The organism is Fictibacillus sp. 26RED30 (genome assembly GCF_015903845.1).
Classification (GTDB): Bacteria; Bacillota; Bacilli; order Bacillales; family Fictibacillaceae; genus Fictibacillus; species Fictibacillus phosphorivorans.
The window spans coordinates 1-418,661 of the sequence record NZ_JACZDV010000003.1; the positions used below are offsets into that span (position 1 = coordinate 1).

A 418,661-nucleotide genomic window follows, 5' to 3' on the forward strand; every position below is an offset into this window, starting at 1 on the left:
GTAATCGGGGGTTCTTTTTGTTTTTATTTGTCTACTTTTTGGAGCTTGGTTTTCTTTCTATAATGAAGATGGATGAGGATTGCAAATATGAACCCTGAAGCATAAACAATATCATTTAGGATGCTGTTGAAATGATACATTTTTGAAAAGATAGAGTACAGAAACAGGATTCCAGTTAATAGTAAAAAAACGTTTAATCTTTTCTCCGATGTTTTCTTCATATGTACCTCCATTACCATCATGTAAGAAGATAAACCTTTGTCGAAAAGCCTATAAATTATTTTGAAGACCTATAAAATATTTTGAAGACCTATAAATTATTCTGAAGACCTATAAATTATTCTAAAGACCTATAAAATTATTTGAAGGACTATAAATCAAGAACTACGGCTATAAACCAAAATGGATTGCCTACCATACTTCAAAATACCGCTCTTAATTGAGTACTCTTATACCCAACCCTCAAGCTCTGACAATAAAACTCCTTTTTTCTTTACCAAAAAACTTAGATTACGCTCAAAGCCCCTCTCTGTTGTTATCAACAGATCTAAGAAAGAAAACCTATAGATTTTATTAAAATCCCCTTTAAGAGAAAAATAGATGTTCTCTTCTTCTGGACTAAATAACATAGATAGCTGTGTAGGAAAGTCCCCTTCTCTTTGAGCGGTTTGCTTCAGGATGGATAGTCCTTGTTCAACGGAAAAGTCACCTCTTCTGTTTACCAATCCACCATATGCTAGCTGATAACGACCACTTCCTGGTCCTTGCAATGTCATATCTTCCTGTTCCATGGCATCTCGAACTGAAAAATTTGTAAGAACCATAAAGTTATCCTCCAGCTGATCTGTATCTATATATTTTCTTCCAGGCTCCACAAGGAACGACTTCTTGTTAGGACCAACTATTAAACTTTGAACACTATAATCAGGAACATTCACGATTTCTTTTTCTTGAAGATAGGTAGGCAGCACTGATGTTTTTACTTTTTCAGACAACACTTCATCAAATAACCTCATCATATGTATACTGTTTTTGTTCCTTTTATATTTGCCCTCTTCATTCGGGTTCACCATATGAAGATTCATAAAGATTCCGTTTTTATTAAAGCCAATAGCTGGTAGGAAACGGCCGCCTTCTTTTTGCAAAATAAGGAGCTGATTATCACCTGATAGAGCCATTTTAATCGGCCGCTCAGACAGATCAAAGTTCATTCCAATATACGTCTCATCTTCATGCAAAACAAAACTCGTGCACATCTCTTCTTCACTTCCATTTTTAAATTTCCAGCTGAATAAATGATAGATACAGCTGTCAGTAAAAATAGATTCTACATAAAAATCCTGGACCCTTCTATCCTCGTTTACGGTACGTGTTTTTATTTTTCTTACACGTTCACCGCTAAATTGTATCTTTTCACCGATAAGCATTTCGGTTTTACTGATAAACTCATACAGAGCACCTATGAATCACTGCTGACCATCGCTAACCTCTACATTTCCACCTGAAAGCCCACAAAACAAGCTAACTCCAACAAAAAACACCCTCATCCATTTGGAATCGGGTGCTGCGTTTACAATTATTGAATAGAGAACTTTTCTTTTCTCAACAGATCCTCAGGTTTCTTACCAATGTGATCTTGGTGGAAGTAATCGCGAATCACACCATCTTTTAGATAGTTAGCGATCGATACCATAATCATTCCTTGGTCGAGCGCGAGATATGCTTTAGCAATTTCGCCTGTTTCCACGTTTACAGAATCATAGAATCCGTACTTGCTATACGTATTGAGCTCTTTTAATGCTTTAATGTTTTTTCGAACAGCTTTTGGATCATAATCTAATGCTAAGAAAGATGCATGAGCCGTTACGGTCGCGCCATCTTTGTATCCAGAAGTTCCTAGTGGTGTTGCTGCAAACTCACTGTAACCATCTGGTGTTGCAGATGGAGAGAAGCCCCATGCTTTATATCCTTTTTCTTCTGCAAAAGCTTGCTGTAATTCAACATGACGCTTGTTGTTCAGCCCAAGCGCATTCTTGCCAAGTTCAACCTCATTTAATACGATTCCAGGCATAAGACTTTCAAACATGCTTCCGCCCCAGCTCGGAACGAATTTTACACCTTTGTATTCATAATGGCCTTCAAATACAGAAACGCCATCATATTCATGAGTTTCACCTTCTGGAATTTGTGCTTGCCAATCCCATTCTTTTGGCATCGTACGATACATCTTCCACCAGTGATCGCTTGGCACATCACCTTTACCAATCGAGATATAACTTGCTACACGTGGTTCTGTGTTAAACAAACCGTAGTGATGATCGGTTAATTTCCCTTGTGCTACATCATATCCACCACGGAATTGTCCCACTTCTGGATCATATAGTGTCGTATAATTCATGTCTTCAACGAGCTTACTCGTTTGTGGATTCAGCTCATCATAAGCTTGTCCAACTACTATCAGCCCTGCAGACAGCCAGCCGTTATCCACTTGTGAGATGAACTGTCCCCAATCCTTTTTAACCGAACCATCTTTTGTGTTATACCAGTTGTAGTATAAGCCATTCCATTTTTCTAAATCTTCAAGTGTATTCAACGTGACTTGTATACGTTTTACCGCTTCCTTTTTAGAGATGATACCTAACTCTTGAGCGGAGATCGTACTCATCATATACATCCCAATGTTTGTAGGAGATGTGTGTGTTGCGTCTTTTTTACCCTCTGCTGTATATCGAGTCTCATCATAGGTCAAACCTGTTTTTGGATCAGTATGATCTTGATAAAATTTGTATGTCTTCTTAGCAATTGATTTTAACTCCATTTGAAATGCATGATCTTTTCCTCTGTCAGTTGCGGACGCAGATGATGTTACAAAAACATTCGCAAACAAACTGAACATTAATACAAAGCTAATCATTTTACTTGTTTTCATGGATGCATTGCTCCTCTCCATACTTAGAAATCATCAGTCGAAACGTTTCACCAATAGTTTATCACGTTTGAATGAAATAAATAAGAAGATTACAGTCTTTTGCGCCAAAGGTTGTATGCGCTTTCATAATAAACGGTATAAAGGTAGGAGAAAACTGATAATAACAGGAAATCAACCCGATTATTAGGGAAATAAAGGATAATGGTTTCTTTTACGAGAAGAAAGTAGTAAATAGTCTTAAAAAGGGGTTTTTGCTATGAACAACAAGGCAATTTATGAAACACCCGTTGTAAAAGAACGGAAAGAAATAAAGTTAGTTGGATTAAGGGTGCTATGTGAGGGAGATCAATACATTCACGAAATTCCTAAAGCTTCAACTACGCTGCAATCACAATTACCGTCCATTCAGCATGTCGTGGATCCATCAAAACAAATAGGTGCGTTCGTCGTTGATGCACAAACTAAACAAGAAGATGGATATTGGGTTTGTGTTGAAGTAGAAAAATATGAAGATGTTCCGGCTGGCATGGTGAAATTAACCATACCACCTCAAAAATATGCAGTGACCAAACATATGGGAAGAAACGATGAAATTAAAAACAGCTACGAAATGTTGCACAACTGGATACAAAAGAATGGATATAACAGACTCCTTAAAAACTGGCACATCGAGATATTTCATACCTTTGATGTAAGTAATCAATTAGAAATCGATTTGTACGATACCATTCAATAAAATCCGGGGTTAGGATATGAAAGAAAGTTCTCGATCTGTACTGGGTTATAAAAAGATGAAAATTCCTTATGTTATACAAAGTAAAACAGAGAATCCAAAAGGGTTAACAATCATGCTTCCTGGTATAGGATATACGGTTAAATCACCGTTATTCCATTTTTCTTCAAGCGCTTTTTTAAACAAAGAATATGATGTCTTGCATGTGAACTATCCTTATTATTCGACAGATTACGAAGATTTTAGCTTTGATGAACTTACATCAGCACTAATTAAAGATGTTTCCGCTGTCTTACATGAAGTGCTTGACCAAACGAATTATAATTCTTATTACGTGTTAGGAAAATCCTTTGGCACGATCGCCATTCCTACCGTTTTAAAACTTTTACCTATAAACGACACAAAAGCTGTATGGTTAACACCCCGTTTAATAGATGCACCTGTTTTTGAAACGATAAGAACGTGTATACAAGATGGACTCTGTATAATTGGTGATAAAGATCCCTTCTATGACGTAGAAAAGATGAATCAAATACTACTTAACTCCTCTATAGAGTGTATAATCCCCCCTGGCGCAAACCATGCACTTGAAGTGGACAACGATATTCTAACATCTATTGATATCGTTAAAAGTGTTGTAAAAAGGATTGATGATTTTATCACTTTGAAGAACGGAGTATTAAACAATGAACTTTAAACAAAGAGAAGCTCTCGAAATTCTAGAACGTACACCTGCCGTTTTATCACACTTGTTATCAGGGCTCTCTCATGAATGGTTAGTCAGCAATGAAGGCGGTGATTCGTGGAATTCTCTCGAAGTTGTCGCTCACTTAATCGAATGTGAAAAGAGCAATTGGATACCACGGATTAACAGCATTCTTTCAAGTCATGAAATTGAACCCCTTCCATCCTTTGATCGATTCTCTCATCTGGGAAAAGAAACAGGGATTGAAGAGCTGCTGCGTGAATTTTTGCAGTGCCGACAACAGAGCTTATACCAATTAGGGAATTTGAAAATTGGTACCTTTAATTTAAATAAAACTGGAATACACCCTGAGTTTGGCTCTATAACCCTACACCAATTACTCTCAACCTGGGCCGTTCATGATCTTACACACATTAATCAGATTACTAGAATTCTGGCTAAGCGTTATGCTTGTGACGTCGGTCCATGGAAAACATACTTAAGCATACTCAAATAACGTTCCCCCCGTGGGAGCTTTTTTTATTTTTACCATGGAGGAAAATAATGGATTATGTCGAATGATTATAGTTAACTTTATTAGATAAAAAGAGATATAGAGATTTAGGGGGAAAATTTTATGTATTTGCTTGTCCTTCGGCGCATTGTTTATTTTTTGATGCCGATCGTAGGTGTTTTTTTTATTGGTGCACTTCCTTATCTTTTCTTCAGCAATGTTCAAGGTATTGAAGCTGTTGCTCGTTTACTAGATTCTGGTGCACTCGAGAATGCACTCTTTTTAAATCAGGATTTGGGATTATTTTTCGAGCCTTATCTTGATAAGATATGGGATTTGTTCATAAACCTCATAACGTTTTCAAACGTGACTTTTTACGAATATCAACAAGAGAAGTTACTATTCCCAACCATTTTAAAACCTTATCTATATTCTATAAAACTAGTATTAGGTGCATTCTTTCTAGCCATAGCTTCATCGATCATACTAGCTTTGATCATCAAGATTTTACCTGACCGCATTCAAAAAGGAATTCGCTTCTTGTTTTTTTCACTCGAGTCCTTACCAGATATCTTTATCGTTGTTATCATTCAATATAGCATGATTCTGTATGTTAGAAATACGGGAAATCTCTTGTTCCCAATCGTACATAGCGATCAAAATCCTAGCTATTTCTTACCGATTTTTTGCTTGAGCATCTTGCCAACTCTTTTCTTAATAAGAACATTGCTGTTTCTACTCGATGATGAAGATTCAAAAACGTATGTAGAATTTGCTCGCGCAAAAGGAATACGATATGCGCTGATCCTTTATATTCACATGCTAAGAAATTCACTTTTAAGTCTGTTCTATTATTCAAAGAACGTGTATTGGTTACTAATCTCTACACTCTTTATGGTAGAAACCATTATGGCGATTCCCGGCATCACTGATTTTATGCTAGATAACGGTCCTACGACACCGGATGTCATTACAGTTAGCGTTTTGCTCATGTTCGTTCCGTTTTATCTATTATTTACACTTTCCTCTTACGTTCTGGAGTATAAGCTAGGGCGTACTAATGAGGAGGTGGCGTAAGATGTCTGTATGGAGAAGTCCGTTATTTTTAAGTGGCTTTCTAATTATTGTCACCTTGTTTTTCGGAAGCATTATCTATTCACATTTTGTACCGAATGAAAAACAACCCGTGATGCAAATTCGATTTGACGAACAAAAACAACCTGTTGATTCAGCACCAATCGCTCCTTTTAAAGAAATGCCATTTGGAACAGATCGATTTGGTGTCAGCATGTTGCACAAGGTGATCGACGGCGCAAAGTATACACTAGGATTTGCCTTCTTAGTCGCATTCGCTCGCCTATTTTTCGGAACGATACTAGGATTAATCTTGAGTCAGCTGCCTAAGCCTGTCCTTCGGATTTCAAGCAAGCTCTTTGAATCCTTTTATTATGCACCTGCAACCGTTGTTGCCTATTTACTTATCTATCCTGTTCTCCAAATTTTCACATGGTCTGTACCGAAAGAACAACAAACCATATTTTCTTTGCTGATTCTCATATTAATCGCAGTCCCTACCGTGATGGTAACAGTAGCCAACGAAACGTCAAAGTTTTTAGAGAATGAATTTATATCTTCCGTTAAAGTTCTTGGAGGAGGCAGAATTCACAAGCTCCGAAAACACGTATTACCGTATTTAAAACCGCGATTAAGCATTCTATACAGCCAACAGCTGATCGCAACGCTACTACTGGCAGCACATCTTGGCATTTTACAAGTTTTTATCGGTGGAACCGACTTTATCACTCTCGATCCACTAGAAAATAATACGGTGCCTGTTGCTATGATCAACGAATGGTCGAGCATGATCGGTGCTAACTACTATCAAATTCGTGGCGATCGCTGGATCGTATTTGCTCCTCTCGCAGGATTTGCAATTACGATTCTCGCGTTGAACTTTATGGTTGAAGCCATGAAACGTCAATACCTCGCAAAAGGTGCTTACACGAAAAGAACAAGAAGAGTAAGAAAGACAAAAACTCCTGTACAAGTTAAGAAATTGTATCAAGAGCAGTTTGATAGGATTATGAAAACAGGAACGGACAATTAATGTATAAGAAGGACTCGATGAGGCAAGGATTTACCTTATCGAGTCTTTTATCATTTGTCATGTTTTTCGTTCTTTTTGAATAAAGGAGTATTACACAATAAAAAGGAGTGAACCCTTTGAGTGAAGCAGACCTTAACGTCATTTTTTATACCTTGTTTCTTCTACTAGGTTTACCGATCAGCTATAAATACGCTAAATTTACAGTATCACATACAGGCATGGTGCTTCCCCACTTCTTTGTCAGCCTAATGCTTAACTTATGCATAGGTACAGTAGGCGTTGTAGGATGGATTTTCTTTTCTGTAAAAATCTCTAGAGCATTTACGATCGGTGGTATCTATTTAGGGGCATGGATTATTTCAATAAGTCTAATGGCCTTATTGGTTCTCCTCTTAGTGAAACGCAAATCGATGATACAACGTTTTCACTATCATTACGGTAGATAGCAAAACACCTTCCGCGTTCAGGAAGGTGTTTTGCTTCTTTATGCCTTGATACTTTCCTTCTGTAGATCAGAGGCAGGTCCAAAGAATTCAAAATGAATGTTTTCTTTTGGTATATTCAACTCTTGCAGAGCTGTATTTATCACTCTCATAAATGGAATCGGGCCACAGAAATAGTATTCTGCATCATCTTTTATAGGTAAGATCTCCTTCAACCAAGCTTGATCGATATAACCCTTCTTCGTGAAGCCTAAATCTTCATCTAACGGACTTTCATACACAAAGTGTGTAGTGATATGATCTGAAGCTTCTGCAATATCTAGTACTTCTCTCTTTAAAGCGTGTGTTTGGCCATTGATCGCAGCATGAATAAATGTAACTCCTCGTTCCGGTTGCTCACTTGCTATAGTTTTCAACATACTTACCATAGGAGTAAGTCCCACACCACCACTTATAAGGACAACGTGCTTTTCAGAATCTGTATTTAAATAAAAATCACCTGCTGGAGCGCTCAAATGAAGGATGTCTCCTTCTTTAACACTCTCGTGCAAATAAACGGAAACCATTCCATCGACAGTATCTCTACCGATTTCTTTTTTAACAGAGATCCGATAACTGCTTTGTCCTGGAGCGTCAGACAAGCTGTATTGTCTGATATGTGTGTGTTCCTGACCTGGTATATCCATCTTGATACTCACATATTGGCCGGGCTTAAATTTTGCAAGTGGCATGCCATCTTCCGGTTCTAAATAGAAGGACGTGATAACAGAGCTTTCTTCTACTTTACGAGTTACGGCAAAAGGTCTGAAACCTTCCCAACCCGCATCACTATACATGTTACGTTCAATACCGATAAAGACATCCGCGATCACACCATACGCTTCTGCCCAAGCGTTGATGATCTCATCTGTTGCAGCATCTCCAAGAACATCTTTAATGGCAAGTAGCAGGTTTTCACCGACCACAGGATAATGCTCCGGCTTAACGCCTAGACTCCGATGTTTATGGGCAATTCCTTTTACGACTGGAATGATGGTTTCAAGCTTATCAATATTGGCTGCTGCTGCATATACTGCGTTTGCTAATGCGGCTTGTTGACGTCCTTTTTTCTGGTTTGCGTGGTTAAAGATATTCAAAAGCTCGGGATGCTTCTGAAACAGCATTTCATAAAAACGGGAAGTAATCGCTTCTCCGTGTACTTGCAGAACAGGTACGGTTGACTTAATAATTTCAATGGTTCTTTGCTGTAGCATGTCAATTCCCCCTTATATTCTTCTTACAACTCTATCGTAAAAGAATGATAAAAGAGAATGTGTGATTTGAATCACTTTTCTTTAGGACGTTTTGTGAACATAAATAGTGCTATTTTCTTAGCCATATTTCTGCTTTTTGCTTCATTTCCTCTTGAAGATCTGCTGAATTTTTCGTGTCTTCTAATGCTTTTCCTGCGTATTTTCTCGGAAAGATTTTATATAATGATCGTTTAAAATCAGCTCCATCCCGCGGTTCCTCATAATGTGCGATCACATACTTGCCGCCTTCACTCCTGAGTTTGATTATGGCAGGAACGGAATGACCGGACTGCCCCTCAGTCTTCGTTTTTTCGTTAAAGCCCATAAACAAAGAATATAGATAGACCGATGTTACTCCTCCAGTTTCTTTCGCTCCATAGATCTTATGAACTTCAAACTGTTTATCTGTTTCGGGATATACGCCATCATAATGTTGGATGATATAATCCGAGATCAACTCATTCATTTCAGAAGTTACTTTTACTTCATTAGAGGAGCGGAATGAAGTACACCCCGCTAATAAGAATAGCAGACTCCACGTGATCACCGTTATTCTCTTAAGACACGGTAACATCTAATCCCCCGCTTTCTTTACGTAAGATCTTGCCCCCATAACGATTGTAGAAGAATCATGTATACAATAAGCAGCACGGAAATTATCATAAAGATAACAGAAATGAATCGATAGCTATCCACTTTAGAGAGCGTGATTCCAAACACAATCATCCCTAGTATAGCTGCTGGATAATACACAAAAAACATAGAATAATAATGCAACGGCCCTAAAAACAAACCTAAAACTGCAAACTGAACACAAAACGCTACGATTGAAAGTAAGACCCACTTTTCTTTTTCTTTTGTTTTAACGGCACCGGTTAAAGACATTAAACCCGCTCCAAGTACAACCACTATTAACGTCCACTCATATAGAAAGAACAGATTCTCATGATTTACTGCAAAATAATAACCCACCAATAATACAGGAATTATAGCTAGCAGCAGCAACGAACATCGCTTTACATATTGGCTGCTATTCATTTTAACCATCCTCCTTTATTTAACTTAACACTATCATATTACCATTTAATGGTTCTATATCCTTTAGTTCTTTTCAAACTATTCAAACGATTTTATAATAATATGATACTATTGAAAGATACAAAACTTCACTAAGTGAATGAAACGGAACACTTATCGATTAATCAGGAGTTGGAAAAGTGATGAGAAGGTCTTTAATCACATACAAAGAAAAAAACAGTCCACCTTACAGAATGGGGTGAAGCTCACAATCCTACTATTGTTTGCTTACACGGATTAGGAAGTACGAGCCTTAGCTTTCTAGAAATAGCTGAGGAGTTACAGAAGAATTTTAATATTATTGCGTTTGATGCTCCAGGACACGGGAGATCTGAGCCCTTTAACTCGGCTATAGATTACGAGCTGCCTAGACTTGTTGAATGGCTTCATGGCTTGTTAGCTCAGTTAAATGTAAGCGATTTCTATCTCTTATCCCATTCATGGGGAAGCTTTCTGGCTCTACACTATTTGGTTCGTTATCCTGAACACGTTTTGGATACGATTTTAATCGACGGAGGCTATCAAACAAAGCGTATATGGTCTTCGTCTTTAGAAGAAGAAATGGATCATTATGAAAAAGATTTTGATGAGTATGTGTTCGATTCTTGGGATGACTTTTTCCAAGCAGAAAAAAAGAACTACTTGATGTGGTCACCGTTAAAAGATATTGCTGTAAAGGATTTAGGTGTCGAAAGAGAAGGTAAGGTTTGCTGGCATGCTAAAGGTGAAACTGCCCGTCATATCATTCGTGGCATGCATCTGAACGAAACAGAAGATATCTATCACCTTCTTCCGCCAGGCATCACTCTACTTGTCGCCACCGTACCTGAGCGATTGTCTGAAATGAGATTGCAGACCGCTGAAACGTTTAGAAAGAACGCGAACGGCGAACTGCATATAGTGCCAAATACGACACACTTATTGCACTGGGACAGACCCAGCGTTGTAATCGATGGAGTTTTATCAAAATGGCTAAAAAAATCGGAGGTTAAATGATGGCATACCTACTCGTATATTTTTATAAATTGAAACCTGAAGTGAAAGAGAAGTTCCTTGAAATATCGTCAAGATCGAATAAAAAGTTTCAAGAATACGGAGGTGTAACAGAACAGATATTTAAATTATCCACTTCTCCAAAAAATTATGGGTTCTCCTCTATTTCTGAAAAACTACAAGTTGACGAAGGAGAAGAACTTTGGATCGGCCTTCTGCGCTTCCAATCTGAAGAACATGCACGCATGACGATGGAAGACTTTGACCGAGACCCTGAGATGAAGGAACGATTAGACGAATTTGTCACACATGTAGCACCACTTGAAAAGTTAGTTTTTGGTGAGTTTGTTTCTGAAAATGAGGTAATGATCGTATAATAGAACGACCAGCACTATAATGAAGATGAATAAAAAATGCATCTCCTTGCTAGAAGGAGATGCTTACCCAAATTCTTTTTGATGTGCTTTTTTCATTTTTAAATATTCTTCATCCGTCCGTGCTAATTTCCACTTTTCCTCAAAGATTGACGCTGATTTTGCTTTTACAGGATCTATTTTTCGTTTGTTCACCTCACCTTCTTCATTATACTTCCTTCCGCCTTTATAGTTCGTGTACCGTCTTGCGCGTGTGTATCCCATCTGTAAAAACTTCCTTGCCATATCCGCTCCAACAAAGTCATTATTTTTCTTATAGTCTAGAAACTGTTCATAGATTTTCTTAGAAGATTTTTCTGCTTCTTCTGGGGTCTTAAAGCGCCAATGCGGCAAGATCTCACTCTTATAAGGTTCCACTAATAATACCCCTTGCTCACCACGGCCGACACGATACTTTTCAGGATGTTTTCGAAAATCGATAGTATCAAAGTCAAGATCATAATCAAAAGCCATTTCCTTTTCCTCCTTTTTGTTATCGTTACCCTAAAAGAAAGAAATCAAAAATAAAGAGTGTTTTCGTATTCATCGTTGCTTTTGAAAGTAGTTGGTTTCCGCTGCAGATTGCTCGCTTTCCACGGGGCGAACGGTGAGCCTCCTGCCTTCGCGCCATTAGGAGTCTCACCTGACCGCTCGTCCCGTAGGAGTCGGCAACCTTCCGCTACAACCAACTTGCAAAGAAGAAAGGAATGGATCAATAGCAACATATTAAGATAACAACAAAAAGTAACAGGTTTTATGAGAGAAAAAAATCCGCTGCTTCTTTATAGAAACAACGGATTTCATTACTTTTTACTGAACAACCTCATACAAACTCTTCGATGCACCTTCTACAAATGGACATGGTTTCCCTGAGTAAAAAACGGTTAATTCATGCATCGCTCGAGTACAAACCGTGTAAAACAATTTACGTTCTCGTTCAATTTGATAACCGGATGCATCAAAGATCGTTACTGCGTCAAACTCGATTCCTTTGGCTAAATAGGATGGGATGACGATTACTCCTTTTTGAAAAGAAGCATCCTCATCAATCATCAGCCGCACATCTAGATTAACTTTCAGCTTCTCATAAACTGCCTTGCTCTCTTTAGCCGAACGACAGATCACCGCTATCGTTTCATGGCCTTTGTTCAACCAATTCCCAACAAGATCCTTCACCTGATCAAGATGATCTTCTTCACGTTCTACTGCTGCAATAACGGGTTTTTCACCTGAACGATTAAACGGAATAATCTCGCTTCCGTCTTTCAATAGACTTTTCGTAAACTCTACAATTTCTTTTGTAGAGCGATAACTTCTCTGCAAAGTAATCGTTTCAGGATTCTTCTTGTTTAATAAGTTTTTGAGCATACTGAACGTTTCATCTGACGCATGCGCGTAAATCGATTGGTTCAAGTCACCTAGTATCGTTAGATTTGCTCTTGGGAAAATACGCTGAATGAAAGCAAACTGAAACGGCGAGAAATCTTGTGCTTCATCAATAAAAACATGACGTACTGCTGCATTCGATTGAAAACCTACTAATAGCTCTTTTACATATAATAGTGGAGTGGCATCTTCATTCGCTAGATGGTTTTGTTTCAAGTTAAACAACGTTTGATTGCAGATTTCGTTCCAAGTGTTCACGTCCTCAATCAATCGTTTATTCTTCTGAAACAACTTAGCATATAAGCTCTTTATATCAATAAACGAAAACTGTTCGATGCTCTCTCTAAGTGATTTAAAGGCGATTCGCGTCACATATGCCGAGAGCACTTTTTGTTCACTTGCAAGATCGTTGAATGAGTCAGCTCCATATTTATTTCGTTCCTCTAACTTCTCATACAACCTTGTGTATACATTTTTATCAAGAAGCTGTATCTCTTTTTCAACCCATGGTTTCTTGCGTTCTCTTCGTTCTATTTTCTTCAGCTCTTCTAAAATCCAAGCCACCGTCTTTTTCATTCGATAAGGAACGGTTTCTTTTTGATCGAGAGAATAAAAGTATTCACTGATCTGTTTAGCACGAATCACGATACGGTCTCTAAATTTCACATTTGAAAATTGAATGCCCGATGTACTTAACTCCTCAGCATAGCGATGGATCGCTTTTAAAAATTCAACTGATGCTTTAAACTGTATCGCTTCTACACGCTTTGAATCTTCTCGTTCAGATAAGAGCTCCTCCATCTGCTCAAAAGGTGTTTCTATCGAGTAGTCTCCTCCTAAGTGATGGTCCACATAAGCATGAAACGTTGTTTGTTCCATGTTTTCTTCACCAAGTTCAGGCAGGACATTAGCTACATAACTGTTGAACATGTTGTTTGGAGAAAATAATACAACATGGTGCGACTGAATCGTTTCTCGATCTCGGTATAACAGAAATGCTACACGCTGAAGAGCCGCTGATGTCTTCCCACATCCTGCTGCACCTTGAACAACAAGTAAATCACTTGCTGTATTTCGTATGATAGCATTTTGTTCTTTTTGAATTGTCGCCACAATGCTTTTCATTTGTGTATTCGCTTGGTTTCCTAATACGTGCTGTAACAATTCGTCCCCGATCGCTTCTCCCGTATCAAACATTCCTGTTATATGAGCATTCTTAATCATAAATTGTCTTTTTAGTTCTAACTTTCCTTCAATGGTACCACTCGGTGCACGAAAATCGGCTTCGCCAAGAGAGTGATCATAATACAGACTCGATATCGGCGCACGCCAATCATGAACAAGAAACGTACTTGAAGGTTCATCGTAATAAGATGCTATTCCAATATAAACTTGTTCTGTTTCCTCTTCACCGTCTTCTTTAAAATCAATTCGACCAAAGTAAGGGGAGCTTTTTAATTTTTCATAAGTTTTAAGTCGAGCTTCTGCAGAAGTGTGACTTCTTTCAATCTCAGATAATAACTCTGACTGCTGTTTGATGCTAGCTGCCGTTTCAATCGCATCGTCGGCATCTTCTAGGTTAACTGTCACATCAGACCAAAAATTCTTTCGGATTTGAACAACATCTGCCTTCTTTCCTCCGAGATGATCTTGAAGTTTATCTGTTGCATCAGAAAGTTTATGAATGACTTGATCTACACGCTTTTGTTCATTTCGTTGTTCCTGATCCCATGTTGTCATCCGATTTCCCCCTACAAAAAAATTTATTAGTTAATCGTTGACACACGTTCCTGTTTTATCGTATAATAAAATTAGGAACAATTATAAATAAAATCAATGAGTTAGTGCGTCTTTTCTATAATAGCACATTTCTGTATATAAAGTACATATATAAAAACAGTGAATCCCTAAAAGGTTTTCACTGTTTTTTTGTTCAAAAAACTATGCTTGTTTTGCTGTTTGATTTTCGATGACTCTTTTTATCGCATGCATTTGTCCGAGGTGATACGTTTCGTGAAAAACAGTGAAATTCACAAGCTCACCAAAAGTAGTAAAATTGAATACTGGTTTCTCTAGCTTTTCAAACAAGCGTTCTTCTGGCATCTCTTTTACACGTACTAACTGTTCTTCTAACTGCTGTTTGAGTTCTTTAAGTGTAGGAACTTCACCTTTCCAATCTGCAGGACTTGTACCTCTATTAAATAGCTCAACATAGTGCGTAGGTAGATTAGCAGAATGTTCCGGGAACCCAAACATAAAGTATTCCGCAGTCGTGAGGACGTGTCCAATGTGCCAGCGGATATTATTATTGAACCCATGGGGTTGGATATCTGCTGCAGACTCATCCATACCATCCAATTGCTTCAGAAAGAAACTTCTCGCTAGTTCAAAGTTTTGAATTGTTAATTGATTCATAATAAACCTCCTTAGAATTTGCTCTTTCACCATTCATCATACGTATACACTCACTTCAAAACAAACGTTTTGCTATTTGTTTTATCGGTAATTATCGTGAATAGGATTGAACAGATCTTCCTCTGTCTTGCGTACAACTGAAAAATGATCGACATTATAGTGGCCATGCAGAACTTTATTGTGATGGCTTACGATCTGCTCTGCTTTTAACACTTCTGAATCTGAAGTAGAGTGACCATCTTCAACAAGGGTGACATCGAAGCCAGAGACAGTTGCGAATCTTACAGCAGTATCGATGCAATGTTCTGTTTTGCAACCCATTAGAACAAGATGGCTGATATTTTCATCTTTTAGATAACTTAATAAAGGTGTATTGTAAAAGGCATTCGTTGCTTTTTTATCAAAAACTTCAGCATCCTCTGGTATATTAATGACAGAATGAACCTCAAAGCCTGGTCCCCTTCCCTCAGAGACATCTAAGTCTCTAACAAAAACAATCGAAGCTTCGGCTTTCTTCGCTTTTTCAATTACACTATTTATGTTTTGAAGCAATCCCTCTTTGTTATAAACTCCCTGCTCACTCTCATTCCCCTCGATTAGTTCTTGCTGTGCATCAATAACCAATAAAGCATGTTTCAAATGATCCGCTCCTTTTTCCTTTTATCCCATTAATACTTCTTCTAAAACAACTAAAATCCTTGCAACTCAATTATTTATTTCGTTTAATGGTTAATACTAACAAATAAGGAATTTTTTATAGTTGCGAAAAACAGGATATTATCTAATAATAGTAAGGTTCAACAAGTGAGTTATTTAGGAGGAAAAGAAAAATGAAGTACATCATCTTTCTGGCTGGAGTGGCAGCAGTTTTCTTGTTAGCCTTTCTTGTCAGCAATGATCGCAAAAAGATCAAATACAAGCCGATCTTAGTTATGCTTGGATTACAGCTTGTCCTTACATACTTTCTATTAAATACAGGCGTTGGCCTTGTCATTATAAAAGGTATCTCAAAACTGTTCGAAAAGTTGTTAAGTTATGCAGGTGCAGGGGTTGAATTCGTGTTCGGCGGCCTCGCAAATGAAGCTGCGATGCCTTTTTTCTTAACTGTTTTATTGCCGATCGTCTTTATTTCTGTATTAATAGGAATCGCACAGCACTTTAGAATTCTTCCATTCATCATCAAATGGATCGGTTTTGCGCTAAGTAAGGTAAACGGCTTAGGAAGACTGGAGTCTTACAACGCAGTGGCTTCTGCTGTTTTTGGACAATCAGAAGTATTTATCTCTGTAAAAAAATTATTAGGTCATCTACCAAAGCATCGCCTATATACGCTTTGTACTTCTGCCATGTCAACTGTATCCGCTTCTATCCTAGGAGCATACATGGCTATGATCGATCCAAAATACGTTGTAACAGCACTCGTACTCAACTTATTTGGCGGATTCATCATCGCAAACATCATCAATCCTTATGAAGTAACTGAAGATGATGACATCATCGAAATTGAAGAAGAAAAGCAAACCTTTTTCGAGATGCTTGGTGAGTACATCATGGACGGCTTTAAAGTAGCTGTAATTGTCGGTGCCATGCTTCTTGGATTTGTAGCATTAATCGCGTTAATCAACGATGTGTTTGATATGATTTTCGGGATTACGTTCCAAACGATGCTCGGATATGTATTTGCTCCCGTTGCATTTTTAGTTGGTATCCCTTGGGCAGAAGCTGTTTCTGCAGGTACGATCATGGCAACCAAACTTGTTTCGAATGAATTTGTAGCTATGATCGATCTAGCAAAATACGCGAAAGACATGTCTGATCGAACAGTCGGGATCGTCTCTGTCTTTCTTGTTTCATTCGCCAATTTCTCTTCTATCGGTATCATTACTGGTGCTGTTAAAGGGCTACATGAAGAACAAGGAAATACCGTTGCTCGCTTTGGATTAAAACTTCTATACGGTGCAACATTAGTAAGTATCTTATCTGCTGCAATTGCGGGTCTGTTTCTATAAGGAAATTCAAAAAAAGAAGCCGTCGGCTTCTTTTTTTGTATCCAAATATAAAAAACAGCTGTCTCTTTAAGAGACAGCAATATCAACTATTATTGAACTTCTTTAGCAAATTGACCTGGGATCAACTTTAATTTTTCGTGAACTGAATTCAACTTTTCTTCAAAGCCTGTGAACAACTCGTCAGCTTCAGTTGCTTTAGCTTCATCTTCTAAACCAGCTACACGAGCTTCATAAGATTTTTTAAGCTCTTCAAGAGAACCTTTTACAGCTTCTTGGTTTTCTTTTGAAAGATCTGATGGTACTTCAATGGATGGAATCTCTGCAACTGCTTTTTCACCGCTTGCTTTTGCATCTGCTTTTAATTTATCAAGCTCTGCTTGCGGAAGTGCTTCTTCGCCTTCTTTTTCAAGACCTGCAGCGTATGCGTTGAATGGAGCGTGGTATCCACGAAGCTGGTTCATAAGATCACCTTCAAAGTTAAGAAGTGTGATTTTTTCAGCATTTCCATCTTCTTTCTTTTCTGCAGCCGCTGGCTTAGCCTCTTCTTTTGGTTTCTCTTCTTCCTTGCTGCAACCTACGCTAAGCGCAAGTACAGCAGCCGCTGTTACCGCTAAAAACTTTTTCATCGAGAAAGCCCCCTATATATTTCTATTTTTTGGAACTTTCTCATTTTAATACTTTTTCTTACTATTGTAAATTAAAATGTATCCGTTTTCTTATAAAGGGTTAAAAATAATTCCGAAGCCTTAATATGATTGAATTATCTAACTATTCTTGTAATTAACGTTCTTATTTCTTTTAATATAAAAGTTATCTTTCTATACTAATCGTGATTCTTTAACCTTTTTCTCATGATGTAATAGCCATTCCTTTCTCCATAAGCCTCCCGCATAACCTGTTAGGCTCCCGCTTGAACCTATTATTCGATGACAAGGAACCACAATACTTAACTTGTTCTTGCCATTGGCATTCCCTACCGCCCGAACCGCTTTTTCTTTTTGAAGCGTGATGGCAATATCTCGATAAGAGGCGGTTTCTGCGAACGGAATACCAATTAGTGAATTCCAGACTGTTTGTTGAAAAGGAGTACCGCTATATTGGAATGGAAACGTAAAAGTTTGCCTTACACCTTGAAAGTATTCTATAAGTTGATTTCTGCAGTCGAGTAGAACTGCAGAAATCTCCTCTTGGTTCTCAAGCGCCTTCTCTTTTTCTAAGAAAAGAATGGACTGAACGACGTCTTCGGTTCCTAAAATCTCGATAACGCCTAAAGGAGAATCTAACTCTACTTTATAGTGCTTACTCATATAACGACCTCCATAAATAAAAAGTGGCGTATGCTTCCCATCCACTCCAATTTTCCGCTTGTTTCTTTAATTCATTCATTGTTGGCTTTTTCTGCCATTCTAACTGTTTCATCACGGCATTCTGCAGCCCTACGTCAGCGACTGGAAAAGCATCGGGCTTTAGTAAGCATTTCATCAACACATAATCCGCTGTCCAAGGTCCGATCCCTCTGAGGGAGATAAGTTGTTTAGCAGGATCTTCAGAAGATCTCAGTTTTTCCTTTGACAGACGACCTTCCACTATTTCTTTTGCTATACCAATCACATATTCCGCTTTTCGCGTTGTAAATTGGAGATTTCTTAAATCATCAATCTGGAGATCTGCGATGATTTCAGGAGATGGATATGCCCAGTATTCATTCTCATGAAGGACTAGCTTCTTCCCATAGTTCTCAACCAACCTCTTCTTCAAAGTATAGGCAAAAGTTAAATTGATCTGCTGTCCCATGATCGCCCAAGTCAATGCTTCAAAAAGATCAGGAATACCAATCATACGTAAACCATAATACCGTTCTACGAGCGGCTGTAATAGGCTATCTTCTGAAACAGCTTCATAAAATGATGAAAGATCCTGATTCAGGTCAAACCAATTCCCTATATATTCAACGACCGTATCCATGTTAGGTGGCTCCCTATCTGGGAACTCGATGATGAGGACGTGCACTCTGTAACTGATTTTGATCAAGATCAGTTCAGCATTCACAATTATTAACTTATAAATATGTTTATCATGTATGTGGTGAAGAACTTCTAGTGGTGATCTTTCAAGAAAAACAAGACATTCTCTATAGGAGAATTCCGGTGGCAACTCTATCTCCAATGTTCCATCTAATTCTTCAGTCCATCTCATGATTCGTAACCTTAGCTTCTATGGACTTTCGGTAGTCACTTGGTGAGCAATTCTTATACGTGCGGAACGTTTTATAAAAGTTAGAAGGGCTCTGAAACCCTGATTCGTAGCATATCTCCAGGCTGGTTTTTGAAGTGTTGCTTAACAGATAAGCCGCTTTATCTATTCGAATGTTCTCCACATATTCTCGGGGCGTAACATTCAATTCTTCTTTAAATAATCGTTCGAGATAAAATGGACTCACTCCAGAATGTTCGGCTACATCTTGTAAAAGAATTCTTTTTTGATGATTGTTTACTAAGAAACTGGCAGCTTTTCTAATCAGATTGATTTGTGGACAATGTTCAATCTCTGGCTGACATCTTTTACACGCTCGATAGCCTGCTTCCTCACATTGAGAAATTGAGTCATAAAATACTACGTTTTGCTTTTTAGGTTTTCGCGAACGACAAGATGGACGGCAATAAATCTTTGTTGTTTTTACTGCTGTATAAAAAAGGCCATCATATGACCTGTTACATTCCATAATTTTATCCCACATCTCATCAAACGACATTTGTATCGTACCCACAGACCACACCTCCATCAATCATCTTTTCATTATTTTAACCATTTTAACTGAGCAAATCGTCCTCAATCTTGCTGTTATGGTCCTTTTATTGAAACGCTAAACCCAGAACCAAAGTATTAAAAAAGAGTGACGGTTAGCCACTCTCATTCGAACCCGTATTTATTTAATGGCTGCCATTCTATCATTCTTATTTGATCCACTCTTAGTCTTATATTGATAATAGATGACTGTTGCAATGAAGAAAGATGTAATACCAAACCCTATGACCATTTTATGAAATCCAATTGTGTCTAGGAACAAGCCAGTTAGCAGCATCAAAACCTGGAATATTATATTATCAACCATTCCTTTTATAGAGAAAAACCTGCCGTGATAGTCTGATGGGACATCTGTCTGGAAAATGGTAGTAACAACAGGAAACAGCGTTCCAGCAGCAAGACCAAATAATCCGAAAGAAAGAACCGACATGATTGGATGATCTGCTAAAAACAAAGATGTGTGTGCAGCAGCGATAACAAAGGTAATAGCGAACATATAGCTTAACTTCGGATTATCTCTAAAGAATTTCTTTGATAAAAATGTTCCAATGAATACACAAACGCCTTCAGTCGTATAAAGAATTCCTTTAATACCGGCATTATCCTGCAACTCACTGATCTCAATCACCATTAAGTTGAATCCAGATAAAAATAGGTAAGCAGGAATTAATAAAAAGATACCATACACAACTTTACGTTCGTTCTTTATAATGGGATACAATTCCCCAAGCGTTCTGAAGAAATTATCCTTTCTACCTGAGGAATCTGCTTTCTTAGGCTGTTCCTCCACATCTAAAAAGAAAGTAGATATAAGAAGGATTACATATGAAATAAGAGTAACCGTGTACAAAGAAAATAGCGACATGCCAACTAGCATCACTCCGCCGAGTGCAGTACCAACGATCCTTGATGCCGTGAAGATGTTCATGTTGACACCATTGGCATCTAAAAGTTCTTCTTTTTTTACGATTAAGGGCAACATGGTTTGCATAGCAGGCTGAGAAAACGTTCCAGATATACCGATAACAAGCGTATAAACGACCATCCACCAAACATTGTTATAAGCGATTGCCAAATACATAAAGAAGATAGCCGCACATCGAGCAAATCCAGCGTAGATCAGTATCTTTTTCTTATTGCTGCGATCAATGATTCGACCCGCCATCGGTGCAAGAAAGATTCCTACTAGGAACCCAGCCAAGATAATTAGTGCCTGTAGAAAAGATGATTCAACATTCATCTGCAAAAATTCAAGATTGCCAATAATACCTACCCATAGACCTGTGCTAGATACAGCAAGTCCAAACATCAAAATTAAAAAATTCCGGTTTCTCCACATGTTCCCTTTCCCCTCTCAGTTATACCGAAACTGTGTCACTATATTGATTAAAAATTACTTAACAAAGTAAAATAGACTCACTATTCAGTATACAGTATTTAGAAAACATGCAGGAGATATAAATCTTCATTTTTTTCTTATTTTTACACTCTGTTATAATGACTAAAGTAGAAGTTTGAAAGGGGTACACTATGAAACAATTAATCCTTGCTGAAAAGCCGAGTGTGGCACGTGATCTTGCCCGTGTCCTAGGATGTAAGCAACAGAATAAAAGTTATATTGAAGGACCGAAGCACATCGTTACTTGGGCACTCGGTCATTTAGTTGAGTTAAAGATGCCAGAAGACTATGACAAGCAATATAAACAATGGCGCTTGGAAGATCTTCCGATTATTCCAAACCATATGGGACTAAAAGTAATCCGACAAGTGAGTCACCAGTTTCGTGCAGTTGAACAACTTTCTAAACGGAAAGACATTAGTGAGCTTGTAATCGCAACAGATGCTGGGCGTGAAGGCGAACTTGTGGCTCGCTGGATCATGGAAAAAGTAAGATGGCAAAAACCAGTCAAACGTTTATGGATTTCATCTCAAACGGATAAAGCGATTCGTGATGGATTTAATCAGCTAAAACCCGCTAAGCAATACGAAAATCTTTACCAATCTGCCGTTTGCCGATCTGAGGCAGACTGGCTGATCGGGCTAAACGTAACAAGAGCGTTAACGACGAAGTACAACGATCCGCTTTCTGCAGGTCGAGTGCAGACGCCAACACTTGCGATGATCCTAGACCGCGAGCAAGAGATCAACGCGTTCCAACCGAAGGATTTTTGGACGATTGATGCGGCGATTGGTATGTTAAAAGCGGCTTGGGAACATAACGGTGAGAAGCGTCTTTTTGAAGAGAAAAAAGCGAACGACATAGTAAGCAAAGTAAAGGGACAGCAAGCAACGGTCTCTTCACTTCAAAAGAAAGAAAAAACAGAAGCACATCCGATGCCTTATGATCTTACTGAGTTACAGCGTGATGCCAATCGTCGTTTCGGTTTCTCTGCTAAGAAGACCTCTTCTGTACTACAAAAACTTTATGAGCAATACAAGCTCGTTACGTATCCAAGAACAGATTCCCGCTACTTAACAAAAGATATGGAAAATACGATGTATGATCGTCTTCAGGGGATGTCTTCAGGATATCGTGAAGAAGTGCAGCCCTTGCTCAAGCACAAAGGAAACGTAGTAGCTAAGAAAGTATTTAACGATTCAAAAGTAACGGATCACCATGCGATTATACCGACAGATGAACCATTGCACTTAGGTGATCTCGATAACGATGAGCGTAAATTATATGACTTGATCGCACGCCGCTTCTTGGCTCTTTTCTATCCGGCTTATCGATCTGAAACGTTGACCGCTACATTAAACGTTGCGGGTGAAACATTTATGGCCCGTGAAACGCTAGTGCTTGATCCAGGATTTAAAGTGCTGTCAGGTAAAGAAGAAGAAAGTCCGCGTGCACTCGCCAATTTAAAAGAAGGGCAAACCCTTTCTGTTAAAGATGTAAATGCGGAGAAAAAGCTCACTGAGCCGCCTTCTCGTTTTACTGAGGCCGACCTTTTATCTCGTATGGAAAAATACAGTCTAGGTACACCTGCAACACGGGCTGATATCATTGAAAGACTTCTAGGATCTGAAGTACTTGATCGTAAAAACAATAAGCTTCATCCTACTCCAAAAGGAAAACAGTTGATCGATCTTGTGAATGATGAGCTGAAGTCACCTGAACTCACGGCTAAATGGGAGCAAGAACTTGAAGCCATAGCACGTGGTAAAGGAAATCCGAAAGAGTTTCTAGAGAACATCCGTAAACAAACAAAACAGCTAGTAATGGAAATCAAGACGAGCTCGCAGGAATATCGCGCACATAACCTTACAGGTTCAAAATGTCCTGAATGCGGCAAGTTGTTGAAAGAAGTTAAAGGCCGGGACGGCAAGGTGCTTGTCTGCTCTGATCGTGAGTGTTCATATCGCCGACGTAAAGACCCTAAACTATCGAACCGACGCTGTCCTCAATGTCACAAAAAGATGGAACTGCATAACGGAAAGGCTGGGACTTATTTTCAGTGTAAACCATGTAATGTAGTAGAAAAAGCAGAGGATAAGAAAAAGAAAGTTACAAAGCGAGAAGAACGCCAGCTTCTTAAGAAATATAGTAACAACAAAGAAGATGAAAGCTTTGGAAACAGTCTAGCAGATGCTCTAAAAGCAGCGATGAAAGATAAAAAATAGACGAAAAGCTAACTTCCGAGAACCAAAACTAGCATGATATTGCAGTTTTGACTCGTGAAGTTAGCTTTCTTTAATTAGAGTAAATTGGATTTGTACGCTTTAAACGTTAATCTGTCCGATTGCATAACGAATCTGTCTGATTAGAGTGTTAATCTGTCCAATTGAACGAGTAATCTGTCCAATTCGAGCATTTATCTGTCCGATTGAACAGTTAATCTGTCCAATCTCAAAGTAGCTCTTCTTACTTACTCTTATATGTGGCAGAAGCTTCTATGTCACAACCGCATCTAACTAAATTTATTGCCCAGCTTCTACACCGATTTTCTTCATCTGCTTCTCATGTGCTTTACCATGAGCTCTGTTTCGATCTTCCTCTACCTCACGAGATACCTTAACTCCTTCTGCAACCTTCGTTGCTCCGACCTGTTGCAGACCGTTCTGATCTTTTTGATAGACAAAGGAAGCACGCGTTGAGATAGCAGCACCTGGTGAAGTGACAAACGGAACGACTTTATAATCGGTTCGCCATTCTTCTGGTGTAACCGTACATCGTACATACCCACGGTAATCATTGAAGAATTTAATATGAGGATTCAACCCTAGTATTTTATCAGTATCAGAACGTTTATCAGCACCATTTCCACCAGAGGTGATGGATGTACCTACAAATTCAGCTCCAATCACATTAGATGATGAATCATTGTAATCCGCTTTTAAATCGCACGCCCAGCTTGCATGTACATCGCCTGTCAGTACAATAATATTATTTAAATTCTCTGATTGTATAAAATTTGTGATACGTTCACGGGATGCCGTATACCCATCCCATGCATCCATACTCAGCCTAGGCGCCTCAGCTGTCCCATAGTTTCTTTGTGCAAAGAATACTTGCTGAGCTAGAACATTCCAATGCGCTTTAGAGTTCCCTAAGTTTTGAAGCAACCATCGTTCCTGTTCTATTCCTGTTAACGTCCTATTCGGATCTTGAGATTCAGGAGTAGGCGGTTTACTTCCGTCTCCATTTGCTTGATCATCACGATATTGTCGTGTATCCATAACGTTGAACATTGCCAAGTTTCCATAAGTGAAGTCTCGATAGAGTAGCATGTCAGCTCCGTGTGGTAAAGAAGATCGACGAAGTGGCATGTGCTCGTAATACGCTTGATAACCCGCAGCACGTCGTTTGACAAACGCTTCAACAGACTGTCCTTTTTCGGGAATCATGTTTGCATAGTTGTTCTCTACTTCATGATCATCCCATGTTACGACCCAAGGGAATGCTGCATGAGCTGCCTTCAAATTACCATCTGAACGATACTGTGCATGTCTGTTTCGATAGTCTTCGAGTGTCATGATCTCAGGACCGCTATGTGTTCGAACATTGCCAGACGGTGATACATATTCATTCGGTCCGTACTCGTATATGTAGTCACCTAAGTGAACAACAAAATCTAATTCTTCTTCTGACATATGCTGATAGGCTGTAAAGAAACCATGTTCATATTGCTGACAAGATGCAAATGCAAAAGTCATACTTTTAACATTCGCACCTTTTCTAGGAAGTGTCTTCGTTCTTCCTACAGGGCTATACTCATATCCACTTTTGAATCGGTAGTAGTATACGTGGTTTGGCTTAAGTCCATCTACTTCAACGTGGACAGAGTGTGCGAGATTAGGACGCGCTAGCTCCGTTCCCTTTTGCACAACCTTTTTAAATCGTTCATCTTCTGCGATCTCCCATTTTACAGGTACAGCTTGATTTGGCATTCCTCCTCCATTCAATGGATCTGGTGCTAATCTTGTCCATAAAACAACGCCGTCTGCTAACGGGTCACCTGAAGCTACACCTAGCGTAAACGGATAATTTCTAAATTTTGGTGCCGCATTCACTTCGTAGCTGCCTAGCGACTGAGCAATTGTGAGTCCCAGTGAAATTCCTGCAATTTTTCCGGCACCCGAGAGAAAAGTTCTGCGATTCAGTTTGTTTTTTTTTAAGCTGTCTTCCGTAAGCTTCTTAATCCATTCATCCATCGGTCTTTCATCCATGATTGATGCAACCCCTTTTAAATGAATTTAGTACAACGTTCATTATAGAGAGGAAATGTTAAGAAACTATTTTTTTATGTAAACGTATAAAGGACTACACATAGGAACAACTTACTAATCTTAATAATGCAACGAAAGAGACGAACTGTTGCATTAGTTATTAATCACAATTCGCTAAAATACCTTATGCTTCTTATGTCCTGTTCTTCTTTATTAAATCTTTACTTCATAAACATAATCTATGATATTTTATCTTAATTAAAAGGAATTGGTGATGGCAAAATGGCACTCAGACGGAGAAAGAAAAAAAAGTCCAACAATGAAACATACACATGGGTAGACTTAATTGTTGATCTTGTATTAGTAATTCCTGAACTTATTTTTTGGCTGATTCGACTACTTGGAAGAAGTGTTTTTAGGCTGTTTGACGGAATTTAAAAAGACTGAACTCTCATTTCGAGTTCAGTCTTTTTAATTCAGAACTTTAAGCTCTAAATTATTCCGTTTTTCGTAAAGTGATAGAAACCGTTGTTCCTTTACCAGGGTAACTTTCTACTTTTAAGTCTCCCTTATGTTCCGTAATAATTTTATTACTTACCGTTAGCCCTAGCCCAATTCCTTTTTCCTTATTGGTAAAGAAAGGGACGCCAATGCTCTTTAATCTTTCTTCTTCAATTCCAATCCCATTATCTACAAAGATAAGTTTGATTTTTTGATCAGTCGTTTCTTCAATGGCTATCGTGAGAATTCCACCATCATTCATAGCTTCGATCGCATTTTTAATCACATTGATAAAAACTTGTTTAATCTGGTTCTTTTCACAAGAGACAAAGAGATCTCTCTCTTTAAATAATAGACGAATTTCTACATTGTACAAATTAGCTTCAGACGTTAGTAACATTACAGTGTCTTGCAGAAGTTGAATTATGTTCACGTTCTTCATATATTGAGTAGCGTCTGGTTTTGCTAATGCCATAAACTCATTCACGATAGATTCAATCCGATGAAGTTCCTCACAAATTACTTCATTGTATAAATAGAGTTTGTTTTGATCGATCTCACTATTTTTCATTAAAGAAAACAGTCCTTTAATGGATGTGAGTGGATTTCTGATTTCATGAGCAACACCTGCTGCTAGTTCTCCCAATACGGCAAGTTTTTCACTATTTCGTATATATTCATCTGCTTTTTTCTTTTCCGTAATATCTCTAGAGATAAATACGAGACCTTCTATGTCCCCTTCATCAGACACCATCGGCATGCCCTTCCCCTCTAATAAAACAGGATGACCTGAAGCATGTACCTTGCGATAAACAAGAGGTAGCGGATTTTCCAATGCGGCAACTAATTTAATATATTTCTCTACACTCTCATGATCCTCCAAATGAACACAATTCAATGCGCTCGTACCGAGGAGTGAGCTTGGTTCGATCCCTAGTACATTTTTATAAGATCGTGAGGCATATAAATAGTTTCCATTCATGTCAACTGAGCAGATTAAATCATTGCTATGATCCAAGATAATCTTATGTTTAAATTCATTCTTTCTTAAGGCAGCTTCTGCTTCTTTTCTCTTTGTAATATCTCGAGACGCAACAATCGCAGAGAGGTTGTCTTTATGACTAATAGGGGTCCCTTTAGACTCTAGCCAAATATAACTCCCATCTTTTTTCAAGTATCTATACTCAATCGAAAGAGGTATTTCCTTCATGATCATTCGAGTAAACTCTTGAATCACACGGTCTCTATCTTCAGGATGAACAAGGTTAAATGGAGTGGTACCTATCGCTTCACTTTGAGTGTAACCAGTTACCCAAAAATAGGACGGTGTCAAATAGGTGAAGATCCCCTCATGACTAACAATTCCAATAATATCTATCATGTTTTCAGTTATAAGCTTTAAATGATCAAGCGTTTCTTTCTTTTCAAGATGCTGCTGTGTTAAATTTCGAATAATTATTTGTGTGGCGTGTGATGTAAACATTAGGGGAAATCCGATGACTTCTAATTGAATAGAATTACCTTTTTGGGTGATCCATGTTTGTTCACTTGGCTTAGGGGCAATACCTTTGTCGCATGTTTGAATTCTTTCCTCCACTAGATGATGCAACTCATTTGGGAGGTTGTTCCATATCGGCTGACCGATTATTTCTTCTTCCGCTTCTAATATCTTTCTTGCTGCGGGATTTACATATACCCAAGTTCGGTCTTTCTGGATAAGAAAAGGTGTTTCAGAATGTTCAAATTGATTGGCGTATGTTTTCATTTGATTAATGAAAAGGCTGTCTCCTAATACTTGACCATCTGAAGTTTCCATACCCACCCTCCATTAAAAACGTTAATCAAAACGTTTCGTTCATGATTACCTAAATTATAAACACATGTCCTTTTACAAATAAAGATATTTTTTAAAAAATATTCTTACTATAAAATGATTAATTTTTTCTTTTAGTTAATTATAGATAGTTGTTTTTGATCATAGATGAATTTAGTTTCGTAAAAAGTATGGAATGCCTGTTTCAAAGCAGTTTTTCGATCCGGAGCTGTATGAGAGGACATGATAATATGTTCTTGTTTGTAATAGAGCATACTTACCACTACAGTTGTTTTGTTGGTATAGAGAAATAAATCAACATCCATTATTTCATTACCTGTTATCAAACGAATAAAGCGATATTGCGGTGTTCTTACCATATCCCTCAACCCCCTTTTAATCTTTCATCCCCTTTTACTTTTGTCTTAAAAGTTTAGTTATTTAAATAGTAAATAATCACTATAAATTTGTCAATATATTCTGTCAATTTAAGTCGATTTCCTGGGAAATTAGAATGATAAAGAAAAAAGACGGGAAATCCCGTCTTAATTTCTGTTAGGTGGCTTTTCATTATCAGGCGAAGTTTGTCCACCAGCTCCTGTAGAGTCTTTATCTTTAATTCCGTTAGTCGTATTATGTTCTGAAGATGAGGATACGGAAACTAATTTAAATCCTGTTCTAGAAAGTGGTTCTTCTAATAATCTTTCTATATTTTGCGATGCTTGGATTGTTGTTTCATCGTATTCTAATTGAATAGTAATAGTTTTCAAAGTAATCTCCTCCTTTACCTTCATTTGTTCCCTGCATCAAAAATAATAAACAAGAAAAGAGACCATCTGTTAACGATGGTCTCTTAAAACTTAAGCTTCTTTTTCAACTAAGTTGTGCTCTAATTCTTTGGATGAAGAAGAGGTTTCTTCATCCTGATTAAGCCTTTTCGTAATTTCGATTTTTTTAACTTGATGTCCATCAATCTCAATCACCTTGAAATCATATTCATCATACGATATGACCTGATTTTCTTGTATTTCTGAGTTCTGTGAAAGGACCCAGCCACCAATCGTATCAAGTTCACTATCATCAATTTCAAGTCCATAAATGTCGTTCACTTCTGCGATCAATACTTTACCGTCAAAGTGCTTAACATTTGGACTGACTGCATGAATCATTGGTGATTCATCTTCATCAAATTCATCACGTATTTCACCAACAAGCTCTTCCAAAATATCTTCAATGGTAACAATACCTGCTGTTCCACCATATTCATCAACTAAAACTGCCATATGAAAGCCTTTTTTCTGCAGCTTTAATAGTGTTTCTTTGATCGGTGTGTTTTCAAATACGCTCAATGTTGGTCTAATGTAATGTTCAAGTGGGTATTCTTTTCCTTTAATCAAGTCAAAAAATACTTCTTTCGCATTCACCATACCAAGAACATTATCTTTATCTTCCCCTACAACAGGGTAACGTGTATATTTTTCTTCTGCAATTATATTAATATTTTCTGCAACGGTATTATCTTCGTAAAGACAAACCATTTCAGTACGAGGGACCATGATCTCTTTTGCAGTTCTGTCGTCAAATTCGAATACCTTTTCTACATAACTGAACTCAGATTTGTTGATTTCACCACTTTTGTAGCTCTCACTTAGAATTAAACGTAGTTCTTCCTCGGTGTGTGCCATATCATGCTCTGACGCTGGTTTTAATCCAAACATTCTTACTAAAAGCTGCGCACTTCCGTTCAAGAACCAAATGAATGGATACATAACTCTGTAGAATCCAATCAATGCAGGTGATAACAATAAGCTGATTGTTTCAGCTTTTTGAATAGCTACTGTTTTTGGTGCAAGCTCACCAAGAACAACGTGTAAAAAAGTAATGGATGCAAAAGCAATTGCAAATGATAATGTATGAACAATCGCCGGGCTTAAATCCATTTTTTCAAATACTGGACCGAGAATTGCTTCTACCGTAGGCTCACCTAACCAACCTAAACCTAGTGCTGTAATTGTAATACCTAACTGACAGGCAGAGAGTGATCCATCAAGGTTTGAAATAACCTTTTGTGCTGCAATCGCTCGTTTGTTGCCTTCTTCAGCTAATTGGTCAATTCTTGATTTACGAATCTTAACAATCGCAAATTCTGCTGCTACGAAAAAAGCGGTTAGTAGAATAAGTACGGCTACTGCAAGTAATTTCAATAAGGTCAAACTGTCCAAAAAGACTCCTTATACCCCAAGTTACTGGAATATAAGTTGTCACCTCCTAAGTGTTATAAATTTTTATAATCAAGAAAAAGTATATCATATAATTGAAGAACTTACTTAATAAAACAACTTACTTGTATTTTACATTTACTTTTGTGATCCATAAAACCCTTTCCCATCATTCTGAAATTTCTACTGTGTCTAAGTCTTCTTCTTTTTTTAACACAAGTTTATTTTCTTTTTCATCATAATAATAAATCTTCATTCCATGCTCCGAACCAGTTTCTTCAAAGTTGGAGTACAGTCCAAAATACCCGTTACCTAATGGAACAAGATTATTCTCTACATTTGTTGTAATAACAGGAGAATCTTCATTCTCTTCATTCTCTTCGCTACCACCATTATTGATAGATCCGATTACAAATAATAACAAGATTCCTAATACAATCAATGTCCTACGAATGCTGCGCAATTCAGAAGCTGTATCTGAATACATAAAAATCACTCCGTTTTTTATATTCTTTTCCTGTTTATTATCACATAATAGCAAAGAGAAATGATACTAAATATGGGAGACTTACCCATTTTTAAGTGGTATTCTATTAATGAGAAACACTGATTTAAAATGCAGCAAAGAAAGGATGAACATCAAATGGATTTTGTACTGGATCATAAATGGGTATTTCTTATTCTGGCAGAGACCGTATTTTGGGTTTCTACTTTATCTTTTTTAGTGGTACGTTATTGGTTCAATCTGAAGAAATTAAGCATTGCATTCTTCGTTCTTTTTCTCTTAAATGACCTCTGGATTGCTGCGATGGGATATTTCGATTATTTAAGAACAGGAGAATTCTCAACATATCAAATCATAATTCTGGTTGTCATAGCTTATGCCTTTTTGTATGGGAAAAGCGATTTTCAGAAGTTAGATCGCTTTATTCAGCGAAAGGTCGCAAAATGGCGTGGATTGCCCGAACCCGAACTGCTCGATTCAAAACCACTGTATGGGATGCAACACGCGAAGCAAGAAAGACGAAATCTTTTTAAGCACATTTTTTTATTCATCACGGTACAAGGTGTTTTTTGGCTAGTATTCGGACTATCAGATGCCGTATCATCCATACACCTAGATACTTTTTTAAAAGATTGGTATGACACAACAGATACAGATCTGTTCTACAAAAACGATACTGCTAATAATGTCACACGTATTTGGGCTCTAATACTTGCGATTGATGTAGTCGTATCGTTGTCCTATACGGTTGCTCCAAAAAAAGAAAAGAAAGCAACGCGTGCCGCTTAACCTAAAAGAGCTTGGGATATTATCATCCCAAGCTCTTTTATAATATTATTTTGCTTCTTTATGTTGTTTCGATGTCTCTACTCGTTCATTACCCATAAACAATATGACAACAGCCGAAATCGCGATTGGAATTAGTGCATATGTGAATACTGTTGTAATGGAGTCAGACATAGAAGCTGAAATTCCATCAAGTATTTCAGGTGGTATTTTATCACGCTCTCCGGACTGAAACACTTTTTGTGGATCAAGATCTTTAATAGTAGCAGACCCTTGACCTGCAAAACCTTTTAAATTCTCACTTATTCTTTCATAAAAAATTCGGTTTTGAAGTGCTCCAAAAATGGTTACACCCAGTGTCATACCTAATGATCGCAAAAAGGCATTCGTGGAGTTTGCTGAACCTCGGTAACGAAACTCCATTTTGTTGATAGTCGCTGCAGGTAATAAAGAGAACGAGAACCCCATACCAATACCTACAGTGACCATAAAGAATGTAAGCATGGTTCTAGAAGTATCTGGTGTCATACCACTAAGCATATACATGCCAGTAAAATAAGAAATTACGGATACAATCATAAGGTTACGGAAGCTGGTTTTCGTTTGAAAAATACCACCGATCATACTTCCAGCAACAGAACCTAACATCATTGGTGTAAGAATTAAGCCTGCACTTGTTGCAGAACCTCCATAAACCGCTTGAACGAAAATAGGAATAAAAACGGCTAGTATAATGAATGTTCCACCGTATAGAAAACCTAGAATCTGTGAAGTAGCAAATAGTCTCTTCTTAAACATCCAAAATGAAATAATCGGTTCGGATGCTTTTTGTTCTACAGCAAAGAACACAATGAAAAAGACAGTAAATATCGTAAACAAAGCTACGATCTGCGTTGAATCCCATGCATATGTCTTGCCACCAAGTTCAAGGGCAAACATCAAACTAACAACTGCGATCACAAGTGTGATGGCACCCCACCAGTCAATCTTTTGCTCACGATGCTCCAGTGTTTCTTTGTAATAACGGAAGATCAAGTAAAACGAAGCTGCACCTATTGGAACGTTAATATAGAACACCCAATGCCAGCTGATCGCATCTGTAATGAACGCTCCGAGTAAAGGTCCGAGAACACTCGAAGTTCCGAAAACCGCCCCAAGAAGCCCTGTCATCTTCCCTCTCTTTTCTGGAGGGAAAATATCAAAAACAATCGTAAATGCGATCGGCATCAATGCTCCACCGCCGATACCTTGAATCGCTCGAAACGCTATCAGCTGCTCCATACTTTGAGCAAGACCGCAAAGGGCAGAACCGATAAGGAAAACGACAAGTCCAAAAATGAAGAATCGTTTTCTGCCATACATGTCGGATAACTTACCGTAAATTGGCATCCCTGCCATTACTGCCACCATATAAGAGCCAGTAACCCAAACGAATTTATCAAAACCACCTAGGTCGGCTACAATCGTCCCCATCGCAGTTGCAACAATGGTATTATCCATTGCAGCCATTAGAATACCTAGCAACAAACCAGCTACGACTAACTTTAGATTTGTTTCTTTATGCACCATAGCGCCATCTCCTAACCTAACACCCTCATGTATACTTAATAAACTTAAGTATACATGAGGGACAGTCCCCCAACAATTTATTTCCTTCGCTATTTCTCTCCATTTAATTAGGGTGTTTTCTCCATATCAACCTATAAAAATAGTTGAATTTCGAATTTAGTAAATTATCCACACCCCTTATTCCTATTCTTTCACATAGAAAAAGAGACAGCACGTCTGCCGTCTCTTTTTAGCTTACCTATTAAAGTTCTAAGATAGAATCTTCATTATCTTGTCCTTCATACATTGCATCTAGCATTAAACCTGTCCAAAGATTTAGATTCAACCCACGGTCTTCATCATCGCCTTCAAGTCCAAGTTCAAGACCAGCGTCTAATGAAGAGTATAGAGAAGAACGATCTTCATCTTCATCAAGTGAGCTCATTAAGTCTGCCATGATTGAAGTATTTAACTTAAGAGAAGTATTTTCAAGCTCATCTTCAGAAGACAAAGAAAGTGCTGTATCCGTGTTAAGCATTGAGCTTAAAGAAGAACGATCTTCTTCGTCTTCAGACATAATAGCCGCCATCACGTCTGTGCCTAGATCTACTTTTGCACTTGACGCTTCGTCTTCTTCAGTTGCTTCTACTCCTGCCCATAGACCAGCATCAGCCATCAAAGAAGAGTTATTCTCTTCGTCTTCAGAAGTTACGTTTGCCATCACATCTGTGCCTAGATCTACTTTCGCACTTGACTTCTCGTCTTCCTCAGTTGCTTCTACTCCTGCCCATAGACCAGTGTCAGCCATTAGAGAAGAGCTATCCTCTTCATCTTCAGAAGATACGTTCGCCATCACATCTGTACCTAGATTTACATTCGCACTTGACTTCTCGTCTTCCTCAGTTGCTTCAACTCCAGCCCATAGACCAGCGTCAGCCATTACAGAAGAGTTCTCTTCTTCATCTTCAGAAGTTACGTTCGCCATCACATCTGTACCTAAATTTACATTCGCACTTGACTTCTCGTCTTCCTCAGTTGCTTCTACTCCAGCCCATAGACCAGCGTCAGCCATTACAGAAGAGTTCTCTTCTTCATCTTCAGAAGTTACGTTCGCCATCACGTTTGTTCCTAGATCTACTTTCGCGCTTGACTTCTCGTCTTCTTCAGTTGCTTCTACTCCAGCCGATAGACCAGCGTCAGCCATAAGAGAAGAGTTATCCCCTTCATCTTCAGAAGTTACGTTCGCCATCACATCTGTTCCTAGATCTACTTTCACGCTTGACTTCTCGTCTTCCTCAGTTGCTTCTAATCCTGCAGTTAAACCTGCGTTTGCATCAACTGCAGTATTTGATTCTTCCTCATCTTGAGCTTCGACAGCTGCTTGAACATCTGCTCCCGCATTTAGAGAACTAGAATCTTTGTTATCTTCTTCATTAGAACGAACTTCCGCTTCAACGTTTGTATCTGCGTTTACAGACGCTTTACTTTCATCATCAGAAGAACTTTTAACTGTGGCATCAGTTCCGACTGCCGCATTAGCTTTAGCACCGTCGTTATGATCTTCAGTTTTTGATTCCGCTTCAACTCCAGCATTTACAGTTGTACCTACTTGAGCTTTTTCATCTTCTTCACCGGAAGCTTCAGCATTCACATTTGCACCAACGTTTGTTTTTACGCTATTGTGGTTCGAATCATCATCTGAGCTCTCTAATTCGATGCCTGTTACGGCACCTAGATCAAGGTTAAGATTAGACTCTTCATCTTTCTCAGAAAGCTGAATGTTACTGATCAACCCTGTTCCGATTTTAAGACTTGATGACCCTTCATCTGCAAATGTTTCACTTCCTCCAAAAAATAACCCAGCCGCAGCAGCACCTGTAATCGCAAATGTTCTAATAAAGTTTGATCTTTTCATTGTCATTTCTCTCCTTCTTCTTCTTAATTTTTTTGTTTTACCAAATTTGAATTAGAAGAAGAAAGATTGTGGTGGTTGCCCAGGTGGAGCATTTAGCCATTGATCATAATAGTGTCGAACTCCCTCACCAAGTCGACTTCCTGTTTCAAGCTGAGTATCATTTTGTCCACCATCTAGAATAGCCAAGAACGTAACAGTGCTTGAAGAAGTCATCGGTCCATTGGATGAACCTGAAGGAGATTGTCCACCTTGTGATGATGGAGTTAGCATTTGTATTTGAGTTGCCTTTTGAGTTACCGGATAATCCGTACTTGTTTTTTTCCGTACAGGTTTCTCAATTTCTTTTTGATCCCTGCTCTTTTTAAGTACTTCTCCACTCGTAATCGTACTAACGGGATTCTCTATGTCTTTTACAAAAATTTCTTTTGTCTTCACAACAACCGGCTTTTTAGTTATTGCACCTTTCGTTTCATTCATCGTTTCACTCGTATTCGGTTTGTTCTCCACAACAGGTTCAGTGACTGGTGTTGGGGTAGGAGCTGGTTCTGGTTTTGCTTTGACCACTTCCTCAACTTCCGGCTTAGTAGTAACAATCTCTGAAACGACTGGAAGCTTCACCTCTACTTGAGGTTTTTCCGGTGTAACAGGGACCGTAACGTTCACCTCCTGATCTAAAACATCAACTTTTATCGAAGGTTTTTCAGTAAGGTTTACATCTACGATCGGTTTAGAACTTTTTAGCTTTTCTGTCGGAACTGCTTCTTTTACCGTATCGACTGTATTCGTTACCGTTTTGACCGCTTGATCTACTGGCTTTACGGTCTCGGTAACTTTGTTAACCGTTTGATCCACCTTGTCGACAGCACGAGTTGTGTCTTTCACAATATTTGTAACTGTGTTAAGAGTAGGTCTCACAACCTCATCGGTAACTGAATGATTTTTCGTCGAAATGTTCACTTTGTCTGGAACCCTTTCAACAATCTCACTTGTTTCTTTTGTAAGGTCTGTGACTGAAGAAAGAATACCTCCGCTATCAGCCGATACGATTGCGGGAATACTCATACCCGCTGCGAATACAACCAATTGTACAAATCGTTTCACCTGGTTATCACCTCCTTCTGTAAGTGTTTTCAAATAGCTAACGAAGATAAATTTGATTTGGATCACTAAAAAAACAAAAAAACTTACATTTTGTACACTTTAAACAGGAAATGTGACGTAAAAGCTCGCTTGCTTTACACTTAAAGAAGTAAAAATTTGAGGTGATTTAAAATGGCAAAACATGTTTTTTATCTGAATGCGCATTGGCCAGGCGGAAGAAATAATATAGGAACGATAGAAACACAGAATTTGAAGACTAAGGTATCGATACCTCCTGAGATGGATGGACCAGGAATTGGAACGAATCCCGATGAAATGTTGCTTGGAGCAGCGGCAACTTGTTATATCATCACACTTGCTGCCATGATAGAACGAAGTAAGATAGATAACATAAATTTAACGATGGAGTCTGAAGGATATGTCGATGTTACAAACGGAGTGATTACGTATCAAAAAATCATCCATCGACCGGTCGTCACGATCAAACATGGCACGTCAAAAAACATTTCGACACTTCTTCAAAAACTCGCCATTAAAGCTGAGCATTCGTGTATGATTTCACGAGCATTGAAAGGTAATGTCGAAATAGAGGCGATTTTGACGATAGAAAATGGATGAATTTAGAAGAACAGTCCTTTCGTTACCTGTACTTAAAAAATTACTTATGTTAGCATAAATGTTAAGGAAGGAAAGTAATTTATTATTTGGGTTCCTAACAAGTTCCCCCATAATAGAAAGGGGACGATGTATCATGAACCAACAAGATGTGAAAACCATACTCTTAAATTTACAAAACAAACAGTATATTGAATCCGATATTACACACACTTTTAGTGAAAACAATTCAGCTGTTTTTTCTGTAAAGTATTTAAAGAACGATCAATCGTTCGAAGTGATTCAGATTGAAACTAACTCCCTGAAGCGGTTCGATGATGTCGATTCTGCCGTTCATTGTATAAACAACTTAATCGCTAAATAGAGATTTACTCTTTTTCATAATAAAAGGGGTCAACCAAAGTAATGGTGACCTCTTTTTTTGTTTATCTCTGGAGATATATTATCCAATCATTTTCCTCAATTGAAATAAAGTCATTCGCTTTAGTATTCATTACATACATCAGAGCTTCTTTATCTCCAATTGATGTCTTTATTTTAGCAACGATGCGATCATATAAATTATTAGCTCTGTTTTCAACAAAATCTTCAAGTTCGTCTAATCGTTTTAGTTCCTCCTTAGTTACTTCATATAGCTCACCTGTTACCCATTTATCTTTTTCAAGAATTAATGCTGGGTAACCCCAACCTGTATCGTATAGTTGTCCCTCGGCGTAGCATCTATGTTCTATGTATGTTGCATTCTTTAAAAAGTTGGCATTACTTCCCTCTTTTCGAAGCGTCCCGTAAACAAATACTAGTTGTTTTTTCATAAACTCACCTTCTTTTTTACAAGCATTATCCTTTTGAAAAAAAGACAGCCCAGACCAGTAAACTTAAAAATAGAATTCCTGCTATTAAACAGAGGAACATTACTATTAACAACGTCCATCCTAACCCTTTTCGATTTGTTAGAATAAGAAAAATACTTAATGTGTAGGGACCAAACATTAAACCTAATATCGTCCAAAGCCACCGATCTTTATTATACAGCGGAGCTTGAACATATAAATAATAAGCGATAGCAATCTGTGTTATCGCATAGAATATGAATCCCAATCTTTTTTCATCCTCTCTAATCTGAAAGTACTCTTGTCTTACCAAATATAACCCTTTTTTCTCCAACAAAAAACTTTCAACCACTGTTTGGCTGAAAGCTTTCATGAAGAGTTAAGCCTTTAATAACCTTTTCTTACTTCAATGATATGCTCGTTCTTCCGTTTTCTGCTCCCTCTAGCAGCGTCAAAAAATAAAACCAGCGCTGTAACGATGTGCATGATCATTCCGATGACTGGCAAGTAGCCGACAATAGAAGTAATAAGACCTAATACACTTCCTGTAAATCTTTCTTTTTGAACGATACAAATGATAAGTGTGATCAAATGAAAAACAAACATGAATTGAAGTGGTCCCCATGCTGAAGCAAGAATGATGGCTCCTCCTAAGAAAGGAATGCCAAGGAAAGCCTCAATACCGCCTGTTACCATCTTCAATAGTCTCGATATATTCATGAGACAGCCTCCTCAATAATTTCTATTATATACTACGTAATTACCATGAAAAAAGTTTCCTTTCAAAACATTACCTCTCCTTATAAACAAAGAAACCTCCTGGTGTGGAGGTTTCAATCTCTATTCCTTCATTTTCTTCGCTTCGTTAATAAACGAAGTAATGATCGCCATCATATTCTCGTTTTCATGTCTCAATTCTTCTGGATGCCACTGTGTTCCAAGCAAGAATGTTTTATCCTGATCTTCAAGTTCTAATGCCTCGATTATACCGTCAGATGCTCTAGCTGCCACTCGTAGTCCTTTACCCACTTTTCCGATCGCCTGGTGATGAAAGCTGTTTACAGCAACCTCTTTTTCTCCAACAATTTTGTACAGTTTACTACCTTCTTCAATGTTAACGGTGTGAGAAGGTTCTGTTCGTGTTGCAGATGATTGAAAGTGATTAATACTATTTGAATACTCGCTCTCCACATCCTGTATGATTGTACCTCCATAACTAACGTTCAGTAAGTGATATCCTCGACACATAGCTAGAATGGCCTTTTCGTTCTCACGTGCCTTTTTCACGAGTTCAATCTCAAAATCATCACGGTGTTTGTTCACCTTTTTTACCTTTGGATGAGGTTCTTCGTTATAAGTGATCGAACTGATGTCTTCTCCACCAGTAAAAATTAATCCATCACATAATTTCGCATAATATTCAGCTTCTTCAGGCTTTCCCATCGGAATAACGATGGGGATACCCCCTGCATCTCTAACAGTTTCTGCAAATTTATTATAAACAACGATCGTATCAACGTTTTCATTTTGAGTTTCAATCGTATTGATTGACATGATCGTACTTGTTAATCCTATTAATGGTTTTTGCGTCATATAAAACTTCCTCTCTAGTAGCTGTTCAATCATGTTTTACCTTAATCACCTAATCATAAACACCCATAATTTATCATTCCTATTACTATTAACCATATATTCATACGTATTACATTTTTCTTCCCTATACATAAAAAAAACAGCTCACTAAACGTGTGAGCTGTTCCTGCTATTTATATCGTATGCTACTGCATCGGTGGTCTCGGCTTTTTTACAGAATAAACGAGTTCAATATCACCGTTCGCCTTCACACGCTTCACCGTGTAAGTTTTCTCAACACCCTGCTCGGTATTGTGAAAGGTGATCTTGTCGCCTTCTTCAAAATCTGATGTGCCTGTGTCCCATAATTTTTCGTCATCGGGTTTTCTCATACCTCTCACCCCTCATATTCCGACTATTTTCCCATAACAATATGCCATTTAACTTTATTTTCCCCTACTTAGGAAAATGAATCCTAAATCGTATGTTAAAACGTGCATATTTTGCTCTCGTTATTGAGAATCCAGCATACAATCTCCTTTGTTCACTGGGAATAGAGTCCGGCTCAATATCGGAATCGGTATGTCGGCAGTGCAATGAAATACTTTCTCACCAACCGGTTATGACAAGAATTTATGGACACCTCTTTATTATTAATTGATTTAACATTTCTATTTCTATATAAAGTGCGCCTTTTCTAATAGTTCTACTAAATAGATAGAAACCCTTTATATTGTTTAAATTCTTTAATTATTTATTTCTTTACCTAACTAATGGATAGCAGGTTAAGTTCTTTCGCAACAAACTCCATAAGCTCAGCAATCTTATTGGATGAAAAATCCAACTCAATCCCTGCAGTTTCATAAACTTCCGGAAGTGACTTAGAACTTCCAAGTTTCAATGCTTCTTTATATTTATTGATCGTTCCCTCTGGATCTTCTTTATAATTTTTGTACAATTGGATAGCGCCAAGTTGAGAAATCGCGTACTCAACAAAATAAAAAGGAACTTCGTATATATGAAGTGTATAGAACCATCCTTTTACTTTCCATTCTTCAAATCCATTCCAATCTACGATCGAAGCATCATAGCGATCTTTCAACTCACCAAACTTCTTCGTGCGTTCTTCCCAAGTATGATTTGGATGTTGGTACAGCCAGTGCTGAAACTGATCAATGACCATAATATACGGAAGACTCATTAAAGCCCCCTTTAGCTGATCTTTCTTCGCTCGGTTAAGTTCCTCCTCTGTCTTGTAAAACTCATTCCAACGATCCATTGTGAAAAGCTCCATACTCATACTCGCTAGTTCGGCCGACTCCATTGGAATTTGTTTATAAGCATATAATTCTTGATCACTCTTCAGTAGATCATGAATCGCATGTCCCATCTCATGCATAAAAACAACAAGATCACTATCCGTGTTGGACATGTTCATAAAGATAAACGGAAGTCCTGTTTCAGGTAGCGATTCACAGAATCCCCCCTGTGCTTTTCCTTTTCTGCTCGTTAGATCAAAAAGTTTCTTCTCGTTCATTTCATGAACGAGTGAACCAAATTCAACATCAAGTTCGCCTAAAACCTTCGCTGATTTATTGATTAACTCCACATCGGAACTTACAGGTTGTAATGGTTTTCGACCGATTGCTTCTGCTTGAACATCCCATGGCTTATAAACATCAACACCTATTTCAGCTTTGTGCTCTTTTTGAAGTTGTATCGTGATCGGAAGAACATGCTCACGTATGGATTCAGCGAGTTCTGTACAATCCTCTGGCGTATAGTCGAATCGATTATATTTTTTAAACATATAATCGTTAAAGCCGCTCAAACCAGCATTCTCTGCTTTCTTCACACGAAGTTGAATCAACTCGTCAAGAATACTTTGAAGTTTCTCTTCTTCTTTTAAGATAGGTTCATACAAGGCTTTCATCGCTTTCTCTCTTGTGTCACGCTTAGAATCTCTAACATGAACAAAAAGCTCACTAATCGTAACTTCTTTTCCTTCCCAATTTGAAGAGAGACTTCCTGTGATCTCAAAATATTGATTCGTAAGAGCATCTTCTTGTTTTTCTATATCTAGGTTAGCTTCTTGAAAAAGAGCAAATTGCGTTCTCAGCTTCTTTTTATATTCTCCAAATTCATCGTCAGGAAGTTCTGCCATAAATGGTGACTCTAATACTTTCTCGTCCAATATAGATTGGTATTTTTTAAACAATGGTTTTATGTGCTGCTGATCAAATTCATATTGCTGCTTAATTTCGTCATGGTTGCTTTGGCATTGAAAAGCAATATAATGTCGAAGCATCTTTTCTTCTACTTTTTCGTAGGTGTGCTTTTGTTGATTTAAAAAATTCTTGAGATCATCTATGGAAGTTATGGTTACGCTTACAAGATTCTCGAACTCTTCTTTAAGTGCATTTATTTTCTGCTCGTTCATACCTATTCCTCCCAATTCATTCTACTATCCACTTTACCACAAATAGGAAAATGCTTGATAGATAGAATGTTCAGTTTATATACTTTTGCAGAAAAAAACTGACTCCTACTAGTACCAAGGAAGGCTAGTAAGGGCCAGTTACTAAACATTTAATTTTGTTAGCAATTACAAATCATAACTACGTTTCCATCTGGATCTTCTACATTAAACCAAGCCACTTCACCATGCCACTGAATTTCTTTAATGACTTTCATGTTTTTTTCTTGCAGCTCTTTGTAAGCTGCATCAATATCCGGTGCAAATACATTAAACATAGGACCTGAACCAGGCGTCCGGTGGAAGGACGGGTCAAACGTATGATCATCTAGTGATAATCCAGTTTGTCCTGTCACGGGAATGTTATGTACAGGGGATTGTACTTCACTTGAATCAATCGTTACACCCAACAGATCTGCATACCACTCTACAGATCTTTTCAAATCAGTAACATGTACGAATACATTGTTAACGTGGCTCTGTATAACAGAGATACTCTTTACTTTCTCACTCATATAAAACGCCTCCTAAGATTTACATTCTTCATACGTTCTTCGATATCCGTAAAAAGATCTAAAGTTTTGCCCTTCATAAAAAGTGTGTGATGTTCGTGATGCCAGCATCTCCATACGTGCTGTTGGATACTTTTCTTGAATGCTGTTCAACAGCTTTCCACCTAATCCTAGTCCTCGATAAGGCTTTGATATCAGCATCTCACATATATAGAGTGTTACGTGTTCATCTGTCAACCCTCGAATATAACCTATTAACTCTTCATTCTTTAACATGACATAGGCTACATTAGACTTATTCCATGCTTGTTTTGTTTCTTCATATGTTTCAACTAATTGCGTCCAATTCTCTTTTTTGTTCAACTCTTGTATTCTTTCAAAATGCACCTTTTCTATATAAAGAGCAAACGTTATATCTTCCACGACTGGGTTCTCCTCTATAAAAGTGCTTTGACGCTCTGCACACCTTTTTCTACTTCCGAAAGAAGATCTCCTTCAAAATGTTCTTGCTCGATCACACAATAATCCACTTTCTGTTCATCTGCCAATCGTAAGAAGCTACCGATATCAAGCATTCCTGTTCCCGCGATCGTGCTCTGTTTTTGACCGTTTTTCTCTACCATATCTTTCAGGTGTAGTGACACACAACGGAAGCGATACTTATTAAGCAGCTCTTCTGGCTCATACCCAGCATATTTTGCCCAATACGTGTCGAGCTCCATCTTTACTAAATCAGGATCTGTTTCTTGATAGAGCAAATCGAACGGCATCTTTCCATCAAGCTCGTAAAACTCAAAATCGTGATTATGGTATGCCACACGTATCCCATACTCTTTGCTTCTAAATCCTGCTTCATTCAACACTTCTGCTACACGCTTGTAATCATCGATTGATTTTCTTTGATCTTCTGTTAAGTAAGGCATGATCATTAAATCGTTCTCTAAGATAAGCTGATCTTCCATTTGCTTTTTAAATGCGTCTCCCGAAAACTGCTGAAGAGGAATATGAGCTCCAGCAACGGTTAAAGCATTTTCGTTCAATATTTTTTTTACATCCTTAGCAGATATTCCAAACAATCCAGCAAACTGAACACTGTCATATCCGATTTCTTTCACTTTTTCTAATGTACCTAGTAGATTTTTTTCTGCTTCTTGTTGGATGGAGTACAGTTGCAATCCAATTTTCCTCATGTTTATCTCTCTCCCTTTTATAACGTTTACAAAACTTTGTTCATCGATATGGATGCTTGTTTGTAGCCTAGCTTTGTATATAGTGCAATTGCCTGTTCATTCGAACCAAAGACATGAAGGCCAACATAATCAGCTCCTTCATCTTTTGATTCATTCTCAAAAAAATGAAGAGCATCTTGTGCAATCCCTTGTTTACGGAATGCATCCTTCACAAAGATATGATAAAGAAAAGCTTTTTTCTCTTCTTTTGAAACATGAAACCAAAGGTAGCCTGCTAGTTCCTTATCGCTTTTGATTTGAAATATATGCTGTCCTTCTGTTTTTTCCTCATCTGGGAGCAGTTGTTCCATTTGTTTCTCTGCTTTTTCAGTAGCTAGCTCTGTATCTAGTTTATAATGTTCAGCTGTATCACGAATATAATCAGGCAGCATAAACTTCATATAATCTTTAAACTGCTTATTGTCCATTCTTTCAAATGTGATCAACGTCTATCTCCCCTTTACTTCATCAGGTAATCAATGATTTCAGGCATTCTTTCACGCCATGCGCTCTCATGATGCTTTCCATCTTGTATTAATTCAAATTTCAGGTCGACGTTCTTTTTCTTAAAGACTTCATAAACCTCTTCAGAAGACCGGATGTAATGCGCGGCGTCCACTTTTGATGTGTCCTCTTCAGTTCCAACATCCATATAAAATCTTTTTATACTCGTGAGATCACTTTCTTCGATCAAGCTCTCAATCTCGTTTTGATTGAACCAATAAGCGGAAGATAGACTTGCCACCCTGCTAAATACATGAGGGTAACGACAAGCTGCATACGTCGATATGAGACCACCCATCGAACTGCCTGCCATTAATGTTTCGTCAGTCTTTGTTCTATATTTTTCATCGATCAGCGGCTTTAGGGTATGAAGAATGAACTCAATGTATGCAGCTCCTTTTCCTCCATACACCCCTTCACATTTTAAAAGTTCAAGTCCTACTGTCGGGTTTTCCCATGGTGCATATTCATTAAAACGCTCGAAGCCTTCATGATTACAGTCGATTCCAACAATGATAAGGGGTGCTTTACTCCTCTTTAGATAATCAGCTAAACCCCACGAGACACCGTAGCTGGCGTCTTCATCATTAAACAGATTTTGACCGTCATGCATATACAGCACAGGATAATGGTCTTGTCTGTCACTATAATCGCAGGGCAAACACACTCTGATCTGTCTTTCTATTCCCCCGAATTGTTCAATAGTCACTTTAAATTCTTGTAACATCATACTCTCCTATTCTATTTATGCAAGTTAAGACTGAAACCGTTAACAAAAAACTGTAAGGTCTCACGTTCATCTTCAGTTAGCTCCCGTTTAACCTGGACTTTATATTCTTCTTCAATAGCTTGTTGATTACCTTCAAACTTTTTCGTAAGGTTAGCGAAACTTCGTAACATGGATGTTTCAGTTTGAAACTCTTCTTTTGTCGCAGCTTTCCAATGAGAAAAAATATAAAAATCTGCGTCAAAGGACTCTAATTGATTTAACAGATTCAGCGTTCGATTCACCGTATAGTTATTTTTAGGTGCATACATATTTGCGTAGAGGCAATCCGATAAAAATAAAACTTTTTCTTCCTTTATGTACACAATGATTGAATCTGTTGTATGGTCTCCTCCTACATGTTGAAGAACACACGTTACACCACCTAGATTGATTTCCAATTTTTGATGAAACGTAATCGTTGGCAGCTTTATGTTAATGTTGCGGTGATCTGGAAATTCTTTTTTTATGGCTTCTGCACAAAATTCGATCTCAATACCTTTCTTGACTCTTTCATCCAGATCTTCATCACTCCAAGAGAAAGGCAAGAGTTCTTGCATTTTTGTTTTTGTTTCTGCCGAAGAAATAGAAGGAATGTTTAGCGCGGGCAATCCAAAAATATGGTCCCAATGCCAGTGTGTAATGACGACTAAACTCGGCCCTTTGATACACTTTTTGCGCAACTCATCTAAAAAGTACTCTGCATGATTCTCTGAATTTCCACTATCAATCATCAAAGTCAATTCGTTTCCCACAACAGCTCCTAAAATAGGACGATCTGTCTCTGAAACAGGTGTTTGGTACCAAAAACGTTCTGTTAGTTTTTCTAATGTCTGCATACGATCCAACTCCCTATTCAAACACATATGTTACTTCATTATTGTACTTTATATTATCTGCTAGGGTTAGAAAGATGCACATTCTGTTCAGTCTTAATTTCTTCAGGAATATGAGTTGGTGCGTTCGGTACTGTCCGTTTTCTCTGATCAAGGATTTCAGACGAATAGAGTTTAATGACTAAACTTCCTCCATAGCGCTTAGCCCGGATAAGGATAGGCTGATTGTATTTGTTTTGAAATTGAAAATCGGGTCCATACCAACTGACGGTAGCATCTCTACCAGATGGTACGTATGGTACACGTTTGCTGTGCGAATAACGTTGAACAATTTTTAGTCCTGCACGATCTACAGCATTAAACAATGTGGAGGATACTTGGCAGATTCCTCCCCCAATACCTTCTGACAATTCACCTCTAACGATGATTGGTGCTCTCATGTATCCTTTTGCAGTCGTTCGTCTGCCTACCACTTGGTTGAATGAAAACGTCTCATTTGGAAAAACAACGTGACTATCAAGCGCTTTGGCAGCAAGCTCAATATTTGTGGTTCGGCTCTTATTATTTGAATTGAAGTATGTAACGTATTGCCCAATCTGCTGATTTTTAATATGCGCCAGTACTTCCGTATCGACTTTAGGATAAATATTCATTTCTGGCACATCTATCACTTTGGGTCCGTTTTCAAAAAAATAGGTGTAGAACTTTTCTCGAAATAATTTCCGATTTAATTTATAACCAACTTGTCCAGGTATGATAGCACCATAATCATTTAATTTAGCGTTAACAGGCGCTTTGTATGATCTCTTATCAAGCAGATCAACAAATTGAATATATTTTGTGTCATCAATCATTGGAAATCCAGGTATAGAGCCTTCGAACTGTTTGCGGCTTACTTCAGCAAGTTTTTGCCCTTCCTGATTCACTATTAATGTTTCAGCGCCTTGTTGACCAGTTGTTGATAATAAAAGCAGTCCAGCTAACCATACTTGCAACATTTATCGATCACTCCGATTAATTATTTCTCTTATTCATAAAAACAAAGAGATCACGGGAGCTGACCTCTTTGTTATTTTCATTTAAAATTTTGTTTTCATACTATACTTTTAGTCTTTTCCATTATCTTTCATTCCTGGTGATGGGCTGCTTTTCCCAGGTTGAACACTTGGACCTTGTTTTGAATCTTTTTGTTGCATATCTTGTTTAGGTGCTTGTGGTGCTTGTGGAGTCTCACCTTTTTGTTCTTCCATCTGCTTAGGAGCTTCCTGCTCTTGTCCTTCTTCTTGCTGTTGCTGTTGCTGACCTTCACCTTGTTCAATTTGGCCTGCTCCGCCACCTTGGCCTGCTCCGCCACCTTGACCTGCTCCGCCGCCTTGACCTGCTCCGCCGCCTTGGCCTGCTCCGCCGCCTTGACCTGCTCCGCCGCCTTGACCTGCTCCGCCGCCTTGGCCAGCTCCGCCACCTTGACCTGCTCCGCCGCCTTGACCTGCTCCGCCGCCTTGGCCTGCTCCGCCGCCTTGGCCTGCTCCGCCGCCTTGGCGAACTTTAGGTAATTTTAACGAAGAGTAAGCGTACAGAATGGATTGATACGTACGAGCGTCAACAGATCCTGTTACAGGTAGTCCGTGACTTTTTTGAAAATACTTTACACCCTTAACCGTTGATGCGTTATAGTAACCATTTATTTTTCCAGAGTAACTGCCTAGGGATTTAAGCATTGATTGAATTGCGTAAACATCTGGACCCTTCGCATTCTTCCCAACTGCAGAAGCTGCATTTGAAGTACCTAAAAGTAGTGCTAATGCCAATACAAAAGCACTCACATATTTTGAAATATTCTTTGCATTTTTTTGCCAATACATCTTGTGACATCTCCTTCATGTTTGTTTATTGTTGTAACGCTTTTTAATTTTTCCCAAATTGCATTTTTTATGACCAGTTCTTGCTCTAAAAATAATTTCAATAACTCAGCTTTTGTCGTGCTTCTACAGTTGTAGTAACCCCTAAAGTCGCTCATTTGTATTAATGGAAAAAATTACTTCAAACAAAAATGCCTGAATCCGTTAAGATTCAGGCAAAGAAAATTTTATTGTTTTGTTTGGAGAGGTTTTAATTTCGCTTCAATATCCTCACGATGAGGCTCTAAGAACGGAGGTAATGCAAGTGACTCTCCTAGATGTTCCAATTCTTCGTCCGTATCAAAGCCTGGACCGTCTGTTGCAAGTTCGAATAGAATTCGGTTCGGTTCACGGAAATAGAGAGACTTAAAATAAAAACGATCCACAAATCCAGAGTTTGGAAACCTAGATGTTTGTACTTTTTCAATCCAATCACGAAGTTCTTCTTCATTATCTACTCGAAAGGCTACATGGTGCACACCACCCCGACCAAGTCGTTCTTGGGGAAGGTCATTTCGTTCTTCTACATGAATTTCTGCACCACTTCCACCTTCACCCGTTTCTAATACAACAATATCAGGTTGACCTGCAACTTCAGGTGAATAGCTTCCCTTTTTCCGAAAACCTAATAGTTCTGTTAGCACCCCAACAGTTGGTTCAGCTGCAGGAACTGTTAACCTAACAGGTCCAAGACCAACAATTGCATGTTCTTTTGGTGTTGTACTCTTACTCCAAGGCTGACCACCTGCAACCCCTCTGTTGTTCTCATCAGAAACTAAGATCATCCTCTGACCTTCAGGATCTCTAAACGCCAGTGTGCTTCGACCTGCCCGATCTTTAATACCTTCTGTTTCGATTCCATGATCCTTTAAACGACCCTGCCAATAGTGAAGAGCATCATCATTATTTACTCGAAGCGAGATAGCGGAAATGCTGTTGTTTCCATCATGGTTTCTTCCAGCCATCGGAATTTCAAAAAACGTAAGCTCCGTTCCTGGATTTCCTTTCTCATCCCCATAAAACAAATGATAAACGCTAGTGTCATCCTGATTTACAGTTTTCTTAATCAGTCTTAATCCCATTACTTCTGTATAAAACTTAAAGTTTTCAGGTGCTTTTGCAGTAAGCGCAGAAACGTGGTGAATTCCTTTTAAATTCATGATTAACCTCTCTTCTATGCCATTTTCCCCTATTATCTCCCTTTGCTATAAAAATGCCCAATAAAATGCTTTGACACGTACTTATGAACGTAAACCTGCTGAGGAAGAAAAAGGTTTTGGACAAAAAAGGAACCCCTAATGAAGGAGTCCATTCGAGACTATTCTACAACCAAATAATGCATACTGAACCAGCTCTTATCATCACACCATACTTTTTTAGGTGTGAACCCACACTCTCTTGCCATATTTTGAAACTCTTCAATTGTAAACTTATAAGAATTCTCAGTGTGAATAGTCTCACCTTCAGTAAAGAAGACTTTTTCATTACCGATGGTGATCGTCTGATCTGACAAGCTAACAAGGTGCATTTCAATTCTGCCTTTGTCTGCATGATAAAAAGCATGATGCTGAAATTTTTCAAGGTCAAAGTTTGCCAAAAGTTCTCTGTTCAATCGGTTTAGTAGGTTTGTATTGAATTGACTTGTAATCCCTTTACTATCATTGTAAGCAGCATTCAAAACAGCATGATCCTTTTTCATATCTACACCGATCAATAGGCCGCCATCTGGCTGAAGAAAATCGGCTGTCATCTTTAGAAAATTCATTCTTTCTTGTGGCTCAAAGTTTCCAATAGTAGATCCAGGAAAAAACACAGCTTTCCGTTTAGATGTGAGCTCTGGTAGCTCAAACTTATCCGTGTAATCGGCAGAAACCGCATGAACGTCCAGATGAGGATATTCTATAGAAAGCGCTCGTGCTGATTGATACAGAAAATCTTTTGAGATATCAATCGGTACATATTCTTTAAGTTCAGGCATCGCCTCTAGAAGCGTCCTCACCTTTTCACTGCTGCCACTTCCAAACTCTACGAGTGCTGTATCCCTTCCAATTGCATTGGCCATTTCGTCTTTAAATTTATTTAATAGAAGCAGCTCCGTTCGGGTCGGGTAATATTCCGTAAGCATCGTAATCGCTTCAAACAGCTCAGAACCTTTTTTATCATAAAAGTACTTTGGTGAAATGAACTTCTTCTCGCTTCGGAGTCCATGTAGTACCTCACTATACATATCTGTTTCAGGTTCGTTTCCAATATGATAATGAACATTTGATCTTACCGTTTTCATGAGAGGTCCCCCGCTAAGCGAATTCCGCTAAACTGCCATCTTTTATCTGCTTGAAAAAAGTTGCGATAAGTAGGTCGAATATGCAGCTTAGATGTTACGCACGATCCACCACGCAAAACGATCTGATTGCACATGAACTTAGCGTTATATTCTCCAAGCGCACCCTCGAGTGGTTTACTTTGAGGATAAGAAGTGTAAGGACTACTGGTCCATTCCCATACATCTCCAAAAGCTTTTTTTATTGGTGATTTTGAATAAGACTCACCGACAACCGGATGAAACGATTCATCCTCAACAAAGTTCCCTTCTATTGGGATGGAACTCATTGCATGCTCCCATTCTGCTTCTGTTGGCAGCCTTCTTCCACTCCACCTAGCAAAAGCATCCGCTTCATAAAAACTTACGTGACAGATGGGTTCATCAAGATTCAATTTCTTTTCACCTGTTAACGTGAACGTGTACCAGCCATCCTCGGTTTTACGCCAATAAAGGGGATGTTTCCATTTTTCTTTTTTGACTGTTGCCCAGCCATCCGACAACCAATGCTCTGGCTGCTCATATCCACCCGCTTCAATAAAAGAAAGATATTCTCCGTTCGTAACTGGATGGGAAGATATCTGATAAGCATCCAACCAAACCTTGTGACGCGGCCGTTCATTATCAAATGAGAACCCCGTTTCTGCAAAACCGATTTCAACGAGTCCCCCTTCAAACTTAATTTCTGTCACTTGCGATTTTTGATCTGTATTTGTTGATTTGTTTGAGAGTGAAGGTTCTGTGTACGATGGCAGCATCGGATTGCAGCTGAAGTTATATTTTACATCTGTTAATAGAAGTTCTTGGTGCTGCTGTTCGTGTTGAAGACCGATCTCAATCAAATCTTCAACCTCTTTAGGGAGCTGATCGCCATAGTCCCTAAGCAGACTCAAAATTTCTTCGTTAACATAGTTCCGATAAGCATAGACTTCATCCATTGATGGCCTGGACAGTACGCCCCTAGAATGTCTAGGATGATAAGAACCGATCGTTTCATAGTAGGAATTAAAGAGGTAATCGAACTTTGGATTAAAAGGAACGTATGAAGGATTCTTTTCTTTTAAGATGAAACGTTCAAAAAACCACGTCGTGTGCGCAAGGTGCCACTTTGGTGGACTCACATCTGGCATCGCCTGAATAATCGTATCTTCATTTTGAAGCTTTGATGCCAGTTTTTCAGATAATGACCTAATTCCCCTGAATTGTTCACTTAATCGTTCCACTGCTACTTGATCGATGGCCATAAATATCCTCCCTTTATTAGCTGTTGCTTTCTACCACATTGCCTTCTGTCGGAATAGGATGTTCTTTTAATAGCTTTGCAAAGTGAATCAGATTGTACGTCATTATTTTATTGTGCTGCATCGTAAAATCATTTTTGTTTCCTTCCGCTTCAATGTAGGAAGGTCCTGGACCTGCTTCACCAACCCAATATGTATCCACATTTGGTGGTAGTGTAAATCCAATATGAGACAGGCCATATAGAATGGATGCACTCGCGTGTTTCGCTCCATCCTCATTACCTGTCACAACTACACCTGCCACCTTGTTATAAAATATATATTGGCCTTTTTCGTTTGTCATACCACTCGCACCGTACAGCCTCTCGATTGCTTGTGTTGCTAAGCTGCTCTTTTCACCAAGCCATAGAGGTGTACCGATAATGAGGATATCAGCCGCCTTCACTTTTTCAAAAATCTCAGGCCACTCGTCGCCATCACCTTCATCTGCCGTAACACCATGTGCGATTCTGTAATCAGCAAGCCTTACCATCTCTGTATCTATGTTGTTCTTATTAAAAATATGCACCGCTTCGTTCATCAAACTTTCCGTATTGGAGACTTCTTCACCACTTTTAAGAGACGCATTAAGTAGTAGTGCTTTAATCACAAGCTTGTCCCTCCTTGTTAAAAACCATATTAAAGTATAAATAGCCGAAAATTAGAAAATTAAAACAATTTAAACGAATTCTTAACATGAACGGTTTGGTTTTAAGATTTTATTGAGATTTTATTCTAATGGGGGGTTAGTTGAGTGTTTGGAATACAATATCAGGCGAAGTGTACATGTGGAAAGTACACCCATGAATGTAATATAGGTGCGGCGGGTTAATTAAGTCGGAATCAGGAGTAATTAAGTCTAATTTGCTAGTAATTAAGTCTAAATCAAAATAATTAAGTCTAAATTTAAAAATATAGACTTTTCGACAAATCCTGATACATCTCTTCTATCTTTTTTACCTAACAAAAAAAGAGAGCCAGTAAAAAGTAGGCTCCCATCTAACAGTATTAATCTTTTAAAAACTTACGATCGAAAATGAACGGGCCAAACGGCAAGACAGAAGAAACTAGCGCCAAGAACGCGCGCATAATCGGCCACTTCTTCACGTTGTACACATACAGAATAACGAGAATATAGAGAACGAACAATAGACCATGAAGGGCACCAACGATTGATACGGCCATCGGCTGATCTAAGAAATACTTCAACGGCATGGCGATGAAAAGAAGGATCAAGAACGAAGCACCTTCAAGATAACCTACTGTTTTTAACGTTTTTATCGGATTCATAAATGTATATACCTCCATTATCACATAATGACGATTCTATCTTTAGTTTTATCATAAGTAGGTAGAAGTTAGACTTCCAAACCATAACTATTGTGTGAACAAATGAAGAAAAGAAAAATAGTTTGGGGTCAGACCCCAAACTATTTTTCTTTTCCTTCGCTTTTCGTTATTCCACTAGGGTGTTTGTTATATTTTCACTATGTAATACAGCTACTTTACTTTTTCAGTCTATTTTTCATATCTGCAATGATCTCTTCGTACGGCGTATTCTCTACTCCATCATATCTAGAAACTACTTTTCCTTCTTTATTAACTAAGAAAAATGCAGTCGCATGGATGAATTGATCTGAGTTAGGGTCAGCTACTACAGGTGTTTTAAATGAATCTCTTGCTAACTGTTCAATCTGTTTCTGTTCATAGCCTCCAAGAAAGTGCCAGTTGGAGAAGTCTGCGTCATAGTTCTCACCAAACTTCGTTAATGCTGAAGCATCATCTCTTTTTGGATCGATAGAGAAAGAAACAAACTCTACGTCCACACTCTCTTCTTTCGCCATTCCTTGAAGTTTAGCCATATGTGCAGTCATCGGCGGGCAAACTGTTGTACAGTTCGTGAAGATAAAATTTGCCATCCACACTTTTCCCTTTAAGTCTTCCAATCCAAATTCAGCATCGTTTTGGTCTTTGAAAGAAAACGACTGAACGTCCCAGTCTAATGACTGAGACGTCTCCTTGCTTTCGCTATTATGTTGTTCGTGGTTCTTATGATTCTCGTGTTCGTCCTTTGATCCGCCTGAACCGCATGCTGATAAGATTGCCATCGTCAGCACTAGACCGAAAATTATCATCATTTTTTTCATAATAAGTTCACCTCTAATAAAATTTATATTATGATAGCCAAGCCTGTAGCGGCTTTACTCTTGGTATAACAAAACGATCAAGCAAGAATACGAAGACGAAAGATATACCTGCAAGTGGCATAACAATACCTGTTATGACCATAAGGATAATGATCCACGGCTTTAACTTTTTGTCTGATTTTTTTGGCACTCCCAATTTCCCGGAAGGTTTACGCTTCTTCCACATGATAAGTGAGAAGATAACGATTGCAACTAAGCCTAGAGCAGCTATTGCTCCTAAAAGCTGATTAGCCAGACCAAAGTAATGACCTTCATGCAGTGCGATTCCGATTGAAATAGCTTTAGCCATCCATCCGTAATCGCTAAACCTTACATCCTCTACGATATCTCCGTTATACTGGTTAAAATAAACGGTAGCTTCATTTTCAGGTTTATCTCTTGAAGAAGCAACAGTAAATACTCCATCTTCTCCTACTGGCATTGAAATCGTGTAAGGCTTTTGAATCTTGTTCTCTTGAGCTAAGTACATCACTTGATCAACAGAGAGTGATCCGTCATCTTTTTTTGATGTTGGAGCAGGATTGTTCTCCGTTGCCCAAGGAATATCTTCTGCGATCTCATCTGTCGTCTTTTCTGCTGTTGGCGCCATGAATGCATAAGTTGGATATCCCGCATTTGCATTCGTCGCCAGCTTGTTGATCTGTTCTCCCATCACACCTGACCACGGCAGACCCGTTACAATAAGAATCAAGATCATCAGTGATAGCCAAAATGCCGTAACTGCATGAAGATCTCGCCAGAACATGCGGCCATTTTTCTTTAAGCGAGGAAAAATCGTCCCCATGAATGTCTTTTTATTCCTTGGCCACCAAATATAAAGCCCCGTTACTAAAATGATGATCGTCCAACATGCAGCCAGTTCAACGAATCTATTGATGAATGTTCCACCAACGATCCACTCGCTGTGCAGTTTGGCTACAACGTTTTTGAAATGATCTTCATCGAGAATGGTTCCCGTTATTGACGCTGCGTATGGGTTTACATAAACCTGTGTAACAACGTCATTTTCTATCACTTTTACTAAAGTAGCTCGATTATCTTCTTTCGGAAGTCTGACCGAACCTATTTCAGCTTCAGGGTACTCCGTTTTAACGGTGTCGATCTGCTGTGAGAGAGGAAGAGATTGATCGCCTTTTTGAACAATAATCTTGTCTTTGTAGATCATCGTCTCAATTTCATCTTGGAATAAATATAGTGCGCCACTTATGGCAAGTAAAATTAAAAAAGGTGCAAAGATAATTCCGCCATAAAAATGCCATCTCCAAAAAGTTTGATAAAGACTATTGGATTTTTTCGATGGATTTTCATTGTTTTCTGGTAACTTATAAGCTGTTGCTTGCATATTTATTTTCTCCTTATTCGTACTCAATATGGAAAAGTATAAACAACAAGCATGAAATGGTAATCACTCTAAAGGGTGATTACGAAAATAAAAATGTGTCAATTGCATGACATTGGAAGTTAAACGATTCCATTGTCGTAAGCATAACTCGCTAATTGTACACGATTTTCTAGATGCAGTTTTCCTAGAATGTTCTTCATATGTGTTTTAACGGTATTCTCAGAAATAGTAAGTACTTTTGAAATGTCCTTGTTCGAATGTCCTTTAGCTACCAACTGCAACACTTCCTGCTCTCTTAAAGAAAGAGATTGTTCAGCTTGTCCATCCTTCTTAAATTCTTTCCATATACGAAAAGCCATCTCTTTCGACATCGGTATTTCATCCATCGCATATGCTTTTAATCCGTTCAGCATATCTTCTGTGTTCAGATTTTTGAGAAGGTATCCTTGTGCACCACGCTTTAAAGCTTCAAACCAGTCCGTTATGTCATAAGAAACTGTCATGATCACTACTTTTACGTTTGGAAACTGCTTCTTAATTTCTTTAGTCGCTTCAAATCCATTCATCTTAGGCATAGAGATATCCATGAGAACAAGATCTGGTATAAGAGCTTCAGTCTTCTCTACGGCTTGTATACCGTTAGAGGCTTCACCCACAATTTTAAACTCGGTCTGATCCTCAAGAATCTCTTTTACTCCTTCTCGTGCTAGATGATGATCATCAACAATTAATAAACGAATAGGCTGTGTCGTCATGCATTTTCCTCCTTTTCAACCGTAACCGTCGTTTTTCCTTCCGTACTGGCGATCCTTAGTTTCCAGTCCATAGAATACGCTCTGTCTTGTAAAATTTTCAGACCAAAGCCGTCCGTTGGCTCTTGTGAATCAAATCCTGATCCTTTATCTACAATGGTACAGATCCATCCTTTTGGAGTAGTCGTAGTATTCAACCATACTTCGTTCGTATTAGCGTGTTTTATAACATTGATAATTGACTCTCGTACACATGCAAACAGCTCAATTTTTTCCTTTGAGGTAAGATCATCGTCTTTTAAACGCCACTCTCGATGAATCTTTAAGTCATGCTGACTCTCCATTTCATTAAAAAATGCATTTAATGCTCGTGTCCACGAAATATCAGCTTCTGCCGGAACGCTACGTAGATTTTGAATAGCACTTCGAGTATCGTCATGAATGTGCTGCAACGTTTTTTTTAGCTTATTATACGATTTATCATCCCTACTAAATTCACTACCCAGCTTGTTCACTTGAACAGAGAGAAAAAATAAAGACTGTGCGATGCCATCATGCAGCTCTTTCGCAATTTTTTCCCGCTCTTCTAAGACTGCTTTCTCAGAACGTTCTCTCTGAAGCTCCTTCTGCATTCGCTCTAATCTTCCAAACAAGATATTCAAAAAGTAAAGCGTAACAAGAAATACAATTATGGCAGAGAGCCAGTTTCCCGTGTTCATGGATATATAAGGCAAGAGAACCGTATGTCTAACGTATTCCCATAAACCAACTGAAATCGTTGGAATGAGCAGGATCAACCATTTAATCTGTCTGTATGTCATCTGCCAGACTTCCCTTCATTTCTTACAAATTCTATAAACATAATAAATCATACCATAAAAAAACCGACGTATTGTACGCCGGTCGATCAACTTATTCCTGCATTCTTCTTCAGTCTTTCAGCAATCTGCATAAAATCTTCATGTGAGATGCCTGGAGCAAACTCTTCTGAGATGGAGCGCAATTCAGGCATTGGGGCACCTTCTGGAGCACCGATTACCGTCTCAAGTGGTCCTCCTAGCGGATGCTGACCAGCCCAGATTAAAGCAATATCTCGATAATCGGTATCACTGAACGTATATAACTTTCGGTGTACGCCTTCTGCTTCAAACTTTCGTGTCGTTTCAAAAGCTGAGTTCTCTAGATCAGGAACTGGCAGCATCTTCTTAATGTCGACGCCTGTAACCATCTCGATCGCTTTTGCATATGCCAAAACATGCACACCACCGCGTACAAGAAGATAGCCGATCATCTCTCGAGCAACAGGGTTACTCGTCATCTCATAAACTCTCATCTTATGTGTTCTGGCTCCACACTCTAAGAAAAAGTTGTGCAGGAGATCAAGGAGTAAGTTTCCGCTGCTGAACACATAATCACCGTTCCAAGCTTTCCCCATCGAATCAAAAGGGAAGGATGTTTGTGCGGTCCCAATAAAATGCTGTGTGTTCCTCTTGTCAGTAGCAGCTGCCATTGGCGCATCATTGACATCACCTGGATGTGTCGTGCCATAGATCATCATATTAATGGTATGTGAAACAAGCTCAACGTGCCCAAATTCTTCTGCAGTAATACTTGAGACGAGATCAAAGAACGGTTTTAATTTCCCTCTTTTTCTAAAGTTAAAAGATTGATACATATAATTATTAAGTGTCGACATCTCACCAAAACGACCGCCTAGCAATTCTTGAACCGCAGCGGCCGCATTCGCATCAGGATTCGTAGGTGTTGGTAGTTCGATCGCCAGCCGGTTATAGCGTTTAAACATAGTGCTCCCTCCTCACGATTGCATGTCGTTTAAGGGTATGTGATGTCAAGATTGTACTATGCTGGTTAATTTTGAATATTGATGAGATGAAGGAAAGGGACAAGATATGAGCACCAACTCCGGAATCGATCATAAATCTCAAGAATCGCTCACAAACCACTTGTATCCCAAAAAGAAAAACCCTTTGCTTAGCAAAGGGTCTCAACTCCCGTTCTTAAACCTTCGGTTTTCCGCCGACTCCCCAATGCTTATTTGGGACCTCTTGGATCAGCACACGGACTTGTTCTTTTTTTACATCCAATGATTCAGCAGCTGCCACGGTTAATCGTTCCATCAGGGTGCTCAACTGTTCATCTGTTCGTCCTTCTATTACATGCACTTGAATGATTGGCATGACACTACACCTATTTCACATATTTTGATGATAGTGTTACAGATCCTAGACCATCGAACTGTGCAACAATCGTGTCATCCATATCAAAAGCAATCGCTTCAGATAATGCCCCGCTCAAAACGATATCTCCTTTTACTAAACCTTCACCACGCTCGGCAAGCTTTTGAACAGCCCACGCTACCGCTTCAGCAGGATGACTAAGAACTGCAGATCCCGCACCGGTTGTCATAATCTCTCCATTCTTACTCATCACCATTCCGACATTCGCCATATCAAGTTCTTCTGGCCGAACCATCTTGCTTCCTAAAATCAATTTGGCGGATGAGCAATTGTCTGCCACAACATCAGGAAGGGTAAAACGAAAGTCCTTGTAACGGCTGTCGATTACTTCGATCGCAGCTACCACATACTTTGCCGCCCTCATGACATCTGATGCTGTCACATCTTTTCCCATCAAATCCTCACCCATAATAAAAGCGATCTCTGGTTCAGCTTTTGGATGGATGAGACGGTGTTGCTGTAAGGGTTCCCACTCGAATGCGAGCATATCACTCAACAGATAACCGTATATCGCTTCATGAACGCCCATCATCTCTTGTTTCGCTTTACTCGTTAGTCCTAGCTTAATTCCTATACGCTTTGTTTGTGTCTTCTCCATGCGTCTTTCGATCAATTTTTTTTGCAGATCGTATGCTTCTTCAATAGATAGTTCAGGATATTGGTCTGTAATCTTGACCACTTCCGTCACATCACTTTCCGCTCTTAAGAGATAATCAACCAAATCCACTTTCGTCTTATTCGTAACCGTCATCTTCTACACCTCCAGTTTGGCTTTTAGGTCAGCTGCAACTTCTAGGATTAGATCCTCTTGGCCACCTACGGCTTTTCGTTTGCCTAATTCTATTAAGATATCTCTTGAATCCACACCAAAGCGTTTACCCGCACGTTCTGCATGTAAAAGAAAGCTTGAATAAACCCCTGCATATCCCATAGCTAAACTTCCTCTTCGAATTTCCTGTGCACCCGGCAGCATCGGTCCGATTACATCTTCTGCTAGGTCCATCATTTTGTAGAGATCAATACCTGTGTGTATTCCCATGCGCTCAAGTACAGCAAGCAATACCTCTGTTTGCGTATTTCCTGCTCCTGCACCTAAACAGCGGACACTTCCATCGATGCGTGTCGCTCCTTCTTCAATCGCAACAAGTGTATTAGCAACTGCTACTGATAGATTGTTATGTGCGTGAAATCCCACTTCAATATCAAGTGATCCCCGCAAAGCCGCAATTCTTTCTTTTACTTCATGCGGCAATAATGCTCCCGCGGAATCCGTTACATACACACCTTGTGCTCCATAAGACTCCATCAACTTTGCTTGTTCGAGAAGCTTTTCAACAGGCGCAGAATGAGCCATCATCAAAAACCCCATCACTTCCATACCAAGTTCACGTGCCATATAGATATGTTGAGCGGATACATCAGCTTCTGTCACATGTGTTGCCACACGAACAAGACTCGCTCCTAATCTTCCCGCTTGCTTAAGCTCATGAACCGTTCCAATACCAGGCAGCAAAAGAACAGCAACTTTCGCCTGCTTACACACACCCGCAGCTGTTTCAATCAACTTCATCTCATCTACAAGCGATCTTCCATACTGAAGCGTTGAGCCCCCCAAACCATCACCGTGACTGACTTCAATGTAATGCATACCTGCTTCATCAAGTGCTTTTGCTGCATCATACACTTGCTTTTCTGTGAACTGATGAGCCATCACATGACTGCCATCACGAAGACAGACTTCTGTAAACTTTAGCGGCAAATTGCTATTTCGTTTCATATGCTGTCACCGCCTTATCCATTTCCCCTTGCCCTAAATGATGTTTAGCAACCATTTCTCCAGCTTGTTTAGCGGCTGCAGTCATAATATCAAGATTACCGGCATACTTCGGAAAATAGTTGCCAGCTCCTTCTACTTCAACAAAAACGGTGATGCGATTCCCATCAAATAGCAGCTCCTGTTTTAATCGGTATCCAGGAACATAGCTCTGTACCTTTTTCTCCATATTTAAAATAGCCGTTCTAATTTTCTCAACATCAACAAGCTTTACTTCGCAATAAATCGTCGCTCTCATTAAAATCGGAGGATCAGCTGGATTTAAGATAATAATGGCTTTTCCGATATCCGCTCCACCAACTTCCTCGATGCCACGCCGTGTTGTGATCGTAAATTCATCAATATTTGCACGCGTACCTGGACCTGCGCTTAAGGATGAAATCGTTGCTACAATCTCACCATATGAAACGTCAGCAGCTTCATTTATTGCGTGAATCATCGGGATGGTAGCTTGCCCGCCACAAGTAATCATATTGATGTTCCGAGATTGCATATGTTCACCTGAATTAACCGGCGGACACACGAAAGGTCCAACGGCAGCAGGCGTCAAATCAATCACTGTTTTTCCCATATCTTTTATAATCTCTGCATGCCGTAAGTGAGCTTTAGCTGAAGTTGCATCAAAAACAATATCAGCTAACTCTGGACGTTCAACAAAGTCATTAATTCCGTTCGTAAATACTCTGTACCCTGCAGAGTTGGCTCGTCTTAAGCCTTCAGACTCCGGATCGATTCCAATCATCGCCGTTAGTTCTAAATAGTCACTTTTTTGAAGCTTGTACATCAGATCCGTACCAATATTCCCCGAACCAATTATGGCTGCTTTCATCTTTTTCAATGTATTAGGTCCTTTCTGCACAGTTTTTAATCCCGAAATGAGATGGTTACTGAACCTAGTTTTCCAAAAGAGGCAGTCACTTCATCGCCTGAATCTATGTCTATCGCAGCAGACAGTGCACCTGGCAGAATTAACTCTCCCGCTTTTAATGAAATGTTGTAGTCTGCTAGTTTATTTGCAAGCCATGCTATGGCATGTGCTGGATGCCCAAGAGCCGCAGCTCCGGCTCCAGTCGCCGTCACTTCACCATTCTTTAAAAGTGTCATGCTCAGTGTGCGCAAATCAATTTGGTCCATCTCGTAAAATGGTTTCCCTACAACTGCTCTAGCCGATGAACCGTTGTCAGCGACAGTATCCACAAGCTGAATCTTCCAATCTTCTATTCTGCTATCGATAATTTCAAGTGCCGGCACAATCGCTTCTGTTGCCATCAGTACATCCACGTATGTCACATTCGGACCCCGTAAGTCTTCTTTTAAAATAAAGCCGATTTCCGCTTCTGCTTTCGGTTTAATAAAATCTTTTCTGCTGAGAACACCGCCAGAGTCAACCTTCATATGATCTAACAGATGACCGTAATCAGGCTCATCAACCCCAAGCATATTTTGCATCGCCTTACTCGTGAGCCCTACCTTTTTTCCTATCACCACACGACCTGCTTCAAGCTTCCTTTCAACCCACTCAAGCTGAATTTCATATGAATCCTTTACCGACAATTCTGGGAAACGTTTGGATAGTGGCTCTACCGGAGTCAGCTTCTCTTCTGCTTTTAAAAGTTCTTCCGTTAATTTTGAAATCACTTGCTTTTGCATCTTACTTCCTCCTTTCTTTTTTCAACGCTGCTTTAGCTATTCTTATTGATTTTGAAAGTGTTGATTTCGTTCCAGATGCTCGCTTTCCGCGGGGCAGGCGGTGAGCCCCTTGCCGCTTTGCGCCCCTAAGGGTCTCACCTGTCTAGTTGCAGTGGCTAGCCCCTCGAGGTTAAAAGTTTAACGGTCAAGAAGGCAAAGTACGCCTTCATAGCCCATTCAACTTTTGCTTGTCGGGGCTGATCGAGCCACTTCCACTTTTCAAACTGACCGCTTGTCCCGCAGGAGTCTCGCATCTTCCACTCCAATCAACTTTTCAAAGTAGAGAATTGAATAAAATGCCTTAGAAGCAACAAACTTAAACTTAAAAAACAGTCTTTTTACATAGAGCAAAACGCGACTGGAATCCAATCACGTTTTACACATTTCTATAACTTCATCGTGATCGTCTTCGCTTCTGAATAAAACTCGAAGCTGTGTCTTCCGCCTTCACGCCCGATTCCGCTTGCCTTAGAACCGCCAAATGGCGTACGCAAGTCTCGTATGTACCAGCAGTTGATCCACAAGAGACCAGAATCTACAGCTGCCGAAACACGTTGAGCGCGGCGTAAATCGTTCGTCCAAACAACACCCGCCAAACCGTACTGTGAATCGTTTGCAATACGAATTGCGTCTTCTTCTGTTTTAAACGGTATGACAACGAGCACAGGTCCAAATATCTCCTCTTGTGCAACACGCCATTTATTGTTCACATCATATAAAACGGTAGGTTCATAGAAGTTTCCGTTCCCGAGCCCCTCAACCCGTTTACCCCCGCAAGCGAGTTTGGCTCCTTCTTTAATTCCGATGTCCACAAACGTTTCTACCGTCTCCAAGTGACTTTTTGACACGAGTGCACCCATGTCGGTATCTTCCTGAGTAGGGTCACCTACTTTAATTTTTTTCACAGCTGAAACAAACTTGTCCATAAACTGATCATAAATGCTTTCTTGCAAAAGCAGACGGGAACCGGCAAGGCAGATCTCGCCTTGATTTCGGTAGATCGCATCTATAGACCCTTTTACCGCTTCATCAAGATCTGCATCTTCAAAAACGATGTTTGCCGACTTTCCACCTAACTCCAGCGAAACCGGAATCAAATTTTCAGCCGCGTTCTTCATAATCGTTTTCCCAGTGTTCGATTCACCTACAAAAGAGATGCGGCGGACGTTTGGATCAGTCGTCATCGCTGACCCCATCGTGCTTCCTGGCCCAGTGATAATGTTTAATACACCTGGCGGAAGTCCTGCTTCATTTGCGATTTCGCCAAACATGACAGCAGAAAGAGGTGTATATGATGCGGGCTTAACGACAACTGTGTTTCCAGCCGCTAGTGCTGCGGAAGCTTTCCATGTCATCTGCATGAACGGCAGATTCCAAGGGATAATCAGACTTGTAACTCCAGCTGGACTGTATTTGGCGTATGACATGATATTGTGTTTGTCATAATGCTCACTCACCATGTACTTGGACATCTCAGCAAAAAAACGGAAATTGGAGGCCGCTCGTGGAATATCAAACCCTCGGCTCTCTTTGATCGGTTTTCCTACGTCGAGTGTCTCTACCATCGCAAGTTCATCCACGTTTTCCATAATAAGGTCTGACATTTTACATAAAATTTCGGATCGTTCTTCTACAGGCATCTTGCTCCAGACGCCGCTATCATAGGCATTTCTGGCAGATTGAATCGCTCGTTTCGCATCTTGTTCACTGCCGTTTGCAACAAGCGCTAATCTCTCATTTGTTGCAGGGTTGATGGATTCAAAGGTTTCACCCGAAAGTGCATCGACATATTCTCCATCAATGAACAATTTTGCGTTATTCACTTTTACTTGATGCGTGAGGGTTTCTGCTTTCATTTGTTAGTCCCCCTTCTCTTCTTCCACTTCAACAATCATTTCAATTTCGATTGCCGTTCCGCCTGGCAGCTGGGCCATTCCAACTGCTGATCGGGCATGCTTTCCTTTCTCGCCAAAAACATCAACCAAAAGATCTGACGCACCGTTGATTACTTTTGGCTGATCGATAAAATCCTCCGTGCAATTCACGAATCCAAGAAGTTTTACAATGCGTTTTACTTTATTTAAACTTCCAAGCTCGTTCTGAACCACTGCCAGCAAATTCAGCATGGATTGGCGAGAAGCGGCATACCCGTCTTCTAAGGATAAGTCTCTTCCTAGCTTTCCGTGGTATTGATCGACACCTTGTCCGGCTGTAAATAGAAGATTACCCACTCTTACACAGCCAACATAGTTTCCGACAGCTCTGCGCACTTCAGGCAATATGATTCCTAACGCTTCAAGCTTATCCTCCGGTGTTTGAATGACTTGCAACGGCTGCACCCCGCTTTCTTTTACCAAGACTTAAAAATTCAGCAGCGTTTCCGCCAAACATCCCTTTACGCTGTTCATCCGTCAGCTCAAGCGTTTCGTCCAGGACTTTTCCGGGATTCACTTCACGTAGCAGAAACGGATAATCTGAACCCATAAAGATCTTATCTGAACCGAATCGCTCCATCATATAGCGGATGTTCATCGGATCGTAATTTAATGAATCAAAATAAAACTGCTTTGCATAATGACTTGGGGGATGTGTTGTCAGGCGAAGATGCGGCCACACCTGCCATCCTTGATCAAGACGCGGAATCAAGTAAGGAAACGAACCTCCTCCATGAGCAAAACAAATTTTCAGTTTAGGGAATTTTTCCATCATACCGCTCCAGATAAGTGAAGCTGCGGCTAATGCCGTTTCACTCGGCATCCCGATCGTATACATAAAGTTATGGTTTGGCATACGCTCTTTCCCAAGCGTTTCCCACGGATGAATAAAGAGCGGCACTTCCCACTTTTCCGCCATCTCAAAAAACGGAAGAAAGTCAGGATGATCGAGATTCTGTCCATTTATATTTGTTCCAATTTCGATTCCATGAAGTCCAAGGTCATTCATACAGCGTTCCATTTCACGGATCGCCGTTTCTGAATCCTGCATGGGAACCGTTCCTAGACCAGCAAAGCGGTCGGGATATTCATTCACGGTTTCGGCTATAAAGTCGTTCTGTATCCTTGCCATCATTTCCGCTTGTTCAGGTGGAGCCCAGTACGAGAATGTAACAGGGATCGGGGATAGCACTTGAATGTCTACCCCTTCACGGTCCATGTCCTGTATTCGTTTTTTCGGATCCCATACTTGGTCAGTTACATCTCTAAAATTTTTCCCGCCTACCATAATGGCTGCGCCGCAAGCACAAGTCCTGTTTAACACCGGCCACCTTTCTCCACCATATTTTTCGGCAAAGTCAGGAAACGACTCTGGAATGATATGCGTGTGAAAGTCGATTCTTAGCACTTCCATTCCTCCACGTTCTCTGGCATCTGATAGCCACAGTCTTTGCATAGACGAACGCGCTCATTCGAGTTAAAGCTATGAATCGCTTCTTTTACTTGTTTCTCAATATCACTCAATTGCACCGTCACGCGATGCATCTCAGAATCACAGCGGTCACAGAACCAAACAAAGTCTTCAAGCTCACCTTGTGCACGTTTACGCTCAATGACTAGACCATACGAGTTCGCCACGCGATGCGGCGAGTGCGGAACCATCGCCGGCAGCATGAACACGTCTCCTTCTTTTACTTCAACCACTTCACGCTTGCCGTGTTTATTAATGATCTCCACATAACAGCTGCCTTTGATCTGAAAAAAGAACTCATCTGAAGGATCTACGTGAAAATCACGTCTTTTGTTCGGACCACCTAATATCATGGCGATAAATTCGGAATCTTGCCAAATGACTTTGTTGTTGACTGGGGGCTTGAGCAAGTCTTTGTTTTCGTCGATCCATTTTAATAAATTAAACGATTTTAAAGTTGCTGTTGTACTCATCTGAGTTCCTCCTTTTATTTAGCGAGCTTAGGCTTGTCCTTCACGAATTCATTTGTTACTGATAGTGCTTCATCAACCATAGAGAACTTCGCTTTTCTTTTATAACCGTTATAAAAGATTGCTCTCTTTCGAATCGGATCTCCCGTATAATAGCGCTCATATTGTACGAGGCGCTGGCCGAATGCTTCTCCACAGAGATCCCAAGCCAGTTTAAAAAGCTTAACGCGCTCTAATGAATCAACACCTTCACGGCCTAAATAATATTTATCAATCTCACTTCGAATTTCTGGAGCATTAAAGTCGTTGCCTGTCGGTGACATAAGAAGCCCGCCTGCTCCAATAATCTGCATCACTTCAATCGCTCTAGGATACATTTTAGGAAGCATTCCTCTTATTGTTTCTAGCGCTGCTGCATTTGGCATCACTTCACCAGATGCTGTCGTTTCATACTCATATTCAGCTACTCTTAATAATGAGCGGATTACTTCCACGTTCTGTACGAGTTCACCTAAGTCGTTCTGTACATTCAGATATCCATCAACACCAATAGAATCTGCAAGTTTACAAGCAACTTCTGTCGCAAATGCAAGTTTCACATATCCTCTTACACCAGACTGATGAGCTGGCTGCTGAGCGATCCCAGTCTTAGGATAAAGTAGGTTAGCTGCCTCCACATTGTTATAAAGAAAGACACGATCCCACGGTACAAGAACATCATCAAAGACAAGCAATGCATCCATCTCTTCAAAACGGGATGCTAACGGATGATCGAACTGCGAACGTTTTCCATCTTGCATAGGTTCACGGCAAAGCAATTTAAGTCCAGGCGTGTCCACAGGAACTGCAAAAGCTAGAGCATAACGTTCATCACCAGGCGCAAATCCTGGGAATGAATAGATGATGACTTCGTCAGTAATCGGCGCTAATGTAGCGAGCATTTTGGCTCCCCTAACGATTAAACCATCAGGTGTTTCTTCAACAGCACCTAAATGTGTATACATATCTTTTTGTCCATGAGAATTCTTGCTGCGGTCATTTTGAGGGTTGATGATGGCGTGCGTTAAAAACAGATCGTTGGTCTTCAAGTAGTTGTAGTAGTTCTTAATATTCAGCGACCATTCGGGATTATATTGATCGAGGAACCATCCGTTATTGGCCATACCTGTCACTACCACGTTAAGAAAATCGGGTGTTCTCCCCATCAATCCGAAGGTGGACCTTGCATAGATCTCAAACAGCTGACTTCTTGCCATCATCTCTTCATAAGTTGTAGGGTGAAGAAATGAATTGTTGACTCGTTCTCCTGTCTCTTTACAAATATGAGTGATGTCATTTTGATATTTTGGATCATGTTGCAAATCGTACAATTTGGCGATCTCAGCTATCGGTTGTTTAAAAACAGGTTCGTTTACAATGTCTGCAACTCTCCTGCCTTCCATCCAAATCTCAGGTGAACGTGACTTGAGCCCATCTATATATTGAGCACCTGTTCGAATTCCCATCCAATCTGCCTCCTCTATTAAAGATATGTGAATTTGTTTCCACTATAAAAGAAAGCGCTTTCAATTTACTACCATGAAATTTCACATTATGAAATCGTCAGAAAATTTTATTAATTATTCTCACTAAAATAAAATATACATAATGCTCTGAGGTGCAATGTTCGAAGAAGCTATTAGCTGAATGAATAGACATTTGGAGTAAATGTGGAAGAATTTTATATAGCGTGTAGCGGATAGAAGGATAACGTTATTATAGAACGCTTATATAGCCTAATTCTTTTGAGATAGACTCTGCTGTTTTTACAACATGACGAATCATAGATTGAGTATCCTGCCCGACCATATAGGATACAGGTCCTACCATGTTAAGAGCAGCAATAATTTGTCCTGTATAAGACTTAATCGGGGCAGCAATCCCATATAAGCCCATCTCATTTTCATTGTTACTGATGGCATATCCATTTGAACGAATAACTTCAAACTCATTCTTTAATTTTTCAACACATGTAATCGTATTTGGAGCTCGGCGAAGCAAGCCTCTTGAGATGGTCGGCTTAATCATGGAAGGATTGAATGCAAGCAATACTTTACCTGTGCTTGTACAATAGGCAGGTTTTGTATCACCTATAAAAGTAGGAACTGAAACTGAGTTTGAAGAAGCTACTCTGAGAACAAAGCGGACTTCTCCACGATCAAGCATTCCGATATGTACAGTCGCATTAAACCTTCTTACAAGGCCTTCACATAGAGGAAGTGCTTCTGTGTTGATATCTTGCTGATACATCACGTGGTTGCTCCATTCTAGCAATTTCCATCCTAATCTATATTTTTTCTGGCTGTCTTGAATCAATATGCCCTCTGAGCACAGAGTACGAACTAAGTGATGTACTGTGCTTGCATTCATGTTTAACTTTTCTGCAATCTGCAAGTTTCCTAACGCGGGTTCATCTTTGGTGAAACAATTTAATATCCTTGAAATTTTTTGAACAGATGAAATCACAATTTCTCCTCCTCAAACGAGTTTGATACAGATGAAATCACTAAAATATATTTCGTATAGTACGTAAAATTTAAAGGATAGTTTTTCTTCTATAACGAAGATGTATAAACAATAGGAGTTTATGAGATTATGAATGATTTCGTTGCTCTCTGCCCAAATACCTACATAATTTTCATAATTTAATGAAAAAAATGTAAACTGCATATGGCATTTCGTCCATATTTCAATTACTATATGTAGTATAAATACTTTTATATATCAAATGATTACTGATTCAGTTCTTTATTCTTTCCATGATTTTAATGGTGAAAGAGGTGCGAGCGGTGGACATAACAGAAAGTCTAGTCACTTATATGGATGATAACTTGCCTACATACTTACATGATTGGCACCAGAGAATCGTGATATCGAATCATGATGTACATAAAGAAAAAGTGATAGAGAATGCCTTACATATGGTTGAGCTCGTTAAACAATCCTTACGAGGCGAGCTATCTCCTGAAAAAATTATGCACCTCGCACATGAAGTAGCGCTTCAGCGGTTAGAAGCCAAGATTAATATTGGTGAATTTGTTTATAATGTGAACCTTGGACGAAGTGAAATCGTCCGTTTCGTGACGGGCTCCGGCATATCCATTGAACAGCTTCAGCCTGTAATTGAAACGATCAATTCACTTTTTGATGAGTTTTTATATCACGCAGTTAAGAAGTATACACAGTTGAAGGATATCGAGATTGAGGAAAAAACAGAATTCATCGATCAAAGTCACAAAGAACGTTTAACCATTTTGGGGCAGATGTCATCTAGCTTTGTACATGAGTTCAGAAATCCGTTAACAGCTGTTATGGGATTTGTAAAACTCATGCAGCAAGAAAATCCAAACATGAAATACATTGATATCATCAGTCATGAATTAACTCAATTAAACTTTCGAATCTCTCAATTTCTTCATGCCTCTAGAAAAGGGGTACAAGAACGTGAAGCGGAGGATTTTGCTTTAGAAGATTTATTCACAGATATCTTAGATTTTATGTATCCAAGTTTAGTTGATGCAGATGTTACGGTTATTCCGCGTGTTGATCCTACGATTACTTTGCGGGCACACAAGGATGAGTTGAAACAAGTTTTGCTTAATCTCATCATGAACTCGATCGATGCGTTGCGCCAGATGAAACAGAATCGCCGAATCATGATCTTTAGCAAGATCGAAAATAACGATAACGTACATATCACCATTTCTAATAATGGCCCAGCTATTCCACCTGAAACAATCAGTACGATCTTCGAGCCTTTTTTTACTACAAAAGAATTGGGGACAGGTATAGGACTATTTGTGTGTAAAAAAATTATTGAAAAACACAATGGTTCCATCAGTTGTTCATCCGATGATAACATAACGACCTTCACCATCGTACTTCCTCTTCAAGGTACTATGCAGGAAGAAGAGACTTCTCAAATAGAAATATAGAAAGGAACTTGGAAAACGTCCAAGTTCCTCTTTAATATAGAAAAAGAATCTTCCACTAGCAAATACTACCGCATAAACCCTTAGTGCATCTCTTCACGATATAAAGGCATTGAACAGCAGCGGAAAGATCCACCTGATTTTATGATCTCAGAAATGTCCACTTCGAGTATTTCATAACCTCTTTCACGAAGCGCCCTATTTACGTTTTCATTAATAGGAAGACTCAAAACCTTTTTGTTTCCTATGGATAACACGTTCGTACCCAACGTAAATTGTTCTTCTTTCTCTACTTCAATCACATTAAACGTAGAAGCAAGCATCTGATAGTCTTTTTCTTCGAAAGCTGGTTTGTAAATCAGAGCATCTTTTTCAGACAAAATGTTAAATACACAATCTAAATGTAGATAGATAGGATCAAATGGAACTGCTACGACATTCATATGAGGAACCTGTGATTGAAGTTCTTGAATGGTTTCCTCAGACGTTCTTCCACTCACCCCGATATAAACAGTATCACCATGGACGATTACGTCTCCACCTTCAATCCTGTCTCCTTCGATCAATGAAAGATTGATCTGATGTTCTAACAACCAGTTTCGCAAGACCTTCTCTTCACCATCTCTAATGTTGCTTCCCATCCGAGAAACGAAGACGGTTTCACCGATCGTAAACCCTATATCGCGAGTGAAAACTTGTTCTGGGAACTTTTCCATCGCAGGAAGCTTATAAACGTCTACACCATTTTTTTTCATCGTATCTACGAAGAGTTGATGCTGTTTCATCGCTCGTTTCATGTTGATGTTATCTTTAGCAAAATGGCGCTGTGTTTCATTAATAATTTCATCGATCTTCATATATCTCGGTTCACACACAATTACTTTTTTTAATGTGCCGTATTCACTATCACAGTTCACGTATTTGTATTCTCCTTTTATTACGGTAGCCATCTATAATCCTCCATGCGCTCATAAGGTATTTATAAGGCTCTTCCCTAAATCAATAGTCCCGTAAACGTTTTTTGCATCTTTCATTAGTTTATTTATATTTTTTCCAAAAATAGCTAAAAAGTTAACTTCTTTTAAAAATATTTAGGAAAATACAACAAAACAGCTGACTCAAAGGTACCCTAAGTAAGTACCTTTTAGAATCAGCTGTTATTATTTATTTCCACCATTCATCATGAAGAGATGCGGGAAGCTGTCTTTTATGTTCAGTTTGAAGATAACGTTCTTCAATTCGCTTTGCTGTTTGATCAGCAACGACTTTTCCTTCTAGATAATCGTCTAATTCATCGTACGTTATACCTAGTTCTGCTTCATCGGCTTGCTGTGGTTTTTCATCTAATAGGTCAGCCGTTGGTTGTTTGACATACAATCTTTCTGGCGCTCCTAATTCTTTTAACAGCATTTTACCTTGACGCTTTGTTAAACCGGCAAGTGGAAGGATATCTGCCCCTCCATCTCCATACTTCGTAAAAAATCCCGTTATCGCTTCAGCCGCGTGATCTGTTCCTATCACTAATAAGTTTGCCTGACCAGCTACAGCATACTGTGTGATCATCCTTACTCTTGCTTTGACATTTCCTTTATTAAAATCAGAAAGCGGCTGTGAAACATACGTTTTATAGTTTTTTGAAAAAACATCTACTGTTTCTTTAACATTGAAAGAAATTCGTTCATCAGGGTTAATAAATGACAGTGCAATTTCAGCATCCTCGTCATCTCTTTGTGTTCCGTATGGCAGGCGAACGGCAACAAATTTCACGATGTAACCTGATCCTCTTAGCTCTTCTACTGCGACCTGTGCCAGTCGCCCTGCTAATGTAGAGTCTTGGCCACCACTTATTCCTAGGACGAAACCTTTTGCTTTTGATTGAACAAGGTATTGTTTTAAGAAGTTTACTCTGTTTCGTATTTCAGTCGAAGCTACTATATTTGATTTTGTATGGAGATCACTCATAATTCTTAACTGCAAAGACATTAATCATTCCTCCTATCACTTGTACAGATCATGTTTTTTTATATATTCGTAACAAGCGTCAGGCAACAGATATCTTGGCTCGCCACCTTTAGAAAATTCATCACGGATATAAGTGCTGCTGATTTCCATAGACAGTCCTTTATCGATCAGATGAAATTTTGTACCATCATCATGATTTCTTAGGATTGGAGAGCGAGAGATCGTTTTCACCATATTGATCTCGTCCCTTGCCATCACAATAAACTTATTGTTTGAGATTAACTCTTGGTCATACTTCCACTTACCATCTGCAATATCAACCAACAGATCAGCTCCCATAATGAAGTACACTTCATCATCAGGATATTTTTCTTTAAAATGTTCCATCGTGTAATACGTGTATACTTCCCAAGCTTCTTGAAGCATTTCGTGATCATCCGCTATAAATGTATGATTATTAGCTATTGCGAGTTGAAGCATCTCCCAGCGATGAGCATCTGAGGTTTTCATCGTTTTATCTTTTCGTTTACTTGAGCATGGTAGAAAGATCACTTTATCTAGTTTACAGCGATGTGCGACAGTACTTGCTGTCCATAGATGCACATTCGTTATCGGGTCAAAAGATGATCCATAGATTCCAATCTTACCCATTGTGAGATACTCCTTCTTCCATTATTAACATAACTTTTGTTTGTACTTCCTGTATGTTCTTCATCTTGTTATCCCAGCATTCTTGACTAAGGTCAACAGGATATTCTTCCGGATGCATCGTGCGTTTGTATTCGTCCCATAGCACTTCAAGGTTTTCTTTTGCAAAGAGCTGTATCTCTTTAAGAGTGGGAGTTTCATAGACTACATTACCTTCTACAAAAACATCTTGATGAAGCTCTTTCGCTTTAAAGTTTGTTACAAATTTACTGATAAATGTATGAACGGGATGAAACATTTTGAGTCTAGGTTCTTCTTGAGGCGTTTCATTGTCCAGTGCAATGTAGTCGCCTTCAGATTTATTATTCAATGTATTGATGATTCGATAGACTTTTTTCAAACCAGGAGTCGTTACCTTTTCAGGATTTCCACTGATTTTGATCGTGTCTGCCATATTTCCTTGTTCGTCTTCAATTGAGACGAGCTTGTAGACCGCTCCTAAAGCTGGCTGGTCATAAGCAGTGATCAGTTTTGTACCGATTCCCCAAGAATCTATTTTTGCACCTTGGGCTTTTAGATTAATAATCGTATTCTCATCCAGATCATTTGAAGCTATAATCTTAGTATCTGTGAATCCTGCCTCGTCAAGCATCTTTCTAGCCTCTTTTGAAAGGTAAGCAAGATCTCCACTATCTAAACGAATTCCCTTAAAGTTGATCTTGTTTCCTAATTCTTTGGCAACCTTAATCGCTGTAGGTACTCCAGATCGCAATGTATCATACGTATCGACTAAAAACACACAGTCTTTGTGACGTCGAGCATATTTATGGAAAGCTGTATATTCATCACGGTACGTTTGGACGAGAGCATGAGCGTGAGTACCTGCAACAGGTATACCGAACCGTTTTCCAGCTCTAACATTAGAAGTAGCTTCAAAACCACCGATAAACGCGGCTCTCGTTCCCCAAATCGCTGCATCCAACTCTTGTGCTCTGCGTGTTCCAAATTCCATCACTCGTTCTTCGCCAACTACTTGTTTAATGCGGGATGCTTTTGTAGCGATGAGTGTCTGATAGTTCACGATATTTAGAATAGCTGTTTCAATAAGCTGTGCCTCTGCTAATGGTGCTTCTATTCGTATGATAGGTTCGTTCGCAAAGACCAGTTCTCCCTCAACCATTGAGCGAACAGTACCCGTAAATTTCACTTGCTGCAGATACTCCAAATAATCTTCTCCGTACCCCAGTTCTTCTCGAAGGTAATCAATATCAGTTGTTGTAAACTTAAAGTTCTTCAAATAATCTATAATTCTTTCTAATCCAGCAAATACAGCATAACCGTTCCCGAAAGGAAGTTTACGAAAGAAGACTTCAAATACAGCCTTTTTATTATGAATGCTGTCCTCCCAGTATGTTTCCGCCATATTAATCTGGTAAAGATCTGTGTGGAGCGTTAAGCTATCATCAGCATATTGATTGTTCATTTTAATTACCTCCAAGTGAATGATTTTTAGATAACTTTTGCGTTCAAACAACTCTTAAAATGTCCTAATGCCCACTCATGTCCTGCTTGGTTGAAGCTCGCTACTCCTTTTTCATGAACAACGATCTTAAGTCCAGCATTGTAAGCATCGACAGCTGTATGAAGACAGCAGATGTCTGTGCAAACTCCTACGATGTGAACCTCTGTAATACCACGTTCGCGAAGCTTCATTAATAAATCTGTTCCCGCGAAGGCACTGTATCGAGTCTTATCCATCCAATAAACATTCGATTTTGATTTATGTGTTTCATAGACTTCTTGAAGAGATCCATAAAGCTCACGACCATGTGTTCCTTCAATGTTATGTGGTGGAAAAAGCTCGTTCTCCGGATGAAATTTATCATCGGCATAATGCTGATCAATGGCAAAAACAACAAAATCATCGTTTTTAATAAATTGTTCCGTGATAGAAGTAATCTCACTTTCAATATCCTGACCCGGTTTCCCACAAGTTAGTGCACCTTCATCTGCCACAAAATCAAATGTGTAGTCAATATTGATTAAAGCTTTTTTCATCATAAATTCCTCCTCATATTGTTTTGGTTAACTATTAACGATTCGTTAATTATTATCCGTAAAAAAATTTGGTTAATATCGCGCTGTATAGATCGGCTTTAAAATATCCATTTCAATAAATGTATAAAGTTTTGTCGCTCTCTTTGATGTTCTTGTGGTTGTTTTTCCTTGTACTTCTTGAATAAAAGGAAGAGATTTAATCTTTCTTGAAAATGACTGATCACTTAAAATTGCAGGATCATCGGTTACAGTTCTTAATACGGCCTGTAGTTCAGAGTAAGTAAAGTTTTCAGGCAGAAAGTTTTTAGCTACAGTCGTTTGCAATAAATCGTTTGTGATCACTTGAATCGCATCTCCAATAATTTGTTCATGATCGAATGCCAGGTCCAGTTTCAGCACATCTTTTATTGAGAACAACTCAATATCTGCCGCATCATCTTGTGCTTTTCTTAGCGATAGATACGTATCAGGAACAATCGCATAATGTGCGTTGGAGATGATCCATCCTCTAGGATCTCGACCAGGTTTGTCGTAAACGCCAAATTGTTTAATATGAATTCCAGAGATATTCGTCTCTTCTTCTAGCTCTCGTTTAGCTGCTTGAAAGCCTGTTTCATCGTCTTGCACGAAACCCCCAGGAATCGCCCACTTGTTTGCTTCGATGTTCATATTCCCTTCAGAATCAAGTCCCGCTCTTTTAATCAGCATGATTTTAAGGTCCATCGTTGGAGGTTTATACGCCTCATTTTTTTCTGAGATTATTGTAAAAACGCAAATATCGGAAGTGTAACCATCTGGTGTACGATATTTTTTGATGTCGTATTGTTTCAAAGCTTGCTTATTAGACAATGGTGTACCTCCTTTTTTAATTAACAAATTGTTTATTGTTAATTTATTTATATTCTATTTACCTCTTTTTGTCAACGGTTAAACTTTAATTTTTTTTTTGTTGTATCGATTTTTGTTCACGTTGGTCGCAGGCGATGAGCGTACAAAAAAATAAAAAACCACCCGAGAAGACGAATCCACCCGGATGGCTATTTCTATTGTGTGTGCATAACTGCTTTTTTATACTTGGAATCAGCCTTTATTCTCCGGTCGAACAAAGCTCATCTTTTCTTTGTAATCCGGTAAAAATGGAAGGTCAGGGTAATGTTTCTCCACGAGGTTAAAAACTTCTCGAATCAACAGTTCTAATTCTTTTATACTCTCATGAACATTATGAATGAGAATAGAAGATAGCCGCTCATCTAAATAAACTGGCTTTATTGTGAAGATCTCGCTATATTTATGCATCCACTTAAAGGACGGATGATGAATATACAATTTATTCATACCGAATAATGTTCCAAGGAGTTTCTTCTGAACACCCACCATCAGATCATACAACATAATCCACTCGTTCCTATCCAATAGAGCATAACGGTTGTTCCACCTACTCCATAAAGCTAGATTTTCTTCGATCATGTTTTGTGCTAATTGATCTGGATACACTTCCACTTCTTTTTTCATTTCACTAATCACGCGATCTCCGTACAAACTCACTCCATAAAATAGGGATGAAGCCATGCACTGTTTGCCGTAATCCACTTCAAACTCTTTCACTACTTCTTTTATCCACGTATTAGCTGTAGTTGTTAAGAAACTGCTGATCTCAAACTTTACATTTTGAGGTGTTAAATAGCTCTCTGCCCATTCTTCCTCTTCAAACGGATGAAACTCGATAATTGATCCATCTACCGCGCGAATAGGAAACATTCTATCGTCATCAGTCGGAGGTTCTGACCAGAAAATATTTAGTTCAATATCTGAATGCTTGTCTTCCCAACCTCTTGAAACAGACCCTGCCAATAATACAGCCTGCACTTTTTTATTTTCTTTATAAATAGCTGCCATTTTCCTAGCCGTATCTTTTAGATTCAATATCAACTCTCCCACTTTCATCTAACTTCACTTGTTTCTAAAGTCTACTAACATATGTAAATTATTGATAGTATTAGATTATCATAGTTTAAACATTTATCTGCTGCTTATCTATTAAGTGAAGAACATGCATTTAACAAACAAGGCCAAACGATGTTTAACCCGTGGCAAGTAATTAGAATTAGCGAACTCAAAAAGGCGTGGGCTGACTTTACATGTAAAATTTATAGAAAACTTTAACAGAGAACGGTGGGATCAATCGATGTTACATACAAAAAGAATTTCTTTTCGAGAGATGGTAGCTGAAGATTGGATAAATGTTCATAAGTATGCCTCACAAGAAATTGTGTCTCAATACCAGCCATGGGGACCGAATGACGAAAATGATTCTATTACTTATGTGAATGAAGTTATTAACGATGCAAAGAAAAATCCTCGAAGACGATATGCGTTTGCAACTGTTGAAAATCAATCACTGATGTTGATCGGAGCTGGAGAACTACAGATCACCTCTTTGACAAATTCTGTGGGTGAGATCGGTTATGTGATTCATCCTGATTATTGGGGAAAAGGATTCGCAACAGAAACCGGGCAACTATTGCTTAAGTTCGGTTTTGAAGTTCTGCAGCTTCATCGCATTTTTGCAACATGTGACCCCAGAAATAGAGCATCAGAGAAAGTTTTGATGAAATTAGATATGAAGTTAGAGGGAAAAATGCGGGAAACCATCATGCTAAAAGACGGATGGCGTGATTCCTTGTTATTCAGTATGCTAGAGCACGAATGGACAAAGAAAAAAGGACTCGGTTAAGAGCCCTTTTCTACGTTTTATTTATGATGAAACGGACATTTTCCCGCTATCGGTTCAACATCGTCTCCAATAAAGTATTGTTTCCATTCACGGTGTTCAGGGTCCCCATAATGACTGATGTTCGGGTGTTTCGGAAGATTATCCCACTTCTCTACCCGCTCTCGAACTTTTTCCCGAGACATCGCTCCGCCTGGTGAAGTACCTTCTAATCCTTCAAAAATGCGGCGAGGCTGGAATCCGAGAACTAAGCTATTCCCAAGATCTCTTGTTTTTCTTTGTTTGTATGCGGGCGCGTTTCCGAATACGAAATAAGGCTCATTATCAAATGAAAAAGCGAATAAGTGATGGTCCGGATCTTTCGGTATATGCTCTGGCCAAGGTTGATTATCTGTTTCGTGCAGTGACTGAAGCATTTTCCAAAAATAATCGCGGTAATACGGAATGTCTTTCTCTTCTTTCTCCGGCTCAACAAACACAAATAGTCCGTGACGAATCAATTTAGGTGCGTCAAAAAGTTTGTTAAACTCTCGAATCGCTTCGGGAAGGTTCGACCAATCATCATGTGTCACATAGGCATAACGAAGCTCCCCCTTATTTTCAGCAGCCATTCCAAAATAACAAGGAAAGGTCTTGTTGGTCACCGTCTCATGAAAAGTCTTATACTCTTCTATCACCCAAGCTGGTACTTTTTCTGGATTCGTCATATCTTCTTTTTTCAGCAAACATAATTGTTTCGTCTCCACTCAACCACTCCTCTAATCTGTTAATGAGGAATTTCCCTTAAGCTACTTTGTTAAAACATGAATGTTACTTCTTCTTTTTTCCAGTCCATCATTCGCTCTAATTGTTGTAGATGACGGGCTAACCAGACCATTTCTTGCTGAAATCGTTTCGGAGGCTTTCCTTCATGAGGAGTGACATCGATCCACCACGTACTTTCCATGTACCATACTAATTTTAAAGCTATCACTAATCTTTCAACTGATAATTCATTTGTATTATTGTATCCTTTAAGAAATGCCTGGACAGCTTTACGATTTAATGTATTATTTTGCAGACACGTTGAGATGATCAGTCTGCCTATATCCAATTCTAAGAAGTCATAGTTCATTCGATCAAAATCGAGAATTGCCGATATGTAATCACCCGAAAACAGCAAGTTATCTACCCAAAGGTCGCGATGGCACCAGCCAGGGGTGAGATTTCCAAACAGCTCTATATTAAACGCTAAGGTTGCAGCCATTTGCAGCTCCATCAAAGAACGGACATGATCTAATCCTTGTTCATCACACTTATTGATTTCAGATTGCCAATATTCCACACGTTCTGCTATAGAAGGAACCTTAAATACCGTTTCTGATTTTGCTGCTAATGTTCCATCATTTAATAACGCGTGCAGCTTTCCAATTTCTTCACCGACAGAATGCATCTGTTCACACGAAACATTACCAGGCGGATTTAACATTCCTTCCATAAAACGCATAACAGTAAAGCGTTCACCTTCTGTTGACTTCTGTAAAAGATCACCTTTATAAGACAAGAGCTCAGGACAGACTAAACCTAATGAAAACAACCGATTTTGTGTTTGAAGGGTTGATTGTATCATTTGAAGGTCGTACTTTTTCATCCGCTCTTTGTTGTATTGCTTGATTAGGAAAACGCCTTGGTTCGTTTCTATCTTCCATTTTTGATTGAGCCAACCTCGATTGATCGGTGTACATTTATCCACTTCAAAACCAAAACGTACTTCTGCTTCTTCTTTTAAATGAGTCCAAAGACTTTCATTCGAATTCCCAATCTCCACTTCATTCACTTCTTTCTAACTGTTACTAGAGTTCTTGCCATTTTGTCCAAAGTGTTTCATCTCTTTTTATGTAATTTCCCGCATCTCGGTCCATGTATCCGTTCACAATAAATTCTCTGCGAATGGTACAAAAATCTTCATGATACGTTTTAATAAATTCGTTGATCTCTCTTTCCGTATAGGACTGGTTGTCATTCAGCTGCTGAACTAAATATTCTAACACCACTAGCTTTTTCTTCTTTTGTGAAGGCATGTTTTTCAATCGTCCTTCTTTGTTTAGAAATGCGTTTAATACACTCTTTTGGTAGCTATCTAGACTAGTTGTCATTATGGTAATTCCTTTCTTTACAGTGATTGATCGTCCATTTTTCAATGTCTATAAAACCTAACCGCTTGTAGATGCGGCCAGCCTCTGGATTGTCATAGAATAAAGTAAGTGTCTTGTTTTCTTGAAAAAGGTTATGCATCAGGTGTTCTACACAGATGCTTGCCAATCCTTTTCCCTTTTTTTCGGGTAGTGTACAAACTCCTGAAACCATTGCTGCGACAGATGTCTCGCAAACTGTAGATGCTGATGAAATCAACTTGTCATCTTCTTCGATAACAAATATCCTAGACCATCCATTACTCATCTGATCCATAAAAGACTCAGGATTATATTCTCTCTTAAATTCAGGAACTTCTTGATAAAAAGAGATGAGCCGAGGAACTTCTTCTTCGCTTAAACATCTGACTGAATCAGAATGGTTATGATTCGGTGTGGGGTCACATTTTGCATAATAATAACTTTCGCGTTTTGAGTAACCTTCTGTAATCAAAGATTCTATCTCTTTCGTTAACCGTTCTATTCCATTAACTTGTTTCTCGTTTGTATCGGCATTAATCATGTCCGCAATTACCTGCACATTACAACCTGTTTCCCAATACGGTGTATATTTGTTCTTAAATTTACACAGCACAGCGTTCAACTCACCATCGGAATCGAACTGCCCCCATAGGGTTTGGATATCTGCTTCGTACCCATATGCTTCTATTCCCCACAATGTAAAAAGGTTCTCTGCTGGTCGTTTACTTAGAAGTCTCATTACATCTTCATGATCACTTTGATTTAATTTTCTCATATTCTTAAACCCTCAACTTATACAGATTGGGATGGGCTATTTCGTTCAAAACCTAGATAATGTGCGCCTTGAAAAGTAAGTGGCCCTTGATCACCTTCAACTAACATGCCATACATGGAACTCCATTCGGATCTCCGCTCTCCACTTGAAACGAGGCATAATACCATATTGAAGCAGACGTTTCGTTAGAACCACCGCTTATTTCGTTATCCCTCACAATACCCACCTACCATAATATTACATACAGAAGTAAAAAAACAGAAGTTTCAGATTAAATACTTGCATTTTACGGTACGTGTTCTTATTTCGGTTACACGTTCGCCGGTAAATGGTCTCTTTCTACCTGTAGACATATCGTAACCACCTGTAACTGTGAACTCACTACCCGAACGATCGCTCTTTCCAGCGGTAAATCGCAACTCATCACCTAAAAGCACAAAAAAAAGGCTTCCCGTTTTACCAGGGAAGTCCTCTTTTTCTAATTATTGAACAGCCATCACTTTGTTTTGGCGAATTTCATAAAGTGCATTTCGTACTTTTCCAAACTCAGAGGCATGTGGACGGTCATCTCCATCTCCATAACCGTAATCTACCATTCTATTTCGGTTCAAACATAGCTTTGTAAGCTCTGGCTTAAAGAAATCAAACAGCTTAAAACGATCTTCTAGATGTGAGAATCTTGCTTGGTACGATTCAATACTGTCCACCAAATGTGACCAGAATGCTTTTTCTTCTATTATATCGTTACGTACCATAACGTTTGATAGATAACGCAGATGACAGATAAATAGTCCCGTGAAAATAAATTGCGTTAAACCTTCAGGTGGTTCACTTCGTAATACAGCGCGCAGCTCCTCTGTTACACCCTCTAACTCTGTGAAAGGCTGATCTGAAATATTCACGTCATCTACATAATCTTTTACTGCTAACCTCTCAGGCTGGTAGTCTTTTAAGATCAATATCGTGTTCTGACCATGCGGTGAAAAGACTGTTCCATATTGATAAAGGAAATGAAGCAACGGTGGCATCACAACACCAAAGAACTTCTTCATCCATTCGTCAGCAGTTAACCCAGACTTTTCAATCAGACTTTGTACATAAGGCTTTCCGTTTCCATCAACATGATGAAGGGCAGCAAGCGTGATCGGTTGTTCACCGTCTTTTAGATACGTGTAGATACTTTCACGCCAGATTGTTCCTAACATCTCCAGATATTGATATGGTGCTCCTTTTAGCTGGCTATAGTGAGGGTGATCTACATTAATGCTCGCTACCTCCCCCGGAAGGACCACTTCACATTCGTCACGTAAGAAACTGTCACCTTCAAAAATTCCTTTGATGTGCTCTGTAACGCGTGGTGCTATCAAAGTTCGTTCTGACGGAAGTCCACGATACACAAGCGTGTTTAGAATACTCATCGGAAGCTTGACATGAGATTTCAACGGGTTTGTCACATTAACAAACGTTCGAACAGACTGTTGTGGCAAGTAATGATCCGTTCCTTCTTCTAAAGGAACAATCATGCCTGTCGCTAGATCCTCAGCAAAATTTTGAACCAAAACGTTATTCCATTGCCATTCATGTACCGGCATAAAATAATAATCTAGCGGTAATTTCCCGTTCTCTCGTAAAATCTCATTAAAGCGCTGAACAAGAACACCATCTAGTTCTCTCATTAAAAGTTTTTCATAATGAAGTTCTTGTACAGATTGAAACTGAGCACGATCGCGATGAACGGCAATCCAGAACAGCTTTGTTTCATTCTGATTTTCAGGAGCGTATTTGATATAGTCATCGAATCCAAAACCGATACGACCTTTGTTGTACGTGATCCATGGATGACCTGACATCTCTCCCTCAAGCTCTGCATAATCAAGATCTACTAATTGGTCAGACGTTCTTTTATGATTGTTTAAAAGATTCGCATCGGCAATAAGTGTATGGTTTAGTTCCTTGATAAGGTGACCCGCTGTTTCGGATGACATGCCGATCATCGACTGAATATCCATCAAAAAGCGAATCGCATGCATTGCAGATTTCCATTCACCATTCTCAAGCACTTCGATTGATTCCGGATCTACATCAAAGCTTTCAAATAAACGTTTTTGGGCAGTAAAACGATATTTGCGTTCTTCGTTCACTGTAAAAATGTATTCCCCATCTTCTTGCTCTGGGAAAATCATCTCTTCATACATATATTCTGCAAGCATCTTAGCTAACAAATTTTTGTTCACTTTTTCCCACGTATCTTTTTTTAGCATGGACTCTATTTCATTTATATAAAGCATGTTCTTCCTCCTTATGTAAGTGCAATTTTCCTTTGTTTCTTTCTCTCGAGTACGTTCCCCATAAGAAAATGAGTAAGTGGAGAACGACGAACAAACTAGCATAAGTAAATACGTCTGATATTGATCGGGTGTTAACAATGGATGATGCCGCGACTGGAGCTAGCAGCAACCCTACATTTTGAATCGCTGAAATTTTGCTATAGTCTCCATGCATATTAACACTCCACTTAAAGATAAATACGTCTATTTTTGCAAGACACCAAGCGGCACCTATACCGAACATACAGCGGAACAAGATGAATCCCGCGATACTCGTTTCGATTCCTTGAAGAAACAAACCGACAATAATCATGCTCGCCGCACCAACATAGCCGTACCATCCTAACCGTTCACTGTATTTTTTTGTGAGAGGCAGTATGACGATTGCCATCAGACTCGGAATCAAATACAACGAACTGCTTATCATCGTATTCATGCTGTACACATTTTCCGTGTATGTTGTGAAAAATGGCCGGATCATATTTACTGCAAGATGAAGCGTTAAAACGATGATTCCAAAAAACAAGAATTGAGTTATTAAGCTTCGATGATTTGTTTGTTCTAAATCTGATTCTACAACTACGTTTTTTCTTATTTTTTTTAAGAAAAATAGGCTAAAGACTGCCATTAAACATTCAATAATTCCAACGATCCAAAAGATCAGTAAAGGATTATTCATTTCTATAATCCATCCAGACAGAATAGTCGCTGTAACGATCGCACCTTGTAAAACGGCATGATAGCTGGCTGCTGCCCCTGTTGTAGAATTTCGATTCTCAGAGATTAAAATGGTATACAACAGAAAGTAGCTGCTCTTAAAGATCAATAAAAGTACACTCGCTGCTACAAACATTTCAAAGCTTTGTGAGATCGCCATCAGAAAGCAAGAAATTCCTGTTCCCCATTGTCCGATGATTAATAAGGTAGAGCTGTTATTTCTTTTGTGGGCGATCAATCCCCAGATCGGAGTAAAGACTACAACCACGAGTCTGCACGTCATAATGTAGAACCCTGTCAGGTCCGGATCATTTATGCCATATACTTTTTTAAAAAATTGAGGATAAAAAGGCGATAGCAATACTTCTGTGCATACGAATAGAAAGACACAGCTTAATAAAAAAAGGTTTAACGAACGGTTGCTGGTTTCCATGAAGGTTCCGTTCCAAAATTCTGAAACACATTTTTTGTAGTAACAGGATACATTTCCTTCTCAAAAAGCGTATTGATAATAACTGCGTTTCTATGTGCGCCAAGACCAAGATCTGGAGCACCTACACCATGAGTATGAAGCTCTCCGTTTTGAATAAAGATATGGTTATTTTGAAGACACTTTGTCTCCAAACGATAATCGTTAGTAATCTGATAGCGATTCTTAGAATCCCATTGAATCTGATCCTGCATCTTCATTAAGAAATGCGGAAATGATGGAGCATAGCCTGTCCCTAACACGATGACATCAGATTTCAGTTCAAACACTTCCCCTGTTACGTTCTGACGAAGGGTAAGTAAGTGACTGTCTTCAAATCTTTCAAGATGAACAAGTTCGGTCATCGCCTGTAGGTGAATATCAGGTTTATGTTGTCCAACTGATTTTTCATAAAGCAGATCATAAATATCCTCGATCGTATCCATGCTGATCCCTTTGTAGAGAAGGTCTTGCTTTTTCAAAAGCTCATCCTTCTTTGAAGAAGGGAGGTTGTAAAAGAAATTCGTATAATCGGGTGAAAAATATTCAAGACCAAGCTTCGAATATTCCATCGGGAAAAATCCTTTTGATCGCGTGAACCAGTTTAAAGAATAAGAGTCATTATCCTGATGCTGTGCTAAATCATAAAAAACTTCTGCTGCACTCTGACCAGAGCCTACGACTGTCACTGAGTTTGCGTTAAGAATCTCTTCTTTTCGATCTAAGTATTGTGAAGAGTGGATGACCTTTGCACCAAGCTTCTTCTCTATATGTGAAGGTACAGATGGAATCGTACCGATGCCGACAGCAAGATGCTTCGTATAGTACGTCTGTGTTTCCCCTGTTTCTAAAGACTCTACAATCACTTCGTATACCGAGCTCTCCGCATCTTCAACCGGTTGAATGTGTTCAACTCCCATACCAAATGAGCAAGAATCAAGCTGACTCGCTACCCAACGGCAATAGTGGTTGTATTCTTTTCTCGGGATATGAAAGTTCTCTAAGAAATAAAAGTGGTATAATCTATCATGTTTCTGCAGATAGTTTAGAAACGTGTATTTGCTTCTCACATTTGCCATGCTTACTAAATCCGCAAAGAATGGTACTTGTAGTGTCGTACCATCGATCAGCATTCCTTTATGCCAGTTAAACTCTGTTTTCTTTTCAAAAAAGAGCGCTTTTTTACCTTCTGTTTCATCTAGCATCGCCGCTAGTCCTAGGTTGAATGGACCGATGCCGACACCGATGATGTCATAAATCTCGTTATGTTGTGATGGTTTGAAAGACATCTCTCCATCTCCTCTCGAACGTTTCTCTATGGCAATACATGAGCATCCCGGTCTTATCCGGCAAATCAATCGGCTTCACTTTTTCAAAGCCGCACCTTTCAAACACATGTATCATCTTCTCATTCCGAATATCAGGTTCAGCGATTACCTTCTCAGTCCCTTTTGATAAAAACTGATAATGTACGATGGCACGTAATAAGGGAAGTGCGTAACCCTTCCCAATAAAAGATTCTTCTCCGATCAAAAGATGAATTCCCTGGTCTTTAGGATGTGGATCATAGCTCTTCTCTACCACATCTCCTTTTACCCAGTATGCTTCCCAATAGCTCATCGGAACTCCATCTATTAATCCCATATATAGCGTTTGATGCTGATCAGACAGGAAAGTTTCTAAATGCTTTCTGTATTCTTCAAACGAGACATCCAATTTCCAGTATGGAATCACATACGGTTGCTGCTGCCACTTATGGAGAAGTGATACATCCCGCTCCAAATCTACTTTTACATACGATAAAGTCTTTTGGATGGTGTGATCATAGAAACTAAATTCTGGCTGCATCTGTTTTCATCACCTTTTGTAATGGGTTTGGGATCTTTGTGTAGACAGACTGTGTTTCCAGAGAACCAACAAGCTCATCCATATCATGAAAACGAGTAAGTAAGTTCGCTTTACACGGAAGTTCTTCCGCATCTAGTAAGCTTCTGATCAGGCCTGACTTTCCGTCTGTTAACGTATCATGGTGTTTCAAACGATGACGTAGCATGTCCATAAGTTCTTCTTCTGCGACAAGATTTGCGGTTCCAAATCCGTTGATGAGACCAAAGAGATGGTTCATGAAGAAATAATAACGAAAACGTTCGATCGCGACCTCGTCACTGCAGATCGTTACACTCTTACGATTTAGGCTTGGAAGCTGTTCAACGAGCAGATCGGCTTTTGATTCGCTGTAATAGTAACCTTGATTATCACGGTAATAAAAACGCTTCGGATAGCCATTCTCCATTTGGACGATCGAGTTCTGCTGATGCGCTTCAAGTGCTACACCGTATCTTTCGTACAGCCACAGCATCGGATCTAGAGCGATTGATAAATATTGCTGGAACCAATCTTTACTGACTTCTTCTGTCGTTCTATTCTCTCTTTGAGCGATGTCATGAATGATTGAAGCAATTCTAGAGTTCCCTCCAAAACCGTGGTCCTGACAAAGACCTGCTACTAAACTTGCATTTCTATCATTCTCGTAAAAAGGATTCTCTCTGATCACCACTTCAAATCCAGATGTCTCTTTATTTGTAGGGATATTTAAGAATGCCGGATCTTTTATGATCTGAAACGATGGGTAGATCTCCTTCATCTCTTGTCCGATTATCGATTGCATGAGTCGAGAAACTTCTACCCCTCTATGCAGTTCTTTTTCAAGATTAACGCGCAGTGAATTTGTAATCTTCACAGGTACAGAGAACTTGAACATATATTTAAAATTGTGGCTGTAAACAGAACGCATTGATGATGTTGCCGAGAACAGCTCACCGAATGGACCGATGTAGCTCAACTTACCGTCTTTGATTAAAGTTTTAACAAACGTATCATTCAGTAGAACTTGAACTTGTAAAGGATGAACAGGTATGAAGACTGACTCATCATTAATCTCTATCTGTTTGACGAACTCCTCATCCCGTTGTAGTAGCGTCCGAGTTATTTCTTCTGCTGTCACTTCATCTGCAGTATCCTGATCGACGATCGACTTGTCCGCTTGAAAGAAATGGAGCTGGAACGTTCCCTTAAGTTCTGGGGAATAGAGAGATTCCTCTTCATCACTCATGCCTTGCTTGCTTTTTGGAGTCGGGTGAAGCAGATGACCAAACAAAAGCGACTGCTCTGCTTCAATGAATGTAAACTCACTGCTTTCTAAATTCACGGAGTCACCTTCACGTGCTTCTAGGTACCGCTGTATGTTCTTTTTACTTAAAATCGTCCGCAGCATCAATTCATCTTCTGCATCCTCACGATCTTGTTTTAGCAACAATTCTTTTGATAGAATGGCAACAAGCGAAATGTAATCGAGTGTTATCACGTTTTCATTGTTTTGATAAAGAATAGGAAAGTGAAACAAATGTCTGCCTGTTAAAGACCAATGCTTGATTGCCGCAAAGATCGCTGAACCTTGATTCCTAAGTTCAATCTTCACCCATCTGTCCGGCGTCTCCCCATTCCATCCTAAATGATCAACCGTATCTTCAAAGGTAACAAATGCTTGTGTTTCTCGAAGATAACAATTTAAAAAGCTCTGTATGCTCGCATTTTCTGCTTGTTGTTTATGATTTGTCATTGGGTGATCCCCCTGTTTTCGTACTCTGCTGCAAATTGAGTAATGCTATGAAGAATATCTTCAATATCCACGATTGTTGTACGTGGATTCAGTAAAGTAAACTTTAAAAAGACTTCATCCTTCACTTTTGTTTTCGCGACTAAAGCTGTTCCTGTATGAAGAATTTTTTTGTAGATATAGGTATTCAGTTCATCTAATGAATCAGTTGCTGCGTCAGTATAACGAAATACAATAGCATTAATTTCGGGATTTACGTTACACACTTCAATCTGTGGGTTCTGATCCATTACCCCTGCTGCCTGATTCGCAAGATGAAGCGTATAATCAATCATGCTGGCGAAGTTCTTTTCGCCAACGATTCGTAATGACATGAAGAGCTTCAACGCGTCAAAACGCCTTGTCGTTTGAACCGATTTGCTCACTAGGTGAACGAGTCCATCTTGTTCGTCGTTCTCAGGATTCAAATAGTCTGCATGATGTGCAATATATTTGAAATTTGCTCTATCTTTTACGAAGAAAGCTCCACAGCTTATTGGTTGATAAAACTGCTTATGAAAGTCTATCGTAATGGAATCTGCTCGCTCAATTCCTGTTAACTTATGAAAATGCTTTTTACTAAGAAGTAACGCACCCCCGTAAGCTGCATCAACATGAAGCCATAATCCATGGTTTTGAGCAATAGCTGCAACCTCTTGAATCGGGTCGATACTGCCGAAATCCGTTGTCCCGGCCGTTGCAACTATACACATCGGGACAAGTCCGCCACTTCTCAAGCGCTCAATTTCTTCTCTTAATTTAGCAGTATTCATCTTTTTATTTTCATCCGTTTCAACCGTTACGACTGCCTGTTCACCTAGTCCAAGTTGAAACGCTGACTTCTTCACGGTAAAGTGGGCATCTTCTGAACATAAGATACGAAGCTTATGCGACTCTGGTGGCAATCCGTGAACTTTAACATTCCATCCCCATCGTTTATCACAAAAGAAATCACGAGCGAGTAGAAGCCCCATATAGTTCGATTGAGTACCACCACTCGTAAATGTCCCATCTGCTGAAGATGAAAGGATAAGCTTGTTACTTACCCATTTGATCAATCGCTCTTCTAAATAAGTAGCCGTTGAGCTTTGATCCCAAGAATCCATTGATTGATTTAGTGCTCCGATGATCAATTCAGCTGCAATGGCTGGGATAAGAGGTGGACAATGTAGGTGTCCAATGCTTGTCGGATGAGAAACATGTATGCTGTTTCTCACAATTTTCTCCATAACATCTTTTAGTACGGTTAACGGTTCTTCTCCGTCACTCGAAGTGAGAGATAGTTCATTTATCTCTGTCTCGATCTCAGTAGGAAATAAACCGTTATAAGCATCTGAATTATCTTTATAAAATCCACTTAACAGATGCTGAGTTTCAAGAATGGTTTGCTGAAAACTTTGTATCCCCGCTCCGCTATCGTTAAGAAAAAAGCGATCAAAATCAGTTGTATTCATCTAGCACCTCTATTTTAGTGCGGCTCTTACCGCATCTGTGAAAATTGCGATTACTTCATCCAGTTGTTCCTCTGTAATGATAAGCGGTGGCAAGAATCGGACAACGCTGCCATGCCTTCCGCCTACTTCTAAGATCAATCCTCTGTTAAAGCATTCTCGTTGAATGCGGCTAGCGAGTTCAGAGTTTGCGGCATATGTTCCTTTTAATCCAGTTGGAATGCGCGGGTTCACAATTTCTGCCCCTACCATCAAACCTCGGCCTCGAACATCACCGATCTCAGGAATTTCATTTTGTAGGATTGAAAGTTCAAGCATAAGTTTCTCGCCAAGTTCAGCAGCGTGCTGTGATAAGTTGTTTTCTTTAATATGACGCAGTGTTGCTGTTCCAGCTGCCATAGCCATCTGGTTTCCTCTGAACGTTCCGATATGCGCACCAGGTCCCCATTTATCCAGTTCGCGATCATAGATCACAACAGATAAAGGCAAGCTTCCACCAATCGCTTTAGACAGAACGACTACATCCGGAGTAATTCCAGCATGTTGAAAGGCAAATAGTTCACCAGTGCGTCCGATACCTGTTTGCACTTCGTCAATGATTAATGGAATGTTACGCTCTTTCGTGATGCGGCGGATCTCACGCAGCCACTCAACTGGCGCAGGAATAGATCCACCTTCTCCTTGTACGACTTCTAAAATCATGGCCGCTGGAGGAAGGATTCCGCTTTCTGGATCATATAAAAGATTCTCAATATAGTTAGCGCTGATTCTCCACGTATCTTCTCCACCCATTCCGAACGGGCAGCGATATTCATATGGATATGGCATAAAGTGTACATCTGGCATCAAGCCTTGCACGCTCTGTTTCGGCCCTAAGTTACCAGATAGCGCCATCGTTCCGTGTGTAGCGCCATGATAGCCTCCTTGGAAAGATAGGATGCTTCTTCTACCAGTTGCTGTTTTTACAAGCTTGATCGCTGCTTCGATCGCATCTCCGCCAGTCGGTCCGCAGAATTGAATCTTTGCACGTTTTGCGAATTCTTCTGGTAAACTATCAAACACTTCACTTACAAATTCCTCTTTTACTGGCGTTGTTAAATCCAGTGTATGTAAAGGGCGCTTGTCATGAAGCACTTTCTCAATAGCGTCTATCACTACCGGATGATTATGCCCTAGCGCAAGTGTTCCTGCTCCTGCCAGACAGTCAATATATGTCTTCCCATCAGCATCTTTTACATAGATTCCGTCCGCTTCTTCAATGGCGATCGGAATACGACGCGGATAAGATCTTGCGTTTGACTCTCTTTTTTCTTGTTGTTTTAAATATTTTTCATTCATCTCTATTTGTAACATGCTCATATTTTATTCCTCCTAGTGGATTATCCGACACATCAGTGAAAATGATTCTCATTATTGATTACATGTATAACCTTAATTGATAATGATTATCATCGTCAATGATAAATTATCCCTAACTTCTTTCCAGTTATTTTTAGCGCTGGGTATGAGCAATAGGTCTTAAGACCCGGTGTTTCGTTATCACTCTGCAAATCCATTAAAAAAAAGCCGCATTATTTGCGACTTTTCTATACTATTTATTTAAAATCTTTTTATTGTGTTAAAACGTCACGCTTGAAGCCTATACTAAATGCAATAAATAGAATTGAGGTGACAGACGCATGATTGATTTTTACCAAAGCCAAGAATCATTAACAGCAATTGAATGGATATTAAGAGCAATCGTTGCTTTTTTCTTCATGCTACTCGCCGTAAAACTTATGGGACAACGTTCCTTTTCACAGCTACGCCTTTTGGATTTTATTATGGCACTCATATTCGGAAATATCATCGCCCATCCCTTGTCTGATCAACACTTGGGTTTAAAAGGTTCCCTTATTACGATGACTGTTCTCGTTTTTTTATATGTTAGCACTACGATCACAGGACTTCATTGGCATCCACTTCGTAAACTAATTGACCCTGCCCCTATTATTTTGGTAAAGAACGGTCAAATACTTTATAAAAATTTAAAGAAGGCGCGCATCTCAATTGATGTATTATTTTCAGAGCTTCGTAAGCATAGGGTCATCAATATCCAAGAAGTCGCTCTGGCCTTATTTGAATCAAACGGAACCATTACATCATTTTTGGATCCTCAATATCAAACAGTAATACAAAAAGACTTAAACTTGCCTCCTAAGCCCTTTGACTATCCTCAAATCATAATCAAGGAAGGAAAAATCAATCAAAAAGAGCTCGCTGAAACCGGGAAAACAAAAGCATGGCTTTTGGAACAACTAAGACAACAGAATACGAACCTGCCTGAAATATTAATTGGCACTCTAGATCACCATGATCGTTTGCACATCATGTACTACAAGTAATGTATAAATAATATCAGCTCGTCAACACATAAAAAGTACAATACGTTCTTAAGAAACATTAGACCCGTCTGAAAAAGGACAAAAAACGACCAGCCTCGGCTAGTCGCTTCCGTTCATCTTTTATTGTTTATCCAACACATCAATCATGCGGAGCGCTACACTTCTGCTAGATTGAGGATTCTGTCCTGTAACAAGTGTGCCGTCTGTTACCGCAAAATCTTCCCATTTTCCTGCTCGTTGAAACTCTGCTCCAAGTTCACGAAGCTTTGTTTCGAGTAAGAACGGTACTTCTTTCGTCAGCTGCATCTCCTCTTCTTCTTCATCCGTAAATGCTGTAACCGTTTTACCTTTTACGATAGGTGTACCATCTTTAAGTGTTGCTGTTGTAAGTCCTGCAGGTCCATGACAGACACTTCCGATTACTTTATTTGTTTGTGCCATTTGACTTACTACTTCTTTTAATGCGTCACTTTTCGGGAAATCGAAAACGGTACCATGCCCGCCGGGTAGATAGATCGCGTCATAGCTCGTTGCATCATCAGGAGTAAGTTCTGCAGTACCTTCCAACTGAGCCAGTGCTTCCTTATATGTTTCTTTATCTACACCTTCTAAGCTGTTCGGATCTAGCGGAACAGCTCCACCTTTAATGCTTTTTACCGTAATATCATATCCTTTGTCGCGAAACTCATTGAAAGGAACCGCAAACTCCTCTAACCAGAGCCCTGTCTTATTATTACCAATGTTTTGATGATTCGTTACGACGATCAATACTCGTTTTGTCATTGTTACACTCCCTTTCATTACATTACGTTTATCATTTTTCCCGAATCTAATGATTTAAAACACGTTAAAATATAGAAGGGAGCGAGATTAAACGGTAGATTTGTCGAAAAGCCTATAAATTGATTTTTACGGCCCTTAAATTTTTTTGAAGGACCATAAATTTATCATTAGGAACTATAAATTATTTTGAAGGACTATAAATGTATGTTTAGGGCCCATAAGTACGAATCCACAAAAAAAGCCTACCTAAAAACAGGAAGGCTTACACTCACTTTATTCAAACTGTTTATAAAACTCCGGATCATCAGGGTCTGCACCGTTACGTTTTTCTTGATTTAACGCCGAAATACGCGACATATCTTCATTTGTCAGTTCAAAGTCAAAGAGTTCGATATTTTCTTCGATTCGATGCTGTGTGACAGATTTAGGAATCGTGACTACCCCGTTCTGAAGATCCCAGCGCAAAATGATTTGAGCGACTGACTTATTGTGTTTATCTGCGAGTTCTACCAATGTTGGCTCTTCAAAGATTTCTCCTTTTAAAAGAGGTCTCCATGCTTCCAGCTGAATTCCTTGCTCCTTACAGAACGCTAACAATTTTTCCTGCGACAAACGAGGATGGTATTCCACTTGGTTCACCATCGGCTTGATCTCTGCTTCACTCATCAAATCTTCAAGATGGTGCTGTTTGAAGTTGCTGACACCAATCGCTTTAGCTCGTCCCTCATTATAAATTTTCTCAAGAGCTTTCCATGTTTCTTTATACTTTCCTGGCACCGGCCAGTGAATAAGGTATAGATCCACATAGTCTAGCCCTAGCCTCTCTAAACTTTCATCAAATGCTGATAAGGTTTTTTCATAGCCTTGTTCGGTGTTCCAAACTTTTGTTGTAATAAAGAGTTCTTCTCTTGGAACATTGGATTCGGCGATTGCCTGACCGACACCCGTTTCATTGTTATAAAGGCTTGCTGTGTCAATGCTTCGATAACCTGCATCGAGCGCCCACTTTATGGACTGGATGACTTCATCACCATCTTCAGCTTTATAAACTCCTAGACCAATCCATGGCATTTGAACACCATTATGTAGAACGGCACGATCATGAATACTGCTTGGCATAATGAATCCCTCCTTGTTCACATTGTGGCACAATCTTTATAAAGTTAAAAACATTACACTCTTTGAAGTTTACCTGCTGTTTCGGCTAAACGTTCAGAAGCATTATCTAAGATCGTCGATTCACTCCACGTGAATCCATCGTTTTCATACCTCGGAATCACATGCATATGAAAATGAGTAAGATCACTAAACTTACCCCCATTTTGGTTAATCGTAATCCCATCAGGGTTAAAACAGTTCTCTAGCTTTTTTGATATGTATTTTGCAGCTTCCATTACAGCATTCGTTTCTTCATTCGTCAGCTCTGTTAATTCCTTAACATGTCTTTTAGGAAGAATGAGCGTGTGCCCCTCATTAAAGGGATCAATATCGAGAAAACATTGCACCCACTCATTTTCATAAACCGTATGTATAGGTAATACTCTATTCGCTAATTCACATCCTAAACAACTCAACTAGATCCACCCTTTCAGCCTTGCCAATAATAAGCCATGTGCAAGTTCACTATCTTTCCAGATCCCTTGTTCAATATTTCGGAATGCCCGTTCTATAGGGATATGAAACGCTTGAATCGTTGCTTCCTTTTTCTCTAGCATTTGAGATTTGTATTCCACAATATCTTTAGTAAAATATACATGCGTAACCGTATTACTCAAACAAGCACTTGGCTGTATACTTCCCAAGAAAACCGTTTCTCCACACACGATACCCGTCTCTTCAAGCAACTCTCTTTTTGCAGCTTCCATCGGATCTTCATTTTCGTTCATTCCACCACCTGGAAGTTGGATAATAACTTGATCTACGGCCGGTCGATATTGGCTGATCAATATGAGAGAATCGTTCTCTAACGCGACCATTACGGCTGCTTCATAAGGTATCTCTTTTAACGTAATACTTCCAAATTCATCCTCGAACACTTCAACATCTTTATCTCTGCTCTGATATACAAGTTCCTTTTTCAAAATTACCCCACCCTTTTACATCAGTTTCCTCTTAACATTATCCAAACTTGGAAACATTTTCAACTATGAGCTTATTGGAAATGTCACCCAGTTAATAATTAAATAGTTAGTGGGAATATTTTCTAATAATTTGGTAGAATAATGAGATGGGAACTTTATCTCGTTTTTTTCGTATTACTTGTAATTAGGTACGGAGGAGATTACTTTGAAAAAGAAAATCGGAATTATTTTTATTATACTTTCGTTTGTTTTGTGGATTCTAATACCGGTCATACCGTTCTTATCATTCGGTGCCGGTCTTAAAACTGCCATTGTTAGTGGATTATTTATCGGTGGAGAAGTATTCTTTTGGCTAGGTGCGCTATTAGCAGGAAAAGATATTGTGAAAAACTTTATTAAAAAGTATTGGAGAAGAGACAAGAAAGACGACGATCTCTCTTAAATGATTTGAAGTCGAATGATGATCTGATTCAAACTGCAGACTCAATAAAATAGGTGGAAAAATGGAATGGAAGAACTTATTCTAGGCTTTATTTTTACATTCTTGGTTGTTATATCCTTTGAAACTATTTTTACTAGAATATTAGGTAACGGCGTAAAGCATCCTGCAAAAAAGATTCTAGTCCTTGCCATCCAATGTTTTGTTATTACCTGGCTTCTCTATCAGATGTATACGTAAAGCCCGTCAGCTAGAGCTGTACGGGCTTTTTTTCTTGAATTTCGGATGTAGTGGTGACTGACTTTAAGATCAGACCGCCAGCGATCATATAAAGAAATGATGCGATATAGAACAAGCTTCCTATCGTTAAGAAGTCTATCAGATAACCTGTCAGCATCACAGCAATCGCCCCCCATACACTTGTCCATAAATGATAGCTTCCAATCTTTGTCCCCGTCTGTACGCCCTCAGATTGCCTTGCTAGGACGGTTTTCTCCGATGTTTTTTGCACAGCACCTAATATCCCCATTACGATCTGCACCAAGTAGAGAGCAGTGACTGTTTCAATGATAGGAACAATCAGCATCATCCCAGCCATACCCCATGTATGTAAAAGAATAAAGGTACGGTCACCAAATTGATCAGAAAGCTTGCCAATTATCGGATGAACAAGTGCTCCAGTCAGAGCAAAAAGACCGTATGCCAATCCGAACTGCGAGTAGCTGTCACCGATGTTACGGATGAGAAGCAGATAGAAGGGAAAAACCATTGAGCTTGCTGTCATTAAAAGGCTTTGAATTGTTACAAATGTACGATAATTCATTGTGAGTACACCTCGTAGAAAAGATTTTTGAACCGTTCTTTAGGATCAAGCTCGCGTTTTTTCTCAAAGAACTCATCGATACGCGGGTATGCTCGTTTCAGTTGTTTTTCTGTCGGATATGAATAGTAAGGTAAGTAATAGCTTCCATCGTGATCTAACGTTACGTCGATCATCTTCTGAATGACCTTCTCTGTTTTCTTTATCTCTTTTTCAGATCTGCCTTGATTAATCAATAACACAAGAGCAAACATATCATCCTTTGCATAGGACAATACAGCATCCTCGTCATGCTCAACGTATCGAATCGTGATGTTCAACAGGTTCAGATCCTCTTTTTCTAACACCTTTCTTAGATCGTCTATATATGAAGCAAACTGATCAACAGGAACAAAGTACTCTTGCAATACTTCTGTTCGATTGGCATTTTCATATTCCATAAACGTACTGTCTGATCTCATTACGTTATTTCTTGATTGATATCTGCCATTACTATTTTGAAAGTGTTTCTTCTGTGTCTCCCAAAATACATCTTTTCCCCATTCACTATAACGAGACATCCCTAACATAAATTTTGGTAGCACCACGGTTTCTTTTTCATTTAACTTTGAATATCTACTTAACTTCTTTTGATTTTCTGCCAATACATAGTCTGTTACATACATTTCTTTTAAAAAGGTCTTAGGAGCAACAGATAAACGAGCAAGATGCATCTTTACATGCTCATCATTCTTAACCTTTTCCTTAAAATGCTCTTCGTATTCTTGGTAATCCATCGTGGATATGCGATGTTGATACAGTTCATCCTCAGCCAAATGAAGTGTGACATCGAGTATGACTCCAAAAAGACCATAACCGCCTATCACGTATGAGAAGTATTCACTATTCTCTTCACGGCTCACAGAAATGATTTCTCCATCTGGCTTAAGTAAGCGAAATGAATTTACCGTATCGATTAGAGAGCCATACCTTATATCACGTCCATGAACATTTACACTTAGAGCACCTCCAACCGTAAAAATATTTTGCGACTGCATGACTTGAATAGATAGACCGTACGGATTAATCTTCTTTTGAATATCTGCCCATGTCACGCCACTTTGAACCGTTATCGTTTTTTCTTTAGGGTTGAAATTCAATATCTCGTTGTATCTCTTCATGTCGAGAAGTGTTCCATATGGATAGACAGTATGACCTCCCTGACTATGCTGCATCCCAGCGATTGAAATCGTCTTTTCTTGTTTGACCCACTTTTGGAGTTCTTTTGTAGAATGCGAACTCTTTACCTCTTTCATTTTTGTCGGTAAAAGTTTTCCCGCATCTTCTACTACCACTGTTTGTTGTTGGTGTGAATGGATGGAGGAGCTTGTGTAAAGAGCAATTCCATATAAAGAAATCATAATTAAAAGATACTTTCCTTTCATAACATCACCCCACTGTAAAAAGTGTAATTTTACACATTTATTATAAAATGATACTTAAGTGGTTGGCAACAATTTTTTTCGAAAATCAAATGTAGATTTTTCAATATCGAAAGAATTTAGACGCTTCTTCATCTTAAAAATGGTGATTCGTACAAGCACTCTTTTACGCATTTCATATAGTAATAGTGGGGGTGATACGATTGGGTAAAAAAAGAAAAGAACTTTTGGAAGCTTTTAATTCTTTAGATGCAAACGGCACAGAGACTGAAGCTGAAGTAACCGCTGAAAACGGTGCTGAAGCTGGTACTGTTGAAGCGTTACGCTCTCTTTTAGGTGATGGTCTTAAACGCAAGAAGTCTAAAAAGGGTCCTGCTGTAAAGTCTAAGAAATCTTCTAAGAAGTGCAAGCAATCTAATGGAAATGATTCCGGTGAAAATGGAACAGGTGGATCTGGAAGCGCTCCTGACAGCTGTTGGGAATAATTCTTGAATATAAAAAAAGCTCCCTCTCGTAAGGGAGCTTTTTCATGCTTTTATTAATTAGCTCAAAACTTTTGTTAAAGCATTTTGTTTTAGATAAGTAAGTGTTGCAGCCCCAAGTAAATTTGCTGCTATTAATAAAGCATCTTCATTAATCTTAAATTTTGGGTGATGGTGCGGATATACTTCTTCCCACGCTTCGTCAAGAGCACCGGTAAAAAAGAACGTGCCCGGAACTCTTTCTAAGTAATATGAATAATCTTCCCCACCCATTTGCGGTTCGATTTCTTCGAGTTCCATAACACCTGGAACTTTTCTCGCTACATCCACTATGAACTCCGTGTCGCCTTTATGGTTAACAACTGCCGGATATCCTCGTTTAAATACATATTCATAGGAAGCATCAGATGCGATACACGTTCCTTTTGCGATGCGATCGATCTCCTGCTCGATGGCAACTCGAACGTCTTCCTTAAATGTACGGACCGTTCCTGTTAATTTTGCCGTATCCGCGATCACATTAAATGCATTTTTTGCTTCAAAAGCACCAACTGAAACGACTGCAGCGTCCAATGGATTGACTCGGCGGCTCACAATTTGTTGAAGATTTGAAACAAGTTGTGCACCAATAACGATGCTGTCTTTTGTTTTATGAGGCTGAGCGCCATGGCCACCTTTACCTTGTACTTTAATTGTGAACGAATCGGCGGCTGCCATAACTGGCCCTGTTCGATAACCAATTGTTCCTGTTGGCATCGTTGCCCAAAGATGTGTTCCGTAGATAACATCCACACCATCTAGGCAGCCATCTTCAATCATTGCAATAGCTCCACCTGGAGCGAGTTCCTCAGCATGCTGATGAATGAACACGATTGTTCCTTCAACTTCGTTCTTAAGCTCCACTAAAACTTTTGCGAGTACTAGTAGTGACGCTGTGTGGCCGTCATGTCCACAAGCATGCATAACACCAGGCACTTTGGATTTGTATGGAGATTCATTTTCCTCTTGAATCGGAAGTGCATCAAAATCTGCTCGAAGTGCAACTGTCTTTCCTGGTTTTCCGCCTTTTAATGTAGCGACTACTCCTCGCCCACCGACTCCCGTGCGCACATCTAATCCTAATTTCTCATGATACGAAGCGATAAAGGCTGGTGTTTCGACTTCTTCAAATGACAGTTCAGGATTTTGGTGAAGATGTCGCCGGATCTCCACCATTTCATCTTGATAGTTTGCCAAACGGCTAAATAATTGTTCCATTCCTGCTCACTCCTCTTATAATCTACATTTTTATATATTCGCCAGGACCTAATGGAAGTCCTAGCACATACCAGACAGCAAATAAAACACACCAAAAAATCGTATAAGCGATCGTATAAGGAAGTAATGAGGAAATCAAAGTTCCCATTCCCATATTCTTATCAAACTTTTTCGCAAAAGTTAGCAAGATGGCAAAGTATGCAAGCATCGGAGTTATCGTATTGGTGATCGAGTCACCAATTCGATATGCCATCTGGGTAAAAGCTGGACTATAACCTAAAGCCATAAACATCGGGACAAATACAGGTCCTAAAATTGCCCATTTTGCTGAAGAACTAGCTATGAGTAAGTTTACAAGAGCTGTAAAAAGGATAAATGTGAGCAATAACGGAAGTCCCGTAAACCCTGATTCTTTTAAAAAGTCTGCCCCTGTTATTGCAATGATCGAACCTAAATTGCTCCAGCTAAAATAAGCAATCATCTGAGCTGCAATAAAAGCAAGTACGATATAGTACCCCATGCCGCTCATAGCTTTTGTTAAATGTTCGGCTACGTCTTTATCATTTTTCAAGACCTTAGAACCGAATCCATAAGCCATTGCTGGAATCAAGAAAAATAGAAGCATGATCGGAACCAATGAATCCATAAACGGAGAATCGATCAGTTCTCCTGTTTTCGGATGGCGAAGCATAGCACCTCCGGGAACCGTTACCAGCAGAATGATCGTTGTATAGACTAATAGGGAGATCGTTGCCCACTTTAAGCCTCTTTTTTCTTCAGAAGTTAAGGCTTGTTTCTTCACTTCAAGATCATCAGGAATTTGGTAATCCCCTAGTCTTGGTTCTACAATCTTTGTCGTTACCCAAACAGCAACAGGTACTAGCACAAAAGTTGAGGCTAGCATGAAGTAGTAATTCATAGCAGGGTTTGCTGTATACGATTTATCTTGAAGATGAGCTGCTGACTCTGTGAAACCAGCAAGCATTACATCGAGCATACTAATGATGATATTTGCACTAAATCCACCAGCAACTGCTGCATACGCTGCTGCAAGTCCAGCGATCGGATGACGTCCAAGAGTGAGAAACACCATTGCTGCTACAGGTGGGAGTACGATTAAAGCGGCATCAGCCGCTGCATTTCCTACGATTCCTATAAAAATGATGATCGGTAAGATGAGTGCTTTTGGTGAGGCTAATACAACCCTTCGCATGAAAGCTGAGATCAAACCTGTTGATTCCGCCAGCCCTACTCCTAGCATAACGACGAGCACAAGGCCCAGCGGCGGGAAATTCACAAAGTTACTAACTAGCTCACTCAGCATCCTTATGATTCCATCTTCGTTCAGAAGGTTGACTGCTGTAATTTTTTCATTATTAGCCGGATTCACTGCACTCCATCCAGCTACTCCAGCTATGAATGAACCCAGCAAGATAACAGCCGTAATGATGACAAACAAAGTAAGAACATCCGGAAGCTTATTTCCGTTTTTCTCTACCCAGTCCAACAGTCGATTAAAGATATTTTTTTTGCTGTTCTCAGGATCTGGTGTATTTGGTGAAGGTACTGCTTTCAGCGCTGAACGTGACATGGATATCCTCCCTTTGTTATGAATTTTCAGAAAAAATAAATTTCTTCACATTCTACCGTCTCTATCATTTGGTTTCAAGGGGTCATATAGAACACTACTTTTTTACTAGACAATAGATTGTGTAAGGACTGGGAGGGATGTAAGGGCTTTCCTTTGCAGAATATTCTTTCATTTTGAAATTTACCTAACTCTTACCTTTCGCTATAATAAATACATTGTTGCTTAGAGAATTGATTTTCAGATAAGTATAAGGGAGAGAACACCATGGATCTTTTATTAAAAGAAAGTCTGAAAGCAAGCTATAACGAGCAAGCTGATTCACGTGATCGATCAGAGATTCAGAATTGGAAAATTGACGAATTAAATGCCTTTGTTGCCGCTCTTACATCTAGTCCAAAAAATGATCAACATACTGTTCTTGATCTTGGAGCTGGATCAGGTCAACATGGGAAATACTTATCTCAACATCACTTGGATGTAACATGTATCGATCTCTCTCCTAACATGGTAGAAACGTGCCGTGCAAAAGGTTTAAAAGCAGAAGTGATGGATTATTACAAACTACATTTTGATGATGAATCTTTTGATGCGGTATGGGCGATGAATACGCTTCTTCACGTTCCAAAGGTAAGCCTGCCTGCTGTTCTTAAAAACATTCATACCGTATTATCAGAGGATGGTTTATTCTACATGGGCGTTTACGGCGGTAAAGATTCTGAGGGAGTGTGGCAAGAAGATTCATATATTCCAAAGCGATTCTTCTCCTTTTATACCGATGAAGATTTACTTGATGTGGTCACTCCTCTATTCGACGTACAAGATTTTCACGTTGTCACAGAAGCTGGACGAGGTATAGGTATGAACTTTCAATCCTTGCTTTTACGTAAGAAAGCAATCGTAGACTAATTACAGCGTTGCTTTAAGAGATAATTTGCTTGATTAAATTGTATGAAGCTCAAGATAGGACAAGAGTGCTAGCTTAAAAATCTGTTCAATAAAAGCTCCTCTGCTTGAGGGGCTCTTAAATTTCTCGCATATATCGAATAGACAGGTGTTTTCCGCTTCCTTCACTCCTCTTTTCTGACTGTTTTACAAACCCTTTTGCTTCATAAAAAGGAATCGCTTTTTCGTTATCTTTTTGCGCAGATAGCCATTGTTCTTTAATACCTAAATTCTTCTGATAGTCTGTGTAATAGTTTAACAGTTTCGATCCAATTCCCCTGTTTCGCTTGTTCGGATCCATATAGAACACAAAGATCTCACCTGTTTCTTCACCAATCGTTCCACCGCCGATTGCACCTACTACTTCCCCATCCTCTTTTGCTACGAAATATCCGTGCCAACCTTCGGTGAACACGGTCACTTCTTTTTCAATTCTTTTCTCGTTATAATATTCTTCGATGACTCTATTCACATACGCTTCATCTTCTAGGTATCCATATGTTGCACGCCATCCTTCTGAGCAAACTCTGGCTATTCCTTTCACGTCTTCTGGACCAGCTTTCATAAGAATTAAACCTTCTATAATCGCTATTTTATCCATTGTTTCACCTCACTTCATTTATTTTAAACACCCCTATTATAGCCTATTTTTTGGTAAAATAGAGGTAGACAGCTCAGTCAGTCAGATGCTCATTTTGAATGAGAAAGGCGGAAGATCATTTGACAAATTTGATTACAAAAAATGAACATGTTTTTAACATGCTAGATTCTCTTTTACGTGATGAGGGCGCGTTCTGGAACTCTTTTTATGAAGATCGAAATAAAAAAATTCCTTTTTTTATTGACGCTCCAGATGAAAATCTTGTGAACTACGTGGAACGTGGCATGATTCAGCCTGGCCGCGTGTTAGAACTTGGATGTGGTCCTGGTCGAAATGCAATCTTCTTAGCTCAACACGGGTTTGAAGTAGATGCTGTAGACCTCTCAAGCGAAGGACTAGATTGGGCTCGTGAACGCGCTATTGAAAAAGGCGTTGAAGTGAAATTTATGCAAGGGAGTATCTTTGAGATTAACCTACCACACAAAGAGTATGATCTCATCTATGATTCTGGCTGCTTCCATCATGTGCCTCCACATCGTCGTGTCAGTTATTTGAACCTTTTAAACAACTGTTTAAAAGAAGGCGGGCATTTCGCAATTACTTGTTTTGATGCGGTGGGCATGGGATTAGATATACCTGACATGGATGTGTACAAAGATCGCTCGATGCAAGGAGGATTAGGGTACACGTTTGAGCGGATGCGGGAGGTCTTCTTTGAATTCGAAGAGGTTGAATTACGCAAAATGAAGGAAATAACGCCGCCAGCAGATACATTCGGTTTGCCATTTTTAAATGCAGGGTTGTTTAGGAAATAAAGAAAAACACTTGGAGTTCCGTCTCCAAGTGTTTTTTTAATGGCTTTGGAAGTGTGTGATAGTTTTTTGTGACTCGTTTCTAGGCCCAAGTTTTCATTTTATAGGCCTTCAGCCAATTTTATGGTTCTTCAAATCTTTTTCTAGGCCAGCAAATTACTTTATAGGCCTTCAAAATGTTTTATAGGCTTTTCGACAAACTCACAAAACACAACGTTACATAAACGACCGATCCAACACCACAAAATCACGCCACTCTTCTGGCAGCATCTCTACATACTTCCTTGTTAGAAAGCGATCATCTACTAAAACGAGCGTTCCCTGATCTTCTTCTGAACGGATAACACGCCCTCCTGCCTGCAGTACTTTATTCATTCCAGGATACACGTACGCGAAGTCGTAACCATTCTTGCCTGCACGCTGAAAATAATCCTTCATCGTATCACGCTCTAATCCTACTTGAGGCAATCCAACACCAATGATTACAGCACCAGTAAGTTTATCTCCTTTTAAATCAATTCCTTCAGAAAAGATGCCACCCATGACAGCGAGCCCGACAAGCGATTTCTCACCTACAGAGTCATAATGAGCTAAAAATGTCTCTCGCTCTTCTTCCTTCATAGCAGGATGTTGAACGATGAGCGAAAAGTCTGGATCAACTTCTAACATTCGTTCATATATATCTGTCATATACCGATAGGATGGAAAGAAAACAAGATAGTTGCCAGGTCTGTTCACGACCAAGTCTTTGATCATACCCACAATAGGATCTATCGTTTTTTCCCGATCTCTAAAGCGGGTAGACAGAGGCTGCACAAATACATCCAGCTGCTCTTTTTCATAAGGAGACGGCATCCGAATGATGTAATCGTCTTTCTCTCCTCCGAGCATTTCTTGAAAATACGATAGTGGTGAGAGTGTTGCTGAAAAATATATGCGTGAACCATATTTCTTACCAGTCTGAAAAAGCAGCTGTGAAGGATCCATACAAAATAGCCGAACTTTGACCTCACTTTTAAACGTCGAGATGAACGTAACGAAACGTTCATCGTAAAATTGTGAAATCTTGACCCATTGCAGCGCTTCAAAAAAAGTCTCTAATAGTTGTTCGCTGTTATCACCACTGGCTAATAGCTGCTCTGCCTGTATTAAGAAAGCTTCTAAACTCACAAGTAGTTTTTCCTGCAATTCTATGACAGCAACATCATTATCATCATGTTCTTTTTTTATTAAAAGAAGTTCCTGGTTAACGGCTTTTGCCGTATTCCAGACCCCGTCATGTTTTCCCTTAAAATTACGCGCAAGTTGTAAAAATGACGATTTCATAATCTCTGCAGAATACATTCCGCGAGCTCTGTCCACTAGGTTGTGCGCCTCATCCATAAGGAGAACCGTCCGCTTTTTTTGTTCTTCAAACAAACGTTTGAACGAGACTCTAGGATCAAATACATAATTATAATCACAGATTACGCTGTCCGAAGCATACGCAAGATCAACAGAGAATTCAAACGGACAAACTTTGTGTTTCTGTGCATATTCTGAGATTACTGCTCGATCCATCACGGTCTCATGTTTCAAGATATCAAGTACTGCTCCATTTATCCTGTCAAAATATCCATCGGCAAACTCACAATACGAGGGTTCACACCGAGTTTCTTCTTTAAAACAAACTTTGTCTTTAGCCGTGATGGTCGTGCTTTGCAGAAATAATCCCTTCTCTTTCATTAACAAAAGTGCTTCTTCTGCGTTTTTTCGATTGAGTGTTTTAGCTGTTAAATAAAAAATCTTTTCTGCTTTTTCTTCTCCGATCGCTTTGACGGCTGGAAAAAGAGTCGAAATGGTTTTTCCTGTACCAGTCGGAGCATTCGCAAATAGAGTTTTTTTATCCATAATCGTTTTATAGATAGCACCAGCAAAGTTACGTTGACCATTCCGGTATGATGGAAATGGAAAAGCTAGCTCTCGTATACTGTTGTTCCTTTTTTGCAGATTTTCGAGACGCAACTCAGCAAATGGTGCATACGTTTTTATTAGTTGAGACATGAAATTTTCTAGCTCGGTAAAAGTAACATCTTCCTGAAATTTCTTCTGCTCACTCGAATCAATATGTACATACGTAAGCTGGACCGTAACTTTGTCTATATTTTCTCTCTCCATGTATATGTAGGCATACACCTTTGCTTGAGCCCAGTGAACGGGATAGGAATCACTTGTAATCTCACTTAAATTCCGAGCAGTAGATTTGATCTCATCAATTGTGACTGTATCATTACGCAAAAGCAGACCGTCGCATCTGCCTTCTATCCAATATTCAAGGTTTTTATGAACATAGCTCGTTTGCAGAAATACTTCTGCCTTATCGGTCTCTTCATACGTTTTTTGTATGGTTTGATGTGCCTTCGTTCCCTCTATTAAGGATGAGGTTGATTTAAATCGGGATTCAATACTCCCGGAACGGTATACATATTCAACTAAGGACCGTACAGAGATTTTGACCGCTTCAGGCATGGTTTCACCTACCTCTACTTTTCACTGGTTTTTATGTAATAATTGTAGCACAACTGCTTCTATAGACTTTTCCTACAATAAAAGACAGCCCCCTTATTCAGAGGACTGTCTCACTACAGCATCATCGTTTAAATCTGCCGTACAGTTTTGGCATTTAACGGCTCTCAGCGGAATTGTAGATAAACAATATTTGCATTCTTTTGTATCTGGCGCTTTTACTTCTTCTTTTCTCTTAAGACGATTAATCTGCTTTACTACCAGAAATATGACCAATGCAATGATACAGAAGTTGATCAGCGTGTTAATGAACAATCCATAATTAAGTGTTGCGGCTCCCGCCTTTTGCGCATCTGCTAATGTGGCATAGTCACCTTTTCCTAAATTTATGTAGAGGTTGCTGAAATCTACTTTTCCAAGTAACAGACCAATCGGAGGCATGATGACATCATCAACGAGTGAAGTGACGATCTTGCTGAACGCTGCCCCGATAATTACTCCGATGGCGAGATCGATCACGTTGCCACGCATGATAAATGTTTTAAATTCGTTCCACATGTACGATAATTCCTTTCTGTATGACTAGTATATGTATAACCATACAGCATCTACTTTCAAACGTCATCCGATATCAATTCACGTCATCTTTTTTTAATTTCACAGTCAGAATATCCTTAACATCTATGCATATATCAGCTTCATACGTTAGTTGTATAAGTGCGACACTATCGATCGTAGCAGGAAATGGCTCTAGGTTCCTTGCACAATAATCAAACGCTTTAATTAAGTCTTCATGTGATAAGTCCATTACGAGCGTGCAATGCGGCACCCAATAAGTTGGGATATATAAGGATTGTTGGTTTATCTCTTTTTTAAAGTGGTCATGATAACGCTGATGAAAATCTGTCAGCACACTGTTTTTAGTCGGTGCTGCATATAAAGTTCCGCTGTTTAAGAATATGGCTACAGATGGAAAGAAAAGAGGTACAGCAGCAATGTCTTTAAAGTAATTCTGAAACGATACTATAAAAGACTCAATATCTACTTCTGGATGTGTACCAAGTGTTACATGAGGCCGCATACCATGACCCACGATCCCCTCTTTTATTAGTCCATCCCTAAGTTCATTTATCTTTTGTTCAGTTTCACTGTTTAAATAAGCAATTACACCGTACATGTTATCAGCTCCAAATATGGTTTTGTTCATAAAAGTCAATAATCTTGGTAGGTTTTAGTGTAATTATACACGAAACCACATTTTGGTAAATGTATTTATTTACAAAATAAGGATTCCGCTCTTGTCCCGAAAAAATGGGCTAATTCCGCCCAAACCTTTAACTTGTACCTCTAATATTCTGTCATTGTAAAGAAGGAGGTGGGTTAAATGGGATATAAGTCTTACGGAAACAGCTTCGCTTTAATCGTAGTTCTATTTATCTTGTTAATCATCGTTGGGTGTTGTTGGTGCGGTGGTTACGGTGGCGGACACGGCTGGTGCTAATCAGTTCATTTCCTTTAGTGGAAATGAGTACTGATTCACCCGATGTGATCAATTGCATTAAAACCTTTTGCTTTAACAACCCCTCGTATGATAACAGAGAGAGAGAACCTAGAGAGAGAAAGCTAGAGAGAGAAAAGACCTGCGCTCGTCTGAGTGCAGGTCTTTATATGTATGGCTACAAGAGAACTTTTGCCCTATTGTAACAACTACTTTAGTTTTCTAGTATAACTATAAACACATATTACAAAATACTAACATTAAATTAATATTTTTCCATTATCGTAAACCTGTATACCTAAACCCTTGTACCAAAAATAATGTTTACAGGAGGAAAAGATGAAAAACAATTGGAAAAATCTATTAACCTCTGCCCTAGCCCTGAGTCTCGTGAGCAGTACATTAACTCCCATCAGTACTTCTGCTTTAGGTGAGTTCGAACTCGTTTCGGAAGTTGTACAAACCCCCATTAATGAATACCGGGTAAACATCGCGCCTGGTGTAGAAGAAAAGCATTACAGCTTTGAAAGCAAAGAAGGAAAGAAGATTGAGAGTTACGTAGTAGAAGTCGATGTACATAATCCAAACGTTGCTATTGAAGCCGGGACGCCTAATGATGGAGATGCATTTGGCCTACAGCCTGTGAGATCACAAGCAAATGCGGCCAATGGAGAAAACCACCAAGTAGTTGCAGCCGTAAACGCTGATTTTTATAACATGGCAACGGGTGAACCTCATGGAGTTGTTTATAAAGAAGGGCGCTCAATAAAAGGGACAAACGGACGAACATGGAACTTTTTCGGCATAAAGAAGGATGGTAGTGCCGTTATCGGTAATCCCACAGAATACGAATCAATGAAAACAGATCTTCAAGAAGCTCTCGGCGGTAACGCAATCCTAGTCAGAAACAGCCAAATCTATCAAACTCCTCAAACCGGCCAGGATAAAGAGCCTCGTACTGCAGTTGGTATTAAAGACGACGGTGATGTTTTCTTTGTTGTCATTGACGGAAGACAAGAACCTTATTCAGCTGGCATTTCAATGAAAGACTTAGCTCAATTAATGCTTGATCACGGCGCTGTTCACGCTCTTAACCTCGACGGAGGCGGCTCCTCCACTTTTACGACTCGTAAACTAGGTGAAGATGTATTAGAAGTAGACAATCAACCCTCGGACAGGAATGAAAGAAGTGTTGCCAACTCTTGGCTTGTTGTTACAAAAGAGCCTTCTGATCATGTCTTTCATTCCGCGCACATCGAACCTTATGACAAATCGTTCACTCCTGGCTCAACGATTCATTTTGACGCAAAAGGAATGGACAAGTCTAAAGCTTCTGCCCCACTCCCAAACTCAGGGTTAACATGGGAGGTATCTGATCCTTCTTTTGGAACCATTAATGAAGACGGAACCTTTGTCTCAAGTGGAAAAACTGGTCAATTTCATATCCTGTTAAAATTTAATGGGACAGAAGTTGGGAAAAGCATCATTGAGATTGAAACACCGAACGAAATGCACTTTGCATCTTCTGAATTGACAGTTGCTAAAAACAGCCAAGCAGAGATTAATCTCTTGACCAGTTTCCAAAAAAGGAATGTAAAATGGAACACGCAAGATATTACATTTGATATCCCTGATGGTATGGGGACTATTGATGAAAGAGGTATTCTTCATACTAGAGATCAAAACGTAAAAGGAAAGATCACGGCTCGACTAAATGGAACCTCTCTTGAAGCACAGATAAATGTAGCGGTTGGACAGCTTCCTATCGTTCTTCATAATTTTGAGGATACACTTGGCAGCTGGAAAACATCCACTGCCGGCCGCGGAGAAAAAGGAACGTTATCACTTTCAGAATTCCCAGACCCTGTTCGTTTTGACAACCAGTCGCTCAAACTTGATTTTGATTTTTCAAGTGCTCAAATAGGAACAACGCTCGGTGTTTATGCTGGACCTGGTGCACATACTCCTATCAACGGTAATCCTTCAAGTATAGGCATGTGGGTGTACGGAACTCCTGAAGCACAAGGCTATTGGCTGAGAATGATGATCGTGGATGGCAACGGTAAGAATCAGACGATAAATCTAACAAGTGAAGATCCCGGAATAGACTGGACAGGCTGGAAATACATCGAAGCTGATATCCCCTCCTCTTTTACAGGTCCGTTCCAGTTATCAGGAACACAAACGATCCGTTTGATGTCTACGAAATCCGGGATTACCGGTCCAATGACAAAAGGATCCATCTATGTGGATAACATACGTGCCGTATACGGTGAAAAGGTAGATGACCTCTACCCTCCTGTCATTCAATCTGTTAGTACGGACGACAAGAATTTCACAACAGATGAAGTAACCATTACGGCAAGAGTAAACGAATATGAAGATGATTTGTTTAAAACAGGCATTGATTGGGACAAGATCCGTATGATCGTAGATGGTAAGAATTATGAAGATGCAGAAGGTCACTTTTCTTATGACATGGATGGTTCCATCTCATTAAGTGGGTATCGTTGGGCTGATGGAACACATAAAGTAACGTTGATCGTTCCTGATAAATTTGGAAACCAAGCTGTTCATACCAGTTATTTTTCAGTAAATACAGGATCCGCAAAGGTTGAACTACTCAAGTCACGAGAAGAAGCTTATTTAGGCGATCCCTTTAATCTCGGAGTGAAAATGACACAAATGGATGATATTACTTCTGCTGCTATCCGTATGCAGATGGATAAAGAATTTCCAGTTGAAGATGTATTCTTTTCAGAAGCTTTTCAGTCGAGTACATCGAACTACGACAAACAGACTGGCATCTTAACTCTCAATCTAATCTATAGTGGAGAGACTTCTGAAACTACAGATGCTGCAACGATTCAGGTAGATATTCCTGCTTCTACAAAAGAAGAAAGCGAACTAAAATATGAAATAATTGAAGGTAATCTAGTTTATCGTCAGCCAAAAGCAGGGAATTTCATTTCAACTTTTTCGATCAAACCAAATAGTATTCCCGTTAAATCAGCAATCAGCTTGACACATGATCCAATATTAATTGGAGAACCAACAAAGCTTTTTGTAAATGATAGTAACAAAGAGCCCGTTGTAAATGCTGAATTGTTTGCGCAAATTGGTGAGCAAGATCCTGTCTCCTTAGGGAAAACTGATCATAAAGGAAAGATAATAGTTGATTCTTTCTCAGATGAAGTGAAGAAAATTACGTTATATGCAGTAAAAGAAGGTAAATATTCCTTTAAGGTCAACACACAAATATACCCAGCGCTTGCGACTGAAACTGAATTCAAGAATATTATATCGACTCCGACTGGCGATCCTTATAAAACGAAAGGCTTAACCTGGATGTCTAGTCCTCTTGCTGGAAAACAATCAGCAATTGTTCAATACGCTAAAAAGAAAGACTTTGAACGTAAAGGCAGGTCTACATTAAGAACTCAAAAAGCAAGGGGAAGTGATCAAGTATTTTCTGGAGAACTAGATATTACTAAGAACGGTATAGTCCGTGTAAATGAGGTGAAGCTTCAAAAGCTAAAGCAAGAAACCACTTATATTTACCGTGTTGGTGATGGTGAGGACTGGTCAGAGTTCATGGAATTTACAACATTAAAGCGAAAGCAGAGCTTTGAGTTTGCAGTCCTTGGCGATACGCAATCACCCTCTGATCTGTCTCATTTCAACAAAATATTAGGAGATCTAGACAAAGAAAATCTATCATTCATGGTTCATGTTGGCGATCTTATTGATGAATCTTCCAAATTTCATCAATGGGATGAGTCGTTAGCTGTATTGAGTGGTTATGACAAGATTCGTTCTACTGATTTAGTCACTGCACTCGGAAATCACGAATACATGGGAGATGCTGATGCATCTTTAGCAAAATCCATCTTTAATCTACCTAATAACGGACCAAATGTTGATAAAGGCGGAACATATTCAGTGGATTACAATAACTTGCATATCGCTGTACTTGGATACACATCTGATGCTGAGGTATTGAACCAACAGCTTAAGTGGTTAAAACGGGATATGAAAGGTTCTGATAAGCCTTGGAAAATTCTTGTGACTCATAAACCACCATATTACACAAACCCGTTTGGCGGTAACGAGATCATGAAAGAAAAGATACCTCCTGTAGCAGACGAACTTGGTATCGACCTTGTTTTCTCTGGTCACGACCATAGTTATGGCCGGACAAAGAAATTGAAAGCTGGAAATGAAGATGCAAACGGAACCGTCTATGTCGTAGCTGGAACAACAGGCAACAAACATTATGACGCTGTAGCAGATGAAAAATTTGAGTTTGTAAATATGGACAACATCGCTGTATCCATCCGTGCAAAAGTAGACAAAGACAAAATTACATTTACGACTATTTCTTCTGATGGAGAGTTGATTGATGAATTCACGGTAATAAACGAGGATTATCATGAAGAGTAAGAGGAATAGATAAGAAGAAAAGCTGGTTGAAAGCAGTCGTTTGCAGACCTTTCATCCAGCTTTTTGATTTTTTGTGTATGACTCTGGCTTTTTGCTCGTTCACGGAGGTTTATGCTCGGTCACAAACTTTTATGCTCGCTCACAGACTTTTATGCTTGCGGCATTATAAAACCCACACACTAAAAAACATTGCAGGAGCCACTCTGCAATGTTCGTCTAATACACTTGATGAAGCAAACTTGTCTCATTCTATAAATTGATCACTTTCTTTAGCAGCGAATCTTTTTGCTCAGCCCTTCCCTCTGCCTTCCTCACCTTTCCTGCTACTTCATAAACAACAAGGTCCGGATTTTCCTCTAACAAAAGGGCTGTACTTACCTGACACTCGACCAACAAATAGACAAGATCACCTTCTACTTCTTGCTTTAAGATCTCTACTTCATCTGTTCCATGAAATCCTACAGAAGAGCCAATGACAACATATTCTCCAATAAGCGTCGTATTTGTATCTTCACTACTTACTTCTTCAGAATTAGTAGCTGAATTTTTCTTTCTTACTAAAGATCGAGGCTGAAGCACATAAGTCAAGTCTTCCACCATGGCGCTTGCTGTTGGAAGTTTTCCTGCACCAGCTCCTTGGATCGTAACTTTTCCTGCTAGGCTCGTGTCCACCATAATCGCATTTTGAACATCTTCCACTCCGTACAATGGATGATCAGCATCGACCAACACGGGTTTTACAGATGAAATGAATTGGTCGCTGTCACGGCGGATCCGCGCCAAATGCTTCACCTTATATCCCCAGTCTTTAAACACAGAGATTTGCTCAGCAGTTACTTCTGTTATCCCTTTTCGTTCTACGTCCTCCCATTTCGGCGTCTCACCAAACGACAACTCGCTAAGAATCATTAACTTATAAAAAGCATCATAACCTTCTATATCACTTGCCGGGTCAGCTTCTGCATACCCAAGTTCTTGGGCAGACTTTAACACTTCATGAAAGGGAAGACCTTTTTCCCTCATATTCGTTAAAATGTAGTTGGATGTACCGTTTAATATAGCTTCAACTGTATGGATCTCATTTACTTGAAGAAGCTGCGAGATGCTGCGAATAATCGGAGTTCCCCCGGCAGTTGTCGCTTCAAATCCCACAAAGCGTTTCAGTGTTTCCGCCTTATCAAGCAATGTTCTCCCATGTCTCGCAAACATGACTTTGTTAGCTGTAATTACATGACAACCTTTATCAAGAGCGCGGCTTAAGTAAGTAAAACCAGGCTCTTCTCCCACTATTGCTTCAAACACGACCTCTAATCCTTCAATATTGAGGATTTCATTAAAGTCAGTAGTAATTAAAACATGATCATCCACTTCACGTTTTTTCGATCCATCTTTTACTAAAATTCCTTCGATCACAACTTCTTGACCGAGCGCAGCTTGAAGCTGTTCTTTATGTGTTTTCAGCGCTTCATACACACCTTGGCCAACCGTTCCAAAACCTAGCAGCGCCGCTTTAATAGGTGCCATATTGCAGCCTCCCTTCTTGTCTCAATGCTTCCCTCACATGTGGTCCCCACTTTTCAAATTCAACTAAAAATCCATCATGACCGAAGTCTGTTTCTATAGAATAGTAGGTTCCGAATCTAGTATGTTTTACAAAATTCTCAATCACTTCAGGTGGATATAGAAGATCCCCTTCATAACTAAAAGCATGAACTTCAGCTTGAATTTGTGATGCTGCCCGCTCCCAGCCACCGAGCTTATCCCCAATATCAAAAGCGTTCATAGCGTATAGAAGTGAAACATAACTATCCACATCGAATCTTTTCGTCAACTTTTCCCCCTGATACGTAAGATAAGAATCTACTTGAAAGAACGGTTTACCTTCATCATCTTTTTCTTTGATCTCTCTATTAAATCTCTCGTTAAATAATTTAGGCTGGCGGTACGTTAATAAGCCCGCCATACGTGCGATCTCCAAACCTGTCAATTTCTCATCGCCTTTATAATTGCCGCTCTTATAAACAGGATCACTTTCTATCGCGTGAAGAGCGAGTCTATTATAGGCAACTCCATAATCACTTAAGAAGGGAGTTGCCGCAAAGATAAATACTTTTTCTAAAAAGTATGGAAACTGCACTGCCCATTCAAGTGCCTGCATACCGCCAAGAGATCCCCCCATGACGGCTAGAAGTCTTGGAATTCCTAAAATGCTAAGTGCCTGTCGCTGTGCGCGAACCATATCTCTTACCGTTACAAAAGGAAATGACTTTCCATAGATTTCTCCGGTTTCAGGATTTGTACTTGCTGGACCTGTAGAACCGCTGCATCCTCCGAGCACATTAAATGTGATGACTTGAAATTGGTTTGTGTCGATATAATGATCAGGACCAATTAATCCACGCCACCATCCTGGATCTTCCTCTTCACCATATGCATACTGATTTCCAGTTAACGCGTGGCAAAGTAAGACAACTGGACCTTTTGGGTTTCCCGTTTTTTCAAAAGCTAGTTCTGCATTTAGGATTACCTTACCTGACTCTAGAGCAAAGTCACCAATCCTTATCTTCCCTATCTTTCTCGTGGTCTCAAGCAAGTTTTTGTAACTCACGGGCTTTCAGCTCTCTTCGCAATATTTTTCCGCTGATCTTTGTTTTAGGGAGCTCTTCCACGATTTCAATTTCACGAGGTGCAGCATGTGCAGCTAACTCACCTCTAACAAAGATTCGGATTTCTTCCAAAAGCTCTTTACTCTCGCTAAATCCATCTTTTAACACGATGAAGGCTTTCACGATTTCTCCGCGAATAGGGTCAGGCTTGCCTATTACTCCAGCTTCGGCCACTGCTTTGTGTTCAATCAGCTTGCTTTCAACTTCAAATGGTCCGATTCGTTCTCCTGAAGAATTAATCATGTCATCTGAACGTCCTTGAAAAAAGATATAATCATCTTCGTCTTTTATGGCTAGATCTCCAGAAACATACCATTCACCCCAGCTAAAATAAGAATTATATTTTTCAGGGTTCTGCCAAACCTCTCTCATGATTGCCGGCCATGGGGCCTTGATCGCTAAATGGCCTACAGCATACGGAGGCAATTCTTTTCCCTCTTCATCCAATACAGTTGCTGTTATTCCAGGAAAAGCTTTTCCCATCGAACCTGGCTTGATCGGCTCTGTTGGAAGATTCACGATAAGCTGCGCACCAGTTTCAGTCATCCACCATGTATCATGAATTCGTTTACCAAGTACGTTCTTACCCCAAAAGATAACCTCTGGATTTAATGGCTCGCCTACACTCAAAATATGACGAAGCTTTGAAAAGTCATAGTGTTCTGGAAGCTGATTTCCTTTTGCCATCAACATGCGGAACGCAGTTGGTGCACTATACCATACTGTGACACCTGTTTTTTGTAAGGTTTCATACCAGGTTTCTGCTTTAAATCGCCCACCGTGAACAACAATGGTAGCTCCGTTTAATAATGGTGCAAAAACGCCATAAACTGTTCCTGTCACCCATCCAGGATGTGCCGTGCACCAATACACATCATCTTCTTGAATATCTAACACCCATCTGCCTGTAAGATATTGCTGAACCATCGCTCGATGAGCATGGATGATTCCTTTAGGTTTTCCAGTAGAACCGGATGTGTAGTGGATGTTTAAACCATGTTCAGGATCTACCCACTCAATCTGACTTTCTGTGTTCTCTACATTCTTCAATTCTTTTGGAAGCGAGATTTCTCCGTTTTCTCCTTCAGCATCTGTTAAAAAAACCGTATGAAGACTCGGAATATCTTCTCTTGGTACTCGCTTATACAACTCTTCATCTGTAATTAAGAACGTTCCTTCACAATCATTGATTCGGTCTCTTACAGCATCCGACATGAAAGCTTCAAATAACGGACCCACGATCGCACCTAACTTAATAGCAGCTAACATTGCGATATGACAATGATGGTGTTTTGGCAAGAATACGAATACAAAATCTCCTTTCTTTACACCATGCTTTTTCAAAACCGCCGCCCATTGATCAGTCGTTTTCTTTAACTCGTTATAACGAATTTTAATATCCTGTGAGTCGTCAATATAGTGAAGAGCTATTTTTTCACCTCTTCCTTCTTCAACATGACGGTCTACACATTCATACGCCATATTCGTCTTACCATCACTTCGCCTATTGAATTCTTCAATAAAAGTTTCCCAAGAAAATGCTGTATCCCTTTGGTCTTCTGAAATATTATGATTTCCTTCGACTGGATGAATGGTGGCTAGTTTTGTCATTTCTGTTCACCTGCTGCTTTCTTTTCAACGTTTAGTAAATTTAAGATGTGTGCTTTTTGTTTAGAGAGGTAAGCGTCTCCGCGGGTTCTCGGTTTTTGTTTTTCCACTGAAACTTCGCTATACACTTCACCTGGCTGCCCTTTTAAGATAAAGATTCGATCACATAAATAAAGGGCTTCATCAATATCGTGAGTTACTAAAATCATCGTCGTTTTCTTTTTTTGCCATATGGAAAATAGAAGATCTTGAAGCTGCATTTTTGTAAAAGCATCTAACGCACTGAATGGTTCGTCTAATAATAGAATCTCAGGCTCAGTGATAAGCGCTCTTGCTATTGCTGTCCGCTGTGCCATCCCCCCTGATAAGTCTTTCGGGTAATGGTTCTCAAAATCCGTTAATCCTACTAGATCCAGATACGTTTTATATTTATCCGTATTCCTTTTTTCTTTTTCCAAACCGAATGAAATGTTTTTCTTTACAGACAACCATGGAAGAAGGCGAGGTTCTTGAAACATCATACCGATCTGGTTGTTCGATCCATTCTCTATCGAAATCGTCCCTTCATATTGTTTATCAAGTCCTGATAGCACGCGAAGCAATGTACTTTTCCCACAGCCACTCGTTCCTAGAATTCCAATGATCTCCCCTTCCTTTACAGATAGATTAATATCTTGAAACCCAGCTGTGTCATGATTAAACGTACGTTTTAAACGATTCACATTCAGCATTTGTTTCCCCTCCTTCTATCCTTGATTGGTTATACTATCTTGCCATTTTAACGAACGGCGTTCGATCCATTTTAGTACGGCATCCGTTATCTTTCCTAAGATTGCAAATAGCAAGATGCTCGCAATTACCGTATCAGGTGAGTACGTGTTCTGACCTACCACAAGCAGATAGCCTAATCCTTCACTTGCACCCATAAGCTCTGCGGCTACTACAAACATCCACCCTAAACCTAAGCCGCTGCGCATACCTGTGATGAATGACGGCAATGCAGCAGGCAGAATAATGCGTTTCGTTAGCTGATAAGGTGTTAACTGATAAATTCTTCCTACCTCGATGAGCTTACGATCCACACCTTGGATCCCTGCTACAATATTTAAATAGACAGGGAAGAATACACCTACTGCGATTAACGAGATCTTAGAAGGCTCCCCAATCCCCATCCAAAGAATAAAGAGTGGTACCCAGGCAAGAGAAGGGATAGAACGAATCGCTTGAAACAACGGATCTAAAAGTCTTTCTGCTGTTTTTGCATAACCAACAATCGCACCGATCACGACCGCCGCTACCGTTCCAATCGCAAACCCTAAGAATACTCGGGTCAGTGTAATAGAGATGTGACCAAACAGAGAGCCATCTTGATACATGCTAATTATTTTCTCTAAAATAATGGTTGGTGCAGGCAGCAGGTGCGCAGCTAGTAGTCCCATTCTAGCTGCTATTTCCCACCCAACTAATAAAATGATAGGCAGGATGGACCCTATAAGAATTCCTCTACCTAATTGGAATATGCCTTTAGATGATGAGAGCTTTTGAGGGGAAGCTCTCTGTGCTACTTTCCACTTATGTGTTTCAGAAATCATCGACACTTCCTCCTCTCTCTCATTATTGTTTGATTACTTTCTCTGCGAACTTCGGATTGATTAATTTCTTTACAAGATCTTCGATGTTAGTATCTTTTTTGACAATCTCTTCTGTTTGGAGAACTTCGCCTGCAGCCGATATAGCTTTTTCGTGCTGTGATCCTGGAACAGGTTCCTCGAAGTTGTTTCGTTGCAGTTGTTTTTTTGCGACATCTTCTTTAATCCCCGCTTCTTCAGATAAAAGTTTTGTTGCTTCCTCTGGATTCTCAATCGTCCATTTCCTTGCTTTTTCGTAAAGTTCAATGACTTGTTCTACTTGTTTCGGGTGGTTCTTTGCAAACTCAGAACGTACGTTTAACGTGCCATACGTATTAAAATCTGGATTGCGGTAAATATACTGAGCACCGGATTCGATTTCTGCTCTCGCCATATGTGGATCTAATCCAGCCCAAGCATCCACTTGCCCTTTTAATAGAGCATTCGCACCATCTGCATGTTGTAAATTTACGATTTGTACATCCTTTGCAGAAAGACCGGCATCTGCAAGTGCTCGGAGTAGAAAGATGTGCGGGTCTGTACCAAACGTCGCCGCTATCTTTTTACCTTTCAGATCCTTTACATCTTTAATCTTTGATCCATCTGCCGCGACAAGTGCTGTCCATTCTGGCTGAGAATAGATATAGACTGACTCGATCGGAGCACCTTTGTCTTTTGCGATTAAAGCTGCGGCACCAGCTGTCGATCCAAAATCAACGCTATCTGAATTCAAAAATTCGAGCGCTTTATTACTTCCCTGACTCTGAACCCATTCCACTTCAATGCCATCTTTTTTGAATGTCTCTTCTGCCCAGCCAAACTTTTTGAGTGCTAGACTTGTTGGAGAGTAAAAGGCATAATCAAGTCTAATCTTCTCCGGCTTCTCACCTTCTTTAGCACTGCTGGAACAGCCCGCTAACAATAAAGCGCCTGCTATGCTTAAAGCTAGTGCTGCTTTCTGCCAAATCTTCATCATGTCTTTCCCTCCACGTTTCTCTCTTTTTGTCATTAAATTTTTATTGCTACGGCCGTTCGTATCATTCCATCACTGAAAATTTGATTGGAGCGTAAGATGCGAACCTCCTAGAGCGAGCGGAAATCAACCATATTCAATAGTGACCAAGTACAATATTTAACCTTACTAAAGTTCACACGCATACGTTGAAATGGTACCTCTTAGTCGTTGTGCTTCTTTATAGGTGCATCTGTTATGCACCACATCAATACCAGCTTCTTTCGCGATTTTTGCAGCCTCTGGTGAGATGACACCTTCTTGCAGCCAGAACACTTTTGGTTGTGTGATCGCTGCTTCTTTTGCGAGCTCGATCGCGGCTTCCGGACTTCTAAATACTTGAACAACATCTATCGGAAACGGAATGGATTTTAAATCTGGATACGCTTTTTCATCAAGCACTTCGGTTTCTCTTGGATTAACAGGAACGATTTTATAGCCAAGTCGCTGCATCTTTCTAGCTAATCGATGGCTAGGTCTTGCAGGATTGGAACTGAGTCCCACGATCGCTAGCGTCTTAGGTCGTTGAATTTCCTGTCCATTCTCAACTGCTCTATAAAGTGATGATTGCAATGCCCAACGAATGACACCTTCGTCATTAATCGTGATCTCTGTTTTATCCGCTCCGATTCCTGTAGCGGTTTGTATCGCACGATCAAGATCATTCGTAAGATCTTTTACGGATTCAAGTCCGATCGATAACCGAATAAGTTCTTCCGTTACACCTGTTGCTACTAATTCGTCTCCGCTCAGCTGTTGATGAGTGGTAGAAGCAGGGTGGATAATCAATGATTTTGCATCACCAACATTTGCAACATGTGACCATAATGAGATGTTGTTAATGACCTTACGTCCTGCATCACGCCCGCCTTTAATTCCAAAGTTTACGATCGAACCAAAACCGTTGCTTAAATATTTTTTCGCAAGCTCATGACTTCTGTGCGAAGAAAGACCAGGATATGAAACCCAATCTACTGCTGGATGTTTTTCCAGATGCTCTGCCACTTCTTGTGCGTTCTTCGCATGTTTTTCCACTCGTAGATGCAGTGTTTCTAAACCTTGTAGAAGGAGAAATGCATTGTGTGGACTTAAACAAGCTCCGAAATCTCGTAAAAGCTGAACGCGTAATTTAGTCGCGAAAGCCAATGTTCCAAAATCATTCGCGTATCTGAGTCCGTTATAGCTGTTATCTGGCTCAGTGAATCCTGGGTATTTATCTGAATTCCAATTAAAGCGTCCTCCATCCACTACAACACCGCCAATTGCGGTTCCATGTCCGCCAATCCATTTTGTAGCTGAGTGGATTACGATGTCCGCTCCAAAGCTTATTGGCTTTGTTACATATGGTGTTGCAAATGTATTATCGATAATTAGAGGTACATCGTTTTCATGCGCAATATCTGCCACTGCCTCAATATCTAATACGTTAAGACTGGGGTTCCCGATCGTTTCAGCAAAAAATGCTTTCGTGTTTGGAGTAACCGCGTTTCGGAAGTTCTCTGGATCCTCTGCATCAACAAACTTTACGTTGATTCCGTATTTCGGAAGAGTAGTAGAAAATAGGTTGTAAGTTCCTCCGTATAGATTCGTAGCTGCAATAATTTCGTCTCCTGCGTGTGCGATGTTTAAGATGGCAAGCGCGATAGCTGACATACCAGAAGAAGTAGCTACAGCTGCAACACCATCTTCTAGAAGTGCAACTCTTTTCTCAAAAACATCAACAGTTGGATTTCCGATTCGGCTGTAGATGTTTCCTGGCTCATCAAGCGCGAAAAGGCTTTGCGCATGGTCTGTATCAGAAAAAACATAGGAAGTAGTTTGATAGACAGGTACCGCTCGTGATCCTGTCGTTGGGTCAGGCGCTTGGCCCCCATGTAATAGCAATGTTTCAATATCGTATCCGTCAAAAGATTTTGTCATAATAATCGCTCCTTCTTATTATTCAAATAAAATCTATAGGAAAACTAGGGATAAAGATTAATGCTTTTCCCTTTTGCTATATTCAATTTTTAAAATGAAATAAGTGACTAAGTGATGTTTGTGCTTGAAGTATGATAAGGGGAAAAAGAAAAACCCCCTTCCTAAGAAGAGGGTTTTGGTCCTCCTCTTATCTTTCAGATCAAAAAAGATCTGTAGGAATTGGCACCTTTCCAAACCAAATGTGGTTTGTTGGTTGCCGGGCTTCATCGGGCCTAGTCCCTCCGCCTCTCTGGATAAGAGATATTCAAATTATGTTTAACACATTAACGTGCTGATGTTTGTTTTGTTCTTGAATAGGATTATAGAGTAAGATGTTTTAAAAAGTCAACCGTTTTTTGAAAAATCATAAAAGTATTACAAAAGAATGAGTGTTCAACTGTCAGCTTTGAATTAAGATTATGCCCATGCTATGCCGGTTATGCTAACTTTGTTCCACTTTTTTCATCAAACCATTGAAACTCTTCGATTTTTTTTACAAGTTCCGCTATTCGATTGGCAATGGCTTCTCTTTCTCCGTAACGAATTTTCTGTTCGGACGATAATTCATCAATCTGAAGTAGTTGCCAATGAGTTACAGTTAGATCCGTAAGTTGAATAAACTCTTCTTGTTTCACTCGACGCTTTACATCTAGATCTCCATTAGAATAACCTTCTAAAAATCCGTCAGCTATTCTTTTCAAACGGTCTTCAAAGCGATCAAATTCATGTCGTGCATAACGCGGTGCATTAAAAAATGTTGGAAACAACGTCCGATAATTATTAAGAAAATTCCCAGCAAGCGAATCTCCGCTATATAAGATTGGTACAGGATCAATCAAACAGACAGTGCCATCTGAATGCAGCAATATATTCTCTGGAGATGTATCTTAATTAGTAAATACAACCGTATGATCCGTAATCTCTCTATCCTCCATGCAAGCTTGTAGGTTTACTAAAGCTGATGAAGAAATGGCCCCCTCATACGTTTCTATAAATTTCTTGAATTCATCTATGTATTCATTGTTTTCTTCTTTCATAGATTCTGAAACATCTGATTGAAATTTGCCTGCAATATGTTTACCGTTCCATGAGAGATAACCAAACCCTTTTAAGCCATGTTGTGCAGTATTCATCTTGCGAAAGAACTCACCAACTTCCGCTCCAATATGAAACGCTTCTACAACCGTTAGTTGATCTAGTTTGATTGCTTTTCCCGCATAAGATTCCACGGTAAACGTTCTGCCTTTTTCTACATGATAATTGAAAAAGTCAGGGCAGATTCCCGGTTTAACTTGGTTAGCTAGCTCATAGTATGCTCTAGTCGCTGCATATTCTGAGTGCATGGCTTCTTCATCAAACTCAACGTTCTTTCCATACGCCTCTGTCTTCGGAAAACGAACAACCACAGCATCTCCAGTGCGTAGCTGAACAAGATAAGCAAGATGCCAAGCCCCTTCACCTAAATACTGAACCTGAGTCGGATCTTTAAGTTCCTCTAATCCACTTTTTTGCAGTGCATAATCAATCAAGTCAAATGTCTCTTTCATAAGAAGTTCCTCTTTCTATAATTGAAAATACGTTACATGAAACATATATTCGGTATATGTCGAAAAAAATCCTTTTTTCTTAAGATTAATTGTAGGTCTGAAGTCTTATAGAGGGGTATGAGAGGGGTTCAAGGGGGCATTTCAAAGCGGTGATCCTTGCACTTTTAACATGGCGCTCGTCCAGCGTACTTCTCAGCCGCTGGACGAGCTTATTAAGAATTTTACAGAACCAATTGTCATCAATCTACATATGTGACGATTTCTTCTACAGCTTTTCTTGCGAGTTTTTTCGGTTGATCTTGTGGATGTCCAAGTGAAATAACCATGTTGATCTGTTTCATAGACGGAATTTCCAAAAAGTCGCGAATCGCATCTTGCGCAAGCAATACGGGACCAGTCATCGGGCAAGTCCCTAGTCCGCGCGCGTGGGCTGCGAGCATCAAGTTCTGAATCGCCAAGCAGCTGCTCTTGATTCCTTCTTCTTCCCACACTGATTCTTCAGCAAGTTCGATCGGATCAAATATTTTTTCACGAAACTTAGATTCGTAAGGAGTGGCTAAACAGATGATCAGCACAGGTGCTCCAGAGAACGCCGTTGCATAAGGGCCGAAAGAGCGCGTCAGCAATTTTGCTTCCTTCGTTTTGCCGTTCTCTTCAGCTCTTGCAGCCAAATTATGAATAGCTTCCCACGTCATCTCTTCAATTTTCTTTACTTTATCTTTGTTTCGAATCACGATAAACTCCCACGTTTGTGAGTTCGTGTCGCTCGGCGCATAACGGGCGCAATCCATGATTTCATGAATGTCTACTTCAGCAACTGCTTCATCCGTAAACTTTCGGACACTTCTTCTGCCGTGCACGATTTCTTTAAAATCTTCGTATTTCATGATTGTCTCCTCTGGCACATGTATTAGATATTCTAAATGTATTATACAAAAGATTGGAACTCTCTACAAAATACGTAAAAAAACAGTGCCTATTTTGCACTGTTCTCTGGTTCAATTTCTTTTTTAGTTTTTATTCTTAATCCGATCAAAATGAGTGAAGCTCCTAATAATACACTTACAATATGGATAGGATCCATATTAAGTGACTCTTTTTGAACATTTAACTTCTCAACATACATTCCTAGCAGATAGGTACTGATCAGAACGATTAATCCAGCGGTAATTAAACCTGCTTTCACATATGGCTTCATGGTAAAACCACCTTTTCCCTTTTACATTTAACATATTCTTAGGAAAAGATAGAATACCTTTATTCTTTAAAACAAATTTGCATAACTAATTAGCTTTTGCAAGATTCATACGCTCTTCAACAAACGAGCGCACTTCATCCTCAGCTTTTTTCTTGATTACAAATTCTACATATCTTTCACCCGTATGAAAGCGAACTAAACCCCAGCTTGGATACCCTGGGTTTTCAGCTTGAAGTCCCGTGATCCAATCCACTGAATCAATCTGATTCCAATCATAAAATTTTGTTGCCGATACAACGCCTTTCTTGCCGATCGCACCGCGCCATATTTGAGTAAAATAAAGCAGTGTTAGGAACACCAGTAAACAAATCATTAAAACATTAACAGGCATTGAAAGTTTCAACAGACCAAATCCTTGTGTGATGATGACCACAATCATAATCTCATGCGTCCAAAAGTTTTTCTGTGTATACTCTCCACTATAAGAAAGTCCATAGACCGGAACAGCTCTTTTTTTGTCTTTTACATTTTTCAAAAGGTAATAAACGGCTGCAATGATTCCTATCACGATTAAGATTCCAAAAAACACATTTAAGAAGAGCTCCATGTTTTAACACCCCACATATCTTATATATATAAATACGATTAAGCGCTGGAAAAAGTTTCAAAACAATAAAAAAGACACCTTCTGAAGGTGCCCTTTAAATCGTGGTTTTATTTTCGTTCAACCATAACTAAGATCTTACCATCTTGTAAATCTTGCATATAACTTTCCGCATCACTTTCAGCAACGTCCATGTTTTGAAGAATTTCCTTCATATCCGCTTCATCATGATCAAACATGGAAGCAAAAGGTCCAGCTGCAAGAAGTGGTCCGATACCTGGTACTCCGAGGCCAGGGACTGCGATCCCTCCGCCGATACCTGTTAGAAAACCTGCGATCGTGCCATATGTCGCACTGTCTGCATCATCTTCTGTAATCTTTCTTTCGTTTACATGTGTCTCGTCTGCCACATGATCAACCATCTCATCATCTTTCGCAACGATCGAAATATCAGATGGATGATATCCTTTTTCGACCAATGCCTTGATTGCGCCAACCGCTTCTTCTTCTTTCGTATATGTACCTATGATATCTTTTTTCATTTGGTTTCCCTCCAAACGGTTCTTTACAAGTAGGTTCCCCTGTTAAGCATTTTTTAAACGAAACTCAATCCTGCTCGAACCAACCTTTTTTCTTAAACCAAATGGACATAATCCCACCCAGTAAGACCATAAAACCTAGTACATAGAAGTAGCCATTCTTTGTTTGCAGCTCTGGCATGTTTACAAAGTTCATTCCATACAGACCTGCAATAAATGTTAACGGCATGAAAATAGTTGTGATTACAGTTAATGTTTTCATAATATTATTCATACGGTAAGAGTTAAGAGAGATGTAATTATCACGTATATCTGATGTCATCTCTCTGGCTGATGTCATCATATCTGTCAAACGCAATAGATGATCGTATATATCATGAAAATAGGATCTTTCATCCGCATCTAAGCCTACTCGTTTTGACTCGAGCATACGATACAGCAACTCACGCATAGGTACAACTGTTTTTCTTAATGTTAATAGGTCTCCTCTTATATCAAAGATCTGGTTAATGATTTTAGGTGCTTCGTCATCTTCATTGCTTTCAATAGAAATTACTCGTTCTTCTAATTCATGCATGATAGGAAAATACATATCTACCAGTTTATCCATAAGCTTGTGAACGAGTTCATTTTTACCTAGTTCAGGCGGAACACTCTCTAGTCTACTTAAATAATTCCACACAAAATCAATCTCTGGTACGTTTGTTTTATGAAAAGTGACAACACAGTTTTTCGTTGTGAAAATATCAACCTCAGTTGCTTCGAGTGTCTTTTTGTCAAGAGCGTGCACCACATAAAACAGGTGATCTTCATAAAATTCAACCTTTGGTCGTTGCAAGGCATTCACACAGTCCTCAACAGCAAGAGGATGGAAGTCAAAAAAAGTGCGCAATAAATTGGTTTCACCTGATGTCGGACAGTCAAAATCCACCCAGAACCAATCAGGCTTCATTTCATTGATTTGTCTAAACGGCGGATTAATGATTACTTTATGATCGATGATAGCGATTGTTCGGACCATGATTACACCTTCTTTCTCTTATTATCATTTCCCTAATTTCTTTAACTTTTATCAGTGATTTGAAACATCTAAATAGGATTGCGGCATTTATATACAATAAGCTATGCTTTTTATTTTGACAATAAAAAAACGGTCCACTAATGGTTAATAAACAAGCTTTATTTTTTTCCTTATTTTGTTAAAATTATAGTTATGTATGAAAGGAGCGATCGTGTTGAAAAAGAGGATCGTGATATCTTTTGTTTTCGTTTTGTTGCTATTTTCAAGTGTCACGATTTATCAATATGTGGGGAAGAAAGATCGTTACTCAGCGGTTTCAATAGTTCCCGAGCAGCGCAACGACCTTCCTCTTTACGAAGGATTAGAATTTCAAGAACATCATTACTTGATGAAGGGTAACCATTGGTATGATATCTTTGAATTTTATAGAGACTCTCTACCTAGTCATGGCTGGAAGCTCGTTTTTAAACAAGCTTCTATAGAAGGCTGGGGAGGGTTTATGTTGAGATTTGAAAAAAGTAATAAAGAACTACATATTGACGGTGGCTGGAACCCATATGCTAACGAAACAGAAACTATCTTTGACCTTAACCCTGTTCAACATTAGAAGAAATAGATGTATTAAAAAATTATTAGCAATAAACAGTATTTCTGTATGCTTTAAAAATCCCTTAGCCATAAAACGGCCAAGGGTTTTTACTACGCTTTTTTTTGACTAGTTTCTAGTAATGGTTCATACATCATGATGGCATGATTCTCTGTTACATATTCATCATCGATCTCTTTTCTTTGACGGTTAAATACTTTGCGATGAATGAAGTTATGCCTTAAATATCCACCCCAGTAAGCCGGTGTGATCCAATGTTCTTTTTCATACACTTGATACGATAACAAAGGTTCTTGGTCTGTCCGCCATTCTCCTACGAGATGAGTATCGGTTAAATATAAGTGAAGCTGGTATAGCTGATTGGGTGCGCTTCGAATCTGGAAACACATCATAGCTGTGACGATGTCGCTCTGTTACAGAGAGCGGAGTATGCAACGTCATCCAATAGATTAAGTTCGACAGCTGACAAAGTCCTCCCCCGGTTCCCTTTTTAAACTTTCCGTAAAACAAAACCATACCATCTACGTACCCTTTCGAGCGTGTTGTCGTTCCTATGCTTTTCCCATAAGAAAAAGTCTCCCCTGGCTGGATCACGGTTCCGTTTAATTGTTTGATAGCAATCCTCAGGTTTTTAACTTTGTTATGCTGATACCACATGTCTACATCTTTTAATTTACGAAGAAGAATAGTCTGATGCGAAAAATGAACAAATGGTAGCTGTTCGCTCTTTCTTGTTTTGGCATAAGTCTTTTCATCGGTAATCCATTCTATATACCTTTTAAACATATAATATTTTTTTCCTAGCGAGATTCGAAAAGCCGAACGCCTCTTCGGGCGCAGGTCAAAATGGTTCATATACTTACTCCTTTTGCTCAATCTCATTATGGGAAATAAATTGTTTGGGGTCAGACCCCATTTCCCATTTTCTTCTAATTCTTCGTTTGCCATTTATTTTCCTGTGGATTTTGCGTTATAGTGTGGATATTGCTTAATAAAAATTTACTTCATAAAGTTTATATTTTATGATGATAGGTAGTTTATTGATTTGGAGGAATTATCGGATGCTCGACAAATCGTTTTTACAGATGAATACCGTGTTTATAAGCATCCTCATCGAAGCACTTCCGTTCGTTCTGATCGGTGTGCTCATTGCAGGTGTCATACAGATGTTTGTCACTGAGGAGATGGTGGCACGCATCATGCCCAAAAATAAGATAGGTGCTGTTTTGTTTGGAGCTGTTCTAGGTGCGATTTTTCCTGCATGTGAGTGTGGAATCGTTCCGATCACAAGAAAGCTGATCGAAAAAGGTGTTCCTGTTTTTGCGGCTATACCTTTTATGCTTACCGGTCCGATCATCAACCCCATCGTATTATTCTCGACGTATGTTGCATTCGGCAACAGATGGGATGTCATGATCTACAGAGGTGGACTGGCCATGATTGTTGCTGTCTTATTAGGTTTTATTCTTGCCATTCAATTTAAAAATGTAAAAGTACTAAAGAATGAAATAGGTGCTGTTTCCCGTCCACCGTTTAACGACGAAATGGCAGCAACGGTTACAGCAACAAAAGTTTCTTTTTATAACAAACTGAAAGGTACGTTCGTGCATGCTGTAGAAGAGTTCTTCTCTGTCGGAAAGTATTTAGTGATCGGTGCATTGATTGCAGCGGGTATGCAAACGTACGTGAAAACATCGACACTTCTTGAAATAGGGCAAGGTGAAGTATCATCTTCTCTTGTGATGATGGGACTAGCGTTTATACTCTCTCTATGTTCAGAGGCTGATGCTTTCATCGCGTCTTCATTTCAAAGCACGTTTACCATCGGTTCCATCGTTGCGTTTCTTGTTTATGGTCCGATGCTTGATGTGAAGAACGTCCTGATGATGCTAGCTGCATTTAAGAAAAAACTAGTGATTAGTCTTGTTGTATATATTACGATCCTTGTTCTACTCGGATCACTATTTCTATAAGGGAGGTGCACATCCATGATTCGAATCTTGATTTTGATCGGATTCACCTTTTTGTTCATGCATCTGCATGCAACAGGTGATATAAGCAAGTACATTAACATGAAGTATTCGTATATTTCATTCTCAGCCATATTTATTCTTGGCTTTCTTACGCTCGTTCAGTTCTACATTTATGGGAAAAGTGATGATGGTGAACATGCACACGATGATTCATGCACCCCTGATTGTGGTCATGATCATCATAAGAAACCTTCCCGTCTAAAGAATGTAACTGTGAACAGCATACTCATTTTCCCGATCATTTCCGGGTTATTCTTCCCTATCGCTTCTCTTGACTCTGAAACCGTAAAAACGAAGGGGTTCCACTTTAAAGGCCTTGAGAACGAAGGGGATTTTGGTGAGCATCAGTTTCTAAAGCCTGATACGAGTGTTTATTATGGAAAAGAAAGCTATAATTCAATCATGGATAAAGAACTGAAGCCCTTTACTAAAGGAAATCAGGTTGTGCTGAACGATAAGAACTATCTAAAAGGCATGGAGAGTATCTATTATAAACCTGGTATTTTTCTCGGGAAGGATGTTCAGTTCAAAGGGTTTACTTACAATGCAGAAGACGAAGCTGCTAAATCAAACGAACTTTTTCTTCTACGTTTTGGAATCATTCACTGTATTGCCGATTCTGGCGTTTTTGGCATGATGGTGGAATTTCCAAAAGGTACAACATTTCCTAATGACAAATGGATCGAGATTGAAGGTAGTATAGAAACCCAATATTATCAACCATTTAAAGCCGATATCCCTTATGTAAAAGTGAAGGACTGGAAGGAAATCGAGAAGCCAAATGAAGAATATGTATATCGAGGATACTGAGAAAAACCGGACATCTACGTCCGGTTTTTATTCTTTCATTATATATTTTGCGATCGTATTAAATTCACTACGATATCTCCGAGCTGTCTTCCAATTGATAATCCTTCATCATTATCTACTTTAAAATGAACGCCTGCATATAATCTAGACATCGCACACTCTTCCATGAGCAGGTGGATGCGATTTCTTTCTTGTGGAAAATAATAGCTTAGTATAGGTTCTGAAACTCCAGCCATTACAGCATGTGCAGAGGGATAACCCGGAAACCTTGGAGTCATTAACACCGTTCTTAAGTTTGGGTCATATTGACACGGACGTGCTACATCCCAAAAATATTTAAAATGCCACGTAATTACGAAAGCATCATTGATTGCCGCTTGATAAAACGCTGAAAATCTGGCCGCTTTTGTTGAAGCCACCCCATATGTTTCCATCATTTGAAATACGATTGGAATAATCTGTTTATTCACTTCTCCAGCAGCCCACATTTGTGCAATGCGTATCTGATCTGGCGTTATCTGCTGCATCATCTGTTGCACAATTTGAAGTTCATTGGCCCAATTAATTGAATTAGGATCTTTGATTTTCCATGTGATCTGGTTTCGAAAAGGGTCCAAAAACGCATCACCTTCTCGAGCGATAAAAAACATCGGCCAATTACCTGCTTCTGGGGTTACAGGAGTCGGGGGATTACTCTCGCCCGGATAAGGTATTTTTGACCACCTCAAATAGCTTCTCATTTCATCCCCCCTGATTCATGTATTACCTCATGTTATGTCAATGGACAAAAATTTTAGAACAAGGTAATTGTTTAAACAGTGGTTATACAAACATTTTTTTGTATTTAAAGAGATTAAGAGCAAATCAAGTTCCTTAAGTGTCGTATAAACATATAATGTTGTATAGTTGGCCAAGCTATTGCAGCTTGTGACAGCTTTTTTAAATGGAAGTTGGTGGATGATTTGAAGAACGTTACAAAAAATGATGTATCCTTTAATGTGTCTGACGATAAACAGTTTGCATACTTTTGGCACACTGTGTTCCCCAATCATTGGGAGGACTTTACATTTGAAGTCTTGGATCATTACTTACATCCTGATCAAAATTATTTAGATATCGGCTCTTGGATCGGACCAACTATACTGTATGCATCAAGTAAAGCAAAACACTCATTTGGTGTTGAACCAGATTCAGTAGCCTATGAAGCATTGAAAACAAATATTACGTTAAACCCAGAACTCAAACAAAAAATCACGCCTATCAACAAAGCCCTATCCTATAAGTCAGGAACGATGAACTTATATAAAAGAACACGATTTGGTGATTCTAGTTCAAGTCTCGTTCGATCATTGTCAGATGATTTTCAATCCGTTTCAGTAAGTACCCTGAAAGACTTGCTGAAGGATTATCAGATTACCAATCTGTCACTCATCAAAATGGATATTGAAGGCGGTGAATATCTACTCATACCCTCTATGCGGAAATATTTAAAACGGTACAAGCCACCCCTTTACCTATCTCTTCATCCTGAATTTTTAAAAAGCTCGATGAGAAAGAGATGTCCTGACACTTCAGAAAAGAAACTACAAAAAGCCTATCAAAAGAAAGTAAAAAAACTGATTCAAAGCTTAGATATGTATGATTATATTTATACGTCATCCTCAGAAAGGATTGAAAAATCAAAATTACTTCAAGCCCTTTTAATGGATGATGATCCAATAGAACTACTTTTCACAACTACTGCTTTTAAAATTTAGAAACTGTTTAGGTGTTGGCTAATGCGCACCTTTTTTTATTTATCCCCTCTATTCAGCCGACGTTTCTTTTGGTATCATTTTCCTTAAAATATGGGGAGCTGATGTTTGATGACTTCGCTTAAACAATCGTTTAACTTTGTTGCCGATTCATATGAGAAATACCGGCCGACTTATCCAACAAAGCTTTTCGCAGATATTATACGGTATGCAAACCTTCATGCAGATCATAATTCTTTGGAGGTAGGAAGTGGAACGGGAAAAGCTACAGAAGGTTTTCTAAAACAAGGCATCTCAAAAATCACATGTATTGAACATGGACGAAACCTAGTTGAGCTGACTCGAAAAAAGTTTTCATCTTCTCCAACTCTTCACGTGATTCACTCTAGTTTTGAAGACTGGAATCATCCAGAAAACGCCAAATTTGACCTAGTTTATTCTGGAACAGCTTTTCACTTTATTCCTCAAGAGACTGGGTATCGAAAAGCAGCTTCACTTTTAAAAGTTAATGGGGTACTAGCGCTCTTTTGGTTTGTTCACATTCCTTCTTTTGAACCTGTCTACCAATCAATACGTAAAGCTTATGATTTATATGCTCCTCATTTAGAAGACAGCAGTGCTCCTACACTAGCAGAATTTATTGAGAAGCGAAACGAACTTACGCTGCAGTCAGGTGCTTTTAAAGATTTAAGCACACATACTTATACGTGGAACCAAACCTATACCGCCAAAGAATATGTAGGGCTATTAGATACACATTCTGGTCACCAACTATTGCCTCCAGAACAAAAAGAACTCCTCTATCAAGAAATAGAGAAAGCAATTTTGGAGGAAGGTTCAGGGATTATCTCTAAAAAACATGCAGTTGCATTATTTCTAGCCAAAAAGAAAGACGTATAGTTTTATAATAAAGTATTATCAATTGAATAATTCATTTAGATCCCCCTTCAAATGTCCTGTTTTCACTTTGTTCGATTCATTCCTAGGAAAGCTGTACTATTGTTTCGACAATAAAGAGGATATTTATCGATTGAGAGAGAATTATGGAGAAAACCTAGAAGGGAGGAAAAGAAAATGAGTGAAGTGATCATCCGTCATCTTGTGAAACGTCATTTCACAAAGAAAAACATACAAGATCAGCATCTTCAACAGCTGCTTGTCCATTTTCTTCTTTCAGCAAGGAAAGACAAACATTAAAAAAGATAAAGATATCGCCATCATATAATCCTTTATTAAACAAGAGTATCTGATTTAGCAGATACTCTTTCTTATTTATGTGAATTTAGTGCTTTCGTTAATATTTTTAGAGCTTGCATGATCGTGTTTTTTTCAAATTCAGACAGTCCTTCAATATTTTGATTTAGACGTGTACTTAAAATCATATTCAAATGTGATAACGTATGCACGCCTTTTTCTGTTAATACAAGGAAAAAAATTCTTCTGTCACTAGGATTCACTCTTTTTTCCACAAGACCTATTTTTACTAAAGACTGCACTTGCCTGCTGAATGTCGTAATATCAACACCAACGTTTTCTGCAATCTGTTGCATGGTAGGCTTTGAGTGTTTGCTAATTTCATAAAGGATATGACTATGTGCTAATGTTAGATTTTCTTCTACTAAACGACAGCTGTTCTTTTGCAACGTTTCATATTTTCTACTCAAATTCTGCAGTAGATCTCTGACATCCTCCATAAATAAACACCACCTTGATTTCACTATAAGGCATACTTCTGAAAATTTAAATAATTTTAAAGAATAATCCACTAATGTTAAATAGGTATTTCAACCTATTACATTTCCAAAACTGGTGTTTTTTTTGACGCATTATGTAGATTCAAAAAAGATTTTGGTAAAAAAGACTCATTCATATGCAAGTATTTAGGTTTAGTTACCATTCTATACGGGTACCCCATAATTATAGAGATAGAATGTGTGAATAAATTGTTTGGGGGTATCATTGAATATGTACAGAGTGGAGCAGAAACGCAGCAAATTAGGTATGTGGCTCAAACAGCATAATAAAGATACTGATTGGTTGACCCGAACGTCTGGTATCGAAAGACAAACGATAGAAGAGCTCGCCTACAATCCAAATAAAAATCCAAGAATGATATGTATACGAAAGATATTATATGCGGTAAAAAAGGTTGAACCTACAACTAAACTCAGTGATTTATGGGATATGAACTAATACAAGCACCTCAGACTAAAATGAGGTGCTTGTTTTTTTATGTTACTCCAATAAATGATCTAACTTTGTCTTCATAGATCCTATTACTGTTCTTTTGTAACGAAAAGCAAGCAAGAGTACTTTTAATCGTTGACTAAAAGACAGTTCATGAAAACCCGGATTCTCTTTTAGGAAACACTTTATGATCGAAAGCGCGGCTGGACTCACCCTCTTGAATAATTTCTTATCTTGTTCCTTCCTATCTATACCTCTTAAGCTCTGTAACCAATTCTTTATTTCTGTTTTTCTAGGTTGTTCATCAATGATACATAGCGCGTATTTATTTTTTGTGTGCTTCGTTAAATATTCAAAACGGTCATTTCCGCAAATAATACTGAATCGATTCTTCTTATCTTTCTTGACTACAAGCATATGCATAGAATCCCACATTCTATTCTTAAGCATCTTCACATGATCTGTTAAGTTAATCGCATGATTCGGCTTAATTTTAGTTAGATGAATATATTGAACATTCAACTTCATCTCATATCTCCTTCTTTCCAGTGGAGTCATCATGTATGTATACTATGAAAGTAAGTGTGTAAAAGGTGCCTATAGATGATTGTCTGATTTGTTTTTAAATATTTCCTGGATTTGTTTGAAATGTTACAAGTATGTGCCTAGAATGGTAATCAACTACCCTAGGAGAGCAATGATTACAGCCTAGCCTCCAGTAAAAAAAGTCACTCTCCGCACGTTTTTTAACGTAGCGAGGAGTGACTCTTGAGTGTTTTTATGCTGCTCTATTTTTTCGAATGAAATTACGAATATCACGATTTCCGATAAACTTCTTAGACTGTTCACACCATAGCTTAAACGTTAATGATTTTAAGCTAGTAAGAAGCGTAAGGGTTGGTACATCTTGTAGTCTCGGATCACTTTTGTGTGCTTTTTCCAAGTGGTAGTTCGGCACACGAGAATTTAAATGGTGCACATGGTGAAATCCGATGTTCCCTGTAAACCATTGTAATACTTTTGGCAACTTATAGAACGAACTTCCTTTAAGAGCTGCTTCAACATAGTTCCATTTTTCATTATGTTCAAAATAACCATCTTCAAACTGATGCTGAACATAAAACAACCATACGCCTGAAAAAGTAGCAATGTAGAAGATTGGCAGTTCAACCAATAAGAAAGCTTTCCATCCGATCGTAAATCCAACAGCTAATACGATCGTTACTAGTGCGATATTCGTTAACCAAACATGCACTTTTTCTTTCTTTGAAGCATTCTTTGCATTAAATCGATAATCGATCAAGAAAATATATAGTGGTCCAATCAAAAAGAGCACGATCGGATTTCGGTATGTTCTGTATTGTAACCGTTTAAACCAAGAAGCTTCTGCGTACTCTTGAAGCGTCATTGTCCAAACATCACCAACTCCACGTTTCTCAAGGTTTCCGTTCGTGGCATGGTGTGTTGCATGGCTATTCTTCCACTGTTCATACGAACAAAACGTAAACAAACCTGTAAAAATACCCACGATCTGATTGGCTTTTCTGCTTTTGAAAAAAGAATAGTGTGTGCAATCATGAAAAATGATAAATGTTCGAACTAAAAAGCCGGCTGCCGGTACTGCACAAAGCAGTGTTAACCAAAATGATATATTTAAACTCAAATAAGCCAAAACCCATAAAATCAAGAATGGTCCTACTGAATTAACTAACTGCCATACACTTGCTGAGATACGCGGGCGCTCAAATGGTGCTAATTTTTTCTTCCATTCACGAATGTCGTACTTCGAATGTTCGCTCATTAAATCAGTCTCCTTTAACTTCACATCTTCCCTATCTTATCACATATTTTGAATTTAGCACCCACCTATATTTGTCGAATTGTGAACTTATTATATGACTTGGTACTAAAACCACGTAAAAACCGGCCTCTCACAAGGGAGAAGGCCGGAAAAATAAAGTTTTATTTTTTATTTTTTTGCGTTGATGTAAAGCTTACCTGAAGCTCGTTCACTTGTTTTGTTGCCATAATCATCTGAAGCGATCACTTCAACAACAGCACCTGGTGCCTTAACATTTGTAGTTGCTGTGTAGTAACCTTCGTAATGACCTTCAGACGTTTCACGCATCGGAAGCTCTGTAGCATTTGCTAATCCACCAGCATTTGTCAGCGGCATATGGATAACGAATACTGCATCCAATCCTGGCGCACTGTCAAATTCAATCTTCACAGACTCCCCGCTCTTCAGCTCTTTGTCTGTGTCAGGTTTCAAGTTCTCAACCACTGGAGCTTCGAACTTCGCATAAACGGTTACAGTCTTCGAGTGGCGATTTCCAGCTTTATCAAGCGCAACCACTTTGATTACATTTTCTCCTTCATTTAGAAGCATGCGGTGACTGTAGTTGCCACCTTCGTCAACTTGCGCTTTTTGTCCGTTAACTTTAACCCAATCAAGGTTGGTTTCATCAACTGTACCTTTTACGGTTACAGATTCACGGTTTGTCTTCATACCATCAGCCGGTGATGTGATACTCACTCTTGGCTTTGTTTGATCCAGCGTCACAGTTACCGGAGCTGATTCATCTGTTGAACCACTATCTGTTACTGCTTTGGCTGTCAACGTATTAGCGCCCTCTTCTAACATAACTTCAGCAGAGAACGTACCTTCGTCTGTCGTTTCAGCAGTAGCTACTTCTTCTCCGTCTCTGTAGATTTCCACTGTAGTGGTTGGAGCAGCGTTACCTGTTACAGTTACTTTCTCTTCGTTTGTAAACGATCCATCGACTGGAGAAGTAATGGATGGTGCCGTTACTTCATAGTTTACAGTCGCTCTGATCATATAGTTACCTTCTTCTTCTGGAGATTGAGACCATGCCCCACTCAAGCTTTGGAAGCTTCGTCCTGACCACTCTCCATCTTCATCCGTTGCAAGACCTGGTGTGTTAGGGTTTGCAAAGTTTTGGATGTACACCATATAGAAGTCCCCTTCTACCATGATGCCGTGTTGACTTAAGTCAACATGCGTCCACTCGCCATTACGTAATGCTGTAGCATCAAAAGGTCCAGCGAGCTTTTTACCTGGTGTCCCATCTGGTCCACTCGCATCGTATACAGCTACTTGGAATGCTGTTCCACCTGGTACTGGCCATTCCGTATCCCAGAATCGGAATAGTCCTCCAGTTACAGCTGCTTTTTCATTACCATCTGCTAGTGACATCTTAACTGCCCAAGCGTTACCTGCAGCATTCCATGCACGAGCATTCTCAGCTGTACCATCGTCATACCCAATCTCACCTGGGTAACCGATGAAAGGTTTTAACGCGATGTCTTGATCCGTTGTATCGCCACCAGAAATGGTAACAGAAACTTCTTCTCCATAATAAGAAGGTGCAAGTACTTTTAGCGTGTATTCGCCTTCGTATGCAGAGATTTCATACGTACCATCTTCATTCGTTTGAACAGGTGCAATCGCAGCATCTTCCATGAGCATCACAGTAGCTCCTGAGATCGGTTCTCCAGTCACTTCATTCGTAACCGTACCAGAGACTGTTCCTCTTGGAATTTCTTCTAGTGTAAAGTTCGCACGTGCCGTTCCGTCAGCCTCGAGAGTTACTGATTGAGTTTGCGAACGGAAACCATACGCCTCAGCTTGTACCGTGTACGTTCCTGCCGCATGTGTTAAGCTGTACGAACCATCTTGAGGATTCGTATAAACAGAACGTCCTGTTTCAAGAACACTAACTTCTGCTCTCATTGGTAGAGCTAGTGGAGCACCATTACCATCTTTTGAAGGTTCTTTTTCAGAAGAAGGTTTCATCGGCTTGATTTTAGAAGGATCTACTTTTGGTTTTGCTTGTGACATAGGTGCTTTTTCAACCGCTGGTGATCCGCCAAGTTTCACTTTCTTCGTTGGTGTGATCGGTTGGTCATGCAACTTCACATCATCTAAGTACCAGCCTGCTTTAACGACTGAACCATCAGCAGTTACATTGAACGCAACGTAAATGCGTTGTCCTGCATATTCACTTAAATCTACTTCACCGTCAATCCAACCACCGGAAGTAGAGTTTACACGAAGCTTTTGTGTCCAGTTTTCCATATCTGTTGAAACGAATACATGTCCATAATCATAGTTTCGCTCTAAATCGTGCCACTGTTTGAACTGAAGATAAGTGTTGCCTTCAGGAAGATCAACAGGAGGCATAACAAGTGTCATGTTAGCACTGTTCGCATAGTTTCCAGCAAGACTTGAAGCATATACCTTTTCACCAGAGAATGCTGCACCAGGTCCGCTTGTTGGTACACCATGTTCCCAGCTGTTATTTGCTCCAAAAGATGTCCAGCCTGTAGGATTTCCTTCAAAATCCTCACTGTATCCTGAAGAGATTCCAGGTAGCAGTGCTATTGTATAGTTATCAGTTGAAACGGAACTTCCTCCAAAATCAATGGCTGTCCATTTATAGACAATGGAATCACCCATTAATGCTGATCCTGGAATAGAAGCGCTGTACGTACCTGATTGATAATCTCCACCTGTACGTTCAGCAGCCACATCTGTCCAGCTTCCGTCTTCGTTCTGATAGCTCAATGTAACTGAAGTAACGCTAATGTTATCTGACACTTCAGCTTCAAGATTTAATGGCATCTCTTTGTAAGATTCAGTTGGCCCTTCATGTGTGATGGAAGGAGCTTCACTGTCTTCTCCTTCTTTCGTTACAGTTCCCTCGATTCTTCCTAATCCAGTCACTACTGAGGATACGGCTGTAAATGCGTTAACAAGTCCATGTCCATACCCATTGTTCGGAGATTCAGGGAAAGTCGCATCTGTAAGAGGAGTGGCTGAATTCAACAAAATCTCTTCCAGCTCTTCAACAGTCAGACTCGAATCAGCTTGCTTCAATAAAGCAACTACTGCTGAAACGTGCGGTCCGGCCATTGATGTACCATTCCAACCACCTTCATATGCACTTCCAGGAACCGCTGAACGGATATTTACTCCTGGTGCTGAGATCTCAGGTTTTGTTTCGTCATATGGAGAAGGTCCTTGCAGTGAGAAGCTCGCTAAAGTGTTATTGATATCCGTTGCACCAGTTGCAAAGGATTCTGGATAGTTTGCAGGAGTTGCAACTGATCCTGGACCACCTGGATTAAAGAGCGTTGTGTTACCTGCAGAGAATTCTGGGAAAATCTCAGCTGAACGCCAAGCTTGTACCATCTCTCTATACCATTCATCCAGTCCTGCTCCGCCACCCCATGAGTTGTTTACAACATCAGGCGCTTTTTCAGGATGTGGATTACCTTCTGCATCTTTTGGCGCTAAGATCCACTCACCGGCTTCAAGAAGATCAACATCTGATCCACCTGATGCAGAGAACGCTTTTACAGCAATCCATTTTGCTCCTGGAGCAACACCGATCTGATTGCCTCCGTTCGGTTCAGCACCTACCATTGTTCCCATCGTATGTGTACCATGTCCATCATCATCATATGGAGTAGCTTGATTACCAACAGGATCGAACCAGCTGAACTGGTGATCTGCTGCATCTGGATTTTGAGGATTGTATCCGCGATACTTTTCTTTTAGTGCGGGGTGGTTCCATTGAACACCTGTATCGATATTGGCAACAACTGTACCAGCTCCATCAATACCCATTCCCCAAACCTCAGGAGCACCTACACGTTCGATATTCCATTCAATAGAAGAAGTATCGTTTTTCGGTTGCACCTGTAGTGATGATTTTGGAAGTTGCTTTTCTGGAAGTTTTACAGAACTTACAGGTTGAATAAGCTGTCTTGTTTCATTCGGAAGAACTTTTTCAACTTCTGGGAAAGCTGCGATTTCTTCCATTACTTCTTTAGTCGCCGTTACGGCCATACCGTTAACAACATAAAAAGATTGGATCTTTTCAGCTTTACCTGCTTTTTCTTGTTTTTCTAAGTATTTTTTCGTGTGCTGTTGAGTTTCTAGCGCGTTTGCACGAAGTGTTGAAACGATCGTTGAACGTTTCATAAGTTTAGTTTGTTTAGAAGAGAGTTTTTGAGATTTAGCTTCTTTAGTAGCTTTTTTCGCCACTGCAGCCGTATCTACTTGTTCTTTGAATTTAATGAGGAATGTAACTTTATCCTTCTTGCTGAATTGCTCGTTCAGTTTCTTTGCAACCTTACTCGTCTTACCGTCTAATGCTGCCTCTTTCGCTGAAGTAGAAGCCTTACCTTTTGTAGTAGCAGCATTCGCTTGAGATGGGAACATCATTGGAACAATCATTAAAAAAGCTAAAAATACGGAAAGCCAGCGTACTTTTCTTCGTTTTTTACTCATGTAACTTTTCCCTCCCTGGTCTATTGTTTTTTGGTTGATCTAACCTAGCAAGAATTCTGTCACACCTCCTGTAATTTTTATGAAAATATAGTAATTCTTTGTTGTTATATAAAGGTTAACGGAACAGTCATGTAAGATTATGTAATATTTTGTCGTAGAAAGTACTAGTAAATGGAAAATAAATCCTTTGTATGACTGCTATTCTGCTAACCCGTGACTTTTGATTAGTCATTTTTTTCTTTTTGCTTATTTTTTCTGGTATGCAAAACTAATGGCACGGTACATAACTACTTATTTTTGTAATATAAAATAAAGTAAGTGAAAAATGAGGACTCAGTCCCTTTATCTGTGTTAAAAAGAAACTATATTAATTCCAATATTTTCTTTATGCTTTTACACTTGCATTGAGTTAGATAGATTTACGAGTTCATTAGTGAGGCATTCTTCCTTTCTTCGATGCAGGTCTTATGTCGGAAAAAACGGCATATTTACCTATTAAAGTTATAATCTATTACTTAAATTTTGATAGTTTGTAGCAATATCTGAACTTTGATTTTTATAAAATGTCGTTTTATGGCAATGTTCATCTCGTAAAAGCATTCGAAAACAAACAAAAAACCTCCCTCTTTATGAGGAAGGTTAAATACTATTGTGGTCGTTCTAACGAAAAAATCTCTCCAAGCTTTACGTAATTCGTTCCTGCTAATCTACCAACCGGCCTTAGCTTGTCTGCATCAATTCTGCCATCGTGATAAAGTTCATCTGAAATATGATAATGAACGACTCTTCCGATTAACAGATCAGTAGATGGCTTGTCGGGTGTGCCTCCTAGAGGAATGATCTGTTCAACAACACATTCCATACGTATTTTCGATTCAGCGATACCAGGAACACCTACTTTTACCGATTTTACCTTCGTTAAATTCGCAAGTTCAACTTCGCTTTGGTCTGGCTCTAAGTTAGCAGCTGTTATATTTACAGCTTCTATATATGTTTCGTCTGGAATGTGAACCACGAATTCACCTAGCTCATCTGCATTTCGGGACGTATCCTTCTGTTTACCATCCTTCCTCCCAATAGAGATTGCGATTAAAGGAGGATCGGAAGTTAACGCATTAAAATAGCTGAACGGTGCTGCGTTTAGCACACCATCTGATGATAGAGTGGTAACGAACGCAATCGGTCTTGGGATAATACTTCCGGTTAGAAACTTATAATTCTCTTTAATTGATAAATTTTGAGGATCGATGGACTTCATGAATCTTCACCCACTTTAATCAGTTTTTGTACGATGAGCATGAACTTGTCGAATTCCATATGTTCTTATGAATGACTCAGTTGTGACATTTAGCACTAAATAAACGATCATGATCTATTTGTCTTATATTTTGACTTAATTTTAACAAAAATGAATTATAAGAGATGTTTGCTGAACCATTCAGCCGCTTCTTCCACCTCAGCTCTTGATAGCTGATGACCCATGTTATCCCATTTCAGATGTACTTTTGCGCCGGCGTTGTTCAACAATTGCTGTAACTCTTCCGTTTCTTGAGGCGGACAGATTGGATCGTTTTTTCCTGCCCCGATAAAAACAGGAAGTCCATCAAGGTTCGGAAGGTCAATTCCGCGTCTAGGTACCATCGGATGATGAAGGATAGCACCTTTTAATGATTTTTCATAGTGAAAAATCAAACTTCCTGCAATGTTAGCCCCGTTTGAATAGCCGACAGCCACAACTTGATCACGATTAAAATCATACTTTTCTGCTGCTTCTTCAATAAACTCATTAAGCTCTTTTGTACGAAGGATTAGGTCTTCTTCATCAAATACACCCTCTGAAAGACGGCGGAAAAATCTCGGCATACCGTTCTCAGACACATTTCCTCTTACGCTCAGTACAGAGGATTCTGGTGAGATCATTTCTGCTAACGATAGTAAGTCCTTCTCATTTCCTCCTGTACCATGTAATAACAAAAGTACTGGCTTGTTTAAATCTGTTCCTTTATTAAATAGATGGATCATCGTTTATCCTCCTTTAAAATTCTGGCTTCAGCCGGTAGTAGGTGATTCTCTATCTGTTCACGGTGAGGCTCAAGCCATGGTGGAAGTAATAATTTCTTTCCTAACTCTTCTTCTGGTTCATCACGTGTAAACCCTGGTGGATCAGTTGCTATTTCAAAGAGTATGCCGCCTTCTTCCCGGAAATAAATAGCGTTAAAATATTGTCGGTCAATGATTTCGGTTACTTGAAACTGCTTTTGTTTCACATGTTGCTGCCATAGTTCATGTTCTTCGTAGGAAGAAGCTCTCCAGGCGATGTGATGAACCGTACCTACTCCGCTCACTCCTCTTGCTTCAGGCGATCGTTTAACATCAATTACGTTCCCAATGTCACCTTTTGCATGAAACCGGATGTAATCACCGTCTTGCCCTATTTTTTCTAACCCCATCACTTCTGTAAGAACTTGTTCGGTTGCCTGTGGAGCTGCTGATAGAAGTACTGCTCCACCAAATCCTTTTATTGCATGTTGAGGAGTAACCTCGCCAAATGACCATTCGCTATTCTTGCCTTCTTGTCTTGCAACAATTTCTAGACGCAATCCATGAGGATCGAGAAATTCTAGATATTCTTCTTTAAAACGGACTGTCTTTTTATACTCTACGGCGAACTTCACGAGTCGTTCTTCCCAAAAAGGTAAAGAGCCTTCGGGTACAACAAAAGATGTAGTTCCAACTTGGCCCGAACCAACTCTACCTCTATAAGCATCTGGCCAAGGGAAAAACGTCATGATGGTTCCTGGGCTCCCTCCTTCATCTCCAAAATAGAGATGATACGTCCCTGGATCATCAAAGTTTACTGTTTTTTTAACAAGTCTAAGCCCTAGTACACCCGCATAAAAATCTACATTTTCTTGAGGGTTACCAACAATCGCAGTTATATGGTGAATTCCATCTGTACGCATCGTCATATCCTTTACATCCTTTCGATTTCATGTAACTTATTTTTTGTAAGTTAAGTATATGATTTAATACTTACTTTTGTCAAGTAACTATATTCAATTGTTTTCGATACTTAGAATTTGTATCATTCTTTTAATCCTACTCATTATGGACGTACCACAGTTTATTTAAGCCTATACCCTTAATACGTGGGAAGAACAACATTTCGTTCGTATATTGCCACCACTCATCCATGTCAGAAATAAAAAAATCCACGTGGAATCTGTAGATTCCACGTGGACAAAATGTGAATTGTTGTATTTGTTTGGGGTCAGACCCCTTATTAGAAGTCGAAGTTATCTGGGTCAGGGCCGATGCGTCGATCTTCATTTAACGCATCAATCTTCGCCATATCTTCAAGCGATAATTCAAAATCAAAGATATCTGCATTTTCTACGATGCGGTGTTGTTTAACAGATTTCGGAATCGTTACAACGCCGTTTTGAACATCCCAACGAAGGATGATCTGAGCTACAGATTTTCCGTATTTCTCTGCTAGTTCGACTAATGATGGCTCATCTAGCAGCTCCCCTTGCATGAGTGGGCTCCATGCTTCGAGTTGAATGTTGTTATCTTTACAGAACAACAGAAGCTCTTTTTGTGCCAAACGTGGATGGTATTCTACCTGGTTCACCATCGGTTTGATCTCACAATCAGCTAAGATGTCTTCTAAGTGATGCACTTGGAAGTTAGACACACCAATCGCTTTTACTTTTCCATCCTTGTAAAGCTTTTCAAGTGCACGCCATGTTTCTTTATACTTTCCTTTTACCGGCCAGTGAACGAGATATAGATCAAGATACTCAAGTCCAAGTTTGCTCATACTCTCTTCGAACGCTGCGAGCGTTGACTCATAACCCTGATCTTTGTTCCATACTTTAGTCGTGATGAACAATTCTTCGCGAGGAACACCCGCTTCTTTTAACGCTTGTCCAACACCTTCTTCATTTTTGTAGATGGCTGCTGTATCAATACTCTTATAGCCCGCTTCGATTGCCCATTTAACAGAATCAATTACTTCTTGTCCTTCTTCAACTTTAAATACACCAAGTCCGAACCACGGCATCTCTACTCCGTTATTCAAGACCGTCGTATCTTGCAATGATTTAATCGTAGTCATCTGTTTAATAGCCTCCCATTTTTAGAGCTGAATTTTGTTCCCTCAAAAAGATATTGTCACATTCTGCTGTATAAAGGAAACATTTCGACTTTTAGAAGGGATTTAAATCCTTCTATGGAAGTAGTATCCAACACAATATGAAAATGGGGTGTTGGTGTGAAGGACAATCTGATTCATTTTAAGACCAAAAGCGAATCATCTAAATCTATGCCTGAACAAGAAATTACCCTGATTCAGGAGATACGTGAACTTTTATCAGAGTTTCACTGTAATTATCCACTAGTAACAAAAAAAGCCATTCTACTTCGTATCGATCAACTAACAGATGAACTCATCTTCAATAAACGATAATTAAAAAGAAAATTGTCTTTGATACACATTCAGCAAAACATCTAACTCTTGACTACACTTAACCGTTTCATTGCTGGTTAAGCCATTGCGATCCGCAACTTCTACCAGCTTCTCTTTTTTTTCTTTTATACATTCCATGAGAAGAGAGTTATTCCATTCTTTTTTCTCCACGAAAATCCGCTCCTCTTGTGTCATTTTTATATACCTCTTGCTTATTATGAACGCTTTTTTTATCCTTGAAAATAGATTCACCAAAAGAAGAAGTAATGTTACAAAAGTGGACAATTTTTTCATGCTATATCGTCAGAAATACCTAAGATATCCTTCAATATGATCCAAGATTCAGCCGCATTCGTCGACTTTTTTGAGTTTGAAACTAGTAATAATACTAGTAAAGAATCGTTTGTTTTTTATCGTTTTATTATAAAATCGATGCTTAGGGCTACTAGTTCAGGCTCAAAAAAAAGGATGGGCTACTTCCCATCCTTTTAACCTTTTTTGTCATTGAAATAGTTTACAGAGTACATCGCTCCTTCTTCTACCATCTTGTTGTCATCAACATCCATTGGATCAGGATGACCTGCTTTATTAATAGGTAGCTGCGTACGATCAATGTGATCTGGTCGAACTCTGCGTTTCATATCTTTAAATTTCATTTTAGTTTTAATACGGTTTGGTTTAAAGGAGAGCCACACTAATGCTCCTGTACCAAGACCGATTAGGGCCCAAGATTGTGTTTTCAATAATTTACTCGTTGTTTTCATTTGAGTTTGAGTTGTAGTTTGCATGAATAACGCCTCCTTGCTTACATTTACCCCATTTATATAATATCGTAACATCTCATTTTCTTTTCAATTATTACATATGCCTATTTCCTTAAAATCTAATCATTTGTCCATACACGCTTTCCGGAGTTTACATATACTGTATCGAAGTCGAAAGTACACTTATAAGGAGGAGTTTTTAGAATGTATGCAAATTCACCGGTAAATGCTTCACTTGCAAACGCACCAGTATATGGTGGCGGATATAGTTATTGTGGTGGCGGAGGTTATGGCAAGAGTTTTGCGATCATAGTAGTTCTATTTGTCCTTCTCATTATTGTTGGCTGTTCGTGGGCATATAAAGGCAAAGACTGCTAATTTTATATGCAGTAAAAAGAGGTGCGGATATGGTTCCGCACCTCTTTTGTTTACATATATGGTTTTGCTGTTCTCTTAGGGGATACCGTTCTTACAAAATCGATAAGCCTTGTGCTAATCCACTGGCACATTAAAGCGAATACTATAATCTCAATGCCTAACATTAACGATGTACCTAACAATACAACACTATTGATACAAAAAAGAATGGTTCCTGGCTTCTTACCCGTCCAATAAGAAAGAATTAAAGCAACGATATCCATACCACCTGAAGATGCACCGAATCGAAAGAGAATACCCACTCCTGTTCCGAAGATAATACCTCCGTACACAACATCTACAAGTGTTCCGTTTAAAGGGTTGGTGATCTGAGGAGTCAGCCAATCCACAACGATTGATGTGATAGCCACACTATAGATGGTCCAGAATGCGGTTTGCTTTCCGAGTTTCTTTATTGCCAACAGCAATAGTCCAAAATTTATCGACCATAACGTTAAACCAAGTGATACATCGAAAAAATATCCATTTAATATAGCAATACCCGCTACACCCCCAGAAGGTATATGGTGAGGAAAAAGAAAAGCTGCCATAGCTAGTCCTTGCAAAAAAGCACCAAACGTTAACCACATGATTCGCTGCAAAACAAAAACCCTTTCTCTTTCGTTGTTTATTCCTTCCTTCATATTAGACCTCTTCACCTAAAATGCAAGCTGTTTCAAAAATAAACACATATAAGTTAAATACGTATCATATCTTTTTATTGATTACTCCTTTTTAGAGGAATAGGGCCCTGTTCATCTCTTTTGCGGGAATAACACGAAATGTGGAAGCAGCAGAAAGGTGGACAAGAAAATTGACACAACACAACAAAAGAGAAATTGAGATGCTTGAGCAAAAAGCGCGCGAAGAGCACAAAGAAGCTGAACAAGCACGATCAGTAGTTGGAGATGTCTATATTCAAAAGAAGTTTCAGGAAAACCGAGCAACTGTTCAACCAAAAAAGAGCAAATAAAAGAAAGCAGTCGGATGACTGCTTTTTTTATGGTTTTATATATTTTTATGATAATGAACCTGTTCCAAGACTGCGTAAGGCATCAACTGCACCCCTGCTATCTTCTCCAGTTGCAGAAACACAACAGACCCCTTGCATGCCATTTAAAAGACTCATACTAAGGTGGCTTTTTGCATTGATTCTTAACGTATTGCATTCAAAAAAGATCTGGCATTGTTCAAACTCATTCGCTTTAATGACCATTTCATGAATCCAAGTTGGCCTGATTTTCTCTTGTACCATAAAGTATGTTTTCATTGTATGACCCTCTTTCAGTCCTCTTCATTTTTTATTTTACTAGCGAAATGTAAAGAGCGTTTTAACCCCATGTTAGAGTTTTATGGCTTATGCATTTAATTTATGAAGAAACTGAAAAATAATGGTATGAAAAAAGAACTAAATTGCAACATTATGAGTATGACTTAAAAAGGAGTAAGATTATGGCTTATTACATAGCATGCGATTATGATGAACCCGATCGCCAGAGTTACAGAGGGATCGTGATCATAGATACTTTAACAAACGAAGTAGCTCATCGTTTCTTTTCGGGAGACTTTGATCAAGATTTCCAGGAATATAGAAGCTGGTTAGAAGATACTGAGCCTTTTTATTTTGAAGGTGACAGTTTGTTAAATTTCGTAGGCGATCTGCATGATCCCGCATTAAATGAAAACGATGATTTTTATCACTAGGCTAAATTCCGCAATGAAAATAGCAAATAAAAACACCATTCAAAGTTGAATGGTGTTTATTCACCCTATTTAGTCTTTATTCGTAGAATCAATAATGCGGATTGGATTTCCTGTTGCATCCCGATAGATGGCATACCTTCCCGGAGGAATTGTACAAGGTAGTTTAACAAAATTCAGCTTTCCCTCATGTTCATGATAAAAGTCATCAACACTATCTACTAAAAACACACCGCCTGGTCCTAGATCATGCTCATCTTCTTCTATCATCAGCTGTACTTCACAATCTTTCATCGACATTCCAAGTACTTGATTTCCTTCTCGCCAGGCTTCAGTCATCCCTAGACCTTCATAATATTGCTGCGACTCATGTAAATCTTTTACTGGGTGAAACAAAAACGCGAGCTTCATACCAATACCCCCTCGTAAAAAATTCGTGATCATGTGCTAGATTTATATTCGATTTTAATTTTATGTATTCGTTAAATTCCCTCTCTTATTCTTCATTTCCTGCTCTCTTTTATAAAAAAGCACTATTTATCACGCTCTTTTCTAAAGGACTCCCGCTTTTGGAAGTTTTCTTTTTCGCTACTATGCAAGTTGGTTGAAGGTAAAGATGATGAGACTCCTAATGCGCATATACTGGCAGAAAGCTCTTCTTACGAAACATAGAAAGCATGCAAATGTATAGGGATCTCAACTCTTTCGTAGAGCAACAATGTATCTAAAAAAACAACCATAAATAAAAGAACACACTGATTAACAAAATAAAAGACTGATCCATCTACACGCAAAGTGTAGTGTGAATTCAGTCTTATAAAACTTAATACGGATACGGCGGATATGGGTATGGCGGATAGACAGGATAGATTGGATAAGGTCGAGGTGCTAGTGCTAGACCTGCGATAGTTCCAAGTGTTAGTCCTACTAATGCTGGTGCAAAGAAGAAGCGGTTGCTGCTCTCGTCCTGACCTTCTGAACTATACGGTAGAATATACGCTTTACTCTCATCTACGTGTTTAAGAACACCATGATATCGTGTGCCACAATGACAATCAATATATACCGATCTGCCTATATAACGACGGCACAGGTGATACGTTTGGTATGACAATGGGGTAAACCTCCCAGCTTGTTTTTGCCTTCTCTACACCATATGTCCAACCTGTTATTTTGACAGAGACAAGAGTCTATCGGTTTTTATTTTTCTCCAAATGGTCGCAAAACGAGATGTTGATTTTCTGGCCATTCTTTGTTAATTAATGCTGTTTCGTGATACTTGCCAGTGGCCCAATCTTCCACTTGATCACTGTACCATGGGCTCAGAACATGACCGGATTGACCTGGTCCGACCACGTGATACGACCTTGACGTATCAGACATATCAATCACTGAGCGCCAAGCTCCACCGTGCGTGATGCTTCCAGTCTCACGATCCCATCCGGCTACACCCACTGTAACCTTACTTCCACCCATACTTTGTTTATCCGGATTAAATAACAGATTTAAAGGTTTAATTGCAGCAAGAGGGTGTTCAAATGTTAAGGTATGAAAATCTCCCCATTCCCAATTTGATGAATCTTCACCAAATTTTTCTGTTAATAAGGTCATCATCGATTCAAAAGAACGTTGGGTGACTTTTTCTAATCCACCATTCTCTTTGATCCAAGGTCCGGGTTCTCCAGAGTTCGCTTTTCTTATCAGTTCGTCCACTACTTGTTCTCTACCGTCAAACATTTTAAGCATCTCTTCACTGATCTCATCCTTAAACAACTCATCACTAAAGTGGCTCATCCAGATATGGAAGATTAATGGAGCTGCACTTTCCTTGCTGTCCGATCTATTCCAATTTTTCAGAAGTGCTAAAACATCTTGTTCCTTTTCGTTTAGCGGCTTTTTCATAACTTGCTGCAAAAAAATAGGTAGCATTTCTTCTGCTTGCTTGTTTTTTTGATCGAACTGCAGAGACTGCATGTCTTTTGCCGTAAGTTTTTCTTTCCCTTCAAGTACTTCTACGATCCGTTGTTGTCTATATGGTTGAGCAAATGTATCTGAAATATGATAAGGATACGAATCAGCAGTGACTTTATTGTTAGCTGTCGCAATATATCCTTTTTCAGGATTAACACTTGTTGGCAGTTCATCCCACGGGATGTACCCTTTCCATTCATATTGGTCGGTCCATCCAGGAACAGGAATTGACGTATAGTCTTGTTTACGAATGGGTATCAAACCGTTTGCTTTATAAGCAATCGTTCCATCTGTACTAGCAAATACAAAATTCTGCGCCGGTGTATGAAATGATTCCAGTGCTTTTTCGAACTGATTCCAATTTTTAGAGCGGTTCATCATAATTACAGCTTCGAGCTCCTTTGAAGGTTGAAGAGCTGTCCATTTTAATGAAAGGGCTGTACCTGGTTTATCATGATGTGCAAATTCTGAAATTACAGGTCCATGCCTTGTGATAACTACCTCGTGATCTACATCCATTTTATCCTTAACTTTAATTCTTTCTTTAACCACATCAGCTTTTTCCCAGTTTGCTAAGTATTGAAATTCATAAGCATTCTTTGGGTTTCTCTTTTCTACGTATAGTTCCTGAACATCTGGTCCTACGTTCGTAACACCCCATGCGATCGTTTTGTTATGGCCCACAATGATACCTGGAATTCCTGCAAATATTACACCAGAAACTTCATAATCCGGAGCTTTAAGATGAGCTTGATACCAAATGGAAGGAGTACCAAGCGAAAGGTGTGGATCGTTGGCAAGAAGCGGTTTTCCAGATTTCGTTTTACTGCCCGCAACTACCCAGTTATTACTACCATTATGATGGTTTGGAATAACCGATCCTGCGAAACTTTTTTCAAAATCAATTCCTTCTGTCTGTAGATCTTCTATTATCGTTGGTGCATCTTCTGGATATCCTGGAAATAAGTCCAGAGCTTTTTCTTTAGAGAACGTTTCCGTTAGATAATATCGAAAGGCTTGACCTTCCCAATGTCCACCAAGGTCAAAAGCCATGTATTTACCGATCACGAGCGAATCAACCGGCGTCCATCTCTCCGGCTCATATCCAACGAGCAAAAATTCGATGGGTAGTGTGTTATCTTTCTTCGCTTGGTTCATATAAGCGTTCACACCATCTGCATACCATGAGAGATATCGTTTCATTTCTGGAGAGTATTTATCATAAGAAGCTTCTGCTGCTCTTCTCAAACCAAGTGTTCTAAAAAACTTATCACGGGTAAGTGTCTTTTCCCCAATAACCTCACTGAGCATTCCCGAAGCCTGTCTTCTGCTCAAATCCATTTGAAACAACCTGTCTTGAGCTGTTACAAAGCCCTGAGCCATAAATAGGTCCTTCATTGAGGTCGCTTCAATATGAGGAACACCGTCTCTATCTCTGTAAACATCTACCGTAGCTTCTAGTCCGTTTAGAGAAATTGATCCATTAATTATGGGTTTACTTTTTTGAAGCAAAAAATAGGCAGTCCCTGCTGCTGCTGCTAATATGACAACGATAGCAATTCCGATGATAAGTAAACTTTTTTTCCAAGATAATCGTTTAACAGACTTTTTTTTCTGAAGAGCACTCTCCACCTATAGACCCCCTGCCACTACAATCTTCCTATTTACATTCTATAATGTGAAGGATTTCCCCTGTAAAAAATTGAGAAAAGTAAACGGATTGAAAAACCTCCATACTTTTCGCCTAATTTCTCTAAATAAAGACAGGATTCTCAGAAAAATGTCGAATATCTCAACAAGCAGTTTATGACATAAAAGATAAGGAGAATTAAGATGGCTAAAATTGTAGTGGATTTCCAACTTAGTCATGGTGAGGAAAAAATTACTGAAGGCAACATCGTGATTGTTAATATCTATCCAAGCAAACCCAATCTCCACGAACAAGTGAAAAAATTAATCGCAGAACAATTTAACTGCCCTGCTGGAATCATCTCTATTAAGCAAATAAAAATGAATGCATAAGTTAATAAAAAATGTGTTAACGCCTTAAAGCTTTGAAATGTGTGGTAGTGAGCCTACCACCTGCGCGTTTCTAAGCATGTTCCAAAAAGGAATATTACATCAGGATTACTTGTCTGCCCTAGGGAAAGCGAGCAGTCCCGAACGGAAATGAACTACTTCGAAAAACAACTAAGGGCCAACCTTTTGGAAAGAGCCATAAAAAAAAGAGGTGCTTCACTGTAGGAAGCACCTCTATATGTATAGGGGACTTTATTATCTCATCGATTTTTAAATCAAGTAAGTTCCATTAGACGTATACCGCTAGGCCTATGTTCAACCCTTTAATCGGTAAATTAGCCGGTGGTTGGACAAGTTATCTAGCTTTTGTCATGCTAAAAATACGTCTTAATGATATTTTCAATCTCTTCATCCTTCATTCGACCTGCAATTCCAGGGGTTTGAGCAAAATATTTTACCGCTTCACCGCAAGATAGACCTATCTGACTAAGCCCTTTTGCGATCGTAATAAGATAAGTTGCTGGCGGTGGATTCAAATCCTGTTCATGCATATCAAGATTGCAAGTGAATGTAACCATCGGATATCCTTGGTCCTCGCCTAAATAGACCATTCGACTATACCAGCCTTGGCCAAAGTGAATATATCCTTTTTTGATGACTTCCTCCAGATCAGCCTCTATTTCATCACAGCTGTTTTCTTGGGCTGTAACATCTAAAAACTGCTCAACAGTGACCAAATACTTTCTCCCAAACGTCTCGTAAGCTTCATTTCTTTCATGGCCGATAAAGGCAACCCCACCTTCCCCCCACTTCGTTCGCTCTCTTGCAAAATACAGGGGATATGGCAGAACTGCTTTGCCGTTCTTCAGCGGCATGGCTGGGTTTCTGCAGCCTCTTTCCCGTTGAGTAGAACCTTCCGGCTGATCGCCAAGAATATAACATAAAAAACGATGCTCCATTAAATTAGATCCATAACTGACATACCAAACATAAGATGTGTCCAACGATTAATCCTCCTTAAAATTTTCCTTGAATAATAGTCATGAACAATGTCATTTTTTTATACATTGATATACACAAGGGGGATGAAAAGAATGAAAAGAAAGTGTTTGCTCTTCGTATTTAGCTTATTTATATTTCTTTTCGTGATGTTCCTAGCTACACCTGTTATCTAAAATATTTTAAAATTAATTATTTCATAGGTCTTTTGGTACACCCTAGTTAAAATAGAAAAAGAATTCGATTTTTGACCGAAAATAATATTGGTAAAATAATCCTATTGACCTAAATAGTGTTATTAGAAATAGTCTTTCCGATTCTTGTTTCATTTTTCAAATCGGGATAAAATGGTAAACATACAATACTTTTCCTTCTCTAGTTTCTGTACGAGTCTTACTCCTAATTTGCAAGGAGGGATGGGGATGACAGTATTTGAAGCGATGTCACTCATGATTGGTTTTTCAATGCTTGTTCTTACCATTATCCGCTCCAAAGATGATTCATAAAGACAGAGAGTTTTATTTTTTATTCATTCTGCCATGCAGATGCATGGCTTATTTTTTCGGATAAATTTATCTAAAAACTAGAATTACCCTTTCTATGAATTGTAAAACAAAAACCTTGCTGGAGATACTCTCCGAGCAAGGTTTTTAGTTTTAACTGTTTTTGCTTTATACAATCGTAGCTAGTCTATGCTTTCTTGACGACAATCTGCCCTTCTGAAACATTTACTGTTAGCTTCTCGACGCTCTCGTCATCTAAAAGAACATCTGCAATTTTATCTTCGATGTGCTCTTGAATGATACGACGAAGTGGTCTTGCTCCGAAAGCTGGATGATACCCTAGTTTCGCAAGCTTCTGTTTTGCAGCAAAAGTAACTGAGATCGAGATGTTTTGCTCTTGGAGTTGAACAGAAAGATCTTGCAGCATCAAATCAACAATCTTCACAAGGTGTTCTTCTTTTAGAGACTGGAATTGAACGATGCTATCAAAACGGTTTAGAAACTCTGGTTTGAAGTAGCCACCTAAAGAGTCTAGAATCTGCGTTTCTTTTTCAACCTCTTCTGTATTAAACCCTAGTTTCTTTGTTTGTTTTACAGCTGAACCGGCATTACTTGTCATGATGATCACAGTATCCTTAAAGCTTACCGTACGTCCTTGGCTGTCGGTCAATCTACCGTCTTCCATGATTTGAAGAAACATGTGCTGTACGTCTGGATGAGCTTTTTCAATCTCATCGAGTAGCAGTATGCTATATGGCTTACGGCGGATCTGTTCTGTAAGTTGTCCTGCCTCTTCATGTCCTACATACCCTGGAGGTGAACCGATCAACTTGGATACAGCATGCTTTTCCATATACTCACTCATGTCGAGACGAATCATGCTGTCTTCATCGCCAAAGATTTCTTTAGCTAATGTTTTCGTTAATTCTGTTTTACCTACACCCGTTGGTCCTACAAATAGGAAGGAACCAATCGGACGTTTTTTTGTCTTTAATCCTGCACGGCTTCTGCGAATCGCTTTTGCTACCTTTTCCACCGCTTCATCTTGTCCGATTACTTGAGCTGAAAGTTTTGCAGCAAGCTCTTTCATCTTAGACTGTTCATCACTTTGCAGCTTACGAACTGGAATTCCTGTTTTCTGTTCCACGATATGTTGAATATCTTCTACTTGCACAATCGCTGCCTTTTTATCTTCTTCTTGTGTTTTAAGTTTCTCATCAAGCACTAGTTCTTCTTGTCGAAGCTTAGCTGCAAGTTCATAGTTTTCATCTGCAGCAGCTTTCTCTTTTTCTTTAACAAGTTCTTCTAAGCGCTCCTCAATGGACGATTTCTCAATCGTAATATGTTGAAGGTTGCTTTTTGAACCTGCTTCATCCATAAGATCAATCGCTTTATCGGGCAAGAAACGATCTTGAATATACCGATGTGATAATGTAACACAAGCTTTTAAAGCTTCTTCTGTAAATTTAACTTGGTGATAGTCTTCATAACGCGAAGCAAGTCCCTTGAGGATCTCAAATGCTTCATCCGTCGTTGGTTCGTTAACGATTACAGGCTGGAAGCGTCGTTCAAGCGCTGCATCTTTTTCGATCTGGCGATATTCTTTAAGTGTTGTAGCACCAACCATCTGAAGTTCACCACGAGCCAGTGCTGGTTTTAAAATGTTTCCTGCATCCATTGAACCTTCAGCAGACCCTGCTCCTACGATCTGATGCACCTCATCTACAAATAGAATGACGTTCTTCCGTTTTTGAAGTTCAGCAATAAGTTGTTTCATTCTTTCCTCAAACTGACCTCTTACCCCAGTATCTGCAACGAGTGAAGCAACATCTAACAAGTACACTTCTTTGTTCAGTAGCTTTGCTGGTACATTACCTTCTACAATTTTAGTAGCTAAGCCTTCAGCAATTGCTGTTTTACCTACACCTGGCTCCCCGATTAATACCGGGTTATTTTTTGTACGACGGTTCAATATTTCGATGACACGACGTACCTCTTGATCACGTCCGATTACGGGATCGATGATTCCTGCCTTTGCCGCATCTGTTAAGTTACGGCCAAATTTATCTAGGAAGCCTCCGCCTCGTTTTCCTTTTTGTGTTTGTTGATGCTGATGACCGTTAGACTGATCTGCAAAAGCTTGTCCATTCATCATCTGTTGAAAAATATCATCGAAAGAAGAAAAGTTCATATTCATTCCTCCTCCAGTAGTCATTTCTTGTTTTACTTTATGGTAACAATCCGAGCAGAGCACAAATTGTTTCTTTTCTTTATTCATCGAAATACTCATTTGAATCGTAGCAGGATTAACTTCACATTGTTCACAACGCATAATTGTAACCCCCTATCTAGATTTTTAGAAAATTTGTATAAATTATTTGCGATTATAACGTTATGCTTTTCGTTTCGCAACTTTTTTGGTTAAGGTGTTTTGGTTTGATTGCTCAGAATTTGACTTTGACTTTCTTTGACCTTTCACCTTTAATCATATTATACTTTGACCTTTTTTGACTTTCAAGTATTTTGTTTGACTGTTAAAAATAACAAAAAGAGATGAGCTCTTAACTCATCTCTTCCCCAAATCAGTTCCAATTAAAAGTGATTTTTTGTCTGTAATCTTCTGTTTCTCCAGTTGGCGTTAACCACACTTCAAGTGTATATGAACCTGGCTCAAGATTATTCACTAAAATGTCTTGCGTAAAAACATCCGCTTGCTTCAACTTTAATGAAGTGAGAACCTGCATGAACATATGATTTTTAGAGTATTGATAAACAACTTTTCCATTCTTGTCTTTGATTACATAATCAAACTTTTGACTGGATGAAAATTGAAATACCTTCTCTTTTTCTGTTTGATTTTTTAACTCATACCGAAATAGAATACCTTTTGCGTTCTGCTGTTCTTGAACCTTGATTGTACCTTCAATATTTCCTGCAACGATACCGTTCTGACCATCTTGTCCAGATCGCTCTTCATTGCCATCCTTAGGACTTTGTTTCTTTTTATTATCTTCTTTACCATCACCTATCACCGGTTGCTCTCTCCCCTCGGATTGGTTTTGGCTGTCACTGTTCCCACAGCCTGTAGCGACTATCGAAATACATAATATGATCAGTATAACATGCCATTTGTTGATCCAACATTTTCTCATCATTCTTCACCTCACTTGTTAGTTTGGGCATATATACGGAATTTCATGTTTAAAAAGGATTTTTAGCTTACTTCATGTAAAATAGAAATAAACTTATACGTATAGGGAGTGTGTTTCTTTGGAAATGACAAAGTCAGATCTTTTGCTTATGATGCAGAAAATAACTTCTGAAAAGCGTGCCACACAAAATGAAACGATTCTCTGGCAGCATAGCCACGATGAATCATATCACCACCCTGTTTCTCCCGATATTGTTGTATACCCTATATCAGCAGATGAAATTTCTTCTATACTAAAATTCGCAAATGAAAACAAAATTCCTGTTGTGCCTTACGGAGCAGGTTCCAGTCTTGAAGGTCACTGCATTCCCGTTAAAGGCGGCATCTCTATAAACTTTCAAGAAATGAATGAAGTGTTAGAGATTCGTCCAGATGACTTTCTAGTGAAAGTACAGCCTGGTGTTACACGCACTCAGCTAAACCTAGCACTAAAAAAATTCGGATTGTTCTTTCCCGTGGACCCTGGAGCTGATGCTACGATCGGTGGAATGGCAGCTACGAATGCAAGTGGAACAACCAGCGTAAAATATGGAATCATGCGTGACCAAGTAAGAAATCTCCAGGTAGTACTGGCTGATGGACAGGTTATTCAAACCGGCGGAATGGCCGCTAAATCGTCAGCGGGCTATCACTTGACCTCCATGTTTGTCGGTTCAGAAGGTACACTTGGGGTTTTTACTGAGATTACATTAAAAGTATACGGCATCCCTGAATCAGTTTTAGCAGCAAGGTGCACATTTCCATCGGTTCAATCGGCGGTTGAAGCAGCTGGTGCGGTTCTTGGCTCTGGCACTGGTATCGCAAGGATGGAGCTGGTTGATGAACGCTCGATCGTCCAAGTGAACCACAATAGCGATACCTCGTATACAGAATCTCCTACCTTATTTTTAGAGTTTCAAGGAAACCCTTCAAGCGTTTCATATGAAGCATCATTGACAAAAGAGTTGCTCGAGAGCTTTGGAGGTTTGGAGTGGGTGGAGGAACGTGATTCTAAAGCGCGCGCTAAGCTTTGGGAAGCAAGACACAATCTAGCTTATGCATTTAAACACGGTTATCCCGGAAAATCGATGATGTTCACCGATGTTTGTCTTCCACTCTCTGAATTGTCCGGAGCAATCGTACATGCGAGAAAAACGATGGATGAGTTCGGTGTACCAGGTGCTGTACTCGGTCATGTAGGGGATGGAAATTTTCATGCCATTTTGATGTATGATAGCTCAATTTTGGAAGAGCGTGAAAAAGCTGATACGGTGAATGCTAGTATAGTGGACTATGCTCTTCAAAAAGGTGGGACATGTACAGGTGAGCACGGCATTGGTATTGGAAAAGCAAAATATTTGGCTAAGGAACATGCTGATACTCTTCCCATCATGTTAGCTATAAAAAAACAATTGGATCCAAACGACATTTTAAACCCAGGTAAGATCATATTATAGAAATGAAACGAAGAGCTTGTATGATTCGTATAGGAGTAATAACCAAAGAGGGGGCGTTATATCATGATCGTCGTTACAACAGAGAACATAAAAGGTTATGAAGTGAAGGAAGTAAAAGGTTCTGCTTTCGGAGTTGTTGTGCGTGCTCGCGGAATCGGCGGCGACATCATGGCAGGACTGCGAGGAATTATGGGCGGTGAGATAAAAGAGTATACGAGCATGCTTGAAGATGCCCGTAAACAAGCAGTTGATCGCATGGTAAAGAATGCCACTGAGATGGGTGGCAACGCGATCATCATGATGCGCTTTGATTCTGGAGAGATGGGCAATAACATGAGCGAGATTGTTGCTTATGGCACTGTTGTCGTCATTGAAAAACAATGAACATTATAAACATCTTTATCGGTTGGCAGGTTCTGTCTATCTTTTTCTTAATTGTCTTAGGCATCATCTCTTGGCTTTATTTTGATAAGCGTTATAAAAAGAGTGAAACAAAAGTACCCTCAGGCTATATTTGGACAGATGAAATCTCTATCGATCCTACTTCTGGAAAAAGAGAACGCGTCTATTATAATCCGGAAACCGGCGATCGGTTTTATAAAGAAGAATAGATTATTTCGTTTATTTAAGCATCTCTTTTTGAAGAGCTGCTTTTTTGTTGTGTTATTTTAGGTGATGAGATTATTACATGTTTTACGGTACGGGATTTTATTTTCTGTTACGCGTTCGCCGCTAAATTCTCTCGGACCACCTGCAAACCATTATTTATCACCTGTAACCGATCAATGACCACCTGGAGAGCACTGCTTTTCACCTAAACCTACTCTCTCACCACCGATAAGCACGCCTCAGCTTTTAAAACAATGCTCTTTACATATAAAAACAGCATAATTTTTCAAAGAAAAACATTTTTAAGCAGAAAAAAGCCACCCATTCAAGCTGGGCGGCTCCCACTAAACTTCTTTTCCATTTCTACACTTTAAATTTATTAATCGCTTCATTCATCTCTTCTGCTAGCTGTGATAGTGCTATTGATGAAGATGAGATCTCCTCCATGCTAGCTAGCTGTTCTTCTGCAGAAGCAGAAACTTCTTGCGTGGACGAAGCTGCTGTTTCTGCCATCGACGAGATCACATCGATCGAACCAACGACATGTTCAGTACTTGCTGTCATCTGCTCTGTAGCGGCTGAGATATCGCTCACTTGGCCAGAAACCTCAGCCACTGTTTCATACAAACTTTTAAAAGCTTCTCCCGATTGATAGACGAGTTCTCTACCGTCATTCACATCTATCGCACCGTTCTTCATAGCGGCAACGGCTTTTTCAGTTAGTTCCTGAATGCTAGTGATCAGTTGACCGATCTGAGATGCAGATGCTGAAGATTGCTCTGCTAACTTTCGTACTTCATCAGCAACTACAGCAAAACCTCTCCCTTGTTCACCTGCACGTGCTGCCTCGATTGCTGCATTCAGTGCTAGCAAGTTTGTCTGACCTGCAATATCCGTGATCACATCAACAATATTTGTAATTTCTTGAGACTGCTCACCAAGATCCTTCACAACCTGAGAAGTGTTATCCATAGAAGTATGAATCGCATCCATCTGGCCGATCGTTTTTTGAATCGTATCATTGCCGCCCTCTGCTACTTGCATAGAACGAGCTGATGCTTCGGACATGTTCTGCATACTAACTGCGATCTGTTGAATGCCCGCAGAAAGCTGGTTCATGGCTTCAACAATATTATCAACCGTTCGTACTTGTTCTTGAGATCCGCCTGCCACTTCACCTATCGTTGTCGCGATCTGTTCTGTTGCCATACTCGTTTGCTCAGCTGAAGCCGTTAATTCTTCAGAAGATGCTGCCACCTGTTCTGCTGTGGCTCTTACTTGCCTGATTAAAGTTGCAAGGTTTGTGCCCATATGGTTGATACCATCTGCGAGCATACCAATTTCATCTTTATTTTTTACAGAGATCGGATCCATCGTCAGATCACCGTCTGCGATGTCATTAAGCATGTTGGACATTCTCACTACCGGTCTAGAGATCATGAGCGAGATCGTGTAACCGATTGCAAGTGCAGCCACAACAATAACGATTCCTAAAATTGTGATTAAAGAGACAACGAACTTCTCTTCGTCAGCAACGACTACCCTGCCTTCAGCCATTAAGTTTGCTTGTCTTTTCCCCATCTCTTCTGTAACAGCTCTCATATCTCTTCCTAGTGGAAAAAGAGTGCTTTTCGCATATTCATTTGCAGCTTCCATGTTACTCATTGAATTTTGCAGTACCCGGTCTGATTCAGTTTTGTAATCATTGTTCAAATAATAAATCTTCTCAAGTCTGTCTTTATCCGCCTTAACTTGAACCAGTTTCATCGTTTCATTCACGAGTGCATTAATCCTTTGATTTGCGTCGGTCAACTTTTGTTTGCTTTCGGTCGACTGCTCAAGCAAGTACTCGCGGACACTATTGTTTTGCACGGTCGCTTGAAGCTCAATCTCTTTAGCATTGTTATAGATTACCGTTCTTCTGTCTAATAGTTCACTGTATGTATGTTGCATATCTTTTAGAAAGTAAAAGAAAACACCGCAAGTTGCGGCAAAAAGAACGGCAATCGTTAAAAAAGATCCTACTAGCTTTTTTCTCAACGTTAGTTTCATACGTCACCTCTTATACATTTCTGTTTCTAAAAATAACCGGACAACTTAGCACAATGATTAAATGATCATCCTGCTTAGAGACACCTTTTATTAACGAGTCCTCTTTGGAACGAAAACTTCCTGGTGATTGTACGGAATCCGTTTCAATATCAATTACATCAGTAGCGGCCTCAGTTAGAAGTCCTAAGAAGCTTTCTTCATTCTGTAAAATAACAATTCTAGTCTGATCTGTAATTTCAGTCTTTCCTTTGCCGATCAGCTGTCCAAAATCAATGATTGGAATAACGTTCCCTCTTAGATGAATGATTCCTAATACGTCTGAAGGCGTCTCTGGCATGGGTGTGATCTCTAGAACGCGCTCAATCGAAGCCACATGTTCGATCGGCAGCCCATATTGTTCAACACCCGCTGTAATTACAACAATTTTCAACGTTTGAATGCTAAGCGACATCTCACTTGCTCCTTTTCTAGGTATTTCTTCATTAAACAATAGTCATGAGTTCTCACTCTTTTATCGGTTACGAAATTCAAATGTTTTAGTCTCAAAAATGATAATAAATCTACTAATTCTTTTTAGAGTTTCTCGAGTTTGTGTACCAACAATAAAAAACACCTGAGCAATTTTATGCTCAGGCGTTCTTCTCACTTATCTTTTTAATTCCACGTTCTCTATCGTATTTGGTGGAATGGTTACTTGTACCTCTACAAACTGTTTCGTGCCATATAATTGTGTTTCAACTACTTTACCGGTAGAAGGTGTATAGCTGCCTTGTTTCATATAGAATGGAATATTTACTGTCAGAGATTTATTTAAGCGGTTTGTAACTGTAGCTGTTTGGGTAACTTGAGATCCATCGTTTGGCAGCTCAAACTTATTTTCAAATGAAACAACACCAGCTGACGTATTTCCATTTTGATATACTGGCATGGATCTATCTGGCCCTTCGTATACATATGACCTGAACTTATTATCAGTTGCATTCTTCTCAAATAAACGATAGCCTACCCATGGTTTAGCTGATAATTCAATAGATGCAGTTGTAGAATACAAAATGCCATCTTGCTCTGTAATATTATCGATATGCGTATGTCCATGCAGAGATATATTAACGTTATTCTGCTTCATTACATCAATCAGCTCATGAGATCCTTCACCGTGCCATTGCTGATCGTATTTAATACCGAGCGCCTCACCTTTTATAAGCGTTGTTAAATGCTGCGGATCATGTTTAGCATCGTATTCTTTCCAATACTCGTTTACATGCGGATCTGTTGACGGCCAAATGTCACGATCACGCCATAACGGATTATGGTGAGAAAATAATCCCCTCACTTGTTCAGGTTGTGCACTGGATTTGTTATCTGCTAGATCCTTTTTTATCCACTCCATCTGCTCATCACGTATCTGTCCACCCCAAGTAGGAACAGATACGGATCCGTGGCCTTGTCTATCAAACTTGTGCCAATCAAAAGAGTTGTATCCGATCATGTGAGCATATGGTCCATAATCAAATGAGAAATATTGGGGACCGAAATATTGTTCCCAATACTTAGCACCATCGGTTAGTGTAGCATCTTGTGCATAATAATCATGGTTCCCTGGGACGATATACACAGGAACATCAAACTGCTTCAGCATGCGGTATGTTTCTTCATATTCATAGATATACTCTTTCGGATTCATCTGACCATACATTAAATCACCAGTCATCACTACAAAATCTGGTTTTAACAAATTAACTTGTTTAATCGTTTTTTGGAGATATAACCAACGTTTCGTTCGATCTGGGTGCCACAATCCTGCTTCAGTAATATTAGCTGGGTCTGCAATATTGCGTGGAGAGCCAACATGAATATCTGTTAGATGCATAAATTTAAATTCTTTCTTGAACTCTTTAACTACCTTAACCGAGTTTGGTTCATCATCTGTAATACGCGTTCCATTCCCGGTATAAGATACTTGAAGATCAAATAACTCTTCTGGAACCTCTTCTGGAATTTGCACCGTAACTTCATAAATAGAAGAGCTATCCTTCCAATAAGAAGATCCTTTTTGCACATTTTTCACAGGAAGAGTAAATGTTCCATCTATATTGGCTGTTTCAGTTGGATTTAAAGAAACTTCCCATCCTGCAGGTTCTTTATCTTTTGTATCTACCTTAATCGTCAAATCAGATCCATTCTTTTTTATTGCCGGAGTTGACATAAGTGGATAAATAATATTATCTACTTTTGGATCTAGAGCTAAATTAGGTACTTTATCGAGATAGTTTTCAGTGTTTCCAATCCCACCATCTTGTTTGTCTATACCAGACAAGAAGGCATGTGCTTGTCCAGCAGGTATCGTTAAAGCACCTGAAATCACAAGTGCTGTAAGCTTCATTCTCCAATTCATGTGGTACTCTCCCTTCAAAATAACTTGCATCTTGAAAGTAACAGCACAACGTAAATTTCATGTAACAGCACATTAAATATTTTATGAAACAGTTATTTCACTATATCTCTCGCAATCTCTTTCGTGCTTCATCTTCTTCAAACGAACTAAAAACGCGATAATCATTTTGATCAAGAATTCGGAAATGCTGACTGATTACATTCTGCTGAAGCCGGTAGCCTTTATGTGACTCTATTTCTTTCCACCACACATGTCCACCCCAGGTTTTTTCTTTCGGTATCGCTACATACTCATGAACGACTAGTTCCATAACATCAAGCGGATTTCCACCAAGGGCATTGTTAAGAATGTCAGAATTACGAAAAAGTGCACACATAGCAACGATTACAGTCCAGCTCGCTTTGATTCTTTCTTTTTCGATCTGCACTAACGTTTTCTTTGAAATCCCTAATATATCGGCCATCTTGTCTTGTGTATATCCAAGTTCCGTCCGTACAAGCTTGATTTTGCCTGTTAACAAGTCCACAATTTCGTCTTGCGTCATAATAAGAAATTCTCCTTTTATCCTTTTAGGAACATTTTACACAAAAAAACTCCTTTCAACAAAATTGAAAGGAGCATTAGCTATACGTATATGGTTCCCAATGAGCTAGATCATAGAGCCCAGAATTAATCCGGGTACTCTCCGCCTCCAATAATGACAGCAATTCATTTGGAAGCTCATTGTGATGATTGACAAGGTTCATCTCATCGTCTGGAGATGAGATCAGAACCGTGAACAACTTCTTATTTTCCATGTTCATCCCATGCACATGAATATAATTTAAATCTTTCACGCGATACACAAAAAAGATACGATATTTATTCATCTTTCCCACACTCCCTTAGAAACAGTGTGGTCGGATTTCACACACATTAAACCTTATTTTGATGAAGACGGTGCAGTCGGAAGTTCGATCTCCACCTTCGTTCCCTCGTTTTCAACGGAAGAAAATTGTATCGCTCCACCGTGCTCTTCAATAATCTTAAAGCAAACCATCAAGCCTAACCCCGTACCCTTTTCCTTTGTTGTATAAAACGGTTCTCCAAGGGTTTTCAAACGTTCCACTGGAATTCCACAACCTTGATCTTTTAGCTCGAGAAGAACAGAATCGTTGCGAATTCCGATCTTAATATGAATCTCTCCGTCTTTATCCATACTTTCAATCGCATTCTTTAATAGATTGATGAAAAGCTGTTTAAGTTGATTTTCCACACCATATACAAGTGGAATGTTATCCGAGATATTTACCCAGATTTGTATGTTTTTCATGATCGCTTGCGTTTCTAACAATCTTACAACACTATAGATTAGTTCTTGAATGTTCGTATGCTCAAAGCTCACTGCCTGAGGTTTAGCAACAAGCATGAGTTCCCCGACAATATCGTTGATTCGATTCAGCTCTGACTCCATGATTCTAAGATATTCTAACCGAATCACATCGTCTGCATCTGATAATAGTTTCGTAAACCCTTTTAATGAAGTTAGCGGGTTCCGAATCTCATGCGCCACTCCTGCAGCAAGCTCACCCAAAACAGACAGCTTCTCCGATTTCAACATAAGTTCTTCTGTCTGTTTTGCTTTCGTAACGTCTCTAGCAAAGGTTACTAGACTCTCAACATGTCCGTCTTTTGTCATAACCGGTACACCACGTGCCTCTAATAAGATCCAATCACCATTCTTATGAAGCAACCTGAACTCTGTTTGAAACGGTTCTTTTTTTACAAGAGCTCTCATGAATTGATCAGAGAGGCTCTGTATATCTTCTGGATGAACCATTTCAAGGATAGCCCCTTTAATCTCACCATCTTCATAGCCAAGAACAGGTAAATGTGAAGGAGATACATATTGAATAATACCGGATGGATCAATCACAGTAATCAGATCTGTAGAATGTTCTGCGATCAAACGATATTTCGCCTCACTTTCCCGTAGAGCACGCTCTACTTTTTTCTGTGAAGTAATATCACGATATACGATTACGAACCCCATAATTTTTCCGTCCATGTCACATATATTTGAAAAAGATGCAGATACATCAAAAACGGTTCCGTCTTTGTGTATACGCTGTGTTTCATGAAGCGGAACCGATTGTCCCTGTTTTAAGAGATCAATGATCTCCTTTGATTCACCTTGTAGATGTTCAGGTGTAATAACAGGATAGTCGTCATTATCCTCTGAGAAATCTTCTTCGGCCCAACCAAACATCTGAATGAATGCATCATTTACCTTAATAACTTCTTGTCTCGTATTGATGATGAGAATGGCATCTGTCGTTCCTTTTAAAACTGATTCTAATAAATCTAGAGCCACACTCAACTCTTCTTCCTTCTGCTTATGAGGAGTTATATCACGCCCTGTAATGACTAACACTTGGGGTTTACCATCACTCGTAAATGTCGGTTGCTTAATGAGCTCTAGCATTACTTTACGACCGCTCTTCATGAGAATCTTTTCAGCTGTTTTTATTGGCTTTCTAGTTTCCCAAGCTCTTTTATCAGAAAGGCTACATCTTTCAATTGCTTCATATGACAGTCTTGTATCTAGTTCCTCAAGATTTTTTCCTTTATATTCATCGTGGTTGATTCCATAAATATTAAGAGCAAACCGGTTCGCTTCTGCCCAAGTTCCATCCGGATATCTTAAACAAACAAATTCAGGCAGGACATCAATCATTTCTTTTAAAGTGGCAACTGCAGGTAATTCGTCCTGGCTCAATACTTTCATCATATCCACCCTTTTTTACTAAAACTTTCTTAACGTCTATAAATTAAATAAAAGGGTCTATTTTCCTTTATTTTTTTTGGAGTTTCGCACGTCAAATTCGTTTATTTTTCGCCGAAATATGACAAAAAGACGCTTCCCTTGTGGAAAGCGTCTCTTGTATATGCTGACGATTAAACGGCTTTTACCGCTTCTTTTAGCGATTTACCGGGCTTGAAAGCTGGCACATTGCTTGCTTGAATCATGATCTCTTCACCAGTAAGAGGATTGCGACCTTTTCTTGCGTTACGGTTTCTTGTTTCAAATGTTCCGAAACCAATAAGCTGTACGCTTTCTCCGTTTTTCAAAGCATCTGTAATCGCATCTAGCACTGCATCAACGGCAAGCGCTGATTCCTTTTTGTTCATACTCGTTGCATTTCGAACTGCATCTACTAAATCCATCTTTTTCATTATGAATTGCTCCTTTCAAACATTAAATGAACTGCTTGTGTAGCAACATTATTAACGAAAAAGATAGGTTTCATACAGAAAGATACAAAATTCCGAAAAATATTTATATAGTTTAATAATTCGTTTTCGAATTAGAACCCTTGAATGGTCATACCACCATCAACAAATAGTGTTTGGCCGTTCACGTAATCAGCTGCTTCACTAGCTAAAAATACCGCTGGTCCCACAAGGTCCGGTAGTTCTCCTACTCTCTTTTGTGGAGTAACAGCGAGTATGTCTTGTAAATATTTTTCGTCGGCTAGCAGTTTCTCTGTTAATGGTGTCTTAAAATACCAAGGACCGATGCTGTTCACATTAATTCCGTACTGTCCCCACTCAAGAGCTAAGTTCTTTGTCATCTGTATGATCGCAGCTTTTGTAGAGGCATAGACTACACCTGTACGAAGAGCGACATGTCCTGCAACAGAAGAAATAGTAATAACCTTACCCCCGCCGCCGGCTTGTTTCATCCGTTCCCCAGCTTGCTGCGAGAACCAAAAAGCTGATCGAAGGTTCGTATGCATGATGATATCCCATTCTTCATCAGTGACATCTAAAGCTTTTGAGCGGATATTCATTCCGGCATTGTTCACAAGAATATTTACGCTTACCCCCTCTTCGTCTAGCGTTTCAAAAATTCCAATAACTTGTTCCTTATTCGTAACATCTGCTTCAAAAAGATACGCTTTCGTTCCAGCACGTTCAATCAACTGTGCTGTCTTTTCCAGATCAGATTGGGTTCTGGATACAATCACGACATCCGCTCCGGCTTCTGCATATCCAATCGCTATCGCTTGTCCGATTCCTCTTCCAGCACCAGTTACGAGTGCTGTTTTGCCTTTAAGTGAAAATGACGGTAAATACACGTATACGACCTCCTCTATTTAGTTAAAAAGTTCGGGGGAAATGATGAAGTAACGTTCTTGGTTTGTCTCATAAGTATTCATCGTATGAATGCTAATTTGGTAGGTAGGTATATCCATATCGTCTTCCATTTCAGAATCGTCCTCACGTACAACTAGATCAGTAATTTTTTTAATACCTGAATTCTCTATGTTCCACAAAGAGCTGTCCACACTATCAAACTGTACTTGTTCAAAGTTTGTGAAGCTCAAATAATAGGAATCACCTTTTGGAACCATATGTTTTAATCCATGCAGATCGAGCGCTTTAAAATAAATGTGAGGTGAAGAGATATAGTTTTGACGATTTACCATCTGGAGTTCTGCATCCTGAATTTGAGTACTAATTTGATATTTGCCATCGTGTAAAGTGACCCATGCATTCATATCTCGCCCGTCTCTATAATAAGAAGCTTCATAGTTAAACTGCTGAATCTTTCCTTTCTTATTAAAAATGAGCGACAGGTTATTGATAGCAAGCTCTCCTTCTGCATGCAGCGCTTTCTTTACCTTCTCATACTCTTTATTTAATTTCATTTCGTATGCATTTGTTAGAGCATTAACTCGGAACACTTCTTCATAATAAGCAGCTACTGAGTAGTTCATAATTAAGCTTGATGCAAAAGATAACACTCCTAGAGAAGCAGCCCACTTTTTAGCATCTTTATTTAAGATGATCTTAGGAAGGAAAAAGAGCAGGAAGATCGCAAGTCCCACTGGTAGTACCCAAGATTCAATACGAAACGTAAACGTACCTAATAAAAAGTAGCCAATCAGTTTCCACCCGATCTTTGATTCTTCGCGGTCTGCTTTCTTCGTATAAATGAGTATCAATAATACAAGAAAAATGACTGAGATGCCCCAAGCTAGTAACGACTCTATTCGCATCGTTATCCCCCTAATTTTTGGATAATAATATAAGTTTATCAAAAAATGCGTGAAAAAGACGCTGCTATCCAATAGAAATCGAAAACAACAAAAAACAACTTGCTCATAAGCGGTTTCGTAACATTGAACAATTCAATCATCATGTACAGCCCACTAAAAAAAGCACAGCTATTCGGCTGTGCTCTACTTACGATTCTACCCACTCTTTTCTCAGCGTAAATAGATCTTTTAATTCGTCAGTTGATAATTCTGTAATCCAATTCTCACTCTGAATCACTTTTTCTGAGAGTTCTTTCTTACTCTCAAGCATCATGTCAATCTTCTCTTCTAATGTGCCAAGCGTAATCATCTTATGCACCGTCACGAATTTTTTCTGTCCGATGCGATGAGCCCGATCTGTTGCTTGATTCTCAACAGCTGGATTCCACCATCTATCATAATGAATAACGTGATTTGCCTCGGTCAAGTTGAGTCCTGTTCCACCAGCTTTTAGAGATAAGATAAAAATAGGATGCTCTCCATCTTGAAAGCTTTCTATCATTTGGTCGCGTTTTTGCTTGCTTAGACTGCCATGCAGAAAGAGTACTGTTCGTCCAAATTTTTTCTCCACATACTTCTTTATCAGTTCACCCATAAAAATAAATTGAGTAAAGATCAGACACTTCTCATCCTTTTCAAGAATAGCATCGATCAATTCAATCGTCTTAGCAAATTTTACAGATTGATCTTCAAGCTTGCCTAGCTTGTCATTCTTTGTATAGAGAGCTGGGTGATCGCAAATCTGTTTCAGTTTTCCTAACATCGCGAGTAATAGTCCACGCCTTTGCATCCCTGTTACCTTTTCCAACTGCTCAAATGTATCTTGAACAAGTCTTTCGTATAGAGAAGCTTGTTCTTTTGATAACGGACAATATTCTTTGATCTCTTGTTTCTCAGGCAGGTTGAGCTGAACAGCAGGATCCATTTTCGTACGACGCAGCAGGAATGGTTGAACAAGCTGTTTTAATTGCTGTAAACGCAACGTATCATTATCTTTCTCCACTGGCACTACAAACTTTTTCTGAAACGATGGTTCGCTCCCTAAATATCCTGGGTTCAAAAAATCGAAAATAGCCCACAGTTCAAGAAGTCTGTTTTCTACAGGTGTTCCCGTTAGCGCGATCTTGTGGCGTCCGTTAAGTCTGCGAATACTTCTTGACTGTTTTGTATAGCTGTTCTTAATGTTCTGTGCCTCATCAAGCACGATTGCTTCCCAATATGTTTCACCCATCTCACTAAAATCAAGCTGGCAAGTCGTGTAAGAAGTAATAACAACATCAAATTTTTTATGCCACTCAGCAAAATGATCCCCCTTCTTACGGTTCCCCCCGTAATGAAGACCTACGGATAAAGTGGGTGAAAAGTTTTGAAGCTCTTTTTGCCAGTTGCCGATTACAGAGGTAGGGCATACAAGTAAAAATGTACCTTCATGTTTTTCTTTTTCTTTCACCTTTAAGAAGTAGTCAATGGTCTGTACTGTTTTACCTAAACCCATATCATCAGCTAAACAACCACCAAGGCCGAATTCCCGGAGAAAATACATCCAAGAACTTCCTGTCTTCTGATAATCTCTTAATGTTCCGATTAAGTTTTCTGCTTTAGGCTCAATCGGCAGTGTTTTGATCTCCGTCAGCTGATCCATCCATGCGTTTAACGGTTCATCCCACTCAATGTCGAGCATCGGTCCGTCAGACTCTATTCCTAGAAGACCATCTTCAGCAGGGTTGGTCTCCATATTTAGAAGATGTTGCTCTAGTACATCCTTCAACTGAATTCCTGTACGATCCACATTCTTTATAAGATGACGCACTTGTTTCATCCACTCAGGATCTACTCTGTACCATTGGCCGTTTCTTCGCACGAGCCTCCTGCTTCCATCAACCAGCTTACGAAATTCTTCTTCCGTAAGCTCTTCATCGCCCGTTGACATTCGCCAATCGAACTGCATAATCGCATTTAATCCCAAGAACGAAGGTGCTCCACCAGATTGCTGCGATTTTGTTTTGATCTTTGCCTTTACTTTTGGTTGAAGTTCTTGAACGGTTTGCCACCATGCTGGAAGAACAACGGTAAGTCCAATCTGTCTTAACAGATCGCTTTTGAGTGTTAAAAAATCCCAAGCCTCTTTTTCTGTTATTTCATCTCGTATTTCTTTTCTCGCATTTGGTTTTAACCAAGAGATTAATTTTGTCACGAGATCTATGTCAGACTCTAACATCTCTTTGAAAGCTTTCCATTCCTCTGGAAGAAGTGTGCTTTTTCCGAGATACGGCACAGCTATTCCATCTTCTTTTTCTTGAAGAATGACATCTAGCTTCCATACATCTTCAATAGCTTCACCATCATTTGCAGGTTCAGACAGTTCAAATATGATATCAAAGGGCTTTGGATCTTTTCTCCAGCCAATCTTAATCAGCCATTCCTCTTCACTTAAATGATTCAAGGCAGATATGATCTGTCGAGGTATACCCTTCATGCGTTCTCTATTAAAATTTGTAGGCATGTATGTGTTGCCGTCATGTGGCAATGTTGAGAGAGCTTCGTTCACCCAGGCGGATTCAATTCTCTCTCCATCCGTTCTCCATGCCCATGATCCTGTCTTCCATGCTTCATAGTCAGGAGTAACCCTTTCTTTCTGCATCAAACGGAAGACATCGTTAGCCTCTTTTACAAAAGTCCAAGAATCATCTTCCCAATTGTTTTTCGTTAGAAAGAATTCGGGATATCGATTAAAAAGATCAAAAGCTTCCCCCGCATCTAAATAAACATTCTGGTCATCATCAACTTCTAGCATCGTCCCATAAAATGAAGGCTTATGCCATGTAAATAAAAGAGGTTTCCAGTCGTTTACATGCACTCTTTTCGAATGTTTAGTGGCCCATAAAACCATGTTGCCATGAAGCCATTTCGCGTGTATCAAAAGATTGCTTGTATCGATCATGAAATAAACTTTCCTTTCCTTAGCTCTTCCTGAAAGGCTCTTAGCCGTCCATAAACAGTAGCAATACGATTGATATACTGTGAAAAACGTTCTTCTTCACCAAGATCAAAATATAAGGATCGAAGTGTTTTTAAATGTTTAATAGCGGACTGATAAGATTTTCTAGTCCTCTCATTAATCAGCCTATCAATCGCTTGGTGATAGATCGGCAGAACTGATTCTTTTTGAAAGGACACGACCTCTTTTAAATCCTTTCTTTGAATCAATTCAGGTGAGTAACCCATAATAACTTGCAGTTCTACCCATCTTTCATGCTCACCGATCACCATCAAATACTCCCCGTACTCATAGAACGTAATAGGTAAGAATTCAATTAGCATCTCTTCATACTGATCCTCGTCACCTGTGTGTTGAGCGTACTTCCAAAAATAGCTTAAGTATTCATGAAAAAACTCACGAGATTCAGAATGGTAATAGTACGTACCAACACCTTCTAGGAAATATGGCTTTAGATCAAGCAGCCACAACAAGAGTCGATCCCATTCTTGTTTGTCTACTAATAACTTCATCCAAACAAGATAATGAACCATATCCACTTTTTTCTCACACTGTGTTAACCGTTTAAAAGCTAGTTGTTCATCTCCACTAGCAAAAGCAAAATGAACAAGAGCTAGTTCAAGCATTTGAGATGTTTTGCCACTTTCTTTTTCTTCTAAAAGCTGTTTTTCATATTTAGTAACCCAAGCCTGCTCAACATAGAGTAACGACCAGCTGATCTGAAATAGATAAAAGAGAAGATGTCCCCACTTAGGAGGAATCTCATAAAGACTCTGAAAGTTTCTTAAGCTCTCTTCCAAAAGCTTTTTATTCTCATTTAGTAACTTTTTGCTGTCGATCTGTTTTAAAGTTATATACATTTGATCACTTAGTTTCTCAACAGTCGCATCAAAATTGGACTGCATATATGTAGCTACACCATATTGACCTTCAAACGAAAACAATCGAATCAGCGTTTCGATCTGTACGTGATATTTGTATAATAATGCTATATCTTCGTCAAAGAACTGCCCTGCATTTAAGAGCGCAGGATAATAATCGCGATAGATATGAACAAACGTATAACTCGTATCTTTTCCATCAACGAGATCTCGAAAGGAGACGGTTTGCAGTTTACGTCTCTCGAAAGTTTCAAACCGTTCTGAAAAATACTCTCGCCATAGTTGAACAGAATGTGTGTTTTGAACTTTTTGCTCAGGCGTTTCAAAATGAACATGAGTTTCGCCCTTATCTTTATGCTCTTCAGTTGGTTTCATTCCGTCTCCCCCCTTTCTTTTTATTACCAATTATAGCAAAATACATCTATACTCATTCATGTATATCATATCTATTTTAAAGGAAACCGTTGAAATTGACCAAAGATACACATTTAACACCTAAAACAATTCCAATTTTTACCGATAATATGAATAGAAGTGTCTGATATCGGCTTTTAGAAACAATCAACACAAGATAAAAGTTTAGAGAAAAGAGTACAGAATTCTATGAAGTTAGGTCTACCTTTAATGATATGCTTGTCGATCGCAATAGAGACTCCTTCTTCTTTACAACTGGAAAGGAAGAACCACTTATGATAGAAAAAAATATTCAAGAACGAATCCGTTTATTAAGAGAAGAATTATATCGAATTTCAAACCAACTAAACTATGAATTAACACACCCCAAATTGGTCACGATCAGCCAACAGCTCGATCAACTATTGAACCAGTACTCTAAATTTGAACAGAAAGTATAAAAACGGCTGCTTGTTAGGTCGTTTTTTTATTTCAATGTAACCTTCTACTTTTTCAACTAAAACACTACTTTCCCTCTCGAACTTAATTCGACATTCCTTCCCTTCAATATTGTAGTTTTTTGTAACATTATCACTATTTTAGCCGAAACCCTTTTTCTTTTTGTAAATTTATTGCATATTAAGTGAAGACAAAATCTCTCATGAAAGTTGTGAATAGAACATGTTGTTGCAATTAATTGAGGAAAAACGTGAAGTATTGTTATGTCTTGGCAAAACATATGGTTTAACCGCTAAAGAAACAGTGATCTGCAGTCAGGAATTAGATCAGTTATTGAATCGCTTAGATGATTTTATTGGCGAACCTAGCGACAACTCGTAATTTTTGTCTATTTCCTGGGAAATTTGTCGTTTGAGAGAGAATGATTATCAACTTAAACGAATCCTACATAATCATTATCTATTAAATTCCATAATTACCTATTATTATATGAAAATAGTAATGTAATCTCTTTGTTATCTTCTCCTAATGAGTTTGTTACATTCGATTAGTATAATTGGCAACCGAGGCGTATTTAACCAATTATACATATTAGGAGGAGTTATCATGATAAAAAAATGGGTAATTACAGGGGCTCTAGCATTCGGATTGCTCGTTTCTGCTCCCGTTAGTGGATTTGCAGCAATGGGGGATCACACTCTCCGACCGGGTACTTGGGACAATGACGTATATGAACTTCAAGGAAAATTAAAAGCGCTAGGATTCTATGATTTTGCTGTAACAACAGGCTATTATGGTCCCGTTACTAAACAAGCCGTAACAGATTATCAACGAGCTAAAAGCTTATCCGTAGACGGTATTGCTGGACCTCAAACGTTTAACAGCATTCAAAATAACGTTACAAAAAAGAGTATGACTGTTGCTTCGACTGCTTATACGGCAAGTTGTGAAGGCTGCAGCGGTACAACTTTCAATGGTACAAATCTAAAAGAAATTCCTTATGCAAAAGTAATCGCTGTTGATCCAAATGTTATTCCTATCGGATCTGTTGTTTATGTTCCTGGCTATGGATATGCTGTAGCTGATGATACCGGTGGTGGAATCAATGGTAAAGAAATCGATGTATTTATGAAAAACTATTCTGATGCCATTAATTGGGGAAGAAAAAGCATAAATATTACAATTTTAAATTAATGAGATGAGGTAAATGTACCTCATTTCTCCTTCGCTCACAGTTTATTTTAAAGCTGTGAGTTTTTTTATGTTTACAATAATTTCAAAAATATTACATTTTTTTATTTTCTAAATATTATAATAATGATAAAGTTAAATTAACATTTTTGAGAGGATGTACATAAATGAACATGATGGATCAGATGACAATTATAAAAAATGCAATAGCAGAAGTATTAACAGGGAAAGAAGAACTTGTTGAATTAACGATGATTTCGATAGTCAATAGAGGTCATTTATTATTAGAAGATGTTCCTGGAACAGGAAAAACAGTACTTGCAAAAAGCCTCGCTCGGTTGATAGGGGGAGAATTTAAAAGGATTCAGTTCACACCCGATATCCTTCCAGCTGATATTACGGGCATACAGTTCTTTCATCCGAAGCATCAAGAGTTTGAGCTGCGTCCCGGTCCGGTTATGACTAACATCTTATTAGCCGATGAAATTAACCGTGCAACGCCACGAGCTCAATCCAGTCTATTAGAAGTGATGGAAGAAAGACAGGTTACGATTGATGGTGAAACCCTTCCCCTTCCGTCTCCTTTCTTAGTTCTTGCCACACAGAATCCTATTGAATCTCACGGAACATTCCCGCTTCCTGAGGCACAGCTTGATCGTTTTTTTATGAAATTGCCATCTGGCTTTCCAAATTATGATCAAGAGAAAGAAATGCTTCACATGTATCGTAAAAAAAATCCTCAAGACTCTTTAGAACCAGTCTTCTCTTTAGAAGATATATTAGTCATGCAAGAAGAAGTGAAGCAAATTCATGTTAGTGATAGTGTCGAAAATTATTTACTGTCCATTGTTCACGCTACTCGCAGTCATGAGTTTATTGAGAACGGTGTTTCTCCTCGTGGCACCCTTGCTTTCATGAGAGCCGCTCAAGGCGCTGCTTATGTTCAGGGAAGAACATTCGTTACTCCAGACGATGTTCAATTCGTCGCACCGTATGTATTAACTCATCGTTTAGTATTAACGATGGAAGGAACGATGAGAAAGACGAAAGACCAAGTGTTAAAAGAGATTCTTGAAGCAACTATAGTCCCTGTAGAGTCTGAGGCAGGTAGATAATATGCAATGGCGCAGCGAGGTATGGATTAAATCCATCTTTCGGGTCTTAGTTGTTTTCAGCCCCATAATACTTTTGATTGGCTTTTATCGTAATATCTCATTTCTATTTTTATTAGGGCTGGCCATCATTTTTTTATATGGAACGCTATTGCTGCAATCTAGGTCCGCATTAAATGAGATTGTACTAGATACTTCAAAACAAGTTCATCGTTTGTTTCCTGGTGATACGGATCAGTTTTATGTAAAACTTCTTCATAAGGGAAGATGGCCTTCTTATCGTGGCGAACTCACCTTCACACACCGAGCACCTATATCTGTCACAGGAGATGTTGAATCGAACAACACTGCAAAAGGAAGAATTGAAGTTAAACGTCATTTTGCACTCTATCGCAAAACTGTTTTTACACAAACAATACCCTTTACTGCTACAAAAAGAGGAACAACAAGAATTTCCAATCTTACACTGCAGGTACAAGATCCTCTTTCATTGAGTGGTCAAGCATTGGCTTATATGGGGATCTTCCCAACTGAAATTGTTGTTTATCCTAGACCGCTTCCTGTTCATCGAATTGAGCATCTATTTTCTCAAGGCAGTGGTGAATCTGTAAGACCTTTCGCTTTGTTTGAAAACGTTTCTCTTCCTGCAGGGAACCGAGAATATGCTCCTGGAGATGCTTTTCATAAAATACATTGGAAAGCTACAGCACGGTCAGGCTCTCTTCAAACGAAGGTCTTTGAAAAAACAGTGGTGTATCACTGGACATTTGTTTATACGATACTCCCTGATCATAAAGAGATGAAATCTTCTGAGGATATGGAGAGCGAGATCAGCCATTTGGCATACATGTGTCAGTTTGCGGCGGAAAAAGGAATACCTTTTGAAGTATACATTAACTTTAAAGTTCCTGGCCCGATCGGAATGTATCATGTACCAACCGGGAGCGGAGCGGTTCACTTAAGCAGTATCCTTGAAGGTTTGGCGAGAATTGATCGTTCCAATGTCATCGTCAAACCTCAGATCATGTGGAATAAGATGGATCGTAATTTTGTTGGTACGAGTCCGTTTGTCATTTTTTTAGGTCATATTCCTACAGATCCGAATTCTCAGATATTGATTAAGAAATGGTCTAGATCAGGTGGGAGAACCTTTTATGTCGAACACAACGAAGAACATGCCATTCTGATGCCATACTTTTCATCGGAGGTCGCATCATGTTAAAGAAAAGTCAGCAATTTACTCTTTACGGTATGAACTTAAGCTTTGACGCCATGCTTGTTTTCATAATGCTGACCATCTTTTCAGGAGGAGCAACTTGGCTTGAGTTCGTATGGTTCAATGCAAATCTGATCCTGATTGTAGCGATAAGCGGGGCTTTGTATCTCTACAAACCAAACTTATTCAAAATCACACTATTTTGTTTTATTATTGTATCAACACTATTGTTCTGGTTCATGACTTCTTCTCTCATACTATCCATATTGATCTCATTCGTCCTGATGTGGAGAAGCGCAGAAAATTGGAATGATTCCTTTAAAACGGATCTTGAATTGATCTTTGCAATTAGCGCCGTGTTAACATTACTTCTATCCCTGTTTTTTAAGGATGGCTTTACGGTGATGTATGGAGCCGTGTGGATCCAATTCATGCTTATGCTGTTCATTAAAATGACTCTGCATTATTTTAAGAATGATTCGATTCAAATTGTAATGAAGGATTTTATGGTTCCCTTAACGCTAGTTGGGTTAAGCGGAGTTATTCTCGCTATATTAGGACCTTTAAAACAATTACTTTATTGGGCATTAGACGGTGTGTTCTTTATTTTGTATTATATTTTAGCGGTTCCACTCTGGAAGGTAATCTCCCTTCTTCCTCCGTTAATCCAAATGCTTAAACAATTGTTTAATATGGAGGAAAAGGGAAAGGTGAATACAGGTAATCAGACAGATGTCTTAGAACAGCGTCCTGAAACACTAGCAGAATCTCCCATACTTTTATACACGACAATCGCGATTCTTATCATTATGGTTCTTTTCTTTCTTTGGAAAAAGAGGAATGTGTTCAACAACCAGTCCAGCTTATTGGTAAACGGAAACATTTCAGTTCTTGATAGTACATATGCTAACAGCCAGATGATCGGTAAAAAAAGATGGCTTCAGTCGAAAGATAGAACAAGAAAAAGATTTTTGCACTTTGAAAAAGTAATGGACAAGAAAGGATTCGGAAGGCAACCTGGTGAATCTGCTGTGAACTGGTTTCAAAGACTTGAACTTTCCGGAAAAGATGCAGATTCTGTTCTAGCTGCATACGAAAAAGTACGTTACGGTGAAGAGAGCATTTCTGATACTGAGTACAATCAGTATGTAAGTGCATTGAAAAAATTTGAAAAGTCGGATCACTTGAAGAAGCCGAAATAAGACGGCTTCTTTTTCTGTTCATACCACCTCATTTAATATAGACTAATAATATATAAATAGTCGGATTTCTAGCATACAAGGAGGATATTATGACAAAAAAAATATATGTGATTCATGAGAATAGCGAATGGACTGCTCCGTTATTCCAACGTTTTGAAGAGCTCGGTCTACCTTATGAAGATTGGCATATGAAAAAAGGACACATAGATCTGACAGAAGCTCCCCCACAAGGTATTTTCTATAACAGAATGAGTGCCTCCTCTCATACTAGAGGACACAGATTTTCGCCTGAATATACATCAGCGGTACTATCCTGGCTTGAGAGCTATGGTCGTAAAGTATTTAACGACTCAAGAGCCCTTCAGCTCGAGATCAGTAAAGTGAAACAATACAGCGCATTAAAAGCATTTCATATACCTGTTCCACGAACGATTGCGGCTTACGGAAAAGATGAACTTATACATGCTGCAACGAAATTTAAAGGCCCTTTCATTACAAAACACAACCGTGCGGGTAAAGGGCTTGGGGTTCAATTGTTCCAAACGCAGAATGCACTAGAGTCTTATGTACAGTCGGAAAATTTTGATGAATCCATCGACGGAATCACTCTTTTGCAAGATTATATCGAAGCACCAGAACCTTATATTGTGCGCTGCGAATTTATAGGCGGCAAATTTTTATATGCCGTTCAAGTAGATACTTCTGATGGATTTGAACTTTGTCCGGCTGACGCTTGCCAGATTGGTGATCAATTCTGTCCAATTACAGACCAGCCAGAGAATCCAACACCAAAGTTTAAGATTCTAAAAGACTTTGTTCTACCAAAGCAAGAAAGTTATGAAGCGTTCTTAGACGCAAACGGGATTACGTTTGCCGGCATTGAGATCATTACAGACAAGAGTGGAAACGTATATGCGTATGATGTAAACACGAATACAAACTACAACCGAGATGCTGAAGCAGAGGCAAATATATATGGCATGAAGGCGATCGCGGAATTTTTAGGTAAAGAATTATAAATGAAAAAGGTGAGGGGCATCTAAGAATGCCCCTCACCTTTTTATTAAGTATGATCCACAACTGTAGGAGTCTGGTTTAAACTCTCCCATAGATAATACGTGATATATGTACGCCATGGTGTCCAATCCTGCGCAAGCACCCTTACCTCTTCTTCTGATGGTTGCTCAGCTAACTTCCAAACTTGACGGATGGCATTTCTTAATCCAATATCTGCAGCGGGCAGTACATCGGTTCTTCCCATACCAAAGATTAAAAGACATTCGATCGTCCATTTCCCTATCCCTCTAATCGGCAACAGCGCTTTCATCACTTCTTCATCTGACATATTCCATAAGCTTTCAAAATCAATAGTTCCGTCTGAGATCAGCTTTGCCAGATCGATAATATACTCTGCTTTTCTCTGACTGAATTGAAGCTTACGAAGGTCCTCATACTTAAGCGTTGCAACAAGATTTGGAGCTGGAAAGACTTGAAATGTACTTCCTTCTACCTCCACTTTTTCACCAGCGTGTTCAATAAGTCGTTCGGTCAGGGTTCCAGCAAAAGTTAAATTTACTTGTTGACCGATAATAATCTTTACAATGGATTCAAATAGATCAGTGTCTGTAAGGAGTTTTAATCCTTTAAAACGTTGTAGTACTACATCCAATTTCTCGTTTTCACAAAAGTGGTTATAAAGAGGCGACAGATCGACTTCAGTTGAGAACAGTTGTTGAATTTTTTTCTTAACTGCATCCTCAGATACTAAACCATTTAAAGGTATAGCCTTACAACTCAGAACAGGGCTTGTAACAGTACCGCTGGATACTACTTTTACATAACAAGAAACATCTTGGATTCTGATTATTTTTTCGTATTCTGTAAATTGTTCATTGAGTTTTAAGACATGCGTTTTTCCTGTAACTGTGAGGCGCTGCATCATCTTTTGAAAGTCAAAAGGTGGTTTAGGTTCAATTACAAACTTCATCCTCTTACATCCCTTCTTATGAACGCTCCTTACCTTCTTTTGTTTCTTTTTCTTTTGTTTCATTCTTCAGATATGGATTATCATCTAACTGATCGATTGTATGCTTATAAGAATACCCTTTTGTTATAGCTGCTGCGAAAATAATAACAACAAATATGATAATAACGAGGGTAATTAATATCGAGATGCTTAATGTGCTCATACTACCTCCTTATCAAAACTGATTTTACTTGTATGATAGCACATTTTCCCATCAACAGACTTGGCACTATAGTGATAGTGCTATGAAAAAAAGCAGCTATGCCGATATTAGGCACAACTGCTTAGAATGAAATATTTATTTCTCTTCAAATTTATCATGCATGACAATGCGATCGATATCAAAGCGCTCTGTAGGTTTTGCTGGGCCGTCAGCATATCCTAATGTAATCATCATCACAGGAATGAATCGTTCTGGAATTCCGAGTGCTGGAACAATTGCAGCATGATCGAACCCTGTCATCGGACATGAATCAACTCCAACTGCTTTAGCGGCAAGCATGAGCTGCATCGCACCGAGTGATGCGTTCTTTAGCGCTTCTCTCTCACCAACTGCACGACCTTGTGAATAGGCAGAGTTGATATTTTTTAATAAAATATTTCTTGCTTCTTCTGGAGCTTTTTCGAATACTTCCGCAGCCACTTTATCTGCTTCTGTATCTCCTAAGACGACTACAACTGCAGACGCATCTAGCACATGCTTTTGATTATAAGCAATCGGAAAAAGTTTCTCTTTTTGTTCTTGAGACGTTACTACAATAAAACGCCAGTGCTGAAGGTTCCATGCTGATGGTGCTTTTCCTGCCATCTCAAGGATCTGATGAAGTGTTTCGTTCGGGATTTCTTTATCTTTTTGATACAGACGAACAGAAGATCGTTCTTCCATAACTTTAAATGTTTCGTTCATTTTTTCCACTCCTTATCCCACATTTCTCTAGAATTCTCTACAAATAAAGAGGTGCCACATTTCGTTGACACCTCGTTACTATTCCACCAATTATAGTGGGTTATCAGTTGAAGTCAAAAATTATGCATTGCGTTTAGCTACGACTAACTCCTTAGCTAATTCTGTAGCTCTTTCTCTTGCATCAGCCAAAATTTCTTCTGCACGATCTGGAGCAGCTGCCATACCTTCTGTAAATACATGATGATAATCAGTAATTCCGATGAATGCCATCACACCTTGAAGATATCCGTTCGTGAACTCGAATGCTTGAGCAGGACCTTCAGAATACACACCGCCACGAGATTGAATGTGCACGGCAGTCTTCCCTCCTAATAATCCAGCTGGGCCGTTCTCCGTATATTTAAATGTCTTACCTGCCATTACTACGTTATCGATATATGCTTTAAGCATTGGAGGATAGCTCAAGTTCCACATCGGTGTGTTGAATACATACATGTCTGCAGAAAGGAATTGTTCTAAAATTTCTCCCATACGGTTTGTTTTTTCAACTTGTGATGGAGAAAGCTCTAAGCCAGCAGCTAATTTACCCCAAGCATCTAGAACATCTGCATCAATAAACGGAATGTTCTCTTCATAAAGATTTACCGTTTCGATTTCAATTTTTTCATTTTGATTAGTTAGTTCGTTTAAGAAGTGACGTCCTAATCGAAGTCCGAAAGATTGGTCCATTGGTTTTGGATTTGAATTAATATAAAGTACTTTCATTTGTGATTCTCTCCTTTTAATATCTGTTGTAATTAGTGATTAACTTCTCTTTAGTAAGTTGATTCCTTTACATCATAATTCCATAACTTACTTTTGTCAAGCACTAAACTTTTAATTATTATCATGATTTATTTTAGTGATTTTTTCCAATAAAAAACGCTTTCTAGCTAATAGCCAGAAAGCGATAAGGGGGAGCGAAGTTCAGTGTTCCGTCAAAAGGAACTAGTGCCTTTATAAAAATTATATTCTTCAAGGCCGTCAAAACATTGCAAACGGTCCCCGATCGTTAAACCAAAATCAATATAAGCATGGCTTTTTGCAGTTAACAGATTTTTATCTTCTACAATCTGTTTTGATTGATAAGTACCATTCAACCAACTGTTAGTTTTAGCAAATTCATCTTCGTGCAAAGAAACGGTATATGATCTGCCGTTTAATATGCCGGCTCGTCCTAGAATAACTGCGCCGTTCCCAATAGCTGCAATCTTAATATTCTCTCTGTTGAACACTTGCAACAGATGCAGAAGTCTCGGATTTCCTTGTGTAAATGCTTGTTTTCCTCCTGGAATGATTAGCATCTCATAATCAATAGGGCTAATATTCTTCATCTTTATCGTAGGTTGCATCAGTAAACCACATTCACTAGTAACAGTTCCTGGCAACAGCGAGAAAGGCAGCACTTCATATTTTTTACCTATGATAGATAAAGTCGTCATTACTTCAACTTCTCTAAATTGTGGATACAAATAGACAAGTACTTTCTTTTTCAAAGGTATTCACCCATTCCTGTTACTTTTCTACCCGTCTTGCTGGGAAGAGGGTGTATAATTATTGTAACAGGATGCCGACTTGCTTTGTATTGGGAAAATTGAAGGAGAACATGTGCTTTCTTTTTAGTAAAATACATGCAGTTTTCCCAACTTATTAGATAGAATTGATAGGTTATCTATATAACCTCATGTTCTAAAGTGTCTTTTTTCTGGTATGAATGTAGGAATTTACGATTTAGGAATGCTATCAAAAAGGAAAGAAAAAACAGAAAGCTCACGAGAATATATGTCTCACGAATCCCAAATTCTTCTGCAAACCAACCGAGTATTAAAGTCGCTATTCCAAATGTCCCATAAACAAGTGTTCCATGAGATGCGTAAACTTTTGCAAGCTGTTTATCTCTATAAGATTCTTGGATCAGAGTGTTTTGAGAAACATCACGTGCCATCTGCGGAAACCCAAAAACGAATGAAACGATTAAGGCAATCCAAGCTGATGAAGTCAAACCGAACCAGATGTTTAGTAACATCAAACAAACTGTTGAAGTCATAATAACAAAACCTAGATGCGATTCCATCTTCTTAGAAAATCGATATACTACGAGACCCGCTACCATCATCCCTGCAAAAAAAGACGCATTAATGTAACCCCACCATGCTTCTCCTTTTCCGATCGCCGTTTCAACATAAACATAAAGGATCGCGGCAATCCACACCCCATGACCGAAGTTTTCAAGCACATCCATAACCGTTAAAGTGGTAAGCTTTTTAGATTGAAAAATCAGTTGCCAGCCTTCTTTCATCGTGTGCCACTTGGATTCTTGTGATAGAACGTTCTCTTTTTCGTTAACCTTTATTTGTGTTGTAAGTAAAGTCGCTGCTACAAATAAAAGGAATGTGACCCAGAGCATGTTTTGTTCACCCCATATCACTAAAAGCACACTACCTAGTGGCCAGGATAAAAGCATAGAGGTCTGGTTGGCAATACTAATAAAACTGTTTGCTTTTACAAGTTCAGAACTTTTTACGAGATCAGGTATCATTGATCTTCGTGCAGGATTTCCTATCCCTTCAAGTAGTGAAACAACCACGATTAAAACATATAAAAGAGTATAAGTTATACCAGTATGTATGCCATATAAACTCAATAAACATAAACAGAATAATAACCCTGTCTTAAGTAGAAGCGTATTGATCAGCAAACTTATTCGTTTGTACGTTTCAATAAATAAAGGTGCAATAAAACCTGATACGAGCAAGGACATCGTCTTAGCAAATGGAATTAAAGCCATATGCAGGACAGATCCCGTTTCATTATATACAAGTGTAATCAGACAAATAATGTATAGAATGTCTCCTAAATTTCCGAGCACCTGTCCACTCCATAAAAAATGAAAATAGCTATTTGCTTTGATCATAAATATGTATCATCCTTTTTATGGTAATATAAGCCAAACAAAGTGTACCACACGACAGATGATTTCGTCTTTGGAGGTGTTTGAGTAGATGTTGTTGATTTATGGTTTTTGGGGTGGGTGAATTTTCGGGAATGGATCACATATTCCTTGGTATCGATCATAAATTCCCAGCATCGATCATAAATCCCTAAATAACAGAAATTGTCGTACACAAGAAATTCCCCACAAAACCCTCTCTTCACTTCTCTACCTATAAATAAACTTCAAAAAAAGCTGGCCCCTAAATAGGCCAGCGAACACAATACCCTTATTTATGTCCTCTTCCTTTTGTCAGATGGCAGGGTACTCCTTTGCCTATAGCACCTGGCTGTGACATTCTTTCCATGTAAGCTAAACCTCTTACGCATTGCGTCTTACAGGCGATACATGTCTCACTTGTAACCATCTTTTGTGTGTGCTGGTATTTGTTAACCTGACTGTCATATTTATTTTTTATTGTCTTCTTTGCATTTTTTTTAGCCATATATGTGCCCTCCCCCTGAATCCTAAACACAGTGTATGTAGGAAGAGTGGCTTTTGACATACGTTAAAATAAAAAAACTACCCAATGTACAGGTAGTCTTCATCATGTTCAATTTGATATTGAATCCTTTGCCGTTCTGCGAGTGACATGATGTAGTCACTGTCTGACTTGTCATACGCTAATAAAAACTCGTGCAATGGCATGTTATATTTGTTCCAGACCACTTCCATCAGCCACTTTTGGCTGATCATAAAATACTCACCATTATAACGGTCTACTTTTATGGTATTGCCTACATACATCCATAACACTCCCTTTCAAAGAGGTTAAATATGCATTAGGTCTTACGGTTGTACCTCCATTATATTCCTTTTGTCAGAAAAGTCAAAAAGTAATCGTCTGAATATATAATATACGGGTACATTTACTACTTGACGCAAATTGTGGCAAAGAAATTGTAACCCTACTTGGGAAGACTAGACATAACGATAAATTGATATAAAATTTATAGTAGAATACGTCTCATGACCTATGACAAATAAACCATAATATGGTAACCTCAATAAGGTGTCTTTCAAAACGTGTAAAACCTTTAAAAACGGGAATATGTTAGTTAGCTGATGATATAGATAAAGGAGTAGTTCGTATTGCGTATTATAAAAGAGAATATTTTAGCTTTATGTCTTCTCCTCTCTATCCCTTTACTGAATATTATTTATCAAGTATTAAATCATGGGGAACGCGGGGCGAGGCAACTTATTACAGCAGTGGATCACCAAATCCCATTTGCAGAGATTTTTATAGTACCTTATGTACTTTGGTATGCTTTTATTTTTCTAATGTTTGTTTACTTTTGTGTTTATGACAGAGCCATTTATTATCGGACCTTATTAAGTTTTTGTGTGGGAATGCTGGTATGTTATGTGATTTATTTCTTTTTTCAAACCACTGTTCCCCGTCCGGAATTAGTTGAAGGTGGCATACTCACAAAGATGGTTCAGTATGTTTATGGCGCTGATCAACCATTCAACTGTTTTCCAAGCATTCATGTTTTGAGTAGTTATCTTATGATATTAGGAATTCGCCATAGTAAGATGTGGACGATAAGAAAAGATATCATTGTCTCAACCATCGCTTACAGTATCATCTTGTCGACACTTTTTGTTAAACAACATGTTGTACTAGATGTCGTTGCTGGTATTTTACTTAGCAGCCTGCTTTTTAAACTGTTTTATTATCTTGAGGCAGAAACAGTATTCAGCTTTTTTAAACGAATGTTTAAAACAAAACTTCAAAGCACAGAAAAAAGTTAAGGTGAAGAACTGCTTTTATATAAGCGGTTCTTTTTTTGTTCTTGCAGCTTAAGAAACACCATTTACAAAACAATTTTCATGTACAGACATAACTAGGATTGAAGGCAAATATGAATAACATGGGAAGGAGTGATTACGATGAGGGATGCACAAACGAATGCAGTTGACCAAGTTCGTGCAGACAACATGCACCAAATATGCAAGTCTCACATGTATTACCATGTCACGATCAAAACGCGTGACGGTCAAGAAGTCGAAGGCATTATTACTGATTTAGATAAAAAAAATGTATATATGATGGTGCCGCAAAATATGATGCCTGCAGAAGAAACACAGCAACAAACCCCTCAAACAGAACAAACATCTCAGGCTAGTGAACCAGGACAGCAGAGCCAACAGAGGCAGCAACAACAAACAAATCAGCAGAATCAGCGCCAATGGAATGGAAATCCGTATTACCGACGATATTATCGTCAGATTTTCCCGCTTGCCACTCTTGCAGCTTTGTCTTTATACCCCTATTATCCGCCTTACCCGTATCCTTATTACCCGCCCTATCCTTATCCTTATTATTAAAGCAGACCGCCTGAAACTCACAGGCGGATTTTTTTTATGATTTCAAATGGGTAAAAACGGGAAGTGTACAAGAGTCACATTAATTAAGGAGGTAATATAATGGCTAATATTTTGGTTGTATATTATAGCTCTTATGGTCATATTCATGAGATGGCACTAGCAGCAGCAGAAGGTGTAAAGCAAGTTGAAGGCACGGATGTAAAAGTGGTAAAAGTTCCTGAATTTGAAGTTACGAAAAAATACATGTCTCAGCAAGATGCTTATGTAAAAGCACAAGAAGCACAGGCTGATATTCCTGAGGTTACACTTGACGATTTAAAATGGGCAGATGGTATTGTATGGGGAATTCCAACACGATACGGCATGATGCCAGCACAAATCAAACAATTACTCGATTCTGCAGGCGGGCTTTGGGCGAATGGTGATCTAGAGGGCAAAGCCACTGCCGTGATCACAAGTTCAAATACAATACATGGTGGACAAGAATCAACAGCTATTACTTCTTTTGTCCCACTCATGCATTTTGGAATGATATACGTTGGTCTTCCTTATGGAGAAAACCCTGAACAGATGACCTCAGAAGGCATCGGAGGTTCACCTTATGCGGCTTCGACGGTTGCAGGCGCAGACGGCAGTCAACAACCTCAAGATGCAGAAAAAACAATGGCTTCACGATTAGGCAAACGCGTTGCAAAAGTAGCAAAAGCACTTAAAGGTAACCTTTAAAAAAATGCTTATATAAAAAAGCCCCTCCGATTGGAGAGGCTTTTTTCACATTTACTTTACGTCAAATCCTTGATCTTCAATCGCTTCACGCATTTCGGCATCTGTCACTTTCGAGGAATCCACTTCTACATCCACTTTTCCAGTTTCTAAGTGAACCACTACGTTTTTCACTCCATCTAGTTCATTTAGTGCATTCGTTACTGACGCTTTGCAATGGCCACATGTCATGCCTTCTACATTTAATGTTTTTGTTTCCATCATCTTTTCCTCCTAAATATTGTTTAAGTTTAATCGTTTTAAACGCAATGCGTTCGTAACCACAGATACAGAGCTAAAAGCCATAGCAGCCCCGGCAACCCATGGTTCGAGGAGACCGAATGCAGCGATCGGAATACCTGCTGTATTGTAAAACAATGCCCAAAATAAGTTCTGCCTAATATTTCGCATTGTCTTACGGCTTAACGCTATCGCTTTTGGAATATGATTCAGATCCCCACCAACAAGCGTAACATCAGCCGCTTCGATCGCGACATCTGTTCCTGTACCGATCGCCATTCCGATATTAGCAGTCGCGAGTGCTGGAGCATCATTGATCCCATCACCTACCATCGCAACTATTTTCCCTTTATCTTGAAGCTCTTTCACGATACGTGCTTTATCTTCGGGTAACACTTCAGCGAATACCTCTTTAATACCCACTTCTTGAGCGATCGCAAATGCCGTTCTCTCGTTATCACCTGTGATCATATACACATCAATACCCTGTTCTGTTAAAGATTTAATCGCATCTTTTGAAGTTTCTTTCACTGTATCAGCAACAGCTATTATCAGGACGAGCTCTCCATCAACTGCTCCAAGCATAGCTGTTTTTCCTTCGTTCTCATATGTCTCAAGAAGTGCCTCGTGCTCTTTGTATTCTACATCTTTTTCTTTCATGAGCTTTCTTGTTCCGACGTGTATGGTTTTTCCACTCACGTTAGCTTCAATCCCATATCCCGGAATAGCATGAAAAGACTCGGTTTCAATGAGAGGAATATTCTGTTTGTCTCCGTACTCAACGATGGCTTCTGCTAAAGGGTGTTCAGACCTTTTCTCTGCTGAAATCACGTGAGATACAAAACCTTCTTTTAACTCTGTGAGATCTGTCACTTCTGGTTTTCCTTTTGTAACCGTTCCTGTTTTATCTAGTAGTACAGCATCAATTCTTTGTGCACCTTCTAGATACTCCCCGCCTTTGAACAAGATTCCCTGCTCTGCTCCTTTACCTGTACCAACCATAATGGATGTTGGCGTTGCAAGACCAAGTGCACACGGGCAGGCAATCACTAGAATGGCAATGCTGACTTCAAGTGCTTGAGGCAGATTTCCTGGATCAACAAGGAAATACCAAACCGTGAAGGCCATTATTGCAATACCCACAACGATTGGCACGAAAATTCCAGAGATATAATCAGCCATTCGTTGAATAGGTGCTTTTGATCCTTGAGCTTCTTCAACAATTTTTATAATTCCCGCTAGAGCTGTTTCTTTCCCTACCTTTTTAGCCTCCATACGGAGTGTGCCGTTCTTGTTGATTGTAGCTCCTATAACGGTTTCACCTTCTGTTTTTTCAACAGGTATCGCTTCACCAGTAATCATACTTTCATCGACGGAAGAATTTCCTGAGAGCACAGTACCATCGACCGGTATTTTTTCACCTGGCTTAATAAGCAGCATATCTCCTACTACCACTTGATCTAAAGGAACCCTCTCTTCCTTTCCATCTCGAATGACAGTTGCTTCTTTTGCCTGCAGGTTCAAAAGTTTAGAAATTGCCTCAGTTGTTCTACCTTTTGCGAGAGTCTCGAAATATTTACCGACTAAGATTAACGTGATTAATACAGCGCTCGTTTCAAAATACAATTGTGGCATGTAGTCTGGGTTACCGAGCGTTTTAAAGGCTTGAACAACGCTGTAAAAAAAGGCTGCAGACGTTCCTAATGCAACAAGAACATCCATGTTCGCACTCTTATTACGAAGCGCTCGAAAAGCACCGATATAAAAAGGTCCTCCGATATAAAATTGGACGATAGAAGCGAGAATAAATTGAAACCAAGGGTTCATGAATAATGAAGGCATCAACAGACCAAAATCCCAAGGCATATGAGCAAACATCGTATATAGAAGTGGAAGCGACAAGATGATAGAAAGAATTAACTTTCTTTTCTTCGACGTGATCTCTTCTTCCTTCTTTGTCTTTTTCGTTACGCGATCTTGTTGAGTAGTCGCATGGTACCCTAGCTTCTTTATCTTGTTTAAAACATCGTCTACAGAAACAATCGCAGGATTATATTCTATGGACCCAGTTTCACCCGTTAAGTTAACCGAAGCACTAGAGATTCCTTCCATTCGGTTTAAGCTTTTCTCAATGCGTGTAGAACATGCTGCACAAGTCATGCCTGAAATATCAAGATCTACCTTTTCTTTCGCAACACCGTATCCTAGCTTTTCAATTTTTTGTTCGATCTCATGAAGGCTTATCTTCTCATGGTCAAACGTTACAGAAGCTTTTTCCATGGCTAAGTTAACGTTAACATCGACATGATCCATCTTGTTCAGCACTTTTTCGATTCGAGTTGAACAAGCTGAGCATGTCATGCCCGTGATTCCTAGATTTACTTTCTTTTGGCTCATGGTCTTCACCTTCTTTTATGATTTAGAGAATTGCTTAATGACTCTCATTAACTCTTCTATAGAGTCTTCTCCATCACCAGATTTTATCGCATCAGCCACACAATGCTGAGTGTGACTTTCCATCAATTGAAATCCTACTCTTTTTAACCCAGCTGTCACCGCTGAAATCTGAACAAGAACATCTATGCAATAACGATCATCTTCTATCATCTTTTGAAGACCACGAACTTGTCCCTCAATCTTTTTTAAACGGTTGTTTAAATCTTGTTTATCACTCTCACACCGATGTGTTTTTTGTTCCATATGAGTTCATCCTTTCGTTTTGGATGTTGACAGAGTTAGTATATACTATACCCCCCTATAGTATCAAACATTCTGATTAATTTCTTCTTTCTTTTACAAAAATGTAGATCCCTACTAACGCTACAACTCCTAAAATGATCTTTCCTTCTGTATTCCATTCGGTTACGTTATACACTGAATATGCTTCAAGTACCAATGCTGGTATCTTACCGATAGAGCTCGCTACAACAAAAGTCAAAGCTGAAACAGCCCCAATCGCACTTGCGAATGTAACAAATCCTGAAGGTACAAACGGCAGCAATCGAAGGGAAAGAATCAGGAGAAATGCTTCTTTCTCTCTTGCTTCTAACAACCTTACCACCATGGGGTACCCTTTAAGCTTCTCTCTAGAAACTTGTTTAAATCCTTTCCTATAAAGAAGAAAGGCAACCATTGCGCCTAATGCTTCTCCGATAAATGAAATGAATGTCCCGTACCAAAACCCAAAGAATAAAATATTTGCGGCTGTTATAAAAACAGTAGGAACAACACCTAAAATTCCAATTAATACATTGAGTAAGAGTGAAATGATAATCGCCCATTCGCTATACTCTTGGAAAAATTGAATAACGGTTTCTGACATAACATGCGTTCCTCCTAAAAAATCCTAAGTTCATACCCCTTTATGGTACTAAAAAAGCCATGCTGCTGCATGACTTTTTACGTTCATTATTTTCTATTGTGAAGCAGGATAGTAAGACTGATCAATGTTACAAGAATTGTAGCACCCATATCAGAAAGAATTGCAATCCAAAGTGTGAGCCATCCTGGAATCGTAAGCAGCAGAGCTAAAAGCTTCAACCCAAGTGATAATCCGATGTTCCACTTGATGATTGTATTTACTTTCCTTGAAACCTGTACAGCATCTGGAAGTTTTCCTAAATGATCTTGCATGAGTACAATATCTGCCGTTTCGATCGCACTATCTGTTCCTTTTCCCATTGCTATACCTAGGTCAGCAGTAGCTAGTGCGGGAGCATCGTTGATTCCATCACCAATCATAGCTACTTTTCCATGCTTCTTTAGTGATCTAACCTTCTCTACTTTATCTTCCGGCAGCAGCCCACCGAAGAAAGAAGACACTCCCGTTTTCTTAGCAACTTTATCTGCAACAAGTGGGTGATCACCAGTCAGCATGACCGTTTCTTTTATTCCTTTTTCATGAAGCAGAGAGATAATGTCAGGACTTTCTTTTCTAATTTCATCAGCAATAGCAAACACACCAAGAATTTCAGTGTCACTTGCAACAAGGACGATGGTATTACCTTCTTCTTTAAATGAATCGATAACACTTTTTACGTCCTCACTCGCTAGCGTACTGCCAATTATTCTTTCGTTTCCTAGCCTATACGTTTTATGATCAATTACTGCTGTAATTCCTTGACCACTAACTGTAGTCATTTCATCCGCTTCTACTTCTTCAGCACCAACTTCCCGACACTTTGCTACGACTGCTTTTGCAAGGGGATGAGAAGATGACTTTTCAATCGCATAAGCTACTTTATAAAAATCGGGGTGAAACGATTTCTCCGCCACAACGTGCGGTTCACCTAGTGTAAGCGTACCTGTTTTATCAAAAGCAATGACATTTATCTTACCAAGCTGTTCGAGATAAGCTCCACCTTTGATCAAGATTCCGTTTCTTGCATTAACTGTAATCCCAGAAAGTATCGCGATCGGCGAGGATAGAATGAGTGCACAAGGACAACCGACGATCAATACCGCAAGACCTTGGTAGAACCATTCACCCCACGGTTCATTTAATAAAAGTGGTGGTACTAACATAACTAGAGCTGAAACAACCATGATGATTGGTGTGTAATAGTTTGCAAATCGATTAATAAAAAGCTCTGTTGGTGTTTTAGATTCTTGTGCTTCCTGAACAAGAGCAAGTATTTTAGAAAGCGCTGATTGATTATACGTCTTCGTTATTCTCACATGAAGTACACCTTCATTATTGATGCTGCCACCAAATACGGTCTCTCCATCTTCTTTTTCCACTGGAAGTGATTCACCGGTGATCGCCGCTTCGTTCACAGAACTTTTTCCATAGACAACAACGCCGTCTGATGGAATCTTTTGCCCTGTTTTTACAAGTACTACATCATCCACTTCTAGTTCTTCAATAGAGATGACTTCTGTCTTGCCGTCTCTTAATAAAAGTGCTTCTTTCGGTGCTACCTTTAAAAGGGATTCCATCGAGCGCCGTGCTTTTTCCATTCCGTAAGATTCAAGCAGTTCATTAATACCAAAAAGGATAGCCACAAGAGCAGCTTCTTTCCACTCTCCGATGGCAACTGCACCAACTAATGCTACTGTCATTAAAGTGTTAATATCAAATTTTAACTTCGTCAGATTTCGAAGACCTTTTAAAAACGTCGAATATCCAGAAGCTATCGTCGCAACAGCATAAAATACTATGGAGACATACGTAATGTTCAACATATGTTCTGTTATAAGGGCTGCAATAAAAGAAGCAACGGACACATACAACCCGATCATTAGCCAGTTTGGACCCTTAGGCTCTCCGTCTGATTCAAAACGTACATTCTCCGATGAAAGGATAGAGCGTACGCTGTCCATGTCCATGTTTTCATCTAATACAATTTTACTTGAGTTAAATTGAACTTTTGCTCGTTCTCCACCAGGAAGCTGTTGAATCTGTTCTTCCAGCTTTAATGCACAATGGCCACAAGATAGTCCGGTGATCTTATGCTCTTTCATTAATGGTCCCTCCTTTCGTTAGTCGTGTCTCGCATGATGTATGGATTGATGCAGAAGGGTCATCACATGTTCATCATCTACTGAGTAAAATAGTGTTGTTCCTGCACGTCTGAATTTTACGAGTCTTAAATTTTTTAAAAAGCGTAATTGATGAGATACGGTTGACTGCATAAGTGACAGTTCTTCTGCAATTTCAGAAACGTTGCATTCTTTCTCCCCTAAAAGGTGCAATATTCGAATTCGGGTTGGGTCCGAAAGTGCTTTAAATGTTTGAGATACGATAAATAGTGTTTCCTCATCAAGATGTTCATATTTGTTTTGTTGATCAGTCATGAAAACAGCCCCCTATATTTCGGCTTTGTTTATTATATGAACATATGCTCATATATGTTACTTAGAGTGTACCGAAAATTTTGGAATTGTGCAAAACAAAAAGAAGCTAAATATCTCAGCTTCTTTAAACATTGCTTATTTCTTGTCTTTTTAATCGTTGTTTTCTTCCATATGTCAGTGAACGCCACACCCATTCAAGCGGACCCATGTAATACCTCTCTATCCACCACTTTGAAAAAAGAACTTGGATAGCAAAAATAACGCAAGCGAATATAACACCAACAAATGGTCCAAATTCACCGTACAGACCTAATCCATAACTATAGAAGATCGTTGTCGCAATAATGGATTGAGTTAAATAATTGGTAAAAGCCATTCGCCCTGTAAATTGAAAATAGTTAAACAACCGTTTATATCTTCCACTTCGATAAAGAAGAACGATGCTGGAGATGTAGAAGATACTCATCATCGCACCTCCAAACTCATACCCCCATGACATCGCAGTTTCATAACGCCAATCTTCCCCTTTTGAAGGAAAAAAAATCACAGCAAATATTTTACTGCCTGGACCTAGGATCAATGTTAGCAGCCAAATCTTCCATAATTCTTTGTTCGTGAACGTTCTTTTCTTCGCTGCATAAGCACCGAATAAAAACATCGGCAAAAGTCCAGCTATAAAAAAGAGAAAGTACCGGTTCAAATCTCCCCATTCACGAATTCTTTCCTTCATGATCTCAAGGTATGTACCTTCGCTATATACTTCAATGGATTGAAAGATTTCTTGTTCATTGAACTCATTTTGAGCGCTTTGATACGATAGAGCTGCGCCACTAGTCCAATAATCATATGTTAAGGTAGTCATAAATAGGCTGTACAATGTTATTAATACGAAACCAGTTATGATTAATACTTTCTTATTTAAGCGATAGAAGATCAACATGAACAAACCTACGATCGCGTACATGATCAAAATGTCACCGTACCAAAAAAACAGGACATGCAGAATGCCAAAGAGAAGCAGGACAAACTGTCTTCTTAGAAAAACAGGAACAAACCTCATATTTTTGGCTTTCGCTCTTTCTGCCATCAATACGATCCCGAACCCGAATAAAAAGGAAAACATCGTTATAAAGTTTCCTTGAACAAAAAACTCTAGCAACACGTTTGTCCAAACATTATACGGCTCGTCAAAATACTCATAACTTAAAGCACGGATGGGTGAATCAGGTCCTGAAAAAGACTTCATATTTACGAGTAAGATGCCAAAAATGGCTATACCGCGCATGATATCTAATGATTGAATTCGTTCTTGATCTCCGACTGGTCTCCAATTCATAAAGAACCCCACTTAAAATTTTTTTCCATGATTCCACTCCCTTTGGTTTATTTTACCGCAAATAGGCAAAAAAGTTAGAATATGAGTCATTATTTGCTATTCTATAAAGAACAGATCAAGGATTTGGGAAGGATGAAAGCGGTTTTGAAAAAATATACCTTAACGGTCGTTTCAATTGTCTCTATTGCAGCTACAGTACTATGGCTGTTTGGTCTTGGTTGGACGTTACAAGATCAATTTTCTACTAACAAAAAAGTTTCACAGTTTAAAGAAAAAACCGAATCAACTTCAACAGAGAAGCAAGATGGCACCCTGACGATCTTTGCATTAGGGGATTCTCTTACTCGTGGAACCGGTGACGCTGACGGAAAAGGTTATACGGGCTATCTAACTGAGCGCTTAAAAGAAAAAACAGATCAAGATATTAATCTCCTTAACACTGCAATCAAGGGGGAAACATCTAGAGGTCTTCTAAAGCAGCTTCAACAAAGTGAGATTCAGCGTCAAGCCAAACAAGCAGATGTGATCGTCATGACGATTGGCGGAAATGACCTTTTTCAACAAGGAGCAGCACTTGAGAATTTAGACAATAATGCGATTAACGGTAAAAAACAGATCTATTTAAGTAATGTTAAGAAAATCTATACTCAGCTTAGAGAACTGAATCCTGACGCAGTCATCTATCATGTCGGATTGTACAACCCTTTTAGCAACATGCCTGATTCAAAAACGACTTCATCAATCGTTAGAGACTGGAACTTTCAGTCTGCTGAAACTGCAGCTGGCTTCAATAACATCGTATATGTACCTACCTTTGATCTCTTTCAGCTTCAAGTAGAAAACTATCTCTATACCGATCAATTTCATCCTAACACGGAAGGTTACAAGCTGATTGCTGAACGAGTAGCCTCACTGATCAAATTTGAACAGGAGGAGAACGAATCATGAGTCAAATACCTGCATTAGAAGTAGAGAATCTAACGAAGAAAATTAAAGGCAAGCAGATCATAAAAGGTGTATCATTCACGCTTGTTCCAGGAGAAGTCTTCGGTTTTCTTGGGCCGAACGGTGCTGGGAAAACGACTACGATTCGAATGATTGTCGGTTTGATCTCTCCCACTTCTGGAACGATTAAAATCGGCGGTAAGAATGTAAGAACTGAATTTACTGAAGCGATGAGACATCTCGGCTGTATTGTTGAAAACCCTGAACTGTACCCGTATTTAACAGGCTGGGAAAATCTTGTACACTTTCAAAAAATGGATTCTTCCATTCCAAAGACGAGATTGAATGAAGTCATCGAACTGGTCGGATTACAAAATCGGATTCACGATCGTGTAAGCACCTATTCACTCGGTATGAGACAGCGTTTAGGTATCGCTCAAGCTCTTTTAGGCAAACCAAAAGTTCTTATTTTGGACGAGCCGACAAATGGTCTAGACCCTGCTGGTATTCGTGAGATGCGTGAATTTATACGACAATTAGCAAGAGAAGAAAACTTAAGCGTTCTTGTATCTTCTCATCTGCTTAGTGAAATTCAGCTGATGTGCGATCGAGTCGCGATCATATCAAAAGGAGCGGTATTACGAACAGACTCTGTTGATAACTTATTGGCTGAGCAAGAACGTGTGATCTGGCGCGCTGAACCTCTTTCACTCGCTAAAGAGATTCTTTCTCTAGAAACAGAAGTAACGGAAGGCCCAGATGATACGTTGATCACGTTATATAATGAGCCACTGCTGCCAGATTGGAACGAGAAGCTCGTAAATGCTGGTGTGAAGGTAAAAGAAATGAGAACTCAGCTTCCTTCTTTAGAAGATCTGTTCTTAGAAGTAACAGGAGGCGAAAGCATTGATTAATCTTGTCCGGAATGAAATGTTAAAGCTTCTTAGAAAAAAACGTCTGTATGTCATCATCTTGATCATCGCGTTCCTTGTTCCTCTTTTTACATATGCTCAGTTTAAAGAGATTCAAGATCAACGTGAGAAGATGGGGAATCAAGATTGGCGTACCACGCTGCAGCAAGAGATCACTGACACACAAAACCGATTAAGCTCGAGCCGTATTCAAGATGAATGGCGTAAATTTCTAAAGATCAGACTTTCTCAGCAACAATATTATTTAGAGAACGATATCGATCCACGTGCTCCAGGTGCACCTACGTTTATGCGTATATTCGTTGAGAACTCGATCGATCTACTTCTTCCGCTGCTCGTCATGGTCATCGTGGCAGACCTCGTATCCTCTGAGTCAAGTGGAGGAACGATAAAGCTCTTGCTCACTCGTCCTGTTAAACGATGGCGCATTCTGCTTAGCAAATATTTAGCGATGCTGCTCTCGATTTCATTTATCGTTTTATCTGTAGCTGTTCTATCGTATGGGATATCTGGCGTCGTTTTCGGATATGGCGGATGGAACATGCCTCTTTTAACAGGATTTACGGTTTCCGGAGATGAACTTTTAACTGAAAATGTCCACATCGTCCCACAATGGCAATACATTCTGATGGAGTTTGGCCTTGTATGGTATGTTTGTATGATTGTCGGAACACTCACCTTCATGCTGTCCGTATTGTTACGAAGTACTGCTGCCGTTATGGGAATCATGCTCGCATCACTCATTGCTGGAGCCATTCTAGCAAACATGGTATCTTCTTGGGAAAGCGCGAAATATTTCTTTATGGTAAACCTGAACCTTACGAACTATGTGAGTGGAATGGCAACTCCAATCGAGGGGATGTCGTTAGGTTTCTCGATGAGCGTATTAGCCGTCTGGGGAATCGCTGGGTTCATCATCGCTTTCGTTACTTTCTCTAAGCGAGATATCTATTAAAATACAAAAAGAGAAAGGAAACCGAAGTCGGTTTCCTTTTTTATGTGACTCGTTTCTAGTTTTTTGAAGGTAATCTGTCCGTTCTCGTAGTTAATCTGTCGGATTGATTCCTTAATCTGTCCGATTCAGAGGATAATCTGTCCAATCGAGAAGATAATTTAGCCATTCGACACAATCATCTGTCCAATTGCAACTTGTACTAAATTTTAAAGTGTTTGATCATTTCAGTCAAAGCTTGTGAAGCATCGTTCAATTCTTCGGCTGACTGAGAAACCGTAGATAGTGCCCGAACTTGCTCTTCAGAAGACGCACTCACTTCTTCACTTGCCGCTGCAGATTGTTCGGCTACGGCTGCGATACTTTGAATAGAAGCTACTACTTCCTCTTTATAGTTGTTGATCATCTCTACTTCACTCGTAATTTGTTCGATGGACTTCACCATATCTGCCATCGTACCTGAGATTTCGTTAAAAGCAGACTCTGTATCTGTTACGGTCATGTTTTGATCGTGAGCGATTCTTTTCGTATACGCCATCTCATTTACAGCACGCTCTGACTCTTCTCCTATTCCGGAGATCGTCTTACGGACTTTATCTGCAGCAATAGCAGATTGTTCCGCTAATTTTCGTACCTCATCGGCAACGACCGCAAAACCACGCCCGCTCTCACCCGCTCTAGCAGCTTCAATACTTGCATTTAATGCGAGTAGATTGGTCTGATTTGAGATTTCAGTAATCGATTGAATCACTTGTTCGATCTCTTCTACTTTAACAGCGAGTCCCGAAATGACAGATTCGATGTTTTTCAAAACCTGGTTGCTTTCTCCCGTTTTTTCACGTAAGACGTCCATTTGTGAGATTCCTTTTTTGTTTGCAGCCTCAGCTAATAAAGACAATCGAGTCATCTCTTCTGCTTGTTCGTTTACTTTTTCGATCTGTAGAGATAAGTCCATCGTTCGACGGTTTGTTTCATCGGCATCTTCGGCTTGTGTTGTAGCACCAGAAGCAATCTCTCTGACAGCTCTAGAAACCTCTTCACTTGCTGCGATCGTTTCTTCTGACACGGCACTCAAGTTAGAAGTAGATTCATTAACAGTTACAACAGAATGACTGACCGACGTAATCAGTCCCCGCATGTTTTCGACCATAGCGTTAAAATGATGAGTGAGTGTTCCCACTTCGTCTTTGGATTTTGCTTCAACAGAGACGGTAAGATCGCCTTCTGCTACTTTTTGTACTTGTGTCTGTAATCTAGTAATCGGATTTGAAATACTTTTCGCCAATATATAGGTTACGCCTAATGCAACGATGACTGCGACCGACGTAAAGATTAGTATCATATTTAATAGCTCTTCAGCATCTTTTAGTAGTTCTTTCTGGTCATAGACAAATCCAAGCTTCCAGTTCGTGTCGGCTATCGTCGTATAATAGAGCTCTCGGTCTTTATTCTGATAGGTATAGGAAACATTTCCTTTATCACTTTTGTATATTTCTTTAATAAAAGTCTCTTTACTTAAATCTTTTCCTTGTTGTGTCGGATGAACGAGTGCCATACCTTTTGGATCAAGAAGCACTGGATATCCTTTGTAGCTGACTTTAGTTTTATTAATCATGCTCGTTAGTCCAGCAAGATTCAGATCAAGACCAACTACACCAAGAACCTCATCTGTTGCAGGATCTAACACCGGTTTCGTAACCGTTACAACATATTCACCAGAACTTGCATCTTCATATGGTTCTGTCCATATCGTCTTTTCTGGTGATTGTTTGGCCGTTTGATACCATGGGCGTTCAGTAGGATCGAACCCTTCTGGAAGCTCAAGTTTTGGAGTCGTTTTGAACTGTTTGGTTTCTGCACCTACGTATAAGACCGCAACGTTTTTATTGAGATCCAAAAAGTGCTTGAAGTCCTGATCTACAACCGGCCACGCTTCATTTAGACCTTTGACTTCTTCCGTTTTTAATGTTTTTAAATAATTGATAAGTCTGCTATCCTGGCTGTATCGATCGATCGTATTTCCATAAGATTTCAGATACAGCTCTGTTGAGGCTTTAACTTCGCTTGAAAGACTTGTTGCTTGTTCGTTGCTGTTACTTTCAAGTTGTTGTTTTGTTTGAAAATAAGAAAATAGCGATACAGACAAAAGTGTAATGGCAACTAGAATACTTACAGAAAGCATGATCTTCGTTTGAATTCTTTTAAACATCTGCTTAACCCCCATTTATCATCTAAAACCCCTTACCTACATATCGTCATCTAGTTATAAATGATTTAAGAAATAGGTCTAAACAGGTACAAAAGAATCATTTTTAACTTAAAAACTTTAAAAAGAAGTACTTTTCACCTAAATTCACACAGAGTTTTACAAATACAAGTACAAAAAAAACCGCACGAGGCGGTTTTCTTAAGCTTCTTTTCTAACGAGCGTCTTTTCAGATGCTCTGTCTTCAGCTATTTTTCTTTTCTTAAGTGTTCCTAATCCTAGAACAAGAAGAACAACAAGAACTTCAAAGCCATATTTGACAAATCCATTCTCGAAATAAGGAGCCATGAATTTTTCTCCTACGATCATCTTAGAAGCCGTCCATGCAAGAACACCTGCTCCAATTGTAATGATGAACGGGTATTTATCAATGACCTTTAGGAACAATGTGCTTCCCCAAACAACAATCGGCACTGAAATCAGTAAACCGATTACCACCAGTAAGAAATCACCATGTGCAGCACCTGCAACGGCAAGAACGTTATCAAGACCCATTACCGCGTCTGCAATAATGATTGTTCTAATCGCTGCCCAAACATTATTTTGTGCTTCAATATCATGATCTTTCTCTTCGATCATCAACTTATAAGCGATAACGACAAGAATTAGTCCACCTGCAAGCAGCAAGCCTGGAATCTTCAGGAGCCATACAACTGCAAGCGTTGCAGCTGCACGGATTACAATTGCCCCTACTGTTCCCCAGATGATTACTTTCTTCTGATTTTCCTTCGGCAAGTTTCTAGCTGCCAAGCCGATTACAATTGCGTTATCACCAGCTAATACTAAGTCGATAACAACGATCGCCAATAAGGCCGACCAAAAATCTGGTGTTAAAAAATCCATTCAAAAAATCCTCTCTGTTAAACATCTGTTTAATCATATCCATATAGTCAATGAAAGCAGAATAATAATTTCATTAAAGAAAAATAAAAAAATGAGTAATTACGCACACTTTATGCCCTGCCAGGCTTATCCACTTCTACATATAATAATAGCAAAGGGGGTGTTTATTATGCGTTCATGTTCATGCAGATGTAAGCCTAGATGCCAATCCTGTGTAAACTTTTGTGGCGTTCCATTATTTTGTCGAGACATTCATCCTTGCTGTTTTCCTTTCATTCAGCCTCAACCTACACCAGTAACCTCTCCTTTAATTGTTGTTTGTAGTTGCCATCGTTGCTCACAAAGACTCAGGTAGTATGTTTTAACAGCAATTAGACTGTAACTTCACATCACTGATACGATTGAGTGAACGTTTTGTTTCAAAAAAGCGTTCTTTTTTTTTATTAAGGGAATAATGCAGGATAGATTAATAAGATCCATTTATTGGGGGTGTCCTCGTGCATTGGTTTATGAAGCAGTGGTTTCATCGTTTCTTTCAAGATAAAGTATTCGATCTTTCTGCACAGCTTGCTTATTACTTCCTAGTTTCTCTTTTTCCTTTTGTTTTTCTCATTTTTACTATACTCAGCTTCCTGCCTATATCTTCTTCTTATGTACTATCACTTTTTCAGTCTATTGCACCAGAAGAAGCATATGCTTTACTAGAGTATAATCTAGTCGCTGTATTGGACGAGCATAGAGGAGATGTATTATCTGTTTCATTAATTATTATGATATGGTTAGCAACAATCGGAACGCACGCAATCATCCGTGTCTTCAACCAAGCCTACCAAGTTGAGGAGAGCCGACCTTTTATTAAAGAACTCATTTTAGGCATGTTCCTTACATTCGGCCTTGTGATCGCAGTTATTACTGCCCTTTTACTGCCGGTCTTTGGTCGAAACATTGGGATTTACATATTTGAACGTACAGGATTTTCTCATCCCGTCTGGCACATTTGGGAAACAGCACGCTACCTGATAGGTTTCTCTGTGCTCCTCTCCATTTTCTCAGCTCTCTATCGTTTTGCGCCAAATGTAAGATTAACGTTCAGAAACGTGTGGCCTGGAGCTATTTTTTCAACAGCAGGCTGGCATCTATTTTCTTACTCATTTTCTTCCTATGTACTTATTTTTGACTACGGTCAGATATATGGAAATTTAGGCGCATTATTAACTTTAATGGTGTGGTTCTATCTCTCTGCCATGATCTTAATCACGGGTGGACAGTTGAATGCGATACTTGCATTAAAAAGGGAATTGAGAAAATAAGAAGATTTTTGAAAACTTCAGTTTCTGTGATTGACATTTTCACATTATCGTAACATCATTGTGTATATATGAAGAATTAACATCTTTTTTTCCGGTCATAATGGATAGTAACGAAAAATTTGCTGACCGGCTAAAATTACGGAGATCGGGGCTGGAAAATGACTGTAAAAAACTTAATCTTATTACTCATTTTGCTTGCCGGAATCGTCATCTTTGTCTTTTACAGTATACCTCTCCTTCTCGCATTGCTAACTGCTATAATGCTAGAACCAGTAGTGAAATTGTTTATTAGACTATTTAAAGGCAGACGATTATTGGCCGTCACTGCTACTTTTATCTTGTATCTTGCGGGACTTGGTATTTTCTCTTACTGGCTTACGACAACGCTCATTATTCAGGTTATCGAGTTTATCACTGTTCTACCATCTTATTCCGTTCATCTGTTCGAAGTGGCAGAGAATACATTTTATGAAATGGAAAACTTTTATGCTAGCTTACCTCCTGAAGTGGTAAGAACACTTGAAGAGGGATTAGTAGGTTTAAAGGATTATGGCGTTGAAACAGCAAAGAACTTAACATCTGGTATCTTAGGGCTGATCACAGCCATACCTGGATTGTTGATCTACTTTATTATCTATGTAGTAGCCGTTTTCTTGTTTTCATTGGATCTTCCGCGTTTGTATGCTGAGTTTCTTAACCTGTTTACAACGGCAGCCCGTGAAAAAGTTGAACTGGTCTTTAGTCAATTATCTAGAGCAACGGTAGGATTTTTTCGTGCTCAGATCATCTTAAGTTTTGTTACATATGCATTGGCATTGATCGGACTTATGATTTTAGATGTCGAGTATGCTGTGATTCTCGCTCTTTTGATCGTTATTGTTGATATCCTTCCAATCCTCGGAACAGGTTCATTCCTTGTCCCATGGGCCGCTTATTCATTCTTTATCAACAATAATGACCATCTTGCATTCGGACTTCTGATCATGTTCGGAGTAATTACGATTGTTCGAAGAATCATCGAACCAAAAATACTCGGTTCAAGTCTTGGTATATCTGCACTAGCAGCTCTTGTTTCCTTATATATCGGATTCCAGCTTCTAGGCTTTATTGGATTGATTGTCGGTCCCGCTATCGTCATCATTTATGAAGCATTAAGAAGTGCAGGGTTTATCAAAATAAAGATCGATTTCTAACGAAAAACGTGTTTCCTGTAATAGGAAACACGTTTTTTTGTATTTATAGGTTAGAAACACCTGCAATGTTGGGAATTATAAAGAATAAGTAAAAAAAATGAGAAATTCATACGAATACTTTGTAAGGTGAATAATTATTGGAGGAATATCGATGAGTACTGCTACAAAAGAACGCGATTATTATTTTGACAACGCAAAGTTTATTCTAATTTTCCTTGTCGTGTTCGGGCACTTTATTTCCCCGATAAAAAGTCAAAACGAGTGGCTTTACACGATCTACAACTTTATATATACCTTTCATATGCCTGCGTTTATTTTGATAGCGGGATTCTTTACAAAAGGTGTTTGGCGTGACGGTTATCTTCCAAAAATCTTTAAAAAGGTTTTGATTCCTTATTTGGTATTTCAACTAATCTACAGCTTTTTCTATTATGATTTGTATGGTAAAAGTGAAGTTAAGCTAGACTTCTTTTCTCCACATTGGACGCTTTGGTTCTTATTAAGTCTAGTTTTCTGGAACATACTTTTAAAAGTCTTTGTGAAAATGAAGTATCCGCTCGTACTTGCCATAGGTATAGGAGTTGCAGTAGGCTACATTCATGATATTGGTACATTTTTAAGTCTCCTTCGAACATTTGTCTTCTTCCCTGTTTTCTTGCTTGGACATCTGCTTGAAAAGAGAGACTTCAAAAAGATTTTACGTCCGAGAGCCAAAATCGTCTCAGCTGCTTTCTTAGTCGTACTATTTGTTACGTATCATTTTATTTTTCCTAACGGAACAAAAGAATGGCTTCTCTCGTCATCTTCTTACTCGGAAATCCTTGGATACAACGATTGGTATGGGGGTATTGTCAGACTCGCTATGTACGGTGTCATGTTTGCGGCGACCTTCAGCTTTTTAGCACTTCTGCCCCGCAGAAGAATGTTCTTCACTGAATTCGGTGAACGCACATTATATATCTATCTGTTGCATGGATTTGTGTTGAAATACTTGTTTACAACAGATTTATTTGCATCTATTGAGGAAAACGGCGCATACTTCATGCTTCTGTTCTTAGCTGTTATCGTAACTCTATTTCTAGCTAGCAAACCCGTTATCGCACTAACACAGCCGTTTATAGAGCTACGTTGGTCTAAGCTTAAAAAAATGTTAAAACCAAAGCCCTCTCAGCCTAGAGAGAGCTAGTTTTCATAGAGAAAGCACCGCTAAGCCGAAATGGCTAGCGGTGTTTTTTCGTTTCGAAAAGAATATAATAAATAGAAAGAGTGCTATTAAAATAAATTCTAAGACCCTTGCTTATAGTAATGTTGTTTTGCCTCTGCTAACACACGTAACGGAAGTTTGTCAGCGAGTTTAAACGCTTCTTTTTCGTCTAACTCCAAGGTCGTTACAAGCTTTTCTATCTTTTCTTCAGAAGGAATCATCCTTCCCTTTTCAATATCAGCCATGTATTGAGGAGTAATACTTAATCTTCGAGCAAGCTCTGATTTACTCAATCCTTTTTGGTTTCTGGACATTTCTATAAACCTTCCAAATTCACTCATCCTTTATTCCTCCTTTTCTTTTTGTATAAAACAGTGTGAATTGTATGATGATGTAGGCCGCTAATCGGCTCGTCATATTGCGGAAATCTAAGGTTGGATCAATTTCTACGATGTCCATTCCTTTAACAGATGGCTCTTGTGCAAGATATTGTATACCTTCAATTAACGAGTCGCTGTCTAATCCACCTGGTCCGATTGCAGGACATCCTGGTGCAAAAGCCTGATCCAAAACATCCATATCAAGAGAAATATATATGTTATCTGTTGTCTGTTTTAACTGGTCAACTGATTTTTGTAATAAAGAAAGCAAGCCACTTCTTTTAACATCAGCCATCGTATGCACGGTAACACCATGATCCTTCGCATAATCATGATAGAGTTTCCCGTTTGAGAAATCTCGAATACCGATCTGAACAAGTTGGTCGCCTGTAATCACACCATTTTCAATGAGTTGGCGAAACGGCGTACCGTTTGATGGACCACCGTCCTCCGTGTTACGGAGATCAAAATGTGCATCAAACTGTATGATGCCAACTCGTCCCCTCGTTTCTTGGAAAGCTTTGATCGCTCCTGCAGAAACAGAATGATCACCACCCAGAGTTATCACACATGCATCTCTATGCTGAGCTCCGATATCTTTTAAGACCGAATGGATACGGGATTGTGACATAAAGAGATCTGTTACATGCATCTCAATATCTCCAAAATCGCTAATGCTCTGATCCCAAAGATCACTTTCTTCTTCAATGCTATATGTGGAAAACGAATGCATCATCGCACGAATGGTTTGTGGTGTGAGATGTGCACCTGAATGTGAAATAGAAGTCTTAGAGAGAGGAGCTCCAGCGATCGCTACTCCTCTCACTTCTTCTCCTGACCAAGGCTTTAATAGCTGACCTGCCTTTTTAATGCCGCGGTCAGTAAAGGGTGCCTCATCCGATTTACGTAGAAAGGGTATAGTTTGCATGAATATCTCCCTTTCCAACAACTAACTTACCGTTCTTCCATACTTTATTAACGTGGTTAACACCGTAGTGGTACGGAATATACTTGTAGTTTGGTACATCCCACAGAGCAAGATCTGCTTTTCTTCCTATTTCTAGACTACCTGCAACATCTCCGCGTCCAATAGCGAAAGCGGCATTGACCGTTACAGCGTTCCAAATTTCTTCTGGCGTCATCTTCAGCTTTAATGCAGCTAAACTCATAATGAACTGTAAATTTTCTGTCGGTGAACTTCCAGGATTAAAATCAGTCGAAAGTGCTACAGCTGCTCCACTTGATATCATCTCCCGTGCTGGAGCGAAATGATCTTTTCCTAAATAAAACGTAGTGCCAGGAAGAAGGACTGCGGTCGTATCTGATTCACCGAGCATCCGAACCCCTTCTTCACTTGCTCCAACTAAGTGATCAGCAGAAACCGCACCGATCTCACAAGCCATCTCCGTTCCACCGAGAGGATCGATTTCATCCGCATGAATCTTCACACCGAATCCAGCTGTTTTTGCTTTTTGAAGAAAGACTTTAGACTGTTCTACTGTAAAGACACCTGTTTCACAGAAAATATCTACAAACTCTGCAAGACCCTCTTTTGAGATTACACTCAACAAAGAAAGCATCTCTTCTAAAAAGGCATCTGGTCTTCCTTTATAATTTTCAGGAATCGCATGAGCTCCCAAAAAGGTTGAAACAAGGTCGATCGGGTGAGTTTCATTCAGCTTTTTTGCTACTCTCAACTGCTTTAATTCGGTCTCTTTATCCAGTCCGTATCCACTCTTTGCTTCCATCGTCGTAACGCCATATGTTAAACATCTGTTTAAATGGAACATTCCTTTTTCATAGAGATTTTCTTCTGATGTTTCACGCGTAGCTTTAACGGTCGAATGAATTCCCCCGCCTTGAGCCAAAATTTCTAGATAAGGAACTCCTTGTTGTTTCAAAGCGAGTTCATGCTCACGCGATCCCCCAAAAACGAGGTGTGTGTGAGGGTCCACTAAGCCTGGTGATAAAAGTTTGCCTGTTGCCTCAATCGTTTCTTTTGCCTGTAACTGAGATGCTTCTTCCGCAGTTCCAATAAACGCGATTACACCATCTTTTATCCCAACAGCTCCGTTATCAATGATGGAGAGTTCGTTCATCTGTGTACCTCGAAGCGCCGCTCCATTACTTTTTGGAACAATCACCTGTCCAGCAAAAATCAATGTATCTAGCATTCGTCACACTCCTTTTTTATTTCTCGATCATTGGCAGATCTACGCCTTTTTCTTTTGCCGTCTCAATCGCAAGGTCATAACCTGCATCAGCATGTCTAACGATTCCCATTCCAGGATCACTTGTTAATACACGCTCTAAACGACGAGCTGCTTCTTCTGTTCCATCTGCTACAACGACCATTCCGGCATGAAGAGAATACCCCATCCCAACACCGCCACCATGGTGAACAGAGACCCAGCTCGCTCCGTTTACTGCATTGATCATCGCGTTTAAAATCGGCCAGTCCGAAACGGCATCACTGCCATCCTTCATTCCTTCTGTTTCACGATTAGGCGAAGCAACTGAACCGCAATCCAAGTGATCACGCCCGATTACGATTGGTGCTGACAATTCTCCGCTAGCTACCATTTCGTTGATGATTTTTCCAAACTTCGCACGTTCACCATATCCTAACCAACAGATACGGGAAGGAAGGCCTTGAAACTGTACTTTTTCTTGAGCCATCTTGATCCATTTGCAGAGGTGCTCGTTATCACTAAACTCTCGTAAAATTACTTCATCCGTTTTTCTGATATCTTCAGGATCGCCCGATAACGCAACCCATCTAAATGGTCCTTTCCCTTCACAGAACAATGGGCGTATAAAAGCTGGTACGAATCCTGGGAAATCGAATGCGTCTTTTACTCCTTCGTCAAGTGCTACTTGTCTGATGTTATTCCCATAATCGAATACGACAGAACCTTTCTTCTGCATCTCAAGCATAGCCTGAACGTGAACCGCCATAGATTGCTTTGATTTTTCGATATATTGTTCCGGATGACGTTTACGAAGTTCTTCTCCTTCTTCCATAGAAAAACCTACTGGTAAGTAACCATGCAACGGGTCATGTGCAGAAGTCTGATCCGTAACAAGATCAGGAATCTCTCCCATCTCGATCATCTTTGGTAAAAGTTCAGCAGCGTTCCCTAGAAGACCAATCGATAAGGGCTCACCTTTGGCCGCATATTCTTTCGCCATGCTTAATGCTTCATCTAAACTCTTTGTCATTTTATCTAGGTATCTCGTATCCAAACGGCGTTGAATCCTTGTTTCGTCTACATCGATAGCGATCACAACGCCATCGTTCATTGTTACTGCTAGAGGTTGTGCGCCTCCCATACCTCCGAGACCTGCTGTTAGCGTGATCGTTCCTTTTAGTGATCCGTTAAAATGTTTGCGAGCAGCTTCGGCAAATGTTTCATACGTCCCTTGCAGGATGCCTTGTGTGCCAATATAGATCCAGCTTCCTGCAGTCATTTGGCCGTACATCATCAGACCTCTTTTTTCAAGATCACGGAATGTCTCCCAATTTGCCCATGCAGGAACAAGGTTGGAGTTCGCGAGTAAAACACGCGGAGCATCAGTATGCGATTTAAATACGGCGACCGGCTTTCCAGATTGTACGAGAAGGGTTTCGTCATTCTCTAAACGTTCTAATGTTTCTATGATCTTATGATAAGAGTCCCAGTTTCGAGCAGCTTTACCAATTCCTCCATAAACGACAAGCTCATCAGGATTTTCCGCTACTTCACCATCTAAATTGTTCATAAGCATTCGAATTGCCGCTTCTTGCACCCATCCTTTTGCAGATAGTTTCGTACCTCTTGCAGCTGATATAGAATGTTTTACGTTTGACATGTCAAAATACCTCCTTTTAATGTGCTAGCTTTTGAATTTTAGATCCGATTAAGATGTCATTCCACGATGTATCAAGGATCCATGAAGCAACAGCTTCCATATCCTTGTGGAACATACGGTCACACTGTATCGTCGGACAAACGATTCTTCCTTGTTCATATACTTTCTTTGTTTTAGGTGCGAGCTTTTCAGGTCCTCGGAAATCTGCAGCCTGCATCGCACAGATTAATTCAACGGCCAGCACTCGTCTTGCATTTGCAATGATCTGAGCCGCATGTCTAGAGGCAATCGTACCCATACTCACATGATCTTCTTGATTAGCTGATGAAGGAATCGAATCGACACTTGCAGGGTGCGCCAATGTTTTATTTTCTGAAACGAGCGATGCAGCAGCATATTGCATGATCATCGCACCTGACTCAAGCCCTGGATTCGGACTTAAGAAACCAGGTAAGTCACTCAACTGAGGATTGACCATCCGTTCGATCCGTCGCTCTGAAATGTTCGCCCATTCTGCTGCGGCGAGCTTCAGAAAGTCCATTGCAAAAGCGATAGGCTGACCATGAAAATTCCCACCTGATATGATTTTGTTTCCGTCATCAAAGATCAGTGGGTTATCCGTTGCAGCATTCATCTCGATTTCAAGCTTTTCTTTTACATAACCAAGAACCTGCCACGAGGCCCCATGTACTTGAGGGATGCATCTTAACGAATATGCATCTTGCACCCTGATCTCACCTTGTTTCGTTGTCAGCTGACTGCCTTCTAAATATTCTCTTAAACGCTTTGCAACATCTACCTGCTCTTGATAACCTCGAGCAAGATGAACATCTTCATCAAACGCATCTGTTATGCCTCGTAAACTTTCTGTGGTAAGCGCAGCAATCGCATCTGCCATGAGTCCGATGCGTTCCGCTTCTATATAGGCAGCAATACCTTGTGCTGTCATGGCTTGCGTTCCATTGATCAAGGCAAGCCCTTCTTTCGCTGTTAAGACGACAGGTTCAATTCCCGCTCTCTTTAAAGCATCCTGACCAGAAATACGTTCTCCCTTGTAGTACGCTTCTCCCTCACCTACTAACACAAGGGCTAAGTGAGAAAGCGGTGCAAGATCTCCACTCGCTCCAAGCGATCCTTGTTGCGGAACAACAGGATGAACATTCTTCTCGACTAATTCTAGTAACCTTTCGATTACGATTGGCCTGATACCCGAAAAGCCTTTTAGAAGAGCATTTGCTCTTAAAATAAGCATAAGACGACTGATCGTCTCAGGAAACGGTTCTCCGATTCCACACGCATGGCTGCGGATCAGATTGATCTGCAATGTCTCCACATCATCTCTAGAAATAAAAACATCGCTAAACTTTCCGAAGCCAGTCGTGATTCCGTACACCACTTTACCTTCAGCCACAATCGCTTCAACCGCTTTCCGGCTGTCAGCCACTTTCTTCATACTGACCGGGCAAGCTTCAATGGGTTCATTCTCATGCAGAATCCGCTTGATCTCTTCCATCGAAAGCGTATTACCTGTTAATGTAATCATCTTCATCCCTCTTTTACTAAGGTTCTGTTCTTTCTTCGAAGTGGTTGATTTCCGTTACAGGAACTCGCTTTCCGCGGGGTGTGCGGTGAGCCTCTTAGCGCTCTGCGCTGTTAAGAGTCTCACCTGTCCCACTCATCCCGCAGGAGTCTCGCACCTTTCACTCCAATCAACTTTCCAAAGAAGCTATTAAAAGAAACCTCAAAATGTATAGATAAAAAACAAAAAGAGCGCACCCGAAAGAAAACTCTTTCGAATACGCCCCCTCATCACTAGTTACTATGGGCACTATTTAAATATGATTGATTCCTAGACCGATCGCTTCATGCTCTAATCCTTTTACAGGAGCTCCGATCGTTCCGTAGAGAGCGACTGCTATCCAGTCACCTTCTTCTTTTTTCTCATATGGATTACCGCGAACAACGATGAAACGCAAACCTACAGTTCTAAGAACGGTTCCAAGCTGAACCTGTCCTCTTGTCACCCCATGAAAAGCTTCCATGATGGCATGATATAAAGAATGTGTTTCACGATAAATCCCAGTTTGAATGATATTTTCACTTTTGGCCGCTGTTTCAATGGCAGCTACTACCTTTTGTGAATCCATTGAACCGGCTTTGCCTACGCAATACTTCCAGCCCAATTTCTCGATCTCAGGCAGATAACTTTCATCTAATACCCCTAACATGGCCATCTTTCCGATCAAACGTTCATTTGATAATGCCATTGCATGAATCACTCTTTCTCTAACGGCTAATAACTACTTCTAGTGTATGCGTTTACAATTTGTCCGTCAATTCCCTTTCAACAACTTATCACAGCAGTATAGTAAAGAAAATGACACGTATAATCTATCAAACTAGCGGTAAGAATGATAGTAAGAAATATAACGGAATGAGGGTTGTTACATGTTAAACGTACAAAAAGAAATTGCACTTGCTTCAATGTCACGCACTCCACAGTTCGAGGAAGATGTGAATGACTTTTTTATCGCTTATGACAAAGGACATAACCCGTTACTGCTCTTGCCTACTACAAAAGGTTTTCTCCCTGAAGGACAGGTGTACGCGATCGCATTTATTAAAAAAGAAAATAATTCATATCAATTTACTCTTTCAGATAAAATTATGCCTTTTTCGATGAATGAGGCAACGCTCATTCATGATCAGCTCGGTTTCTTCTTCGGTCCTGATAATAATATGCTTTCTTCCTTTTTTAAAGGTGATACGTATGGCGCATATGTAGTCTGGACAAAGCATATGGTCACGCAATTGATCAACGAAACTCTTCAAAATTGGCATAATACATCAGATGATTCACAGCGCGAAAAACACAAGACTCGATTAACTATGCTTCTTCAAGCCTAGGTAAAAATAATAAAACTGACTGCTAACTTCCCTCTTTCCTATGAGCAACAGATTGAGGAAGCCTAACAGTCAGTTTTTTAAATTGTGGTGCATCATGTAGTAGATGATGTCTGTTCTCTATTATTTTTCTTAATATGTTTTTTAATAAAAGTCATGATAAATAAAAGTGGAATATAACTGATGGCTAAATAAAAACCGATCTTGTTCGTATAGTTATTTAGCATGTTGATCTTCAAACGAGTGTCTAAGTAATAACAAGCAGCCAACGTGATCGCTAATAAAATGATCAGTGTGATATGCTGGCGGATGTTCAACATCAGCTTGGCCACACGGCTCGAACACCAGATAGCAAGTGCAATATTTGGCAAAATCACTAAACACCACATCGAAACGAAAACAAAATCAAATCGTTCCACGAATGAAACTTGAACGATTTTCACCATAGAAAGGGTTGCCCATATATTTCTAGACAACTGTTCTTCGCTAAAGAACGCAAATGAAAACAAAGTGACTAGCAAATACATCATAAATGTAAAAAGATTAGCATGATGCGCAAATTTTTGAGACCGCTTTGCATTTTTAATAAACGGATAAAAAACAAGAAGTGTTTCAAAACCAAGATAACTCAGCATCATATTTTTCGTTGCAGATAAATAGTCTTTTACATTCTCATCAAAGACCGGCAGGAGATTAGAAAAATGAGTAAATTCCAATGGGTATACGAGTAACACGATCAAACCTAATGGAATGACAACTCCTAAAAAACAGATGCCCGCCACCGTTCGAAAACCAGACGAAACCACATAGTACGTTAATATCAGGAAAACAGCAGCGATCTTCCATGTACTTATAGTGGGAAACATCCATACTTGTATGACTTCAATATACGTTCGTAAAACTGTAATCGACCAGAGCAGAAAATATAGAAGTAAAAATAGATTAAATAAGTTTCCAATCAAACCACCAAACAACGATTTATGAGTTGATACGATATCCCCATCGCCGTTATCGAGCACATAATAAATCATCCATATAAGAGCATGTACAAAAATGGCAGCTATGATGACTGATATCCAGGAATCATAGCCAGCGTATTTAGCGATGATACGCTGATAGCCTAGCACCCCTACCCCTACTTGTTCAGAATGGACAAGAAAAAACACAAGAAAGGGAGAAACGAGAAAAGCTTCTTTAATTTTTTGCATGACGATTCTCTTCCTCTCTTAGAAACAGCATTGAAATCTCGTTTTAGCATTCCCAAGAGTAAAGAGATTAACCCATAAATAACCAAAAAAGCTGACGCAAAATGTGGGAATACACCCTTTTTGCATCAGCTTTCATTACTTTATCCAGTGAACACTTCACCGTCTGGATACCTAATATTATCTTTTGTTTGTTTAGCAAGACTGAACGCCAGTGTTAGCGGTCCTAATTTACCGAAAACCATTACCACACAGATCACAATTTTTCCGATGACTGTGAGATCTGGGGTCAGTCCCATACTCAATCCAACTGTTCCAAATGCAGAAACGACTTCGAACACGATCACCATGAATGATACATCTTTCTGGACATATGTGATAATAAATAATGCGGCAAAGATAAACAAAATAGAAATAGTTGTAATAGCAAGAGCTCTGTAAACAACAGCATTTCGAATGGTCCGCTTCATAACAACCGTACTTTCTTTCCCTTTTAAGAAAGCTGCAACCGTAAAAATAATAACAACAAACGTGGTCAGCTTTATCCCTCCACCAGTAGAGGTACTTCCTGCCCCAACAAACATTAAAAGAATCATCAACAAGGATGTATCAGGATTTATGGCTGTCATATCAATCGAGTTAAAACCTGCTGTTCTCGGTGTTACACCTTGGAAATAAGAAGCCCAGAATTGCTCAGCACCTGAAAGCATTCCAATGGTCTTAGGATTATTAAACTCAAATAAGTAGAAGAACAAGATTGCCACAATGTTAATAATCAAAGTAGACAACAACATCACTCTTGTATGAAGAGAAAGTTTTTTCCAGCTTCGGCTCACCCATATATCAACCAATACGGTAAACCCAATTCCCCCTGTTATAAACAGAAACGATATGACGATGTTCACCATCGGATCTCCTACATAGCCCGTTAGACCGTCAGACCACAACGAGAACCCTGCATTGTTGTATGCCGATATAACATGAAAGATGCTATAGTAAATTCCTTTACTAACACCAAAGTCTGGAACAAGCCTTAGTGATAGAAAAAAGATGGCGATAATCTGGATACTGATTGAAAATACAAACAGATTTCGAACTAACCGGATTACCCCGCCTATAGAAGGCTGGTTGAGTGCTTCTTGCATCAGAACACGTTGTTTGATGGATATTTTCCTCCCCATCATAATAACGACTAATGAAGCAAATGACATGACCCCGAGTCCTCCGACTTGGATTAAGAACAAGATGACGATCTCACCAAAGAGTGTGAATGTTGAGCCAGGATCAACAGTAGCTAAGCCTGTTACTGTTGCTGCTGAAGTTGCAATAAAAAAAGCATCAACCCACGATAACGTTTTTTCATGGGCAATAGGAAGCTTTAACAAACACGTCCCAACGAAAATAAGAAATAAAAATAGTAACGCTAAAAACTGAGGAGGGTTCAATCTAATTGGGTTGTGCAAAAAACGTTTATGCTTTCTAACATGTAGTGCCAATGCTTACACTTCCTCATCCTCAAAACGATTTAGATCTTCGTTACGACCGATCACGACAAGTATATCCCCATATTGAAGAGATACATCAGCAATCGGTGAAACGAGTATCTCATCTCCGCGTTTGATTGCGACGATATTACATCCATAGCGTGCACGAACATCTAGATCTGTTAGCGTCCGATTCACTAGCTTATCCGTTACACCTATCTCAACAATACTGTGTTCATGCGATAGCTCAATAAAATCAATAATCTTTTCAGAAGATATGAGTTGAGCAACGCGAAGCGCCATATCACGCTCTGGGTGGATAATACGGTCTGCTCCTAGCTTTTCCAACACTTTATGATGATAGTCATTCTGTGCTTTTACCCATACTTTTTGAACGCCTGCTTCTTTTAAAAGTAAAGTAGTTAAGATACTTGCTTGGATGTCTTCACCGATCGAAACAATTACCTGTGTAAAATTTCGGATTCCTAAAGACTTCATTACGTTTTCATCCGTAGAGTTAGCTTGAACAGCTTGAGTAGCTATTGTTGCAAACTCATTTACTCTTTCCATATCTTTATCTATAGCTAGAACATCATAGCCCATCGTCGCAAATTCTCGACAGATGCTGCCTCCAAAACGTCCTAAACCAATTACTGCAAACTGTTTTTTCATTATGGTCTCCCCTTAAAATCCATGAAGTTTTTGCTTCGTTGTTCTCTAGCCTTGCTGGTCAAGAGGTATATAAATTTAAGTAAAAAAACGCAAAAAAAGACCACACAAAGAAGCGGGTCCGGTTTTCCACCAAATTGACCTCTCCAGTGACATGACGCTTACGGGGTTAGCTGTCGGATTAGGGATTGGAGTATCCCTTTTTGCAAATAGAGCAAAATTCACCCCAAAAGATTGGTTCCCCCGTTTTACAGTAGTTTTCACCATAAAAATAACTGTAAATTCAGCGATCTAAAGCCTGCTAAATTTTGAATTACATATACTGTAATCCTCTATCTTTTAAAAGTCAATCCATTTTTTTAGTGTTAACAAATACTTTACATTTTACCTGAAAATTGAAGGATCAATACTACTATTCCAATCAACCAAACATAGACAGCAAATCCTTTTAACGTACCGGTTTGAAGGAGTTTGATCATCCACTTTACCGCCACATATCCAAATAGAGCCGATGCTAAAGTACCGACCAATAGGGCTGAATAAGAGATAGGTGGATGTCCACCAGTAAATAAATCTTTTGACTGCAATACTACTCCTCCTGCAATAGATGGTATGGATAATAAAAAAGAAAAATAGGCCGCTGCTTTTTTATCGATCTTGCAAAAGAGCGCTGCTGCAATCGTTAGTCCCGATCGTGAAATAGCAGGAAGAATAGCCGCACCTTGAAACGTACCGATTATAAGTGCATCACGTATAGAAATATCTTCAATTCCTTTGTATCCATTTCGCTTATAAGAATCGGCCCACCAAAGTAAAAAACCTGTTATCAAGAACTCCCAGCCAACCGTGATCCCGGTTTTTGAGATCTCTTCAAAAAAATCTTTAAATGCTAGTCCAATAACAGCGGTTGGAATCGTTCCAGCCATAAGCAGAACTCCCGTTTTGCTGAGTGGTCTTTTTATAACTTCTAAGATTTCTCTCCAATAAACCGTCATCACAGCAATAAGTGTTCCTATATGAAGCATGCTATCAAGAAACAACCCGGCTTCTTCTAGCTGAAACACTTGCCTGCCTAGAAGGAGGTGTCCTGTAGAACTGACAGGCAAAAATTCTGTTATCCCTTGCACAATGCCTAATATTAAGGCCTCGAGCCAATCCATAAAAAAAACCCCCTCAACTTTCATGGTCTCGTACAACCTATTCCTGAGGAGGATTTTCTATTCTAGTTTTTTGATAACAATTTAGTGTTACTTAACGAGCATTTGTGATTAAAGTACACCTGAGAAGAGACGAGCAAACGATTCCTTTGTTCGTTCCCACAAACCTCTTTTGTAAAACTCTACGGGTTTCACTTTTATAGATTCCACCATGTCTTCTTCATATTGCTCTACAAGATCTGAGACAGATGATGTATTTAGCAAGAATACGTTCACTTCGAAGTTAAGGTGAAAACTTCTCATATCCATATTAGCTGTACCGATCGAAGCAGTATCGCCATCAATAATGATTACTTTTTGATGCAGAAATCCTTTTTTGTAGGAATAGATCTCTATTCCAGAACGCAGAAGCTCTGGAAAATAAGAGCGCGTTGCATATTGCGTCAAGAATCCATCATTAATCTCAGGAACCAACAAACGGACCTGGACACCTTTTTTTGCTGCCACTCTTAAAGCCGTTCGAATCGCTTCATTAGGAACAAAATATGGTGTTGCGATCCAGATTGATTTCTCTGCACATGAGATCAAAGAATAGAATAGATCACTCATGATTCCAAGCTGAGTATCAGGACCACTTGCCACCACATGAACAGTACCATCCCCTTCAGCGGGGTATGCTCTTGTAAGATGATTATCTTCTAAGAGATCTTCTCCACAAACATATTCCCAATCCATTAGAAATATGGCATGAAGAACTTGAACAGCTTCTCCTTCCATAACCATATGTGTATCACGCCAAAAACCAATCTCCGGATCTTCTCCTAAATACTCAACGCCTACATTCAAGCCTCCTACAAACCCAACCTTCCCATCAATAATAATAATTTTACGATGATTTCTGAAATTAAGCTTTTGATTGAAAAAGCCATATCGAACAGGTAAGAAGGCTTCAACGAGAATTCCTGCTTTTTTCATTCTGTCGATATCATATTGCTGAAGAGACAAACTTCCTATCCCATCAAACAAAAATCTAACTTTCACGCCTTCATTCGCTTTTTTTATTAAAAGGTCAATAATGTCTTTACCAAGGCGATCTGAACGAAAGATATAATACTGAATATGTATATACTCCTTGGCTTCTTCCAGCCTTGCAAAAATTTCAGGAAACGTCTCTTGACCATTCTTTAAAATTTTTGAACTCGTTTTTCTGTTCAAACGCGTAAGTGTGATGTGATGAGCGTGCGTTGCAAAGCACTGCTGATGTCTTTTTAAATCACTAAAGTCCGGCTTTTCTTCTTGTTTAGATACTCTGATCCACTCGTCTCTGTCTTTTTTTCGTTTCGATTTAAAAAGATGGCCTTTTAAATAAAGCTGTCCAGAATACAGGTAGAACATATATCCGATAAACGGAAACAGAATTAATACATAAATCCAAAGAAGCGTATGTTGAGCTGTTCTGTTCTCGAGCATTAACGAATAAATCGTATACAGAATCACTGCGATGTAAAGGAGCCCAAATACCGTTTTGATTATCACATATCCTTCTGCAAAGAAAACGATGTATAAACAGACAAGTAACAATAGTGTGAGGAAGAATTCCCATATTCGTTTCATGCACGTGCTCCTTTTTTACCAATCTTCTCTTTCTCTCTTTATTCCCTTCCCCATGTAATTAAAACAAAGGGCTCTTCTCTTTTTATACCATTTTTTCTTAGGATTTGCAGAAATCACGACTGTTATGAAATTAGGTATTGTTTCAATCATTCGAAACGGTTTTTTTGTGTACACATTGGGTTGATAGACAGACGCTTCGGAAATTTGCGTGGCCGATCGGTGGTGAATTTTGAATTGGACAGATTATTGGCTGGACCGGACAGATTATGTGACCAATCCGACAGATTAATCTTCAAATCGGACGGATTCACTAGTCAATTTGAAAAAATACCGTCATTAACAAAACGGCGCCCATGCATAGACTCCTCTATAGCACTTACTGTCGACTTTGACGAAAATACTGTCCACTTCTGATGATTTACTGTCCACTTTTGTAAGTTTACTGTCCACTCTGCTATTTTTACTGTCCACTTTAATTTTCCTCAAAAATAGAAACACATAAAAAAGCTCCAGAGGTTATCACCACCTCTAGAGCCAGTCAACATTCTTTATTCAGCTTTCGCTCCATTTTCTTTCCAGTAGTACTCTGCCACCGCATCTGCCACCGCTTCTGCACTTCTATACAGCTCGTCCATGTTGTTATCCACTCCGCCAAATTCAATAAGCAAAGCATGGTCAGAAAGGTCTTGATTATAAACACCATTTCCCTGAGTCTTGTTTTTTCCAATAACTCCACGACTTAAACCAGGGTATTTTTTATCTAAGATCGCGTTGATCTCTTGTGCTGCTTTTTGGTTCTTCTCAAAATTAGGATTCGCTTTACCGATAACGAATAAAGTACGCGCATAGGACTTACCATTAATTTGTGTTGTTGTAGACTTTCCTCTCATAGAATCTCGATGTAGATCAAAGATTAAATCAATATCATTGTTGCTCGCCATCGCACTTTCAACTAGTGTACGTGACATCGGATAACTCTTTCGATAGTCTGTGTTATTTTTCCTCAAAAGCTCCGTCATATTTGTCATATCGACGGATGTACCGATTCCTCTCGCCTCTAATTCTTCCCCTAGCTTTTTCCCTACCATCGTGATGTTTACTTTAGAATGAATAGCATGATCAGGATTTGTTACTCCTTTTAGGTGAGGTAAGAACGATTCCCAACTGTGCGAATGATAGATATAAGCGATTTTCTTTCCACTCGTTGTTTGACCTGGTGGGTTCTCTGAATCAGATGGATCTGGATCTTCTAACCGCTCGATATCTTGAACTTCCGCTTCCTCACCACTTAATAGAAGTTCCATCGGTGGTGGTGACTCATACGCTAAGTTTGTATAATCCGTTCCTTCCCCAGCAACAATGATTGTTGAATCATAGAGCGCAAAGCCAGGAAGTTCGTTTCCTAACAAACTTCGGATATCACCAGGTTTGATGCTTGTTGTTAATTCGAACAATACACTAGATAACGCAGGCGGTTCACTTTCTTTTGGAAGCTCTTGCGTGAAATATCGGTTTTCCCAACCTATGAAATAGACAAGTGCTTCTCCAGAAAATTCCGTTAACCACTTATGCATGGTTGATGAACTCAATCGATATTTGTGTTCAAAGGATGTGATGAAGCTAGTGGCAACGACGATAAATAGCATGGCTCCAGCAAGTAATAATGGTAAACGCTTCATATTCAATTGCGGGGTGAACATGTATAGCCCTCCACTTCTGTTAACGTTTCTATCACATCCTATGCAGCTAACCATTTAAATAGAATCCAATCTATGAAAAAATAATAGAGACTTATCTTCGTTTGCTTACTAATGCTCTTTTTCTGAAGGTTTGTTTAGGAGTGACTCTTTAGGAAGGAATCGAGGTCTGTCCATAAAAAAAAACCAGTTCTTCAACTGGTTTGTGTTGTAAGGACAATCTCATCTTGGTTTGAATGATTTCCGCTAGCAAGCTTTTCATAAATATCAATAAAAATACCTAATTCCTCTGGAGATAAGTGATTCAGATAGCTACTTATGGAATCAACTCTCTCATTTTCAGCCTCTCTTAAAATTTCGTGTCCATCGTCAGTAATCTCTAAATAAACAATACGACGGTCAAGATCACTACGGTAACGACTTACAAATCCGCGCTTGTACAAACGATCCGCACCAACAGTTATCGCACTCGGTTTTACACCCATATAGTCAGCCAATTTTGAAACGGTCCATTTATTTCTGATACACAACGTCTTCAAAAGTACAAACTGTGTTTTCGTTAACTCCTTTTCTATAGCAATCTCCGGGTGTAAACGCTTGGACACAATGTAGTGCACTTTCTCCAATCTCTCCACATAGGACTTCAAATCCTTATTCCCCATACTATGAACCTCCAGCCTCTAAGTTGTAATGCGAGTATTATACTAACATTATACAAGAATTTTCATAACATTTGAACTATTATTTACAAATAATGTGTAAAAGAGTTGACGACCATCATATAAATAGGATATATTACGTTCAAATATATTTGAACGTTTCAGGAGTGTTGAACATGCAGGAAATTTATCATATTCGCGAAGTTGAGCAGTTAAAGGTTATCTCTGACCCCTTTCGCATTAAAATCCTTTGGGAGATTTTAGAGGAAGCAAAGACTGGAAAGATTTTATCAGATCTACTAGAGGTCCCTGCACCAAAGATTCATTATCATCTAAAAGAACTTGAACGCGTTGGTTTAATAAACGTTGAAAGAACAGAAGAAAAGAATGGCATTATACAAAAGTTCTACAGACCAGTTGCTCATTCATTTTCAATTGCCGAAATATTGCCCGATCAACGGCATGCAGTGAAAGATGAACTCTCTGATGCACTGAAGGAGAATATATTAGTTTCTTTAGAGAAAACAAAGTCTATGGTGCGCAAATTAGATCCTGAAGTACTAGCTTATACAGATTCTCCTCTTAAATTTGGTTATAGACATGTAAAACTTTCTTCTGATCAAGTAAAACTGCTACATGACAAAGCAAAAGAAATATCAGACTTAATTTCAGAATTTAAAAAGAACGAGAGTGACGATGGTGAGATTTATCATTACTTTATGCTCTCCTTTCCTTTGAAAGAGACACCTTATCCGGAAGAGGAGCTCCAGTAAGATGGCCGAAACAGTAGCTGTACACCATAAAAGTGAAACAGAGTCCCTATTCAAAAAGCGTTCCTTTTTATTCATATGGGCGATAACAATCTGTTCTTCTTTTTCAATCGCCATTTTTCAATTCTCACAGAGCTGGTACGTCGTAAAGACTCTAGACAAAGAAGCTTCACTCGGCATTGTATTTATTGCAGCCAACGTTCCTCGTATTTTATTTATGGCTATCGGCGGCGTTCTAGCAGATCGAGTCAGTCGAACGAAAATTTTATTCGTCGCTAACTTTTTAAGAACTCTTTTGTTAGTTGGCTTGTTAATCATGCTAGCAACAGGACATCTCTCTCTCTTATCGTTTATCATTTTCGGTTTGTTTTTTGGAGCACTCGATGCTTTCGTCTGGCCAGCAAACGGATCACTTCTACCTAATGTTGTCGATCAATCTCAATTAACACGTGCAAATTCAGTTATTCAGACCACCCAACAAAGCTCACTAATCCTTGGTCCGATGATTGGAGGGCTTCTTGTTGCAAGCAGTGGAGGATACATGCTCTCGTTCGGTGTACCCGCTGTGATGCTGCTACTGGCTGCCATTCTTGCTTCTTTGCTAAATGTCCCTGCAACCATTAGTTCAAACACAGCAAAACCTGATATGTGGCAATCTATAAAAGAAGGGATTGATGTAGTTAGACAATCCGCTTTTTTAAAGGCGCTCTTTCTTAGTACGATATTTCTAAATGTTTTCGTCATCGGGCCTTTGATGATGGGTTTGCCGATCTTCGTAAAAAACGTGCTCGACGGAAACGCACTTGAATTTAGCTTTATTGAAGGAGCTATGGCTCTAGGCATGCTGATTAGCTCCGTTATCATAGGTATCCTAAACGTTAGAAAAAGACGCGGTCTGATGGTGACGGTCTCTTTATTCGCCATGAATATTTTCTTTTTCTTATTTAGTCAAAGTTCCAGCCTATATGCTTGTATGTTTACTATTTTCTTCATTGGAATTACGTTCCCAGCCACCAATATACCACTCATATCAGCGGTACAGTCTTCTGTAGATAAAAGCCTGCTAGGAAGGTTGATGGGTCTGCTTACCATGGCAAGCATGGGGCTCGCTCCATTATCACTTGCAGCCACATCACTCCTCATCTCTTATGGCTTTTCTATTGAAAACATTATGTCTGGAGGTGCACTCTCTTTAATTGTTGTAAACCTTATAATCATGTGGAAACTTCCTGCTTTACGAAAAATGGAATAGGCGGTGTAGATGATGAAAGTATTACTTATTGGCGGCACTCGTTTTTTAGGAAAACATGTTGCAGATTCTTTTAACAATAATCATCATGAAGTAACTTTATTTCATAGAGGAAAAACAGCAAAAGAAGGTGTAACTGAAAACGTTCATGAGATTATCGGTGACAGAGATCTCGATCTGTCCTTACTTGAAAAGGGATCATGGGACATTATCGTTGATACTTGTGGATATTTTCCTAAACAAGTTCGCAGATCAGCTGAAGCACTCAATAAAGAAGGAACTTTCTACATTTTTGTTTCGTCCGTATCTGTTTATGAAGATCAGTCCGTTCGAAACATTACGGAAGACTCAAAAACTGCAGAACTAATTGATCCTAATATCACTGAGGTCGGTGAACATTATGGTGCCCTTAAAGCAGCTTGTGAGCAAGAGGTGTTGGATGTATTCGGTGATAACGCTTTGATCGTTCGTCCTGGCTTAATTGTTGGGCCATATGATTACACGGACCGTTTCACTTATTGGCCAGCTAGAGGTGTTCGAGGGGGCGAAATTTTAATTCCTGAGATGAAAGATCCGACCGTTCGATTCATTGATGTTCGCGATTTAGCGAATTGGATTGTAAGAATGGCTGAAAATAAGGAAAATGGAATTTATCAAGCTGTCGGAGGCGTGTATGATTTCAATGAAGTTGTTCATAAATGTCTTATTAGTCAAGAACACTCAACAATAGTACCTGTTCCCGAAACTTTCTTATTAAAGGAGCACGTCGGCGAATGGGTCGAGTTGCCACTCTGGATCTCAAGTGAAGATTATCGTGGGTTGGATTATGCGGATGATTCGAAAGCAATAAACAAAGGCTTGCTTTTTAGACCAATAGAAGAAACGATAAAAGATACTGCTGATTGGTCTCTGGGCCGAAACTTAAAACCAGACGAATGGAAAGCCGGCCTACATCCTGATAAAGAAAAGACGCTTCTGAAAAAATGGAATAAAAAAGTGAAGTGATATTTTTGAACTTAACAAGCCATATTTTTTCCAATAAATCTAAAAATACATGAATGCCCATGGCACTTGTCCATACCATTTGTCTCCTTAGGACATATAGTATGATTGTGAGATACAAAATCTCTCCTGTTGGCAAGAGGCCGGCAGAGCAATTCCCTACCCCCCATTTCTTCATCATGCGTTCGGTTTTCTTTACCATAATCCTTTCTTAAGGATTATGGCTTTTTTTTGTTCATTGATAAAAGGGAGCTCCCTGCATTAACTCCCTTTTGAAAGGACAAACCCTTTACCTTGGAAAACGCTTAGGATCATCATGAAAATGGATATATTTTTTCAAGTGGTCAGGCAGTTCCCCTTTTTGAAAAACGTGTTGAATATCAGAAAGCGGAATCTCCAAACGTGCCAATGACGGATACAATGGAAGAATTTCTTTTGGTTCATAGGTTTGCTGATAACTTGTGATAGCTTCATGTGTTTCTTTTTCAACGCTTTGTCGATACGCATGAATCTCTTGAATCTGTTTGACCATCATTAAGTACTCTGCTTTTAAACGTTCAAGCTGATGTATTTTCTTTTCCATGCTATTTTTCGCTGTGTCTAACTCTCTGTCGCGTGAAGAGTAAACAGTTTTTAAATACTCAGATAATCGGTCATCACGGTTTTCTTTTAATTCATCTAGCTGTTCCATAGCGTTACGTTCTTTTTCCATTGCGAAAAGGTACTTATTCTTTACTTCTGTAAGATCATCCATCGTGATTTTTGAGTTTCTTACACCATAAGCATTTAGTAACTCTTCATATTCATTTGAAGACCATTCTTTTTGTTTATGTAGTTGCTGCCACTTTTCTTGAGCGCGAGCAATATCAATATCGTATTCTTTCTTCATTTGCTTAAAATGATTTAATTCAGGATACATAACAATCTCCCTTCGAGTTTCAACATTAATAGTATTCGGGAGGGATTTTGGTTTAACGTCTCGAATGATTAAACAACTGTTTAAATCTGAAAGTGGTGATTTCCGTTCCAGGTAGCTCGCTTTCCGGGGGGCGTGCGGTGAGCCCCTCGCCACTACGCGCCATTGAGGGTCTCACCTGTCCCACTCGTCCCCCAGGAGTCTCGCCACCTTACACTCCAATCAAATATCAATGAAGACAATCATTAATAGAACAAAATCAACACTCTTTTAGTAATCCCTATTAGAAAGAAGGATGAATACATGAAGATTACGGCGATTAGACATTGTAAAGCGGAAGGTCAAGAAAGTAATGCTCCATTAACTGCTGAAGGAGAACAGCAAGCTAAAGAACTTGCTGTCTTTTTAGAGGGTCAGGATTTTGATTGTGTGATCTCGAGTCCATTCAAAAGAGCCATCGACACCATTAAACCTTATGCAGAGTTAAATAATCGAACGATAAAGGTAGATGAACGATTAGCTGAACGGATTCTTTCTATAGAAGATGATCCAAATTGGAGAGATAATCTAGAACGTACATATAAGGAAGAACATTTAAAGTTTCCTGGTGGGGAGTCCACATTTGAAGCAAAGCAAAGGATCACTTCCTTCATAAATGATTTGCAAGCAAAATCCTATAATTCTGTTCTAATCGTTACGCATGGAAACCTGCTTAGCCTAATGATTAATTTGTATGATTCATCATTCGGCTTTAAGGAATGGGAGCTTCTGTCCAATCCGGATGTGTTTCTAATCGACGTTTTATCAAAAGATGTATCCAAGCTGTGGGTGTCTTAAACTGGTACATAATTCCAGACCCCCAACCCTCCTTCTGAAACCCCGAAACCTGTACACGTAAGATAAATTATTAGGAGGGAAACATCTTATGAAAAAATTAGTAGTAGCATCAGTATTAGGCGCTTCCCTATTCGGCGCAAATGCAGGAATCTCAGAAGCAGCATCTTCATGCCCGTTCGCTTCTTTAAATAATAATCAAACTCAACAAGCTCAAGCAGCTCCAGCTCCACAACAGCAACAACAAGCTGCTCCAGCACCAGCTCCACAACAAGAGCAAGCAAAAGCTCCAGCTGAAGCAGCACCAAAAGCTGAAGCAGGTGCTGAACTTACTGCACAAGAGAAGCAAATGTTAGATCTTGTGAACCAAGAGCGTGAAAAACAAGGATTACCAGCACTAAAAGCTGATCCTGAGTTAACTAAAGTTGCTCGCGTTAAAGCAAAAGACATGATCGACAACAACTATTTCGACCACAATTCACCAACTTACGGTTCTCCATTCGATATGATGAAGAAGTTTGGTGTTGAATATAATACAGCTGGTGAAAACCTTGCAGGTAACTCTTCTGTAGAAGGTGCTCACACTAGCCTAATGAACTCTCAAGGTCACCGTGAGAACATCCTTAAGTCTGAATACACTAGCGTTGGTATCGGTGTTGTAGACGGTGGACAATATGGTAAAATGTTCGTTCAAATGTTTAAAGGATAATAAGTATTAAAAAGCTTTCCCGTTGAGGGAAAGCTTTTTTTGTCGTTTAATAACTTTTATTTAATAGGAATCGTAATGGTGAACATTGTTCCTTTATCCTTTTTACTTTTTACATCTAATCTCCCGTTATGATGCTTGATGATATTTGTACTTACCATCAATCCTAATCCGGTCCCTTCGTCTTTTGTTGTGAAAAAGGGTTTACCGATCTTCTTCATGACCGTCTCATCCATACCGCATCCGTAGTCACGTATCTGAATCTGAAGAAAATCTTTTTCGCTTGATAACTTCATGTTAATTTCTACACAATCTCCAACAGCAGAAGCTTCAATCGCGTTTTTTAAAAAGTTGATAAACACTTGTTTAAGCTGCAGAGGGTCACAGAAGATCAGTGGTATATGATCCTCTAGATCTTTTTTAATCTCAATATTTTTCATGATAGCTTGTGTGTTCAACAGATCAACTGTGTCGTTTATGATATCCGTAACACAAGACATCATAAAATTTTGCGAATTGCTTTTTGAAAGTACCAAAAACTCCTTTATGATATGCTCAATTCGATCCACTTCTGTAAGAATAATCGTGAGATATTGATCAAATTCATCTGTATGATTCTGAATCAATTGAACAAAGCCCTTCAATGAAGTTAAAGGATTACGTATTTCATGTGCTACACCTGCTGCTAGCTCTCCTACTACATTTAACGCTTCCGCTTTTAATAATTTTTGTTCGGTAAGCTTTTGATCCGTCACATCTTTCAAGACCGTAACATGTAGTTTATCTACTATATCTTTTTCACATGAATATTCGATTTCTTTCACTAAACCATCTGGAGTTTTGTAGCGAAACTCTCCCTTGATCTTTTTTCCGTACAAAACTTCTTTCCATTTCTTTCGAATTAATTCTTTTCCGTTTCCCACAAAAAATTGATCTGCACTATGACCGATGAGTTCTTCTTTTGAAAGCTGTAAAAGTTCGCATGCACGGTCGTTTACTTCGGCAATTTCCATATTGGAACGGCACAGCACGATTGCTTCCATTGCATGGTTAAACAATTGTTTAAACTTTTTCAAGTTTTGATCATTTTCTAATTCACTGTTGGAAGTAATATATGATGTTCCCACAACCTCCAATATGTCTTGATTCTTCCCTGTTACAGGATAAATGGTTGTGCGGATACTTCTAACGCCTAAGTTAATATTTGCGGTTTGGGTCAAACCTGAAAAGGCTTTTTCTAATGGATCAGTCCATTCTGCGATCAACTCTTTAGCATATAGATCATTAAGGCTTGTTCCTGGAGAGGGTTTTATGGACACACCCAGTTCATCAAGCATGGATCCTGCAGAATATGTAAATTTATATTCACCTTCAGCATCTCTTCGTAATCCGAAAAGATGGATAGGGCAATGGTTAAGAGAATGGTGAAAATCGGCAATACGTTTAATTTCAACTTCTTCATATTGCTTGTTCATTAAGTAGTCCCCTTTTTATTTACAGAGTATCAAAATCTGTTGCTTGGGCTATTGTGAGTTTTAACCACTTCATTATATTCCACATTTTCACTAAGCTTTTTAATTCGACAAATTTTATCGATTCCCCTATTGGACAACTTTCCCATTTTTCCAATTCCATGTTACAGGTCTTTAGCATTATTTTTTAAAATAAAATGTTTTAGTGTTAAATATAATGCAAGAAAAAAAGCCTTTGGAAAATTATCCAAAGGCTTTAAACCAATATTTACCTATTCATCTTTTTAATTTCGTTCTTCATAAATTCATAATCCATTGGACCTATATGAGAAGTACTGACCATTCCTTCTTCATCAATAAAATAACTTGTCGGGATCGAAACAGCCCTATACTGCTTCCCAATTGTGTTCTTTTCATCAAGAGGAATCGGAAAAGATAGCTTATATTCCTGAACAAATTTGCTAACTTTCTCTGTATTTGGTTCAGAGTATTCAAGGTTAACCGCTAATATTTCCACATCCTGATTTTTATAATCTTTATAAAATCTCTCCATCTCGGGCATTTCCTCCCTGCATGGAGGACACCACGTAGCCCAAAAGTTAACGATGATCTTTTTACCGCGATAATCCTTTAAATTAACTTGCTTCCCATCTAGCGTTTTTAATGAAAAGTTTGGCGCCGTACTTCCACGTTTTAATCCTGTATTTTCTTCTTTCTTAACCTCTGTTGGCTTTTCTTCCTTCTTATCCATTGCCGTATAAAATGCAAGGCCAATTAAGCCAGCAAATAGGAGAAATATAACGATCGATTTTATTCTCAAAGTAATTCCTCTTTTCAAGTTGGTTCACCCTATTCATTATAGAGGATTTTGTGCTGTAACTGCAAAGTCCCCATTACTCGTCTCATGGCAAATAAGTTAAAGATGAACCCTTTTTCCTAAAAATGAGAAAAGACAACAACTTATGTTTAAGCTGTTGTCTGTCGGGTACTTATAAATTAGAGGCCATAACAATCGTACCTAGTGGCTTCTTACTGTTTGGGGTTGGTTCGTGCGAGATAGCGACAGCATCCCAGTTGTGTTCACCTTCAAATTTAACAGGGAACACTACCGCACCATTTCCATTCTCGTCTGGCGTAAATGTGCCAGCTCGATAAGGTTTGTCTCCTTCAATCAGCCAAACCTGATAGGTCTCTGTTCCTTTAACTTGAGTTAAGTTACTCGATTGAACGACAAGGTTCATCTTACCGTTTTCCTTTACCATTGATGCTACACCTGTCGATTTTGTTTCTTCAGAAGCTAGTTGAACCGTTTTGAATGTTTTATTAACCTGTTCTTGAATCACTTGTTCATTCTTGTTATTTTCATTATACAGATACGCGTTCGTGCCAAGTGATAACATAAGTCCAGCAGCAAGTAACCCTTGTACCCAAGGTTTTGGTTTCCGCTGAGAAATAGGTGAAATCTTTGTTGCTATTTCATCTGTTTTAACACCAGGTTGCGTTTCTTGTTGTGTAAGGCTAGAGTCATCTGCCGTTACATTTGTTAAAATACGTTCTTTCATACCAATCGGAGGTTGTGCCTCTTCTGATAAATATGGAAGATCTGCTGTAAGGTCTTGCCATTCTGTCCATTCTTCCTGGCATTCGTCGCATTGCTTTAAGTGTTTTTCAAAGGCATCTTTTTCTTTACCTTCTAACAACCCGTTATAATAATGGAGCAAATTATCGCAAGTTTTCGGTTCCATATTTATCCCCCCTCTCACCATAGATCTTTTTTAAATGTTTCAGTGCTAAACGTATCCTTCCCTTAACCGTTCCTAAAGGAATGTTCTTTTGCTCTGCAATATCTGATTGTGAGTAGCCTTTGAAATAGAACATTTCTACAATGTCTTGCTGCTCTTCTGTTAAAGTAGAAACAGCTTTCTTCAGACCCTCTCTTTCTTCATTCCATGTTACGGTTTCTTCTACACTTTCTGTTCGTTCGTAATCTATGTCTTTTTCAAGAATCTCAACTTCATTTTTTTGTTGCTTTCGTATTAAATCAATACAGGCATTTCGTGTAACGGTTAAAAGCCATGAAGAAAATTTCCCTTTATCCTCTGAATAGAGTCCCTTTTTTCGCCACAGTTTCATAAAAACGTCTTGAACTGCCTCTTCAGCCAACTCTTTTTGCCTCAACATTTTAAATGAAAAAGAAAACAATAGCTTCTCATATCGATCATACAGCATTTCAAGGGCTTCTTTATTTTCTTCTTGAACTTTTTGATAAAGTTCGTAATCAGAAGTTCTACCCATCTTTTGTCTCCTTTACTGCTCACAGAATAAATCTATCATAACAAAATGAGGCAGTATTTGTCTTTTTTTACGATGGATGTATAAAGATAACGTTAAATAAAGCAATTTGGATCACATATTTTCCAACTTTTATCATTAAGTTTCCTTCTATCTTTCCGATATAAAAGAAAATATAGCTCAGGAAAAATAGATACAGAATTTAAAGATAAAGTGAGGAACATCATTATGGATCGCACAACATTAATCGGAGTCATTCTAGGCATACTTGCGGTAGGTGTCGGGATGTTTTTAAAAGGCGCAAGTCCTACAGCATTATTGAATCCAGCAGCATTGCTTATTATATTTGCCGGAACTGCAGCAGCTATCCTCATTGCATTTCCATTGAACGAGATCAAAAAAATCCCTGCTCTTTTCAAGATTTTATTCAAAGAACAAAAGCTCATTGATATGAAGGATCTAGTAACGATTTTCATTGAATGGGCAACGGTCGCTCGTAAAGAAGGTCTGCTTGCATTAGAACCGAAAGCAGAAGAAGTGGATGACCCTTTCCTTCAACAAGGAATTAAGATGATCGTGGACGGACAGCCTCCTGAATTTATTAAAGATGTCTTAATGAAAGACTTAGAAACAATGGAAGAACGTCACGCAAGCAACGCTACCATCTTTACTCAAGCGGGTACATATGCACCAACTCTCGGTGTCTTAGGTGCAGTAGTAGGTTTAGTCGCGGCATTAGGAAACATGGCCGACATTACAGCTTTAGGAAAAGCCATTTCAGCAGCCTTTATCGCTACTTTATTCGGTATTTTTTCTGGCTATGTGTTGTGGCATCCTTTCGCTAATAAGTTAAAACGAAAGTCAAAAAAAGAAATCATGATTAAAGAGATTATGATTGAAGGGCTGTTATCTATTCAAGACGGGACATCCCCAAAAATTTTAGAAGAAAAGCTGTTAACGTATATTCCAACTAGCGAACGCGATCAATACAAAGCAGGTGGTTCAGTTGGCTAAAAAGAAAAAGCATCATGACGAACATGTGGATGAATCTTGGCTCATTCCTTATGCAGACATGCTCACGCTTTTACTTGCTTTGTTCATCGTATTGTTTGCCATGAGTGAGATCGATGCTCAAAAGTTTAAACAGATGGCAAGTGCTTTTCGAAATGAGTTCACAGGCGGCACAGGCGTAATGGAAGAACAAGTACCGATCCCTTCTCCTGACTCCACACCAATTCCTGATGCGCAAAAAGAAGTCATTTCCAAAGAAGAAAAAGAACGACTTGAAGAAGCGAAGAAAGAACTGGAACAATTAGAAGAGATGGAAAAAAAGATCAATGCTTATATTCAAACAAACAAGTTAGATTCTAGTCTTCAAACTAAGCTGACAGAAAACGGCTTATTGATCACCATCTTAGATAATGCTTTATTCGATTCTGGTAGTGCAACTGTAAAACCTGGTTCTAGAGAGATCGGCAAAAAATTATCTGATCTACTCGTTACCACGCCACCACGAAATATTGTTATCGCGGGCCATACAGATAACGTACCGATCAGCACGGCAAACTTTCAATCAAACTGGGAACTCAGCGCGTTAAGAGGGATTAACTTTATGCGCGTTCTGCTTGAGAATCCTTCATTGAAACCGAACCAGGTCAGCGCAAGCGGTTATGGAGAATATCGTCCAAAGTCAGAGAATAAAACTCCAGAGGGACGAGCAAAAAACCGTCGTGTTGAAGTACTCGTACTGCCAAATGTTAGTTTGAAATCTGTACAGTGATTTGGCGGCTTAATGCGGTGGCGGTGTTAAAAGATATGTGGAGAGCTATGGGAATCGAGCATAAATCCTGAGAACCGAGTATAATCACTAATCTTACGTAGACTTTCTTCATAAATTCACAAAAAAACTGGCTCCTCTAAGTGGCATTAACCACTATCAAAGAAGCCAGTTTTTATTTTTATTCCATCTTTTTACTCGTTTTATAGCTATCTAAGAAATGAATACGCTCGAGCATGGTCGGATGACCGTATAAAAACCATTTTACGATTTTTGGTGGGTTTACTTCACTTAAAGAAACGGTTGCAAGTTCTTGAAATGCCCCTACTGCTGCTTTCGGGTTGTTTGTCATCTGAATCGCATACAGATCAGCGTCACGTTCTGCTTTTCTCGAGACCGCATTTTCCAGTGGAGATACGGCAAAGCTCAATAATGAAAATATCAATAGCAATGCAGGAAGTGCCGCTAAATCTCCTACTCCCTTTATCCCCCATGTCTTGCCGTACTTCTCTATCCATTTTCGATAGATCATATTTCCGAGCCATAATCCTAAGAACGAGAGAACCACCGATGAAATCAAGTTCCAATACAGATGGTTCATCACATAATGTCCGATCTCATGGGCCATTACGAACAGAACTTGGTTATCACTCAATTTATTAAGTGTTGTATCCCATAGGACGATCCGTAGATTTGATCCGATTCCGTTTACATAAGCATTTAATGCATTTGTTTTTTCAGACATGTTCACTTCATAAACATTTTCTGCCGGAATGTCCGCTCTTTCCGCAATATCTAGAATTTTACCCTTTAACACTTCATCCTGCAGCGGATAGAACTTGTTATACAAAGGATCGATTACAACGGGCTGGATGAAATAAAGAAACAAAGTAAACGGAACGGAAAGCAGCCAAGCGTATAGCCACCATCTTTTTTCATATTTTTTGATCAGCCAATACATAACAGCAACCATCACAGTTGTTAATAGCCAGTTGATCCAGAAATCCACTAACCCATCTCTCATCCAGCTGTGAAAAGATTGAACAGATATATTAAAGCTTTTGGAAACGGTAAAACTGTAGTAGCGTAGTGGGAATGTTAACACCCAGCTAGCAAATGAAAGCAAAAGCACGTAGATTCCAGTGTGAACAATAGAGAACCTTGTTAAACCGCTAGATGCTTTTCGGAACCATCTTGAAAATCCGAATCCTAGAACAAACAAATAGATCAACCACTCGAGCGGCACAGATATGAAGTAGATAAAATCCTTTATTCTTGAAAAATCAGTGCTAAGTTCCAGTTCACGGTCTGTCATAAAGACTGCTGGATCCGCAGCAGAGCCCTTCAGATGCACAGGCAAGTTTGCGTCTGCTCCTTGAAACAAATAGAACCACATCAAACCCGCGTATATAGCAAAGCCGATCACAAAAAGTAACGATTTTTTCAAAGCATGCGCCCCCCTTTATTACCTACTATAAAGTGTAGGGCGATTTGTCCAAATTAGAACAAGCTTTCATAAAATACTTTGTAAAATCTTAAAGAGCATTTGCAAGGGTCGGGACGATATGAAGGTTTTCATGATCTACTTCTATAGAATTCGGCTGAATGTAAACCGCTTTTAACCCCATAAGAAGTGCAGGTGCGATTTCATTTATAAAATTATCACCGATCGATACTGCTTCATGAGGCTTTATACCGTATTCATTCAATATCGTCTGGAGCTTTTCTTTCGTCTTCAACGGTTTTTCACTCTCGGTATAGAGAGCATGGAACATTCCATCTAGCTCCAACTCACTTAACAAGCGTTTTACATCTTCTCTTTCACTGTTCGTTAAAAGGACTACCTTTTTCTTTTCCTTGAAAAGTTTCAAAGCCTGTTTAAGACCAGGTGTTTTCGATAGCTGGAACTGATCAGTTACCATGTACTCTTTTGTCGCGTTATAGCATTCCCACGTATCTGCTTGCTTCACACCGAAATGCATAGCTGTAGCATATGGCAGCCACCATCCATCACCGATCGCGATCAATCGTTCAAAGTCATATACAAGTTCGCCGGAGAATTCTTTTTTCACTCTATCCTCTGGCCACTCTGTTCCATCAAAGGATGTTACTTTTGTTACTTGCAGTGTCATTGGATCGACGGTAACACTTGCATCATTTTTAATATCATACACTTTACCGATTGCAACAGGGTGTGTCCCGTTCTTCATACTTTCATATGTATCCCAAAAGTCTTTCTTTTTCTCATCAGATACCCTTTTTTGTAACAATCTACAGTAATAATCGAAATGGTCTGTATCTTCATATAGCGTTCCATCCAGATCAAAAATAAGCAACTTCGCATCATCAATAATCGATTTCACGTCTCATCCCTCCTTCTTTCATTGTAGTAATCCTAATCAAAAAAAGTAAAGAAAAGTACGTTGACATAAATTTACTAATCTTGTATGTTATAAGTGTACTATACACAGTAATACACACATATAGTATATAAAGGTGGGATAACATGATATTGAATTTAGATCCCCGAAGCAATACACCGATATGGGAACAAGTTGTTCATCAGATCAAAGAACTGATCTTGCGAGAAATTTTGTTGCCAGAAGAAAAATTGCCTTCGGTACGCGAACTATCAGGAACATTACTGATCAATCCAAATACAGTGAGTAAAGCTTATCAAGAGTTAGAACGCCAAGGCATCATTGAGACATTGCGAGGAAAAGGCACGTTTGTTTCCGCTTCTATCATTCCTAAAGCAGATGATCAGAAGACAACAGAACTCAAACAACAGCTGAAGCAGCTAATTATTGACGCTTCCTATCTTGGTATCGATCACCAAACATTATCAAAGTGGTTGAAAAACTTTTCAGAAGAGCTTGGGGGTAAAAACAGTCATGCTGAAAGTGAATAATATTAGTAAAACGATAGAGGATTCTCAAGTGTTAGACCATGTGAACATCACACTGGAACCAGGTACGATTGCAGGTTTAGTCGGAAGAAATGGTGTTGGAAAGTCTACGCTACTTCGCGTAATCGCAGGCATATTAGATCCGGATGAAGGTGAAGTGTTCTTTAATAACACAGATATTCATCAAAATCCTGAGATTAAACAAAAGATTACTTATGTTCCAGATTCGACTGAGATTTTAAAGAGTTATAGCGTTAAAGAAATCGTAAAGCTATATGATGCAATTTATGAAGATTTTGATGTTGTATACTTCTACTCTCTTCTAGACCGCTTTAAACTTCCTAAAAATAAAAAAATCAGAACATATTCCAAAGGCATGAAGGCGCTGTTCTTAATGATCCTTTCTTTTTCAACGAAATCGGATCTTATCATTTTAGATGAACCAACAAACGGACTTGACCCTATCGTAAAAAGAAATATCTTGCAATTTATTATTGAAGAAGTGAGTGAGCGACAGCTATGCGTTCTTATCTCTACTCATCATTTAGAGGAAGTAGAGAAGATGGCAGATGTTCTTATCATGATTAAAGAAGGACGAATTGAATCCACAACCTCTATCGAGGATGCAAAATCATCGTTCCGTAAAGTTCAAGTGGTTTACAAACACTCTCTGCCTGAAAAGATCGAGCAATTGAACAACGTGAACATCTTAAATCAAACAGGACGTGTCTATACATTGATGATCAAAGGAAACATTGAAGCGACACTCCAAAAGATGAACGGAGAAAATCCGCTATTGTTAGAAGAACTACCTATGACTCTCGAAGATATTTTCATTTCAACACTTGGAGGTGAATCACATGTTTCATAAAGCATTGTGGATGAGGAACCAAAAACTAGGAAGCCCTGCCGTATGGGGGATCTATATTTCATTGTTCTTGTTTTTACCGTATTCTTTCTTTGGAAAAGCCCAAACCATGTTAACTCAAAAAAATGATCCTTATGCGGATGCACCTGAAAACTATTACATGAACTTTCATTTTACTGGTGCAGATATCGTAGTTTTCTTATTTTTGATCGTAGGATTAGCTGCTCTTCTAGTGGGCAGTGAAAGAACGACTCATGCGACTGACCTAACGTTCTCACTCCCTTTTAAACGTAAAGATATCTTTCTATCAAAATGGATTTTTGGAGTAGGTCATATCATAACAGGTCTGTTAATCAACTTGCTATTATGTATGCTAATTGTAAAGTTTACGATTCTTTCAGAAGTAACAGATGCTGCATTTCTTTTGAAATTCATGATGGTGGTTATTCCTTTCTCGATCGCTATTTTCTCTTTTAGTCTTTTTATTGGAACGATTGCAGGAAATTTAATTTCTCAACTAGTATTAAGTGGGATCTTTTTATTCTTTCCACTCGGTTTTATATCTCTTATAGTTTCATTTTTAGAATATCACGGGATTTCTATCAATCATAATGCACCATCTACTGTATTATTTAACGATTTGATCAACAGTTTCACACTGCCAATTCCTATTATAGAATTTCGTTATTATATAGATCTCTCAGATAATTCTTTTACTGATTTCTCACATATACCATATGTCATGTTACTGATTCCACTGGCTTATACGATTCTATCCGTAGCTTTTGGAACGTGGCTATTTAGCAGAACTAAGAACGAGAACAACGGTAGATTACTTGTATTCGAAAAAGGAAGAGGATTCTTTACCTTTGGCGTTGTATTGTGCTTTGCTCTAACGTTCGGAATGTTAGGTGGCGGTATATTTGGCGACTATGATTCCAGATCGCTTATTGGCTATTACCTATCTGCAACGATAGGTGGCGTATTAGCATTCTTCATGTTGAAAAAATTAATTCATTTCCGTATGCAGTTTGGCAAATAATGAGAAGAGCGGACAACATGTTCGCTCTTTTTTGTTTGCCGTATTTTTGTTTGGGCATCCTGATAACAGCACATATAAATGAGGGATGACGATGGATGGAATCTTAATCACGATCTATAGAACGGTTCTAGGCTTTGCCTTTTTGTTGATGCTCATGAGGTTACTCGGAAAAAAACAACTTGGTGAACTTACTTTTTTTAACTATGCAACAGGCATCGCAATGGGTAATATCATCGGAGACATGGTTGTCCACAAAGAGATCACGGTTTGGGAGAGTTTGGCGTCTCTTAGCTTTTGGGCGTTAGCCGTGTTCGGTATAGAATTTCTCAACAGACATTCTCCCCTACTCACAAAACTCACGAAGAGTCAGCCGACGATCGTTATAAAAAAAGGGCAGATTATGCAAAAAGAGCTGAAGCGGATGCAGATGTCTATGGATGACTTATTGATGTTGCTCAGGATCAGTGCGGTCTTTGATATTACTGAAGTAGAATATGCTGTCATGGAGCCTAACGGACAACTAAGTGTGTTAAAAAAGCCGCTCAAAGATTCTGTCACAAAAGAAGATCTAAATATTCCACCAGATGCTCCTCAATATTTGCCCACAATGCTGATCTCTAATGGTGAGAAAATAGATCAGCCTTTTAAGGAATATAGCTTGTCAGAAGATTGGTTGGATCAGCAATTGAAGAGTGCGGGCTATCAAGATGTTAAAGAGGTCTTCTTCGCACAGCTTCAGGACGATGGCGACGTCTTTTTTGTAAAAAAAGAAAAAAGCAACTGAGATCTATATCAGCTGCTTTCTTTCCTTATTTCCCTTTTTTTACTTCATGCAGAAGATCTGGGAAGTTGGTGAAAATACCTGTTACACCCCAATCGATCAGTTTCTGCATCTCTTCTTTTTCATTTACAGTATACGGATGGATCTCTAAACCATTCTGAACGGCTTTCTGTACATACTCGCGGTCGATCATATCGCTGTTCGGCCCGATTCCCATCGCATATTGCTTGATTGATTGCACTTCTCTATCCGTTAATTCAGCAGGAGTTGTATACTCTAAAAGCTGAACAAGTTTCACGGATGGATCGATCTCGTTCATCTTCAACAAGCTTTCAGAGCTGAACGATTGAACCAACAGCTTATCTTTGTTAATTCCATAATCATTAACTACATCAAGAAGCTTTTGTTCCATACCCGGATAAACTTCAGGTGATTTTGTTTCAATATAATAGTTCGCATTCTTGCCAAAGGTTTGAAAGACTTCTTCCAATGTCGGAACTTGAAGACCTTCGTATTTTGCCTTTGCTTGTTCTGGATATTTCTCATTAAACCAGCTTCCTGCATCAAGCTGCTTGATTTCTTTTAGAGTAAAATCTTTTACTTGTCCTGTGCCGTTTGTTGTACGATCCAGTGTCTCATCATGCATTGCGATTAACTCACCGTCTCTAGTCATCTGAAGATCGACTTCAATGTAATCTCCATGCATTTTTTCACCCATCTTATAAGAAGTGATCGTGTGTTCTGGTGCATAACCAGAAGCTCCTCGATGCGCTACATTTAAGATGTCTTTATGTTTTTCTTTTGCATCAACCACAGAAAAATCAGCCCCTATAAATGTCAGACTTAATGCTAAAGCTCCTACACCCATTTTAAATATATTCTTCATGATGCTGCACTCTCCCTTTGTTGTAAGTGAACTACTTTGTCACTGTAACAAGGAAATATGAACATGCTTTTGCATTTCTGTAAATCACGTGTGAAGTTTTTGTATACAAAAAAGCTGGTTCGAAATGTTCGAACCAGCTTTTGTAAGTGCTTATTTTTGTTCTAAGAATTTCTTGATGGCAAACGAGACACCACTCTCATCATTTTCTTTCGTAACAAATGCGGCCATCTCTTTTACCTCATCCACAGCATTTCCCATCGCTACAGGAAAACCTGCCACTTCTAACATGGAAACATCGTTGTAGTTATCACCGATTGCCATCGTGTCTGTTAACGAGATTCCTTTGAGTTCAGCGTATCTTTTAACAGCCACACCTTTTTGTGCTTCACTGTTTGTAATCTCTAAGTTGTTATCAGCAGAAGCACTGACAGCAAGAGATTCAACACTTTTTAAATGCTGAAATGCACGTTGGAGTTTCGCGGTATCTGCAGAAAAGGCAAGGAACTTATATACCTCAATACCATTCTCACTCAATAGTTTATCAAAATCTCCCACAACACTTACTAATCCTAAGCGAAAACGTCGAAGAGCTGCTTTTTGAACATCGTCATCTGTTGCTTCTGGATTGGAAGTTAATACGATATCTTTCATTACTTCGTATGCTTTTTCACGATTGTCTGTAAACGTTCCTTTGCTCGTGTAGAGCTCATAATAAATATCTTCTTCATCTAAAATCTTTTTAATATCCTCGTACTGCTCAAACTTTAAAGGAATTGAAGAAAGGATCTCCCACCCTTCTGATCGAATCTCTGCACCATTTACACAAATAAGCGGTAGATGAAGATCAGCATCTTCTAGCGTGTGTTTTGCTTCATCATAAGAACGGCCTGTTGCGATGACAACATGATGGCCATCGTTTACAGCTTCCTTAATGGTTTCGCTGTTCTCTTTTGTAACTTTTAACTGTCGGTTAACTAAAGTTCCATCCATATCAATTGCGATTAATTTCATCTAAATCATCCTTTATTGCTTAGTCCATTAGTAAGTGTACCCATAATTGAAAGCTTGTTAATCATTATTTGAAGCTTATCAGGTAACAAAAAAAAGAGCTATAGATAGCTCTCCGATTTTACAAATTATTAATCTTTATAGATAAAAGATTGTACAACGTCCGTTACAGCATGGAAAATTTCAACGGCTTGAAAAGAGAGTACAGATAAAGCTGAAACGGAAAATAAACCAATTAGTACAAAACGAACTAAATGAGGCATCTTGTATCTCCTCCTTTTAATTGTGATTATACGCCCACCTTTTCAACAAATCAATTCATAAGGTGTAATATTTACAAAGTAAATTATGACAATATCCTACAAGAACGTATAACCGTACAAAACGAGGATAGAAGATAGCACGACCACGATTACATTTAAGTTCAACCAAGCGGCGATAAATGCTGCACCAGCGCCTATGAATCCATATAGATAATTTTCTGGATTTATTGTTAGCACACCAGGAAAAATGAGAGCCCCCAATATTGCAAAAGGAACGTTCTTCAATATTCCTTGCACTCTTGGATGTAGATGATTCGTATGAAAGAGAACGAGCGGCAACATCCTTGGAATATAGGTTACGATTCCCATTCCGACAATTACCCATATGAATTGATCACTCATCTCCCTCATCCCCTTTCATAAAAAACTCGATTGAGACTGCTGCTATCAATGTGGATAAAATGATTCCCCAGCCCCCTTTTAAAGTAGGTACCAAAGAGAAGATTGAATTTAATACGGCTGCACTTGCAGCAAGAGCAATTACTTTCTTGCTCTTTTTGGCAGCAGGTACAAGTAGTGCGATAAACATCGCATAAAGCGCGATCCCCATACTGTCCTGCAGCGATTGAGGAAGTCCCGACCCCATCACATAACCGACTCCTGAAAAAATCACCCAGCAGCTGTATGCAACGAGCCCTAATCCAAGCAGGTAGCTTCCCGTTATCTTTTTTTCGGCTGAGGTTGCAGCAACAGAAAAAGTTTCATCCGTTATAAAAAAAGCGTAGATCGCACGCAGCCATTTAGGTTCATCCTCAGCACGTTCCTTTAGAGAAGCACTCATAAGAAGATGCCTGATGTTCATGATGAAAGTAGTCATAATTAGTTCTGCAGCCCCACTTAGTGCAACAATCATCGATAAGGCGATATATTGCGAAGCACCAGCAAACACGATAACACTCATCCCTATCGTTTCAAATAGACTTAACTCTGCAGCTTTAGCGAGCAGACCAAATGTAAATGCAACTGGCATATAACCAATCGCGATCGGCAAACCAGCTTGAACACCCTTTTTCCAGTATGAAGATGTTTCTTCTCTATGTACGGCGGGGCTAGGCATCATTTCTTTTTCATCTCCGTTTTTGTAAGATGTGAATGGTGAATAAATTGTAAGGGGTCTGTCCCCGGGACAGACCCCTTATCATTACTTCTGTCCTGTGATGGTGCGAAGAATAAGGTCTACGCTATCAGAAGCTTTAAATGTTTCCATGCTTTTCTTTATCTGCTCTTGATCAGCCTTAAGATCTTTTAAAGAGGAGGTCAATGTCACCTTTGTTAGTTCTTCTTCATAAAGGACGTGGCAATAGCCTTGTTTTTCAAAGGATTGAGCATTTAGGATCTGATCCCCTCTGCTCGCCGCTCTTGAAAGCGGGATGAGCAGCATCGGAATCTTGAGCGTCAGCCATTCAAAAATACTGTTCGATCCAGCACGAGAAATCACAAAGTCTGTTGCAGCAACCACGTCTGGAAGTTCACTTTGAATATACTCGAACTGTCTGTAGCCTTCTGTATTATCCAAACTTTCATCCATGTTGCCTTTTCCGCAGATGTGTACGATCTGATAAGAGCGTAACAATTCAGGCAGTGCTTCACGTAGAGCTTCATTGATCTTCCGCGCACCCAAACTACCACCCATGATTGTTAGTACAGGTAGATGGCTTCGGAAGCCTAAGAAGGACAAACCTTTCTCTCTTGATCCTTGAAGCAGTTCATCACGAATCGGTGAACCTGTTACGATCGCTTGCCCTGCAGCAAAATGTTTCTTCGCTTCATCAAACGTAACGAAGATTTTTGAAGCAAATTTAGATGAGATTTTGTTAGCCAGACCTGGGGTAATATCTGATTCATGGATGTAAACAGGAATCTTACGCATCCATGCGGCGATAACTACAGGTACAGCCACAAAACCACCTTTTGAAAAAACAGCATCTGGTTTTATTTTTCCGAGCTTAAAATAAGCTTGTGCAACACCCGCTGCCACTTTAAAAGGATCTTTTATATTTTTCAAGTCAAAATAACGACGCAATTTCCCACTTGATATGCCGTGATAGGGCACGTTCGTTCCATCTTGGATCAAACTTTTCTCTATACCATCAACAGAACCGATATAATTCAAGTCCCATCCCATCTTCTCTAATTTAGGTATTAAGGCAAGATGCGGCGTTACGTGTCCAGCTGAACCACCGCCAGTTAAAACTAACTTCTTCAAACAGCATTCCTCACTTCTTTTATATCCGCCGTGCTTTCCTATAGCGGATGTTATCTTATCGCCATTTTAATATATGTAGCCCAAAAAAGAAAATGGCATGTGAGTGATAATTGTTTGTTTATTCTGATTGAATTTCACGTTTCTTTCGGTTATGGATGAAAGTTTTAGTAATTTTAGTTCAAGGGTAGCCTATATAAACGTCATATAGCTCATCGAAAGAAGTTTCCACTGATACCTATGGGGGTATAAATGTGTCTAATTCTAGAAATTCAGTAATTAATTCTAGAAATTCCGGACTTATTCCAGCGAGTTTGGCGATAATTCGGCGAGTTTTAACTATATATCGGCGAGAAGACAGAACTCGACAAACTCTAGACGCTATATACCCTCAACCTCAACAAAAAAACGGCCTACAAGACCGTTTTTTAACATCATCATTCATACTGAACTTTTTTCTTTTTTGCGAGCAGGCGGTACATGAATTGCTTTTCCACTCACACTTTCAATCGCTTCAAGCCATGCTTCGTTTAAAGCTGGGTGCGCGTACACGGGGTAGGACAGATCTTCTTCGCGTGCAACCATCTCAAGTGCAAATGTCCCCGCTTGAATCATTTCGGCAGCACCTGCTCCCATCATGTGAATGCCAAGCACGACATCACTCTTCGCATCCATCACCATTTTGGACAAACCTTCTTTTTGGCCAAGAATAGATGCAAAGCCATTGCCGCTCATAGAGAACTGACCCGTCTTCACTTCATAGCCTTCAGCTCGGGCTTGCTCTTCAGTCAGACCTACTGAAGCAATCGGAGGATTCGTATGAACTACATGCGGAACAAGACTTAAATTGAACGCTGATTGCATTCCTACCATATGTTCAGCTGCCGTCTTGCCTTGCTTGATTGCTTTTGATGCTAACTTCATCCCAATCGTACAGTCACCAGCCGCGTAAATGTTAGAAACAGAACTTTGGCTATGTTCGTTTACGATAATAAAACCATTCTCGTCACGTTCGATTGAAATCGCTTCTAGTCCTAGACTATCCACATTCGGCGAATAGCCAGCGGCATACAATACATGAGAAGTCTCAACAGAAACTTTTTCATCACCGTCTTTTATCAACGTTACGGTTACTGAATCAGACATCTCTTCTGCGCCTTCCCATAGATGATTCTTAAATACTTTTATCTTGTTTTTCTTTAAGACTCGTTGCAGTTCTTTTTCGATGCTCGCGTCTAGACCAAATCCATCACTTGGAATAGCTATCGTAACATCACTTCCAAGCTGCTTGTAGGCCATAGCAGCTTCAAGCGCGAAATAATCATCACCATAGATGAATAGACTTCCAGGAAGCCCTCTCAACTCCCACAACGTGTGTGGTGTCACCAATCTATTAGATAACGTGGCCTGTTTTGGCAACAATGGTAAACTTCCTGTAGCGATAAGCGCGTGCTCAAATTCGTACATCTCAAAATGATGGCCTGAATCAATTCCTATTCTCTCACTGGACATGAAAGATGCTGTACCCGTTAAATGCTCAATTTTATTCGCTTTTATAAGGGCTTCTACTCCCTTTTGAAGTCCAGTTACGACCGAAGAATAGTAGTTTGAGAATGTATCATATTCAAAGCTTGCTTCTGAAACTGAAATTCCCATGTTTTTAAACTGAGAAAGGCTAGAAAAGTTAGAAGCAGACTGTGTAAGGCTCTTTGAAGGAATACATCCTTTATGAAGGCAAACGCCGCCTAACTTTTCTTTTTCGATTAGCGTAACTTCCATTCCAAGCTGTGCCGCACGAATTGCAGCATGGTATCCACCAGGTCCGCCTCCGATAATAACGAGTTGTCGTTTTGTTGCAAAATCACCTACAACCATCTATATCAGCTCCAGTGTCATGAAGTAAGGATTCTCGATGAGTTCTTTTACTCGGTTCGTGAACATGACAGCTGTTGCACCGTCTGCAACTCGGTGGTCAAACGACATAGATACGTTCATCATAGAACGGATCACGATCTCATCTCCGATCACAACAGGCGTTTTCTTTGTTTTATGAAAAGCCATAAGTGCCACTTCTGGGTGGTTGATGATCGGTGTCGCAGCGATCGATCCAAGCGGTCCAACATTAGAAATTGTAAATGTGCCGCCAGTCATATCTGAACCCTTCAACTTGTTTGTCTTAGCACGCGTGATCTTGTCTTTCATGTCAACCGCGATATCCCTTACATTTCTCTGTTCCACATGAGAGATAACCGGTACGATCAACCCTTCATCAGAATCTGTAGCAATTCCGATGTTCACGTTCTTCTCAAGTCGAATAACTTCTTTTTCTTCATCCAGTTTTGCGTTAAAAATCGGGAAATCTTTTAATGCGATCTGAATCGCTTTTACGAAAAACGCTGCAACAGAAACATTCATGCCACGCTTGTTATCTGGATCCATCGCTTTAAGCTGTTTCTTCAGATTCATAACAGCTGTTACATCGATCTCTTCAAAATGCGTAACGTGCGGAATCGTCGCAAGAGATTGAACCATTTTCTTCGCGATCTGCTTTCTGCGCCCTTTAAAAGGAATCTCTTCCGGTTCACTTGTTGAATACACGTGAGTCGAAGTAGTCTCTTTTTCTTCTACAGAATTAACTGGTGTTTCCTCTGCTTCTGCTGCTGTAGTAGGCTGATCCATATAGTTATAAACGTCTTGGTCAGTCACTCGTCCCCCAGGTCCAGTGCCATTGACCTGTTCGATATCCACACCGTTCTCTCGAGCAATTTTTCTCGTATAAGGAGCAGCTAGAACACGTTTGTTCAGTGTTGCAATACCGCCAGCAAAGGTAGTGTGGCTAGGTGCTTTAACGATTTTTTCAACGACCGGTTGATCATTAGATTCTGGAACTTCTTCTGCATTTTGAGAAGACGGCGCGGAGGCAGCATCAATCGTTAAGATGACAGATCCGACAGTCACTACATCTCCTTCTTTTACCTTGATGTCTTTAATCGTTCCGGCTGCTGGGGATGGTAGTTCTGCGGTTACTTTATCCGTTTGAACCTCTACTAAAGGCTGATCAACTTTAACGGAGTCTCCTGCTTTTACGAAAAAGTGTATAACTTCTCCTTCATGCATTCCTTCTCCGATATCATGCAATTTTACTTCTACCACTCACACTCACCTCCTAAAATTGCGTTACTTTATTAATAGCTTGAACAACACGATCTGCGCTTGGCAAGTAGTGATCTTCTAGTGCAAACATTGGAACCGGAGTATCAAAACCTGTTACGCGTTCAATTGGAGCTTTCATATACAGGAAAGATGTATCATTGATCAATGACATGATTGTTTCTCCAAGTCCACCCGTTCCCGGTGCTTCGTGAACAATGACTGCACGGCCCGTTTTTTGTACACTTTCAGCGATCATTTCTTTATCTAACGGATAGAGTGAACGAAGATCGATCACGTCACACTTGATCCCTTTTTCTTCTGCTGTCTTTGCAGCTTTCATAACGACTTCGATCATCGCGCCATAAGCAAAGATCGTTACATCGCTTCCTTCTTGAAGACGAGCGGCTTTTCCAAGTGGAACATTATACTTTCCTTCAGGAACATCCATCTTCGTACTTCTGTAACAGCGCATCGGCTCTAGGAAGAGAACAGGATCAGGATCTTCAATCGCTGAAACAAGCATCCCTTTTGCGTCATACGGATTAGATGGAACAACAACCTTCATTCCTGGCATCCCCGTAAATAAAGCTTCAACAGAATCAGAATGGATTTCAGGTGCACGTACGCCTGCTCCAAAAGGTGCCCGAATGACCATTGGCACTGTAAAATGTCCAAGTGTTCTCGCACGGATTCGAGACGCATGAGTCATGATCTGATTGAACGCAGGATAGATGAAACCAAGAAACTGCATCTCAGCGATTGGTTTGAAGCCGTTCATCGCAAGCCCGATCGATGTACCGATAATGCCAGATTCAGCAAGCGGTGTATCAATGACTCGATTCTCTCCAAATTCAGCAACTAGACCATCTGTTGCACGGAACACTCCGCCGTTCTGTCCAACATCTTCACCAAGCACGATTACGTTCTCGTGTTCTTTCATCATCACTCTCATACCGTCTGTTACAGCTTGAACCATCGTTAATTTTTTCGTATCTACTAGCGTTGTCATTAGCGATCACCTCTTGAATGAGCGTATGCTTCTTTTTGGCTTTCGATCGGCCAAGGATTCTCTGCAAACACATGATCAAACACATCTTTATAATGCGGTGCTTGTGCTTCTTCCATCTCTTTTACTGCTGCTTCGATCTCAAGTGTAAGCGTTTCTTGAAGATCAGTTGCCCATTTCTCGTCCCACATGTTTTCGTTCTTCATAAACCGCTCTAGTCTAAGAATCGGATCTGTCGTTTCACGGCGATTCACAGATTCTTCTTGGTTTCTATATTTCGAAGGATCATCAGCTGTTGTATGTGCCCCATAACGCCACGTTACAGCTTCAATCAACGTTGGTCCTTCCCCTTTTCTTGCACGTTCGACTGCTGTACGTGTGTGGAAATAGACGGCAAATACATCATTACCATCTAATCGAACGCCTTCCATTTCATACGCTACTGCTTTTTGAGCGATCGTTTTACTTTTCATCTGCTTTTCGATCGGTACAGAAATCGCGAATCCGTTATTTTGATTAAAGAAAACAACAGGAGCGTTAAACACGCTAGCAAAGTTTAAGCCTTCATGAAAATCACCTTCTGATGTTGCACCGTCTCCAAAGTAAACGATAGAAGCACGATCTGTACCTTTTAACTTTTCAGCCCATGCGGCGCCCGTCGCATGAAGAAGCTGTGATGCGATCGGAACGGCTGGAGGAAAAATGTTCTTCCCTTTTGGAGGAATACATCCTTCTTGGCGGCCTTTCCAATAAAGAAAAAGCGTTTTTAGCGAATGACCAAATGTCATCGTTGCCGCATGATCTCGATAAGTCGGGAACATCCAATCGCCTTCACCCATCGCCATTGCACTTCCAATCTGTGACGCTTCTTGCCCTTCGAAAGGAACATACGTTCCGATCCGTCCTTGACGCTGCAGGTTTACCCCTTTACGGTCGAAAAGCCTCGAACGAAGCATCTTCGTATAAAGTTCTTTCGTTAGTTCCTCTGTGATCTCACCGCGGTATGTTTCGTCATTCCACTCACCGTTCTCGTTAATGATCTGCATCTTTGGAAATAACTTTTCCATGGATAGGTTCCCTCCTTAGTTTCGAACTTGCCATTTTGGTCTTCGGTTGTGAGCGAAAAAGCTGTTTCGTTTTGAACGAGCTGCAAGTTTTTCCTCACAGAAAAGATTTGCTGCTTCCATCGTAGATATCTGTTTTTTCGTGCTCTCACTATAGATCTGTATCAAACTGTCATAGATCGCTCTCGTTTTTGTTAAGACACGAGCTTTGTTCGGTCCATAAAGCTCATCAGCTACCTGAATGAGCCCTCCTGCGTTCACAATATAATCCGGACCATATAGGATTCCTTTTTGTTGCAGGTAAAGCCCATGTTTATCTTCTAAAAGCTGATTGTTAGCACTTCCAACTATCGCTTTAACTTTCAACTGTTCGATCGTCTCGTCGTGAATGATTCCTCCTAGTGCACATGGTATGAAGATGTCAGCGTCCACCCCGTAGATGTCGCTTCCCTCAACCACCTCCACATTTCCAGGAAGCAGTTCTGCTCGTTCTTGAATCATCTTTAACGCTTTTTCGTTAATATCCGTTACATAGATCTGTGCACCGGCAGCGAGCAGCTGCTCTGCGACCTTAAACCCTACTTTTCCTAATCCTTGTATAGAGTAGGACTTACCTGCGAGTTCATCTGTTCCTTCGAGAGTCTGAATCGTAGCTTGAAGGCCATAGATAACTCCTTGTGCTGTTGGAACAGAAGAGTCGCCGCTTCCGCCATATTCCTCGGGTACCCCGACGATACAATTCGTTTCTTTTAACGCGTGAACAAAATCATCAGGCGTCGTACCCATATCCGTTCCTGTATAAAAGCGACCGTTTAAAGAATCTACAAACTGTCCGAACGCTCGAAACAACTCTGGTGTACGATCTGACGTCGGATCTCCGATAATGACCGATTTCCCCCCACCGAAATCAACATCCGCACCTGCACATTTGTATGTCATGCCTTTTGACAGTCTCAGTACGTCCTCAAGTGCTTCATCCACCGATCCGTATGGTCTCATTCGGCATCCGCCGAGTGCTGGACCCAATGTTGTGTTATGTATTGCGATAATTGCTTTGAGACCTGTTGATGGATCGTTACAAAAAACAACTTGCTCATGCTGTGATATTTTTTCAAACATGTGTAAATCCCCCTAGTATGTCTCTACTTACTCTATTCCTTCTTCACTTTGCTGCTTTAAAGTGTAAGCGCTTTCATTATAGTGCAAAAAAATTTAAACCTTCATCTCTTTAATTTTTTGTGAGATCGCTTCTCTCGGAAGGATATATTGTGTAACTTCTCCTTCGCCTGCTATCGCTTTTCCGTTATAGACGGTCACATCACATATGACAGCTTTGCCTTTAACTTCTCTTAACGTGGCCGTTACAGTAAGCTCAGCGCCTTCTGGCGTCGGAGCCATATGCTTGGCTGCAACTCCACCGCCGATTCCTTCTTCGTGCTCTTCAAGATATGGCAATATAATCTGTCTCGCTGCCCATTCCATATGATAGACCATGCTAACCGTTGAATAAGCTGGATGGACAAGCTTTCCTTCAAATTGAGCAAACATATCGGGTGTAACGGTAGCTTTGATGGTCGCACTTTGGCCGACCTTCATGCCTGATTTCATGCACACACCTCATATCTTTCATCGAATTTATATAACGATTTATATAACGTTTTCTTAACGTAATCATAACATTTTGTGTGATATCCGGTCAATGAATCCCCAGAATTGTTTGATTTGTAAGAAATATGAAAAATGTGCAAAAATAGCATTGGAGGTGTATTTATAAATGGATGAATGTATATTTTGTGATCCCATGAGTTTTCCTGAACAAAAAATAGTATTAGAGAATGAAAGTTGCTATTTTTTGCAGAGTCCGAGAGCTCAGGACATTTTACAGGGTGCGGGATTGATTATTCCAAAAGCTCATAAACAGACTGTATTTGATTTAAGTGAAAAAGAGTGGAGTGATACATATGAGTTGATGCAGCAAGCAAAAAGTTTGCTAGACTCAGAGTTTGCACCTGATGGCTACAGCACGGGATGGAACGTAAATCCAGTGGGTGGTCAGAGCATTCCACACGCTCATTTTCATATCATCCCTCGATTTGATGACGAGCCATTTGCCGGCAGAGGCATTCGTTCGTGGATAAAATCTGAGGATAACCGCAGGCCAGGCAGTATAAGTAAGACTTTTTAAAAATCTGCTATTCCTTTTTATGTGATTGATGTCCATTTTTATGTGATTCATCTTCTTTTTTATGTGATTGGTCCCAATTTTTATGTGATCGACGCTATTTTTTATATGATTAAGTTCAGCCGAAGCTCCGTACCACATGAAAAAGCTGATATAGCCCATGCTATATCAGCTTTATTCTTATCATTTCCGCAACTGTTTCAACACTTCGTCGACTTTCGCATGATCTTCAGGAGTATCATCCATGTGCTTCCACAAAACATTTCCATTACGATCAAATAGCCACGAACTTCCTTGAATGTTCACGTCTTGATTTTTCACTGCGCTTAAAAAATGCTTTCTTTCCTTCTTATCTTTAGGCACAATGTCGCTTATCTTCACTTCACCTTTTAAGAGATCGGCCCCTACAGACAGCATGCTTTTCACAGTGGTCATGTTGTGGTTCCCCATCTCCTCGTATAGGTCTAGCTCTGGATCACCGTAGATTTCAAATGGAAATGGGCCATGTACATTCAAAAACTCTTGAATCTGATCACGATTAGCTGGTGCTACGACAACGACCTTAACATCTAAGCGTTCAAACTTCTCAAATGACTCGCGCAACTGCGCAAGGAATTCTTGATAGTATGGTCAGCCAAGGTGTCTGACTAACACAAAAAAAGTTTGTTCTTCACCAAACAACTCATGCAGCGTAACAGGTTTTGAACCTTCAATGGATACCACTTCTTGATCTAGTTTCAACCCAGATCGCCTCCTCGTATTATACGTTCGGGTATTCCTGAGAAAGAGGGTGAAGCATGATTTCATCAACGACCATGTGTTTTGGTGCGCTTGCCATATACGCTACTGCTTCTGCGATATCATTTACTTTTAGCCAATCTTCTTTAAAATCAAGACCTTGTTCAGAATCAGCAAAGTACGTATCAATCGCACCTGGATTTACAGTACCTACACGAACGCCAAATTCTCTTAGTTCTTGCGCAAGAGACCCCGAAAATCCTTGAACTGCGTACTTTGTAGCTGTATAGACAGAGCCGTTAGCAATCGTTCTTCGACCCACATCTGATGAGATCGTGATGATCGTTCCCTCTTTTCGCTCTTTCATATGTGGAACAACCGCTGTACTACATAAGAATACACCTTGTACGTTGACTTCAAACATTTTTTGAAAGTCTACTAATGAATGTTCTTCTGCCAATTTAAACTGGCCAATTCCAGCATTGTTTACTAAAATATCAATGTTTCCAAACGTTTCAAACGTTTGTTTAAACAGTTCTGCTACGTCCGTTTCTTTCGTCACATCTGCTTTTATGGCAAGAACATCGAATCCCTTAGCTTTTAACTCTTCTCCAGTTTTGAAGATGCCATCAGACGAACCAATGATAGCTAGTTTTGCTCCTAATGTTCCTAACTTTTCTGCTATAGCTTTCCCACACCCACGAGTTGCTCCCGTTACTACTGCAATCTTGTCTTTCAACATTATTCATTCTTCCCTTCACTTCTGTATTTCACAAATTCTATTATTAACACAAAAAAGGCGCTAAAACCAATTATGGTCCGCGCCTTTCTTTCTAATTTTCTTTTAAAAAAGTCCAAGCATGTTAACAAATACGATGATGATCACAACAGGAACGACGTAACGGATCAGCATAAGCCAAAGTGCAAAGCCTTTTACCGAAACAGATGAACCTGCTCTAAACTCTTCAAGGAGCATCTCTCTAGGATAACGATATCCTACAAACAACGCGATGAACAACGCTCCTAAAGGAAGCAGGATGTTGCTCACTAAATAGTCGAGTTGATCAAAGATAATCTTGTCAAACAGCGTGAAATCTGACCAAACCCCATATGACAACGTAGATGGTACACCAAATACAAAGATAAGGATTCCGATGATCCAAGACCATTTTGCACGGTTCTCTAACTCACCTTTCGTGATAGAAGCAACGATGATCTCTAACATCGAGAATGCTGATGTAAGTGTAGCAAACAAGAACAATGCTAAGAACACAATAAAGAATAATTGTCCGAACACGATCTGATCAAATACAGCAGGAAGTACCACGAACAACAATCCAGGTCCTTCCGCTGGTTCTAGACCTAATGAAAATACTCCTGGGAAGATCGCTAATCCCGCTAATAAGGAGATCAATACGTTGAGTAATACAATCGTGGTTGCCGATTTCGTAAGGCTTTCCTTCTTGCTCAAATAAGAACTGTACGTAACCATTACAGAGATACCCACACTTAATGAGAAGAAAGACTGCCCTAAAGCAAATAGGATATCGTCTCCACCGATCTTAGAAAAGTCAGGGAACAAAAAGAACTTTACGCCTTCCATCGCATTATCTAATGTTAGTGAACGAATAATCAAAACAGCAAACAATACAAAAAGTGCTGGCATCATGATTTGGTTTGCTTTTTCAATTCCATTCTTAATACCACGGCTAACAACGAAAATCGTAACCATCATAAAGATGAACTGAGAGATCAAAACCGGCCATGTACTCGAGATTGACTCTCCAAACATTTGACTAAAGTCATGGTTAAAGAAGTCTCCTGAAAAACTTTTTCCAAGGTAGAGAATGATCCATCCACCAATTACACTGTAAAAAGATAATAAAATAAATGCAGTCGCTACACCCATTCTGCCTAGCCATGGCCATGCTGAACCTGGGGCGATCTTTCGATAAGCAGAAACCGCCTCTTTTTGCGCTCCTCGGCCGATAACAAACTCAGCCATTAAAAGCGGAAAGCCGATAAGAAACGTAAACAATAAAAAGAGAAGGAAGAAGGCTCCCCCACCACTAGTACCAGCTACATAAGGAAATTTCCAAATCGCACCGAGTCCGATTGCTGACCCTGCTGCAGCTAAAATAAAAGCTAATTTCGACGTCCACTGGTCTTGCTGATTCATAATTACATACACCCTCCTGTTACTAATACTACTGAATTAGATGAAACGATTGTTTAACATACTTACTGCTTCTCTTGCTTCTTTCATCATGGTTTCAAGCAGTTCTTTCACGCTCGGTACATCTGAAATCACACCTGCGATCTGACCGCTATTGATAAAACCGTTCTCCAAGTCCCCTTTTACAGCTCCTAAAATATGATGATCTTCTGAGGTGTGTGTAACAAACTCTTCAGGTGAGACGCCATTTTTTTCAAGTTGAATCAACTTCTGAGCATAAGGTGTATCGTAAATTCTTCTGATCTTTCCGGTTGAGCGGCCAACGATTAACGTTTTTGTATCATCTGCTTCTACTAAGGAAGTTTTGTATTTCTCATGAAATGGTGCTTCCTTTGTTGCGATGAAACGAGTTCCCATCTGAACACCTTGTGCACCAAGAGCAAAGGCAGCTGCCATACCGCTTCCATCTGCTATACCTCCAGCCGCGATGACTGGAATAGTTACACTCTTGGAGACCTGAGGCAATAGAACCATAGTCGTCGTCTCATAAGGTGAGTTTAGTCCCGCAGCTTCATAGCCTTCGGCTACTAGCAGATCTGCTCCTGCTGCTTCTGCTTTTTTGGCATGATAGACAGAAGCTACAACACAGATAACTATCAATCCATGTTCCTTTAATTTCGGTATGTAAGGTGCTGGATTACCTGCAGATAAGGAAACAACTTCCACTTTATGTTTGATCAGAAGTCTAAGAATTTCTTTTACATTTGATGCAACGGTTAAAGGTACATTAACAGCAAATGGCCTGTCTGTCATCCCCTTTGTTGCAATTATCAAATTTTCTACCTCTTCAGGTGACATCGTACCAGCACCGATCGTGCCTAACCCACCTGCATTTGATATAGCTGAAGCTAGTTCTGCATTACTAACATTTCCCATTCCGCCTTGAAGGATCGGATACTGAATGTTTAACTTTTCACAGATGGAATTCAATTTCTCCACTTCCCATTCTAACCTTTGTTATACTGAACCTATAACCTGTTACGAGGGAGGCTCATTATGAAATACACGTTTAATGGCAAAACACCAGATGTTCATGAAAGCGCTTTTATCGCGCCTGGGGTTCACTTGATTGGCGACGTTACAGTAGAAGAAGGAGCAAGCGTCTGGTTTAACTCCGTTCTTCGAGGTGATGAAGGACCTATCTCCATCGGCAAAAAGACTAACGTTCAAGACAATTGCACCCTTCACCTATATGAAGGGTATCCCCTCATTCTAGAAGATGAGGTGTCGATCGGTCACAACGTCATCCTGCACGGATGTACGATTAAAAAAGGTGCACTCGTTGGCATGGGGTCTACCATTCTTGATGGTGTAGAAATTGGCGAACAAGCATTCATCGGTGCGAACACACTAATTCCTCCCGGCAAAAAAATACCACCGCGTGTCATGGTCATGGGTTCACCGGGTAAAATCATACGCGAACTGAACGACGATGATCTAAAGCTTATTCAGCTTACGATCAACACGTATTATGAAAAAGGGATACAGTTCCGTGACGAATTAAAAGAATAGTAGAAAAGCACTTTCGTACGATAGCTTGCGAAAGTGCTTTTTTAGTTGTATCTAACCTAAATTTTTTAAGACCGGTTCTCCTGAATAAGAGGATGATTAAGAGCATCAAACTCTGAATCTTTCTTTAAATCGTTTCCATCCGAATAGATGCTTTCAAAGAAACGACTTGCTGGCCCTGCCAGTGCACGGTAATAATCACTGAAGAGTGAAGCTGCGTGATCACCTAGCCATTCTGCATGAAGAAGCTCCTTCGGTAGACCTGGATCGATGAAAAGAAACTTACGGTATTCGTGAACAAGCTTAGTGCGCTCTACGAAGCATTCTCCGTCTGTCATCTCACCTTTTTCAATCTTATTCTTATCGATCACATACTTTTGAGAATACGTTACGATGAACTCGTTGTATTTCTCGTTAATGTCGTTTAAATCCCAACACTCAGAAACTAGCTTTTCATTCTCATTGGGCCCATTGTAAACGGCTGTAAAAGAATGAACATAGTCTTTGATGTCATATTTATCAATCATAGATTGAATCTGCTCTGAGTATGCGTGTGGTGAGATCCAAAAGCTGTTTGCCAGTAGACCAAACCCGCTCCAGACCAGTTCTTTTCGAAGCTCATCACGAATGCTTCTTTTCTCTTCAGGAATCGTATAGGTGAACATCATCCATTCGCCGTTCCACGGTTCCTGTTGCGCGTTAAAGATTCTCTTTGCCGCTTCATCCATCCGCTTTTTTCCACGCTCTGTTAAATAATAATAACTTTTATTCCCTTGTTTTCTAGCTACGATCCAGCCTTGCTTATTCATTCTGGAAATCGCTGCTCTTACGGCCTGTTCGTTGTGACCAAACTCTTCTAACAATCGAATCAAGCTGCCGATCCATATCTCACTGCCATAATGCCGGATATAGTCTCCGTACAATGTGAAAATCATGGAACGTGTGTTTAAACTATTCTGCATGTTCATACCCTCATTTGTACCTATTATTGTCTGTACAATCCTACCATAAAGAAAACTTAGCTGACATCAAGTCTTTCACGTCAATTTAGTTGCACTCATACGATCGACTTAAATCTGGAACCTCGTCGAAAAACATCATGCAAAAAAGTTATACTCTATAATAGTAGAATTACTGAGACAGAAACAAGTTACTCTCCCTTAAATACAGGTGGTCTTTTTTCTCCAAAAGCAACGAGCGCTTCCATTCGATCTTTTGTAGGAATCGTCACTTCATACGCTTTCGCCTCAATCGCAAGTCCTGTCTGCAGATCAACTTCTGTTCCATGCTTGATCGCATACTTTGCTTGCTGAACAGCTACTGGTCCATTCTTCATGATAAGACCAGCATAGTTTTCACAAACAGCCATCAATTCTTCTCTTGACGTCACTTGGTTCAAGATGCCGTAAGAAAAAGCTTCTTCAGCCATCATCTTTTTTGCTGTTAAGATTAGTTCCATCGCTTTCGCTTGTCCGATCAGTCTCGGAAGACGCTGAGTTCCGCCTGCCCCAGGGATGATTGCCCAACTAAGTTCTGTCAGACCCATTGACGCTTCTCTCACAGAAACTCGAAGATCACAAGCTAGAGCCAACTCGAAGCCGCCTCCAAAAGCATGGCCATTGATCGCACAGATCGTAGGCTGCGGCAAAGCTTCAACAGCAGAGAACACATCGCGAATCTTGCGCACATTTCTTCTTACTTCTGATTCACTTAGTGTACGGCGTTCTTTTAGATCAGCTCCTGCACTGAATGCTTTCTCCCCTGCACCTGTAAAAATTACAACACGAACATCACTGTTGTGATGAATGTCTTCTACTACTTCTTCAAGCTCTTTTAACGTTGAAAAATTAAAGCAGTTCAATACTTCCGGACGGTTTAATGTTACATAAGCAACATAATCTTTTACTTCGTATAAAATAGCACTCACTTTAGATGACCCTCCTATTCATTGATCGCTTCCACGATGGAAGCAATACCTTGACCAACACCGATACACATGGTTGCGAGACCGTAGCGCGATCCTTGCTTTTTCATTTCGTGCATAAGCGTAGTTAAAATGCGCGCACCGCTAGCTCCAAGTGGATGGCCAAACGCAATCGCACCGCCGTTCACGTTAACTTTACTGTGATCAAGTCCCAGTTCGCTCATACAGGCAAGTGATTGTGATGCAAAAGCTTCATTCAACTCGACCAAATCAAGGTCAGCTATAGAGAGACCTGCCCGCTTTAATGCTTTTTTGGAAGCTTCGATCGGACCTACACCCATTATAGCTGGTTCCAGACCTGCAACACCGGAAGAGACATATCGAGCTAAAGGCTTTAATCCTAGCTGATCTGCTTTTTCACGGCTCATCAACAGTAATGCAGAAGCTCCATCGTTGACTCCAGACGCATTTCCGGCGGTGACGCTTCCGTTTTTAAACAACGGTTTAAGCGTACCAAGCTTTTCAAGCGACGTTTCAGGACGAGGGTGTTCATCTTCTGTCACCCACGTTTCGTTTCCTTTTCGGTCTACTATTCTTACAGGAACGATCTCCTCTTTAAATCGGTTCTGTAGGGTAGCTTCTTTTGCTTTTTGTTGAGAATCATATGCGAATTGATCTTGTTCTTCTCTTGTAATTCCATATTTTTTCGCTACGTTCTCTGCTGTTTCAGGCATAGAATCTGTACCGAACTTTTCATGCAGAAGCGGATTAACGAAACGCCACCCAATTGTCGTATCAAACATTTTCATATCACCACGAGGATAGTCGACTTCAGGCTTCCCCATTACGAGTGGTGCGCGTGTCATACTCTCCGTTCCACCCGCGATGAAGATATCCCCTTCTCCTGCCAAGATTGCCCTGGCACCGTATATGACCGCATCCATACCAGATCCACATAAACGGTTGATCGTCGTTCCACCTACTTCAACAGGAAGTCCAGCGAGTAAAGCAGACATTCTTGCCACGTTACGATTATCTTCTCCTGCTCCGTTTGCGTTTCCGAATATTACTTCTTCGATCTCTCCAACAGGAAGTTTAGGGTTTCTTTCCACAAGCGCTTTGATTACCACTGCTCCTAGATCATCGGGGCGAACCGTTTTTAGTCCACCTTTATATCTTCCTATAGGCGTACGGACAGCATCAACGATGACGACCTCTTTCATTACTTTTTCACCCCGTTATCTTCCGTGGTATAGTCGTATACCCCTTTACCTGACTTTCGGCCAAGTCTTCCCGCTTTAACATACTTGACTAAAAGTGGTGCCGGACGATATTTTTCGCCTAACGTTTTATGAAGATAGTTCAAGTTATTCAGTCGTGTATCAAGACCTACTAAATCGCCGAGCTCAAACGGCCCCATTGGAAAATTCAAACCAAGTTTAATGGCTTTATCTATATCTTCTGGTGTACCAACACCTTCTTGCAGCATATAGAAAGCTTCATTCCCAATCATGGCAGAGATTCGGCTTGTAACGAATCCCGGGAACTCGTTAACGGTTACTGTTTCTTTCCCCATCTTCACAGCAGCTTCCTTAGCGAGTTCAACCGTTTCATCGCTTGTTTCATGCCCGCGAACGATCTCAACGAGTGGCATTCTATGGACTGGGTTAAAGAAGTGCATGGCGATTACTTTTTCAGGTCGTTTTGTAAATGAACCAATTTCTGTCGGACTCATCGTTGAAGTGTTTGTCGCAAGCACACAATGTTCAGGTGCTGAGCGGTCTAGTTCTTCAAAAACAGCACGCTTGATCTCTATATTTTCTGGAACAGCTTCAATCACTAGATCTGCACCGCTCACGGCTGCTGATAGATTCGTAGCATATGAAAGTCTCGCTTGCGCTTCTTCAGCTACACTTTGTGATAACTTTCCGCGAGATACTGCTTTTGAAAAAATAGAATCGATCTCTTTTTTTGCATTTTGTAGTTGTTCTTCTTTTACATCAACGAGCTGAACATCAAAACCGCCAACTGCGCTCACATAGGCGATTCCTCTTCCCATCACACCCGATCCGATGACTACAGCATTTTGTAACAATAGTCTCTCCTGCCTTTCTTTTAAACAAATGTTTAACGTTTTGTATGCAATGATGCTCTTGATAGTGGTTGATTTCCGTTCCAGGTACTCGCTTTCCGCAGGGTGTGCGGTGAGCTCATTCGCCGCTTCGCGTCATTGAACGGTCTCACCTTTCCGCTCCAATCAACTATTCAAAGAAGTAGCTTAGCAGCAAATTCTTGTATAAAAAGCGAGCACTAAGGCCCGCTTTTACATTTGTGTCTCTTTTTTAGAAGCTTGTAAAGATTGTTGCTGCATTGACAAGTTGATTGGAGTGAAAGGTGCGAGACTCCTGCGGGACGAGCGGTCAGGTGAGACACTTAAGAGTGAAACGTACGAATGTGGCTCACCGGTCGCCCCGCGGAAAGGGAGCACCTGTAACGGAAATCAACTACTTCCAAGAGCAACTGAGCTTTATTACAGATTAAAAGGATTCAATGGACGTGATCCTGTGTAGGACACGACGCTCTTTGTTTCTGAATAAAGATCAAGTGTCTCAATACATAGCTCTCGGCCGAAACCGGATTGCTTGTAGCCGCCGAACGGTGTTCCTGGGAATGCAGAGAACGGTGAGTTGATCATGATCGTTCCAGCTTGAATCATTCCGGCAACGCGTGTTGCTTTCGCATGGTCTTTTGTCCATATCGCTGCTGCTAGACCAAAGTCTGTGTTGTTTGCTAGTTTCACAGCCTCTTTTTCGTCCTTAAACGTAGACACCACGACAACCGGTCCGAAGATTTCTTCTTTAACTACTTTCATGTCTTCATTTACATCTGTGATGATCGTCGGAAGGTACCAATGACCGTTTTCATAACCGTCCACTTTTGCACGTCCACCGCCTAGAAGGATAGTTGCTCCTTCTTCTTCAGCCGATTTCACGTAACCGTCGATCACTTCAAGCTGGCGCTCTGAAATGATTGCTCCAACATGTGTACCTTGATCGAGTGGATTACCTAGTACAAGCTTCTTCGCTTTTTCAACGAACTTTTCCATGAAAGCATCATATACACTTTCCTCGATATATAGACGAGAACGTGCTTCACAAGATTGCCCTGTGTTATAAAAAATACCAAATAACGAGCCGTCAACTGCTGCATCAAGATCTGTATCGGCAAAAACTAAGTTTGGAGATTTCCCGCCAAGTTCAAGTGTTACACGTTTTAACGTTTGAGAGGCTTTAGCCATGATGTCTTTTCCTGTTCCAGTCTCACCCGTGAACGCTACTTTATCTACACCCTCGTGTTCAGCAAGGTATGAACCAACTGTAGCTCCGTCACCTGTAATGATGTTTACAACACCTTCAGGAACACCCGCTTCGTGACAGATCTCTGTCATTACGATCGCTGTGAGTGGTGTTAAGCTAGCTGGCTTTAGAATGACCGAACAACCAGTTGCGATTGCCGGTGCAATCTTCCATGCTGCCATCATCATCGGATAATTCCAAGGAATGATCTGTGCGCATACGCCTAGAGGCTCTTTTAGCGTGTAGTTCATAAATGGTCCTGGCATAGGGTTTACAGCACCGCGGTGGCTGACGATTGCACCCGCATAGAACTCAAAGTCTTCAATCGCTTGCATGACTTGACCTTGTGCAGCACTTAACGATTTTCCGCTGTTTAAAATTTCAAGCTCAACAAGTTCGTTATAACGAGAACGCATGATGCTAGCAATCTTGTTCATCGTGCGAGAACGCTTATTTACAGGAGAGCGCTTCCATTTTCCTGTTTCAAAAGCCGTTCTTGCCGCCTCAACAGCACGGTCAACATCCGCTTTCGTTGCTTTTGCTACTTTCGCTAACGGTTCACCTGTTGCTGGATTATATGTAACAAAGTATTCTCCTTCAGATCCACCAACACTTTGTCCGCCAATAACCATTTCGTATACATCACGTTTTACTGCTTTCACTTCTGTCTTTGTGCTCATGTTCTCCACTCCTTTTAATCTAGATGTCTATTTTCCTGTGAATGCTGGTTTTCTCTTTTCTATAAACGCATGAAGACCTTCTTGGTGATCCGCTGACTCTCCAGCAATTTTTTGCGCTTGAGCTTCATATTCAAGCACTTCGTTCAGATCACTTTCCCAGCTTTTATTCATATAACGTTTAATGAGCCCGATTGCTTTCGTTGGCATGTTTGCAAGTTTCTCAGCGAACGTTTCCACTTCAAGCATAAACTCTTCTTCACTCACCGTTTTCGTTACAAGTCCAAACTCTTTTGCTTGTTGAGCGGTAATCTTCTCACCTAACACAGCAAGCTCCATTGCTTTTGCATGTCCTACTAAACGAGGCAAGAAGTACAGATTTCCAGAATCAGGTACAAGACCAACATGAATGAACGCTTCTATGAAACTCGCTTTCTCACTTGCGATACGAAAGTCACAAGCTAGAGCAAGACTCATTCCTGCACCAGCTGCAACACCGTTCACGGCTGCGATGACTGGCTTTTCCATGGCAACTAATGCTTGCACCATTGGGTTATATCCTTTGCGAAGAACATCACCGTAATCAGCGCCCTCTGGTGAACCAGTTAAGTCTTGACCGGAACAGAACGCACGCCCAGCACCCGTAATCACAACCGCTCTTACATTGCTGTCTTTGTTAGCTTCCTTTATCGCTGAAACCATTTCCTTATGCATAAGTGATGTGAATGCATTGAGCTTATCTGGACGATTTAAAGTAATCCAAGCCGTTTTTCCTCTTGTTTCGTAGCTGATCGTTTCAAACATGTTCATATCCCCTCTACTTCCCTTTAAATTCGGCTGGACGCTTTTCAACGAAAGCCTTCATGCCTTCTTTTTGATCTTGAGACGAGAATAATAGATAAAAGTTTTTACGTTCGAACTGCATGCCTTCGTGTGTGGAATAATCAATGGACTTATAAACGGTCTCTTTTATTAAACGAGTAGATAAAGGTGCTCTTGAAGCTACAATCTTCGCATACTTCTTTGCCTCGTCCACGACAAGTTCTGGTGCTATAACGCGGTTGATCACGCCATATTGAAGTGCTTCATCCGCTGTCATCGGGTCACCGAGCCATAGCCATTCAAGAGCTATTTTCTGCCCCATCAGCTTTGTAAGTTTTACCGTGCCACCAGCACCTGGCATCACGCCAAGCTTGATCTCAGGAAATCCAAACTGTGCGTTTTCTGCAGCAAAAAGAATATCTGCGCACAGCGCTAGTTCAAAGCCTCCTCCAAAGCAATAGCCGTTGACTGCACCGATGATCGGCTTTTTTATCGTTGCGAGACGATCCCATTCTTTAAACTGATTTAATAGTTCAAGAGAGACCGCTGTATCTTCTTTCATCTCATCAATGTCGGCACCGGCTGCAAATGCACGCTCACTGCCTGTTAAAACAATTGCTTTTACCTCGTCATTACGGTCGAAGCTTTCAAAAGCATCTAATAGTTCCGTAACCATCGGCCTATTGATCGCGTTTAACACACGCGGCCTGTTTAATTGAATGAAGGCGATTCCATCTTCAACAGAGGTTAGAATTGTTTCGTAATTACTCATTGATTTCCTCACCGATCATAAGCGTTACGAGTTCAGCTGCAAAGCTCATCAAGTCTTTTCCTGAAGCTTTACCTTCATCAGACTTCATAGCGGCTTTCAACGCATCATGATCGTCATAGTACATCTCACAAAGAATGTGATAGTCGCTTTTCCCCATCGGTGAACCTACGATTTTTGTTACTTCCATTTTGCGAAGTCCAGGAATCTTTTTCGTGATCTCTGTATGATGTCCAAAATAGTGCTCGTCGAACTGCTCCAAGTTTTCAGGTGTTTTGTAAAGTGCGATTAGTTTTACCATGTGTGTTTCCTCCCTATTTTTAAAATCATCATTTCTCTTACCCCATGTCAGCAACAGGTTTCATCGCTTCAAACGGGTTCTTGCACGACTTGCAATATAGGATACTTCTGCAGGCTGTTGGCCCAAAGATGTTTTCCATCGTTACGTACGTTGATCCACAATACGGACAATCGATCTCCCAAGGTTCACCCATCACATGGTTCGCAGGTGGCGGTGAGATGCCAAACTCTTTTAACCTCTCACGCCCTTCGGCTGTAATGCGATCTGTTGTCCACGATGGTGTAAATACAAATTTCACTTCTGCTGAAGTAATTCCTTCTACATTTTCAATCGCTTTTTTTATATCTCGTTCGATGATGTGCAGAGCTGGGCAGCCAGAGAACGTAGGCAGAACAGAAATCCTGACCTTATCATCTGTCACGTCCACTTCGTGCACCATTCCGAGATCCAATATACTGACAGAGGCGATTTCAGGATCTTTTACATCCCCAAGCGCGTCCATCACACTATCAGTCATGCTGCTCTTTAATTCGGACACGTGGTTCATCTCCTTTCTAAATCGTCTTACCAGCCAGTTGAAGGATTTGTTGCATAAACTTCAGAAAGTGTTGCAGTTGCTTGCTTCAAGTCTTCCGTGTGCACGCCGTTTCGGCCATTGCCTCTTTCCATGCGAGGTTCACCCGGATAGGATGCACCTACTTCTTTTAAGACAGCTTCAATCTTGTTGTTCCATCTCTTTTTCATAACGTTCTCGTCATCAATAAAATTTGCTTTCACGATATCTTCATAGTACGGTCCTAGCGTAAGAACTCCGCCAAAATCTCTCCAAACCTTTTGGATCGCTTCTGTCATTCGCAGGGTTGCTTCATCTGTACTTGTCATAAGCTGCTTGAACCAAATCTCCCAGTGCATCAGATGGTAATACTGCTCTGTCATGATTTTACGGGCTGCTTCTGCCAAAGGTTCATAGGATGAGTGGCGCAGGGAATCTAGACGTATATGTTTGTGTACAGCGTAAAAGTAGTTGCGTACGACAGTGAATGCCCAGTCATAATCTGGTTCTTTTAAGTACGTTCCAGGTCCGTTCACTTCTTCTAAGATGATGGCATTTCGAAACTGATCAGGAGATCGCAAGTGAGCAATCCTGTCTGCTTCGCCTTCTCCAAGGTTCTCTAGCAGGTTATAGTACAAATTTGCGTGTCCCATCATGTCTTGTGAGATAGAAGAGAAGGCAACATCCTCTTCAATGTGCGGTGCTAGACCAAGCCACTCCGATCCGCGAAACGCAAGAAGAAAATCATCGTCTGCAAGCTGATAAAGAAGCTCGATCAACGCTTTCTTTTCTAGTGGTTTTAACGTTTCCTGTGTCATGAATTGTCTCCCCTTCCGCCAAGGATGTGCTGTTCGGTAAACTGCTCCTGGTTGTAGTCACGCCACTTCTTCTTCAGATAACCATATCCTTTTGTTTCTCTATATTGTTTATCTAGGCGTTTAAGCATTTCTCTTTCGTCCTGGTTAAGACCCCTTATGTTCTCTCTTTTCACAACCCAGATGTCAGCGACCGTTTCTCTTCTGAAGAAGTTCTCTTTTGCCATGATGAGTGCCATATCCGCGTTTGGTGCTAAAAGGCTGAAGCTATGTTGAAACGGAGATTTATCTGTTTTTTTGCTGAATACTTCATACACGTTGTAAAATTCATTTGTTGATTCGCTCACCTTTGTTTCTCTCCTTTCCGCTGTTAGATCGCCTTTTTAGCAGCGAGTGCCGCGCGAACCCACTCGTTATTTTTATATGAGCGGCGTCGAAGATCTAAACGGTTTTGTGATTGTGGCCCGTTACCAGAAACAATCTGTTTGAACGTGCTCCAGTCAGCATCCTTATAGATCCACATCTGACTGTCTTCATCAAAACGGATCGTATCATCTGGAATCGTTAGCCCAAGCGACCAAATACGAGGAATATATTTTGTGAAGAACTCTTGCCTGAGGTCCTCGTTTGTTTTTGTACGAATCTTGTACATGATGTTCTTGTCCGCGTTTGAATTTCCGGTTTCTTTTGCTGACTTTGGTCCAAAGAACATGATCAGTGATTCCCACCAGCGGTTTAACGAATCCTGCAACATTTCACGCTGTTCCGGTGTTCCTTCGGCCATCGCTAAAATGATGCTCTCACCGTGTTGCGCATGGAAAACTTCCTCCGCACAGATACGCTTTAACGCCCTGGCGTATGGCCCATAAGAAGAATCAAGCATCATACTTTGAGAGATGATTGCCGCTCCATCTACAAGCCAAGCGATGATTCCCGCATCGCCCCAAGTTGGAGCATCCATATGAAACACGTTATGAAACTTTAATTTACCGGAAAAAAGATCTTCCATGATGTCGTGGCGGTTCTTGCCAAGAGGGGCCATCAAATCTTCTGCCACACGAAGCAAGAGCTGCCCGTGTCCCATCTCATCCTGAACTTTAGCCATGATCGCGAGTTTGCGGTGAAGTGAAGGTGCTTTAGGCACCCATTCTTTCTCTGGAAGCGCTCCCATAATTTCCGAAATGCCATGCATCGATATCAAACGAATCAGCTGCAGGCGATAATCTTCCGGCATCCAGTCATCCGGTTCGATCTTCTCACCGGCGTTGATCCGATCAAGAAAATGAGTCATTTTCTCTTCTTCACTAAGCTGATTAAAACTCATACCAACTGTCATGTTGTTCCCTCCTATTATATTACGTTTAATTACCGTAATTATAAATTAACGTCATACGATTGAAAAGTAGTTAAACACCCATTTTTTTCTGTATCTGTCTGACCACACGAATCGCCTTACCTTCAGAACGTGGTATTCCTTTTGGTGGATACACTTTAATATTCATAGATACGAGGCATGTGTCTTTGATCTTTTTTGTGATCGTCTTCTTTAACAGGTGTGTCGCCTCATGATTTTCGTCACCGTTTGTTACAGCATAAAGCTGTTCCGTCATCTCAACATGAAGTTCAATATGCTCTTTTAATCCTTCTGTTAAGATATGAACTTGATAGTGAGGAACGATATCCTCTATAGAAAGAAGACAGTTCTCGATTTCAGACGGAAACACGTTAACTCCACGAACGATAATCATGTCATCGATCCGTCCTTTAACACGACTCATTCGTATGGAAGTTCTTCCGCAACTGCAAGGCATGCGGTTGATGGAAGCAATATCTCCTGTACGATATCGGATGATCGGAAAAGCTTCCTTGGTTAAACTCGTAAACACAAGTTCGCCATACTGACCGTCAGGCATAGGTTCAAGCGTATCAGGATTAATGATTTCAGCTAAAAAATGATCATCCATAATATGAAGCCCGTTTTGTGCTTCATGACATTCCATCGCTACACCAGGACCCATCACTTCGCTTAATCCATAAATGTCCATTGCTTTGATGCCAAGCTTCTCTTCAAGCGTCGCACGCATCTCTTCAGACCAGGGCTCTGCTCCAAATATTCCGTATTTTATCGAAGTCGCTTTCGGATCTTTTCCCATCTCCTCCATCTTTTCAGCAATCGTCAATATATAAGAAGGCGTTCCGCATATCACCTGTGGTTTAAAGTCTTCGATTAAAAGGATCTGGCGTTCTGTATTACCGCCTGATACAGGAACCGTAATCATACCAAGTCGCTCTGATCCGTTATGAAGTCCGAGTCCTCCTGTAAAAAGACCATATCCATAAGCATTATGAAGAACATGACCTGGCTCTCCACCTGCGATTGCGATAGAACGCGCTACCATGTTACTCCACCTGTCAATGTCTCCTTCTGTATAGCCAACCACTGTCGGTTTACCGCTCGTTCCAGAAGATGCGTGTAGTCGAACGAGGTGATCTTGCGGAACTGCAAAAAGCCCAAAAGGATAATGATCGCGAAGATCTTTTTTTACGGTAAAAGGAAGTTTTTGAAGATCTTCTAAAGTATCAATTGAAGAGGGCTGAATTCCTTTTTCGTCAAATGCATTTTTGTAAAAAGAGACATTCTCATATACATTTTGTATCGTCTGCTTTAACCGGTGAAGCTGAAGCTCTTCTTTTTCATCACGGCTCATACATTCCACTTGTGGATGGAGGATCATTCTTTCATCTCCCTTTATAATATGTAAGCGATTACAATTGAGATTAAAAAAATATGACGTTTTTGTACCGTTATCTAATTATTGTGTGATGTATTTGGTTTCAGCTTATCATTTATAATAATTTTCTGTCAAATGAAAATACAAAGCTGAAATGACTGTTTAGCCCCGACGAGCACATCATTTCCTGAATGGGATACGTTTTTTGTATCCTAATTAGGAAAGAATGTGACCTCGAGGGGCTGGTCATTGAACCTGGACTGATTTTGAGTGCTGAAACAGCCGTTTAGACACACAACTTTTGGATGAGTTGTTGAAGACTTATAAATTGTCTTTGAGGACTTATAAAAAAATTTGAAGACTTATAAATTTTTTTGAGGACTTATAAATCAAACTGAAGACTTATAAACGTTATAAACTAACAAAAACCGCCCATGAAAAGGCGGTTTTCTCCCTAATATAATAGATCAAGGAACTCCTGACGCGTTACATTTCCGAAATAGTGACTTAAATCTAGATCCTCAAGCACTTCCTCGATCGCTTCACGGTCATAACGAACACCGTTCAGCTTGTTTTCAATATCTGACACGTCACCTACACCGAAGAAATCTCCAAAGATCTTACTTTCTTGAATGATACCTTTTACGATGTGCAGTCTGATATCAACAGAGCCTGCTGCAAATCGATTCGAAAGTTCAACATTGAACTTAGGTGACTTTCCGTAGTTCCAATCCCAGTTGGCGTAGCGTTCTCTTGAGATTTTGCGAATTTCTTCCCAGTCTTTTTCCGTCAGCTCGTATTTTGGAACAGAATCCAACTCTTCAAATAAGTAAGCAAGAAGCGTCTGTTTGAATTCTTCCATCGTCATATCTTCGTCTAAGTGCTCGCGGATATTTGTTACACGACTGCGGATGGACTTGATACCTTTTGACTCGATCTTGTCCATACGTACATTTAGAGCAGAGACTACATTTTCGATCTCAGAATCAAAAAGTAATGTTCCGTGGCTAAACATACGGCCTTTCGTAGAAAACTGTGCGTTTCCGGAAATTTTCTTACCGTCTGCCAAAATATCGTTTCGTCCGCTTAATTCAGCGTTGACACCAAGTTTTTTAAGTGCTTTTACAACAGGATCGGTAAACTTCTTGAAATTATGAAACGAATTACCGTCATCTTTCGTAATGAAGCTGAAGTTTAAGTTTCCGAGATCATGATACACGGCACCGCCACCTGATAAACGACGAACCACATGAATACCTTCATCACGAACATAGTCCGCGTTGATCTCTTCAACGGTATTCTGATTCTTACCGATGATGATCGATGGTTCATTTATATAAAAAAGCAAATACGTTTCATTGATGTCTAAATGTTTTAAAGCGAACTCTTCTATAGCTAGATTCACTCTTGGGTCTGTAATATTTTCATTATCAATAAAAAGCATATTTCTCTCCTCTTTCAGTCCCTATCTTTAAGCTCCCCACGTCCAGCCGGAAGAGGCAAGCTCCACTTTATTGTTATACACCTCTTTTGCCTCTGTGACAAGCTGTGATAACTGACCAAAATGAGGAAGATGTGTGAGGAGCAGTTCACGAGCATCAGACTCATGTGCTAGCTTGCCGCAATCCTCTGATGTCATGTGGCCTGGGCCGCTTCCATCCATCCCTTTGTAAAAGTTGCATTCTGCGATTAACAAGTCCGCATATCGGCTGAACGGAACGAGTTCAGGAATGAGCGCAGTATCTGCTGTGTATACGATCGTATGCTTCCCATCTGTAATGCGCATCGCATAACAAACAGCAGCATGCTTCGTCAGCTGAAACGTAATCGTGAATGGTCCGACCTTTAACACTTCATCAGGATGATAGGGAATTCCTTTTGTGCTATTGCCGTGTGTCAGCGAACGAAAACCATCTTGATCCTTATCATGACCATAGATTGGAAGCGTCTGTATTCCTTTTTGTAAAAACGACTGAATGAGACGACTGTATTGAAGAACTCCAACATCAGCCACATGATCTGCATGGTAGTGCGATAATACAACCGCATCTAGTTTTTCAGGCTGTATATACTTTTGAAGTTGTGAGAGCACACCGCTTCCACAATCGATGAGCAAATTATATCCTCCGCTCTGAAGAAGGTATCCCGATGTGGCTTCACCTGCTCCAGGATAACCACCCCAATATCCGATGACCGTTAGTTTCATAACTCTAAGCCCTCCGCCTTTTTTATTTACTAGTCTACACAATGCACTGCTCTTCACACTAGCTTTTACGTTTAAGAGCCTCTAGTACCTTCACTAATACAGGGCTGTTTTTATGTTCTACTTTATATGCGGCATAGATGGTGTTCTCTGTGGTTAGTTCAGGAAACAATATCTTCACACGATTTTCTTGCAATGATTTTTCAATTAGATAAGTGGGAAGTATGCTCATTCCCAACCCATTTTCGATGCCCTCTAAAATCGATCTTAAATCAGGTATCACATGGCAAGGTTGAAAGTCTGGTCGTTTTTTAAAATGATCTCGCCAGTATCTTCTTATAATAGGAAGTTCCAACCCATAGCTCAGCCAGTTCTGTTTGTTCAGCCACTCCTCAATCTCAGCAGTACTTTCTAGATTTGTTTCATAGATTGGTGGTACCACAGCAACAAACACTTCATCTTCGAGTTTTTGATATTCAATTCCTTGTTGCTGCACTTTTTGAGTGGTTAGAATAAGATCCACTTCATCCTTCTCTAACTTTTCTAGTAACGTACCTGCTACTCCGAACTGAGATAAAAACCGAATATTTAAGTCTCGTATTTTAGGAAGAGTTCGAATCGTAAAATATTCTGCATGCGAACCAATACGGATTACGGGTGCTCGCTCATTTCCAGATGAGCTATGAAGCATTTCTAGTGTCGTATTTTCTAAGTTCTCTATGAGCGGAACAATCTTTGTATACAGCTCTTTTCCTTTGTCCGTAGGTATCATCTTTCGGGGAGCGCGAATAAATAGAGGTTCCCCTATTTCTGCTTCTAAAGCTGCTAGATGCTGACTCATGGCAGGCTGTGTTAAAATTCTAGCTTTTGCTGCAGCAGAAACGGAACGATGCTTGTAGATGCTGATGAAACTTCTGTACCATTCAAAATCAATCATCCATTTTCCTCCTCTCTAAAGGGGATCTATGCGTAAAAAACTGCACCGCTCCAGATGAGATACGATGCAGTGTTTCATTCTATAGCTCAATGACGTTTAAACGATATACTTCTCTATTCTGTACAAGAGTTTCTATATTTTTGCGATAAGCTTTATAGTGCTGTGAATTAATGTGACTGTTAAGCGCATCTTCATCACGCCAGTTTTCATAAAAAACAAAAGTTGAAGGATTCTCAGTAGATTCATGCAATATATAGCTGATACACCCTTCTTCTTTACGTGACGCTTGTGCAACATTAATCAATTCATCACGCAACGCTTCCTCTTTGCCTTCTCTTGCTATTAATATTGCATTAATTGTTATAGCCATGACCGTCACCTTCTCCTTATAGGATTTTACAAACAATCTTGCCTTTTACATGTCTTTCTGAAAGTTTCCCTAGAGTCTCAGGTACTTCTTCAAGTGAGATGACTTGTTCTATAAGTGGAGATATTTTCTTATCTGCTACAAGCGCCATCAACTCGTCTCCCATTTTGGCTAAGTCGCGTTCTGCCACTTCGTCTTGATTATGATGGATGGCGTTTAATGCTACCTCATGGAATGAGATCACTCTTGTGAATGGTTTTACCTTTGTATAATCAGGGGCGCCAGCAATATGTGCAATGTGTCCGTTGTATGCGATTAAGTCGAGTGATGCAGTTGCATTTTCTCTAGAGACTGTATCCAGAACTGCATCAACACCTCTACCATTTGTAAAAGCCATTACTTTTTCCTTAACATCGTCTTCCCTATAGTCGATCACAAGATCTGCTCCTAATGATCGAACGTACTCATGATTGTGTTTGGATGCCGTGGAGATAACTGTTTTTCCTGCATTTTTAGCCAGTTGAACCGCAAACCCACCTACACCGCCTGCTCCAGCATGGATCAAAATTGTATCGATTGAAGACATAGGTAATTTTCTAAACAGAGCTTGATAAGCCGTATAACCTGCTGTTGGAAGAGCGGCTGCTTCTTCAAATGATAGAGAATCTGGAATACGTGAGATGGTATGTGCAGTTGTTACTCCATATTCAGCGTATGCCCCTTTTTTGTTAAAATCTCCGTGATACACAACACGATCACCGATCTTCCAATCCGTTACACCTTCTCCAACTTCATGTATGGTACCTGCCGCATCAAGTCCTAAAATGTGAGGATACGTCCAGTTCGGATTTCCTCCAGTTGCCGTTTTATAATCGACCGGATTTAATCCAGCGGCATGAATTTTCACTACAACTTCTCCCATTCCCGCAATTGGCTTGTCTATTTCTTCTACCTTCATTTCTTTCCATTGATTGGGTTCTTTCAAAAGTAAAGCTTTCATCTTATTTTCTCCTCTCCTTATTTCCTTCTCAATTTTCACAAAAAAGAAAGCCTGCAAACCTTTTATTATAAAGGTCTGCAGGTTTATCCATAATTATGCTAACTGCTTCAAAACTTCTTTTGCCACAGAAACTGTAGATTGTGGATTTTGACCCGTAATGAGTTGTCCATCTCTTTGTACATGATCTGACCAATTTTCAGCAGCAACAAATTGTGCGCCTAGTTCACGCATGCGTGTTTCTAACAAGAAAGGCATGTATTGATCAAGAGTAGTAGCTACTTCTTCTGCATCTGTGAATGAAGTCACTTTTTTTCCAGCTACTAACGGAGTACCGTCAGAGAGTTTCACACCAACTAACCCTGCAGGACCATGACAAACCGCTGCTACTACTTTATTTTGCTCATAAAGGTCGCGAATAACCTCTTGCAGTTTTGTGTTTTCTGGAAGGTCAAACATGGTTCCATGGCCACCAGGCAAGAAGATCGCATCAAAAGCATCAAGCTCATTGATTTCTTCTAATTTTATTGTGTTCTCAAGATATTTAGCTGTGTCTTGTATCTCTTGAGGCACTTCCCCTTCTAAGCTGCGGTCATCTACAGGTGCTTTTCCACCCTTAGGGCTTGCTACTGTAATATTGTGGCCAGCATTCGCAAACTCCACATACGCTTCACCAAATTCAGAAAGCCATAATCCTGTTGAGTGTTCGTTGTTCATGTTATCAGCCGTAGTTACGACCATTAATATATGTTTAGACATTGTCTAATTCCTCCTAACAAAAAGTAAGTTGTTTCTCTAACATTACCTATTGTAGACTTCCATAACCCATAATACAAATTAGAAAATATAACCCTATCTATAAATATATTTATTAATAAAGAATGAACATCTTGAAAAGATGACATGAGAAAAACCCCCGCTTTTTAGCGAGGGCTACCTATCAAAGCTATTCTTTTACCGCACCTGAAGTTAGCCCAGACACGATTCGGCGTTGGAAAAGCAATACCATGATTACAAGCGGCACCGTTACGATAACCGTTGCGGCTGTAACTTCTCCCCAAGGAATCGTAAACTGTCCTTCAAACATCGCAATTCCGACCGGAACGGTTTTGAACTCATCATCTGTATTGATCGTTAACGCGAACAGAAACTCGTTCCACGCCGATATGAATACAAGAATCGCTGTTGTGAAAATTCCTGGTATCGCCAAAGGCAAGATTACACGCCAATATGTTTGCATCGGTGAAGCCCCGTCCATTTTTGCTGCTTCTTCAAGATCGAACGGAATCTTTCGGAAGAACGTGACGAGCAGCCAGATGGATAATGGCAATGTAAATGTTGTGTATGGAATGATCAAACCTAGATAGCTGTTCGTTAATCCAAGATTTTTTAAAACGATATAGATTGGTGAGATCGTTGCGATCTGCGGAAACATGGAAACCGATAACACTAATCCAAGAATGACTGTTTTTCCTTTAAAGTTTAATCGTGCGATCGCATAAGCCGCAAAGCTCGCTACTAGGACTGCATAGACGGTAGTGATCGACGACACGACTAAGCTGTTCCATAAATATTTTAAAAATGGATAGTTAACAAATACAGATTCATAGTTCTCACCTGTCATGTTGTTTGTAAACGGTATGAACGCACGGTCGCCAAACAGCTCAGCAACCGGTTTAATTGAGCTTGCCAGTACCCATAAAAACGGAAACATGACAAGGAAGACAAACAATGTTAAGAATACGTAAAACATTGGGCCCGCTTTTTTGTTCATTTCCTATTCACTCCTTTATCTGTTCCGTTTTTATCTATCATTTAAAAGGTCTCGTCCAAGGAACTTGATGTAGATCATAGAGATGATCGCTACACAGACAAACACGATAACCGACAGCGCCGAACCTTCACCGAAATTGGTCTGTGCAAACATTACTTTGTAAGCGAGAATCGATATCGTTTCCGTAGAGTTTGCAGGACCTCCACCTGTAAGTACATAGATTAAGTCGAACACACGGAACGCATCTAATGTACGGAACAACAAGGCAACGAGAATGCTAGACTTTAGCAGAGGCAGCGTGATCTTTAAGAACTGCTTCCACTTGCTTGCTCCGTCAATCGCTGCTGCTTCATACAGTGAACTTGGAATCGTTTGAAGCCCCGCTAATAACAAGAGTGCCATATACGGTGTTGTTTTCCATACGTCTGCGAAAATGACGGCAAACATAGCGCCTGTACTGGTTGTCAGCATATCAGTCATCTGGTCAAACAACCCGATCTCAGCAAAAGCTTTGGCTACGATTCCATTTTGGCCATCATATAGATACTTCCACATGAATGCCGATACAGCGGTTGGAATCGCCCATGGAATGAGGATGGTTGCTCTCACGAGTCCTCTACCAAAGAAAGCTTTATTGATAAGGAGTGCAATCGCGAGACCTATAACGAGTTCTGCAAATACAGAGATTACCGTAAAAACAGTCGTATTTTGAATCGCCTTCCACATGCGGCTATCTGTTAAATTTTCTTTATAATGCTTCAGTCCGATAAAGTTAGGCGTGATGACTGAATCCTTTAATGATGCTGAAAGTCCGATTACGTCTTCTGGGTTTTGCAGTTCACCCTTCAGTTCTCTAAGTCGTTCAGAAGAATCTGTGACAGCTTTCTCCAGATCGAGCGCTACCTCTTTGTCCAAATCAGAAATCGCAAGCTCTTCACTGATGGGCTCCATCACGGTAAGCTTCTCATCTATTTCGTCATACTTGCTACTCAATTCTCCATCAGCTTTTAATTCTGCATCTACTTTTTCAAGATTTGCTTTGATTGCTTCAAGCTCTGTTTTTGTTTTTCCTGTTGCTTGATCGACTTCATCTTCTAGTGAACTGATTAAGAATGGATAGTTATCTAGATAGGTTTGCAGATTCACTTTATAAGACACATACGCTTCAGATTTCACTGGATTGTTCAGTCTCAGATCAAACATGCTGTAATAGAAAGATTGAAAAACTGGCCATATGGCAATGATCAAGATCAAGATCATCGACGGGGCGATCAGCATGTAGCCTAGCGAACGATCAGAGCGCTTTTTCTTCGCCTTTTGTTTCGTTTTTAATGCAGTTTGCTTTTGGTTGTTAGGCATTAGATCAGGTTTCAAAACGTGTCAGCTCCTTACTATTCGAATGCAATCGACGGACGGGCGCTGTTACGTCCATCCATTTCACTCTTTGTGGAATCGATACCAATTATAAAAGTAAGGGGAGCCTTTCTCATGGAAAGGCGTACCCCTATCACTTTACGTTTCTTACTTTACTAGTTTTTCTGAAATTTCTTTTTGCATGTTTTTAGCTGCTTGTTCTGGAGTAATCTTTTTCGCTACAGCTTGAGAAACTTGTACTTGAATGATGTCAGAGATCTCAGGGTAGTTCGGTGCTACAGGACGAGATACAGCTGCTTCAAGTGCGTTTACAAAGCCTTCTTCTTTAAAGTATGGGTTCGCATCTAAAATTTCTTGGTCTTCATATAGAGAAAGAATCGTTGGCGCGTGTCCACCTTTGATCGCGTCGATCTTCTGTCCTTCTTTACCAGCCATAAAGCTTAAGAACTTCCAAGCTTCTTCAGGGTGCTTCGTGTTTTTGTTGATACCAGCCATCCAGCCGCCAAGTGCTGCAGCAGTTCCTGCATCCCCTGCTGGAAGTGGAGCTACTCCAACTTTACCTGCGATCTTAGATTGCTTCTCATCATTTGCTAATGCGAATTGATATGGCCAGTTACGGATCAGACCTGCTTGACCATTGATAAATGCTGTATGTGACTCTGGCTCGGCAAACGTTGTAACGTTTTGCGGAACAACATCAGAGTTTGCAACTTCTACAAGCTTAGCGATTCCTTTGATCGCTTCAGGAGAATCAACTTTCACATCACCATTTTCGTCGATGATCTGCCCACCGTATGATGCGATGAATTCAACCGCGTTACATACAAGACCTTCGTATTGCTTCGCTTGCATCAAGTAACCAAACTGTGTTCCACCTTGGCCCTTCGTTTCCTTCGCTTTCGCTAAAAGCTCGTCCCACGTCTTTGGAACAGAACCTTCGTCAACTAAGTCTGTACGGTAGAAAAGCATTCCCGCATCGATAAACTTAGGAAGAGCCCATTGTTTTCCTTTAAATTTAGATGCTGTGATCGCACCTTCGTTATAATCATCTGGGTTGATCCCGTCTTTTTCCATAAAGCGGTCTAGCGGCATCAAGAATCCTGCTTGAGCAAACTCAGCTGGCCAGATTACGTCTAGATCAATAACGTCGATCTCATCAGAGTTCGCGTTAAATGCAGTTACATAAGCGTCATGCTGCTTGCCCGTATCTGCAGGCATCTCTTTAAATTCCACATCAATGTTAGGGTATTTCTTTTCAAAAGCTTCCACCATTGCTGTTGTACCTTGTGTATCATCCTTACCACGTGCATAGACGATCGTTACTTTTTCGTCTTTATCACCGCCGGAATTGTTACTGCTGCTGCTTCCTTCTTCTTTGTCCGAACAAGCTACAAGTACAAGTGACAATGCTAGTGAAGTAGAAATCACTTTTGAGATTTTCTTAAGCTTCTTCATTGTATTTCCCCCTAATCTCCTGTTTTGTAAACGATTACATTTCACCACAAAAAGTTACGTTGAGGATCGTTTGATCAACTGAAATGGCAGAATCACTTCTTTTCGACTTAAAGGTTTCTTTGCCTGAATCGCTTCTACCATCAAATTCATAGCCTGCTTTGCAATGGTGTCAATCGGCTGTTCGACCGTCGTCAGATCCATCAATGCTGCTAGAGGCTGATTATCAAACCCTATGATAGCGAGGTCTTCAGGTACTCTCCAACCCGCGTCAAACGCTGCTTTCGCAATACCTGCTGCCACTTCATCACTACCAGTAAAAACCGCTTGTGGCTTATCATCCAGCTCACTCAATTTTTCAAATGCAGCAAAGCCGTCTTGTACACTATAAGCGTTGTAAAAGAACCACTCTTCCTTCATCATGATTCCCGCTTCATCTAGCGCTTGTAAAAATCCGATCTTTCTGTCTTTAGAAACTCTGGAGCTCTTATGGTTGCCGGTGCAATACCCGATTTTTGTATAGCCTTGATCGATCAAGTGCTTCGTTCCTAGATAGCTTCCTTCTATCTGGTTTAAGTAGACGGAAGGTACTTGAGCAGAGTCTGAGTATTCGTTGCAAACGACGATGGGGCCGAACGATAAGTATGGTTCAAACTCACTCCAATCGTTTTCAATGGATGTTAAGATCAGACCATCTACTTGCTTTGTTTTTAAAAGCTCTAAGAAATTCCGCTCTTGCTCTTTCTTATAACGGGTCTGGCACAGTATGAGCTGATAGCCTTTTTTCGCGGCTTCCTTCTCCATCACTTCAACTAGATGACTGAAAAATGGATTCGTGATACGAGGCACATAGACAGCAATCGTCTCTGTCTGCTGCCGCCTCAATCGTCTTGCTGATGAATTGGGCACATAATTCAGTTCTTGCATCGCCTGTGTTACGAGACGCTTCTTCTCTTCTGTCACATACGGATGTTCATTGATCACCCTAGAGACAGTTGTGCGGGATAATCCTGCTTTCTTCGCCACATCTTGAATGGTTGCCATCAGATTCTCCTCTTAAAACAATTGTGGAATCGAATTCATGAAATCGTTTTCATAATCAGAGTATAGTTCACCGAATATTCACAGGTCAATCCTTTTTTCAGAAAGTTTTGTAATTAAAGATTTCATCAGAGGCAGGAAATACAACGATTCAAACGAACTTATGATAAAATACATACACGATTTTGTTTTTAACGTGAAAGGAGCCGGACCATGATTACAGTAAAAAATTTAAAAAAGTCCTTTGGTGATCTTGAGGTATTGAAGGATATCAATGCAGAAATAAAAGCACAAGAAGTTGTTTGTGTGATTGGCCCTTCTGGCTCAGGCAAAAGTACATTTCTCCGCTGTATCAATAAACTTGAAGACATAACAGGTGGACAAGTGATCGTGAACGGAACGGATATCACAGATCCAAAAACGAATATTAATAAAATTAGGGAAGATGTAGGTATGGTTTTTCAGCAGTTTAACCTCTTCCCTCACAAAACCGTCTTAGAAAACGTAACACTTGCTCCTCTTAAAGTGAAAAGCGCCAATAAAGAGGAAGCTCGTGACAAAGCGTTGAAGCTGCTCGCAAAAGTGGGACTGCAAGATAAATCGAATGCCTATCCTTCCCAGCTTAGTGGTGGTCAGAAGCAGCGTGTTGCCATCGCTCGTGCACTCGCGATGGACCCAAAGATCATGCTCTTTGATGAACCAACCTCGGCACTCGATCCAGAGATGGTCGGTGAGGTTTTGGAAGTAATGAAAGACCTTGCGCGTGAAGGAATGACGATGGTCGTCGTAACGCACGAGATGGGATTTGCACGAGAAGTAGGTGACCGCGTGATCTTCATGGATGGCGGCTACATCGTTGAAGAGAATGTTCCATCTGAATTGTTCGGAAACACGCAGCATGAGCGTACGAAGTCGTTTTTGAGTAAGGTTTTATAAGATGATGCCGGTTCCTGATTTTGAGGGACCGGCTTTTTTTGCTTTTTACGGGATGTGTGATTGTCGAATGGCCTTTATTTTTAATTTTAGACTTAATTGGTCTGGTTTTCAGCTTAATTGGTTGCAGTTACGACTTAATTGGTTGCAGTTTCGACTTAATTAGTTAACTTTAAGACTTAATTGAACCTGCTGCCCCCCTCTCAAACCACCCTACATAACAAAAAATGGACCCCCGAAGGAGTCCATTTTTCTATCTTATTTGATCAATCCTTTACTTTTCAGAAATTCTTGCGCTACTTCACGCGGATCTTTTTTATCAAGGTCCACTTTCGCGTTCATTTCTGCCATATCTTCTTCTGAAATCTTCCCTTCAAGCTCATTGAGAACACCTTCAAGCTTTGGATACTTCTTCAGCGTATCTTCCCTTACAACAGGGACTGCATAATAAGGAGGGAAGAATTTCTTATCGTCTTCCAACGTCTTTAAATTGAAACGAACGATTCTTCCATCCGTTGTATATGCAGGAATCGCGTCCACCTTACCTTCTTTTACAGCAGAGTACATCAAGTTCGGATCCAAACTCTTCTTATCCTTAAAGTTTAGATTATACGTATCCACAAATGGCGTATAGCCGTCCTCACGTTCAAAGAACTCTGTTGGACCACCGAAAGTAATCTGGTTCGACTTCGACGCTAGTTCAGAAATCGATTTTACATTAACTTGTTTCGCCGTATCAGGATTTAAAGCTAGCGCATACGTGTTTTCAAAACCAAGCGGCTTCGTCCATTTCAGGTCATACTCTTTCGAATAGCCTTCTTTTACAGCATCATAAATCTCTTCAGGCTTCATACTTGGATCATATTTTTCTTTTAGAATCGTTAAGTAACCTGTACCTGTATATTCTACATAAAGATCGATGTCACCCTTTTTGATTGCTTCCGTAAGAATAGGCGTCTCGCCAATCGCTTCTTTAACGATAACAGGGTAATCTGTCTTGTCTTTTACATATTCAGAAATCACATAAGGCAGGATATATTGCTCAGTCCACTTCTTACCTGTGATCACAATCGCATCTTCTTCACCACCACCACGGAGTGCAAAGAAAAGAACGAGGGCAGCGATCGGTACCCCGATAAGGACTGGCAGTTTCCACGAACCGCGTTTCTTTGATGCTTTAGGTTCAGTAGCTAACTCAATTCGTCGCAAAATAAAGTCAAATACTATAGCAAGTAATGCAGCGGGAATCGCACCTGCTAAGACGAGCTCATTACGAGTAGTAGATAATCCACGGTAGATAAGATCACCTAATCCACCTGCTCCAATAAACGCAGCAAGTGTTGCCACCCCAATGGTTAATACGGTTGCTGTCCGCAGACCAGCCATGATGATCGGCAGCGCTAACGGCAGTTCGATCATACGTAAAATTTGAGTATTAGTCATACCCATACCTTTACCTGCTTCAACAGCTGATTTATCTACACCCGTAATTCCTGTATACGTGTTGCGTAGGATAGGCAAGAGTGCATAAACAGTAAGTGCAATGATGGCAGTTGTACTACCGATTCCGAATACAGGCAATAAGAAACCGAACAATGCCAAACTCGGTATCGTTTGAAAAATGGCTGTAACTCCAATAACAGGTTCGGCAACCTTTTTTCTTCTTGAAATAAAAATTCCTAGAGGAACGGCGATAACTGCCGCGATCAAGATTGAAACAAGAGATAAAAATAAGTGCTGCTGAAGGCCTGTAAGAATTTCTGGCCATCTGTTCACAAACGTATCTTTCATCGTGACTAAAAAGTTATTCAATGCCCGCACCTCCCTCAATAGGTTTTTGTGCGGAAATATTTAACCCTGCTAAACCGCGCATCATGGATGCACGTGTGATTAAGCCAACTAATTTTTCATTATCAAGTACAGGAATCATATGAACACCATGGGTTGCAAAGATTTCTGCAACTTCCGTGTACGTAGAGGAAACATCGACCGTAATGATCTCTTTTTCCATAAGATCTCCGATGGTCTTATCTTCTTCAGGGTAATGTTGTTCGATTTTATCAAGTATTGTGATCCCAAGAAGCTTATTTTGCTGATCTGTGATCAAGAGACTGTCTACACCATATCGCTTCATCATTTTTAATGATTCTGCAAGACCTCTCGTTACTTTTGCCGTAACTGGATTCGGTCTCATAAGATCTACGGCTTCTGGCATAGAAGATTCATCAGCAGACAATCGGTTCTCACCGATAAACCCTTTAACAAAATCGTTCGCTGGATGACGTAGAATCCGTTCTGGTGTATCGAACTGAATGATCTCACCTTTATTTAAGATCGCGATCTTGTCAGCAATCTTAATAGCTTCATCCATATCATGCGTAACGAATACGATCGTTTTCTTGATCGTATCTTGCAATTTAACAAGTTCATCTTGCAGCTGTTCACGACTGATCGGATCAAGCGCGGAGAATGGTTCGTCCATTAAAATGATAGGAGGTTCTGCAGCAAGTGCTCGAATTACACCAATACGCTGCTGCTGACCACCGCTTAGCTCAGAAGGATATCGCGTTCTGAATGTTTTAGGATCTAATCCAACTAAATCTAGCAATTCATCAACTTTGCCCTCATACTTTTCTTTTTCCCACCCTTTTAAACGTGGTACGAGTGAGATGTTGTCTTCTATCGTCATATGAGGCAATAGACCAATTTGTTGAATTACATATCCAATATTCCTTCTCAGCTCAACGGGGTTTCGGTTTGCAATATCTTCTCCATCAATGAGAATCGTTCCTTTTGATGGCTCGATCAAACGGTTTATCATTCTCATGGTTGTTGTCTTACCACAACCACTAGGCCCGATTAAAGCTACTAACTCCCCTTCATTAATTTGAAAGTCAATATTTTTCAAGGCCTCAAAACCGTCAGGGTACGTTTTCCCTACGTTTTTGAAAGTTATCAAGTTCGGTTCTCTCCTTTTTTTACATAAAATAAGCTGCATCCATTAGAATGTCCATAACTTATGTTTCCCTTGCTTGCTTGCTTGAAAACTTCTTTTCTAAAAGTTTTTTGTTAACATTGTTGCTATTGCTTCAAACCGGGTTTCCCCTTCTGCAAAACTAGAAAAAACACCTGAAGGGATGTTGTCCCCTCAGGTGTTAACTAAAATTATGCTACTGAACCTTCATCTGCGTTATTCTTTTTTCTAAACTGACTTGCAAAGTAAGCCCATGTACCGATCATACAGATCGCCATGAAACCTACCAGGATCCATAGATTAAAGCTAAAGCTTTCCATGTCTCCGCTTGAGATTACTGCTTTAAAGCCTGAAACGGAATATGTCATCGGAAGCCAAGCATTGAATCCTTGTAGTCCGTTCGGAATAAGCTCTAACGGGAATGTTCCTGCACTCGTTGTAAGCTGTAGGATTAAAATAATGATCGCGACAAAACGTCCTGGATCACCAAGCACCGTAACGAGCAACTGTACGAGTGCTAAGAAAGTAAGACTCGTAATGATACTAAGGCCAAGGAACGCTCCTAAGTTACTCACTTCAATCCCTAGACCATATATTAATACCGCGTCCGCAATCAGTGCTTGAATTACACCAACCACCGCTAAGAACGTGAACTTACCAGCAAACCAGCTGAATCCTGATCGCGGTTGTCCAGCTTTATCACGTAATGGGAATACGATTGACATCAACAATGCTCCTACGAAAAGACCTAATGATAAGAAGTAAGGAGCAAAGCCTGTTCCGTAATTCGGAACATCAGAAAAGCTATTTGTTTTAACAGAAACAGGGTTTGCAATACGTTCGAACATGTCACTGTCTGGATCAAGCTCACCTGTCTTATCCGCTGCATCACTTAATGAAGAGGATAGTTTTCCACTTCCATCAAGCAGCTTTTGTTCTCCATTATGAATTTCTTTCACATGGCCCGTAACTTCTTGCCAGCCTGTTGCAATTGTGGAAGTTCCGTCTGCTAACTTGCCACTCGCACCTAACAGCTGCTGACTACCGTTAGCCGCTTCTCCCAATTTAGATTGGAACGTTTGCGTACCTTCATTTACTTTTGCTTGACCACTCGCGAGTTGATCGACTCCGCCAACTAGTTTAAGCTGACCGTTATGAAGCTCTTCTGCTCCTTTTGCTACTGCCGTTTGTGAATCACTTAGCTTTTTAGCTCCTGCAGAAAGTTCATTCGCTCCGCCAGCGATCTTACCAGTTGCTGCAGTTAAGCTATCTAAGCCGTTATTTATTCCATTACTTGCTGCTGCAAGCTGTTTTAAGGATGCGGCCATCTGCTCATCTGACATGTTTCCTTGGTTTTGAATGAGTGCATTAATTTGTTGTTCTAGTTGTTTCGAGCCTGCTGTTGCTTTTTGTGCACCAGCGTTCCACTCATTTACTGAACCTGCGAGCGTACTTGCACCAGTGGATAGTTTAGATGCACCGCCTTGTAAGGATAAGCTTCCGTTCTTTATTTTTTCAGAACCAGCTGTCGCTTGGCTAAGTCCACCTTTTAGAGCTTGTGCTCCGTTACTTAGTTGACCTTGTCCGTCTGCTAGTTGTTTATGAGCAGCAAGCAATTTATCCATTCCACTATCGAACTCGGTCATTTTTGAATTAAAAAGTACAGCTCCATCTTTTAACTCATTAATCTGTGGTGTTTTTGCTTCCATTCCTGAAGCTAGTTCACCACTGCCAGAAGATGCTTTTTTCAATCCGTCTGTTACTTGATTGGAGCCATCAGCTGCTTTCTCCAACCCACCAGCCAACTGCTCGACTTGATCGAACATGACTTCTGCATATGTTTTTGTCAGTTCGTTAGACAAACTTTCTTTCATTTTATCTACGGCTGTTCCGCCAATTTGTGCTGCTAGAAAGTTAAAGCCAGCGTTCGGTGTATAAATGATTTCAGGCTTTTTGTTCGATTTTCCAGATAGAGCAGTTGCCTCTTCAGAAAAGTTCTCAGGAATCTCGATCATCATATAAAAATCGTTATGTTCCAAACCTTGCTTTGCTTTTTCTTCACTAACAAATTTCCACTCAAACTGTGGATTTTCTTTGAGTTTTTTTACAAACTCATCTCCTACAGTTAAGTTCTCACCGTTATATTCGTACCCTTCATCTTGGTTGACTACGGCCACTGGCAGATCTTCCATCTTGTCATACGGATCCCAGAACGCCCATAGAAACATTCCGCTGTATAACACTGGTATAAATAGAACTGCTAAGACCGGTACAGCAATTTTTTTGTTTGAAAAAACTGCTTTAAATTGAGCTCCGATACTTTTTAGCACAGTTGTTCACTCCTCCTAATACTGAATGACTAATTTAGTCATTTGGTCATTTATCGGTAAAAAAAGAGACTCTTACAGTCCGCTTTTTCGAAAATGACCGAAATAGAAATTTGGTCACAACTTAATGTAACACGTTTTTCTTGCTTCTGCAATACTATGGTTTCCTTAAACCATCCATTACAAACATCTCAAGAACTTCAAGCATCTTTTCTTTTTGAAGAGCTTCATGATCACGCTCCCAATCAAAAATAAGAGCGATATATACTTTGACCATCATAAACGCCACAATATCTGTATGGCATTCTTTAATCTCGCCTTTCTCGACTGCTTTATCCAGCTCTTTTTGAACAAAATTCAAAACTGCTTTTTCAATTCTCTGCAAAGCCTCAGTTACAGGTGAAGTGTTTAACTCTTTCACTTCTTGAGAAAGTTTAACGGCTAACTTGTGCGTTTTCCGAAGTTCAACGACTTCATAAAGGGCATTATGCAGGTTCTCGTAAAAAGGGCGATCTTCTTTTATTGCAGAAGATGCCGCTAATTTCGTCTCTGTTACTAAGTTTGTGATAATTTCCGAAAATAATTCTTCTTTGTTTGCGAAAAAAGTATAGATCGTTCCCTTTCCTACATTTGCAATCTTAGCGATTTGATCCACTGTACTAGCCTTATAACCAAACATAGAAAAAGAACGCTCTGCTGCGTCTAAAATACTTTTTCTGCGATCCATCATCCCACCTCCTCACCATTAACCATATTTCGTTTCGAACATAACTGCAAGGTTAAAAGAACTCTCGTGCCTTCATTAAGTACGCTCTCATACCGAAGTTTTCCGTCCATATCTTGAATGAGTTTATATGTTACCATCATACCCAAACCCGTACCTTTTGCTTTCGTTGTATAAAAAGGCAACCCGATCTGCTCGAGTTCCTCTTCTGTCATACCCTTACCATTGTCTTCGATCGCTATCGTAATCCGACTCTTTGTAACTTTATAGCGATACAGATGGATCGTGCCCCCTTCTTCTATCGCTTCTATCCCGTTTTTGATAATATTTATTAAACCTTGCTTAAGTTTTGGTTCATCAATGCACACATTATAAGAGCCTAATGGACTAGCGGTAACTTCGACATTATTTATCGCTCCGTATGGTGCAGTAAGCGCAATAACATCTCTTAACACTTTTTCGAGTGAAACGGTCTCAAGCTTAGGAACATCCGGCTTAACCATGGACAAATAGTCTGTGATAATCTTATTCGTTCGATCTAATTCCTCAATTAAGAGTGGCGAATGTTCCCTTAGCTTAGCATCTGTTGTCGTGCTGCCAAGAAACTGAATCATTCCACGAATGGTCGTCATCGGGTTTCTAACTTCATGCGCGATTGCTGCTGCCATCTGTCCCGCAACAGCCAGCTTGTCCAAGTAAACGGTTTCCTTCAACTGCATGTTGATCTTAACAAGCCTCTCAATTAAGAAGATACAAGAAAAGAACGCGATCAAAAAGCTCGAGAAATAGACGAGATAAAAATCGATCGTTAGAAAATCAAGATATGTATGAATGAAAAGCATATAAAATAATGTATAAACCAGCGCAATATAAATGGCTGAAATCCATCTGCGCTTATCTTCATCAAAAAATCCATGATAGATCAAGCAAACCACATAAGCTAAAAGGATTAAAACAACACCAAGCCAAGCTAACTCTCCACCAACTGCTATTCTTGCGATGGCAACAATCAACGAACAAATTGCCCCCGGAAGCCAGCCGACATACAATGTGACGATCATGATGGGAACATTTCGAAGATCAAAAAAAGAATCCTTCAGCGTTTCAATGGGAAACAACATACAAACTAGAGCACCCGCACCACTGATCAAGCCAAAAACGATTTGATTCTTATAGCTCGGAATAACACCAGGATGAAGGGGAAAGAACATGTTCAAAAGATGTGTAAACGAAAATATGATTGCAATATTTACAAATAACGGCTCAATAAATGCTTGCACAGCGCTTCCCCCTTCCTTTTTTCTCCCTACAGTATAGCAGAAACATTCTACAAGAAAATATAAAAAACGACAAACATATCCATTTGTCGTTTAATTCTTAACATATTTATTATTTTTTTGTTTAAATTGAAGTTTTCACGTCCAAAATCATTATCGGCCGAACAAAGAATCAACAGCCATTTTTGCTGAATTCACGCAATCTGGCAATCCCACACCATCATACGGAGCTCCGGCTAGCTTCACGCCAGGCAGCTCATTTTGAAACGCAGTTCTGAGCTTTTCTACATACTCTTTATGCCCGACTTCATATTGTGGCATCGAATCAATCATACGAGAAACATGGTAGAATTCCGGACGGCTATCAACACCCATGATTCTCTTCAAATCATCCAATACTTTTTCTAAAATAACTTCATCTGGTTGTTGAACGATGTCTTGATCTTCTGCACGTCCTACATAACAACGAAGGACCACTTTACCTTGTGGAGTCGTATGCGGCCACTTTCGGCTAGTCCACGTACACGCCGTTATGGATGTCTTTTCACTTTTAGCAATCACAAACCCTGTCCCATCAAGACTGAAGTTCACGTCTGCCTCATTAAAACTCATCGCAACCGTTGCTACTGAGGTTGGCTTCGTGTCGTGAAAACCAGCAGGAAACAGAGATTCACCGAAAAGTTTTTTCGTAACAGGATAAGGTGTAGTGACAATAAAATGATCACCGTTCATAACCGAGCCATCTTCCATCACCACAGAATATGTCCCGTCTACTAAACGCTCGACAGCTTTAACGTGAACACCTGTTTTAATGCTTTCTTTTGGCACTGCGTTAGACAGAGCTTCAATGAAAGAAGAGAGTCCTCCTTTGAGTGTTAAAAAAGCACCTTTTTTCTTTTTCGTGTTCAGCGTTTTCTCTTGTTTAGGCTGCGTCTTTTTCATTCCTAAGATTAAACTTCTATATTTCTTTTCCGTTTCCACAAATTGAGGAAACGTAGATTGCAGGCTAAGTCGATCGATTCTTCCAGCATAAATCCCGGATAACAAGGGTTCGATCAGTCGATCAACCACTTCATCACCAAGACGTCTTCTAAAAAAATGGCCAACCGAAACATCTTGTTGCGCATCTTTTCGTTTAGGAAGAACTAGGTCTAATCCCGCTCTTGCCTTTCCAGTGACAGAGAATAAAGGTGTCGTCGCAAACGGCATCACTTTAGTCGGGATCCCCATAACAGCTCCTTCAGGAATAGGATGAAGTTTCATATTGTGCAAAATATAAGCTTGACCTGTTTCATTAGAAACTAAATCGTCGCCTAGACCAACGTCTTTAACTAATTCTGTCATTACTGTTTTTCTAGCAAGATAGGAATCTGGCCCACGCTCTAGCACGAAACCATCTTCTTTAATCGTATCGATCTTGCCGCCAAGACGATTGCTAGCTTCGACCACTGTAAATGTTATCGGATCCCCTGTTTCTTTTGCATATTTCTGAACATAAAAGGCAGCGGCTAAACCTGTTATGCCGCCGCCCAATATAATAACGTGCTTTCGCTCGCTCATTTCTTTCACATTCTTTCTTTTGCTAGTGCGTTTTCAATGACCGTTGCCAAACAATCGATAAATTCCGGCTTTGCGTTAGGCATCTCAGGACGATAGTAATTCACGCCCAACTCATCTGTAACAACTTTACACTCATAATCGTTGTCATACAGAACTTCCAGATGATCCGCCACAAAACCTACAGGACAATAGATAAAATGTTTATAAGCATGCTCGTTATAAAGATCTCTAGTTAAATCCTGAACGTCTGGTCCGATCCACGGTTCAGGTGTATTACCAGCACTCTGCCATCCAATCGTGTAATGAGGGATATTTGCCTCTTTTGCGATCAAATCAGCTGTTTCCTGGAGCTGAGTCGGATAAGGATCTCCCATTTGTAGAATCTTTTCTGGCAGACTGTGTGCGGAGAAGATTACAACGGTTTTGTCATGTTCGTTCTCTGTAATAGAGTTAAACGTTTGTTTTATTCCGTCCGCCCAAAATTGTACATACTTCGGCTCATCATACCAGCTGTCGATCGTCGTAAAGGATGGTCCACCGATTTTTGCAGACTCTTCCACAGCACGTCCGTTGTATGATTTAACGCTGAACGTTGAATAATGAGGAGCAAGAACAAGCGTTACTGCTTCTTCAATTCCATCTTCCTTCATCTGCTGCACAGCATCTTCAATGAAAGGATCGATATGCTTCAGACCAAGGTAACTTTTAAACTCACGATCGGGATAACGCTCATTCATCTCTGCTTCAATTTTTTGCGCTTGCTCTTCTGTAATCTTAGCAAGTGGCGAGATTCCACCGATCTGTTCGTAGCGTTCTGTAAGTTCTTGCAGCTGTTCAGGAGAAGGCTTACGTCCTCGTCTTATATGTGTGTAATAGCTTTCTACTTCATCAAGATTTCTTGGCGTTCCGTACGCCATGATTAATAGACCTGTTTTCTTGTTACTCACTTTTTATCACCCTAGTTTTTTAGACGTATATTCATGAACAAAGGTGGTCAACTGCTTTAATGTTGCAATGTTTACTTCAGGGAAAATACCTTTTCCGACATTGAAGATAAAGCCTGGTTCTTCCATACCTTCATCCAAAATTTCTTTCGTACGTGCTTCAATTACTTCCCATGGCGCCAATAGAATGGAAGGATCTAAGTTTCCTTGAAGTGCCTTCGTAACACCCATCTGACGCGCTTCTCTCGGAGATAATCTCCAATCAAGTCCGATCACATCGATCGGAAGCTCGTTCCACTCCATGATTAAGTGTCTTGCACCTGTTCCGTATAGAATCAACGGAACATTTTCTTCTCTTAGTGATGAGAAGATCTTGTACATGACAGGCTGAATGTATTTTCTGTAATCAGCTGCATTTAATGCGCCGACCCATGAATCAAAAATTTGAAACGCTTGTGCGCCAGCAGCAATCTGTGCCTTTGCATAAGCGATCGTCATATCGCCTAGCTTGTCCATCAGCATGAACCAGCTTTCAGGATCAGAATACATTAACTGCTTAGTTTTATGATAATCGCGGGAAGGCCCACCTTCAACCATATAGCTCGCAAGTGTAAATGGTGCACCTGCAAATGTGATAAGCGGCACTTCTAACTGTTGTCGTAAAATTTTAATCGTATCCAGAACATACGGTACGTCTTTCTCAGGATTGATCGTTCCTAAACGCTCTACATCTTCGCGCGTTCGTACAGGTTTATCGATCACGGGTCCGATTCCTGATTTAATCTCTACATCTACTCCAATCGCTGGTACAGGAGACATAATGTCTTTATAAAGAATCGCAGCATCTACTCCATGCTGATCTACAGGGAGCTTCGTAACGCCAGCGCACATCTCTGGTCTATGTGTGATTTCAAATAGTGAATATTTCTCTTTCAATTTACGGTACTCTGGCTGGGAACGGCCCGCCTGTCTCATGTACCATACAGGAATATGTGAATTTTTCTCCTTACGACACGCTTTCAAAAACTCTTCATTCATAGTCAAAACGTACACACCTTTCTATACAAGACCAAAAGCTGCAGCACTATTGTTATCTCCTAGCTGCTGAAACTTAAAACCTTTAACGTCAATATCCATACACATTGTAAGGGAATTCATAATAAAAGTATAGAAGATAAGCTTAATTGTCATGATTTTGGCAAAATGGATGTTCTTTGGGTGTTGAAAGCCTTTACAGGCGCATGCTGCTATCCCCATAAGAGATGAGTAAATGATGGATTGAGTCTAGCAGCGCATTGATTAAGTCAAAAGAGGCCACAATTAAGTCGAAATGAGCATCCATTAAGCCTAAACACGCCACAATTAAGTCGAAAATGAAAAATATAGGCTTTCCGACACAGTTCGACTCCGACTCCCCTCCCTCTACTTCCAACTTCCAAACACTCACCAAAAAAAGAAGACGGCCACCTTGGCCACCTTCCACCGTTCATTCATCATTTTTCTTCTTTTTCTTTTTCTTCTCTTTTTCACGATCTTTACGAATCTTATCTCTTACTTCTTTTTTATCTTCCTCACCAAAACTCGGGAAAAGAGAGATCGACACCACATTTGATGGCTCTCCTTCTTGTTTAGTAAGAGGATTATATGGAACAACATAGAAGTCTGGCAGCGTGAAGAGATTCTTTCCAGAAGCACTATATTCTCCTTTACCTTTTATCGTATCTAAAAGAGTTGTTTCTCCTTCATTCACGGCATAAACCTTATATTGCAGACGCTCGTCTTTTGAAGGAGTCCAGTTCAGTTTAACCGAAGGAATCCCATAGTCTCCCATACCAAATGAAGCACGAAGGTCGTTTAACTCGATGAGCTCGATTGGCGGTGCTAAATCTTTTACTCCGTCAGGTTTTTTAAACGTGAGACCTTGTTGCGACGGCATTTCGTTAATCACTTGTTTAAATAGGAGAGTAGGTAAAGAACTGCCGCTGTTTAGAAACGATTCTTTTGTTGTTCGATCATAACCGACCCATACAGCACCGACTACTTCTGGTGTATACCCGACAAACCATGTATCTTTGTTTCCTTTTTCTACGTTTGGATAGTTTGTGGTACCCGTCTTTCCTGCGATCTCCATATTCTCTCTTCCATCAGATCCTGTTCCGTTCTTCACGACCTGCTGAAGCATACGTGTCATGTACCATGCGTTCTGCTTTTTCCAAACTTTCTTTTCTACCTGTTTTGCTTTCCCAATCAGATCTCCTTCGTTGTTATAGATCTTACTGATTACAAAAGGCTCGATCGTCTTACCCTCATGAAGGAAACTGCGATATCCTTTTACCATTTGCAATGGTGTTACCCCTTGATCGATGCCGCCGAGCGCGATTCCGAGTCCTTTGTCCTCAATCGGCATACCGAGCTGTTCGAGGTAACTTTTCGAATCAGATATTCCGTTCTTGTTCAACAGCCATACTGCCGATGAATTTACAGAGTGTGAAATGGCGTCCACCATGGAAACTTCACCATCGTATCTACCGTTATAATTCTTAGGTTCATAACCGTCATAGCTAAGTTCTTCATCACGCAGCATAGAATAGGGTTTGTATTTTTCGGATTCAAGAGCGGGACCATACACAGATAACGGCTTGAACGTTGAACCTGGCTGACGATTCACCTCTACCCGATTCAGTCCCTCTGTTACATAATTTCGTCCCCCTTGAACAGCGAGCAAACCACCTGTTTTCCCATCCATCAAAACCATAGCGCCCTCAGGTTTCTCCTGACCAGTACCTACAAAATAACGACCGTCTTGAAAGCTTTTATAAACAGAATCTTGTGCTGCCAAATTCATAGGTACAACGATTTTATAACCGCCTTGTCGCAGCTCTTCTCTTGAAAGTTGATACTTTTCTTTCGCCTCTTTTATAACCATATCAATATACGTTGTATAAGCCGGGTTTCGTTTCTCTTGCTGAAAATCAAGAGCGATCGTTTTACCTTGTGCTCTGACTGTTTCAGAAGGCGTCAAGTAATCTTGCTTCTCCATTAGCGAAAGAACAAGATCACGCCGTTCCTTTGCTTCCTTTGGATTTTTTAGTGGAGAATAATAGTTTGGTGCTTTTGGAAGACCGGCAAGCATCGCACCTTCTGCTACTGTTAAATCGCTAACATCCTTATTAAAATACGTTTTAGCAGCAAGCTGAATGCCGTATGCGCCATGACCAAAATAGATTTGATTCAAATACATCTCTAAGATTTTATCTTTCGGGTATCTTCTTTCTAGATTGATAGCAATGACAGCTTCTTTTGTTTTTCTTAGCCATGACTTCTCATGAGATAAAAAAACATTCTTTGCTAGCTGCTGAGTGATCGTACTGCCGCCTTCAACTTTTCCTCCAGCTAAAACATCTTTATAGATGGCACGCGAAATCGCTTTAACATCTATTCCATTATGTTTGTAAAAACGGCTGTCTTCTACCGCTACAAAAGCTTCTTGAACATGTTTCGGAATATCCTCAATGTCGACGATCTCTCTATTTTCATCATAGATCTTTGTTATTTTTTCTCCGTTCTCGGCAACTAGAACTGTGGCTGAATCCATAACAAGATCCTTTTCATCGATTACATAGTCTCCAGCTAGAATTATGAATAGATAGGCAAAAAAACCTATTATAAGTGAACCCACTAATATACCAAGAGCGACGAGACTTCTTTTTACCATAACCAACCCTCATTTCTTTCTAGGTCGAAAAGTACATTTTATATAATTTTCCCTTAGTTGGAAAGTATATTACAAGTAACCAACTTCTTACACTGTTTAATGTGCTGAACGGTTGGGTAAAACAAAGGTAAATCAATAAAAAAGGGCAGGGATTCCTATGAACATATACATTACTTATGGGACTTTAGACTATTTAGCGACATATCAAGAAAAATACGATGGAGCTCTCCTGCTTGAAGGTGACTCTAATTCTGCTTTAGTAATCGAAACAGATAGAGAAAACCCATTTACCGAAAAACATGAGTACGAAGTGATAAACCAAAGAGGATCCTTAAGTGGAGCTGGCTTTGTTGTTATGAATCACATCCCGGTATCAGAAGAAGGAAGATCTCTTTTTGAAGAACGATTCCAAAACCGTGCTGGGCTTGTTGAGAGTGAACCAGGCTTTAGTGGCATACGTATTCTTCGACCTCTTCACCAAGATCCTTATATCGTTATGACACTTTGGAAATCACATGCTGATTTTACAAATTGGCAACAATCCAATGCCTACGAGGAAGCACACAAAAATAGAGGCACTTCAAAAGGCTTGCCAGAAACACTCTTTACAGGAAAATCATTTGTTAAAGAATACATGGTAGCCAAATGACTATAAATCCATCAACAATAAAAAGAGCATCTGTTATATTAAATCCTTCCGCCGGACAAGGTAGGTTGCTTAATCAGTGGAACGCAGTGCTCGAACAGCTCAAAAATGGTTTCGAAGACGTTCAAGTTTATGAGACGACCGCTCCTGGGGAAGGTGCTTCCTTTGTTAAAGAGTTGCAAGGTAAGACTGATCTCATCATTGCTGCTGGCGGTGACGGCACGGTACATGAAATTGCAGATGCTGTACTGTCTTTAACAGAGAATCAGCCAGCTTTCGGAATCTTACCAGGTGGAACGTGCAATGATTTTTCTAGAGCGCTAGGCATGAATCAAAATCCTGTAAAAGCCGCGGAACAGCTTAGTGAAAAAAAGTTTCGCAACATTGACGTTGGAGAGTTTAACGGACATTTCTTTACAAATTTCTGGGGTGTTGGATTGATCACACATGTCTCCGAATCCATAGACCCCGATACAAAAGAAAAATTCGGACGTCTTTCTTATTATTTATCTGCAGCAAAATCATTTCAAACATGGGAACCCTTTGACATTTCCATCTCATCTAAGGAGTTCCAATTTGATGGACAAGCTACCATGTTTCTTGCTGTGAACGGACCCTTTACCGGTGGTATCCGTCCCTTCTTTCCGGATACTGATATACAAGACGGTAAGCTCGATTGTTTGCTGATCGAAGAGCCTTCCACTTCGTTTATTTGGGACGTCCTTTTGAACCGTTTATCCGATACTTCAAAAGAAGGACAAGGGTATCATTATTTTCAAAGCTCAGAGATAAGCATAAAAACAGCTCCCCAACAGCTTATTGACTGTGATGGAGAGCGACAACATCGTACACCTTCAGTTGTTAAATGTTTACAAAATCAACTACTCACACTTACTGGGGATGTTTCCTTTTAAAAAAAGGAAGCGTCCTTTTTTGATAGGCTCTTATCGATTCACGTCCACCTATACATAGCAGAAGCCAAACGGTTCCAGCACTAAATCCAGCTACTATGTCGGACGGATAATGAACGCCTAAGTAGACACGGCTAAAACCAATAAGAAGAATCGTTGATATAAACCCGACCGTAAGAATAATTTTAAGAGGCTTCCCTCTTCTGCTTCTTACGACCAAGTAACCAAGGAAACCATAATAAATAAGACTTCCCATGGCATGTCCGCTCGGATAACTGAAGCCTTGCTCGACAATCAAGCTATCTTCTGGTCGTATTCTTCCAAACCAATGTTTTAGTCCAAGGTTTAAAAGACCTCCGCCAGCAACTGCAATTAAATAGAAAATCGCACCCCAATAATTCTTACGTTTTACGATAAGCCAGATCAAACTTCCTACTAATAAGGTGGTTAGAATGTCTTTAGATCCGAAAAACGTAATCACTTTCATCACTTCAGTTAATCTGTCGCTTCTAATATCGGTTACAAATTGGATGATCACTTGATCAAACTCAAATACCTCATTTTCCATTAAGTCTTCTGACAACTCAAAAAACACGTTTAATGATAAAAAAGAAAGACCTAATCCGCTTATGATATATATAAGAGGAAGGATCGGAAAGGGTAGTTTATTGGCCAGTTCTCGTAACATTAAGATTCTCCTCAATATCAGTTTTTCTCTTTTTTTAACTCTTATTAAAGCTAAGTTTTCACTCTTTTATCGTTGAATAAACCACTTTAAAACATTGTCGTTTTTTTAAGGGTCTTTGTAAACGGTCATTGAGGTGAATTTATTGACGTTTTAGCAAACTTTATTGGCTTTACAAGCTATTTATAACGACTTGCTTCCATACATTACGAAAAAAATGTGAAGACTACTTCTAAATAATGGTGTAATAAAAAAAGCCGCTCAAAGATGAGCAGCTTTTACATGTATACTATTTAACAAGCTTAACTAACATATGAGCCAGCTTATGACGCTCTTCTTGCTCTCCAACTTTCCATAGTTCTTTTAAGAGGTTCTCTTCTGAGTTACGAGGCTCCTCATGGTTAGCTAAGTAATCTGCTACTTTCTCTGCAGTTTTTGCAAGTGTTTCTTCGCTCATGCCCATTTTTTCACCAATTTGCACTTTTCCATGCAAGTAGCTCTTAAACTCTTCAAAGTTTGATAAGATCTCGTCTTTTTTGCTCTCGCTCATTCGGCTTGCTGTTTCTTCAACCTTACTTGTGTCAACGTTACGCTCTTCATCAACCATGTGTCTGCTATCCATTTTTGTTACCTCCTTAGAATTTTGTATCACTTTTGTTCAATATTTGTTTCACGCATAGTAGTCTTTTACCGATTTTACCAATCCCTAAACCTCATTCTGCAGTTCCTGTTTTTTTTAGTTCATCTATCCTATAAATTTGGTTTATGGTAAAGGGAAAAGGGGAAGGATATCTCTGTAGAACAAGATTCAGGAGGTTATACAAATGGAAAAAGACTTACAAGCACTAATCGATGGACTAAATGAGGATCTTGCAAACGAGTACTCAGCAATCATTATGTACAACCATAATGCAGCTACGGTTTCTGGTTTGTACCGTCAAATCCTAAAACCTTTCTTCCAAAGTGAAATTGCTGATGAGCAAGGACATGCTCTTTATTTAGCAGAAAAGATCAAAACGCTTGGAGGTACACCAACTACTCAACCAAAACCGGTTAAACAAGTAGAGAGTGTGCGTGAAATGTTAGAAGAAGCTAGAAACGCTGAGGAAGATACGATCAGACGTTACGAGGAACGTAAAGAGCAAGCATCCAACCTAAAACTAACTGAACTTGTCGTTCAATTAGAAGATATGATTGCTGATGAGACGAAGCATAAAGAAGAAATGGACCGCCTATTAAGCGACAGCCGCTTCTAAATCCTCATATAATTATTACAAGCACCCGCCATTTAATGCGGGTGCTTGTTGTTTATGATTCTCTTCTTTTTTTCATCTGTTAACAACCGCCACCTGAAGCAATTTTTTGCCACTTGACCTAAATCATCGAGAAAATGATAATTCGCATATGCACCGACAATCGCCCCTAGACCTGGGACCATCTGTAGCATTTTTATGAGGTCGATATGATCTCGGTAATCTTGTTGTAGTTCTTGCCAATTCATTTGGTTGATCGACTCAGGAGATTCAGGAAATTCTTGAACCGTCTCTTTCCATGAGACTACTCTTTGAAATGCCTCTTCTCGCTTGTGCGGATCAGCAAAAGCAAGACGAAATACATGAAGAATAAAGATTCGTTCTTTGTAGTCCTTAACATCCAATCCATAAATACTTGCTGCTTCAAACAGAAACTTCATTTTTATACCTAGCAATAAAGGAAAATCAGCAATGCCGAGTAAAATCCCCCCAGCACCTGTTCCCGCTCCTTCTATTGCTGCTGTTCTTTTGTAAAAAGAGAGTCGATCTTCAAATTTAAAATCACGCTCTCGTAGATCTGCTGTAAACTTAATCGTTTTTTTGGTCGTATATTCAGAACCGATTAAAGTGGCTTTGATCATATGTTTCATACTTGATGTTATAACATCATGCACTTTTTGTGGAATTTTCTCATTGATCTTCGTTTGAAGAGATTTCGTTGTTTTGTTCCAAAGTGAGGGCCGTTTGCACATTTCTGTTTCCCATTTTTTTAGTTCTTCCAGTACATTTTCTTCATACGTTTTCATCATCTACCTCCTTTCATCTATAAGTTTGTATTTAGATCTTAGTTTCGCTATTTTGCCCTCACGATTTGAAACTTTACTTAATAGTATCTGCAGTCGGAATGCCTAATGGGAACTTAAACACATTTTCAGGATCGTATTTAGTTTTCACCTCAATTAAACGAGGCAAGTTAACAAAGTAACATTGTTCAAGCCAGTTCTTAATACAATTATCATGAAAATTCACATAAGCTCCATCCGCATAAGGAAGTAGAGAATTTCTTAAGCTCTCCACCCATCGCGTATTTACGCTAGCTTCATTTTCGTTCTGCCACTTCGTAATATATAACAAGCTGAATAATGCTTCTCTATGAACATAAGCCGTTTCAGTAGGTCCTGTACAAGCTGCTTTTCCAGCTAGGGCTTGCAACTGCACTTTGTTCTCAATACTAGGTGAGTTTGATAGATATTCTTTAAGCTTTTTTATCGCTCTAATCGGTAACTGCTGTTTCGCAAACGCACCTGTATTCTTAAACGGATGTGCATCAGGATCACCATGGTTAACAGCGTACTCCATCATACCCGGCATCATTCCTCCAAATATCTTAACGGCATCGATATAAGGCACCTTCTTCACTTCAACTACTTTAGGTGGATATGCGGTTAAAAGGGGCTTTAAAAGCTTTTTCAGTTCATCCGTTGAGCCAAAAAATTCACCTAAAGCACGCAGCTCACCAATGTCTTTTGTTAAGAGATCAATAATGGCAGTTAATCTATCGTCTGTGTACGGAGCAAATTTTTGCCATGAATCCACGACTTTTTCAAATCCTTTAAAGTCCCAAGTAATTTTAAAGATGGCAACATCATCGACTGGAACAACTCGAAAACGAAAGGATGTAACCACACCAAAGTTTCCACCTCCACCCCCTCTTGATGCCCAAAATAAATCAGCGTTCTTATTTTTATTGGCTATGATAATCTTTCCGTTTGCATCTACCATCTCAAGATCCAGAAGCTGATCGATCAGCATACCATAAGGACGAGTTAACATCCCCCACCCTCCACCAAGCGTTAAGCCTGAGAGTCCTACTGATGGACAAGTACCTCCTGGAATCGTGAAACCTGCTTCATACAATTTTTCGTATAGTGGAAAAAGCAATGCCCCCGCACCAAGTACGGCCGTTTTTGTTTTGCGATCCACTTTTACTTCATTCATATCGCTGATGTCTATTACTAAACCTCCATCTAATGATGAATAAGCTTCATAACTATGCCTTCCTGTACGGATCCGAAACTTAATATTCTTCTTTCTTGCCCAACGGATCGCGTTTGAAACATCTTTAGTAGTTGCACAAAAATTAATAATCAAAGGAAATAAGTTAAAACGAGTATTGAACTCTTCACGTGCCAGATCATAGTCAGGACTTCCGGGTGTGACAATCCTTCCTGTTAATCCATAAGTATTCATGAGCCCCGCTCCCTTCCATAAAACTTATATGCATAAGCTATGAAAGATGCCCAAAATTTGTTTGCAAACTTGGAAGTAGTTGATTTCCATGTCTAGGATGCTCGCTTTCCACGAGGCAAGCGGTGAGCCAGAGCCACATTCGTACGTTTCACTTTTTAAGTGTCTCACCTGTCTAGTTGCAGTGGCTAGCCCCTCGAGGTCAAAAGTTAAATGGTCCAGAAGGCATAGTGCGCCTTCAAAGTCCATTTACTTTGGCTGGTCGGGGCTGAACAAGCCACTTCCACTTTCCGGACTGCACGCCTTTTATAGGTCCCTTGCTCCTGCGTCTACAAGTTTATGCTACCGTAGTAAGCTTCCTCGTCGCATGCCTTGCGAGATGTATTTCAGGTGGTAGGCACGCACCTTCCACTCCAATCAACTGTCAAAAGAGACAAGCTTTTAGAAAAAAGCGCTTTTAAAAAAACTTCCCAGCCCGTAATGAGCTAGGAAGTCAACGTGATATGTTTTTTTGTCATACTAGGCAGTCGTACTACACTATAAAGTATTGCTGCGACAGGCATAAGAATGGCGATCAGCCAGTCCCCAGTAAGCAACACATAGAAAATACCATAGAGTACACCTTGTATGATCAGCAAGTTTTTCAGCCAATTTTGAAAAGCTTTTACTCTTGTATCTTGTTTGATCGGATAGATCATGAATATAACATTCCATCTGTACTGCGTATAAAGTGTGAACAATTGCAGTGCAAACATTTGAAAAAACAAGAACACTACGATTAATTGCCACCAACCCGCAGGAATTAAATACATGAAAAGAAAGCCGATTAAAATCAATCGCACATACAAGCCAAGGTAATCCCCTGAACGCACAAATGTCTTCATGTACAAAGCAGAAAGTGCATTTTTCTTTTTAAATGAGAAAGATGCTACGCTGTTAAACAACGGTCGCTTATGTACGGTCTGCTTGAGCGCAGGTACATCCGTAAAATAATTGACCATTCGGTACCCTTTCATTTTTAAAGCTTGTTCTTCCGCTAATAGCATTTCCCACTGATAACCATGCTGCTTTTTAAAGACACCGAAAACAAAGTTCTTTAGTACGTACATGATCGCAAAAATAGCGATCAAAAAGAGGTAAGCTTCATTAAAGAGCAGATACGCATATACAAAGTTTACAATGAACCTCATGATTTTATAGTTCGTTTGATGACTTTTGTAAGGCAACCTTCTTTCTTCCCACGATACATATATGTTAAATACTTTTGCTGCGATCAAAAAGAAGCCAAATGTGACATACATCTTCCATCCATCATGAACAAACACCTGGACGATCGGCCATAGCAGTGTAAAAATGAATAGGGTAAAAAAAGAGCCGGTTGCTGTAGCTGAAGAAATGGCTTTTGAAAAATATTGTTTCATGCCTGATTCTACAGGCAATAAAAATACGAGATCACCTTCTTTTAACAACGTACGGATCGAACTTTTGGTCAACCAGAACGAAAAAACAATCGTTAGAATAAAGACGGCAGGGAAATTCTCAGGAAGTGCTTGCAGAAGCTTAGCATAATATACACTGCCGATGACGATGAGCAAAATTAAGGAAACAATAAGTCCGCTGTTAGCCATTAAACTAAAGTATTTCAGTGTGTGCGTAACATGAGCATTGCGTCGTTTTGTCCATAATTTTTTTACATCGATCATGTTACTTTACCTCTTGCTACATAAAGGTAGATATCATCTAACGTCGCATTCTCCAACCCGCTTCTCATACGTAATTCTTCTAATGTCCCGCTTAGAACCAGCCTTCCTTCATGCATGATCAAAAAGCGGTCGCAATATCTTTCTGCCGTGGACAAGATATGAGTCGACATCAAGACGCCAGCACCGTTATTTTTAAATTTAACCATATACTCGAGAAAAGATTGAATGCCAAGCGGATCGAGCCCAACAAACGGTTCATCCACGATATAAAGCTTTGGTTCAACCAAAAGCGCACAAAGAATCATTACTTTTTGCTTCATCCCTTTGGAAAACTGACTCGGAAACCACTTGATCTTGTTATCCATGCGAAACTCTTCAAGCAATGGTCGAACTCGTGTTAAAAAAGTTTGTTCTTCTAGTCCATATGCCATTGCTGTTAGTTCTAGATGTTCCCATAATGTTAACTCTTCGTAGAGAATCGGCATCTCTGGTATGTATGTAAACTGACTTCGATAATTTTCTGGTTCTTCCCTAAACGTCTGCCCTTCGATTTTTGAAGTGCCTGACATGGGTTCCATAAGGCCGAGCACATGCTTTATAGTTGTACTTTTACCGGCTCCATTCAAACCGATCAATCCTACTATCTCATTTTCTTTCACCGTGAAATCTAAGTGATGAATAACAGGCTGATTAGCCAGATACCCCCCTGTTAAATCCGTAACTTCAAGGATTGGTTTCATACAATACCTCCTTCTGCAATCCAGCATTTTCATTATTGTTTGCCATTTTTCTTGTTTTACACCTTATGAAGCAGGCATCGGTGTAGGAGTTGGCTCTGCATAACCTTCTTTATATTTCTCATCGATCATCTTTCTGATCTTAAGAGGAGTCTTTCCATCTGCAGAAGCACTCATGCTTATCGCAGCGATTTCCAGACACGTCCCGCATTTTGTGCCATGATCATCCCATACAATTTTTCCATCTTCTTTGTTTTCGGCGACAAAGCAATCATAATTGTCTTTATGACCTGCAGAATCACCACATCCACAAAAACAAGGCATAGATTCAAGCAGTTCTTTATATTTAGGGGCTTCTGCATAAATTGCAGCAATCTCATCAGGTTGTTTATCTAAAAAGCCGGGCATTACATCTATCGAAGCTGTAAGTTCTTGAATATCACCGTTCGGCAGATGATTTTCATGTCCTTCATGCGAAGCCTGTTGTTTTCCCTGTGACTCCTCTTGGTGGTTTTTATGTTCGTCATCTGATTTATTCCCGCAGCCTGTGATAAGGAAACAAACACCAAGAGTCATTGTTAATACAAGTTGTCTTTTTTTCACGGAGAATCCTCCTTTTTGTCATTCTTTCCTTATAATAGCTCAATTCCCGTTTCCTTTACCAATTTTATATGTATAACAAGTAAGACTTCATGGACAAGATATAAGAGAAGAAGGTATCCCCCCTTCTTCAGGGAGAAAGATGCAAGGTATTAGATTTTTTCAGATATGCTAAATTTTAAGGAGATGGTTCTCTTGGACTATTTAGTGCTTGAGCAATTACAAATTCTTAATATTGAGGTGCATGGCTAAAAAATCGTATTGTTTTGTTTTCGTGTTCTCCTTTCTTCTCTAACCTCTATAAGAAGAAGGGTTCTATTTTTGAATAGGACCCTTCTTTTTTATTGCCTGTTTTCGTAAACTTCGTTGCTTTTGGCAGTGTTGATTTCCGTTCCAAGTTGCTCGCTTTCCACGTGGCGTGGCGGTGAGCCTCTGACGCTACGCGCCATTAGGAGTCTCGCACTCTGCGCTCCAATCAACTTGTCAATGAGAAAAAGAATAAACATTCAAAAGCAACTATCCTATAGAAAAGAGTCTTATGATAAGGATAAAAAGAATACCTTATTTTTTAGGTTGATTATGTGTGATATGATAAGTAAAAAAAATGAGGTGAGCCACTTGTCCCACGATTCAAACTGCATTTTTTGTAAAATTGTTGCGGGTGAAATTCCATCCTACAAAGTGTACGAAGACGAGAACGTTCTAGCCTTCTTAGATATCAGTCAGGTCACAAAAGGACATACGCTGATTATTCCTAAAGAGCACTCAACAGATATATTCGAACTGCCTGCAGAAACAGCAGCCAAACTTTATTCTGTCGTGCCTAAAATTGCCTCTGGAATTAAACAAACGTTTAATCCAATCGGCCTGAACATACTAAACAACAACGGTGAAGCAGCCGGACAGTCAGTTTTCCATTATCACATGCATTTTATCCCACGTTACGGTCAAGGTGACGGTTTTGGAGCAGTCTGGAAAACACAGGATACCCCTGCCAACGAAATGACCGAAATGGCTCAACATATTAAAGAAAACGTTAAAAGCTAACGTTACATATTAAAACTGCCTTCTTTTAATCTGGGCAGTTTTTTCATATTCTTTTTTTGTTTCGCAATATTCTAAAAGATCTTTGCTTATAAGACATCACTGAAATGTTGATTGGAGTGTAGGGTGTGAGACTCCTGCGGGACGAGCGGTCAGGTGAGACCCTTAATGGCGCAAAGCGGCAAGGGGCTCACCGGTCGCCCCGCGGAAAGCGAAGCACCTGGAACGGAAATCAACAACTTTCAAATGCTCTCAGAGTTTGCTAAAACAGCGTTATTTTATAAGGAGGAGAACGATGACACGCATCTATTTTCAAGCAGGACCAACAACATTGCCTAAAGAGGTCATGCAGCAAGCAAAGGAAGAATGGGATGACTTTCTAGGTACTGGATTAAATATCATGGAACATAGCCACAGGGGTTCAGAATATGAAGGCATACATGAGCAAGCAAAAACGCGCATGAAACGTTTACTCGATATACCCGATACACATGAAGTGTTGTTTTTACAAGGTGGAGCAAGTCTTCAATTCGCCATGATTCCGATGAATTTTATTCAAGGTGGAAAGAACGCGAAATATGTACTTACCGGGTCTTGGTCTGAAAAAGCATATAAAGAAGCTCAAAAAATTGGGTCGTGTGAAGCAGTCATTACAGGTAAGGAGTCGGCGTATCGTACCCTTCCTGAGATGAATTATGTACCAAGTGAGAATGACGCTTATCTTCATATCACATCTAACAATACGATCTATGGTACACAATGGCGAGACTTGCAATCCTTCAAACATCAAAATCTTGTTGCCGACATGTCTAGTGATATTATGAGCAGACCTATTTCAGTTGAAGACTATGGATTGATCTACGCGGGTGCACAAAAGAACCTTGGACCTTCTGGAGTCACAGCAGTCATCATCCGCAAAGACCTGCTACAAGATAACAAATCTGTTCCATCGATCTTGTCGTATTCTGTTCATGCGAAGAATAATTCTCTTTATAATACTCCCCCTGTGTACTCCATCTATTTACTAAACCTTGTACTAGGTTGGGTAGAAACGTCTGGTGGGGTCAAAGCAATGGAAAAAAGAAATCAAAATAAAGCTGGTGTCATCTACGACACGATTGATAAAAGTAATGGCTTTTACAATGGCTTTGCAACACCAGAGTCACGTTCAAACATGAATATCACATTCACTCTTGCTAATGATGAACTGGAAAAGCAGTTTATTAAAGAAAGTGAAGAAAACGGGATTTATGGATTAAAAGGACATCGGTCGGTCGGTGGTTTCAGAGCATCAATCTATAATGCAGTTCCCCAAGAATCATGTGATAGCCTTGCACAGTTCATGATACAGTTTCAGGAAAAATACGGAAAGTAGTTCACAAACCTTTTCAGTTGTACGTACATCTGGTAACATAAAGGTACTTTCGCATTAGGCCAAGAGGGCACTATTGGAAAGAAATTAGGCTAAGAGTAGCTGAGGAGAGATGAGAAAATGAATACGAATACCAAATCATTAGCTTTGACATCTGTACTTATTGCATTAGGGTATGTGTTTCACACAGTCGTACCCCCATTATTTTTTGGAATGAAACCTGATTTATTACTCGTGATGATGTTTCTTGCCATTATGCTATCACCAACAAAACAAAACGTAATTATTGCAAGTATGGCAGCTGGTGTCATTTCCGCACTAACAACAGGTATGGCAGGCGGACAGATTGCCAATATCGTAGAAAAACCCATTACAGCTTTTATATTTTTGGCTTTGTTCTTACTAGCTAAGAAAGTAAAAGTAAACGCGATTAGCGCCGTTCTTCTAACGGTAGTAGGAACGATTATTAGTGGAACATTGTTCCTCATGGTTGCAATGATCGTCGCTGGATTACCTGGTACATTACTCAGCTTTATTGGAATGATCGTTGTACCAACAAGTATTGTTAGCGGTTTGATCATGTTCTTTATCTACCCGATCGCAGAACGATTATCTAAACGATCGAATTTAACAGCTTAATAAAAAAAAGACAGTAATATAAAAAAAGCCAGCTCCTACTATGGAGTTGGCTTTACGTATTTATCCTCTTCTTCTTTTTCCTCTTCCCATGTTTGAAAAGCTGAAATCTCGGTTGATAACGTTGAAAAAATAAAAGCTAGAACGGTAGCATCATCCAATAGACCTGCTCCGATCAGAAAATCAGGAACTGCATCTATAGGACTAACAAAATACAGAAGACCTGCCACCACTAATACTAAAGATTTTTTGGAGACATCACGATAGTCGCCTCTTTTATATGACTTCACCATTCGAACTAACGCTTTTACTTGAGAGCCTAGGTTACTTAAACCTTGTTTATCTGGTTGCGAACTTTTTTTCTCAGCTTCTGTAACGAGTTCACCCGTTTGAGTAGAACTTTCAAGCACAGCATTCGCTTTTTCCTTCATTTTATTAAAGTAGTTGCCGATTGTGTTTTGTTTCAACCCATATCCCTCCATTCTTTTTCTTATGTATACCCTCTTTTAAACCTCTTCGTCAATTATGAACCTTTTTTTACTTTTCATTTATTTTATATTATCTTTCTCCAAAGTCAGTCAAATATCTTCTGTTTTAGACAAGTATGACGTTTTTTTAATATGGCTCGCATTGCATCAATATTTTATGCGATTGCCTGGCACATCAATGTTTTCAAATTTCGACTGTTCTTTTAAAGTAAGATTTCAGTTGTCCAAACATGACGAAATCTATCGGGAAATATTTTTATATTCGTCATTATTTTTCATAGGAATATAAGAGAAATTCACGAATTCATTAGATAATAAAAGAATGAGGAGGAATTATAAGATGTCTAAACAAAAATCCATGGTAGTAGGTTTCGCATTAGGAACGGTGGTTACAGCAGCAGCTACGTTACTTTCAACACCTAAAGCAGGTAAAGAAGTAAGAAAAGATCTTAAAGTAAATATGGATAAAATGAAATCTACATTCTCCAGCATCAAGCGTGATGGCATTCAGCTTAGAGCAAAGATCAGATTTGCTAATAAAGAAAAAGAAGAGGCACTACAAGAAACTGCTGCTTCGACAATTGAAGAAGCACCAGAAGAAATGGAACAAGAAATTAAATAATCTCGAAAAAATTCTCCCTTTTTGGAGAATTTTTTTTATCTTACTTACGAACATGTGAGAACACTTACTTTAACACCATATCAGCTAAAAGTTATATAACTATTTTACTAAAAAATAAGGAAAAATTGAAAAATTTTACTTTCTTATTATAGGAAATACTGGCATAATGAGGAATAGGATGTGTTTTATAAGATGGAGGGGCATTTTAAAAATGAACAAAGATCAATTATATAGTTTTCAAGAAGCCATGATCTATAGTCACAAACTTTCACAGATTAGTAAAGCTTTATGGAAAAGTGTAGAAAAAGACTGGCAAAATTGGATTAAGGACTATGGTTTAAACATCAATGAACACCATATTCTTTGGATTGCTCATCATCTTGAGGGTGCATCAATCTCTGATATTGCAAAGTTTGGCGTTATGCACGTGTCCACTGCTTTTAACTTTTCAAAAAAGCTTGAAGAACAAGGCTATCTAACATTTTCTAAAAAAGAAGATGATAAGCGAAATACATATATTTGTCTAACACCTAAAGGTGAAGAGCTTTTACTTCAAACATTAAATACGTATGATCCTTCAAAATTTGGTGTTTTTAGTGCTTCTATGCCGATTAAAGAGTTGTTTGGAAGGTTCCCAGAGTTTCCTGAATTGATGTCGATCATCCGCAATTTATATGGCGATGACTTTATGTCAATTTTCAACAAACTCGAAGAAAAGATCGAAGCATCATTAGATGATCAGCCTGCATCACCTGTGATAGCAGCTGAGGAAATTGCCTCTTCTCATTCGTAACGTACCGATAACTCGTATAGCTTCTCCATCAAAGGGATATATTTTTCTTGTTGAAGCAATGCCGTTATCGTTTCTCTTGGGGAAAGCTTTGGTGTTAACATGCCTGCAAAATGTAACAGAAGAGGCGTGTAATGCACAAAGCCTTCTTCACTCTGCATTTCATACTTTCGTTGAAGCTCATCGCAAAGAAGGAAGACCTTATTCACTTCCTGCTCGGTGAGCTTTTTTTCCATGACTAGTCTAAAAAACGGATACGCTGTAAGATCGACACTCTCAATCGTTAGCTGATTATAAAATTCTAGTCGTTCTAGTCGTTCTTCCACCGTCTCCATACAAAACCCTGCTTTCTAGTCATTGTCTGTCTATAATAATTATAATCCAACTTTCTCCATTTGGGTATGAATAATTGATGAAGAATAATAAAGCACTTCTCCCCACCAAGGATGGGAAGAAGCGCTTTATTTTAGTTTTCTGTATAAACTCCCAATTTAATAGAGTTTTTCTTTAAATCGAATTCTTCAGCTTTAATCGCATAACCTGGCTTTGTTGGCATTTCGGTCACTCTCATCAAAATGCTTTCGTCTTTCGGATATACATCTACCCATTCAGGAAACGCAACGGTCTTTTGGATAAGGGTAAACACCTCGTCACCAGGCAGTGGAAAACGCCCCACTTGCATGTCCTTCTCCTTCAATAACAAATCACCGTTTTCAAGAACTTCAGGTTCAAAGGTTACCTGGTAAGGAAGCTCTTGATCAAACGCGATAAATGATCCGTTAAGCACGGCTTCATCATTTCTTAAATTTACGTATACGTTCACATCTGGTGCCCTTTTGCGCAGTTCTTTATTTAATAGATCTTCCACTTGTTCTTTTTCTGTATGTATGCTCAACAACTTTTGATTGTCCCCAATATTATTATCTAGTGAACTACGATCTAATTGACCACCAGCAGGGTCTTTAAAAAGCACAACGGCTATGGCGATCGGTATGATTAAAAATAGCAGCAGTAGTGTAAAAAAAGCCGTTTTCCACTTATTCATAATTTTCTCTCCCTCTCTCATCTCTTAGAAGTTATTTTCCTATTCATATTCCACATATTTTGGTAAAGTTAAACAAGTAGTTCATGTTGGAGGTTTTCATATGGCAGGCTATATCTTCGTTTTTTTAGCACCAATCTTTTTATTTGTATTTAATTCACTTACACACAAGTTATGTGACAAAAAGAACTTGTCCTCAAAGCAGCAAGACTCGGTTTATCGTACGATTAACGTTTCTATTACCATTCTGCTCATTTCATCCTATATTTCAAACGTTCTATAAAAAATATAAAAGGGGGAACCTAAATTGCATTCCCCCTTGAGTAACCGTACCATACACATGCTGCACCTTTTGATCAAGAGTAGTAAAACACACATTAACGAAACTGCTTATAAACGTCAAGCCTGATCAGTCCCCCTTCATAAGAAAAGGTCCTGCTTAGACTGTCATTTATTTTAGCAGAAACATGCAGCTCCTACGATAATCAAAAGAATAAACAACACAACAATCAATGCGAAGCCTTTTCCATGCCCGTATCCACCGTAACCCATGAAAGCCACCTCCTTTGATATTCTGTACACTATCCTATGCATGACCCGTAATTCACGCATAGGCATTCGCCCTTTAAATTAATTTAAATTTCTATTCACCATCAATAGCAGTAACAAGCTCCAATAATGATGAGAAGGATAAAAAGAACTAAGATTAATGCTATTCCTCCCCCATGACCGTAACCGTAACCATAACCCATCATCATACCTCCCTTTTCTTTCTCCATATCATATAGTGATACGCCCTGTTTTGATTAGACGAATGACCCGGTTTTTAAAATTTTTTTGAAAAATCGTGTGGAATACCCGAAAACAAAGGTTTTATAATGTGTAAATTTTCTCATATTTCATTTATTGAATAGGAATACCCGTAACGTTTATGCTATAGTAAGAGTTGTTAAATTATTACTTCACAGTAGGAGTGTTTGAAAATGAAAAAATGGATGTTATCAGTAGGGCTCACAGCGGGACTTATTTCTTTATCCGCTTGTAATAATGCTGGTGGTGCTGATTCAGAAGCCATCGTAGAATCTAAAGCAGGAGATATTACGAAAGAAGAATTCTACAAAAAGATGAAGGAACAATACGGTGACCAAGTCCTAAACCAAATGATCGACGAAATGGTGCTTGAAGATAAATATAAAGTAACAGATAAAGAAATCGAGAAAGAAACAGAAAAGATCAAAGAAGAACTTGGCGGCGAAGATGCTTTCAAACAAGCACTTGAGCAAAACGGCTTATCTGATGAAAAGCAGCTAAAAGAGCGCATCAAGTCTATGCTTTTAAATGAAAAAGCAGCAACAGAAGGCGTTAAGATTTCTGAAGATGAAATGAAAAAAACATTTGATGAAAAATACAAAACAGAAGTTAAAGCGAGCCATATTCTTGTAGAGGATGAGAAGACGGCTAAAGAAGTTCAGAAGAAATTGAACGAAGGTGGAGACTTTGCTAAATTAGCGGAAGAATACTCTAAAGACCCTGGTTCAAAATCTAAAGGTGGAGACCTTGGCTTCTTCGGTAAAGGCGCAATGGTTCCAGAGTTTGATAAAGTTGCGTTTACACTTGAAAAAGGTAAAACAAGTGAACTTGTTAAGTCTGATTACGGTTACCACATCATTAAAGTAACAGACAAGCGTGAAAACAAATTTGAAGACAAAAAAGAACAGATCGAGCAAGAGCTTAAGCAGCAAAAAGCAAAGCCAATCACTGAGATCTTAGAGAGCTTGAAGAAAAAAGCTGATGTTAAAGTAAAAGATAAAGAATTAAAAGAGAAGATGGAAAAGAAAGCAGAACAACCACAAATGCCACAGATGCCTCAACAATAATGGCATGAAATATGAAAACCAGACCCTTTGATGGGGTCTGGTTTTTGTTTTGTACGTATGCAGAAGGCTTTCGCACCACAGTAAGCTGCAAAAATCTTCTGCATAGACAGAGGAATTCACAGATCACATAAAAAATGAGCACCATCACATAAAAAATATACATTATCATATAAAAAATATACATTATCATATAAAAATACACGTCATCACATAAAAAAAGCGGATCATCATATAAAAATATGAGATCAGAAAAAACTTGTCTATCCCAAAAAGACAATCAAAAGACCTGCTCTTAGCAGGTCTTTTCCTTACTTCCTATTCTACAGACGATTTGAATCATCATTATAATGATCTTCATCCCCTGCTGCTGCAACTAAATCCTCTGCATCATCATCTTCAGCGGAAGGCCGAGCTGATTCCTGAGCTTTTGCTCTCTCGATACGCTCCATGTATACTCTGCCTTCTTCTTCAATCACTCTTTGCTCGATTTCTTTATCTTCTTGGAACAATGTAACGATGCGATAACCGCTATAGATAATGCCGCAAAGCACGAAATACATCCACCATGGAGTCATAGTAAAGAAGTTGCCCACTCCAGCTGAATATTCTTTTAACACAAAGGCAGCTATGAGTATGGCACCGAAGAATAAAGCAGCGTATCCTTTCATCGATTAACTCCCCCTTATTAGACAAGCTTTTAATACAGTCTATGAGGGATGATAGGAAGTTATGTCATGAAAGTGCAGGTTCAGCTTTAGATTCTTTTTCTGATTTATTAGACTCCATTTTTTTGTCAAATGCACGGAACATCACGTAATAGAGTCCGGCACTCATCACCGCTAAGACAAAGAGAAGATAAAACGTATTTTCAAAACCGATCCACATCGTTAATGGAATAGAGATCGGTGCGATCGTACGTCCGATTGTAAAACGCAGACCCGCTGCTGCAAAGTACTGCCCTCTCATGTTTTCTGGCGCAAGCTTTGAAATAAAGCTTTCTTGGATTCCAACTACCATCAGCTCAGCTGTTGTAAAAATGACCATGGCACCAAAAAGAATCCACATCATCGTCGTACTGCCGAACACAAGCATCGACACACCGTATAAAAGTGCAGAAAGGATAAAGACTCTGCCTTCTTTAAATCGGTTCATCCATTTAGCCATCCAAACCGTACATAACGCAACCATCAATCCGTTAAGGGAGATCAAATAACCAAACACTTTTTCACCGGTTAATGAAATGTCCCAATTTCCAATTGCAAAGAGCGATTGTTCTGGTACTTTTTCCGTTGTGTAAACAGCTAAAAGCAGGTCCATCTGCATGAAGGTTTGAGCTACAAGAATACCCGCTAAGATAAATAGCAAGAATAGCTTATCACTCGCGATCACTCGATAGTCTTTCAACTGTTCACCGATCGCCTGGAACCAATTTTTATCAGTCCCAACTTGTTCTAATACTTCTTTTTTTACAGGAACTGTTTCACGAATGTATTTCGCTAGCACGATCGCTAACACAACACTCACGAGTAAACAGGCAAGCAATAATTCAAAGCGGTAAGAGAAAAAGAAGATACTCCCCAATACAGGACCAAAGACTACCGATATGTTAATCGATGTATAAAATACGGCAAACACTTCACTTCTATGCTTCTCTTCTACAACGTCTGCGATCATCGCGTGACTAGCTGGCCAATATAGAGAACCAAATAGCCCTAACGCTGAAAACGCAATAAACGTTAAGATCGGTGAATCCATCCACGGCGAGTTAGCAAGACAGAAAAAGATAAACGTTGCTGCCTGACCCCAAGCCGAGATCACCATCATCTTCTTTCGTCCATATTTATCCGCACAATAGCCACCTACAAGATTTGTGATCACACCTACAACTTGTGATAGGACTAATAAAATTCCAGCTGTTGTTTTTCCCATTTCATCCGAAAAATAGATCGCCATAAACGGGAAGAACATCCAAAACAATAGATTTACAAAAAATTCTCCTATTAAACGAACCTTCAGATTCGCATCCCAATCTTTCCATCTCATGCTGTTCACTTCTTTCTTTTTGTAATTTCCGACACTGTTGATTTATCTAATCCGACTTTTGAGCAGTCAATTTCATAAGAAAGCAGTGAATACAGCAATTTTTTTCAATGAGAGCATAGAAAAAAGCCTATGAGTATACACCGTTACATGTGCATACCATAAGCTTTTCGTTAAAAAGGCTCTTGAATGGCACATGGAAAGATTGCTCAAAAGTAAGTAGATTGCATAGCAAAATAAGCCTTCCCAAATGGGACTAGACGTTATTTAGCTTGCTTTCTTACCTTACCTTGAACAATGCTAACCATGAGTCATTGCCTCCTAAAATTTCGTTTCGTAACTTCCAATTCCAAATTTACCATAACTCCCATTTTTACACAATGGGTTAATTTTATTAATCTTGGTGCTTCGTTGTCCTTGTCAGTTGTTGATTTCCGTTTCAGGTTGCTCGCTTTCCGCGGGGCGTGCGGTGAGCCACATTCTTACGTTTCACTTTTAAGTGTCTCACCTGCCCGCCTGTCCCGCAGGAGTCTCACACCTTCCACTACAATCAACTTATCAAAGAAGACAATAAAAACGATTAATAGCAAAAAACTCTACAATACTGCCTTTATAATAGGGCCTTAATTTTTAGCAAATTCCCCTTGGAATAAAGGCTTATATAACGAACGATTTTCCAGAGCGAACTGCTTATCTGTAAATTCTCCAGGTTGCACCTTTTCGAGTGCGCGGTCCATCATGTTCATTCTAGCATCAAAATTATCGATCATATGAAGGATTTCTGCTTCACGAATCAACGGCGCTTTAGGGCTTCCCCACTCCGGTTTACTGTGGTGACTTAAAACCAGATGCTGAAGGACCGTTACTTCTTCTCCTTCAATCTCTAACTCATCTGCCGCCTTACCGATCTCGTTCACCATGATTGTAATATGACCGAGAAGCTTGCCTTCAAGTGTATAAGACGCAGCAACTGGACCTGACAACTCGATGACTTTTCCAAGATCGTGCAGAATGATTCCTGAATAGAGAAGGTCTGTATCTAGAGAAGGATAGAGCTTGCTGAACGCTTTTGCCATATCCAACATGGATACAACATGAAACGCAAGACCTGATACAAACTCATGGTGGTTCTTAACCGCTGCCGGATATTCCAGAAACTCAGCTTGATGTTTCTTTAACAAATGCCTTGTGATTCTTTGAATATTTGGATTCTTCATCTCAAATATGTATTTGGTGATTGTCTCTACCATCACGTCTTGGGATAATGGAGCTGTTTCTAGGAAATCACTTACCTTAACACCATCAAGTTCCGTTGCAGGGCGAATGGCTTTAAGCTTCAACTGCATTTTTCCTCTGTAGTTCCCCATCTCACCAGCTAGTTTTACGATAGCTTGAGCTGCATAGAGCTCTTCATCTTCTGGTGAACTATCCCATAGTTTTGCCTCCACATCACCTGTTTGATCTTGAAGGATCAACGTTAAGAATGGTTTACCATTACTTGCCGTTCCTTTAACAGATGATTTGATAAGAAAGAAACCATCTACTATCTCTCCTACCTTATAAAACGCAAGTCCTTTTTTCATCTTTCACCCCGCCTTTCTTTGCTTTAGTATAGCATATCCGTCTATTTAACTACTTGTCATAACACTAAGTTGGTAAAATTTACGACTAGTGAATGACTCTCTTCTAACCCTTTCTTTTTGGGTTAGTTATAGGAATCTTAATCTGAAATGCTACTCCTTCTGCTCTATTCTCGGCGACCACTTTTCCTCCATGCAGTTCCGCAATCCGTTTTACAATAGCAAGGCCAAGTCCAAACTGACCTTTATTTCCTTTTCTGAACGGCTGGAAGATTTCTTCTCCTGTTACACCCGTGAGACTCTCTCCATCATTAAATACTTCAATCACAAAGTCAGATCCGTTATTAAAAGCTGAGAGTCGAATCGTCTCGTGTGCATAACGTAATGCGTTCTGAACTAAATTATCCAGCAGTATACCCCATTGCTCTTTATCACCATTCAGATTGTAATGGTTACCTGTTATCTCAAAATCTATGTCTTCACGCTGATACCTAAATCGTTCAACAATATCCTCTGCCAGATCACCAAAGTTAAAATTCTCTTTTGTAAAAACATCGAGTTTCATAGCGTCGAGCTTTGTATAATACAGCATATTTTGAACACGCTTTTCCATTCTTTCCGTCTCTTTTAAGATCACGTCCATCATATCTTCTGTTGTATCCTTTGGCATGATGCCATCTTTTACAGATTGAGCGTAACTCTTGATCGTCATGATAGGTGTCTTTAATTCATGAGACGCATGCTGAATAAACGTTTTTTGTGCATGATCATGTCTTAACAAGTTTTGACGCATCTCTTCAAACTGTTTGGAAAGAATATAAAATTCATCATCACCCTTCCAATGAAACGGCTCCTGCCAGTTGCGTTTGGCGATCTGTTCGAACCGCTTTCCTAAGATGGTGAGAGGTGAACGCAAATACCGTGCTAACCAAATCGCAGGGATGATAGAGAATATACCTGTAAACAACAAAATCAAAACAAGCCTTAGCCATAATCGGTTAACCATTTGATCGCGATACGTATCCCACATATAGGAGATTAAATACACCTTTTCGCCTTTTACGTTGGTCTTTGTTGTAATCGCATAAAATAAGGTCGCATCTTCATACGTTAGCTCGTAACGTCCTTTATTCTTCTTTTGTTTGTATGCTTTTTCAGCCATCTCATAAAGAACTTCTTCAGGTACAGGATCACCTTGTGAGTTGGCGTACTTGTCAACAATCACTACATGTCCAACATCACGAGCAGCATTCCTTCTTTCAATAAAATCAGTTGGAGATTCCCCTTCTCTAGGAAGCTGATTGTTGGGATCCCATACATTCTGCTGCTCGTTCTCTATGATTCGATACGTTTCTTCAGTCAGCGTGTCTTTAATGGATAGCGGATAGATGATCGCGGTTAAGAGACCAATCGTAAAAATCAGCAGCCCGAATGAAAGCCATATACGCTGAGTTAGGTTTAAACGTATCATGATGGTATAATCCTATAACCAGCTCCGTAAACGGTCTCTAAGTTCAATCGAGGCATCTTCTTACGCACACGTCTGATCACATCATCCACAGCGCGTTCAGATCCGAAATAATCGTCTCCCCAAACATATTCTAAGATCTCTTCTCGCTTACGAGATTTCCCTTTGTTCTCGATTAAATAAAGAAGAACGTCGATCTCTTTTCCTGTAAGATTAATCATCTCTCCATCACGTGTGATCTTTCTTGAGATCGGATCAATCATATACCCCGTAATCTCAATGGTTTGAGGCAGGCGGTTACCAGTTTCATATATTCTCGTTAACAGTTTTCTAACTCGAATAACGAGCTCTCTTGGCATGAAAGGCTTTGCTAAATAATCATCACTGCCCAGCTCAAGTCCAACGATTCGATCCAAGTCTTGGTCTCGAGCAGAAACAAAAATAACAGGGATGTCTGAAGTCTTTTTGATCTCTTTAATAATTTCATAGCCATCCATACCAGGCAGCATAATATCTAATATCCATAGATGAGGCTTCTTCTCTTCAGCATTCTTCAAAGCATCTTCACCATTGTGAAAAACCGAAACGCTCCAACCTTCTTTTTCCATATAGGCCTTCAGCACTTGAGCAAGATCTTGTTCATCTTCGACTAAGTAAATGGAATACTCATTTGACATGAGCCATTCCCCTCCTTTGGTTACATTTCAGCGATAACGGATTGGTGTGGCCAATGTATGACAGGGACTGATGGAACGGTAGAAGCGATATGTTTATGACAGGTAAAGAACAGTACCTGCCGATCAAACGCAGCTTCTTGTATCAATTGTAATGTTCGTTTTGTCCTTAAGCCATCAAAGTTAACCGCAATATCGTCCATTAAAATCGGAAAGTCTTTCGGTCCTGCATGGTAAGCTACTGCTAATCGGATAGCTAAATACACTTGTTCTGCAGTCCCCCGGCTTAACTCATGCGGGTAAAAACCTATTCCTTCCCCGTTTACAACCATTAGTTCATTTTTGTCTGTGAACGTAATAGATTGATATTCACTTTCTGTTATTTTACTAAAATAAACACTCGAAGTCTCTAAAACCGCTGGTAGCTTTGTTTTTTGATATTCTTCTTTTACTTTTAAAAGAGCATGCTGTGCAAGGCGCACGCTTGCCCATTTCTTAACGAGCGTGTTCCATTCATCTTTAAGCATCTCAAAACGATGCATATTCTCTGAGTAACTGCCATCTTCAAGCAGTTTCGCTAATTCCCAGTCCAGTTTCCCTTTTGCTTCAACCTTCTCGGCATATTGTTTTTGTATTTCTTCCTCTTTTCCTTCCAGAAATGATATATGATGAAGCGTTTTTTCAAAGTGAACCGTTACTTTCTCCGCCATCACAACGACTTCTTCTTCTGAAAACCCTAACGATATCAATTGATTAAATAGCGATTCACGTTCTTCTTTTAGCTTGCTGAACCGTTCCTTGTTTTTACCTTTTACATAAAAGTCTGCTTCCTTGCTAACTTTGGCATCATTCCACAAAGTATGGATCTGATCATCTAAAAAGGTGATTTTTTTCTCAAACTCTTCCCTTCGCTCGATGAGTTCCCTTCTATTTTGCTGTAGGTGCACTGCTCGCGATTGATTTTTAAGTTGCTTCTCCAATTCGGCATAACAAGAGTTGATCCAGTATTTCGTATCTTCTTGGGGTTCTTCTCCCAATACAAGTGATAGTGAACTGGCTTTCTTCTCATAATTATTTTGTTTTAGCGTTATATCTTTTACTTTAATTTCTGCTTCATTTCGCTGTCTTAACAAATCCTTAAGCTGAAGAACTCGCTTCATATAACCTGATACGAAAAGCCGGTCCAACTGCCCTTTGTACCCGTTATCTGACGCCCATCGTTGCGCACGATCAAGGACAGTTGCTTCTTCCACTTCTAAATAATCCAGCCGTTTAGCAAGCTGTACATAGATGTTGTTTTCGTTAGAAAGCTGTAGAGAGAGCTGCATCCATTGTTTACGATTGACCTCATCTTCTAACAATCGATGATGTACGTGTTTTGGCATTTCTTCACCTGACCGGTTCTTCCTCAAATACATGAAGCTTAAAACCAGAGACGTAATCAATAGAAGAACTCCCCCAAACATGACTGGTGGATGATTTGAAATCCAACCAGACCAAAGAAGTAATACGGAAGAAAATATGGGCAATAGTATTGTATAGGAAGGAATATTTCTTGTTTGCTTATGATTTGAATGCTGATACTTTGCATATTCTTCTTCAGATAGTAGGTTCGCTTTTTGTTGTGCTTCTTCCGCTTCTAAACGCTCGAGATTCATTCTAGAGTCCTCGAGCTCGTCTTCTAACCTACTTTGTTTATCTTTAACCTGCTCATGCTGCTTGATCAAATCTTCTAGAAGATGAAGAGAAGATAAAGACAGTGAAAGTTTCTTAAGCTCTTCTTCAGACCACGTTTCTCCGATCTCATCAACGAGCTCTCTTTCTTCATTTTTTAAAGCCTGTATGTGACGTTGAAGCTCATGTAGCTGGTTGAAGAGATGTTCATATTCAGGAAGGTGATTAAACAAACGTTTAATCTCTGTTTCGTATTTTATTATTACTTCATTACTTATCACTGATTTCAGCTCGGTTTCAACATCTTGAATACGGCTATCTGTGTACGTTAAGTCACTTTTTAAGCCTGAATACTCTTTTCGCCATTCGTCATATTGTTGAAGTCCGTTTTCTGGAAAATAAAATTGGTCAGAATCCAGAGAGCTTATCTCTACATCAAGCTGTCTATATTTTTGCAGTACAGGCTTTAATTCGAGTAGCCTCTTGTTTGAGAGAAGTTGTGTTTGGATCTCCGTAAACTCTTGTTTAATTCTCTCAAGATCCTTCTGTTGAGCTTCTTTTTCGTTCGTTAACGCCTGATAACTCTCGTTTTTTTCTTTTAAGAGTTGAAGTGATTTTGCTGATGAAGAAAGCTGTTCTAACTTTTCATTAATGATTGGTTTTTTGCCTGCTTTTTTAAATAAAAGAGCTTGTTTCTTCTCAAATGTCTGTTCGATGTCTAATAGATCACGGTCACCTGAGATAGCTGTGCTTAATAAAAAATTACCGAGTTCTTCAGATGATAACTTGTCTAATTTTTGTAAGCCATCAAGACCAAAGCAAAATGCACCCGTATACAACGATTGTTCCATTCCATCTACCAACTGAATCAGAAATGCCTCTTCTTTCTGCTGCCCCGTTTCATTAAAAAGTATCACATCACCGATTACAGTAGATCGCGCTATTCTCTCAATCGTCCAAGTGCCGTGTATATGATGGTGAATGGTGATCTTACCACCCATTCTGTTTCCGTCTTTAGGTTCATAACGGCGTTGATTTTGACTTTTTGTAGGAAAACCGTAGAACATACATTTAATAAAGTCCATCAGTGTCGTTTTTCCTGCTTCGTTTTCTCCGTAAAGAATCTGCAGCCCCTTATTTTCGAAGGCAATTCTACAATCCTTTAAACCACCGAAGTGATAGATATGAAGGGAAACGAGTTTCATATTTTCACCTACCTGCTTTTATGAAGTTCTGATAATAATAATTGTTCAGCTTGTTGTTTGATCTCTTCATAATCTTGTTCATTCAGCTCTATGTATTTTCTGGCTGTTCGGTGTGTAGACAATTCATAAATCGCTTGTTGCAGTTCTGAATCATCTTCTAGAACACACTGTAAATCTTGAAAAAAGGCAGATTGTTTCATGGATTGTTCCTCTTGAAGAGAAGGGGTCGTTACATTCTTAATCGAAACAACATGCACAAACGAAGAATCATAATCTTCCTCACGCAAGATTTCTTCTAAATCTTCAATGAACGTTCCATCCAAAAGCTCATGATAAAGCTGAGTTTGACCCGTCAACTTTAAGACAAGAAGGACACCTTTATTACCTTGTTGATGCGTGTTGATCTGTTTTTCACACAAAAGGATCACTTCTTGCAGACTATGAACCTCAGTTAAATTAATGCTGCTTTCTTGCCAACTGATTTCGGACGTGGAGTAGAACCGACTTTCGACTTCATTATGGTTTAAAGTAACGATGTAGCCACCTTTTTCACCTAGTTCTCCACTATGTCTGCCTTGTATATTCCCTGAATAACGAACGGGTGGATCTATGTTTAAATCTATTCTTTTATGAATGTGTCCGAGCGCCCAATAATCGTAGCCTTTTTTTAGAAGCTCTGTTAACAAAAAAGGCGCGTATCTGCTGTGTCCGCTATAACCATCAGCCTGTCCATGCAAAATGCCAATATGATACAAATCATCTCTTTTGTCAGGATAATGTAACGTTCGATCATCTGTCACCGCTGCAGTTTCATAGCTAAATCCGTGCAAAGCCGCTACCTGTCTTCCCTTTTTTTCAAAGTAAATAGTCTGAACATGGTTCCCACCAAAAAAGTGTACATTGCTCGGCCACTCAAGATCTACCCATTGTCCATCTAATGGATCATGATTGCCATGAACAACATATACGTTTATGTCATAACTCTTCAGTTTCATAAAACAGTTTTTCAAATATGATTGAGCCTTTAAGCTTCGGTTTCCGCTGTCATAAAGATCTCCTGCAATCACTACAAAATCTACTTCTTCTGAAATCGCAAGATCGATCAGACGTTTAAACGATACGAACGTGCTATCAGAAAGCCGCTGAAAAAGCCCATTAGGCAACGAGGAAAGTCCTTTGAACGGACTATCTAGATGGAGATCTGCACAATGTAAAAACTTTATCATTTCACTCATCCTCTTTTTCTACCATTCTTCCCTTCATTTTAACATATATACGAAAGCACGTTCGCTTGTGAATGTGTAAAAAAAGAGAGCTCAATGGCTCTCTTTTCAAAGTATTAAACGTCGGTTGTATTTTTCTTCTCCTGCTTGGATAAAAGGAGGGCTTGCTTAAACAATTTCAAGGAAGGTGCGTTTCCATACATCAAAACCCCTCCACGATATACACGAGCACCAATTATGGCAAACAAGAAGATGGCTCCGACTAAGACGCTGATTCCAAGTGCTACTTCCCAAACCGGTAATGAAAGCATCCCTACACGAAGCAGCATGAGCATCGGTGTGAACAGCGGGAAGTATGATGCCGCTGCAACAAAGCCAGACTCTGGATTTTCTCTGCCGAACATGGCGATCATAAATGCTGCCACGATTACGATTACTACTGGTGTCATCAGATTATTTACTTCTTCAACTCTGCTGATCAATGATCCCAGCATCGCAAACAGAGTAGCGTATAAGAAGAATCCTAAAATGAAAAACACAAGAGCATAGATGATTAGTGACGCTGGAATTTCGTTCAACTTTAGTTCATTGATGATACTCTCACTTCCACTAAGCTGTCCGTTTAATTTAACAGCTAGAAACCCTCCAGCAACAAACAACGCAAGCTGAGTTAAAGCGACGAGTACGATCCCAAAGATCTTCCCAAACATCTGTGTCACAGGCGATACAGAAGAAATCAGTATTTCCATAACACGTGAAGATTTTTCTGTTGCCACTTCTACGGCGATCATACTTCCATACATCATGACGGCCATATACATGAAAAATAGGACCACATACACTAGGATGTATACTTGAGCTGCCTCTTCCTCACTTTTCGCTGAATCTGACAATGACTCCTTAGCAAAAGTAACCGGAGAATAAATAGCAGCGAGCTGTTCTTGGTTCAATCCAATGGACTCGGCGGCAGATTTGTTCTTAATCTGCTGCAGGGCCAACTCTACATCTGCAATCAAGCTCTGTTGGGTTACATCTTCCGCTTTATAAGTTCCTGTGATGATACCTGAAGCATCACGATCCAGAATTAAAAGCCCTTCGATTTTACCATCAAGTACTGCTTTTTCTGCTTCACTTTCCGATTTCGTAAACGCTTCAGGTTTCAAATCATCATTTGTTTGCTTAAGTTGTGCTTGAAGAGCTGGAAGTGTCTCTCCTGTTCGGTCAATAACTCCAATTTTAGAAGCCTCATCTTCACCGAACATTTTTGTGATCTCGTTCATATTCGTTATGACAAATAATAATCCGATTGTAATCAATGTAGTGATCAGGAATGGTTTTGATTTAATTTTAGATCGGTATGTATGCATCATTACAGTCATAAATTTACTCATGAACAACACCTACTTTCTCGATGAAAATATCATTTAATGAAGGTTCTTCAAGTTCAAACTTTCTTACAAATCCTTTTGACTGAATAGCTCGGAACAAATCTTGAGCCACTTCTTCTCGTTCAACTTGAAGAATGATCCCATCTCCCGTTGGACGATGTTTAAGAACTCCTGATGTGTCTTTAAGATAAGTTAGATCAAAATCTGCTTTAACAGATACGTTCTTTTTCCCAAAAGATCGTTTGATCTCTTTTAGATTTCCTTGAACTACTGACTTTCCTCTATGCATGATGCACAGATGCTGACATAGTTCTTCTACGTGCTCCATCCTATGAGATGAGAAGACAATCGTCGTTCCTTCTTTTTTCAGCTCATGAACAGCACTCTTCAAAAGTTCAACATTTACGGGATCTAATCCGCTAAACGGTTCATCTAAGATCAAAAGTTCTGGACGATGAAGGACAGCCGCAATGAACTGTATTTTTTGCTGATTTCCTTTAGACAATGCTTCTACCTTCTTGTTTAAATACTCCTCAGCACCAAAACGCTTCAACCACTTATTCGTTTGTTCTTGAATTTGTGAACGAGTCATACCGCGCAACTGCCCTAGATAGATCAACTGCTCTCTTACGGTCAGTTTTGGATATAATCCTCTTTCTTCGGGTAGATACCCAATAAGGTCACTCGTCTCATAAGAGATCTCTTTGTCGTTCCACGTAATTCTTCCTTGTGATGGTGTTAACAACCCTAAGATCATTCGAAATGTCGTCGTTTTCCCTGCACCGTTTGCACCTAACAATCCAAAGATCTCACCTTTAGGAATCTGTAAGTTAATTCCGTCAACGGCTGTAAAACTACCAAACTGTTTTCTTACCTCGTTAATGCTCAACATGACTATATCCCTCCCGCTGTAAAATATACCATATATTCCTAGTACGTAGTGTAATACCTTAAGTTTCATACAAATTCTTAAGTTTATGGCAGGAAAAATTCGTCGAATGTTGAAATCAAATTTAGATACGAAAGGAGTTCGATCATCATGAATACATACGCACTAACTGCATACGAAAGTAACGGGGAAAAAATATTGGATGAAACGATTTCCGCTCCGAACGACTCTGTAGCAAAAGAGCAAGGAGAAGCCCGTTTGGCTGAACTGAACATGCAAGAAAAAGCGCATCGTCTGACTTCACCAAAGGGACAATTGCTTCTTTTCCATCGCTAATGAAACTCATGGAAACGAGGGAGAAAACAGTGAGTGAAGTAATTCTACGTGAAGCTCGATACGATGACAGTTACGAACTTTCTTATTTAATGGGTGAACTCGGTTATCCAACAAAGCCCGAGGAAATGACAGAGAGATTAGAGACACTGCTTCCTAATTCTGCTTATGCTTGTTTTGTGGCTTGTGTAAACGACCAAGTAATTGGGATGATCGGCCTTACAAAAGGAATTTATTTTGAAAAAAACGGCTGCTATGCTCGTATTTCTGCTCTCGTAGTAAGTGAAGAGTTCAGAGGAAATGGCATCGGCAAGGAGCTCGTTCGTTATGGAGAAGAATGGGCTAAAGAACAAGGCTGCACAGCAATATTACTTAATAGCGGCAAGCATCGAACAGACACGCATGAGTTCTATCGAAGTTTAGATTATGACGACACAGGACTTCGATTTATTAAGGTGATGCTTTAATAATCAGCTGGGCGACGAAGAGATTCGTCGCTTATCAATGTTAAATTGTTCATTCAGAAGCAAGAAGGTCGAGGGAGTGAAGTTTTTAAGGAGCGGAGTGTAGTTCTCCTACATGAGCACCGAAAAAACAAAACTGACGAAGAGATTCGCCGCTTATCAATGTTAAATTGTTCATTCAGAAGCAAGAAGGTCGAGGAAGTGAAGTTTTTGAGGAGCGGAGTGTAGTTCTCCTACATGAGCACCGAAAAAACAAAACTGACGATGAGATTCGCCGCTTATCAATGAACAAAGAAAAAACCGGATGCTGGATCTAGCACCCGGTTTTCCCTATTTATCCGCTCAATTCTTTGACCCCGTTATATCTTGTTGTCTATTTTAGGTTAACCCACACACTCTTAACTTCTGTGTAGTTATTTAATGCATAAGATCCCATTTCACGTCCGATACCGGATTGCTTGTATCCGCCGAATGGTGAAGCAGCATCAAATGCATTATAGCAGTTCACCCATACCGTACCAGCACGAAGCTTGTTCGACACATAATGAGCTGTTTTTAAATTCTCTGTCCATAGTCCTGCAGCAAGACCATATTCTGAGTCGTTTGCACGAGCGATTACATCATCCAAGTCATCAAACGGCATTGCAGCCACAACTGGACCGAAGATCTCTTCTTTTGCAATCGTCATCTTATCATCAACATCGGCGAAGATTGTCGGCTCGACAAAGTACCCTCTGTCAAACGGAGTTGTTCCTCCTGTTAACAATTCTGCACCTTCATCTTGTCCTTTTTGGATGTAACCAAGAACACGGTTATGCTGTTCTTGAGATACGAGCGGCCCCATCGTTGTATCTGGATCTAACCCAGGACCTTGCTTGATCTTCTTCGCATGAGACACAAGGTCTGCTACGACATTATCAAATGATTTCTTTTGAATATATAAACGTGATCCCGCACAGCAAACTTGTCCTTGGTTGAACATGATTCCGCTTAATGCACCAGGAACTGCACGGCTCATGTCAGCATCAGGCAAGATGATGTTTGGTGATTTACCACCAAGCTCTAGCGTTACTCGCTTCAAAGAGTTAGACGCGTTACGCATGATCAGTTTTCCAACTTCAGTGGAACCTGTAAATGCAATCTTGTCCACGTTCGGATGATCAACCAGCGCCGCACCTGTTTCACCAGCACCTGTTACAACGTTTAGCACACCTTCAGGGAACCCTGCTTCATGAGCTAATTTTGCCAAGTAAAGTGCAGATAGAGGTGTTTGCTCTGCCGGCTTCAGTACGACCGTACATCCCGTCGCAAGTGCAGCACCAAGCTTCCAAGCTGCCATCAATAGTGGGAAGTTCCAAGGAATGATCTGTCCGACTACACCTAGCGCTTCATGACGCGTATAGTTGAAGAAGCTTCCTGCTACAGGAATCGTCTGTCCCACGATTTTTGTTGACCAACCAGCATAATAGCGGAAATGCTCAATCGCAAGCGGAACATCTGCATTCATCGTTTCGCGAATCGGCTTTCCGTTATCCAATGTATCAAGCTGTGCTAATTCTTCTTTATTCTCTTCCATCAATTCTGCTAATTTGTAAATTAAGTAACTTCGCTTTGAAGCAGGCATCTTTGACCAATAACCTGTTTCAAAAGCTGCTCTTGCCGCCTTTACCGCCTTGTCGATATCTTCAGTCCCACCTTCAGATACAACGGCTAAAACTTCTCCAGTTGAAGGGTTTAATGTTTCAAATGTTTTTCCGCTAGCTGAGCTGACCCATTCCCCATTGATAAAATGTTTTTTCGTTCCGTTAAGAAACTCGGCCACCTTTGGTTTTAATTGAAGGTCTAAAGTTTTTTCCATTTGAATCCTCCCTTTACATTGTGGTTCTTACATAAATATTATTCGTCACGATTCATGTAAACCCTTTCATTTTCTACATTTGTAATAAAACTGAAACGTTTTTTACGAAATTCGACGGGAGTTGTCGAAGTGAGGCGAAGGTTATGAAATAAGCTGTCAAGAGAAGTGAGAGTGAACACATCCCTTGCATACCAAGCCTTACACCTTCGTTCTTGCCCCAACTAAAAAAGACTCCTCTCAGACAAAATGTCTAAAAAGAGCCCTCTTAATCTCAACTGACTATCGTTTCAACGTCTGGAAGCGCATCTGCTTGCGGAACACTTCTTTAATCATGTACGGTACGCCTAGCTGGTCGTTTGTACGCGTGATCCACTTCGCTTTTCTCTTCACTTCATCAGGTGCGTTTGCCATCGCCACACCTAGCCCTGCAAACTCGATCATATCTAAATCGTTATAAGAATCCCCGATCGCTACCATCTCATTTGGTGCGATGCCAAGTTTCTCACCAAGGAACCTTAACGCATTTCCTTTTGTTACTTTTTTAGCTGTGATCTCTAACTGACATTTGGCTGAAGAAGAATATTCAAAGTCTGGCATATGTTCATTTAGATACTTCATAGCAGACTCGCATTCTTTTTCATCAAAAAACTGTACATCCATCTTTGGCGGTGCCACTTCTTGCGCGAGAACATAATCTCCTAAATTCTCTGTGAAAGAAACAGGATAGAACAACGGATCCCCCGTACTTAATGTTAACTTGGCGACTAGCTGACTTTTTTGCTTAAGCTGATTTCCGACGGAGAAGCGCTCATGGACTACCCGCATGTGGCATTCGTAATTTCCAAGCACTTCTACTATTCTGTAAGTATCCTCGACCGATAACCTTTTTTCTTGAAGAGGTTCATCAAGAGATGAAGCAATGAATCCACCATTATGACTGATCAGATAACTGTCGATCCTTAAAGCTTTGGCGATTTTTTGTGTAGATGGAAAACTCCTGCCCGAAGCGAGTGTGACATAGACCCCTTTTTGCTGCACATAATCAATGGCTTCTTTCGTTTCTTTATCGATACGGAAATTGCTTCGCAGTAGGGTTCCGTCGATGTCAATCGCTAGTAAACGGTATACCATGATGCGCTCCCCCCATTTCGCGAAAATATAGTATAAGAACTCGTGTTAAGTTTATGACCTTGAAACATGCTTTAGAACGCGGACAAACCTAAGAAATACAATGCAAAAAGAAAACCCCCTGCTACAAAAGTAACAGAGGGTTAAATCAGTTCATTATTATTGCTGTTGTCCGTCTTCTTCAACCATTGGTCCGTAAAGTTCTTCCAGTGGCTTTGTGATCACTTTATTTAGATCATTGATGATCATGCTCATGCGTTGCTCTGCTGCCATAAGCTTTGAGATTGTTTCGTTCTGCTGTACATCAGCAAAAAGCTTTTGAGCTTCTTCAATCTCTTCAGGAGTCACTTCCTGGCCGTTCATTTGTTTTTGTTGAAGATTTACTTGAATATCACGGAATTTACCGAAAAGTTCTTTCGTTTCCGGATTGTTATTTACTTCATCATAGCTTTGTTTTAAAGCTGTAAAGTCCTCACTATTGCGTAGTGCTTTTTCTAAGTCGTAAGCAACATCGTATACGTTTGACATTGGTAAAATACCTCCTATTGATTAACTACGGTACCCACTATAACAGACTCTACAAAAATAGTACAAGGATACCTTGAAAAACACCGATAACTCCGCCTAACAAAGCTCCTAGCCATGTGATCATCTTAAGTTCGCTTTTTGCGATCGAAATGATGATTTCCTCTAGACGCTCTAGAGAAAAGGTCTCAACTTGTTCTTCCACGATTTTCGCAAGATGCATCTTCTCAAGCAGCATTTCTAATCGTGCTACAAATAGATCAAGTCCCGCAGCGACTGCTTTTGGAGTTAGATCATCTACAATCCACTCTTCAACAGAACTAGCTAACGAAGAAACAGGTGTATTTAGATACTCTTCGATTGGAAGTCTAGCCGTGATTTCTTTTGCTAAACCTGTGGTCATTTCAGGCATGTTCAGCAATCCAAGGGCTTCATCCATTCTTTTTTCCATGAAGCTGCGATATTCTTCCTGAAGCAGATTCAACACCGTATCACGTGTATTTTCATGTTTCATGAACTTGATCAGTTCCGGCTGTACTTTTTCGGCGATGCTCACATTGCCAAAGAACATAGACACCATATTTACGAGCATTCCTTTATCCATTAGAAATGCATCGATACCACTTGCCAGGGATTTTCGGCCTTCTTCGCTCTCTAAATAAAGAACGCCTTTGTTTAAGAGCCAATCAACGACTTCTGGCAGCTTTTCTTCTCCTCTAGCAACAAACTTTTCTGGTAAAATATCTTTCATTTCCTTGCCGTTTGATTCCTGCAGCATTTTTTTCATACGCGAGCTCAGCCATGCTTCGGTTGTCGTTTGGATTCTGTTCTGAACATCGTCTACTCCGAAATCCTTTTTAAGCAGTTCACTGATCGTCATGTCACTCTTTAAAAAGCGTTTTACTTCAACCTGAACGAGCTCCGTCATTTCTTTGCGAAAATCGGCATCGTTAATTTTTGCCTGCACACCTTCTGCGGTCAGGAGGTGATTGGTTACAGTCTCACCAAGCTGAACAGCGAGCTGTTTTCTTCGCTTCGGTATAAGTCCCGGTGTAAACGGAACTCTATACTTACCAATGTATAATGTATTAAACGGTCGAAATAACATTCGGATTGCAATGGAGTTTGTTAATCCTCCAATAAACGCACCGACGATCGCCATGATTGAAATTGAAATCCATACGTTCATATTTTAATCTCCATTACTCTAGATTCTATTTTCCTAGTATACGTCATTTTGAATTGTGCTAGCAATTTGGACTACACACTTGGAAGGATGTCTACATAATAAAAGCGGTCTTCTTTACTGATCATATCCTTTACGATGCGAGTCTCACCTAACGTATACGTAATAGGATAGGAAAAGTTCGGTCCATCAAAAACAAATGTGTGAAATTCTCCGTTCTCGCCACAAATGTCATGTTTCTTTGGATAGTCCTCTTTAAACTGCTCGTCTATGACCCGGCCAGTAAAAGAGGCATCTATTTTTAAAGTATCCGAGCAGCATACCACAGTCTTAAACCCCTTACGTAAGAACTCATCTATAATATGCTCTGTACTCTCGCCCCATATTGGAAATACAGGTGTAATCCCTGTACCGTTTAACATTTTTTCACGGTACTTTTTTACATCTTCTAAAAAAATATCGCCAAACATGATGTACTGTATACCATCAGCTTTAATATCATCAACGGCTTTTTTCATTCTTTGCTGGTACATATCATTCGGACAATCTTTAGGTATCCAAACAACTCGAAGCGGTAAACCAAGTGATTGTGCCTGCATTTCTAGGAGTTCATTGCGAACACCATGCATGGTTGTCCGCTCATAGTCTTCTGTCAACGTTGTTAGTAAAGAATCGATCTCCCATTCCTCAGACTGCTGCAATCGATACAAAGCTAAAACTGAATCTTTTCCTCCGCTAAATGAAACTACAATTTTTCTTTTCATATAGAACCCTCCATAGTTAACTATTTAGGAGGCAATACGAACTCATAGCCTTCTAGTTTTAATTCAGAAATCAATTCGTCTAGTATTCTCACGGTTTGCTTTAATTCATGCAACAAGATAACAGAGCCATCCTCTGCATGATTCAAGATGTTATGAACAATGTGTATGGGATCATGTTTGTGTTCCCAGTCAAGACCTGCGACTTCCCATAAGAAAGGAACTTTGCAGAGCTCTTTAAGAACATACAATGTATCTTCGTTGAACTGTCCGTAAGGCGGACGAAAGTATTTAACTTCTTGACCTGTAAGAACCTCTAGATGCTTCAAATTCGTAGAAATATCATGCATCTGATCACGATAAGAAAGTCTCGTTAAAACACGATGGCGCAATGAATGCCCACCGATCATATGGCCGTCCTCTATCACACGTTTCCACGGACGATTTTTATGCAGCAACTTCGACTGCCAAAAGAACAACGCTTTAACATTATATTTTTTGAGAATATCCAGCAGTTCAACTAAAACAGAAGATGGCCCATCATCAAAAGTTAGAATTAGAGATTTCGAACCTTTTGTTTTATACTGCTTGTCCCAATTTTTTATATTTGTCCATATATCGTTATTTTCCCAGTCGTACACGACCGTTGAAGAAGTTACTCAAGGACACGTTTTCATGGTGTCTCCTCCTCTTGGAAATCTGTTAGTTTAGTTAACCACTTAACATTGCTATAATAATAGCAAGCTTTTCGTTGAAAGGATATGAAAATGGATGCTTGATAAGCTAAAGAAGCACTATAAGAATTTATTCACAACAGACCTCTCACAGCAGACAGGCTTTTACTGGTTCCTTACTGATGATAGCGAGCCGTTTGGGATTTCTAAATCTGCCGTTTCTGAATCCGAACTTACATTACTTCAATCGATGTTTAACATATATGAAAATGATAATCAGGCAAATATTTTTTCTTCACAGCAGTTAAAATGGAAATCGCTCCTTTTTGATGACGAACTAACAACTGAAGAAGGTTTCTACCGATTTGTCCATTTTTTTAGCAAACAGCCTATTACCGATTATGTTTCTTTTTCTGAAGCGGTAAACGGACTTTTTCCTGAAGATGCAGTTCTCCTTCTGAACAGGGATCTTAAGAGTGGCATTATTATTGAAACATCGAAACAGGAATTTAGTGAAACACCTTATGAAGCGTTAAAAGATATGCTTTCAACAGACTTTTATATGGATATTTCTATTTATATAGGGTGCTATAACAGTCAACTGAATCGCGCAAAAGAAACCTATGACAGAGAACAGCAACAATTTTTAAATGTGAGGAATCTTTTGATGCCGAAATCCGTATATACAGTAGCTGATATCGTGCCGTATATCCTTCTTCAGTCTGCTAGTCCTATGGCCGATCAAACATTAACTGCATTAGTAGAAGAATGGCGGGAAGAAGACGAAGAAACTTTAAAAAGCATCAAAGTATTTGTTGAATGCAACCTCAACGTTTCGTTAGCGGCGAAACAATTATATATTCACCGAAACAGCCTTCAATATCGTGTGGAAAAGTTTTACGACAAAACAGGCATTGATGTGAAACAACTGAAAAACGCACTCACCGTGTACTTAGCGATTCTTCTTATCGAACAAAAAGAGAGAAATATGTAACAGCTGCTTCCATTTTCGGAAGCAGCTTTTTTATACCTACAAACGTAGATTCATCACCTATGGAAAACAAGCAGGGTTAAGAAAATGACTATTTACAAATAAAGGAATAAATCACCTTATGTCGAATTATTTCTAAAAAATAGAGATAACGCGAGTAACAGGGGGATTCAATTCTTATGAAGTATTTTAAACAACCTTCTTTTTTAATCGGATTAACGATTCTAGTCTTACTTCTTAGTGGGAGTTTTGCCTATTCACTTTTGAAGGAAGAAAGTACTCCGTCAAATATTCTTTATGATGAAAAAGGAAAAATGATTGACCGAGCACCTTTTGAAAGAAGTGCGGAATACCCACTGGGTTCAGATCAATTCGGAAACAATTACGTTTACGTCCTGCTTGAAGGAGCAAAATACACGCTCGGTTTTGTAGTGTTGATCACGATAAGCAGAATGATTTTATCGATCTTAGTATCATTTATTCTTCTCGTGGTTCCTAGCTTTATAAAGAAACTAATCAATAGAATTTCAGAAATTTTTTATTTTGCACCTCTGTCCATTTTTGCTTACCTGCTCATCGCACCAGCTTTAATTGCTTTCAGCTGGAGCTATTCTGACTTTACACAATTTATGATCACTACTTGTGTACTCGTCGTGTTGACTGTGCCCGTCTTATCCGTACAAATTGCGAATGAGATCTCTATCTTATCAAAGGAAGAATTCATTCAGCACGCACCTCTTTTAGGAGGTGGAAGGATTCACGTGTTCATGAAGCATATCCTACCTTGTCTATCACCTAAGCTTTTGCTCTTAACCGTTCAGCAAGCCGGCCAAACCTTAGCTATACTCGCCCATCTTGCTTTTTTAAAAATCTTCGTTGGTGGATTCTCAAAGATTACGTACACACTTCCTGGTGTATCAGGCACACCGGTAACGTATGAAAGAACGTTCTCAGATTCTCATGAATGGGGTGGTTTGATCGTTCAGAACTGGGACTTTTATTATGGAGCTCCAATACTCGTAATCGCTCCCGTATGTTGTTTTGTTCTATGTTCCATCGCTATAAATTTAATGGTCTCCGGCATGACTAAAAGTGAGAATCATTCATCCACAGTGCAGAAGAAAAAGATAACGACCTCTGAAGAAACCCTTCCACCAGCTTCATTTCTGCCAGTGAAGAAAGGGAGGCTGAACGCATGATCAAAACGGCTGGAAAGCTACTTTCATTCTTTTTGTTATCTATTTTAGGGATTCTCCTTTTCACTTCACTGCCTGTCCTTATTTATGACTATTCGGTGCTAATGAATAACACTAGATTAATTGATACTGGGCAACTCGATAACAATTCTTTTTTAACAAATAGCATACAGTTTGAACTACACGCGTATTTGCAACAATTAAAATTTACAGTTCAGCAGATCATGGACCTTACACAAACCACCTATTACTCTAACGGGAGTGACTATCAGCTCTTGCCTGCCTTTTTAGAGGTGTATCCCCAATCTTTATCGTTTTTTATGGGAGGGCTTTTAGCCAGTCTCTTAGTTGGGATCAGTTTTGCTGTTATATATATGATCTTTCCATACCACATCAGGTTAATCATCAAAAAAGTAATACTTGCGATTGAAACGTTGCCGGATGTCTTTATCATCATCTTAGTACAGCTGACAGTGATCTGGTTTTATAAAACGACCGGGTTACTTATGTTTAACATTGTAAATGTATACAAAACAGAGGCATACTTTTTGCCGATATTCACGATTTCCATACTTCCTACTCTATATGTAACGAAATACTTAATCTTAAGCATGGAAGACGAAGCAAATAAGAGTTATATCGAATTCGCAAGAGGAAAGGGATTAAAAAGCATATATCTTATCATTGTTTATATGTTGAAAAATACAGCTTCCTCTCTTTTTGGACAAACGAAGACCATCTTTTGGATCCTTTTATCAAACCTATTGATCCTTGAGATTATTTTTAACATCTACGGCATCATGCGTTTTATAGCTGAATATGGTGTAGAAAACCCTCACCTTGCAGCCATATCCATGATCGCTATCTTTCTTCCTTTTTTTATTATTTTTGCAACAGGCAGCCTGCTCATTCGAAAATTAGACCCACGTTAATCTCAAACAGCCTTTTTGTGCACATTGCATAAAGAGGTTGTTTTATTTTAGGCAAGTCGTCCATTTACGATATAGGACATGAAAGCGTAAACTTAAAACATTAAGAAAACGTTTACATCGGAAGGGGATTCATTAAAATGGCAGAAATTAAGTTAAATAACATCGTTAAACGATATGATAACAAAGTAACAGCTGTACATGATTTCAACCTTGATATCTCGGATAAAGAATTCATCGTATTCGTAGGACCATCTGGTTGCGGTAAATCAACAACTCTTCGTATGATCGCTGGTTTAGAAGAAATTTCTGAAGGTGATCTGATCATCGATGAGCGCGTTGTAAACGACGTAGCTCCAAAAGATCGTGACATCGCGATGGTTTTCCAAAACTATGCCCTGTATCCTCACATGAACGTTTATGACAACATGGCATTCGGACTTAAACTAAGAAAGTTCAGTAAAGAAGAAATTGAAAAGCGTGTTAAAGAAGCAGCACGTATTCTCGGCCTTGAGCAATACTTGGATCGTAAACCAAAAGCACTTTCAGGTGGGCAACGTCAACGTGTTGCACTAGGGCGTGCAATCGTTCGTGATGCAAAAGTATTCTTAATGGATGAGCCTTTATCAAACCTTGATGCGAAACTTCGTGTTCAGATGCGTGCCGAGATTACAAAGCTTCACCAACGCCTGCAAACGACTACGATCTATGTAACGCATGACCAAACAGAAGCGATGACAATGGCTACACGTATCGTTGTTATGAAAGACGGACGTATCCAGCAAGTTGGATCTCCGAAAGAAGTATACGATACGCCTGAGAACATCTTCGTTGGCGGATTTATCGGTAGCCCTGCTATGAACTTCTTGAACGGTACCCTTGAAGACGGATTCTTCAAAGTGGGTGACACGAAGATTGCTGTTCCTGGTGGAAAAATGAAGATTCTTCAAGAAAAAGGCTACAACAACAAAGATGTTGTTCTAGGTATTCGTCCTGAAGATATTCATGACGAGCCTGTATTCCTAGAGTCTTCTTCAAACACGAAAATTGAAGCGAAGATCGACGTTGCTGAACTTATGGGTGCTGAAACATTCTTATACTCTACAGTTAGCGGTCAAGATTTTATCGCACGTGTAGATTCTCGTACAGACATTCGCAACGGTCAGAACATCTCCTTAGCGTTTGATATGAACAAATCACATTTCTTTGATAAAGAAACAGAACTACGTATTCGTTAATTCATATGTTTGCAAAAAGCTCTGCTTGATTAAGCAGAGCTTTTTGTTGTCCATTTTTTTGACTACCTAGCATCAAAATATGGATTCATGTGATGCAACTACACTTTTATATGATAGCACTTAATTTTTATATGATCGTACACTAAAATTATGTGATCATGCCCCCTTTTTATGTGATATTGTGTACTCACAAAAAAATCCGCTGTTATTTTTTTCTTTATCGGGGAAAATGTTAAATGATTGACGAAATCGTCGTTCGTTTATACAATAAATTCTATAAAAATTGTCGGGATTACCCTGACGAGGAGGACTTCAATTGAAAAACACATTTAAATTCCTGTCAGCTCTCGCCCTTTCTGTCATTCTTTTGTCAGCATGCGGAAATTCAGACGAGTCAAAATCAGGTTCAGGTTCAGATAAAAAAGTACTTACCATTGGTACGGAAGCTACATATCCACCTTTCTCATACCGTGATAAAAAGACAAATGAAATCACAGGCTATGACGTAGAAGTAGCTAAAGAAGTAGCTAAACGCCTTGAGATGGAGCCAAAGTTTGTAGCAACAGAATGGAAGAACATGTTTACTTCGCTAGACTCCAAACGATTTGATCTTGTAGCGAACCAAGTAACGATTACAGATGAAAGAAAAGCTAAATATGATTTCTCTACTCCTTATACCGTTTCTGGCGGACAAGTTATCGTCAACAAAGACAACAAAGACATTAAAGGGATTGAAGATCTAAAAGGCAAAGTAGTAGGTACGACTCAAGGAAGTAACTATGCTGCTGAAGCTGAAAAAGCTGGCGCAAAAACAAAGTTCTATAAAGGTGCTGCTCAAGTATTAACAGATCTTGATGTTAATCGCGTAGATGCTGCGATGAATGATCAGCTTTTTATCCTGACAGAATTAAAGAAAACAGATTATAACGTTAAAGCTGTTGGTGAGCCTTTTAACGAAAACGAAATGGCATTTGCATTCCGAAAAGATGACAAAGATTTAATTAAAGACGTAAACAAAGCGCTTGAAGAAATGAAGAATGACGGTACACTGAAAAAGCTCTCCGAAAAATATTTTGGAGAAAACGTAAGTGAATAACTTATCTGAAATTCTGATCAACTCCCTCCCCTATTTACTGGAGGGAGCTGTTTTTACTATCGTCATAAGTCTTGTTTCGATTTTCGGAGCGCTCATATTCGGATTAGTCGTTGCTTTATGCAGGATGTCATCGAATAAATTCTTGTCAGGGATTGCTAAGGGGTATATTTCTTTCTTCAGAGGAACGCCATTATTAATTCAATTATTAATTCTTTATAACGGTTTCACGTTTATTTATGTACCTGAAGGATGGCAGGCAGCGCTTGCTGGACTCATACTTCATTTTAGTGCCTATATTGCAGAATCCTATCGTGGGGCTATTCAGTCGATCGAAAAAGGGCAATGGGAAGCCGCTTTTTCACTTGGAATGAACAAATATCTTACGTATAAAGAAGTCATTCTCCCACAAGCATGGAGAATTTCTATTCCATCCGTTTGGAATTCATTGATTGATATTGTTAAGGCCTCTTCGTTAGCCTCTGTAATTACTGTACCAGAGCTAACTTTGATGGCAGATCAGATCAGTGCGTCACAACTAATCGTACTGCCTGTTCTACTTGAAGCAGCAGTCATCTATTGGATTTTAACTTCCCTTCTGGACGGCCTTCGAGTATTACTTGAAAGAAGAATTAAAATTAGCCAATAATCCTTCATGTCTTTATAAGATATGAAGGTTTTTTCTATTCCCACTCACCAATAAAAAAAAGAACTTCTTGATGACAAGCATCACAGTAAAACACGTGTGGGCATTGGCTCTCTTTGAAATTATTCGGATAACCATCTTCAAGCTTCAGTTCATCTACATCCATATAGGGACTGTAATCATCGAAATAGTCACTCACTCTTCCCTGATCTTGAACCGCTCTTCCGCATTCTGGACAGCGAACGTTTATGGTGTGAAAGTTATTGCATATTGGACACATCGCCATCACTATCAACTCCTGTATGATTTAAAAAGGGAGTGGATTCCTCCACCCCCCTTTGTATCAACTACGAGCTAAGTTAGCGATTACCGCCACTTAACTGTTGCTGACCCATTGCGACTAAACGTTTTGTCATTTCCCCACCAACCGAGCCATTCGCACGAGCAGTTGTATCTGGGCCAAGTGTAACACCGAACTCAGATGCGATCTCATATTTCATTTGATCAATTGCTTGCTGTGCTCCTGGGACAACCAATTTGTTTCTTCTTGCCATGTGTTTCACCCCCTTGCACTTATTGTGTATCTCACAGAGTTCTATATTCGCTCTAGTCATTGGCAATTTATAGCGTTGTTCCCACTACAAATCGGTAAGATATTCAAAAAGGTTGTCTAGTTGGTTTATACTGAATTATAGTAAGATGAAATCATGTGATGATTATGAAAAAGTTGGTGAAATAATATGTCAAATGAATATGCAGTAGAGATGTTCCGAAAAACAATTCCTTTGTTTCAAGCATTAGGTGATCCTGTCAGACAAGACCTTGTACTGCTTTTAGCGGAAACAGATAAAATGAATGTAACGGATATTGCCAGTCAATCTCCTATGTCACGGCCAACCGTCTCCCATCACTTAAAAATATTACGAGAAGCTGGAATTGTGGGGACTGAGAAAAAAGGGAAAGAGATTTTTTATTTCTTAACGCTTGATCAGACCGTAGTTCAGCTCAAACAGCTCATTCACATTATTGAAGAGGAATGTATTCTGTGATTTTTTGTATTCGCATGCGATGTAGCTATTGTAAGTAGTTGATTTCCGTTCCAGGTGCTCGCTTTCCATGGGGCGAACGGTGTTCGATGAAGTATGTGTGCTCCTGCGTCTACAAGAAAAGCCTATCGAAGGGAGCTTCCTCGTCGCATGCCTTACGAGAAGAATTTGCAGAGTGGCTGGCACGCTACGCGCCATTAGGAGTCTCCACCTGCCCGCTCGTCCCATAGGAGTCTCGCACCTTACACTCCAATCAACTTGCATAGAAGTGAGAAAAAACATTAAAAATAACTAAACTTTAGAAAACAGCCTAATGTGAAAGGCTAATAAAAAAGCGATTCAGCATGGTTGTTATTGCTGAATCGCTTTTTGTTTTGAATAAACTGTAAAGAAAAGATGGAAAGCGAGCAACTGTAACGTAAATCAACTACTTCAAAAACAACTCTGCAAAGCTAAAACAGCTCTTATTTTTTCCGAAGTTGTTTAATGCCTGAACGTATAAGTTCCGCTCTCCCTTTACTGTTCGAAAAATAGGCTTTGATCAATGTTCTTATTTTTGAGTACTTCTTTTCATATGGGTACCAATTTATCTCTCGTTTTTTGATTCCCGTATCTTTCATCACTGACATCTGACGGGTAAAAGTAAACAAGCCTTCGTCTCCATGATACCTGCCTACCCCGCTGCTTTTTACTCCACCAAATGGAAGATGCGGATTTGCTACTGAAACGAGTACATCATTAATCACCGCACTGCCTGTTACAAGCTTTGATGTCACACGGTTCGCCTTTTTAGCATCCTTTGTCCATACACTTGCGTTCAAACCAAACTCAGTGCTGTTCGCTTTTTCGATCGCTTCCTCCTCTGTTGAGAAGGATATCACAGGCAGTACTGGTCCAAACGTTTCTTCTTTAACGATTTTCATATCTTCCGTAACATTCGTTAAGATCATTGGTTCCAAATACGTGCTTTCTCCCCACTGATCTGGGTCTTTGCCAGTAAGCAGAAGAGCTCCTTTCTCTAATGCATCCTTCACATGATTTTTTATGATCTCTTTTTGATGAGGAAAAGTTAAAGAGCCAATATCTTCACCAAGCTTCAGTTTCTTCGTTTCTTCTACAAGCCGGTCGATAAATTCTCCATGAATGGCATGCTGCACATACACTCTTTCGATCGACATACATACTTGTCCTGCATTCGTAAATGCTCCCCAAACTGCACCGTTCACTGCTCTTATCATGTGAGCATCTTCAAATACAATCATTGGATCTTTTCCGCCAAGCTCAAGGGTATAAGGAATAAATCTCTTGCTTGCTTCAATACCAATATTCCGTCCTGTCTCAACAGATCCTGTGAAGAAAATGCCATCTGGCGTTCCAGAAACCAAAGCTTGGCCCAATTCTTTTCCGCCATGCGCAACTTGAAGAACATTTTTCGGCAGATTCACTTCTCTCGCAATTTTTTCAATCAACAACCCGATTGTAGGTGTGACCTCAGAAGGTTTTACAATAACAGAATTCCCTGCGATCAGTGCCGAGATTACAGGTGTCATCGATAGTTGAAAAGGATAGTTCCATGGTGAGATGACTAGTACTGTTCCAAGAGGAAAATAATCTACATATGAAGATTTACCTAAAAAAAGAATCGGTGTGGAAACCTTATTCCTCTTTAAAATTTTTGGTGCGCGCTTTTCATAATGCGCGATGATATCAATTACTGGCATAAGATCTGCTGTTAAAGCTTCTGTCTTCACTTTTCCAGTCGCAGCACAAATTTCATCTACGATCTCATCCATGTTATCTAATAGATGCTGCTTTATCTTTTTTATAAACGTTAATCGAGTTTCTAACGAACGGGTGGACCAATATTGGAAAGCAGCAGAAGCTTTCTCATACATTTCAGGAATGTGATTTTCTCCCGTTTCTAACCACTGATCAATGGTTTCGCCTGTTGCAGGATGTTTTGCAATCATTACATTTTTCATTCAAGCGCACCTCCTTTGTCAAAATTTTCATATTTCTTTCATCATACCTTTTTTGATGAGTTCATGTTTATTTATTTTAAAAGATATGTTATCATGTTGATATTCTTAAACATATAAACACGATATAAGAAAGGATGTTTCTTATGATAAATAATAAAATTGCACTCATTACAGGAGCCTCAAGCGGAATTGGTCTTGAATTTGCCGATCTCTTTGCGAAGGACGGTTATCATTTAGTGCTTACAGCTAGAAATGAGTCAAAGCTTTATGAGATTGCTGAACAGATGTCTAAAAAATACGGTGTTTCAGTAACGGTAATTGCAAAAGATTTAAGCCAAACAGACGCTGCAGAAGAACTGACAGCAGAGATCATTGCAAAAGGTATTGAGGTTGATGTTCTCATCAACAATGCAGGATTCGCTGCTTACGGACCATTTAACGAGACATCATGGAAAGATGAAAAAGATATGATACAAGTAAACATAACGGCTCTTACAACACTGACAAAACAGCTTCTTCCCGGAATGATTAAACGTAATCAAGGTAAAATCTTAAACGTTGCCTCAACTGCAGCTTTTCAGCCTGGTCCATTAATGGCTGTCTATTACGCAACAAAGGCTTATGTACTTTCCTTCTCAGAAGCCATCAACTATGAATTACGTCATACCGATGTTAGCGTTACAGCTCTTTGTCCTGGTGCTACAGCTACAAACTTTGAAAAACGTGCAAGCCTTGAATCATCTCGCTTGTTTCAATCTGGTGCGATGAATGCGAGCGACGTTGCGCGGTCAGGCTACAAAGCATTGATGTCTAAAGATTCATTGTCGATTCCAGGATTTAAAAACAAGGCATTAGCTACCATCGTACGATTCTTACCTCGCAAAACGATTTTAAAAATTGTCCATTATGTACAAGACAAAAAATAAATGTAATAATCTTGTGAACAGCAGGGATTGCTGTTCTCTTTTTGTTTACGGTTATCTAAACATAAGAATTCGTATGCTCTTTTCAATTTATTGCTTGATAACATCATTTTCGTTGTGTAATATTACACTAAAAGAGAATATTGGTGTTTCGTCCTGTTTTAAAAGGACTCTACATATACATGAATTGAGGTGGTATAACATGAACAAACAATGGATAAGAAAAGAAGGTCAAAAATGGATCGCTGACAACATCATCACTGAAGATCAGTTGGATTTAATCACTGCAAGATACCCTGATTCCGAAGACAAGCGAAAAGTTACTGGTATATTACCCATTTTAGCCAGTATATTAATCGGCATCGGAATCTTATCTTTCATCGCTTCAAATTGGGGAGAAATCTCACCAATTGCCAGACTAACCTTACTTATCGTGTTTATGCTCGGTTTTTATCTTTCTGGTGAACGGTATTTAATAGCTGGCCATCATTCATTAGGTACTTCTCTTAATCTTCTTGGGATCATTACATTTGGAGCAAGCATCATTCTTTTAGGTCAGACTTTTCACTTGAATGCTGTCGATGCTCGATTATTCGTTTTTTGGAGCCTGCCTGTTGTTTTTTATTTATTCAGGGATCGTAACAAGCTCTATTTCTTCCTTCTTGGACTATTAACAGTCGGAGGACAACTTTACAGTATAAATGAGTTCCAAAGCTTTAGTTATCTTTTATTTATTCTTTTTACATTAGCTGTTGGAGGCTTTGTTTTCTTATATCCAACCATTCAAAAGTCTTGGATACTTACGATTGGATTCAGTATTCAAGTCCTGATGTTTATTATGGTTAAAGATATTAATCTACTCTGGTTTTTCTTGTTTGGATTCGCCTTATTCACAAGCGGGCTATGGGTTGATAAGGACGTATTTAAACAACCGTTTAATCGCCTAGGAACACTCATTGGCTTTGGTTTTGCTTACGGATTATATTTCTTGCTTACAAATGAATTTTCTTCTGATTTCGAGCTGCCCCATTCTTATGTGTACATTCCTGTATTGATCATCATATTCGCTTTATCAATCATTGGAAAACGTCAGGAGAATTTATATTTGCATGCTTGGGAACTATTGATTTTCCTACCGTTCTTTTACTTGGTCAAAGTGACGGATCCATTAATAGTTGGCATCCTTTATTTGATCATCATGTTCGTATTTTCAGGATTCAAGCTTGCTGAAGGCTATCGTAACGAAAATCGTTCGCAAATCAATTTTGGAATCGTACTATTTTTACTCGTTTGCTTAATGGGATACTTCAACCTGGCGTGGTCCTTTATGCCAAAGTCGATATTCTTCTTATTTGGCGGAGTTCTTTTGTTCATACTAAATGCGTTTCTTCAACGTAAGAAAAAGCAGATCTTAAAGAACGGAGGTCCGCATCATGATTAAAAAAAGAGGATGGATGATCGCTGCCCTTCTGCAAGTTTTATTTTTAATCTTTATCGCAGGAAGCTATTACAGCATCGATTATTTTGGAAAAGAGATCAAGATTAAGACTGTTCCCGTCGATCCCAGAGATCTTTTGTATGGTGACTATGTGACACTTCGTTATGATATCAGTACAGCTCCCCTCAAAAGCTATAGGGGAGATGCAGCAAAACTCGATCGGGGTGAGCAAAAAGCTTATGTAGTTCTACAGCCAAACAAAGATGGTTATTATGTGGTTAAGAATGTTTATTCAGAAAAGCCAGATGTAACGGGTGATCAGGTGGTGTTAACTGCAAAAGCTGAAAAAGTCTGGGGTGCTGGTTCAATTGATAATATTCAGCTTACCTACGGATTCGAACGCTATTATTTGCAGGAGAACACGGGAAAAGAACTTGAACAACAAGCAAAAGACATGGATGTAATTATAAGTGTTGCACCTTGGGGAGCTCATAAGATCGTTGAGCTGAAACCTTAAATGCTGAATGACTCATAAAAAGCTGAAAAAGCTTTTTATGAGTTTTTTTCGTTTAATGCTGGAAGGTGTTTGTCGAATATCGGATAAATAATTTTATCTACGGAATTATCTAGGATTACCTCGTATAAAAATCGGTTTACCTCGTAATTAAAAGAGATTACCTCGTAATGAGTGCCACTGTCCTCCTCTTATGGACATTTCATTCCACAATGTCCTGCAGATACACACTACAGCATTCCTACTACAGCGTTTGTCAGCTAACAATTCTCTTTCATAATTTTTTATATCTTATTACTCATTATTCTTCGGTTTAAGTTTGTGGATTACGGGAAAATTGAATAATGAGGTGAAAACAATGTCAGATACTAAAATTATCGAACTAAAAGATGTACTAAATGGGTGGGCTGGTAACCAGATTTCTATACGTAAAGAAGAAGCAGGAGATCTAGATCAAATCAGAATCTCACTAGATAAAGTAACCTTTGAACAAAGAGACGCACATGACGACTATTTAGGTGACCACATATTGTTTTTACACGGTACAGCTTATGCAGCTGAGGAAGGTTCACAAGTAGAGCTGCCTACCATTACGTACGAAATACCGATCGATGGAATTAATGACATTCGAACCGACGATAACATCGTTTCATTCGAAACCAATAGAGGACAATATGTTATCAATAAATAAAGAAGGGATCCCTCGGGATCTCTTCTTTATTCTTGTTGCATACTTTTTGTAACGTCTGTTAACGAATCTGCTGAAACCGCGATCTGACCAACAGCATGACTAAGTTCTTCTATAACTTCAGCCATCACTTCTACTTCTTTTTCTAGCTTTCCGCTTCGATCTGTACTCTCACCCATCTTGGAGAGAATCGCTACAAAGAAATCTGATATTTCAGTAGCTTCACTTACACTATCGTTTATATATTGGTGAATACTTTCAACGGATGTAGTTACAGCTTCTATGCGTTTATGTGTATTTTTCACAAGTTCTGAAACACCTGAAACAGAAGTCTTTGTTTGGTCTGCTAACTTTCTAACTTCATGAGCGACGACAGAGAATCCTTTTCCAGCTTCCCCCGCTCTAGCTGCTTCTATCGCTGCGTTAAGGGATAGAAGGTTCGTCTGTTCCGCAATCGCTGTTACGATATCGACAACATCGTTAATTTTTACTGTTGCTTGCTCCAAATTGATCAATTCAGCTGTAATCTGCTCTGATTGGTCTTTTACTTTCAGAATCATTTGCTGATGATCGTCTAATTTATTCTTACCTGCTAACGAATTATTGGATACCTCTACAGCTGATTCTGCTGTGTTCTTTGCAAAAACAACCACTTCATCCGCTTTTGATGTTAACTCTTCTAGGGCTGCACTCGTCTCTTCTGAGATACTCGCTAGTTCTTCTACAGAATCCCCAACTGAAACCGCAATCTGCCTTTTTTGCTCTTCATGATGTTCTCTTTGTTTTACTTGCTCTAGTTCAAATGCTTCTAAGACAATCTGTTGCTCAAAATTCAAAATCTTCGTTACTGCTTTAACGGCAAGCTGATACTCATTTTTATCTTGAATATGTATGTCCAAAATAGACAAAAAGGAAAGCAGCATGTCCTGAAAAGAACAGATATACCATTTCGGCTGCAAACCGATTTTAAAATGGATGCGAGCAATCACTTTTCTTTGCTCTATGTATGCTGTATCAATAACCCCATTAAACATTTCTTGTATATGTTTGATCAACGTCACTTGAAGCTTATTAACTGAACTGTGTTTTTGAATAATTTCCATCAAGCCAGGAACATGTTCAATGTTTTTATAAAATTGGTTCACGATCTCTTCTATATTCTCAGAGAGCAACGGTTTGATCGAGCGAATAATCCTTAAATCTTCAACTGTTAATGAAATCATATTCAATTGCTTTTGCCACTCACTGTTAGGAGATACTAAAATCTTCACGTCTTCTTTAAAATTCTCAGCTGGATCATGCACTTCTGCTGTACTTTTCTTTTTTGTTAAGATACTTAAAATAGATGCCATTTCGATTTCCTTCTTTCTTGATCATCAGTTACATTTCATCCATTATGATGCAATTACATGCGACTATACGCTCATTTTATTGATTCATATGTTTTATCGACTTCTTTACGGGAATCTTTTACTAAACAAAAATATTTTAAAAAAATGAAAAGAGGAGTGATTCACATGTGGAAAAAGAAATGGGCAGCCGGAACATTGGCAGCAATGTTAACGTTAGGTGGATTAACTGCTTGTGGTGACGGCGTTGACCAAGACAACGGTGTAGACGACGGCGAACAAAACGATGAGATGGATGAAAAAAATAAAGAAGAAGGATGATAAGTAGCCTTCTTAAAAATATCAAAAAAAAAGGAGCCCATTAGGCTCCTTTTAGCGTTTAACTTACTGCTCTTGTTTCCGTTTTTCCTTGTTGAAGCTGGTACATCTGGAAGTATCGTCCCTTTTCTTTCATCAGGTCTTCATGACTGCCACGTTCTACGATCACACCACGGTCGAGAACGAGAATTTGATCCGCACTCTTAATCGTAGAAAGTCTATGAGCAATAATGAAAGTAGTCCTTCCTCTCTTCAGGACATCTAGTGCCTCTTGAATCACAGCTTCTGTTTCTGTATCAATACTTGCCGTTGCTTCATCAAGTATTAAGATAGCTGGATTGTAAGCTAGCGCTCTTGCAAAAGAAATTAATTGTCTCTGACCGGATGAAAGGGTACTTCCTTTTTCAATAACCGGCTCATCTAATCCTTTAGGCAAGTTGTTGATAAATGGCATTGCGCCTACATCGGTGAGTGCCTTTTCAACTTGTTCCCGCGTGATCTCAGGATTATCCAAGCTCACGTTGGATGCAATCGTTCCTGTGAACAAGAAAGGATCTTGCAAGACGATACCCATATGCTGTCGAAGCTCCTGTTTAGATAGCTTCATAATGTCTTGGCCATCGATCAAGATTTTTCCCTGTTTGATGTCATAGAATCGGAATAATAGATTCATGATAGAGCTTTTACCAGAACCAGTGTGACCGACAAGTGCCACCGTCTCACCTTGGTTTGCTTCGAAAGCTATATTTTTAAGGACTGGTTCCCCTTCTACATAACTGAACGTAACATCTTGAAACTCAACATTTCCTTTGTAACGTTCAATCTCTGTCTCCGTCACTTTCTGTCCTGGCTCATCCATCAGAACGAATACTCGCTCTGCAGATACTAGTGCCTGCTCAAGCTGCGCAAGCTGATTAACCATACCTGTTACCGGATGGAACATACGGTTTAAATAATCAACAAAGGCGTATAGCACACCGATCGAAATAACAGAACCTACACCGAGTGCCTGACCTGCAAAATGCCAGATGAATGCCATAAACGCAAGGTTCTTTAATAACAACACAAGGTTATGTCCCGTCATCGCGTTAAGACTTAACAGCTTGTTTTGAAAGGTGAAGTATTCTTTATTCATCTTTTCAAATTCTTCAGAAGTCTCTTTTTGACGCTTAAATGCTTGAATGATTGTCATACCGTTGATCGATTCGTTTATCATTCCGTTAATATCACTAAGCGTAGAACGAATTCTATGATTGTATTTAGACGCGAATTTTCTGTAAACGATGATCCAAACGACGAGGATCGGTACAAGAATCAAACAGATCGTTGCAAGCTTAGGATCAAGCAAGAACAACGCGATGAAAATTCCCGTCAGATAGATGATTCCTGTAAAAAAGTTAGCTAGTACGTTAATGAATAATTCCTTGATCGCTTCCGTATCATTCGTAATACGAGAAACGATTTTCCCAGCAGGCTGATTATCAAAATATGTGATCGCTACACGCTGAACATGGGCAAACACATCTTGACGAATCTTCTTGATAACCAGATTGGATGAGCGCTGCAGCATATAGCGTTGACCATATTGAAAGAATGCTGCAAAAACGAGAAGGCTTAAGTAGATCATGGTTAGTTTCATGATCCCCGCGATTTCAGGCTTATAAAAAGCAAATGTTTCACTTGTACTTAATTTATCTGCCTGATAGGTTTCTGATTTTCCTTTAAAAGAAATCGTCACCTCACTGTTATTCACTTTTCGTTCACCATCAAAAGATATTTTATTAGGTACAACAAAATAGTCTCGTTTCACTTGTATAACTCGTATTTCTTTTCCTTTATCTTCTCCTGGATCAAAATGATCACTTCGTTTATACCAGTTTCCATCGTATTTCACTGCTGCTTTTTCTTCATTATCTACTTGATGCCACGGCCTTTCGATCCCAAGAATATGGTCATCGATCATCGTCTTTGCGATAAACGGTCCGGTCAGCTCCGCCCCAATGGCAACGGTCAGCATCAGAAGCCCGAGAATAAAGTTCTTTTTATAGTGAAGTGCGTATTGAAACAGGCGTTTTCCAACGTTCATAGCTACACCGCCTTATTATCATTTAAGTTTTGTTCGATCTGCTGACGTTCGTGCTGTTCTTTATACCAGCCATCTCTAGCTATTAAATCCTCATGTCTGCCTTCATCAACGATCGCTCCGTCATCAATAACGATGATCCAGTCTGCGTGTTCAACTGCAGACAGTCGGTGTGTTGTTATAAAAGTTGTTTTCCCAGCGCGTTCTTTACGGATGTTACCGATGATTGCAGTCTCCGTCTTCGCATCAACAGCAGAAAGCGCATCATCTAATATCAAAATTTCTGGATCCACACATAATGCTCGTGCAATAGACACACGCTGCTTCTGTCCTCCTGATAACGCCACACCTTTTTCACCGACGAGCGTGTTCAATCCTTCAGGAAGGTGCTGAACATCTTTTCTAAAGGACGCCATCTCCATAACATGATTCAATTTATCAACACCTGCCGTGCTATTCCCAAACAGGATATTTTCCTCCACCGTTTTGGAGAAAAGAATAGCATCCTGCGGTACGTATCCGATCCATCCTTGGAGATCTTCTAAAGCGATATCTTCAATACCCACACCAGAGAACGAAATACTCCCTTTTCCAGCTGGATACTCTCTTAAAAGCTGTTTAAGAAGTGTCGTTTTTCCACTTCCTGTTCGGCCAACGATCCCAAGCGTTGCTCCCTTTTCCACCTTAACGTTGATGTTTTTTAAGTTATCTGTTTCAGAAGAAGGATAACGGAATGTCACATCTTCAAATGCTATTGTTCCTGGATCTTTTAATGGGACAAGGTCTTCTGCGTTTTTTACATCAGGTTCATAGCTAAGCGTTTCATTAACACGATCAAGTGATGCACTTCCACGTTCCATGATATTAATGAGCTCACCGATCGCGATCATCGGCCAGATCAGCATGCCTAAGTACACGTTGAACGTAACAAGCTCACCAAGTGTGATCGTCTTATGAAAGACCATGTATGCTCCATATCCTAAACCGATCAAATAACTCATTCCTACCAATACTTTTATCGTAGGCTCGAACAAGGCGTCAATTCTTGATACAGCCAAGTTCTTTTCAAATACATCTTCTGTTACTTTATTAAAGCGTGCTACATCTTCTTCTTCCTGAACATAAGCACGAATAACACGTACTCCTTGGATGCTTTCAAGAACTGAATCGTTCATTTCTCCGAAGGCATCTTGGGCAACGGTAAAACGCTGATGTACTTTTTTTCCGTATTTTTTAATAATAAACGCGATGATCGGCAGTGGAATAAGCGCTGCAAACGTCAATTTCCAACTGATCATGAATCCCATCACGAACAGGATCGTTAACATGAACAAACTCGAATCTACAAGTGTTAAAATTCCGAATCCTGCAGTCATAGAGATTGCTTTTAAATCGTTTGTAGCACGTGCCATCAGATCTCCTGTTCGATTTTTCTCAAAAAACGTAGGAGTCATCTTTAATAAGTGACGCATAAAACTTGATCGCATCGAACGCTCGATAATAAAAGCGCCTCCAAAAAGCTGATACATCCAGATGTACATCGTAATGTACATCGAAATTAGGACAGCTACAAAGATTCCAAGAGTCCGCATCATGTCTTCTTTTGTGATCGTGCCCATATGAATGGAGTCAATAATATTACCGATGAGTTTCGGTGGGATGATCTCAATGATCCCAACACCAGTCAGCAGCACTACCGCAACCGTGTAACGTATCCAATGTTTCTTAAAAAACCAAGCTAATTTTCCTAAAACTGAAAACATAATGTCTCTCCTCTCGATCTACCATCCTCTTAAACAGTTGTTTAACGAAGCTACCCAAAAAGTGTATGATCCTTGCGTTCTAGCCACACATTAAATGATTTTCTTTTCATTTTTTCTCCTCCTATTGTTTCGTAAATCTATTGCAAAAAGAAGATTGACTCTTCTGTGCAAACGAAAATAAAAAAGCATACCATTCGAACTCGGTATGCTTAAAATCACAAAAAAACACACGTCACGACTGGGGTGACCTGCGTACAAACATGTATGTAGAAAAGGCAGATATATAGATTGATAATCCTAATACATCTCTTCCGGCAGGCCATGGTATGAAATTGTAGAGTCATCGTTGATTACAACAGTGACCGCAATTTGAGTAACAATCATTTCTTTCACCATGACACAACCATCCTTTCCATAATTTTGTAGTTTGTAACTTTGGTAATCTTAACACTATTCTAATAACTATGTCAATTGCTTTTAGATATGCTTAAAATTATTTAAAACGCTGTTAATTTTTGCTTTAGAAGAGTGCTTGAAGTGAGGTTGCCGCTTCAATCTACAGCGTTTTCGTATGTACCTATCATTATTTACTTTCAAACCAGAAGTTTTCACTTTCAATCCACGAGTTTTTGCTCTCAATCCACGAGTTTTCACACTTAATCCACGAGTTCATGCTCTCAATCCAAAAGTTATCCACGAGTCGACACCCCTCGACAAACTCGTACACCATCTGTTTCTAAAACAAACAAAAACCCGTCACTAAAAAAGTGACGGGCTATCACACACATGCATTCTATCCTAACTGACGCGTTAAGTTGGCCATTTCAATAGCTGACACAGCAGCTTCCCAACCTTTGTTTCCTGCTTTCGTCCCTGCACGCTCGATCGCTTGTTCAATTGAATCCACTGTCAAGACGCCAAAGATTACAGGAACACCGCTCGTCATGGATGCTTGAGCGACTCCTTTCGCTGCCTCATTACATACGTAATCAAAGTGAGGCGTCGATCCGCGGATTACTGCTCCTAAAGTGATCACTGCATCATAGTTACCGCTATCTGCCATCTTTTTAGCGATCAGCGGTATCTCAAACGCTCCAGGAACCCAAGCGATGTCTACATCATCTTCAGAAATACCGTGTCTCTTGAATGCATCTTGTGCACCTGAAACTAATTTATCTGAAATAAAGTCATTAAAACGTCCTGCTACGATACCTACTTTTAATCCTGTACCAACTAAATGTCCTTCAAATAATTTTGCCATGACTATTCCTCCTGATTTAAAAATGAAGCATATGCCCCAATTTGCTCTTTTTTGTTTTTAGATAATCTTCGTTGTTCTTGTTATGAGGCATCTGAAGCGCCACACGATCGGTCACTTCTAAGTCATAACCTTTTAATCCAGCAATCTTTCTTGGATTGTTCGTCAGCAGTTTCATCTTACTGATACCAAGGTCCTTTAAAATTTGAGCTCCTATGCCATAATCACGCAGATCTGGCGCGAACCCAAGCTGCTCATTTGCCTCAACCGTATCAAGACCCTCTTCTTGAAGTTTATAAGCTTTCATCTTATTGATTAGTCCGATGCCGCGTCCTTCTTGTCTCATGTACAGCAAAACGCCACGGCCTTCTTTTTCTATCTGTGAAAGAGCTGCGTGAAGCTGTGAACCACAATCACAACGAGCTGAACCAAATACATCACCTGTTAAGCACTCAGAATGAACGCGGACTAAAACTGGTTCTCCGGTTGCAACCTCACCTTTAACGAGTGCAACATGTTCTTTCTCATCTAATACATTCGAAAAACCGATCGCTTTAAAATCACCAAACTCTGTAGGCAGATTAATCTCTACTTCACGCTTTACCATCTGCTCAGTTTTGTTTCGGTACGTAATGAGGTCTTTAATCGTGATCAGCTTCATATTATGTTGTTTCGCAAGCTCGACTAGTTCAGGAACACGAGCCATCGTTCCGTCTTCTTTCATGATTTCACAGATAACACCAGCCGATTTGCTGCCTGCCATTTGTGCAAGATCGATGGCTGCTTCCGTATGGCCTGCTCTTCGCAACACACCACCGTTTTTTCCGATCAACGGAAAAATATGACCAGGTCGTTTGAAATCAGAAGGCAGGGAATCTGCATTCACAAGCTCACGTACTGTAGACGCTCTCTCTTGAGCCGAAATACCTGTTGTAGTTGAAATATGATCGACGCTTATCGTAAAAGCCGTGCCATGCGAATCTGTGTTGGCAACTACCATCGGTGAAAGATCAAGCTTTAACGCAATTTCTTCTGAGATCGGTGTACACACTAAACCTCTGCCATGTGTCACCATAAAATTAATGGTTTCAGGAGTTATACCTTCTGCGAGTGCTACAAAGTCACCCTCGTTTTCACGATCTTCGTCATCTACTACGATCACAATTTTTCCTTCTTTAAGATCTGCCACTGCTTCTTCTATGGAGTGAAACATGAACTCTCCTCCTAAAATCCGTGCTCTTGTAAGAAATCAAGAGACAGCTTCGACTTTTGTGTAGTTTCTTCTTTCGGCGACAACATATTGTGTACATACTTTGCGAGCATGTCGCATTCGATATTCACGATGTCACCCGTTCCTTTCGACCCTAAGATCGTGTGTTCTGCTGTATGAGGAATCAATGAAACAGTAATTGTACTTTCGGTCACTTCAAATATAGTGAGACTCGTCCCATCTACACATACAGAGCCTTTCAACATAAAATAACGCATCAGATGGTCAGGTAACACAATCGTATAATAGATGGCATTTCTCTCTGGACGCTTTTCAATGATTGTTCCTGTCCCATCCACATGCCCGGAAACAAAATGTCCACCGAACCGGCCACCAGCAGCCATCGCTCGTTCAAGATTGACCAAATCACGGTTGTTTAATAATCTCAATGTGGATGAACGAAACGTCTCTGGCATAACATCTACCGTGAACTCTCTTTTACTAAAAGAAGTTACGGTTAGACAAACACCGTTAACTGCGATACTGTCTCCAAGGTTTACATCTTTTAATACTTCTTGGGCTGTAACAGTAAGAACAATCGTTTCGTTGCCTTTAGAAATTGATTTTATCGTACCTTTTTCTTCAATAATGCCTGTAAACAAAAAGCTTTCCCTCCCCTCGTATGACGTAAGTATCATCGTAAATATGCATAAGCAGGAGTCCTTTTTCTCTTAATACAAATAACCCCGGAAACAGATTACTTCCGGGGTTTTAAATGTTAAGAATATAACGAAATAAACCTTTAAATATACCTATTTCAAACACAGGTATTCTAAAAGTGTTCACGTTCCTTCTCCCATCCAGACTATACTGTCGGCTTCGGAATTGCACCGAATCCACCGTTTCTGCTACATGCAAAACCGGGTCACGGACTGAGAGGCTGAAGCCTCATCACCGCCGGTTGGGAATTTCACCCGACCCCGAAGGACTTATTTACTTATGTTCATTATAAGTAAACAGCAGCGTGAATTCAAACGTGATCACTTTTACTGGCCAATAATTAATTTTTCTTTCGGGTAATGAATGTGCTCTGTAACCACTTTTCCTCGGATAATGAACAAGAATGAAAGTACGCCAATTCTTCCAATAAACATCAGAAGCATTAAGATCACTTTACCTGTTGAGCTCAACTGACCTGTAATTCCAGTGGAAAGCCCTGTAGTTCCGAAAGCTGAACATACCTCAAAGAATAAGTACTCGATCGGCATAGGGTCAGTAATCGCTAAGATAATAGTGGATGTCGTACAGAGCACCATCGCAACGATAATAACAATAAACGACTTGTGTATATCTTCAGGGTATATCTCACGCTTAAAGATTTTTATCGTGTTTCTACCCTTTGCGTAAAAGAGGATTGCTAATAATGCTACAGCAAAAGTCGTCGTCCGAATCCCCCCTCCTACTGAGCTTGGAGAAGCACCAATAAACATCATGACTCCTAAGAAGAGAAGGGTTGGTACCGTGAATTCAGAGACGTCCATCGTGGATAGGCCTCCACTTCGCGTGGTAACAGACTGAAACAACGAATAAAAGATTGTTTCATGCCAAGACTTACCTTCGAAGAATGCATTCATCTCTAGTACATAAATCCCTATGGCTCCTGTAATAACTAATAACGCAAATGTAGTTGTTGTAACTTTCGTAAAAAGAGTGAACGTATAACGCTCTAAATACTTACGCTCTTTAATAAAGTTATTGATCTCTACTAATACAGGAAATCCAATAGCACCGGATGTAATCAAAAACATCGTAACGATCTGAACGAGATAATCATGTCGAAACGGGATCAATGAACTTCCCGTTATATCAAAACCTGCATTCGTCGTTGCTGTAACTGCTGCGAAGAATGCGTGATAGAGCACTTCTATTTCTGTATCATAATAAGGCTGAAACAAGATAAAGAACAATACTGTTCCTACGATTTCAATTCCAATAATGAGTGTTAGTATTTGCTTCATCAACTGAACAAGCCCAGCGAGTGTAGATTGATTCTGGTCTGTCATAATCAATTGACGCTCTCTCATCCCAATACGTTTACCGATTAAAAGCCAAATGGCTGTACCGAGCGTCATAACGCCGATCCCACCAATCTGCACGATGATGGCAAGAAGGACGACTCCAACTTGATTAAACGTTTCTGAGATATTAACAGAAGTTAGACCTGTTACACTAACTGCACTCACGGCGGTAAACAGGGCATCGATAAATTTCAACTCTACTCCTTCGTTATGACCGACCGGCAAGCTTAAAAGAATGGTCGCTACTAAAACGGACAATAAATAAAAGATGACGATTAGCTGAACGGAAGTAAGAAATGATTTTTTTTGTTGTGAAGTTGCTGTATTTTTAAACATATATTTTCACCTGTCGAAAGGATTTTTCTGTAACCTTCTGAAATCTTAACAATAGCATTTCCATTTAACAAGGTGAAATTGAACATTTGCTAAAAAAAGACTGTTAATCTTCTAAGTTACATTCTTCATCAGCCATTCTCTTTTCAATAAGCCTCATTAATTCAGTGGGGTTATCTACTTTAATAACTACCCTTGTCACGTTCTTCTTAAATCCATATATGATATTTGACCTTATAGGTTTTTTCAACAGCAACTCAATATTCGGTTTTTCCGGAATAAAATCACTTACTCGGGCTTCAAACGTATACTTCATTTCTGCTGCACTCAACTCATCTGGTCCTTCATACGTTTTCCATTCTTGGATGTATTTAAACGGCAGATCAAGGCTTTTAATAAATCCTATATTCAATTTCAACGATTGATTCGTAACGATTAAAGGGACTTTTTTTACAGCTTGCATCTGACCGATGAGAAAAAGAATAGAGTAGATGTTTATAAATAATAAAATCAAAGAGACTGTATGGTTCCATTGACTGAAGAAATAATGAAGACCGACCGATTCGATGATAAGCGCGTGGATCAACATGAGCTGGAGAGCTACATAACTTGTATTCTTATGGAGAGTAAATGTTTGTCCATTCATCATAGGTGCTTTTCGCCAGGAAAAGAAAGCATAATAGAACATCGTAACTTCACTGACGAGAGAATCGATCAAGCGACTTTGTGCAAAATGAAGATTTACAGCGTGTTTGATTTTCAATAAAAACGGTAGATCAACAGCTAAGTCACGGTACGACTTCTTTACTTTAGGTAACTTTCTGCACACGATAAATAGTAAATAAAACTCAATAGAGATAAAACCCGCTTCTAAAAGAAGTAGAGCTTTCGGAATAAATGATACAGATTTTAACAGATCATCTGGAATGATAAATGAAGCGAAAGCATAACTCACTAATGCGACAAGCAGTGTCAGCTTCCATGAGTATCTTTTACGAATAATAAAGTAATAGGTAAGTAGAGGAATAACGAGAAGAAAATCAAACATAGAGCCAATGAGCACAGAAGTAGGTACGGGTTGGAAATAAGTTGTCTGATAAAGAATTACATTGCTGCCAATGACCAATAAGCTAAGAAATAGATAAGTTATCCACCTGATCGGCCTGTTGATGGTTTCAATCATAAAATCCCTCCTCACTTCCATTATACAATATATACCATTAATTTCTTCCTTTGCATGATTTTGTCACAAAAGGTACAAAAAAAGGACCCTACGCCCCAAACGGTGGATGGCCCTCTTTCGTGTGATTTAGCTTTTCTTTAACCGGAATAAAAACAAGCAGACATAAACATACAGCAACTAGTTCTAGTGAAAGGATATACCATGGATACGGTCCTAAGTAATCTAGAAGTGAAGCATTCGTTGGTTTTTCTAGCAAGAACATATAGTTTGCATCAATAGTCACATCTACAACATACACACCTATAGCATAAATGTTCAGCCATAGAAATGACTGAAAAAGAAGATGCCAGCTAATGGTATAAGACCTTACAATCGCATAGTATAGAGCTGTCCAAACAATAAAAGCATGAGCCATAAAATATTGGATGAATCGAAAATGCCAAGGCTCTTGAAATAACTCTGGTGTAAGTAATCCTTGTATGGCACCTGTTAAACCAAAAAGGTAGACAAAAGCAAAAAGTCTCCGATTATCCGTTAAGAGTAACAACACGGACAACAGAATATTGAAACTACATAGCTGCAAAGGAAGGAAAATATGAAGGTCCCATAAGTCATTATGAACGGCCCATATGTGATATGAACTCTCTGAGACCACAAGCCCTGTGATCAAGATTCTCTTCCATAATTGCATCTTCCTCATACGTATCCGATAGCGGTACATACCAATACTCACAAAAAGGATTAACATTAATAAAAGCACATGCTCCCATTGGAACATCCTAAAACCCGAAGATCCTGCACTAAACCAATTATCCATTGAACCCCTCCACCTTCTACCTACTATTATTCAAAAATCTTCGTTCACTTTCCTTTGTAAACTTTTAAATTTATTGCACAGCGTAACAGTGTTATGTTACATTACTGATGAGGAGGTTAATCATGGAAAATCTAATCTCAAAGAAAGATCTATTAGAAGAAGCAAATATCTCTTACGGCCAGCTATACAGATGGAAAAGAAAGAACTTGATTCCTGAAAACTGGTTCATTCGAAAATCTACCTTTACAGGCCAAGAAACATTCTTTCCTAAAGATGATATATTGCTGCGTATTGAAAAAATTAAAACTTTAAAAGATGATTTATCACTCGATGAACTTGCTGATATGTTCTCTCCTTCCTCGACACTCACATCATTATCAGCAGAAGAGCTCACCAAACGTAACATTGTTTCTCATACAGCAGTAGAGATGTATAACAACTTTCATGGTCCTACTCATTCGTTTTCATTTAATCAGTTATTAACTTTATATGTATTGAATTCATTGCTGCAAACGGGCGATGTAAATCGAACAGAAGGCGTAGACCTGTTGAAGCTTTTTGATGAACATTCACAGAGCACAAAGAACAGCGAAAGTGAATTAATCTTTATTAGAAAAATGGGCGTTTCATTTTTTATCCTCACACCAGAACCGGCCAACCTTCTATTAGAGCCTCAAGCAAAGAAAATTGCTCACTATAAACTAAGTCAGTGCATGGAAGAACTAAAACTTAAGCTTTCTTAATAATTTGAAGGAGGAATAGCAATGGAACGAACTCAGTTAAAGAATATTAGTATTTCCGGATCAGGAACTTCTTCTGGTGGCGAGTTTAATCAAGTAAAGGTTAACGGAAGTGCACATATATATGGCGATCTCATATGTGAAGAGTTTAAATGCAACGGAAGTGCACATTTAGAGGGAAACATTACTACTGATACGGCTAAAATCAATGGATCAACCCATTTCGAAGGCGATGTAGAAGTGAAGGAAATGACGATTAACGGTAGCACAGACATCGATGGTCACCTTCTTTGCGACGAATTAAAGGTTCAAGGCTCCTCTTCTATTAAGGGGGATGTAAAAGGAAAAGAAATCATCGTTCGCGGCTCTGCCTCTGTACAAGGAAATGTATCAAGTGACGAAGTAGACGTTAAAGGACAAATTAAAATAAAGGGAGATTGTGAAGCTGAATCTTTTGAAGCCCGCGGTAATTTTAAAATAGATGGTCTCTTAAATGCAGGTACGATCGACGTAGAACTGCTACGTCATTGTGAAGCTAAAGAAATAGGCGGCGAGAACATCACAGTTAAAAAGACACGGGATGCATCTGGCTTTAAAAAGCTGATTAAATTTTTTATGAGCAACCACACGGATCAACTAACGGCAGAAGTGATCGAAGGCGACTACTTATATCTTGAACACACACACGCTGAAGTAGTACGCGGAAACACGATAGAAATCGGTCCCGGCTGTGATATAAAAAGAATTGAATATAAAACAAGTTTAGAGATTGATCAAAATGCCAAAGTGGGAACTCAGGAAAAGATTTAATCATGACTCTCTCGTTCAATATGTAAAAGCTACCTTATTTATCTGGTAGCTTTTTTATTTCGCACGTTTCTAATAATCTTCCCTCATCTGAAACGGAAATCTACGCTTTCATCCACCCTTCATGACTTCCATGGTAAATAATGTATAGATTCTTATCCTTCATCAAACATTATAGGATAAGGCAGGTGTTAGCAATCATGGATATAACCAAAGTAGAAGTTCCTATTAACAAAGATCTTCAAGCAAATGATGAATATATGCGTAATCTTTATAAAAACTGTGATGATATTAAGATCAGGCACTTTCAATTTGGTTCAGATTACAAACAAGAAGCTCTTGTTGTACATTGTGATTCTCTCGTCCAAGAAGAAAAGTCCAACCTGCTTCACCAGGTACTTAAGGATATGCCCGATTTTGAGGCTGCCCTTTCACTTGATATTTCGGTTCAACAGATAAAGGTCTTTTTTGAGAACAAGGGCGTCTCATCAAGACCGGTTATGTTACTAAAAAACTACAATGAATTAAATGCCAATGTCGTCAATGGCCATATTGTTTTAATTTTTGACAAATGGGATTTAGCTCTAAGCTTTGATGCTTCTTCTGTAGAAAAAAGAAGTGTTGCAGAACCACAGAACGAGGTAGTCGTTGTTGGCCCTCGAGAAGGTACGATCGAAAACCTGCAAAAGAACCTTGGGTTGATTCGTTCTCGATTAAAGACACCCAATCTTAAATTTATTTTTAAACAAACGGATGGCAAGTCTAATACGAAATTTGTTTATGGCTATTTAGATGGAACTGTTAAAAAGGAAATGCTTGAAGAGTTTGAATTAAGAATCAACAAAATTAAAAACGAAGAAATTCTAGAAACATCCTATATCGCTGAATTAATTGAGGAATCGTCCGTTACTCCCTTCCCTCAATATCGATTTACAGAAAGACCAGATGTTGCTTCAGCCTCGTTATTAGAAGGCAAGATCATTATTCTAATGGAAGGAACAGGAACGATCGTTATCTGTCCTGGATTGTTTAATGAATTTTTCCAATCCGCTTCAGATTATTATCAACGATCTGTTTTTTCATCCATCATCAGGTTGGTGCGATTTATTGGCTTTATTTTGAGCTTGGCTTTACCTAGTATTTATATCGCTTTGACTACTTTTCATTCTGAATTAATACCGACCGTTCTATTGATCGCTCTCTTAGATACGCGAGAAGGGATACCCTTTCCTGCAATCATAGAAGCTTTAATCATGCTGTTTTTTTTCGAACTCTTACAAGAAGCAGGGGTCCGGCTACCTAAACCTATTGGATCAACTGTAAGTATCGTTGGAGCACTAATTATCGGAGAAGCTTCCATTAACGCTGGACTGGCCTCACCGATCATGATTGTTGTTATTGGATTGACGGGAATCGCATCCTTTTCTATCCCTTATTATGATTTTGGCTTTGCTGCACGTTTGTTGCGAATACCATTAATGTTTCTAGCTGCTATTATGGGAGGCTTCGGTCTGTTCCTTGGATTTATTCTTATCTTCTTGCACCTGTCTAAATTACACGTTCTAAAGGAACCTTATCTTGGTACGTTCACTCTTAACAGTACGTCACTACTAAAAGACGGATTCTTTCGTTTGTCATTGAAAAAATTATTAAAGCACCGCAGTACTGGAAAAGGTTTATAACGCCAATATCTTATAAAGGAAGGGGTTACTATGCAAAAGCTAATTAAATACATCGTTGCCTCCTCCCTTCTTTTTTTATCTGGTTGCTGGGATCATGCCGAGCTTACCGAGTATGTTTTCGTTCAATCGCTAGCTGTCGACCAAAAGAAAGATGGAACCATTAAACTCACCACACAATTTTATAAGCCTGCTCCTAAGATCGCTTCTGCTGGTGGTGGTGGTGAATCATACTTTAATCTTGAAACGGAAGCAAAATCCGTTTTTGATGCTATAAGAGATGTGACCATTCATTTGGGAAGAAAAGCAAACTGGGGGCATGTTCGTTTTATTGTGATTAGTGAGAAAGTCGCCAAAAAATATTATCTTGGTTCTGTTTTAGATTTCTTTTACCGTGATCATGAACCGAGACTCTTAACAGGTGTTGCAGTAACTGAAGGAGTTGCGGCAGACTATTTAAAAGAAAAACCTCATGTTGAAAATACGGTGAGTGAACAATTAAACGAAGTCACTAAAACTGGGAGCAAATTTAGTGCGAAAACCTATCCCGCTAATTTATTTACAATTGGAAAACAGCTACATAGCGAGGTGGATACGGTGTATGTTCCCTATCTAAGAAAGGAAAAAGAAAAAGAGAACAGTATCTTTGTAGATGGGCTTTCTATCTTTCTAGGTGGGAAGCTGAAGACGACTATTACAAACAAAGAAACAAAATCGCTCATGCTCGCTCTTAATAATTTTCAGTATGGAATCATTGGTATTCCATGTAAAGGTAGTAAGCTGCAGGAGTCATTTGAAATCACAGAATCACATACAAACACATCTTTTGCGATCAAAAATGATGTTATACATTACTCACTTAGACCAAAGCTTCAAGCTAGCATAGGTGAATTAGAATGTACAAACATTGAAACAAAACAACAACTAGAAGTTCTTCATACAAAGTTAGAAAAACAAGTGAACAGTAACTTAATGACATTATTAAAGCACTCACAAAAAAAGAATATAGATATTATCGGATTAGGAAACCATATCTATCGCAGTAATCCGAAAGAATGGAAAAGAATAAAAAAAGAAAAGATACCTTATTACAAAGACGCCGTATTTCATGTTAAATCCGAAGTTAACATCCTAAACACAGGAACTGATATAAGCAAACCTTTTCATAAAAAATAATAGGATGATGAGGAATTCACTATGATTGAAAAACTCATTTTAGGAAGCTTAGTCGTATTATTATACTTCGACTATCAAACGTTGAAACAAGATAAAAAGTCAAAAAAAATCTATTTAATGATGTCTATTCCGGCAGGGTACATGCTCTACTCTTATCTTTCCGGGCGGAACCTTCCTAACTTAGATGAAGGATTTCAGTTAATACTTGGTCCTATTGCTGAAGTTATCACTTCATGGCTGCAAGTAAAATCATAAGGAGTCACTTTATGCACACAGGAAAAATTAGTTATTGGCAGATGGCAGTGTTATTTCAAGTGTATATGACGGGTTCAGCCCTTATCAATATCCAAGGGCCGATGCTGGCTGCTGCTCAAAACAGTGCTTGGATCGCCATGTTGCTTGCTAACTTAGTTGGTTTTGTCATCTTATATCTCGTATTAACTCTTCACAACGAATATCCTGATCAATGTTATGTGAACCAAGTTCGCCTAACACTCGGAAACGTGATGACCTATCTAATCATCATCCCTCTGTTCTTAGTCATGTTGTATATCACAGCAAACATTGTATATGGAATGGGGCAATATTTTACAACCTCGATGATGAGAGAAACGCCGCTCTTCATCTTTCATCTACTCATCTTAATCACCTCCAGTCTAACTGCAAAAGCTGGAATTGAAGTAATGGGTCGCATGTTTCACCTATTGATGTATATTCTGTTTTTCATCTTTATCATCATGTTAATCCTGCCCTACAACACGTATGAGATCACTAATCTGCTTCCTTTAGCTCCACAAGGCTTTAAGCCGATATTACATGGTGTTTATGTCGGTTTTGGATTTCCTTACATGGATGTATTATTCTTTGCTATGATTATATACTTTGTAAAGCAAAAGCCCGGGCAGTCCATTAATAAATGGCTTTATTTAGGTTTATTCATAAATGGAATCGTACTCACATTAACAATTCTCTGTTCATTAATGGGGCTAGGACCTTTAGTGTTTCTTAAGAAATTCCCTCTTCATGTTCTGGCTCAGCTGATTAGCATTGGAGAGATTGTTGAGCGTGTAGAAGCGATCTTTGGCATCGCACTAATTCTAGGAACATACATGAAGATCTCTTTATTGTTGTTTATACTTGATCAAGCTCTCTCCACTCTATTTAAAGTAAAAGCTACACATTTTATTTATATAATCTCAGTGGTTGTGCTCTTACTCTCTCTTACGATGTACAAAAACGAAATTGAACTAGGAGAATCTGGATCCTTCTTGCAGACCACTGTAACATTTTTCTTTGGGTTCTTGCCCCTTTTACTTGTAGTCATAATAGCTAAAGTGAAAAATAAAAAAACAGCTTAAAAAAAGAAGGCAACCAAAGTGGCTACCTTCTTTTTCACCCTTAAATTGTTCTTTTTTCAAGTGACGCGCTCCATGCCGTTAAGAGAACTGCACCAAACACCATTACTCCGCCGATCCAAGGTGTATGAATGATGCCGATCGAATCGACAATGAGCCCTCCAACAAATGCACCAATAGCGATACCTAAATTAAATGCGGCGATATTAATAGCTGACGCAACATTTACTGCAGAAGGTACATATCTTTCAGCAAGTTTCACAACATAAACCTGTAGACCCGGAACATTCATAAACGCTAAAAGTCCTAATAAGAAGATAGTAATCGTTCCAGCTACTTTAAAAGGTGCTGTAAATGTTAAGATCACTAAAATAACAGACTGAATAACGAACATCCAAAACAAAGCTTTAATCGGATTTTTATCTGCCGCTTTACCTCCTACCGTATTCCCGATCGCAACAGCAATACCGTAGCCTAACAAAATCCAGGTTACTGCTTTAGGAGCGTAGCCTGTTACATCTTCTAAGATCGGTGCTAAATACGTGAATGCTACAAATGTTCCACCGTAACCAAGAGCTGTGATCGCAAAAGCTAATAATAATCGACCGTTTTTAATAATCTTGAGTTGATCTTTTAAACTTGATGGTGGTGCTTCTTTCAAATTCTTCGGAACTAAGATTGCACTAGCGATGATGGCAACAACACCTAGTAGTGCAACTGCCCAAAACGTAGCTCTCCATCCGAAGGTTTGACCGATAAAGGTTCCAAGCGGAACACCTGTTACGGTTGCAACAGTAAGCCCCGTAAACATGAATGCGATCGCACTTGCACGTTTATGTTCGGGAACTAGATCCGCAGCGATTGTTGCACCTATAGAAAAGAATACACCGTGAGAAAATGCTGTGATGAATCGCGCGATCAGAAGCAGCGTAAAACTTGTTGAAACTGCTGCAACCATGTTACCTGCGATAAAAACGACCATTAACAGAAGTAACAACGACTTTCTGTTCATTTTATTCGTTAACGCTGTAAGGACCGGTGCTCCAAATGCAACACCCATCGCATATCCTGATATGAGTAAACCTGCTAATGTGATCGATATGTTTAGATCAGATGCTAATGAAGATAAAAGTCCTACAGGTACAAACTCAGTTGTACCAATACCAAATGCGGAAATGGCTAATGCTAATAATGCCGGAAAACCACCTTTTGACTTCGACCCGCTTTCCGTTTGAACGGCTGTTGAATTCATCTATAAATCCCTCCATTGATTTTAGTTGGTGAATGAACTAGTCATTCGGTTGACTTGATGTTATTATGAAATATACACAAACTAAAAGTAAGTACGCACTTTAAAGTAATGTAGGCACTTAAAAGTAACAATTACGATATAGAGGTGATTTTGGGATGAAAAAATACAATATACCTGTAGAAGCTGCACTTGAAGTGATCGGTGGAAAGTGGAAAGTCGTCATCCTCTGCCATCTTATTAAAGATAAAAGAAGAACCGGTGAGTTGAAGCGGTTAATGCCAGGAATTACACAAAAGATGCTCACACAACAGCTTAGAGAACTTGAAGATGATGGAGTTATCCTCCGAGAAGTATACAATCAGGTTCCTCCACGAGTTGAATATTCTCTTACTGACTACGGTTGGTCGTTAAAAGGAATATTAGATTCACTATGCGCTTGGGGTGAGCAGCATATTGAGAAGACTTATCCGAATAAAGAGGATGTTTTAGTTCAGACAGAAGAACTAGTATAAATTTAGAGAAATGGCAGCCATCATTGGCTGTCGTTTTTAGTTTTAATTACAAAATAATATTCTTTAATAATTTTTAATACATTGTTAAAAGGAATGAACGTTCATTTAGGGGGATTTGTGATGAATTCAAGCCGTTTAACAGTTGAGGGAATGCTGGATATTATACAGAACGGTTTACCCATGACAAGCTCTCCAAAGAGGATGATTGTCGTCGGTGCAGGAATGGCTGGACTTGTTGCAGCCACACTTTTAAAGAACGCTGGACACGAGATCATCCTTCTAGAATCTACCCACAGAGTTGGCGGACGTATTTACACAGTCAGATCACCTTTTACCCATGGTAACTATTTTGAAGCAGGTGCTATGCGTATTCCTAAGATGCATAAGCTTGTTTTGGCATACATCAAGAAATACAACCTTGCCATTAATGATTTTGTTAACAGCAATCCTCATGACCTTCTTTTGGTCAATGGCATTCGAACCACTTATGATGCTTATGAGAAAAATCCTGATATCTTAGGTTTTCCTGTCTTAGAAAATGAAAAAGGAAAAACTGCTGAAGAGCTTATCGCTTATGCTGTACAGCCGATAGCAGATTTTATTGATCGTGAACCTGATAAAAACTGGCCGATCATCATTCAAAATTTTCAATCATACTCACTTGATAATTACTTGCGCAACAACCCTTACGGAAGATCATTATCTGCTGGAGCTATTGATATGATTAAAGTGCTTCTATCACTAGAAGGTCTTCCCGAGCTCTCACTTTTAGAGATGCTTCGAGATATCTTAATCATTTTCAAAAAACCTCCTCTTAAATACTTTGAAGTTACAGGTGGTTACGACCAGCTACCTCGTGCTTTTCTTAGAGATTTACGGCACCACATCTATTTTGGTCAAAAGTTAACAAGACTAGTGCAGACAGAATCATCCGTTAAACTGTATACAGAAAGTCCGCAAACCTTACATCGTTTTTCTTTTGAAGCTGACAAGGTATTACTTACACTTCCGTTCTCGGTACTTAATTTTGTTGAATTCGAACCATATAATTCCCTCTCCTATCTTAAAAGGAAAGCTATTCGGGAGCTTCATTATGTGCCCTCGATTAAGATCGGAATTGAATTCAAACATCGATTCTGGGAAAAGAACGGTCTATCTGGAGGGAAAACCGTCACTGATCTCGCATCGCGCTTCACTCATTATCCGAGCCGTATCAGAGAAGACATCCCTTCAGGTGTGGTGATCGGAAGTTATACGTGGGAAGATGATACGTTCCCTTGGAGAAGCTCATCCAACGAAATGAAGATTAAAGAAACATTAAAATATATCGCGCAGTTTCATGGTGACTACATCTATCAGCATTTTGTTACAGGATTTAGCCACGATTGGTCCACAGATCCCAATGCAGGTGGATGCTTTACAATGTTTAAGCCATACCAGGAATTAGAATTGTTTGAAGCGATTAAAGCTCCGGAGGGAAGACTGCACTTTGCCGGCGAACATACTACACTCAAGCACGGCTGGGTTGAAGGAGCTGTGGAGTCAGGCATCAGAGCCGCGATTGAGATGAATGAGTAATTCTATTCACAGAAGAGAGTCGATATCAGGATGACATCGACTCTCTTTTAAACATGTGTTTAATTTTGGGTTAAGTATCGCTCTACAATAATATGACGATGGTGTATCTCATGACCGGCTATGATCATCATTAGAGCACGAGTGGTAACAGGATGCCCATTTGCCGTTCCTTTCCTTTCTACAGCCTTCTTGTTCAAACTTTTAATAAGTTGTATGGTAGCCAAACGTACTGCAACAAAATTTTCTAGCAAATCTCTCACCTGGATTTCATCGAAGCCGGCTTCCTGTACATAAGCATTTTCATCATATCCAGGAAGTGAGGTTGTTTCTCCTCGTGCGATGGATAGTAAACGATAACTCATGATTCTCTCCGTATCTGTAATATGGCCGATCACTTCTTTAATGCTCCACTTCCCTGTTGCATAGCGGTAGGAAAGTTGTTCATCATTTAACATGCTTACGATTCCAACTGTTTCTTGCATTTGATTCGTTAGTACTTGAACGATATCCCCTTCAGGTACTAAGCTTACATACGCCTTATAGTAATCCGCGTACTCATATCCTTCTGTTATCTTTTCCATATCCTCATCCCTTCCCCTTATGCAAATCATATAATTGTATTTTTCTACTAATGCTCCAAAAAAACAAGAAATTCAATAAAAATGAAAGAAAAAAACTTATTTATACGCTTACATTCTGTTACTTCATTTTTATTATCCATGTTATAATCAAACGCGTTGACATCGGACCCCGACTTTCATGAGAGTTGAAAGTCAAAAAACAGTTTTCATCATAAAGAAAGAGGTGTGTTTCTGTTGGATCTAAATAAAATAAAACAGGAGTGGTTTGGGAACATTCGCGGAGATGTTCTTGCCGGCCTTGTAGTCGGATTGGCTCTTATTCCAGAGGCGATCGCTTTCTCCATCATTGCAGGTGTAGACCCTATGGTAGGTTTATACGCCTCATTTTGTATTGCCGTTGTAATTGCCTTTCTAGGCGGAAGACCTGGAATGATTTCAGCCGCAACCGGAGCTATGGCTCTTGTCATGGTCACCCTTGTTGCAGAACACGGACTGCAATACCTTTTAGCAGCAACCGTGCTGACAGGTGTAATCCAAATACTGATCGGAGTATTAAAGCTCGGGAAATATATGAAGTTCATCCCTCGTTCAGTGATGGTCGGATTTGTTAATGCACTCGCCATTCTAATATTTAGTGCCCAGCTTCCTCATTTTGTTGGAGAGTCATGGGTAATGTACGCGATGGTTGCAGGAGCTTTAGCTATTATTTATCTTTTCCCGAGAGTCACAAAAGCTGTGCCTTCTCCTCTGATCGCCATTATCGTGATCACCATCATAGCTGTTATGTCAGGTTCAACGGTACGAACGGTAGGCGATATGGGTGAATTAACTCAAGCTCTTCCAATGTTTTTAATACCTGATATCCCATTAACATTTGAAACATTACAGATCATTTTTCCATACTCATTTGCTTTAGCTCTGGTTGGACTTTTAGAGTCTCTACTTACTGCTCAGATCGTAGATGATATGACAGATACGGATAGCGATAAAAATAGAGAAGCAAAAGGACAAGGAATCGCGAATATTGTTACAGGATTCTTTGGAGGGATGGCCGGCTGTGCAATGATTGGTCAATCGGTTATCAACGTTAAATCTGGTGGCAGAGGAAGACTTTCTACATTTGTTGCTGGAGCATTCTTAATGATACTAATCATCCTGCTCAACGACCTGCTATCGATGATTCCAATGGCCGCGTTAGTTGGAGTTATGATCATGGTATCCATCGGCACTTTTGATTGGTCTTCTTTAACAAAGCTTCATAAAATGCCTAGAACTGATGCTGCTGTTATGATCGTGACCGTAGTTACAGTGGTGCTTACTCATGACCTTTCAAAAGGAGTTCTAGCCGGTGTTATCTTAAGTGCACTGTTCTTTGCCGCTAAAATTTCAAAAGTTGAGATTTCCTCTAAGGTTGATAACAATAATAAATTATATTTCGTAAAAGGACAGTTATTCTTTGCATCTGTAACAGATTTTGTTTCACAGTTTGACTTTTCAGAAGATGTAGAGCTTGTTACAATCGACTTGTCGCAATCTCATGTTTGGGATGATTCTGCAGTAGGTGCTATCGATAAAGTTATCTTAAAATATCGCCAGAATGGAACAGATGTTCAAATCACTGGACTCAATGCATCTAGTCAATCACTGATAAAGAAACTTGCCACACATGATAAAACAGAGGCAAAAATGACAGCACATTAAAAAACATGTTCTTAATAAATATAAACAAAAATCTTCAAGAAGGTACACTGCATGGTGTACCTTTATGCCGTCATAAATAGTTTGAATATTTTGAATAATTATTGATGAAGGGGTATACTTTTAGGTAGAACTGCCATTAATACGTTGAAAGGACGCTGAGCACTTGATGATTAACGAAACAAAATATCGTCATAAAGCCTTTGATCAGCTCTTCCATTCCGAAGTGGAGAAAAACGATAATAATCATTTGATCTTCAATTATGGCATTGCCCTTTTAGGAGTACTCACTATCATTCTTACTAAATATTTCTAGAGAATCTTGAGTTTTCTGTTCGCTTAATCGCTCTGACTTTTAAATCAATACCAAAATTTTCAAGAAGAATAGTCTAACATACACGCTATCATGGGATTATTCCATATAATATAAGAAGAAATCTATGTCTGTCATATAGAGGTCGGCATTTTCTCTTAACCCTACTTAAACATAAGGATTGAACCATCTTCTGATGAGTTCGATGCTTTTTTTTTCCATTGAGAGCAAAAGACTATTTTCAATTGATTTATCTGGTATAAAATAAACATATTCACCTAAGTAACCGACAAAATACGTATGAACTATAAAAGGGGTATAAGTATGTTACAAAGTAAAAACTTAAAAGAAAAAGTTCTCTCTATCCTAGAAGATAAAATACAACTCATAAAAAAAGACGAAGGTGCTATCTATTTGGTAGGACCTATCAAACTTCCTGTTAACCTATATGGAGAAACCGTTGTTTTCAATTGGTACTGCTGGTTAGAAGGCTGTGAGCAGACTGAAAACTTTGAAGAAGTGATCGATAAGCTTTCCTCTGCCAACTTAGCAGAATATCAGCAGTCCAGCGTTTTGGTTTATGGTGACTTTGCATACAATGAGGAAGCTCTTATTCGTATGCACTCGATTTGCCATACTGGTGATATATTCGGCAGCAAGCGATGTGACTGCGGTTATCAGCTCAAGCAGTCGATGAAAATGATCGTAGAACATGGTACAGGTGCACTCTTTTATTTAGCAAACCATGAAGGCCGTGGTATCGGTCTATTTAGTAAAGCAATGGCTTACCTGCTTCAGGAAAATGGACAAGATACAGTTGAGGCTAATGAAAGCCTTGGATTTGTAGATGATTCTAGGAATTATGAAGATGCTATAGAAGTACTGAAAGCACTTCGTTCAAAGCCTGTTACACTTATTACAAACAACCCGAAAAAATTAGAAGCACTCCATCAGGCGGGGCTTTCTGTTACAGCACGAGCACCCATCTGGGGTGATGTATCTGAATACAACGAGAAGTATTTGCAAACCAAGATCAATCGATCTGGGCACCTAGAAGAAGGAGTATTTACGAATGAGTAGTCATGAATTCTACATGCAGCTCGCCTTAAATAATGCTAAAGCAATGAAAGGACAAACAGACCCTAATCCGTTAGTAGGGTCTGTGATCGTAAACCACAATGAAATCGTGGGAGTAGGTACACATCTTAAGGCAGGAGAACCACATGCAGAAATCCATGCCATTCGTATGGCTGGAGGTAAGGCGAAAGGTGGTACGATTTATGTTACACTAGAACCCTGCTCTCACCATGGGAGAACGGGACCATGTGCTATAGCGATTGTAGAAGCAGGAATTAAAAAAGTGATTATTGCCGCATTAGACCCTAACCCTCTTGTCTCTGGAAAAGGCGTGCAGATTTTAAAAGAAGCTGGAATTGAAGTAGAGACTGGAGTGCTTCAAGAAGAATCAGAAAGAATGAATGAAGTGTTCAACAAGTTCATCGTTCAGAAGGTTCCTTTTGTAACTTTAAAGTCAGGCATCACGCTTGATGGAAAGATTGCAAGCCATGCGAACAACAGCAAATGGATCACATCACCAGAATCGCGTGAAGATGTGCATAAAATGAGGAATGAAAATCGAGCAATACTTGTTGGTGTTAATACGGTCATTCATGATGACCCTGAACTAACGACTAGAATTCCGAATGGTCGAAATCCGCTACGAGTGATTATGGACTCAACACTTAAGATTCCGTTACAATCAAAAGTGGTGACAGACAAGCTAGCTGAAACCTGGGTATTTACAACAGAAAATCACAACAAGCAAAAAAAGAAGCAACTCGAAGCTCACGGTGTTAAAGTGTTCATTGCTGGTGAAACACGCGTTGATCCACATGAAGTATTAAAAACGTTAGGCAGTAATTTGATCTCTTCCCTTTTAATCGAAGGTGGAGGTACGATTAACGCAGCTTTTCTAGAAAACAAGCTTGTTGATAAAGCGGTTTTCTACATCGCACCTAAGCTGATCGGCGGACAGGATTCACCTTCATTTTTTGGTGGGACTGGAATTCAAAAGATGTCTGATGCCATCCAGTTGCAAGATCTTACGGTTACGCCAATTGGACCTGACTATAAATTTACAAGTTATCCTAAATACGAATAAGAGGTATATATAATGAGATTTGGTTTTGACATTGATGATACACTGATTAACCTTCGACAACATGCTTTTCATATCTACAATAGAAAATTAAAGAAAGATGTTCCGATCGATGTTTTTGAAACGATTGAAACTCTGGAGATTCACGAACCGTTTGGTCTTTCCAAAAAGGAAGGCAATCAGATGTGGATTGATTCTATGGAAGAGATTTATTTTACAGATTGTCCTGCTTATCCTGATGCCATTGAAGTGTTGCAAGAACTACATAAAGAGGGCCATGAAATCTTCTACATTACAGCGAGACCTGCCAACCATTGCGAAGAAACTAAGAAATGGGTCGAGAATGCTGGATTTCCTGTGCAAGAAGGACGCTTTTTCTGTGGAATGAAAGATGAGGAGAAAATCCATACGATCAAAGATTTGAAGCTGGACTTTTACTTTGATGATAAGCCTAATGTCTTAAATACGCTAACAGAAGAACCTGTTCAGCTTTATGTTAGACATCAGAATTACAACAAAGATTTAGACATGCCTCGTTTGACGAATTGGTCTGAATTAAAAGAGATCATTAAAAAACATAGCAGCAAAAAATAGGACGCAGTCTTTTGTTTGATGCTTCTTAAGGCAGCACGTTAAAAAACGTGCTGTTTTTTTATACGCTCGTTTTGGTGTATGGTAATAAGACTGGAGGTTAAAATGATATGCTGCTATTCTTATTGCTTTGTTTACTTACTGCAGGTTTTTTTATAGAAATCTTTCAAAAGCATATTTTAAGGGTGAAAGACCCTGATATTCAAGTATTATGGGCAGAATTAGAAAGCGAAGAATGGTTCCAAGAATTAAACGATATCCCTGAGACCAAGAAGTGGATTGAACTAGATAAACAGAACGGCCTATTGAAAGATCCCTATTATGTACGAAAAATAATTGATCAAAACGGACATCGTGAAGGTTATATACGCTACATCTTAGATAAAACGAAGTAATGGCTCAAACAAAAGGTTAATCTTTTGTTTGAGTTTTTCCGTTTGCCTAAAGTAAGCTGTGTGTTATGGATTGAGGTAATCAACAGGGCGTAACTGGTCCATTAACAACTCGCGGAATTAAGTTAAAAATTTGCGAAATTCCATCCAAAACTCACGAAAAAATGTGATTAGCTTAAGAATTGTATTTACCGATAGAATAATGCCTTCAAATTAAAACAATACTAATTCATATTCAATTAACCGGAGGAACGTATGAGAATTCAACCTGGTGTAGCTCCCATTCATATTTATGTTCTTTTAATTCTTTCATCCGGCCTCGTAAATCATGTTCTAATTATACCCGTCATCTTATCAGCTTCAGGAAGAGATGCTTGGGTAAGTATTCTTCTTTCAATTATTCCTTACATCCTATTTATTTTACTTATTGGTTCTGCTTTAAAAAAATTAGGAAATCAAGATTTTATACATTTTATAAAAGAACGACTTGGTACAGTCCCTGTTTATCTACTCAGCAGTGTATTTATCCTTTACTTTTTCTTAAATGCAACGATTACTTTCCGGGATACCATTACATGGACAAAAACAAATTATTTAATGGATAGCCCTCCGCTTGCTCTTTGTATTTTGTTAGGATTGCTCTGCTTTTTCGGGACTTATAAAGGACTTCAAGAATTAAGCATGGTAGCTTTGATTGCGTTACCGTTAGTTGTAACATTCGGCTTTTTTATTGCGATTGGAAATATTCCGCATAAAGACTATTCTATGCTACTGCCCATTGCAGAAAATGGCTGGTCTCCTGTGTTTAAAGGTGGCGTGTATGTTTTATCCGGGTTAACAGAGTTAAGTACGCTTTTATTCCTTGTCCATCACACACATAAAACGCTTAAGTGGAAACACATCATTTTTGTGAGTTTGGTTTTAGTAGGACTTATGTTAGGACCAACAATGGCAGCCATTGCAGAGTTTGGCCCTTATGAAGCTAATAAATTAAGATACCCTGCTTTTGAACAATGGAAGCTTCTAACCATTAGCAAAGTGATCACAAGGATGGACTTCCTTTCCATCTTCCAATGGATTTCTGGTGCTTTTATTAGAGTGAGTTTATTGATGTTCTTGGTTACAAAATTGATTAATGTAAAAAAACACAGGATATGGCTAGTTGCTTCCCTATATATTCTTGCGATTGCTTATACCCTTGCTCCTATATCAAACATTTCTGTTTTTAACTTTTTGTATCAATACTTCTTTCCGATACAGATGTATGTGATGCTGCCCATTATATCAATTGTCTGTCTTTATGTTCTAGTTAAGAAATGAGGAATCTGTGATGAAGAATATAAACCGTAAAGAAAATACTAAAATTCACGAACTTCTTAGCTGGTTTAGGCATTCTACAGACGTAGTGGTAAAAAACGATTTATTTGCAGAAAAAACAAATTCTTCATATACCTTAATGTTCTGTAAAGGGCTCGTTGATACCCAATTACTAGAAGAAAGCTTGCTTCCGTACTTGAATGACATCGTTGAGCAGGATGATGTTGCAATGTTTAACTCTTTAAAAAATCGGTTTGTGGTTCATGAAATCAATATTGATTCTACAAACAAAAGAAAGATTGAGCATAGCTTATTTTCAGGACAAGTACTCTTAACCGGTTCAAAGAACCATTCTCTATATGCCATTAATCTTGCAAATATGCCAAAGCGAACACCGGAAGAATCGAATACGGAGATCTCTATACGTGGTGCACGAGACGGTTTTATTGAAGATTTGGAAATCAATTTCGCGTTAATTCGAAAACGTCTAAAAACATCTTCACTCAACAGCAAGTCTTTTACGATTGGTAGAAGAAGCCAAACGGCTGTTTCCTTACTTTTTATCGAAGACATTATCGATTCCGATCTCGTGGTACGGGCCGAACAGCGTCTTTCCAAAATCGATATCGATGCACTCGTATCAAGCAGTGAACTAGAAGAAGAATTATCAGATTCCGTCTTTTCCATTTTTCCCCTGATTGATAATACAGGGCGTCCTGATTTTGCGGTCCAATCATTACTTCAAGGAAGATTTGTCATTATAGTAGACGGTTCACCTACAGTTCTCATTGGTCCCGCTTCTCTTGCGATTACGTTAAAATCTCCAGAAGACGCTCATGCCAGTTTTTACATGGTATCATTTGAACGAGTCCTTCGATTTACAGGACTTTTCACAACCATTACATTACCAGGCCTCTGGATTGCATTGACAACATTTCATCCAGATCAGCTTCCTTATCCCCTTCTTGCAACCTTAACACTCTCTCGAACAGGATTACCGTTATCGTTGCCACTTGAAATGATGATTATGGTCGTTTTGTTTGAATTGTTTAAAGAAGCAGGAGCTAGACTTCCTAGGGCTGTTGGTCAGACCGTAGCGGTACTAGGAGGATTAATCGTTGGGGATGCGGCAATCCGAGCAGGGTTAACCTCTCCTACAACACTTGTTGTTGTAGCTATAACGATGATTGCCAGTTATACGTTCGTTAACCAATCATTGAGTGGAAATCTGCTTTTCTTACGGATATATACCCTTCTCATGTGTGCTACGTTTGGACTGTTTGGATTTTTCATCGCTATGCTTAGTATATTCTTGCTAGTCAGTTCACTTCGTTCCTTTGATTATCCATATATTGAATCCTTAGCTACACCAAATGCGGCTGATACGTTTAAAACATTTTTCAAGGCTCCTTTCACTCTCATGAAAAAACGATCTTCGTACATGTATCCAAAAGACGCTACTCGCCAAGGTGATCGCAATGAGAATTAAGCCAAAGATCATGTTCCCGTTGTTTTTCTTGCTACTTACGTTAACAGGTTGCTGGGGCTCCAGGGGCATTAATGAGCAGCTCTATATTGAAGCCTTAGGTGTGGATTATAAAGATGGTAAGTATATCGTTTATACCGAATCCGCTGTCTTCTCATCAATCGCTAAACAAGAAGGCGGTGGCGCTCAGGCAGCTGACTCTCCTGTTTTAGTCGGCAGAGAAGAAGGAGATACCCTTACAATGGCTTTCAGGAAGTTAGAGAAATCTTCCCAGTTCCCACTATATTACGGACACGTGCAAGTGATTCTGTTTAGCGACAGGGTCATTAAGGAAAAGCTGAGTGAAGTCATTTCTCACATCGGTCACGACCCTTTAATTCGATTTACAGCTTGGATTTTTGGTACGTCTGAAGATATTAGCGACGTATTGAAAGCGAAATCTTTATTTAAACAAGCACCCACATATAAAGTTTTGTTTCATCCAGATACGATGTTGATAAGAAACCACTCTGTTAATGCATTATCCATGCAGGTGCTGTTACGAAATGGCAACGAACCATTTGGCTCAACCATAATCCCAAATGTAAAGTTAGTCAAAGGAAAGTGGCTTGAAGATAATGATAAGCCTGTACTACCTACTTTAAATGGTGGGTATGTGCTTAAGGATATGAAGTTTAAAGGCAAGTTAGATTATGAACAGCTTCGTGGACAAGAATGGTTAACTAAAGAAGAAAAAAAGAACAAGCTTGAAGTACCATTAGGGGATACTGTTGTACAACTGGAAGTAAATGGGTATAAAATACATCTAAAAGAGCCTGTTCGAAGAGAGCTCAAATACACAATAGAAGTTAAAGCAAAAGCAACAATTGATGAAAATTTAGATATTGTTCCTCGTAAAGAACTTGAAAAGAAAATCATCCAAAAAATGAAGAAGGATATTAAGCAGACTTATTTAAATGGACTTTCCATAGACAGTGACATTTATAATTTAACCCGTTCTACTTATCGAAAGTCACCGTCTTTAGTTAAAAAGTATGCTTTGCAGAACGACTCTTTGGATTCAGTCAAAGTGAAAGTTCAAATCGTTCATGCAGGAAGTCAGAAGTATAAAGACTAACGAAAAAACTAGCACGCATGCTAGTTTTTTTGTTTGTTACTTTCTATCGCTTGTTTTACATTCGCAAATGTTTTTATGGATGAAAAATCAATACCTTCAGAAACCGCACTAATCGCTAGCTCAGGACGCAAACCAGTCACCATTACGTTAATACCAAGTAATGCCAAAACACGGTATACATTAAAAATATGAGACGCCACTTCAGTATCAATGTCGACGATTCCTGAAAAATCCATGATCAACCGTTCAACTTGAAGTTCAGGGATTTTAGGCAGCACATGATTCATAAGATGCTCTGTTCGATCAGCGTCGATGGTGCCAATCAATGGCAAAACAGCCAGTCCATTCTCTATAGGCACGACAGGTGTAGAAAGCTCACGAAGCTCTCTCTTTGTTTTCTCTAAAATCTCCTCTGACTTTCGTTCAAAGGCAAGAACCGTTTCATTAATGCTTACGTCCAGCATATGATGAACACGCTTAATGATTAATACGACATCTTCCGTAGAAAGTCCGAAATCAATGCTTATATTTAAAATAAAATCCGCAAACACCATTCGAGTGTCAGGATAACGGATTAATATATCAGAGATTCGATGATGCTTTGCTGCTGTTTTCTCTCCATTTTCTCGACTCCACTCCAACAGTTCTTCAGGGACAGAACCTTCTTCACAATCGATAGATTCACTTAAAAAAGATAGGAATTCGGAATAAACTTTTCTGGCCTGACTAATGTCAGTATCGCTTACTTGGAAACCAAACTGCCCAATAATATCATCAACGATTTTATTAGCTAGAAGCTCTGCATTTTCTTTTAGATAATGGGCAACCGTTAATGTTGACTTCATCTTCTTCACTCCATATCAAGAAAAATAGTTTTATTATCATACCTTCTATGATTTTATCACTAAAAAACCAGTAAATGGCTAAACTATGAAAATAATAACAGAGACAAGTGTTGAAAGATTTTGAAGAATTTTTTCGCATTGATGGTTGTTCTTAGGGGTAGTTATTTTCTGTTTCAGGATGTTCGCTTTTCGCGTTGCGTGCGGTGTGCACCATGAATGATAGACATTCAAGAGATTTTACTTACTCCTAAATATACAAGGCAATACTTCATATGTGAGCTTTCTCATCGATCATTGGCGAGATACTTATCAGTTGGTATCCATGACTTCCTCTCCAATTAAATCTTCTTCTACATCGAAAAAAAATAAGGTAAATATAAAGAGTATGTAAACCTTATAGTGATTAGGTTGAAAAGAAAAGGAACTCATGTTATTTTTATTTCGAAAACCGATATAGATAATCGATATTGAGATGCGAATATAGGCGGTGATTATATGGAAGAGAAAACTTTACGAAAACTTTTTCTTGGTTTCATACAAATACACATTCTGCATCATGCGCTTGAACACCCAATTTATGGCGTATGGATGCTAGAAGAACTCAGAGAACACGGCTATAACATTAGCACAGGTACACTATATCCGATTCTTCACTCCATGGAAGCAGACGGACTTTTGACAAAGGAAAACAAGAACGTTGAAGGAAAAATTAGAAAGTACTACACCGCAACTGAAAAAGGACAGATCGTCTTATCTGAAGCAAGAGCAAAAGCTTATGAACTTTTTAAAGAAATAAAAGAGTAAGAGGTGATCATAAATGACACAAAATAAAAACCGACTACAAACACTCTTAGAAATACTTATCGTATCAACAAGACTTGGTTTCACTTCTTTTGGTGGTCCAATCGCACACCTAGGCTATTTTCATGAAGAATACGTTAGAAAACGCAAATGGATGGATGAAAAAGGCTACGCAGACCTTGTCGCTCTCTGTCAGTTTCTCCCTGGTCCCGCGAGTAGCCAAGTGGGAATCGGAATCGGGGTTATGCGAGGAGGCGTATTAGGAGGAATCGTATCATTTATCGGCTTTACTCTCCCTTCCGTTATCGCGCTTATCGTTTTCGCACTTATCTTGCAGGGATTAAATGTTTCTGATCTAAGCTGGATTCACGGATTAAAGCTCGTAGCCGTTGCAGTTGTGGCACACGCCATTTTAGGAATGGCCGAAAAGCTAACACCTGACTTAAAAAGAAAAACCATCGCATTGTTAGCACTAATTGGAACGCTATTGTGGCAGACTGCGTTCTCTCAAGTAGGTGTAATCCTGCTTGCAGGCACATTAGGTTTTTTATTATACAGGGACCAAACAGATAACGATGAAACAAAATATGAATTTCCTATCTCAAAAAAGTTTGCTGTTATCTGTTTGAGTTTGTTCTTTGCGTTACTTCTTCTGTTGCCGCTCTTAAGAGATGCGACTTCTAACAGCTGGATCGCTATCTTTGACAGCTTCTATCGTTCTGGATCACTGGTATTCGGAGGCGGCCATGTGGTTCTTCCGTTACTTGAGCGAGAGTTCGTACCATCTGGTTGGATCAGTGAAGAAGCATTTTTGGCTGGTTATGGAGCAGCACAAGCCGTACCTGGACCTCTTTTTACGTTTGCAGCCTATATTGGAGCAGTGATGAATGGATGGCAAGGTGGATTACTTGCCACTGTCGCAATCTTCTTACCTGCTTTTCTGTTAATCTTAGGTTCTCTTCCCTTCTGGAACATGCTTAGACAGAATGCTAAGATCAAAGGTGCACTAATGGGCGTTAATGCTGCAGTTGTTGGAATTTTAATCTCCGCCTTCTATCAGCCTATTTGGACAACGACGATTCTTAAACCAATTGACTTTGCATTTGCAGCCGTACTGTTCAGCATGTTGGTATATTGGAAACTGCCTCCATGGGTGGTCGTTGTAACTGGTGCAATTGGTGGTTTGTTGATGTCATTCTTATAAAATGAATTAAACGTTTGTTTAAATTTCGAAAAAGAAACTGCTTGAGTTCTTATTGAATTCAGCAGTTTTTTCTCTTTTAATTAACAATCTCTTCACAACTTCTACATAAGTGTCTTTTATGCTAGTCATATGTTCATAAAGTTCTTAGGAAGAAGAATACTAACACTAGCCCATAAAGGAGGTTTTATTAATGGTAAAAAATAAGCTATTTATTACAATGTTGCTCTCTTTCTCACTCGTTCTTTCAGCATGTGGAAAAGATGAGCCAACAAAAAAGAATGAAGAAAGTCAAGATCATGCAGATCATGGAGAGATGAACCATTCAAGTTCTGGTGAAGTTCCTGAAGGACTTAAGAGTGCAGAAAACCCGACATATGAAGTAGGAAGTAAAGCGGTTATAAAAGCAGATCATATGAAAGGTATGAACGATGCAGAAGCAACAATCGTTGGTGCATATGATACAACCGTATATACCGTAAGTTACACACCTACAACAGGTGGAAAAAAAGTAGAGGATCACAAGTGGGTAATACACGAAGAGATAAAAGATGCAGGTGATAAACCGCTAACTTCAGGAAAAGAAGTTACTCTTGAGGCAGATCATATGAAAGGTATGAAAGGCGCAAAAGCTACAATTGATTCTGCTGAACAAACGACCGTCTATATGGTCGACTATACACCTACAACAGGTGGAGAACGTATTAAGAACCACAAATGGGTAACAGAAAGCGAGCTATCTAAGGACAAATAATTTTTTTTGGGCCCTAAATTTGGATTTATGGGCCTTAGAAATATTTTATAGACCCTTAATCTGCAGTTATAGGCCCGAAATCTCCATTTATAGTCCTTCAAATAAGTTTATAGGCTTTTCGACAAATGCACACATGAATACCAAAAGAAGCCAGCTTCCAAAATCACGCCGGCTTCTTTACCTATTAAAACTCATTTTCACCTCAGTGCCCTGCTTATACTCCCCATTTACCCAAATCTGTCCTTCGTGAGCTTCAACAATTCTTTTTACAATCGTCAAACCGATCCCGCTGCCACCATGTTCTCTGTTCCTTGATTTTTCTCCTCGATAGAATCGTTCAAACACGTGTTTGCTCTCTTCTTCCGGAATGCCTATTCCCGTATCTCGTATAGTTATCAAAACTGATTCGCCATCAACATGCGTTACAACCGTAACTTCTCCTCCTCTAGGTGTATACCTTAACGCATTACTGAACAGGTTCATAAACACTTGAGACATTCGTTTGGCATCCATATTTATTTCAATATCACTATTTAATTCACTTCGAAGTAATATTCCGTTCTGTACAAACGCGCCTGATACGGCATCCACACTTTTTATAAGGATATGGTTTAATTGTTGTGGTTTCTTATTTAGTGAGAACTCAGGTGCCTCCATGGCTGTTAAATATTCAAGATCTTGTACGATTGTAATCAGTCGATCGATTTCACCTGTCAATGACTGTATACGGGCTGTAGTTGGCTCGAAAACCCCATCTTCAAAAGCCTCTAAATGACTTTTAATCGTCGCTAATGGGGTTCTGAGCTCATGAGCAATATCTGAAGTCATATTTTTACGGTAATTTTCCTGTAATTGTAGTTTAGCGGCAAGCTGATTTAGAGAGTTACCCAGGTCATTGAGCTCATCATCTCCAAGTGACTTCACTCTGACTTGAAGCTCTCCCTTAGCCATCTTTTCTGCCGCTTTTCTCATCTCTACCATAGGTCTTGATAAGTTCTTAGCCACAAAATAACTAATGATACAAACTAACAGAATAGCACCGAGCGATGTCCAAAGAACGGAACTTAACAGCGCCTTTTCAAAGTGATGCGTTAAAGGCTCTATACTATTAAATTCCGGTACATCTTTTTGGAACATTGTAAAATGAAAATGAACTTCATACATGATGATAAGACCAGCAATAATGAGAATGGATGACGCAGCCAAAATAAAAATGATAGTCAGCCTTGCATGCAGACCTTTAAACATGGCTGCCTCCAGTAAACTTATATCCTACCCCAAACACCGTAATGATATAGCGTGGGTTCTTAGGATTTGTTTCAATTTTAGATCTTAAATTCTTTACGTGTTGATCGATGGTTCTGGTATCTCCTTCATAATCGAATCCTAAAATCTTCTCCACTAATTCATCTCTTGAAAAAACACGATTTGGGTGCCTGCCAAATGTCAGCAGTAGCTTAAGCTCAATTGGTGTAAGGTTGACAAGGTTTCCGTGTTTGTATACTTCTTGTTTACGAGCATCGACTTTAAGTTCTCCTTCGTTATAGGTAATATGCTCAGCCAACAAGCCCTCATCTCCTGATCGGCGTAAAATCGTTTTAACTCGTTGAACAAGTTCGCGCGGACTAAAAGGTTTCACCATATAATCATCAGCGCCGATGGCTAATCCGTTGATGCGATCTTCCTCACTCACTTTTGCAGTCAGCATTAATATCGGTAACGTATGTGTTTGCCTAATTCTCTGACAGAGTGCTTCCCCACTCATATCTGGCAACATAAGGTCAAGAATTACGAAATCTATAGAGTAATTGATCAGATAATTAATAGCTTCCTTAGCAGTAAGAGCTTCTAGCGTATTGTGCCCTTCCTTCTTCAAATAAGAAGAAACAACTTCCAACAGCTTTGGTTCATCCTCCACGATCAAAATGGTTTTCACGATTACTCCTCCAAAACTTAGATTACTTTTATTATAACGAAGAATGTACGATAAAAAAAAAATGAACTGCCCTAGAACATTAGCAGTTCATCTTAACTCTTTAAACTAGCCTAGCTTTTCGGCTTACTCTACAGACCAACCTCATCAATCCTCTATGTGCTACAGGGAACAACGTGAAAAAAATATCCATCGTTCTTCGCATCGGCATAGGACATATGATAGGCTTATTTTTATGTATACCGTCTAATGTGATTTTTGCTAGTTTTTCTGGAGACATCATCTTTTGTTTTTGAAATTGCTTCATAATAACATCTTTATTTATCTGAATAGCCTTTGCTTTCTCAAAAATAGGTGTGTCAACAAACGTTGGACATAGTGTACTCACTTTAATGCCGAATTCTTCTGCCTCATAATGAAGGGAAGTTGTTAATCCAACTACTGCGTGTTTGGTAGTTCCGTAAGCTGCAGAAACGGGAGATGGACCTAGGCCAGCAGCTGAAGCTGTGTTAACGATATGACCAAATCCTTGTTGTTTCATTACTCGATATCCTGCGTTAGTTCCATGGATGACTCCCCAAAGGTTAACATTCATTATTGTTTTCCAGTCATCCAAGGTCGTATCATACAATTCACCGTACATCGCGATGCCGGCATTATTAAACAGATAATCTAGTCTTCCAAACTCCGTATATATTTCTTTAACAGTATTTTCTACACTTGCTGCATCCGTTACGTCTAAAAATTGAAATCTTGTATTTTTAGATCCATTATTAAGTTTCTCTTCAACCTGTATACCTAATTCTTGATTGATATCCGTGATGATGACAAACACGTTTTGTGAGACGAGCTCCTCACAAAGTGCGTAACCGATCCCCGAAGCTCCACCTGTTACAATCGCAACTCTCCGCTCATCCATCGAACCAACCACCTTTGTTGCTTATTTTTAACTATGATTACTTCAATGCATCCTTTTCAATAAATTGATGTTGATCAATGATTGCTGCATATTCATCTGCAACAATTTGAGCGCCTTTACTGTTCAAATGAATGCCATCAAGTGTCAGATGCAACCCACGTTTCTTTGACAACTGATCGATTCTTAATGGTTTTTTATAAAAAAGAACATCTTTCATAACGGTTAATACTTTTGTACTGATATAGTCGGAACTCTTTATGGAAGAGAGGTGGTTTTCAAAAACGGTGTGTAAATTAAGTGTGGAAACATTTCTATGTTTGTGAGCGATGGATGTGATGAGGGTACATAATTGTTTAATCTCATGATTCGAGACATTATTCAGGTCCTCACCAACTATTGCTGGGGTAACCGTAATTACAACTTTTGAGGAAGATAAGACACACTTTAAAACTTTTTGATAATACGCTTTAAACTCTTCATGATCTTTTGCAACAGGCTGGGCTTGAACACTTAGTAATTTTGAATAGACATCATTAACACCGATCCAAAGGAAAGCAAGATCAAAGGTTTCTAATTTCTTTTTTGTTAGGCGGCTATGCAAGCTTTTAACAGACTCCCCCGGTTTGCCTAGGTTTACAAACGTCATGTGGGGATGTTGTTTCTGTAAGAGTTTAAAAAAAGAAACACCAGGTCTTCCTTCTGTCAGACTGTCACCGATTAATCCGATTCTCATACCGTTTCCTCCTTATTTGTGGATGGATCCTAAAAAAATACTTACAGCATTCTTAAAGAGCGGTTCTAAGGTGTGAAGTTCCTGAGTATTCGTAAGCTGACAAAGGCCACCAAGCCATGTGCCGATCAACACCGTCCATTCATCAATATTGCCTTTCTTAAATTCGCCTTCTTCTATCCCTTGAACGAGAATTGCACGATAAGCACCCATTGGAATGACCGCTAATTCGTATAGTTGCTTAATGGATTCTGGACTAGATTCAGGATTGGAAGCAAGCTCTTGTCCTCCTTTTAAAAGAGGAGTTTGGTAATTATAAAGAACATGCAAAGCCATTCCATAAAGCTTATCGGATGCACAAGTAAATTCAGGTTCTTTATTCATCCACTCCAAATACCATTCCTTCATCGTTCGTTGAGCTAATAATACAAACAACTTTTCTTTATTCTCAAAATGATAATAAATGTGTCCTTTACTATATCCAGAAGCTTTTGAGATATCGGAAACTGAAGTTTGTGTGTACCCTTTTTGTGAAAAAAGTAAAAAGGCTTTTTCCATGATTTCTAGTTTTGCTGATTCACTGTTGTATCTTCTTTTGCTCAATGATTTATTTCCTTCCTTTAATTTGAACGACTGTTCTAATTTTATTATACATTTTTTAACAGATAATGAAATGCATTTTCTTACGCATTCACAAAATTGTAAATATTAACAAAAAAACACCCCAAAGGAGTGTGTTTGCCAAATATGTACTATTAAAATCTCCATCTGTAACCTTCTTTTCCATTTTACATATTACATGTATAAGGGGGGAGATCACTTTGCTTTCAAACGATCGATATCGTACAGTCTATCATGGTACTACATTATTTGCTGCTAAGCTTATCCAACAAAACGGTATCTGGTTAGAAGCACAAAGATTGAGAACTGATTTTGGCCAAGGCTTTTACGTAACTTTCAGTAGAGAACAGGCTAAATCCTGGTCTTATTTTAGAGCAAAGAACAAGCAGCTTTCACCCCATATACTAAATTTATTAAACCTCACTGAGTCAGATTATCTAAACCACCCTGACACAAAGATTCCAGCTTATTTAGCATTCTCAGTGGATTTACATGCCCTGCGAAGATTACAGGGCAGGATTTTTCCTTTGCCACACGAGGTGAAATGGCAATTAAATAAGGATGCTTGGAAAGACTTTGTAAAAACGTCCCGTAAAGGAATTAAGCATGGTTACGACTTTGTATATGGTCCTGTTTGGAGTGGACATTTTAACAGTACAGGTGAAATAAAAGCATCTCCATTTAAAGAACAACTTTCGTTTCATAACAATAGAGCTCTACATTGTTTATCGAGTCCGATGATTATCAAGCTCCCACCAAAAAAGTGGATGAACAGTTCAGAATTTAAAAATCACGATCAAGAAGCGTTTATATCAGAAATCGGTAAAAACCTTATGATAATAAGTACAATGAAAGAAAAACAAGCCTATCCCTTCATAAAAAAGTATTTGATAACTCATTCATTCTCAGATCTTCATTCCCATGAAACAGCACTTTACTGGGCATTCTCTATCTTCTATCAATCCAAAAGGATATGGATTGACGAATACGAACGCTGTCTTGATTCCATCATTCAAATCTAATCGTACTCTTTCTCAAAAATTCTTTATATCTATTCTCATCTATGAAATGGTTAGAGATAAAGAGCTTTAATCCATTTTGATTGTCATATCCCTCAAAAAAAGACACATCCTCTTTAATCGCTAAAAAAGTTTTTGGAATACGCCGATGTGTATGTTCAATAACATGCCGGGGTATAGATCGCCCCGTTTTTTTAGCTCTGATTGCTTCTCTTTCGATTGCAACATCAACAGGAACATCTACAATATATACGATTACTTCATATCTTCTTTTTTGTAAGCTGTTCACTAGGGATACATACTTACCTGTTTTCGCCATCGTTCCTTCGAGCAGAAACGACCTTTTCGTTTCTAACATGTGTTGGACTAACTTTTCTGAGATATCTACCGATTCTTTATGAACAAGTGCTGCGGCTGAGCTGGGAAATTTTTTTTTATACGATTGATATTCAGGGATCCATTTTTTTATTTCGTCCGGGTCTATTGTGATTAACTGTCTTCTCTTCTTTTTTATGTACTGTTTCATGATACTTTCACACAAAGATGTTTTACCAGAAGCACTCCCTCCTCCAACTAACACAGCGATCGGAGGTTGAAGGTTATCCATTTTTGATCGTTTAATAAGTGTTGCTATAATTTTTTGATGCAGAGCTTCTCGTTCTTTCGTATACGTATCATTGTCATCGGAAAAGGTGACTTTCGTTTCTTTAAAAGGCAGACCTCTTTCTTTTGAAGAGATAAACATTTTCAAGATCCAACTCCACATCCCTAGTTCACCTCCAAAAAAAGAATCCCCTATCAATAGGAGATTCTTCAAAACGGACATTTATGTTTAATTAAGACTAAAGTTAGCTATTTTGTCTGCGTTTTCGTATATAAAGGATGACAACAGAAACAAAGAGTAACGCCAAAACAGCATAGATGATTTTGGAGTAAACGTCCATATACCCTACAATTACTTCCCATGACGCTCCAAAATACGCACCCAAATTAACGAGAGCAATGTTCCAGATCAATGTTCCGAATGTTGTAAGAACAAGGAATAAACCGAAATTCATATTGGACATGCCCGCTGGAATGGAGATTAGACTTCTTATCAAAGGAATGAATCGGCAAAAGAATACCGTCCATGGGCCATATTTATCAAACCATGCATCTGCCTTATGAATATCCTTTTTCGTTAATCGAAGGATATGCCCCCACCTATCAATAATCTTCTCCATTCGTTCAACATCTAGTTGCAATCCTACACCATATAGAATCACCGCTCCTAGAACAGAACCCACTGTTGCTGCTAAGATGACTCCTACTATATTTAAATCTGAAGAGTTCGTCATGAACCCTCCAAAGGTTAGGATGATTTCAGATGGAATCGGAGGAAATACGTTTTCTAATGCGATTAACAGCAGAATCCCCCAGTATCCAAATTCGTTCATAATATTGATTAACCAATTCTCCATAACTAACTCCTTTGTTTCTATATCTAAATTGCTAAGAACAACTACTGCTTTTTTATAAAAAAGACGTGCAGAGCTTGCACGTCTTCTTTGATTAGTTAATAGATTCTTCGTTCTTCACATTTAATACTTCAAGTGACTTAACATGATACCCATCGATTTCTAAAATCTTGAAACGATAGTTTTCCACTGAAACCTCATCGCCCATTTTGATCTCCATCTTTTCAGAAAGAATCCATCCACCGATCGTATCAACATCTTCATCGTTAATGTTTAGACCAAAAAGATCGTTCACTTCTGAAATCAATACTTTACCGTCAAGAATTGTTCTGTTTTCATCGACCTTTTTGATATCAGGCACTTCATCCTCATCAAATTCATCTCGAATTTCGCCTACGATTTCTTCAAGAATATCTTCAACCGTAACAAGTCCTGAAGTACCACCATATTCATCGATCAAGATCGCCATATGAACACGTTCTTTCTGCATTTTTAATAATAGATCATGAATAGGCATCGTTTCAAAAACCTGAATAACAGGTCTTACATACTCTTCGAGTGAAGCATCTGGATTCTTGCCGTTAACGAAGTCTGTTAATACTTGCTTCATGTTTACCATACCGATAACACTGTCTTTATCTCCATCTATGATCGGATATCGAGTATAGTTCTCTTCTGTTACAACAGCAATGCTTTCTTTAACTGTTTCTGATTTATCGAGTGTTACCATATCAACGCGAGGTACCATTATTTCTTTAGCGGTACGGTCGTCGAATTGGAAGATATTATTTACATATTTAAACTCAGACTGGTTGATCTCACCGCTTTTATAGCTCTCAGAAAGAATGAGTCTTAACTCTTCCTCCGAGTGAGCAAGTTCATGTTCAGATGCAGGCTTCAAACCAAACCATCCTGTAAAAATGCGCGCAGATCCGTTCAATGTTTTAATAAACGGATACATGATCTTATAGAAAAACATGATTGGTTTTGCGATTCTTAACGTAACGGCTTCCGCCTTTTGAATTGCAAGTGTTTTTGGTGCAAGTTCACCAATAACTACGTGTAAGAACGTAATTAAAGCAAAGGCGATAATAAATGATAAGATACTTGAAACTGACTCAGAAAGTTCAAACTCTACAAACAGAGGGTGCAACAAGTGCTCTACCGTCGGCTCACCTAGCCACCCTAATCCTAATGCGGTAATGGTTATACCAAGCTGACAGGCTGAAAGGTACTCGTCGAGGTTTCCGACAACCTTTCTTGCAGCTACGGCTTTCGTATTTCCTTCTGAAACGAGTTGATCAAGTCTTGTCGTACGAATCTTTACTATCGCGAATTCGGTAGCTACGAAAAAAGCAGTCAACGCGATTAATATAGCTACCATAATTAAGTTAATAATCTCCAAATGTTCTCCTTCTGGTTACATCAACCACAAGGAATACACCTCCCAGGTTGTATAAATAGTTTTATTTTCTTTTAGTTCATTAATCCAAAAGATATCTCTCAACTATTATTTACCCGAAAAGTAAAAGTAATGAATGCGCTAAAGTCATGCCTTGAGGAGAGACTTTATTTAAGAGCAGCTCTCTTTGCTTATCGTTTAAGCTCTCCATGATCGGCTTGATCTCCCTAATCTCTGCCTCTAGGTGTTTCATGAGCTCAGTAATCTGGTCCACGTACTTCTCGACCTGTTCATTTTCAGTACTTTTCAATTTAACTAGTCCAATCACAGACTTGATCTCATGTAAGGGCATGTTGAGTTTCTTATAATGTTCAATCAACCCTAAGACATGAATCGTCTCTTCATCATATAATCGATAATTCGAATCCGTTCGAAGAGGCTGGAGTAAACCGATCTGGGAATAATAGTCGATGGTTCTTTTAGATACATTTGTTACCTCTGCTAGCTCACCAATGCGATACACCTTCCCAATTTCCTCACCTCTTCCTCTTGATAATTACATACAATGTACAATAGAGAAAACCATACAGTCAACTGGACAGTTTTACATGTCACGAAACGTTCAAAAAAGAATGGCTGTTTCGTAAACTTTCTTATGTGAAAGAAGTTGATTTCCGTTTCAGATACTCGCTTTCCGAGGGCAAGCGGTGAGCCACATTCGTTCGTTTCACTCTTAAGTGTCTCACCTGGCAACTTGCCCTAGCCAAGAGTTTTGCATCTTCCACTTCAATCAACTATCAAAGGAGATAAATTTTGAAAATAATTATATATTAGAAAAAAATTATAAGAAAAAGGGACATACGTTTGTTAATCTCGTGTTACTACTTTGAAGTTAAATTCTTTAAGTGCTACCTTTTTGATTTCCTTTTGCTTTAATCTTTTTGTATGAGTGGCTGGCTCGGAATTCATATTCTTTTCGAGACCTTTTACAATAAGATTCAAGGAGAGAATCGTTAAGGTAAAAGCGCCGATTGGAACAAGTGGAATCCACGGATATACAATGAATAGATCAAAATAATCACCAATTAGCCCTGACCATTCATATGTAGTGGTAATCGGAGCAGCTTTCATGATGCTATAATCAATTTTTGTTCCACCAAGATAAAGTTCGAACAATCCTAAATGAGCTAAGATCAATAAGACCTGTATCACTTGCTGAGTGAAGATGATTAACAAGCGACGATATATATGTACGATGACGTGCTTACGAAGGATGAAGAAAGAACTTGCTCCAAGCGTTCTAGCACTCTGGATAAACTCTTTTCTTAGTATAATTGAGATTTCGTTTCCGATTACTAAAGAGACTGTTGGAAGAACCAATAGAATAAGCAAAATAATTTCATACCATACTCTAATTGCAAATGAATACTGAAATCCTTCAAAAGCTTGGTTTAAAACCGGCCTTAATAGAAAATAAGCCAATAGCACAACCGGAATATATTGAAATGCATTACTTAATGCGGATAGAACCCTTTGGTATTTTTGCAGGTAAAATGCATAAATCGTTCCTAAAACAAACGAGAAAAACATTCTAAAGATCGCAATAAATAAACCCAAACCAATCGTATACTTTGCTCCTTCTATGATGACATGTAACAAGTGCCTTCCGTTCGTATCTGTTCCTAGCCAGAAACTCTGCGAAGGTTTAAAGGGAGCTGCATCTACAGGATAAGCATCTATATATATAGCCTGCGTCTGTTTAATCTCCCCATCAAAGAAAATCCCATTTATACAGCTTGCTAGTAAAATTCCAACTATAAAGCTAGATCCTAATAGGATGTAAAAATTCTTTACAATAAATGACTTCACTATAGAACCACCTCTTCGTTATTGAGTTTTTTGATACAAATTTTAAAGACAAGCAATAACAAATAAGTTGGTAGAAGTAACATAATGAGTGCTACAACAAAAAGTTCGGGTGACAAGTACATAAAAAGAAATGAAGTAAATCCATTCATATTTAGTATATATTCCAGTACTAACAGGTTTGAAAGCATCATCCATAATATCGATTTTGATTGATAAAAGATGCTCATCAATGTGTTTCGAAAAACATGGAAAGGTAGAATCGCGATGAACGGAATCCCTTTTGCTCGTGCAAAAACTACATAGTCCATTTGTATTTCTTCTTCTAAAGAAAGCATAAACATTTTGAAGAATTGAACGGTAGGTAGAATCGATAACGCTATGATAGGAATGAAATAAGATCGTTCATCAGGGAGAGAGGTAAATGACATCACAAGTATTCCGGATTTCTTAAAAAACCAAACAATGCCCATTTGTATCACGGCAACGATAAACAGATCAGGCAAAGATTCTAGAACAAATACAAGAAACGATACGAATCTTTTTACCGACTTAGAAAAAAAGTTTATAGTAACAAAACTCAGTAGTAGGCCTAGCAAAATGGAAAGAAAAAAAGCTGAAAAATAAACTGTCAGGCTATAGAGATATGGATTAAAGATTTCAGGGAATAATGGGCGTTCTGGTTTGGTAATGTAATAGGTAATTTCATGTGGATGCAGCAGACTAAGAATCAGATTCTTCGTTTCTATGAGATAAGCACTGACGTGAATCTCAGTTCCTACAATAAGAATGGGTATTGCTCCAAAAACAACAATCATACATATTGTTAGAAGCAATGGCACAACGTTCTTAATAAAATTCATTTTCATGCATACATCCTTTCTAACAAAACGTTTAATAGTGAGACGTATGTCATGTATGTTCTTATTCAAAAAAAAAACATCCCTGTAGCAGGAATGTTTTTGATTAATATATGGGATTAATTAGGTTGGTTTATACGCAACATTTGTTTTGATCTTTACTATTCTCTGTTTCACAACATACTGTTTCTTCTCTATCACTAGCTTCAACAATTTGAACGGCGCAGCAGTTAGCTTCTTTTTCATTTTTGTTTCCGAAGAAAATTTTTATGAAACTCATTTATCTCACCTCCTTTCAAGCTTTGTGAAAGATCTCAAACAAGGTAGAAAATAAAACCAGAAATTGTTGACATGGTAATTACAGATAGGACAAACATAATGACGAGTTCTTTCTTGAAAATGGACTTTAAGAGAACTACCTCTGGAAGGCTCGCACCAGCTGATGAAATCATGAGTGCCATCACAGGGCCAAGCGCCATTCCTTTTGCGATCAGAACTTGAGAGATCGGAATCATGCTCGATAGCCTGATGTATAAAGGAATCCCTACAACCGCCGCTATCGGAACGATCCACCAGTTATCGCTGCCAAACGTATTTGCAATCCAATTTGTTGGTACCAATCCATGGATAACAGCTCCAATCGCAGCTCCGAGTATAAGGTAAGGATAGACACTCTTCATCAAATCCATAGTTTCGCTTAATGCCGCCCTCAAATCAAACTTTTTGGTTTCTTCTTGATAACCTGACATCACGACGTTCTTCACTGATTTCTCAAATCCGAATGCTTCTAATGCGAAACCGATAATCACAGAGAATAGAGCTGTGATAATGGTATAGATGATTGTCACTTTCCAGCCCAATATCACACCCATGATGGTGATGATCGTCGGATCGAGTACGGGAGAAGAGAAGAGGAAAATCATCACGATGGAAAAAGGCATTTTCTTTTTTAACATGTTCACAACAACTGGTATGGTAGAGCAAGAACAAAATGGTGTTACAAACGCAAATAGTAATGCGAATCCTGCTGCTAATCCTTTATTCTTGCCGTCTAGATATTTCTCCACTTTTACATAAGGGATATAAGACTGAAGTAAATTGATGATGAATGAGATTACTACGAACAGAATTGTAAGTTCTAAGGCTAAACTTAAAAAACTTTGAAAGGTATCCATCCACATAATATTTCTTCTCCCTTTTTATCAAGCGCAGCAAACCTGATTTGAATGTGTTGTTTCCCTCTTTATAAAGGGTGATCTACTAAAAACGTTTAAGTTTATTTGTCCTGGTCTGCCAATTTCTTTCGAATACTGCTCCATTTCTTTTTTCTTCAGTTCAAACATCTTTTCCAGATAATAAATATTCATAAAAGTCATCCTCCTGGTATATCAAAAATAATTGATTTATACATCAAAAAAAATTGATGTTTTATGTAAAAATGAAGCACTACAAGCGTAGTACGACATTTAACAAGATGATGGTAAAAATACACAGCATAATTGATCTGATAAAATTCCTTTTAGTTCACTTACATTCAAAGAATAATAGTTCCAGGTACCTTGTTTTTCCTTTTTTATCAAGTCTGCTTCTAACAGAATTTTTAGATGATACGATAACTTGGATTGAGGCATGTCAATAATCGGCGTGAGATCACATACACATACACTTTCTTTAACAGCCAGGATATTGATAATTTGCAGTCGCTGCTGATCAGCGAGCGCTTTAAACTTTTGTTCATATTTCTCTAAATCTTGGTTTGATGCTGTAGTTATGGTATTTAATAAAGGAATTTCTTTTTTCATTTGTATCACCCCTAACATCAAAATTATTTGATGTAATTTTATTATATCCTTTATTTACTAATTTGCAACTTATAAATCAAAAAAAGTTGATTTTTTATACTCCAACTTTTTTACTTCTTCGTTCCAGCAAGATGACGTCACGCCACTTTCCGTTCATCTCACCAATTTTTTCTCTTGTACCCACTTCTTTAAATCCCCATTTTTTATGTAGAGCTATACTCGACTGGTTTTCAGGAAAAATCCCTGCTTGTAAAGTCCAAATGCCATTTTTCTCACTATCTTCAATGAGAATTTTCATAAGAGAGCTTCCAAGCCCCTTTCCTTGGTAATCAGGATCTACATAAACGCTTACTTCAGCAACTCCTGCATATACACACCTGCTAGACACAGCACTTAAGGCAGCCCACCCTGATACTCGATCGCTAGAACGAACAACGAAACGACAACATGATAAATGACTTTTATCCCATTCATTCCAAGAAGGAGCTTTCTGCTGAAAGGTAGCATTACCTGTAGCGATGCCTTTTAAATAAATGTTTCGTACATATGTCCAATCATCAGATTTCATATTATCTATAAAGTAAGAACTGCACATACTATCCCAGCTTCCTTTCAAACTATTTGTATTAAAAATAGCAAAAAACAAACTTGTTTGCTGAGTTTATATTTTCTTGTACAGAAAAAAAGCACACTTTTCTAAGTGTGCTTTCCTCGTTAACATTAAACACTTGTTTAACCTATAGATACTTCCGATGCACCGTCTTCCCATCATACGTAAATAACACAGGCTTTTGCTCGATCCTCGTCTCCATATGAACAGGACGACCCCATAGATAATGAAGATGTGGAAGCACTTTTTCAAGATATTTCACATCGAGCTCCATATCTTCAAAGCTATGATTAAGGTAGAGCTCTCCGTTCTTCATATAATCGGCGTCGTTCACTGTGATATAAGGAAATCCGCCATTTACTCTCATACTCACAAGTTGATCACGTACTTCTTCCCACTGCTTATCAACAACCTTATATTCCTTGCCCTGCTTTTGAAACAGGTACATGTCTTCACGCTGAGCAAGATCTTTCGTTAAATAATTTCGGATAAATGACATGTCAGACTCTAGTTCACGTACTTCGAACATCTTTTCTCGTCCAGAGCCTGGTTTCACGCCTTGTCTGATCAGCTCTTCATCAGGGTTGTTATAGCGTTCTTCGATGTCTTTAAATATCTGTAAGCCAAGATAATATGGATTTATCGATGTCTTGGACGGTTGAACGACTCCTGCGTTTAGTTTCGCGAACTCAATTGTTTCGTGAGAAGTCAAATCCATTTCTTGCAGGATCTTTGCGTGCCAATAAGATGCCCAGCCTTCGTTCATGATTTTCGTTTCCAGCTGCGGCCAGAAATAAAGCATCTCTTCTCTCATCATCGATAAAATATCACGCTGCCATTCTTCAAGCTCGCGACTATATTGCTCAATAAATAACAAAATGTCCTTTTCAGGCTGCGGTGGAAATGATTTTTTCTTTTTCAATACTGGTTTTGGACCTTTTTTGTCGTCTAGCTTCCATAGATCATCGTAAGGCGTTTCCTTCTTAGGCGTAAGATCTTCTTCGTCTTCAAATACATAATTTAATTTGTTTCGAACAAGTGAAGGATCGATGTGTTCTTGTATCGCGAGAATTGCATCTAAGAACTGTTCGACCTCTTTTTTGCCGTATAGATGTTCATATTGACCTACTCGTTCAGCTGTAGCCGTCATGCATTCAACCATGTCTCTTCTCGTATTTGAAAAGCGAACATTGTTTTTGAAGAAGTCACAGTGTGCCAGAACATGCGCAATGATTAATTTATTCTGAATAAGTGAATTCGTATCAAGTAAGAATGCGTAACACGGATCTGAGTTGATAACGAGCTCATAAATTTTACTCAAACCTAAGTCATATTGAAGCTTCATTTTATGAAACTGTTTTCCGAAGCTCCAATGAGAGAAACGGGTTGGCATTCCGTACGCACCAAATGTATAAATAATATCGGCAGGACATATCTCATACCGCATCGGATAAAAATCAAGGCCAAAGTGGTCAGCAATCTCGGTAATTTCAGCTATTGCTTTTTCTAGCTCCTTATTTTGCAAGTCCCAGTTCATATTTTCCCCCTCCTGCTATTTCCTTACTTTTAACTGTATGAAACAAAACAGGCATTCATGAGAAAACAAGTGAAATATTGGACGGGTTTTAAAAACTTCTTTTATCAAAATAAGAAGGCGAACCCATTTTCACGGGTTCACCTCAGTCATCTAGCTTCATATATATCTATCGTGCACGACCACCCAGAACATGCTTTTGGAGTTTGTAAATTATTAATCCACAACGTTTCAGGTGCGTCTAAACGTTCCTTTACCATTACTTTTGCACTTTGGCCATTCGTACGAATCCAAGTTAATCCTTCTTCGGGTAATGTTTTTGGATAAACATCCGCTTCCCCTGAAGCTGGATTCGTTAATCTCTTTGCACTTCCGTCTTTAATTTTCACACTGACTAAGAAAGGTTTTGCTCTTTTTTCCTGGGGTACCCCATAACCCCACTCAATCTGACGGCTCACGATGATGTTCTTATCATTCAACCAAGTAAAATCGCCGTCCGCATACCCGGTGTATCCTAGATTTATCTCGTTCCCATTCTTAGGATTCCATACCGTTAATCGTTTATTTTCAGAAGTGAGCCTTCCGATCCCTTTTATAAAGCCGAGCTGTTTCGTATTCGGCGACCAGTAGAACCAGTTCGGCTGATCCAACATGTTACCAATGTTACGCGTTCTCGAGCCGTCTAAAGAAACAACCATTAAAGTGTTGGAGTCTGCCGACATGGATGCTGTTGGACATGCGATGAACGCAAACCATTGATCATCCATCCCCCACTTGAATTCTGTTGTACCTATCGCAAAGAACGTTTCACTCATTTTAGGCAGCGTCGTAATGTTCTGTACTTTGTTCAAATCTCCGTTCGCATTTACAGGAACGTAAAAAAGTCGAACTGGACTCCAGCCATCAGGCTCTAGATTTGCAGAAGATGAGACAACAAATCCTCTCCCGTCAGGTGCCCAGCTGTAGTTTCCTGTGCCAAGGATGACATTTTGAAAGGATGAAGCAGGTCTCGTTAGGTCGATTACATTGAGCACATCCCCGCTTTTCCATGCAAGCTTTGATTCTGTGGGAGACCATCTCGCCAAACTAACATCGCCATCGAATACTCTTCTCTTTAAACGCGTTACACGGTTATAGACCCATAGCTCTTTCCCTTTACGCGCTATGTAACTGATGTATGTTCCGTTGCTTGAGAACGTTGGATGAGTAAGCCCTGAACTTTCAACAAGCTTTCTTTCTAATTCACCTTCTTTAAGCCAAAGTCCATCACTTCTTATAAATGCCGCTCTTCTATCAGAAGCTTCCGCAAAGTTTGTATGGCTAATGAATATACTTATAAATATCAATCCGCAAATAAATAGACGTTTCACATGATCACCTCATTAGTAACATGAGCGAAATGAAGAAAATCATACTAAAAAAGAAAGCTCAGGAACTAAGAAGTTCCTGGGCTTTGTATAACCTTATTCTCCTGTTTCAGCAAAGCGTTTGATACGTGCCGCGATTTCGTCACGAACGCGTTGGAATTCACTCCACTCTTTTCCTGCTGGATCATCGAATCCCCAATGTTCACGTGTTTTGTGAGGTGGTGTTGCTGGACATACATCGTTTGCATGACCGCATAACGTTACGACTAAGTCTGCTTTTTCTAGAATGTCTTTGTCGATTACATCTGATGTCTGGTTCGTGATGTCAATATCCACTTCTTTCATCGCTTTAATCGCGTTTGGATTCACACCATGTGCTTCGATGCCAGCTGAGTATACGTCATATTTATCACCAAGGTAGTGGTGTCCAAATCCTTCTGCCATCTGAGAACGACAAGAATTACCTGTGCAAAGGAAATAGATGATTGGTTTAGCCATTTTGTAAAACCTCCTGTAGTAAAGAACTTCTTTCGAGACCATCATAATATAAGTATATCCTTATATCAATATTTATTTATATATTCTTTGACATTTCATATAAACATATGGTTATATACTAATGAGGTGAAGTCAATTATGGAACTTGATCAGTTAACGGAATGTTATAAAGCCATGGCAGATAAAACACGATTGAATATATTAGCATTACTCCGCCACGAAGAGTTATGTGTATGTGAGTTAGTTGATATCTTAAAGATGACACAGCCTAGTATTTCACAGCATTTAAGAAAATTAAAGCAAGCTAAACTCGTTAAAGAACGACGTAACAGCCAATGGATCTTCTACTCCATTGATGGAGAGATCTATCCATTCATTAAAGCAAATTTAGAAGCACTACCTGATATGTCAGCTAAAATTGAAGAGTTAAAAGCTTCAGGTGGAAAAGTTTGTTGCTAACTTAGAATTACATAAATAGGGGGGATTCTTATGGACAGCATGGCGTTAATGGCCTTCGCTGTATTTTTAGTTACGATTATTTTTGTTATCTGGCAGCCACGCGGTCTTTCCATCGGTTGGTCTGCGACCGTTGGAGCTATCATCGCACTTCTTCTTGGCGTGGTTTCACTCGCTGATGTGTGGACAGTTACCGGGATTGTGTGGAATGCTACATTAGCGTTTGTTGCGATCATACTCATATCAATTATTTTAGATGAGATCGGTTTCTTCGAATGGTCAGCCTTACATATGGCGCGACTTGCAGGTGGAAACGGTAAGAAAATGTTTGCCTATGTGATTCTGCTCGGAGCTGCAGTTTCAGCCTTTTTTGCAAATGATGGCGCAGCATTAATTCTGACTCCTATCGTACTTGCTCAAGTTCGGGCATTGAAATTAAAAGAAGCTATGATATTACCGTTTATTATGGCAAGTGGGTTTATTGCAGATACCACATCATTACCTCTTGTCGTCTCAAACTTAGTAAATATCGTATCTGCAGATTTCTTTAACATCGGATTCGTTGAATACGCAAGCCGCATGATCGTGCCGAATTTCTTTTCACTGTTCGCTAGTATGCTTGTTTTGTTCCTCTTTTTCAGAAAAGATATACCGAAGAACTATGATCTCTCTCAGCTCAAGCAACCGAAAGAAGCCATTCGAGATGAGAAGATGTTTAAGCTTTCATGGATCATACTAGCTGTTCTATTAATCGGGTACTTAACGAGTGAATTTATTGGTGTTCCTGTCTCATTCATTGCAGGAGCTGCAGCTCTTTTCTTTATCATCGTTGCTCGTAAAAGTCCTGCTATTCAAACAAAAAAAGTAATCAAAGATGCACCATGGACTGTTGTTGTCTTTTCAATTGGTATGTATGTAGTCGTTTATGGTCTTCGTAATGCAGGACTTACAGATATGCTCGGCAGCTGGATTCAAGTGATCGCTGATGGAGGGTTGTTCGCTGCTACAATCGGAATGGGTTTCTTAGCAGCTGTTTTATCATCCGTTATGAACAACATGCCAACTGTTATGATTGATGCACTAGCTATACAGGGAACGGATACATCAGGAGTTATTCGTGAAGCATTGATCTACGCAAATGTAATTGGTTCTGATTTAGGACCAAAAATCACACCGATTGGTTCACTTGCCACTCTTTTATGGCTGCATGTCTTATCGAAAAAAGGTGTAAAGATCACATGGGGCTATTATTTCAAAGTCGGAATCATTTTGACTGTCCCAACACTTTTCATAACGCTTACCGGCCTTTACTTATGGTTATTGCTACTATCTTAAAAAGAAGGAGAGATCATGATGATTCAACGCATGCATGTTGCAGTCAACTGTTCAGACTTAGAAAAATCTCTAGCATTCTATAAAAGCTTTTTCAACACGGAACCGACAAAAGTAAAAGAAAATTACGCGAAATTTGAGCTTGATCAACCCGCTCTTCACTTTTCATTGAACGAACGTCCCTTTTCAAAAAACGGAGTCCTTAATCATCTCGGTTTCCAAGTAAACAACACGGAAGATGTTCTAGCCATGGGAGAAAGACTTAGAGAATCAGGACTGCTGTTAATCGACGAGATGGATACAACATGCTGTTATGCCGTTCAGGATAAAGTGTGGGTATATGATCCCGACGGCAACGCTTGGGAGATTTTCTATACCAAAGAAGACTCTGAATTTGAATCTGCTGGTGATGCACGAGATTTATCTCTATGCTGTGCACCACCTCAGCAACCTCAACCCATCACGCTAGGTTTTACAAAGAAATAAAGGAAAAATCCCTCAGCATCATTTATGCGAGGGATTTTTTTATGATCAAATGGTAGATATCGCAACAATCTCTTCAATACGAATAATGATCTGATCCCAATAGTTATGGTTATCGCTCATCACACATAGCGTAATATAATCTCTTTCTACTGCTCTTAGTCTGCCTTCGTAAGAATGATTTGTTGTATCCACCACTACCTGCCTCTCCAAAAGACACTTTGCTTCTCTTCTGAAGTTCTTCAACACCAATCACCTTCCCTATTTTGCACTGCAAGCAAGGGGCTTTCTATACTATTACATGCAAAAAAGAAAAAAGAGACACGGACAAACACCCTGTGCGTATGACTATTCTTGTACAACGACGCATATTATGTAGAAATAATCTTAGACAGGGATGAATGCCATGTTTGAACGGACGATAGCGATTTTCTTAGGAAGCGTGTTGCTTGGCATAGGCATTAATGGTTTCATCGTTCCCTTTCATCTTCTCGACGGAGGAATGATCGGAATTAGTCTTCTCGTAAAGTATGTGTGGGGTTATAAAGTAGGGCTAACGATCATTATTCTGAGCATCCCCATCTATCTAATAGCTTGGAAACTCGAGCGTCGATATTTTATAAACAGCATACATGGTTTACTCGTTTCGTCATTGATCATTGATTTGTTATCTCCTTTAAGAGGAATGTTTTCTGTCTCTGTTATGGAAGGTTCTGTAATCGGAGGATTGTTCATCGGAACAGGGATCGGTTGGATGCTGCGTCATGAAACGAGTACCGGTGGAACAGACCTGATTGCCCTTTTTCTTTCGAGATGGTTTTCCATTAATGTTGGGATGGTTATCTTTTTGATCGATGCAGCAGTCATCCTCGCTGGCCTTTATGTGATGGGAGAAGGTATTCTCTTCTACTCACTCGTAACGATTCTTTCCGTTGGATTCGCAACCATGACGATGACGTTGATCCGGTCGATCAATTTCTATAGAAGCATCTAGGGGGACTGACCCCTTACAATTTATTTCCCTCTTCATTTTACTCTGCGGCACCAATACATTTGCTCAATATGATATTGTTGTTGTCATTGCTTTCACTTTGAAAGGGAAGTCAATCACACTATTTCCTATAGCTTTGATGAAAAAAAGGACCAGAAGTATCAATAAAGTACTTCTGGTCCTTCTTTCTTCTCGGCTAATTTAATTTTAACTTCAACTAAGAATATCTAACCAGATCTTGATCGATGTAGCGATAATCAGTGCTGCTAAGATAAACTGAAGAATTTTTGTATTCACTTTTTTACCAAACTGCGCCCCAAGTGGCGACGCGATCAGGCTGGCAACTACCATGATCACCGCCGGCCATAGTAAAACTTGCCCTGTCGAGATCTTACCTACAGTAGCGCCGATTGATGAAATGAACGTAATAGCAAGTGATGTAGCAATCGTCATACGCGTTGGTATCTTTAGGACGACTAACATGATCGGTACAAGGATAAATGCACCTGCTGCACCAACGATACCTGCTGCAACACCTACAACAAATGCTAGAACTGCCGCAAGCCATTTATTAAACTTAACTTGATCTAATGGAATATCATCGATCCCTTTTTTAGGGATCAACATCATGATAGCAGCTAAAGTAGCTAGAACAGCATAAACAATATTAATCTGCCCTTCTGACATCGCTTCTGAACCAAATCCCCCAATAAAACTTCCTACTAGGATGCTACTACCCATATAGATGATCAGTGTCTTGTTCAGATAACCGCCTTTACGATAAGCCCAAACGCCACCTATCGTTGCAAAGAATACTTGAACAGCACTGATACCTGATACCTCATGAGCCGAATATGCCGTGAAGCCGAGCATCGCTGGAATATAGAGCAGCATTGGATACTTGATGATGGATCCGCCGATACCTACCATTCCAGAGATAAAAGAACCTATAAAGCCAATTAGAAAGATTGTAATAATAAACCCTAATTCCATGACTTCACCTCCTTAAAACTGATGTTTCTTAAATAAATAAGTTGATCTTAGATTCATCTGCATCAGCTAGGTATGAAGCAACTCCTGCATAATCCAGTCCATCAATTAGTTCCTCTTTCGTAATACCCATTACATCCATCGACATCGTACAAGCAACCATCTTAACATCTAAGTCTTGAGCCATTTCAATTAACTCTTTTAGCGTTACGATGTTTTTCTTCTTCATCGTATACTTCATCATCTTCGCGCCTAAACCACCGTAGTTCATTTTAGAAATGCCTAGTTTTTCAGGTCCTTGAGGCATCATTTTTGCAAACATCTTATCCATGAATGTTTTCTTCACATTCACGTATTCTTCTTTTCTTAAGATGTTTAGTCCCCAGAATGTGAAGAACATCGTTACTTGTTTCCCCATTGCGGCTGCACCTGTAGCGATAATAAAACTTGCCATCGCTTTATCAAGGTCACCACTAAATACGACCATTGTTGATTTATCTTGTGTTTGTTGTTCCATCATTGGACGCTCCTTTTGAATCAGATACCTATACCTCTATAGGTATCTGGTTGCACAAATTTTTTTATTAACCTTTTTGAATATAAAACTTAAATACGCCGCCTTCTTCTGTATGCTCTAATAATTCATGACCTGAAGATTTAGACCAAGCAGAAAGGTCATTAACTGCTCCTTTATCTGTTGCTAACACTTCTAAGATGTCTCCACTTGCAAGTGTATCCATCGCTTTCTTTGTTTTCACGATTGGCATCGGGCAAGATAATCCTTTTGTGTCTAACGTTTGAGTTACGTTCATTTGTAAAACCTCCAGATAGTTTTATAATTTTTTGTTCAGTTATTCTGTGATCGCACAGCGGTTTGGACCAATTTCCATCTCGCGCTGTTCATCGTTTGTAGGGTCGATTTTACCCATGTTCGTTTGACGAATTTCTTGATATGCGTTCGGCTGCGGTGGTAAATTTTCCGTTACAGCTCTTCGAAACTCATCTTCATTTTTTATGTTCAATCCATCATTCTTTTCAAAGAGTTCACCAAGTGGTGCTGATACCGCACCTTTCTCATCTAGCTCGCTGATCTTTCCAAAATGAGCAGGCAACACAACTAGATCTTTAGAAAGATTGTTATATTTGTTATATAGCGAATCACGTAAATCACTAACCCAGTCCTCTGCTTTACCTGCAAGATCGGGACGTCCGATTGAATCAACAAAAAGAATATCTCCTGAAAGCAAAAATTGTCCGTCAACGATCATAGAAGTACTTCCAATCGTGTGACCAGGCGTATATAAAGGTTGAATCTCAATCTTCGTGTTTCCGATCGTAATATCGTTTCCTTCTTCTAATGCTGCGAATGAGAATGTTACTTCGTCAGCATCTTTTGGTGGTAACCAGTAAGTTGCACCAGTCTTTTCTGAAAGTCTGCGTCCCCCTGAAATATGGTCCGCATGAAGGTGTGTATCGATCATGTGCTTGATTTCAAGGTTGTTTTCTTTTGCAAAATCTTCATACGCTTTAATCGTACGAGCAGAGTCAATAATAGCCGCTTCTCCGTTCGATTCTACAAGGTAAGAAAGACATCCCTTACCGATACGGTTGAATTGATAGATCGAACCTCCATCTTTCAAATCTCCAAGCTTTACTGGCATTAAGTACTCACTCCAAGACTTCATACCCCCTTCGAGATAGTAAACGTCTTTAATGCCTGCTTCATCCAACATCTCTGCTACCATGATAGAAGATCCTTCTTTTGCACAAACAACGAGAACTTCTTCTTTCGGAAGATGTTCTAAAACATCTTCTACACCATCGATCAGATCAAAATAAGGACGGTTAATGGATTCGATTCCTTTCCCTTCGATTCTCCAGTCTTTATAATCCCCTTCATTACGAACATCGAGAATGAACATGCTTCCTTCAACAACACGTTTTGCCACTTCTTTAGCTGATAATGCTTTTATCATTTCAAAAATACCTCCCTAGGTATATTTACGATTAAAATTTTTTTTATTCTGTTGGCCCATTCCATTCAACCATTCCAGGTAATACGTTCTTAACACGTTGGAAACCATTCTCAGCAAGCATTTGTGCCGCCACTTCTTGATCCTGTACGACAAATAACATGAATCTCTTTATTTTTATCAAGTGTTTCTATTTTACTTTCGAGCTCTCCCAATGGAATTGATACTGCCCCAGGTATACGTTTGAACTCATACTCTGCAGGCTCTCTAACATCTAGAAGAAGCATATCTTCTTTATTTTCAGCCAAGACTTTTTCTAATTCATCGTTTTGAATCGTATGCTCGAACTTTGCTGCCTCTTTCACTTCACCGGGATTTGATTTTCTTAAATAGTGCTTAAGAACATCTCCGTCTTCTTTTGTACCTAAATATTGATTTCCTGTGTTCCTTGCCCAGCCTTGAATATCAGCCAACGAACCTTTGTCTGTTGCTTGAACTTCAATAACTTGACCTGCCTGGAGCTGATCCATCGCTTTCTTCGTGCGAACGATTGGTAGCGGACATGATAATCCTTTGCAATCTAATACGTGATCCACTTTAATACTCATTTTTGAAACCTCCACTTATTTATTTGTTATTTTACCTTTCCAAGAAAGCATTCCGCCTGACATGTTCACTACAGCAATTTGACTTAAAGCTAAGATCGTACAAGCTTTTTCGCTTCTTTTACCAGAGCGGCAAACCATGACATACTCTTTGCTTGAATCCAACTCATGGATTCGGTTAGAGATCTCCCCAAGTGGAATATGTGTTGCTGTAGGAATCATACCTTGAGCAACTTCATCGTTTTCACGAACATCAATGATATTTAATGGATTACCAATTTCTAATAATCGTTCTACTTCTCTTGCTTCAATCGTCTTAATAGACACAATTGTTATCTCCCTTCCACAATAAATACATATACCCGTATAGGTATATAAAATGATAAAAAAATATATGATTACTTTACTACACGCTTACTTATTAAGAAAATTCAACTCTTAAAATACCCATAGGGGTATAATAAGTGATAAAAGGAAATCTGTCAACAGTCTTAACAGTGACAGATATTTATCGACTTTTTACGAGAAGCTGCACAGCTTCTTTTACAATATCAGAATTCATCTCTTCTCCGTTTTCCATTTGTTCACGTAAACACTGTTCAAGGTTGGTGCCTACGATTAATCCAATCGTACGGTCAATCGCTGTACGTGATGCGGATAATTGAGTGATAACAGATTTACAATCTTGTTCTTCTTCTAGCATACGCAATACCCCACGTATTTGCCCCTCAATTCTTTTTAAACGATTTTTCATTTCTTGTGTGTATTCCATTTCAGCACCTCCTTTAAAATACCTATAGGGGTATGTTACATCCCTTTAAGATTAATGTCAACTCAATTGAATGAAATGGCTGCAAGTGTATGACTTGCAGCCTCTATTCTAGTTATTGTGCCACTTTTTGCATTCTTTCATGAACCAAATCCATCACTGATTGTTTTAAGTTCACTAATGCTTCATCAGCATTCTTGTGTGAATCTGCTGTAACACCAAAATAAAACTTTACTTTCGGTTCAGTTCCTGATGGTCTTACGCAGAACCAAGAACCATCTTCTAATTGATATTTAAGCACATTTGATTTAGGAAGATGGATGTCACTCTTTTCATCTTTCACTACATCGTATTGGACGCTCGCCTTGTAGTCTTCAGAAACCACTAATTTTTGTCCATTCACTTCAAGCGGCATTTCAGCTCTAAAGCCTGCTAATAAGTTTTCGATCTGTTCTGCTCCAGACTTACCTTTTAATGTTAGGGACTCGAGACCTTCCTTATAAAAACCGTGCTTTTTGTAAACATCGTCTAAAGCATCAAAAAGTGTTTTTCCTTGTTTCTTGTAATAAGCAGCCATTTCAGCTCCCATCAAACAAGCCTGAACTGCGTCTTTGTCACGCACAAAATCTCCGATCAAAGAACCGTAGCTTTCTTCATAACCGAAAATGAACGTATGTTTCCCGCTTTTTTCGTATTCCTTAATCTTTTCGCCGATGAACTTAAAACCTGTAAGGGTATCTTCACACGTTAGACCATAAGACTCTGCGATTACTCGACCAAGTTCTGAAGTTACGATCGTTTTGAAGATGATCCCTTTTGAACATAAACTGCCTTTCTCTTCACGTTGTGAAAGAATATATTCAATCATGAGTGCACCAGTCTGGTTACCTGTAAGGATTTCGTATTCACCTTTACTGTTCTTAGCTGCGATTCCTACTCGGTCCGCATCAGGGTCAGTTGCCATCAAAATATCTGCGTCGGTTTCTTGTCCGTACTTAATTGCCAATTCAAAGGCAGCATGTTCTTCCGGGTTTGGGGACTTCACCGTTGAAAAGTTAGCATCAGGCTGTTCTTGTTCTTTTACAACCGTAACATTCGTAAATCCTAGCTGTTGAAGTCCTTCTCTAACCGGAATATTCGCTGTTCCGTGAAGAGGAGTGAAAACGATGCTTAAGTCATGCATCTCTTTGATCACTTCACGGTTTAAACTAATCTTTATTAGTTGATCCATGTAAGCTTTGTCGATTTCTTCACCAACAACTTGGATCAACCCTTCGCTTTTGAGTTCCTCTTCAGATCTCACTGCGATAGAAAGTTCATCATCAACGGCATTTACTTTTCCAATCACTTCATCAGCTTCTTTTGGCGGAAGCTGGCCGCCATCTGGACCATATACTTTGTACCCGTTGTATTCTGGTGGGTTATGGCTTGCTGTGATAACAATTCCGGAATAAGCTTTTAAGTATCTAACCGCAAAAGATAACTCAGGTGTCGGTCTCAAGCTTTCGAACACATAAGCTTGAATACCTTGAGAGGCTAATGTTTTCGCCGCTTCCATCGCAAACTCTGGTGATTGATGACGTGAATCGTATGCAATCGCAACACCGCGTTTTTTCGCTTTCTCTCCTTGCTCTTCGATAAAATGAGCCAAGCCTAAAGAAGCTTTTCGAACCGTGTACGTGTTCATTCGATTTGTACCAGGTCCTATTTCTCCACGCATACCGCCTGTGCCAAATTCTAAATTCTTATAAAAGCAGTCTTCAAGCGCTGTCCTGTTTTCCTTGATTTCCTCTAATGCAGCCTTTAATGGTTGTTCGAGTTCTTCGTTCCCTACCCATTTCTCGTATGTTGTCTCCCAGGACATAGTACTGCCTCCTTATGTTCTATAAAATGAATGTTAATTGTTTTTTGTTAGTTTCGATATGAATCGAGTTTTTCCTGCCCTATCTATTAAATACGGCCTTTATTATACCGCTTTCAGCACAAAAAATAAAATCACTAAAAAAGTACTCTTACACAATGACAATGTTCGTGATATTTCCCGAGAAATAGAAAAAAAGCGGCAAGCTATCTATCGCTTACCGCTCTCGTCATCTTATTTACTTTTATCTTTTTGAACAACGCTATAGAGATCTAACCTTCTATCTCTAAGAAGAGTTACACTGCCTGTTTTACGTTGTCTTCTTAAAATTTCTAAATCCACATCACCTACTACAACTGTTTCAATATTCGGGTGACATTCCCCAACGATTCCGTCTCTCGGGAACGAAAAGTCAGAAGGAGTAAAGATACCAGACTGAGCATACTGGATATCCATGTTCTCCACTTGTGATAGGTTTCCAACAGTACCTGCGATTGCTGTATAGATCTCATTCTCAATCGCACGTGCTTGGGAACAATATCGAACGCGCAGATACCCTTGACGATCTTCCGTACAGAAAGGTGTGAAGATGATCTTCGCCCCTTGATCGGTAACGATACGTGAAAGTTCAGGGAACTCGATATCATAGCAGATAAGAATTGCAACTTTTCCGCAATCTGTATCAAATACTTGTACTTTATCACCAGCTGTAATTCCCCACCATTTTCGTTCGTTCGGTGTGATATGAATTTTATATTGTTTATCAATTGTTCCATCTCTTCGGAACAGATAGGCAACGTTGTAGATATCTCCGTCTTCTTCAACAAAGTGGGAGCCACCTATGATGTTCACATTGTAACGAACTGCAAGATTCGTAAACAGTTCGATATATTGCTCTGTGAATTCTGTTAGTTTACGGATGGCTAAGCTTGGACTCTTCTCCTCACAGAACGACAACAGTTGAGTAGTAAGAAGCTCTGGGAACACAGCGAAATCTGAACCTTGATCAGAGGCAACATCTGTATAATATTCAACCTGTGTCGCAAAATCTTCGAAAGAACTTATGGTTTTCATCATATACTGAATCGTCGTGATTCGAACAGGCTCACTCGTTTTAAAATACTTTTTCGTTTTGTTAGGAATGTAATCAACATTGTTCCATTCCATTAAGGTCGCATATGCGTTTGATTGTTTATCATCGGGCAGGTAGCTCTTGTTTAAACGCATTACAGTGAAACCGTTCATCAATTGAAAGGTTAAGACAGGATCGTAAATATTGTGCTGAATAACTTCTCTCACATATTCTCGAGGCGTCATTTCCTTTGAATGCTTATGGTAGTTTGGAATTCTACCACCTAGAATAATACTTTTTAAATTCTTTTGCTCAGCTAGTTCTTTACGTGCTTCGTATAAACGAGCACCGATTTTCATTCGTCGGTATTCTGGGTGGACCATCACTTCGATACCATATAAGTTAAAACCTTCTGGATCATGGTTCGTAATGTAGCCTTTATCTGTGATCTCATCCCACGTATGCTTATCATCATACTCATCAAAGTTAACCATTAAGCTTGAACAGCTTCCAACAATCTTTCCTTCATACGTTACACAAAATTGGCCTTCCGGGAAGATGCGAAGATGGCTTTCTAACTGCTCTCGTTCCCAAGGTTCCATGTTTCCTGGAAAACAGATTTGTTGAAGTTCTAAGATCTCTTCAATATCTTCAAACTCAATATTACGTAGTTCTATTTTTTTCTCGAATTTCGAAACATCGATCTCACTCATGTTATCCACTCCTCTAACTTGCTTGCATAACTTACTTCCAATTCTTCATCCGTTCCTCGAGACTGCCTGTGAAAAATTCGATTTCATTACCATCCGGGTCGTTAAAGCTAATTGTGTCCCCTCCGCCTCTTGCTATCGGGCCCCTCGTGATTTCAATGTTTTGTTCACGCAGCAAGAGAACCGCTTTAGGAAAATGTTCTTTAGAAACAGTAAATGCAAAATGATCGACACCTATTTGATTTCTATCCATAGGTTTTGCATCTTTTATTTCTAACAAACACAGCCACACTCCCCCGCCATCTAAGTATATATCTGTATTCCCTTTATGAACGATTTTAGCACCTAGTACATTCATATAAAATGTTACGGATTTCTCTAAGTTAGAAACTCTGATGGTGATGTGATTTATGCCGTTAACTTTAAACATATTCTTTATTTATTCTCTGCCTGTTTAATAAGTGAAGCAAGGCTCAACTCTGCTAAGGATTCCATCTGATGATCAACATCGTTAAAAGTCATATGTTTTGTAACGGGGTTGGGGATCGCTACACAATATAGTCCTGCTTTTTTAGCTGCCATTGATCCATTTATAGAGTCTTCAAACGCGATGGCTTCGTGAGGTTTTATATCTAAGGCTTTAACCGCTTCAAGATAAAGAGCAGGATCAGGTTTAACTCTTTCAACATCATCTGCTGTTTTAATCACTTCGAAATGATGCTTCAATCCGATTCTCCCTAAATGCTCTTCTACCCATGTTCGCGAAGAACTTGATGCAAGACCGATTTTTAAGCCGAGTTCTTTTGCAGCTTCGAGATAATCAAGAATACCTGGAAGTTCCCGTTGTTCGGAAATCAAAGCAAGAGCACGTTCCGTCTTTTTTGCTCTTAGCACATCATGATCAAGTTTTTGATCAATTTGTCTCTCTAAATATTCGTAAGGATTAAAATCAGAATGGGTACCGATGCATTCTCCCCAAACTTCGAGCGGTAGATCGCTTCCATGTTCCTGATACAACTCTTGAAACGCGTTATAATGTTGCGTTTCTGTATCTAGAATCGTTCCATCAAAATCAAATATCAATGCCTTGATCACGGTTAACCAATCCCATCTTAAGCGTTTTATACTATTTTCTTAAATAATTATAAAAGACGCAAGAAAACCGATTTTTAATGAAGGACATTCGTTCTAAACATAATCTTCTTCCCATTGCTTGTGGCGATGATCGCCCCTAGCTGATCTGTCCGATAGACTGTCATCTTTCTATTGTCTAAACGATACAATACCTCTTTTGATGGAAACTGATAAGGGTTATTCCTTCCGACCGAAATCACTGCCGTTTTTGCTTTTACTTTTTTCAAAAATTCCATCGTTGTACCCGTATTAGCTCCATGGTGACCCAATTTAATTACATCTGCTTTAACACCACCACGTTTTAAAATCTCTTTTTCTTCTTCAGCACCTGCATCTGCCATGAGAAGAAAATTCTTTTTGCCATGTTTGATCTTGATCACCGCTGAGTAGTCGTTGATGTGCTTATAATACGAACCCTTTGGAGCCAGCATCTCTACTTTTACAGAGAAGCCCATCTTAAAATTCACACCTGCTTTTGCGCGATCTACGGGGATTTGTTTTTCATTGATCACGCGAAATAGGTCATGATAATATTTTGTGTCGTACGGTAGGTTCGGCATGTAAAGTACACTCACTGGAAACGCCCGTATCACATCATCCAACGAACCAATATGGTCATGATGCGGATGAGTAGCTACAACGATATCTAAATGCGTAACGCCTTCTCTTTCTAAATAAGAGATGATCTTCTCTCCGTCATGTTCATCTCCACCATCGATTAGCATCGTTTGACCGTTTGGCGCTTTAATAAGGATACAATCAGCTTGCCCAACGTCTAAAAAGTGAATCGTCAATGGATCAAACCAGTCAGCTCGAGCTTTATGAGGAACAATAGTTAACATGAGCATCAAGCTCAAACAGAAAACGGCAAACTTGTTAATGGTTTTCAATTCTCACACCCCTTTACATCCATTTTTTCGTCCATAATGCGTAACCTTAGTTATATGTAATTATGTTGAATTCAACAACAAAACCCGCCATCCAATACATGGATGCGGGCGTTTTGGTTTTTTATGAATAGTCGTTCTCTAAAAGCTCATTCCTAATTGAATATTGTCTGGAATTATATCTATAATGTTCTCTTCTAAAAGAATGCTGCTATCGAATTTTTTACTTCATCGACAAGTTGATCGGAGTGTAAGATGCGAGACTCCTGCGGGACAAGCGGTCAGGTGAGACCCTTAAAGGCACAAAGTGGCAAGGGGCTCACCGCCTGCCCAGCGGAAAGCGAGCATCTGAAACGGAGATCAACCACTTTCAAGTACATCAATGAATACAACTGGCCTTATGCGTTCACTTCATTCTTCTTAAAAAAGCTCTTCATAGCATGATACACATCAGCTTTTTCTTTTAGAATATAATGACTAAACTTCGGATTATCCATATTCTTATACACACTCATCAACGTCGAATGCCGGTTATACGCGTTCACTTCACCATATCCAAACATGTTAGAGTGCTCCATAATTTGTTGAACGAGTTTCACACATCTTGCATTATCACTCGTAAGGTTATCTCCATCAGAAAAATGGAACGGATAAATGTTATAACGATTCGATGAATATTTCGTCTCGATCAACTCAAGCGCCTTGCGGTAAGCAGACGAACAGATCGTTCCTCCACTTTCACCTTTGTTAAAGAAGTCTTCCTCTGACACGACTTTTGCCTCCGTGTGATGCGCGATAAATTCAATCTCTACTTTCTCATACTTCGATCGCAAAAAGCGTGTCATCCAAAAGAAGAAACTTCTCGCCATATACTTTTCCCAGATTCCCATCGAACCTGAAGTATCCATCATAGCGAGGACGACGGCTTTTGATTCAGGTTTGACGACTTCGTTCCATGTTTTAAAGCGAAGGTCATCATTATGGATAGGAGCAACACTCGGCTTTCCAATCAAAGCATTTCGTTTGAACGCAGTTAGAATCGTTCTCTTTTTATCCACGTTCCCCATGAGCCCTTTTTTGCGAACATCATTAAATTCGATTTTTTCCATTACGATCTGATCTTGTTCTTTTTGTTTGAGGTTAGGCAATTCTAGTTCTTTAAACAGCATTTCTTCCAGCTCTAAGATAGATACTTCTGCTTCTGCATAGTCGACACCTGGTTTGTCGCCTGCAGGTCCCTTGCCTTTTCCGGCCCCGCTCTGTCCGGCACGTCCATCTCTGGCTACTACATCCCCCACCTGACTATCTCCATCACCTTGGCCTACGTGCTTGTTTTTGTCGTAGTTGTATCGGATTTTGTATTCATCCATAGAACGGATTGGAATCTTAATCACATCACGCCCGTTGGATAGAATGATATTCTCTTCACTTATCAAATCCGGCAAGTTGTTTTTAATGGCTTCCTGCACTTTTTCCATATGCCTTTGATGATCTTGATATCCTTTTCGGTGGAGGGACCAGTTTTCCTGAGACACAACAAAATTGTTCTTTTCCGGCTCGCTCATCGTTTTCCCCCTCCAAAGCAGCAAGAGTCAATGCTGCTTGTTCTTGATCAACCCGGGGCATAACTTGCTTGTAACAATCCGCTATTATCAGAAAAAAAGGGTTGGTTACACTATCATATGCACGTACTTCTTAGAATTGCTAAACTTTCATGATAAAAAAGCCCTCTTTTCTAAAAAAGAAAAGAAGACTTTGTTTTGATAATTTATTTATTGTATTCTTTCTTGTCGTGTTGCTGTGGGTCGGGCGTTTTCCCGCTTTTGCGGACTTCCTCATTTGTAGAAACGTGCTCCATCACTTTTCCGTGTTCTTTCATTTCCTCAAAGTTAGATGCCATTGAACTGTTTTTTCGTTTAGGTTCATTATTTTGTTTTGTCATAGGGATTCACCTCTTACTGAATTTTTCCCCATTTATTCCTTTTTAAAACCATTAAAAACTTTCAGCTCATCCATCGGCCAATAACGAATATTAGCTTCACCGACGATATCAGACATCTCAACAAAACCAATATGACGGCTGTCGATACTGTGAAGCCTGTTATCACCAAGTACAAAGATTTTTCCTTTCGGAACCGTATCGAGCCCTGTAATCTCTTCTAATGTAAAGTTGCCTGTGAGTGTCCGGTTACCGGCAAATCGTTTAAATTCTTTTAAATAAGGTTCTGCAACAGGTTTGTTATTGATATATAACTTGTCGTCTCGGTAAGCAATATGATCACCAGGAAGACCAATCACTCGCTTAATATAGTCCTCTTCAGGATTAGCCTTAAAGACGATCAGATCAAATCGTTCTGGCTGGCTTATTTCATACCCTATCTTATTTACGATCAGCCGGTTTCCATTTTGGATGGTCGGCATCATAGACTCACCGTAAACCACATATTGCTCAATCAAAAACTTTTTTATAATAATAGCTAGAATAAGTGCAACACCAATTGCTTTTATCCAATCCATTAATCCGTTTCTTTCTTTTTTAGTCGAGCTCATCGGGCTCACTTCCTTTAGTTAGCTTATTAGTATCAATTTACCATTTTTAAGTAAGTAAATACAAGTTCAATTATTTTTAACATAAATACGATTGTAAACTCTACTCTGTAATTTGTTTAGTTTCCCCTAAATTTCTGTAAAAAAACACACCCTGACAGCCTTAATCGTGTCCTGGGTGTGTTTCGATATTTTATCGGTTCAATAAACTTCCTACGTATCTTAGTAGTTCGTTGGCACTAGTTGTATTATAGCCGTGTTCATCCACTAGACGTGCGATGACCTCATTAATCTTTTTCAGTTGTGACTCATCAGGGGTTTTGGATGATGTAGTGATTTTTACAACATCTTTAAGATCCGCGAATAATTTCTTTTGAATCGCTTCTCTTAACCGCTCATGAGAATTATAGTCAAATTTCTTTCCTTTTCTTGCATAAGCAGAGATTCTAATTAGAATTTCTTCACGGAATGCTTTTTTCGCATTCTCAGAGATTCCGATCTGCTCTTCGATCGATCTCATTAATTTCTCATCAGGACTCATCTCTTCACCAGTAAGCGGATCGCGTAATTTATTTTTATTGCAATACGCCTCCACATTATCCAGATAATTGTCCATAAGCGTTTTCGCAGACTCTTCGTACGAGTAAACGAACGCTTTTTGAACTTCTTTTTTCGCAATATCATCGTACTCTTTGCGAGCTGCCGAGATAAAGTTAATAAACCTCTCTTTATCTTCCTTTGATATGGATGCATGATGATCAAGCCCGTCTTTTAATGAACGCAGAACATCTAAAGCGTTGATAGAAGGTGTTTCTTTGCGAATGATCGCCGATGATATTCGGTTGATAACATAACGCGGATCGATACCAGACATACCTTCATCAGCAAACTCTTTCTTCAGTTCCTCAAGGTCAACATGGTTGAATCCTTCTACGATCTCACCGTCATACAACCGCATTTTCTTTAAAAGATCCATTCCTTGTTTCTTCGAATCCTTCAATCTTGTTAGCACAGAGAATGTTGCGGCCACTCTTAATGCGTGCGGCGCAATATGAACATGAGACATATCACTCTCTGAGATCATCTTGGCGTAAATCTTTTCTTCCTCTGAAACTTTTAAATTATACGGAACGCCCATTACGATAATCCTTGAGTGCAGGGCTTCGTTTTTCTTATTCGCGATAAACGACCTGTATTCTGATTCGTTCGTATGCGCGACAATTAATTCATCTGCTGAGATAAGTGCAAATCTCCCTGCTTTAAAGTTTCCTTCTTGCGTAAGAGAGAGGAGATGCCATAAGAATTTTTCATCACACTTCAGCATTTCCTGAAACTCCATCATTCCTCGGTTAGCTTTGTTCAGTTCTCCATCAAAGCGATACGCACGTGGATCTGATTCTGATCCATACTCTGCAATCGTGGAGAAATCGATACTTCCCGTTAAGTCAGCGATATCTTGTGACTTTGGATCGGAGGGACTGAACGTACCGATCCCTGTTCGCTTATCTTCTGAGAAGAAGACTCGCTCTACCATAACATCTTCAATGCGATTGTCATATTCGTGTTCTAGCCTCATCGTGTTAAGAGGAGATAAACTTCCTTCTACTCGAATACCATAATCATTATAAAACTCTTTTCTTAAGTGCTGTGGAATAAGATGCAGTGGATCTTCGTGCATCGGACAACCTTTGATCGCATAAACTGCTCCCGCAGGTGTTTTTGTGTATGACTCTAATCCTCTTTTAAGCATTGTAACTAAAGTGGATTTACCACCGGATACTGGTCCCATCAACAGTAAGATACGTTTGCGAACATCAAGACGTTTAGCAGCAGGATGAAAATACTCTTCAACAAGTCGTTCGATTGATTCTTCTAATCCAAAAATCTGATCGCTGAAAAAATGATACACCTTTTGACCATTTTTTTCTGAAATGCCAGCATCTTTGATCATGTTGTATACTCTTGAATGCGCAGACTGGGCAACAAATGGCCGATCTCGTAAAATATCAAGGTATTCAGCGAAGGTACCTTCCCAGGCTAAACGCTGTTCTTCTTCACGATGCAGTTGGATTCTTGATAAAATATCCATGAGTACCTCCTTGATTGTATTGGCTCCATCAAGTGTTAATCTACTCTATGCGGGGATGTCCGTAATCATTCTGTTTGTATAGCGATTTTTATTTAAAAAAGTTGGAATCCCCATTTGCATAGTCATGGTAAAATATGTTTATCCTTATGTTTTGAAACGGAGAAAGCCTTATGAATCAAAAGCTTGGCCTTGTTACAGTGCTACTATTGCTCAGTATCGTGTTCTTTTCATTTATGGGTTTAAGAAATGAACACGAAAACTATATTCCTTTTCAAAAAGCGATTTCTTCACTTGCTCAAGTGGAGAATATGAAATTAGCTGAAAACAGTCGCCTCCTCGATCGAAACGGTGATTTTCTTTATGAGTTCAAGAGTAATGAGAGCCGCATTTATCTTGATTACAACAAAATTCCTGCACCTGTGCGACAAGCTTTCATCGCAACGGAAGACCAGGGTTTTATACAACATCATGGAATCGATGGAAAAGCGATAGCCCGAGCTTTTATTACGAATTCTACAGCAGGGTCTGTTCAGCAGGGCGGCAGTACGATCACACAGCAGCTCTCACGCAATCTATTCCTAACACACGAACGTACATATGACCGAAAATTAAAAGAGCTATTAATCTCCTACAAAATCGAACAACAATTATCGAAAGAGAGAATCTTAGAGCTTTATATCAACTCGATCTATTTTCAAAATGGCGTATATGGCATCGAAAAGGCTAGTCGATATTATTTCAGTAAGCCAGTGGATTCACTTTCCGTAGCGGAAACAGCACTGCTTGCAGCCATTCCAAACAATCCAAAGTTGTATAATCCTTTAACAAACTTTGAGAACACATTGAAACGGCAAAAGTGGATTTTATTGAAGATGAAGGAGCAAGGATACATAACAGAAGCCACTTATGAAGCATCACTTAAACAACACATTAAATTAAACGTTTCACAGCCTGCCGTTCCCTATCCTGAAATTATAGGGTACGTAAAAGAAGAACTTCTAAGTTTATTAGCGGCCGCTCCTGCTAATAAAGGACTGACAGCAGATGAGCTTCTGGTAAAACGAGATCAGCTATTAACAAGCGGTGTTATCGTTGAGACTGCATTAGATCCTAAGCTGCAAAAAGTAGCAGTGCGTGCTGTGAATAGCAGGCTGCCCTATAACGACGTAGAAGGATCTGTCGTAATTATCGATCATGTTTCAAAACAGATCGTCTCTATAGTTGGCGGAAAGAATGTTGCGTTGGAAGAATTTAACCGAGCTCATCAAGCGAAAAGACAGCCGGGTTCTTCAATAAAGCCGCTTCTCGTCTACGCCCCCTATGTTGAAGTATTCGGTGCAAAATCACACTCGCTCATTTCTGCTGCAAGAATTTGTGAAGGCAACTATTGTCCTAACAACTATGGAGGGGCTTCTTACGGTACAGTCCCCTTAAAAAAAGCGATGGCGAGTTCGATCAACACAGCGGCTGTCCGAGCGCTAAGGAAAACAGGAGTGAATAAGGCGTTTTCTTATTTGCAACCATTTAACTTTTCGTCTTTAACGAGAGAAGATTATCAGCTCGCAAGTGCACTTGGCGGATTTTCAAAAGGCTTTTCCCCGCTAGAACTTACAAGTGCGTATACTGCTTTTAGTTCTGATGGGACTTATGTAAAACCTAGGTTGATCACTTCTGTAAAAGATAAGAACGGAAAGGTGTTATATGCTTGGAAAGAGCAACCTGTTTCTGTTTGGAGTGAAAAAACAAATAACGTGATGCGTGAGATGCTCCAAGCCGTAACGATTTCAGGAACTGCAAGAGATGCTCGATTTAAGGGTTCAACGTATATAGGCGGAAAGACAGGAACAACAAATAACGTGCACGATCTTTGGTTTATCGGGCTGACAGATCGTTATACAGCAGGCGTTTGGGTTGGACGAGATACACCAAGCAGTCTTCGGTCTATTGAGAGTGCGTCTCCCGGAGTCATGATTTGGCGAGATATTATGATAAAAGCACATCAAAATTGAGATGAAGCATGCATTATAAATAAAAAAGAGTTGGAGGAGTAGTAATGTGGGTAATATTTGGGCTTATTGCAATAGTTGTAACTTTTATAAATCTTTATATGTATGCATCAGGTAAAGATTATAAGCTCGCTATGGCGTTAGGATTATCATTTACAGCATTAACACTTTGTGCAGATTACAGTTATGTATCTCGATGGGTAAAAGCGGAAGATTGGGCGGCTTTATCGGATGTAGTACCTGGTATGGCAAGGGCATTATGGCTTTTGACAATTGTTTCTATCTTACTAAATATGGCACCAATATTTTTAGAACGAAGACGTAAGAAATAAAGGTGTATTATCACAACAAACTGGAAGCGATTGTTGAGTAATGAAACAAAGTAAAAAAGGCTTAAGAGAGAAAACTCTCTAAGCCTTTTTTGGTGCAGAAAATGTCGTGATTTTCATTGTGATTGCACACCTCATAAGTATAACCGCTACTACATTAGTGGCAGGGTTTTAGCTAGCACTTGTATACTGATAAAATGGTATTTAAAAGTAATCTAGCGTAATTCGGCGAGATATCTTATTTATCCCGCTAGTTTTTGAGATATTTCCGCGAGTCTACAATTTCCGAACTAGATAACCATTCAGGTAATTGCTGCCACGAACGCATTATACAAACGCATAACCGTATAAACAACAAGTAGCCCGAAACCTGTCCAAAAGAATAAGTGCAGAAATACCATTCCCATGATACCTATCGTTGATAAACTTGAACTGATCCGCAATAAGAATTGAAAAAAATACAAAAGAGATGAAACAATAAAAACGACACCTATCAGCAGCACGGATTGGTTCAGCGCGATCGCAAGCATACCACCAACAAAAAAGTACCAGCTTCCGCCTTTTCCTTGCTGAAGCAGTGTCCCTTCCGTATCTTTTGAAAAAAAGAACAGACTGAGGTGCGTTAACGTGTCAGACAGCAGCTTAAGAGCAGCAAATATCATAAAGAACAACAGAAACAAACAAAAGCCGATCGATAGGTGAATCACATGATCTTCAAATAATTCTTGCATCCCCTGGTACACACCAAAGTATGTAAGCTTATCGATAAAAAGTCTTTCAAAATAAATGGCAAACCCCGAGCTGAACAGAATAATAGAAAACAAGGGAAGATACCCTGTCATATATACATTTTTCTTCATCTATGCTTGCACGAATCCCCTCAAATTGTTAAATTTCAGCAGAAATACATTCCCATGAAAACCGTTTTCATTTATAATAAGAAAAGATACTGGAAAGAATAATATTACTTTCAAAGGAGGAGTTCAAATGGATTTTATCCTCATCCTACTCGTGATGCTCGCCTTCCTGACTGCCATCTTTACAGCAGGCTATAACGATCGTCCTGGAAAAAACTAATCCATATACATATGGAAGTAAAAACGTCCCTTTTTCATCAGGACGTTTTTTTATTTTTGCTTATTCTATTTCAACTCTCCAAAACTTTGTTGACGCAATGCTTCATAGATTAAGATCGCAGCCGTATTCGATAGGTTCAATGAACGAATGTGTTCATTCATCGGGATACGCAGACACCTCTCCATGTTCGCATCAATCACTTCACGCGGAAGTCCCTTCGTTTCTTTTCCAAAAACAAAGAAAACATCCTTCTCTGAATCAGAGTAATCGAAATTTGAGTACGTCTGTTCACCGAATTTGGTGATATAGTAAAACTCCCCGTCTGGGTATTCATTATAAAAAGCATCCAATGAATCATGATGAGACAATTTTACATGCTCCCAATAATCAAGGCCAGCACGCTTTAAGTATTTGTCTTCTAAAGAAAATCCAAGTGGATGAATAAGATGCAGATGTGCACCAGTTCCTGCACATGTACGTGCGATGTTTCCTGTGTTTGCAGGAATTAACGGTTCGAATAAAACAACATGTATAGCCAAAAAGCTCACCTCAAAAACAATATTCCAACAAGTACTTATTATAGCACTTTTTTTGGAATATCACTCTCTGAAGGCAAGCTTCTTCTTAAAGAATATGAAAAAATTTATATTGAATGCGCTTCGTGTACGCCGTTGAATCTTCATAACCCCAATATCTCATTCTGCTGTTTGTTGTATGAGCATTTACGAGTGGTTCTCCAGAAGGATCCTTTGCGACCACAATCGTCGTATGTTGATAATGGCCATCTCCATCAAAGTCATAACAGATTACGTCTCCCGGCAAAAGAAGATGCGCCGCTGATTTCTCTTGCGCTTGAAGACTAGATTTTGAGCCGCTCAAATACCATCTCATCGCATTGGCTACTGACCAGCTATAGCTCCAAGAGTTGTTTCGCATCCACCAGCCCTTCGATTTAATAGATTGAGAAGTCATCGGTATGCCACCTGCATGAAGACTTTGAGAAATATAGTTCGTGCAATCATTCTCAAAAGATTTATAAGCCGGATTAAACGTATTCCACCATCTCTCTGCATAACGTACAGCAGCAAGTCTATCATAACCGCCCTTCGTTGGTGCGATCGATTCGTTCTCCCGCTCGATCTTTGGAAGTTCTCTGTAGTTTCCTTCCACATTGACAGGTTCATCGCTTTTCATATCACCATCTTGAAAAGTAGCACGTCGCTCTTGAGAGATCTCTTCCACATAGAAATCAAACCCGTGTTTGATTAAGAAACTATAATGCACCAAATAATCTACCTGAACCTTATCTTCGGACTCCGTCGTTCGTAAGACACTTCCATTCGTTTGATTGTTTACAATAAACGCATTTCTATCGGTATACATTTGTTTTTTTCGAATGAAGCTCTCTTGTTCTTCTCGTAAAAAGTAACCTCGTCCGTCTGCATCTGCATGTATCATCCATTGAGATTGGTTTTGGATATAAGCTTTAAGTGTTTCCATCCACATCAGACATCCCTCCTGCTTCTACTAACATATGAGTGGGATATCAAAAAAAAGAACCCTTTAAGGGCTCTCTAGGATGTCTTCTTGCAGCTATTCTGTTCGATCGATAACAATATTTCTTTTTTATCTAATCCCCCACCATAGCCTACAAGTGCTCCATTACTTCCAATCACTCGGTGGCATGGAATAAAAACAGGTACGGGATTTTGGTTGTTCGCGCTGCCTACAGCTCGAACAGCCTTAGGTGCACCAATGCCTTGAGCCACTTCCTTATACGAACAAGTTACACCATAAGGAATACTCGTAAGCTGGTTCCATACCTTTTTTTGAAAAGCGGTACCAAATAAATCATAGTTCACGCTAAACTCATGCAGGTTGCCTGCAAAGTAAGCGTGCAGTTGTTGAACGGCATCATCCAATCGTTCTGGAGAGTGTATAAGTTCTCCCTTAATAAAATGTTTCGCCATCCATGAACGTAAAGTTGGAAGGTTATCCTCCATTGAACCAAAATCGAGACGGCAGATTCCGTTCTCTGTTGCAATGATTGTTAACGGTCCGATTACGCTTTCCATTTCTTCGTAATAGAGTAACGTTTTAATCTGACACATAATTATCCCTTCTTTTCATTACTTGACCTTACTATATCGGACACTTCAAACATATGCGATTACTAAATTTCTTGATTTCGGACCATTTTCAGTCCCTTTTCAATCTCTAACGTGACCAAATCGTCTTTTTCACGCTCTTTTGCAGATAATAGTTCCAATTCCGCATCTTTCCCGCTAATCTTACCAATGGCCCATGCTGCAGTTCCTCTTATTACTGGTCGAGGATCAGTATGGAGCAACGTAACTAAATCTGAAATTGCACTTTCATCTTTAAAATGAGCTAAAGCGATAATCGCATTTCGCTGAATAGGCTTTTTCCCTCTCCAGCTACCCGAAACATGGACGAATTTTTCTTTGAACTCTCTATTGCTCATCGACAACAATGGCTTTAAAAGAGGTTTTGCAATCTCTGGGTCAGGTTCCATTTCCACATGATGATGAAAATCTTTTCCCTTATTTTCAGGGCAAACTGTCTGACACGTATCGCATCCATATAAACGGTTACCGAGCTTATCTCTATACTGATCAGGCAGGAATCCTTTCGTTTGCGTCAAAAAGGCGATACATTTGGACGAATCAAGCTGTCCTCCCTGTACAAGAGCATTAGTCGGACATGCATCGACACATTTGTTACACGAACCGCACTGATCTTCCATTGGAGTGTCTGCAGGAAACGAGATGTTTGTAATCATTTCTCCGAGATACATATAAGATCCAAACTCCGGAGACATGATCGCACAGTTTTTGGCACTCCATCCGATCCCCGCCCTTTCAGCTACAGCACGATCAGACAGTTCTCCTGTATCTACCATCGATTTCACAGTGGCACCTGGAATTTTTTCTATAATAAAAGCTTCTAGTAATGAGAGCTTTTCTCTTAATATATGGTGGTAATCTTTACCCCATGATGCTCTGCAAAAAATTCCTCTCCGCTCTCCTCGAACACTTCTGGGAGCATCTTTCATCTTGGAGGGATATGCAAGAGCGATCGAAATAATACTGGAAGCTCCCGACAAAAGCCGATCAGGCTCTGTTCTTTTTTCAATATCACTTTCTTCGAATCCTGATTGATAGTTAAGGTCTTGCTGTAATCGGAGACGTTCTTTGAGCTCAGCAAATACATCAGCATGTGCAAAACCAATTTTGTCGATTCCGATTTCTTTACTATATGCAACGATCTCTTCCTTCAACTGGGCACTTGTCACGCATATCCCTCCTTTACATTTATTTTCCACAATTATGATAAACTACAATTACATAAATAAGAAACGGGGTTACATGATGATCACAATTAATCCTAAACTAAACGAACTTGTCCCGAATTTTAAAATAGGCACAATTACATACCATAATATCGCGATTAGCGAATCACCGCAAATGATTAAAGGCAGGTTCCAGCTATTTACAGAATCCTTGCGACTTGAAGAAAGAAATGCTGCCGATTACCCTGGTGTCACAGAATATCGAAAAGTGTTCAAGTCATTAGCAATTGATCCTTCCCGATATCGTCCCGCTTCAGAAGCATTGTTGCGACGGGTGTTAAGCGGCAAGGACCTACCCCCGATCAACTCTGGCGTCGATGTAAACAACTTCTTCTCTATTCGATTTGGGATACCGATCGGTCTTTATAACCTAGATAAGATTCAAGGTGACGTGCAGATTGATCTTGGTGACGCTGAAGATACCTATGAAGGATTAAACGGACGTGAGATGAATATGGAAGGCAAGTTACTGTCTAAAGACGAGGTTGGTGCCTTTGGCAGCCCAATCGTTGATTCTAAGCGCACGATGGTGGATGAGAGTGTTAAGAATGCGCTGCATATCGTGTACCTGCAGCCATCTATGGATAAGAGTGAAGCTCATGAACTCTTGGAATCTATGGCCAAGATGTTCACTCAAGTGAATGGTGGGAGTGCTGAGATTCAGGTGATTTAAACAGTTGTTTAAATACGAAAAGCTCATTTGGCTACAAGTTATTATTAAATACAGCTGATGTCGAATGATGTAGACTCGTCGATATAGCATGCAAACTCGTCAATATAATGGGGAAATTGGTGAATATATCGTGTAAAAGTTTCAATAAAATAGGCAAACTCGTCAATATATAATAATTGCGCTTTATAAAACAAAAAAATGCAGGGCTTCATTGGATCAACGAAGCCCTGCATTAAAACCTACAACTAACTTGTTCTATATATAAGCAGCAAGTAGGACATTTATGACAAGTTCTTTTAAACTTCCTTTAAAAAATTCACCTGCCTAACTTCTTTATTACTCTACTAACGTATATCTCACAGACAATGTTGCTTCAATCTCGTCCCCTTCATCCAATTCAAACACATATTCTGGAAGAAATAAATCATCTCCTCTGCCTAAGATGATATTGACTTTACTTCCTCCGTTCACAAAGTAATTTCCAAATCCATTAACGGGCTCTACTTTATATCTCCCTGGAGCTATGTCTTTACCCACTATAAAAACGCCGGCTACTAATGTTCGTGGCTCCTTCTTCTTAATTAGAATGCCTTTATTTAATGTATCAAGTTCATTTTGTTTATTTGCGATCTCCCCGCTAAGTTTTTTCAATTCATCTTTCTTTGCATTTACTTGAGTACCTAACTCATCCACTTCTTTTTGAATCGCTTCTTTTTGGCCTACCATCTCAGTAACTTCATCAAACCGTATTTGAAGCCCATCCAATTCAGCTTGTTTACTGCTTTCCTCTTCTTCCATCGCTTCAACGTTTTCTTCTATACTTTCTAACTCTTTCTTCCATTCTTTGATCTCACCATCAATTTCACCTGCTACAACTTTTTTATCTTTGAGAAGAACAGAAGCTTTGTTGTAACCTATTGCGTGCGCTGAAAAAGCGGTAATTGCTACTAAAACCAGCGCCAGTAAGCTAAGGTAGACCCACTTCTTCTTAAACATCGATAATTCCCACTTCATAAAATCTCCCCCTTTTGATGAGATATGTATGGCTTTGGAACTATTTTATTTTCTTGAAAAAACAATATGCTTTTTCATAAAAATAAAAACCCCTTAAAAAAGGGGAATATTATCCTATCTATAAATATCGAAATAATACAAGTATAGAAAATACAAAAAGGATGATCATGACCACTAACAAGCGAAAAGATTCAAAAAGCCTAATCATCAGCCCATTAATCATATGCATGTAGTGAAAAATATCAGCCGTAATAAAGAGGATTGAAACGAAGGAGACGGTAATTAAAATCAGGCAGACTGTGGCACGCCGGTCTCTATACATCAGAGAAATAACCTCCTTTACACCTACATATTCAGTGTACAAGAAGAAGATTCAAAAAAAGTTCCCGGCAAAGTGTGCCAGGAACTTTTTATAACACTATGAAATGTTTATCAGCCAGCTAAATCTAGATTTTTCGGTTGGCTTTTTGTTTTTGAAAACATATAGACTGCGATCGACAATAAACTAAAACTTAATAGATAGATGAACAACACACCCACATTTGAAAAAGCAGAACTTGTGCTATCTAACGAGATCAATGCTTTAAACCCTGCTATTGAATACGTGAACGGCAAGAATTCACTTAATGCACGCAGGTTCTCTGGCAGCATATCGATCGGCAAGTTAGCACCCGTCGTTGAAAGCTGTAAGATCACTAAAGCGAACGCAATAAAACGTCCGATGTTTCCTAACGACGCAAACAATAAGACAATTCCTGTAAATACTAAACTTACAAAAACCGCAAAAGTTATAAAGCCCAGTGGGTTTCCAGTCTTCACATTTAAGACAAGTAAAACGACTGTTGAAAGAAGTAATGCCTGTACAACAGCAAGTGCACCTAGGTTCATGAATTTAGCACCGAACCAAGAGAATGCTGAAATTCCTTCAGGCTTCTTAAAGTTGATGAACATAGACATGATTAAGATGCCCACAAACAACGCTAATGAAAGAACATAAGGAGCTGTTGAATCACGATAGAGTGGATATTTATTAACCGTTTCACTCTTCAATTCAACAGGAGAAGAAAACATGCTCAAATTCTTATCATCTGCCGCTTTAATCGCTCCTGTTTTTTCGGCACCATCCTTAAGGCCAGATGATAGCTCGTTACTACCATCATTTAATTTCCCTGCACCATCATTTAATTTTGTAACACCTTCCGTTAAGTCGCCCCAGCCTTTTTCAACTGTTGCATTTCCGTCACTAACTTGTGACATACCAGCGTTAATCTTTGTTGCACCGGATGTCAGATCACGCCACCCTTTTTCTACAGAAGAGTTACCAGCTGATACTTGAGTTGCACCATCATTAAGCTGTGATGCTCCATTCGTAAGAGATGTCCAACCTGTGTTGACCGATTGGTTTCCTGCTGCAATCTGCGAAGTTCCTGCGTGCAGCTCTCCTACCTTACCTACCATCGTGTTCCAGCCACTCTCGATAGACGCTGTCCCTTGTTGAAGCAGAGGCACCTTTTGACTTAATGTCGCAACCCCGTTATCCACTGACGTTTGGCCGGCAACTAGCTGGTTTACCCCATCAGCCACAGACTTTGGATTAGGTTCAGCATTTGTCGTGAAGGCTCCTGCTATTTTTGCAGCTCCTTGACCTAGTGCCTGGAGCTTTTGTGCTTTTGCAGGATCAGTTGCAGCAGCCGTAATAGCTTGGCTCTTACCATAGATCGTCATGAAAGCTGAATCATTTGCAAGTTCAGGGTGTTGCTCTAAGTATGCCTTTAGATCACTTGATAATCCTTGCAGCCCTGCACCTAGCTTTGCAGATTCATCTGCCACTTGAGCAACACCTTGCGAGATCTGTTGTGTTCCAGGAGCGATTTCATTCTTGATCGCTGTTTGAACACCTTTTAGCCCTGTTAAGATTCCCGTGGTTCCTGCTTTTAGTTGCGGTATGCTGTCTCCAAGTTGTCTCGCACCTGCCGCTAAGTCTTTAACTCCTGATTGTTTATCTTTTAAATTTTGTAATAAAAGTCCTGTTCCTTCATTCGCTGCAGCTGAGCCTGCCGCGAGCTTCGAAATATCACCTGATTTAGATTGAAGGGACGAAAGCAGTTCTTTCGTACCAGCACTTAGTTGCGATGAACCGTTAGCTAGTTTACTAATATCCGGCTGTTTCGCTGAAAGAGAGCTTGCCATTTGTCCGACACCATTTTGAAGTTCTTTTGCTCCACTTGCTAGCTTTGAAATGTCAGCAGCTTTATTTGTAAGCGATTGCAAAAGTGTGTTTGTTCCATCACGAAGATCTGTCATCCCTGTATTTAATTTTGCAGATCCATCTGCAGCTGATTGAAATCCTTCAGATACATCACCGAGGCTGGCAAACATATTGTTAGCATACTTCTCTGTAATCTTATCCCCTAGTTTTTCTCTTAGCTTTTCGGTCGCACTTCTTGTCACTTGAGCTGCCATGAAGTTTAATCCTTCGTTTTGAATATACGTAAGTTGAAGCTTCTCTGGATTATCGCTTAAAACGGTTGTTACTCTTTGTGAGAAATCCTCAGGAATCTCGATAACCATATAATATTCCAGACTATCAAGGCCTTCTTTAGCCTCCTCAGCACTTACAAATTCCCACCCGAGATCTTTTCCTTTCTTTAAGTCTGCTACTAGATCCTTCCCTACATTGATCGGTTCATCGTCCGATAATGCACCCTTGTCCTTGTTGACTACCGCAACAGGCAAGTTCGACAAGTTGTCATACGGTCCCCATTTTGGTGATAGAAGTATACCACCATAGACGACCGGTACAAGCAACGCGGCAATGACTGAGATCAGCAGACCCTTTTTACCTGCCAACTTCGCCATTTCTGCCATAAACAAACGAAAAGCGTTCATCCCTTTACCCCCGTTCTCCCCAAAAATAAATACATTCTGTAAAAATGAACAGGTATTCACTTCTACTAGAATGTATTATTCGAAAGAGACAAGAATAAATCCTTCTTATTTATCAGAAAATTGTAAAATATTAAATAATAATAAGGTAGTAAGTCCTGTTATAATGTAAGATTAGATAAATAAATGTATATTAAGTGTGAATCAACGGCTCTAATAGTCCCATATCTAAACAGGTGCTGATTGATAATTTCTTTTCTTTGGATTGAAAGGTTAACGTCACGAATTCTTCACTGAGCTCAGTTATTTCTCCAGGTCCAAATACACGGTGAGTAATGGTGAGACCAACTTGTAATTCTTCCTTCTTTTTAATACTATTCGGATTGTAAGGAACGCCATTTATCTTTTTCACTTGCTTTTTTATGGGTTCAGATTTCATCAATCTTGTCGGATCTAATATGTTTTTTACATCCGTAACAAACACAGACTCTTCAACTTTTTTCCCATCTCGATATGGATACGTAACTAAGGTTAATTGTTTCTTGGCACGAGTCATCCCTACGTAAAATAACCGAGCTGCTTCTTCTAACAATAGATGGTCCGTGCAATCTTCTTTAGATGGTATGATCCCATCCACTACATCAATCATATACACTTTCTCAAATTCGAGCCCTTTAGCACTATGAAAGGTGGAAAGTGTTATAGCGTCATGCCCCTTTTTCCTTTTTGCAGTCTTCAAAACGACTTCAAGATGCTTCAGTCGTTTAGCAAATTCCTCTAGGCTTTTAAGATCTGTTGCAATTTCTTCTAGTGTGTTTAAGATGCCCACTAAATAATCCATTCGAAAGCCAAGGCTCTTACTGATCTTTTCAATTGCCTTGTCGTAACCTAATCTATCTCTGATCACTCGTATAGCTCCAAGAGGCTTTATATTTTTCATTTCTTTAAACGTTTCTTTACTTGTCTTCAGAAGTTTAACTTGATAATCCTGCAATTTCACATGATTTAGCAGATTATCAAATACAGAATCGTTATTGTTCAATTGCTTTAAAGCTAGCATCTGTTGCTTGGTTATATAACCATTAAACTTCAAATGAATTTTTTCTAAAATGTCTGGCCGCTTATCGGTAAAGGCCATACGCATAAAATTCAATATATCTTGAACCACCCAATGTGAAAAGAAACGATTATCGGCATCTTTCATATAAAAAGGAATTCCTGCACGATCAAAATCATTCATCAAACCAATGGATGACGAATTATTTCGATATAAGATGGCGATTTCTTTTATATGAACATCGTCATTAAGTTCCTGGACCAAGTATTTTGATTGTTCCTTAAAATTCACGAGATGTTTCACTTCAATCGGTTGCTGCGAAGGATTTTGAGTGAACATATTTTTTTCATATCTATTTTTATTTCTTTTAATGAACGAATTAGCAACGTTAACAATTTCCTCAGATGAGCGATAGTTCTGCTCCATAAACAAAATAGATGCATCACTGTACTTTTCCTTAAATTTAAGTAAATAGGAAGGCTCAGCACCTCTCCAGCTATAGATGGATTGGTCATCATCGGCCACAACACATAAATTTCTATGAGTAGAAACCATTTTTTCTATAATGGAATGCTGCACAAGCGACGTATCCTGACTTTCATCCGTTAAGAAATAGTCGTATCGGTTTTGATAGTGACTTAGCAACTTCTTATCCTTTTCTAATATGTCGTTACTCATCGTGAGCATATCATCAAAGTCTAACAATACATGATGCGGATCAGAACGCTTGAGTTCTTCATATTGTTTAAATATCTCTTCAGCCTGCGAAACATCACAAGAAACCTCTGACCACCGTTCGATAGGTATCACCTTATTTTTAATGTAACTGATATAGGTAGTCAGCTCATCCATTTGATCCTCGGTTATGTTCTCCCCTACAACAGACTTAAATAAATGCCTCAGCATAAGTTTTTTGTTGTATTGAAAGTTTCCTGCAGATCCTGCTTTTTCATCTGAATCGTGATCACCCTCTATAATTGTAAAAGGGATACCCAACTTTCTATAATGATTCCTGACTACCTCAAAAGCAAAGCTATGAGTGGTCGAAAAGTCCACAGAAGGGAGATCAGGATAAAATTTTCCGAAACGCTCTTTCATATCATTGGCTGACGCCTTACTGAACGTAACAGCCTTTATACGAGAAGGATGTATTCCTTTTTCCATAATTAAATAACCGATTCTCATAATGACTGTGGTTGTTTTTCCAGAACCAGGTGAAGCAAGTAATAGAAGGGGTCCTTCTGTCTTCATAACAGCATTCTTTTGAACATCATTTAAAATAATGCCTAGATCATTTTTCATTTTATCGAAGAAATCTCTCATTGATCAGTACCCTTTCGTAACTTGAATATATTCATCGTTAATTGAAGTATAAAGTTTAAAAGCAAATAAAAAAACTCCCCACAAAGGTGAGAAGTCTTAAGTTTAAATGTTAAGTTAAGTAAAATGGTACCGGTGGTCGGGGTCGAACCGACACTCCAGAAGGAACACGATTTTGAGTCGTGCGCGTCTGCCAATTCCGCCACACCGGCATTTGAATCTTTTGAATTGGAATATATGGAGGCGGCACCCGGATTCGAACCGGGGGATAAGGGTTTTGCAGACCCGTGCCTTACCACTTGGCTATGCCGCCAGAAAACAAAAATGGAGCGGAAGACGGGATTCGAACCCGCGACCCCAACCTTGGCAAGGTTGTATTCTACCACTGAACTACTTCCGCAAACATTTAATTAACTTATAATATGTTGTTAAAATCATCTTATGTTATAAAAATAAAAATGGCTGGGCTAGCTGGATTCGAACCAACGCATGTCGCAGTCAAAGTGCGATGCCTTACCGCTTGGCTATAGCCCAAAATTTAAATGGGGCGGACGAGGGGAATCGAACCCCCGAATGTCGGAACCACAATCCGATGCGTTAACCACTTCGCCACGACCGCCACAGTATTAAAATTGGCAGGGGCAGTAGGAATCGAACCCACACCAAAGGTTTTGGAGACCTTCGTTCTACCTTTAAACTATGCCCCTATATAAGGAATAAAAGATGGTGGAGGGGGACGGATTCGAACCGCCGAACCCGGAGGGAGCGGATTTACAGTCCGCCGCGTTTAGCCACTTCGCTACCCCTCCACGAATGAAGACAGGTTTTATTATAAAACATAATCACCCTGTTTTTCAATAAGTTTTTTGTTCCAATTCAGGAAGAAAAAACTGGTGCCGGCTAGAGGACTTGAACCCCCAACCTACTGATTACAAGTCAGTTGCTCTACCAATTGAGCTAAACCGGCAAAAAAAATGGTGGCTCGAGACGGAATCGAACCGCCGACACGAGGATTTTCAGTCCTCTGCTCTACCGACTGAGCTATCGAGCCAAGAAAAAAATCTTGGTGTTGTAAAGCCACCGTTTAAATAAAAATGGCGGACCCGACCGGGGTCGAACCGGCGATCTCCTGCGTGACAGGCAGGCATGTTAACCACTACACCACGAGTCCATTTATGAAATAAAATTGGTTGCACCCTAAGGGCACTACAGATATTTCATGGTCAAGAAGTAATCTCGACGTTGTCCATGAAAAAAAATTGGTTGCGGGGACAGGATTTGAACCTGCGACCTTCGGGTTATGAGCCCGACGAGCTACCAGACTGCTCCACCCCGCGATGATATAAATATGATATAAAAGTTTATGGTGGAGGATGACGGGTTCGAACCGCCGACCCCCTGCTTGTAAGGCAGGTGCTCTCCCAGCTGAGCTAATCCTCCATATTTAAAATCGTTATGTATAAGTGGTGACCCGTACGGGATTCGAACCCGTGTTACCGCCGTGAAAGGGCGGTGTCTTAACCGCTTGACCAACGGGCCAGATTTTTGAGCTAGAGAGTATGTATCTGGCGGAGAGCAAGGGATTCGAACCCTTGATACGGGGTTGACCGTATACACGATTTCCAATCGTGCTCCTTCGACCTCTCGGACAGCTCTCCAATATGGCTCCACAGGTAGGACTCGAACCTACGACCGATCGGTTAACAGCCGATAGCTCTACCACTGAGCTACTGTGGAATATGTATTGGCTCAGCGACGTCCTACTCTAACAGGGGGAAACCCCCAACTACCATCGGCGCTAAAGAGCTTAACTTCCGTGTTCGGTATGGGAACGGGTGTGACCTCTTTGCCATCATCACTGAACCAAATTATATTGAGAG

General features: G+C 39.4%; 426 protein-coding genes, 15 tRNA genes, 1 rRNA gene, 3 pseudogenes and 3 riboswitches. Of the genes and pseudogenes, 123 read left to right on the forward strand and 322 right to left on the reverse strand.

Going from position 1 to position 418,661, the window contains the following annotated elements:
* Positions 1-23 precede the first annotated feature (23 nt).
* The 3 genes from IHV11_RS15880 to IHV11_RS15890 all read right to left on the reverse strand — a co-directional run bounded on the left by IHV11_RS15880 (position 24) and on the right by IHV11_RS15890 (position 2,929).
* The gene (locus IHV11_RS15880; protein WP_197195483.1) at positions 24-221 is read right to left on the reverse strand and encodes a hypothetical protein; all 198 of its coding nucleotides are present in this window, start codon (positions 219-221) and stop codon (positions 24-26) included.
* 228 nt (positions 222-449) lie between these two features.
* Complete coding sequence (locus tag IHV11_RS15885) at positions 450-1,427, reverse strand: hypothetical protein (protein WP_197195484.1); 978 nt, start codon at positions 1,425-1,427, stop codon at positions 450-452.
* A gap of 149 nt (positions 1,428-1,576) precedes the next feature.
* Entirely contained in the window at positions 1,577-2,929 is a 1,353-nt protein-coding gene (locus tag IHV11_RS15890; protein ID WP_197195485.1) for a glucoamylase family protein, read from the reverse strand.
* Between the two features lie 256 nt (positions 2,930-3,185).
* Here IHV11_RS15890 and IHV11_RS15895 point away from each other — a divergent pair, with 256 nt between their 5' ends.
* The 6 genes from IHV11_RS15895 (at position 3,186) to IHV11_RS15920 (ending at position 7,414) form a co-directional block, all read left to right on the forward strand.
* Complete coding sequence (locus IHV11_RS15895) at positions 3,186-3,665, forward strand: GyrI-like domain-containing protein (RefSeq protein WP_197195486.1); 480 nt, start codon at positions 3,186-3,188, stop codon at positions 3,663-3,665.
* A gap of 16 nt (positions 3,666-3,681) precedes the next feature.
* Complete coding sequence (locus IHV11_RS15900) at positions 3,682-4,359, forward strand: alpha/beta hydrolase (protein WP_197195487.1); 678 nt, start codon at positions 3,682-3,684, stop codon at positions 4,357-4,359.
* Complete coding sequence (locus IHV11_RS15905; protein ID WP_197195488.1) at positions 4,349-4,864, forward strand: DinB family protein; 516 nt, start codon at positions 4,349-4,351, stop codon at positions 4,862-4,864. The genes IHV11_RS15900 and IHV11_RS15905 overlap by 11 nt, the downstream gene beginning before the upstream one ends.
* A 120-nt stretch (positions 4,865-4,984) precedes the next feature.
* Positions 4,985-5,938, forward strand: coding sequence for an ABC transporter permease subunit (locus IHV11_RS15910; protein ID WP_197195489.1), 954 nt, complete (start codon positions 4,985-4,987; stop codon positions 5,936-5,938).
* A 1-nt stretch (position 5,939) separates the two neighbouring features.
* Complete coding sequence (locus IHV11_RS15915) at positions 5,940-6,968, forward strand: ABC transporter permease subunit (RefSeq protein WP_197195490.1); 1,029 nt, start codon at positions 5,940-5,942, stop codon at positions 6,966-6,968.
* Positions 6,969-7,084: 116 nt separating this feature from the next.
* On the forward strand, positions 7,085-7,414 hold the full coding sequence (locus IHV11_RS15920; protein ID WP_197195491.1) for a hypothetical protein: 330 nt from the start codon (positions 7,085-7,087) through the stop codon (positions 7,412-7,414).
* 38 nt (positions 7,415-7,452) lie between these two features.
* Here IHV11_RS15920 and hmpA read toward each other — a convergent pair whose 3' ends face one another.
* The 3 genes from hmpA to IHV11_RS15935 all read right to left on the reverse strand — a co-directional run bounded on the left by hmpA (position 7,453) and on the right by IHV11_RS15935 (position 9,741).
* Positions 7,453-8,664, reverse strand: coding sequence for an NO-inducible flavohemoprotein (gene hmpA / locus IHV11_RS15925; RefSeq protein ID WP_197195492.1), 1,212 nt, complete (start codon positions 8,662-8,664; stop codon positions 7,453-7,455).
* A gap of 109 nt (positions 8,665-8,773) precedes the next feature.
* A complete protein-coding gene (locus tag IHV11_RS15930) occupies positions 8,774-9,277 on the reverse strand; it encodes a hypothetical protein (RefSeq protein ID WP_197195493.1) in 504 nt (167 codons plus the stop codon).
* Between the two features lie 17 nt (positions 9,278-9,294).
* Entirely contained in the window at positions 9,295-9,741 is a 447-nt protein-coding gene (locus IHV11_RS15935; protein ID WP_197195494.1) for a hypothetical protein, read from the reverse strand.
* Positions 9,742-9,948: 207 nt separating this feature from the next.
* Here IHV11_RS15935 and IHV11_RS15940 point away from each other — a divergent pair.
* Positions 9,949-10,776: pseudogene (locus IHV11_RS15940) on the forward strand (alpha/beta fold hydrolase); the annotation flags it as partial.
* Positions 10,773-11,150 (forward strand): DUF1428 family protein, encoded by a 378-nt coding sequence (locus IHV11_RS15945; RefSeq protein ID WP_197195495.1) that lies wholly within the window; start codon positions 10,773-10,775, stop codon positions 11,148-11,150. The pseudogene IHV11_RS15940 and the gene IHV11_RS15945, both read left to right, overlap by 4 nt.
* Before the next feature lie 63 nt (positions 11,151-11,213).
* Here IHV11_RS15945 and IHV11_RS15950 read toward each other — a convergent pair whose 3' ends face one another.
* From IHV11_RS15950 to IHV11_RS15965, 4 genes are all read right to left on the reverse strand, one after another.
* Positions 11,214-11,660, reverse strand: a complete 447-nt coding sequence (locus tag IHV11_RS15950) for a DUF4385 domain-containing protein (RefSeq protein ID WP_197127105.1) — start codon at positions 11,658-11,660, stop codon at positions 11,214-11,216.
* Between the two features lie 336 nt (positions 11,661-11,996).
* Entirely contained in the window at positions 11,997-14,312 is a 2,316-nt protein-coding gene (helD, locus tag IHV11_RS15955) for an RNA polymerase recycling motor HelD (RefSeq protein WP_197195496.1), read from the reverse strand.
* Positions 14,313-14,513: 201 nt separating this feature from the next.
* The gene (locus IHV11_RS15960) at positions 14,514-14,987 is read right to left on the reverse strand and encodes a DinB family protein (RefSeq protein WP_197127103.1); all 474 of its coding nucleotides are present in this window, start codon (positions 14,985-14,987) and stop codon (positions 14,514-14,516) included.
* 81 nt (positions 14,988-15,068) lie between these two features.
* Entirely contained in the window at positions 15,069-15,626 is a 558-nt protein-coding gene (locus IHV11_RS15965) for a cysteine hydrolase family protein (RefSeq protein WP_197195497.1), read from the reverse strand.
* A gap of 191 nt (positions 15,627-15,817) precedes the next feature.
* Between IHV11_RS15965 and IHV11_RS15970 the strand changes: the two genes are divergently transcribed.
* Complete coding sequence (locus tag IHV11_RS15970; RefSeq protein WP_197127101.1) at positions 15,818-16,996, forward strand: NupC/NupG family nucleoside CNT transporter; 1,179 nt, start codon at positions 15,818-15,820, stop codon at positions 16,994-16,996.
* An 89-nt stretch (positions 16,997-17,085) separates the two neighbouring features.
* Here IHV11_RS15970 and IHV11_RS15975 read toward each other — a convergent pair whose 3' ends face one another.
* From IHV11_RS15975 to IHV11_RS15995, 5 genes are all read right to left on the reverse strand, one after another.
* Positions 17,086-17,622, reverse strand: coding sequence for a hypothetical protein (locus tag IHV11_RS15975; protein WP_197127100.1), 537 nt, complete (start codon positions 17,620-17,622; stop codon positions 17,086-17,088).
* Between the two features lie 192 nt (positions 17,623-17,814).
* Positions 17,815-18,303 carry a methylated-DNA--[protein]-cysteine S-methyltransferase gene (locus tag IHV11_RS15980; RefSeq protein WP_197195498.1) on the reverse strand — a complete coding sequence of 163 codons (489 nt, stop codon included), beginning with the start codon at positions 18,301-18,303 and terminating at the stop codon, positions 17,815-17,817.
* A complete protein-coding gene (locus IHV11_RS15985) occupies positions 18,296-19,192 on the reverse strand; it encodes a DNA-3-methyladenine glycosylase family protein (protein ID WP_197195499.1) in 897 nt (298 codons plus the stop codon). Before IHV11_RS15985 ends, IHV11_RS15980 begins: the two co-directional genes overlap by 8 nt.
* The gene (locus IHV11_RS15990; RefSeq protein ID WP_370568691.1) at positions 19,179-19,763 is read right to left on the reverse strand and encodes a bifunctional transcriptional activator/DNA repair enzyme AdaA; all 585 of its coding nucleotides are present in this window, start codon (positions 19,761-19,763) and stop codon (positions 19,179-19,181) included. Before IHV11_RS15990 ends, IHV11_RS15985 begins: the two co-directional genes overlap by 14 nt.
* A 159-nt stretch (positions 19,764-19,922) precedes the next feature.
* Positions 19,923-21,140, reverse strand: a complete 1,218-nt coding sequence (locus tag IHV11_RS15995) for an MFS transporter (protein ID WP_197127097.1) — start codon at positions 21,138-21,140, stop codon at positions 19,923-19,925.
* 191 nt (positions 21,141-21,331) lie between these two features.
* Here IHV11_RS15995 and IHV11_RS16000 point away from each other — a divergent pair, with 191 nt between their 5' ends.
* Positions 21,332-23,425, forward strand: a complete 2,094-nt coding sequence (locus tag IHV11_RS16000) for a DNA topoisomerase III (RefSeq protein ID WP_197195500.1) — start codon at positions 21,332-21,334, stop codon at positions 23,423-23,425.
* Between the two features lie 297 nt (positions 23,426-23,722).
* Here the strand turns inward: IHV11_RS16000 and IHV11_RS16005 are convergent, their stop codons facing one another.
* Positions 23,723-25,471, reverse strand: a complete 1,749-nt coding sequence (locus tag IHV11_RS16005; RefSeq protein ID WP_197195501.1) for an alkaline phosphatase D family protein — start codon at positions 25,469-25,471, stop codon at positions 23,723-23,725.
* 282 nt (positions 25,472-25,753) lie between these two features.
* On the opposite strand from IHV11_RS16005, the gene IHV11_RS16010 reads away from it, so the two are divergent.
* The gene (locus tag IHV11_RS16010) at positions 25,754-25,909 is read left to right on the forward strand and encodes a hypothetical protein (protein ID WP_197195502.1); all 156 of its coding nucleotides are present in this window, start codon (positions 25,754-25,756) and stop codon (positions 25,907-25,909) included.
* A 58-nt stretch (positions 25,910-25,967) separates the two neighbouring features.
* Here IHV11_RS16010 and IHV11_RS16015 read toward each other — a convergent pair whose 3' ends face one another.
* The 5 genes from IHV11_RS16015 to IHV11_RS16035 all read right to left on the reverse strand — a co-directional run bounded on the left by IHV11_RS16015 (position 25,968) and on the right by IHV11_RS16035 (position 30,491).
* The gene (locus IHV11_RS16015) at positions 25,968-27,788 is read right to left on the reverse strand and encodes a PAS domain S-box protein (protein WP_197195503.1); all 1,821 of its coding nucleotides are present in this window, start codon (positions 27,786-27,788) and stop codon (positions 25,968-25,970) included.
* A 131-nt stretch (positions 27,789-27,919) separates the two neighbouring features.
* Positions 27,920-28,165, reverse strand: coding sequence for a hypothetical protein (locus tag IHV11_RS16020; RefSeq protein ID WP_197195504.1), 246 nt, complete (start codon positions 28,163-28,165; stop codon positions 27,920-27,922).
* A gap of 165 nt (positions 28,166-28,330) precedes the next feature.
* Positions 28,331-28,555 carry a hypothetical protein gene (locus tag IHV11_RS16025; protein WP_197195505.1) on the reverse strand — a complete coding sequence of 75 codons (225 nt, stop codon included), beginning with the start codon at positions 28,553-28,555 and terminating at the stop codon, positions 28,331-28,333.
* A 90-nt stretch (positions 28,556-28,645) separates the two neighbouring features.
* Positions 28,646-29,998 (reverse strand): hemolysin family protein, encoded by a 1,353-nt coding sequence (locus tag IHV11_RS16030; RefSeq protein WP_197195754.1) that lies wholly within the window; start codon positions 29,996-29,998, stop codon positions 28,646-28,648.
* Positions 29,999-30,173: 175 nt separating this feature from the next.
* Positions 30,174-30,491, reverse strand: coding sequence for a hypothetical protein (locus IHV11_RS16035; protein ID WP_197195506.1), 318 nt, complete (start codon positions 30,489-30,491; stop codon positions 30,174-30,176).
* Between the two features lie 156 nt (positions 30,492-30,647).
* Here IHV11_RS16035 and IHV11_RS16040 point away from each other — a divergent pair, with 156 nt between their 5' ends.
* The gene (locus IHV11_RS16040; protein WP_197195507.1) at positions 30,648-31,298 is read left to right on the forward strand and encodes a hypothetical protein; all 651 of its coding nucleotides are present in this window, start codon (positions 30,648-30,650) and stop codon (positions 31,296-31,298) included.
* A gap of 45 nt (positions 31,299-31,343) precedes the next feature.
* Here IHV11_RS16040 and IHV11_RS16045 read toward each other — a convergent pair whose 3' ends face one another.
* The 3 genes from IHV11_RS16045 to IHV11_RS16055 all read right to left on the reverse strand — a co-directional run bounded on the left by IHV11_RS16045 (position 31,344) and on the right by IHV11_RS16055 (position 35,859).
* Positions 31,344-32,864 carry an MDR family MFS transporter gene (locus tag IHV11_RS16045; protein ID WP_197195508.1) on the reverse strand — a complete coding sequence of 507 codons (1,521 nt, stop codon included), beginning with the start codon at positions 32,862-32,864 and terminating at the stop codon, positions 31,344-31,346.
* Between the two features lie 241 nt (positions 32,865-33,105).
* On the reverse strand, positions 33,106-34,758 hold the full coding sequence (locus tag IHV11_RS16050) for a hypothetical protein (RefSeq protein WP_197195509.1): 1,653 nt from the start codon (positions 34,756-34,758) through the stop codon (positions 33,106-33,108).
* 51 nt (positions 34,759-34,809) lie between these two features.
* The gene (locus IHV11_RS16055) at positions 34,810-35,859 is read right to left on the reverse strand and encodes a hypothetical protein (RefSeq protein WP_197195510.1); all 1,050 of its coding nucleotides are present in this window, start codon (positions 35,857-35,859) and stop codon (positions 34,810-34,812) included.
* A gap of 171 nt (positions 35,860-36,030) precedes the next feature.
* Between IHV11_RS16055 and IHV11_RS16060 the strand changes: the two genes are divergently transcribed.
* Complete coding sequence (locus IHV11_RS16060) at positions 36,031-36,477, forward strand: OsmC family protein (RefSeq protein WP_197195511.1); 447 nt, start codon at positions 36,031-36,033, stop codon at positions 36,475-36,477.
* 133 nt (positions 36,478-36,610) lie between these two features.
* Entirely contained in the window at positions 36,611-36,838 is a 228-nt protein-coding gene (locus IHV11_RS16065; protein WP_197190668.1) for a DUF1797 family protein, read from the forward strand.
* 61 nt (positions 36,839-36,899) lie between these two features.
* Here IHV11_RS16065 and IHV11_RS16070 read toward each other — a convergent pair whose 3' ends face one another.
* The 35 genes from IHV11_RS16070 to IHV11_RS16240 all read right to left on the reverse strand — a co-directional run bounded on the left by IHV11_RS16070 (position 36,900) and on the right by IHV11_RS16240 (position 67,159).
* Positions 36,900-37,286: a gamma-glutamylcyclotransferase family protein gene (locus IHV11_RS16070; RefSeq protein ID WP_197195512.1), complete on the reverse strand. Its 387-nt coding sequence runs from the start codon at positions 37,284-37,286 to the stop codon at positions 36,900-36,902.
* Between the two features lie 25 nt (positions 37,287-37,311).
* Complete coding sequence (locus tag IHV11_RS16075; RefSeq protein ID WP_231618105.1) at positions 37,312-37,572, reverse strand: hypothetical protein; 261 nt, start codon at positions 37,570-37,572, stop codon at positions 37,312-37,314.
* Positions 37,573-37,691: 119 nt separating this feature from the next.
* A complete protein-coding gene (locus IHV11_RS16080) occupies positions 37,692-38,024 on the reverse strand; it encodes a hypothetical protein (protein WP_197195513.1) in 333 nt (110 codons plus the stop codon).
* Between the two features lie 120 nt (positions 38,025-38,144).
* Positions 38,145-38,897 (reverse strand): gamma-glutamyl-gamma-aminobutyrate hydrolase family protein, encoded by a 753-nt coding sequence (locus IHV11_RS16085; RefSeq protein WP_197195514.1) that lies wholly within the window; start codon positions 38,895-38,897, stop codon positions 38,145-38,147.
* Positions 38,898-39,082: 185 nt separating this feature from the next.
* Entirely contained in the window at positions 39,083-39,268 is a 186-nt protein-coding gene (locus IHV11_RS16090; protein WP_197195515.1) for a hypothetical protein, read from the reverse strand.
* 374 nt (positions 39,269-39,642) lie between these two features.
* A complete protein-coding gene (locus IHV11_RS16095; protein WP_197195516.1) occupies positions 39,643-41,316 on the reverse strand; it encodes a M3 family oligoendopeptidase in 1,674 nt (557 codons plus the stop codon).
* Positions 41,317-41,474: 158 nt separating this feature from the next.
* A complete protein-coding gene (locus tag IHV11_RS16100) occupies positions 41,475-41,867 on the reverse strand; it encodes a VOC family protein (RefSeq protein ID WP_197127078.1) in 393 nt (130 codons plus the stop codon).
* Between the two features lie 12 nt (positions 41,868-41,879).
* Positions 41,880-42,287, reverse strand: coding sequence for a GNAT family N-acetyltransferase (locus IHV11_RS16105; RefSeq protein ID WP_370568693.1), 408 nt, complete (start codon positions 42,285-42,287; stop codon positions 41,880-41,882).
* 14 nt (positions 42,288-42,301) lie between these two features.
* Positions 42,302-43,054 (reverse strand): sugar phosphate isomerase/epimerase family protein, encoded by a 753-nt coding sequence (locus IHV11_RS16110; protein ID WP_197195517.1) that lies wholly within the window; start codon positions 43,052-43,054, stop codon positions 42,302-42,304.
* Between the two features lie 26 nt (positions 43,055-43,080).
* Positions 43,081-43,539 carry a GNAT family N-acetyltransferase gene (locus IHV11_RS16115; RefSeq protein ID WP_197195518.1) on the reverse strand — a complete coding sequence of 153 codons (459 nt, stop codon included), beginning with the start codon at positions 43,537-43,539 and terminating at the stop codon, positions 43,081-43,083.
* 14 nt (positions 43,540-43,553) lie between these two features.
* The gene (locus tag IHV11_RS16120) at positions 43,554-44,324 is read right to left on the reverse strand and encodes an alpha/beta hydrolase (protein WP_197195519.1); all 771 of its coding nucleotides are present in this window, start codon (positions 44,322-44,324) and stop codon (positions 43,554-43,556) included.
* 14 nt (positions 44,325-44,338) lie between these two features.
* Positions 44,339-45,202, reverse strand: coding sequence for an MBL fold metallo-hydrolase (locus tag IHV11_RS16125; protein ID WP_197195520.1), 864 nt, complete (start codon positions 45,200-45,202; stop codon positions 44,339-44,341).
* Positions 45,203-45,255: 53 nt separating this feature from the next.
* On the reverse strand, positions 45,256-46,197 hold the full coding sequence (locus IHV11_RS16130) for a VanW family protein (RefSeq protein WP_197195521.1): 942 nt from the start codon (positions 46,195-46,197) through the stop codon (positions 45,256-45,258).
* 108 nt (positions 46,198-46,305) lie between these two features.
* Positions 46,306-47,061, reverse strand: a complete 756-nt coding sequence (locus IHV11_RS16135; protein ID WP_197195522.1) for a peptidoglycan-binding domain-containing protein — start codon at positions 47,059-47,061, stop codon at positions 46,306-46,308.
* Positions 47,062-47,285: 224 nt separating this feature from the next.
* Positions 47,286-48,257: a ring-cleaving dioxygenase gene (locus tag IHV11_RS16140; protein ID WP_197195523.1), complete on the reverse strand. Its 972-nt coding sequence runs from the start codon at positions 48,255-48,257 to the stop codon at positions 47,286-47,288.
* 158 nt (positions 48,258-48,415) lie between these two features.
* Entirely contained in the window at positions 48,416-49,381 is a 966-nt protein-coding gene (gene egtD / locus IHV11_RS16145) for an L-histidine N(alpha)-methyltransferase (RefSeq protein ID WP_197195524.1), read from the reverse strand.
* Positions 49,378-50,661, reverse strand: coding sequence for an ergothioneine biosynthesis protein EgtB (gene egtB / locus IHV11_RS16150; RefSeq protein WP_197195525.1), 1,284 nt, complete (start codon positions 50,659-50,661; stop codon positions 49,378-49,380). The genes egtD and egtB overlap by 4 nt, the downstream gene beginning before the upstream one ends.
* A gap of 16 nt (positions 50,662-50,677) precedes the next feature.
* Positions 50,678-51,304, reverse strand: coding sequence for a flavodoxin family protein (locus IHV11_RS16155; RefSeq protein WP_197128156.1), 627 nt, complete (start codon positions 51,302-51,304; stop codon positions 50,678-50,680).
* A 401-nt stretch (positions 51,305-51,705) separates the two neighbouring features.
* On the reverse strand, positions 51,706-51,987 hold the full coding sequence (locus tag IHV11_RS16160) for a DUF3817 domain-containing protein (RefSeq protein WP_066391923.1): 282 nt from the start codon (positions 51,985-51,987) through the stop codon (positions 51,706-51,708).
* Between the two features lie 215 nt (positions 51,988-52,202).
* Positions 52,203-52,844, reverse strand: coding sequence for an SCO family protein (locus IHV11_RS16165; RefSeq protein ID WP_231620374.1), 642 nt, complete (start codon positions 52,842-52,844; stop codon positions 52,203-52,205).
* Positions 52,845-52,872: 28 nt separating this feature from the next.
* Positions 52,873-54,246: a PepSY-associated TM helix domain-containing protein gene (locus IHV11_RS16170; RefSeq protein ID WP_197195526.1), complete on the reverse strand. Its 1,374-nt coding sequence runs from the start codon at positions 54,244-54,246 to the stop codon at positions 52,873-52,875.
* A gap of 119 nt (positions 54,247-54,365) precedes the next feature.
* The gene (locus IHV11_RS16175; RefSeq protein WP_197195527.1) at positions 54,366-55,001 is read right to left on the reverse strand and encodes a response regulator; all 636 of its coding nucleotides are present in this window, start codon (positions 54,999-55,001) and stop codon (positions 54,366-54,368) included.
* Positions 54,998-55,819: a sensor histidine kinase gene (locus IHV11_RS16180; protein ID WP_197195528.1), complete on the reverse strand. Its 822-nt coding sequence runs from the start codon at positions 55,817-55,819 to the stop codon at positions 54,998-55,000. Before IHV11_RS16180 ends, IHV11_RS16175 begins: the two co-directional genes overlap by 4 nt.
* Before the next feature lie 86 nt (positions 55,820-55,905).
* Positions 55,906-56,802: a manganese catalase family protein gene (locus IHV11_RS16185; protein WP_197127065.1), complete on the reverse strand. Its 897-nt coding sequence runs from the start codon at positions 56,800-56,802 to the stop codon at positions 55,906-55,908.
* 214 nt (positions 56,803-57,016) lie between these two features.
* On the reverse strand, positions 57,017-57,196 hold the full coding sequence (locus tag IHV11_RS16190; RefSeq protein WP_197195529.1) for a 4-oxalocrotonate tautomerase: 180 nt from the start codon (positions 57,194-57,196) through the stop codon (positions 57,017-57,019).
* A 10-nt stretch (positions 57,197-57,206) separates the two neighbouring features.
* Positions 57,207-58,007, reverse strand: a complete 801-nt coding sequence (locus tag IHV11_RS16195) for a 2-keto-4-pentenoate hydratase (RefSeq protein ID WP_197195530.1) — start codon at positions 58,005-58,007, stop codon at positions 57,207-57,209.
* Between the two features lie 3 nt (positions 58,008-58,010).
* Positions 58,011-59,033 (reverse strand): 4-hydroxy-2-oxovalerate aldolase, encoded by a 1,023-nt coding sequence (gene dmpG / locus IHV11_RS16200; RefSeq protein ID WP_197195531.1) that lies wholly within the window; start codon positions 59,031-59,033, stop codon positions 58,011-58,013.
* Positions 59,020-59,928, reverse strand: coding sequence for an acetaldehyde dehydrogenase (acetylating) (locus tag IHV11_RS16205; RefSeq protein ID WP_197195758.1), 909 nt, complete (start codon positions 59,926-59,928; stop codon positions 59,020-59,022). The genes dmpG and IHV11_RS16205 overlap by 14 nt, the downstream gene beginning before the upstream one ends.
* A 26-nt stretch (positions 59,929-59,954) precedes the next feature.
* Positions 59,955-60,740 (reverse strand): 2-keto-4-pentenoate hydratase, encoded by a 786-nt coding sequence (locus tag IHV11_RS16210; protein ID WP_197195532.1) that lies wholly within the window; start codon positions 60,738-60,740, stop codon positions 59,955-59,957.
* 425 nt (positions 60,741-61,165) lie between these two features.
* Positions 61,166-62,635 (reverse strand): aldehyde dehydrogenase, encoded by a 1,470-nt coding sequence (locus IHV11_RS16215; protein ID WP_197195533.1) that lies wholly within the window; start codon positions 62,633-62,635, stop codon positions 61,166-61,168.
* A gap of 3 nt (positions 62,636-62,638) precedes the next feature.
* Positions 62,639-63,109, reverse strand: a complete 471-nt coding sequence (locus IHV11_RS16220) for a RidA family protein (protein WP_197195534.1) — start codon at positions 63,107-63,109, stop codon at positions 62,639-62,641.
* Positions 63,081-64,127: an amidohydrolase family protein gene (locus tag IHV11_RS16225; protein ID WP_197195759.1), complete on the reverse strand. Its 1,047-nt coding sequence runs from the start codon at positions 64,125-64,127 to the stop codon at positions 63,081-63,083. The genes IHV11_RS16220 and IHV11_RS16225 overlap by 29 nt, the downstream gene beginning before the upstream one ends.
* Positions 64,115-64,657, reverse strand: a complete 543-nt coding sequence (nbaC, locus tag IHV11_RS16230) for a 3-hydroxyanthranilate 3,4-dioxygenase (RefSeq protein ID WP_197195535.1) — start codon at positions 64,655-64,657, stop codon at positions 64,115-64,117. The genes IHV11_RS16225 and nbaC overlap by 13 nt, the downstream gene beginning before the upstream one ends.
* 14 nt (positions 64,658-64,671) lie before the next feature.
* A complete protein-coding gene (locus IHV11_RS16235; protein WP_197195536.1) occupies positions 64,672-66,159 on the reverse strand; it encodes a 4-hydroxyphenylacetate 3-hydroxylase family protein in 1,488 nt (495 codons plus the stop codon).
* Positions 66,160-66,409: 250 nt separating this feature from the next.
* A complete protein-coding gene (locus tag IHV11_RS16240) occupies positions 66,410-67,159 on the reverse strand; it encodes an IclR family transcriptional regulator (RefSeq protein ID WP_197127057.1) in 750 nt (249 codons plus the stop codon).
* A 323-nt stretch (positions 67,160-67,482) separates the two neighbouring features.
* On the opposite strand from IHV11_RS16240, the gene IHV11_RS16245 reads away from it, so the two are divergent.
* Positions 67,483-68,628 (forward strand): histidine kinase N-terminal domain-containing protein, encoded by a 1,146-nt coding sequence (locus tag IHV11_RS16245; RefSeq protein ID WP_312035176.1) that lies wholly within the window; start codon positions 67,483-67,485, stop codon positions 68,626-68,628.
* 80 nt (positions 68,629-68,708) lie between these two features.
* Here IHV11_RS16245 and IHV11_RS16250 read toward each other — a convergent pair whose 3' ends face one another.
* The 7 genes from IHV11_RS16250 to IHV11_RS16280 form a co-directional block, all read right to left on the reverse strand.
* A complete protein-coding gene (locus tag IHV11_RS16250; RefSeq protein ID WP_197127055.1) occupies positions 68,709-69,575 on the reverse strand; it encodes a dimethylarginine dimethylaminohydrolase family protein in 867 nt (288 codons plus the stop codon).
* Positions 69,576-69,789: 214 nt separating this feature from the next.
* Complete coding sequence (gene nadE / locus IHV11_RS16255; RefSeq protein ID WP_197195538.1) at positions 69,790-70,608, reverse strand: ammonia-dependent NAD(+) synthetase; 819 nt, start codon at positions 70,606-70,608, stop codon at positions 69,790-69,792.
* 15 nt (positions 70,609-70,623) lie between these two features.
* Positions 70,624-71,238: a nicotinate (nicotinamide) nucleotide adenylyltransferase gene (nadD, locus tag IHV11_RS16260; RefSeq protein WP_197195539.1), complete on the reverse strand. Its 615-nt coding sequence runs from the start codon at positions 71,236-71,238 to the stop codon at positions 70,624-70,626.
* Positions 71,231-72,718 carry a nicotinate phosphoribosyltransferase gene (locus tag IHV11_RS16265; RefSeq protein WP_197195540.1) on the reverse strand — a complete coding sequence of 496 codons (1,488 nt, stop codon included), beginning with the start codon at positions 72,716-72,718 and terminating at the stop codon, positions 71,231-71,233. The genes nadD and IHV11_RS16265 overlap by 8 nt, the downstream gene beginning before the upstream one ends.
* 26 nt (positions 72,719-72,744) lie before the next feature.
* The gene (locus tag IHV11_RS16270; RefSeq protein ID WP_197195760.1) at positions 72,745-73,293 is read right to left on the reverse strand and encodes a cysteine hydrolase family protein; all 549 of its coding nucleotides are present in this window, start codon (positions 73,291-73,293) and stop codon (positions 72,745-72,747) included.
* Between the two features lie 72 nt (positions 73,294-73,365).
* On the reverse strand, positions 73,366-74,142 hold the full coding sequence (locus IHV11_RS16275; RefSeq protein ID WP_197195541.1) for an NUDIX hydrolase: 777 nt from the start codon (positions 74,140-74,142) through the stop codon (positions 73,366-73,368).
* 231 nt (positions 74,143-74,373) lie between these two features.
* Positions 74,374-75,216 carry a DUF4037 domain-containing protein gene (locus tag IHV11_RS16280; RefSeq protein ID WP_197195542.1) on the reverse strand — a complete coding sequence of 281 codons (843 nt, stop codon included), beginning with the start codon at positions 75,214-75,216 and terminating at the stop codon, positions 74,374-74,376.
* 262 nt (positions 75,217-75,478) lie between these two features.
* On the opposite strand from IHV11_RS16280, the gene IHV11_RS16285 reads away from it, so the two are divergent.
* Complete coding sequence (locus IHV11_RS16285; RefSeq protein WP_197195543.1) at positions 75,479-76,027, forward strand: GNAT family N-acetyltransferase; 549 nt, start codon at positions 75,479-75,481, stop codon at positions 76,025-76,027.
* 17 nt (positions 76,028-76,044) lie between these two features.
* Here the strand turns inward: IHV11_RS16285 and IHV11_RS16290 are convergent, their stop codons facing one another.
* The 12 genes from IHV11_RS16290 to IHV11_RS16340 form a co-directional block, all read right to left on the reverse strand.
* Positions 76,045-76,731, reverse strand: coding sequence for a YqcI/YcgG family protein (locus IHV11_RS16290; protein WP_137790788.1), 687 nt, complete (start codon positions 76,729-76,731; stop codon positions 76,045-76,047).
* Positions 76,732-76,820: 89 nt separating this feature from the next.
* A complete protein-coding gene (locus tag IHV11_RS16295) occupies positions 76,821-77,831 on the reverse strand; it encodes a phosphotransferase (RefSeq protein WP_197195544.1) in 1,011 nt (336 codons plus the stop codon).
* A gap of 25 nt (positions 77,832-77,856) precedes the next feature.
* The gene (locus tag IHV11_RS16300) at positions 77,857-78,159 is read right to left on the reverse strand and encodes a DUF2087 domain-containing protein (protein WP_197190698.1); all 303 of its coding nucleotides are present in this window, start codon (positions 78,157-78,159) and stop codon (positions 77,857-77,859) included.
* Positions 78,149-78,952 carry a GNAT family N-acetyltransferase gene (locus IHV11_RS16305; RefSeq protein ID WP_197195545.1) on the reverse strand — a complete coding sequence of 268 codons (804 nt, stop codon included), beginning with the start codon at positions 78,950-78,952 and terminating at the stop codon, positions 78,149-78,151. Before IHV11_RS16305 ends, IHV11_RS16300 begins: the two co-directional genes overlap by 11 nt.
* 100 nt (positions 78,953-79,052) lie before the next feature.
* Positions 79,053-79,169, reverse strand: a complete 117-nt coding sequence (locus IHV11_RS21265; protein WP_231620375.1) for a DUF2500 domain-containing protein — start codon at positions 79,167-79,169, stop codon at positions 79,053-79,055.
* 265 nt (positions 79,170-79,434) lie between these two features.
* Positions 79,435-81,240 carry an IucA/IucC family protein gene (locus IHV11_RS16310; RefSeq protein WP_197195546.1) on the reverse strand — a complete coding sequence of 602 codons (1,806 nt, stop codon included), beginning with the start codon at positions 81,238-81,240 and terminating at the stop codon, positions 79,435-79,437.
* A complete protein-coding gene (locus tag IHV11_RS16315) occupies positions 81,224-82,429 on the reverse strand; it encodes an MFS transporter (RefSeq protein WP_197195547.1) in 1,206 nt (401 codons plus the stop codon). The genes IHV11_RS16310 and IHV11_RS16315 overlap by 17 nt, the downstream gene beginning before the upstream one ends.
* Positions 82,405-83,754, reverse strand: coding sequence for a lysine N(6)-hydroxylase/L-ornithine N(5)-oxygenase family protein (locus IHV11_RS16320; RefSeq protein ID WP_197195548.1), 1,350 nt, complete (start codon positions 83,752-83,754; stop codon positions 82,405-82,407). Before IHV11_RS16320 ends, IHV11_RS16315 begins: the two co-directional genes overlap by 25 nt.
* On the reverse strand, positions 83,729-84,280 hold the full coding sequence (locus IHV11_RS16325; RefSeq protein WP_197195761.1) for a GNAT family N-acetyltransferase: 552 nt from the start codon (positions 84,278-84,280) through the stop codon (positions 83,729-83,731). Before IHV11_RS16325 ends, IHV11_RS16320 begins: the two co-directional genes overlap by 26 nt.
* 16 nt (positions 84,281-84,296) lie before the next feature.
* Positions 84,297-86,084, reverse strand: coding sequence for an IucA/IucC family protein (locus tag IHV11_RS16330; RefSeq protein ID WP_197195549.1), 1,788 nt, complete (start codon positions 86,082-86,084; stop codon positions 84,297-84,299).
* Positions 86,081-87,574 (reverse strand): pyridoxal phosphate-dependent decarboxylase family protein, encoded by a 1,494-nt coding sequence (locus IHV11_RS16335; RefSeq protein WP_197195550.1) that lies wholly within the window; start codon positions 87,572-87,574, stop codon positions 86,081-86,083. The genes IHV11_RS16330 and IHV11_RS16335 overlap by 4 nt, the downstream gene beginning before the upstream one ends.
* Before the next feature lie 9 nt (positions 87,575-87,583).
* Positions 87,584-88,930, reverse strand: coding sequence for an aspartate aminotransferase family protein (locus IHV11_RS16340; RefSeq protein WP_197195551.1), 1,347 nt, complete (start codon positions 88,928-88,930; stop codon positions 87,584-87,586).
* Between the two features lie 323 nt (positions 88,931-89,253).
* Here IHV11_RS16340 and IHV11_RS16345 point away from each other — a divergent pair, with 323 nt between their 5' ends.
* Positions 89,254-89,955 carry a DUF421 domain-containing protein gene (locus tag IHV11_RS16345; RefSeq protein ID WP_197195762.1) on the forward strand — a complete coding sequence of 234 codons (702 nt, stop codon included), beginning with the start codon at positions 89,254-89,256 and terminating at the stop codon, positions 89,953-89,955.
* A 120-nt stretch (positions 89,956-90,075) separates the two neighbouring features.
* Here the strand turns inward: IHV11_RS16345 and IHV11_RS16350 are convergent, their stop codons facing one another.
* The 4 genes from IHV11_RS16350 to IHV11_RS16365 form a co-directional block, all read right to left on the reverse strand.
* Positions 90,076-90,738, reverse strand: a complete 663-nt coding sequence (locus IHV11_RS16350) for a type 1 glutamine amidotransferase domain-containing protein (RefSeq protein WP_197195552.1) — start codon at positions 90,736-90,738, stop codon at positions 90,076-90,078.
* Positions 90,739-91,011: 273 nt separating this feature from the next.
* Positions 91,012-91,857: an aldo/keto reductase gene (locus IHV11_RS16355; protein ID WP_197195553.1), complete on the reverse strand. Its 846-nt coding sequence runs from the start codon at positions 91,855-91,857 to the stop codon at positions 91,012-91,014.
* Positions 91,858-91,910: 53 nt separating this feature from the next.
* Complete coding sequence (locus IHV11_RS16360) at positions 91,911-92,312, reverse strand: HIT family protein (protein WP_197195554.1); 402 nt, start codon at positions 92,310-92,312, stop codon at positions 91,911-91,913.
* The gene (locus tag IHV11_RS16365; protein ID WP_197127036.1) at positions 92,313-92,819 is read right to left on the reverse strand and encodes an NUDIX hydrolase; all 507 of its coding nucleotides are present in this window, start codon (positions 92,817-92,819) and stop codon (positions 92,313-92,315) included.
* A gap of 205 nt (positions 92,820-93,024) precedes the next feature.
* Here IHV11_RS16365 and IHV11_RS16370 point away from each other — a divergent pair, with 205 nt between their 5' ends.
* On the forward strand, positions 93,025-93,261 hold the full coding sequence (locus IHV11_RS16370; RefSeq protein WP_197127035.1) for a transporter suffix domain-containing protein: 237 nt from the start codon (positions 93,025-93,027) through the stop codon (positions 93,259-93,261).
* A 66-nt stretch (positions 93,262-93,327) separates the two neighbouring features.
* Positions 93,328-93,498: a hypothetical protein gene (locus tag IHV11_RS16375; protein WP_197195555.1), complete on the forward strand. Its 171-nt coding sequence runs from the start codon at positions 93,328-93,330 to the stop codon at positions 93,496-93,498.
* 10 nt (positions 93,499-93,508) lie between these two features.
* Here IHV11_RS16375 and IHV11_RS16380 read toward each other — a convergent pair whose 3' ends face one another.
* Both IHV11_RS16380 and IHV11_RS16385 read right to left on the reverse strand, forming a co-directional pair.
* On the reverse strand, positions 93,509-94,081 hold the full coding sequence (locus IHV11_RS16380; protein WP_197195556.1) for an MFS transporter: 573 nt from the start codon (positions 94,079-94,081) through the stop codon (positions 93,509-93,511).
* A complete protein-coding gene (locus tag IHV11_RS16385; RefSeq protein ID WP_197195557.1) occupies positions 94,078-95,502 on the reverse strand; it encodes an FAD-binding oxidoreductase in 1,425 nt (474 codons plus the stop codon). The genes IHV11_RS16380 and IHV11_RS16385 overlap by 4 nt, the downstream gene beginning before the upstream one ends.
* Before the next feature lie 200 nt (positions 95,503-95,702).
* On the opposite strand from IHV11_RS16385, the gene IHV11_RS16390 reads away from it, so the two are divergent.
* Entirely contained in the window at positions 95,703-95,984 is a 282-nt protein-coding gene (locus IHV11_RS16390; RefSeq protein ID WP_197127032.1) for a hypothetical protein, read from the forward strand.
* A gap of 57 nt (positions 95,985-96,041) precedes the next feature.
* On the opposite strand, the gene IHV11_RS16395 is transcribed toward IHV11_RS16390, so the two are convergent.
* Positions 96,042-97,238 carry a M20 family metallopeptidase gene (locus IHV11_RS16395; protein WP_197195558.1) on the reverse strand — a complete coding sequence of 399 codons (1,197 nt, stop codon included), beginning with the start codon at positions 97,236-97,238 and terminating at the stop codon, positions 96,042-96,044.
* Positions 97,239-97,260: 22 nt separating this feature from the next.
* Positions 97,261-98,829, reverse strand: a complete 1,569-nt coding sequence (locus IHV11_RS16400; protein WP_197195559.1) for an AbgT family transporter — start codon at positions 98,827-98,829, stop codon at positions 97,261-97,263.
* Between the two features lie 264 nt (positions 98,830-99,093).
* Between IHV11_RS16400 and IHV11_RS16405 the strand changes: the two genes are divergently transcribed.
* Positions 99,094-99,735 carry a class I SAM-dependent methyltransferase gene (locus tag IHV11_RS16405; protein WP_197195560.1) on the forward strand — a complete coding sequence of 214 codons (642 nt, stop codon included), beginning with the start codon at positions 99,094-99,096 and terminating at the stop codon, positions 99,733-99,735.
* A gap of 115 nt (positions 99,736-99,850) precedes the next feature.
* Here the strand turns inward: IHV11_RS16405 and IHV11_RS16410 are convergent, their stop codons facing one another.
* Complete coding sequence (locus tag IHV11_RS16410; protein ID WP_231620377.1) at positions 99,851-100,372, reverse strand: GNAT family N-acetyltransferase; 522 nt, start codon at positions 100,370-100,372, stop codon at positions 99,851-99,853.
* Positions 100,373-100,530: 158 nt separating this feature from the next.
* Here IHV11_RS16410 and IHV11_RS16415 point away from each other — a divergent pair, with 158 nt between their 5' ends.
* Positions 100,531-101,187: a class I SAM-dependent methyltransferase gene (locus tag IHV11_RS16415; RefSeq protein ID WP_197195764.1), complete on the forward strand. Its 657-nt coding sequence runs from the start codon at positions 100,531-100,533 to the stop codon at positions 101,185-101,187.
* A 213-nt stretch (positions 101,188-101,400) separates the two neighbouring features.
* On the opposite strand, the gene IHV11_RS16420 is transcribed toward IHV11_RS16415, so the two are convergent.
* The 3 genes from IHV11_RS16420 to IHV11_RS16430 all read right to left on the reverse strand — a co-directional run bounded on the left by IHV11_RS16420 (position 101,401) and on the right by IHV11_RS16430 (position 104,866).
* On the reverse strand, positions 101,401-103,692 hold the full coding sequence (locus tag IHV11_RS16420) for a helicase C-terminal domain-containing protein (protein WP_197195561.1): 2,292 nt from the start codon (positions 103,690-103,692) through the stop codon (positions 101,401-101,403).
* Positions 103,693-103,785: 93 nt separating this feature from the next.
* On the reverse strand, positions 103,786-104,247 hold the full coding sequence (gene mscL, locus IHV11_RS16425) for a large conductance mechanosensitive channel protein MscL (protein ID WP_197195562.1): 462 nt from the start codon (positions 104,245-104,247) through the stop codon (positions 103,786-103,788).
* Positions 104,248-104,320: 73 nt separating this feature from the next.
* Complete coding sequence (locus tag IHV11_RS16430) at positions 104,321-104,866, reverse strand: 2'-5' RNA ligase family protein (protein ID WP_197195563.1); 546 nt, start codon at positions 104,864-104,866, stop codon at positions 104,321-104,323.
* A 207-nt stretch (positions 104,867-105,073) separates the two neighbouring features.
* On the opposite strand from IHV11_RS16430, the gene IHV11_RS16435 reads away from it, so the two are divergent.
* Together IHV11_RS16435 and IHV11_RS16440 are read left to right on the forward strand one after the other, a co-directional pair.
* Positions 105,074-105,190: a YjcZ family sporulation protein gene (locus IHV11_RS16435; RefSeq protein ID WP_197127025.1), complete on the forward strand. Its 117-nt coding sequence runs from the start codon at positions 105,074-105,076 to the stop codon at positions 105,188-105,190.
* 336 nt (positions 105,191-105,526) lie between these two features.
* Positions 105,527-109,630 carry a phosphodiester glycosidase family protein gene (locus tag IHV11_RS16440; RefSeq protein ID WP_197195564.1) on the forward strand — a complete coding sequence of 1,368 codons (4,104 nt, stop codon included), beginning with the start codon at positions 105,527-105,529 and terminating at the stop codon, positions 109,628-109,630.
* A gap of 249 nt (positions 109,631-109,879) precedes the next feature.
* On the opposite strand, the gene IHV11_RS16445 is transcribed toward IHV11_RS16440, so the two are convergent.
* From IHV11_RS16445 to corA, 14 genes are all read right to left on the reverse strand, one after another.
* Positions 109,880-111,154 carry a homoserine dehydrogenase gene (locus tag IHV11_RS16445; protein WP_197195565.1) on the reverse strand — a complete coding sequence of 425 codons (1,275 nt, stop codon included), beginning with the start codon at positions 111,152-111,154 and terminating at the stop codon, positions 109,880-109,882.
* A complete protein-coding gene (metX, locus tag IHV11_RS16450) occupies positions 111,141-112,223 on the reverse strand; it encodes a homoserine O-acetyltransferase MetX (protein ID WP_197195566.1) in 1,083 nt (360 codons plus the stop codon). Before metX ends, IHV11_RS16445 begins: the two co-directional genes overlap by 14 nt.
* Positions 112,216-113,907 (reverse strand): acetate--CoA ligase, encoded by a 1,692-nt coding sequence (acsA, locus tag IHV11_RS16455; RefSeq protein WP_197195567.1) that lies wholly within the window; start codon positions 113,905-113,907, stop codon positions 112,216-112,218. Before acsA ends, metX begins: the two co-directional genes overlap by 8 nt.
* Positions 113,904-114,635 carry an ABC transporter ATP-binding protein gene (locus IHV11_RS16460; protein ID WP_197195568.1) on the reverse strand — a complete coding sequence of 244 codons (732 nt, stop codon included), beginning with the start codon at positions 114,633-114,635 and terminating at the stop codon, positions 113,904-113,906. The genes acsA and IHV11_RS16460 overlap by 4 nt, the downstream gene beginning before the upstream one ends.
* A gap of 15 nt (positions 114,636-114,650) precedes the next feature.
* Positions 114,651-115,496 (reverse strand): ABC transporter permease, encoded by an 846-nt coding sequence (locus tag IHV11_RS16465; protein WP_197195569.1) that lies wholly within the window; start codon positions 115,494-115,496, stop codon positions 114,651-114,653.
* A 22-nt stretch (positions 115,497-115,518) separates the two neighbouring features.
* Positions 115,519-116,508, reverse strand: a complete 990-nt coding sequence (locus IHV11_RS16470; protein WP_197195570.1) for an aliphatic sulfonate ABC transporter substrate-binding protein — start codon at positions 116,506-116,508, stop codon at positions 115,519-115,521.
* 165 nt (positions 116,509-116,673) lie between these two features.
* On the reverse strand, positions 116,674-118,464 hold the full coding sequence (locus IHV11_RS16475) for a PLP-dependent aspartate aminotransferase family protein (RefSeq protein WP_197195571.1): 1,791 nt from the start codon (positions 118,462-118,464) through the stop codon (positions 116,674-116,676).
* Between the two features lie 184 nt (positions 118,465-118,648).
* Positions 118,649-118,764, reverse strand: a riboswitch (SAM riboswitch).
* Positions 118,765-118,940: 176 nt separating this feature from the next.
* The gene (locus tag IHV11_RS16480; protein ID WP_197195572.1) at positions 118,941-119,342 is read right to left on the reverse strand and encodes a hypothetical protein; all 402 of its coding nucleotides are present in this window, start codon (positions 119,340-119,342) and stop codon (positions 118,941-118,943) included.
* A gap of 48 nt (positions 119,343-119,390) precedes the next feature.
* Positions 119,391-120,050 carry a hypothetical protein gene (locus IHV11_RS16485; RefSeq protein ID WP_197195573.1) on the reverse strand — a complete coding sequence of 220 codons (660 nt, stop codon included), beginning with the start codon at positions 120,048-120,050 and terminating at the stop codon, positions 119,391-119,393.
* 239 nt (positions 120,051-120,289) lie between these two features.
* Positions 120,290-120,937, reverse strand: a complete 648-nt coding sequence (locus IHV11_RS16490) for a nitroreductase family protein (RefSeq protein ID WP_197195574.1) — start codon at positions 120,935-120,937, stop codon at positions 120,290-120,292.
* An 89-nt stretch (positions 120,938-121,026) separates the two neighbouring features.
* Positions 121,027-121,248 carry a hypothetical protein gene (locus IHV11_RS16495; RefSeq protein WP_197127014.1) on the reverse strand — a complete coding sequence of 74 codons (222 nt, stop codon included), beginning with the start codon at positions 121,246-121,248 and terminating at the stop codon, positions 121,027-121,029.
* An 85-nt stretch (positions 121,249-121,333) separates the two neighbouring features.
* A complete protein-coding gene (locus tag IHV11_RS16500) occupies positions 121,334-121,855 on the reverse strand; it encodes a hypothetical protein (RefSeq protein ID WP_197190723.1) in 522 nt (173 codons plus the stop codon).
* Between the two features lie 107 nt (positions 121,856-121,962).
* On the reverse strand, positions 121,963-122,394 hold the full coding sequence (locus IHV11_RS16505) for a general stress protein (RefSeq protein WP_197195575.1): 432 nt from the start codon (positions 122,392-122,394) through the stop codon (positions 121,963-121,965).
* 64 nt (positions 122,395-122,458) lie between these two features.
* Positions 122,459-123,412 carry a magnesium/cobalt transporter CorA gene (corA, locus tag IHV11_RS16510; protein ID WP_197190724.1) on the reverse strand — a complete coding sequence of 318 codons (954 nt, stop codon included), beginning with the start codon at positions 123,410-123,412 and terminating at the stop codon, positions 122,459-122,461.
* Positions 123,413-123,626: 214 nt separating this feature from the next.
* On the opposite strand from corA, the gene IHV11_RS16515 reads away from it, so the two are divergent.
* On the forward strand, positions 123,627-124,019 hold the full coding sequence (locus tag IHV11_RS16515; RefSeq protein ID WP_197195576.1) for a hypothetical protein: 393 nt from the start codon (positions 123,627-123,629) through the stop codon (positions 124,017-124,019).
* A 92-nt stretch (positions 124,020-124,111) separates the two neighbouring features.
* Here the strand turns inward: IHV11_RS16515 and IHV11_RS16520 are convergent.
* Positions 124,112-124,874: pseudogene (locus IHV11_RS16520) on the reverse strand (VanW family protein).
* 206 nt (positions 124,875-125,080) lie between these two features.
* Here IHV11_RS16520 and IHV11_RS16525 point away from each other — a divergent pair.
* Together IHV11_RS16525 and IHV11_RS16530 are read left to right on the forward strand one after the other, a co-directional pair.
* The gene (locus IHV11_RS16525) at positions 125,081-125,992 is read left to right on the forward strand and encodes a permease (protein WP_197195577.1); all 912 of its coding nucleotides are present in this window, start codon (positions 125,081-125,083) and stop codon (positions 125,990-125,992) included.
* Positions 125,993-126,007: 15 nt separating this feature from the next.
* A complete protein-coding gene (locus IHV11_RS16530; RefSeq protein WP_197195578.1) occupies positions 126,008-126,862 on the forward strand; it encodes a TIGR03943 family putative permease subunit in 855 nt (284 codons plus the stop codon).
* Positions 126,863-126,900: 38 nt separating this feature from the next.
* On the opposite strand, the gene IHV11_RS16535 is transcribed toward IHV11_RS16530, so the two are convergent.
* Complete coding sequence (locus IHV11_RS16535) at positions 126,901-127,602, reverse strand: vanadium-dependent haloperoxidase (protein WP_197195579.1); 702 nt, start codon at positions 127,600-127,602, stop codon at positions 126,901-126,903.
* A 222-nt stretch (positions 127,603-127,824) separates the two neighbouring features.
* On the opposite strand from IHV11_RS16535, the gene IHV11_RS16540 reads away from it, so the two are divergent.
* The 3 genes from IHV11_RS16540 to IHV11_RS21405 all read left to right on the forward strand — a co-directional run bounded on the left by IHV11_RS16540 (position 127,825) and on the right by IHV11_RS21405 (position 129,813).
* Positions 127,825-128,619: an FkbM family methyltransferase gene (locus IHV11_RS16540; protein ID WP_197195580.1), complete on the forward strand. Its 795-nt coding sequence runs from the start codon at positions 127,825-127,827 to the stop codon at positions 128,617-128,619.
* Between the two features lie 108 nt (positions 128,620-128,727).
* Complete coding sequence (locus IHV11_RS16545; RefSeq protein ID WP_197195581.1) at positions 128,728-129,516, forward strand: class I SAM-dependent methyltransferase; 789 nt, start codon at positions 128,728-128,730, stop codon at positions 129,514-129,516.
* Positions 129,517-129,690: 174 nt separating this feature from the next.
* On the forward strand, positions 129,691-129,813 hold the full coding sequence (locus IHV11_RS21405; RefSeq protein ID WP_255520062.1) for a hypothetical protein: 123 nt from the start codon (positions 129,691-129,693) through the stop codon (positions 129,811-129,813).
* A gap of 71 nt (positions 129,814-129,884) precedes the next feature.
* Here IHV11_RS21405 and IHV11_RS16550 read toward each other — a convergent pair whose 3' ends face one another.
* The gene (locus tag IHV11_RS16550; RefSeq protein WP_197195582.1) at positions 129,885-130,310 is read right to left on the reverse strand and encodes a MarR family winged helix-turn-helix transcriptional regulator; all 426 of its coding nucleotides are present in this window, start codon (positions 130,308-130,310) and stop codon (positions 129,885-129,887) included.
* A 265-nt stretch (positions 130,311-130,575) separates the two neighbouring features.
* Here IHV11_RS16550 and IHV11_RS16555 point away from each other — a divergent pair, with 265 nt between their 5' ends.
* A complete protein-coding gene (locus IHV11_RS16555) occupies positions 130,576-130,809 on the forward strand; it encodes an XRE family transcriptional regulator (RefSeq protein WP_197195583.1) in 234 nt (77 codons plus the stop codon).
* A gap of 42 nt (positions 130,810-130,851) precedes the next feature.
* On the opposite strand, the gene IHV11_RS16560 is transcribed toward IHV11_RS16555, so the two are convergent.
* The 7 genes from IHV11_RS16560 to IHV11_RS16590 all read right to left on the reverse strand — a co-directional run bounded on the left by IHV11_RS16560 (position 130,852) and on the right by IHV11_RS16590 (position 141,242).
* Positions 130,852-131,331, reverse strand: coding sequence for a hypothetical protein (locus tag IHV11_RS16560; RefSeq protein WP_197195584.1), 480 nt, complete (start codon positions 131,329-131,331; stop codon positions 130,852-130,854).
* 250 nt (positions 131,332-131,581) lie between these two features.
* On the reverse strand, positions 131,582-132,604 hold the full coding sequence (locus IHV11_RS16565; RefSeq protein WP_197127000.1) for a fatty acid desaturase: 1,023 nt from the start codon (positions 132,602-132,604) through the stop codon (positions 131,582-131,584).
* Between the two features lie 168 nt (positions 132,605-132,772).
* The gene (locus IHV11_RS16570) at positions 132,773-137,122 is read right to left on the reverse strand and encodes a S8 family peptidase (RefSeq protein WP_197195585.1); all 4,350 of its coding nucleotides are present in this window, start codon (positions 137,120-137,122) and stop codon (positions 132,773-132,775) included.
* A gap of 646 nt (positions 137,123-137,768) precedes the next feature.
* Positions 137,769-138,380, reverse strand: a complete 612-nt coding sequence (locus tag IHV11_RS16575) for a flavin reductase family protein (RefSeq protein WP_197195586.1) — start codon at positions 138,378-138,380, stop codon at positions 137,769-137,771.
* Positions 138,381-138,535: 155 nt separating this feature from the next.
* Positions 138,536-139,144, reverse strand: a complete 609-nt coding sequence (locus tag IHV11_RS16580; RefSeq protein ID WP_197195587.1) for an alpha/beta hydrolase — start codon at positions 139,142-139,144, stop codon at positions 138,536-138,538.
* The gene (locus tag IHV11_RS16585; RefSeq protein WP_197195588.1) at positions 139,141-140,091 is read right to left on the reverse strand and encodes a ring-cleaving dioxygenase; all 951 of its coding nucleotides are present in this window, start codon (positions 140,089-140,091) and stop codon (positions 139,141-139,143) included. The genes IHV11_RS16580 and IHV11_RS16585 overlap by 4 nt, the downstream gene beginning before the upstream one ends.
* A gap of 314 nt (positions 140,092-140,405) precedes the next feature.
* Positions 140,406-141,242 (reverse strand): aldo/keto reductase, encoded by an 837-nt coding sequence (locus IHV11_RS16590; RefSeq protein WP_197190737.1) that lies wholly within the window; start codon positions 141,240-141,242, stop codon positions 140,406-140,408.
* A 156-nt stretch (positions 141,243-141,398) separates the two neighbouring features.
* On the opposite strand from IHV11_RS16590, the gene IHV11_RS16595 reads away from it, so the two are divergent.
* Positions 141,399-141,593 carry a hypothetical protein gene (locus tag IHV11_RS16595; protein WP_197195589.1) on the forward strand — a complete coding sequence of 65 codons (195 nt, stop codon included), beginning with the start codon at positions 141,399-141,401 and terminating at the stop codon, positions 141,591-141,593.
* Here IHV11_RS16595 and IHV11_RS16600 read toward each other — a convergent pair whose 3' ends face one another.
* Together IHV11_RS16600 and IHV11_RS16605 are read right to left on the reverse strand one after the other, a co-directional pair.
* Entirely contained in the window at positions 141,594-141,764 is a 171-nt protein-coding gene (locus IHV11_RS16600) for an aspartyl-phosphate phosphatase Spo0E family protein (protein ID WP_370568694.1), read from the reverse strand. It lies immediately after the preceding gene.
* A gap of 317 nt (positions 141,765-142,081) precedes the next feature.
* Complete coding sequence (locus IHV11_RS16605) at positions 142,082-142,381, reverse strand: hypothetical protein (RefSeq protein WP_231618099.1); 300 nt, start codon at positions 142,379-142,381, stop codon at positions 142,082-142,084.
* Between the two features lie 180 nt (positions 142,382-142,561).
* Here IHV11_RS16605 and IHV11_RS16610 point away from each other — a divergent pair, with 180 nt between their 5' ends.
* Positions 142,562-142,735: a YjcZ family sporulation protein gene (locus IHV11_RS16610; protein WP_191753127.1), complete on the forward strand. Its 174-nt coding sequence runs from the start codon at positions 142,562-142,564 to the stop codon at positions 142,733-142,735.
* A 50-nt stretch (positions 142,736-142,785) separates the two neighbouring features.
* Here the strand turns inward: IHV11_RS16610 and IHV11_RS16615 are convergent, their stop codons facing one another.
* On the reverse strand, positions 142,786-143,418 hold the full coding sequence (locus IHV11_RS16615) for a YitT family protein (RefSeq protein WP_231620379.1): 633 nt from the start codon (positions 143,416-143,418) through the stop codon (positions 142,786-142,788).
* A gap of 170 nt (positions 143,419-143,588) precedes the next feature.
* Here IHV11_RS16615 and IHV11_RS16620 point away from each other — a divergent pair, with 170 nt between their 5' ends.
* Complete coding sequence (locus tag IHV11_RS16620; protein WP_197126992.1) at positions 143,589-143,747, forward strand: hypothetical protein; 159 nt, start codon at positions 143,589-143,591, stop codon at positions 143,745-143,747.
* 45 nt (positions 143,748-143,792) lie between these two features.
* On the opposite strand, the gene IHV11_RS16625 is transcribed toward IHV11_RS16620, so the two are convergent.
* Complete coding sequence (locus IHV11_RS16625; RefSeq protein WP_197126991.1) at positions 143,793-144,044, reverse strand: HPr family phosphocarrier protein; 252 nt, start codon at positions 144,042-144,044, stop codon at positions 143,793-143,795.
* A gap of 182 nt (positions 144,045-144,226) precedes the next feature.
* Between IHV11_RS16625 and IHV11_RS16630 the strand changes: the two genes are divergently transcribed.
* On the forward strand, positions 144,227-144,478 hold the full coding sequence (locus IHV11_RS16630; RefSeq protein ID WP_197190739.1) for a hypothetical protein: 252 nt from the start codon (positions 144,227-144,229) through the stop codon (positions 144,476-144,478).
* A 69-nt stretch (positions 144,479-144,547) separates the two neighbouring features.
* Here IHV11_RS16630 and IHV11_RS16635 read toward each other — a convergent pair whose 3' ends face one another.
* The 3 genes from IHV11_RS16635 to IHV11_RS16645 all read right to left on the reverse strand — a co-directional run bounded on the left by IHV11_RS16635 (position 144,548) and on the right by IHV11_RS16645 (position 148,078).
* Complete coding sequence (locus IHV11_RS16635) at positions 144,548-144,886, reverse strand: VOC family protein (RefSeq protein WP_197126989.1); 339 nt, start codon at positions 144,884-144,886, stop codon at positions 144,548-144,550.
* 412 nt (positions 144,887-145,298) lie between these two features.
* Positions 145,299-145,589: a hypothetical protein gene (locus tag IHV11_RS16640; RefSeq protein ID WP_197128255.1), complete on the reverse strand. Its 291-nt coding sequence runs from the start codon at positions 145,587-145,589 to the stop codon at positions 145,299-145,301.
* Positions 145,590-145,675: 86 nt separating this feature from the next.
* Positions 145,676-148,078, reverse strand: a complete 2,403-nt coding sequence (locus IHV11_RS16645) for a penicillin acylase family protein (protein ID WP_197195590.1) — start codon at positions 148,076-148,078, stop codon at positions 145,676-145,678.
* 201 nt (positions 148,079-148,279) lie between these two features.
* Here IHV11_RS16645 and IHV11_RS16650 point away from each other — a divergent pair, with 201 nt between their 5' ends.
* Positions 148,280-148,468 (forward strand): hypothetical protein, encoded by a 189-nt coding sequence (locus IHV11_RS16650; protein ID WP_197195591.1) that lies wholly within the window; start codon positions 148,280-148,282, stop codon positions 148,466-148,468.
* A gap of 371 nt (positions 148,469-148,839) precedes the next feature.
* Here the strand turns inward: IHV11_RS16650 and IHV11_RS16655 are convergent, their stop codons facing one another.
* Entirely contained in the window at positions 148,840-149,469 is a 630-nt protein-coding gene (locus IHV11_RS16655; protein WP_231618097.1) for a hypothetical protein, read from the reverse strand.
* A gap of 411 nt (positions 149,470-149,880) precedes the next feature.
* Between IHV11_RS16655 and IHV11_RS21270 the strand changes: the two genes are divergently transcribed.
* Positions 149,881-149,970, forward strand: coding sequence for a putative holin-like toxin (locus IHV11_RS21270; protein WP_222122228.1), 90 nt, complete (start codon positions 149,881-149,883; stop codon positions 149,968-149,970).
* A 184-nt stretch (positions 149,971-150,154) separates the two neighbouring features.
* Here the strand turns inward: IHV11_RS21270 and IHV11_RS16660 are convergent, their stop codons facing one another.
* Together IHV11_RS16660 and IHV11_RS16665 are read right to left on the reverse strand one after the other, a co-directional pair.
* The gene (locus IHV11_RS16660; RefSeq protein ID WP_197195592.1) at positions 150,155-152,299 is read right to left on the reverse strand and encodes an ATP-dependent Clp protease ATP-binding subunit; all 2,145 of its coding nucleotides are present in this window, start codon (positions 152,297-152,299) and stop codon (positions 150,155-150,157) included.
* 250 nt (positions 152,300-152,549) lie between these two features.
* Complete coding sequence (locus IHV11_RS16665; RefSeq protein WP_197126985.1) at positions 152,550-153,122, reverse strand: BsuPI-related putative proteinase inhibitor; 573 nt, start codon at positions 153,120-153,122, stop codon at positions 152,550-152,552.
* Between the two features lie 121 nt (positions 153,123-153,243).
* Between IHV11_RS16665 and IHV11_RS16670 the strand changes: the two genes are divergently transcribed.
* The 3 genes from IHV11_RS16670 (at position 153,244) to IHV11_RS16680 (ending at position 155,225) form a co-directional block, all read left to right on the forward strand.
* Complete coding sequence (locus IHV11_RS16670; protein WP_197195766.1) at positions 153,244-154,614, forward strand: FAD-binding oxidoreductase; 1,371 nt, start codon at positions 153,244-153,246, stop codon at positions 154,612-154,614.
* A gap of 63 nt (positions 154,615-154,677) precedes the next feature.
* On the forward strand, positions 154,678-154,998 hold the full coding sequence (locus tag IHV11_RS16675) for a YbjQ family protein (RefSeq protein WP_137790415.1): 321 nt from the start codon (positions 154,678-154,680) through the stop codon (positions 154,996-154,998).
* Entirely contained in the window at positions 154,995-155,225 is a 231-nt protein-coding gene (locus IHV11_RS16680; RefSeq protein WP_197195593.1) for a hypothetical protein, read from the forward strand. The genes IHV11_RS16675 and IHV11_RS16680 overlap by 4 nt, the downstream gene beginning before the upstream one ends.
* A 361-nt stretch (positions 155,226-155,586) precedes the next feature.
* On the opposite strand, the gene IHV11_RS16685 is transcribed toward IHV11_RS16680, so the two are convergent.
* From IHV11_RS16685 to IHV11_RS16735, 11 genes are all read right to left on the reverse strand, one after another.
* Entirely contained in the window at positions 155,587-157,275 is a 1,689-nt protein-coding gene (locus IHV11_RS16685; protein ID WP_197195594.1) for a methyl-accepting chemotaxis protein, read from the reverse strand.
* A gap of 10 nt (positions 157,276-157,285) precedes the next feature.
* Positions 157,286-157,726 (reverse strand): chemotaxis protein CheW, encoded by a 441-nt coding sequence (locus IHV11_RS16690; RefSeq protein ID WP_197195595.1) that lies wholly within the window; start codon positions 157,724-157,726, stop codon positions 157,286-157,288.
* A 195-nt stretch (positions 157,727-157,921) separates the two neighbouring features.
* Positions 157,922-159,670 carry a metallophosphoesterase family protein gene (locus IHV11_RS16695; protein WP_197195596.1) on the reverse strand — a complete coding sequence of 583 codons (1,749 nt, stop codon included), beginning with the start codon at positions 159,668-159,670 and terminating at the stop codon, positions 157,922-157,924.
* A gap of 100 nt (positions 159,671-159,770) precedes the next feature.
* Positions 159,771-160,214: a helix-turn-helix transcriptional regulator gene (locus IHV11_RS16700; RefSeq protein ID WP_197195597.1), complete on the reverse strand. Its 444-nt coding sequence runs from the start codon at positions 160,212-160,214 to the stop codon at positions 159,771-159,773.
* Positions 160,215-160,290: 76 nt separating this feature from the next.
* Complete coding sequence (locus IHV11_RS16705; protein WP_197195598.1) at positions 160,291-160,539, reverse strand: hypothetical protein; 249 nt, start codon at positions 160,537-160,539, stop codon at positions 160,291-160,293.
* A gap of 53 nt (positions 160,540-160,592) precedes the next feature.
* Entirely contained in the window at positions 160,593-162,440 is a 1,848-nt protein-coding gene (locus IHV11_RS16710; RefSeq protein ID WP_197195599.1) for a PAS domain-containing sensor histidine kinase, read from the reverse strand.
* A 167-nt stretch (positions 162,441-162,607) separates the two neighbouring features.
* On the reverse strand, positions 162,608-162,886 hold the full coding sequence (locus tag IHV11_RS16715; RefSeq protein ID WP_066236049.1) for an HU family DNA-binding protein: 279 nt from the start codon (positions 162,884-162,886) through the stop codon (positions 162,608-162,610).
* Positions 162,887-163,017: 131 nt separating this feature from the next.
* A complete protein-coding gene (locus IHV11_RS16720) occupies positions 163,018-163,791 on the reverse strand; it encodes an SDR family NAD(P)-dependent oxidoreductase (protein WP_197195600.1) in 774 nt (257 codons plus the stop codon).
* Between the two features lie 18 nt (positions 163,792-163,809).
* Entirely contained in the window at positions 163,810-164,715 is a 906-nt protein-coding gene (locus tag IHV11_RS16725) for a hypothetical protein (RefSeq protein ID WP_197195601.1), read from the reverse strand.
* 187 nt (positions 164,716-164,902) lie between these two features.
* On the reverse strand, positions 164,903-167,695 hold the full coding sequence (locus IHV11_RS16730; RefSeq protein ID WP_197195602.1) for a DEAD/DEAH box helicase: 2,793 nt from the start codon (positions 167,693-167,695) through the stop codon (positions 164,903-164,905).
* Entirely contained in the window at positions 167,692-169,008 is a 1,317-nt protein-coding gene (locus tag IHV11_RS16735) for a hypothetical protein (RefSeq protein ID WP_197195603.1), read from the reverse strand. The genes IHV11_RS16730 and IHV11_RS16735 overlap by 4 nt, the downstream gene beginning before the upstream one ends.
* A gap of 314 nt (positions 169,009-169,322) precedes the next feature.
* Between IHV11_RS16735 and IHV11_RS16740 the strand changes: the two genes are divergently transcribed.
* From IHV11_RS16740 to IHV11_RS16770, 7 genes are all read left to right on the forward strand, one after another.
* The gene (locus IHV11_RS16740) at positions 169,323-169,487 is read left to right on the forward strand and encodes an aspartyl-phosphate phosphatase Spo0E family protein (RefSeq protein WP_197126974.1); all 165 of its coding nucleotides are present in this window, start codon (positions 169,323-169,325) and stop codon (positions 169,485-169,487) included.
* 220 nt (positions 169,488-169,707) lie between these two features.
* On the forward strand, positions 169,708-169,866 hold the full coding sequence (locus IHV11_RS16745) for an aspartyl-phosphate phosphatase Spo0E family protein (RefSeq protein ID WP_197190749.1): 159 nt from the start codon (positions 169,708-169,710) through the stop codon (positions 169,864-169,866).
* 225 nt (positions 169,867-170,091) lie between these two features.
* Positions 170,092-170,679: a 3D domain-containing protein gene (locus IHV11_RS21540; RefSeq protein WP_197126973.1), complete on the forward strand. Its 588-nt coding sequence runs from the start codon at positions 170,092-170,094 to the stop codon at positions 170,677-170,679.
* Between the two features lie 170 nt (positions 170,680-170,849).
* Positions 170,850-171,791 (forward strand): AAA family ATPase, encoded by a 942-nt coding sequence (locus IHV11_RS16755; protein WP_370568711.1) that lies wholly within the window; start codon positions 170,850-170,852, stop codon positions 171,789-171,791.
* Position 171,792: 1 nt separating this feature from the next.
* Positions 171,793-173,010: a DUF58 domain-containing protein gene (locus IHV11_RS16760; RefSeq protein WP_197195604.1), complete on the forward strand. Its 1,218-nt coding sequence runs from the start codon at positions 171,793-171,795 to the stop codon at positions 173,008-173,010.
* Positions 173,004-174,206: a DUF4129 domain-containing protein gene (locus IHV11_RS16765; protein WP_197195605.1), complete on the forward strand. Its 1,203-nt coding sequence runs from the start codon at positions 173,004-173,006 to the stop codon at positions 174,204-174,206. Before IHV11_RS16760 ends, IHV11_RS16765 begins: the two co-directional genes overlap by 7 nt.
* Positions 174,207-174,295: 89 nt before the next feature.
* Positions 174,296-175,225 carry an ATP-grasp domain-containing protein gene (locus tag IHV11_RS16770; protein ID WP_197195606.1) on the forward strand — a complete coding sequence of 310 codons (930 nt, stop codon included), beginning with the start codon at positions 174,296-174,298 and terminating at the stop codon, positions 175,223-175,225.
* A 44-nt stretch (positions 175,226-175,269) separates the two neighbouring features.
* Here IHV11_RS16770 and IHV11_RS16775 read toward each other — a convergent pair whose 3' ends face one another.
* From IHV11_RS16775 to IHV11_RS16810, 8 genes are all read right to left on the reverse strand, one after another.
* A complete protein-coding gene (locus IHV11_RS16775; RefSeq protein ID WP_197195607.1) occupies positions 175,270-176,193 on the reverse strand; it encodes a DNA-3-methyladenine glycosylase family protein in 924 nt (307 codons plus the stop codon).
* 16 nt (positions 176,194-176,209) lie between these two features.
* Complete coding sequence (gene ytzI, locus IHV11_RS16780; RefSeq protein ID WP_197190754.1) at positions 176,210-176,395, reverse strand: YtzI protein; 186 nt, start codon at positions 176,393-176,395, stop codon at positions 176,210-176,212.
* 135 nt (positions 176,396-176,530) lie between these two features.
* Entirely contained in the window at positions 176,531-177,139 is a 609-nt protein-coding gene (locus tag IHV11_RS16785) for a nitroreductase family protein (RefSeq protein WP_197195608.1), read from the reverse strand.
* 120 nt (positions 177,140-177,259) lie between these two features.
* Positions 177,260-177,904, reverse strand: coding sequence for an FMN-dependent NADH-azoreductase (locus tag IHV11_RS16790; protein WP_197195609.1), 645 nt, complete (start codon positions 177,902-177,904; stop codon positions 177,260-177,262).
* Between the two features lie 212 nt (positions 177,905-178,116).
* A complete protein-coding gene (locus tag IHV11_RS16795; protein WP_197126965.1) occupies positions 178,117-178,674 on the reverse strand; it encodes a DJ-1/PfpI family protein in 558 nt (185 codons plus the stop codon).
* A gap of 176 nt (positions 178,675-178,850) precedes the next feature.
* Positions 178,851-180,092, reverse strand: a complete 1,242-nt coding sequence (locus tag IHV11_RS16800; RefSeq protein ID WP_197195610.1) for an MFS transporter — start codon at positions 180,090-180,092, stop codon at positions 178,851-178,853.
* Positions 180,093-180,399: 307 nt separating this feature from the next.
* Positions 180,400-180,615: a hypothetical protein gene (locus tag IHV11_RS16805; RefSeq protein ID WP_197126963.1), complete on the reverse strand. Its 216-nt coding sequence runs from the start codon at positions 180,613-180,615 to the stop codon at positions 180,400-180,402.
* 77 nt (positions 180,616-180,692) lie between these two features.
* Positions 180,693-180,917, reverse strand: coding sequence for a hypothetical protein (locus tag IHV11_RS16810; RefSeq protein ID WP_197190758.1), 225 nt, complete (start codon positions 180,915-180,917; stop codon positions 180,693-180,695).
* Positions 180,918-181,262: 345 nt separating this feature from the next.
* On the opposite strand from IHV11_RS16810, the gene IHV11_RS16815 reads away from it, so the two are divergent.
* From IHV11_RS16815 to wrbA, 3 genes are all read left to right on the forward strand, one after another.
* On the forward strand, positions 181,263-181,928 hold the full coding sequence (locus IHV11_RS16815) for a phosphatase PAP2 family protein (RefSeq protein WP_197126961.1): 666 nt from the start codon (positions 181,263-181,265) through the stop codon (positions 181,926-181,928).
* Between the two features lie 138 nt (positions 181,929-182,066).
* Positions 182,067-182,504 (forward strand): hypothetical protein, encoded by a 438-nt coding sequence (locus tag IHV11_RS16820; RefSeq protein ID WP_197195611.1) that lies wholly within the window; start codon positions 182,067-182,069, stop codon positions 182,502-182,504.
* A 99-nt stretch (positions 182,505-182,603) separates the two neighbouring features.
* On the forward strand, positions 182,604-183,230 hold the full coding sequence (gene wrbA, locus IHV11_RS16825) for an NAD(P)H:quinone oxidoreductase (RefSeq protein WP_197190760.1): 627 nt from the start codon (positions 182,604-182,606) through the stop codon (positions 183,228-183,230).
* A 51-nt stretch (positions 183,231-183,281) separates the two neighbouring features.
* On the opposite strand, the gene copZ is transcribed toward wrbA, so the two are convergent.
* The 7 genes from copZ to IHV11_RS16860 form a co-directional block, all read right to left on the reverse strand.
* Complete coding sequence (copZ, locus tag IHV11_RS16830; RefSeq protein WP_197128141.1) at positions 183,282-183,488, reverse strand: copper chaperone CopZ; 207 nt, start codon at positions 183,486-183,488, stop codon at positions 183,282-183,284.
* A gap of 12 nt (positions 183,489-183,500) precedes the next feature.
* Positions 183,501-185,903 (reverse strand): heavy metal translocating P-type ATPase, encoded by a 2,403-nt coding sequence (locus tag IHV11_RS16835; protein ID WP_197195612.1) that lies wholly within the window; start codon positions 185,901-185,903, stop codon positions 183,501-183,503.
* A 15-nt stretch (positions 185,904-185,918) separates the two neighbouring features.
* Positions 185,919-186,206, reverse strand: a complete 288-nt coding sequence (locus IHV11_RS16840) for a metal-sensing transcriptional repressor (RefSeq protein ID WP_066391586.1) — start codon at positions 186,204-186,206, stop codon at positions 185,919-185,921.
* A 76-nt stretch (positions 186,207-186,282) separates the two neighbouring features.
* On the reverse strand, positions 186,283-186,828 hold the full coding sequence (locus IHV11_RS16845; protein WP_197195613.1) for a TVP38/TMEM64 family protein: 546 nt from the start codon (positions 186,826-186,828) through the stop codon (positions 186,283-186,285).
* Positions 186,829-186,914: 86 nt separating this feature from the next.
* Positions 186,915-188,969, reverse strand: a complete 2,055-nt coding sequence (locus tag IHV11_RS16850; RefSeq protein WP_197195614.1) for a heavy metal translocating P-type ATPase — start codon at positions 188,967-188,969, stop codon at positions 186,915-186,917.
* Between the two features lie 18 nt (positions 188,970-188,987).
* Positions 188,988-189,302, reverse strand: a complete 315-nt coding sequence (locus IHV11_RS16855; RefSeq protein WP_197126954.1) for an ArsR/SmtB family transcription factor — start codon at positions 189,300-189,302, stop codon at positions 188,988-188,990.
* Positions 189,303-189,426: 124 nt separating this feature from the next.
* Positions 189,427-190,638 (reverse strand): DUF418 domain-containing protein, encoded by a 1,212-nt coding sequence (locus IHV11_RS16860; protein ID WP_197195615.1) that lies wholly within the window; start codon positions 190,636-190,638, stop codon positions 189,427-189,429.
* A gap of 144 nt (positions 190,639-190,782) precedes the next feature.
* On the opposite strand from IHV11_RS16860, the gene IHV11_RS16865 reads away from it, so the two are divergent.
* From IHV11_RS16865 to IHV11_RS16875, 3 genes are read left to right on the forward strand one after another with little or no spacing between them, the layout of a single operon-like run.
* Entirely contained in the window at positions 190,783-191,586 is an 804-nt protein-coding gene (locus IHV11_RS16865; RefSeq protein ID WP_197195616.1) for an SGNH/GDSL hydrolase family protein, read from the forward strand.
* On the forward strand, positions 191,583-192,497 hold the full coding sequence (locus tag IHV11_RS16870; RefSeq protein ID WP_197195617.1) for an ABC transporter ATP-binding protein: 915 nt from the start codon (positions 191,583-191,585) through the stop codon (positions 192,495-192,497). Before IHV11_RS16865 ends, IHV11_RS16870 begins: the two co-directional genes overlap by 4 nt.
* Positions 192,490-193,470 carry an ABC transporter permease gene (locus IHV11_RS16875; protein ID WP_137790451.1) on the forward strand — a complete coding sequence of 327 codons (981 nt, stop codon included), beginning with the start codon at positions 192,490-192,492 and terminating at the stop codon, positions 193,468-193,470. The genes IHV11_RS16870 and IHV11_RS16875 overlap by 8 nt, the downstream gene beginning before the upstream one ends.
* A 199-nt stretch (positions 193,471-193,669) precedes the next feature.
* Here the strand turns inward: IHV11_RS16875 and IHV11_RS16880 are convergent, their stop codons facing one another.
* On the reverse strand, positions 193,670-195,676 hold the full coding sequence (locus IHV11_RS16880; protein WP_197195618.1) for a methyl-accepting chemotaxis protein: 2,007 nt from the start codon (positions 195,674-195,676) through the stop codon (positions 193,670-193,672).
* A gap of 198 nt (positions 195,677-195,874) precedes the next feature.
* Positions 195,875-196,576, reverse strand: a complete 702-nt coding sequence (locus IHV11_RS16885; protein ID WP_197195619.1) for a TerC family protein — start codon at positions 196,574-196,576, stop codon at positions 195,875-195,877.
* 497 nt (positions 196,577-197,073) lie between these two features.
* Here IHV11_RS16885 and IHV11_RS16890 point away from each other — a divergent pair, with 497 nt between their 5' ends.
* The 3 genes from IHV11_RS16890 (at position 197,074) to IHV11_RS16900 (ending at position 200,265) form a co-directional block, all read left to right on the forward strand.
* Entirely contained in the window at positions 197,074-197,886 is an 813-nt protein-coding gene (locus IHV11_RS16890) for a YihY/virulence factor BrkB family protein (protein WP_197195620.1), read from the forward strand.
* 158 nt (positions 197,887-198,044) lie between these two features.
* A complete protein-coding gene (gene ytvI / locus IHV11_RS16895) occupies positions 198,045-199,079 on the forward strand; it encodes a sporulation integral membrane protein YtvI (RefSeq protein ID WP_197195621.1) in 1,035 nt (344 codons plus the stop codon).
* Positions 199,080-199,230: 151 nt separating this feature from the next.
* A complete protein-coding gene (locus IHV11_RS16900) occupies positions 199,231-200,265 on the forward strand; it encodes an acyltransferase family protein (protein ID WP_197195622.1) in 1,035 nt (344 codons plus the stop codon).
* Positions 200,266-200,363: 98 nt separating this feature from the next.
* Here IHV11_RS16900 and IHV11_RS16905 read toward each other — a convergent pair whose 3' ends face one another.
* The 6 genes from IHV11_RS16905 to hutP all read right to left on the reverse strand — a co-directional run bounded on the left by IHV11_RS16905 (position 200,364) and on the right by hutP (position 206,782).
* The gene (locus tag IHV11_RS16905; protein WP_197126946.1) at positions 200,364-200,624 is read right to left on the reverse strand and encodes a helix-turn-helix domain-containing protein; all 261 of its coding nucleotides are present in this window, start codon (positions 200,622-200,624) and stop codon (positions 200,364-200,366) included.
* Positions 200,617-201,591, reverse strand: coding sequence for a formimidoylglutamase (gene hutG, locus IHV11_RS16910; protein WP_197195623.1), 975 nt, complete (start codon positions 201,589-201,591; stop codon positions 200,617-200,619). The genes IHV11_RS16905 and hutG overlap by 8 nt, the downstream gene beginning before the upstream one ends.
* Entirely contained in the window at positions 201,566-202,837 is a 1,272-nt protein-coding gene (gene hutI, locus IHV11_RS16915) for an imidazolonepropionase (protein ID WP_197195624.1), read from the reverse strand. The genes hutG and hutI overlap by 26 nt, the downstream gene beginning before the upstream one ends.
* 16 nt (positions 202,838-202,853) lie before the next feature.
* Positions 202,854-204,515, reverse strand: a complete 1,662-nt coding sequence (gene hutU, locus IHV11_RS16920; protein ID WP_197195625.1) for a urocanate hydratase — start codon at positions 204,513-204,515, stop codon at positions 202,854-202,856.
* Positions 204,516-204,531: 16 nt separating this feature from the next.
* Positions 204,532-206,058: a histidine ammonia-lyase gene (gene hutH, locus IHV11_RS16925; protein ID WP_197126942.1), complete on the reverse strand. Its 1,527-nt coding sequence runs from the start codon at positions 206,056-206,058 to the stop codon at positions 204,532-204,534.
* Between the two features lie 289 nt (positions 206,059-206,347).
* Positions 206,348-206,782, reverse strand: a complete 435-nt coding sequence (gene hutP / locus IHV11_RS16930; protein ID WP_066391539.1) for a hut operon transcriptional regulator HutP — start codon at positions 206,780-206,782, stop codon at positions 206,348-206,350.
* 181 nt (positions 206,783-206,963) lie between these two features.
* Between hutP and IHV11_RS16935 the strand changes: the two genes are divergently transcribed.
* Positions 206,964-207,422 (forward strand): hypothetical protein, encoded by a 459-nt coding sequence (locus tag IHV11_RS16935; RefSeq protein WP_197190770.1) that lies wholly within the window; start codon positions 206,964-206,966, stop codon positions 207,420-207,422.
* A 92-nt stretch (positions 207,423-207,514) separates the two neighbouring features.
* Here IHV11_RS16935 and IHV11_RS16940 read toward each other — a convergent pair whose 3' ends face one another.
* The 7 genes from IHV11_RS16940 to IHV11_RS16970 form a co-directional block, all read right to left on the reverse strand.
* Positions 207,515-208,627 carry a GerAB/ArcD/ProY family transporter gene (locus IHV11_RS16940; protein WP_197195626.1) on the reverse strand — a complete coding sequence of 371 codons (1,113 nt, stop codon included), beginning with the start codon at positions 208,625-208,627 and terminating at the stop codon, positions 207,515-207,517.
* Positions 208,628-208,767: 140 nt separating this feature from the next.
* Positions 208,768-210,120 carry a TrkH family potassium uptake protein gene (locus tag IHV11_RS16945; RefSeq protein WP_231620381.1) on the reverse strand — a complete coding sequence of 451 codons (1,353 nt, stop codon included), beginning with the start codon at positions 210,118-210,120 and terminating at the stop codon, positions 208,768-208,770.
* Positions 210,121-210,123: 3 nt separating this feature from the next.
* Positions 210,124-210,780: a potassium channel family protein gene (locus IHV11_RS16950; protein WP_144702694.1), complete on the reverse strand. Its 657-nt coding sequence runs from the start codon at positions 210,778-210,780 to the stop codon at positions 210,124-210,126.
* A 139-nt stretch (positions 210,781-210,919) separates the two neighbouring features.
* A riboswitch (cyclic di-AMP (ydaO/yuaA leader) is annotated at positions 210,920-211,076 on the reverse strand.
* A 78-nt stretch (positions 211,077-211,154) separates the two neighbouring features.
* Positions 211,155-211,937: an undecaprenyl-diphosphate phosphatase gene (locus IHV11_RS16955; RefSeq protein ID WP_197195627.1), complete on the reverse strand. Its 783-nt coding sequence runs from the start codon at positions 211,935-211,937 to the stop codon at positions 211,155-211,157.
* A 108-nt stretch (positions 211,938-212,045) separates the two neighbouring features.
* On the reverse strand, positions 212,046-213,548 hold the full coding sequence (gene cls, locus IHV11_RS16960) for a cardiolipin synthase (RefSeq protein WP_197195628.1): 1,503 nt from the start codon (positions 213,546-213,548) through the stop codon (positions 212,046-212,048).
* Between the two features lie 548 nt (positions 213,549-214,096).
* Positions 214,097-215,248 (reverse strand): stage II sporulation protein P, encoded by a 1,152-nt coding sequence (gene spoIIP / locus IHV11_RS16965; protein WP_197126937.1) that lies wholly within the window; start codon positions 215,246-215,248, stop codon positions 214,097-214,099.
* Positions 215,249-215,439: 191 nt separating this feature from the next.
* On the reverse strand, positions 215,440-215,907 hold the full coding sequence (locus IHV11_RS16970; protein ID WP_197190773.1) for a MarR family winged helix-turn-helix transcriptional regulator: 468 nt from the start codon (positions 215,905-215,907) through the stop codon (positions 215,440-215,442).
* Positions 215,908-216,080: 173 nt separating this feature from the next.
* Here IHV11_RS16970 and IHV11_RS16975 point away from each other — a divergent pair, with 173 nt between their 5' ends.
* Genes IHV11_RS16975 through IHV11_RS16985 form a run of 3 tightly spaced genes read left to right on the forward strand, consistent with a single transcriptional unit; the run spans position 216,081 to position 218,928 of the window.
* Positions 216,081-216,677, forward strand: a complete 597-nt coding sequence (locus IHV11_RS16975) for an ArsR/SmtB family transcription factor (protein ID WP_197126935.1) — start codon at positions 216,081-216,083, stop codon at positions 216,675-216,677.
* A 1-nt stretch (position 216,678) separates the two neighbouring features.
* Positions 216,679-217,926, forward strand: coding sequence for an MFS transporter (locus IHV11_RS16980; RefSeq protein ID WP_197195629.1), 1,248 nt, complete (start codon positions 216,679-216,681; stop codon positions 217,924-217,926).
* A gap of 9 nt (positions 217,927-217,935) precedes the next feature.
* Positions 217,936-218,928 carry an NAD-dependent epimerase/dehydratase family protein gene (locus tag IHV11_RS16985; RefSeq protein WP_197195630.1) on the forward strand — a complete coding sequence of 331 codons (993 nt, stop codon included), beginning with the start codon at positions 217,936-217,938 and terminating at the stop codon, positions 218,926-218,928.
* A 286-nt stretch (positions 218,929-219,214) separates the two neighbouring features.
* Here IHV11_RS16985 and IHV11_RS16990 read toward each other — a convergent pair whose 3' ends face one another.
* The gene (locus IHV11_RS16990; protein WP_197195631.1) at positions 219,215-219,844 is read right to left on the reverse strand and encodes a hypothetical protein; all 630 of its coding nucleotides are present in this window, start codon (positions 219,842-219,844) and stop codon (positions 219,215-219,217) included.
* A gap of 300 nt (positions 219,845-220,144) precedes the next feature.
* Between IHV11_RS16990 and IHV11_RS16995 the strand changes: the two genes are divergently transcribed.
* Both IHV11_RS16995 and IHV11_RS17000 read left to right on the forward strand, forming a co-directional pair.
* Complete coding sequence (locus tag IHV11_RS16995) at positions 220,145-220,678, forward strand: histidine phosphatase family protein (RefSeq protein WP_197195632.1); 534 nt, start codon at positions 220,145-220,147, stop codon at positions 220,676-220,678.
* 88 nt (positions 220,679-220,766) lie between these two features.
* Positions 220,767-221,384 carry a CAP domain-containing protein gene (locus tag IHV11_RS17000; protein ID WP_197190777.1) on the forward strand — a complete coding sequence of 206 codons (618 nt, stop codon included), beginning with the start codon at positions 220,767-220,769 and terminating at the stop codon, positions 221,382-221,384.
* 56 nt (positions 221,385-221,440) lie between these two features.
* On the opposite strand, the gene IHV11_RS17005 is transcribed toward IHV11_RS17000, so the two are convergent.
* The 4 genes from IHV11_RS17005 to IHV11_RS17020 form a co-directional block, all read right to left on the reverse strand.
* Entirely contained in the window at positions 221,441-222,856 is a 1,416-nt protein-coding gene (locus IHV11_RS17005; RefSeq protein ID WP_197195633.1) for an ATP-binding protein, read from the reverse strand.
* A gap of 265 nt (positions 222,857-223,121) precedes the next feature.
* A complete protein-coding gene (locus IHV11_RS17010) occupies positions 223,122-223,673 on the reverse strand; it encodes a TlpA disulfide reductase family protein (protein ID WP_231620382.1) in 552 nt (183 codons plus the stop codon).
* Positions 223,674-223,842: 169 nt separating this feature from the next.
* On the reverse strand, positions 223,843-224,598 hold the full coding sequence (locus IHV11_RS17015; protein WP_197195634.1) for an anti-sigma factor: 756 nt from the start codon (positions 224,596-224,598) through the stop codon (positions 223,843-223,845).
* Positions 224,576-225,148: an RNA polymerase sigma factor gene (locus IHV11_RS17020; protein ID WP_197126926.1), complete on the reverse strand. Its 573-nt coding sequence runs from the start codon at positions 225,146-225,148 to the stop codon at positions 224,576-224,578. The genes IHV11_RS17015 and IHV11_RS17020 overlap by 23 nt, the downstream gene beginning before the upstream one ends.
* A 225-nt stretch (positions 225,149-225,373) precedes the next feature.
* Between IHV11_RS17020 and motA the strand changes: the two genes are divergently transcribed.
* Positions 225,374-226,159, forward strand: coding sequence for a flagellar motor stator protein MotA (motA, locus tag IHV11_RS17025; RefSeq protein ID WP_197126925.1), 786 nt, complete (start codon positions 225,374-225,376; stop codon positions 226,157-226,159).
* Positions 226,152-226,925: a flagellar motor protein MotB gene (motB, locus tag IHV11_RS17030; protein ID WP_197126924.1), complete on the forward strand. Its 774-nt coding sequence runs from the start codon at positions 226,152-226,154 to the stop codon at positions 226,923-226,925. The genes motA and motB overlap by 8 nt, the downstream gene beginning before the upstream one ends.
* A 178-nt stretch (positions 226,926-227,103) precedes the next feature.
* Here motB and IHV11_RS17035 read toward each other — a convergent pair whose 3' ends face one another.
* Positions 227,104-228,369 (reverse strand): M48 family metallopeptidase, encoded by a 1,266-nt coding sequence (locus IHV11_RS17035; protein WP_231620383.1) that lies wholly within the window; start codon positions 228,367-228,369, stop codon positions 227,104-227,106.
* An 88-nt stretch (positions 228,370-228,457) separates the two neighbouring features.
* Complete coding sequence (locus tag IHV11_RS17040; protein ID WP_197195635.1) at positions 228,458-229,285, reverse strand: HAD family hydrolase; 828 nt, start codon at positions 229,283-229,285, stop codon at positions 228,458-228,460.
* Positions 229,286-229,428: 143 nt separating this feature from the next.
* Between IHV11_RS17040 and IHV11_RS17045 the strand changes: the two genes are divergently transcribed.
* The 4 genes from IHV11_RS17045 (at position 229,429) to IHV11_RS17060 (ending at position 232,524) form a co-directional block, all read left to right on the forward strand.
* The gene (locus IHV11_RS17045) at positions 229,429-229,833 is read left to right on the forward strand and encodes a GntR family transcriptional regulator (RefSeq protein WP_197126922.1); all 405 of its coding nucleotides are present in this window, start codon (positions 229,429-229,431) and stop codon (positions 229,831-229,833) included.
* The gene (locus IHV11_RS17050; protein WP_197195636.1) at positions 229,817-230,701 is read left to right on the forward strand and encodes an ABC transporter ATP-binding protein; all 885 of its coding nucleotides are present in this window, start codon (positions 229,817-229,819) and stop codon (positions 230,699-230,701) included. The genes IHV11_RS17045 and IHV11_RS17050 overlap by 17 nt, the downstream gene beginning before the upstream one ends.
* Positions 230,691-231,740 carry an ABC transporter permease subunit gene (locus IHV11_RS17055; protein ID WP_197190783.1) on the forward strand — a complete coding sequence of 350 codons (1,050 nt, stop codon included), beginning with the start codon at positions 230,691-230,693 and terminating at the stop codon, positions 231,738-231,740. Before IHV11_RS17050 ends, IHV11_RS17055 begins: the two co-directional genes overlap by 11 nt.
* A 91-nt stretch (positions 231,741-231,831) precedes the next feature.
* Positions 231,832-232,524 carry a YetF domain-containing protein gene (locus IHV11_RS17060; protein WP_197195637.1) on the forward strand — a complete coding sequence of 231 codons (693 nt, stop codon included), beginning with the start codon at positions 231,832-231,834 and terminating at the stop codon, positions 232,522-232,524.
* 25 nt (positions 232,525-232,549) lie between these two features.
* Here IHV11_RS17060 and IHV11_RS17065 read toward each other — a convergent pair whose 3' ends face one another.
* The 12 genes from IHV11_RS17065 to IHV11_RS17115 all read right to left on the reverse strand — a co-directional run bounded on the left by IHV11_RS17065 (position 232,550) and on the right by IHV11_RS17115 (position 243,772).
* On the reverse strand, positions 232,550-233,407 hold the full coding sequence (locus tag IHV11_RS17065; RefSeq protein ID WP_197195638.1) for a glycerophosphodiester phosphodiesterase: 858 nt from the start codon (positions 233,405-233,407) through the stop codon (positions 232,550-232,552).
* Between the two features lie 150 nt (positions 233,408-233,557).
* On the reverse strand, positions 233,558-234,418 hold the full coding sequence (locus tag IHV11_RS17070) for a Cof-type HAD-IIB family hydrolase (protein WP_197195639.1): 861 nt from the start codon (positions 234,416-234,418) through the stop codon (positions 233,558-233,560).
* Positions 234,419-234,546: 128 nt separating this feature from the next.
* Positions 234,547-234,678 carry a hypothetical protein gene (locus IHV11_RS21410; RefSeq protein WP_255520061.1) on the reverse strand — a complete coding sequence of 44 codons (132 nt, stop codon included), beginning with the start codon at positions 234,676-234,678 and terminating at the stop codon, positions 234,547-234,549.
* A 96-nt stretch (positions 234,679-234,774) separates the two neighbouring features.
* On the reverse strand, positions 234,775-235,080 hold the full coding sequence (locus IHV11_RS17075; protein ID WP_197195640.1) for an AzlD domain-containing protein: 306 nt from the start codon (positions 235,078-235,080) through the stop codon (positions 234,775-234,777).
* A complete protein-coding gene (locus IHV11_RS17080) occupies positions 235,073-235,798 on the reverse strand; it encodes an AzlC family ABC transporter permease (protein WP_370568698.1) in 726 nt (241 codons plus the stop codon). The genes IHV11_RS17075 and IHV11_RS17080 overlap by 8 nt, the downstream gene beginning before the upstream one ends.
* An 81-nt stretch (positions 235,799-235,879) precedes the next feature.
* Positions 235,880-236,944, reverse strand: coding sequence for an undecaprenyldiphospho-muramoylpentapeptide beta-N-acetylglucosaminyltransferase (locus IHV11_RS17085; protein WP_197195641.1), 1,065 nt, complete (start codon positions 236,942-236,944; stop codon positions 235,880-235,882).
* Between the two features lie 438 nt (positions 236,945-237,382).
* Complete coding sequence (gene lpdA, locus IHV11_RS17090) at positions 237,383-238,816, reverse strand: dihydrolipoyl dehydrogenase (protein WP_197195642.1); 1,434 nt, start codon at positions 238,814-238,816, stop codon at positions 237,383-237,385.
* The gene (locus tag IHV11_RS17095) at positions 238,817-240,094 is read right to left on the reverse strand and encodes a dihydrolipoamide acetyltransferase family protein (RefSeq protein ID WP_197195643.1); all 1,278 of its coding nucleotides are present in this window, start codon (positions 240,092-240,094) and stop codon (positions 238,817-238,819) included.
* Positions 240,095-240,107: 13 nt separating this feature from the next.
* Complete coding sequence (locus IHV11_RS17100) at positions 240,108-241,103, reverse strand: alpha-ketoacid dehydrogenase subunit beta (protein ID WP_197195644.1); 996 nt, start codon at positions 241,101-241,103, stop codon at positions 240,108-240,110.
* A complete protein-coding gene (pdhA, locus tag IHV11_RS17105) occupies positions 241,103-242,167 on the reverse strand; it encodes a pyruvate dehydrogenase (acetyl-transferring) E1 component subunit alpha (protein ID WP_197195645.1) in 1,065 nt (354 codons plus the stop codon). Before pdhA ends, IHV11_RS17100 begins: the two co-directional genes overlap by 1 nt.
* A 15-nt stretch (positions 242,168-242,182) precedes the next feature.
* Entirely contained in the window at positions 242,183-243,283 is a 1,101-nt protein-coding gene (locus IHV11_RS17110; protein WP_197195646.1) for a Leu/Phe/Val dehydrogenase, read from the reverse strand.
* A 93-nt stretch (positions 243,284-243,376) separates the two neighbouring features.
* Positions 243,377-243,772 (reverse strand): thioesterase family protein, encoded by a 396-nt coding sequence (locus IHV11_RS17115; RefSeq protein WP_197195647.1) that lies wholly within the window; start codon positions 243,770-243,772, stop codon positions 243,377-243,379.
* A gap of 166 nt (positions 243,773-243,938) precedes the next feature.
* Between IHV11_RS17115 and IHV11_RS17120 the strand changes: the two genes are divergently transcribed.
* Entirely contained in the window at positions 243,939-244,349 is a 411-nt protein-coding gene (locus IHV11_RS17120) for an HIT family protein (protein WP_197195648.1), read from the forward strand.
* A 180-nt stretch (positions 244,350-244,529) separates the two neighbouring features.
* Here IHV11_RS17120 and IHV11_RS17125 read toward each other — a convergent pair whose 3' ends face one another.
* From IHV11_RS17125 to IHV11_RS17140, 4 genes are all read right to left on the reverse strand, one after another.
* Positions 244,530-244,949 carry an AhpC/TSA family protein gene (locus IHV11_RS17125; protein ID WP_197195649.1) on the reverse strand — a complete coding sequence of 140 codons (420 nt, stop codon included), beginning with the start codon at positions 244,947-244,949 and terminating at the stop codon, positions 244,530-244,532.
* A gap of 157 nt (positions 244,950-245,106) precedes the next feature.
* Positions 245,107-245,826 (reverse strand): SDR family oxidoreductase, encoded by a 720-nt coding sequence (locus tag IHV11_RS17130; protein WP_197195650.1) that lies wholly within the window; start codon positions 245,824-245,826, stop codon positions 245,107-245,109.
* Between the two features lie 102 nt (positions 245,827-245,928).
* On the reverse strand, positions 245,929-247,263 hold the full coding sequence (locus IHV11_RS17135; RefSeq protein ID WP_197126905.1) for a sodium-dependent transporter: 1,335 nt from the start codon (positions 247,261-247,263) through the stop codon (positions 245,929-245,931).
* Positions 247,264-247,299: 36 nt separating this feature from the next.
* Entirely contained in the window at positions 247,300-248,250 is a 951-nt protein-coding gene (locus tag IHV11_RS17140; RefSeq protein WP_197195773.1) for an NAD(P)H-dependent flavin oxidoreductase, read from the reverse strand.
* 66 nt (positions 248,251-248,316) lie between these two features.
* Between IHV11_RS17140 and IHV11_RS17145 the strand changes: the two genes are divergently transcribed.
* Positions 248,317-248,832 (forward strand): gamma carbonic anhydrase family protein, encoded by a 516-nt coding sequence (locus IHV11_RS17145; RefSeq protein ID WP_197195651.1) that lies wholly within the window; start codon positions 248,317-248,319, stop codon positions 248,830-248,832.
* A 65-nt stretch (positions 248,833-248,897) separates the two neighbouring features.
* Here the strand turns inward: IHV11_RS17145 and paaX are convergent, their stop codons facing one another.
* The 23 genes from paaX to IHV11_RS17260 all read right to left on the reverse strand — a co-directional run bounded on the left by paaX (position 248,898) and on the right by IHV11_RS17260 (position 270,926).
* A complete protein-coding gene (gene paaX / locus IHV11_RS17150; protein WP_197195652.1) occupies positions 248,898-249,791 on the reverse strand; it encodes a phenylacetic acid degradation operon negative regulatory protein PaaX in 894 nt (297 codons plus the stop codon).
* Positions 249,792-249,979: 188 nt separating this feature from the next.
* Positions 249,980-250,756 carry an enoyl-CoA hydratase-related protein gene (locus IHV11_RS17155; protein ID WP_197126901.1) on the reverse strand — a complete coding sequence of 259 codons (777 nt, stop codon included), beginning with the start codon at positions 250,754-250,756 and terminating at the stop codon, positions 249,980-249,982.
* Between the two features lie 14 nt (positions 250,757-250,770).
* The gene (locus tag IHV11_RS17160; protein WP_197195653.1) at positions 250,771-251,976 is read right to left on the reverse strand and encodes a thiolase family protein; all 1,206 of its coding nucleotides are present in this window, start codon (positions 251,974-251,976) and stop codon (positions 250,771-250,773) included.
* Complete coding sequence (locus IHV11_RS17165; protein ID WP_197195654.1) at positions 251,976-252,848, reverse strand: 3-hydroxyacyl-CoA dehydrogenase; 873 nt, start codon at positions 252,846-252,848, stop codon at positions 251,976-251,978. The genes IHV11_RS17160 and IHV11_RS17165 overlap by 1 nt, the downstream gene beginning before the upstream one ends.
* Before the next feature lie 435 nt (positions 252,849-253,283).
* Positions 253,284-254,789 (reverse strand): aldehyde dehydrogenase family protein, encoded by a 1,506-nt coding sequence (locus tag IHV11_RS17170; RefSeq protein ID WP_197195655.1) that lies wholly within the window; start codon positions 254,787-254,789, stop codon positions 253,284-253,286.
* Positions 254,790-254,816: 27 nt separating this feature from the next.
* On the reverse strand, positions 254,817-255,590 hold the full coding sequence (locus IHV11_RS17175; RefSeq protein WP_066391448.1) for an enoyl-CoA hydratase-related protein: 774 nt from the start codon (positions 255,588-255,590) through the stop codon (positions 254,817-254,819).
* A gap of 13 nt (positions 255,591-255,603) precedes the next feature.
* On the reverse strand, positions 255,604-256,380 hold the full coding sequence (locus tag IHV11_RS17180; RefSeq protein ID WP_197195656.1) for an enoyl-CoA hydratase/isomerase family protein: 777 nt from the start codon (positions 256,378-256,380) through the stop codon (positions 255,604-255,606).
* Positions 256,373-256,678, reverse strand: coding sequence for an EthD family reductase (locus IHV11_RS17185; protein WP_066235887.1), 306 nt, complete (start codon positions 256,676-256,678; stop codon positions 256,373-256,375). The genes IHV11_RS17180 and IHV11_RS17185 overlap by 8 nt, the downstream gene beginning before the upstream one ends.
* Before the next feature lie 37 nt (positions 256,679-256,715).
* On the reverse strand, positions 256,716-257,216 hold the full coding sequence (gene paaD, locus IHV11_RS17190) for a 1,2-phenylacetyl-CoA epoxidase subunit PaaD (RefSeq protein WP_370568701.1): 501 nt from the start codon (positions 257,214-257,216) through the stop codon (positions 256,716-256,718).
* A gap of 26 nt (positions 257,217-257,242) precedes the next feature.
* Entirely contained in the window at positions 257,243-258,049 is an 807-nt protein-coding gene (gene paaC, locus IHV11_RS17195; RefSeq protein ID WP_197195657.1) for a 1,2-phenylacetyl-CoA epoxidase subunit PaaC, read from the reverse strand.
* Complete coding sequence (paaB, locus tag IHV11_RS17200) at positions 258,046-258,393, reverse strand: 1,2-phenylacetyl-CoA epoxidase subunit PaaB (RefSeq protein ID WP_197195658.1); 348 nt, start codon at positions 258,391-258,393, stop codon at positions 258,046-258,048. The genes paaC and paaB overlap by 4 nt, the downstream gene beginning before the upstream one ends.
* Before the next feature lie 23 nt (positions 258,394-258,416).
* Positions 258,417-259,382 carry a 1,2-phenylacetyl-CoA epoxidase subunit PaaA gene (gene paaA / locus IHV11_RS17205; protein WP_137790508.1) on the reverse strand — a complete coding sequence of 322 codons (966 nt, stop codon included), beginning with the start codon at positions 259,380-259,382 and terminating at the stop codon, positions 258,417-258,419.
* 70 nt (positions 259,383-259,452) lie between these two features.
* The gene (locus IHV11_RS17210; protein ID WP_197195659.1) at positions 259,453-260,781 is read right to left on the reverse strand and encodes a phenylacetate--CoA ligase family protein; all 1,329 of its coding nucleotides are present in this window, start codon (positions 260,779-260,781) and stop codon (positions 259,453-259,455) included.
* Positions 260,782-261,232: 451 nt separating this feature from the next.
* Positions 261,233-262,222, reverse strand: a complete 990-nt coding sequence (locus IHV11_RS17215; protein ID WP_197195660.1) for a lipoate--protein ligase — start codon at positions 262,220-262,222, stop codon at positions 261,233-261,235.
* A gap of 27 nt (positions 262,223-262,249) precedes the next feature.
* Entirely contained in the window at positions 262,250-262,984 is a 735-nt protein-coding gene (locus tag IHV11_RS17220; protein WP_197195661.1) for an MBL fold metallo-hydrolase, read from the reverse strand.
* Between the two features lie 58 nt (positions 262,985-263,042).
* Entirely contained in the window at positions 263,043-263,918 is an 876-nt protein-coding gene (locus IHV11_RS17225) for a LysR family transcriptional regulator (RefSeq protein ID WP_197195662.1), read from the reverse strand.
* Between the two features lie 79 nt (positions 263,919-263,997).
* Positions 263,998-264,288 carry a putative quinol monooxygenase gene (locus IHV11_RS17230; protein ID WP_197195663.1) on the reverse strand — a complete coding sequence of 97 codons (291 nt, stop codon included), beginning with the start codon at positions 264,286-264,288 and terminating at the stop codon, positions 263,998-264,000.
* Between the two features lie 16 nt (positions 264,289-264,304).
* Positions 264,305-265,285, reverse strand: a complete 981-nt coding sequence (locus IHV11_RS17235; protein WP_197195664.1) for a zinc-binding dehydrogenase — start codon at positions 265,283-265,285, stop codon at positions 264,305-264,307.
* Positions 265,286-265,378: 93 nt separating this feature from the next.
* Positions 265,379-266,041, reverse strand: a complete 663-nt coding sequence (locus IHV11_RS17240; RefSeq protein WP_197195665.1) for a type 1 glutamine amidotransferase domain-containing protein — start codon at positions 266,039-266,041, stop codon at positions 265,379-265,381.
* 187 nt (positions 266,042-266,228) lie between these two features.
* The gene (locus tag IHV11_RS17245; protein ID WP_197126887.1) at positions 266,229-267,056 is read right to left on the reverse strand and encodes a carbohydrate ABC transporter permease; all 828 of its coding nucleotides are present in this window, start codon (positions 267,054-267,056) and stop codon (positions 266,229-266,231) included.
* Between the two features lie 30 nt (positions 267,057-267,086).
* Positions 267,087-268,415: an ABC transporter permease subunit gene (locus tag IHV11_RS17250; RefSeq protein WP_197195775.1), complete on the reverse strand. Its 1,329-nt coding sequence runs from the start codon at positions 268,413-268,415 to the stop codon at positions 267,087-267,089.
* Between the two features lie 162 nt (positions 268,416-268,577).
* Positions 268,578-269,885: an ABC transporter substrate-binding protein gene (locus tag IHV11_RS17255; RefSeq protein ID WP_197195666.1), complete on the reverse strand. Its 1,308-nt coding sequence runs from the start codon at positions 269,883-269,885 to the stop codon at positions 268,578-268,580.
* Between the two features lie 54 nt (positions 269,886-269,939).
* A complete protein-coding gene (locus IHV11_RS17260; RefSeq protein ID WP_197195667.1) occupies positions 269,940-270,926 on the reverse strand; it encodes a LacI family DNA-binding transcriptional regulator in 987 nt (328 codons plus the stop codon).
* A 210-nt stretch (positions 270,927-271,136) separates the two neighbouring features.
* On the opposite strand from IHV11_RS17260, the gene IHV11_RS17265 reads away from it, so the two are divergent.
* Complete coding sequence (locus IHV11_RS17265) at positions 271,137-271,859, forward strand: amino acid ABC transporter ATP-binding protein (protein ID WP_144702836.1); 723 nt, start codon at positions 271,137-271,139, stop codon at positions 271,857-271,859.
* 255 nt (positions 271,860-272,114) lie between these two features.
* Here the strand turns inward: IHV11_RS17265 and IHV11_RS17270 are convergent, their stop codons facing one another.
* From IHV11_RS17270 to IHV11_RS17310, 9 genes are all read right to left on the reverse strand, one after another.
* Positions 272,115-273,677 (reverse strand): glycine betaine ABC transporter substrate-binding protein, encoded by a 1,563-nt coding sequence (locus IHV11_RS17270; protein ID WP_370568702.1) that lies wholly within the window; start codon positions 273,675-273,677, stop codon positions 272,115-272,117.
* On the reverse strand, positions 273,661-274,815 hold the full coding sequence (locus tag IHV11_RS17275) for an ABC transporter ATP-binding protein (protein WP_197195668.1): 1,155 nt from the start codon (positions 274,813-274,815) through the stop codon (positions 273,661-273,663). Before IHV11_RS17275 ends, IHV11_RS17270 begins: the two co-directional genes overlap by 17 nt.
* A 206-nt stretch (positions 274,816-275,021) precedes the next feature.
* Positions 275,022-277,160: a YhgE/Pip family protein gene (locus tag IHV11_RS17280; RefSeq protein ID WP_197195669.1), complete on the reverse strand. Its 2,139-nt coding sequence runs from the start codon at positions 277,158-277,160 to the stop codon at positions 275,022-275,024.
* A gap of 154 nt (positions 277,161-277,314) precedes the next feature.
* Positions 277,315-277,887, reverse strand: coding sequence for a TetR/AcrR family transcriptional regulator (locus tag IHV11_RS17285; protein ID WP_197126882.1), 573 nt, complete (start codon positions 277,885-277,887; stop codon positions 277,315-277,317).
* A complete protein-coding gene (locus IHV11_RS17290) occupies positions 277,884-279,161 on the reverse strand; it encodes an ATP-binding protein (RefSeq protein ID WP_197190812.1) in 1,278 nt (425 codons plus the stop codon). Before IHV11_RS17290 ends, IHV11_RS17285 begins: the two co-directional genes overlap by 4 nt.
* Before the next feature lie 150 nt (positions 279,162-279,311).
* Entirely contained in the window at positions 279,312-280,718 is a 1,407-nt protein-coding gene (gene hemY, locus IHV11_RS17295; RefSeq protein WP_197195670.1) for a protoporphyrinogen oxidase, read from the reverse strand.
* 5 nt (positions 280,719-280,723) lie between these two features.
* Positions 280,724-281,665 carry a ferrochelatase gene (hemH, locus tag IHV11_RS17300; protein ID WP_197195671.1) on the reverse strand — a complete coding sequence of 314 codons (942 nt, stop codon included), beginning with the start codon at positions 281,663-281,665 and terminating at the stop codon, positions 280,724-280,726.
* Between the two features lie 6 nt (positions 281,666-281,671).
* Positions 281,672-282,700 carry a uroporphyrinogen decarboxylase gene (gene hemE / locus IHV11_RS17305; RefSeq protein WP_137790805.1) on the reverse strand — a complete coding sequence of 343 codons (1,029 nt, stop codon included), beginning with the start codon at positions 282,698-282,700 and terminating at the stop codon, positions 281,672-281,674.
* Between the two features lie 448 nt (positions 282,701-283,148).
* Positions 283,149-285,377 (reverse strand): transglycosylase domain-containing protein, encoded by a 2,229-nt coding sequence (locus tag IHV11_RS17310; RefSeq protein WP_197195672.1) that lies wholly within the window; start codon positions 285,375-285,377, stop codon positions 283,149-283,151.
* A 157-nt stretch (positions 285,378-285,534) separates the two neighbouring features.
* Between IHV11_RS17310 and IHV11_RS17315 the strand changes: the two genes are divergently transcribed.
* Positions 285,535-286,026, forward strand: coding sequence for an antibiotic biosynthesis monooxygenase family protein (locus tag IHV11_RS17315; protein WP_197126877.1), 492 nt, complete (start codon positions 285,535-285,537; stop codon positions 286,024-286,026).
* The gene (locus IHV11_RS17320; RefSeq protein ID WP_197195673.1) at positions 286,023-286,937 is read left to right on the forward strand and encodes a diacylglycerol/lipid kinase family protein; all 915 of its coding nucleotides are present in this window, start codon (positions 286,023-286,025) and stop codon (positions 286,935-286,937) included. The genes IHV11_RS17315 and IHV11_RS17320 overlap by 4 nt, the downstream gene beginning before the upstream one ends.
* Here the strand turns inward: IHV11_RS17320 and IHV11_RS17325 are convergent.
* Together IHV11_RS17325 and IHV11_RS17330 are read right to left on the reverse strand one after the other, a co-directional pair.
* A complete protein-coding gene (locus tag IHV11_RS17325; RefSeq protein WP_197195674.1) occupies positions 286,915-287,622 on the reverse strand; it encodes a phosphatase PAP2 family protein in 708 nt (235 codons plus the stop codon). The genes IHV11_RS17320 and IHV11_RS17325 overlap by 23 nt on opposite strands.
* A 286-nt stretch (positions 287,623-287,908) precedes the next feature.
* Positions 287,909-288,226 carry a DUF3243 domain-containing protein gene (locus IHV11_RS17330; protein ID WP_066399706.1) on the reverse strand — a complete coding sequence of 106 codons (318 nt, stop codon included), beginning with the start codon at positions 288,224-288,226 and terminating at the stop codon, positions 287,909-287,911.
* Positions 288,227-288,443: 217 nt separating this feature from the next.
* Between IHV11_RS17330 and IHV11_RS17335 the strand changes: the two genes are divergently transcribed.
* Positions 288,444-288,875 (forward strand): ferritin-like domain-containing protein, encoded by a 432-nt coding sequence (locus IHV11_RS17335; protein WP_066391396.1) that lies wholly within the window; start codon positions 288,444-288,446, stop codon positions 288,873-288,875.
* A gap of 32 nt (positions 288,876-288,907) precedes the next feature.
* Here the strand turns inward: IHV11_RS17335 and IHV11_RS17340 are convergent, their stop codons facing one another.
* The 5 genes from IHV11_RS17340 to IHV11_RS17360 form a co-directional block, all read right to left on the reverse strand.
* The gene (locus tag IHV11_RS17340) at positions 288,908-289,681 is read right to left on the reverse strand and encodes an EcsC family protein (protein ID WP_370568704.1); all 774 of its coding nucleotides are present in this window, start codon (positions 289,679-289,681) and stop codon (positions 288,908-288,910) included.
* A gap of 70 nt (positions 289,682-289,751) precedes the next feature.
* A complete protein-coding gene (locus tag IHV11_RS17345; protein WP_197195675.1) occupies positions 289,752-291,122 on the reverse strand; it encodes an FAD-binding oxidoreductase in 1,371 nt (456 codons plus the stop codon).
* A gap of 482 nt (positions 291,123-291,604) precedes the next feature.
* Positions 291,605-292,822 (reverse strand): ABC transporter permease, encoded by a 1,218-nt coding sequence (locus IHV11_RS17350; RefSeq protein WP_197195676.1) that lies wholly within the window; start codon positions 292,820-292,822, stop codon positions 291,605-291,607.
* Positions 292,819-293,562 (reverse strand): ABC transporter ATP-binding protein, encoded by a 744-nt coding sequence (locus IHV11_RS17355; RefSeq protein ID WP_197195677.1) that lies wholly within the window; start codon positions 293,560-293,562, stop codon positions 292,819-292,821. Before IHV11_RS17355 ends, IHV11_RS17350 begins: the two co-directional genes overlap by 4 nt.
* Positions 293,563-293,625: 63 nt before the next feature.
* Positions 293,626-294,162, reverse strand: coding sequence for a PCYCGC motif-containing (lipo)protein (locus tag IHV11_RS17360; RefSeq protein ID WP_370568706.1), 537 nt, complete (start codon positions 294,160-294,162; stop codon positions 293,626-293,628).
* Between the two features lie 615 nt (positions 294,163-294,777).
* Between IHV11_RS17360 and IHV11_RS17365 the strand changes: the two genes are divergently transcribed.
* The 4 genes from IHV11_RS17365 to IHV11_RS17380 all read left to right on the forward strand — a co-directional run bounded on the left by IHV11_RS17365 (position 294,778) and on the right by IHV11_RS17380 (position 297,214).
* Entirely contained in the window at positions 294,778-295,206 is a 429-nt protein-coding gene (locus IHV11_RS17365) for an HIT family protein (RefSeq protein WP_231618092.1), read from the forward strand.
* 165 nt (positions 295,207-295,371) lie between these two features.
* A complete protein-coding gene (locus IHV11_RS17370; RefSeq protein ID WP_197195678.1) occupies positions 295,372-295,542 on the forward strand; it encodes a hypothetical protein in 171 nt (56 codons plus the stop codon).
* Positions 295,499-296,578 carry a 3-phosphoserine/phosphohydroxythreonine transaminase gene (serC, locus tag IHV11_RS17375; RefSeq protein ID WP_197195679.1) on the forward strand — a complete coding sequence of 360 codons (1,080 nt, stop codon included), beginning with the start codon at positions 295,499-295,501 and terminating at the stop codon, positions 296,576-296,578. The genes IHV11_RS17370 and serC overlap by 44 nt, the downstream gene beginning before the upstream one ends.
* A gap of 117 nt (positions 296,579-296,695) precedes the next feature.
* On the forward strand, positions 296,696-297,214 hold the full coding sequence (locus IHV11_RS17380; protein WP_197126868.1) for a tryptophan transporter: 519 nt from the start codon (positions 296,696-296,698) through the stop codon (positions 297,212-297,214).
* A gap of 38 nt (positions 297,215-297,252) precedes the next feature.
* Here the strand turns inward: IHV11_RS17380 and IHV11_RS17385 are convergent, their stop codons facing one another.
* Positions 297,253-297,678, reverse strand: a complete 426-nt coding sequence (locus tag IHV11_RS17385) for a YkvA family protein (protein ID WP_197126867.1) — start codon at positions 297,676-297,678, stop codon at positions 297,253-297,255.
* Positions 297,679-298,039: 361 nt separating this feature from the next.
* Here IHV11_RS17385 and IHV11_RS17390 point away from each other — a divergent pair, with 361 nt between their 5' ends.
* Together IHV11_RS17390 and IHV11_RS17395 are read left to right on the forward strand one after the other, a co-directional pair.
* Positions 298,040-298,321: a YtxH domain-containing protein gene (locus tag IHV11_RS17390; RefSeq protein ID WP_197126866.1), complete on the forward strand. Its 282-nt coding sequence runs from the start codon at positions 298,040-298,042 to the stop codon at positions 298,319-298,321.
* A 211-nt stretch (positions 298,322-298,532) separates the two neighbouring features.
* On the forward strand, positions 298,533-299,114 hold the full coding sequence (locus IHV11_RS17395; RefSeq protein WP_066391382.1) for an HTH-type transcriptional regulator Hpr: 582 nt from the start codon (positions 298,533-298,535) through the stop codon (positions 299,112-299,114).
* Here IHV11_RS17395 and IHV11_RS17400 read toward each other — a convergent pair.
* Together IHV11_RS17400 and IHV11_RS17405 are read right to left on the reverse strand one after the other, a co-directional pair.
* Entirely contained in the window at positions 299,105-299,446 is a 342-nt protein-coding gene (locus IHV11_RS17400) for a DUF1878 family protein (RefSeq protein WP_197195680.1), read from the reverse strand. The genes IHV11_RS17395 and IHV11_RS17400 overlap by 10 nt on opposite strands.
* 131 nt (positions 299,447-299,577) lie before the next feature.
* Positions 299,578-300,156, reverse strand: coding sequence for a YpmS family protein (locus IHV11_RS17405; RefSeq protein WP_197195681.1), 579 nt, complete (start codon positions 300,154-300,156; stop codon positions 299,578-299,580).
* A gap of 100 nt (positions 300,157-300,256) precedes the next feature.
* On the opposite strand from IHV11_RS17405, the gene IHV11_RS17410 reads away from it, so the two are divergent.
* Entirely contained in the window at positions 300,257-300,436 is a 180-nt protein-coding gene (locus tag IHV11_RS17410; RefSeq protein WP_066239985.1) for a hypothetical protein, read from the forward strand.
* Between the two features lie 173 nt (positions 300,437-300,609).
* Here the strand turns inward: IHV11_RS17410 and IHV11_RS17415 are convergent, their stop codons facing one another.
* Positions 300,610-300,705, reverse strand: a complete 96-nt coding sequence (locus IHV11_RS17415; protein ID WP_082861266.1) for a YjcZ family sporulation protein — start codon at positions 300,703-300,705, stop codon at positions 300,610-300,612.
* A 101-nt stretch (positions 300,706-300,806) separates the two neighbouring features.
* Positions 300,807-300,932: a YjcZ family sporulation protein gene (locus IHV11_RS17420; RefSeq protein WP_305069366.1), complete on the reverse strand. Its 126-nt coding sequence runs from the start codon at positions 300,930-300,932 to the stop codon at positions 300,807-300,809.
* A gap of 204 nt (positions 300,933-301,136) precedes the next feature.
* Here IHV11_RS17420 and IHV11_RS17425 point away from each other — a divergent pair, with 204 nt between their 5' ends.
* Positions 301,137-302,030, forward strand: coding sequence for a peptidylprolyl isomerase (locus tag IHV11_RS17425; protein WP_197126864.1), 894 nt, complete (start codon positions 301,137-301,139; stop codon positions 302,028-302,030).
* 320 nt (positions 302,031-302,350) lie between these two features.
* Here the strand turns inward: IHV11_RS17425 and IHV11_RS17430 are convergent, their stop codons facing one another.
* From IHV11_RS17430 to IHV11_RS17470, 9 genes are all read right to left on the reverse strand, one after another.
* Positions 302,351-302,698 carry a sporulation YhaL family protein gene (locus tag IHV11_RS17430; RefSeq protein ID WP_197126863.1) on the reverse strand — a complete coding sequence of 116 codons (348 nt, stop codon included), beginning with the start codon at positions 302,696-302,698 and terminating at the stop codon, positions 302,351-302,353.
* A gap of 64 nt (positions 302,699-302,762) precedes the next feature.
* Positions 302,763-304,073 (reverse strand): MDR family MFS transporter, encoded by a 1,311-nt coding sequence (locus IHV11_RS17435; protein WP_197195682.1) that lies wholly within the window; start codon positions 304,071-304,073, stop codon positions 302,763-302,765.
* A gap of 620 nt (positions 304,074-304,693) precedes the next feature.
* Complete coding sequence (gene yhaM, locus IHV11_RS17440) at positions 304,694-305,653, reverse strand: 3'-5' exoribonuclease YhaM (RefSeq protein ID WP_197195683.1); 960 nt, start codon at positions 305,651-305,653, stop codon at positions 304,694-304,696.
* Positions 305,654-305,756: 103 nt separating this feature from the next.
* Positions 305,757-307,121 (reverse strand): sensor histidine kinase, encoded by a 1,365-nt coding sequence (locus tag IHV11_RS17445; protein ID WP_197195684.1) that lies wholly within the window; start codon positions 307,119-307,121, stop codon positions 305,757-305,759.
* The gene (locus IHV11_RS17450) at positions 307,118-307,795 is read right to left on the reverse strand and encodes a response regulator transcription factor (protein WP_197190822.1); all 678 of its coding nucleotides are present in this window, start codon (positions 307,793-307,795) and stop codon (positions 307,118-307,120) included. The genes IHV11_RS17445 and IHV11_RS17450 overlap by 4 nt, the downstream gene beginning before the upstream one ends.
* 20 nt (positions 307,796-307,815) lie before the next feature.
* Positions 307,816-310,671, reverse strand: coding sequence for an ATP-binding protein (locus IHV11_RS17455; RefSeq protein ID WP_197195685.1), 2,856 nt, complete (start codon positions 310,669-310,671; stop codon positions 307,816-307,818).
* Positions 310,672-310,679: 8 nt separating this feature from the next.
* Positions 310,680-311,897, reverse strand: a complete 1,218-nt coding sequence (locus IHV11_RS17460; RefSeq protein ID WP_197195686.1) for a metallophosphoesterase family protein — start codon at positions 311,895-311,897, stop codon at positions 310,680-310,682.
* Between the two features lie 113 nt (positions 311,898-312,010).
* Positions 312,011-313,285 carry an ABC transporter permease gene (locus IHV11_RS17465; protein ID WP_197195687.1) on the reverse strand — a complete coding sequence of 425 codons (1,275 nt, stop codon included), beginning with the start codon at positions 313,283-313,285 and terminating at the stop codon, positions 312,011-312,013.
* Complete coding sequence (locus IHV11_RS17470; RefSeq protein ID WP_197195688.1) at positions 313,278-314,174, reverse strand: ABC transporter ATP-binding protein; 897 nt, start codon at positions 314,172-314,174, stop codon at positions 313,278-313,280. The genes IHV11_RS17465 and IHV11_RS17470 overlap by 8 nt, the downstream gene beginning before the upstream one ends.
* A gap of 147 nt (positions 314,175-314,321) precedes the next feature.
* On the opposite strand from IHV11_RS17470, the gene IHV11_RS17475 reads away from it, so the two are divergent.
* A complete protein-coding gene (locus tag IHV11_RS17475; RefSeq protein WP_197126855.1) occupies positions 314,322-314,507 on the forward strand; it encodes a YhzD family protein in 186 nt (61 codons plus the stop codon).
* Positions 314,508-314,536: 29 nt separating this feature from the next.
* Positions 314,537-314,971, forward strand: a complete 435-nt coding sequence (locus IHV11_RS17480) for a GNAT family N-acetyltransferase (RefSeq protein WP_328085768.1) — start codon at positions 314,537-314,539, stop codon at positions 314,969-314,971.
* A gap of 370 nt (positions 314,972-315,341) precedes the next feature.
* Here the strand turns inward: IHV11_RS17480 and IHV11_RS17485 are convergent, their stop codons facing one another.
* The 6 genes from IHV11_RS17485 to IHV11_RS17510 all read right to left on the reverse strand — a co-directional run bounded on the left by IHV11_RS17485 (position 315,342) and on the right by IHV11_RS17510 (position 321,067).
* Positions 315,342-316,826, reverse strand: coding sequence for an aldehyde dehydrogenase family protein (locus IHV11_RS17485; protein WP_197126854.1), 1,485 nt, complete (start codon positions 316,824-316,826; stop codon positions 315,342-315,344).
* Positions 316,827-317,105: 279 nt separating this feature from the next.
* Positions 317,106-317,957, reverse strand: coding sequence for a Cof-type HAD-IIB family hydrolase (locus tag IHV11_RS17490; RefSeq protein ID WP_197195689.1), 852 nt, complete (start codon positions 317,955-317,957; stop codon positions 317,106-317,108).
* Positions 317,958-318,113: 156 nt separating this feature from the next.
* Positions 318,114-318,482 carry a YlbF family regulator gene (locus IHV11_RS17495; protein WP_137790553.1) on the reverse strand — a complete coding sequence of 123 codons (369 nt, stop codon included), beginning with the start codon at positions 318,480-318,482 and terminating at the stop codon, positions 318,114-318,116.
* 49 nt (positions 318,483-318,531) lie between these two features.
* Positions 318,532-319,668: a DUF445 domain-containing protein gene (locus IHV11_RS17500; protein WP_197195690.1), complete on the reverse strand. Its 1,137-nt coding sequence runs from the start codon at positions 319,666-319,668 to the stop codon at positions 318,532-318,534.
* Positions 319,669-319,739: 71 nt separating this feature from the next.
* The gene (locus IHV11_RS17505) at positions 319,740-320,429 is read right to left on the reverse strand and encodes a diphthine--ammonia ligase (RefSeq protein WP_197195691.1); all 690 of its coding nucleotides are present in this window, start codon (positions 320,427-320,429) and stop codon (positions 319,740-319,742) included.
* Between the two features lie 20 nt (positions 320,430-320,449).
* A complete protein-coding gene (locus IHV11_RS17510; protein WP_370568707.1) occupies positions 320,450-321,067 on the reverse strand; it encodes a polysaccharide deacetylase family protein in 618 nt (205 codons plus the stop codon).
* Between the two features lie 130 nt (positions 321,068-321,197).
* On the opposite strand from IHV11_RS17510, the gene IHV11_RS17515 reads away from it, so the two are divergent.
* The 6 genes from IHV11_RS17515 to IHV11_RS17540 all read left to right on the forward strand — a co-directional run bounded on the left by IHV11_RS17515 (position 321,198) and on the right by IHV11_RS17540 (position 327,196).
* Positions 321,198-322,094, forward strand: a complete 897-nt coding sequence (locus tag IHV11_RS17515) for a PucR family transcriptional regulator (RefSeq protein WP_197195692.1) — start codon at positions 321,198-321,200, stop codon at positions 322,092-322,094.
* A gap of 176 nt (positions 322,095-322,270) precedes the next feature.
* Positions 322,271-323,290 (forward strand): hypothetical protein, encoded by a 1,020-nt coding sequence (locus IHV11_RS17520; RefSeq protein ID WP_197195693.1) that lies wholly within the window; start codon positions 322,271-322,273, stop codon positions 323,288-323,290.
* Positions 323,287-324,219 (forward strand): ABC transporter permease subunit, encoded by a 933-nt coding sequence (locus tag IHV11_RS17525; RefSeq protein ID WP_197195694.1) that lies wholly within the window; start codon positions 323,287-323,289, stop codon positions 324,217-324,219. Before IHV11_RS17520 ends, IHV11_RS17525 begins: the two co-directional genes overlap by 4 nt.
* Positions 324,220-324,356: 137 nt before the next feature.
* Positions 324,357-325,454 (forward strand): ABC transporter ATP-binding protein, encoded by a 1,098-nt coding sequence (locus tag IHV11_RS17530; protein WP_197126847.1) that lies wholly within the window; start codon positions 324,357-324,359, stop codon positions 325,452-325,454.
* 316 nt (positions 325,455-325,770) lie between these two features.
* Complete coding sequence (locus IHV11_RS17535; protein WP_231619394.1) at positions 325,771-326,550, forward strand: transporter substrate-binding domain-containing protein; 780 nt, start codon at positions 325,771-325,773, stop codon at positions 326,548-326,550.
* Positions 326,543-327,196, forward strand: a complete 654-nt coding sequence (locus IHV11_RS17540) for an amino acid ABC transporter permease (protein ID WP_197126846.1) — start codon at positions 326,543-326,545, stop codon at positions 327,194-327,196. Before IHV11_RS17535 ends, IHV11_RS17540 begins: the two co-directional genes overlap by 8 nt.
* A gap of 34 nt (positions 327,197-327,230) precedes the next feature.
* Here IHV11_RS17540 and IHV11_RS17545 read toward each other — a convergent pair whose 3' ends face one another.
* Positions 327,231-327,479: a hypothetical protein gene (locus tag IHV11_RS17545; protein ID WP_197195695.1), complete on the reverse strand. Its 249-nt coding sequence runs from the start codon at positions 327,477-327,479 to the stop codon at positions 327,231-327,233.
* Between the two features lie 73 nt (positions 327,480-327,552).
* Positions 327,553-327,747 carry an alpha/beta-type small acid-soluble spore protein gene (locus tag IHV11_RS17550; RefSeq protein WP_066239924.1) on the reverse strand — a complete coding sequence of 65 codons (195 nt, stop codon included), beginning with the start codon at positions 327,745-327,747 and terminating at the stop codon, positions 327,553-327,555.
* A 186-nt stretch (positions 327,748-327,933) separates the two neighbouring features.
* On the opposite strand from IHV11_RS17550, the gene IHV11_RS17555 reads away from it, so the two are divergent.
* On the forward strand, positions 327,934-328,242 hold the full coding sequence (locus IHV11_RS17555) for an ArsR/SmtB family transcription factor (RefSeq protein WP_066391336.1): 309 nt from the start codon (positions 327,934-327,936) through the stop codon (positions 328,240-328,242).
* A 461-nt stretch (positions 328,243-328,703) separates the two neighbouring features.
* Here IHV11_RS17555 and IHV11_RS17560 read toward each other — a convergent pair whose 3' ends face one another.
* Positions 328,704-330,221: an aldehyde dehydrogenase family protein gene (locus tag IHV11_RS17560; RefSeq protein ID WP_197195696.1), complete on the reverse strand. Its 1,518-nt coding sequence runs from the start codon at positions 330,219-330,221 to the stop codon at positions 328,704-328,706.
* Positions 330,222-330,364: 143 nt separating this feature from the next.
* On the opposite strand from IHV11_RS17560, the gene IHV11_RS17565 reads away from it, so the two are divergent.
* The 4 genes from IHV11_RS17565 to IHV11_RS17580 all read left to right on the forward strand — a co-directional run bounded on the left by IHV11_RS17565 (position 330,365) and on the right by IHV11_RS17580 (position 333,787).
* Positions 330,365-331,147, forward strand: coding sequence for an SDR family NAD(P)-dependent oxidoreductase (locus IHV11_RS17565; RefSeq protein WP_231620384.1), 783 nt, complete (start codon positions 330,365-330,367; stop codon positions 331,145-331,147).
* A gap of 199 nt (positions 331,148-331,346) precedes the next feature.
* A complete protein-coding gene (locus IHV11_RS17570) occupies positions 331,347-332,585 on the forward strand; it encodes a DUF2157 domain-containing protein (RefSeq protein ID WP_197195697.1) in 1,239 nt (412 codons plus the stop codon).
* Entirely contained in the window at positions 332,578-333,099 is a 522-nt protein-coding gene (locus IHV11_RS17575; RefSeq protein WP_197195698.1) for a GDYXXLXY domain-containing protein, read from the forward strand. Before IHV11_RS17570 ends, IHV11_RS17575 begins: the two co-directional genes overlap by 8 nt.
* Before the next feature lie 355 nt (positions 333,100-333,454).
* Positions 333,455-333,787, forward strand: coding sequence for a hypothetical protein (locus IHV11_RS17580; RefSeq protein WP_197126841.1), 333 nt, complete (start codon positions 333,455-333,457; stop codon positions 333,785-333,787).
* A 26-nt stretch (positions 333,788-333,813) separates the two neighbouring features.
* Here the strand turns inward: IHV11_RS17580 and IHV11_RS17585 are convergent, their stop codons facing one another.
* Complete coding sequence (locus tag IHV11_RS17585; RefSeq protein ID WP_197195699.1) at positions 333,814-335,136, reverse strand: globin-coupled sensor protein; 1,323 nt, start codon at positions 335,134-335,136, stop codon at positions 333,814-333,816.
* Positions 335,137-335,301: 165 nt separating this feature from the next.
* On the opposite strand from IHV11_RS17585, the gene IHV11_RS17590 reads away from it, so the two are divergent.
* The gene (locus IHV11_RS17590; RefSeq protein WP_197128254.1) at positions 335,302-335,454 is read left to right on the forward strand and encodes a hypothetical protein; all 153 of its coding nucleotides are present in this window, start codon (positions 335,302-335,304) and stop codon (positions 335,452-335,454) included.
* A 58-nt stretch (positions 335,455-335,512) separates the two neighbouring features.
* Here the strand turns inward: IHV11_RS17590 and IHV11_RS17595 are convergent, their stop codons facing one another.
* From IHV11_RS17595 to IHV11_RS17630, 8 genes are all read right to left on the reverse strand, one after another.
* Positions 335,513-337,537, reverse strand: coding sequence for an ABC transporter ATP-binding protein (locus tag IHV11_RS17595; protein WP_197195700.1), 2,025 nt, complete (start codon positions 337,535-337,537; stop codon positions 335,513-335,515).
* Positions 337,538-337,539: 2 nt separating this feature from the next.
* Complete coding sequence (locus IHV11_RS17600; RefSeq protein ID WP_197195701.1) at positions 337,540-339,297, reverse strand: ABC transporter ATP-binding protein; 1,758 nt, start codon at positions 339,295-339,297, stop codon at positions 337,540-337,542.
* Positions 339,298-340,090: 793 nt separating this feature from the next.
* Positions 340,091-340,558: a 6,7-dimethyl-8-ribityllumazine synthase gene (ribH, locus tag IHV11_RS17605; protein WP_066239884.1), complete on the reverse strand. Its 468-nt coding sequence runs from the start codon at positions 340,556-340,558 to the stop codon at positions 340,091-340,093.
* Between the two features lie 16 nt (positions 340,559-340,574).
* Positions 340,575-341,768 (reverse strand): bifunctional 3,4-dihydroxy-2-butanone-4-phosphate synthase/GTP cyclohydrolase II, encoded by a 1,194-nt coding sequence (locus IHV11_RS17610; protein ID WP_197126837.1) that lies wholly within the window; start codon positions 341,766-341,768, stop codon positions 340,575-340,577.
* 11 nt (positions 341,769-341,779) lie between these two features.
* A complete protein-coding gene (gene ribE / locus IHV11_RS17615; RefSeq protein WP_197126836.1) occupies positions 341,780-342,427 on the reverse strand; it encodes a riboflavin synthase in 648 nt (215 codons plus the stop codon).
* A 182-nt stretch (positions 342,428-342,609) separates the two neighbouring features.
* Positions 342,610-342,757: riboswitch (FMN riboswitch) on the reverse strand.
* A gap of 54 nt (positions 342,758-342,811) precedes the next feature.
* Positions 342,812-344,179 (reverse strand): TrkH family potassium uptake protein, encoded by a 1,368-nt coding sequence (locus tag IHV11_RS17620; protein WP_197126835.1) that lies wholly within the window; start codon positions 344,177-344,179, stop codon positions 342,812-342,814.
* 103 nt (positions 344,180-344,282) lie between these two features.
* The gene (locus tag IHV11_RS17625) at positions 344,283-345,359 is read right to left on the reverse strand and encodes a hypothetical protein (protein WP_197195702.1); all 1,077 of its coding nucleotides are present in this window, start codon (positions 345,357-345,359) and stop codon (positions 344,283-344,285) included.
* Positions 345,360-345,447: 88 nt separating this feature from the next.
* Entirely contained in the window at positions 345,448-346,176 is a 729-nt protein-coding gene (locus IHV11_RS17630; protein ID WP_197195703.1) for a TIGR02206 family membrane protein, read from the reverse strand.
* 122 nt (positions 346,177-346,298) lie between these two features.
* On the opposite strand from IHV11_RS17630, the gene IHV11_RS17635 reads away from it, so the two are divergent.
* The 6 genes from IHV11_RS17635 (at position 346,299) to IHV11_RS17660 (ending at position 351,936) form a co-directional block, all read left to right on the forward strand.
* Positions 346,299-346,919, forward strand: a complete 621-nt coding sequence (locus IHV11_RS17635) for a YhbD family protein (protein WP_231620385.1) — start codon at positions 346,299-346,301, stop codon at positions 346,917-346,919.
* 21 nt (positions 346,920-346,940) lie between these two features.
* A complete protein-coding gene (locus IHV11_RS17640; protein ID WP_197195704.1) occupies positions 346,941-347,726 on the forward strand; it encodes a polymer-forming cytoskeletal protein in 786 nt (261 codons plus the stop codon).
* 197 nt (positions 347,727-347,923) lie between these two features.
* Positions 347,924-349,405, forward strand: a complete 1,482-nt coding sequence (locus tag IHV11_RS17645) for a spore germination protein (RefSeq protein ID WP_197195705.1) — start codon at positions 347,924-347,926, stop codon at positions 349,403-349,405.
* Between the two features lie 30 nt (positions 349,406-349,435).
* Complete coding sequence (locus IHV11_RS17650; RefSeq protein ID WP_197195706.1) at positions 349,436-350,578, forward strand: Ger(x)C family spore germination protein; 1,143 nt, start codon at positions 349,436-349,438, stop codon at positions 350,576-350,578.
* A gap of 21 nt (positions 350,579-350,599) precedes the next feature.
* Positions 350,600-350,833, forward strand: a complete 234-nt coding sequence (locus IHV11_RS17655) for a hypothetical protein (RefSeq protein ID WP_197126829.1) — start codon at positions 350,600-350,602, stop codon at positions 350,831-350,833.
* Positions 350,834-350,844: 11 nt separating this feature from the next.
* Entirely contained in the window at positions 350,845-351,936 is a 1,092-nt protein-coding gene (locus IHV11_RS17660; RefSeq protein ID WP_197195707.1) for a GerAB/ArcD/ProY family transporter, read from the forward strand.
* Between the two features lie 40 nt (positions 351,937-351,976).
* Here IHV11_RS17660 and IHV11_RS17665 read toward each other — a convergent pair whose 3' ends face one another.
* The gene (locus tag IHV11_RS17665; protein WP_197195708.1) at positions 351,977-353,185 is read right to left on the reverse strand and encodes an MFS transporter; all 1,209 of its coding nucleotides are present in this window, start codon (positions 353,183-353,185) and stop codon (positions 351,977-351,979) included.
* Positions 353,186-353,340: 155 nt separating this feature from the next.
* Here IHV11_RS17665 and IHV11_RS17670 point away from each other — a divergent pair, with 155 nt between their 5' ends.
* Both IHV11_RS17670 and IHV11_RS17675 read left to right on the forward strand, forming a co-directional pair.
* Complete coding sequence (locus IHV11_RS17670; RefSeq protein ID WP_191754703.1) at positions 353,341-353,697, forward strand: winged helix-turn-helix transcriptional regulator; 357 nt, start codon at positions 353,341-353,343, stop codon at positions 353,695-353,697.
* 120 nt (positions 353,698-353,817) lie between these two features.
* Positions 353,818-355,275, forward strand: coding sequence for a flavin monoamine oxidase family protein (locus tag IHV11_RS17675; RefSeq protein ID WP_197195709.1), 1,458 nt, complete (start codon positions 353,818-353,820; stop codon positions 355,273-355,275).
* Between the two features lie 59 nt (positions 355,276-355,334).
* Here the strand turns inward: IHV11_RS17675 and IHV11_RS17680 are convergent, their stop codons facing one another.
* Positions 355,335-355,856, reverse strand: a complete 522-nt coding sequence (locus IHV11_RS17680; RefSeq protein ID WP_197195710.1) for a DinB family protein — start codon at positions 355,854-355,856, stop codon at positions 355,335-355,337.
* Between the two features lie 234 nt (positions 355,857-356,090).
* On the opposite strand from IHV11_RS17680, the gene IHV11_RS17685 reads away from it, so the two are divergent.
* From IHV11_RS17685 to IHV11_RS17720, 8 genes are all read left to right on the forward strand, one after another.
* Positions 356,091-357,557 (forward strand): SulP family inorganic anion transporter, encoded by a 1,467-nt coding sequence (locus tag IHV11_RS17685; protein WP_197195711.1) that lies wholly within the window; start codon positions 356,091-356,093, stop codon positions 357,555-357,557.
* Between the two features lie 634 nt (positions 357,558-358,191).
* Positions 358,192-358,947, forward strand: coding sequence for a GTP cyclohydrolase II (locus IHV11_RS17690; RefSeq protein WP_197195712.1), 756 nt, complete (start codon positions 358,192-358,194; stop codon positions 358,945-358,947).
* Positions 358,940-360,028 (forward strand): bifunctional diaminohydroxyphosphoribosylaminopyrimidine deaminase/5-amino-6-(5-phosphoribosylamino)uracil reductase RibD, encoded by a 1,089-nt coding sequence (gene ribD, locus IHV11_RS17695; RefSeq protein ID WP_197195713.1) that lies wholly within the window; start codon positions 358,940-358,942, stop codon positions 360,026-360,028. The genes IHV11_RS17690 and ribD overlap by 8 nt, the downstream gene beginning before the upstream one ends.
* Before the next feature lie 12 nt (positions 360,029-360,040).
* Positions 360,041-360,619, forward strand: coding sequence for a 5' nucleotidase, NT5C type (locus tag IHV11_RS17700; protein WP_197195714.1), 579 nt, complete (start codon positions 360,041-360,043; stop codon positions 360,617-360,619).
* Between the two features lie 107 nt (positions 360,620-360,726).
* On the forward strand, positions 360,727-361,011 hold the full coding sequence (locus tag IHV11_RS17705; RefSeq protein ID WP_066391287.1) for a hypothetical protein: 285 nt from the start codon (positions 360,727-360,729) through the stop codon (positions 361,009-361,011).
* 252 nt (positions 361,012-361,263) lie between these two features.
* Positions 361,264-362,328, forward strand: coding sequence for a GerAB/ArcD/ProY family transporter (locus IHV11_RS17710; protein WP_197195715.1), 1,065 nt, complete (start codon positions 361,264-361,266; stop codon positions 362,326-362,328).
* 10 nt (positions 362,329-362,338) lie between these two features.
* Positions 362,339-363,814, forward strand: a complete 1,476-nt coding sequence (locus IHV11_RS17715; RefSeq protein ID WP_197195716.1) for a spore germination protein — start codon at positions 362,339-362,341, stop codon at positions 363,812-363,814.
* Positions 363,804-364,928 (forward strand): Ger(x)C family spore germination protein, encoded by a 1,125-nt coding sequence (locus IHV11_RS17720; RefSeq protein WP_197195717.1) that lies wholly within the window; start codon positions 363,804-363,806, stop codon positions 364,926-364,928. The genes IHV11_RS17715 and IHV11_RS17720 overlap by 11 nt, the downstream gene beginning before the upstream one ends.
* Positions 364,929-364,948: 20 nt before the next feature.
* Here IHV11_RS17720 and IHV11_RS17725 read toward each other — a convergent pair whose 3' ends face one another.
* On the reverse strand, positions 364,949-365,773 hold the full coding sequence (locus IHV11_RS17725; protein WP_197126818.1) for an STAS domain-containing protein: 825 nt from the start codon (positions 365,771-365,773) through the stop codon (positions 364,949-364,951).
* 495 nt (positions 365,774-366,268) lie between these two features.
* Between IHV11_RS17725 and IHV11_RS17730 the strand changes: the two genes are divergently transcribed.
* The 3 genes from IHV11_RS17730 to IHV11_RS17740 all read left to right on the forward strand — a co-directional run bounded on the left by IHV11_RS17730 (position 366,269) and on the right by IHV11_RS17740 (position 368,529).
* Positions 366,269-366,577, forward strand: a complete 309-nt coding sequence (locus IHV11_RS17730; RefSeq protein ID WP_066391280.1) for a PadR family transcriptional regulator — start codon at positions 366,269-366,271, stop codon at positions 366,575-366,577.
* Between the two features lie 13 nt (positions 366,578-366,590).
* Positions 366,591-367,778 carry a chromate transporter gene (locus IHV11_RS17735; RefSeq protein WP_197195718.1) on the forward strand — a complete coding sequence of 396 codons (1,188 nt, stop codon included), beginning with the start codon at positions 366,591-366,593 and terminating at the stop codon, positions 367,776-367,778.
* Between the two features lie 190 nt (positions 367,779-367,968).
* Positions 367,969-368,529, forward strand: coding sequence for a YdhK family protein (locus tag IHV11_RS17740; RefSeq protein WP_197195719.1), 561 nt, complete (start codon positions 367,969-367,971; stop codon positions 368,527-368,529).
* Positions 368,530-368,706: 177 nt separating this feature from the next.
* Here the strand turns inward: IHV11_RS17740 and IHV11_RS17745 are convergent, their stop codons facing one another.
* The 5 genes from IHV11_RS17745 to IHV11_RS17765 form a co-directional block, all read right to left on the reverse strand.
* Positions 368,707-369,777, reverse strand: coding sequence for a sensor histidine kinase (locus tag IHV11_RS17745; RefSeq protein WP_197195720.1), 1,071 nt, complete (start codon positions 369,775-369,777; stop codon positions 368,707-368,709).
* Positions 369,770-370,465 carry a response regulator transcription factor gene (locus IHV11_RS17750; RefSeq protein WP_197195721.1) on the reverse strand — a complete coding sequence of 232 codons (696 nt, stop codon included), beginning with the start codon at positions 370,463-370,465 and terminating at the stop codon, positions 369,770-369,772. The genes IHV11_RS17745 and IHV11_RS17750 overlap by 8 nt, the downstream gene beginning before the upstream one ends.
* A gap of 100 nt (positions 370,466-370,565) precedes the next feature.
* Positions 370,566-371,381, reverse strand: a complete 816-nt coding sequence (locus IHV11_RS17755; RefSeq protein ID WP_197195722.1) for an SDR family NAD(P)-dependent oxidoreductase — start codon at positions 371,379-371,381, stop codon at positions 370,566-370,568.
* 37 nt (positions 371,382-371,418) lie between these two features.
* On the reverse strand, positions 371,419-372,114 hold the full coding sequence (locus IHV11_RS17760; protein WP_197195723.1) for an SGNH/GDSL hydrolase family protein: 696 nt from the start codon (positions 372,112-372,114) through the stop codon (positions 371,419-371,421).
* A gap of 12 nt (positions 372,115-372,126) precedes the next feature.
* Positions 372,127-372,714 carry a TetR/AcrR family transcriptional regulator gene (locus IHV11_RS17765; protein WP_197195724.1) on the reverse strand — a complete coding sequence of 196 codons (588 nt, stop codon included), beginning with the start codon at positions 372,712-372,714 and terminating at the stop codon, positions 372,127-372,129.
* 218 nt (positions 372,715-372,932) lie between these two features.
* On the opposite strand from IHV11_RS17765, the gene IHV11_RS17770 reads away from it, so the two are divergent.
* Positions 372,933-373,754, forward strand: coding sequence for a DUF3990 domain-containing protein (locus tag IHV11_RS17770; protein WP_197195725.1), 822 nt, complete (start codon positions 372,933-372,935; stop codon positions 373,752-373,754).
* Here IHV11_RS17770 and IHV11_RS17775 read toward each other — a convergent pair.
* From IHV11_RS17775 to arsC, 14 genes are all read right to left on the reverse strand, one after another.
* Positions 373,741-374,517 (reverse strand): zeta toxin family protein, encoded by a 777-nt coding sequence (locus IHV11_RS17775; RefSeq protein WP_197195726.1) that lies wholly within the window; start codon positions 374,515-374,517, stop codon positions 373,741-373,743. The genes IHV11_RS17770 and IHV11_RS17775 overlap by 14 nt on opposite strands.
* Positions 374,518-374,599: 82 nt before the next feature.
* Entirely contained in the window at positions 374,600-375,211 is a 612-nt protein-coding gene (locus IHV11_RS17780) for a DedA family protein (protein WP_197195727.1), read from the reverse strand.
* Positions 375,212-375,302: 91 nt separating this feature from the next.
* The gene (locus tag IHV11_RS17785; protein WP_197195728.1) at positions 375,303-376,613 is read right to left on the reverse strand and encodes a hemolysin family protein; all 1,311 of its coding nucleotides are present in this window, start codon (positions 376,611-376,613) and stop codon (positions 375,303-375,305) included.
* 109 nt (positions 376,614-376,722) lie between these two features.
* Positions 376,723-377,133 (reverse strand): MerR family transcriptional regulator, encoded by a 411-nt coding sequence (locus tag IHV11_RS17790; protein ID WP_197195729.1) that lies wholly within the window; start codon positions 377,131-377,133, stop codon positions 376,723-376,725.
* Between the two features lie 344 nt (positions 377,134-377,477).
* On the reverse strand, positions 377,478-378,479 hold the full coding sequence (locus IHV11_RS17795; protein ID WP_197195730.1) for an ABC transporter permease: 1,002 nt from the start codon (positions 378,477-378,479) through the stop codon (positions 377,478-377,480).
* A complete protein-coding gene (locus tag IHV11_RS17800; RefSeq protein ID WP_197195731.1) occupies positions 378,479-379,345 on the reverse strand; it encodes an ABC transporter permease subunit in 867 nt (288 codons plus the stop codon). Before IHV11_RS17800 ends, IHV11_RS17795 begins: the two co-directional genes overlap by 1 nt.
* 124 nt (positions 379,346-379,469) lie before the next feature.
* Positions 379,470-379,616 (reverse strand): hypothetical protein, encoded by a 147-nt coding sequence (locus IHV11_RS17805; protein ID WP_197195732.1) that lies wholly within the window; start codon positions 379,614-379,616, stop codon positions 379,470-379,472.
* Between the two features lie 34 nt (positions 379,617-379,650).
* Positions 379,651-380,517, reverse strand: coding sequence for a permease (locus IHV11_RS17810; protein ID WP_197195733.1), 867 nt, complete (start codon positions 380,515-380,517; stop codon positions 379,651-379,653).
* A 21-nt stretch (positions 380,518-380,538) separates the two neighbouring features.
* Complete coding sequence (locus IHV11_RS17815) at positions 380,539-380,703, reverse strand: hypothetical protein (RefSeq protein ID WP_197195734.1); 165 nt, start codon at positions 380,701-380,703, stop codon at positions 380,539-380,541.
* 99 nt (positions 380,704-380,802) lie between these two features.
* The gene (locus IHV11_RS17820; RefSeq protein ID WP_144703056.1) at positions 380,803-381,138 is read right to left on the reverse strand and encodes an ArsR/SmtB family transcription factor; all 336 of its coding nucleotides are present in this window, start codon (positions 381,136-381,138) and stop codon (positions 380,803-380,805) included.
* A gap of 94 nt (positions 381,139-381,232) precedes the next feature.
* The gene (locus IHV11_RS17825) at positions 381,233-381,733 is read right to left on the reverse strand and encodes a GNAT family N-acetyltransferase (RefSeq protein ID WP_231620386.1); all 501 of its coding nucleotides are present in this window, start codon (positions 381,731-381,733) and stop codon (positions 381,233-381,235) included.
* A 142-nt stretch (positions 381,734-381,875) separates the two neighbouring features.
* Entirely contained in the window at positions 381,876-383,285 is a 1,410-nt protein-coding gene (locus tag IHV11_RS17830) for a SpoVR family protein (RefSeq protein WP_197126799.1), read from the reverse strand.
* Positions 383,286-383,431: 146 nt separating this feature from the next.
* Positions 383,432-384,652 (reverse strand): hypothetical protein, encoded by a 1,221-nt coding sequence (locus IHV11_RS17835; RefSeq protein ID WP_197195735.1) that lies wholly within the window; start codon positions 384,650-384,652, stop codon positions 383,432-383,434.
* A 93-nt stretch (positions 384,653-384,745) separates the two neighbouring features.
* Complete coding sequence (gene arsC / locus IHV11_RS17840) at positions 384,746-385,147, reverse strand: arsenate reductase (thioredoxin) (RefSeq protein WP_144703067.1); 402 nt, start codon at positions 385,145-385,147, stop codon at positions 384,746-384,748.
* A gap of 138 nt (positions 385,148-385,285) precedes the next feature.
* On the opposite strand from arsC, the gene IHV11_RS17845 reads away from it, so the two are divergent.
* Genes IHV11_RS17845 through IHV11_RS17855 form a run of 3 tightly spaced genes read left to right on the forward strand, consistent with a single transcriptional unit; the run spans position 385,286 to position 387,421 of the window.
* Positions 385,286-385,606 carry an ArsR/SmtB family transcription factor gene (locus IHV11_RS17845; RefSeq protein ID WP_066391258.1) on the forward strand — a complete coding sequence of 107 codons (321 nt, stop codon included), beginning with the start codon at positions 385,286-385,288 and terminating at the stop codon, positions 385,604-385,606.
* Between the two features lie 39 nt (positions 385,607-385,645).
* Positions 385,646-386,938, forward strand: a complete 1,293-nt coding sequence (locus IHV11_RS17850; RefSeq protein ID WP_370568712.1) for an arsenic transporter — start codon at positions 385,646-385,648, stop codon at positions 386,936-386,938.
* A gap of 18 nt (positions 386,939-386,956) precedes the next feature.
* Positions 386,957-387,421: an ArsI/CadI family heavy metal resistance metalloenzyme gene (locus IHV11_RS17855; RefSeq protein ID WP_197195783.1), complete on the forward strand. Its 465-nt coding sequence runs from the start codon at positions 386,957-386,959 to the stop codon at positions 387,419-387,421.
* A 45-nt stretch (positions 387,422-387,466) separates the two neighbouring features.
* Here the strand turns inward: IHV11_RS17855 and IHV11_RS17860 are convergent, their stop codons facing one another.
* Complete coding sequence (locus tag IHV11_RS17860; protein WP_197126795.1) at positions 387,467-387,664, reverse strand: DUF2642 domain-containing protein; 198 nt, start codon at positions 387,662-387,664, stop codon at positions 387,467-387,469.
* 160 nt (positions 387,665-387,824) lie between these two features.
* Between IHV11_RS17860 and IHV11_RS17865 the strand changes: the two genes are divergently transcribed.
* Entirely contained in the window at positions 387,825-388,412 is a 588-nt protein-coding gene (locus tag IHV11_RS17865; protein WP_197126794.1) for a YitT family protein, read from the forward strand.
* 210 nt (positions 388,413-388,622) lie between these two features.
* On the opposite strand, the gene IHV11_RS17870 is transcribed toward IHV11_RS17865, so the two are convergent.
* From IHV11_RS17870 to IHV11_RS17945, 16 genes and pseudogenes are all read right to left on the reverse strand, one after another.
* A complete protein-coding gene (locus tag IHV11_RS17870) occupies positions 388,623-389,402 on the reverse strand; it encodes a sulfite exporter TauE/SafE family protein (RefSeq protein ID WP_197190859.1) in 780 nt (259 codons plus the stop codon).
* Between the two features lie 28 nt (positions 389,403-389,430).
* Positions 389,431-389,916 carry a DsrE/DsrF/DrsH-like family protein gene (locus tag IHV11_RS17875; protein WP_066391250.1) on the reverse strand — a complete coding sequence of 162 codons (486 nt, stop codon included), beginning with the start codon at positions 389,914-389,916 and terminating at the stop codon, positions 389,431-389,433.
* A gap of 67 nt (positions 389,917-389,983) precedes the next feature.
* Positions 389,984-390,211 (reverse strand): sulfurtransferase TusA family protein, encoded by a 228-nt coding sequence (locus IHV11_RS17880; RefSeq protein ID WP_197195737.1) that lies wholly within the window; start codon positions 390,209-390,211, stop codon positions 389,984-389,986.
* Between the two features lie 39 nt (positions 390,212-390,250).
* A complete protein-coding gene (locus IHV11_RS17885) occupies positions 390,251-391,375 on the reverse strand; it encodes an MBL fold metallo-hydrolase (RefSeq protein WP_197195738.1) in 1,125 nt (374 codons plus the stop codon).
* Positions 391,376-391,418: 43 nt separating this feature from the next.
* A pseudogene (locus IHV11_RS17890) lies at positions 391,419-391,980 on the reverse strand (sulfurtransferase TusA family protein).
* A gap of 15 nt (positions 391,981-391,995) precedes the next feature.
* Positions 391,996-392,304, reverse strand: coding sequence for a rhodanese-like domain-containing protein (locus IHV11_RS17895; protein WP_370568709.1), 309 nt, complete (start codon positions 392,302-392,304; stop codon positions 391,996-391,998).
* A gap of 181 nt (positions 392,305-392,485) precedes the next feature.
* Positions 392,486-392,749 carry a metal-sensitive transcriptional regulator gene (locus IHV11_RS17900; protein ID WP_197126789.1) on the reverse strand — a complete coding sequence of 88 codons (264 nt, stop codon included), beginning with the start codon at positions 392,747-392,749 and terminating at the stop codon, positions 392,486-392,488.
* 112 nt (positions 392,750-392,861) lie between these two features.
* Positions 392,862-394,610, reverse strand: a complete 1,749-nt coding sequence (locus IHV11_RS17905; RefSeq protein WP_197195739.1) for a phospho-sugar mutase — start codon at positions 394,608-394,610, stop codon at positions 392,862-392,864.
* A gap of 231 nt (positions 394,611-394,841) precedes the next feature.
* Positions 394,842-396,392, reverse strand: a complete 1,551-nt coding sequence (locus IHV11_RS17910) for a bifunctional GNAT family N-acetyltransferase/carbon-nitrogen hydrolase family protein (protein ID WP_137790621.1) — start codon at positions 396,390-396,392, stop codon at positions 394,842-394,844.
* A 31-nt stretch (positions 396,393-396,423) separates the two neighbouring features.
* Positions 396,424-396,819, reverse strand: a complete 396-nt coding sequence (locus tag IHV11_RS17915; protein ID WP_197195740.1) for a VOC family protein — start codon at positions 396,817-396,819, stop codon at positions 396,424-396,426.
* Positions 396,820-396,824: 5 nt separating this feature from the next.
* Positions 396,825-397,484, reverse strand: a complete 660-nt coding sequence (locus IHV11_RS17920; RefSeq protein ID WP_197195741.1) for an HAD family hydrolase — start codon at positions 397,482-397,484, stop codon at positions 396,825-396,827.
* A gap of 74 nt (positions 397,485-397,558) precedes the next feature.
* Positions 397,559-398,413: a ComEC/Rec2 family competence protein gene (locus IHV11_RS17925; RefSeq protein ID WP_197190864.1), complete on the reverse strand. Its 855-nt coding sequence runs from the start codon at positions 398,411-398,413 to the stop codon at positions 397,559-397,561.
* Positions 398,414-398,808: 395 nt separating this feature from the next.
* Positions 398,809-399,975, reverse strand: coding sequence for a sporulation protein YhbH (gene yhbH, locus IHV11_RS17930; protein WP_197195742.1), 1,167 nt, complete (start codon positions 399,973-399,975; stop codon positions 398,809-398,811).
* A gap of 203 nt (positions 399,976-400,178) precedes the next feature.
* Positions 400,179-400,352 (reverse strand): hypothetical protein, encoded by a 174-nt coding sequence (locus IHV11_RS17935; RefSeq protein WP_197126785.1) that lies wholly within the window; start codon positions 400,350-400,352, stop codon positions 400,179-400,181.
* A 32-nt stretch (positions 400,353-400,384) separates the two neighbouring features.
* On the reverse strand, positions 400,385-400,960 hold the full coding sequence (lepB, locus tag IHV11_RS17940; protein WP_197126784.1) for a signal peptidase I: 576 nt from the start codon (positions 400,958-400,960) through the stop codon (positions 400,385-400,387).
* 190 nt (positions 400,961-401,150) lie between these two features.
* Positions 401,151-403,046 carry a PrkA family serine protein kinase gene (locus tag IHV11_RS17945; RefSeq protein ID WP_197195743.1) on the reverse strand — a complete coding sequence of 632 codons (1,896 nt, stop codon included), beginning with the start codon at positions 403,044-403,046 and terminating at the stop codon, positions 401,151-401,153.
* Between the two features lie 170 nt (positions 403,047-403,216).
* Between IHV11_RS17945 and IHV11_RS17950 the strand changes: the two genes are divergently transcribed.
* Positions 403,217-405,055, forward strand: coding sequence for a transglycosylase domain-containing protein (locus IHV11_RS17950; RefSeq protein ID WP_197195744.1), 1,839 nt, complete (start codon positions 403,217-403,219; stop codon positions 405,053-405,055).
* Positions 405,056-405,099: 44 nt separating this feature from the next.
* A complete protein-coding gene (locus tag IHV11_RS17955) occupies positions 405,100-405,384 on the forward strand; it encodes a hypothetical protein (RefSeq protein WP_197195745.1) in 285 nt (94 codons plus the stop codon).
* Positions 405,385-405,683: 299 nt separating this feature from the next.
* Here IHV11_RS17955 and IHV11_RS17960 read toward each other — a convergent pair whose 3' ends face one another.
* The 5 genes from IHV11_RS17960 to queG form a co-directional block, all read right to left on the reverse strand.
* Positions 405,684-406,205 (reverse strand): DUF5366 family protein, encoded by a 522-nt coding sequence (locus IHV11_RS17960; protein ID WP_197195746.1) that lies wholly within the window; start codon positions 406,203-406,205, stop codon positions 405,684-405,686.
* A gap of 318 nt (positions 406,206-406,523) precedes the next feature.
* A complete protein-coding gene (gene trmL, locus IHV11_RS17965; RefSeq protein ID WP_066391226.1) occupies positions 406,524-406,997 on the reverse strand; it encodes a tRNA (uridine(34)/cytosine(34)/5-carboxymethylaminomethyluridine(34)-2'-O)-methyltransferase TrmL in 474 nt (157 codons plus the stop codon).
* 85 nt (positions 406,998-407,082) lie between these two features.
* A complete protein-coding gene (locus tag IHV11_RS17970; RefSeq protein WP_191754641.1) occupies positions 407,083-407,964 on the reverse strand; it encodes an amidase domain-containing protein in 882 nt (293 codons plus the stop codon).
* A gap of 68 nt (positions 407,965-408,032) precedes the next feature.
* Entirely contained in the window at positions 408,033-408,569 is a 537-nt protein-coding gene (locus IHV11_RS17975) for a methylated-DNA--[protein]-cysteine S-methyltransferase (protein ID WP_066391224.1), read from the reverse strand.
* Positions 408,570-408,631: 62 nt separating this feature from the next.
* Complete coding sequence (queG, locus tag IHV11_RS17980; protein ID WP_197195747.1) at positions 408,632-409,774, reverse strand: tRNA epoxyqueuosine(34) reductase QueG; 1,143 nt, start codon at positions 409,772-409,774, stop codon at positions 408,632-408,634.
* Positions 409,775-409,847: 73 nt separating this feature from the next.
* Here queG and IHV11_RS17985 point away from each other — a divergent pair, with 73 nt between their 5' ends.
* Entirely contained in the window at positions 409,848-410,504 is a 657-nt protein-coding gene (locus IHV11_RS17985; RefSeq protein ID WP_197195748.1) for a B3/B4 domain-containing protein, read from the forward strand.
* A gap of 336 nt (positions 410,505-410,840) precedes the next feature.
* Here IHV11_RS17985 and IHV11_RS17990 read toward each other — a convergent pair whose 3' ends face one another.
* The 19 genes from IHV11_RS17990 to rrf all read right to left on the reverse strand — a co-directional run bounded on the left by IHV11_RS17990 (position 410,841) and on the right by rrf (position 418,644).
* Positions 410,841-411,518, reverse strand: coding sequence for a coiled-coil domain-containing protein (locus tag IHV11_RS17990; protein ID WP_197195749.1), 678 nt, complete (start codon positions 411,516-411,518; stop codon positions 410,841-410,843).
* A 432-nt stretch (positions 411,519-411,950) separates the two neighbouring features.
* Complete coding sequence (locus IHV11_RS17995; protein ID WP_197195750.1) at positions 411,951-414,407, reverse strand: YhgE/Pip domain-containing protein; 2,457 nt, start codon at positions 414,405-414,407, stop codon at positions 411,951-411,953.
* 190 nt (positions 414,408-414,597) lie between these two features.
* Complete coding sequence (locus tag IHV11_RS18000) at positions 414,598-416,784, reverse strand: ATP-dependent helicase (RefSeq protein ID WP_197195751.1); 2,187 nt, start codon at positions 416,782-416,784, stop codon at positions 414,598-414,600.
* 124 nt (positions 416,785-416,908) lie between these two features.
* Positions 416,909-416,993: transfer RNA gene (locus IHV11_RS18005), tRNA-Leu, on the reverse strand.
* Between the two features lie 26 nt (positions 416,994-417,019).
* A tRNA-Cys gene (locus IHV11_RS18010) sits at positions 417,020-417,094 on the reverse strand.
* 12 nt (positions 417,095-417,106) lie between these two features.
* Positions 417,107-417,181, reverse strand: a tRNA-Gly gene (locus tag IHV11_RS18015).
* Between the two features lie 59 nt (positions 417,182-417,240).
* Positions 417,241-417,315 (reverse strand) — tRNA-Gln (locus IHV11_RS18020).
* A 9-nt stretch (positions 417,316-417,324) separates the two neighbouring features.
* Positions 417,325-417,400 (reverse strand) — tRNA-His (locus IHV11_RS18025).
* Positions 417,401-417,414: 14 nt separating this feature from the next.
* Positions 417,415-417,488: transfer RNA gene (locus IHV11_RS18030), tRNA-Trp, on the reverse strand.
* 17 nt (positions 417,489-417,505) lie between these two features.
* A tRNA-Tyr gene (locus IHV11_RS18035) sits at positions 417,506-417,590 on the reverse strand.
* Positions 417,591-417,672: 82 nt separating this feature from the next.
* Positions 417,673-417,748, reverse strand: a tRNA-Thr gene (locus IHV11_RS18040).
* A gap of 8 nt (positions 417,749-417,756) precedes the next feature.
* Positions 417,757-417,832, reverse strand: a tRNA-Phe gene (locus IHV11_RS18045).
* A 44-nt stretch (positions 417,833-417,876) separates the two neighbouring features.
* Positions 417,877-417,952, reverse strand: a tRNA-Asp gene (locus IHV11_RS18050).
* An 89-nt stretch (positions 417,953-418,041) separates the two neighbouring features.
* Positions 418,042-418,118, reverse strand: a tRNA-Met gene (locus tag IHV11_RS18055).
* 27 nt (positions 418,119-418,145) lie between these two features.
* Positions 418,146-418,221, reverse strand: a tRNA-Val gene (locus tag IHV11_RS18060).
* Between the two features lie 24 nt (positions 418,222-418,245).
* A tRNA-Glu gene (locus IHV11_RS18065) sits at positions 418,246-418,320 on the reverse strand.
* 27 nt (positions 418,321-418,347) lie between these two features.
* Positions 418,348-418,439: transfer RNA gene (locus IHV11_RS18070), tRNA-Ser, on the reverse strand.
* 4 nt (positions 418,440-418,443) lie between these two features.
* Positions 418,444-418,518 (reverse strand) — tRNA-Asn (locus IHV11_RS18075).
* Positions 418,519-418,528: 10 nt separating this feature from the next.
* Positions 418,529-418,644: ribosomal RNA gene (rrf, locus tag IHV11_RS18080) — 5S ribosomal RNA — on the reverse strand.
* Positions 418,645-418,661 lie beyond the last annotated feature (17 nt).

What these genes read in the sequence shown, in the direction of transcription:
- IHV11_RS16805 (WP_197126963.1), bottom strand. Translation starts at nt 180,615, where the DNA reads ATGGCTAAAAAAAATGCAAAGAAGACAATAAAAAATAAATATGACAGT.
- IHV11_RS17755 (WP_197195722.1), bottom strand. Translation starts at nt 371,381, where the DNA reads ATGGATGAGCGGAGAGTTGCGATTGTAACAGGTGGAGCTTCGGGGATC.
- IHV11_RS17370 (WP_197195678.1), top strand. Translation starts at nt 295,372, where the DNA reads ATGGCGCAAAGCGGCAAGGGGCTCACCGGTCGCCCCGCGGAAAGCGAA.
- IHV11_RS15995 (WP_197127097.1), bottom strand. Translation starts at nt 21,140, where the DNA reads ATGTGGAGAAACCGGAATTTTTTAATTTTGATGTTTGGACTTGCTGTA.
- nbaC (WP_197195535.1), bottom strand. Translation starts at nt 64,657, where the DNA reads ATGAGTACAACAGCAACTTTAAAATCGTTTAATTTATTAAAATGGATC.
- IHV11_RS17810 (WP_197195733.1), bottom strand. Translation starts at nt 380,517, where the DNA reads ATGTGGATGGATACCTTTCAAAGTTTTTTAAGTTTAGCCTTAGAACTT.
- IHV11_RS17450 (WP_197190822.1), bottom strand. Translation starts at nt 307,795, where the DNA reads ATGTCAAATGAGTATTCCATTTACTTAGTCGAAGATGAACAAGATCTT.
- IHV11_RS17515 (WP_197195692.1), top strand. Translation starts at nt 321,198, where the DNA reads ATGCTTGATAAGCTAAAGAAGCACTATAAGAATTTATTCACAACAGAC.
- IHV11_RS16180 (WP_197195528.1), bottom strand. Translation starts at nt 55,819, where the DNA reads ATGACATACAGACAGATTAAATGGTTGATCCTGCTCATTCCAACGATT.
- IHV11_RS16430 (WP_197195563.1), bottom strand. Translation starts at nt 104,866, where the DNA reads ATGTACGGTGTAATTGCTTATTTAAACAGTGAAACTGAACAAAAGATA.
- IHV11_RS17650 (WP_197195706.1), top strand. Translation starts at nt 349,436, where the DNA reads ATGCAAAAGCTAATTAAATACATCGTTGCCTCCTCCCTTCTTTTTTTA.
- IHV11_RS17630 (WP_197195703.1), bottom strand. Translation starts at nt 346,176, where the DNA reads ATGGATAATTGGTTTAGTGCAGGATCTTCGGGTTTTAGGATGTTCCAA.
- IHV11_RS17455 (WP_197195685.1), bottom strand. Translation starts at nt 310,671, where the DNA reads ATGAAACTCGTTTCCCTTCATATCTATCACTTCGGTGGTTTAAAGGAT.
- IHV11_RS17420 (WP_305069366.1), bottom strand. Translation starts at nt 300,932, where the DNA reads ATGGAGAAAGAAAAGGGAGGTATGATGATGGGTTATGGTTACGGTTAC.
- IHV11_RS16970 (WP_197190773.1), bottom strand. Translation starts at nt 215,907, where the DNA reads ATGGGGAATAAGGATTTGAAGTCCTATGTGGAGAGATTGGAGAAAGTG.
- IHV11_RS16710 (WP_197195599.1), bottom strand. Translation starts at nt 162,440, where the DNA reads ATGATGAAAGTATTGAGCCAGGACGAATTACCTGCAGTTGCCACTTTA.
- IHV11_RS16630 (WP_197190739.1), top strand. Translation starts at nt 144,227, where the DNA reads ATGGCTTATTACATAGCATGCGATTATGATGAACCCGATCGCCAGAGT.
- IHV11_RS17530 (WP_197126847.1), top strand. Translation starts at nt 324,357, where the DNA reads ATGGCAGAAATTAAGTTAAATAACATCGTTAAACGATATGATAACAAA.
- IHV11_RS16225 (WP_197195759.1), bottom strand. Translation starts at nt 64,127, where the DNA reads ATGGAAGTGCTAAGAATCGACTTTCACACGCATATCATTCCAGAGTCG.
- IHV11_RS17400 (WP_197195680.1), bottom strand. Translation starts at nt 299,446, where the DNA reads ATGGAGACGGTGGAAGAACGACTAGAACGACTAGAATTTTATAATCAG.
- paaA (WP_137790508.1), bottom strand. Translation starts at nt 259,382, where the DNA reads ATGACAGTTGGTATGAGTTTTAATCAGCTTAGTGAAGAAGAGAAAATG.
- IHV11_RS17805 (WP_197195732.1), bottom strand. Translation starts at nt 379,616, where the DNA reads ATGAGTTTCATAAAAATTTTCTTCGGAAACAAAAATGAAAAAGAAGCT.
- IHV11_RS16080 (WP_197195513.1), bottom strand. Translation starts at nt 38,024, where the DNA reads ATGAATATATCGAGACTATTGAAGATGGTAACAGGCGGTATTGAGGCT.
- IHV11_RS16905 (WP_197126946.1), bottom strand. Translation starts at nt 200,624, where the DNA reads ATGAGTGAATTTGGAAGGTTTATAGAAATGTCCAGAAACCAAAAAGGA.
- IHV11_RS15935 (WP_197195494.1), bottom strand. Translation starts at nt 9,741, where the DNA reads ATGAATAGCAGCCAATATGTAAAGCGATGTTCGTTGCTGCTGCTAGCT.
- IHV11_RS17175 (WP_066391448.1), bottom strand. Translation starts at nt 255,590, where the DNA reads ATGTTTGAAACGATCAGCTACGAAACAAGAGGAAAAACGGCTTGGATT.
- IHV11_RS17110 (WP_197195646.1), bottom strand. Translation starts at nt 243,283, where the DNA reads ATGTTTGAAAAAATATCACAGCATGAGCAAGTTGTTTTTTGTAACGAT.
- IHV11_RS17720 (WP_197195717.1), top strand. Translation starts at nt 363,804, where the DNA reads ATGAGAATTAAGCCAAAGATCATGTTCCCGTTGTTTTTCTTGCTACTT.
- IHV11_RS16015 (WP_197195503.1), bottom strand. Translation starts at nt 27,788, where the DNA reads ATGGAAACTTCAGATGGTCAAGTATTAGGAGACAGCCTTTTCATTAAT.
- cls (WP_197195628.1), bottom strand. Translation starts at nt 213,548, where the DNA reads ATGAAACGAATATGGGAATTCTTCCTCACACTATTGTTACTTGTCTGT.
- IHV11_RS15930 (WP_197195493.1), bottom strand. Translation starts at nt 9,277, where the DNA reads ATGTTACCGTGTCTTAAGAGAATAACGGTGATCACGTGGAGTCTGCTA.
- IHV11_RS16435 (WP_197127025.1), top strand. Translation starts at nt 105,074, where the DNA reads ATGGGATATAAGTCTTACGGAAACAGCTTCGCTTTAATCGTAGTTCTA.
- IHV11_RS16085 (WP_197195514.1), bottom strand. Translation starts at nt 38,897, where the DNA reads ATGACGCAAAAACCATTAATAGGATTAACAAGTACGATCATGTCAATC.
- IHV11_RS15970 (WP_197127101.1), top strand. Translation starts at nt 15,818, where the DNA reads ATGAAGTACATCATCTTTCTGGCTGGAGTGGCAGCAGTTTTCTTGTTA.
- IHV11_RS16135 (WP_197195522.1), bottom strand. Translation starts at nt 47,061, where the DNA reads ATGTATTGGCAAAAAAATGCAAAGAATATTTCAAAATATGTGAGTGCT.
- IHV11_RS17990 (WP_197195749.1), bottom strand. Translation starts at nt 411,518, where the DNA reads ATGAAGTGGGAATTATCGATGTTTAAGAAGAAGTGGGTCTACCTTAGC.
- IHV11_RS16215 (WP_197195533.1), bottom strand. Translation starts at nt 62,635, where the DNA reads ATGAAAGCAGAAACCCTCACGCATCAAGTAAAAGTGAATAACGCAAAA.
- IHV11_RS17560 (WP_197195696.1), bottom strand. Translation starts at nt 330,221, where the DNA reads ATGAAAAATGTAATGATTGCAAAACATCCTGCAACAGGCGAAACCATT.
- IHV11_RS17445 (WP_197195684.1), bottom strand. Translation starts at nt 307,121, where the DNA reads ATGATACGTTTAAACCTAACTCAGCGTATATGGCTTTCATTCGGGCTG.
- IHV11_RS16935 (WP_197190770.1), top strand. Translation starts at nt 206,964, where the DNA reads ATGTTAAACGTACAAAAAGAAATTGCACTTGCTTCAATGTCACGCACT.
- IHV11_RS17660 (WP_197195707.1), top strand. Translation starts at nt 350,845, where the DNA reads ATGCACACAGGAAAAATTAGTTATTGGCAGATGGCAGTGTTATTTCAA.
- IHV11_RS16120 (WP_197195519.1), bottom strand. Translation starts at nt 44,324, where the DNA reads ATGTTACAAGAATTTAAAGTGACTATTGAACAATTCGGGGGAATAGAA.
- IHV11_RS15950 (WP_197127105.1), bottom strand. Translation starts at nt 11,660, where the DNA reads ATGGCTTTTGATTATGATCTTGACTTTGATACTATCGATTTTCGAAAA.
- motA (WP_197126925.1), top strand. Translation starts at nt 225,374, where the DNA reads ATGGATCGCACAACATTAATCGGAGTCATTCTAGGCATACTTGCGGTA.
- IHV11_RS17340 (WP_370568704.1), bottom strand. Translation starts at nt 289,681, where the DNA reads ATGATGAAAACGTATGAAGAAAATGTACTGGAAGAACTAAAAAAATGG.
- hutG (WP_197195623.1), bottom strand. Translation starts at nt 201,591, where the DNA reads ATGCAAACTATACCCTTTCTACGTAAATCGGATGAGGCACCCTTTACT.
- IHV11_RS17075 (WP_197195640.1), bottom strand. Translation starts at nt 235,080, where the DNA reads ATGAGTGATCAATTCATATGGGTAATTGTCGGAATGGGAATCGTAACC.
- IHV11_RS16760 (WP_197195604.1), top strand. Translation starts at nt 171,793, where the DNA reads ATGCAATGGCGCAGCGAGGTATGGATTAAATCCATCTTTCGGGTCTTA.
- IHV11_RS16160 (WP_066391923.1), bottom strand. Translation starts at nt 51,987, where the DNA reads ATGAATCCGATAAAAACGTTAAAAACAGTAGGTTATCTTGAAGGTGCT.
- IHV11_RS16610 (WP_191753127.1), top strand. Translation starts at nt 142,562, where the DNA reads ATGTATGCAAATTCACCGGTAAATGCTTCACTTGCAAACGCACCAGTA.
- IHV11_RS17225 (WP_197195662.1), bottom strand. Translation starts at nt 263,918, where the DNA reads ATGATTGATTTTGAATGGTACAGAAGTTTCATCAGCATCTACAAGCAT.
- IHV11_RS16975 (WP_197126935.1), top strand. Translation starts at nt 216,081, where the DNA reads ATGCAGGAAATTTATCATATTCGCGAAGTTGAGCAGTTAAAGGTTATC.
- IHV11_RS17135 (WP_197126905.1), bottom strand. Translation starts at nt 247,263, where the DNA reads ATGAATCAGCAAGACCAGTGGACGTCGAAATTAGCTTTTATTTTAGCT.
- IHV11_RS17145 (WP_197195651.1), top strand. Translation starts at nt 248,317, where the DNA reads ATGAAATACACGTTTAATGGCAAAACACCAGATGTTCATGAAAGCGCT.
- IHV11_RS15880 (WP_197195483.1), bottom strand. Translation starts at nt 221, where the DNA reads ATGAAGAAAACATCGGAGAAAAGATTAAACGTTTTTTTACTATTAACT.
- IHV11_RS15945 (WP_197195495.1), top strand. Translation starts at nt 10,773, where the DNA reads ATGATGGCATACCTACTCGTATATTTTTATAAATTGAAACCTGAAGTG.
- IHV11_RS16465 (WP_197195569.1), bottom strand. Translation starts at nt 115,496, where the DNA reads ATGATTTCTGAAACACATAAGTGGAAAGTAGCACAGAGAGCTTCCCCT.
- IHV11_RS16445 (WP_197195565.1), bottom strand. Translation starts at nt 111,154, where the DNA reads ATGGCACCTATTAAAGCGGCGCTGCTAGGTTTTGGAACGGTTGGCCAA.
- IHV11_RS16195 (WP_197195530.1), bottom strand. Translation starts at nt 58,007, where the DNA reads ATGACGGTTACGAATAAGACGAAAGTGGATTTGGTTGATTATCTCTTA.
- IHV11_RS17710 (WP_197195715.1), top strand. Translation starts at nt 361,264, where the DNA reads ATGAGAATTCAACCTGGTGTAGCTCCCATTCATATTTATGTTCTTTTA.
- IHV11_RS16410 (WP_231620377.1), bottom strand. Translation starts at nt 100,372, where the DNA reads ATGGATAAAATAGCGATTATAGAAGGTTTAATTCTTATGAAAGCTGGT.
- IHV11_RS17070 (WP_197195639.1), bottom strand. Translation starts at nt 234,418, where the DNA reads ATGAAATTAATCGCAATTGATATGGATGGAACTTTAGTTAACCGACAG.
- IHV11_RS17265 (WP_144702836.1), top strand. Translation starts at nt 271,137, where the DNA reads ATGATTACAGTAAAAAATTTAAAAAAGTCCTTTGGTGATCTTGAGGTA.
- IHV11_RS17800 (WP_197195731.1), bottom strand. Translation starts at nt 379,345, where the DNA reads ATGAAAATGAATTTTATTAAGAACGTTGTGCCATTGCTTCTAACAATA.
- IHV11_RS16420 (WP_197195561.1), bottom strand. Translation starts at nt 103,692, where the DNA reads ATGCCTGAAGCGGTCAAAATCTCTGTACGGTCCTTAGTTGAATATGTA.
- IHV11_RS16470 (WP_197195570.1), bottom strand. Translation starts at nt 116,508, where the DNA reads ATGATGAAGATTTGGCAGAAAGCAGCACTAGCTTTAAGCATAGCAGGC.
- IHV11_RS17735 (WP_197195718.1), top strand. Translation starts at nt 366,591, where the DNA reads ATGACACAAAATAAAAACCGACTACAAACACTCTTAGAAATACTTATC.
- IHV11_RS16485 (WP_197195573.1), bottom strand. Translation starts at nt 120,050, where the DNA reads ATGAAAGAGACATTTGACTTGATTGATTATGCACTGCAAAAAAGTGGA.
- IHV11_RS17285 (WP_197126882.1), bottom strand. Translation starts at nt 277,887, where the DNA reads ATGATGGATCGCAGAAAAAGTATTTTAGACGCAGCAGAGCGTTCTTTT.
- hutU (WP_197195625.1), bottom strand. Translation starts at nt 204,515, where the DNA reads ATGTCAAACGTAAAACATTCTATATCAGCTGCAAGAGGTACGAAACTA.
- IHV11_RS17625 (WP_197195702.1), bottom strand. Translation starts at nt 345,359, where the DNA reads ATGATTGAAACCATCAACAGGCCGATCAGGTGGATAACTTATCTATTT.
- IHV11_RS16385 (WP_197195557.1), bottom strand. Translation starts at nt 95,502, where the DNA reads ATGAAAGGAAAGTATCTTTTAATTATGATTTCTTTATATGGAATTGCT.
- IHV11_RS16500 (WP_197190723.1), bottom strand. Translation starts at nt 121,855, where the DNA reads ATGGAGCTCTTCTTAAATGTGTTTTTTGGAATCTTAATCGTGATAGGA.
- IHV11_RS16315 (WP_197195547.1), bottom strand. Translation starts at nt 82,429, where the DNA reads ATGGAAACCAGCAACCGTTCGTTAAACCTTTTTTTATTAAGCTGTGTC.
- serC (WP_197195679.1), top strand. Translation starts at nt 295,499, where the DNA reads ATGACACGCATCTATTTTCAAGCAGGACCAACAACATTGCCTAAAGAG.
- IHV11_RS17995 (WP_197195750.1), bottom strand. Translation starts at nt 414,407, where the DNA reads ATGAACGCTTTTCGTTTGTTTATGGCAGAAATGGCGAAGTTGGCAGGT.
- IHV11_RS17525 (WP_197195694.1), top strand. Translation starts at nt 323,287, where the DNA reads ATGATCAAAACGGCTGGAAAGCTACTTTCATTCTTTTTGTTATCTATT.
- spoIIP (WP_197126937.1), bottom strand. Translation starts at nt 215,248, where the DNA reads ATGTTCACCCCGCAATTGAATATGAAGCGTTTACCATTATTACTTGCT.
- IHV11_RS17080 (WP_370568698.1), bottom strand. Translation starts at nt 235,798, where the DNA reads ATGATGCCTAGCCCCGCCGTACATAGAGAAGAAACATCTTCATACTGG.
- IHV11_RS17935 (WP_197126785.1), bottom strand. Translation starts at nt 400,352, where the DNA reads ATGACAAAACAAAATAATGAACCTAAACGAAAAAACAGTTCAATGGCA.
- IHV11_RS16165 (WP_231620374.1), bottom strand. Translation starts at nt 52,844, where the DNA reads ATGAAAAAAATGATGATAATTTTCGGTCTAGTGCTGACGATGGCAATC.
- IHV11_RS16850 (WP_197195614.1), bottom strand. Translation starts at nt 188,969, where the DNA reads ATGAAAGAGCATAAGATCACCGGACTATCTTGTGGCCATTGTGCATTA.
- IHV11_RS16065 (WP_197190668.1), top strand. Translation starts at nt 36,611, where the DNA reads ATGAACCAACAAGATGTGAAAACCATACTCTTAAATTTACAAAACAAA.
- IHV11_RS16730 (WP_197195602.1), bottom strand. Translation starts at nt 167,695, where the DNA reads ATGATCGATACAAGCAATCTTTTGATACACGCGAAATGGCTTCATGGC.
- IHV11_RS17745 (WP_197195720.1), bottom strand. Translation starts at nt 369,777, where the DNA reads ATGTTTAAAGGTCTGCATGCAAGGCTGACTATCATTTTTATTTTGGCT.
- IHV11_RS15905 (WP_197195488.1), top strand. Translation starts at nt 4,349, where the DNA reads ATGAACTTTAAACAAAGAGAAGCTCTCGAAATTCTAGAACGTACACCT.
- IHV11_RS16625 (WP_197126991.1), bottom strand. Translation starts at nt 144,044, where the DNA reads ATGAAAACATACTTTATGGTACAAGAGAAAATCAGGCCAACTTGGATT.
- IHV11_RS17850 (WP_370568712.1), top strand. Translation starts at nt 385,646, where the DNA reads ATGGCGTTAATGGCCTTCGCTGTATTTTTAGTTACGATTATTTTTGTT.
- IHV11_RS16495 (WP_197127014.1), bottom strand. Translation starts at nt 121,248, where the DNA reads ATGAAGCCATATGTGAAAGCAGGTTTAATTACCGCTGGATTAATCGTT.
- IHV11_RS17675 (WP_197195709.1), top strand. Translation starts at nt 353,818, where the DNA reads ATGAATTCAAGCCGTTTAACAGTTGAGGGAATGCTGGATATTATACAG.
- IHV11_RS16460 (WP_197195568.1), bottom strand. Translation starts at nt 114,635, where the DNA reads ATGCTGAATGTGAATCGTTTAAAACGTACGTTTAATCATGACACAGCT.
- IHV11_RS16305 (WP_197195545.1), bottom strand. Translation starts at nt 78,952, where the DNA reads ATGAGAAAATTAAATCAAAGTGATCATGAAGATGTAATGAGACTTCTA.
- IHV11_RS16770 (WP_197195606.1), top strand. Translation starts at nt 174,296, where the DNA reads ATGACAAAAAAAATATATGTGATTCATGAGAATAGCGAATGGACTGCT.
- IHV11_RS16380 (WP_197195556.1), bottom strand. Translation starts at nt 94,081, where the DNA reads ATGAATTATCGTACATTTGTAACAATTCAAAGCCTTTTAATGACAGCA.
- IHV11_RS16590 (WP_197190737.1), bottom strand. Translation starts at nt 141,242, where the DNA reads ATGACTACGATTAAATCATTGCAAGATACGACGGTCTTGAATAACGGA.
- IHV11_RS17985 (WP_197195748.1), top strand. Translation starts at nt 409,848, where the DNA reads ATGATGATCACAATTAATCCTAAACTAAACGAACTTGTCCCGAATTTT.
- IHV11_RS16110 (WP_197195517.1), bottom strand. Translation starts at nt 43,054, where the DNA reads ATGAGGAAAATTGGATTGCAACTGTACTCCATCCAACAAGAAGCAGAA.
- IHV11_RS16680 (WP_197195593.1), top strand. Translation starts at nt 154,995, where the DNA reads ATGAACATTATAAACATCTTTATCGGTTGGCAGGTTCTGTCTATCTTT.
- IHV11_RS21540 (WP_197126973.1), top strand. Translation starts at nt 170,092, where the DNA reads ATGATAAAAAAATGGGTAATTACAGGGGCTCTAGCATTCGGATTGCTC.
- IHV11_RS16580 (WP_197195587.1), bottom strand. Translation starts at nt 139,144, where the DNA reads ATGATCCATCTATTTAATAAAGGAACAGATTTAAACAAGCCAGTACTT.
- IHV11_RS16050 (WP_197195509.1), bottom strand. Translation starts at nt 34,758, where the DNA reads ATGAAAAGATCAAACTTTATTAGAACATTTGCGATTACAGGTGCTGCT.
- IHV11_RS17250 (WP_197195775.1), bottom strand. Translation starts at nt 268,415, where the DNA reads ATGCCTAACAACCAAAAGCAAACTGCATTAAAAACGAAACAAAAGGCG.
- IHV11_RS16585 (WP_197195588.1), bottom strand. Translation starts at nt 140,091, where the DNA reads ATGACGATGCGTACAGATGGAATTCACCATATAACTGCGATTGTTGGT.
- IHV11_RS18000 (WP_197195751.1), bottom strand. Translation starts at nt 416,784, where the DNA reads ATGAGAGATTTCTTCGATAAAATGAAAAATGATCTAGGCATTATTTTA.
- IHV11_RS17555 (WP_066391336.1), top strand. Translation starts at nt 327,934, where the DNA reads ATGTCAAATGAATATGCAGTAGAGATGTTCCGAAAAACAATTCCTTTG.
- IHV11_RS16375 (WP_197195555.1), top strand. Translation starts at nt 93,328, where the DNA reads ATGGAAGAACTTATTCTAGGCTTTATTTTTACATTCTTGGTTGTTATA.
- IHV11_RS17550 (WP_066239924.1), bottom strand. Translation starts at nt 327,747, where the DNA reads ATGGCAAGAAGAAACAAATTGGTTGTCCCAGGAGCACAGCAAGCAATT.
- IHV11_RS17020 (WP_197126926.1), bottom strand. Translation starts at nt 225,148, where the DNA reads ATGGGTAGAACTTCTGATTACGAACTTTATCAAAAAGTTCAAGAAGAA.
- IHV11_RS17970 (WP_191754641.1), bottom strand. Translation starts at nt 407,964, where the DNA reads ATGTGGATGGAAACACTTAAAGCTTATATCCAAAACCAATCTCAATGG.
- IHV11_RS16310 (WP_197195546.1), bottom strand. Translation starts at nt 81,240, where the DNA reads ATGCTTTATATAAATGAAATAGAGTCCATGCTAAAAAAAGATACGTGG.
- IHV11_RS16575 (WP_197195586.1), bottom strand. Translation starts at nt 138,380, where the DNA reads ATGAAGTCCATCGATCCTCAAAATTTATCAATTAAAGAGAATTATAAG.
- IHV11_RS16950 (WP_144702694.1), bottom strand. Translation starts at nt 210,780, where the DNA reads ATGAAAAAACAGTTTGCAGTAATTGGTTTAGGACGTTTTGGAGGCAGC.
- IHV11_RS17865 (WP_197126794.1), top strand. Translation starts at nt 387,825, where the DNA reads ATGTTTGAACGGACGATAGCGATTTTCTTAGGAAGCGTGTTGCTTGGC.
- ribD (WP_197195713.1), top strand. Translation starts at nt 358,940, where the DNA reads ATGAGTAGTCATGAATTCTACATGCAGCTCGCCTTAAATAATGCTAAA.
- IHV11_RS16525 (WP_197195577.1), top strand. Translation starts at nt 125,081, where the DNA reads ATGCTCGACAAATCGTTTTTACAGATGAATACCGTGTTTATAAGCATC.
- IHV11_RS16505 (WP_197195575.1), bottom strand. Translation starts at nt 122,394, where the DNA reads ATGAAAAAAGATATCATAGGTACATATACGAAAGAAGAAGAAGCGGTT.
- IHV11_RS17545 (WP_197195695.1), bottom strand. Translation starts at nt 327,479, where the DNA reads ATGGCGATGTGTCCAATATGCAATAACTTTCACACCATAAACGTTCGC.
- hutH (WP_197126942.1), bottom strand. Translation starts at nt 206,058, where the DNA reads ATGATTACATTAACAGGTAATACGCTTTCGATGGAAGAGATCAAGCGG.
- IHV11_RS16660 (WP_197195592.1), bottom strand. Translation starts at nt 152,299, where the DNA reads ATGCGTTGTGAACAATGTGAAGTTAATCCTGCTACGATTCAAATGAGT.
- ribH (WP_066239884.1), bottom strand. Translation starts at nt 340,558, where the DNA reads ATGGCAAAATTATTTGAAGGACATTTAGTTGGTACAGGATTAAAAGTA.
- IHV11_RS16740 (WP_197126974.1), top strand. Translation starts at nt 169,323, where the DNA reads ATGATAGAAAAAAATATTCAAGAACGAATCCGTTTATTAAGAGAAGAA.
- IHV11_RS17565 (WP_231620384.1), top strand. Translation starts at nt 330,365, where the DNA reads ATGATAAATAATAAAATTGCACTCATTACAGGAGCCTCAAGCGGAATT.
- IHV11_RS16705 (WP_197195598.1), bottom strand. Translation starts at nt 160,539, where the DNA reads ATGAATAAATATCGTATCTTTTTTGTGTATCGCGTGAAAGATTTAAAT.
- IHV11_RS17345 (WP_197195675.1), bottom strand. Translation starts at nt 291,122, where the DNA reads ATGAATACTTATGGATTAACAGGAAGGATTGTCACACCCGGAAGTCCT.
- IHV11_RS17050 (WP_197195636.1), top strand. Translation starts at nt 229,817, where the DNA reads ATGCTGAAAGTGAATAATATTAGTAAAACGATAGAGGATTCTCAAGTG.
- IHV11_RS17465 (WP_197195687.1), bottom strand. Translation starts at nt 313,285, where the DNA reads ATGAGTAAATTTATGACTGTAATGATGCATACATACCGATCTAAAATT.
- acsA (WP_197195567.1), bottom strand. Translation starts at nt 113,907, where the DNA reads ATGACAAAACTAGCCACCATTCATCCAGTCGAAGGAAATCATAATATT.
- IHV11_RS16020 (WP_197195504.1), bottom strand. Translation starts at nt 28,165, where the DNA reads ATGGTAAGAACACCGCAATATCGCTTTATTCGTTTGATAACAGGTAAT.
- IHV11_RS16835 (WP_197195612.1), bottom strand. Translation starts at nt 185,903, where the DNA reads ATGAGCCAAAAGAAAGTAAATCTAGGAATCACGGGCATGACATGCTCA.
- IHV11_RS16985 (WP_197195630.1), top strand. Translation starts at nt 217,936, where the DNA reads ATGATGAAAGTATTACTTATTGGCGGCACTCGTTTTTTAGGAAAACAT.
- lepB (WP_197126784.1), bottom strand. Translation starts at nt 400,960, where the DNA reads ATGAGCTCGACTAAAAAAGAAAGAAACGGATTAATGGATTGGATAAAA.
- IHV11_RS17665 (WP_197195708.1), bottom strand. Translation starts at nt 353,185, where the DNA reads ATGAATTCAACAGCCGTTCAAACGGAAAGCGGGTCGAAGTCAAAAGGT.
- IHV11_RS16100 (WP_197127078.1), bottom strand. Translation starts at nt 41,867, where the DNA reads ATGAGTGAGAAAGTAAAGAGTATCTCTGTTATACAGAGCCACGTTAAC.
- hemY (WP_197195670.1), bottom strand. Translation starts at nt 280,718, where the DNA reads ATGAGCGAGCGAAAGCACGTTATTATATTGGGCGGCGGCATAACAGGT.
- IHV11_RS16185 (WP_197127065.1), bottom strand. Translation starts at nt 56,802, where the DNA reads ATGTTTAAACGCTATAACCGGCTGGCGATCGAACTACCAACACCTACG.
- IHV11_RS16530 (WP_197195578.1), top strand. Translation starts at nt 126,008, where the DNA reads ATGATTCGAATCTTGATTTTGATCGGATTCACCTTTTTGTTCATGCAT.
- IHV11_RS16870 (WP_197195617.1), top strand. Translation starts at nt 191,583, where the DNA reads ATGAGTCAAATACCTGCATTAGAAGTAGAGAATCTAACGAAGAAAATT.
- IHV11_RS17475 (WP_197126855.1), top strand. Translation starts at nt 314,322, where the DNA reads ATGAATACATACGCACTAACTGCATACGAAAGTAACGGGGAAAAAATA.
- IHV11_RS21410 (WP_255520061.1), bottom strand. Translation starts at nt 234,678, where the DNA reads ATGCCTCATTTAGTTCGTTTTGTACTAATTGGTTTATTTTCCGTTTCA.
- IHV11_RS16675 (WP_137790415.1), top strand. Translation starts at nt 154,678, where the DNA reads ATGATCGTCGTTACAACAGAGAACATAAAAGGTTATGAAGTGAAGGAA.
- IHV11_RS17435 (WP_197195682.1), bottom strand. Translation starts at nt 304,073, where the DNA reads ATGAGATGGAAAGATTGGGATGCGAATCTGAAGGTTCGTTTAATAGGA.
- IHV11_RS16700 (WP_197195597.1), bottom strand. Translation starts at nt 160,214, where the DNA reads ATGACGCAAGACGAAATTGTGGACTTGTTAACAGGCAAAATCAAGCTT.
- IHV11_RS16715 (WP_066236049.1), bottom strand. Translation starts at nt 162,886, where the DNA reads ATGAAAAAGATGGATTTAGTAGATGCAGTTCGAAATGCAACGAGTATG.
- IHV11_RS16670 (WP_197195766.1), top strand. Translation starts at nt 153,244, where the DNA reads ATGACAAAGTCAGATCTTTTGCTTATGATGCAGAAAATAACTTCTGAA.
- IHV11_RS16010 (WP_197195502.1), top strand. Translation starts at nt 25,754, where the DNA reads ATGGCACTCAGACGGAGAAAGAAAAAAAAGTCCAACAATGAAACATAC.
- IHV11_RS16995 (WP_197195632.1), top strand. Translation starts at nt 220,145, where the DNA reads ATGAAGATTACGGCGATTAGACATTGTAAAGCGGAAGGTCAAGAAAGT.
- IHV11_RS16300 (WP_197190698.1), bottom strand. Translation starts at nt 78,159, where the DNA reads ATGACAACTAGTCTAGATAGCTACCAAAAGAGTGTATTAAACGCATTT.
- IHV11_RS17830 (WP_197126799.1), bottom strand. Translation starts at nt 383,285, where the DNA reads ATGAACTGGGACTTGCAAAATAAGGAGCTAGAAAAAGCAATAGCTGAA.
- IHV11_RS17645 (WP_197195705.1), top strand. Translation starts at nt 347,924, where the DNA reads ATGGATATAACCAAAGTAGAAGTTCCTATTAACAAAGATCTTCAAGCA.
- IHV11_RS16320 (WP_197195548.1), bottom strand. Translation starts at nt 83,754, where the DNA reads ATGTCTTTCAAACCATCACAACATAACGAGATTTATGACATCATCGGT.
- IHV11_RS17185 (WP_066235887.1), bottom strand. Translation starts at nt 256,678, where the DNA reads ATGGTAAAACTAATCGCACTTTACAAAACACCTGAAAACTTGGAGCAG.
- IHV11_RS16690 (WP_197195595.1), bottom strand. Translation starts at nt 157,726, where the DNA reads ATGTCGCTTAGCATTCAAACGTTGAAAATTGTTGTAATTACAGCGGGT.
- IHV11_RS16725 (WP_197195601.1), bottom strand. Translation starts at nt 164,715, where the DNA reads ATGCGAATAGAGTCGTTACTAGCTTGGGGCATCTCAGTCATTTTTCTT.
- IHV11_RS17330 (WP_066399706.1), bottom strand. Translation starts at nt 288,226, where the DNA reads ATGGTTGATGAAGAGCGTAACGTTGACACAAGTAAGGTTGAAGAAACA.
- IHV11_RS17495 (WP_137790553.1), bottom strand. Translation starts at nt 318,482, where the DNA reads ATGTCAAACGTATACGATGTTGCTTACGACTTAGAAAAAGCACTACGC.
- IHV11_RS17760 (WP_197195723.1), bottom strand. Translation starts at nt 372,114, where the DNA reads ATGAGAATCGGATTAATCGGTGACAGTCTGACAGAAGGAAGACCTGGT.
- IHV11_RS16790 (WP_197195609.1), bottom strand. Translation starts at nt 177,904, where the DNA reads ATGAAAGTACTTTATATTAATTCAAATCCAAAACCAATGGACCAATCT.
- egtB (WP_197195525.1), bottom strand. Translation starts at nt 50,661, where the DNA reads ATGGCCATCGATCAAGTAGCAGTGGAACGATTAAGTGAACAATTCAGG.
- IHV11_RS15885 (WP_197195484.1), bottom strand. Translation starts at nt 1,427, where the DNA reads ATGCTTATCGGTGAAAAGATACAATTTAGCGGTGAACGTGTAAGAAAA.
- IHV11_RS17485 (WP_197126854.1), bottom strand. Translation starts at nt 316,826, where the DNA reads ATGGAAAAAACTTTAGACCTTCAATTAAAACCAAAGGTGGCCGAGTTT.
- IHV11_RS16000 (WP_197195500.1), top strand. Translation starts at nt 21,332, where the DNA reads ATGAAACAATTAATCCTTGCTGAAAAGCCGAGTGTGGCACGTGATCTT.
- IHV11_RS16405 (WP_197195560.1), top strand. Translation starts at nt 99,094, where the DNA reads ATGGATCTTTTATTAAAAGAAAGTCTGAAAGCAAGCTATAACGAGCAA.
- IHV11_RS17585 (WP_197195699.1), bottom strand. Translation starts at nt 335,136, where the DNA reads ATGGCATCTATTTTAAGTATCTTAACAAAAAAGAAAAGTACAGCAGAA.
- IHV11_RS16810 (WP_197190758.1), bottom strand. Translation starts at nt 180,917, where the DNA reads ATGTATGTAGGCAATACCATAAAAGTAGACCGTTATAATGGTGAGTAT.
- IHV11_RS17590 (WP_197128254.1), top strand. Translation starts at nt 335,302, where the DNA reads ATGTGGAAAAAGAAATGGGCAGCCGGAACATTGGCAGCAATGTTAACG.
- IHV11_RS16395 (WP_197195558.1), bottom strand. Translation starts at nt 97,238, where the DNA reads ATGGAACAATTATTTAGCCGTTTGGCAAACTATCAAGATGAAATGGTG.
- hutP (WP_066391539.1), bottom strand. Translation starts at nt 206,782, where the DNA reads ATGGCATTATCAAATGAACGTTTGATCGGAAAGATGGCCATGTTAGGG.
- IHV11_RS17570 (WP_197195697.1), top strand. Translation starts at nt 331,347, where the DNA reads ATGAACAAACAATGGATAAGAAAAGAAGGTCAAAAATGGATCGCTGAC.
- IHV11_RS16415 (WP_197195764.1), top strand. Translation starts at nt 100,531, where the DNA reads ATGCTAGATTCTCTTTTACGTGATGAGGGCGCGTTCTGGAACTCTTTT.
- IHV11_RS17640 (WP_197195704.1), top strand. Translation starts at nt 346,941, where the DNA reads ATGGAACGAACTCAGTTAAAGAATATTAGTATTTCCGGATCAGGAACT.
- paaX (WP_197195652.1), bottom strand. Translation starts at nt 249,791, where the DNA reads ATGCAGAATAGTTTAAACACACGTTCCATGATTTTCACATTGTACGGA.
- lpdA (WP_197195642.1), bottom strand. Translation starts at nt 238,816, where the DNA reads ATGGTTGTAGGTGATTTTGCAACAAAACGACAACTCGTTATTATCGGA.
- IHV11_RS17130 (WP_197195650.1), bottom strand. Translation starts at nt 245,826, where the DNA reads ATGTTGAAAGACAAGATTGCAGTAGTAACGGGAGCAACTCGTGGGTGT.
- nadD (WP_197195539.1), bottom strand. Translation starts at nt 71,238, where the DNA reads ATGGGTAAGATTGGAATCTATGGATCATCTTTTGACCCGATAACGAAT.
- IHV11_RS16005 (WP_197195501.1), bottom strand. Translation starts at nt 25,471, where the DNA reads ATGGATGAAAGACCGATGGATGAATGGATTAAGAAGCTTACGGAAGAC.
- hemE (WP_137790805.1), bottom strand. Translation starts at nt 282,700, where the DNA reads ATGAATGAAGAGTTTTTGAAAGCGTGTCGTAAGGAGAAAAATTCACAT.
- IHV11_RS17875 (WP_066391250.1), bottom strand. Translation starts at nt 389,916, where the DNA reads ATGGAACAACAAACACAAGATAAATCAACAATGGTCGTATTTAGTGGT.
- IHV11_RS16745 (WP_197190749.1), top strand. Translation starts at nt 169,708, where the DNA reads ATGTTGTTGCAATTAATTGAGGAAAAACGTGAAGTATTGTTATGTCTT.
- IHV11_RS17380 (WP_197126868.1), top strand. Translation starts at nt 296,696, where the DNA reads ATGAATACGAATACCAAATCATTAGCTTTGACATCTGTACTTATTGCA.
- IHV11_RS16335 (WP_197195550.1), bottom strand. Translation starts at nt 87,574, where the DNA reads ATGAATACAACTGATTTTGATCGCTTTTTTCTTAACGATAGCGGAGCG.
- IHV11_RS16535 (WP_197195579.1), bottom strand. Translation starts at nt 127,602, where the DNA reads ATGAGAAGCTATTTGAGGTGGTCAAAAATACCTTATCCGGGCGAGAGT.
- IHV11_RS15910 (WP_197195489.1), top strand. Translation starts at nt 4,985, where the DNA reads ATGTATTTGCTTGTCCTTCGGCGCATTGTTTATTTTTTGATGCCGATC.
- mscL (WP_197195562.1), bottom strand. Translation starts at nt 104,247, where the DNA reads ATGTGGAACGAATTTAAAACATTTATCATGCGTGGCAACGTGATCGAT.
- IHV11_RS16270 (WP_197195760.1), bottom strand. Translation starts at nt 73,293, where the DNA reads ATGAAAAAAGCTTTAATCAATATTGACTACACATTTGATTTTGTGGCA.
- wrbA (WP_197190760.1), top strand. Translation starts at nt 182,604, where the DNA reads ATGGCTAATATTTTGGTTGTATATTATAGCTCTTATGGTCATATTCAT.
- IHV11_RS16355 (WP_197195553.1), bottom strand. Translation starts at nt 91,857, where the DNA reads ATGCCAAGCAGTATTCATGATCGTGCCGTTCTACATAATGGTGTTCAA.
- IHV11_RS17670 (WP_191754703.1), top strand. Translation starts at nt 353,341, where the DNA reads ATGAAAAAATACAATATACCTGTAGAAGCTGCACTTGAAGTGATCGGT.
- IHV11_RS17610 (WP_197126837.1), bottom strand. Translation starts at nt 341,768, where the DNA reads ATGTTTCACTCCATAGAAGAAGCAGTGGCAGATCTTAAAGAAGGAAAA.
- IHV11_RS15985 (WP_197195499.1), bottom strand. Translation starts at nt 19,192, where the DNA reads ATGAGATGGACTGAAGAATTAGATGGAACATTGGAGATAGAGTTGCCA.
- IHV11_RS17315 (WP_197126877.1), top strand. Translation starts at nt 285,535, where the DNA reads ATGAACATATACATTACTTATGGGACTTTAGACTATTTAGCGACATAT.
- IHV11_RS16800 (WP_197195610.1), bottom strand. Translation starts at nt 180,092, where the DNA reads ATGATCAAAGCAAATAGCTATTTTCATTTTTTATGGAGTGGACAGGTG.
- IHV11_RS17725 (WP_197126818.1), bottom strand. Translation starts at nt 365,773, where the DNA reads ATGAAGTCAACATTAACGGTTGCCCATTATCTAAAAGAAAATGCAGAG.
- IHV11_RS16940 (WP_197195626.1), bottom strand. Translation starts at nt 208,627, where the DNA reads ATGCAAAAAATTAAAGAAGCTTTTCTCGTTTCTCCCTTTCTTGTGTTT.
- IHV11_RS17245 (WP_197126887.1), bottom strand. Translation starts at nt 267,056, where the DNA reads ATGAACAAAAAAGCGGGCCCAATGTTTTACGTATTCTTAACATTGTTT.
- IHV11_RS17600 (WP_197195701.1), bottom strand. Translation starts at nt 339,297, where the DNA reads ATGTTTTCAGTTTTAGGAAAATTAGCTTGGTTTTTTAAGAAACATTGG.
- IHV11_RS17415 (WP_082861266.1), bottom strand. Translation starts at nt 300,705, where the DNA reads ATGGGTTACGGTGGATACGGGCATGGAAAAGGCTTCGCATTGATTGTT.
- IHV11_RS17655 (WP_197126829.1), top strand. Translation starts at nt 350,600, where the DNA reads ATGATTGAAAAACTCATTTTAGGAAGCTTAGTCGTATTATTATACTTC.
- IHV11_RS17885 (WP_197195738.1), bottom strand. Translation starts at nt 391,375, where the DNA reads ATGATAAAAGCATTATCAGCTAAAGAAGTGGCAAAACGTGTTGTTGAA.
- IHV11_RS17120 (WP_197195648.1), top strand. Translation starts at nt 243,939, where the DNA reads ATGGATGAATGTATATTTTGTGATCCCATGAGTTTTCCTGAACAAAAA.
- IHV11_RS16860 (WP_197195615.1), bottom strand. Translation starts at nt 190,638, where the DNA reads ATGAATTGGAGACCAGTCGGAGATCAAGAACGAATTCAATCATTAGAT.
- IHV11_RS17115 (WP_197195647.1), bottom strand. Translation starts at nt 243,772, where the DNA reads ATGAAATCAGGCATGAAGGTCGGCCAAAGTGCGACCATCAAAGCTACC.
- IHV11_RS16615 (WP_231620379.1), bottom strand. Translation starts at nt 143,418, where the DNA reads ATGAAGGAAGGAATAAACAACGAAAGAGAAAGGGTTTTTGTTTTGCAG.
- IHV11_RS17945 (WP_197195743.1), bottom strand. Translation starts at nt 403,046, where the DNA reads ATGGATATTTTATCAAGAATCCAACTGCATCGTGAAGAAGAACAGCGT.
- IHV11_RS15895 (WP_197195486.1), top strand. Translation starts at nt 3,186, where the DNA reads ATGAACAACAAGGCAATTTATGAAACACCCGTTGTAAAAGAACGGAAA.
- IHV11_RS17820 (WP_144703056.1), bottom strand. Translation starts at nt 381,138, where the DNA reads ATGAAAAAAGAAATTCCTTTATTAAATACCATAACTACAGCATCAAAC.
- IHV11_RS15960 (WP_197127103.1), bottom strand. Translation starts at nt 14,987, where the DNA reads ATGAATCAATTAACAATTCAAAACTTTGAACTAGCGAGAAGTTTCTTT.
- IHV11_RS17975 (WP_066391224.1), bottom strand. Translation starts at nt 408,569, where the DNA reads ATGTGTCAGATTAAAACGTTACTCTATTACGAAGAAATGGAAAGCGTA.
- IHV11_RS17900 (WP_197126789.1), bottom strand. Translation starts at nt 392,749, where the DNA reads ATGGAATACACACAAGAAATGAAAAATCGTTTAAAAAGAATTGAGGGG.
- IHV11_RS17700 (WP_197195714.1), top strand. Translation starts at nt 360,041, where the DNA reads ATGAGATTTGGTTTTGACATTGATGATACACTGATTAACCTTCGACAA.
- IHV11_RS17620 (WP_197126835.1), bottom strand. Translation starts at nt 344,179, where the DNA reads ATGTTTAAAAATACAGCAACTTCACAACAAAAAAAATCATTTCTTACT.
- IHV11_RS17490 (WP_197195689.1), bottom strand. Translation starts at nt 317,957, where the DNA reads ATGGTATACCGTTTACTAGCGATTGACATCGACGGAACCCTACTGCGA.
- IHV11_RS16190 (WP_197195529.1), bottom strand. Translation starts at nt 57,196, where the DNA reads ATGCCAATCATTCAAGTGCATGTAATAGAAGGACGAACAGATGAACAG.
- IHV11_RS16290 (WP_137790788.1), bottom strand. Translation starts at nt 76,731, where the DNA reads ATGACGAATCCAGAAAAAGTACCAGCTTGGGTGATAGAAGAGTATAAG.
- IHV11_RS16635 (WP_197126989.1), bottom strand. Translation starts at nt 144,886, where the DNA reads ATGAAGCTCGCGTTTTTGTTTCACCCAGTAAAAGATTTACATGAGTCG.
- IHV11_RS16560 (WP_197195584.1), bottom strand. Translation starts at nt 131,331, where the DNA reads ATGAAGTTGAATGTTCAATATATTCATCTAACTAAAATTAAGCCGAAT.
- IHV11_RS17180 (WP_197195656.1), bottom strand. Translation starts at nt 256,380, where the DNA reads ATGAGTAATTACGAAACAATTCTAACCTCTGTTGAAGATGGAATCGCC.
- IHV11_RS16130 (WP_197195521.1), bottom strand. Translation starts at nt 46,197, where the DNA reads ATGTTGCAAGTATGGTTAGCTGGACTGCTTTTATTATCAACAACTGGT.
- paaC (WP_197195657.1), bottom strand. Translation starts at nt 258,049, where the DNA reads ATGACACAGGAAACGTTAAAACCACTAGAAAAGAAAGCGTTGATCGAG.
- IHV11_RS16990 (WP_197195631.1), bottom strand. Translation starts at nt 219,844, where the DNA reads ATGTATCCTGAATTAAATCATTTTAAGCAAATGAAGAAAGAATACGAT.
- IHV11_RS17520 (WP_197195693.1), top strand. Translation starts at nt 322,271, where the DNA reads ATGAAGTATTTTAAACAACCTTCTTTTTTAATCGGATTAACGATTCTA.
- IHV11_RS16900 (WP_197195622.1), top strand. Translation starts at nt 199,231, where the DNA reads ATGAGTACTGCTACAAAAGAACGCGATTATTATTTTGACAACGCAAAG.
- IHV11_RS17580 (WP_197126841.1), top strand. Translation starts at nt 333,455, where the DNA reads ATGTCAGATACTAAAATTATCGAACTAAAAGATGTACTAAATGGGTGG.
- IHV11_RS16235 (WP_197195536.1), bottom strand. Translation starts at nt 66,159, where the DNA reads ATGGGAATTCGAACAGGTGCTCAATATATAGATGGGCTCAAGTCACGT.
- IHV11_RS16035 (WP_197195506.1), bottom strand. Translation starts at nt 30,491, where the DNA reads ATGTATTCAGATACAGCTTCTGAATTGCGCAGCATTCGTAGGACATTG.
- IHV11_RS17220 (WP_197195661.1), bottom strand. Translation starts at nt 262,984, where the DNA reads ATGAAACTAACGGTCATCGGATATTGGGGTGGTTATCCTGGAGCAGGT.
- IHV11_RS17910 (WP_137790621.1), bottom strand. Translation starts at nt 396,392, where the DNA reads ATGAGTGAGATCGATGTTTCGAAATTCGAGAAAAAAATAGAACTACGT.
- IHV11_RS17350 (WP_197195676.1), bottom strand. Translation starts at nt 292,822, where the DNA reads ATGATCGATGTAAAAAAATTATGGACAAAACGACGCAATGCTCATGTT.
- IHV11_RS16400 (WP_197195559.1), bottom strand. Translation starts at nt 98,829, where the DNA reads ATGTCACGTTCAGCGCTGAAAGCAGTACCTTCACCAAATACACCAGAT.
- IHV11_RS16605 (WP_231618099.1), bottom strand. Translation starts at nt 142,381, where the DNA reads ATGCAAACTACAACTCAAACTCAAATGAAAACAACGAGTAAATTATTG.
- IHV11_RS17870 (WP_197190859.1), bottom strand. Translation starts at nt 389,402, where the DNA reads ATGGAATTAGGGTTTATTATTACAATCTTTCTAATTGGCTTTATAGGT.
- IHV11_RS17235 (WP_197195664.1), bottom strand. Translation starts at nt 265,285, where the DNA reads ATGAAAGCTTTACTTTTGAAAGAACCCAATCAATGGAAAGAAATGAAG.
- IHV11_RS17635 (WP_231620385.1), top strand. Translation starts at nt 346,299, where the DNA reads ATGGAAAATCTAATCTCAAAGAAAGATCTATTAGAAGAAGCAAATATC.
- IHV11_RS16735 (WP_197195603.1), bottom strand. Translation starts at nt 169,008, where the DNA reads ATGAAACCAACTGAAGAGCATAAAGATAAGGGCGAAACTCATGTTCAT.
- IHV11_RS17680 (WP_197195710.1), bottom strand. Translation starts at nt 355,856, where the DNA reads ATGGAAAAGATAACAGAAGGATATGAGTACGCGGATTACTATAAGGCG.
- copZ (WP_197128141.1), bottom strand. Translation starts at nt 183,488, where the DNA reads ATGGAAACAAAAACATTAAATGTAGAAGGCATGACATGTGGCCATTGC.
- IHV11_RS16570 (WP_197195585.1), bottom strand. Translation starts at nt 137,122, where the DNA reads ATGAGTAAAAAACGAAGAAAAGTACGCTGGCTTTCCGTATTTTTAGCT.
- IHV11_RS17160 (WP_197195653.1), bottom strand. Translation starts at nt 251,976, where the DNA reads ATGAAAGAGGTCGTCATCGTTGATGCTGTCCGTACGCCTATAGGAAGA.
- IHV11_RS17260 (WP_197195667.1), bottom strand. Translation starts at nt 270,926, where the DNA reads ATGGCAACCATTCAAGATGTGGCGAAGAAAGCAGGATTATCCCGCACA.
- IHV11_RS16440 (WP_197195564.1), top strand. Translation starts at nt 105,527, where the DNA reads ATGAAAAACAATTGGAAAAATCTATTAACCTCTGCCCTAGCCCTGAGT.
- IHV11_RS17950 (WP_197195744.1), top strand. Translation starts at nt 403,217, where the DNA reads ATGAATCAAAAGCTTGGCCTTGTTACAGTGCTACTATTGCTCAGTATC.
- IHV11_RS17055 (WP_197190783.1), top strand. Translation starts at nt 230,691, where the DNA reads ATGTTTCATAAAGCATTGTGGATGAGGAACCAAAAACTAGGAAGCCCT.
- IHV11_RS17015 (WP_197195634.1), bottom strand. Translation starts at nt 224,598, where the DNA reads ATGGAACCGAAAACTTGCGATAATTTGCTCCATTATTATAACGGGTTG.
- IHV11_RS16285 (WP_197195543.1), top strand. Translation starts at nt 75,479, where the DNA reads ATGTTACATACAAAAAGAATTTCTTTTCGAGAGATGGTAGCTGAAGAT.
- IHV11_RS17905 (WP_197195739.1), bottom strand. Translation starts at nt 394,610, where the DNA reads ATGTCCTGGGAGACAACATACGAGAAATGGGTAGGGAACGAAGAACTC.
- IHV11_RS16475 (WP_197195571.1), bottom strand. Translation starts at nt 118,464, where the DNA reads ATGACAAAATCTTTTGACGGATACGATATTGAAACATTGCTATTACAT.
- IHV11_RS17210 (WP_197195659.1), bottom strand. Translation starts at nt 260,781, where the DNA reads ATGATCCTCCATCCACAAGTGGAATGTATGAGCCGTGATGAAAAAGAA.
- IHV11_RS15915 (WP_197195490.1), top strand. Translation starts at nt 5,940, where the DNA reads ATGTCTGTATGGAGAAGTCCGTTATTTTTAAGTGGCTTTCTAATTATT.
- IHV11_RS17855 (WP_197195783.1), top strand. Translation starts at nt 386,957, where the DNA reads ATGATTCAACGCATGCATGTTGCAGTCAACTGTTCAGACTTAGAAAAA.
- IHV11_RS16820 (WP_197195611.1), top strand. Translation starts at nt 182,067, where the DNA reads ATGAGGGATGCACAAACGAATGCAGTTGACCAAGTTCGTGCAGACAAC.
- IHV11_RS16775 (WP_197195607.1), bottom strand. Translation starts at nt 176,193, where the DNA reads ATGAAGTTTGTAATTGAACCTAAACCACCTTTTGACTTTCAAAAGATG.
- IHV11_RS17005 (WP_197195633.1), bottom strand. Translation starts at nt 222,856, where the DNA reads ATGAACAAGCAATATGAAGAAGTTGAAATTAAACGTATTGCCGATTTT.
- yhbH (WP_197195742.1), bottom strand. Translation starts at nt 399,975, where the DNA reads ATGAGCGAGCCGGAAAAGAACAATTTTGTTGTGTCTCAGGAAAACTGG.
- IHV11_RS16880 (WP_197195618.1), bottom strand. Translation starts at nt 195,676, where the DNA reads ATGTTTAAAAGAATTCAAACGAAGATCATGCTTTCTGTAAGTATTCTA.
- dmpG (WP_197195531.1), bottom strand. Translation starts at nt 59,033, where the DNA reads ATGAAACGAAATAGCAATTTGCCGCTAAAGTTTACAGAAGTCTGTCTT.
- IHV11_RS17715 (WP_197195716.1), top strand. Translation starts at nt 362,339, where the DNA reads ATGAAGAATATAAACCGTAAAGAAAATACTAAAATTCACGAACTTCTT.
- IHV11_RS15900 (WP_197195487.1), top strand. Translation starts at nt 3,682, where the DNA reads ATGAAAGAAAGTTCTCGATCTGTACTGGGTTATAAAAAGATGAAAATT.
- IHV11_RS17460 (WP_197195686.1), bottom strand. Translation starts at nt 311,897, where the DNA reads ATGATAAAGTTTTTACATTGTGCAGATCTCCATCTAGATAGTCCGTTC.
- corA (WP_197190724.1), bottom strand. Translation starts at nt 123,412, where the DNA reads ATGGTCCGAACAATCGCTATCATCGATCATAAAGTAATCATTAATCCG.
- IHV11_RS16545 (WP_197195581.1), top strand. Translation starts at nt 128,728, where the DNA reads ATGACTTCGCTTAAACAATCGTTTAACTTTGTTGCCGATTCATATGAG.
- hutI (WP_197195624.1), bottom strand. Translation starts at nt 202,837, where the DNA reads ATGCTAGATACATTGATTTTTGCTGGACAGGTGATTGTTCCAAAAAGT.
- IHV11_RS16170 (WP_197195526.1), bottom strand. Translation starts at nt 54,246, where the DNA reads ATGCAAGCAACAGCTTATAAGTTACCAGAAAACAATGAAAATCCATCG.
- IHV11_RS17390 (WP_197126866.1), top strand. Translation starts at nt 298,040, where the DNA reads ATGTCTAAACAAAAATCCATGGTAGTAGGTTTCGCATTAGGAACGGTG.
- IHV11_RS17100 (WP_197195644.1), bottom strand. Translation starts at nt 241,103, where the DNA reads ATGACAACGCTAGTAGATACGAAAAAATTAACGATGGTTCAAGCTGTA.
- IHV11_RS17425 (WP_197126864.1), top strand. Translation starts at nt 301,137, where the DNA reads ATGAAAAAATGGATGTTATCAGTAGGGCTCACAGCGGGACTTATTTCT.
- IHV11_RS16490 (WP_197195574.1), bottom strand. Translation starts at nt 120,937, where the DNA reads ATGAAATACGAAGATTTTAAAGAAATCGTGCACGGCAGAAGAAGTGTC.
- IHV11_RS16125 (WP_197195520.1), bottom strand. Translation starts at nt 45,202, where the DNA reads ATGCAGACATTAGAAAAACTAACAGAACGTTTTTGGTACCAAACACCT.
- IHV11_RS17595 (WP_197195700.1), bottom strand. Translation starts at nt 337,537, where the DNA reads ATGAACGTTGGAAAACGCCTGTTTCAATACGCACTTCACTATAAAAAG.
- hmpA (WP_197195492.1), bottom strand. Translation starts at nt 8,664, where the DNA reads ATGCTACAGCAAAGAACCATTGAAATTATTAAGTCAACCGTACCTGTT.
- IHV11_RS17060 (WP_197195637.1), top strand. Translation starts at nt 231,832, where the DNA reads ATGGATGGAATCTTAATCACGATCTATAGAACGGTTCTAGGCTTTGCC.
- IHV11_RS17410 (WP_066239985.1), top strand. Translation starts at nt 300,257, where the DNA reads ATGGCAGGCTATATCTTCGTTTTTTTAGCACCAATCTTTTTATTTGTA.
- IHV11_RS16695 (WP_197195596.1), bottom strand. Translation starts at nt 159,670, where the DNA reads ATGAATTGGAGAATGAAGCTTACAGCACTTGTGATTTCAGGTGCTTTA.
- IHV11_RS17065 (WP_197195638.1), bottom strand. Translation starts at nt 233,407, where the DNA reads ATGAAGAATATATTTAAAATGGGTGTAGGAGCTTTAGCATTAAGTCTG.
- IHV11_RS17395 (WP_066391382.1), top strand. Translation starts at nt 298,533, where the DNA reads ATGAACAAAGATCAATTATATAGTTTTCAAGAAGCCATGATCTATAGT.
- IHV11_RS17575 (WP_197195698.1), top strand. Translation starts at nt 332,578, where the DNA reads ATGATTAAAAAAAGAGGATGGATGATCGCTGCCCTTCTGCAAGTTTTA.
- IHV11_RS16650 (WP_197195591.1), top strand. Translation starts at nt 148,280, where the DNA reads ATGGCTAAAATTGTAGTGGATTTCCAACTTAGTCATGGTGAGGAAAAA.
- IHV11_RS16140 (WP_197195523.1), bottom strand. Translation starts at nt 48,257, where the DNA reads ATGAATTTAAAAGGAATTCACCACGTTTCTGCGCTTACTGCAAAAGCA.
- IHV11_RS17730 (WP_066391280.1), top strand. Translation starts at nt 366,269, where the DNA reads ATGGAAGAGAAAACTTTACGAAAACTTTTTCTTGGTTTCATACAAATA.
- IHV11_RS17470 (WP_197195688.1), bottom strand. Translation starts at nt 314,174, where the DNA reads ATGTTGAGCATTAACGAGGTAAGAAAACAGTTTGGTAGTTTTACAGCC.
- IHV11_RS16840 (WP_066391586.1), bottom strand. Translation starts at nt 186,206, where the DNA reads ATGGAACAAAAAACACATCGGTGTGAGAGTGATAAACAAGATTTAAAC.
- IHV11_RS16565 (WP_197127000.1), bottom strand. Translation starts at nt 132,604, where the DNA reads ATGAGCGAACATTCGAAGTACGACATTCGTGAATGGAAGAAAAAATTA.
- IHV11_RS17825 (WP_231620386.1), bottom strand. Translation starts at nt 381,733, where the DNA reads ATGTGCAGTTCTTACTTTATAGATAATATGAAATCTGATGATTGGACA.
- IHV11_RS16955 (WP_197195627.1), bottom strand. Translation starts at nt 211,937, where the DNA reads ATGGATTGGCTCGAGGCCTTAATATTAGGCATTGTGCAAGGGATAACA.
- IHV11_RS16060 (WP_197195511.1), top strand. Translation starts at nt 36,031, where the DNA reads ATGGCAAAACATGTTTTTTATCTGAATGCGCATTGGCCAGGCGGAAGA.
- IHV11_RS17705 (WP_066391287.1), top strand. Translation starts at nt 360,727, where the DNA reads ATGCTGCTATTCTTATTGCTTTGTTTACTTACTGCAGGTTTTTTTATA.
- IHV11_RS16070 (WP_197195512.1), bottom strand. Translation starts at nt 37,286, where the DNA reads ATGAAAAAACAACTAGTATTTGTTTACGGGACGCTTCGAAAAGAGGGA.
- IHV11_RS16665 (WP_197126985.1), bottom strand. Translation starts at nt 153,122, where the DNA reads ATGATGAGAAAATGTTGGATCAACAAATGGCATGTTATACTGATCATA.
- IHV11_RS16765 (WP_197195605.1), top strand. Translation starts at nt 173,004, where the DNA reads ATGTTAAAGAAAAGTCAGCAATTTACTCTTTACGGTATGAACTTAAGC.
- IHV11_RS16845 (WP_197195613.1), bottom strand. Translation starts at nt 186,828, where the DNA reads ATGTCAGAAACCGTTATTCAATTTTTCCAAGAGTATAGCGAATGGGCG.
- yhaM (WP_197195683.1), bottom strand. Translation starts at nt 305,653, where the DNA reads ATGAAAAAAGGACTTGCGTTTTATAAGGTAGGAGAGATAGTAGATGGT.
- IHV11_RS16330 (WP_197195549.1), bottom strand. Translation starts at nt 86,084, where the DNA reads ATGACAAATCATAAACAACAAGCAGAAAATGCGAGCATACAGAGCTTT.
- IHV11_RS17430 (WP_197126863.1), bottom strand. Translation starts at nt 302,698, where the DNA reads ATGAAAGGATACGCTGCTTTATTCTTCGGTGCCATACTCATAGCTGCC.
- IHV11_RS16250 (WP_197127055.1), bottom strand. Translation starts at nt 69,575, where the DNA reads ATGGCTACCGTAATAAAAGGAGAATACAAATACGTGAACTGTGATAGT.
- IHV11_RS16210 (WP_197195532.1), bottom strand. Translation starts at nt 60,740, where the DNA reads ATGCAAAAGCAAGTGATTTCAAAATTAACGGAAGAACTTTTAAAAGCA.
- IHV11_RS16045 (WP_197195508.1), bottom strand. Translation starts at nt 32,864, where the DNA reads ATGGTGCATAAAGAAACAAATCTAAAGTTAGTCGTAGCTGGTTTGTTG.
- ytzI (WP_197190754.1), bottom strand. Translation starts at nt 176,395, where the DNA reads ATGAGCACATTAAGCATCTCGATATTAATTACCCTCGTTATTATCATA.
- IHV11_RS15975 (WP_197127100.1), bottom strand. Translation starts at nt 17,622, where the DNA reads ATGAAAAAGTTTTTAGCGGTAACAGCGGCTGCTGTACTTGCGCTTAGC.
- IHV11_RS17880 (WP_197195737.1), bottom strand. Translation starts at nt 390,211, where the DNA reads ATGAACGTAACTCAAACGTTAGACACAAAAGGATTATCTTGCCCGATG.
- pdhA (WP_197195645.1), bottom strand. Translation starts at nt 242,167, where the DNA reads ATGGAAAAGTTATTTCCAAAGATGCAGATCATTAACGAGAACGGTGAG.
- IHV11_RS17815 (WP_197195734.1), bottom strand. Translation starts at nt 380,703, where the DNA reads ATGAATATTTATTATCTGGAAAAGATGTTTGAACTGAAGAAAAAAGAA.
- IHV11_RS17740 (WP_197195719.1), top strand. Translation starts at nt 367,969, where the DNA reads ATGGTAAAAAATAAGCTATTTATTACAATGTTGCTCTCTTTCTCACTC.
- IHV11_RS17955 (WP_197195745.1), top strand. Translation starts at nt 405,100, where the DNA reads ATGTGGGTAATATTTGGGCTTATTGCAATAGTTGTAACTTTTATAAAT.
- IHV11_RS16785 (WP_197195608.1), bottom strand. Translation starts at nt 177,139, where the DNA reads ATGAACGAAACATTTAAAGTTATGGAAGAACGATCTTCTGTTCGTCTG.
- IHV11_RS17780 (WP_197195727.1), bottom strand. Translation starts at nt 375,211, where the DNA reads ATGGAGAATTGGTTAATCAATATTATGAACGAATTTGGATACTGGGGG.
- IHV11_RS16095 (WP_197195516.1), bottom strand. Translation starts at nt 41,316, where the DNA reads ATGAACGAGCAGAAAATAAATGCACTTAAAGAAGAGTTCGAGAATCTT.
- IHV11_RS17310 (WP_197195672.1), bottom strand. Translation starts at nt 285,377, where the DNA reads ATGGTAAAAAGAAGTCTCGTCGCTCTTGGTATATTAGTGGGTTCACTT.
- IHV11_RS17325 (WP_197195674.1), bottom strand. Translation starts at nt 287,622, where the DNA reads ATGTTACGAGAACTGGCCAATAAACTACCCTTTCCGATCCTTCCTCTT.
- IHV11_RS15890 (WP_197195485.1), bottom strand. Translation starts at nt 2,929, where the DNA reads ATGAAAACAAGTAAAATGATTAGCTTTGTATTAATGTTCAGTTTGTTT.
- IHV11_RS16340 (WP_197195551.1), bottom strand. Translation starts at nt 88,930, where the DNA reads ATGAGCATGTTACAAATAGAGATGAATGAAAAATATTTAAAACAACAA.
- IHV11_RS16265 (WP_197195540.1), bottom strand. Translation starts at nt 72,718, where the DNA reads ATGAACAATCAATATGCTGATGATAGCTTAACGCTCCACACAGATCTT.
- IHV11_RS16175 (WP_197195527.1), bottom strand. Translation starts at nt 55,001, where the DNA reads ATGACGACACAGCCTATTCGTTTATTAATTGTTGATGATCATCATCTA.
- IHV11_RS17170 (WP_197195655.1), bottom strand. Translation starts at nt 254,789, where the DNA reads ATGAGCACAAAGACAGAAGTGAAAGCAGTAAAACGTGATGTATACGAA.
- IHV11_RS21405 (WP_255520062.1), top strand. Translation starts at nt 129,691, where the DNA reads ATGAGTGAAGTGATCATCCGTCATCTTGTGAAACGTCATTTCACAAAG.
- IHV11_RS17500 (WP_197195690.1), bottom strand. Translation starts at nt 319,668, where the DNA reads ATGAACGTATGGATTTCAATTTCAATCATGGCGATCGTCGGTGCGTTT.
- IHV11_RS17000 (WP_197190777.1), top strand. Translation starts at nt 220,767, where the DNA reads ATGAAAAAATTAGTAGTAGCATCAGTATTAGGCGCTTCCCTATTCGGC.
- IHV11_RS16350 (WP_197195552.1), bottom strand. Translation starts at nt 90,738, where the DNA reads ATGACAAAACGAGTATTGATCGTCGTAACGAATCATCAAAACATTGGT.
- IHV11_RS17405 (WP_197195681.1), bottom strand. Translation starts at nt 300,156, where the DNA reads ATGAATAAGTGGAAAACGGCTTTTTTTACACTACTGCTGCTATTTTTA.
- IHV11_RS17775 (WP_197195726.1), bottom strand. Translation starts at nt 374,517, where the DNA reads ATGTGGAGTTGGATCTTGAAAATGTTTATCTCTTCAAAAGAAAGAGGT.
- IHV11_RS17240 (WP_197195665.1), bottom strand. Translation starts at nt 266,041, where the DNA reads ATGTCTAAACATATATTAATGGTCGTAACTACGGCTGATAACATGAAC.
- IHV11_RS17690 (WP_197195712.1), top strand. Translation starts at nt 358,192, where the DNA reads ATGTTACAAAGTAAAAACTTAAAAGAAAAAGTTCTCTCTATCCTAGAA.
- arsC (WP_144703067.1), bottom strand. Translation starts at nt 385,147, where the DNA reads ATGGCTAAACCAATCATCTATTTCCTTTGCACAGGTAATTCTTGTCGT.
- IHV11_RS16855 (WP_197126954.1), bottom strand. Translation starts at nt 189,302, where the DNA reads ATGACTGATCAACAAAACAAATATGAACATCTTGATGAGGAAACACTA.
- helD (WP_197195496.1), bottom strand. Translation starts at nt 14,312, where the DNA reads ATGACAACATGGGATCAGGAACAACGAAATGAACAAAAGCGTGTAGAT.
- egtD (WP_197195524.1), bottom strand. Translation starts at nt 49,381, where the DNA reads ATGAAAACGGTAAGATCAAATGTTCATTATCATATTGGAAACGAACCT.
- ytvI (WP_197195621.1), top strand. Translation starts at nt 198,045, where the DNA reads ATGACTGTAAAAAACTTAATCTTATTACTCATTTTGCTTGCCGGAATC.
- IHV11_RS16755 (WP_370568711.1), top strand. Translation starts at nt 170,850, where the DNA reads ATGATGGATCAGATGACAATTATAAAAAATGCAATAGCAGAAGTATTA.
- IHV11_RS16685 (WP_197195594.1), bottom strand. Translation starts at nt 157,275, where the DNA reads ATGAAACTAACGTTGAGAAAAAAGCTAGTAGGATCTTTTTTAACGATT.
- IHV11_RS16550 (WP_197195582.1), bottom strand. Translation starts at nt 130,310, where the DNA reads ATGGAGGATGTCAGAGATCTACTGCAGAATTTGAGTAGAAAATATGAA.
- IHV11_RS17230 (WP_197195663.1), bottom strand. Translation starts at nt 264,288, where the DNA reads ATGGCTATAACAATTAATGCAATATTAATAGCAAGAGAAGGCAAAGAG.
- IHV11_RS17355 (WP_197195677.1), bottom strand. Translation starts at nt 293,562, where the DNA reads ATGAAACCAATCCTTGAAGTTACGGATTTAACAGGGGGGTATCTGGCT.
- IHV11_RS17045 (WP_197126922.1), top strand. Translation starts at nt 229,429, where the DNA reads ATGATATTGAATTTAGATCCCCGAAGCAATACACCGATATGGGAACAA.
- nadE (WP_197195538.1), bottom strand. Translation starts at nt 70,608, where the DNA reads ATGTCTTTGCAGTTAAGAATTATGAGTGATCTCCATACAAAATCAAAT.
- IHV11_RS17215 (WP_197195660.1), bottom strand. Translation starts at nt 262,222, where the DNA reads ATGCTTTTTATTGATAATGAAAATATTACAGACCCAAGAGTGAATCTA.
- IHV11_RS17255 (WP_197195666.1), bottom strand. Translation starts at nt 269,885, where the DNA reads ATGAAGAAGCTTAAGAAAATCTCAAAAGTGATTTCTACTTCACTAGCA.
- IHV11_RS17505 (WP_197195691.1), bottom strand. Translation starts at nt 320,429, where the DNA reads ATGAAAAGAAAAATTGTAGTTTCATTTAGCGGAGGAAAAGATTCAGTT.
- IHV11_RS17335 (WP_066391396.1), top strand. Translation starts at nt 288,444, where the DNA reads ATGGAAAAAGACTTACAAGCACTAATCGATGGACTAAATGAGGATCTT.
- IHV11_RS16885 (WP_197195619.1), bottom strand. Translation starts at nt 196,576, where the DNA reads ATGGATTTTTTAACACCAGATTTTTGGTCGGCCTTATTGGCGATCGTT.
- IHV11_RS17320 (WP_197195673.1), top strand. Translation starts at nt 286,023, where the DNA reads ATGACTATAAATCCATCAACAATAAAAAGAGCATCTGTTATATTAAAT.
- IHV11_RS17915 (WP_197195740.1), bottom strand. Translation starts at nt 396,819, where the DNA reads ATGTTTAAAGTTAACGGCATAAATCACATCACCATCAGAGTTTCTAAC.
- IHV11_RS16980 (WP_197195629.1), top strand. Translation starts at nt 216,679, where the DNA reads ATGGCCGAAACAGTAGCTGTACACCATAAAAGTGAAACAGAGTCCCTA.
- IHV11_RS17845 (WP_066391258.1), top strand. Translation starts at nt 385,286, where the DNA reads ATGGAACTTGATCAGTTAACGGAATGTTATAAAGCCATGGCAGATAAA.
- IHV11_RS21270 (WP_222122228.1), top strand. Translation starts at nt 149,881, where the DNA reads ATGGGGATGACAGTATTTGAAGCGATGTCACTCATGATTGGTTTTTCA.
- IHV11_RS16090 (WP_197195515.1), bottom strand. Translation starts at nt 39,268, where the DNA reads ATGAGAAAACCCGATGACGAAAAATTATGGGACACAGGCACATCAGAT.
- IHV11_RS16040 (WP_197195507.1), top strand. Translation starts at nt 30,648, where the DNA reads ATGGATTTTGTACTGGATCATAAATGGGTATTTCTTATTCTGGCAGAG.
- IHV11_RS15980 (WP_197195498.1), bottom strand. Translation starts at nt 18,303, where the DNA reads ATGAGTAAGCACTATAAAGTAGAGTTAGATTCTCCTTTAGGCGTTATC.